This is a genomic window from Leptospira noguchii serovar Panama str. CZ214, assembly GCF_000306255.2.
Taxonomy (GTDB): Bacteria; Spirochaetota; Leptospiria; order Leptospirales; family Leptospiraceae; genus Leptospira; species Leptospira noguchii.
The window spans coordinates 288,358-690,650 of sequence record NZ_AKWY02000034.1 but is presented as its reverse complement, the minus strand read 5'-3'; the positions used below and the strand labels follow the sequence as shown (position 1 = coordinate 690,650).

Annotated in this window: 374 protein-coding genes, 5 tRNA genes and 12 pseudogenes (1 of these 391 running past the window's edge); 165 read left to right on the top strand and 226 right to left on the bottom strand. The window is 35.7% G+C overall.

Going from position 1 to position 402,293, the window contains the following annotated elements; all coding sequences use genetic code 11:
- Nucleotides 1-96: 96 nt before the first annotated feature.
- From LEP1GSC059_RS20590 to LEP1GSC059_RS20425, 33 genes and pseudogenes are all read right to left on the bottom strand, one after another.
- The gene (locus LEP1GSC059_RS20590) at nucleotides 97-822 is read right to left on the bottom strand and encodes a DUF4376 domain-containing protein (RefSeq protein WP_017213187.1); all 726 of its coding nucleotides are present in this window, start codon (nucleotides 820-822) and stop codon (nucleotides 97-99) included.
- Nucleotides 822-1,691, bottom strand: coding sequence for a hypothetical protein (locus tag LEP1GSC059_RS20585; RefSeq protein ID WP_017213217.1), 870 nt, complete (start codon nucleotides 1,689-1,691; stop codon nucleotides 822-824). The genes LEP1GSC059_RS20590 and LEP1GSC059_RS20585 overlap by 1 nt, the downstream gene beginning before the upstream one ends.
- A 4-nt stretch (nucleotides 1,692-1,695) precedes the next feature.
- Nucleotides 1,696-1,974: an LA_1064 family peroxide-responsive upregulated protein gene (locus tag LEP1GSC059_RS20580; protein ID WP_017213184.1), complete on the bottom strand. Its 279-nt coding sequence runs from the start codon at nucleotides 1,972-1,974 to the stop codon at nucleotides 1,696-1,698.
- Nucleotides 1,971-2,945: a hypothetical protein gene (locus LEP1GSC059_RS20575; RefSeq protein WP_017213216.1), complete on the bottom strand. Its 975-nt coding sequence runs from the start codon at nucleotides 2,943-2,945 to the stop codon at nucleotides 1,971-1,973. The genes LEP1GSC059_RS20580 and LEP1GSC059_RS20575 overlap by 4 nt, the downstream gene beginning before the upstream one ends.
- Nucleotides 2,942-4,156 carry a baseplate J/gp47 family protein gene (locus LEP1GSC059_RS20570; RefSeq protein ID WP_017213215.1) on the bottom strand — a complete coding sequence of 405 codons (1,215 nt, stop codon included), beginning with the start codon at nucleotides 4,154-4,156 and terminating at the stop codon, nucleotides 2,942-2,944. The genes LEP1GSC059_RS20575 and LEP1GSC059_RS20570 overlap by 4 nt, the downstream gene beginning before the upstream one ends.
- Entirely contained in the window at nucleotides 4,156-4,500 is a 345-nt protein-coding gene (locus LEP1GSC059_RS20565; RefSeq protein ID WP_017213703.1) for a contractile injection system sheath initiator, read from the bottom strand. Before LEP1GSC059_RS20565 ends, LEP1GSC059_RS20570 begins: the two co-directional genes overlap by 1 nt.
- Nucleotides 4,497-5,180, bottom strand: coding sequence for a Gp138 family membrane-puncturing spike protein (locus LEP1GSC059_RS20560; RefSeq protein WP_201028171.1), 684 nt, complete (start codon nucleotides 5,178-5,180; stop codon nucleotides 4,497-4,499). Before LEP1GSC059_RS20560 ends, LEP1GSC059_RS20565 begins: the two co-directional genes overlap by 4 nt.
- Nucleotides 5,180-5,997, bottom strand: a pseudogene (locus LEP1GSC059_RS20555) (phage protein). Before LEP1GSC059_RS20555 ends, LEP1GSC059_RS20560 begins: the two are co-directional and overlap by 1 nt.
- The gene (locus LEP1GSC059_RS20550; protein ID WP_017213700.1) at nucleotides 5,994-6,335 is read right to left on the bottom strand and encodes a phage baseplate plug family protein; all 342 of its coding nucleotides are present in this window, start codon (nucleotides 6,333-6,335) and stop codon (nucleotides 5,994-5,996) included. The pseudogene LEP1GSC059_RS20555 and the gene LEP1GSC059_RS20550 overlap by 4 nt, the downstream one beginning before the upstream one ends.
- Nucleotides 6,336-6,349: 14 nt before the next feature.
- Nucleotides 6,350-6,987 (bottom strand): annotated as a pseudogene (locus LEP1GSC059_RS20545) (phage baseplate protein).
- Nucleotides 6,987-8,888: an LIC12611 family phage tail protein gene (locus LEP1GSC059_RS20540; RefSeq protein WP_017213698.1), complete on the bottom strand. Its 1,902-nt coding sequence runs from the start codon at nucleotides 8,886-8,888 to the stop codon at nucleotides 6,987-6,989. Before LEP1GSC059_RS20540 ends, LEP1GSC059_RS20545 begins: the two are co-directional and overlap by 1 nt.
- 49 nt (nucleotides 8,889-8,937) lie before the next feature.
- Nucleotides 8,938-9,162, bottom strand: a complete 225-nt coding sequence (locus LEP1GSC059_RS20535; RefSeq protein ID WP_036057207.1) for a hypothetical protein — start codon at nucleotides 9,160-9,162, stop codon at nucleotides 8,938-8,940.
- Nucleotides 9,163-9,193: 31 nt separating this feature from the next.
- Nucleotides 9,194-9,592: an LIC_12613 family protein gene (locus LEP1GSC059_RS20530; RefSeq protein WP_017213696.1), complete on the bottom strand. Its 399-nt coding sequence runs from the start codon at nucleotides 9,590-9,592 to the stop codon at nucleotides 9,194-9,196.
- The gene (locus tag LEP1GSC059_RS20525; RefSeq protein ID WP_017213695.1) at nucleotides 9,589-9,999 is read right to left on the bottom strand and encodes a phage structural protein; all 411 of its coding nucleotides are present in this window, start codon (nucleotides 9,997-9,999) and stop codon (nucleotides 9,589-9,591) included. The genes LEP1GSC059_RS20530 and LEP1GSC059_RS20525 overlap by 4 nt, the downstream gene beginning before the upstream one ends.
- 13 nt (nucleotides 10,000-10,012) lie before the next feature.
- Entirely contained in the window at nucleotides 10,013-11,392 is a 1,380-nt protein-coding gene (locus LEP1GSC059_RS20520) for a DUF3383 family protein (RefSeq protein WP_017213694.1), read from the bottom strand.
- Complete coding sequence (locus LEP1GSC059_RS20515; protein WP_017213693.1) at nucleotides 11,389-11,913, bottom strand: phage neck terminator protein; 525 nt, start codon at nucleotides 11,911-11,913, stop codon at nucleotides 11,389-11,391. The genes LEP1GSC059_RS20520 and LEP1GSC059_RS20515 overlap by 4 nt, the downstream gene beginning before the upstream one ends.
- Nucleotides 11,910-12,263 (bottom strand): hypothetical protein, encoded by a 354-nt coding sequence (locus LEP1GSC059_RS20510; protein WP_017213692.1) that lies wholly within the window; start codon nucleotides 12,261-12,263, stop codon nucleotides 11,910-11,912. Before LEP1GSC059_RS20510 ends, LEP1GSC059_RS20515 begins: the two co-directional genes overlap by 4 nt.
- Nucleotides 12,260-12,898: a hypothetical protein gene (locus LEP1GSC059_RS20505; RefSeq protein ID WP_017213691.1), complete on the bottom strand. Its 639-nt coding sequence runs from the start codon at nucleotides 12,896-12,898 to the stop codon at nucleotides 12,260-12,262. Before LEP1GSC059_RS20505 ends, LEP1GSC059_RS20510 begins: the two co-directional genes overlap by 4 nt.
- A complete protein-coding gene (locus tag LEP1GSC059_RS24945) occupies nucleotides 12,898-13,242 on the bottom strand; it encodes a hypothetical protein (RefSeq protein WP_017213690.1) in 345 nt (114 codons plus the stop codon). Before LEP1GSC059_RS24945 ends, LEP1GSC059_RS20505 begins: the two co-directional genes overlap by 1 nt.
- 12 nt (nucleotides 13,243-13,254) lie before the next feature.
- Complete coding sequence (locus tag LEP1GSC059_RS20495) at nucleotides 13,255-14,241, bottom strand: major capsid family protein (RefSeq protein WP_017213689.1); 987 nt, start codon at nucleotides 14,239-14,241, stop codon at nucleotides 13,255-13,257.
- A gap of 11 nt (nucleotides 14,242-14,252) precedes the next feature.
- Nucleotides 14,253-14,900 carry a structural cement protein Gp24 gene (locus tag LEP1GSC059_RS20490; RefSeq protein ID WP_017213688.1) on the bottom strand — a complete coding sequence of 216 codons (648 nt, stop codon included), beginning with the start codon at nucleotides 14,898-14,900 and terminating at the stop codon, nucleotides 14,253-14,255.
- 1 nt (nucleotide 14,901) lies between these two features.
- Complete coding sequence (locus tag LEP1GSC059_RS20485; protein ID WP_017213687.1) at nucleotides 14,902-16,107, bottom strand: DUF2213 domain-containing protein; 1,206 nt, start codon at nucleotides 16,105-16,107, stop codon at nucleotides 14,902-14,904.
- 112 nt (nucleotides 16,108-16,219) lie between these two features.
- Nucleotides 16,220-16,432: a hypothetical protein gene (locus tag LEP1GSC059_RS20480; RefSeq protein ID WP_017213686.1), complete on the bottom strand. Its 213-nt coding sequence runs from the start codon at nucleotides 16,430-16,432 to the stop codon at nucleotides 16,220-16,222.
- Nucleotides 16,429-18,021 (bottom strand): minor capsid protein, encoded by a 1,593-nt coding sequence (locus LEP1GSC059_RS20475; protein WP_017213685.1) that lies wholly within the window; start codon nucleotides 18,019-18,021, stop codon nucleotides 16,429-16,431. Before LEP1GSC059_RS20475 ends, LEP1GSC059_RS20480 begins: the two co-directional genes overlap by 4 nt.
- Nucleotides 18,022-18,209: 188 nt before the next feature.
- A complete protein-coding gene (locus LEP1GSC059_RS20465) occupies nucleotides 18,210-19,637 on the bottom strand; it encodes an anti-CBASS protein Acb1 family protein (protein ID WP_017213684.1) in 1,428 nt (475 codons plus the stop codon).
- Entirely contained in the window at nucleotides 19,637-20,386 is a 750-nt protein-coding gene (locus tag LEP1GSC059_RS20460) for a hypothetical protein (RefSeq protein ID WP_017213683.1), read from the bottom strand. The genes LEP1GSC059_RS20465 and LEP1GSC059_RS20460 overlap by 1 nt, the downstream gene beginning before the upstream one ends.
- Nucleotides 20,373-21,101, bottom strand: a complete 729-nt coding sequence (locus LEP1GSC059_RS20455; RefSeq protein WP_017213682.1) for a terminase large subunit domain-containing protein — start codon at nucleotides 21,099-21,101, stop codon at nucleotides 20,373-20,375. The genes LEP1GSC059_RS20460 and LEP1GSC059_RS20455 overlap by 14 nt, the downstream gene beginning before the upstream one ends.
- Nucleotides 21,101-21,658 carry a hypothetical protein gene (locus LEP1GSC059_RS20450; protein ID WP_017213681.1) on the bottom strand — a complete coding sequence of 186 codons (558 nt, stop codon included), beginning with the start codon at nucleotides 21,656-21,658 and terminating at the stop codon, nucleotides 21,101-21,103. The genes LEP1GSC059_RS20455 and LEP1GSC059_RS20450 overlap by 1 nt, the downstream gene beginning before the upstream one ends.
- 16 nt (nucleotides 21,659-21,674) lie before the next feature.
- Nucleotides 21,675-22,016 (bottom strand): hypothetical protein, encoded by a 342-nt coding sequence (locus tag LEP1GSC059_RS20445; protein WP_017213680.1) that lies wholly within the window; start codon nucleotides 22,014-22,016, stop codon nucleotides 21,675-21,677.
- Between the two features lie 13 nt (nucleotides 22,017-22,029).
- Entirely contained in the window at nucleotides 22,030-22,716 is a 687-nt protein-coding gene (locus LEP1GSC059_RS20440; protein WP_017213679.1) for a M23 family metallopeptidase, read from the bottom strand.
- The gene (locus tag LEP1GSC059_RS20435) at nucleotides 22,713-23,153 is read right to left on the bottom strand and encodes a hypothetical protein (RefSeq protein WP_017213678.1); all 441 of its coding nucleotides are present in this window, start codon (nucleotides 23,151-23,153) and stop codon (nucleotides 22,713-22,715) included. Before LEP1GSC059_RS20435 ends, LEP1GSC059_RS20440 begins: the two co-directional genes overlap by 4 nt.
- A complete protein-coding gene (locus tag LEP1GSC059_RS20430) occupies nucleotides 23,150-23,710 on the bottom strand; it encodes a hypothetical protein (RefSeq protein WP_036057227.1) in 561 nt (186 codons plus the stop codon). Before LEP1GSC059_RS20430 ends, LEP1GSC059_RS20435 begins: the two co-directional genes overlap by 4 nt.
- A gap of 76 nt (nucleotides 23,711-23,786) precedes the next feature.
- Nucleotides 23,787-24,140, bottom strand: coding sequence for a MerR family transcriptional regulator (locus LEP1GSC059_RS20425; RefSeq protein WP_017213676.1), 354 nt, complete (start codon nucleotides 24,138-24,140; stop codon nucleotides 23,787-23,789).
- Nucleotides 24,141-24,213: 73 nt separating this feature from the next.
- Between LEP1GSC059_RS20425 and LEP1GSC059_RS20420 the strand changes: the two genes are divergently transcribed.
- Nucleotides 24,214-25,047 (top strand): MORN repeat-containing protein, encoded by an 834-nt coding sequence (locus LEP1GSC059_RS20420; RefSeq protein WP_017213675.1) that lies wholly within the window; start codon nucleotides 24,214-24,216, stop codon nucleotides 25,045-25,047.
- A 152-nt stretch (nucleotides 25,048-25,199) separates the two neighbouring features.
- On the opposite strand, the gene LEP1GSC059_RS20415 is transcribed toward LEP1GSC059_RS20420, so the two are convergent.
- On the bottom strand, nucleotides 25,200-25,640 hold the full coding sequence (locus tag LEP1GSC059_RS20415) for a helix-turn-helix domain-containing protein (RefSeq protein ID WP_017213674.1): 441 nt from the start codon (nucleotides 25,638-25,640) through the stop codon (nucleotides 25,200-25,202).
- 362 nt (nucleotides 25,641-26,002) lie between these two features.
- Nucleotides 26,003-26,425 carry a transcriptional regulator gene (locus tag LEP1GSC059_RS20405; protein WP_017213672.1) on the bottom strand — a complete coding sequence of 141 codons (423 nt, stop codon included), beginning with the start codon at nucleotides 26,423-26,425 and terminating at the stop codon, nucleotides 26,003-26,005.
- Between the two features lie 96 nt (nucleotides 26,426-26,521).
- On the opposite strand from LEP1GSC059_RS20405, the gene LEP1GSC059_RS23350 reads away from it, so the two are divergent.
- From LEP1GSC059_RS23350 to LEP1GSC059_RS20330, 19 genes and pseudogenes are all read left to right on the top strand, one after another.
- Nucleotides 26,522-26,842 (top strand): hypothetical protein, encoded by a 321-nt coding sequence (locus tag LEP1GSC059_RS23350; RefSeq protein WP_017213671.1) that lies wholly within the window; start codon nucleotides 26,522-26,524, stop codon nucleotides 26,840-26,842.
- A complete protein-coding gene (locus tag LEP1GSC059_RS20395; protein ID WP_017213670.1) occupies nucleotides 26,839-27,057 on the top strand; it encodes a hypothetical protein in 219 nt (72 codons plus the stop codon). Before LEP1GSC059_RS23350 ends, LEP1GSC059_RS20395 begins: the two co-directional genes overlap by 4 nt.
- Complete coding sequence (locus LEP1GSC059_RS20390) at nucleotides 27,054-27,260, top strand: hypothetical protein (RefSeq protein WP_017213669.1); 207 nt, start codon at nucleotides 27,054-27,056, stop codon at nucleotides 27,258-27,260. The genes LEP1GSC059_RS20395 and LEP1GSC059_RS20390 overlap by 4 nt, the downstream gene beginning before the upstream one ends.
- Complete coding sequence (locus LEP1GSC059_RS20385; protein ID WP_017213668.1) at nucleotides 27,253-27,528, top strand: hypothetical protein; 276 nt, start codon at nucleotides 27,253-27,255, stop codon at nucleotides 27,526-27,528. The genes LEP1GSC059_RS20390 and LEP1GSC059_RS20385 overlap by 8 nt, the downstream gene beginning before the upstream one ends.
- Before the next feature lie 241 nt (nucleotides 27,529-27,769).
- Entirely contained in the window at nucleotides 27,770-28,243 is a 474-nt protein-coding gene (locus LEP1GSC059_RS20380; RefSeq protein WP_017213667.1) for a hypothetical protein, read from the top strand.
- Between the two features lie 4 nt (nucleotides 28,244-28,247).
- Nucleotides 28,248-28,559, top strand: a complete 312-nt coding sequence (locus LEP1GSC059_RS20375) for a hypothetical protein (protein ID WP_235592132.1) — start codon at nucleotides 28,248-28,250, stop codon at nucleotides 28,557-28,559.
- Nucleotides 28,560-28,574: 15 nt separating this feature from the next.
- The gene (locus LEP1GSC059_RS20370; protein WP_017213546.1) at nucleotides 28,575-29,453 is read left to right on the top strand and encodes a hypothetical protein; all 879 of its coding nucleotides are present in this window, start codon (nucleotides 28,575-28,577) and stop codon (nucleotides 29,451-29,453) included.
- Nucleotides 29,450-31,162 (top strand): DDE-type integrase/transposase/recombinase, encoded by a 1,713-nt coding sequence (locus LEP1GSC059_RS20365; protein ID WP_017214154.1) that lies wholly within the window; start codon nucleotides 29,450-29,452, stop codon nucleotides 31,160-31,162. Before LEP1GSC059_RS20370 ends, LEP1GSC059_RS20365 begins: the two co-directional genes overlap by 4 nt.
- Nucleotides 31,159-32,163 carry an ATP-binding protein gene (locus tag LEP1GSC059_RS20360; protein ID WP_017214153.1) on the top strand — a complete coding sequence of 335 codons (1,005 nt, stop codon included), beginning with the start codon at nucleotides 31,159-31,161 and terminating at the stop codon, nucleotides 32,161-32,163. Before LEP1GSC059_RS20365 ends, LEP1GSC059_RS20360 begins: the two co-directional genes overlap by 4 nt.
- A 27-nt stretch (nucleotides 32,164-32,190) precedes the next feature.
- Nucleotides 32,191-32,517 carry a hypothetical protein gene (locus LEP1GSC059_RS20355; RefSeq protein WP_017213549.1) on the top strand — a complete coding sequence of 109 codons (327 nt, stop codon included), beginning with the start codon at nucleotides 32,191-32,193 and terminating at the stop codon, nucleotides 32,515-32,517.
- Nucleotides 32,518-32,532: 15 nt separating this feature from the next.
- Nucleotides 32,533-32,700 carry a hypothetical protein gene (locus tag LEP1GSC059_RS23855; RefSeq protein WP_017213550.1) on the top strand — a complete coding sequence of 56 codons (168 nt, stop codon included), beginning with the start codon at nucleotides 32,533-32,535 and terminating at the stop codon, nucleotides 32,698-32,700.
- Between the two features lie 9 nt (nucleotides 32,701-32,709).
- A pseudogene (locus LEP1GSC059_RS20350) lies at nucleotides 32,710-33,304 on the top strand (host-nuclease inhibitor Gam family protein).
- Nucleotides 33,301-33,450 carry a hypothetical protein gene (locus LEP1GSC059_RS23850; RefSeq protein WP_017214152.1) on the top strand — a complete coding sequence of 50 codons (150 nt, stop codon included), beginning with the start codon at nucleotides 33,301-33,303 and terminating at the stop codon, nucleotides 33,448-33,450. The pseudogene LEP1GSC059_RS20350 and the gene LEP1GSC059_RS23850 overlap by 4 nt, the downstream one beginning before the upstream one ends.
- Before the next feature lie 2 nt (nucleotides 33,451-33,452).
- Nucleotides 33,453-33,646: pseudogene (locus LEP1GSC059_RS24490) on the top strand (hypothetical protein).
- Nucleotides 33,630-33,785: a hypothetical protein gene (locus LEP1GSC059_RS24485; RefSeq protein ID WP_017214970.1), complete on the top strand. Its 156-nt coding sequence runs from the start codon at nucleotides 33,630-33,632 to the stop codon at nucleotides 33,783-33,785. Before LEP1GSC059_RS24490 ends, LEP1GSC059_RS24485 begins: the two are co-directional and overlap by 17 nt.
- 111 nt (nucleotides 33,786-33,896) lie before the next feature.
- Entirely contained in the window at nucleotides 33,897-34,148 is a 252-nt protein-coding gene (locus LEP1GSC059_RS23485; RefSeq protein WP_020980475.1) for a hypothetical protein, read from the top strand.
- Nucleotides 34,148-34,512, top strand: a pseudogene (locus LEP1GSC059_RS20340) (DUF488 family protein, N3 subclade). The gene LEP1GSC059_RS23485 and the pseudogene LEP1GSC059_RS20340 overlap by 1 nt, the downstream one beginning before the upstream one ends.
- The gene (locus tag LEP1GSC059_RS20335) at nucleotides 34,509-34,766 is read left to right on the top strand and encodes a MazG-like family protein (protein WP_017213557.1); all 258 of its coding nucleotides are present in this window, start codon (nucleotides 34,509-34,511) and stop codon (nucleotides 34,764-34,766) included. The pseudogene LEP1GSC059_RS20340 and the gene LEP1GSC059_RS20335 overlap by 4 nt, the downstream one beginning before the upstream one ends.
- A 128-nt stretch (nucleotides 34,767-34,894) precedes the next feature.
- On the top strand, nucleotides 34,895-35,374 hold the full coding sequence (locus LEP1GSC059_RS20330) for a hypothetical protein (RefSeq protein ID WP_017213559.1): 480 nt from the start codon (nucleotides 34,895-34,897) through the stop codon (nucleotides 35,372-35,374).
- A 48-nt stretch (nucleotides 35,375-35,422) separates the two neighbouring features.
- Here LEP1GSC059_RS20330 and LEP1GSC059_RS20325 read toward each other — a convergent pair whose 3' ends face one another.
- From LEP1GSC059_RS20325 to LEP1GSC059_RS20235, 18 genes are all read right to left on the bottom strand, one after another.
- Nucleotides 35,423-35,932: a hypothetical protein gene (locus LEP1GSC059_RS20325; RefSeq protein ID WP_017214966.1), complete on the bottom strand. Its 510-nt coding sequence runs from the start codon at nucleotides 35,930-35,932 to the stop codon at nucleotides 35,423-35,425.
- Nucleotides 35,933-36,031: 99 nt separating this feature from the next.
- The gene (locus tag LEP1GSC059_RS20320) at nucleotides 36,032-36,595 is read right to left on the bottom strand and encodes a hypothetical protein (RefSeq protein ID WP_017214965.1); all 564 of its coding nucleotides are present in this window, start codon (nucleotides 36,593-36,595) and stop codon (nucleotides 36,032-36,034) included.
- A 129-nt stretch (nucleotides 36,596-36,724) separates the two neighbouring features.
- Nucleotides 36,725-37,891 carry a replication initiation factor domain-containing protein gene (locus LEP1GSC059_RS20315; RefSeq protein ID WP_020981306.1) on the bottom strand — a complete coding sequence of 389 codons (1,167 nt, stop codon included), beginning with the start codon at nucleotides 37,889-37,891 and terminating at the stop codon, nucleotides 36,725-36,727.
- Between the two features lie 176 nt (nucleotides 37,892-38,067).
- Nucleotides 38,068-38,445 (bottom strand): DUF736 family protein, encoded by a 378-nt coding sequence (locus LEP1GSC059_RS20310; RefSeq protein ID WP_017214963.1) that lies wholly within the window; start codon nucleotides 38,443-38,445, stop codon nucleotides 38,068-38,070.
- Entirely contained in the window at nucleotides 38,438-38,617 is a 180-nt protein-coding gene (locus LEP1GSC059_RS20305; protein ID WP_017214962.1) for a hypothetical protein, read from the bottom strand. The genes LEP1GSC059_RS20310 and LEP1GSC059_RS20305 overlap by 8 nt, the downstream gene beginning before the upstream one ends.
- 241 nt (nucleotides 38,618-38,858) lie before the next feature.
- Nucleotides 38,859-39,023, bottom strand: a complete 165-nt coding sequence (locus tag LEP1GSC059_RS23845) for a hypothetical protein (RefSeq protein ID WP_020981265.1) — start codon at nucleotides 39,021-39,023, stop codon at nucleotides 38,859-38,861.
- A gap of 5 nt (nucleotides 39,024-39,028) precedes the next feature.
- Nucleotides 39,029-39,175, bottom strand: coding sequence for a hypothetical protein (locus LEP1GSC059_RS23840; RefSeq protein WP_017214959.1), 147 nt, complete (start codon nucleotides 39,173-39,175; stop codon nucleotides 39,029-39,031).
- Nucleotides 39,176-39,187: 12 nt separating this feature from the next.
- Nucleotides 39,188-39,976: a hypothetical protein gene (locus LEP1GSC059_RS20295; RefSeq protein WP_017214958.1), complete on the bottom strand. Its 789-nt coding sequence runs from the start codon at nucleotides 39,974-39,976 to the stop codon at nucleotides 39,188-39,190.
- Nucleotides 39,973-40,155, bottom strand: coding sequence for a hypothetical protein (locus LEP1GSC059_RS20290; protein ID WP_016755803.1), 183 nt, complete (start codon nucleotides 40,153-40,155; stop codon nucleotides 39,973-39,975). The genes LEP1GSC059_RS20295 and LEP1GSC059_RS20290 overlap by 4 nt, the downstream gene beginning before the upstream one ends.
- A gap of 325 nt (nucleotides 40,156-40,480) precedes the next feature.
- A complete protein-coding gene (locus tag LEP1GSC059_RS20280) occupies nucleotides 40,481-40,807 on the bottom strand; it encodes a hypothetical protein (RefSeq protein ID WP_036057947.1) in 327 nt (108 codons plus the stop codon).
- Between the two features lie 33 nt (nucleotides 40,808-40,840).
- Entirely contained in the window at nucleotides 40,841-41,050 is a 210-nt protein-coding gene (locus LEP1GSC059_RS24475; RefSeq protein WP_017214955.1) for a hypothetical protein, read from the bottom strand.
- A gap of 208 nt (nucleotides 41,051-41,258) precedes the next feature.
- The gene (locus tag LEP1GSC059_RS20265; protein WP_017214953.1) at nucleotides 41,259-41,477 is read right to left on the bottom strand and encodes a hypothetical protein; all 219 of its coding nucleotides are present in this window, start codon (nucleotides 41,475-41,477) and stop codon (nucleotides 41,259-41,261) included.
- The gene (locus LEP1GSC059_RS24470; protein WP_017214952.1) at nucleotides 41,474-41,665 is read right to left on the bottom strand and encodes a hypothetical protein; all 192 of its coding nucleotides are present in this window, start codon (nucleotides 41,663-41,665) and stop codon (nucleotides 41,474-41,476) included. Before LEP1GSC059_RS24470 ends, LEP1GSC059_RS20265 begins: the two co-directional genes overlap by 4 nt.
- Nucleotides 41,662-41,862, bottom strand: a complete 201-nt coding sequence (locus LEP1GSC059_RS20255; protein ID WP_017214951.1) for a hypothetical protein — start codon at nucleotides 41,860-41,862, stop codon at nucleotides 41,662-41,664. The genes LEP1GSC059_RS24470 and LEP1GSC059_RS20255 overlap by 4 nt, the downstream gene beginning before the upstream one ends.
- Nucleotides 41,859-42,089, bottom strand: a complete 231-nt coding sequence (locus LEP1GSC059_RS24940; protein WP_017214950.1) for a hypothetical protein — start codon at nucleotides 42,087-42,089, stop codon at nucleotides 41,859-41,861. The genes LEP1GSC059_RS20255 and LEP1GSC059_RS24940 overlap by 4 nt, the downstream gene beginning before the upstream one ends.
- A gap of 4 nt (nucleotides 42,090-42,093) precedes the next feature.
- Entirely contained in the window at nucleotides 42,094-42,462 is a 369-nt protein-coding gene (locus LEP1GSC059_RS20245; RefSeq protein WP_017214949.1) for a hypothetical protein, read from the bottom strand.
- Nucleotides 42,463-42,835: 373 nt separating this feature from the next.
- On the bottom strand, nucleotides 42,836-43,120 hold the full coding sequence (locus tag LEP1GSC059_RS20240; protein WP_002176774.1) for a hypothetical protein: 285 nt from the start codon (nucleotides 43,118-43,120) through the stop codon (nucleotides 42,836-42,838).
- 676 nt (nucleotides 43,121-43,796) lie between these two features.
- The gene (locus tag LEP1GSC059_RS20235) at nucleotides 43,797-45,392 is read right to left on the bottom strand and encodes a methyl-accepting chemotaxis protein (protein WP_002176721.1); all 1,596 of its coding nucleotides are present in this window, start codon (nucleotides 45,390-45,392) and stop codon (nucleotides 43,797-43,799) included.
- Between LEP1GSC059_RS20235 and LEP1GSC059_RS20925 the strand changes: the two genes are divergently transcribed.
- The 4 genes from LEP1GSC059_RS20925 (at nucleotide 45,354) to LEP1GSC059_RS20220 (ending at nucleotide 50,926) form a co-directional block, all read left to right on the top strand.
- On the top strand, nucleotides 45,354-45,539 hold the full coding sequence (locus tag LEP1GSC059_RS20925) for a hypothetical protein (protein ID WP_051015949.1): 186 nt from the start codon (nucleotides 45,354-45,356) through the stop codon (nucleotides 45,537-45,539). The genes LEP1GSC059_RS20235 and LEP1GSC059_RS20925 overlap by 39 nt on opposite strands.
- A gap of 870 nt (nucleotides 45,540-46,409) precedes the next feature.
- Nucleotides 46,410-46,910 (top strand): SRPBCC family protein, encoded by a 501-nt coding sequence (locus LEP1GSC059_RS20230; RefSeq protein WP_002176700.1) that lies wholly within the window; start codon nucleotides 46,410-46,412, stop codon nucleotides 46,908-46,910.
- Nucleotides 46,911-47,924: 1,014 nt separating this feature from the next.
- Complete coding sequence (locus LEP1GSC059_RS20225; protein WP_036057992.1) at nucleotides 47,925-50,333, top strand: TonB-dependent receptor; 2,409 nt, start codon at nucleotides 47,925-47,927, stop codon at nucleotides 50,331-50,333.
- A 26-nt stretch (nucleotides 50,334-50,359) separates the two neighbouring features.
- Entirely contained in the window at nucleotides 50,360-50,926 is a 567-nt protein-coding gene (locus LEP1GSC059_RS20220; protein ID WP_017214947.1) for an LIC_11695 family lipoprotein, read from the top strand.
- Between the two features lie 344 nt (nucleotides 50,927-51,270).
- Here LEP1GSC059_RS20220 and LEP1GSC059_RS20215 read toward each other — a convergent pair whose 3' ends face one another.
- Together LEP1GSC059_RS20215 and tyrS are read right to left on the bottom strand one after the other, a co-directional pair.
- Nucleotides 51,271-52,467 carry a polysaccharide deacetylase family protein gene (locus LEP1GSC059_RS20215; RefSeq protein WP_017214946.1) on the bottom strand — a complete coding sequence of 399 codons (1,197 nt, stop codon included), beginning with the start codon at nucleotides 52,465-52,467 and terminating at the stop codon, nucleotides 51,271-51,273.
- Between the two features lie 45 nt (nucleotides 52,468-52,512).
- Nucleotides 52,513-53,730 (bottom strand): tyrosine--tRNA ligase, encoded by a 1,218-nt coding sequence (gene tyrS, locus LEP1GSC059_RS20210; protein WP_020981258.1) that lies wholly within the window; start codon nucleotides 53,728-53,730, stop codon nucleotides 52,513-52,515.
- A gap of 32 nt (nucleotides 53,731-53,762) precedes the next feature.
- On the opposite strand from tyrS, the gene LEP1GSC059_RS20205 reads away from it, so the two are divergent.
- Complete coding sequence (locus LEP1GSC059_RS20205) at nucleotides 53,763-55,415, top strand: glycerol-3-phosphate dehydrogenase/oxidase (protein WP_017214945.1); 1,653 nt, start codon at nucleotides 53,763-53,765, stop codon at nucleotides 55,413-55,415.
- A gap of 200 nt (nucleotides 55,416-55,615) precedes the next feature.
- Here LEP1GSC059_RS20205 and LEP1GSC059_RS20200 read toward each other — a convergent pair whose 3' ends face one another.
- From LEP1GSC059_RS20200 to LEP1GSC059_RS20165, 8 genes are all read right to left on the bottom strand, one after another.
- Nucleotides 55,616-56,518 (bottom strand): DUF6714 family protein, encoded by a 903-nt coding sequence (locus LEP1GSC059_RS20200; RefSeq protein WP_017214944.1) that lies wholly within the window; start codon nucleotides 56,516-56,518, stop codon nucleotides 55,616-55,618.
- A gap of 29 nt (nucleotides 56,519-56,547) precedes the next feature.
- Nucleotides 56,548-56,889, bottom strand: coding sequence for a hypothetical protein (locus tag LEP1GSC059_RS20195; protein WP_002176496.1), 342 nt, complete (start codon nucleotides 56,887-56,889; stop codon nucleotides 56,548-56,550).
- Nucleotides 56,890-56,992: 103 nt separating this feature from the next.
- Nucleotides 56,993-58,750, bottom strand: coding sequence for an RNA polymerase sigma factor RpoD (rpoD, locus tag LEP1GSC059_RS20190; protein ID WP_002176596.1), 1,758 nt, complete (start codon nucleotides 58,748-58,750; stop codon nucleotides 56,993-56,995).
- Between the two features lie 16 nt (nucleotides 58,751-58,766).
- On the bottom strand, nucleotides 58,767-60,563 hold the full coding sequence (dnaG, locus tag LEP1GSC059_RS20185) for a DNA primase (RefSeq protein ID WP_002176585.1): 1,797 nt from the start codon (nucleotides 60,561-60,563) through the stop codon (nucleotides 58,767-58,769).
- A gap of 18 nt (nucleotides 60,564-60,581) precedes the next feature.
- Nucleotides 60,582-61,028 (bottom strand): GatB/YqeY domain-containing protein, encoded by a 447-nt coding sequence (locus LEP1GSC059_RS20180; RefSeq protein ID WP_036057945.1) that lies wholly within the window; start codon nucleotides 61,026-61,028, stop codon nucleotides 60,582-60,584.
- Between the two features lie 55 nt (nucleotides 61,029-61,083).
- Complete coding sequence (rpsU, locus tag LEP1GSC059_RS20175) at nucleotides 61,084-61,293, bottom strand: 30S ribosomal protein S21 (RefSeq protein ID WP_000232823.1); 210 nt, start codon at nucleotides 61,291-61,293, stop codon at nucleotides 61,084-61,086.
- A 175-nt stretch (nucleotides 61,294-61,468) separates the two neighbouring features.
- Nucleotides 61,469-61,681 (bottom strand): hypothetical protein, encoded by a 213-nt coding sequence (locus LEP1GSC059_RS20170; protein WP_002176753.1) that lies wholly within the window; start codon nucleotides 61,679-61,681, stop codon nucleotides 61,469-61,471.
- Between the two features lie 377 nt (nucleotides 61,682-62,058).
- Nucleotides 62,059-62,502: a hypothetical protein gene (locus LEP1GSC059_RS20165; RefSeq protein WP_002148640.1), complete on the bottom strand. Its 444-nt coding sequence runs from the start codon at nucleotides 62,500-62,502 to the stop codon at nucleotides 62,059-62,061.
- A gap of 160 nt (nucleotides 62,503-62,662) precedes the next feature.
- On the opposite strand from LEP1GSC059_RS20165, the gene fbp reads away from it, so the two are divergent.
- Complete coding sequence (gene fbp, locus LEP1GSC059_RS20160) at nucleotides 62,663-63,691, top strand: class 1 fructose-bisphosphatase (protein WP_002176602.1); 1,029 nt, start codon at nucleotides 62,663-62,665, stop codon at nucleotides 63,689-63,691.
- Nucleotides 63,692-63,920: 229 nt separating this feature from the next.
- Here fbp and lvrB read toward each other — a convergent pair whose 3' ends face one another.
- The 5 genes and pseudogenes from lvrB to mgtE form a co-directional block, all read right to left on the bottom strand.
- A complete protein-coding gene (gene lvrB / locus LEP1GSC059_RS20155; protein ID WP_002176562.1) occupies nucleotides 63,921-65,069 on the bottom strand; it encodes a hybrid histidine kinase/response regulator LvrB in 1,149 nt (382 codons plus the stop codon).
- A 39-nt stretch (nucleotides 65,070-65,108) separates the two neighbouring features.
- Nucleotides 65,109-67,601: pseudogene (lvrA, locus tag LEP1GSC059_RS20150) on the bottom strand (hybrid histidine kinase/response regulator LvrA).
- 565 nt (nucleotides 67,602-68,166) lie between these two features.
- The gene (gene mgtA, locus LEP1GSC059_RS20145) at nucleotides 68,167-70,698 is read right to left on the bottom strand and encodes a magnesium-translocating P-type ATPase (RefSeq protein WP_036057990.1); all 2,532 of its coding nucleotides are present in this window, start codon (nucleotides 70,696-70,698) and stop codon (nucleotides 68,167-68,169) included.
- Between the two features lie 836 nt (nucleotides 70,699-71,534).
- Nucleotides 71,535-72,185: an LA_2219 family laminin/E-cadherin/plasminogen-binding protein gene (locus LEP1GSC059_RS20140; RefSeq protein ID WP_017214938.1), complete on the bottom strand. Its 651-nt coding sequence runs from the start codon at nucleotides 72,183-72,185 to the stop codon at nucleotides 71,535-71,537.
- Nucleotides 72,186-72,398: 213 nt separating this feature from the next.
- A complete protein-coding gene (gene mgtE / locus LEP1GSC059_RS20135) occupies nucleotides 72,399-73,790 on the bottom strand; it encodes a magnesium transporter (RefSeq protein ID WP_002176549.1) in 1,392 nt (463 codons plus the stop codon).
- 139 nt (nucleotides 73,791-73,929) lie between these two features.
- Here mgtE and LEP1GSC059_RS20130 point away from each other — a divergent pair, with 139 nt between their 5' ends.
- Nucleotides 73,930-74,940, top strand: coding sequence for an OmpA family protein (locus tag LEP1GSC059_RS20130; RefSeq protein ID WP_004436707.1), 1,011 nt, complete (start codon nucleotides 73,930-73,932; stop codon nucleotides 74,938-74,940).
- Nucleotides 74,940-75,887, top strand: coding sequence for a cation diffusion facilitator family transporter (locus tag LEP1GSC059_RS20125; protein ID WP_017214937.1), 948 nt, complete (start codon nucleotides 74,940-74,942; stop codon nucleotides 75,885-75,887). Before LEP1GSC059_RS20130 ends, LEP1GSC059_RS20125 begins: the two co-directional genes overlap by 1 nt.
- A 246-nt stretch (nucleotides 75,888-76,133) precedes the next feature.
- Here the strand turns inward: LEP1GSC059_RS20125 and LEP1GSC059_RS20120 are convergent, their stop codons facing one another.
- Nucleotides 76,134-77,183: an acyl-CoA dehydrogenase family protein gene (locus LEP1GSC059_RS20120; protein WP_017214936.1), complete on the bottom strand. Its 1,050-nt coding sequence runs from the start codon at nucleotides 77,181-77,183 to the stop codon at nucleotides 76,134-76,136.
- Nucleotides 77,184-77,199: 16 nt separating this feature from the next.
- On the bottom strand, nucleotides 77,200-80,073 hold the full coding sequence (gene uvrA / locus LEP1GSC059_RS20115) for an excinuclease ABC subunit UvrA (protein WP_017214935.1): 2,874 nt from the start codon (nucleotides 80,071-80,073) through the stop codon (nucleotides 77,200-77,202).
- 109 nt (nucleotides 80,074-80,182) lie between these two features.
- Here uvrA and sppA (LEP1GSC059_RS20110) point away from each other — a divergent pair, with 109 nt between their 5' ends.
- On the top strand, nucleotides 80,183-81,922 hold the full coding sequence (sppA, locus tag LEP1GSC059_RS20110; protein ID WP_020981146.1) for a signal peptide peptidase SppA: 1,740 nt from the start codon (nucleotides 80,183-80,185) through the stop codon (nucleotides 81,920-81,922).
- A gap of 170 nt (nucleotides 81,923-82,092) precedes the next feature.
- Nucleotides 82,093-83,165 (top strand): IS3 family transposase gene (locus tag LEP1GSC059_RS20100; protein ID WP_420323986.1). Its coding sequence is split into 2 segments (ribosomal slippage): nucleotides 82,093-82,342 and nucleotides 82,342-83,165, totalling 1,074 coding nucleotides; the frame shifts between segments, so codons are not numbered across the junction.
- A gap of 600 nt (nucleotides 83,166-83,765) precedes the next feature.
- On the opposite strand, the gene LEP1GSC059_RS20095 is transcribed toward LEP1GSC059_RS20100, so the two are convergent.
- Together LEP1GSC059_RS20095 and LEP1GSC059_RS20090 are read right to left on the bottom strand one after the other, a co-directional pair.
- Complete coding sequence (locus tag LEP1GSC059_RS20095; RefSeq protein ID WP_017214932.1) at nucleotides 83,766-84,713, bottom strand: L-threonylcarbamoyladenylate synthase; 948 nt, start codon at nucleotides 84,711-84,713, stop codon at nucleotides 83,766-83,768.
- Entirely contained in the window at nucleotides 84,694-86,277 is a 1,584-nt protein-coding gene (locus LEP1GSC059_RS20090; protein WP_002176580.1) for a glycosyl hydrolase family 18 protein, read from the bottom strand. Before LEP1GSC059_RS20090 ends, LEP1GSC059_RS20095 begins: the two co-directional genes overlap by 20 nt.
- A 164-nt stretch (nucleotides 86,278-86,441) precedes the next feature.
- On the opposite strand from LEP1GSC059_RS20090, the gene LEP1GSC059_RS20085 reads away from it, so the two are divergent.
- The 3 genes from LEP1GSC059_RS20085 to LEP1GSC059_RS20075 all read left to right on the top strand — a co-directional run bounded on the left by LEP1GSC059_RS20085 (nucleotide 86,442) and on the right by LEP1GSC059_RS20075 (nucleotide 89,105).
- Nucleotides 86,442-87,149 (top strand): queuosine precursor transporter, encoded by a 708-nt coding sequence (locus LEP1GSC059_RS20085; protein WP_002176505.1) that lies wholly within the window; start codon nucleotides 86,442-86,444, stop codon nucleotides 87,147-87,149.
- Between the two features lie 345 nt (nucleotides 87,150-87,494).
- On the top strand, nucleotides 87,495-88,052 hold the full coding sequence (locus LEP1GSC059_RS20080) for a hypothetical protein (protein WP_020981318.1): 558 nt from the start codon (nucleotides 87,495-87,497) through the stop codon (nucleotides 88,050-88,052).
- Between the two features lie 474 nt (nucleotides 88,053-88,526).
- Nucleotides 88,527-89,105, top strand: coding sequence for a hypothetical protein (locus tag LEP1GSC059_RS20075; protein WP_002176587.1), 579 nt, complete (start codon nucleotides 88,527-88,529; stop codon nucleotides 89,103-89,105).
- Nucleotides 89,106-90,089: 984 nt separating this feature from the next.
- On the opposite strand, the gene LEP1GSC059_RS20070 is transcribed toward LEP1GSC059_RS20075, so the two are convergent.
- Nucleotides 90,090-90,422, bottom strand: coding sequence for a hypothetical protein (locus LEP1GSC059_RS20070; protein ID WP_017214931.1), 333 nt, complete (start codon nucleotides 90,420-90,422; stop codon nucleotides 90,090-90,092).
- A 140-nt stretch (nucleotides 90,423-90,562) separates the two neighbouring features.
- Between LEP1GSC059_RS20070 and LEP1GSC059_RS20065 the strand changes: the two genes are divergently transcribed.
- The gene (locus LEP1GSC059_RS20065; RefSeq protein WP_036025320.1) at nucleotides 90,563-92,074 is read left to right on the top strand and encodes a 2-isopropylmalate synthase; all 1,512 of its coding nucleotides are present in this window, start codon (nucleotides 90,563-90,565) and stop codon (nucleotides 92,072-92,074) included.
- Between the two features lie 51 nt (nucleotides 92,075-92,125).
- Here LEP1GSC059_RS20065 and LEP1GSC059_RS20060 read toward each other — a convergent pair whose 3' ends face one another.
- Nucleotides 92,126-92,740, bottom strand: a complete 615-nt coding sequence (locus tag LEP1GSC059_RS20060; protein WP_020981148.1) for a peptidoglycan recognition protein family protein — start codon at nucleotides 92,738-92,740, stop codon at nucleotides 92,126-92,128.
- Between the two features lie 581 nt (nucleotides 92,741-93,321).
- Here LEP1GSC059_RS20060 and LEP1GSC059_RS20055 point away from each other — a divergent pair.
- The 8 genes from LEP1GSC059_RS20055 (at nucleotide 93,322) to LEP1GSC059_RS20015 (ending at nucleotide 102,951) form a co-directional block, all read left to right on the top strand.
- A complete protein-coding gene (locus LEP1GSC059_RS20055; RefSeq protein WP_017214928.1) occupies nucleotides 93,322-95,337 on the top strand; it encodes an oxidoreductase in 2,016 nt (671 codons plus the stop codon).
- 176 nt (nucleotides 95,338-95,513) lie between these two features.
- On the top strand, nucleotides 95,514-97,868 hold the full coding sequence (locus LEP1GSC059_RS20050; protein WP_020981316.1) for a SpoIIE family protein phosphatase: 2,355 nt from the start codon (nucleotides 95,514-95,516) through the stop codon (nucleotides 97,866-97,868).
- Nucleotides 97,869-98,123: 255 nt separating this feature from the next.
- On the top strand, nucleotides 98,124-98,477 hold the full coding sequence (locus tag LEP1GSC059_RS20040; RefSeq protein WP_002176760.1) for an LIC14007 family protein: 354 nt from the start codon (nucleotides 98,124-98,126) through the stop codon (nucleotides 98,475-98,477).
- 83 nt (nucleotides 98,478-98,560) lie between these two features.
- Nucleotides 98,561-99,031 carry an FKBP-type peptidyl-prolyl cis-trans isomerase gene (locus tag LEP1GSC059_RS20035; RefSeq protein WP_002176573.1) on the top strand — a complete coding sequence of 157 codons (471 nt, stop codon included), beginning with the start codon at nucleotides 98,561-98,563 and terminating at the stop codon, nucleotides 99,029-99,031.
- 4 nt (nucleotides 99,032-99,035) lie between these two features.
- A complete protein-coding gene (locus tag LEP1GSC059_RS20030; protein ID WP_017214925.1) occupies nucleotides 99,036-101,033 on the top strand; it encodes an ATP-dependent helicase in 1,998 nt (665 codons plus the stop codon).
- Nucleotides 101,034-101,041: 8 nt separating this feature from the next.
- Nucleotides 101,042-101,791, top strand: a complete 750-nt coding sequence (locus tag LEP1GSC059_RS20025) for a SprT-like domain-containing protein (protein ID WP_002176523.1) — start codon at nucleotides 101,042-101,044, stop codon at nucleotides 101,789-101,791.
- A gap of 46 nt (nucleotides 101,792-101,837) precedes the next feature.
- The gene (locus tag LEP1GSC059_RS20020; protein WP_004424011.1) at nucleotides 101,838-102,035 is read left to right on the top strand and encodes a hypothetical protein; all 198 of its coding nucleotides are present in this window, start codon (nucleotides 101,838-101,840) and stop codon (nucleotides 102,033-102,035) included.
- A 1-nt stretch (nucleotide 102,036) separates the two neighbouring features.
- Entirely contained in the window at nucleotides 102,037-102,951 is a 915-nt protein-coding gene (locus LEP1GSC059_RS20015) for a ketopantoate reductase family protein (RefSeq protein WP_017214922.1), read from the top strand.
- 811 nt (nucleotides 102,952-103,762) lie between these two features.
- Here LEP1GSC059_RS20015 and LEP1GSC059_RS20010 read toward each other — a convergent pair.
- The 8 genes from LEP1GSC059_RS20010 to LEP1GSC059_RS19975 all read right to left on the bottom strand — a co-directional run bounded on the left by LEP1GSC059_RS20010 (nucleotide 103,763) and on the right by LEP1GSC059_RS19975 (nucleotide 117,430).
- Nucleotides 103,763-104,956, bottom strand: a complete 1,194-nt coding sequence (locus LEP1GSC059_RS20010; protein WP_002176626.1) for a hypothetical protein — start codon at nucleotides 104,954-104,956, stop codon at nucleotides 103,763-103,765.
- A 1-nt stretch (nucleotide 104,957) separates the two neighbouring features.
- On the bottom strand, nucleotides 104,958-105,755 hold the full coding sequence (locus LEP1GSC059_RS20005) for an AAA family ATPase (protein WP_017214921.1): 798 nt from the start codon (nucleotides 105,753-105,755) through the stop codon (nucleotides 104,958-104,960).
- A 53-nt stretch (nucleotides 105,756-105,808) separates the two neighbouring features.
- Nucleotides 105,809-107,890 carry a penicillin-binding protein 1C gene (gene pbpC / locus LEP1GSC059_RS20000; protein WP_036057941.1) on the bottom strand — a complete coding sequence of 694 codons (2,082 nt, stop codon included), beginning with the start codon at nucleotides 107,888-107,890 and terminating at the stop codon, nucleotides 105,809-105,811.
- Between the two features lie 203 nt (nucleotides 107,891-108,093).
- Nucleotides 108,094-113,805 carry an alpha-2-macroglobulin family protein gene (locus LEP1GSC059_RS19995; RefSeq protein ID WP_420323991.1) on the bottom strand — a complete coding sequence of 1,904 codons (5,712 nt, stop codon included), beginning with the start codon at nucleotides 113,803-113,805 and terminating at the stop codon, nucleotides 108,094-108,096.
- Nucleotides 113,806-113,861: 56 nt separating this feature from the next.
- Nucleotides 113,862-115,196, bottom strand: coding sequence for a TldD/PmbA family protein (locus tag LEP1GSC059_RS19990; protein WP_017214919.1), 1,335 nt, complete (start codon nucleotides 115,194-115,196; stop codon nucleotides 113,862-113,864).
- Nucleotides 115,193-116,578, bottom strand: coding sequence for a TldD/PmbA family protein (locus tag LEP1GSC059_RS19985; protein WP_002176525.1), 1,386 nt, complete (start codon nucleotides 116,576-116,578; stop codon nucleotides 115,193-115,195). The genes LEP1GSC059_RS19990 and LEP1GSC059_RS19985 overlap by 4 nt, the downstream gene beginning before the upstream one ends.
- Before the next feature lie 48 nt (nucleotides 116,579-116,626).
- The gene (locus LEP1GSC059_RS19980) at nucleotides 116,627-117,004 is read right to left on the bottom strand and encodes an LIC11742 family lipoprotein (protein WP_002176599.1); all 378 of its coding nucleotides are present in this window, start codon (nucleotides 117,002-117,004) and stop codon (nucleotides 116,627-116,629) included.
- A gap of 36 nt (nucleotides 117,005-117,040) precedes the next feature.
- The gene (locus LEP1GSC059_RS19975) at nucleotides 117,041-117,430 is read right to left on the bottom strand and encodes an HIT family protein (RefSeq protein WP_017214918.1); all 390 of its coding nucleotides are present in this window, start codon (nucleotides 117,428-117,430) and stop codon (nucleotides 117,041-117,043) included.
- Between the two features lie 1,327 nt (nucleotides 117,431-118,757).
- Between LEP1GSC059_RS19975 and LEP1GSC059_RS19970 the strand changes: the two genes are divergently transcribed.
- The 5 genes from LEP1GSC059_RS19970 to LEP1GSC059_RS19950 all read left to right on the top strand — a co-directional run bounded on the left by LEP1GSC059_RS19970 (nucleotide 118,758) and on the right by LEP1GSC059_RS19950 (nucleotide 124,738).
- A complete protein-coding gene (locus LEP1GSC059_RS19970; RefSeq protein WP_017214917.1) occupies nucleotides 118,758-119,582 on the top strand; it encodes a hypothetical protein in 825 nt (274 codons plus the stop codon).
- Nucleotides 119,583-119,802: 220 nt separating this feature from the next.
- Nucleotides 119,803-120,906, top strand: a complete 1,104-nt coding sequence (recA, locus tag LEP1GSC059_RS19965) for a recombinase RecA (RefSeq protein WP_017214916.1) — start codon at nucleotides 119,803-119,805, stop codon at nucleotides 120,904-120,906.
- A gap of 234 nt (nucleotides 120,907-121,140) precedes the next feature.
- Nucleotides 121,141-122,157: an N-acetyl-gamma-glutamyl-phosphate reductase gene (argC, locus tag LEP1GSC059_RS19960; protein ID WP_002176556.1), complete on the top strand. Its 1,017-nt coding sequence runs from the start codon at nucleotides 121,141-121,143 to the stop codon at nucleotides 122,155-122,157.
- Between the two features lie 6 nt (nucleotides 122,158-122,163).
- Nucleotides 122,164-124,104 (top strand): long-chain fatty acid--CoA ligase, encoded by a 1,941-nt coding sequence (locus tag LEP1GSC059_RS19955; RefSeq protein ID WP_017214915.1) that lies wholly within the window; start codon nucleotides 122,164-122,166, stop codon nucleotides 124,102-124,104.
- Complete coding sequence (locus LEP1GSC059_RS19950; RefSeq protein ID WP_002176648.1) at nucleotides 124,094-124,738, top strand: nucleoside phosphorylase-I family protein; 645 nt, start codon at nucleotides 124,094-124,096, stop codon at nucleotides 124,736-124,738. The genes LEP1GSC059_RS19955 and LEP1GSC059_RS19950 overlap by 11 nt, the downstream gene beginning before the upstream one ends.
- Here LEP1GSC059_RS19950 and LEP1GSC059_RS19945 read toward each other — a convergent pair.
- Nucleotides 124,721-126,493 carry a patatin-like phospholipase family protein gene (locus LEP1GSC059_RS19945; protein WP_002176684.1) on the bottom strand — a complete coding sequence of 591 codons (1,773 nt, stop codon included), beginning with the start codon at nucleotides 126,491-126,493 and terminating at the stop codon, nucleotides 124,721-124,723. The two genes, LEP1GSC059_RS19950 and LEP1GSC059_RS19945, sit on opposite strands and share 18 nt — an antisense overlap.
- A gap of 127 nt (nucleotides 126,494-126,620) precedes the next feature.
- Between LEP1GSC059_RS19945 and LEP1GSC059_RS19940 the strand changes: the two genes are divergently transcribed.
- Together LEP1GSC059_RS19940 and LEP1GSC059_RS19935 are read left to right on the top strand one after the other, a co-directional pair.
- A complete protein-coding gene (locus LEP1GSC059_RS19940; protein ID WP_036025318.1) occupies nucleotides 126,621-127,217 on the top strand; it encodes a DUF4254 domain-containing protein in 597 nt (198 codons plus the stop codon).
- Complete coding sequence (locus LEP1GSC059_RS19935; RefSeq protein ID WP_017214912.1) at nucleotides 127,214-128,275, top strand: glycosyltransferase family 9 protein; 1,062 nt, start codon at nucleotides 127,214-127,216, stop codon at nucleotides 128,273-128,275. The genes LEP1GSC059_RS19940 and LEP1GSC059_RS19935 overlap by 4 nt, the downstream gene beginning before the upstream one ends.
- A 305-nt stretch (nucleotides 128,276-128,580) precedes the next feature.
- On the opposite strand, the gene LEP1GSC059_RS19930 is transcribed toward LEP1GSC059_RS19935, so the two are convergent.
- Entirely contained in the window at nucleotides 128,581-129,891 is a 1,311-nt protein-coding gene (locus LEP1GSC059_RS19930; RefSeq protein ID WP_002176519.1) for a glycosyltransferase, read from the bottom strand.
- A gap of 125 nt (nucleotides 129,892-130,016) precedes the next feature.
- Between LEP1GSC059_RS19930 and LEP1GSC059_RS19925 the strand changes: the two genes are divergently transcribed.
- Nucleotides 130,017-131,336 (top strand): O-antigen ligase family protein, encoded by a 1,320-nt coding sequence (locus tag LEP1GSC059_RS19925; protein ID WP_036057939.1) that lies wholly within the window; start codon nucleotides 130,017-130,019, stop codon nucleotides 131,334-131,336.
- A 529-nt stretch (nucleotides 131,337-131,865) separates the two neighbouring features.
- Here the strand turns inward: LEP1GSC059_RS19925 and LEP1GSC059_RS19920 are convergent.
- The 8 genes from LEP1GSC059_RS19920 to rpmB all read right to left on the bottom strand — a co-directional run bounded on the left by LEP1GSC059_RS19920 (nucleotide 131,866) and on the right by rpmB (nucleotide 142,608).
- Complete coding sequence (locus tag LEP1GSC059_RS19920) at nucleotides 131,866-133,644, bottom strand: phospholipase D-like domain-containing protein (protein ID WP_017214910.1); 1,779 nt, start codon at nucleotides 133,642-133,644, stop codon at nucleotides 131,866-131,868.
- Nucleotides 133,641-135,041, bottom strand: coding sequence for an LA_2168 family protein (locus LEP1GSC059_RS19915; RefSeq protein WP_002176504.1), 1,401 nt, complete (start codon nucleotides 135,039-135,041; stop codon nucleotides 133,641-133,643). The genes LEP1GSC059_RS19920 and LEP1GSC059_RS19915 overlap by 4 nt, the downstream gene beginning before the upstream one ends.
- Nucleotides 135,038-138,055 (bottom strand): LIC11755 family lipoprotein, encoded by a 3,018-nt coding sequence (locus tag LEP1GSC059_RS19910; protein ID WP_020981141.1) that lies wholly within the window; start codon nucleotides 138,053-138,055, stop codon nucleotides 135,038-135,040. Before LEP1GSC059_RS19910 ends, LEP1GSC059_RS19915 begins: the two co-directional genes overlap by 4 nt.
- A 61-nt stretch (nucleotides 138,056-138,116) precedes the next feature.
- Nucleotides 138,117-139,946, bottom strand: coding sequence for an excinuclease ABC subunit UvrC (gene uvrC / locus LEP1GSC059_RS19905; RefSeq protein ID WP_020981207.1), 1,830 nt, complete (start codon nucleotides 139,944-139,946; stop codon nucleotides 138,117-138,119).
- Between the two features lie 844 nt (nucleotides 139,947-140,790).
- The gene (locus LEP1GSC059_RS19895; protein ID WP_002176561.1) at nucleotides 140,791-141,243 is read right to left on the bottom strand and encodes a peptide chain release factor family protein; all 453 of its coding nucleotides are present in this window, start codon (nucleotides 141,241-141,243) and stop codon (nucleotides 140,791-140,793) included.
- Nucleotides 141,244-141,248: 5 nt separating this feature from the next.
- Nucleotides 141,249-141,671: an acyl-CoA thioesterase gene (locus LEP1GSC059_RS19890; RefSeq protein WP_002152737.1), complete on the bottom strand. Its 423-nt coding sequence runs from the start codon at nucleotides 141,669-141,671 to the stop codon at nucleotides 141,249-141,251.
- Between the two features lie 6 nt (nucleotides 141,672-141,677).
- Nucleotides 141,678-142,376 (bottom strand): endonuclease III, encoded by a 699-nt coding sequence (gene nth / locus LEP1GSC059_RS19885; RefSeq protein WP_036025244.1) that lies wholly within the window; start codon nucleotides 142,374-142,376, stop codon nucleotides 141,678-141,680.
- Nucleotides 142,324-142,608 carry a 50S ribosomal protein L28 gene (gene rpmB, locus LEP1GSC059_RS19880; RefSeq protein ID WP_002176768.1) on the bottom strand — a complete coding sequence of 95 codons (285 nt, stop codon included), beginning with the start codon at nucleotides 142,606-142,608 and terminating at the stop codon, nucleotides 142,324-142,326. Before rpmB ends, nth begins: the two co-directional genes overlap by 53 nt.
- Before the next feature lie 132 nt (nucleotides 142,609-142,740).
- Here rpmB and LEP1GSC059_RS19875 point away from each other — a divergent pair, with 132 nt between their 5' ends.
- Complete coding sequence (locus LEP1GSC059_RS19875) at nucleotides 142,741-143,784, top strand: hypothetical protein (protein ID WP_017214906.1); 1,044 nt, start codon at nucleotides 142,741-142,743, stop codon at nucleotides 143,782-143,784.
- A 420-nt stretch (nucleotides 143,785-144,204) separates the two neighbouring features.
- Here LEP1GSC059_RS19875 and LEP1GSC059_RS24460 read toward each other — a convergent pair whose 3' ends face one another.
- Nucleotides 144,205-144,453 carry a hypothetical protein gene (locus LEP1GSC059_RS24460; protein WP_017214905.1) on the bottom strand — a complete coding sequence of 83 codons (249 nt, stop codon included), beginning with the start codon at nucleotides 144,451-144,453 and terminating at the stop codon, nucleotides 144,205-144,207.
- A gap of 514 nt (nucleotides 144,454-144,967) precedes the next feature.
- Here LEP1GSC059_RS24460 and LEP1GSC059_RS23480 point away from each other — a divergent pair.
- Entirely contained in the window at nucleotides 144,968-145,369 is a 402-nt protein-coding gene (locus LEP1GSC059_RS23480; protein ID WP_017214903.1) for a hypothetical protein, read from the top strand.
- A gap of 320 nt (nucleotides 145,370-145,689) precedes the next feature.
- Here the strand turns inward: LEP1GSC059_RS23480 and LEP1GSC059_RS19860 are convergent, their stop codons facing one another.
- Both LEP1GSC059_RS19860 and LEP1GSC059_RS23475 read right to left on the bottom strand, forming a co-directional pair.
- Nucleotides 145,690-146,799: a pyridoxal phosphate-dependent aminotransferase gene (locus LEP1GSC059_RS19860; protein ID WP_020981204.1), complete on the bottom strand. Its 1,110-nt coding sequence runs from the start codon at nucleotides 146,797-146,799 to the stop codon at nucleotides 145,690-145,692.
- On the bottom strand, nucleotides 146,799-147,065 hold the full coding sequence (locus tag LEP1GSC059_RS23475; protein ID WP_235592096.1) for a hypothetical protein: 267 nt from the start codon (nucleotides 147,063-147,065) through the stop codon (nucleotides 146,799-146,801). The genes LEP1GSC059_RS19860 and LEP1GSC059_RS23475 overlap by 1 nt, the downstream gene beginning before the upstream one ends.
- Before the next feature lie 203 nt (nucleotides 147,066-147,268).
- On the opposite strand from LEP1GSC059_RS23475, the gene LEP1GSC059_RS19850 reads away from it, so the two are divergent.
- The 4 genes from LEP1GSC059_RS19850 to LEP1GSC059_RS19835 are packed head-to-tail and all read left to right on the top strand — an operon-like array spanning nucleotide 147,269 to nucleotide 151,772.
- Complete coding sequence (locus LEP1GSC059_RS19850) at nucleotides 147,269-149,032, top strand: phospho-sugar mutase (protein ID WP_020981248.1); 1,764 nt, start codon at nucleotides 147,269-147,271, stop codon at nucleotides 149,030-149,032.
- Nucleotides 149,029-150,249 (top strand): aspartate aminotransferase family protein, encoded by a 1,221-nt coding sequence (locus LEP1GSC059_RS19845; RefSeq protein ID WP_017214899.1) that lies wholly within the window; start codon nucleotides 149,029-149,031, stop codon nucleotides 150,247-150,249. The genes LEP1GSC059_RS19850 and LEP1GSC059_RS19845 overlap by 4 nt, the downstream gene beginning before the upstream one ends.
- 20 nt (nucleotides 150,250-150,269) lie before the next feature.
- Complete coding sequence (leuB, locus tag LEP1GSC059_RS19840; protein ID WP_002176625.1) at nucleotides 150,270-151,346, top strand: 3-isopropylmalate dehydrogenase; 1,077 nt, start codon at nucleotides 150,270-150,272, stop codon at nucleotides 151,344-151,346.
- An 18-nt stretch (nucleotides 151,347-151,364) separates the two neighbouring features.
- Entirely contained in the window at nucleotides 151,365-151,772 is a 408-nt protein-coding gene (locus LEP1GSC059_RS19835; protein WP_000643584.1) for a response regulator, read from the top strand.
- Here LEP1GSC059_RS19835 and LEP1GSC059_RS19830 read toward each other — a convergent pair.
- Nucleotides 151,769-152,470: a purine nucleoside phosphorylase YfiH/LACC1 family protein gene (locus LEP1GSC059_RS19830; protein ID WP_017214898.1), complete on the bottom strand. Its 702-nt coding sequence runs from the start codon at nucleotides 152,468-152,470 to the stop codon at nucleotides 151,769-151,771. The genes LEP1GSC059_RS19835 and LEP1GSC059_RS19830 overlap by 4 nt on opposite strands.
- A gap of 82 nt (nucleotides 152,471-152,552) precedes the next feature.
- On the opposite strand from LEP1GSC059_RS19830, the gene LEP1GSC059_RS19825 reads away from it, so the two are divergent.
- Nucleotides 152,553-153,203 (top strand): phosphoribosylanthranilate isomerase, encoded by a 651-nt coding sequence (locus LEP1GSC059_RS19825; RefSeq protein WP_002176531.1) that lies wholly within the window; start codon nucleotides 152,553-152,555, stop codon nucleotides 153,201-153,203.
- A complete protein-coding gene (gene mutS, locus LEP1GSC059_RS19820) occupies nucleotides 153,200-155,737 on the top strand; it encodes a DNA mismatch repair protein MutS (protein ID WP_020981172.1) in 2,538 nt (845 codons plus the stop codon). The genes LEP1GSC059_RS19825 and mutS overlap by 4 nt, the downstream gene beginning before the upstream one ends.
- Here mutS and serB read toward each other — a convergent pair.
- The 9 genes from serB to LEP1GSC059_RS19780 all read right to left on the bottom strand — a co-directional run bounded on the left by serB (nucleotide 155,720) and on the right by LEP1GSC059_RS19780 (nucleotide 164,172).
- A complete protein-coding gene (gene serB / locus LEP1GSC059_RS19815) occupies nucleotides 155,720-156,601 on the bottom strand; it encodes a phosphoserine phosphatase SerB (protein WP_017214897.1) in 882 nt (293 codons plus the stop codon). The genes mutS and serB overlap by 18 nt on opposite strands.
- 9 nt (nucleotides 156,602-156,610) lie before the next feature.
- Entirely contained in the window at nucleotides 156,611-157,357 is a 747-nt protein-coding gene (locus LEP1GSC059_RS19810) for a GDSL-type esterase/lipase family protein (protein ID WP_002176715.1), read from the bottom strand.
- Nucleotides 157,358-157,364: 7 nt separating this feature from the next.
- Nucleotides 157,365-157,541 (bottom strand): hypothetical protein, encoded by a 177-nt coding sequence (locus tag LEP1GSC059_RS23835; RefSeq protein ID WP_000875511.1) that lies wholly within the window; start codon nucleotides 157,539-157,541, stop codon nucleotides 157,365-157,367.
- A gap of 371 nt (nucleotides 157,542-157,912) precedes the next feature.
- The gene (gene bioB, locus LEP1GSC059_RS19805; protein ID WP_036025315.1) at nucleotides 157,913-158,968 is read right to left on the bottom strand and encodes a biotin synthase BioB; all 1,056 of its coding nucleotides are present in this window, start codon (nucleotides 158,966-158,968) and stop codon (nucleotides 157,913-157,915) included.
- A gap of 40 nt (nucleotides 158,969-159,008) precedes the next feature.
- Nucleotides 159,009-160,310, bottom strand: coding sequence for an adenosylmethionine--8-amino-7-oxononanoate transaminase (bioA, locus tag LEP1GSC059_RS19800; protein WP_020981260.1), 1,302 nt, complete (start codon nucleotides 160,308-160,310; stop codon nucleotides 159,009-159,011).
- The gene (bioD, locus tag LEP1GSC059_RS19795) at nucleotides 160,307-160,972 is read right to left on the bottom strand and encodes a dethiobiotin synthase (protein ID WP_002176678.1); all 666 of its coding nucleotides are present in this window, start codon (nucleotides 160,970-160,972) and stop codon (nucleotides 160,307-160,309) included. The genes bioA and bioD overlap by 4 nt, the downstream gene beginning before the upstream one ends.
- Complete coding sequence (locus LEP1GSC059_RS19790; RefSeq protein ID WP_020981290.1) at nucleotides 160,972-162,102, bottom strand: aminotransferase class I/II-fold pyridoxal phosphate-dependent enzyme; 1,131 nt, start codon at nucleotides 162,100-162,102, stop codon at nucleotides 160,972-160,974. The genes bioD and LEP1GSC059_RS19790 overlap by 1 nt, the downstream gene beginning before the upstream one ends.
- A 17-nt stretch (nucleotides 162,103-162,119) precedes the next feature.
- Nucleotides 162,120-163,100 carry a malate dehydrogenase gene (locus LEP1GSC059_RS19785; protein WP_017214893.1) on the bottom strand — a complete coding sequence of 327 codons (981 nt, stop codon included), beginning with the start codon at nucleotides 163,098-163,100 and terminating at the stop codon, nucleotides 162,120-162,122.
- A gap of 25 nt (nucleotides 163,101-163,125) precedes the next feature.
- Entirely contained in the window at nucleotides 163,126-164,172 is a 1,047-nt protein-coding gene (locus LEP1GSC059_RS19780; protein ID WP_002156091.1) for a DsbA family protein, read from the bottom strand.
- Between the two features lie 247 nt (nucleotides 164,173-164,419).
- On the opposite strand from LEP1GSC059_RS19780, the gene LEP1GSC059_RS19775 reads away from it, so the two are divergent.
- The 3 genes from LEP1GSC059_RS19775 to LEP1GSC059_RS19765 all read left to right on the top strand — a co-directional run bounded on the left by LEP1GSC059_RS19775 (nucleotide 164,420) and on the right by LEP1GSC059_RS19765 (nucleotide 166,547).
- Entirely contained in the window at nucleotides 164,420-164,734 is a 315-nt protein-coding gene (locus LEP1GSC059_RS19775; RefSeq protein WP_002176550.1) for a hypothetical protein, read from the top strand.
- A gap of 7 nt (nucleotides 164,735-164,741) precedes the next feature.
- Nucleotides 164,742-165,389, top strand: a complete 648-nt coding sequence (locus tag LEP1GSC059_RS19770; RefSeq protein WP_004424027.1) for a hypothetical protein — start codon at nucleotides 164,742-164,744, stop codon at nucleotides 165,387-165,389.
- Between the two features lie 252 nt (nucleotides 165,390-165,641).
- Entirely contained in the window at nucleotides 165,642-166,547 is a 906-nt protein-coding gene (locus LEP1GSC059_RS19765; protein WP_020981138.1) for an LIC13305 family lipoprotein, read from the top strand.
- A gap of 48 nt (nucleotides 166,548-166,595) precedes the next feature.
- Here LEP1GSC059_RS19765 and thrB read toward each other — a convergent pair whose 3' ends face one another.
- Nucleotides 166,596-167,561: a homoserine kinase gene (gene thrB / locus LEP1GSC059_RS19760; protein WP_036057988.1), complete on the bottom strand. Its 966-nt coding sequence runs from the start codon at nucleotides 167,559-167,561 to the stop codon at nucleotides 166,596-166,598.
- Between the two features lie 256 nt (nucleotides 167,562-167,817).
- Between thrB and LEP1GSC059_RS19755 the strand changes: the two genes are divergently transcribed.
- Nucleotides 167,818-169,293, top strand: a complete 1,476-nt coding sequence (locus LEP1GSC059_RS19755; RefSeq protein WP_002176763.1) for a sodium:solute symporter — start codon at nucleotides 167,818-167,820, stop codon at nucleotides 169,291-169,293.
- On the opposite strand, the gene LEP1GSC059_RS19750 is transcribed toward LEP1GSC059_RS19755, so the two are convergent.
- From LEP1GSC059_RS19750 to LEP1GSC059_RS19730, 5 genes are all read right to left on the bottom strand, one after another.
- The gene (locus LEP1GSC059_RS19750) at nucleotides 169,250-170,080 is read right to left on the bottom strand and encodes an alpha/beta fold hydrolase (RefSeq protein ID WP_002176541.1); all 831 of its coding nucleotides are present in this window, start codon (nucleotides 170,078-170,080) and stop codon (nucleotides 169,250-169,252) included. The two genes, LEP1GSC059_RS19755 and LEP1GSC059_RS19750, sit on opposite strands and share 44 nt — an antisense overlap.
- The gene (locus LEP1GSC059_RS19745; RefSeq protein ID WP_017214890.1) at nucleotides 170,068-170,991 is read right to left on the bottom strand and encodes an SH3 domain-containing protein; all 924 of its coding nucleotides are present in this window, start codon (nucleotides 170,989-170,991) and stop codon (nucleotides 170,068-170,070) included. The genes LEP1GSC059_RS19750 and LEP1GSC059_RS19745 overlap by 13 nt, the downstream gene beginning before the upstream one ends.
- Nucleotides 170,992-170,993: 2 nt before the next feature.
- Nucleotides 170,994-172,211: a pyridoxal phosphate-dependent aminotransferase gene (locus LEP1GSC059_RS19740; RefSeq protein WP_020981171.1), complete on the bottom strand. Its 1,218-nt coding sequence runs from the start codon at nucleotides 172,209-172,211 to the stop codon at nucleotides 170,994-170,996.
- Nucleotides 172,212-172,262: 51 nt separating this feature from the next.
- Nucleotides 172,263-173,972, bottom strand: a complete 1,710-nt coding sequence (locus LEP1GSC059_RS19735) for a DNA repair helicase XPB (RefSeq protein ID WP_002176629.1) — start codon at nucleotides 173,970-173,972, stop codon at nucleotides 172,263-172,265.
- Between the two features lie 759 nt (nucleotides 173,973-174,731).
- The gene (locus LEP1GSC059_RS19730) at nucleotides 174,732-175,637 is read right to left on the bottom strand and encodes an aldose epimerase family protein (RefSeq protein ID WP_020981284.1); all 906 of its coding nucleotides are present in this window, start codon (nucleotides 175,635-175,637) and stop codon (nucleotides 174,732-174,734) included.
- 142 nt (nucleotides 175,638-175,779) lie between these two features.
- Between LEP1GSC059_RS19730 and sppA (LEP1GSC059_RS19725) the strand changes: the two genes are divergently transcribed.
- The 6 genes from sppA (LEP1GSC059_RS19725) to LEP1GSC059_RS19700 all read left to right on the top strand — a co-directional run bounded on the left by sppA (LEP1GSC059_RS19725) (nucleotide 175,780) and on the right by LEP1GSC059_RS19700 (nucleotide 181,693).
- Nucleotides 175,780-176,775 carry a signal peptide peptidase SppA gene (gene sppA, locus LEP1GSC059_RS19725; protein ID WP_020981162.1) on the top strand — a complete coding sequence of 332 codons (996 nt, stop codon included), beginning with the start codon at nucleotides 175,780-175,782 and terminating at the stop codon, nucleotides 176,773-176,775.
- 35 nt (nucleotides 176,776-176,810) lie between these two features.
- Entirely contained in the window at nucleotides 176,811-178,232 is a 1,422-nt protein-coding gene (locus LEP1GSC059_RS19720) for an MBOAT family O-acyltransferase (protein WP_020981277.1), read from the top strand.
- An 81-nt stretch (nucleotides 178,233-178,313) separates the two neighbouring features.
- Nucleotides 178,314-178,904 carry a hypothetical protein gene (locus LEP1GSC059_RS19715; RefSeq protein WP_081099758.1) on the top strand — a complete coding sequence of 197 codons (591 nt, stop codon included), beginning with the start codon at nucleotides 178,314-178,316 and terminating at the stop codon, nucleotides 178,902-178,904.
- The gene (locus LEP1GSC059_RS19710) at nucleotides 178,901-179,881 is read left to right on the top strand and encodes a PP2C family protein-serine/threonine phosphatase (protein ID WP_002176614.1); all 981 of its coding nucleotides are present in this window, start codon (nucleotides 178,901-178,903) and stop codon (nucleotides 179,879-179,881) included. The genes LEP1GSC059_RS19715 and LEP1GSC059_RS19710 overlap by 4 nt, the downstream gene beginning before the upstream one ends.
- A gap of 2 nt (nucleotides 179,882-179,883) precedes the next feature.
- Nucleotides 179,884-180,177 (top strand): hypothetical protein, encoded by a 294-nt coding sequence (locus LEP1GSC059_RS19705; protein WP_002176705.1) that lies wholly within the window; start codon nucleotides 179,884-179,886, stop codon nucleotides 180,175-180,177.
- Between the two features lie 220 nt (nucleotides 180,178-180,397).
- Entirely contained in the window at nucleotides 180,398-181,693 is a 1,296-nt protein-coding gene (locus LEP1GSC059_RS19700) for a hypothetical protein (protein ID WP_002176568.1), read from the top strand.
- On the opposite strand, the gene glpK is transcribed toward LEP1GSC059_RS19700, so the two are convergent.
- Nucleotides 181,690-183,177 (bottom strand): glycerol kinase GlpK, encoded by a 1,488-nt coding sequence (glpK, locus tag LEP1GSC059_RS19695; RefSeq protein ID WP_017214886.1) that lies wholly within the window; start codon nucleotides 183,175-183,177, stop codon nucleotides 181,690-181,692. The two genes, LEP1GSC059_RS19700 and glpK, sit on opposite strands and share 4 nt — an antisense overlap.
- A gap of 66 nt (nucleotides 183,178-183,243) precedes the next feature.
- Nucleotides 183,244-184,200: an MBL fold metallo-hydrolase gene (locus LEP1GSC059_RS19690; protein ID WP_002176662.1), complete on the bottom strand. Its 957-nt coding sequence runs from the start codon at nucleotides 184,198-184,200 to the stop codon at nucleotides 183,244-183,246.
- A 182-nt stretch (nucleotides 184,201-184,382) separates the two neighbouring features.
- Between LEP1GSC059_RS19690 and LEP1GSC059_RS19685 the strand changes: the two genes are divergently transcribed.
- The 9 genes from LEP1GSC059_RS19685 to LEP1GSC059_RS19640 all read left to right on the top strand — a co-directional run bounded on the left by LEP1GSC059_RS19685 (nucleotide 184,383) and on the right by LEP1GSC059_RS19640 (nucleotide 190,883).
- Complete coding sequence (locus LEP1GSC059_RS19685) at nucleotides 184,383-184,697, top strand: STAS domain-containing protein (RefSeq protein WP_000427211.1); 315 nt, start codon at nucleotides 184,383-184,385, stop codon at nucleotides 184,695-184,697.
- Nucleotides 184,698-184,705: 8 nt separating this feature from the next.
- Nucleotides 184,706-185,515, top strand: a complete 810-nt coding sequence (locus LEP1GSC059_RS19680; RefSeq protein ID WP_337587760.1) for a hydroxyacylglutathione hydrolase family protein — start codon at nucleotides 184,706-184,708, stop codon at nucleotides 185,513-185,515.
- Between the two features lie 122 nt (nucleotides 185,516-185,637).
- Entirely contained in the window at nucleotides 185,638-187,023 is a 1,386-nt protein-coding gene (locus LEP1GSC059_RS19675; protein ID WP_002176588.1) for a dihydrolipoyl dehydrogenase, read from the top strand.
- 15 nt (nucleotides 187,024-187,038) lie between these two features.
- Nucleotides 187,039-187,956, top strand: coding sequence for an ABC transporter ATP-binding protein (locus LEP1GSC059_RS19670; protein WP_002176655.1), 918 nt, complete (start codon nucleotides 187,039-187,041; stop codon nucleotides 187,954-187,956).
- A complete protein-coding gene (locus LEP1GSC059_RS19665; protein ID WP_002176716.1) occupies nucleotides 187,953-188,726 on the top strand; it encodes an ABC transporter permease in 774 nt (257 codons plus the stop codon). Before LEP1GSC059_RS19670 ends, LEP1GSC059_RS19665 begins: the two co-directional genes overlap by 4 nt.
- A 3-nt stretch (nucleotides 188,727-188,729) precedes the next feature.
- Nucleotides 188,730-188,993: a BolA family protein gene (locus LEP1GSC059_RS19660; protein ID WP_002176628.1), complete on the top strand. Its 264-nt coding sequence runs from the start codon at nucleotides 188,730-188,732 to the stop codon at nucleotides 188,991-188,993.
- A 1,103-nt stretch (nucleotides 188,994-190,096) separates the two neighbouring features.
- Nucleotides 190,097-190,324, top strand: coding sequence for a BolA/IbaG family iron-sulfur metabolism protein (locus LEP1GSC059_RS19650; protein ID WP_002178416.1), 228 nt, complete (start codon nucleotides 190,097-190,099; stop codon nucleotides 190,322-190,324).
- Entirely contained in the window at nucleotides 190,321-190,644 is a 324-nt protein-coding gene (gene grxD / locus LEP1GSC059_RS19645; RefSeq protein ID WP_017214883.1) for a Grx4 family monothiol glutaredoxin, read from the top strand. Before LEP1GSC059_RS19650 ends, grxD begins: the two co-directional genes overlap by 4 nt.
- Nucleotides 190,641-190,883 carry a glutathione S-transferase N-terminal domain-containing protein gene (locus LEP1GSC059_RS19640; protein ID WP_004431525.1) on the top strand — a complete coding sequence of 81 codons (243 nt, stop codon included), beginning with the start codon at nucleotides 190,641-190,643 and terminating at the stop codon, nucleotides 190,881-190,883. The genes grxD and LEP1GSC059_RS19640 overlap by 4 nt, the downstream gene beginning before the upstream one ends.
- Here the strand turns inward: LEP1GSC059_RS19640 and gshAB are convergent.
- Genes gshAB through LEP1GSC059_RS19605 form a run of 7 tightly spaced genes read right to left on the bottom strand, consistent with a single transcriptional unit; the run spans nucleotide 190,880 to nucleotide 199,556 of the window.
- Nucleotides 190,880-191,911 carry a bifunctional glutamate--cysteine ligase GshA/glutathione synthetase GshB gene (gene gshAB, locus LEP1GSC059_RS19635; protein WP_020981169.1) on the bottom strand — a complete coding sequence of 344 codons (1,032 nt, stop codon included), beginning with the start codon at nucleotides 191,909-191,911 and terminating at the stop codon, nucleotides 190,880-190,882. The two genes, LEP1GSC059_RS19640 and gshAB, sit on opposite strands and share 4 nt — an antisense overlap.
- Complete coding sequence (gene gshA / locus LEP1GSC059_RS19630) at nucleotides 191,899-193,461, bottom strand: glutamate--cysteine ligase (protein WP_020981211.1); 1,563 nt, start codon at nucleotides 193,459-193,461, stop codon at nucleotides 191,899-191,901. The genes gshAB and gshA overlap by 13 nt, the downstream gene beginning before the upstream one ends.
- Complete coding sequence (gene ggt / locus LEP1GSC059_RS19625) at nucleotides 193,458-195,191, bottom strand: gamma-glutamyltransferase (protein ID WP_020981178.1); 1,734 nt, start codon at nucleotides 195,189-195,191, stop codon at nucleotides 193,458-193,460. The genes gshA and ggt overlap by 4 nt, the downstream gene beginning before the upstream one ends.
- Before the next feature lie 5 nt (nucleotides 195,192-195,196).
- Complete coding sequence (gene clpA / locus LEP1GSC059_RS19620; RefSeq protein ID WP_017214882.1) at nucleotides 195,197-197,437, bottom strand: ATP-dependent Clp protease ATP-binding subunit ClpA; 2,241 nt, start codon at nucleotides 197,435-197,437, stop codon at nucleotides 195,197-195,199.
- A complete protein-coding gene (gene clpS, locus LEP1GSC059_RS19615; protein WP_017214881.1) occupies nucleotides 197,434-197,769 on the bottom strand; it encodes an ATP-dependent Clp protease adapter ClpS in 336 nt (111 codons plus the stop codon). Before clpS ends, clpA begins: the two co-directional genes overlap by 4 nt.
- Nucleotides 197,766-198,965 (bottom strand): GNAT family N-acetyltransferase, encoded by a 1,200-nt coding sequence (locus LEP1GSC059_RS19610; protein WP_017214880.1) that lies wholly within the window; start codon nucleotides 198,963-198,965, stop codon nucleotides 197,766-197,768. Before LEP1GSC059_RS19610 ends, clpS begins: the two co-directional genes overlap by 4 nt.
- A 33-nt stretch (nucleotides 198,966-198,998) precedes the next feature.
- Nucleotides 198,999-199,556 (bottom strand): RNA polymerase sigma factor, encoded by a 558-nt coding sequence (locus LEP1GSC059_RS19605; protein WP_002178335.1) that lies wholly within the window; start codon nucleotides 199,554-199,556, stop codon nucleotides 198,999-199,001.
- Nucleotides 199,557-199,710: 154 nt separating this feature from the next.
- On the opposite strand from LEP1GSC059_RS19605, the gene LEP1GSC059_RS19600 reads away from it, so the two are divergent.
- Nucleotides 199,711-200,343 (top strand): NrsF family protein, encoded by a 633-nt coding sequence (locus LEP1GSC059_RS19600; RefSeq protein ID WP_017214879.1) that lies wholly within the window; start codon nucleotides 199,711-199,713, stop codon nucleotides 200,341-200,343.
- Nucleotides 200,344-201,228: 885 nt separating this feature from the next.
- Here LEP1GSC059_RS19600 and LEP1GSC059_RS19595 read toward each other — a convergent pair.
- The 10 genes and pseudogenes from LEP1GSC059_RS19595 to LEP1GSC059_RS19555 all read right to left on the bottom strand — a co-directional run bounded on the left by LEP1GSC059_RS19595 (nucleotide 201,229) and on the right by LEP1GSC059_RS19555 (nucleotide 210,795).
- The gene (locus tag LEP1GSC059_RS19595; protein ID WP_017214877.1) at nucleotides 201,229-203,133 is read right to left on the bottom strand and encodes an AAA domain-containing protein; all 1,905 of its coding nucleotides are present in this window, start codon (nucleotides 203,131-203,133) and stop codon (nucleotides 201,229-201,231) included.
- Nucleotides 203,130-204,131 carry a PLP-dependent cysteine synthase family protein gene (locus LEP1GSC059_RS19590; RefSeq protein ID WP_002178346.1) on the bottom strand — a complete coding sequence of 334 codons (1,002 nt, stop codon included), beginning with the start codon at nucleotides 204,129-204,131 and terminating at the stop codon, nucleotides 203,130-203,132. The genes LEP1GSC059_RS19595 and LEP1GSC059_RS19590 overlap by 4 nt, the downstream gene beginning before the upstream one ends.
- Nucleotides 204,132-204,146: 15 nt before the next feature.
- Complete coding sequence (leuD, locus tag LEP1GSC059_RS19585) at nucleotides 204,147-204,767, bottom strand: 3-isopropylmalate dehydratase small subunit (protein WP_017214876.1); 621 nt, start codon at nucleotides 204,765-204,767, stop codon at nucleotides 204,147-204,149.
- A gap of 19 nt (nucleotides 204,768-204,786) precedes the next feature.
- Nucleotides 204,787-206,184 (bottom strand): 3-isopropylmalate dehydratase large subunit, encoded by a 1,398-nt coding sequence (gene leuC, locus LEP1GSC059_RS19580; protein ID WP_017214875.1) that lies wholly within the window; start codon nucleotides 206,182-206,184, stop codon nucleotides 204,787-204,789.
- Nucleotides 206,181-206,373: pseudogene (locus LEP1GSC059_RS24935) on the bottom strand (hypothetical protein). The gene leuC and the pseudogene LEP1GSC059_RS24935 overlap by 4 nt, the downstream one beginning before the upstream one ends.
- Nucleotides 206,339-207,775, bottom strand: coding sequence for an FHA domain-containing protein (locus tag LEP1GSC059_RS19575; protein ID WP_017214874.1), 1,437 nt, complete (start codon nucleotides 207,773-207,775; stop codon nucleotides 206,339-206,341). The pseudogene LEP1GSC059_RS24935 and the gene LEP1GSC059_RS19575 overlap by 35 nt, the downstream one beginning before the upstream one ends.
- Nucleotides 207,776-207,798: 23 nt before the next feature.
- Nucleotides 207,799-208,560 (bottom strand): ATP-binding cassette domain-containing protein, encoded by a 762-nt coding sequence (locus LEP1GSC059_RS19570; protein WP_002178357.1) that lies wholly within the window; start codon nucleotides 208,558-208,560, stop codon nucleotides 207,799-207,801.
- 10 nt (nucleotides 208,561-208,570) lie between these two features.
- Nucleotides 208,571-209,158 (bottom strand): D-sedoheptulose 7-phosphate isomerase, encoded by a 588-nt coding sequence (gene gmhA, locus LEP1GSC059_RS19565; protein ID WP_002178322.1) that lies wholly within the window; start codon nucleotides 209,156-209,158, stop codon nucleotides 208,571-208,573.
- A gap of 1 nt (nucleotide 209,159) precedes the next feature.
- Entirely contained in the window at nucleotides 209,160-209,936 is a 777-nt protein-coding gene (locus tag LEP1GSC059_RS19560; RefSeq protein ID WP_002178381.1) for an LBBP_01157 family protein, read from the bottom strand.
- The gene (locus tag LEP1GSC059_RS19555; RefSeq protein ID WP_020981320.1) at nucleotides 209,923-210,795 is read right to left on the bottom strand and encodes a glycosyltransferase family 2 protein; all 873 of its coding nucleotides are present in this window, start codon (nucleotides 210,793-210,795) and stop codon (nucleotides 209,923-209,925) included. The genes LEP1GSC059_RS19560 and LEP1GSC059_RS19555 overlap by 14 nt, the downstream gene beginning before the upstream one ends.
- 108 nt (nucleotides 210,796-210,903) lie before the next feature.
- Here LEP1GSC059_RS19555 and LEP1GSC059_RS19550 point away from each other — a divergent pair, with 108 nt between their 5' ends.
- The gene (locus LEP1GSC059_RS19550; protein WP_020981173.1) at nucleotides 210,904-213,294 is read left to right on the top strand and encodes an O-antigen ligase family protein; all 2,391 of its coding nucleotides are present in this window, start codon (nucleotides 210,904-210,906) and stop codon (nucleotides 213,292-213,294) included.
- Between the two features lie 67 nt (nucleotides 213,295-213,361).
- On the opposite strand, the gene LEP1GSC059_RS19545 is transcribed toward LEP1GSC059_RS19550, so the two are convergent.
- The 3 genes from LEP1GSC059_RS19545 to LEP1GSC059_RS19535 all read right to left on the bottom strand — a co-directional run bounded on the left by LEP1GSC059_RS19545 (nucleotide 213,362) and on the right by LEP1GSC059_RS19535 (nucleotide 214,281).
- A complete protein-coding gene (locus LEP1GSC059_RS19545; protein WP_020981247.1) occupies nucleotides 213,362-213,985 on the bottom strand; it encodes a hypothetical protein in 624 nt (207 codons plus the stop codon).
- Nucleotides 213,986-214,106: 121 nt separating this feature from the next.
- Nucleotides 214,107-214,192 (bottom strand) — tRNA-Leu (locus tag LEP1GSC059_RS19540).
- 18 nt (nucleotides 214,193-214,210) lie between these two features.
- Nucleotides 214,211-214,281 (bottom strand) — tRNA-Cys (locus LEP1GSC059_RS19535).
- 51 nt (nucleotides 214,282-214,332) lie between these two features.
- Here LEP1GSC059_RS19535 and LEP1GSC059_RS19530 point away from each other — a divergent pair.
- On the top strand, nucleotides 214,333-214,776 hold the full coding sequence (locus LEP1GSC059_RS19530; RefSeq protein ID WP_002178412.1) for a DUF4505 family protein: 444 nt from the start codon (nucleotides 214,333-214,335) through the stop codon (nucleotides 214,774-214,776).
- A 269-nt stretch (nucleotides 214,777-215,045) separates the two neighbouring features.
- On the opposite strand, the gene guaA is transcribed toward LEP1GSC059_RS19530, so the two are convergent.
- Complete coding sequence (guaA, locus tag LEP1GSC059_RS19525) at nucleotides 215,046-216,857, bottom strand: glutamine-hydrolyzing GMP synthase (protein ID WP_020981198.1); 1,812 nt, start codon at nucleotides 216,855-216,857, stop codon at nucleotides 215,046-215,048.
- 88 nt (nucleotides 216,858-216,945) lie between these two features.
- On the opposite strand from guaA, the gene queF reads away from it, so the two are divergent.
- Complete coding sequence (queF, locus tag LEP1GSC059_RS19520) at nucleotides 216,946-217,347, top strand: preQ(1) synthase (protein WP_002178395.1); 402 nt, start codon at nucleotides 216,946-216,948, stop codon at nucleotides 217,345-217,347.
- Nucleotides 217,348-217,364: 17 nt separating this feature from the next.
- The gene (locus tag LEP1GSC059_RS19515) at nucleotides 217,365-217,631 is read left to right on the top strand and encodes a SemiSWEET transporter (protein ID WP_002178327.1); all 267 of its coding nucleotides are present in this window, start codon (nucleotides 217,365-217,367) and stop codon (nucleotides 217,629-217,631) included.
- Between the two features lie 173 nt (nucleotides 217,632-217,804).
- Here LEP1GSC059_RS19515 and lsa33 read toward each other — a convergent pair whose 3' ends face one another.
- The gene (gene lsa33 / locus LEP1GSC059_RS19510; RefSeq protein ID WP_002178406.1) at nucleotides 217,805-218,734 is read right to left on the bottom strand and encodes a surface adhesin Lsa33; all 930 of its coding nucleotides are present in this window, start codon (nucleotides 218,732-218,734) and stop codon (nucleotides 217,805-217,807) included.
- 226 nt (nucleotides 218,735-218,960) lie between these two features.
- Here lsa33 and LEP1GSC059_RS19505 point away from each other — a divergent pair, with 226 nt between their 5' ends.
- Nucleotides 218,961-219,182, top strand: coding sequence for a ferredoxin (locus LEP1GSC059_RS19505; protein WP_000201605.1), 222 nt, complete (start codon nucleotides 218,961-218,963; stop codon nucleotides 219,180-219,182).
- A gap of 450 nt (nucleotides 219,183-219,632) precedes the next feature.
- On the opposite strand, the gene fliM is transcribed toward LEP1GSC059_RS19505, so the two are convergent.
- The 6 genes from fliM to LEP1GSC059_RS19475 form a co-directional block, all read right to left on the bottom strand.
- Nucleotides 219,633-220,658: a flagellar motor switch protein FliM gene (gene fliM, locus LEP1GSC059_RS19500; RefSeq protein ID WP_000136083.1), complete on the bottom strand. Its 1,026-nt coding sequence runs from the start codon at nucleotides 220,656-220,658 to the stop codon at nucleotides 219,633-219,635.
- Nucleotides 220,655-221,632 (bottom strand): hypothetical protein, encoded by a 978-nt coding sequence (locus LEP1GSC059_RS19495; protein WP_002178372.1) that lies wholly within the window; start codon nucleotides 221,630-221,632, stop codon nucleotides 220,655-220,657. Before LEP1GSC059_RS19495 ends, fliM begins: the two co-directional genes overlap by 4 nt.
- Before the next feature lie 377 nt (nucleotides 221,633-222,009).
- Nucleotides 222,010-222,642 (bottom strand): hypothetical protein, encoded by a 633-nt coding sequence (locus LEP1GSC059_RS19490; protein WP_002178341.1) that lies wholly within the window; start codon nucleotides 222,640-222,642, stop codon nucleotides 222,010-222,012.
- Entirely contained in the window at nucleotides 222,639-223,514 is an 876-nt protein-coding gene (locus LEP1GSC059_RS19485) for a peptidylprolyl isomerase (protein ID WP_017214870.1), read from the bottom strand. The genes LEP1GSC059_RS19490 and LEP1GSC059_RS19485 overlap by 4 nt, the downstream gene beginning before the upstream one ends.
- A complete protein-coding gene (argH, locus tag LEP1GSC059_RS19480) occupies nucleotides 223,511-224,923 on the bottom strand; it encodes an argininosuccinate lyase (RefSeq protein ID WP_020981215.1) in 1,413 nt (470 codons plus the stop codon). The genes LEP1GSC059_RS19485 and argH overlap by 4 nt, the downstream gene beginning before the upstream one ends.
- A 26-nt stretch (nucleotides 224,924-224,949) precedes the next feature.
- The gene (locus LEP1GSC059_RS19475) at nucleotides 224,950-225,393 is read right to left on the bottom strand and encodes a heme-binding domain-containing protein (RefSeq protein WP_017214867.1); all 444 of its coding nucleotides are present in this window, start codon (nucleotides 225,391-225,393) and stop codon (nucleotides 224,950-224,952) included.
- A 109-nt stretch (nucleotides 225,394-225,502) separates the two neighbouring features.
- Here LEP1GSC059_RS19475 and LEP1GSC059_RS19470 point away from each other — a divergent pair, with 109 nt between their 5' ends.
- From LEP1GSC059_RS19470 to LEP1GSC059_RS19460, 3 genes are read left to right on the top strand one after another with little or no spacing between them, the layout of a single operon-like run.
- Nucleotides 225,503-225,973 carry an NfeD family protein gene (locus LEP1GSC059_RS19470; protein WP_017214866.1) on the top strand — a complete coding sequence of 157 codons (471 nt, stop codon included), beginning with the start codon at nucleotides 225,503-225,505 and terminating at the stop codon, nucleotides 225,971-225,973.
- A gap of 29 nt (nucleotides 225,974-226,002) precedes the next feature.
- Entirely contained in the window at nucleotides 226,003-226,950 is a 948-nt protein-coding gene (locus LEP1GSC059_RS19465) for an SPFH domain-containing protein (protein ID WP_002150986.1), read from the top strand.
- 1 nt (nucleotide 226,951) lies between these two features.
- The gene (locus LEP1GSC059_RS19460) at nucleotides 226,952-227,884 is read left to right on the top strand and encodes an SPFH domain-containing protein (protein WP_002178380.1); all 933 of its coding nucleotides are present in this window, start codon (nucleotides 226,952-226,954) and stop codon (nucleotides 227,882-227,884) included.
- 476 nt (nucleotides 227,885-228,360) lie between these two features.
- On the opposite strand, the gene fliN is transcribed toward LEP1GSC059_RS19460, so the two are convergent.
- The gene (fliN, locus tag LEP1GSC059_RS19455) at nucleotides 228,361-228,894 is read right to left on the bottom strand and encodes a flagellar motor switch protein FliN (protein ID WP_002178391.1); all 534 of its coding nucleotides are present in this window, start codon (nucleotides 228,892-228,894) and stop codon (nucleotides 228,361-228,363) included.
- A gap of 96 nt (nucleotides 228,895-228,990) precedes the next feature.
- Here fliN and LEP1GSC059_RS19450 point away from each other — a divergent pair, with 96 nt between their 5' ends.
- The 4 genes from LEP1GSC059_RS19450 to LEP1GSC059_RS19435 all read left to right on the top strand — a co-directional run bounded on the left by LEP1GSC059_RS19450 (nucleotide 228,991) and on the right by LEP1GSC059_RS19435 (nucleotide 232,474).
- Nucleotides 228,991-230,277 carry an AAA family ATPase gene (locus LEP1GSC059_RS19450; RefSeq protein WP_020981140.1) on the top strand — a complete coding sequence of 429 codons (1,287 nt, stop codon included), beginning with the start codon at nucleotides 228,991-228,993 and terminating at the stop codon, nucleotides 230,275-230,277.
- A 128-nt stretch (nucleotides 230,278-230,405) separates the two neighbouring features.
- A complete protein-coding gene (gene fcpB, locus LEP1GSC059_RS19445) occupies nucleotides 230,406-231,236 on the top strand; it encodes a flagellar-coiling protein FcpB (RefSeq protein ID WP_002178358.1) in 831 nt (276 codons plus the stop codon).
- 60 nt (nucleotides 231,237-231,296) lie between these two features.
- On the top strand, nucleotides 231,297-231,686 hold the full coding sequence (locus LEP1GSC059_RS19440; protein ID WP_017214863.1) for a hypothetical protein: 390 nt from the start codon (nucleotides 231,297-231,299) through the stop codon (nucleotides 231,684-231,686).
- A 14-nt stretch (nucleotides 231,687-231,700) separates the two neighbouring features.
- The gene (locus LEP1GSC059_RS19435; protein WP_020981186.1) at nucleotides 231,701-232,474 is read left to right on the top strand and encodes a 16S rRNA (uracil(1498)-N(3))-methyltransferase; all 774 of its coding nucleotides are present in this window, start codon (nucleotides 231,701-231,703) and stop codon (nucleotides 232,472-232,474) included.
- Here the strand turns inward: LEP1GSC059_RS19435 and impL63 are convergent.
- Nucleotides 232,471-234,114, bottom strand: coding sequence for a cytoplasmic membrane protein ImpL63 (gene impL63, locus LEP1GSC059_RS19430; protein ID WP_017214860.1), 1,644 nt, complete (start codon nucleotides 234,112-234,114; stop codon nucleotides 232,471-232,473). The genes LEP1GSC059_RS19435 and impL63 overlap by 4 nt on opposite strands.
- Before the next feature lie 298 nt (nucleotides 234,115-234,412).
- Between impL63 and LEP1GSC059_RS19425 the strand changes: the two genes are divergently transcribed.
- The 3 genes from LEP1GSC059_RS19425 to metW all read left to right on the top strand — a co-directional run bounded on the left by LEP1GSC059_RS19425 (nucleotide 234,413) and on the right by metW (nucleotide 237,685).
- Nucleotides 234,413-235,717: an O-acetylhomoserine aminocarboxypropyltransferase/cysteine synthase family protein gene (locus LEP1GSC059_RS19425; RefSeq protein ID WP_017214859.1), complete on the top strand. Its 1,305-nt coding sequence runs from the start codon at nucleotides 234,413-234,415 to the stop codon at nucleotides 235,715-235,717.
- 245 nt (nucleotides 235,718-235,962) lie between these two features.
- Nucleotides 235,963-237,063: a homoserine O-acetyltransferase MetX gene (metX, locus tag LEP1GSC059_RS19420; protein WP_017214858.1), complete on the top strand. Its 1,101-nt coding sequence runs from the start codon at nucleotides 235,963-235,965 to the stop codon at nucleotides 237,061-237,063.
- 4 nt (nucleotides 237,064-237,067) lie between these two features.
- Nucleotides 237,068-237,685 carry a methionine biosynthesis protein MetW gene (gene metW / locus LEP1GSC059_RS19415; RefSeq protein WP_002178389.1) on the top strand — a complete coding sequence of 206 codons (618 nt, stop codon included), beginning with the start codon at nucleotides 237,068-237,070 and terminating at the stop codon, nucleotides 237,683-237,685.
- Nucleotides 237,686-237,940: 255 nt separating this feature from the next.
- On the opposite strand, the gene LEP1GSC059_RS19410 is transcribed toward metW, so the two are convergent.
- On the bottom strand, nucleotides 237,941-238,996 hold the full coding sequence (locus LEP1GSC059_RS19410; protein WP_020981294.1) for a D-alanine--D-alanine ligase: 1,056 nt from the start codon (nucleotides 238,994-238,996) through the stop codon (nucleotides 237,941-237,943).
- Between LEP1GSC059_RS19410 and LEP1GSC059_RS19405 the strand changes: the two genes are divergently transcribed.
- The 5 genes from LEP1GSC059_RS19405 to LEP1GSC059_RS19385 all read left to right on the top strand — a co-directional run bounded on the left by LEP1GSC059_RS19405 (nucleotide 238,952) and on the right by LEP1GSC059_RS19385 (nucleotide 243,740).
- A complete protein-coding gene (locus LEP1GSC059_RS19405; RefSeq protein ID WP_036057937.1) occupies nucleotides 238,952-240,418 on the top strand; it encodes a hypothetical protein in 1,467 nt (488 codons plus the stop codon). The genes LEP1GSC059_RS19410 and LEP1GSC059_RS19405 overlap by 45 nt on opposite strands.
- Entirely contained in the window at nucleotides 240,415-241,194 is a 780-nt protein-coding gene (locus tag LEP1GSC059_RS19400) for an MlaE family ABC transporter permease (protein WP_017214855.1), read from the top strand. The genes LEP1GSC059_RS19405 and LEP1GSC059_RS19400 overlap by 4 nt, the downstream gene beginning before the upstream one ends.
- Before the next feature lie 4 nt (nucleotides 241,195-241,198).
- Entirely contained in the window at nucleotides 241,199-241,966 is a 768-nt protein-coding gene (locus tag LEP1GSC059_RS19395) for an ABC transporter ATP-binding protein (protein ID WP_017214854.1), read from the top strand.
- Between the two features lie 29 nt (nucleotides 241,967-241,995).
- Nucleotides 241,996-242,745, top strand: a complete 750-nt coding sequence (gene mce, locus LEP1GSC059_RS19390) for a mammalian cell entry protein Mce (protein ID WP_004456721.1) — start codon at nucleotides 241,996-241,998, stop codon at nucleotides 242,743-242,745.
- A gap of 104 nt (nucleotides 242,746-242,849) precedes the next feature.
- On the top strand, nucleotides 242,850-243,740 hold the full coding sequence (locus LEP1GSC059_RS19385; RefSeq protein ID WP_081099757.1) for an NAD(P)-dependent oxidoreductase: 891 nt from the start codon (nucleotides 242,850-242,852) through the stop codon (nucleotides 243,738-243,740).
- On the opposite strand, the gene LEP1GSC059_RS19380 is transcribed toward LEP1GSC059_RS19385, so the two are convergent.
- The 9 genes from LEP1GSC059_RS19380 to rsmH form a co-directional block, all read right to left on the bottom strand.
- On the bottom strand, nucleotides 243,700-244,245 hold the full coding sequence (locus tag LEP1GSC059_RS19380) for a GDYXXLXY domain-containing protein (RefSeq protein WP_004447526.1): 546 nt from the start codon (nucleotides 244,243-244,245) through the stop codon (nucleotides 243,700-243,702). The two genes, LEP1GSC059_RS19385 and LEP1GSC059_RS19380, sit on opposite strands and share 41 nt — an antisense overlap.
- On the bottom strand, nucleotides 244,242-245,438 hold the full coding sequence (locus LEP1GSC059_RS19375; protein WP_017214851.1) for a DUF2157 domain-containing protein: 1,197 nt from the start codon (nucleotides 245,436-245,438) through the stop codon (nucleotides 244,242-244,244). Before LEP1GSC059_RS19375 ends, LEP1GSC059_RS19380 begins: the two co-directional genes overlap by 4 nt.
- Nucleotides 245,439-245,537: 99 nt before the next feature.
- Nucleotides 245,538-247,016: a UDP-N-acetylmuramate--L-alanine ligase gene (locus tag LEP1GSC059_RS19370; protein WP_020981177.1), complete on the bottom strand. Its 1,479-nt coding sequence runs from the start codon at nucleotides 247,014-247,016 to the stop codon at nucleotides 245,538-245,540.
- 2 nt (nucleotides 247,017-247,018) lie between these two features.
- Entirely contained in the window at nucleotides 247,019-248,095 is a 1,077-nt protein-coding gene (locus tag LEP1GSC059_RS19365) for a UDP-N-acetylglucosamine--N-acetylmuramyl-(pentapeptide) pyrophosphoryl-undecaprenol N-acetylglucosamine transferase (protein ID WP_020981291.1), read from the bottom strand.
- A complete protein-coding gene (locus LEP1GSC059_RS19360) occupies nucleotides 248,092-249,246 on the bottom strand; it encodes an FtsW/RodA/SpoVE family cell cycle protein (protein ID WP_002178323.1) in 1,155 nt (384 codons plus the stop codon). The genes LEP1GSC059_RS19365 and LEP1GSC059_RS19360 overlap by 4 nt, the downstream gene beginning before the upstream one ends.
- A complete protein-coding gene (gene mraY, locus LEP1GSC059_RS19355) occupies nucleotides 249,243-250,349 on the bottom strand; it encodes a phospho-N-acetylmuramoyl-pentapeptide-transferase (RefSeq protein WP_017214848.1) in 1,107 nt (368 codons plus the stop codon). Before mraY ends, LEP1GSC059_RS19360 begins: the two co-directional genes overlap by 4 nt.
- Nucleotides 250,350-250,405: 56 nt before the next feature.
- Entirely contained in the window at nucleotides 250,406-251,926 is a 1,521-nt protein-coding gene (locus tag LEP1GSC059_RS19350; RefSeq protein ID WP_017214847.1) for a UDP-N-acetylmuramoyl-L-alanyl-D-glutamate--2,6-diaminopimelate ligase, read from the bottom strand.
- Nucleotides 251,895-252,248 (bottom strand): hypothetical protein, encoded by a 354-nt coding sequence (locus LEP1GSC059_RS19345; protein ID WP_002153838.1) that lies wholly within the window; start codon nucleotides 252,246-252,248, stop codon nucleotides 251,895-251,897. The genes LEP1GSC059_RS19350 and LEP1GSC059_RS19345 overlap by 32 nt, the downstream gene beginning before the upstream one ends.
- Before the next feature lie 12 nt (nucleotides 252,249-252,260).
- Nucleotides 252,261-253,211 (bottom strand): 16S rRNA (cytosine(1402)-N(4))-methyltransferase RsmH, encoded by a 951-nt coding sequence (gene rsmH / locus LEP1GSC059_RS19340; RefSeq protein WP_036026382.1) that lies wholly within the window; start codon nucleotides 253,209-253,211, stop codon nucleotides 252,261-252,263.
- A 554-nt stretch (nucleotides 253,212-253,765) separates the two neighbouring features.
- On the opposite strand from rsmH, the gene LEP1GSC059_RS19330 reads away from it, so the two are divergent.
- Nucleotides 253,766-254,287: an HIT family protein gene (locus LEP1GSC059_RS19330; RefSeq protein ID WP_002178396.1), complete on the top strand. Its 522-nt coding sequence runs from the start codon at nucleotides 253,766-253,768 to the stop codon at nucleotides 254,285-254,287.
- A gap of 777 nt (nucleotides 254,288-255,064) precedes the next feature.
- Here LEP1GSC059_RS19330 and LEP1GSC059_RS19325 read toward each other — a convergent pair.
- Nucleotides 255,065-255,937, bottom strand: coding sequence for a CheR family methyltransferase (locus tag LEP1GSC059_RS19325; protein WP_002178362.1), 873 nt, complete (start codon nucleotides 255,935-255,937; stop codon nucleotides 255,065-255,067).
- A 208-nt stretch (nucleotides 255,938-256,145) separates the two neighbouring features.
- On the opposite strand from LEP1GSC059_RS19325, the gene LEP1GSC059_RS19320 reads away from it, so the two are divergent.
- Nucleotides 256,146-256,400 carry a hypothetical protein gene (locus tag LEP1GSC059_RS19320; protein ID WP_036057935.1) on the top strand — a complete coding sequence of 85 codons (255 nt, stop codon included), beginning with the start codon at nucleotides 256,146-256,148 and terminating at the stop codon, nucleotides 256,398-256,400.
- Nucleotides 256,397-257,146 carry a menaquinone biosynthetic enzyme MqnA/MqnD family protein gene (locus LEP1GSC059_RS19315; RefSeq protein WP_017214844.1) on the top strand — a complete coding sequence of 250 codons (750 nt, stop codon included), beginning with the start codon at nucleotides 256,397-256,399 and terminating at the stop codon, nucleotides 257,144-257,146. Before LEP1GSC059_RS19320 ends, LEP1GSC059_RS19315 begins: the two co-directional genes overlap by 4 nt.
- 544 nt (nucleotides 257,147-257,690) lie before the next feature.
- On the opposite strand, the gene LEP1GSC059_RS19310 is transcribed toward LEP1GSC059_RS19315, so the two are convergent.
- Nucleotides 257,691-258,359, bottom strand: coding sequence for an LIC11874 family lipoprotein (locus LEP1GSC059_RS19310; RefSeq protein ID WP_002154691.1), 669 nt, complete (start codon nucleotides 258,357-258,359; stop codon nucleotides 257,691-257,693).
- Between the two features lie 567 nt (nucleotides 258,360-258,926).
- Complete coding sequence (locus LEP1GSC059_RS19305) at nucleotides 258,927-260,156, bottom strand: alpha/beta fold hydrolase (RefSeq protein ID WP_017214842.1); 1,230 nt, start codon at nucleotides 260,154-260,156, stop codon at nucleotides 258,927-258,929.
- 91 nt (nucleotides 260,157-260,247) lie between these two features.
- On the opposite strand from LEP1GSC059_RS19305, the gene LEP1GSC059_RS19300 reads away from it, so the two are divergent.
- A complete protein-coding gene (locus LEP1GSC059_RS19300; protein WP_002178402.1) occupies nucleotides 260,248-260,676 on the top strand; it encodes a hypothetical protein in 429 nt (142 codons plus the stop codon).
- Nucleotides 260,677-260,991: 315 nt separating this feature from the next.
- On the opposite strand, the gene LEP1GSC059_RS19295 is transcribed toward LEP1GSC059_RS19300, so the two are convergent.
- The 5 genes from LEP1GSC059_RS19295 to LEP1GSC059_RS19275 all read right to left on the bottom strand — a co-directional run bounded on the left by LEP1GSC059_RS19295 (nucleotide 260,992) and on the right by LEP1GSC059_RS19275 (nucleotide 265,844).
- Nucleotides 260,992-261,654 carry a DUF2461 domain-containing protein gene (locus tag LEP1GSC059_RS19295; protein WP_002178421.1) on the bottom strand — a complete coding sequence of 221 codons (663 nt, stop codon included), beginning with the start codon at nucleotides 261,652-261,654 and terminating at the stop codon, nucleotides 260,992-260,994.
- A gap of 80 nt (nucleotides 261,655-261,734) precedes the next feature.
- Nucleotides 261,735-262,577, bottom strand: coding sequence for a M48 family metalloprotease (locus LEP1GSC059_RS19290; protein WP_017214841.1), 843 nt, complete (start codon nucleotides 262,575-262,577; stop codon nucleotides 261,735-261,737).
- Between the two features lie 531 nt (nucleotides 262,578-263,108).
- A complete protein-coding gene (locus LEP1GSC059_RS19285; protein WP_002178332.1) occupies nucleotides 263,109-263,960 on the bottom strand; it encodes a DUF2797 domain-containing protein in 852 nt (283 codons plus the stop codon).
- Nucleotides 263,957-264,613 carry an LIC_11883 family protein gene (locus tag LEP1GSC059_RS19280; RefSeq protein WP_017214840.1) on the bottom strand — a complete coding sequence of 219 codons (657 nt, stop codon included), beginning with the start codon at nucleotides 264,611-264,613 and terminating at the stop codon, nucleotides 263,957-263,959. Before LEP1GSC059_RS19280 ends, LEP1GSC059_RS19285 begins: the two co-directional genes overlap by 4 nt.
- Entirely contained in the window at nucleotides 264,582-265,844 is a 1,263-nt protein-coding gene (locus tag LEP1GSC059_RS19275) for an exo-beta-N-acetylmuramidase NamZ family protein (protein ID WP_002178415.1), read from the bottom strand. The genes LEP1GSC059_RS19280 and LEP1GSC059_RS19275 overlap by 32 nt, the downstream gene beginning before the upstream one ends.
- A gap of 65 nt (nucleotides 265,845-265,909) precedes the next feature.
- Between LEP1GSC059_RS19275 and LEP1GSC059_RS19270 the strand changes: the two genes are divergently transcribed.
- The 3 genes and pseudogenes from LEP1GSC059_RS19270 to LEP1GSC059_RS19255 all read left to right on the top strand — a co-directional run bounded on the left by LEP1GSC059_RS19270 (nucleotide 265,910) and on the right by LEP1GSC059_RS19255 (nucleotide 268,912).
- Nucleotides 265,910-267,148, top strand: a complete 1,239-nt coding sequence (locus LEP1GSC059_RS19270; RefSeq protein ID WP_002154617.1) for a lipoprotein LipL46 — start codon at nucleotides 265,910-265,912, stop codon at nucleotides 267,146-267,148.
- Nucleotides 267,149-267,780: 632 nt separating this feature from the next.
- A complete protein-coding gene (locus tag LEP1GSC059_RS19265; RefSeq protein WP_002178397.1) occupies nucleotides 267,781-268,335 on the top strand; it encodes a c-type cytochrome in 555 nt (184 codons plus the stop codon).
- 86 nt (nucleotides 268,336-268,421) lie between these two features.
- Nucleotides 268,422-268,912, top strand: a pseudogene (locus LEP1GSC059_RS19255) (hypothetical protein).
- A 160-nt stretch (nucleotides 268,913-269,072) separates the two neighbouring features.
- Here the strand turns inward: LEP1GSC059_RS19255 and LEP1GSC059_RS19250 are convergent.
- Both LEP1GSC059_RS19250 and LEP1GSC059_RS19245 read right to left on the bottom strand, forming a co-directional pair.
- Entirely contained in the window at nucleotides 269,073-270,374 is a 1,302-nt protein-coding gene (locus LEP1GSC059_RS19250; protein ID WP_020981155.1) for a hypothetical protein, read from the bottom strand.
- 761 nt (nucleotides 270,375-271,135) lie between these two features.
- On the bottom strand, nucleotides 271,136-271,987 hold the full coding sequence (locus tag LEP1GSC059_RS19245; protein WP_002178413.1) for a flagellin N-terminal helical domain-containing protein: 852 nt from the start codon (nucleotides 271,985-271,987) through the stop codon (nucleotides 271,136-271,138).
- Here LEP1GSC059_RS19245 and LEP1GSC059_RS23470 point away from each other — a divergent pair.
- Nucleotides 271,973-272,320, top strand: coding sequence for a hypothetical protein (locus LEP1GSC059_RS23470; RefSeq protein ID WP_162141885.1), 348 nt, complete (start codon nucleotides 271,973-271,975; stop codon nucleotides 272,318-272,320). The genes LEP1GSC059_RS19245 and LEP1GSC059_RS23470 overlap by 15 nt on opposite strands.
- 124 nt (nucleotides 272,321-272,444) lie before the next feature.
- On the opposite strand, the gene LEP1GSC059_RS19240 is transcribed toward LEP1GSC059_RS23470, so the two are convergent.
- Nucleotides 272,445-273,290: a flagellin N-terminal helical domain-containing protein gene (locus LEP1GSC059_RS19240; protein WP_002154628.1), complete on the bottom strand. Its 846-nt coding sequence runs from the start codon at nucleotides 273,288-273,290 to the stop codon at nucleotides 272,445-272,447.
- Nucleotides 273,291-273,313: 23 nt separating this feature from the next.
- Between LEP1GSC059_RS19240 and LEP1GSC059_RS23830 the strand changes: the two genes are divergently transcribed.
- Nucleotides 273,314-273,472, top strand: coding sequence for a hypothetical protein (locus LEP1GSC059_RS23830; RefSeq protein ID WP_017214835.1), 159 nt, complete (start codon nucleotides 273,314-273,316; stop codon nucleotides 273,470-273,472).
- Nucleotides 273,473-273,692: 220 nt separating this feature from the next.
- Here LEP1GSC059_RS23830 and LEP1GSC059_RS19235 read toward each other — a convergent pair whose 3' ends face one another.
- The 9 genes from LEP1GSC059_RS19235 to LEP1GSC059_RS19200 form a co-directional block, all read right to left on the bottom strand.
- Nucleotides 273,693-274,253: a hypothetical protein gene (locus LEP1GSC059_RS19235; protein ID WP_004453497.1), complete on the bottom strand. Its 561-nt coding sequence runs from the start codon at nucleotides 274,251-274,253 to the stop codon at nucleotides 273,693-273,695.
- Between the two features lie 6 nt (nucleotides 274,254-274,259).
- The gene (locus LEP1GSC059_RS19230) at nucleotides 274,260-275,423 is read right to left on the bottom strand and encodes an ImmA/IrrE family metallo-endopeptidase (RefSeq protein ID WP_020981139.1); all 1,164 of its coding nucleotides are present in this window, start codon (nucleotides 275,421-275,423) and stop codon (nucleotides 274,260-274,262) included.
- A gap of 19 nt (nucleotides 275,424-275,442) precedes the next feature.
- A complete protein-coding gene (locus LEP1GSC059_RS19225; protein ID WP_017214832.1) occupies nucleotides 275,443-276,765 on the bottom strand; it encodes a hypothetical protein in 1,323 nt (440 codons plus the stop codon).
- 4 nt (nucleotides 276,766-276,769) lie between these two features.
- On the bottom strand, nucleotides 276,770-277,345 hold the full coding sequence (locus LEP1GSC059_RS19220; protein ID WP_020981180.1) for a hypothetical protein: 576 nt from the start codon (nucleotides 277,343-277,345) through the stop codon (nucleotides 276,770-276,772).
- A 771-nt stretch (nucleotides 277,346-278,116) separates the two neighbouring features.
- Complete coding sequence (locus LEP1GSC059_RS23465) at nucleotides 278,117-278,266, bottom strand: hypothetical protein (protein ID WP_017214830.1); 150 nt, start codon at nucleotides 278,264-278,266, stop codon at nucleotides 278,117-278,119.
- Between the two features lie 235 nt (nucleotides 278,267-278,501).
- Nucleotides 278,502-279,872, bottom strand: a complete 1,371-nt coding sequence (gene creD / locus LEP1GSC059_RS19215; protein WP_020981282.1) for a cell envelope integrity protein CreD — start codon at nucleotides 279,870-279,872, stop codon at nucleotides 278,502-278,504.
- Between the two features lie 19 nt (nucleotides 279,873-279,891).
- On the bottom strand, nucleotides 279,892-280,107 hold the full coding sequence (locus tag LEP1GSC059_RS19210) for a hypothetical protein (protein WP_004433297.1): 216 nt from the start codon (nucleotides 280,105-280,107) through the stop codon (nucleotides 279,892-279,894).
- A 435-nt stretch (nucleotides 280,108-280,542) separates the two neighbouring features.
- Nucleotides 280,543-281,925 carry a two-component system sensor histidine kinase CreC gene (creC, locus tag LEP1GSC059_RS19205; RefSeq protein WP_420323990.1) on the bottom strand — a complete coding sequence of 461 codons (1,383 nt, stop codon included), beginning with the start codon at nucleotides 281,923-281,925 and terminating at the stop codon, nucleotides 280,543-280,545.
- Nucleotides 281,926-281,968: 43 nt separating this feature from the next.
- Nucleotides 281,969-282,637 (bottom strand): response regulator, encoded by a 669-nt coding sequence (locus tag LEP1GSC059_RS19200; RefSeq protein WP_004437067.1) that lies wholly within the window; start codon nucleotides 282,635-282,637, stop codon nucleotides 281,969-281,971.
- A 148-nt stretch (nucleotides 282,638-282,785) separates the two neighbouring features.
- Between LEP1GSC059_RS19200 and pdhA the strand changes: the two genes are divergently transcribed.
- The 5 genes and pseudogenes from pdhA to LEP1GSC059_RS24760 all read left to right on the top strand — a co-directional run.
- Complete coding sequence (gene pdhA / locus LEP1GSC059_RS19195) at nucleotides 282,786-283,769, top strand: pyruvate dehydrogenase (acetyl-transferring) E1 component subunit alpha (RefSeq protein WP_017214828.1); 984 nt, start codon at nucleotides 282,786-282,788, stop codon at nucleotides 283,767-283,769.
- Nucleotides 283,769-284,743, top strand: coding sequence for a pyruvate dehydrogenase complex E1 component subunit beta (locus tag LEP1GSC059_RS19190; protein ID WP_002178404.1), 975 nt, complete (start codon nucleotides 283,769-283,771; stop codon nucleotides 284,741-284,743). Before pdhA ends, LEP1GSC059_RS19190 begins: the two co-directional genes overlap by 1 nt.
- Nucleotides 284,744-284,764: 21 nt before the next feature.
- Nucleotides 284,765-286,093: a dihydrolipoamide acetyltransferase family protein gene (locus tag LEP1GSC059_RS19185; protein ID WP_017214827.1), complete on the top strand. Its 1,329-nt coding sequence runs from the start codon at nucleotides 284,765-284,767 to the stop codon at nucleotides 286,091-286,093.
- Nucleotides 286,094-286,105: 12 nt separating this feature from the next.
- Nucleotides 286,106-287,125 carry a flagellar motor switch protein FliG gene (gene fliG / locus LEP1GSC059_RS19180; RefSeq protein WP_002178371.1) on the top strand — a complete coding sequence of 340 codons (1,020 nt, stop codon included), beginning with the start codon at nucleotides 286,106-286,108 and terminating at the stop codon, nucleotides 287,123-287,125.
- A gap of 160 nt (nucleotides 287,126-287,285) precedes the next feature.
- A pseudogene (locus LEP1GSC059_RS24760) lies at nucleotides 287,286-287,496 on the top strand (leucine-rich repeat domain-containing protein); the annotation flags it as partial.
- A gap of 359 nt (nucleotides 287,497-287,855) precedes the next feature.
- Here the strand turns inward: LEP1GSC059_RS24760 and LEP1GSC059_RS19175 are convergent.
- The 4 genes from LEP1GSC059_RS19175 to LEP1GSC059_RS19160 form a co-directional block, all read right to left on the bottom strand.
- Nucleotides 287,856-288,728 (bottom strand): Ig-like domain-containing domain, encoded by an 873-nt coding sequence (locus LEP1GSC059_RS19175; protein ID WP_002176791.1) that lies wholly within the window; start codon nucleotides 288,726-288,728, stop codon nucleotides 287,856-287,858.
- Nucleotides 288,725-289,969 (bottom strand): LIC_11904 family protein, encoded by a 1,245-nt coding sequence (locus LEP1GSC059_RS19170; RefSeq protein WP_002176792.1) that lies wholly within the window; start codon nucleotides 289,967-289,969, stop codon nucleotides 288,725-288,727. The genes LEP1GSC059_RS19175 and LEP1GSC059_RS19170 overlap by 4 nt, the downstream gene beginning before the upstream one ends.
- A 741-nt stretch (nucleotides 289,970-290,710) precedes the next feature.
- Nucleotides 290,711-290,893, bottom strand: a complete 183-nt coding sequence (locus tag LEP1GSC059_RS22565) for a hypothetical protein (protein ID WP_131494777.1) — start codon at nucleotides 290,891-290,893, stop codon at nucleotides 290,711-290,713.
- Between the two features lie 541 nt (nucleotides 290,894-291,434).
- A tRNA-Asp gene (locus LEP1GSC059_RS19160) sits at nucleotides 291,435-291,508 on the bottom strand.
- Between the two features lie 147 nt (nucleotides 291,509-291,655).
- Between LEP1GSC059_RS19160 and LEP1GSC059_RS19155 the strand changes: the two genes are divergently transcribed.
- From LEP1GSC059_RS19155 to LEP1GSC059_RS19130, 5 genes are all read left to right on the top strand, one after another.
- Complete coding sequence (locus LEP1GSC059_RS19155) at nucleotides 291,656-292,330, top strand: CDP-alcohol phosphatidyltransferase family protein (protein ID WP_017214825.1); 675 nt, start codon at nucleotides 291,656-291,658, stop codon at nucleotides 292,328-292,330.
- A 54-nt stretch (nucleotides 292,331-292,384) separates the two neighbouring features.
- Nucleotides 292,385-292,467, top strand: a tRNA-Leu gene (locus tag LEP1GSC059_RS19150).
- Nucleotides 292,468-293,219: 752 nt separating this feature from the next.
- Complete coding sequence (locus tag LEP1GSC059_RS19140; RefSeq protein ID WP_017214823.1) at nucleotides 293,220-293,726, top strand: DUF1993 domain-containing protein; 507 nt, start codon at nucleotides 293,220-293,222, stop codon at nucleotides 293,724-293,726.
- Nucleotides 293,727-293,737: 11 nt separating this feature from the next.
- On the top strand, nucleotides 293,738-294,640 hold the full coding sequence (locus LEP1GSC059_RS19135) for a polysaccharide deacetylase family protein (protein WP_017214822.1): 903 nt from the start codon (nucleotides 293,738-293,740) through the stop codon (nucleotides 294,638-294,640).
- 211 nt (nucleotides 294,641-294,851) lie between these two features.
- The gene (locus LEP1GSC059_RS19130) at nucleotides 294,852-297,032 is read left to right on the top strand and encodes a glycosyltransferase family 2 protein (protein ID WP_020981231.1); all 2,181 of its coding nucleotides are present in this window, start codon (nucleotides 294,852-294,854) and stop codon (nucleotides 297,030-297,032) included.
- A gap of 7 nt (nucleotides 297,033-297,039) precedes the next feature.
- On the opposite strand, the gene LEP1GSC059_RS24755 is transcribed toward LEP1GSC059_RS19130, so the two are convergent.
- A complete protein-coding gene (locus LEP1GSC059_RS24755; RefSeq protein WP_002176793.1) occupies nucleotides 297,040-297,240 on the bottom strand; it encodes a hypothetical protein in 201 nt (66 codons plus the stop codon).
- On the opposite strand from LEP1GSC059_RS24755, the gene LEP1GSC059_RS19125 reads away from it, so the two are divergent.
- Both LEP1GSC059_RS19125 and lysS read left to right on the top strand, forming a co-directional pair.
- On the top strand, nucleotides 297,173-297,742 hold the full coding sequence (locus LEP1GSC059_RS19125) for a hypothetical protein (protein ID WP_337587758.1): 570 nt from the start codon (nucleotides 297,173-297,175) through the stop codon (nucleotides 297,740-297,742). The genes LEP1GSC059_RS24755 and LEP1GSC059_RS19125 overlap by 68 nt on opposite strands.
- A gap of 8 nt (nucleotides 297,743-297,750) precedes the next feature.
- A complete protein-coding gene (gene lysS / locus LEP1GSC059_RS19120; RefSeq protein WP_002176790.1) occupies nucleotides 297,751-299,238 on the top strand; it encodes a lysine--tRNA ligase in 1,488 nt (495 codons plus the stop codon).
- 97 nt (nucleotides 299,239-299,335) lie between these two features.
- Here lysS and LEP1GSC059_RS23315 read toward each other — a convergent pair.
- The 5 genes and pseudogenes from LEP1GSC059_RS23315 to LEP1GSC059_RS19090 form a co-directional block, all read right to left on the bottom strand.
- Nucleotides 299,336-300,483 (bottom strand): IS3 family transposase gene (locus LEP1GSC059_RS23315; RefSeq protein ID WP_122952332.1). Its coding sequence is split into 2 segments (ribosomal slippage): nucleotides 299,336-300,231 and nucleotides 300,231-300,483, totalling 1,149 coding nucleotides; the frame shifts between segments, so codons are not numbered across the junction.
- Nucleotides 300,484-300,537: 54 nt separating this feature from the next.
- Nucleotides 300,538-300,873 (bottom strand): annotated as a pseudogene (locus tag LEP1GSC059_RS19105) (hypothetical protein).
- 571 nt (nucleotides 300,874-301,444) lie between these two features.
- Nucleotides 301,445-302,272, bottom strand: coding sequence for a WecB/TagA/CpsF family glycosyltransferase (locus LEP1GSC059_RS19100; RefSeq protein WP_002176784.1), 828 nt, complete (start codon nucleotides 302,270-302,272; stop codon nucleotides 301,445-301,447).
- 54 nt (nucleotides 302,273-302,326) lie between these two features.
- Complete coding sequence (locus LEP1GSC059_RS19095) at nucleotides 302,327-302,971, bottom strand: thiamine phosphate synthase (RefSeq protein WP_017214820.1); 645 nt, start codon at nucleotides 302,969-302,971, stop codon at nucleotides 302,327-302,329.
- A gap of 79 nt (nucleotides 302,972-303,050) precedes the next feature.
- A complete protein-coding gene (locus LEP1GSC059_RS19090; RefSeq protein ID WP_420323989.1) occupies nucleotides 303,051-303,923 on the bottom strand; it encodes a transposase family protein in 873 nt (290 codons plus the stop codon).
- A gap of 686 nt (nucleotides 303,924-304,609) precedes the next feature.
- Between LEP1GSC059_RS19090 and LEP1GSC059_RS19085 the strand changes: the two genes are divergently transcribed.
- The gene (locus tag LEP1GSC059_RS19085; protein ID WP_017214817.1) at nucleotides 304,610-304,894 is read left to right on the top strand and encodes a hypothetical protein; all 285 of its coding nucleotides are present in this window, start codon (nucleotides 304,610-304,612) and stop codon (nucleotides 304,892-304,894) included.
- On the opposite strand, the gene LEP1GSC059_RS19080 is transcribed toward LEP1GSC059_RS19085, so the two are convergent.
- From LEP1GSC059_RS19080 to guaB, 3 genes are read right to left on the bottom strand one after another with little or no spacing between them, the layout of a single operon-like run.
- Nucleotides 304,884-305,576, bottom strand: a complete 693-nt coding sequence (locus LEP1GSC059_RS19080; protein WP_002176797.1) for a 16S rRNA (uracil(1498)-N(3))-methyltransferase — start codon at nucleotides 305,574-305,576, stop codon at nucleotides 304,884-304,886. The two genes, LEP1GSC059_RS19085 and LEP1GSC059_RS19080, sit on opposite strands and share 11 nt — an antisense overlap.
- Nucleotides 305,577-305,585: 9 nt before the next feature.
- Complete coding sequence (locus tag LEP1GSC059_RS19075; protein ID WP_017214816.1) at nucleotides 305,586-306,368, bottom strand: outer membrane lipoprotein-sorting protein; 783 nt, start codon at nucleotides 306,366-306,368, stop codon at nucleotides 305,586-305,588.
- Nucleotide 306,369: 1 nt separating this feature from the next.
- A complete protein-coding gene (guaB, locus tag LEP1GSC059_RS19070; protein WP_017214815.1) occupies nucleotides 306,370-307,896 on the bottom strand; it encodes an IMP dehydrogenase in 1,527 nt (508 codons plus the stop codon).
- Between the two features lie 70 nt (nucleotides 307,897-307,966).
- Between guaB and LEP1GSC059_RS19065 the strand changes: the two genes are divergently transcribed.
- Nucleotides 307,967-309,124, top strand: a complete 1,158-nt coding sequence (locus LEP1GSC059_RS19065; protein WP_002176787.1) for a DUF1577 domain-containing protein — start codon at nucleotides 307,967-307,969, stop codon at nucleotides 309,122-309,124.
- Between the two features lie 980 nt (nucleotides 309,125-310,104).
- Here the strand turns inward: LEP1GSC059_RS19065 and LEP1GSC059_RS19060 are convergent.
- Entirely contained in the window at nucleotides 310,105-311,379 is a 1,275-nt protein-coding gene (locus tag LEP1GSC059_RS19060) for an EAL domain-containing protein (RefSeq protein ID WP_004447232.1), read from the bottom strand.
- A gap of 46 nt (nucleotides 311,380-311,425) precedes the next feature.
- Between LEP1GSC059_RS19060 and LEP1GSC059_RS19055 the strand changes: the two genes are divergently transcribed.
- From LEP1GSC059_RS19055 to LEP1GSC059_RS19045, 3 genes are all read left to right on the top strand, one after another.
- On the top strand, nucleotides 311,426-313,177 hold the full coding sequence (locus tag LEP1GSC059_RS19055) for a hypothetical protein (RefSeq protein WP_051196113.1): 1,752 nt from the start codon (nucleotides 311,426-311,428) through the stop codon (nucleotides 313,175-313,177).
- A 108-nt stretch (nucleotides 313,178-313,285) separates the two neighbouring features.
- Entirely contained in the window at nucleotides 313,286-315,265 is a 1,980-nt protein-coding gene (locus tag LEP1GSC059_RS19050; RefSeq protein ID WP_020981274.1) for an O-antigen ligase family protein, read from the top strand.
- 6 nt (nucleotides 315,266-315,271) lie between these two features.
- Complete coding sequence (locus LEP1GSC059_RS19045; RefSeq protein ID WP_017214814.1) at nucleotides 315,272-316,879, top strand: LA_3751/LA_3752 family putative glycosyltransferase; 1,608 nt, start codon at nucleotides 315,272-315,274, stop codon at nucleotides 316,877-316,879.
- A 942-nt stretch (nucleotides 316,880-317,821) separates the two neighbouring features.
- Here LEP1GSC059_RS19045 and LEP1GSC059_RS19040 read toward each other — a convergent pair.
- The 6 genes from LEP1GSC059_RS19040 to LEP1GSC059_RS19015 form a co-directional block, all read right to left on the bottom strand.
- Nucleotides 317,822-318,475, bottom strand: a complete 654-nt coding sequence (locus tag LEP1GSC059_RS19040; RefSeq protein WP_036025969.1) for a hypothetical protein — start codon at nucleotides 318,473-318,475, stop codon at nucleotides 317,822-317,824.
- 377 nt (nucleotides 318,476-318,852) lie between these two features.
- Nucleotides 318,853-319,986 (bottom strand): glycosyltransferase family 2 protein, encoded by a 1,134-nt coding sequence (locus tag LEP1GSC059_RS19035; RefSeq protein ID WP_002177745.1) that lies wholly within the window; start codon nucleotides 319,984-319,986, stop codon nucleotides 318,853-318,855.
- 18 nt (nucleotides 319,987-320,004) lie between these two features.
- A complete protein-coding gene (locus LEP1GSC059_RS19030) occupies nucleotides 320,005-321,483 on the bottom strand; it encodes a glycosyltransferase family 39 protein (protein ID WP_020981164.1) in 1,479 nt (492 codons plus the stop codon).
- A 3-nt stretch (nucleotides 321,484-321,486) separates the two neighbouring features.
- Nucleotides 321,487-322,989, bottom strand: a complete 1,503-nt coding sequence (locus tag LEP1GSC059_RS19025; RefSeq protein ID WP_017214811.1) for an FAD-binding oxidoreductase — start codon at nucleotides 322,987-322,989, stop codon at nucleotides 321,487-321,489.
- A 19-nt stretch (nucleotides 322,990-323,008) separates the two neighbouring features.
- Nucleotides 323,009-323,749, bottom strand: a complete 741-nt coding sequence (locus LEP1GSC059_RS19020) for an SDR family NAD(P)-dependent oxidoreductase (protein ID WP_020981218.1) — start codon at nucleotides 323,747-323,749, stop codon at nucleotides 323,009-323,011.
- A 60-nt stretch (nucleotides 323,750-323,809) separates the two neighbouring features.
- Nucleotides 323,810-324,583, bottom strand: a complete 774-nt coding sequence (locus LEP1GSC059_RS19015) for an arginyltransferase (RefSeq protein ID WP_002177742.1) — start codon at nucleotides 324,581-324,583, stop codon at nucleotides 323,810-323,812.
- Nucleotides 324,584-324,954: 371 nt separating this feature from the next.
- On the opposite strand from LEP1GSC059_RS19015, the gene LEP1GSC059_RS19010 reads away from it, so the two are divergent.
- From LEP1GSC059_RS19010 to LEP1GSC059_RS18990, 5 genes are all read left to right on the top strand, one after another.
- On the top strand, nucleotides 324,955-325,272 hold the full coding sequence (locus tag LEP1GSC059_RS19010; RefSeq protein WP_002177798.1) for a hypothetical protein: 318 nt from the start codon (nucleotides 324,955-324,957) through the stop codon (nucleotides 325,270-325,272).
- Complete coding sequence (locus tag LEP1GSC059_RS19005) at nucleotides 325,269-325,658, top strand: ribonuclease HI family protein (protein WP_002177799.1); 390 nt, start codon at nucleotides 325,269-325,271, stop codon at nucleotides 325,656-325,658. The genes LEP1GSC059_RS19010 and LEP1GSC059_RS19005 overlap by 4 nt, the downstream gene beginning before the upstream one ends.
- 172 nt (nucleotides 325,659-325,830) lie before the next feature.
- Nucleotides 325,831-326,220: a hypothetical protein gene (locus tag LEP1GSC059_RS19000; protein WP_002177795.1), complete on the top strand. Its 390-nt coding sequence runs from the start codon at nucleotides 325,831-325,833 to the stop codon at nucleotides 326,218-326,220.
- Nucleotides 326,213-327,511, top strand: coding sequence for a CCA tRNA nucleotidyltransferase (locus LEP1GSC059_RS18995; protein ID WP_020981287.1), 1,299 nt, complete (start codon nucleotides 326,213-326,215; stop codon nucleotides 327,509-327,511). The genes LEP1GSC059_RS19000 and LEP1GSC059_RS18995 overlap by 8 nt, the downstream gene beginning before the upstream one ends.
- Before the next feature lie 967 nt (nucleotides 327,512-328,478).
- Nucleotides 328,479-330,128: an outer membrane beta-barrel protein gene (locus LEP1GSC059_RS18990; RefSeq protein ID WP_020981197.1), complete on the top strand. Its 1,650-nt coding sequence runs from the start codon at nucleotides 328,479-328,481 to the stop codon at nucleotides 330,126-330,128.
- 109 nt (nucleotides 330,129-330,237) lie between these two features.
- Here the strand turns inward: LEP1GSC059_RS18990 and LEP1GSC059_RS18985 are convergent, their stop codons facing one another.
- The 17 genes from LEP1GSC059_RS18985 to eno form a co-directional block, all read right to left on the bottom strand.
- On the bottom strand, nucleotides 330,238-333,552 hold the full coding sequence (locus LEP1GSC059_RS18985) for an efflux RND transporter permease subunit (protein WP_002177697.1): 3,315 nt from the start codon (nucleotides 333,550-333,552) through the stop codon (nucleotides 330,238-330,240).
- Nucleotides 333,553-334,285: 733 nt separating this feature from the next.
- Nucleotides 334,286-337,615: an efflux RND transporter permease subunit gene (locus LEP1GSC059_RS18980; protein WP_020981300.1), complete on the bottom strand. Its 3,330-nt coding sequence runs from the start codon at nucleotides 337,613-337,615 to the stop codon at nucleotides 334,286-334,288.
- Nucleotides 337,616-337,620: 5 nt separating this feature from the next.
- Nucleotides 337,621-338,349 (bottom strand): hypothetical protein, encoded by a 729-nt coding sequence (locus LEP1GSC059_RS18975; protein WP_020981278.1) that lies wholly within the window; start codon nucleotides 338,347-338,349, stop codon nucleotides 337,621-337,623.
- Between the two features lies 1 nt (nucleotide 338,350).
- A complete protein-coding gene (locus tag LEP1GSC059_RS18970; protein ID WP_002177796.1) occupies nucleotides 338,351-339,352 on the bottom strand; it encodes an efflux RND transporter periplasmic adaptor subunit in 1,002 nt (333 codons plus the stop codon).
- A 10-nt stretch (nucleotides 339,353-339,362) separates the two neighbouring features.
- The gene (locus tag LEP1GSC059_RS18965; protein ID WP_017214802.1) at nucleotides 339,363-340,766 is read right to left on the bottom strand and encodes a TolC family protein; all 1,404 of its coding nucleotides are present in this window, start codon (nucleotides 340,764-340,766) and stop codon (nucleotides 339,363-339,365) included.
- Nucleotides 340,767-340,915: 149 nt separating this feature from the next.
- Complete coding sequence (locus tag LEP1GSC059_RS18960; protein WP_002177708.1) at nucleotides 340,916-341,293, bottom strand: hypothetical protein; 378 nt, start codon at nucleotides 341,291-341,293, stop codon at nucleotides 340,916-340,918.
- 100 nt (nucleotides 341,294-341,393) lie between these two features.
- Nucleotides 341,394-341,831: a hypothetical protein gene (locus tag LEP1GSC059_RS18955; protein WP_017214801.1), complete on the bottom strand. Its 438-nt coding sequence runs from the start codon at nucleotides 341,829-341,831 to the stop codon at nucleotides 341,394-341,396.
- 23 nt (nucleotides 341,832-341,854) lie between these two features.
- Nucleotides 341,855-344,581, bottom strand: coding sequence for a preprotein translocase subunit SecA (gene secA, locus LEP1GSC059_RS18950; protein ID WP_020981156.1), 2,727 nt, complete (start codon nucleotides 344,579-344,581; stop codon nucleotides 341,855-341,857).
- A gap of 110 nt (nucleotides 344,582-344,691) precedes the next feature.
- Nucleotides 344,692-345,441 carry a type 1 glutamine amidotransferase gene (locus LEP1GSC059_RS18945; RefSeq protein WP_020981235.1) on the bottom strand — a complete coding sequence of 250 codons (750 nt, stop codon included), beginning with the start codon at nucleotides 345,439-345,441 and terminating at the stop codon, nucleotides 344,692-344,694.
- Nucleotides 345,438-346,016, bottom strand: a complete 579-nt coding sequence (locus tag LEP1GSC059_RS18940; RefSeq protein WP_017214800.1) for a TlpA family protein disulfide reductase — start codon at nucleotides 346,014-346,016, stop codon at nucleotides 345,438-345,440. Before LEP1GSC059_RS18940 ends, LEP1GSC059_RS18945 begins: the two co-directional genes overlap by 4 nt.
- A gap of 219 nt (nucleotides 346,017-346,235) precedes the next feature.
- Entirely contained in the window at nucleotides 346,236-346,811 is a 576-nt protein-coding gene (gene lcpA / locus LEP1GSC059_RS18935) for a complement regulator-acquiring protein LcpA (RefSeq protein ID WP_002177698.1), read from the bottom strand.
- Nucleotides 346,786-347,343, bottom strand: coding sequence for a DUF4416 family protein (locus LEP1GSC059_RS18930; RefSeq protein WP_002177790.1), 558 nt, complete (start codon nucleotides 347,341-347,343; stop codon nucleotides 346,786-346,788). Before LEP1GSC059_RS18930 ends, lcpA begins: the two co-directional genes overlap by 26 nt.
- A gap of 10 nt (nucleotides 347,344-347,353) precedes the next feature.
- A complete protein-coding gene (locus LEP1GSC059_RS18925; RefSeq protein WP_002177766.1) occupies nucleotides 347,354-348,364 on the bottom strand; it encodes a YheT family hydrolase in 1,011 nt (336 codons plus the stop codon).
- 22 nt (nucleotides 348,365-348,386) lie between these two features.
- Nucleotides 348,387-348,743 (bottom strand): hypothetical protein, encoded by a 357-nt coding sequence (locus LEP1GSC059_RS18920; protein WP_002177800.1) that lies wholly within the window; start codon nucleotides 348,741-348,743, stop codon nucleotides 348,387-348,389.
- 13 nt (nucleotides 348,744-348,756) lie between these two features.
- Complete coding sequence (locus LEP1GSC059_RS18915; RefSeq protein ID WP_002152784.1) at nucleotides 348,757-349,350, bottom strand: ClpP family protease; 594 nt, start codon at nucleotides 349,348-349,350, stop codon at nucleotides 348,757-348,759.
- 10 nt (nucleotides 349,351-349,360) lie between these two features.
- Entirely contained in the window at nucleotides 349,361-349,819 is a 459-nt protein-coding gene (locus LEP1GSC059_RS18910; RefSeq protein ID WP_002177788.1) for a septum formation initiator family protein, read from the bottom strand.
- A 323-nt stretch (nucleotides 349,820-350,142) separates the two neighbouring features.
- Nucleotides 350,143-351,441, bottom strand: a complete 1,299-nt coding sequence (gene eno / locus LEP1GSC059_RS18905) for a phosphopyruvate hydratase (protein ID WP_002177762.1) — start codon at nucleotides 351,439-351,441, stop codon at nucleotides 350,143-350,145.
- A gap of 500 nt (nucleotides 351,442-351,941) precedes the next feature.
- Between eno and LEP1GSC059_RS18900 the strand changes: the two genes are divergently transcribed.
- The 13 genes and pseudogenes from LEP1GSC059_RS18900 (at nucleotide 351,942) to LEP1GSC059_RS23800 (ending at nucleotide 360,492) form a co-directional block, all read left to right on the top strand.
- The gene (locus tag LEP1GSC059_RS18900) at nucleotides 351,942-352,514 is read left to right on the top strand and encodes a hypothetical protein (protein ID WP_017214799.1); all 573 of its coding nucleotides are present in this window, start codon (nucleotides 351,942-351,944) and stop codon (nucleotides 352,512-352,514) included.
- A 152-nt stretch (nucleotides 352,515-352,666) separates the two neighbouring features.
- Nucleotides 352,667-353,896, top strand: coding sequence for a 6-hydroxymethylpterin diphosphokinase MptE-like protein (locus LEP1GSC059_RS18895; protein WP_036057978.1), 1,230 nt, complete (start codon nucleotides 352,667-352,669; stop codon nucleotides 353,894-353,896).
- Nucleotides 353,897-353,966: 70 nt separating this feature from the next.
- Nucleotides 353,967-354,455: a response regulator gene (locus LEP1GSC059_RS18890; protein WP_002152612.1), complete on the top strand. Its 489-nt coding sequence runs from the start codon at nucleotides 353,967-353,969 to the stop codon at nucleotides 354,453-354,455.
- A complete protein-coding gene (locus LEP1GSC059_RS18885) occupies nucleotides 354,391-355,680 on the top strand; it encodes a HEAT repeat domain-containing protein (protein WP_017214798.1) in 1,290 nt (429 codons plus the stop codon). The genes LEP1GSC059_RS18890 and LEP1GSC059_RS18885 overlap by 65 nt, the downstream gene beginning before the upstream one ends.
- 4 nt (nucleotides 355,681-355,684) lie before the next feature.
- The gene (locus tag LEP1GSC059_RS18880) at nucleotides 355,685-356,185 is read left to right on the top strand and encodes an LIC_11959 family protein (protein ID WP_002177694.1); all 501 of its coding nucleotides are present in this window, start codon (nucleotides 355,685-355,687) and stop codon (nucleotides 356,183-356,185) included.
- A complete protein-coding gene (locus LEP1GSC059_RS18875; RefSeq protein WP_020981232.1) occupies nucleotides 356,169-356,723 on the top strand; it encodes a hypothetical protein in 555 nt (184 codons plus the stop codon). Before LEP1GSC059_RS18880 ends, LEP1GSC059_RS18875 begins: the two co-directional genes overlap by 17 nt.
- 58 nt (nucleotides 356,724-356,781) lie before the next feature.
- Nucleotides 356,782-356,855 (top strand) — tRNA-Ile (locus tag LEP1GSC059_RS18870).
- Nucleotides 356,856-358,379: 1,524 nt separating this feature from the next.
- The gene (locus LEP1GSC059_RS23820; protein WP_017214794.1) at nucleotides 358,380-358,667 is read left to right on the top strand and encodes an ankyrin repeat domain-containing protein; all 288 of its coding nucleotides are present in this window, start codon (nucleotides 358,380-358,382) and stop codon (nucleotides 358,665-358,667) included.
- Nucleotides 358,668-358,734: 67 nt separating this feature from the next.
- Nucleotides 358,735-358,803 (top strand): hypothetical protein, encoded by a 69-nt coding sequence (locus tag LEP1GSC059_RS24930; RefSeq protein WP_201028149.1) that lies wholly within the window; start codon nucleotides 358,735-358,737, stop codon nucleotides 358,801-358,803.
- A complete protein-coding gene (locus tag LEP1GSC059_RS23810; protein WP_201028148.1) occupies nucleotides 358,779-359,012 on the top strand; it encodes an ankyrin repeat domain-containing protein in 234 nt (77 codons plus the stop codon). The genes LEP1GSC059_RS24930 and LEP1GSC059_RS23810 overlap by 25 nt, the downstream gene beginning before the upstream one ends.
- A 210-nt stretch (nucleotides 359,013-359,222) precedes the next feature.
- Nucleotides 359,223-359,600 carry a hypothetical protein gene (locus LEP1GSC059_RS23805; protein ID WP_017214793.1) on the top strand — a complete coding sequence of 126 codons (378 nt, stop codon included), beginning with the start codon at nucleotides 359,223-359,225 and terminating at the stop codon, nucleotides 359,598-359,600.
- 76 nt (nucleotides 359,601-359,676) lie between these two features.
- Complete coding sequence (locus LEP1GSC059_RS18850) at nucleotides 359,677-360,018, top strand: DUF6968 family protein (protein ID WP_017214792.1); 342 nt, start codon at nucleotides 359,677-359,679, stop codon at nucleotides 360,016-360,018.
- Nucleotides 360,019-360,232: 214 nt separating this feature from the next.
- Nucleotides 360,233-360,492, top strand: a pseudogene (locus tag LEP1GSC059_RS23800) (hypothetical protein).
- A gap of 59 nt (nucleotides 360,493-360,551) precedes the next feature.
- On the opposite strand, the gene LEP1GSC059_RS23305 reads toward LEP1GSC059_RS23800, so the two are convergent.
- A protein-coding gene (locus LEP1GSC059_RS23305; RefSeq protein ID WP_238323699.1) for an IS5 family transposase occupies nucleotides 360,552-361,291 on the bottom strand; the annotation gives its coding sequence in 2 pieces (ribosomal slippage) (nucleotides 360,552-361,003 and nucleotides 361,003-361,291; 741 coding nt in all).
- A gap of 1,090 nt (nucleotides 361,292-362,381) precedes the next feature.
- On the opposite strand from LEP1GSC059_RS23305, the gene LEP1GSC059_RS18830 reads away from it, so the two are divergent.
- The 6 genes from LEP1GSC059_RS18830 to LEP1GSC059_RS18800 all read left to right on the top strand — a co-directional run bounded on the left by LEP1GSC059_RS18830 (nucleotide 362,382) and on the right by LEP1GSC059_RS18800 (nucleotide 368,080).
- Nucleotides 362,382-362,861, top strand: coding sequence for an LIC11966 family lipoprotein (locus tag LEP1GSC059_RS18830; protein ID WP_004429171.1), 480 nt, complete (start codon nucleotides 362,382-362,384; stop codon nucleotides 362,859-362,861).
- Between the two features lie 163 nt (nucleotides 362,862-363,024).
- A complete protein-coding gene (locus LEP1GSC059_RS24455) occupies nucleotides 363,025-363,411 on the top strand; it encodes a hypothetical protein (protein WP_235592142.1) in 387 nt (128 codons plus the stop codon).
- A gap of 351 nt (nucleotides 363,412-363,762) precedes the next feature.
- Nucleotides 363,763-365,634, top strand: a complete 1,872-nt coding sequence (locus tag LEP1GSC059_RS18815) for an alpha/beta hydrolase (RefSeq protein WP_002177772.1) — start codon at nucleotides 363,763-363,765, stop codon at nucleotides 365,632-365,634.
- Between the two features lie 58 nt (nucleotides 365,635-365,692).
- Nucleotides 365,693-366,265 carry a bifunctional nuclease family protein gene (locus tag LEP1GSC059_RS18810; RefSeq protein ID WP_002177793.1) on the top strand — a complete coding sequence of 191 codons (573 nt, stop codon included), beginning with the start codon at nucleotides 365,693-365,695 and terminating at the stop codon, nucleotides 366,263-366,265.
- 86 nt (nucleotides 366,266-366,351) lie between these two features.
- Nucleotides 366,352-366,711, top strand: a complete 360-nt coding sequence (locus LEP1GSC059_RS18805) for a phasin-related domain-containing protein (RefSeq protein WP_004423924.1) — start codon at nucleotides 366,352-366,354, stop codon at nucleotides 366,709-366,711.
- 76 nt (nucleotides 366,712-366,787) lie between these two features.
- Complete coding sequence (locus LEP1GSC059_RS18800) at nucleotides 366,788-368,080, top strand: MFS transporter (protein ID WP_020981151.1); 1,293 nt, start codon at nucleotides 366,788-366,790, stop codon at nucleotides 368,078-368,080.
- Nucleotides 368,081-368,743: 663 nt separating this feature from the next.
- Here LEP1GSC059_RS18800 and LEP1GSC059_RS18795 read toward each other — a convergent pair.
- The 6 genes from LEP1GSC059_RS18795 to LEP1GSC059_RS18770 all read right to left on the bottom strand — a co-directional run bounded on the left by LEP1GSC059_RS18795 (nucleotide 368,744) and on the right by LEP1GSC059_RS18770 (nucleotide 375,182).
- Nucleotides 368,744-369,355 (bottom strand): hypothetical protein, encoded by a 612-nt coding sequence (locus LEP1GSC059_RS18795; protein WP_002177709.1) that lies wholly within the window; start codon nucleotides 369,353-369,355, stop codon nucleotides 368,744-368,746.
- A gap of 105 nt (nucleotides 369,356-369,460) precedes the next feature.
- Nucleotides 369,461-370,639, bottom strand: a complete 1,179-nt coding sequence (locus LEP1GSC059_RS18790) for an Lsa36 family surface (lipo)protein (protein WP_155243475.1) — start codon at nucleotides 370,637-370,639, stop codon at nucleotides 369,461-369,463.
- Nucleotides 370,640-370,678: 39 nt separating this feature from the next.
- The gene (locus LEP1GSC059_RS18785) at nucleotides 370,679-371,809 is read right to left on the bottom strand and encodes an acyl-CoA dehydrogenase family protein (RefSeq protein ID WP_002177692.1); all 1,131 of its coding nucleotides are present in this window, start codon (nucleotides 371,807-371,809) and stop codon (nucleotides 370,679-370,681) included.
- Between the two features lie 17 nt (nucleotides 371,810-371,826).
- Nucleotides 371,827-373,986 carry a cAMP/cGMP-dependent 3',5'-cyclic-AMP/GMP phosphodiesterase gene (locus LEP1GSC059_RS18780; RefSeq protein WP_002177792.1) on the bottom strand — a complete coding sequence of 720 codons (2,160 nt, stop codon included), beginning with the start codon at nucleotides 373,984-373,986 and terminating at the stop codon, nucleotides 371,827-371,829.
- A 21-nt stretch (nucleotides 373,987-374,007) separates the two neighbouring features.
- Nucleotides 374,008-374,322: a thioredoxin gene (gene trxA, locus LEP1GSC059_RS18775; protein WP_001970524.1), complete on the bottom strand. Its 315-nt coding sequence runs from the start codon at nucleotides 374,320-374,322 to the stop codon at nucleotides 374,008-374,010.
- 50 nt (nucleotides 374,323-374,372) lie between these two features.
- Entirely contained in the window at nucleotides 374,373-375,182 is an 810-nt protein-coding gene (locus LEP1GSC059_RS18770; RefSeq protein WP_002177737.1) for a hypothetical protein, read from the bottom strand.
- 605 nt (nucleotides 375,183-375,787) lie between these two features.
- On the opposite strand from LEP1GSC059_RS18770, the gene LEP1GSC059_RS18765 reads away from it, so the two are divergent.
- The 4 genes from LEP1GSC059_RS18765 (at nucleotide 375,788) to LEP1GSC059_RS18750 (ending at nucleotide 378,544) form a co-directional block, all read left to right on the top strand.
- Entirely contained in the window at nucleotides 375,788-376,045 is a 258-nt protein-coding gene (locus tag LEP1GSC059_RS18765; RefSeq protein ID WP_002177747.1) for a Sec-independent protein translocase subunit TatA/TatB, read from the top strand.
- Complete coding sequence (gene tatC / locus LEP1GSC059_RS18760) at nucleotides 376,042-376,842, top strand: twin-arginine translocase subunit TatC (RefSeq protein ID WP_017214784.1); 801 nt, start codon at nucleotides 376,042-376,044, stop codon at nucleotides 376,840-376,842. Before LEP1GSC059_RS18765 ends, tatC begins: the two co-directional genes overlap by 4 nt.
- Nucleotide 376,843: 1 nt before the next feature.
- Nucleotides 376,844-377,965 (top strand): Arg-Lys translocation region protein phosphatase RktP, encoded by a 1,122-nt coding sequence (gene rktP, locus LEP1GSC059_RS18755; RefSeq protein ID WP_017214783.1) that lies wholly within the window; start codon nucleotides 376,844-376,846, stop codon nucleotides 377,963-377,965.
- Nucleotides 377,966-378,115: 150 nt separating this feature from the next.
- Nucleotides 378,116-378,544: a PaaI family thioesterase gene (locus LEP1GSC059_RS18750; RefSeq protein ID WP_020981210.1), complete on the top strand. Its 429-nt coding sequence runs from the start codon at nucleotides 378,116-378,118 to the stop codon at nucleotides 378,542-378,544.
- Nucleotides 378,545-378,605: 61 nt separating this feature from the next.
- Here LEP1GSC059_RS18750 and LEP1GSC059_RS18745 read toward each other — a convergent pair whose 3' ends face one another.
- From LEP1GSC059_RS18745 to LEP1GSC059_RS18720, 6 genes are all read right to left on the bottom strand, one after another.
- Nucleotides 378,606-378,821 carry a hypothetical protein gene (locus LEP1GSC059_RS18745; protein ID WP_002177752.1) on the bottom strand — a complete coding sequence of 72 codons (216 nt, stop codon included), beginning with the start codon at nucleotides 378,819-378,821 and terminating at the stop codon, nucleotides 378,606-378,608.
- Between the two features lie 85 nt (nucleotides 378,822-378,906).
- Nucleotides 378,907-380,244 carry an LIC11996 family lipoprotein gene (locus tag LEP1GSC059_RS18740; protein WP_017214781.1) on the bottom strand — a complete coding sequence of 446 codons (1,338 nt, stop codon included), beginning with the start codon at nucleotides 380,242-380,244 and terminating at the stop codon, nucleotides 378,907-378,909.
- Between the two features lie 10 nt (nucleotides 380,245-380,254).
- Complete coding sequence (locus LEP1GSC059_RS18735; RefSeq protein ID WP_020981252.1) at nucleotides 380,255-381,088, bottom strand: LA_0442/LA_0875 N-terminal domain-containing protein; 834 nt, start codon at nucleotides 381,086-381,088, stop codon at nucleotides 380,255-380,257.
- A gap of 592 nt (nucleotides 381,089-381,680) precedes the next feature.
- On the bottom strand, nucleotides 381,681-382,556 hold the full coding sequence (locus LEP1GSC059_RS18730) for an alpha/beta fold hydrolase (RefSeq protein WP_020981281.1): 876 nt from the start codon (nucleotides 382,554-382,556) through the stop codon (nucleotides 381,681-381,683).
- Between the two features lie 244 nt (nucleotides 382,557-382,800).
- Nucleotides 382,801-383,265: a DUF309 domain-containing protein gene (locus LEP1GSC059_RS18725; protein WP_004429185.1), complete on the bottom strand. Its 465-nt coding sequence runs from the start codon at nucleotides 383,263-383,265 to the stop codon at nucleotides 382,801-382,803.
- Complete coding sequence (locus LEP1GSC059_RS18720; protein WP_017214780.1) at nucleotides 383,255-384,781, bottom strand: aldo/keto reductase; 1,527 nt, start codon at nucleotides 384,779-384,781, stop codon at nucleotides 383,255-383,257. Before LEP1GSC059_RS18720 ends, LEP1GSC059_RS18725 begins: the two co-directional genes overlap by 11 nt.
- A 268-nt stretch (nucleotides 384,782-385,049) precedes the next feature.
- Between LEP1GSC059_RS18720 and LEP1GSC059_RS18715 the strand changes: the two genes are divergently transcribed.
- The 9 genes and pseudogenes from LEP1GSC059_RS18715 to LEP1GSC059_RS18675 all read left to right on the top strand — a co-directional run bounded on the left by LEP1GSC059_RS18715 (nucleotide 385,050) and on the right by LEP1GSC059_RS18675 (nucleotide 394,970).
- Nucleotides 385,050-385,730, top strand: a complete 681-nt coding sequence (locus tag LEP1GSC059_RS18715) for a succinate dehydrogenase cytochrome B subunit, b558 family (RefSeq protein ID WP_002177801.1) — start codon at nucleotides 385,050-385,052, stop codon at nucleotides 385,728-385,730.
- Nucleotides 385,731-385,748: 18 nt separating this feature from the next.
- The gene (locus tag LEP1GSC059_RS18710; protein ID WP_002177780.1) at nucleotides 385,749-387,662 is read left to right on the top strand and encodes a fumarate reductase/succinate dehydrogenase flavoprotein subunit; all 1,914 of its coding nucleotides are present in this window, start codon (nucleotides 385,749-385,751) and stop codon (nucleotides 387,660-387,662) included.
- A complete protein-coding gene (locus LEP1GSC059_RS18705) occupies nucleotides 387,662-388,393 on the top strand; it encodes a succinate dehydrogenase/fumarate reductase iron-sulfur subunit (protein WP_020981188.1) in 732 nt (243 codons plus the stop codon). The genes LEP1GSC059_RS18710 and LEP1GSC059_RS18705 overlap by 1 nt, the downstream gene beginning before the upstream one ends.
- A gap of 180 nt (nucleotides 388,394-388,573) precedes the next feature.
- A pseudogene (locus tag LEP1GSC059_RS18700) lies at nucleotides 388,574-389,432 on the top strand (hypothetical protein).
- 382 nt (nucleotides 389,433-389,814) lie between these two features.
- Entirely contained in the window at nucleotides 389,815-391,386 is a 1,572-nt protein-coding gene (locus LEP1GSC059_RS18695) for a hypothetical protein (RefSeq protein WP_020981244.1), read from the top strand.
- Between the two features lie 83 nt (nucleotides 391,387-391,469).
- Nucleotides 391,470-391,889 carry a hypothetical protein gene (locus LEP1GSC059_RS18690; protein WP_020981262.1) on the top strand — a complete coding sequence of 140 codons (420 nt, stop codon included), beginning with the start codon at nucleotides 391,470-391,472 and terminating at the stop codon, nucleotides 391,887-391,889.
- Between the two features lie 605 nt (nucleotides 391,890-392,494).
- The gene (locus LEP1GSC059_RS18685; protein WP_017214776.1) at nucleotides 392,495-393,418 is read left to right on the top strand and encodes an FRG domain-containing protein; all 924 of its coding nucleotides are present in this window, start codon (nucleotides 392,495-392,497) and stop codon (nucleotides 393,416-393,418) included.
- 102 nt (nucleotides 393,419-393,520) lie between these two features.
- The gene (locus tag LEP1GSC059_RS18680) at nucleotides 393,521-393,997 is read left to right on the top strand and encodes a hypothetical protein (RefSeq protein WP_020981170.1); all 477 of its coding nucleotides are present in this window, start codon (nucleotides 393,521-393,523) and stop codon (nucleotides 393,995-393,997) included.
- Nucleotides 393,998-394,058: 61 nt separating this feature from the next.
- Nucleotides 394,059-394,970 (top strand): FRG domain-containing protein, encoded by a 912-nt coding sequence (locus LEP1GSC059_RS18675; protein WP_017214774.1) that lies wholly within the window; start codon nucleotides 394,059-394,061, stop codon nucleotides 394,968-394,970.
- Nucleotides 394,971-396,036: 1,066 nt separating this feature from the next.
- On the opposite strand, the gene LEP1GSC059_RS18660 is transcribed toward LEP1GSC059_RS18675, so the two are convergent.
- The 3 genes from LEP1GSC059_RS18660 to LEP1GSC059_RS18650 all read right to left on the bottom strand — a co-directional run bounded on the left by LEP1GSC059_RS18660 (nucleotide 396,037) and on the right by LEP1GSC059_RS18650 (nucleotide 399,324).
- Nucleotides 396,037-396,381 (bottom strand): hypothetical protein, encoded by a 345-nt coding sequence (locus LEP1GSC059_RS18660; protein ID WP_017214771.1) that lies wholly within the window; start codon nucleotides 396,379-396,381, stop codon nucleotides 396,037-396,039.
- Complete coding sequence (locus LEP1GSC059_RS24450) at nucleotides 396,359-397,729, bottom strand: hypothetical protein (RefSeq protein ID WP_235592108.1); 1,371 nt, start codon at nucleotides 397,727-397,729, stop codon at nucleotides 396,359-396,361. The genes LEP1GSC059_RS18660 and LEP1GSC059_RS24450 overlap by 23 nt, the downstream gene beginning before the upstream one ends.
- Nucleotides 397,730-398,511: 782 nt before the next feature.
- Nucleotides 398,512-399,324 carry a hypothetical protein gene (locus tag LEP1GSC059_RS18650; protein ID WP_017214769.1) on the bottom strand — a complete coding sequence of 271 codons (813 nt, stop codon included), beginning with the start codon at nucleotides 399,322-399,324 and terminating at the stop codon, nucleotides 398,512-398,514.
- Nucleotides 399,325-399,892: 568 nt separating this feature from the next.
- On the opposite strand from LEP1GSC059_RS18650, the gene tpiA reads away from it, so the two are divergent.
- From tpiA to LEP1GSC059_RS18630, 4 genes are all read left to right on the top strand, one after another.
- Nucleotides 399,893-400,645, top strand: coding sequence for a triose-phosphate isomerase (gene tpiA / locus LEP1GSC059_RS18645; RefSeq protein ID WP_002178765.1), 753 nt, complete (start codon nucleotides 399,893-399,895; stop codon nucleotides 400,643-400,645).
- A gap of 108 nt (nucleotides 400,646-400,753) precedes the next feature.
- Nucleotides 400,754-401,089, top strand: coding sequence for a preprotein translocase subunit SecG (secG, locus tag LEP1GSC059_RS18640; protein ID WP_002178629.1), 336 nt, complete (start codon nucleotides 400,754-400,756; stop codon nucleotides 401,087-401,089).
- Between the two features lie 67 nt (nucleotides 401,090-401,156).
- A complete protein-coding gene (gene lenA / locus LEP1GSC059_RS18635; protein WP_002178463.1) occupies nucleotides 401,157-401,813 on the top strand; it encodes an endostatin-like outer membrane lipoprotein LenA in 657 nt (218 codons plus the stop codon).
- Between the two features lie 6 nt (nucleotides 401,814-401,819).
- Nucleotides 401,820-402,293 carry the 5' end (the start) of an LIC_12097 family sensor histidine kinase gene (locus LEP1GSC059_RS18630; RefSeq protein WP_004429326.1) on the top strand. It continues 660 nt past the right edge of the window, so the window shows 474 of its 1,134 coding nt (coding positions 1-474); the start codon lies at nucleotides 401,820-401,822; the stop codon falls past the right edge of the window.

Here is a 402,293-nt window from a genome sequence, read left to right as displayed (position 1 = left end):
TTTCCAGGTCGTTCAGAACATTTACGTACGTTGTATCTTTGTTTGCGCGCGCGTTTTAAATTGCGAAAACGCACGCAAGACGCAACTGAAAACATTTCAGCTCCAAGCTGTAGCTAAGTCCAAAAATTCTTCTAAAGAAGAGGATTGAATTCTGATTTCCAGTTCCCATTTTTTTGCATAGAGCATGCGTCCTACGTCGAAAATATCCATTTCAATGGTATCGGCCAGTTCCGAAAGTTCTTCAACATTCATAGTATGAAATGTGTCGTTTGCGTCTCTCCACTCCGGAAGAATTTGAATTTTTTGCTTGGAGTAGATACTCAATGTTTTTTGAATATTCTCCAAATATTTTTTTCCGGAATCCCAAACCGAATTTCGACATTCGACTTTCCCCCGATAGGATTCTAATTTTGAGTTAAAAATAAGACGGTTCTCCGCCAAAAGACCAGCTTTTCGTTCTTCCAAGTCGATCACCCAACCCGAGTTCGTATATTTCTGATATGGTAAAAAGTTTCCGCTCGGATTTTTCAACGGTTCCCGTTCCGTTTCTTTTTCCAAATCAATTTCGTCTTCCCAATTTTGTAGAGTCCTTTCAAACATCGTCGTCTTGTTGTAAACTTTTTTCGGAACGAAATCTTGTGCGGTTTCATTTTCCACCTTGGCTCGAAATATATCTCCGATTTTCGGATTATAATGCAAGGCATGAATGACTTCATGGGCATTTGGGTCGAAATCGTTCCATGCGTCTTTACCCGCCAATGAATTCGGGTCGGTATTAATCCAAATTACGTTTTTAGAATGTTTATCGATAATATAATTCATTATGCTACCCTCACTTTGTATTTTACTGCTACATATGCTGGAGTATTTTCATTCCCCCGGCGTGGCGTCCCGTTGACCCCGTCGGTCATTGGTTCTAATATAACTAAATTTGTATTGCCTGCGTTTGTCCCGCCTCCGGCTAACCAATATCCCCCGACTCCTCCAATAATTCCCATTGGATTGTTATAGGAAAAATTGTGACGGTGGTCCTGCATCGCATCCTGTCCCGCATACCCAACCGGTCCACCGTCATAATTTCCGCCCGCAGCCTTTGCTCTCGTCCCATGAACTCCTGCACCTCTCACGAATATACCGCGTCGATCAGGAACATTAAACGTCGTTGAACCGTCCCCAAAGCCATATTCCAAATTCGTAATCATATCCCCAGTTTGAGAAGACGTAAGATCGAGTATGGAACCAGTCACCATTACAGAAATCTGAAAGTCATTTGTCGTCGGATTTCGTACATAATAATTCACTAATGCAGTGATTCCTCCTCCAGTAAAGGCAAACTTTACAAGCTGACCTTCCGTGAAGCCGTGAGCATTTACAGTGATTCGATCCGTTGCTGGAACGATTCCAGTTACCGTTTTATGAACCAAGTTCCAAAGGGTTGAAAAAGTAGTTCTTGGAATAGATTGTCCATTCGCATCTTTGAATATAGATGTGGAAGCAATGTTTAGATTGTCTTCTATAACACTTCCCAGCGGAATCAACAAATTCAATATATTCATATCGGTTGCATCGGAGCGATCCTTTGCATACTGATCGTTCTCGTAGAGACGATCTAGTTCGTCGTCGATTAGGTCCCCGTCCGCTGGTGTATTTTTGGACCAAGTTCTTGTTTTTGTCGGATTAAAAACTGCCATTTTTTTACTTTAACTCCTGTTCAAAAATTACAAATCGTTCATGCAATTTAAAAGGTTGTTCGATCTTAAAATAGGATCGAACTTGCTCTTTCATTTGTCTCAAATCCATTTCCCGATAGAATTCAGACTCAAGTCCGTTTCCATTTTTTTGAAAACCTTTCTTCTCACAATATTGCAAGAGTTCAGAATGATCCGAAAACACTGCAACCGGAATCATTTCGATTCTTGCTTTATCTTTCCCTGCAATTTCAATCATGGTCTCTCTGACAAGAATTTGAATCATTGGAATTCCTCATTTATTACGAAATCGTAAACTATTAGATTGTCTTTTGGTTTAGAAGGGAAGGTTTTAAGAAAAAGCAAATTGCCGTCTTCTTCAAAAAGTGCAAGTTCGTTGATACTTTGCCCAATCAATTCGGATTGCTTGATTGTCGTTTTAAAACTTCTTGTCCCATCCGGATTGTTTTGAATCTCGGCGAGCTTTCTAAAAACTTCATTTTGCAAACCCGTATCCGAATCTTGAGGAGGTCGAGGAATTCCAGAAATTAATCCACCTGTTCCGAACGCGATTTCATACGGTTGAATTCCCACCTTGTCTCCGGAAAGAATTGTGAAACCGTTTAGCGGCCACGTCCCGTCAAACATGGATGAACGAAGAGCAAAGCCATATAATTTTCCTGATAAGGTAGATGTTTCAAAGCGATAGTTTATAATCGAACGAACCCCACCGGCGCGGATCTGTGCGATCGCCTTATTGAATTCTGGACTTACAACGACTGTATCGATTGAACCTGAAAATATGACTCGAATCGTAGCCGGTCTTTTAGAACTTCCCGAAAGCGGATACTCTCCATTGAGTGTCAGAGAACCGTCCAAGAACATTGGGACACCTGAATAACAAAGCTCTTGAATTTCGTATAACGTTCCAGTTCCCGCAAGAATCTGAGAACCGATTTCGTTCATCGAATAGATGTCACCCTTTGATTTCTGCTTTTGTCTCGCTATGGAAAGGAAAATGCGATAACGAAAATCATCCATTCCGTTCCGAGGCTGTTTGAGATTTTTACCAATCAGGTCGAGAATCGCTCCGTTTTGAATTCTATAATCCGAAACACCTCTGATTGATTCGAGTGTTGTTCGAACTTCGTTTAACAATTCAAGATCCGCTTTCCATTTCCTACCGATTTCAGAATCAGGATCACGGTTAAAGAGAGACGTAGGATATTTTTGCAGAATCGCATCAATGCTTTTCATAGAAAGTTTACCTGAATGTTTGCGGTAACAAGTTTTGCTCTTTGTCGACTGCTAATAACAAGTTCATCTAACGTCGCAGGAGCAGACAGACCGACTCTAACTGCCATAGATTTGATTCCATGAACTTTAACGGAATCGTATTCGGACAGACCGCTTTGTGCGGCGATCAGTTTCCATGCGAAAACATCTTCGCCGGTTCCGTCACCTTTGTAAGAAGTGGAAATCGGACCGATCGCATCAACGCCACCGAGCACCTTGATACAATTTGTTTTTACGATTGTCTCGGAACCGGTTTCCCAAAGAGTCAGGTCTCGCAGAATATCGATTTTCACGAAGATAGGAACGTCAGTTGGTCGATTGAAATAATAGGTGCGCGCAACTCCCTTGTTATCAATGAGAGTTGTTGAATTCGATCCCAACGACTCGATACCACCCGGCCAGTTTTTCAGAAAACAATCTCCGATTTCCGTAGGAGTTCCACCTTCAATGACTGCTTCCATAGAGTGAGGATTTCGGCCTTCAACGTCTACGAAATCAGTAACGTTTTCGTAAACTTTTGCGGACAAAACCGATTCAATATTATTTAATGCGCCTTGAACGTTTGCAGCCGAACTTCCGCCGTTGATTCCGGAATCAATAAATCGATTTAGATATTCTGAATCTGTTTCGATCACTCTGCCACCTCTTGCAGGTTCTGGATTTGTTACAGAGTCGATTCCGGTAAGAGCCGTATTGATCGTCGTGATCAAATTTGCACTTACGTTACCCGAGATACCATATTCAATATTGAGAGCTTGTGCGTTGAGTAAAACGCTTCCTCCGGAGACAGTTCCGGATTCGATCGTAATAAACTGGATTCCACTACCAGTTTGACAAATTGTTCCTATATTCACAAACGAACCGTTTACGCCGGAAAAACGCAAACCTACGATTGCCCGTTTGGCTGGTTGCCGTTCGGAACCGAGAGGATTCAAAACTCGATCCAACGAAACGCCGGTTGCGGTATGAGCGAAGTTGGAATAGAAAATATCTTCCGCAAGCTTATGAATTTCGTCTAACTCATCCGCGAGGACTCTCATGCGGATTCCGTCCTCGCTTAAAATTGAGAGGTCGATGTCAGATCCAAGCCCAGTCCGATACTTAGCTTCCAGATCGGAGATGATTTCGTCCCTCGTTTTGCGTATGAATCCCTGTGAAGTAACTCCGGACATTATACTGCTCCCGTAACTAAGCCGTAAACTGTAATTGCAGAAAAATGAATATTCAGATTCCTGCTATCACTTGGCTCTTCTACGATTTCGATGTTTTCAACTGAAACGGTTTCAGGATCCCTTTGTAAAATTTTTTGTATTTCGAAGAGGACTCTATCCTTTGGAACTTTTTTTGAGAAAATTGTATTCCAGTCGACGCCCTTCAATGGTTCGTAAACAGATTCTCCGAGGCACAGTCGTATTGAATGCCTGATACGTTGTGAATAGTATTCCAAACCTTCGATTACAACCAGCTTTCCGTTGATGCGAACGATGTCGTTGTTCTCAACCATCAAGCCCTTCATCCGATCTTCACCTTGTGAGAAATAATCTGATCGACTTCCGCTTTACGCGCGGTCAATGCTGCAACGATCACAGGCGATAGGCCCGCCGGAGAACCAGGAACCGTATTCGTTGTAAATGCAGACGCGTTGTTTATAAAGACATCCAGAATCATTTTAAGAAATTGTGATAGAGTTTCACCCAATACGGCTGACTCTGAAAGATCGATAAGCCCACCTCGAATTTTGATCGTATCGTCATCCAATTGAATTAAAGATTGACCTTGTTTGTGTCCGATTAGTAATCCTGGAAGATTTGCTGTGAATGCCGGAGCGTCAAGATCTCCTTTGAATCCGGATTGCACACAGGCGCTTTGAAGATCGAATAAAGACTCAGAAGCTACTGTTGAGATTCCACGAATTGCGTCTGACGTATCATGCGTCGAGAACGAAACCCAAACTTTATCCCCACGTTTGTAGTCTGGCTTGATAAAGAAATCACCCGCCCAAAGAGTTCCGACTCTAATATTCGAGAGAACCGGAAAGTCGATCTCTTCCCCTTGTCCATTGATCTGTTTAAAAAGAAGTTTTACGTTAGCCGTCATCAACGAAGGATTAAACGATTCGATCGTTCCAGGAAGTCCAACCTGAACGTTTGCGAGTTGCTTTTTGATCGCTTTGAGAATCACGTCGTCCAGAGTGATCATAACGGAAGGACCTCAAGTTCGGTATAGTTCGTAGGTTGGAATGTAGAGAAGCGATGTTTTCCTTTTACGATTCTACATTCTCCATCTAAACTTCCGCCTTTGACTGCAATCACCTGATTTAATTTGAGCTTGTGACGGAAAAGGCTTGTAACCTTCCAGGTTTTTTGATTTTTCTCAGGAACTCCAATAAGCCCGGAAGATTGTCTAAGAAGATCGTGCTTGGTTTAGAAGGAGGATCGAGCGGGGAGATGTGTAAAAGTCCGTCTTGCATCCAGTATTGAGATTTTGTTAGCTCACAGAAACTTTTAACGCATTCTCCTAAAGACTTTGTTGCGCTAAAATTGATTACTTTATCTTCTCCTAATGTTATAGATCCAGGTTTGATGTTGCCTTGAGTTAGAATATCGAGTATGACAGTTTGTGCAGGAAGGTTACTATACGTTTTCATAATATAGAAACTATTCCAGGAACCGGCATTTGATGAGATAGTGAATTCTAAAATCTTATTCGGCCCCTCCTGTTTCATTTTGGGAAGAATAACTTCCCCGCTCACGACCAAACCGTTTTCATCTTTATACCCTGCGCTTAACATCGCAGTGGGATATAGGAATTCTTTTCCCCTGGCTTTTGCTCCTATCATTTCCATCGTGTCGTCGTTGACATTATAGATTAAAACTTTCGTTATATTCAGCTTCTCTAAATCAGACTCGAATTCGATGTCAAACGGAGGATAGGTGAACTCTTTTCCGAGACCTGTCTTCGGAAGAATTTCCAAAGAAACAACACGGCCGTAAAGTTTCGGATTTCCGATCATACCGTTTTCTCAATGATATAAATTTGAACCGTAGATCCGAGCGTGTCTCTGTTGACAGAGATTTCCACAAACTCATCTCGATACAGATCATCCAGATCTAAAGGGATGAGTTTGACATTGTTTGGAAACCCATCCACTACAAAGTGATTCAAGGAAATTCCGTAGACAAGCTTTGTTGAAAATAGAATATTACCTTCCGAGTCTCTTACAAGAACCGTAATAAAATCACCAACTGAATTGTAGTTGAACTCAAACTCATAATCCTTTCCTTCAATTTCACATTGATTTCGAATTGGAAAAGAGTTTGGTTTGAATTGTAAGTATTTAAACGTTGGCATATTAAGATTTAACCTTAAAAGAATGATTTAACAATGGCTTTTGTTTTAGCAGGATTCTTTTACTTGGGTCTACGTTCACTTCTTTGATCGGCTGTTTCCCTCCTGATTTCACAGCATTCAAATTCCTGGTCTTTGCCTCTACAATTTGGACCGGATAAATCGATAAGGTTATACTAATATCATTTCCAATATCTTTAGATTCAGAAAACGTAATATCTCCGATTAAGAGATTTGGAATTTCATCGATAGATCTGCCTAAGTATCGCTTGTCTGGATCATCCGGCGGAACGTATCGAAAAAAAGACGGAAGCATCGATAGGATTTTAGTGAAAATCCCGCCGGTTGTATAACCAAGCATTGTTAGAAACGTTCCCTCCGTTTGCCAACGAATGAGCGTTTCTAATTTTTCGTCTACAGTCACTCGACGGAAAGAAAATATTGCGATAGAATTTGAAAGGATCGCACTGAGTGAGATTCCTCTTTGACCTGGAATTACGTGATCCGTGACTGAGGTCTTTCCTTTCTCTTTTTCGATCGGGTGTCCGGTTATCTCGGCGGGATACGAATGTTGTATCTCAAGAGACACATTGAGTTCGATTTCATCGTCGCCGTCTGTTAATGCGATTGTAGTTCGGGCTAAGGGGCTTTCCATTATAACGCCTCCGGAGAGAGTCCAGCGGAAAGACCGAGTTTGATTGCGATTTTTTCCAGCTCTCTCTCTAAAAACTTTGCAAAGATCGTAGCGTTTTCCTGTGGTGAACCCGCTCCTAACGTAACATTTGCAATATTGACCGAGATTCCTCCGGAAGATTTGGATCTTCCAAGTGATCCTAAGTCCTTTACTGCAACCAAGTTGTCGTCCGGATGTGTGTGAATCACCTTTCCGGATTTTGTAATGATTGCATCTTGAACACTTGTCGCGTTATCCGCTTTTCCAGGTGCTCCAAAATTGAAGATCCCGGAAGGTAAGATTCCAGAAAATGCTTCTTTGATTTTCGGGCCGATGCCTTTGAATAGGTTTTCGATAATTTCGGGAAGTGATTTAAACCACTCAACGATTTCATCAAAATAAAAATACAAAGTGCTAACCGGAAAGAGAGCCATGATCAAAAACTTTCCGTATTTTTTGGCGAGGTTGATTAAATAATCAAATGCTTGTCCAAATATTTTTTTAATATCAAAATCTTTGAATGGACCGAGAAAATCCCCTATGATCGATTCGCCTCCATCCATCCAAACAAGAAGGTCGTCTACAATCAAAACGATTGCGGCGATAGTTGCCGCGACAGCCGCGCCGATTGCTATAAAAGGAAGCCAAGGGGCAATAGCCGCCCAACCAGCCACTGCCATTCCATACAGTGCAGGAATCATTCCGCCGGCAGTTGCGGAAGCTGCAACAACCATCTTCGCGGCAATGGCTACCAAAACTCCGGTAAACACCGAACCAAATATGACCAACGCTCCTTTTACTCGATTGAGTGCGTCCTCTCCAACAGTAAAATATTCTAATATACTAACGAACGTAGACAGAAACGGCTTCATTCCTTCAAGAAGGACTTTTCCAAACAATGCCTTCAGGTCTCCCATCCTTTGATTGTAGGCTTGAAAGATTGCCGAGGCTGATTTTAGATGTGATCCATACGCATCTTGAAGCGCAGAATTTTCTTTGAGTGCGGTAGAGATCAGCCTTTCTCTGGCAAGACGTTTCGAGACTTCAGTCATTGCAGAGTTGTTGATCTGATTAAACTCTTTGGTATATGAAGAGAAAAGCACACCATTCTTTTTCAGAAAATCATCGGAGCCGGTTTGAATAGATTGATAGGCTTCATTCATTGAAGCGGAAAGTTCATTGCCAGCTACTTCCGCAACTTGCGAGAGCCCGGAAAGATTCTTGGAAATGAAATCAACGGACATCCCCGCTTTCATCGCGTCATTCGCAACTTGCGAAAGACCCCCTTCCGAGGCCAGACCTTTTGAATTCTGAATCGTTTGTGTGATCGCAGATTGTAGCTTTGGATATTGAGTGCCAGAAAGAGTCTGAAGAATTCCATTTTGTTTTTCTAATGCAGTAGCCGCTTCGATCGATGCTGTAGCAAATGATCCAACGGCGAAAGCGATTCCGATTGCCGCAACTTGCTTGAGCATTCCGGAGAGGGAACCCGCACTATTCGCCGTATCAGACATTTCCTGATTAAGCTTTTCGAGTTCTTTGTCTGTGAGTCCTGCAGCTTTTGCGGTTGCGATCAGTTCCGAATCCAGTTTTAAATCTTCACGGGATTTTGAAATCAAACGCTCTATGTTTGATTCTGTAGTTTTAAACTTTTTGGCGAGTTCGGAAATTGCGGGATCAGCTTTTCCGGCAAGGCTGTCTCCAATGGATTCACCGAACTCTTTAAAAGCGGCGGCCTGGGAATCCGTGAACAAATCGAGAGAACCACCCAGATCAGAGAATTGTTTTTTTACAGTATTCAATTCTTCCTTATACTCTTTCAGGGCGTCTGTAGCATCACCTTGGTTTGTTTTAAGAGCTATCTTGAGTTCTCTGACTGCCATTTATTCTTACTTTTCCTTTATACATTCGAATTTTCTAATACGATTAAGATCAGGCTCCTCTGATCAACTTCGCCAAAAACTTCAATTCCTCTGTCTTCTCTTCCGCTTCTCGTTTTTTCCTTCGATCCACAACCTCCATGATCTTCGCATATAGAATTGTAGGTGCGTCTTCGATCTCGCTTTGGCTAAACTGTGCTGCTCCCAAAATAAACGGTTTCCAGATTTGTAATTCCCGATCGACTTCTTCGTCTATCCATTTTAACCATTCTTCGATCGAAGGGACCTCTTCAAAATTTGGGAACCGGTTATTCCAACTCCCACTTAAGAAATCGGTTAGCCATTCTTAGCCACACCTCCACATGATTCGGTTCGATGTTGTCTAACGTAGGTTCAAAATTGTGTGAGACTGGTTTTACACAAAACTTAAAGAACTTATCCAGAAGTTTGTCTTGATTCAAACCGTCCGTTAAGGATATCGATTCTTGTCTCCAACGAAGGGCTTTTCGATTTCCAGGATGCTGAAGTTTGTAACTATGTCCGTCAACGAATTGAATCGTTGCGACTTTCGCATCGTCGTCGATTTCAACAAGAATTGGGTCGTCAGACGGAATCGATTCTGTTTTGGATTCGGATTTTCGTTGAACCGTCTGACCTGTATATTCCGCTACGTTTCGTTTTGCTATGGGGTCTCGTTCGTTGTTCATGCTGTTAAAACTCCTTTATAATCCGGAAGAAGAAAAACCCAAGTCCGATCCTTATACTCCTTTCCGCGTTCGATTGTAGGTCTTTCCCAAACTCTCCCTTGTGCGGAGAAGCCGAGCATACCGCCATCGGATCGGTCTTTCATCGTAAACACACATGGAAGTCTTCCTTCTCCCATTGCGAAAAAGAACTCATTCTCAGGTGAATCTCCCATGAGGACGATCGTGAGTTTGGCCCGTCCGTCATACACCTCTGAGATATTCCAATCGCCCTTGATGCCAACTTGAGATAGGATGTATTCTTTGGTTACGGGTTCGATTTTAAAGAAGCCATCCGCTTGGCTCATTCCGGAAACTTCACGTCCGTTACAGTTTACGTTTAGTTTCTTTGGGTCCCAAATTCCATTCATTCGATTGCTCCTTTTAGGTAAGTTCACCGTCAATATCGACTTCGTTAATTGCTCCTCTCAAACGACACGAAAAAGTGACGTTAGGCAAAATACGATTGTTCCGATCGTTCGTCGGAATCTCATCGATCGTTTCGGGTAAGTTGATTTTGTATTGATAGTCTCCTAAATCGGAGCGCGCTTTGTCCGCATCCGTTTCGACAGGCGCGATGATTCCTTGAACACCGGCTTGAACGAAAACCTCTCGCATCCGTGCTTCAATCATTTGAATTCCTTGAATCGTGTAAGGAACTACGTCGGAGTTTAGGAAGAGACTTGTGATGTTCTCTCGGAGTCGTGCTTTCAACCAAACTCGATTTTCTACCACATCTGCATAAACCTGAGCGGTCGAAATTCCTGGATAGGGAACTTGCCTTCCTCCGAAATCAACGATCAGATTTCCCTTGTCGGAAAGGATAGAACTCGCTTGAGAGTTCGTGTATCCGGAATTCTCCACGCCATCCAACGGCAAATATGCGTAGTTATACGATCCAACCCTTCGAGGAGCTGTATTTCCAACCCATGCGGCCTCCGGGAAAGAATCAGGATTCTTGTGAATCATCAAATATTCCCAAATCGAATTTCTTCCCACGAGTGCGGTCAAATCATCTGTGCAAGCAAAGAACATTTTCTCGATGGAGGCGAGATAGTCCCCTAACGTGTATATTTCATTTTTGTTATGCGTAGTCGCAATGGTTTTAAACCAAGCGTCTTGTCCTGAGTTTCTGAGAGCTGCGATCTCAGTCGCCGCATTCGCCCATGTAGTCAAAAGTAAAACAGCGACTGTCTTTGGCCTTGGCGTTTGTCGAAAGACCTGCGTCGCTTGGATGTATTCCTTATCCGTAGAAAGAAAGCCGAGTCCCAAAAGATCATCCGCGGAAGTGATTTCCATGTATCTTTCATAATAGAGAGGTGCTTGAGCAAACGCTGAAACAACACCGCTTCCGGTATTGGCAACTTCTACAACGTCTACGATCTTTGTCGCACCTGCCACGTTGGAGACTGCTTCCGCCGCGAGTTTGATTTGATGGGCGGTAGAGGTTGCGATTCCGCTTCCGTTCGTTGCGACGTTGACCGTAATTGTATACGGATCGTTTTCCGTTCCGGTTCCGGAGCGAACTACGCTGAGAGCCGTATTGTTTCCGTTGATGACGTATTTTACTTGGATAAAAACAACGCCCGACGTTGCGGATTTCCAAACGAGCCCACTCGTAGCGGTTCCGATTTGAAGAAAATAGATAGGTGCTTTGATCCCCAAAATCATCGGTAGTCCGAATCCCATTTGAGAAACGGGGGTGTTTCTAAGAAAAATATTGATTGAAATCGGATCGATTTTGGAAATGGTCTGTGCGCTCATGCTTCCTCCTGAAATTCAACCGAAGGCGCGCTTGCGGTTGTTTTGCCCTGTGTTTCGTTGAACTTCCTGGATCTGAACATAACGTCAAATCCCGCCTTGTATTCGTATTGCGTTGATTCCAAAACGGTGGTTCTGTCTTGGACATCTCCGGTTATGAGTTGCGGAGTAATTCCAAACTTTTCGCATTCTGTCATCCCTTGAATCGAATCAAACCAATCAACAGCCATCTGGCACAAATCCCAACATGTAGAAATCGATGAGTTGTGCAGGAATGCGAGACTGATCGATGCCGTTTGATTTTTCCGAAAGGCCTGTTTGAAGTCTTCCGCGCTCGTTGCTTCTATCCAGGAAGACGCGGACTTTGTCGGATCTTGATTTAAAACAAGAATCTTATATGAGCCGAAAGGATACTCAGGCGTATCGACATTCTGATCACCTAACTCAATTTTGATTCCGGGATAGGATACTTCCAAGACTGCCTGAAGTTTATCCATCACGGATCGTATATATTCGTATTTCATAATTTACGAATCTCCTTTTTGCAGACGTAACGAATGTATCCAGCTTCAAACGTCATATCCTTAATCATCGTGACGAGGTATTTTACTCCGTTGAACTCGAACTTATCCTCGTAATCAATTGGAAGAGCGTTCCCAAGCTGATAGAAGTTTCTATCTTCCGATGTATATGATCCTTCCGACATCGCAATCAGTAGTCTTGTGCTCACAGTGGTCACTGGTAAATCCAAAGGAACTCCGCTTTCGTATGTAGTGATGACTTCTCCCTTTGCGTTCTTCGTTTTCATCTTCTTGTAATACACAACCGGCCGTATGAACGGTTTAAGAGATTCGGAAACACCCGTAAGACTCATGTAGCCACCTTCCCATCTATTGCGTAGTTGATCGCATTAAATAATCTTAATTGATCTCGCAAAGGTTTTGCGTTTCCTTTTAAATTTGTAGTCAATCCAGAAAGGTCTTTGAACGGAGGATCATTATTTACAATTCGGTTTTTGATTTCGGAAACGGCTCTAAGCCCGACTCGATGCAAAACCTGTATTGCCTCAATTTCCGCATTTAAGAAATCTTGAATTCCTTTTTCAAATTCTGCCATCACAGCGTCTTGGAAGGATTGCAAATCAAAGGTTCCGCGTAGCCAGGATCTTTCCGGGATAACGACCTTTTTAGTAAGAATGAAGAGAGGGACCAAATGACCACCTTCCGACTTTGCGAGCATTGCCGATGATTTTCCTTTTTTCGGAGGAATGAATTTAAGACCTGAGATACTCCGAGGACTCTTTCCGCGAAGTTCCGGAAGTAAAGGAATCGTCAGCCATTTTGAATTCTTTGGCCTGATCACTGCGCCAAATTCATTGGCCCCGGCACTCTTCAATAAATCACTATCAACGGAACCTACAAGGCCGACTGTGATCGTTGCCGATTCTATATATTCCAAATCCTTAATGAGTTGATCCAGATTCGTATTATCTTCAATTATCGCTGGCATTATCCGATTCGTCCCCTGAATCCAAGGATTTCAGTTCGTTTTTGGTTATATAGATCCAGCCAAGATACTTGCATACCCGGTGAAATATTCGTATCGTAGTTACGAGAAATTCCGTCCGCCGATTCTGCCATCACTTCGTTCTTCATACGATTTGCATTGAAGAGCAAGTAAGCCGCTCGGGCACGTTGAAGCTCATTGAATCGCGGGTGAGATTCAGAAAGCGTAGTGTTACCAATGACGCTTGCGACAGCATCATCAAGAAACAACTGGAGTTCTGAATCTGTTAAGTCCGCGATTGGATCTCCGACATACGCTCTAAGCTGTGCTATACTTGCTCTTGGCATGGTTGACGATCCTTATACGGTTTTAACCGTATGAGTTCCATAGCGCATCACGATACCTTTGGATTGGTAAACGTGAATTCCGCCGATCTTTTCATAGGCCCTTACTTTCATTTGTCCGGCGTAAGAACTGAACGGTTCTTCTGCCACTTCCAAGTCTCTTGCGATGATGATTTCCGCAACATCGGAAGCATCGTCGAAAACGCAAAATCCACCGACGGAGTCGTTCCCGATTTTTTTGTTCAGGATGTTGTAGGACAAATCCTTCGTTCGAATAAAACCACGCGGAAAAAAGAGTTCTTTATTCTGAAGAAGCCACTGCAGCGTTGTTACGTTTGAGCTACTAGAAACCGGCATGAGTAGACGAAGATAATCTTCATCATCGATCAGGATTCCTGCTGCTGAGAATTTACCACTTCCTTCCAACTCCGCCTTAGCATCAACGATGTCTGCAAGGATCTGCTCTGGAGTCTTATATTTCCAGATGCGTTTAGAAACTCCAGTCTTGCCATTTTCTACTTCAGAAATCTGATCTTCCTGAATTCCAGGCCAGTTAAAAAGACCGCTTTTAATTTTCTTACCAGCCAGACTCCAGCCGTGAAAAATAACCCGATTTTCCTTCTCGGCAATATAACGTCTCGTTCCGTTGAGTCGTTTTTCGGACACTGGGTATTCGCTACCTTTGCCGGATTGCCTACGCGCTTCCGCCGCGTCTAAATCATCCTGTGTGATCCGAAAGCCGGCCTCGATAACCAACAACTTGTCAGTTTCCTTTGTGGCTTTTTCTCCAACTAAGGGCAAACCGTCTGAATCCGAACCGGATTCCCTGATCCTTGCTGAACCGGTATCCTCTACACCTTCAGCCGAATAGGCATGTGAGTAGGTTGGCGTATCTGAATTCACGTTGAAAACATTTCTTGCTACAAGTTCGTTTTTTCTTGGAGTCAAGAGTTCTGTCTTAATGTGTTCTGAGTCTTCTTTTCTAAATATTGCTTCAGGCATCGATAATCTCCTTAGTTATCCAATGTGATTGTGAAACCTGACACGAGGTTCAGTTCCGCTATTCCGACATTTTGGTTTGATGCAAACTTAACCCCTGTGATAACGGCAGTCTTTCCAGGGATAGCGGTTCTACGAAACGACCCGACGACATTTGTGCCTTCTTGAACAACTCGAATACGAACCGTATCGAATTCCGTAGTTGCTTCCTCGCAAGGAACCCAAACGTATCCTTTATCAAAGAAGGTGCAAAGTTCACCGTCGTCGTAAGAAAGATTTTTCAGGTCTCCTGCGGCATTAGAATAGGATGTCACCCCATCAAATCGCAAATTGGAAGAGACTTGAACCGCGTCAGCACCTATAACAGAAATACCTTCTCCGCCAGAGACGAGCATCACTGCGGAACCAAAAGGTAATTTGCCGATTGAAACAACGCTTCCTCGCTTACGCTCGTCTTTCGAATCTCTGGAGGAGGTTCCCAATAGTCCGGGTTGTTCGTTATACAATCCGCCTTCAGGAACCGGAGCTCCAATGAGAGCGAATAATGCACCGATTGGGAAAAATACTTGTAGGAATTCGGACGGAATTACTTCGAAATATGAAATCCCGAAAATCACAATGTAAAACAAGGTTAGAAAACTTAACAAAATTTTCAGATTCATGTTACTTATCTCCTCTTTTGTTCATTTTCAGCCGTGCTTCCTGAATTTTCTTCAAATCATCAGCATCTTGCCTTGGAGTTGGTTTTTGTTGTTCCTGGTTATTCGAACCGCCTCGAACAGACGCTTTTTCGCGAGCAAGCTCTACGGCAGATTCATAGCGAATGTCCAATTCCTGATCGTCGATTGAATCAAGCTTTGCAGAAGGTAACGTTTCTTTGATGACCAGCGTCTTTAGATCTCTTGCAGAAACCCCGTCCGTCGTCGCGTCCGGCTTGATCGACTTAACAGTCTCGATCAACTTTATCCGGCTCTGAGCAATCGAGTCCTGAGTTGCTGGTGCCATTGCGGAAGCCAGAAGTTTTTTCATTTCCGCAAGGGCATCGGTTAAAGTTGCAACTTGTGCTGTTAGAGATTTGATAAGATCATCTTTTGTCTTATTTTGCTCTTGTTCCTGTGAAGGCGATTGCTTACCTTTATCGATAGGTTCCGGTGCGGGTTCAGTTGTTGCCGTAGAAGGCTCGGAATCATTTCGAGCGACTCCTAAGTTCTTTAGAAAATTACGAAATTCTTTTATCAGGTCTCGTTTTTCAGACATATTTTCTCCTGTTTGATTTTCATCCGTCGCAATGACGGCAAAGTTTATATCTTCCGGAAAATCGGCATGGTCGAGGTAGACGCGAACGGAATCACCCGCGCGGCCTTTGTCAACATGAGCGGCGTGGTTAAAACGAATATCTCTCTGAACTACATCGTATTGTTGTCCCCTGAAGGTGCCTGGCGTCCAATCGAGTTTCGAACGAAAGCCCGACGATATTTGCACCTTATCACGTCGTTTTAACGAATCTTTTAATTTTGCGTCCCAGATAGTTTCATTGACCCAAATTCCGTCGCCCTTCACTTTTACAGAGTCACCAAGAGAGCCTTTCGCATATAACGAATAGTTCGTATCGTTGATCAGCCCGTCGTTGTCTGAAATAGGAGGATGATTTTTAGTAATGGGTCTCCCCGGTATAGACGCGAGAGTTTCCGGAGAGAAAAGTTCTTCCGGTAATTTTGCCTCTCGAACAATTCTTCCATCAGAGTGAGTATAAGGGAATACACCGACACGAGCGAGGACGAGAGGGCACCGAAGAACGGCTTCATCCTCTATAAGTCCTTCCAGCTCGACAGTTGCAGAATCGTAACGAATTCCGTTTTCCGGTTTCACGCATTGAATAATAACGTAAACCTACCAGAGAAACAAGGTCGCAAGGTCACACAAGAGACCGCAATTTCCGACGTTTTTAGTGGAGGTGAGGAAGATTTTTTAGAGATGGAAACTACTTACGAGAATCGAGATCCGATTCCATCTGAGATACCATTGAGAGATTGAAATCAAAAATGTTTTGGGCTTCGTCTTCGGAAACGTTTTTAACTTTCATAATTGCTGCGACCACTTCGTTTCTTTGTGCACTGGGGTCGCCCAGTTTTCCATAAAGTTCAGCGACCTTATCCGGTGTTAAAGTTGGAAGTATATCTGAAACTCGTTTCATTTCAAGTAACCCATCGTTTTAAATATCTTATCAAGAACCGATAAGACAGGTTTGAAGTCGTCTTCATCCCAGTAATGATTTACGAAATTCATACTATTCTTTTTTTGAATTTGAGCAAGGAGATTTTTAGAACCGGTTCTTTCTGCTGTCCAAATCTCCGTCGCTCTCGCAAAGAGCTCCTCCGTCGTAAGAAAATAAGGAATCAAGCTTTTTTGAGTTCTGCTCAATGCAACAGGAACATCGAGGCCGGGAACTTTTGTTCGCCCCTCTCTACCGATTTGTTGTAGTCGCTTATACAACTCCGTTTTTTGAACTACGTTTTTAAACTCCGCGAAATCAGGCCCGGAATGACTTTCATATCGTCCATCCTTACCCAACCAACGATAGTCCATTGCATGCGCGAACTCGTGAACAAAAGTCGATTGGTATGTGTCTTTAAATTTCAATCCGCTGTTGATTTCAATTCGATTCGTATTCGGATTAAAAAGGCCCGCGATGTTTTTCTTTAAATTAGATCCGGCGAGATAATGGACTCCGATGTTGGTTCGATCCTTTGGAAATTTCAAAATGGAATCCAGATCGGAAATCGTTTTTTGAATGTTGGCGTGAACTGTCGGATCGGGAAGATTCAGATTTACTGAATGTAAAATCGGAACGATTGATTGAGTTTGAGGACGTGGGGGAAGTATAATTTTGGGGGAAGAACCAGAAGGCTTCGGATTATTCTTTTTAGATCCCTGTGGTCCCCATGAAGGTTCTGCCCAGCACCGACAACGATAATCGTCACCGGGAGCCAGTCGAGCAGGCAGCCCACCTTTGCGATTAACAAAGGGAAGTTCTCCCCACTTGTAAAATTTATCTGCGACATGTGAATGAGAATCTCGAACCTTAGAGTCTTTTTGAGTTCTCCAAACGAAGCCGGGAAATCCGGCATTTGTTTGCCTGAGTTTGTTTTGTTGGCTGAAAAATTTTCCGGTTTGGTCTTTCGCCCAAAACTCCGCACGACGTTCGGAAACTCCAGTTGCGTTTTGGATTTGGGTAGCAATGTCCTGATACTTCAATCTTTTGGTAAGTCCATCGGTTACGATTTTCTGAACAGCTTCGAAGTGGTCTCGGAAAGCGTTGGACGCAAGACTCGATTGTTCCTTTATCATCTTGTTAACTCGGTCCCAAATTTCGCCGGACTCTTTTTGAGAGACTGGAATTCCAGGAACGCGAAACAACGATCGATCACCTCCTACAACCCCAGCGCGAGGCGGGAAGTTCATACTTTCATATTGTTTGTTAATGAACGAATTCGTTTTGTCCCGAGACCACGCATCGATCATTTGAACGTTTTGTTTGATCTGGGATTCGAATTCTTTTCGAGGAGCGAAATCCCCATATTGATTTTTGAGTTGGTTGAGCAAGACTCGGAGATCGGAAACATCCAACCGAACAACAGGCTCAAAGAAATAGCCATCCGCACGTGCCTCTTTAGAATAGGTTTGAACACCGTTGAGGATTACAGAGTTTACCTGTTTGGCAAAACGGGAAACCTCATCTCTCCAAAGTTTGGAATATTGTAGTTCTAAACTTAGCGGATACACGGTTTTTTCCCCTTTTTCAGTGCAGGATGGAAAAATGGGTTTACGACGGCAAAAGGCAGGTTGTTATTTTTAAATAGGACTTGTTCAGCATTGTTCAGCAAACCGCAAGTTGGCCAAAGATACCCCCAAAGTCCAAAAACCCCGGAAAATGGCCTTATATTCGATTCTTGGAACATTCAAAATTACTGTTAAACAGGACGATTAAATTCTTCAGGGTTTGAAAGACCCGGTTCGCTAAAATCTAAGTGGCCGCTATCATCTCGAGAGTAATCGAAATTTTCCATTTCAGGAAATCTCTTTTGCTTAACCTCCCCAGGTGAAAGGGAACCGATTGTTACATAGATTTGATCCGCTTGAGCGTTCTTGAGGTTTGTATCGGCTTCGGATGCAGGGGAAGATTTACACAACGTTTTAAATTTAAACTTCCAGTCGAGAGATGCGAAATCGCCATTTAGAAGTCTGTAAATCTGTCCCTCAGTCGATCGGATTCGTAATTTGATAAATTGGTCTATGATGGGACGGACTTTGAGTTCCTGAAAGCGAGAAACATCCTCGAAATAACTTACGTCGTCCGATGGATCACTATTCCCAATATTGATTACGGATTGTGTTCGCCCTAAAATTTTCGAAATAGGTATTTTTGAGAGACCTGACAAGACTTTAAAAATGAATGAAAACAGAGTTTCGAGTTGTGAATCAGAAATCCCCGAGTTTCCAAGACGAGTAAGAGTCTCGTCTTTTCCGAGCATTGCAGTGGACTGAGTGGAAAGCGTATGTCGTAACAGCCGAAGAAACTCCATCGTTTTTTCGGGAGAAGCAGAGTCCAATTTGTCCGTTGTAAGAACCTTTACGGCCATCTCAAAAATCATGGAAGTCGTCGACCAAAGGGCCGTATCGATTGCAACAATCCCATCGTAGACTTTTTCTACTAAGGAAATGCCCCTCTGAGAATCCCAGTTCCAGCTATTGACCAACCAGTGTGACCGGGAAGAATCTAACTCTACGCCAGATACAGAACAAATCGGCTCGTTATAGAACTTAGAAAGCGGATCGCTCGTTTTTCTCCTGACGGAAAAGCGACTCGCATCGATTATGTTTATGAATTCGAGATTCCGAATCGTTTCGGGCATTGGTTGACGAAGCATGAAATCGGTCTGTGGAATATCCGATTTAATTCCCCAAAAAAGCAGAGAGCCACCGTGATTCATCCGAGAGCCTTGAATATGTTCTGTAATTTTTTCCTGAAGCTTGAACTCCTCCATTTCATTCATCAAAATTCTGGATATGTTTAGGCCTTTGATACCTGAGTCCGGATCATCCTTATCTCGATTTGTTTCGATTTCGATCCATGCGCGGGTTGCATCTTCCGAGACGGAATCAACTATGTTGGCGAGGAAACCGTTTGATTCGTAAAGCGCGCGTGCAGTCACTGGAAAAATCCGTTCGGGATTTGGTGCAACACCTCGTAGTTTATCTCTTCCTGTAATGCCTTTACCGGATGCCATGTGCATCAGGGTATCGAGTCGGGCAACGGATTCAGATGCGTCCAATTTTGCAACGCGGACGGATGTATCGATTCCTAAGTTCTTATAATAATTGCGACGCTTACGAGCCATTACCACCTTCCTTCGTTTAGGAGCATTTCAAAAAATCCGATCCGATTTTTCATTCCTTCCGCCTGGGGGCCGAATTTTGTTTCTTTGATGAGACCAGCCAACGAATCCGGGGCGTCGTCGTGGCGTTCTATGATTTCCGAATATTCTAAAATCTGCTTGATATACTTCGTAGAGACAAAACGAGAAAATCGAATTTTATCCCAGTTCATTCGGACGTATTGTTGAATTCTAAACTCTTTCGAACCGGAACTCATAATTCCCTTACTGGAAATGTTTCGCCTATTCATTTCTATTTCTAATGCTGTTTCCCCTTTGTTGTTTTCTATGAAAAGGCGAGTTACGTTATGTTGTTTACAAAGCTTCTCAACTCGATCGTAAGATTCTAAAAGTCCTGCACGCCATATTTCACCAGCGCAAACATAGAACTTCTCTCCGTTCGGTCCACCCGCAGAAAATGCATTGAAGTCTTTTTTCCTATTCGCTTCACGAAACGCCGGGTCCCAAAACGCAAATATCTTTACATCATTTGGAGTTTCTTCATATTTCGGGTCACTGAAAATTCTTTCGGCAACATCCATTGGAATTTGTTGATAAAGAGCACTGAATCGGGTTTCTCCAATCCGAGACCTCAGTTTCAAAACATTCTCAATTTTAAATCTTTCAGGCCAAAGAGAAGTCCCGTCTTCTAAAATTGCAGGAAGACGGAGAACATGCCATTCACCTTTTATCTCAGGCTCAAACAGCTTCAATTTCGGACTCCTTATCTTCTCCGGTTAATCTTCCGGTAAGGTCATTGCGCAACCAACGAGTATGAGGAATCAAGATAATCCCGTTAGGAGAAAGACGCGTTTCTCCAACAGACATAAAATTCTCGATGATTTTTTCAGAGATTACCTCCGATGTCGCTTCCTCTCGATTCTTATACGGATCATCGACAACTAACAAATCTGCGCCGTCTCCGTTGAATCCTCCCTTGAGTCCTGCACTCAAGACGAGTCCGCCAGATGTCGTTTCCCATTCAGCAGCCGCTCTCATGTCAGGACGAACTTTTACTTTTGGAAATATTTGAGAAAATTGTTCTGATTCTACACAGTCTCGAACCCAACGACCAAAACGCGCGGCTTTCTCATCTGAATAGGAAAGTAATATTACGTTTTTATCTGGATGCCTACCGATAAACCAAGCAGGGAAGATTCGAGTGCAAATCTGACTTTTGCCCCTTCGTGGTGGCATGTTAATAATGCTTCTCGTGACTTCCCCTTTCTCCATTTTTTCGAGAAGGTGAATGATCGATTTTATGTGGAGAGGGTCTTCGAATTTTGGATCAATAAAGCGTGCGAAAGCTGCTAAGGATTCTTTGCCATACTTTTTTCCGTATAAATTGCGATCTTTCTTCTTAACTTTGGAAAACTCTTTTGTTCCAAGTTCATGAATCGACTCTAATATTTCTAAACCCGAAGACATCATGGAACCTGATTTACTTTAGAAAGTTTAAATGCTTCGATTTCTTGATGAATTTCGAGAGCCAAATTCTTTTCCCAGTGGTCGCTGATTGCTCTTCCAACTGGTTCACATCGTTTAAAGATTTTTAAAACGATTCCAATTATCTCACTTGGATTCAGTTGTGCTCCATATTTTTGCGGCAACGTCAATTCAAGTTCTGAGATTGCTTTATAAGCATAGATAGCGTTATCAAGACTCGTAAGTTTCGGAGTCTCTTCCGTAATTTTCTTATACAACAAGTCTGCAATCGTCTTAGTTCTTTTTTGAATTTCTACCATTCGATTTTCAACGATGGCCTCTACTTGTTTTTCTGCCCTCGCGACGAGACGGTTCCGTTTATCATCCCATGTTAAACCATCCCTGTCTTTTTCCTTCGACCATTCATCGATAGTTTTTGCGGTAGTCTTCGTTCCATATTCAGAACGGATTTGTTTCGCTACGCTATTTTTAGAAGACCCAGAGCCGGAAATAGCATAGAGGAAAAAAGCGCGTTCTCTTATAGCTGGTTCTGTGCTCATTTCTATTTTCTTACGATTAATCTGGTTGTTCTTCCGATGCAACCGGAGTGTCGTGAGCGTAATTGATTGCCGCGAATACTCGCTTCATCAGAATTTCGTAAAACGTTGTCGTGAAACAAAAGTTAAGAAGCAGAATCACTGCATAGTATCCGAGTTCGGGAATGGAATCCCCAGATGCAAATCTTACAAGTTCGAACACGAGCGCTATCACAGTTGCAAGAATCAGAACAAACCGAGCTTTATCACGGCGGACAAATTCGGAGTTGAAAAAACGAAACGCCCACTGGCTCAAAAACAATACGAGAGCCACGTAGAGCGGAATGAATAATCCAATGATAGCCTGAGTTAAAATTTCCATAATTATACTCTCCTTATATTAGATTTTTGGATTTTAAAAACTTCGCCGGGTCCATCGGTTTGGGCCAGGACTGTTCCTTTTTATTCCAAGGCCAAACTTCAAAATGTAAATGTGGTCCCATGGAATAACCGAGATTTCCAGATCTTCCGATGATCATTCCGGCCTTTACGTTTTGTCCCTCGGAAACGATGGAATCGACATGTTTGAATTTGTATTGATTTCTGGTATGGATTCCAACAGCGATTATGTATGGAGTCCAAGCTCTACCTTTAGGAATCTTATTTTTAGAAATCAAATCCATCCAGGTTCCGGATTCGTAATCATAACGAAATCGAACCGGATACTTTTCGTCTTTCTTGAGAACTGTTTTAATAATACAGTCTTCAGGAATTTTGATTTTCCTTTCGCCTCCTAAATCGATCCCCAAATGGAACTGTCTCGAAGGTTTTCCGTTTATACTCAGAATTCTCCAACCAAACGGAGACGTTATGTGTGGTTCATCGACTGGGCATACAAAGACCGGACCGAAAACTGGAGGAAATGTTGGAAGACTTGCTTCCGAACCGATCCGATTCGTTTTTGCTTTCGATAGAGTCGAATCGTTCCAGTAGTGTTGTGTTTTCTGGATCGCGTCGAAATCAAGAAAATGTTTTTGTATTTTAAATGAAGCGGATTTCAAAAAATCTAATATTGGATTCATACGATTCTTCCTCCCAAAAGGCTACTAACAACTGGAAGCCCGTTGCGCCTCAAGGCCAGAATTGCCGCTACAACCAAAACAAGAACGAGCAACAGAAAGATTCCAAACCCAAGGATTGCGTAGTAAGTCCAACGAATTCCTTCACCCTTTCCGGCTTCTTTAGATACCTTAGTTAATTGCACGTCCTTCTTCTCGTTCGATACGTTACAACGATTCAACGCTTCGTTTAGTCGTCGTATCTCTTTCGCGTTTTCGATGTTACGCGCATCGCATCGATCCAGTTCTGACATTGCTCGTTCCGTTGCACCTGGACGATCCTCGATCAAAGCCGTTTTCGTTTCTTTAATTTGTTTACTGTCTTCTCTTACGGTTGGCGGAAGTTTTTGAAAAACCGCGCACGCACCTAAAAGCAAAATTATAACTGAAATCTTTTTCATCCTGCTCCTCCGTGATCTTTGGTCGAAATTGAAATGTGCTCAGCATCCCCAGCGAGTATTCGGAAATTGGTGGCGTGATTTTTGAATCGATCCTTCGGAAAGTTTATGTTCAAGAAAATTCCGTTTTTCTGAACTACATCGATTAAGATTTTTGAGAGTGCGCTAACTGCCGCAGAGGATATGTAATCAACATTCAAAAGAGAGAACGTCAACTTTACATTCGGATACGGGTTACCGAGTTTTGCCCGGACTTCGCTGACAAGATTAAAAAGAAAGTCATAAAACATTTCTGTGTCGCGGACTCGAAGTGAGTTTATGAATTGTATAGACGTTACGTGTTCCTGAATGAACCGCGCACCCGGAAGAGAGTTCGTCTGAATTTGAACGACAGAGATTGTATCTTTTGAATCCAGTCGTTTTGTGATGAGTTTGGAAAGAAGTCCGAAAATGGATCCAAGCGGCTTTCGATAAACCAGAAGGACCATAAAAAATAATATTATGGAAACAAGAAATAGAGAGATATGATCGATTTGTAGAAGTGCTTTTAATTCATCCATGTCACCAATGCTAACATGGGAAATATCGAATGCACAACGTCGGCATTGCCCCCTAAGTGCCGCGATTTCCGCTCGTTTATGATTCTTCTCGATCGCAAAAACGACTTTGAAAAAATTCATCCACTCCAATGCGAGAATAGAGAACCGTTCCATCGTAAAACTTCCAAAATTTTCCTAAGAGTCCTTCGCGGCGATAATAGCTAATTCTTCGCACGCTTCGCTTGAGTAGAGCTGCAACTTGTTGCGGCGTCATGGTATCTTCCGGATCTTTGGGTATTGCTGGATTCGTTTGTAAAGTAGCAGAACGTTTTTGCTTTAACTCTTGGATCGGTATGTTTTTAAACAAAGAACCTTCGGTCGTATATCCTGTTACAGTTTGTTTAATATTTTGTTTATTAGATTTCTGAGAGGTCTTACTTTTTTTGGCCATACGGCAGACCAAAACTAAGTTTTCGAATTGTCAAGTCCGGTTGGATATTGATTGTTTTCATCTGGAGTAAAAAATGAAATCAATCAGTATCACAATTATCTTATTTATCTTTTTCTTAAATCCGATTTTTGCGGAAGAGAAAACCCGTATGTGTATAGAAGGAGATTGTCAAAACGGAAAAGGGAAATTACAAAATGAAGAAGGTGTAATCGGAGAAGGTAATTTTAAGAACGGAAAATTTCATGGTTTAATAAAAGTGTATGAAGCAAATAACCTCGAAAGAATTTCAACGATGTATTTTATCAATGGAAAGATCGATACATCTAAACTGGTTTATAGTTGGTTTGATAACGGAGATCATTACGAAGGATTCTTTGATTCTAAAATGGATCCTCACGGAAAAGGGAAGCTAACGTATCTGGATGGAAGTGTTCAGTGTGTTTACGAAGGCTCTTTTGTAAATGGCAAGAAACACGGCCAGGGAAAAATCAAATGCGAAGACGGAACCACCGAATCCGGAGAATGGAAGAACGACAGAAAATATTTTATAGTTGAACTCGACTTTGTATGTCGCTCGCTCCAACGAGTAGACAAGTGGGAAGGCGGAACCGTAAACGGAAAACTGAAGTTCCGAATCATGCGGAACGCAAATGATTTACAAACCAACTTAAAAAACTGGGAGGGAATCCAGGTCGGCGACGATTGGAACGGTTACACAATTGCCGAAGCCGAATACTTTGACAAAAACGTGATTGCCACATTTCTGCTTTTTATTCCATCAGGGATGAGCAAAGATTTTGATAAACTTGTCGCGCGGACGAGAGATATTCAAATTCATGGAAGAGCGATCGCCGTAGCTCATGCAGAAAAACGTTATCCTGTTATATACGTTGACAAAGTGCAATGAAGAGAAAAGGAAAATGAATCGTCTCATCTCATGTGAGACGATTATGAAAACTACAGACGACAAATTAAAAACTCTTCTTTATAATTTTGCAAGAGATTTAAAAAAAGAAACAGCCTCGCTCAAAGAGCTGATCGAGATATATCACATAAAAATTAGTCATGCTTTTCAGGAAAAAGTCGGTCGAAAAAAATCTTAAACAGCTTTGAGTCGGATCGACTGAGTTCCAAAATTCTTTCTATATCCTTTCTTATCCCCGATTCATCGATCTGTCTGATAAAAACTCTATCCCGTTCAATTTCCTCAAACCGATCATGATTTTCCGGAGTCAGTTCGGAGAATATTTCCGCTGGGACCTTTTTCTCTCCATCCCCAAATAATATCCAAAAGGGGTTATATCCGAGTGATTTCATTAACGCATACGCAAAGTCAAAGCCTACGGGCCTCGCACCTGATAAATACCCATTTAACGTGGGAGGCTTGACATTTCCCGCCTCAGCCAATTGGTTTTGCCGAAACCCTGTCTCTGATAAAATAATCCTGATTCGATCGGAAGGATTATTATTTTTGGCATATTTTTGTTGAGAATTTATCATTGACTTTTAAAAATAACACAGAATCATTCGCGCATGTGAATCGTGTTTTATTATCGGTATTTTTTTGTGTCAATCAAGGATTATTTTTGCTGAGACGTCATGATTTGTCTATAGCAGTTAATATACTAAAACGCTACAACAAAAATTCCGGGAACTGGGGTTGGAAGATGGATATTCAAAATAGTAATTTTAAACTGGACGATAAAGACGAGCATCCGTCTGTCCCCATCCTTACTGATTTTTTTAAGACTCATATTCACGAATTTTTAAATACAGGCTTAAGGTTCGACGTTTTAGCGCATTATTTAGCAGTAGAGACTTCCATTATTCTAAAACCATGGATCAATAAAAGTGATAGTTGATCACTTTTTCCAGCTATCCAGTATTGCACGTATTACACTCGATTCACTCTCTGTTAAATCTCGGTTTAGATCTAAAATTTTGTCCACGATACTCTTGGCAACAGGCCGTTTCCTAAGGATCTGAATTATTTGAAACTCAGCATTCAATTGATCATCGCGCCCTTTCTCAACTTCGGGATCAGAAAACATATTCCCAACTTCAGTCAAAAGCCAGAGCGGATTTACATTATGTTTAATTTTTAACTTACGAATTGCTTCGGCTGAAAGGTCTTTAGTCCTCTCATTAATTAAATCATTAATTCTCCCTGGCGATAACTCCAAAGAGTCGGCCAATTCCTTTTGATTCATATTTAGAACTTGTAGTAATTTTTCAATTTGCTTTTTCAAAAAAATACCGATTTCGGTAAAAATTTTAATAGACAAATACCGTATTCGGTATTATGCTAACCTACAGGCTACCCCGTGCATAGAGAAAGCATCGGAAAAATAGGCCATAAAATCAAGGAGAAATCAAATCAAATGAGCGCAAGGAATATTGAACTGAATTGGATGCACCGATTTCTGAAGTTCTCAAATTGGATGCCTTCGTATTTTAAAATCTCGCTCCATTGGATCGCGGTTGGGTATTTCATTCCTTGGAATTACATAGAAGAGATTCAGGCAAATGGATTGCGAATCTTAAATCTAAAAATGCGTAAGGGTTTAAGTGAATACGATTCGTCACGGCAATTCCTACACGTAGTCATCACAATCATAAGCATTGATTTTTATACAAACATCTATTCGCGTGAAGGCTTCTATATTCAAGCCGATGCTCATGTCCTTGGAGTTAAGGCATGAACGCGATCCAACAACGGGAAGAGATTCAGCGCGAAATTGTATATCGTTACAAATACGTAAGTAAATTCGCAAAACATAATAATCTAAATGAGCGATTAACGTATGAATTTTTTGCCGGACGAAACAACAATCGCAGAGTGATCGCCGCACTCAACACAGAAGGATTCAAAAATATCCAACTGGTTCTCACTAAAGATACAGGAAGCGCGGCATGAATCCAACGCTCGGAATCAAAATACATCGCAAACGAGTAGCTGACTCGGTGCTCAAAATCGAGAACACATCAGACAAAAGTCCAATAGAAATCTTACTCTCTCGTTGTGCAATCTATGAATATTTCATCGATGATGCCGGACTAAAGAAACAATTCACCAAGTGGGTAGAAAAGAAAAAAATTCAGGATAATCAAAATGGCTAATCTTAGAAAATATGATCGCGTCCGCAGCCGTTTCCTTTGCGACCACGTTAAACTGTTGAAAGGCCACGGACTAAACGTCTACACAGTTTTTGATCGTTGCTGGAGCAAGGTCCCGGATGCCCTCATCAAAAAGCTCAACGGAGAAGAGCTATCTCAATACATTCGTCTGCACATTCTGCCTACGGAACTTTCCACCCAAGCCCCTCAAAACAAAGAAGGGTATAAAACGAAAAATCCAAAAAGCCACACGGTAGAAAAATTCGCATGAAATTTGTTAATCCAATCTTTCCAACATCCGACTTGTCTGATTGCAACCCAGGCAATTCCTCTTCCCTCGGTGGAGGTAACTCCATCGAGGGCATTTTTTCGGATACTATTGCTATTTCAAATATTCCACGATGCTCCGGATGCGGACAGTCCTCAGTAACAGTTTACCAGTTCAAACTCTGTAAGACATGTTTGAATTTGTCTTTCGTAAAACTGAGACCCTTAATCGATTCGGTAAGAATATGACTCTCCTGACGGTGGCAAAATTCTTTTTAGAAAATCCTAATGTTGGATTTCGTCCGACACACGTTGCACGAAACCTTAAGCGTTCGGAAAAAACAATCTACCGAACGATTCAAATTTTAATGTCCTGGCAATTCATAGAGGAATGTAACGGGATCTACATTCTCAACCCCGATACGATTGAGGGTAAAAGCCAAATTAAAAAAGCTAACGGAACCGGAGCCGTATACATATTGATCCACCTCCTTCCGGGCAAAAGCTTCTTTTCTGGAGAATTCAGACTCCTGACAGGGATACAATCCCTCGAACGTGCAAAGCGCAAGTTACTGCAAACAAATCTAATCTTGCCAGACCAAGAGAACGGTTTGTTTTTTTCAGAAAGTTTTCGCTGGCAGCTTGTTCCAAAAATTCAAATCAAACTCGCACAAGCTACGAGCCACCTACGGAGCCTCAGGAGGATTTATGGAAAATGAAAATATGCCATCATTAAAAAAAAGCCTAATGATGGCACGTATTCCCAGAGGCAGACATTTGCCATTAGAGTTATTGAAAATCTGTAAGATTAGAGAAGGTAGGAATACATTACGTGCAATCTCGATGGCATATAACGTAAACCAGGGAGACCTATCCCGTGTTATATCCGGCAAGCGAAACACAAAAGCTCATATTCAGATTTTAGAAATGGAATTTGGAATCTCCATCGAAGAAGTCCGAGCAATCTGGAAACGAGATGCGGAACGAAAACGAGAGTTAGGCAACACGGCCAACGAACTCAAAGATCAAACTTAATCAAATGGGTAGAATATGACAACCAAATCAGCGTTAGACGAATACAAAGACGAAATAGAAGACTCGGACAACAACGTATCGCAACCGGAAACGGCCCTGACAATTCCGAGCGCAAGCGAGGCGAGAGAGTTCTCGCCGGAACAGCGAAAGGCCTTGGCTCAATTGTATATCACTCAAGCCAGGGTGAACATCTTTCAAACCGCTCTCTCATTAACAGCAATTCGCAACCTCGAACTGTTTCATGAGCTTGGATATTCCGGATTTCATGACTGCGTAGAGCAAGAACTCGATATGAGCGGCAGAGTTGCATTAGAATATGTGAATGCGATCGAATCGTTTGGACTGGGTGACCGAGTTAAACAACTCATGGAAGCATCTCCGAAACGATTCCTGCAAGCTGCCAAGGAAGTCCGACTCAAACAACTCGAAGGGGAAACCTTAACCCTTTCCGACGGAACAGTCGTTTCCGCGGAAGAGTTTTTAGAGGAGCGGATTTCCTCTTTAGAAAATTCTTCAAAGAAAAAAATCAAATCCCTGGAAACGGAAAATCAAACCGTAAAGGCCGAAGCGGAACTCCTCCGAAAAAAACAAGCAACCCTGGAAAAGTCGATCCAGAAGAAAGACGACCAAATTGATGTTCTTCGGAAATCCAAGGACATCGATCCGGATAAACTCCTAAAAATCAAGAGTCAAAGAGAGGCGGAAAAAATTATCGATGAGTGTAACGCATCGATCCTTGACGCGCTGCAACGAATTGAATCCATCCCGGAAGAATCTCGAAACGGTGGGTTAGGAATCTATCTATCTCGAACAATCGCGACAATGGAAATCTCGCTCAAAACATTAAAGATGGCGTGGTCGAGCCATATTTTTCAAGGAGAGACGCAAGAGTGAAACAATTAGATCCAGATTTGTTTTACGAATTCTATTCGGCTTGGAAAGAGGCTCCGTCAAAACATTCCAAAGGTGAAATGATGCGTAAAGCAGCCGCCACCTTTGGGTTGTCGGAAGACGCAATCCGTAGAAGATTCGAAAAATTTAATATTGGATCAGAGTTAGCCGTCGTCTCAGGTCAGATAAAATCAAAGCGAAAATCAAATCTAAATCCTGAACGAATGGATCTCCGGGAAACTGAAGCGAAGATAATTGCCGAGATTGTTTATTCAAATCTGTCTGGCAAAAATCCGAAACCACTCTCAATGAAACTTGCGTTAAGGAGGGCACGAAACAGCGGACAGATACAACTGCCTTGGACCGAATCCACCGCAAACCGGTGGTTGAACCGTCTCGGTCTCGGACGTCATGAAATGCAATCGGAAGAGGCATCACGAACGTGGAAAGAACCGTATTCGAATTCTACGCACATGGTCGACGCGTCCGTTGCAGCCAGGTATTTTTTAAACCCACGCGGTAAAATCGAACGCCGCTGGTTTCTGGACGACAAAGACGAAGAGACCGCAATGCTCAAAGACAACCTGATCAAAGTGTGGATTTATTCTCTCGTAGATGTTTACTCAAAAGTATTTTATCTTTGGGCCTATGGCGGAAAGGCGATTACGCCAGGAGCGAAACATCGGGGCGAGAATACGGCGGACTACTTTGATTTTTTCAAGCGCGCTTGGATGCCTAAAGTCGATCGCCGGAACCCATTTGAAGGAACTCCAGAATATCTTTATAACGACAAGGGGTCTGGACTCAAAGGTGCTAAAAACGCACTTACGCGACTCGGTGGAATCATCGTTAAAACACACACACCAGGGCGGCCCAAAGCAAAAGGTCCAGTCGAACGTAGAATCGGAATTTATAAAAACATCATAGAACCCGCGATCGACGGCAAGAAGTTTGCAGACCTCAAGGAATTGAATGATTTTCTAACGTTATATACCATTCACGAAAATCAAATCAGTGGACGATTTGATCTCTGGCTTGCAGGAACAAAAGACAAACCAATCAGGCGAATTACAGAGCAAAACTTTTACGACGCTACAGTAACATTCGATAATCGAGTCGTCAACAATTACGGCTGTATCGAATATCGAAATCATTCCTATGGAGTCGCTTTGGATTTGGTAGGCCAAAACGTCACTCTCTTCAGAGACCGCGAAGGAAATCTCGTAGCAGAGGATAAATTAGGAAATCTTTATATTTGCAATCCGGACGGAGCAAGAAGTATATCGCAACATACAGGATACCAAACGCAATCATCGGACACATGGCTGAAAACCGATCGTATGAAGTTACGTGAAGATATCCGTGATGGCGCCAAGAGACAACGTAAAATTTTTACGATCGAAGATCTTTATCCAGAAGCAGAAATGGAAAACCTACGATACTTTCCTGCAAATTCAGTCCCTGTCGAAACTCCCGCAACGATGGCACCAAGTGAGTTCACCGAATTGGAATCGGCGTGGAGCTACATCGAACGACGTCTTTTAATCTATCGTTCCGAAATGCCAGTTGAACTTTTTGAAGCCGTCCAGGGACGACTGAATTCAAGCCTTGCCCTCAAAGGCTCGATTACTAACCAAGAAATATATGAACTTTTGAATATTCTGAATAACATTGATTTTGAATCTAACGATTCTAAGGAGAACGCGGAATGAGTTTTGTAGATACGGAAAACACAAATAGGGTAATTAGAGCAATCAAGCATGCCGTCGACAGTTCCGGTTGGGAGTGCGTCGTCGGACATGTTGGCGCAGGTAAGACGTTTCTATACGAACACATGCTACATTTTTGGCGCGATTATCCGAATAGGTTTCAAGTAATTGAAATGGGAAGATGCTATGAAAGTTTCGATTACAACATCAATCAGATTATGAAAGTGATGATCTCTGAACTTAGTCCGGATAGAGAAATTCCCGGAAACGCTCATGCGAAACAACTGATTCTTAGAGAGATCCTTACTGCCGCTTTTAAACGAAAGCGTAAGATCGTTCTATTATTCGATGAGTCACAGGCTCTCTCTGGCAAACTTCTTAGAGACCTAAAAAAGATTCATGAGATTAGCATTCCCGAAAAAGAAAATCTTTTCTCAATCGTCATGTTTGGAAAAAACGAAGGCCCTTGGCTTCGCTCTTTGATTAAGACTCAAGAGATTGGATGGAGAATTCGCAAGACGAATTTGGAACCGCTTAAAGACAACGAAGTTCTTTCATTCGCAGAGCGAGCTTTCGAAGTCAAATTCGAGTCTGGACAGAATGGACAAAAGTCTCGTCAGATTTTTATCCAGAACACATTCCCGACTCCACTCGGAGTGAAACATCAGATCCAAAAAATCGAGAGAACATTCCCTGGATGGAATCGAGTTCTCACTTATGATCAAGCAAAGATCATCTTTCCACAATCCTTTGGAGAAATACTCAAAAAACTTAAGATCACTCAACGTGAAGTAGCAAGAAGAGTTCGAGAAATTACGGGTAAAGAATTAAGCAAAGCCGCAATCTCTACATATCTAAGCGGTGACGAAAGTGACATTAAGAAATCAAGACTGAGTCTTGACGGTCAAAAGATGACGTTCGAAGCGGCTATAGATCTAATCAGAGATCGTTCACCGGGTGATGTTCAGTCTGCGGAAGTCCTCCTAAGAACAGCAAACGAATAACGCAATATTTTAATATTGAGAGGTAACATGAAAATCGCAAACCAGGAAGAACACAATAACGCTCTGCAAAGAGTAGCTGAAGTCAAAAAACAGATCTCTGAATTTAAAACGAATTCGGGAGATCTTGAAACTGAGGTTACACTTTTAGAGGAGGAGAAGAAAGAAACGATCCAGCTTTTAGAAGAGGAAAAGAAAGTAAAGATTCAAGCGATCGATGACAAAATCAAAACCGTAAAAGATCGATTGAAAACCGCAAAGGAAGAGCAAAAGAAAAATCTCAAGTCACTCGAAAGTGAATTGAAGGATCTTCAATCTGCTTTGGGTGAATTCGTCGTGGATCAAGTCGCGGTATAAAGGAAGGAGAAACGTATGGCGATTGCAAAGAAGAAAAAGGTTGCGAAGAAGAAAGTCGCTACCAAAAAAACGGGAAAGAAGAAGAAGCTAAAGAATCAGGTTCCACCTGCTAAAGTCATTCCTTCCTCTGCAAGCGGAGTCGCAGTAGACATGACTCCTGAGAATTCGGAACCGAAAGAATAGGAGGTCATCGTGGCTAAAAAGGAAAAGACGAGTAAAAATACATTAGTTGATTTACCGGATAACAACTACGTAAACCGCGATGACCTCACCCAAGCCGTGTGCAACAGCTTGGGGAGTTCAAACGCCAGAGAGATCGAATCACGAGCGAGACAGACGACCAAATCAGCAAGCTCCAAAACGATCTTCAGGAAAAGATTTCCCCATTGGACTTAAAAATCCAACACATTGCGGCTGGGATAAAGCACTTCGTGGATCATCATAAGGAAGATCTCTTTCCTGATCCAGAGTATAAAACCTGCAAATTGACCACAGGTATTTTAAAGTTGAGAAGAATTCCGGCAAGTGTCAAGACACGGGCAACGCAAAAACTCTTTGATAGAATTCTTTCAGAGAATGGTCTTCTCAAAAGTTTAACAGTCTCGTTTCTCGATTAAGCGGTGTCTTCCTTCGAGTTAAGTTGGAGTTGAACAAAGAACAGATCCTTGCGGAACCATTGAAGGCAATGCAAAAAATCGGGGTAGAACTCAACGAAGAATCCGAGCGTTTATACATCTCTCCATCCGAAACGGATGTAGAAATCGAAGCGATCGGAGACGCCGCATGAACGAACTTCCGCTAAAAGTTCGCAAGGTTTTGGAAACCATCCAAGACCTTGCAGCAACAGATTCAAACCAAAGCGACAATGTTGATCAGATATTTTATCTCGTGGAATGGATCCTGGATAAATATCCGACTGAGTCAGGACTTTAGTTATGAGCCACGAAGAGGATCCCATTGATTTAAAACGCTCGGAGGATCTTTGGATAATCACTGTGAAAACTTCCTTCGTCGCGGTTGGACTCCAAGACGTTGGAAGGATCTTCCAGACTACTTAAAAACTGAACGGATGCGAAAATACTATGTCGAGTTAAGAAGGAGAACAGAAAGCAATGAGCATTCAAATTAAAACGATCCAAAGATACGAAGAAGTGACTCAACTTTTGTATAATATTCGAAAATCTCTCTTCTTTGATGATCTAAAAAAGCATGAAAGAGAAACATTAGAAGATCAAAAAACTATCTCGAACCTGAGAGAGTCGCATTGAAAAACTCTATCGATTTCCATCAAGCATACGACCTTCTTGATTCGGATTCAGAGACCGCAATTATGAAACTCACTGAGCTGGGTTGGTCTGTTGAAGAGTGGGAATTCGAGAATGATACTTGGAGAAGCAAAGATCAGCATGAGTCAATTAGAAATTTTTGAATTGGTTCTTATGTATACGGTCATGGGAACTCTCACTATCTGGTTACTGGTTGGAATTTTTGCTCTTTTCCTCTGGTATCTTATATTTCGAGTTCTATTCAAAGAACCGATCCGAATCGAAAGAAGTGGTTATCAACCACAAGAAAATTTAAACAACAACGGAAATAAATTTCCACCACAGGAAGGGTCAGGAGGGGCATAATGAAAATCGTAACATCCTATCATCATAAAACCGATAAACTGCTGGCAGCCGGATACGTTGTTTTAATATTTCAAGATTTTCCCCTCGCTGGATTGCAAAGGGGAAACAAATTCAATTTAAAATACTGGCTCCCACAAAAGAAATGCTAAATGAAGGATATGACTGGAAAAAATTCGATTCTATTTTAGAAAATTTGAATGTTATGGAAATAATTGATCAACTCAAAACACTCTCCAACAATAATCCAATTGCATTGTGTTGTTATGAAAAAGATCCGGTTGAATGCCATCGATCTCGTGTAGCACTTTGGTTTATCAAAAGCGGATTTCATGTAGCGGAATATAGGGAGGTAGATAATAAGTGAGAGAAAACATTTTTAAAGAGATCTCCGAAGAACGCGATAAACAAGATTTAAAGTTCGGTCCACAAAATCACAAACCTGTGGAATGGTGTATGATACTTGGAGAGGAAGTTGGCGAAGTTCAAAAAGCCGCCCTTGAATCTTACTTTAGATACGAAGGTAAAAATCATGATTACTCTGAGTATAGAAACGAACTGATACAAGTTGCCGCTGTATCTATTTCGATGATTGAATGCTTCGATAGAAATCGGAAGTAAATGGAGATACTATGGATGCACCGAGTCAAACGGGGTGTATGGGATATTATCGGAATGGGTCTTGTAAATGCCGGGATTTTGAAGAGGAATTTGAAGGATCAAATCGAACCATTTCTCAAAAAAACTATATGAAGGATACAGTTGAAGAAGAGAAAAGAAAGCAACGTTTGAAACAGCTTTTTGCTGTTGGACGAAATATAGGGTATTCAAAGGAAACTCTTCAAGAGATTAGCTCGTCTTTGGCAATGGGTGAAAGACTAAGTTTTCTTTCCGAAAGCCAAATTCAAAAGATTATCGATTCATTAAAAAAAGCACATCCAGGAGTCTTCAGAAGATCACAGAGACGAGATAAGAAGAGATCCATTCCAAAATCTCAGGTCTTCTCAATTCCTTCAATAGACCAGAAAGAAATGACCAAAATACTTCTCTCTCAAGTGAATAAAATTGCACCGTATCAGATTTCTTTGGAATCGATGGCTCAAAAAACCTTCAAAATTCCTTCCGAAAAACTCTCCTTTCATCAATATCAATCACTTATTGAAGCTCTTAAATCTATGAAATCTCGTTTCGAAAGAGAAACAAACCTTAGAAATTCTTCTCAACTTTGAACCAAAAAGATTCTTAAAAGAATGTTTTTTAGTATTTTTTTATACTTTTCAGTCTCGTTTTAGATGCGTTTCTGGAAGTATACTTGTGGGTGGGGACATTCCGGCATCCTTAAACGCTTTTCCGTGAGCCTTAACAATGTCCTTTCCGGCTTTCATGACGGATTTTCCGGCACTCGAAATTCCTTTTGATATACCTTTAAACGACTTACTCAAGTTAGGCGCTTTGATTCGGACGTTAGGAAATCGGATCGGTTTGATTGAAGGTAATTTTATTCCCCGAAAAAGTGCACCAAACCTTCCTAACTCATCCCCAGACAGTGCAACCGAATAGGCGTCATCATGAAAAAAACTTCCGAGGTGAACTGTATCGAGTGCGGCCTCGGGTCCGGAAAGTTGAGCTACGGAAGGAGAATAGTAATTGAATCCTTCTAAATAAAAATCTCCAAAAAGTTCATCTCCTTGTAATTCTCCGGTAGGAATAAATTTTCCATAAGCCCGGATAATTTGGAAGTCTTCGGGAAGGCTTTTATCTCCTTCTAACGTTAGTCGGTAACTCATACTGTTTTCAAAGGATAACAGTCTTTGAAAAAAAGTACAAGCTCTGAATTTTTACTACCTGCTAATAGGTTAAAGACAGGTAAACGACAGGTTAAAAAATTAGAATTTTTTTATGAAGTTTGAGAGATAGTATTCTTTTCTGAACTTCTCTCCGTAGAGTTTCATTCCGAAGGAACATCGATTGAAGTAAGTTGCATCCGCTGAATACCAAACTCCGGAAAGTTTTACTTCGGGATAAATATGATGAGGAGTTTGCCCTTCTCCACAAACAACCGCGCGGCAAGGCACTTTGTTAAATATCGCCCAAGCGAGTATAGGAACGGTTTTATCGTCACAATCCCGAATCGGGAAATCCAGTTCCCTTGTGTAAAGAAAACGACTCACTGTTTCCAGCCCTTTCGGGTCCGCATGATACGGAAGCAATCTTACAAAATTATACAATTCGAATATACTTTTGTTTTTATATTCCCCTAAATCATCCGGATACAAATACGCATAACGAAAAACATCAGAGACCGTATCCACGAAAGATTCCAACGGATCTAAGTTTGATTTTAGATTTTTGTAACGTTGCGGATTTTTCTCCAAATGCGTTAGAAGTGCTTGGATTGCCGGAGAATTTACGTTTGGTAGTTTTTTAAGTAGCTCAAATACTGAATTCACGAATGAATTTTAGCATACAATGAGAATTTTTTGAGTTTTTGGTGAATGATAGGTATAGAACAAGTTCAGAATAAGTTGAGAACAGGTTGAATTTTATTTCTTTTTTTTAAGAACAGGGTAAGGACAAGATCAAAATCCGACCTCATCCGGAATATCTTCCTCTTGTAATCTTTTCTTTTCCTTGAATTGTTCTTTGAGTCTTTGGTATTTTTTGTTTTTCTCGAACTTCTCTTTTCCTTCTGCTTTCAATTCAGAAAAGTATTTGTCTCCATAAAGATCGGACATTAAAAATACAGCTCCCGAAACCTGATTCTTTAACCAGTTGTCTATGTCTTGCAAGCCGGTTTGATTTCTGGGAAGTCCAATCGGTTCGGATTCGCTCGCTCGCAAGAATTCGGTCCACCACTTGCACGGTGTCCACATTTGTTTTCCGTTTTCTTCTAAATAATAATGACCAAATTCGTTTGTTTTTTGTTTATACGTTGGATCTAAAAATTTCAGGTAGTAGTATGCGGTTTTCGGAAAACTCCGATCTTCGAATTTTGCTCGACGCGGATCTGGAAACTTCTCACTCGTATTTAAAATTTCGCCCGTTTCCGGACTTACGTTCCAGCTCGGGTTACAATATTGGTCGGCAGCGTCGTGATTCAATTGGAATTCGACTCGGTTCCAAATCGGCCAAGCGCATTCCTGTCCAGTCTGCAATTTTTTGTCATAGATCCGAACGAATACGTTACTTCCTCGAAACGCTCCGATGTAAATCGTATATCCTAACTTTCCTAATTTAGGATCTTTGAATAAAGATCCGGATGTTACCAAGTCAAAAGGAGCTTCGAATTTAGAGTATCCTCTAAACCGTGTCGCGACTTCTTTTCTCTGCAATTTTTCATAGATATTCACAAGGTTCAAATTTCCTTCGTAGTCGTCTTGTGCTAAGTCGATCCTTGTAAATCTTCCGTTTAGTTTGATCGCGGATTGGATGAGTGTCGTAAGAGTCTCTTTCGAGGCTCCAAAATTATATAGAGCTTTGGAGGAAAGTGAGATGTAAATTTTTTGGCTCTTCCGTTCTGGAGAAAATGCACCGAATACATCCGCAGTCGTTCGGAAAGTGTGTGTGTGGCCGGTATTTGCCCCTTTTTCCTCAACTTTTAGTTCTCCAAAGGTCGCGTGGAGCCAGTTCCAAGACTCATCTGAGTATTCGATCGAAAAAGAAAGCCAGTCAATAAACGGAGTTTTTAAATATTCTGGAATCGGATGTTGATTTTCTGTGGGTTGAGAAAAGATTTCTGAACTCATAAGTTTGATTTTCCCAGATAGTTTGGATTCCCATTTGATTAGCGGGGGGGTATTACTCTCCCCCCTCGACCCCGAAAAAACGGGCATAAAAAAACCGGGGGACGCACGTCCCCCGGCCTGCCTAAGTTGGGCTTTATTCCCTTAGCGTCCCCGCCTTACAAATAAAGCCGCGATTTTCAGAATGGAACATCCGATTCTGATTTTTTCTCATTCGGTTCCGAATACAATACGTTGTATCGTCCCGATGTTTCCGGATCTGGGAAAAGGGCAAAATTGAGCTTGCCCTCTGGAGAGAATGGAGCGAATATTTCGCAAGAAAGATATTCCTTTGAGCTACTCTTAGAAATCTTTTTCCAGATCGCTCCCGCCTGATTCTTTGCGTAGTAAACTAAGTAGTCAGGTGCGGAGTCCTTGGCATCCGGCGAATGTTTCTTTCCGTTTTGCGCTACAAAAAACTCCATTCTTGGAACAAACGGAAAATTAATTTCTAAATTCAGAAATTTTTTTCCTTCCTTATTCTGTTTCTCTTCCATGAAGCCGACTGTCTTAGACATCCTTCAACTCCATTTCTTTCTCCAAAGCTCCGATCCCTTTTACAAGAGAAATGAACTTATCCTCTTCTAAGATCAGATGAATGTTCGCTTCGTCGTTCGGAATTACGATGTTGTATTTTACTCCATCGTTACCCTCTTCTCTCGTCACTTTAACCGTTTGTGCCTCTATCATTTTAGTTTCTCCTTTTTTTCTAAAAAATGCTTCTCGCTACCGCTCGGGATTTACAGAGAAACCATCCTTGGCAGTCTCAAATTGTTTGTGTAATTCGATCCACTCAGGTTTCCACTTTTCTGGCGGAACCAGAGTTCCGCAAAACACCGCGCAAAGTTCACGTTGCCAGTCACGTCCGTCGTGCTTAGGCGTATAACGTAACTTTTTTGGCGGTTGTTTTCCCGGATTATAGTAGTAGGCTCTACCCACCCTTTACACTTTCCTTAATCGTTTGTCCAACTCCGGAAGTCTCGACCGCTTCTTTGATTTTGTTGACCGCGCCGGAATCGATTACGGCCATTTCGCTCACTTGTGCGATGACCATGGTTCCATCTTTTAATATAATATTAATTGAACTTATATCCATCTTTCTTAATCCTCTTTCAATTTTTCTAATACTTGTTTGATTGTGTTTGCCTCGTCCTTCGTTACGAAGCTCGACAGTTTTTGAAATAGAAAACTCATCATCTCCGTTATGAGTTCTAATTTCTTTTTCAGTATTTGAATCTCTTCTTCCATTTTTAATTCTCCTTATTTTTTGAGTAACTCCAAGAGTCCGCCCGTGCTTTTTCCCACCTCTGCTCCCATCACTCCTTGAAGTCCTTGAAGAAGTGAGTTTAGATCCAGGCCCGAAACATTGGGGAGTGCCGGAAGATCAATTCCTTTCGTTTTTGCAAACGAAGAAGCAAGGCCGTAAACAATCGGATTGCTTAATAAAGAATTTATATCCATACTCTCTTGAGCTGGAACCTTCAATTCTGCTCGAACCGTTTTTTCAATTGTAGAACGCATTTTCAAACGTTCGGACTCTAAGGCGATATGATTGTTTCGGATTAAATCAATCTTAGATTCACAGTCAGCGAGAATTCTTTTAATCTCTACTATATGAGCTTCGTCTTTTCGTCTGAGTTCATTTTCGTAAAATAATTTTTGATGATCTAATTTGTTTTCCCATAAGAGTCTTTCATTCTCGTGAGAAATCCTATCTTGCTCACGTAGCTGTAAAAGTAGTTTCAGATTTAAATCTGTGGACCCGACAGGTGAGATTTCTTCCTTTTCCGGTAGGGGTGGAGGAACTTCCCTTCCAGGAATTAAAAAGTCAAAACTGGAAACTTCTTTTTCTGGGTTCTCTCCTACGATTTCTAATACGATCGCTTTGTATGTTTTTCCAGCAGGAAGTTCTTTTGGGATTGCGAGCTTTTGAGAAAAAAAGTAATTCCCCGATTTTATATCTTCGAAACGAACTTTATATTTTGTTCCCGGTGCAGACTTTACACCGACCTGGGTTAAAAGTCTTTTTGCTTGATTGTAGTCGATCACTGTCCTACCGCCTTAAACGGACCTTCCTCAATACACGAGTTTATTAGCTTATATGAATACGATTTTTCTCTTCCGTCTTCTTTCGCGAGGCGTCTAGCTACCTCTGACTTGTCGTATCCCTTGCGGATTAAATCCTTTACACGTTCTACAAAATCTACGGTGCGTATCGTTTTAGGCATTTTGATTTTCCTGTTCGCAAATATGTTTTTCGTCTTGAAGGTAGTGGCTTCCGCACTTTTTGCATTGTGTAAAATACAGTAATTCTTCGTTGTTCTCTTTGTTTAAATATCTATGAACTTTCATGGAAGCGTTCTTGATTGCGTTCGAGAGTTCATCGTTTAACCTTTTCTTTATAATCCCGAAAATCTTTTCGACTTCCTCCTCAGTCAATTCATCAATAAACTTCAAAGTTTTTGTTCCTTTTTGTTTGCAAGGTTGTCGAAATAGAAAAGGCCGAATGATACTAACGTCCCTCCGGATATGATTAATATTAGTTCCATTGTTCTACCTATACTTTATAATTTTAGATTTTACTAATTCGATTAAATCTTTTAGTTCAGAATCCAATTGAACAAAATCAGGGTCGTCTGAACTAAATATATTGTTTAAAATTTCCCGCTTGAACTCTAATCCCTCAAGAAAAACCTCTAATTTTGTTTGGATCGTTTTTGTTTTACTAAATGCTTGTATCGTTTCTTTCTTAATATCTTCTTTTGTTCTTGTTCTTGATTTTGATTTTGATGATAATTCAGAATAAGCCCTTTCCATGAAAATGTACAAAAGGGCCACCAGATTTCCCGTGATAAAGCTAAGGCAGAGATAGAATTCCATACAGATTTTCCTTTATTTATGTCTCATTGAATATTAAAAAAACTTAATCCGATTAGGTGGTAAAAGCCGATTCTTATGGCCGGTTGTTACACATGTCCGACAGCGACCAAGCTTATACAATACTGTAGTCGCCCGTCCGCAATTTACGCACGTTAGACGTTGTGTTTGACTACCTGGCTTTACTTCAGGAAGCCCTTTCGCGCGAAGCTGCTCATTCATGGTTTCGATTAAGTCTTTATTCATTTTTCGACTTTTCCAGTTTCCACAAATTTTTTAATAATGAACAAAGGAACCTGATCGATTTTATTCCTGGCAAATGGAGTTCTAAGTTGGAATGTCCGTTCTCTGGTCAAAACAAGTTCTAAATTAACTCGTTGCAAACAATAACCGCGTCTTAATAGTTTCAAAATTCGTTTTCTTTTTTCGTAAATCATTACTTCCGTTCCTATTTTCAACTTTCGTCCATAACTCCATAGATACGATCGTAAAGGTCACTCAATCGTTCTAAAGATTTTACGTTCTGCTCTGAATCTAACTCAGCAATATACCTGTAGTCGCCTGCGTTTATGATTACGAAGGAATAGTCGCGTAACGTAGTTCTGCTTTTCACGTTGACCTGACCTTTAGTCACTAAATCCCCTATTACGGTCATAAGTTCGGATAGCTTCATTTCACTCCCTTTCTACTTACAAAATGAACCAGAATTAAAGATAAATACATAGATACCCCAAAGCCAAAACTATTAAACAATAGTGCGCCCTCATGTGGTTCTGGGTTCAAAGCTTCAAAAATAAATGATAGAAAAAACGCAACAGCCATTCCAAAAAAGACAAATATCATATATTCAGAATACTTCATATTGCCTTACCGTTTCTTAAAAATTGTTTTGCGCCCCTTAGTGTTATCCGGAAATTAAAGCTTGGATAAGCTTTAATTGTTGCCCAAAAAAATCCGTCTTTAAGGCTCAAACGGTTACCTTTGATGTATATATCAGTCCCTTTTCTAAGCAAGGTCGCATTCTTTTTCCTTTCTAAAGAAATGTTTTCAGCTTTCATGTGAACGAACTCCATTTCCTCGATCCAACAAATTTGTGAGCTATCCAAAACGGAACTGTTAAATTTCTATCCTCTATTTCTATTGTTTCGATAGCAAACCTTGACATATCGGATTTTAAGAGTTTCGTTGCATATTGTTTTGCGCCGAGAAGACTCCGAGACGTTATTCCGAATACCCTTTCGTATCCATTTTGTTCTCTAAAATAAACAAAATACCTCAACCTCATGGATTCATTCTCTTCCTTTATCTCTGATGTCATCAAGATCTATGCAAAATTGATAATACATTCGGGCGGATATTTTCATGATTTCTTCTAAGTTTTTTCTTGCGGTTTGCTTGATTGATTTACCGATCGCTTGGGTGGAATCGTGATCATCGAATGTCTTTAAAACATAACGTCCACGTGCGAACTTATCTTCAATCTCCGAAGCATATGAAATTATTGCTTTGACTTTGCCGGACCACCAGTTGAGAGATCCAGGCTCAAAGTCGCCCTCTTCTCTGCTCGCAAGCTTTAATAAAGCATTTTCGCGTAATGTATCAAAATGGTTAATAAGTTGTGAATATTGTTCTTGAGGTGTTTTTTTTGAGGAATTCATTATTATTACCTTAGTATACTACACGGAAATGCAAAAAGTGATAAATTTTTTAAATTTATATCACTTTAATGTGAACATAATTGGACTTCCTCTTTTACATATTATGTCTCATTTCTGGGGATGATAAAATTTTACGCCAATCCGATCGAGATAATATGCGAGAGTTTTGATAGTTTATCTAGGATGCTTTTCTGGTAACTGGAGAGTTTTATAGGGAGAATTTTTTATTTCGCGATGATATTATTATCATCTAACAGTGATTTTACGTAGAAATTTGATTGAAGGAATGTCGTTATCTTTAAATTTCCTAAAAGTAAATAAATGACGTTCCATTTTATAAAACCAAAAACAATAGAACGCCATTTAAAAATTTTCAGTAATACTGACCGAGAGTGATTGTAACAATAGTTTTATTGTTATCTTTTTTGTTGATACATTCGCATTTGACTTGAGCCGACTGACTATAATAACCTTGATGTGCAGAAAAACCTGGGGCGGCTTTGCAACTTTTGTAAATTCCCTCGTTTACTAAACGATTACATGCTTCTTGAATTGCAGCTGCAGCATCACTTGCTTGGGAAAATATTTTTCCAGGCAATAAAATTCCGATTAAAACTAAACTTAAAAATAGCACTGTTTGAAAATATTTTTGGATCACTAAAAATTCCTCTCTTTACGAAGAAAAAAAGAGTTCACACTTTGTTGAAATTTCAAGAGAGAATCATGAATTTCAAAATAAATTTTTGAAAAATTTTTAGATATCTTTCTATTAAATGTGACTTCGGCGTAAAAAAATTTAGACGAATAAGAACTAAATGCTGTTATATAGATCGCAGCATAATAGAGTTGTTGAAAAATTAATTCTCAATCAGTTTCTGTTTCATGGAAACGGTAAATTAAAGCAGTTTTTTGATCTGAATTATGGAATTTTTCAACAACTCTAATGTTATAATTTCTTTGTAGTCTATGAAATAAGATGAGCGGGTTTATCTAAGAAAGGACTATTTTGAGTCCTATTGAGTTTGAAATAATATTCCATAGTCAATTCGTATTTTTCTGTGTGGAAAGAGTTCGAGTTTAAAAGACTTTACCGTGGAATTTTGTTGTAGTTCCCACATTTTATTTTTTATGAAAAAATTATTAATTCCTAAAAAGTAATAAGCCAAATAATAAAGAGACATATTTTGCAGGAACTACCCAAGTCACAATTTTACAAACAAATTTTAAAATTGTAGGAATTTATAACTTTTAGAAAATTTTTCTCATTTTATTACCTGGGCTAACGTTAGAATAGATTTTAAAAAAGGTAGAAAATATTTATTAAAATTTCGAAATTAATTTTCAGATTGAATACTTAAAAGTCTAAGTTCAGAAGCTTGAGTTTTGATTCTTACGATTTCTTCTTGGAGTTGTCCTGAATCTTCGTTGATTTGATTGATTTCAGAACCTAAATTTCCCATCGTCTGAACCATTTCCTTTTGTCCTAACATTTGCTCTTGAGTGGATCTGAGAATCTTTTCAGAAGTCAATTTAATTCGATTCACTTCTGAGACGAACTTTTGGATAATTGATTTTTGTTCCAGATAAAACTGATTCATCTTATCGATTCTATCTGCGGTATCTAAATTTTTCATCTTCTGATTTTCCGTTAAGTTTCCAGTTTCTGTAGAAGCAATTCTTGCTTCTTCGATAAATTGCCTGGACTGATTGACAATTTCTGAAATAGATTTGGCGTTGCTAGAAGTAAATTCTGCAAGTTTACTTACTTCATTTGCGACTACTGCAAAACCTCTTCCGGCTACACCTGCCCTTGCCGCTTCAATCGAAGCGTTTAGAGCAAGTAGATTGGTTTTATCCGCAATCTCACTCATGATTCGATTGATTTCATCTACTTTGTTAAACGAATTCGAAATGTCCATGAGGTAAGATTTTGTTTTTTCTGCAGCGATCGTTACGTTTTCCATATCTATTTTATTTTCTTTAGCAAAAACGGCGAGAGCTTCGCTTAAGGAAGCACTGTTTTTTAAGATTTCATCTAACTTTTCTGAATTTCCAACAAGTTCGCTCAAACTCAAATTTTGGGTTTCGATAGAATGAGTGGTGTTTGAAGAAGAAACGGAAAGTTCTTCGATCACTGCGTTGACTTCTTCGATGGCGGCGGCTTGAGATTCCATTTTCTCTCCGGTTCGATTGATAAATTCTGCAAATTTCCGAATTGAAGATTCTAAATTTTCAGCTGAATTTTCCAATACCTCACGATCTTGAGTAAGTTTTTTTAAGAGATGTTGAGAATCCTCGTAAAGTCTTGAACCTTCTGTAGTAAGTTTATCAAAAAGTTTCATCAAATGAAAAAGAATCACGCTGGCCGTAAACACAAAAGTAACTTTAATGATCTGGACGGAAAAGATCAGGCTACCTGGTTTTTTACCTATTTCTGGATCTTCTGTGAGAATCATACCACCTTTCCAAGCCACAAAAACCGAAGAGATGATGCCTAACGCGGAAAAAACACCAATCAAAAGAATGAATTTTTTTTCCCCTAAAAAAGACGAATAAAGCATTATATAGAAATAGATAAAGAATATGAGCATATTGGCAAGTATACCGGATGATACTTCTGGCTCAATGGAACAATCTACCATCAGAGTTAAAGAAAGAATATTCACATCAAAAAGAACTAATGTTTTCTGAAATCGAACCCCTACTTTACCAGCTCGATGAAGGAGAAATTCTAAGAGACAATAAAGTCCCATTAAAGTTGTACCGGCAACGTGTGCTATTACTTGGATGGGATGATTCGTTTTAGAAACACTGATTAGTGTAAGGGAAAAAAGAATGACCAATCCGAAACGAATTCGATTGATAACTACGGCGCCTTCTTTCCAAATTTGATGGATAGAAGATTTTTCGGATTGGATCAGATTCTGCATGAGAATACTCCTACGAAGAAGTTCATTTTGAAAGTGTGGATAAAAAAGAAAAGCAAAAACTTCGGAATAAAAAAATCTTATTTGGGAGTCATTTGTAAAAAAGTAAATTCAAAGGATGTAATATTCTCAGTACTAAATAAAAAATAAAAGAACGTCTATCTTTTCGGATATTTCCGTTCTGAAAGAATTTACAAGACTATAACGAAAAAATTTCTAATTTAAATTTTGTAACTGTATTTTTTTAAGTCAAAAATTATCTGAAACATTTTTGTCATTTAAACAGTAAACTTTATAATTTTAGAAATAAACACAACTTATAAATAAATTTTGAAAATACTTGCTAAAACAGAAAAATGTTAAAGTAAGTATTTATTTTAATTTGTAATAATAAATTTTCTTTTTATACAATATAAAAAAATTTTGAGGAAGAGAGAAGCAATTTCATTTTTGAAAGTTTTTTATAAACTTAAAATTCGAATGAGTTTAGAAACCCCTACTCTATTATTCATTCTATAAAATTTGTACTTACTTATACAAAGCTACTGATGTTTGTGGATAAATCGCCGTTAGAATTTAAACTTTCGATAACCCACTATACAATTCTCAATATAATTTCCAAGTTTACATTTTGGTTACAAAATCTATTATATAGTTTTGAATAGATCATAAAAAATTCTTATAAAATAAATTTTTATATTTTATAGAAATACTTATAAGTTTGAATAGAGTTGTTAAAAATTCTGCTTTTAAATTGGGATTTGTCTCAAAATGTATGTTACTTTTTATATGGAATCAAAGTAATACAAATTATAAGATTTACTTAATAGATCATTAAGGAATGTATGGCTTTTGGAAAAATTTAGAGGGAAAAACTTTAAGGAATTTTTATATAAAATTCAAAAAAGAATGATTAACTATCAAATCGTCGTTTGGCGATCATGAACAAAAATTAAAAATCTATTTTATAGAGTAAAATTTCAAATTTTAAAAGTTTTAAAACAAATAAAGGAAAAAGTGATGAAAATATTATTCAGTTTATTAGGAATAATTTGTGTTCTTGGTTTAGGATTTTTTGGTTTAGGGGCTTTTGCAAATCCGAAATTTGAAGGTAACATTTCTGCAACGGTAAATGCACCTGTAGAAAGGGTATTTCAACATCTGTTGAATTTGGAAGAAATTCCAAAATATAGAAAAGAAGTGATACATGTAACTCTGGAAGGAAAGAACACGAAAGGATATCCGATTTGGAAAGAAGAAGTGGATATGGGAGGATATATTCATTTCGAAATGACTGAAAGAGAAGAAAACTCTCGGGTTCGAGTAGAGATGAAAGAAAGTAGTTTTGGAATGAAAGGATCTTGGGATTATAGATTGCAGCCTGACGGAAACAAAACAAAAATTACGATTAACGAAGTTTCAGAAGTTTCCAGTATTCCGATTCGAGCGATTTTTATGATTGTTGGAAAGGATGCAAATCTCAAGAAAGAACTTGAAATTTTAAATACAGTTTTTCCTTAAAAAAATTTATTTTATTTAAAATCTTTATCGTAATTTGATTTGAATTTAAGAATCGTTCGTTATCTTGTAATATTATAGAATTTGATTTTGCAATCATGAAAAGAGAATGCAACGTTCTATAAAACTTTGGTAGATGTACAAAGTTTTTAAAAAATATAAAGCCTACGAATTACGAACCAAATTATCTTATATATTAAAAGTTCTAATTTTCAAAAGTAAATTTATGAACTTTAATATAATGTTTCTGTAATTTTCCAGAAATCGAAAATGCAACAGATTTCAAAAAATTGCTTATAACTTAAAGAAACGAGATATGCAAAAAAACAAATTTACAAAAAATACAAGCTCTTATATTAAAAAAAAATCCTAATTTCTATTCTTATATAATTCATTTTAAAAGTACATCAGAATTCTGATGCTTTTGTTATTAAAATGTTTAATCGTCGTGTTAGTTAATTTTGTCTTTCCAATATTATTTTTAAAAAAGTCTTTCTATTTTTTTATATGAATAATTAAACACCTTACTTCATTGAATTAGGCTTTTTATTTCACGTGAGTTCGGTGAAAGCGATTTATTAATGCTGCGATCCATAGAGAGTAGCATTTGAGTTTGGAAATTTTGAAGAAATTGGAGTGAAAAAAACTCATTGAAGCACTTTTTACGAAAGAGTTTCAGGTCGGAAGCTATTTTAGCTTTGAAATATGCGAGTTGCAACGACGCCTTTAAGAAGTCGTTTCATTGAGTTTTTATTCACCCAGATTTTCTTACGCCAAACCCACGTTATTTGAATCGTTTAAACAAATTTCAATTTATAAAATGATTGTTTTATTGGCATACTTTTTGATTTCTTAAATGGTGATTTTATACAAACAATAAATTGTCAATTGAGTTTCAATTTTATGGAAATGACCTTTTCTCAATTGAAAATTTAAATTTGATCTACTTTTAACATAATTGATTTTGAGTCCTGAAATCAATTATCCTCTTTACAAATGAAACAACTTATTTCCAATATGATCATGTTCTATAAGTTTGTTATTTTATTTTGTTTCTTAAGTGATGTACTTGAAACTTATCTTATAATTTTAAAAAACACAACTCGGCGCATAACTTTAAAAATAAAATTCTTAAATTCTAATATTATTTTTTATTTTTCTAAATTATATATTACAACTTTATTATTTATAGTGACATTTACTATTGATGGGAAAGAAGCCACTCTTCCTACTTTAAAAAAAGAAGATAAAAAAACTTCTGAAAAGGAAGACGGAATTATAGTTCAAGGTAGAAAGGATAAAAGGGATTTAGAAATATTTAAAACCCCGAGTAGTATTTCCAGATTTAATGAACAGGATATTTTAGATAAGGGTATATCTAGAACCAATGATATTGATAAGCAGGTTCCAAATTTTGCAATTATAGATTCGGGCGCTCGTAACTTCACATATTATAATATTCGAGGAATGAGAAGTACTCTTTTTAGCGATCCTTCCGTTGGATTGATAGTAGATGGAGTTCCTCTTGCAGATAACGTTGCATTGAACACAGAACTATTTGCGCTGGATAGTATTGAAGTTCATAGGGGTTCTCAAGCGACTGTTTTTGCAAAAAATTTCCAAGGAGGCATAATAGAAATTAATACTAAAAAACCAAATAATATGCCTCAGGGCAAATTTACGGTCGATTGGGGAAATTATGAAAAAAAAGAATATTCTTTTTTTTATAATATGCCTCTGGTCAAAAATAAACTTTATATCGCTGTTTCCGGAAAATCCACCCAAAGAAGTGGGTATTTAAATAACGTAAGCGGATTTAATTACCCTAATAATTTAGTTTCTGATATACCGATTGAAATTCGCAAAACACATCCAGATGGACGAAGAGGAAAATCTGGAAGATTCAGATTGTTTTGGACTCCCTTAGAAAATTTAGAAGTAGATTTACAAGCAAACGCTGAAAGTTTCGATGATGGTTCTTTGAACATAGTCAATTACCTTGCTTCAAGAACAGAAAGACGAAAAAGTCTAGTAAAAGGATGTGTGGTTAGTCCGGAAGTTTGTGATAAAAATATTCGAACTTATATTAATCGTACGAAAGCAGTTCGAAAAGTGTTTTGGGATTATGAAGGTATTTCAAATACAACCGGGAAAACATATTCCAGTAATATTACTTATAAATTTCCTAAAGCGGTTTTAAAGACAATTTCTAGCATTAGAAAAATGGAAATTGATCCTTTAAGTATAGATGGAGATTTTACAAGAAGCCCGGTAATTAAATCGGAATATATAGAACATTCTACTACTAGAACCCATGAGACGAGTATAGAATCAAAAAATAAAAAAGAGCCGTTACAATTTAAAATCGGAACATTATTTTATCATAAAATATCTGACAAAGAGTTTATTCAAGAGCGTTTAATGCAAGCATATACGTATAACGTGCTTAAGGGATTAAACGCTCCCGCTAGAGAGATACATCATTCAAGAGTTGTAGATAAGTCTTTTAGCTTTTTTACTCATAATAGTTATACGTTTTGGGAAAAATTTACTCTTACCTTAGGTGCCAGGGTCGAAACTCAAAAGATTGGTATAGGTCATAGTCGTGATGCGAGAGGTGTTTTATTCGATAATCCTTATGGAGACGTAAGAATTTTATCTCCCCACTATGTTCGAAATGACTCTTATCGTTATAATGTTTCTAGAATTATTTTTGATTATAAACCTGTAGAGTCTTTGATGATTTTTATCGGTTTAAGTCGCGGATATAAAAATGGAGGATTTAGTACCGTTGTTAATCAACCATCATTAGCCGCTTTTAAACCAGAGGTTAACGATACACTAGAAGTAGGAATCAAATCTAAATATTTCAACGAAAACTTAGGAATTAATCTCGCCTACTTTTATACGGAAACTGCGGATTTCCATGTAATCAGGGCTATTTCTATAGCCGAAGCTATCAATTTAAACGCCGAAAAAGTTACAATTCGCGGGGCCGAAATGGAAGCCTATCTAAAACCTTATAAGTCGTTACAGCTCGGTTTTTTAGCAGGATATACGGAAGGGATTTTTAATAAGTTTTATGATCGGATTTTAGATACGAACTTTGATGGTAAACATGTACATTTTATTCCACAGTATGACCTAGTCAGTTATCTGCAATATCGTTCGTCGCCTGGTTTGTTTTTCAGATATGAATTTCAAGTTGTAGGTAAGATGTATTTTGCCGCAGATAATACAATTTATAGCAGCCCTTATACCATCACAAATCTGAAAATAGGATACGAAGAAGAGCGTTTGTCCGCTTATCTTTATTGTAATAACATAAATAATGAATATTACTTTACTTCTTATATAGACGGGACATTTCAAGCGGTCCCAGGAGCACCACGGACTTATGGATTCATTGTAAATTACAAAATATAAATTAAGTTTAAGGAGATTTAAATTCAATGAGAAAAATGATAAGAGTAGTCTTAGCGATTGTTTTGATGATAGCTAATCTAGCTTTTTGTAAACAAGAAGATAATGTGAATGTAAACGATATTCTTGGGATTTTACTTTTAAAACAAAATTCACAGAGTGAGGGACAAAGTTTAGGACTTACGATTATGTTTAGTACTAGGTTTAAAAAACCAAATGGAGAAATCCTTTCTTGCCATGAATGGACAAAGGCATTTTTTGATAAAAAAGCACTTTGGAATCAATCTGCTCAAAATTTTGTAAAGAGAATGAAAGAAGTATATGACTATGATATGGCTTACGATATTATCGATGGTCCTTGTGTAGTTCCTAATAAGGTGGCTGCTTGTAACTACGAAGGTTTTATGGGTATTAACGAGCCTGTACCAAATGTATATTCCTATGCTGGAGAAAGAGAATATTTTGTACCTATTTGGAATTCATATAATTTTGATTTCGGAAATAGTAGCTCTGGAAAAGAGCTTTGTAATAATCTTCAGAGTTTTGGACATGCAACTCATTATAAATGTTTGGCACCAGGACAGTGTTGGGAATAAAAGTAATTTAAATTATATATAATTTAGAAAATTATAATTTAAATATTTTTTTGAATAATTGAAGTGAATCTATTTTCCTTGAGGTTAAGTGATAAATATTGTAGTCGTCTCTATGGTTTTTATTTTGCCCCAAGGAAATAAAGATTTGAAGCAATATTTAGAGTAAAGTCTGATTTATTGTAGATAAAAAAGAAAAGAGTTTCCTTTTAAATGAATTTCAAAAAGCAAATTTGTTTATTGTGAATTATCTGATTCCCTTAAGCTATCGAATCATATTAGAATTTTAGGAAATTCCTTTCTTTAAAAATGAACATAGATTTGTTTTTAATTTCAGTAAGTGGTAATCAATCTTGACGATTATTAATAATTTCCGGAACGGTTACAAAACTATATCCTTTAGAAATCATTTCTTGGATAAAATCGGGAAGAATATAAATCAGTTTTTCCGATTGTCTAGGAGAACCTAAATGCATCAAAATGATAGCTCCGTTCATACCATTTTTATCTGCTTCTTCCCAACGGTATAGAAAATCGAGAGTTTCCGCTTTGGTTTTATAGTTTGGATTGGGTACGATTCTGGTTTTTCCGGTCTGAGGATCTTTTTTATAAATAAATTTCTTATATACAAAATCTGGAATATCTAAAGAACCTTCCGAGTTGTTGCTCCAAAAGATATGATGTGTGTAACCTAGTTTTCCGAAGGTTTGTATGACCAAAGGATCAAACCCTCCGTAGGGAAGTCTGTAGTATTTAGTCAATGGTTTGCCAGTAATAGATTCAAATTTTTCCTCTACCATTCTCATTTCTTGTTGTAGAAAATTTGCATCTGGAATTTCGTTGGAAACGTAACTCAATAACGCTCTTCTACGAAGAGAAGTTTCATATAAACTTTTTGGAATATTATAATGACTCCAAGTATGATTTCCAAAAACGACTCTGTTTCCTAATTCTGATAATTTTTTTAAATAGTATAAATTAGTATTACTAAAAAAAGAACCGTTTTTAAGAGCCGGATTTTCATTTGAAACGAACAAAGTGATTTTAATCGGAAATTGGGAAAGATATTCGTAGATCAGTTTTAAGTCTTCTCCAGTTCCAAGATCAAATGTAAGTGCAATTTCTTTAAAACGTGTATCTCCCCGATTGATGTTTTTTCCAATTTCTGAACCCGCAAGTGTTTCTAAATTTGTTTTGTTTGCTGCAACCTGATCGGATAGATCTCCATCTAGAACTGAATCATAAAGATCCGATTTGAATTTCAGAAGTTCTTCTTCTTTTTGTTGTTCTTCAAGACGAAGAGAGGTTAATGTTTCTTCCAAATTAGTAATGTGAAGAGTTTGTTTTTCTACGGTAGCTTCTAATTTGAAGATTTTGTTGGTTAGAGTAAGCGCGGAGACAGTGCCTAAAAATGTAAAAAAACCAATCGAAAAAATAATACGAATCGTTTTGAATTTTCGTTCAATTACCTCGGACTCAATTCCGTTTTTTTTAATTTCAGAAATAGTTTTGGAAAGTTCCGATGATTCTTCTTCACTTAACATAAAGATTTGATTGAAAGAAGGAATTTTGAATTCTTCAAATCATTTTTAGGAAATAATTTTTAAAAATTTCCCTTTTTTTCCCTGTCTTACTAAGTATTCTTTTCCTTTTTGAATCGAAAGTTTTTCGTCGGTGATCTTGTCTTCAGAAAGATAAAGTCCTCCCGATTTGATCAGTCTTCTTCCTTCAGAAACAGAAGGTAAAAAAGAAAGTTTACTTAATACCCAGACTAATAAAGGTTCTGGAGTTTCTGCAAAAAATTCTTCCCCTAATTTGATTTCTTTTACGTCATCCGGAACTGCTCTAGATTTAGGGTTGTGAATTTTTTTCCATTCCTGAATTGCTTCTTCGTTTTCAGAAGTAGATGAAAATTGATCCATGATTAATTTTGCAAGTTCTGTTTTTACTTCTTTTGGATGAAGTTCTTTTTTCGCCATCCCATTCTTTCGATTTTCGATTTCAGGCAGAGGAAGATCGGTTAAAAGTTCGAAATAGTTCCACATCAGATCGTCGCTGATCGACATGAGTTTTCCAAACATATCGATCGGAGTTTCAGTGATTCCTACGTAGTTTCCAAGAGATTTGGACATTTTTTTAGATCCGTCCAGTCCCACAAGTAACGGAAGAGTCAAAACACACTGTGCCTCTTTTCCGTATTCTCTTTGTAAGTCTCTTCCTACGAGAAGATTGAATTTCTGGTCGGTTCCGCCTAACTCTACGTCGCATTCCATTGCTACAGAATCGTAACCTTGTACGAGAGGATATAAGAATTCTATCATGGAGATGGGTTGCCCCGCTTTGTAACGTTTGCTGAAATCGTCTCTTTCAAGCATTCTAGCAACGTTATATTTAGAGCTAAGAACTAAAACGTCTTCGAAATTCATTTTAGAACACCAATTTGAATTGTAGATAATTTTGGTTTTAACCGGGTCTAAAACTTTAAAGACTTGGTTTTGATAGGTTTTTGAATTTTCTAGAACCTCTTCTTTGGAAAGTCTTTTTCTGGTTTCAGACTTTCCAGTAGGATCTCCGATCATTGCGGTAAAGTCTCCTAGTAAAAAAGAAACTTCATGACCCAAGTCTTGAAAATGTTTTAATTTTTTGAGCTGAACAAAATGGCCTAAATGAAGATCGGGAGCGGTCGGATCAAAACCAGCTTTGATTTTAAGAGTTTTTTTCTTTTGAAGTTTGGATTTTAATTCCTCTTCGCTAATTAGATCAACGGTGCCGCGACGGATGATTTCGATTTGTTTTTGAATGTCCATGAAAGAAAATCTGGATTGAATTGTGAAACTTAATGCAAATTTGTAGGGAGAAAGAAACCTGTAAAGCAGGAAGAGTTCTCAAAATGGAAAAACAAAAACGAGTCGAACAAATTTCAAAACTACAAAAAGAATCCTTTGATATTTTAGTAATCGGAGGTGGATCTACAGGTGCCGGAGCTGCTTTCGATGCGGCAAAAAGAGGTTATAAAACGGCTCTGATTGAAAAAAAAGATTTTGCTTCGGGAACCTCTTCCCGTTCCACCAAACTGATTCATGGCGGAGTGCGCTATCTGGCTCAGTTTCATTTTAAATTGATTCATGAGGCTCTAACAGAAAGACAAAGACTTTTGGAAAACGTCCCTCATTTAGTCAAACCTCTTAAGTTCGTTCTGCCCGCATATCGATTTTACGAAAGACCATATTACGGAATTGGTCTTACTCTTTATGATCTTTTGGCTTCTAAAGGAAAACTTCCTTTTCATAAAACGGTTTCTAAATCCGAAGCGGTTTCCGAATTTGAGGCAATTAAAAAGGACGGTCTATTTGGCGGAATAACCTATTACGACGCTCAGTTTAATGATTCTCGTTTGAATGTTCTTCTTGCAAGATCTGCTCAACAAGAAGGAGCCGTAGTTGCCAATCGAGTCGAACTCGTTTCCTTTATCAAAAAGAATGGAAAAATTGTAGGGGCCAATCTCAAAGATTTAGAGACAGAAAAAAATTTTCCGGTTTATGCAAAGGTAATTGCAAATACGACCGGAATTTGGGTGGATCACATTCGTAAGTTAGACGACCCAAGGACGTTTAACGTGCTTTCTCCCAGTCAAGGGATTCATTTAGTATTCTCTAAAGAAAAAGTTCCTTGTAAGTCTGCTATGATCATCCCGAAAACAAAGGACGGACGAGTAGTGTTTATCATTCCTTGGGAAGATCGCGTAATTCTTGGAACTACGGATACTCCGATTGAAAATCCTGGAGAAGAACCACTTCCAATAGGAAATGAGGTTCAATTTTTATTAGATACTGGAAACGAATATTTAGAAAATCCAGTCACTCAAAAAGACATTCTTTCTGTGTTTGTAGGAATTCGTCCTTTGATTTCACCAGAAGGAAATCAGGATACTAAAAATATTTCGAGAGAGGAAGTGATTTTAGTTTCTAACTCGGGCCTTGTTACTATGGGTGGAGGAAAATGGTCTACATATAGGAAGATGGCTGAGGATTTGGTGGATAGGCTCATTCAAGTTGGAAATTTAGAAATTAAAGAAGAATGTTCTACTAAATTTTATACTTATCCCGGAGCTGCAAACTATTCGGAATCTCTTTATCAGGAAATCGAAAAAACGTATAAGATCGATACTGTTTTTGCAAAAAGACTTCAAAATTATTATGGAACGGAGGTTTTCGAAGTTTTAGGTAAAAAACCAAAACTTTTAGGAAAGGGAATTCCGTATTTTGAAGAAGAAGTTGTATTTGCGGTTAACGAAGAATTTGCGTTAGGCGTCACCGATGTTCTTGCAAGAAGATTTAGGATTCTATTTGTAGATCTAACTCTAACGCAAAAAATGGTTGCTCCTGTAGCAACTATTCTTGCTAAAAAGTTGAAATGGAAAGAAAAGACAAAAAAGTCGGAAGAAACGGCTGTGATCGATTTGATCGAGAGTTTAAGAAAGTCTTATCGATGAGAATTTGTCGGAACATCGATGGATTTTTTGTGAAACTAAAATGAGCCCCACCCGCGTTTGGGTGGAGGTGGTGGGAAAAAATTCCGGCAAATTCTCCTATATCAGAAAATTCTAATTCTCGCAAGAAGAATTTGCACGCGTCTTTTGGTCGGAACTCCGACAACTTTTTAATAAAACCGCAATCAATCTTTTTTTTAAGTTCAATGCAAACCCGCTAAGGTCCGCCACTTGCACATCGCCGGATATTGATCTTCATCTACACCCTCGTCCGCTTCAATAGCCATATAACATACAAATCGATAACAAACAAGGATTTGGTTTTGTGTCAAGTTGAGATCCTTTGCATAAGCAGCAACATCGAACGTTTCACCGTAACCTTTGCCGACATCGCGAGGAGCCACAGACGGTAGGAGGATCCAATAAGCGCGCTGAGGAGTGTCGCTCATGTTTTTGTAATCATTGAAATTGAGAGCAAACATCATAACTGCGGGTAAATAATAACGAAGACCTTCGGAATCGAGGTAAGTTAGGAATTCAGGATGATTTGCAAGATGCTCCGTTGGCACATCGCGCCAGTGAACGTCAGGATCTTTTTTTCGAGCCGCAAGGCATTCTTCTTTGCTCAGATAATCGTCTTCTGCCACCGCCTCGTGAAGCGTTACGCCGTTCCCGCGAACTACGTTTTCAAATGCGAAATCGATTAGAATACGCAACACTTCAACAGGAATTAAGTCTTTTCGAAACTCATCGCGAAAATCAGGAGTCGTATCGATAAAGAAGTGGTTGAGGTCTTGCAACGCTTTCGATCGATCCCCTTTGTTAAAAGCTTCGGCGATACGTTGTTCGACGATTTTCTTAAAATCATCTTGTGAAATAGAGTTTACTACCCAATAACCTCGTTTTCCTTCTAAGGGAATACCAAGTCGAATTGCACCTTCTTCTGAAATAAGATTTATTGCGAAAAAAGTACAATGTCCCTTCCCTTGTGGAATGTCTGGAAAACGCAGTAAGAAAGAACAATGCGCCTCTTTCCCAGGGTCTAGAGATTCCTTGGAAGCGGGTAATTCTTGTAGATAAAACCATTCAATTTGATACCGAGTCATTGCGAAATTTAATATCGATTCCTAACTCGTTAAAAATAGCTTTTAATTAAGAAAAGCCACAGAAGCGCTGTCCAGAACCAAAACATAGGAATATACAAAAAATATAATATTCCCTTCGACCATCCTCTTTTTTTAAGAGAATGAAATAGAATTGCACCAAAAATAAAACCCAAAGGCCATAACAAGCTTGCATACATTGCTACAAGCCAGACGTTATCTCCGTGTAAGGAATCTGGGTGTGGAAACAAAGATTGTGAAATCGGAAATACCAAATAGTACAATCCAAGTCCCATCGTTCCCAAACTGAAAAATCCTATAAATTCAAAAAAGAAAAAAGGGATAAAACCAAATTTAGTTAGAAATTGCCACATAGTTACCTGATCCTATATTTAAATTTTTCGTTAGGAACAACCGTAGAAATTGGCAAAGTATATAAAAATGATGTTAATGTCCGTTGTAGGAGTTCCGACAAAATCAACCGTCAATATAGTCTTTTAATTTCTTGGAACGAGAAGGATGTCTCAGTCTCCTAAGGGCCTTCGCTTCGATTTGACGAATTCTTTCTCTTGTAACTTTAAATTGATAACCTACTTCTTCTAAAGTTTGAGGATAGCCGTCGTCCAAACCGAAACGCATACGGATTACTTTTTGTTCTCGAGCCGGAAGAGTATGTAACACTTGACGAATTTGTTCTGCTAAAATGCTAGAAGCTGCAGCATTCACAGGAGTTTCTACTTCCGTATCCGGAATAAAATCTCCTAGTTCTGAGTCTTCTTCGGAGCCCACAGGAATTTCCAGAGAAATTGGTTCTCTGGCAACGTTCTTAACCATTTTCACTTTTTGAACAGGCCAACCGAGTCTTTCCGCAATCTCTTCGTTATTTGGATCGCGCCCGAATTCTTGAATAAACAATCTAGTTTCACGAATTACCTTATTGACTTGTTCGATCATGTGAACTGGAACTCGGATCGTTCTTGCTTGATCGGAAATGGCGCGTGTGATTGCCTGACGGATCCACCAAGTTGCGTATGTGGAAAATTTATAACCTTTTTTATACTCGAATTTATCCACCGCTTTGATAAGTCCAATGTTTCCTTCTTGGATCAAATCGAAGAAGTGCATACCACGATTCGCATAACGTTTTGCGATGGAAACTACGAGTCTAAGATTTGCTTTGACCAGTTCTTTTTTTGCTTGGGAGATTTCTCTTTCTCCTTTGATGATTTTTTCGCCCCAATCTTTGATTTCTTGAACCGTAGAACCTGCTTCCTGTTCCATACGACGAAGTTTTCTTTCATTGTTTCGGATGTCCTTAATGACTTCTCGAACTTCGTCTATGTTGACGCCCATCTTAACTTCGATGTCGTCTAACTTTTCATTCTTTTCGATAAATCGGTTAAACGCCTTAATGTCTCGGACATCTTGACCATATTGAGCTTTGATCTTTAAAAAATGACGATCTATTTCCTTGATTCTAAAAACCATGGATTTGATCTTTTGAGAAATTTTTTGAATTTCTTTTTGAGAAACTCCAAGTTCTCGGATTGCGTTGTATATGATTTCTGTAGAAGCGTCTATCTTCTCTTTAAATTCCTTATACTTTTTAGAAGTTTCAGAATACTTTCTGATTTTAGAAATTGCTTCTTGAAGGACCTTCTCCTGTTCTTGGATGACTAAAATGTTTTTAAAAAATAATTCTTCTAGTTTATGAGCTTCTTCTGCGTTGAGAGCATACATTTTATCGACTCGAATCAGATCATAAACTTTGATCTTCTTACTTCGAATCTTAGGTAAAAGTTTAATATAATTTGCTCTGAGAATGGAGGAACTTAAAATCGTCTCTTCAATGATCTTTTCTCCCTTCTCAATTCTTTTTGCGAGAAAAACCTCTGTTTCGCCGGAAATTAAACTTACCTTACCAATTTCTCTTAAATAAAGTTTGATCGGATCTTCGGAACCGCTTGTAGAAGCGGAGGATTCTTTTTTCTTTCTAGCTGGTTTAGAATCGTCTTTAGGAACGAGAGTGGAAGCGGGTTCCAGAGTGTTTCTGGTATATTCTTCTACGATTTCGATTCCCATCTCGTGCAGTAGTGTAAAAAAGTCGTCTATCTTTTCCGAGTTCAGAATTTTATCGGGAAGTATTTCGTTAATATCATCGTAAGAAACTTCACCGTTTGCCTTTCCGAGGGAAATAATTTTCTGAACCTCGGGCATACTTTGTAGATTTTCCATTCGAACCCCTCTAAATTTATGTGGTTGATTGACTCCGGATATGTTCCAGAATCTTTTCTTTTTCTTTACGGTAAAAACTCAGTTCCGTAAATATTTCGGGCGTAAAAAAACGTTCTCTTTTTTGATCGAGTTCCCGAATTTTTTCATCAATTCTAAACTTCTTCTGTTGTAACAAAAGAATTCTAAAAACCTTATGTAGTTCTCCTGGTTCTGTTTTTTCAGAATCTTCTTCTAAAAGATAAGGAGCCAGAATTTGTTTTAGATCTTCTGGAAGTTCAGAGGTTAAAATCCCTACTGGAGAAATTTCCTCTTCTCCCGTGTAGATTGTGTATAAATAATCCCAAAGATAAGAACTTGCAATGTCCATGAATTCCATCGAAGAAATTTCTTCCGAATAGGAAAACAATCCAGTATGTTTTACGAGCATAGAAACGATCTTTCTTTCACAATCTAAAGCCGGACCAGAGATTTCCTGAACTTCTTTTAAGTTAGAACTAGTATCGGCATTGGAAGGTCCATTCTTTGCACTGGTTCCGCCTTTAAAATCTCTAAGAACCGCCTCCATACTGATTCCGAGTTTATTAGCACCCAATCCGAGCAAGAATTGTTTGTCCGTTTCCCGGCCTAGGGTTTGGATGAAGGAATATAAATTTTGAAGTGACTTTCTTTTTTTTTCCGGCAGCGTGCGGGAATCTGCATTTTCCAGCAGTTCTTCTACAACAAATTCGGAACCCTGAATTCGATCGGAAAGTATTTCGTGTAATTCCGGTCTGGTAAGTGATTTAGATAGATCGAAAGGATCTTTTTCTTCTGGAAGTAAAACGATGGAACATTCCATTCCTTCTTTTAGACAAATTTCGGCGGCTCTTAAAGCGCCTTTCTTACCTGCTATATCCCCGTCCAAAACGAAAACGATCCGTTCCGCAAATTTTTTAAGAGTTCGAATATGATTTTCAGTAATTGCGGTTCCCATAGAAGCGATTACGTTTTCATAACCTCTCCTAACCAGCCCGATTACGTCTAGATAACCTTCGACGAGCATAGCTTCCCCCGTTTTACGAACTCCTTCTCTGGCTTTAAAAAAATTATAAAACGTTCTACTTTTATCAAAAATCAACGAGGCTTGGCTATTGATATACTTTGCTTCCTTTCCCGGACCTAAAATTCTTCCTGAAAATGCTACCGTTCTGCCGGAAAGATCCAATACTGGAAACATAATTCTGTCCCGGAAAAAATCGTAAGGACGTCCATTTCCGGCCTCTTTTTCTCTAAGAAGCCCTAGTTGAATTGCTCCCGAGATTTCTTCCTTAGTCTTTAACACTTCTTTGGCGAGTGTATCAAAACCTTCAGGGGCATAACCTAAACCGAATAAACGAATTTCTGAATCTTCTATTTCTCTGGACTTAAGATAATCGAGTGCGTTTTTACCTGTAGGAGTATGTAACAGGTGTTGGTAATATTCAGAAACCTTTAAATTTATTTTATAAAGAAAGTCTGAAAATTCAGAATTTTTAGAACTTTTTTCTTCAAGTGGAATTCCAGAATATTCGGAGAGAATTTCCAGAGATCTGGAAAAATCCACTCGTTCGTAACTCATTACAAAACGAATGAGATCTCCGGATGCCTTACATCCGAAGCAGTAATAAAATTGTTTTTCTGCGGAAACGTTAAAAGAAGGAGATTTTTCTTGGTGAAATGGACAAAGGCCTATAAAATTTTTGCCACGTTTTTTAAGAGGAATAAAACGAGATATATAGGACTCGATGGGAACTTCCCGGTGAATTCGATCGATGAAATCCTTTTTGTTGGACAACGGGGGCTCACTTAGTACTCAGGAAAGCCTGGATTTAACGATTGCCGAAACTTTAGTACCGTCGATACTTTTTCCTTTGAACGCGGCCATAACTCGCCCCATCACTTTTCCTATATCTTTTGCGGTTGGCTGTAATTCTGCAAAAATTTGATCGATGGTTGCAATCATCTCAGATTCTGGAATTTCAGGAGGAAGATATTCTTTTAGAACGGAAGCTTCACCTTCTTCTTGAGCCAAAAGATCGGCTCTTCCCGCTTTTTGATACATTTGAATCGCATCTAAACGTTTTGCGTATGCTTTTTTAATCACGGAAACTACTTGATCGTCCGCAAGTTCTTTCGCTCCGGTTTTAGTCAATTCATATTGAATATCCGATTTGAGAAGCCGAAGCGTAGAAAGATGAGGTTCTTTCTTTGCTTTCATCGCTTCTTTTAGATCATCGTTGATTTTTATCTGCAAGGACATAGGTTTTTTAGATTCGAGCGGAATCAATCGATTCCAAGTTTGATGAAGTCAAAAATTAAGCTTTGTCTTTTTTAGAGAAAAGGCGTTTTTTCTTTTCTGCTTTTCTTTTTGCGGATTCGATCGCTTTTTTCTTTTTAATACTTGGTTTTTCGAAGTATTCTCTGCGTTTGATTTCGCTCATAATTCCTGCGTTTGCGCAGTCACGTTTGAAACGTTTTAGAGCAGATTCAATCGATTCTCCGTCTTTTACAATAATTCCTACCATTCGATTTTTAGGTTCCTTTGTTTTAGTTGCAATTCTCCAAGTGAGCACTTGGAGACAAAATACGTGAAAAAATAACTATCCAATTTCTTATGTAGAAATAAATAGACAAGATACACGATACCAGAAAAAGGGAGGATTCTGTCAAGGGTTTTACGACAAAATCTCAAAAAGACATTTAGGCAGCAAAAAATTCCGCTTTTTGAATCTCCGAAATTTCAATTTCTGCCACAATTCCCGATTTTCCATTTTTAATGACTACATCTCCGTTCAATCTTCTGTTTTTATCTAGTTCGATTACAGTTCCATTTTTAAGATGAAGTACGATGTCGATTCCTCTGTAATCAATGTACCGAGCCAGGGTTTTTTTGAATTTTTCCGTTTGATCCATTCTGATTTCCTCGTGAAAATTTACGGTACAAATGTTCATTCTCTGAAGAATTTTTTATAAAAGATTATTTTTCTGTGCGGTTTATTTACCTCAAAATTCACACTACTTTTATTATCTTAAGAATAGTATTCAAAAATTAAGATCTATATATTTTGCATACTTTCATTTTCGTAGTAATTTCCACACACTATTTTACTTAGAATTATAGTAAGACAAATCTCTATCGCAAAAACCGTTTAAATGCAAAATATTAAATGGTTCTATTATACCTCTTCTTTTCAAGAATTTAGATGGTTTTACAACTTTACTAAAAGATTAAGTTTCTCAAAGAAAACAATTAGATGCTAAAATATCGATTCTAATTCGTTTAACAAATGTCAGGTACTTTTGAAAGAAACGAGCAATTGTTTCCAAATTGGTTCGATTGAATCGATCGGAGAATCCAATTCCATAAATTGAATTTCATAATCTACAATGAGATGGTTTACTTGAAATACTACTTCATTAAATCTTCCTTGTACAACTTCAATTTTACAATCCGGAGACAAGGTAAGCATCGATCTAGAATTGACTACGTATAGTTTATCATATGGACGAAGATGAGCTTGTATGATGAGTTTAAGCTCTTTCATGATTTCGCCGGATTTTTGTTCTCCTAGAAGTTTAAAATAAGAATATAAATCCTGAAAATAAAAATGAGTGATTACAATTTCGTTACTCAAAGAATTTCGAATATCTCTAATGATTTGATCTGAAAATTCCTCAAATGGATCTTCCGTAATTTTATACTTGTGTGTGATCGGTTTGATTGAGGATTCCATCCTTAACTCCTTTCTTCCTTACAAATATCGGATAAGAATCTTCTAAAAAATCGTAAGATTCTTTTGAGTTTTCATTTTTGGACTTTTTTACAGAATCTTTTCGCTTGAATTCGCAGGCTCACAAAAAAACTCTGTTGAAATCATTTTCTTAGAGGAATCTATGTCTGTTCATCCTACACAAACATTGAGTCTTTCTCAATATTTAATCGAGGAACAACTCAAATTACCCCAGGCCACTGGAGATTTTACCGCTTTGATGAGTCATTTGGTTTATGCGGCTAAAATTGTTTCCAGAGAGGTTCGAAAAGCGGGGCTTTTAGAAAATATTTTAGGCGCTACGGAAATTGTCAACGTTCAAGGGGAAACCCAGATGAAATTGGACGAGTATGCAGATAAGGTTTTTAATCATACACTGACACGTTCGGGCCATCTTTGTATTTTAGGAAGTGAAGAACACGAAGAAACCGTTCCAGTTCCAAACGGATATAAAATCGGCAAGTATACAATTGCAATCGATCCGTTAGACGGTTCTTCTAACATAGACGCGAATGTTTCTATTGGTACTATTTTTTCTGTTCATTTGAGAAAAAGTCCTGGTGGAACCCCGGGAACGTTAAGCGATCTTTTACAACAAGGTTCCGGACAAAGAGCCGCGGGTTACATTTTATACGGATCTTCTACGATGCTTGTTCTTTGTACCGGCAAAGGAGTTTCCGGATTTACGTTAGACCCTTCTTGCGGTGAATTTATACTTTCTCATCCGGATATGCAAATTCCGGAAACGGGTGGAATTTATTCCATCAATGAAGGAAACTATAACTATTGGTCTGACGAAGTAAAAAATTATATCCGTGACATCAAATCGATTGAAGGAGGTAGAAAACCTCAATCAGGTAGATACATTGGTTCCTTAGTTGCAGACTTTCATAGGAATCTTCTAAAAGGAGGGATTTTTCTTTATCCAAACGATACTAAGTCTACAAAATATCCGAACGGTAAATTAAGACTTCTTTATGAAGCAGCTCCTATGGCTTTTATCGCGGAACAGGCGGGTGGTATGGCTGTGACTGTTTATGGGGAGAGAATTTTGGATCTTACTCCTAAAGAACTTCATGAGCGTACGACCTTAGTTGTGGGAAGTAAAAAGGAAGTGGAACACTTCTTAAAGTTTGCCCCTAAAAAATCTTAATCTGAAATGAAAAACATTCTTGATACGTTATATGAAATTGTTCGGGAATGTTTTCTTTAACATTCTATTATTTGCAAATATAATTAATTTATAAAAATGTCATCATTTTTTGAGTGAGGCAATAATCATTAAAGTTGTTGGAAAATTCATTCTCCATCTGTTTCTGTTTTATAGAAACGGTCAACTGAAGCAGTTTTGTTAATTGCCACTATGGGATTTTTCAACAACTCTATTGAACACTTGGGTCGAAGATAGGAATTCTCAGATAAAAACGAGTGTATCTTCCCGGCTCACTTTCAAAATTTAAGTTTCCTCCGTGTTCTTTTGCAATTCCTAAACTAACCGACAAACCAAGTCCAGTTCCTTTGTCAGCAGACTTAGTAGTGAAAAAAGTTTTAAATACAGATTCTTGAATGTCGATCGGAATTCCTGTGCCAAAGTCTTGAACCGAAAATTCAGCGTATTTTTTATGATTTTCTTCTACGATAGAATTTTCTAAAATGATTCTTTTTTCAGAATCATATTCTGGATACTTTTGGTTTAAACTGTCCACAGCGTTATTGACTAGGTTCAAAAGAATTTGAAGAATCTGTCCTTCTCTACATTGAATCGAATATCCCGGTTCTACGTTTTTCCAAGAAGCGTCTATCCGATTCATTTTAAAAATTTGTTGTGTAATTGATTCCAGTTTTACAAGTATTTCGCCCACTTCTACCGGATAAAGTGAACCCTTATCGTCTCTGGAAAATCGAAGAAGGTTTTTCATAATGGTAGAAATTCGTGCACTTTCGTCCCGAATTTTCGAAGCTAATTGTCTCGCCTTGTCCGAATCTACTTCCCCTCTTGCTATCATTGCTGCATATTCTGAAATTGCAATCAATGGATTGTTGATCTCATGTGCCATTGTTCCGGCCATCACTCCCATTGCCTCGAGTTTTTGACTTTGTCTGAGTTGTTCTTCTAATTCGTATCTTTCTTTTTCAGCCTTAATTCGTAATTCATGATCTTCTAATTCATGTAAGGCTCTTTGTACTGCAGGAAGAAGTTTTTCGATTTTATCTTTCAGTACGTAATCAGTAGCACCCATCGTAAGTGTTTGTATGGCTGCTTCTTCTCCATAAGTACCCGAAACGAATATGAATGGTGTTGTAGGACAGATTTTTTTAGCCAACTTCAAGGCGGAAAATCCGTCGTATTTTGGAAGACTAAAATCGGATAGAATTAGATGAGGTTTTTGATCCAAGATTGCCTGCAAAAATCCTTCTGAATCGCTTACATGAATGGGATAATAATCGATCTTGGCTCGATTTAATTGTCTTTGAATCAATTCTAAATCGACTAAAGAATCTTCTAAAAACAGGAATTTCCATCTATTCATTTGTGCTGTACCCACTTTCTATATTTTTATGACGCTTTTTTAAACCTTTTCGTTTCTTGAAAGTTTAGGAAGAGTGAATGAAAATTTAGAGCCTTTGTTTACTTCCCCTTCTGCAAATACTTGGCCTCCATGACGCTGTACAATTCTAGCTACGATCGCTAAACCTACTCCGGTTCCTTCAAATTCTTCTTGTGTGTGAAGTCTTTGAAATACTTTGAACAATTTATTTGAATAAGCCTTATTAAAACCAACACCGTTATCTTCTATGAAATAGTTGTTAAATCCGTTTGTTTCTTCGCAGCCGATCTTGATAAATGGAACTTCTTTCGTAGAAGAATATTTGACTGCATTTGAAATCAAGTTCATCCATACCTGTTTGAGAGCGGCTCCGTTTGCAAGTGCGTTTGGCAATTTGTCCACTTGAAACGAATAATTTTTTTTAGGATAATTTTGAAGAACAGTTGTAATTACTTCTTGTACCATTTTGTTCATCTCTACAACTCTACTTGGCAGATCTATTTTTGAAACCTTATGAAAATTCAAAAGATCTTGGATAAGATGATTCATATAGATTACGTTTTTATGTACAATCTTAAGTAATCTCAGAGGTTCCGAATCCATCTTTTCAGAAAAATCTTCTAAAACGATTTGGAGAAAACCTTCGATTCCTAATATAGGAGCTCTAAGATCGTGTGATACTGAATAGCTGAAAGATTCCATATCTGCATTTGCGTTTTCCAAGGTTTCGATCGCTTTTTTCAGAATGGAAAAATTATGAACTTTTACGTTCAATTCTTCGGGAGTAAAAGGTTTAATTAAATAATCATGAGCTCCTTCCTGAAGTAGTTTGATTCTGAAGTTCTGATCCGACTTCGCGCTTAAAAAAAGTATATAGGTGTTTGAAAGTTCCGGAATTTTTTTGATTTCTTTTAACATCTGATCCCCACTCATCACAGGCATCATAATATCTGTGACGATAATATCCGGTTTTTCAAGAATCGCCTTTTCCAAACCTTGTTTTCCATCCACCGCCACAGAAAGATTGAAATCATCGCATAACGTGTTAAAAATATATTTCCGCATTTCTACGTTATCTTCTACGATTAGAACCTTAGAACGATTGTAAGAATTGGATAATTCTTTTGTCTCGACTGTATTCTTTTTTAATTCGTTGATACTACTCGTTAAAGCGGGAAGAAATTCTTCCGTTTCGGCCGATTGTTCTGTCTCTTCTATATGAATAGATGCATAAATTGGAATTTGCACTTTAAAAAGGGCTCCTCCTAAAAGAGAATCAAAAACTCCGACAGAACCCAAATGTAGATCTACGAACTCTTTTACAATGGCAAGCCCGAGTCCGGTTCCTCCGAATGAACGGGAATCTCCCTCTTCTACCTGTCTGAATTTTTCGAAGATCTGATCTCTTAAATGTATTGGAATTCCGGGGCCGTTGTCTGCTACATAAATAGAAGCCATCGCACCTTCCGTTTTTAACGCACAATGGATCTTGCCTGAATCTGGAACAAATTTAAAAGCGTTTGATATAAGATTCAAAATGATACGTTCTACTTTAGAAATGTCTATTTGAATCGGAAAATTTTCGGGAATCGTCAAAACAAAATCTATATTTCTTTCTTTTGCTATGGAATCGAAATGGGACGCAATATATCGAATGACTTCGGAAAGATTTGCATTCGAATATTTTAATGTCATTTTTCCGGCTTCTAGTTTGGAAAGATCTAAAAGGTCGTTTACGTGTTTCAACAAAGTGTAAGAATTTCTTTCTATCGTTTCCAAAAATGCTCTTTGTGTAGAATTGATTCCTTGATCCTTGAGTAATGTTCTAGTTGGACCAAGTATCAATGTTAAAGGTGTTCTGAGTTCATGGCTCACGTTTGCAAAGAACTGTGATTTTAATTGATCTATGTTGAATAAACGTTGATATACTTCTTGGATTTCCCTTTCCCTTTCAGTTAATTCTTCGTTGAGTCTGAGAAGTTCTTTGTTGCTTTTTTGAATCTCTTGAGCCCTTTAATAAATTTCGGTTTCCATAGATACGGTTAGATTTTTAAGTTCTTCTGTAATTTTGTTTTGTTCTTTTCCTTTGTTTTTAAGCTGAACAAACTCTGTGACTTCTTCTGCTCTATGGACGATGTATATGACTTCTCTTTTTTCGTTTAGAATCGGTGAATTCATAGGGCTCCAATATTTTTCTTCAAATTCTTCTGATTCTGGTCGCCTAACGTCGTATTTTTGAACAGCCATTGTATTCGGAATTTTTTCTTTTAAAACGAATGCAAGAGAGGCATATAAATTGCCCACACCATCCGCATTTGGGTCCGAAGGATTGTCAGGGAAAACTTCGAAAATTCCTCTGCCTAAAATTTCGTCCCGTTTTGTATTGGTGGCTTTTAAATACGAGTCGCTTACCGCGGCGATCCTAAGATCTGGAAAGAGAATGAGGTAAAGCCCAGGAAGAGACTCGAAAATGAGCCGGTATTCATTGTGTTTTAAATCGATTGAATTTATCATAAATTTCTAATTATGCTTTGAAATCGTGTCAAAGATATTGTTTACTTTGATTTCAAGTTGCAAGACATAAAAGTAACAGAATATAAATAGAATTTCAAATTCTTTTTACGAAATTTATAGCTAGATTCGTTTTAATAAAAAAGTGTAACATAATTATTTAAAAAGAAATCGATTTTTCTAAAATAAAAAATGAATCTCTATTTATTCAGTTAGATGTGCTTTTTAGAAGGAATTTATCGTCAAAAATCCAAGATTTTGTCTACTCTTATTAAAAGACCGAAGCGTTTTGAGATAGAATGAGGTGTTTTACGTGACTTCTTGGAGTAGACAAAAATAAATAATTTTTACAGTATACTAGTATACTTTTTTAAAAGATTAAATCTTACGTTATTCAATCAACTAACTCTAAGGTTTATCCTAATTTTATAATTTCAAGTTATTCATAAAATTGTGAATTTCTATATTTTTAAATAGGGACAAAATAGTAGACGAATCCGAAAAAACAGAAGTTATTTCTATATTTTTAGAATATTCTAAAAAACGAACGTATTTAATAAATACGGCATTAGATTTGGACTAATTTATAAAAAATCCGTTTTGTTATTTCTGCAACCATTCCATAGATAAGCACAATCCCAACCAAAATTCCCAAAAATGAAAGAGGAAGCGGAACCAGGCCGAACCAATCTGCAATAGGAGTATAGGGAATAAATATGGTAAAACAAATCACACAAAGAGTTGTTAAAAAAAGAGACCTACTGGGTTTACTCACAAAAAATACATTTCTGGTTCTAATTACGAGTACGATCAACGAAGCGGAGACGATGGATTCTATAAACCAGCCGGTTCGAAACTGATCTTGATTTACTTTTAAAAACCATTGTAAAACTCCGAATGTAAGATAATCGAAAAATGAACTTACAATTCCAAAAACTACCATAAATTTACGAATTGCGGAAATATCCCAACGTTTCGGCGAAGAAATCATTTCTGAGTCTACACGATCGGTTGCAATCGTCATTTCTGGAAAGTCGGTCAAAAAATTAGTGAGTAAAATTTGTTTAGGCAAAAGAGGTAAAAAAGGAAGAAATATAGAAACTCCTGCCATACTAAACATATTTCCGAAGTTCGCACTTGTCGCCATAAACACGTATTTTAGAGTATTCGCAAATGTACTTCTACCTTCTTTAACTCCATCCACAAGAACGTCTAGATCCTTTTCAAGTAAAACTAGATCGGCAGCGTTTTTTGCAACATCCACTGCCTTTTCTACAGAAATTCCAACATCTGAAGAATGTAGGGCGGAAACATCATTGATTCCATCCCCAATATAACCTACTACATTACCTGCTTTTTTCAGAGCAATTATGATCCTTTCTTTCCCGTTTGGTTCTATTTCTGCAAATATGTTTACTTTATCAACTTGATGGATCAAAGCTTCATTGCTGATTTTTTCAAGTTCATATCCAAAAAGAATATTCGGATTTTCTAATCCAATTTGAGAACATAAACTCATGGCCACAAAACGATTGTCACCTGTAATTACTTTGAGAGTAACGCCTAAATTTTTTAAATTTGTAATTGTTTCTTTGATTTTTGCTTTAGGAGGATCATAAAAAGATAACATTCCTAAAAATACCATATCCTTTTCTTCTAATTTGTCTATTTTGGATTGTTCTCCAATTTCTCTAACTGCTATTCCTAAAACTCTATATCCTTTGGCTCCCAGGGACTCGTATCTTTGTAGGATTTTGTCTTTTACTTTTTCGATTTCAATTTGAGATCCATCTTCAGATTTTGCCGAGTTACAAATTTCTAATACGTTTATAAGGGCTCCTTTGGTTATGATTCTATGTCCGTTTAAATGAGAGACTAAAATACTGAGCCTTTTTCGTTGAAAGTCGTATGGTATTTCGTCTTTTTTTTCAAAACCGGAAAGATTGAAGTTTAAATCCTTTCGAATAGATTGATCGATAGCGTTTACAAATCCAGTTTCAAAAGAAGCGTTTAATAAGGCGTTAAATGCAACCTCTTGACTCTCGTTTCCGTATATGTCCAAAGAAGATTGTAGTTTTACGGTTCCTTCGGTCAAGGTTCCAGTTTTATCAGAACAAATAATATTCATGTTGCCAAAATTTTCTATAGCTGCAAGTCGTTTAACAATTACCTTTCTTTCTGCCATTTTTCTTGCGCCGTGAGAAAGATTGATGCTGATAATTGCAGGAAGAAGTTGAGGAGTTAATCCAACCGCTAAAGCCAAAGAAAATAAAAAAGATTCTAAAACTGGTTTATGAAGAAATACGTTCGCTATAAAAATGGTTATGACTAAAAGAAGAGTAACGTGAAGTAAAAAAAATCCGAACTTACGAACTCCTGCTTCAAATTCAGTTTCCATGGGACGTAATTTTAATCTTTCGGAAATTTTTCCAAATTCGGTTTTTTTTCCAGTTTTGATTACAAGTGCGATCGCTTCCCCACTGACGACATGGGTTCCCATCCAGAGAGAATTGGTTCTCTGAGAAAGAGAAGAATTTTCGGAAATTGTTTCTGTGGATTTTTCTATGGGAAAGGTTTCTCCGGTAAGGGTAGCTTCATTGACAAATAAATCTTTACATTCAAGTAAAATACAATCCGCTGGAATCATATCTCCAGCACTCAATTTTAAAATGTCTCCAGGCACTACTTCTTCCGATGGAATCTCTAGAATGAAAGAATTACGCATCACAGAAACTTGAATCTGTACCATCGCAAGAAGTTTGCGGACTTCGTTTATTGCTCCTTTTTCTTGCCAAAAACCTAATAAACCGCTTAAAAAAACAATTCCTAAAATGATGATAGCGTCTACAGAATCTCGAACAATTACGGATAACCCAGCAGCAAATAACAGAAGTAAAATGATCGGACTTTTAAATTGAGAAAAAAATAAACCAATTGCAGTAGTTTCTTTTTTAGAAGAGAGTTTATTTTCACCAAATTGAAGAAGACGTTTTTTTACTTCTTTTTCTGATAACCCATTTCTATTGGATTTAGTGCGTATAATACATTCGTTAGAAGTTAAGCTCCAAAAATGAGAAAGGTTTTCTTTTTCAATTTCCATAATTTTTTCCAGTAAATAGAGTTTGCCTAACTCAAAAAATGTAAATTTTAATTTAGCGTAACCTTTTAAAAGTATCATTACTACGCCAGTCTTTTTGTCAATCGAACATCTTCACTTTGGATTTTCTGTACTGTTTATTACGCAGAGAGCAAAATTTTTTAAAAATGTCAACTAGTCTATTAGTGTTCTCTAAAACAGTGATCTATTGTTATTTTCCGAAAGAACACGAGAACGATAGTTCAATCGCTTCTTCTTTATGAATAATTTTAAATTAACGTGAGTGAACACGGAAGGGATTGATGCGCAGGAACTCAGTAGAATACTCTCTCAAAACTCAGCGTTTCGCTTCTACGGTCGCTCGACAGATCGCATTCTAAATTGAAATTTACGAAGATAAATCGTATAACGTTTCTATATACAATTTATTACCAAAGCTGAGGACCGACTATTTATGGCATTCGTTCAGTTTTTTTACGTCGAACTTACGTTAAGTTAAAAAAATATTCTAGATTTTTTAAGTAATCTACTATCCTCAACACATGAAAATAATATTATGTTGAATAGAGTTGTTGAAAAATTACATAGTTCAAGATCAACAAAACTGCTTCAATCGACTGTTTTCATAAAACGGAAACTGATGGAGATTCATTTTTTAACAATTCTAATTTGTTTAGAAACTTAAAATTTGAAAAAAGTCAATAATTTTGGGTTAGACGCAATTATTGAGAACTTTGTATCTAGCCCATTTATTTTTAGTATTATTTTTATGTGTTTGAGTATAAGTCGATCCAATTTAAGAATTTTATAAAAATCTTAAACACTCCGCCTATGAATGATTATTTGCGGCGGATCACTTCTTTTTTCAATTCTTCCTTAACGGCGTCCCGAGTGCTGCCGACCTTGTTTTTTAATTCTAAAGAATAATGGATCTGAAATTTGGTCACGACCGGTTTTTCTTCGGAATGTTCCATAGACCAACGTGTTACATCGTTTTGAACGATTTTAGCGAGATCGTTGATTCTGGGAACTCTTGTATTAAAACGAATCGTTTCGAATGCTCCCGTATTTCCGTTCAATACTACGATAATAATTCCATCGTCTATAAAATTGATTTTGTTAAAGCGAGCCAATTCCTCGCTGATCAAAGCGTCACCTCCTTTATCTACTTTTCTTTTAATAAATTTGGAACCTCTCAATTGACGTAACTGATAACCGTCGCTCGAAATATGAACTCTGAAATATTCTAAAGGATCTTTGGAAGGTTTTAAAAAAGAAGCAGGATCTCCCGTATTCAAAGTTACTTCTTGGCCTTCTTCATTCAATACAATTTCGTTTTCCCCTGCTGGATTAGGAACCGATTCGTGTTTTATCGATTCATTATCTGTACTTTTTGTACTGAAACAAGAAAATAACAAAAATAACAATCCGCTTATTCCTAAAAGAAATAATGTATGTTTAAAAATGGATTTTGATTTTATACCCGACATTGATCGTTGATTCTCCAAAACTGATTTCTGATTAAAAAATGAAAACTTATATAAAATTCCAAAGTAGAATGGTTTTTAAAAAAGGAAGCTCTATAAAACCCTAAGACGATGTTCTCAATATCAATCTTCTTAATAAATTCGTAATTTTATGATTGTTATTCAATAAAAAATCCATTTTATAGACGTCGCAAGAAAAATTTTTAGTTGAGAATATCATAATATTTGAATAAATAAAGTAGCCAATCCCAAAAAACAGAAAAAACCGAAAACGTCCGTAAATGTAGTCACAAAAATGGAAGACGCGATTGCCGGATCAATTCCCAAAGCTCGTAAAAACAAAGGAATCGAAGTTCCGATTACCGCGGCGATCATCAAGTTGGCTTGTAACGCCATAAACATAACCATTGAAAGAATAAAATTTCCGGTAAAAAAATAAACGATCAATCCAGCGATAATTCCTACCATAAAACCATTGAGAATTCCTACAAGACCTTCCTTTCGAATCGCGGATTTCCAGTTTCCAGTTGTAAGATCTCCGGTTGCTAGGTTTCGAACGATCAAAGTAATTGATTGTGTTCCTGCATTTCCTCCCATTCCGGCGACGATAGGCATAAGAGAAGCGAGTAACACGTATTTTTCGATCGTTTCTCCGAAAAAAGAAACAACAGAAGCCGCGAGAGAAGCGGTTCCCAAATTGATCATAAGCCAAACCATTCTTCTTCTTGCAGAAGTAAGAACGGAAGAAGATAATTTTTCTTCTTCGGAAACTCCTCCTAAACGAAGAATGTCTTCCGAAGCTTCTTCGTGAACGATGTCTAAAATATCATCCACGGTAATTCTTCCTAAAATTCTTCCTAAATCGTCGAGCACCGCCACAGAAACCAAATCATACTTACGAAAAATTTTAGCGACTTCTTCCTGATCCGTGTCATAGTGAATCGAAGTAAATCCAGTTTTCATCAGACGGTGTACTTTTGTATTGAGAGGAGCGAGGAATAAATTTTTTAGTTTTACGTATCCTTTTAGTACGTTGTTCTCGTCAGTGATATATAAGTGATATATATCATCCGTATCTCTTGCGATTTTTCTAAGTTTGATAATTGCCTTTCGAACCGTATCCGTTTCTACTGCGGAAGCAAACACGGTGTTCATTAATCTTCCGGCGGAGTCTTCTCGAAACGTAAGTTGTTTTCTAACTTGAGAAGAATCTTCTTTGTCGATCGAATTTAAAATTTCTTCTGCCTTGTCTTTTGGAAATTCGGAAATGAGACTGGATAGTTCGTCCGTTTCTAAATTTTCCAGAATAGGAGAAATTTCTTTCATCTGGAAACGAGAGATTAAGTCTGCTTGAAATTCTTCGTCAAACTCTACTAAGATAGAACTCTGTAATTCAGAATCACATCGTTTGAATACATAAAAGGCTTCGTCTTCTTCTAACTTTTCCAGAACTTCCGCTATGTCTGCAGGGTGATTCTGTTTGAGAAAAAAATCTAAAAAAGAGTTTTCTCCGGCTTTGATTTTTTCGGAGAAAAATTCGATCCACTCCTGAGAAGAGGGATTTGCCTTTTCCGAAAATAGTTCGTGTCCCACTCCTCTTTCTTCCATAAACTTCTCTCCAAGAAAAAACGGTTTTTAGTGAACAGGATTGAGAACAGAAGCGATCGATCAATGAATTTCTAAACAAACTTTAAAAAAGGAGTGACCCGATCGTAAAGCGCTCCATCTTAGAAAGAAAGTGATCAAGATGAAGCCATTTCTGAAATTCTATTTTCTCTTCGTTTTAACTTTAAATTCCGTTTCTGCGGACGTATTTTATTATCCTTGGGAATATAACAAAGTGTATAACGAGAAAATCACTTTGGAAATTGAGTTGGATTCCCTGAGAACCAGATATAGAAATGAAACTGAAAATTCCAAAAAAGAACGTCTAGAATTTGACTCTAAAATTCGTTCTTTGGAAGAGTTACTTTCCAGAGAAAAGGAATTTAGAGACAAAGATAACGATCTAAATGTAGAAAAAATTAAAGTTTTAGAAAATCAGATCTCGATTTTAAAAGCAAAAAGTTCTAATAAAGAAAAAGAACTGATCGATGAAAACGAAAGACAATCTAAAAAGTTTAGAGATCTAATCGATAACTTAAAAGAAGATCTCGAGAAAGAAAGAGCAAATTGTCAGAAAAAAACGGAGGCTCTTCAAAAAGAATACGAAAAAAAAATTTCGGATTTAGAAGGTAGGATTCTAATTTTAAACGACGAAATTTCCAAATTGAAACATCTTTCTGAAAATCAGAAAAAAGAATTGGATCGTCTTTCAGACCAAGCAAATGAATTGGAAAGTAAACTTACCGATGAAATCAAAAAAGGACAGATCCGTCTTAAACGATTTCACAACAGACTTGTAATCAATATAGACGATAAGATTTCATTTGATTCTGGTTCTGCGGATTTAAAAAAGCAAATTTTTCCTGCACTGGATAAGATCAAAGAAATTTTAGGAAATTATCCTGGAAATTTAATCATCATAGAAGGACATACAGATAATATTCCGATCCGAACTAAAAAGTTTTCAGATAATTGGCAACTTTCCGGAGAAAGAGCTCTTTCCGTACTTCATTATTTTTTAGAAAGTAAGATTTTAGATCCTAGAAACTTTTCGCTCGCGGGCTATGGTGAATTCCAGCCAATCGTTTCTAACGATACTCCCGAAAACAGAGCGCTCAATCGAAGAGTGGATATAGTGGTTGTTCCACGTTGATGGATGATTTTTTTAAACTTCATCACGTAAAAAGAAGTCAGGAGAAAGGTCTGAAAAGATCCATTCTTCTTGCGATCTTAGTTTCTCTTTCCATCTTTTTTGTAGAGTTGTTTGGAGGATTTCAAAGTGGTAGTATTGCTCTTCTTGCGGATGCGGGACATATCATTACGGATACAATTGCTTTGTCCTTGTCTTTGATTGCTGTATTACTTTCTTCTAAAAAACCAAATCATAAATTTTCATTCGGTTATTATAGAATCGAAATTTTGACTTCTCTTTTGAATTCTATTTTAATTTTTGGAATTTCGTTTTATATTTTTTATGAGAGTATAGAAAGGTTTCAGAATCAGAAAGAGATTTTGAGTTTTCAGATGATTTTTTATAGTTCTTTTGGAATTATTTTTAATCTGATCAGCGCTTGGATTTTATTTCGTTTTAGCGGCGAAAATATAAATATCAAATCCGCTTACGTTCACGTTTTAAGTGATCTTCTGTCCACGGTAGGTGTTTTAGTTGGTTCCGTTTTGATTTATGTTACGAGTTGGAACTGGATCGATCCTTTGATTTCGGTTTTGATTTCGGTTTTGATTTTACGTTCCGCCTGGGGAATTTTTAAGGAAACAATATTTGTTCTTTTGGAATCTTTTCCCAATACATTCGAAATTACTCATATTCTGGAACACGTTCGTAAGGTGGAAGGAGTAAGTCAAATTTTAGATTATCACTTTTGGGCGATTACAAGAGGAATTTATGCTTGTACTTTGAGAGTTTCAATTGTAGATTTAAAATTTGCGGAAGAAATCGTATTTAAATTCAATCAGATTTTGAAATCTTCCTTTGGATTTGATTTTGTTACAGTTCAATGTGAAGTGCCGAATTTAACCGAAAAAATTCAAGATTTGCCTCTTGCGAATTATCAGGAAATGAATCAACATCATCACCATTGAGTTTTCAAGATTTATCCGTAGAATCTGTGATTTGTAAATAGTTCCCACAGTTTGAGAATTTAACAGTGAAACTTCGATTTGTAATAGTTCCCACAGTTTGAGAATTTAACAGTGAAACTTCGATTTGTAATAGTTCCCACAGTTTGAGAATTTAACAGTGAAACTTCGATTTGTAATAGTTCCCACAGTTTGAGAATTTAACAGTGAAACTTCGATTTGTAATAGTTCCCACAGTTTGAGACTATTTTAACGTAAGGCTCTGATTTTTTTCAAAATATTTTTTTGATAAATAGGTGTTTTACCTGGATGGATCGAATAAAAAAGTCCAATATCTGGAAACATATTAGATAATTCTACTCCACTAATAAGGTCTGTAAGCCAAGAATAAATCAAATCCAGAGCTGTTTCATAACCGTAGGGATGAACTTCTTCCATTCTGAAATTTAGATCTTGGTCCTTTTTTCTAGATATTTCAAGAATTTTAGAATATAATAATTGTTGAATATCTAATATTTTTCCAGCGATTCTGGGGTCCACGTCCTTTTTTTCTTTTAAAAGGGTTCTTACAATCAGATCCACGTAACCGCAAAAAAGTGCCGAAGCGGATAACATTTCGGATAAATGGATTTCGGGCGCAAAATTTTGATAGTTTAAAAAAATTAAATTTTTAAGCGGAAGAGATAAATCGTTTCCTTTGAGTCTGCAGTGAGTTGCTTCTTTTGCATATTCCAAATCAAAAATTTCCAAATCAAGACCCTGAGAATCTCGTGGTAAATAAATTACGTCGAAGGTTTCGGAGATAGACTTTGCTACGATCAAAAATCCGCTACAATTTGCCCCATTGGTTAAAAAAGATTTGGATAAACTTAGAATGATTCTTTCGTTTTCAATTTTATAATTGGTAAGTATGTTGGAAATTCTTCCTTTCCATCCAGCTTCACTTACACCCATGGAAATAATGTCCTTTCCTGAACTTACATCATTTAAAAGTTTTCTTCCGATTTCGAGCACTTCTTCTTTTTGAAATATTTTATGGATTGTGTTTTCGTTTAAAAAACCGTCCGATACGAATTTTAAAATTCTTCCCGCGACGTTGGTCTGTGCCATTATCGCGATTCCAAGTCCGATGCCTCTCGGATAAGAACCGAGTTGAAAAATTTTTTGATGAAACGTTTCGAAAGACCCACCTGCAAGGGCATCTAAATATCCTTCTTCTATCAAATAAGGAAAAGAATCTCTGAAAACATTTCGATACTCATTAGGCGGAATAGAAGATAAAAATTCTTTTAAACTCATAATACTCTATCGTTTTTTATTTTGTTTTTCTAATGGCGGTTTCATTTTTGTGTAAAGAAGTTTTTTCATTCTGAGACGTGAATACTTTTTTTAAATATTGCCCAGTATAAGAGTTTTTAATTTTGGTTATGTCTTTTGGAGTCCCTTCCGCAATAACAAGTCCTCCTCCATCTCCTCCCTCTGGTCCCATGTCCACAATCCAATCCGCTTGTTTGATTACGTCTAGATTGTGTTCGATAACGATCATAGAATTTCCACGATCGACTAACGTATGAAGTACTTCTGAAAGATGTCTAACGTCTTCAAAATGAAGTCCAGTAGTGGGTTCATCTAAAATATAGAGAGTTTTTCCGGTTGGTCTTTTAGAAAGTTCAGTTGCTAGTTTGATTCTCTGAGCTTCTCCTCCGGAAAAAGTGGTCGCTGGTTGTCCTAGACGAATATAACCAAGCCCCACTTCCAATAAAGTTTCCAGTTTTCGTTTTACGATCGGAATGTTTTCGAAAAACTGATTTGCGTCTTCTACGGTCATTTCTAACACGTCAAATATATTTTTTCCTTTATAACGAACTTCTAATGTTTCTTGATTGTATCTTTTTCCTTTACAGACTTCACAAGTCACATATACGTCCGGTAAAAAGTGCATTTCAATTTTGAGAATTCCATCTCCTTCGCAGGTTTCACAACGTCCACCGCTTACGTTAAAACTAAATCTACCCGGACCATAACCCCGTAGTTTTGCTTCTTCGAGTCCGGAAAACATTTCTCGAATCGGAGTAAATAAACCTGTATAAGTGGCTGGATTGGAACGAGGAGTTCTTCCGATCGGAGATTGATCTATGTTGATGATTTTGTCTATATTTTCAAATCCCTTGATCGTTTTGTGTTTCCCGGCCAAAGTTTTCATTTTCATTACCTTATGGGCCGCGGCGTTGTATAGAATGTCGTTAATGAGGGTAGATTTTCCGGAACCAGATACACCTGTAATGACGACTAACTTTCCTAAAGGAATGTTAACGTCTATGTTTTTAAGATTATTTTCCTTAGCTCCTATAATTTGCAGTTTGGACCCGTTTCCTTCTCTCAGTTTTGCAGGAACTGGAACTTTTAATCTTCCGGAAAGATATTTTCCAGTAAGAGAATCTTTGTGTTTGGAAACTTCCGCAGGAGTTCCCGCACAAACGATAGAACCTCCGTGAACTCCTGCACCTGGTCCCATGTCTATCAACCAATCTGATTCTTCCATAGTTTCTTGGTCGTGTTCTACGACTAACACTGTGTTGCCTAGGTCTCTTAAATTTTTGAGAGTAGAAACTAATTTGGTATTGTCTCTTTGATGTAGGCCGATAGAAGGTTCGTCTAGGATATATAAAACTCCCATTAACCTTGAACCGATTTGAGTTGCTAACCGAATTCTTTGCGCTTCTCCTCCTGATAAAGAGCCCGCGCTTCTTTCCAGAGTCAGATAACCTACACCAACATCGTTTAAAAAAGAAAGTCTCTGGTGGATTTCCTTTAATATGGGTTTGGCGATGATTTCTTCAGAACCTGTCACTTTGAGATTTTGAACAAAGTTGAGAGCCTTTTCGATTGAATATGATGTAAACTCGTCTACTGTAACGTTATGCACCTTTACCGAAAGACTTTCCCGTTTTAGACGTTTACCTTTACAGGAAGGACAGGGATGATTAGTCATGTAGGATTCGAACCACTGACGCATAGAATCCGATTTCGTTTCTTTATATCTTCTTTGAAGATTTGGAATTACACCTTCGTATTCTTTTGTAAATTCATAATGAGAGTTGGCTCCTCTAAAATCGTATTCAATTTTTATTTTTTTGTCTCCATAAAGAATCGTTTGTCTAGTTTTTTCAGGAAGATCCTTCCAAGGAGTGTTCATTTTGAATTTTAGAGAATCGGATAAGGATTTGAGAGTGGCCATAAACCAAAATCCGTTACTTTTAGAACCCGCCCAAGCTTCGATACAACCATCTACCAAAGAAAGTTCGGGATCATTTACTAAAAGATCTTCATCAAATTCTAATAAACTTCCTAAACCATCGCAAGTTTCGCAAGCTCCATAAGGAGAATTGAATGAAAACATTCTGGGAGAAAGTTCTGTAAAACCAATGTCGTGTCCGTTGGGACATGCCATCTTTTGAGAAAGAACGTGATCTTTAGAACCGTCGTCTAAGATTACAAGTCCTTCTGATTGTTTGAGAGCCGTTTCTACGGAATCGGCAAGTCTACTTCGGATTCCTTCTTTCATTACGATTCTATCAACTACGATTTCGATGGAGGTTTTAAAATTCTTTTTTAATACGATTTCTTCCTCGAGAGTTCTAATTTCACCGTTGATTCTTACCCGATTGAAACCGTCTTTGCGGATCTTTTCGAGTATGTCCTTGTGTTCTCCTTTTTTACCCGAAATCACAGGTGCAAGAATTTGTAATTTGGCTCCTTGTGGAAACGCAAGTACTCGAGCGGTAATCTGGTCAATCGACATAGATTGAATTGGGGTTCTACATTCGGGACAATGTGGTTTTCCTACTCTAGCATATAAAAGACGTAGATAATCGTAGATCTCAGTAACTGTTCCGACAGTGGATCTTGGATTTCTATGAGTGGTTTTTTGTTCGATTGAAATGGCAGGAGAAAGGCCTTCGATCAGGTCCAGATCTGGTTTTTCCATCTGGCCTAAAAATTGTCTCGCATAAGCGGAAAGACTTTCTACATATCTTCTTTGACCTTCCGCGTAAATCGTATCAAAGGCAAGCGAAGACTTACCAGAGCCAGACAAACCTGTAATGACTACGAGTTGATCTCTAGGAATATCTACGTTTATATTTTTAAGATTATGTTCTCTCGCTCCGCGAATCCTAATTTCCTGCAATGAAATACCCTCTTGCTTTTTAGGATTTACAGCGTGATTAAATCTGAAAACTCCTTTCCTAAAAGAAATTCTTCTTTTTCAGGAAGAATCTAGTTTTCAAACTGACAGCATGTTTCGAAATTTCTTACAAATTGTATTCATTCCTTTCCGATTGATTTTCCAACTTGTTCGTTGGATTCGATTTCGATTTTTTTCTGGAGATCATTACTTTTTAGAAATTCCTTCCGAATTTTCAAGTTATCGAAAATCTTTTTTAATGAAACTTCTCTCTTCTAAAGAAGAAGAAGTTTTTTTTACGGATTTTCTATTAGAACTCAAATTACTTTCTCAAGTCCCTAATTTGAAAAAAGTTTCTATACTTATCCAACAACCGGATTACGGATTCGGTGAAACCTTGAGTGTTGCGGAAGGATTACGGATTTTGAAAGAACGAGGGATTGTGTTGGAAGGATTTGCACTAACCGGCGGACTTAAGTCCTTGTTTTTATTAGGAATTTGTAACGAAAGATTTAGTAGCGAATCTTCTGAATTTTTTCCAGTGTTACCTTCTGCCGAATCTTTTTTCTTTGGGAACGCAGGTAAAAAATGGGGAGTCAAAGCAGAAACTTTTCAGAGCGGACCTTATAAATCTTTTGGAGAAACATTTCAAAGAGATAAGTTTTCATCTAAGGCGAGGGAAAATCTAAATTCTCTACTCAAACAAATGACGGATGATTTGGAATCTATATTCAAACGTTATACTGGATTTGCTCTTAAAATTTTTGCTGAACCTTTTCTATCTGCAAAGGTATTACAAGAAAGAAAATTTATTACTGGATTTTTAAATGAAGAAGATTTTAAAGAAAATTTCCTTTATACAAATTATCAAAACGAAAACGAGAATCAAAAATCTTCTTCTAAAGAATTCAGTCTTTCTTCTTTATATCGTTTTTCTAAATTAAAAAACTTTAAACTAATCTCTAAAAAAGAACCCGTCGTGGCCGTTCTTCCTTTAAAGGGAAATATACACCACGATACAGTTGGAAAGGGTGAGGGTAAAACAGACGGTATTTCTTATCATTTGATCAAAGAAGCGCTCAAAGAATTAAAAAAGGAGTCTTCCGTTAAAGCGGTGATTTTGGAAGTAGATTCTCCCGGTGGTTCCGCTTTTGTATCCGAATTATTATATCAAGAAATTCTAAAATTGAAAAAAAAGAAACCTGTATACGCGTATGTACAAAACATTTCTGCAAGCGGAGGATATTATCTTTCTTGTGGAGCTTCTAAGATTTATGCTTCCCCCTATGGGATTGTGGGGAGTATAGGAAGTATATCGATTCGTTTTGATTTAAAAAATCTTTATTCTAAATTAGGAATTACTAAAGACAGAGTAGGATTTTATAAATACAGAGATCTTCTTTCTGAATATGGGCCGATTCATCCAGAATCCAAAAAACTAATGGAACAGGAAATCAAAGAATCGGAAGGACTTTTTTACAAAAGGGTTTCTGATTCTAGAAAAATTCCTATTTCTGATTTAGATAAACGGTTTGGACAGGGAAAGGTTTTTACTTCGAGTCAATTTTTAAAGGAAAGGATGGTTGATTCTATCGCCGACTTTTTAACTTTATTAGAAGATGTTAAACAAGATTTGAAAGTGCAAAAAGTTCAAGTTCGATATTTACCTTCCTTATTTACGTTTCAAAGTTTTCTAAAGTCATTAAAGCCAGGTTTTTTATCTAACTCTTTTAGCAAAGATTTAACTTCTTATATTCCTAATGTTCTAGAATCTGAGAATTCGTTAAAAAAAAAGTTTCAATCCATAGAAGCCCAATCTTTATTGAGTTCCTCATTTTGGAATCAAGGTTGATTGAATCGTTTTTCTAAATTGGAGTTGTTGAAAAATGAATTATCCATCTTTTCTGTTTTATGGAAATAGTCAATGGAAGCAGTTTTGTTAATCTGTGACCTAGCCCCCGAATTAAGGACCAGCTGAAATTGTGAAAATCCTCCTGATGTATAATAAATTTGGAGGAAGCAATGAAGAAGCGATATAGCGAAGAACAAATCCACAAAGTGTTGAAAGAATCAGAGTCAGGGGTCTCGACCCCTGAAATCTGTCGAAAGTATGGAATCAGCGGAAATACATTTTATCGCTGGCGTTCGAAATACGGCGGAATGGAGCTGAGTGAATTAAAGCGAATGAAGTCCTTGGAAGAAGAGAACGGCAAGCTGAAAAAGCTTTACGCAGAATTGGCTTTGGAAAACGAAGCGATCAAGATGTTACTTGAAAAAAAGTGGTAAGCCGGGAACAGAAACAGGAAGCGATCATGTTGATTAAGCCAAAACTTGGCGAACGAAAATCCTGTCGTCTTCTGAAAGAATCTCGAACCGGCTTTCGAAACAGATTCAAATTCTTTGATAAAGATAAGGAACTCAAAGAGCGCATCCGAGAATTGGCATACAAATATAAAAGAGCGGGTTACAGACAAATCCATGATTTTATACGAAAAGAAGAGAGAGTGAATCACAAACGAATCTATCGATTGTATGTAGAATTGGGCTTGAAATACCGAATCAAACAAAGGCGCAAACGATTGCCTTTGCCAACGGTTCCTAAACTTTTACCGGGAGCGTTTGGAGAAAGATGGTCGATGGATTTTATGTCGGACTCGCTTTATTCAGGAAGAAGATTCAGAATCTTGAATATAATCGATGACTATGGTCGTTTAGCAATAGCGACTCAACCGGAGTTCTCAATTCCTTCCGAGAGAGTTGTAAGAATTTTGAATGAAGTAATCGAAGTTTACGGTCTTCCGAAACAAATCGTCGTAGACAACGGTCCTGAATTTACTTCAAGATCTTTTTTGAAATGGGCACAGGAGAAAGGAATCGATATTCATTTTACGACTCCCGGAAAGCCGACTGAAAATGCTTTCATCGAAAGTTTTAACGGTAAGATGCGAAACGAATGTTTGAATGAAAATTGGTTTAAAAATATTGAAGAAGCACAACGCCTTGTCGAAGATTGGAGGAACTTCTACAATTCTGAGAGGCCACATAGTTCTCTCGGGGGACGAACTCCCGAAGTATATTTAAGGTGCTCTGCTTAAGAGGATTTTAACTCATTACACTGGCACTAAAAACGGGGGCATCTCATCTGGACTATAGAATTTTTCAACAACTCTATTGTAAGAGTTCCCACATTTTAGGGTTTTGGAATAGGCTTTTTATGAGTGTTTATTCATAACTTAACAAGTACTCAATTTTTTGCTTTGGGATAAAAGTGTAGATACTCAATTTTATAAAGATGAATATAAGTAATAGTTCCTACATTTTATTTTTTGCAAAAAATTAATTTATATAAAACAGAGTATAGATTTTGAGATGAATTTCTGTTTTAAAAAACAGAAATTTGGCACTTTATTGGTATTATATAGTCTGATAAGAGAAATTCATTTTATTTAGAACTTGTCCCAAAATCGTTCACTGTGAGAACTCTTACAAAATTAAGATGAATCTGAAAATACAATCATTCAGAAGTTATTTCAAATGAAATATAGAATTTTTTAAGAATGTGGGAACTACTACGTTTTGTTCAGAATGGTCAATTTTTTTTCAGATTTTGATTATTAACTATCTCAAAAATATCTTAGAATTCAGCATTTTAAGCAAAGATAAAGTATTTTTTGAGATGGCTTTTTAAAATCCTTTTATTTCGAAACAGCTTTTGAAATACGATTGATTATTACCTCTTTCCATTTTCCTTCTTTTGGAATTTCACACCATGCTTCTGTAATTCTTCTTCGATCGCATTCCACAAAAAAAGAATAGATTTCCTTCATATATTCTTTGTTAGACGAAACTAAAATCTGATAAGCTGAGTCGGATTCAAAATGAAAACCAATTTGAGCAAATTCTTTAGGAATTCCTTTTAAAGAATTTTTGAATGTAACCTTACAATTGGGAGAATAATGTCTGTATTTAAGGCCGGGGCTTATAGGCGTCACATAAGAAGTTTCGTCTAACGATTTCATTTCTTGCAGGTCGGATAAAATTTCTAAAAGATCATTTTTATCTATAAAACCTGGACGAAGTAAAATCGGAGGTTCAGAAGTAAAGTCAATTACTGTTGATTCAATTCCTATCTGAGGTTCTTCTCCCTTTAAAATACAGTCTACTTTTCCGATAAATTCTTCCAAAATATATTCCATTTTTGTTAAGGATGGTTTTCCAGAAAAATTAGCGGAAGGCGCTGCAACCGGAACTTTACAGAATTCTAAAAACTCTAGAGCCGTAGGATTGGAAGGAATTCGAACCGCGACCGAATCTAATCCTGCTGTAAAAAGATTTTGATTTTTCTTTTTAAAAATTCCTGTGATCGGTCCTGGAGAAAATTTTTGGAAAACGAGACTAGCCTTATCATTTATTTCCCCACAATTATTAAGAGAAAAAAAATTTTCTACGTGAAGTATAAGAGGATTGTCGGAAGGTCTGTTTTTTACTTTATAGATCCGTTTACAAGCATCTATGTCAAAAGCAGAAGCCCCGATTCCATAGACCGTTTCCGTAGGAAAGACGACAAGTCCGCCTTTCAGCAAGATCTTTGCCGCCTCCAAAGTAGAATCTGTAATTAAAGTGTTAACCTTGTTTTCCGACAAACTTTTCAGAGTGATCTTGAGAATCTATCTTTGCTTCTTCTGGATTAGTAGGTTCCGTTTTAGGTTGAATCGGTTCTTTTATTTTTTCCACAGGAGGAAGTTTATTAGAAACTAATAATTCTAGATAATCGTTGATTCCGGGATCGTTATCGCTGATCAACTGCCAAAAAGAAAAACCTCCTAAGTCATATTGTCTTAGAAGATTCATCTTGTCTTCAAACGCTTTACGGTTCATATAAAACGCTACACGATCACAACCTTCCGATTTATACCATATACTAGGATCTTCGTAGGTTTTGCCGGTATGAACCCAAGAAAACTTGGAAAGATTGATCCAAGAACTAGAATTCTTAGTGTTTGCAAGAATCTGATCGATGTTAGTCGGTTGTCTATGGATTCCCAACTCTTTTTTACGAACCGCGTCTTGATAATAAACGGATTTAATCTTAGAATTACAATTCAAAGCCCAATCGTAACCATAAGTAGGAATTGCCATATATAATTGTTTAGCTGGAACTCTTGCTTTTGCATATTCAATAATACTTTTGATCCAAGTATTTGGAGCCTGTGGACCCGGACCAGGATTTCTATATTTTCTAGGATGTAATTCGTATGCCATAATTTTAATACGATCTGCATACTTGGCAAGAAAGGCATAATCATGAGTCATAGGCCCTCTCCAATTTTCCGCATAATCCATTTTAATTTTATCTTTTAAACCTTTACAGGCTTTCATTGATTCTTTTTTAGCAGGAGTTTTTGGATGAACCGCAACCGAAAGAATTTTTCCTCGTTTGTGGATTTCCTTGGAAAGAATGATTATAAATTCTTCGAACTTTTCTTTTTTTTCACAGCTCATTCCTTCGTAGTCTATATCGATCCCATCGTAGCCGTATGTGTCCAATTCATAAAGAACATTAGAAAGATGTTTATCTCGAATATCGTTACGCCCGTTCATTCCAATATTTTCGGAAATTTTTTCGTACTTATTTTCCCAACGAAAGATCGTAGGAATGATCTTTACGTTCGGGTTGAGTTTTCTAAGTTCGGCGACTCGTTCGTGTTTTTGAGAACTTCCCCAGCTAGAATAAAGGTCTCCGTTATTGGTTTCACGCCCTTTCATTCCATAAATAAACGGATGGATTTCATTATAGAGATGAACCGTTTTTTTCATTGCTTCGTAATCAGAAAACCAAGTGGAAGCTCTAAACGAAGTATTTTCGTCCGCTTTTGGAAGTAATGTGGCTTCGGGTATTTCCTGGTCGTCTTTACCGAATGAAAAAGAATTAGATTGAGTCGGAGAGAAATTTTCTGTTTCAGATGCGTTTGTAGTTTTTTGATTGGGAAAGAAGTTTCGAATTTCGTCTATGATTCCGATGGAACTGGAGCGAAGGTTTTCGTTGGAAAGAGTGGAATCCCCCTTTTTTAAAAGATGAATCCCTAAAAAAAAGGAAAGTGCGGATAATAAAAACCAACTCAAAGAATAAAGTAAGATTTTGTATTTTGGTTCTGGTTTTATAGAATTTTTGGAAATGGATCGTATGTCTTCTTGTTCGTGTGCCATTGGTTTTATAATTTCATTATCGAATCAAAATCTAAGAAAATAAAGAAGTTTCTTAAATCGATGAACTTGAAACCCACTTCCAAAAATTTATTAAATAAGAGACTGTCAAACGGTTCTTTTTTTACAAGTTGACGAATTCATGTGATAAGGATAAAAAATCGCTTATGCAACTTTCTAAGTCTGTGAAATTATTTATTATCTTAAACGCGTTCTTTTTATCTTTTTTAATTCTGGCAGAAGTAACCGGTTCCAAACTTTTTGTCTCATTTGGTTTTACCCTTACGATGGGAGTTATTCCATTTCCGATAACATTTATAGTAACCGACCTTTTAAACGAATATTTTGGAAGAAAGGGAGTTCGTTTTACTACACTCGTTGGAATGGTTATGATCTTTGTGGCTTATTTTCTTTTGATGTTGGATATGTCTATTCCTGCGGCACCCAATTCTCCTGTGGATGATCATTCTTTTAACGTAGTTTTTGGAAATTCGGGAAAGGTAATCGTAGGTTCAATCGTGGCGTATTTAATCGGTCAATTGATTGATATTCAGATCTTTCATTTTTTACGTGTAAAAACGGATAATAAATATATTTGGTTACGCGCCACAGGTTCTACAATCGTTTCTCAACTTGTAGATTCTTTTGTAGTGATCTATATCGCCCTCGGAGGAGGCAAACTCAGCATTCAAGAGTTGAATCAAATTTCCACCAACAATTTTCTTTATAAATGTGGAGTGGCGATTGCAATTACTCCTCTGATTTATGGTGCTCATAGTCTGATCGATTGGTATTTAGGAAAAGAAGCGGAAGGTATGGTTCAGTTTGCAATGAAAGAAGGAAAATCCAACACGGAGCCAATTTCTCCGGGATGAGAAATTTTTAGAAAAATACGGTTTAAACTCCAAAAACTATCGACGACCTCTAGATTGAGTTTTACAAATATGTGGGAACTACTTCACTTTTATGATTAACAACTCAAGTTGTTCCAAAAATTTTATAATCTCACAAAAAGTAAGAGCTTCCATAAATTAAGTCACATTACAAATTTTTAAACATTTACTTTTTGTATGAATTCCCGCGTTTTAGGAACTGATCCATAAAGTTTAGATCCCAACTTTTTTCAGAAAAATGAATTCCTTACGTCGAACTCACGTTAAAAAAATAAAAAATCGTTCTATTTAGAAAAATCAAGATCAACTTATTGGTTAAAAATAAAGATGCAAAAAAAGATTTTTTTAATCATTCTCAGTTTTACATTTTGTTTTAAACCCCAGATGACATTTGAATCCGTACAAAAAGGAAAGGATCTAGAAAAAATTTCCGAAATTTCTATCGATGAATTTTTTCAACTTTGGATTCGAAATCGAAAAAAACTAAAGTTTCAGACGAATGTACGTTCTCTATTTGAAGACGTGGAGTATGTTTATTTTGGAAAAACAGACATTTACGGATATACTTGGAAAAATCGTTTTTTTAAAATTAAAAAAGATCTTTTACAAACTGAATTTCCGAATTATCAAACCTTTTTTGCTGAAGACTTAGAAAAATATTATTTCTCTCACGTATTGTCTAAAAATGATTCCGATTATTTAAATGGATTAGAAAGTAAAGACCAAAAAGAATGTGGACCAGAATATACTTATTCTATTATCCATCAAAAAGTGATGCTACAAGTACATTGGAAAATAGATTCAAGTTGTCCTAAATTGTCCGTTTTTCAAGGAAGAATAGATAAAATCCATTATGACTTAAACAGCGGAAAAATTTCTGAATAAAATTTGAAGATCACTACGTTTTATCAAAGTGTATTCCAAAAGATTAAATGAGTTGGGTAATTAAAATGTCTAGTTTCTGTTGACGCTCGAGAAACTAAAGCGTCTGCTTCTATGATCGCTCGACGGACCTTAAACTTTTTTGTAGTATATGGTTATTTTTAAATGGCATTTAAATTTTTAAAAAAAATTTAGGTTGTATTATTGAAATTGCTTATTTTCAAAAGAAGGGCGTAATCTTTGAACAGAAATGTTATCATTCTCTTATCAATAAAAAGTTAATGTTTAAGTCGTTTTGGAACTTGAAATTGAACTGTAATTGCCTAATTTTTAAGAAAGAGTTAGATTTAGTATCTAAGAAAAATCAGAAAATAAGCGAATGTATTTTGAAACACGTCCTAAATAAAAGTAGTTTAAAATGTAGATCTTGTTACAATTAAAATATTCAATAAAATTAATATAGTAGTTTTTAAAAATATGAAAAAAGGAATTTTCTCAATTTTGTTTCTAATTTCCTGTAGTATGAAGCCAAACATATCTTCTGAAACGGTTCAAAAAGGAAAGAATTTAGAAAAAATACCTCTCGTTTCTATCGATGAATTTTTTCAACTTTGGTTACAAAATCAAAAATATCCAAAAATGGCGGGAATCAATTTTGAAAAACTTTTTGAAGATAAAGAGTTTCAATACTTTGGAAAAAAAGAATGGAATCGTTTTATCCCCGTATCGAAGTCGCGTTTTTTCAAAATTCAAAAAGAAATTTTAAACAAAGAATTTCCAAACTATGAATCTGTTTTTAAACAAGAACTTAACGGTCATTTTCAAAATCAAATTCTTTCAAATTTACCAGATTGGAAGTTTTACTTGGATATAAAAACAAAACGAGTAGATAAAGAAAATTGCATAGATCCTTATCAGTATTCTTATACTCTTGTGGAAAATAAAATCATACTTACTATGAAATGGAATGTGGAAAATTGTGAAGAATTGATTTCTTTCAAAAATAAAACCTATCAATTGGTATACGATCTTAGAAAGAAAAAATTTGAAGAATAATTTTGTTCTAATCGATTTTATCCGTTCAAAAAAAACTTTTAAATTTTTTACGAGAGTTTGTTTAAAATAACGTGAGTTCGACGTAAGAAAATTGGGGCGAATAATAAACTCAATGCAACGACTCCCTGAACGCCGACCCATAGGAAAGCGTTTTAGGCTCAAAAACACACATTTTTCAAGTGTTCCGACAAGAATGAGTCTTGTTACTTGCAAAAAGTATGTTTTTCTGATAGAGAAAAGTCTTCCAAACTTCTCCACCTCCGCCCCCACCCAAAAATAAGGGTGGGAACTCAGTTTTACAGAGGATTTGTCGTAATTCCCACAGATTTAATATTGAGATCCAAATACTTGTGGGGTTGGTTATGGCTCTCTATGAATCGCAGCATAATAATCGCTTTCGCATTTGTTATGCCGAACTCACGTTAAAATAAAAATTAGAGTTGTTGAAAAATTCTATAGTTCAGATCAACAAAGCTGCTTCAATAGACCGTTTACATAAAACAGATTGAGAATTCATTGTTTGACAACTCTATTCTATTTTTGTCAAAATCTAATCTTGAGATTATTATAAAATTAAAATATAATATCTTTTTTATAAAACAGATTTTTATTAAATTTACGATCATTTTTAACGCGAAAGGGATCTAGGTATGAACTAAAGCACAACGCTCTCTATGAATCTCGTTGTGGAGTCAAGTTATTGAAATTACAAAAATTAAATATAACACTATAAAACACAATAACTTGACTGGAGCTAAGAGCCCGGTCTTCCTCAGCGATCGATCAAAAAACTAAATCCGCTGAGGAAGATTCGCCCTAATGTTTTTTTGGCATCCTCGTATCTTTTTGATTTGTGAGTGGTTTTACGAAATTCTGGATTTGTAGGGAAAGTAGTTTTTAAAATGTGAATCGGATACTTTTCTTATAAAAAATAAAAACTATAAATTTTTAAAATGGTAGTTTCCAAAACGGGACAACTTGTCTTTAAGAAAAGTAAAACCAAATTCTATTTTTCCAAGGATCTAAAACGGAAACATATCTTGAATCTTGAACTTCCATTATAAACCCTCTAGAAAACAGAATGGTTTTGAAATCGTCCCACTCTTCTTTGTCTATCCGAAATGTCAAAGTTCCTGGGCTAACCGGGCAATTTTTAGATTCTTTACTAAAGATTAAAATTCCTTTTTTGTTCGAACAAAGAAGTTCAGAGTGTGTTCCTGAATTGACTACGATCTTGAATCCGAAAAGTTCAGAATAAAGATTTGCGGATACGGTGCAATCTGTAGATTGAAAGTTAGACGCGTAGAATTGAATCATTTTTTTATAAATAGTATAAGAATAAAAAAGAAATCGTCATTTTTCAATCGATTATTTTTGTTTCAAAAGAATGTCTGTTTAATTGATTGTCTAAAGAATAAAACCCAAAAAACTGGAAGCAGAATTTTTTGCGAGAAGATATGACAATGGATCAAAAAGACTACGTTCGTATATTTGATACAACTCTCCGAGACGGTGAACAATGTCCTGGGGCTGCGATGACCGAAAACGAAAAGTTAGAAATCGCTTCCCAGCTCGCATCTATGAAAGTGGATATTATCGAAGCCGGATTTCCAGTTTCTTCTCCAGTTCAATTTCAAGCCGTAGAAAGAATTGCAAGAGAAACCGAAGGACCAACGATTGCTGCTCTTGCTCGGGCAATGAAAGCGGATATAGAAGCCGCATCTAAAGCACTTCAACCCGCAAAAAAAAGAAGAATTCATACATTCATTGCATCTTCTCCGATTCATATGAAATACAAACTCGGAAAGGAACCGAAAGAGGTTTTAAAAATGGCTGTAGAAGCAGTGACACTTTGCAGACAATTTGTAGACGACGTAGAATTTTCACCCGAAGACGCAACTAGAAGTGAACCAGAATTTTTAAGAGAACTTTGTGAAGCAGTTATAGCCGCAGGAGCTACCACAATTAACATTCCAGATACGGTTGGTTATACTACTCCCGCAGAATACGGAGGTCTTTTTAAATTTCTACTTACCAACGTAAGAGGAGCCGAAAAAATTATATTCTCCGCTCATTGCCATAACGATTTAGGACTTGCCACCGCCAATTCCTTAGCTGCGGTTCAAAACGGTGCTCGACAAATTGAATGTACTATCAATGGAATTGGAGAAAGAGCAGGTAATACCGCTATGGAAGAAGTTGTCATGGCGATACGTACTAGAAAAGATACATTTGGAATTCAAACCCAAATTAAAACTGAAGAAATTGCTCGCGCCTCTTATCTTGTAAAAACGATTACCGGAATGCTCGTTCAACCGAATAAAGCCATCGTAGGAGCAAACGCGTTTGCACATGAATCTGGAATTCATCAAGATGGAGTCATCAAACATAGAGAAACCTACGAGATTATGAAACCGGAAACTGTAGGTCTTTCTTCTAATAGAATGGTTTTAGGAAGACACAGTGGTCGCGCGGGTTTTAAAGATAGAATTGTAAAATTAGGTTTTTCTCCTCAAGCAGAAGAATTAGAAGCAGCCTATCAAAGATTTTTAGAAATTGCAGATAGAAAAAAAGAAATCTACGACGAAGATATTCGAGCTCTTTTTTCCGAAGAAACTAGAAAATCTACTGAAGATCGATTTCAGTTGGAAGGTTTTACGGTTTCGACCGGAACCAAAAGTACTCCTACTGCGGGTGTTAGAATTTCAATCGACGGTCACGTAAGAGAGGAATCTGCAACTGGAGATGGTCCCGTAGACTCAATTTATAAAGCGATTCAAAAAGCGACTGGAATGGATCCAGAAGTTTCCAGACTCGTAATTTCTCCGGTTACCGAAGGTCAAGATGCAATGGCCGAAGCCTCTGTAACCTTAGAATATAAAGGAGAACGTGTCGTTGGAAAAGGAAGTTCCACGGATATTATAGAAGCATGTTCGAGGGCTTATATTTCTGCCCTCAATCGACTTTGACTTTTTAGAATATTTTTAAACGAGAATATTCTAAAATTTTTAAATAATCGATTAATTCGAATTTTGGGATCTGCGAAAGAATCCACAAAAAGCGGCTTTTGAATTCTGGTTTGTTTTTTTTAACAAATCACCTACTCTTTTTTTAAAACGAATCCAATCATCTGGGTGGGTATTATACCAACGAGGACAATCTTTCCAGCCTACGATTCCTTGATGTGTCCATAAGTCATCTGTACCTAAATTATATTGAGAGCATAACTGAGCCGTAAGTTTGGCCGCGCTATCCAAGGTTTTTGGTGTGAATTTTCCAACCATATCTTGAACACACTGTTCGATTCCTATGGTATAAAAATTAGGGCTATCTGGTCCTAAAATTTTTTCCTTTTCAGGTGTGTATGTTTTACTTCCACAATGATAGGCTATTTCATCTAAGGGAATACATTGTACAATTTCTCCGACGAGCCCTACTGCATAATGTGCGCTTGCAAACCGACCGTCTGGCGCCTTTAGGCTTTCAAAATAATCTCGAATGTTTTGGGCTGTTGCTTTAGGCGAAGCCGTCCAGTGTAATACAATCCCCTTTACTTCTTTTATTTTTGTTCCAGGCCTACTGTGTGGATTTGGTGTTAAAAAGTCTTGTTTGATATTTAAATTGAATGTGATCACTGGATAATTCTCCTGTAAAAAAATATAATTTATTTATATTTAAAACTTGGTATCAAATACGTTTGTATTGATTAAATTGTAATACATCTTAAAAATCATTTAAAGTAATTTAATAAAAATAGTTTATCATAAATTACTTAAGTATTTTTTAATTGATAATTTCTGGAAATTAAAAGAAGTATATATAAGGGATGAATTCAATTATCTTTATAGAAGTTGAAAACAAGAGTTTCTCAAGAGATCTATACAATAGAATTGTATACTACAAAGATGTATAAATAATACTACGAGTTCATTCTAAAAGTTAAAACTATGAGTTTTTGTAGAGATGCGCTTATTCTGAAATGTATAGTTTTTTTTTGAAGAAAATTCTACACTAGGTTTGTAATCGTTCCGAAATTTTGAGAATTGAACCGTAAAATTCAGATTTGTAATGGTTCCTACATTTTAAGAATCCAGCTGTAAAACCAGGATACTTGCCATTTAGGTCTTTTGAAAGAGTATACATCCAATAATTCTCTTGCCGGTTTACCAATCTGTTTTCAACATAGAGGAAAGATTCATTATAAAAAAGGTTTGTTATGAAATATTCTGAAATTTTCCAACCGATTCAAATAGGTTCAATTACTCTTCCAAACAGAGTCATAATGGGGTCAATGCATTTAGGATTAGAAGGAATGCCCATGACCGCAGAGAGAATGATTGCATTCTATGGTAAACGCTTTGACGGAGGTGTAAGTTTTATTACTACGGGGGGAATCGCAGTCAATCACGAAGGAAAGGGATCCAATATCTTTTTTAATTTTCAGAAAGAAGAAGACTGTAAGGAATTATCCTTCGTCGCTAATTCTCTCAAACCCAAAGGTATTTTTTGCGCACAGTTGTTTCACGCTGGAAGATACGCTTATCACAGGGAACTCGTGGCACCTTCCGCATTGAGAGCGCCAATCAATCGTTATATTCCAAAGGCGCTTTCCGAAGAAGAAGCTTGGAAAACCGTAGAAGATTTCGGAGACTCTGCACTCAAAGCAAAAGAAGTGGGTTTTGGTGCGGTAGAAGTAATGGGAAGTGAAGGTTATTTAGTAAATCAATTTTTTTCTCCGGTAACTAATCAGAGAGAAGATTTCTTTGGTGGAAGTTCTGAAAAAAGAATAAACTTCGCAGTCGAAGTGATGAAGAACATACGTAAAAAAGTAGGAAAAGATTTTCCAGTGGTTTATCGTATGTCCGGAATCGATTTAATTCCAGGTAATCCAACTTTTGAAGAAGTTGTATTACTTGCGGAAAAATTAAAAGAAGCGGGAGCAGATGCTCTTAACATAGGAATCGGTTGGCATGAATCCAGAATTCCCACGATTTCAATGCTTGTTCCCAGAGGCGCTTGGGCAAAAATTTCCGGAAAGATCAAAGCAAAAGTCAAAGGTATTCCAATCATCGCATCCAATCGGGTCAACATGCCAGAAACCATGTCTAGAATTTTAAAAGATCAAGAAGCGGATATTTTGAGTATGGCTAGACCTTTTTTAGCAGATCCTGATATTCTAAATAAGATCAAAGCTGACCAAGAAGAAAGAATCAATACTTGTATTGCTTGTAATCAAGCTTGTTTGGATCATACATTCAAAGAGCAAATGGTTTCTTGTTTAGTCAATCCTTCTGCAAACAGAGAATTAGAATTTAGTAAATTAAAAAAAGCTGATAGAAAACACGTAGTCGTAATTGGTTCTGGACCTGGAGGACTTGAGTCCGCAAGAATCAGCGCTATTCGAGGTCATAAAGTAACCGTATTAGAAGCGACCGATAAAATTGGAGGACAACTCAATTTGGCAGCTCAGATTCCTGGTAAATCCGAATTTTTAGAAACGATTCGTTATTTCAAAAATGAACTTAAAAATTTAGGAGTAGAGATTCAACTGGGTCATCATGCTACGTTAGACAGCATTTATGCTCTCAAACCAGACGCTGTGATTTTTGCAACTGGAGTTAAACCGAGAGAATTTCATCTTCCTGGAATAGAAAAAAAGAAAACCGCTTCTTATGTGGACTATCTGTCCGGAAAGTTCCAACCAGGAAACAAAGTGGCGATTATCGGAGGAGGAGGAATCGGTTGTGACGTGGCTCATAAACTTACGGAGGATGATTCTCCTACTATCGATTCTTACTTTCATCGTTACAACGTAACGTCTTATACAAATACACAGATTCAAAAAGAAAAATCGAATCGTAAAGTTTCAATTTTTAGAAGATCCGGAAAAATCGGTTCTGGATTGGGGGCCACGACGGCTTGGGCCTTGTTGCAAGAATTAGAATCTAAAGAAGTTGGATTTTATACTTCTCTAAATTATAAAGAAGTTACGAATCAAGGATTGGTAGTAGAAACTAAGAAAGACGGTGCGTTAACAATCGAATGTGATTCTATGATTCTTTGTGCGGGACAATTGAGTGAAGTTTCACTTTATGAAGAATTTAAATCTAAGTTTCCGAAAATTCCTTCGTATCTAATTGGAGGTGCTAAGGATGCTTCTGGAATTGATGCAAAACGAGCGATGTTAGAAGGATTTGAAGCTGCGATCGAAATTGGCGTTAGCGTAAATTGAAAGTTTAACAGTAAAATCCAGATTTGTAAGAGTTCCCACACCCATTTTACAGAAAAATGAACTCATACAAACGGATTTAAAATTTACTTTTTTAAAAACAATTTCAAAAATTTTCCAATTCAATGTTCTCCTCCGAATCGTACGAAGAACCGTACAAAAGAAAGGAGGAGAATTCATTGAATCAAAAATTTATCATAATCCTATCGCTTTTACTGTATTCTAATTGTATTTCCAAGTTACAACCAGAGACCAACTTACAAGACTTAGCTGGTAATTGGGAGATTTATATAGGTCCTCAATCGGATCATCTACTTATAAATCAGTACATTAAAGAAAATTTCAAATTTTGGAAGCCGGTTCCAATTCCTTCTAATCTCAAAAACTTTACTTCTAACAATGAGATTTTGCTTCGTAAACGATTGAACCTTGAAAATGTATCAGATTTATCTTTATCTTTAGGAAAAGTTTCAGATCAAGTACGCGTATTTTGGAACGGACACGAACTTTCGGAAGAATTATTTTCTGAATATAAGAATTCAATTCCACAGGGTTATGATCGAACTAGAATTTATTCGATTTCTGAAAATAAAATATTCCAAAAAAATGAAATACTAATTTTTATAAGACCTTACTTCGATTACGAATATGGAATATTGTCAGGACAATTAGAAATCGGGCCTTCCGCAACGATTTGGAAACGGTTTTACCTACGCGAAATCGGAGGACTTTTAATTTTCGGTTCTTTTTTATTGATCGGAGGATTTTTCCTATTTCTTTCTTGGAGAGAAAAAAAATACGGAGAAAACTTTTATTTCGGACTGTTTTTAATTTTATTCTCTATATTTCAAGTTTCTCTTTCGGATCTGAAATATTTCACCGGTATTAAAATTTTATACTTAAAAAAAATTGAATATTTTTTTCTTGTTTTTTTATTTCCTTTATTTTATAGATTCTTAAACTCTCTTTTTGGAAAAATCAAAAGTAGGTTTCAAACTATTTTAGAAATAATCGTATTGTTTTTATTTTCTTGGATTTTATTTGCAGAAACTGTTTTTGTATTGGATACAATCAATCGATACGCTCTTCAAGTTTCTTGGATAGGATTTGTTTATTTGAGTTTAAAAATTCTGATCCCGAATTTGAAAAAAAGTTTCGAATCCAGAACGATTTTTTTCGGAATCATATTTTTGCTAATCTGTGTGGGGATAGACGTTCTTTCTCAAAGAGGAATGTTAAAAATGATTCGACTTTCCGGTTTGGGTGTTTGTGGATTTTTAGGATTTTTAACTCTTATACTTGCAAATAAATTTGTGAAGATGAAGGAAAAACTAAAGTCTTGGAATTCTGTATTGGAAACTGCAATTCGAGAAAGGACTAAAGAACTTTCTTCTAGTTTGGAAGAAGTAAAAAATTTAAAGGAACAACAAGACGGAGATTACTTTTTAATCACACTTCTTTTTCAACCCTTTTTGTCTAAAAATTTAGAAACCAATTACGCACAAATAGATATCCATAGAAAACAATATAAAAGTTTTCAATTTAAAAATCGATCTTATGAAATCGGCGGTGATGTAGTACTCAGAGAGAGTGTATTTATATCTGGAGTTGAATATCAGGTTTTGATCAACGCAGACGCGATGGGAAAATCTCTGCAAGGTGCAAGTGGAGCGTTGATCTTTTGTTCTATTGTAAAAAGTTTTTTACAAACACAGGATTATGAATTTAGAAATCCTGAAAATTGGCTTTTCCTTCTTTATTCCAATCTTCAAGCGGTTTTTGAATCTTTTGACGGAAGTATGCTCGTTTCCGGAATTTTATCTTTGTATCGAATTTCTACGGGTGATTTATTTTTTATCAACTGTGAACATCCTCCGATCGTTCTTTCTCGTAATGGTAAAACAATTTATCTAAAAGAAACCGCAGTTTTACGCAAGATAGGTTTTCCAGATTCAGATTCCAAAATAAAAGTTGAATATTGCAAACTATTACCGGGAGATACTATTCTTTATGGTTCGGATGGCAGAGAAGATTTATACATACAAGATCCGTTATATTCTTCTCGAAAACAAAAGTCTTCGGTTCCGGATCTATTCTTTAAACTGATCCAAAATTCAATTCCGAAACTTGAGGACTTAGAATTTAAGATCCAAGAAAAAGGAATTCTTTCAGACGATCTAAGTTTTTTAAGAATTCAAATTGGTCCTGAAACCGTTTTTAAAAAGAATTTTTCCGAATCTGAAGTTTTAATTCGCAAAGGAAATGAATTTCTACAAAGCGAAAATTTTCAGAAAGCGTGTTTTCAATACGCAAGAGCTTCAATTCTAAATCCAGGGAATTTGAAATTATCCAAATCGGTTTTACTTTTAGCCAAAAGATCTGGAAATTTAAAGCTGGTTCGTTTTTTTTCCGAAAAAATTCTTTTAAGAACTGATGGAATTGAAATTAGAAAGAATTCCTTTTACAAAACAACTTCTTTAAGACTTAAAAGTACATATAATAACAATTTGATCTATAATTTAGTTAAAAAATAAAAATTAATACAATTTTATGTAAAAATATTGTTGAATTTATTTCAAAACTATGTAATAATTATATTCAATCCATTCTTTAGCGAAGAACCGGGCTCTTTGCAGGAATGATTCCGGAATAGCATTCTCCTCAAGTACCCTTGTTTTCCGGAATATCTTTCAAATGCTAGCTCGTTTGCTGGGATAGGGTCCGGACCAAAATCAATAGATGATGGTTCGGATTCCGTCCCGGAATTTTTAGTCTTTAGGGGAGGATGTATGAAAATATATTCAGGTGACATTATTTCCTCAAAGCTGGAGAAGCCCTTTTTATTTGTAACAAAAAATGGATTTAAAAGAAAGATTCCGATTCAAGAACCTCATAAAGTTTTAGAAACTTCTTTGGCTAACAATTTAGAAAAAAGCGTCTTAGTTATTTCTTACAATTTACTTTTAGATCATACAGGGGATTCAAGGCTTGCGGAAAATGATTATCTTTCGTTTTCCAATCGATTTCGTGAAATCTTCGCTCAGGACTCTTGGTTTTTTTTATCCAATCGAATCGAAACATTTCTTAAAGAACGAGAACAAGATAAATTCTATTTTCATTACGATTCTAAAATAAAATTCTGATTGAGTTAAACCGCGCTCAATTTACTTTGAAACGATTCAGATTCCTACCAGAATTTTGATTTTATCCCCATTTGGAGCTCTCCATGAAATCTAGAGTAGTTACTTTTCATTACACACTTCACGATACTGAAGGCAATTTAATCGATTCTTCCGAGGGTAAGGCTCCACTTTCCTATTTAGAAGGAGTTGGGAATATCATTTCCGGCTTGGAAGAAGAAATGAAAAAAATGGAGACAGGTGAAAAGAGAAAAATTAACGTCTCTGCGGAAAATGCCTACGGTATCAAAGACCCGGATCTTATTTTTGATGTTCCTAAATCTCAGTTTCCTCCCAACGAAGATTTACAAATAGGAATGATGTTTCAAACTGACGAACCGGATAAGGTTTTTACCATTACAGAACTTCAAGAAGAATCTGTCATCGTAGATGGAAATCATCCACTTGCAGGAGTTGACTTGGTTTTCGATGTAGAACTCACAGGAATTCGAGAAGCAACTCAAGAAGAAATTTCGCATGGACATGTTCACGGAGAAGGTGGACATCACCATCATTGAGAGAGTGTCCTGGAAGGAAGAACTAAATCCAGCTCAAATGGAAGCGGTACTGACTCAGGATGGGCCTGTACTTGTTTTAGCAGGTGCGGGTACAGGCAAAACTAAAACCATTGTTAGCCGATTGGCACAATTGGTTTCTTCTGGTATTCCTGCGTCTTCCATTTTGTTACTTACATTTTCTAGAAAAGCCGCCAGAGAAATGATTCTCAGAGCTTCTACGATCGGTAATAAAAAATGCTCCGAAGTTCAAGGCGGAACATTTCATTCTTTTTGCAACGGAGTTTTGAGAAAATTTGCTCCTGTTTTAGATATTTCTTCTGGTTTTACGATTTTAGACGAATCTGATTGTTTGGATGTATTTCAATTTTTAAGAAACGAAAAAAATTTCAGTAAAACTAAATCTAGATTTCCTTCTAATGAAACCTTAGTATCTATCCACAGCGAAATTCAAAATACAGGAAAACCTCTTCGTTCTATATTAGAAAAAGATTATCCTTTATTTCTACAAAAAATCAAAGACATTTCTCAAATTTTTGAAGATTATAAGTCCTATAAAAAAGAACAATCTCTTTTAGATTACGATGACCTACTCTATTTTACCAAAGACCTTCTTGCCAATCATCCGGGAGTTAGAAACGCAATTTCCGAAAAATACAGATTTATCATGGTGGATGAATTTCAAGATACAAATAAAATACAAGCGCATATAGCCTGCCTTCTTGCTTCGGAACATTCCAATTTGATGGTGGTTGGAGACGACGCTCAGTGTATCTATACGTTTAGAGGAGCTTCCGTCAGAGGTATTTTAGATTTTCCTAAAATATTTCCAAATACAAAAACGATCTTTTTAGAAAAGAATTATAGAAGTACACCTTCTATTCTAAATCTCGCAAATGAAGTACTTAAAAATTTTTCGGAAAAATACGACAAATATCTTTTTACAGATAATGAAAACGGTTTGATTCCACAGGTTCTACAATTTGAAGACGAGTTGGAAGAAGCGGAAGGGATTTCTAAAATTCTTTTAGAAAAAAGGGAGGAAGGAATTCCGTTTCAAAAAATGTGTGTTCTTTTCCGTGCCGGGTGGAACTCAAATCAACTCGAACTTGTACTCGCAAAACGGAATATTCCTTTTGTGAAATTTGGTGGAAAAAAGTTTATTGAAACAGCTCATATAAAAGATCTACTTTCTTTGTTAAAGTTACTTGTAAACCCCTTAGATTCGATTTCTTGGATTCGAACTTTAAAGTTAATTCCAGGAATTGGAAATGCAAAAGCAAATTTTATTTTAGATAAAATCCGAAAGTCATCTGGTTCTTTCGAGGTGCTTTCCGAAGAAAATGAAACCACAATCGGTAAATATCTTTCTCCTCTTTATCATCTTTACCAAAAGTATAAGGAAACTCATTCCGAAGTAAAAAAAATGGTTTCTGAATTTATAGATTACTATCGAGTTCTTTTGGAAAAAAATTACGACGACTCTAAACGAAGATCAGAAGATTTAGATGCGGTTTTAGGGTTTTCACTGAAATATAATTCTTTGAATGATTTTTTATCGGATCTTACGATGGACCCTACTTCTTTAAGTTTGGATAAAATGAAACCGGACGACACAGATTCGGATCTACTCAACCTATCTACGGTCCATTCCGCAAAAGGATTAGAGTTCGACATTGTATTTGTTTTAAATACAACCGAAGGAATTTTTCCTTCCAGTAAAAACACAGATATAGAAGAAGAAAGAAGACTTTTTTATGTGGCAATCACTAGAGCCAGAAAAGAATTATATCTTACTAGACCTTCTTTGGCTCAGTCCAGATCTGGGCCGTATTATACAAAACTTTCTCGTTTTTTAAGTGAAATTCAATTTCCAGAAAAAGTTTACGAGTTAAAATTAATGTCTGGAAAATCCATTTCTAAAAATTCTTTTGTTTCTCAAGGTTCTTCTTTTAAAAATAAAAATGATTCTTTTTCTAGAATTCAAGACTACTTTGGAAACTGAGAAATTTTATGTTTTCCACATTTCAAAATCAAACCGAAAAAATCGAATCTTCTTTTGTGTTGAGTATTTTAGAAAAAAGAATATTTGAATTTTATAAACTTCCAAATGGAAAATTTTTGAAAGAAAAAAAATTCGGAATTAAATTTTATCCTTACTCCAATTTGGGAAGTTCGATTCGGGTTTCTTCAGAAAAGCTAGAATTCAAAATTCATTCTTCTTATTTGAATTCGGAACCGAAAAATTTAGAGGCGGTGATTGATTTACTTTTATTTAAATTATTAAAACACCCGATTCCAGATGGATTGGAAGATACAATCCGTAAGTTTTACAAAAATCATACAGATCAAAAAATAAGTTCGAATAGAAATCGAAAACAAGTCCAAAGATCTTCTTCTCAAAATAAAAAACTGAGAGATATTTTAGAAAAACTCAACGATTCTTATTTGAAGATAGATCTTTCTAATTTAGAAATTTTTTGGGGAAAATCTAAATCGACTACAAGACTTGGACATTATGATCCAACACATACTATGATTGTAATCAATCCTATTTTATCCGTTCCATCTGTTCCAGATTTTGTTTTAGAATACATAGTATTTCATGAATTACTGCACGTTTACTTTCCGGTTATCAGAAAACAAGGTAGAAACGTCATTCACGGTAGAGAGTTCAAAAAGTTAGAAAAAAAATTTTTGCATTATAAACAAGCAAATTCTTGGCTTAAATCCGAACACTTTCGAAATATGATTTTGCATTGATTTTTGAATTTTTTGATTTTCTTATATTCTAAAAAAGAGGTAAACGATGCATCCAAAAGTATTCGAAACTCTATATATCCGTAAAAATTACGTCGACGACGAATTGAGAAAACATCTAAAAGAAGTACAATGTTTAAACTATCGGTCTTTAAACGATTATGATCGTGGGGTTTACGACGGTTACGTGCAAGCCATTACTGAAATTTTAAAAAAGATAGAAAGAAAGTTTTCACAGGCGGGATAGTTTGTTTCGAATTTTAGTTTTAGGTTCCGGTGCCATAGCTGGTCTATACGCCGGAAAACTTGCGCAAGCTGGTTGTAAGGTTGATTTTTGGGTTCGAAAAAATTCTTCCGAATTGAAAAAGAACGGCTTTCAAATTGAAAGTGTCTCTTGGGGAAATTTTTATTATAAAGTAGAAAGGATTTTTGAAAGTATTCCCAAAAATCTAAAAGAATACGATTTGATTTTGAACTGCCTAAAATGTCTTCCAAGCATTGACTTAAAAAAGATTTTGGGGGAAACAATTCCTCAGGATCTGCCAATTTTACTTTTACAAAATGGGATTGGTATCGAAGAACCAATTTCTATTCTTTATCCTGAAAACGAAATTTTAAGCGGACTTGCTTTTGTATGTGCCAACCGAACTGACACTGGAAAAATTCTTCATTTGGATTATGGAGAATTGACGATTGGATCTTGGAACAGGAATCCTTCTTTTATCTGCAATCAATTAGTGGAGCTTTTTAATAGTGTAGGAGTTCCTACACAAAATACGAATACAATTCGTCAAGCTCGTTGGAAAAAACTGATGTGGAACGTACCGTTTAATCCTATCAGTGTTCTTTGTGGTGGTAAAAACACTTCAGAAATTTTAGAAAATTCTTATAGCCGTAAACTCGTGATCGATATTATGAAAGAAGTACAAATCATTTCTCACTTAGACGGTGCAGAAGTTCCTTTAACTCAAATAGACGCATTTTTGCAAATGACAGAAATAATGAAACCTTATAAAACCAGTATGCTTTTAGATTTCGAAGCCGGTAGGCCTATGGAAATTGAAGCAATTCTTGGAAATACAATTCGAATTGCCGAAAAAAATAATTTAGAAATTCCACATATCCAAACCATCTACTCTCTTTTAAAATTATACGAAAATTAAATTTTAGAACTGTCCCAAAACCTCAAAAAATTTTACGCGATAGTTCTTTAGAAATTTTTAATAAAATGTTGTAATTCTCACAAATGAAGTCGTATTTTGCGAATTTCAGAGCTGTTCTAATGTCGTTCAATTTTCGTAGTAGTACGGTTTTGGGACAAAGTTCTTAATTTAACGTGAGTTCGACGTAAGAAAATTGGGGCGAATAATAAACTCAATGCAACGACTCCCTGAACGCCGACCCATAGGTAGGCGTTCACTGAGTTTCCCGGGTCGTCATCGCAGCTCGCAAATTTCATAGTTAAAATGGCTCACGACCTAAAACGCTTTCGTAAAAAGCGTTTTACTGAGTTCTTTTCGCTCCAATTCCTTCGGAATTTCCGCTACAATCGCTTTCGCATTGAGTTATGCCAAACTCACGTTAATTTAATGTGAGTTGGTAGAAACATTTTTGAAGAATGAAATATTGATGGACTTGTTTTTTAAAACTGATTTTTCCGTAAAAAATAAAAATGAACGTAATGGTTCCCACAATTTAAATTTTTAGAACATATTCCAAAGTCCAAGAATAAATTATCTTTGAAATTTTGGTAAATAGAGTTGTTGAAAAATAAATTTTCTATCTATTTCTGTTTCATGGAAACGATCAATCAAAGCAGCTTTGTTAATTACCACTATGGAATTTTTCAACAATTCTAATAATAATTCTTCATGTTAAATTACATCTGAGAGAGTTTTATAAAACCCAAAAAAAATAGAATTTTAATTAAATCTTTTGAATTCGATATTCAGTATATTGAAATATAAAACTATTTTAAATTGAATTCAGTAGTTTTTTAATTCCTTTTTCTAACCCGTCCAAAGACAGAAAATACATTGGGATTTGATTTCCAATTTCTCGGATTGTTGGCGCATCCCAATATTTTATTGGTTCTGGATTTAACCAAATTGAGTCTCTAAAATGTCTTCGAATTCTTTTTAAGGAATCCAAACCAGACTCTGGATTTTCAGGAAGTCTAAAGTCCATTCGAAATCGGCTATGATAATATCCATATGTAGAATCTAACAATTCGTACGGAGCCATATACGCGTCCCCAATAAGAATCAACTTTGTATCTCCGCTGTGTTTTTTAAATATTCTTTGTAGAGAGATTGGGGTTCTCATATTCGCTTTGGGATATACAGCATCATATATTATATTATGAAAGTAATAATAATGAAATTCTTTAAAGTGATTGATTTGATGACTTGCTGAAAAGAGTTTATTGACTCTTTCCGCGTGAGAAGTCATACTTCCCCCAGTATCCATCAACAGTAAAACTTTAAGTCCATTTTTTCTGGAACGTTCAAATTCGATTTGTATATCTCCTGCATTTCTACAAGTGGAATCGATCGTTTTAGGAAGATGAAATTCTGAAACTCCTTCTTTTTTTAAGTTTCTTAACTTTTTAAGAGCAGTTTTGATTTGACGAACTTCTAATTGCTCATCGGTTCTATATTCTTTATAACGTCTTTCTAATGCTTGAAAAATAGCAGAACGATTTCCAGCCTCTCCGTCTACCCTAACACCCTCCGGATTTTTTCCTCCGTGTCCAAATGGAGAGGAGCCGCCTGTTCCCACCCACTTATTTCCTCCGTGATGTTCCCCTTTTTGATCTTCGAGTCTTTTTTTTAGTTCTTCTAAAAGTTGATCTGGAGGAATTAAAGAAGGAGGAAGTTTATTAGGATTATCGAATATTTGATTTAACCAATCCAACAGCTCCTGCTTGAGTTCTGGTTTTAAAGCGCCCTTTTCTCCAAATATCTCTGAGAATACTAAATCAAATGCGTCAAAGTATTTTACGTCTTTTACCATACAAGCTCTGGAAAATCGATAGAGTTCGTTTAAATCGATCCACCCTTTTTTATGAGTTGTATAATGATCTACGAATTTTAGAAAATCCAAAAATTCTCCCGTGGTAGCAGGAATTCCTTCTGCTTTAAGCCTGTAAAAAAACGAGATGAACATTTTAGTTTCTGAATAATCTCAGATCCTCCTCGTTTTTGATAAGCGCTCCTAAAAATGGAATTCGAACTTCTTCTTTTAAAACTGCTCCTTGGTGTACTAAAATTTGTATCCAATCTAAAAGTTCGCTCGTTCCCGGTTTTTTCTTGAGATCGTCCATTCTACGAATTAGATAAAACATTTCTAAAGCTTTAATCAATAGAGTATGCCCTACGCCTGGAAAATGGGAAAGTATGATCTTTTTCATAAATTCCGGATCTGGAAATTCTATATAATGAAAAATGCATCTTCTTAGAAATGCAGCAGGTAATTCTTTTTCGTTATTAGAAGTAATGATTGTCAAAGGACGATGTCGCGCTTGGATTCGTTTGGAAATTTCAGGAATATAAAATTCCATTCGATCCAATTCTAAAAGTAGATCGTTCGGAAATTCTATGTCCGCTTTGTCAATTTCATCTATGAGTACAATCGACTTTTGATTTAATTGAAACGCTTCTCCCAGCGCTCCAAGTCGTATGTAGTTTTCTATGTTTTTTACTTTTTCGGAATCTTCTGAAAAACGAGAATCGTTAAGTCTAGAAACTGCATCATAAAAATACAAACCTTCTTTGGCCTGAGTGATAGATTTGATGTGCCAAGTATAAAGAGGTAGTTTTCTTTGATCCGCTAAATATTCTGCTAAAAGAGATTTTCCAGTTCCAGGTTCTCCTTTTAAGAGTAAAGGACGAGAAGTAACTTCGGCAAGTAGGATTGCCTCTTCTAATGCGGGAGATAAAAGATAAGTTTGGGTTGATAGTTTCATGAGAAGTCCACGATTGATTCTAACCGGAAGCCAGTTCGCTGCAAGATAAAAAACTATCTTACTTCAAAAACGACGCTGTCTATGATTTTTCCGTTTTGATCTTGTAAAGAAAGAATGTGAAATCCTTTTTCTGGTTTCCAAAATACTTCTTTTGCTTCTTGAATCACCTTTCCATCTAAAATCCATTTAAATCCAGAATCGAATTGAGAAGCATAAAAATGTAATCTTTGTCTTCCTTCGGGTATATCCGGGTCGAGAGCATAAATGGTTTCGTTTCCAGGGATTAAAATTTTAGGAATCTTTGAAAGTTCTGTTAGCTGACGAGTAGGAGAATTATAAGACTTCTTTAAAGTAAAATTGTTTGGCTGTTCTTCTCTTTCTTGAAGTAGATTGATGACTATATTCCAAATTGGAGCGGCCCCAGTAACTCCACTTACGTCCCACATTGGTTTACCATTCATGTTTCCTACCCAAACCCCTACTGTATATTTTTTAGAATAACCTATACACCAATTGTCTCTCATATCTTGAGAGGTTCCGGTTTTAACCGCAGTAAAAAATCTTGTACTGAGATGATTGTTTAACCCAAAAGATAAAGAGCGATATTCCCGATCGGATAGAATTTCGCTTAACGTATCTACAGATTTTTTAGTATATATTCGATTCCAAAAATTTCCTTCTTGGAAATTTTCTTGGATTGTTTGTTTGGCTTCGAATGGAAAAAAAGTTGGCCTTGAACTGATTCCTCCGTTTGCAAGAGTTCTATAAGCGTTTGTTAATTCGAAAAGAGTAACGTCTGCAGTTCCTAAAGCCAGAGAAGATCCATAAAAATCTGCTCGTTTTAAATCACTCAAACCTAATTCTCTCAATCTTTCTACAAAATCAGGAACATTCACAAGATCTAATACTCGAATTGCTGGTATATTCAAAGAGGACGCCAAAGCATATTTAGCCTGTACGTTTCCATGATATGTATCGCTATAATTTGAAGGTCTATAAATTCCGGAAACCGCATTCCATTCCGTAGGACTGTCTTCTAAAATAGAATTTGGTTTTAATACTTCTTTTTCAAACGCAAGTCCGTACAAAAAGGGTTTTAAAGTAGAACCCGCTTGTCGTTTTGACTGAATTGCGTCTACATAAAATGAATTACTATTTTCTAAATTTCCTACATAAGCTAAAATGGCTCCGGATATATTATCTAAAACTAAAATTCCGGTTTCCGCTACATTCTGTTTTTTTAATCCGTATAAATTGTTTTTTGCAATTTCTGTAATCTTCCATTGAAGATCAAAATCGATTGTCGTTTTAATTTTTCCATCTACGGAAAAAATTTCAGGATTTTCTTTAAAGATTTTTTGTGCTGCGTGGTATGCAATTCCTTCGGTGGAAGGTAAATTGTTTATTTTGGAAGTAGCTTTTTTTGCTACACTTTCAAAAGAATCACAGAGTTCTTCTTTTTGGATTTTTTTTGCTAAGATACAACTTCGTTTTGCTAATACTTTAGAACTCGCTCCTGGATAAGGAAGCATTGCAACCAATAGAATTGATTCGGTGTCGCTTAACGCAGAAGGTTCTTTTTGAAAAAGTCCACGACTCGCAGCCCTAAGACCTCTTAATTCTCCTCTAAATTGTGTCAAATTCAGATACGCGGTCAGAATTTCATTTTTAGTCCATGTCTTTTCTATTTTTTGAGCAAATTTCATCTGCTCCCATTTATCAAAAATGTTTCTTTGCCCCGGTTTAGTTCCTAAAAAAATTCCGGCGAGTTGCATGGAAAGAGTACTCGCACCCCGTCTTGAATTTCCAAAAAGTCGATCTTTGATAGAACCTAAAATTGCGATCCGATCTACTCCTGAATGTTCAAAAAAACGTTTGTCTTCTTGTAAAAATAAAGCGAGTAAAAGTGTTTCTGGAATTTCTCCTTCTTCCGTCCAGGATAATTTTCTTTCTAGAACATTCCATCGTATGGTCTGTAAAATTCTTCCGTGACGGTCTAAAATTGTTCCGTCGGAAGGCCGATACGAATTTCTAATTTCTTTATAAGAAGGAATTTTCTCATTTTTTTCTTCTTCTGAAAAAAGTAAATTCGTATATAAGAATATACTCAATAAATATAGAATTAGTCGTATCATTTTAAGTATATTTTAATACGAACGAACCGTTTGGATCATTTATGAATTTTAAAATATCCAATTTACTTAAGATTATATAAAAAAGTATTTAAAATTTATTACCAAAGCAGTGGTTTGCGATGAAAATTTATAACACTTAATTTTATAGAATCCAGTGAATTATCACATTTTTATTTTAAAAAAAATTATATTCAATCTAAAACTTATTCTTTGGTGATCATTTGATCCGGATTTGGTAATTCTGCAAATTGATCCGGAAGATACATTGCTTCTACCCTAGTGGGAGGTAATATAAATTTTCCAGTTTGATTGATTCGATATACGTATTCTAAAGTTGCAGGCCCCGCGGGTAAATATTCAAAATATGCAATATAACCTTCCCATTTTCTTTCTATAAAAGTAGGAGATGACCATCCATTTTCTTCTTTTGCCAATTCCGATCCAAAACGAGAATCGTTTCCAAGTCCAGAACCTAAAATACTTGCCCCTGCAGGAATTGGATCTTTGACCGCAATCCAAGATAGATCGGATTCTGTATAAATTTTTAAACGTACACGAACAACATCTCCTTCTTTAAAAGAAGTTTTTTTATTTCCGAATTCGTCTAGAATTTCCTTTTCCAATCTCATTCCACTTTCTAGTTTTTCTTTTAAAGGGAGTGCTGCTTTTGTATGAATTACAACATACGGTTTTCCACTTCCGTTTTGAATAAATTCTAAATTTTGAGCGTTATGTGGCATTGGAAGTGTTAGTTTAGTAGGTTCTTTTTGATTTTTCCATTCTAATGTATTTGAATTGTTTTCTAAAGTAATTACAGTAGTTCCTTCTATAGAATCCTTTTCAAATTGTTTAGAATAAGATTGGAAGGCTAAAATCCCGAGTGCGTTTGCGGGAGTAATGTCCCAATGTCCTTTGGATTGTCTAGAAATTGCTCCTCGAATTAAACGAGGAAGGTCCTCTTTCCAACTTGGATCTTTTACGACCGAAAGTATAGTTCTCATTACCGTAGAATCGTTAGAAGATAAAAGCCACCAAAGACCAGCTTCATCTACGAAATTGTAAGAAGTTCCTTGGATTCTAAATCTAGATTTCAGAAGTATATCTAATTGAGAGATCTGATTTTTATATATTCTAGATTTTGAATATATATTTCTTAAACTGATCAGAATATCAGTGGGAAGGATTTTCGGATCGACTTGAACGGTGCGAATTACGTCGTCACTTATTGTTTGAAAACGAGACATTGCATCAAGAACGATGATTTTTTTTAGTAAAAAATCAGTGTTAGATATATAACTGTTTCTATAGATCAATCCATTGACGTAACGATTCAGAGCCTCTAAAAGTGTATTCCTAATTTCATCTGGAATTTTTTTACCAGATTCAGAAGAAAGAATCAATACATAACTGGTCAGTATTTCACTTCCATATAAGGACATAGGAAAAAATTTTAAAAGTCCATCTCCGTCCAAATAAGTGTTTAGTTGATTCATGATCTGATCCCAATCTTTTTCGGATGAAATCGCTTTAGAAAGTTTTTGCTCCAGACAAGAGTAAGGATAACGATTCATATATTCTTTTGAAGAAAGAATCGCTCCTCCTGTAAGAGAAGATTTTAAACTAATTTCTATTTGTCCGCTTCCAGCGATTGCTTCTTGGTTTTCTTGAATTGGAAGATTAAGTTTACCGTCCTCTAAACGCTTAAAAGTAGATTGTAATATCCTGACTGGGATCGATTCCCCAACTTTCTGACGGAAACGAACCGTATCTATAAACGTTCCACTGGTTTCTTTTGTTTGAAACTCATATACAATTTCTTCCTTTTGAATAGGAATCGACAAGTTCCAATAAACGTTTGTAGATTCTCCCGCTTTCAGTTGAATATTCTTAGTTTCTAATTTAAGATCTGGTGATGTTCTTAGACTAATCTCTAACTCTAAATTCCTTTCGGTAGTATTTTTAAGAGAAATTCCGCTTAGAATCTCATCTTTTTCTCTGGCAAAAGGAGCAATGGAAGGATAAATCAGTACGTCTTTTGTAGTTCGTATCTGTGTAGAACCAGAACCGAATTTATCTTTTCCAGAATGAACGATTGCAACTATTTTAAAAGAAGTTAATGAATCATTTAAAGGAACTTCTACTTCTAAAAATCCATTTTCGTTTGGTTTTAAATCCGGTTTCCAAAAAAGAAGAGTATCAAACAATTCTCTCGTGGTAGCACCACCACCTCCTCCTCCCGGAGGTAAACTTTTTAATCCGAAATGCCTTCTTCCCACAACATGAAGTTGTGCGGTGGAAGTTTGTACAGAATTTCCGCGTTGATTCATCATCGCTTTGAGTAAATCCCAGGTATCGTTGGATTTTAATTCTAAAAGACCTTGGTCAACTGCGACTAACGTAATTTTAGAATCTTTCTTTATTTGTGTGGAAGGATGATCGATTTGAATTTTTACTTTTGCTTTTTGTCTTGTTCCATAAACGGTTTTATCCGTTTCTACACGAACCGGGACTTCAAACGGTTTCCAACCGACTCGAATCTGTGCCATACCGAGCCGAAAAGATGGTCTTGCTAAATCAACGAGCGCGGTTTCTTTTGGACTGTCTACCCTTCCTCGAACCACTAAGACCGAAACGAATACGTTAGGCGCAAAAGAACTTTCGATCGGAATTTCAATAACAGGTTCTTTGCCACTTAAATTTCTAATATAAGAATTGAGAATTCCTTCCCTTTCCACGGTAACAAGAGCGGTTGCTTCTCGAAAAGGCATTCTTACTTGGAACTTTGCTTTTTCACCGGTTTGGTATTCTTTTTTTTCTGGAATAAGATCCATACGATCGTGATCACTCGCGGCAAACCATAGATCGTCTTTTCCAGTAATCCAAACAGAAGAATTTGCTTTTACTTCTTCTCCGGAAAGAGAGGCCTCAAAATAAATTTCACCTGTCGTTTTTAAAGAACCATTACAATAAAATAATCCTTTTGAGTTCGTTTTACCGGAACAAAATTCGCCTAACTCTTTTACTTCGGACTTGTGTTCGTAACTATAAAAACCACCTACTAAACGTTTTCGGTTAGAATAATATTTTTTAGTAAACGCGATTACGTTTACTTTTTTTCCTTCCACTGGAGTTCCTTTTAAATCTAAAACGGCAACTTTCAGTTTTACTGAATCTTGAACCGCTGCCCAACCTTCAGAAGTAATTCCAATATGATACTGAGAAGGATAAATTGAAAAGGATCTATAAATACTTTGGATTTCGCCATTTGGATCTCTATATTCCAGTTCCGTTTCTAATTTTTGAGTTGTATCAGATTCTGGAATTGATCGAATCGTACTTTCAAAAAAACCTTTTTCATCTAATGTAAGCTGGGTTTTTGTAAAACCAATGTTAGACTCTTCACTGGTTTTTTCTTGATTTACCTTACCGTTGCTAAATGAAAAGTCAGAATAATCTGAAAAATACGCCCCACTATCTAAAGTAACCCTAGTTCTTAAAAGAACCGGAAGTTTACCGGCTCCTCCTCCAGAAAGATAACGAACCGTTCCGGTAATTCCAAGTTTAGACGGATTGATATTGGAACCGGAGGTTTGTATGTCCGCTTTCATCAGAGGAACTCTAAATTCTTCTACTCTAAACTCTCCGATAGAAAACTCTCCTCTATCTTTTGAGGGTAACAAAATTTGATAGGCTCCAAGGTTAGCTTCTTTTGGAATTTTAAATTGAAAAGAACTAGTGCCTTCTCGATCCCACTTTAAAGAAATAGAATATTCTTTATTACTTCCAGAGTGGATTATTTTCGCAAACACAGGATATTCGTTTTGACTTGGAATTTCAAATCCAAAGGATTTTTTTGTTCTAGAAACAAGTTTTATGGATGCGGTTTCTCCGGCACGAAACAAGGTTCTATCTAAAATAGGATGAAATATTACGTTTTCATTTCCATAGTCTCCCGAAGGAAAATTAAATCTCCAATTTTCAATTCCGTTTTGCCAGCCAGTATGTGTAAATGTAAAATCGTCTTCAACGGATGCGATCAAAAATAAACCGTTCTCGTATGACTTCCACGAACAATGTGGAATTTTATTTTTAGCTAAAATTCCTTTGATCATAAGTGTTCCGGAAGGTCCGGTTTTACCCGTAAAAATTTTTTCATTCTTACAATTAAAAACCTGAATGTCTGCATTCGACACGGGTTTAGCGTCATTTAGTTTTGTAACCCAAACCAGAGAGGATTCGTTTCCCCATTTAAAATGAAGCGCAAGATTAGTTACCAAAGCCGCGGTTCTAACATAAAAAGGTTGATTGATTCCTAATAAAGAATTTCCTAATATATCAGATTTCATCTCAATTACATGAAAGCCTGGTTTTTTCAAAGGAATTCCCACCACTTCAAAACGACGAATGCCGTGATTACTTTGAAGTTTTATGTCATTGGTTGAAAATTTGTTTTGGAAAGATTCAAAAATGGACTTATTATGATCTAAATCTTCAATCGTTTTAAGATAACGAAGAATTTCTGAGATTTCTCCAGATCCTAAAATTAATTCTTTTCCAGTGAATTGTTTTGGTGGATTTGATTTTTCTTTTTCTTCTTTTCCAATAGCCCAATTAAGAATTTCTTTTCCTTTTTCTTTTAAGTTATCGAACTGTTCTTTAATTTTATCTTCTGTGTCCGGACTCGTTTTTACTTGATAGAGACGAACCGGATTTTCGGCTTCTAAATTTCGGATTGTAACTGGAAGAACCGCTTCGGGAAATCTTTCTAAAATTCCAAACTTAGAAGCAAACTTTAAAAGAGGAGGATAATCATCCGTAAATACTGTGAGAGGAAAAGAGGATTGATTGGAAAGAGTTCTTCCCGCGTCATCTTTGATACCAGAAGGCAAAATAATTTGAAACTTAGATTTAGGAGTAAGAGGAACTGGAAAACTAACTCCGTATTGGTAATCTCCATTTTCAGAATGAACCTTTGCAGGAATTGTCTTTCCATCATATGTCTGAAGTTGAATTTTTTTAAGAATTTCTACTGATACAGGAGAATTGAATCTTAAAGTTAAAGGCAAAGATGGAATACAAGCCGCTTTTGCGTTTACACGATCACAGTTAAATTCTGCTCTAAACGTTTGTCTTACTGAATATTCAATTTTTCTTGTGGAACTTCTGGGAACTCCAGATTTAGATTTTAAACCTTTTTCTAAAACGAGATAAACTTTTTTACCGCTCGGAAATGTCTGATCCGGTTTGATTAAAATCATTCGATCTGTTTTTTGAATAGCTCTGGTTTTTAAAATTTCTTTTTCTATAGAATCTTTTACATAACTAAAACCGATCTTATCTTTGAGACCATCTACCACAAAATAAATGTAATCGTTTGCAGAAGAACGATCTATTTCCGTATCCAGATTTAAAATAAAAATTTGATCCTCGTCTATATAGATACCTTCATAAGGAAAAGTATAACTTTCTTCGAGCTCTGGACCACCCGTATGAAAGGAAAACGTTTCCCCTTCGTTCAAAAAATTTCCAGCGACGGATTTTACCTTTTTAGTTTCAAAAGTACATACGATTCCACCCGGAAGTAATTCCGGAAATTCGAGAACCCAATTTTTATCGTCTACCCAACGTTGTGCACCTTGTAAAGGACAACGGATTTCAAAAGGAACCAAAGAAAATTTAGGATTTCCGAGAGGAATCATCGATTCAGAAAAACGGGCTCTGATTTGAGAAGGTTTTTTAACTTCTCCGGTTGGAGAAAATTCTATCTTTATCTGTGCATTCAATGTGGAAAATGCAAAAAAAAACAGAAGACAACTCCAAACGAAAACAATTTTTTTTACGGATTGATTCCAAATGCAAAATATAGAAAAATTATTATTTTGAAGAAAATGACTCAAAGGGGTTTCTCCCGAAATGGAAAGCGTATTTCGGAAATAAAACCCCAAGTATGAAGGACAGGCAAGCAAAAACTTTAGCCGGCTATACTTGCCTCACGAATTAGAATATCCGGAATCTTAATTGAAGAGTAAGAGTCGTTGTATTCATTAGAAATTCCATCAATTCTAAATAATAGATCAAAAAAATTCAGATTCATGGTGATACTATCTACTGGATGAACTGGATTTCCATTTTTATAATATACCCCTTGAACTCCGATGGAAATTTCTCCAGACACTGCGCTACAACCGGAACCACCTTCTAATTTTAAAATGTAAATACATTCCGGAACACTTTTTAACAATTCTTCTAAAGTTTGATTTCCCTTTGGAACCACATAATTGTTAAACGAAGTTCCCACCCTTCCACCATAAGAACGAACCGCGTTACCGGTGGGAGAAACTCCAGACTTTTTAGCAGATTCTAAATTGTATAGATAGGTTTTTAAGATACCGTTTTCGATAATTGCCTTTTTATTGGTCAAAATTCCTTCCGCGTCTAAAAGTTTGGAACCTGGATAGTCACTAACGTGTGGATCGCAAAACACATTCCAATTTTGTGATGCAATTTGAGAACCTATTTTTCCATCTAGTCTAGAAAGACCTTTTTGAACGTTATCCGCAGAAAATGGAGAAGAAAACATTCCAAAAATTTGAGGACTAATACGGTTAGAAAGTAAAATCGGATACGAGCCACTTTTGACTGGTTTTGCACCTAAAAAAGCTAAAGAACGTTCTGTTGCAGTGGATACGATAAACTCTGGATCTATCCGGTTTAGATCCAAACCGGAACGGGTGTAACCTCCCATTTTTTTAGTCTTCCCGTCGGTTGCAACTAACGCAACTCCCGCAGAAACCAGGTTCGATTTTTCGCTATGATAAAGACCATTCGAGTTTGCTAATATAAATCGATTCCAGGTTTTTCCAGCGTATGAATAGGGAACGTTTTCGATTTTACCACCTACGGACCAAGCCAAATCGTCTAACTTTTCCCCAGTAGATCTCAGCCATTCAAAACCCAAGGACTCAAGGGATTCTTCATAAGAACGAATTTCAATTTTAGGAAGTTCGGTAGGTCCCGGAAGATCTATATCAAGAGGATCTGAAATTTTAGACTGTGAAATTGCGTCTTCTACCATTTGAGACAAAGCCTCTTCTGATAATTTTTCGCTGTAAGAATACCCAGGTTTTCCGGATCTAATTAAACGAATTCCAATCCCTCTAGAATTAGAAAGTTCAGTATTACTTACTCTTTTTCTAAAAAGTTCAATTCCAACGTCCTTAGATTCAGAAGCTACTAAATCAAAACTGTCTAAATTTTTCTTTTTACAAACACCTAACACATATTCTACGGAACTATCTAAATTCATGAACGACCTCCTACTAAAATTTCGTCCACTTTTAAAGAAGGTTGTCCCACTGTAACCGGAACAGAACCGGAAGCCGCACCGCACATTCCAGCAGCGAGTTCTAAATCTTTTCCTACCATACTTATCTTTGGAAGAATTTCGTCCCCTTTTCCAATCAGAGTGGCTCCACGAACCGGTTCCGCTATTTTTCCGTTTCGGATAACGTATCCTTCTTCCACGGAAAAATTAAATTCTCCCGTAGACGGATTGACCGAACCTCCCCCCATTTTTTTGGCGAAAAGTCCGTAATCGATTCCGGATAACATAGAATCCAAAGAATCTTTGCCAGCAGCGATGTAAGTGTTTCTCATTCTGGAAACGGGAGCATACATATAACTTTCTCTTCTTGCGCTTCCTGTTCTTTCAACTCCTACTTCTTGTGCCCCCACTCGATCGGAGAGATAATTTTTTAAAATTCCATTTTCAATTAAAATGGTTTTTTGAGGGGCAGTACCTTCATCGTCTACGTTGATACTTCCCCAAGAATCTGGAATGGTGCCGTCGTCAATTGCTGTTAAACAAGATTGTGCTATTTTTTTTCCGAGTTTATCTACAAAAGGAGAAGACTTTTTACGAATCGCTTCCGTTTCTAAAGGATGACCACAGGCTTCGTGAAAGATCACTCCCCCAAAACCGTTTCCCATCACTACAGGCATTTTTTTTCCTTCGATGTAACCCGCAGATAACATTAAAAGAGATCTTTCCGCCGCGATTTTAGAAAGTTGTTCTACAGGAAGATCGCTGAAAAATTCAAAACCTTTTTTGGCTCCCGGATTTTCAGATGCTACAAAACGTTCTCCTTCTTTTTCGGCGGTAACGTTGATATTAAAACGACTTCGAACTCTTAAATCTTCTAAAGATAAACCTTCCGAATTATAGATTCCAATTCGTGAAACCGAATCAGAAGCAGAAACACTGACTTGAACAATATTGGAAGAAACGCCTCTGGCTGTTTTATCAGCTCTATATAAAATTTCTAATTTTTGATCGGGAGAGATTTTTCTAGGGTCTATGGTATGAATAGAAAAAGAAGGAGTTTTCAAGTCTCCTTTTAAAACCAAAGTTTGTCTTTTATCTTTTGCAGCACTTCTAGAATCTGCTAAAATATCTATTAGAGAAATCAAATGTTCTAAATCTTCATTATTTGTATGTGCGTATAAAACATCAGTTCCATAGATAAGTCTAATTCCAATTCCATAATCGATTCCGGCAAAACTTTGTTCTATTTTTCGATCTCTTAAACTTACGGAAGAGGACCTCGTTTCTTCTTCGAAAATTTCCACAAAATCGGCTTTTCTAGAAAAGCCGGCTTCTAAAATCAGTTGAGCTTTATTTATATTCATTCTATTTTTTTAGACTTAAAAATACTTTCAAAGTCCATAATATTTAAGTTAAGGTTTTTTAATTTTTTCTCTATATTTGATCGCGTGTGCGGTTGCTTTCCATCGAATCCGATTCCAAACGATCAATAAAATACTGGTTTCTTCTATTTCAAAACGATAATTGATGATTTCGTCCCCTCCAAGTGCTTTAGATTTATCTAGTAATTCTTTATAACCTGTTTCACCTGTCACCCAGAGTAACAACCAAGAAGTATAGACACCTTCAGTTTCTACGGTTCCTAAAATTTGAAAATCCTCCGAGTTTAAAATGTATTGAGTGTAATTTGTACTCAATCCAGGAATTCGAATATCTCTATAAATACAACTTTCAAACAAAAAAGAAACAATCCCTATGAATAGTATATTTTTAAATCTTAAAATTTTCATGAACTTATCTCCATTACATAAATTCTAAAAAAAACATTATAAATCTCGAATAGAATGATCTTCCGACAATTTACCTTGCAGAGCGAGTTTGATATAATCGATTCCTTTTAAATCGTCGGAATATCTTGGAATTAAGTGAAAGTGCATATGTGGAACCATTTCAGAAACGGTTACGGTATAAATTTTAACAGGAGAATGATTTTTATAAATCCAATTTGTGGCAAATTCAAGAGCTTTTCCGAAATCTAAAAAAGATTCTTGAGACCAGTCCAAATACGAAGTCCAATGAGGACGAGGTTCTATATAAAGATACCCTTTGAGTTTTTTTTCTTCCTCGCTATGGCGAACTGAAAATTCTCCAAATCGAACTAAAATTTCAGAAAAATCGCAGGACTGATGAAAATTACAAATAGTACAATCGAACATAGTAAAACCTAATCGTAGATAAAATCTGTAATGATTTTATGGATTCTTATCTTGTATAGGAGAAAACGAAATAACGACGAATAAAGATCCAGTTACTTAAATAAGAATCTAACTTTAAATTTGTCCAAAATTTGAATCCATTTTTTTGAACTTTAAAATTTTAAAGCCAAAGTCGCTTTTAACAAAATATTTATACTCAAGAATTATATAATAACATAAGTTACATTTTAATAATATGAATCCAGTGTCGCGCCTTCAGCTTTAATCAATCAATTTAATTAAAGAAACATAATACAATATTTTGTTTTTAGTTGCAATTGATTATAAAACTCGATCCGTAGAACGATCTAAAACGCGACCCGTCGAGCGACCCTAGAAGCGAGACGCTGAGTTCAGGAGAGCGTTTGCTGAGTTTCTAACGCTTCTTCAATCGCTTTCGCATTGGATTATAACTTATTGTCAAATATCACTTTGTGATGAATAATAGGAAAGAGTAATGCCGCCCAATATTTGAAATCTACAAATAAAAAAAATGAAACATCTAAATTCAAATAAGTAAAATGTAATAAATTAAGAATGTAATTTTAAACCAGATTTATTGGCTTTTTGATGAAACCTGTAAGAAAATAAAAAGGATCGATTGTAAAAATTAGTCTGTTCGAACTCTATTGTACAAGCCGATTTATAGTTCATTTGTGAATTACACGAGTAAAAAAACTTGAAACGTTTACGATAATAAACTCATATAATTAAAGTTAAATGATAAAACAAAATTTCATAAATTAAATGAGGCATTGAATTTGTAGAAACGGTAGTAATACTATTCGTACATACGAAAATAATACCAAAATCAATGAAAGATTTTTGTAAACGTGCAAAGTTCACAAAAATCTTTCATAATCCGAAAATTGTTGGCATTTTGAAGAAAATCCTATACGCTAACTTTTGAAACAGACTCTATTCTATTGTTTTCGTATTTATTTGTAGTAACCAGGAGATTATCTCCTAACCTTAGAATGAGTCTTTTGGGATCTTCAATTCAATGTAATAGTTCCCATAGAAAACCGTTGTATTTGTGTATAATTTATAGTATTTTAGTATTCTTTTATGATTATAATTTCTGGAGTTCCCACTTCTTTGTGAAATGTTTTCTGGACCCAAGCGATCTCACTGGACAAATTTTAGGGTATGTCACTCAATAGAACTAAAAAAAGTCTCTATAAAATTTAAAAAAGAACGTAGTCTTTGTCGAATTTTTATATGAAATCGCAGTTTTACAGTTTATCACAAAAATGAAAAAATTAAACTTATAGAATATGAGGTTTTTATGAATCGTCTTTTTTTTGTATTTTTTCTTTTTCTATTTTTGAATCAATCTATAAAAGCAGAAACGTATAGTTTAATAAATACAATTACAGAAATAAAAAGATTCTTTGGAGATCCGGCGACGGTAGAAAAATACTGGCTTTTAGAATCAATTCCTGTTTGGCAAAAAGAGGAAGAATCGAGATTAGAAATCTATTTAAAAAAAATACTATCTATCCAATTACAAAAACAAACTTTTCCTAAAAAAGAGATTCTTAAAACAGAATTCAAAAAAATTCAGAATTTAGGAGGAATCCGAATTCGAAATCAAAAGTCTATTTTGTTTTCTTTAGTTTCATTCGGAAATGAATTTCCAAATCTTTCTCAGATTCGTAGTTTTAAAATCCAAGACTATTACGTTGATTTTTATTTAGGAAGACATACAAAAATTCCTACTGTTGAATTCTTAAAAACTGGTTTAGTTTGTTCGTTTTATTATTTTTCGGAGGATGAGACTCTTCTTTATTCTCAAGAATCCCCAGAATGGAAAATTACTAGTGAAAGAACCTTGGGAGAATTGAATTCTTTTTTCAAAATGAAAAACGTATCCTGTCAAGGTTGTGAAAAAATCAGATTTGCAAATGGCACGTTATTCTTCTTTCCTTCTCAATTGACAATTCCCTTCTGGATTCGTCTTGGAATTGGCATTTCAATTTTTATTTTTGCTTTAGTACTTACGTTTTTTTTCTTTCTAAGCTTTTGGATTCGAAATCGAGAAACTCTTCGAAAAGCAATTCAAGCTCAAAAAACTCTAGATCAGGAAAAAAAATCGATTCTTTCTCAATAATACTCAAATTTTTGCTATACAAATAATTAGATATTTTTTAATTTAGTTCTCAGAAAACCAGGTGACATAAACTTGAGTTTTTGGAAAAAATCGAAATAGATTCATTTTTTTTAGATCTCGAAGCCTAAATTTGTCCGGATCGGGAGCTATATTAAAAAAAGATCGCCGCTCTTAGTACGCGGTGGCATCGCCAAGAACCGTAAGGTAGGAGGCAAAAAACATGGGAGAAAGTATCATGAAGAAAACAAAAGAAGATGCTCCGAGCGTAGACGATCCTAAAAAGTTAGCAATCGAGCAAGCGATGAGCCAAATTGAAAAACAATTTGGAAAGGGTTCGATTATGAAATTAGGATCGGATTCTGCCAAACAAACGGTTCAGGTAATCCCTTCCGGTTCCTTGGACTTAGACATCGCTTTGGGTATAGGTGGTTATCCGATTGGTAGAATTGTAGAAATTTACGGACCTGAATCCTCTGGAAAAACCACTCTCACACTTTCTGCAATTGCGGAGGCACAAAAAAGAGGTGGCGTAGCAGCATTCATAGACGCAGAACACGCGTTAGATCCATCTTACGCCAAAAAACTGGGGGTCAATATAGACGAACTTTTAGTTTCTCAACCGGATAACGGAGAAGAAGCATTAGAAATCTGTGAATCTTTAGTTCGAAGTAATGCAATCGATTTGATCGTAATTGATTCTGTTGCGGCTCTTGTTCCCAAGGCTGAAATAGAAGGAGATATGGGAGATTCTCACATGGGTTTACAAGCAAGACTCATGTCCCAAGCGCTTAGAAAACTAACTGGTACAATTGCAAAATCCAAAACCGTAGTGATTTTTATCAATCAAATTCGTATGAAAATTGGTGTCATGTTCGGTTCTCCTGAAACTACAACTGGCGGAAACGCCTTAAAATTCTACTGTTCGGTTCGTTTAGACATTCGTAAAATAGAAACAATCAAAGAAAAAGAAGAATCTATAGGGAACAGAGTACGAGTCAAAGTAGTCAAAAATAAGTGTGCTCCTCCGTTCAAACAGGCTGAATTTGACATAATCTTTAACGCAGGAATCAGTAGAGAAGGTTCTCTGGTTGACCTAGGTGTAAAGCATGATATTATTCATAAGGCTGGCGCCTGGTATTCTTACAATACGGAAAAGATTGGCCAAGGTAAGGAGGCAGCTAAGGAATACTTGAAAAACAATCCTGAAATTGCCTTAAACATTGAAAATATGGTCAGAGATCTCAATGCTCTGCCTTCATTAGTTCAGGAAAATAATAAAAAGTCTCGTAAAGAGGAGAAATTAGAACAGGCCGCAGCAGGCTAACACAACTGGCTTTCTTTTTAGGAACCCTTGACCGCCGAATGAGAAATCATTCGGCGTTTTTTTTAGTTACAACATTTTGCCTAAATTAAAATCTTTCTCTAAAGAAACTAAGAGTTTGTTTTAAACTTTTTACAAGGAAAGTTCCCACATTCTTTTCAAAGAATTTTGTTTTTGTGTGAAATTCCTATCCTCAAGATTTAATATAAAACTCTAAATATAGTTACAGTTAAAATTATGGCAGAGATTAGTATTTTAGGAGCCGGGGGATTGACCGGAAAGGAATTACTTTCACTTCTTTCCCATCAAAAAGAACACGAGGTAGTTCACATAACAAGCGATAAACTTGCAGGTAAAACTATTTCCGAAGTTTTCCCCGAAATTCCGTTTCCCAAAAATCTAATTTTTAAAAAACACGAAGATATAGTTCCTCAAAAATCTTTAATAGTGCTCGCGGTTCCCAACGAAGTTTCTGTGGAATCTGCTCCTAAATTTTTAGACTCCGGGCATAAGGTCATAGATCTTTCCGGTGTTTATAGACTTCATAATCAAGAAATATTAGAAAAATATTATAAACTAAAACATACTCATTTTGATTACATAGACCGGGCGGTATTTGGTCTTCCTGAAATTTTTAGAGACAGGTTAAAAAATGCAGATTTTGTTTCCAATCCTGGGTGTTTTTCTACCTCTGCAATTTTACCCATATTTTTATTGGGAGAACTTAGAAAAAATCTCAAACCTAGAATTATAGTCGATTCCAAATCAGGGGTTTCCGGTGCAGGAGGAAGGACAGAAGATTCAGGTTATTCTTATACAAGTGTATATGAAAATTTTAGAGCATATAAAATTCTTTCTCACCAGCACGAACCAGAAATTAAAGAATACGTTTATTCTAAATCCGAACTTCCGGAACCAGAAGTTATTTTCACACCTCACTTACTTCCGGTTTATAGAGGAATTCTTTCTACGATTGTATTAGAATTCGATTCTGAACCTAAACAAGATCCTATTGCTATTTTAGAAAATTCTTCTTTAAATGAACCTTTTATTCGTATTTTAAAAACGCCAGAAGATATAGAATTAAAAAAAGTACAACATACAAACTTCTTGGACATCTCACTTCGCAAAAGAGGAAACACGTTAGTCGTCGTTTCTGCATTGGATAATTTAGTAAAAGGCGCAGCGGGTCAGGCTTTACAAAACATTAATTTAATGACCGGAGCCAAAGAAACCTTGGGGTTACTTCTCTAAATCACTATGGAAAAAACAAGTCTATATCATCTAATCAGAGACGTTTCTTTCGTTTATTCGAACAGACCCATGTATTGGATTCGGGAAGAATCCGGAGATTTTCGAGGAATTTCTTATAAGGATTGGTATGAAAATTTAAAAAACCTTTCTACGTTTTTAATTGATCTAGGAATGCAAAAAGGAAATACGGCGGGACTTATTTGTGATAATCGATACGAATGGTCTCTTTGTTCCCTTTCGTTAGTTACGATCGGATGTGTGGACGTACCTCGCGGATGCGACGCAACTATAGAAGATCTGAAATATATATTAGAACATTCTGAAGCTAAAATTCTTTTTTTAGAAAATGAGAAAGTACTAAAGAAGTTATTAGAAGATAAATCTAGTCTTGCCAAAGTAAAAACGATTCTTTTGATAGACCCTCCTATAAAATGGAAAGACTTAGAAAATTCCCGCGCACTACTTTCCGGAATCCAATTTATATTTTTAGAAGACGCACTTTTAGAAGGAGAAAAATCCAGAATCAAAAAAGGAGATAAAATCTATGATCAAAGAGGTGAATCTTTAGTCGGAAAAGATTTAGCCACGATCATTTATACTTCCGGTACAACTGGCGCTCCGAAAGGTGTAATGTTAAATCATAGAAGTTTTACTTGGGGGATTCATCAAATTCAAGAATTTGTTCCTGGTTCCTGTAACGATAGAACCATTTTATTCCTTCCACCTTGGCATATCGCAGAAAGACTTTTGGAAACAGCCCTGATTGCTTGGGGGGCGTCTATGGCGGCTTGTTCTTCTATCCCAACCATTCCAGCGGATATGCAAAAAGTAAAACCCACGGTTCTTGTTTCTGTTCCCAGACTTTGGGAAGGTCTTTATAAAAGAATTCATGATACCGTCAGAAAATCCCCTCCTCTCAAACAGAAACTTTTTCACTTTGCGGTTAAAATGGCCGAGATTATCACAAATCTTCAGGATACAATTAGAGATTCTTACGCTACTACGGAAACAGAAAAACCAAATCAGAAATTATTAGATCGTTTTATAGCTGGAATATTTCTACTTTCTATGCTTCCCATAAAAATCCTTTCTTATAAAATTTTAGAAAGAGTAAGAGATCTGTTTGGCGGTAGAATTAGATTTGCGTTATGCGGTGCTGGTGCTATGCCTTCGCATATTCAATTTTTCTTTAGAAGTGCCGGAATTCATATCATCGAAACCTATGGAATGACAGAAACTACGGGAATCGGAGCCATTGGTGAATTTCCAATTCCAAAAAATGGAGCCATCGGCGCTCCGTTACCCGGAACCGCGATCAAACTCGTGGGAGAAGACGGTAAGATTGTCACAACTCCAGGCGAAAAAGGAGTCGCTTGGCATAAAGGTCCTCACGTTACAATGGGTTATTATAAAGAACCTGAAAAAACTTCCAAGGCATTACAAGACGGATGGTTAGATTCAGGGGATATTCTTACTTGGACTCATACTGGAGAATTAAAGTTTGCAGGTAGGGCCAAGGATACGATTGTTCTTTCCGGTGGAGAAAACCTAGAACCTGCTCCGATTGAGGCAAAACTTACAGAATCAGAATTTATCAATCAAGTAATCGTAGTCGGTCAAGATCGAAAAAACCTGGGAGTTTTAATCGTTCCTTTTTTTGATCGTGTTCAGGAAGAATTTCAAATCCAAGGAAAAAAAATTCCAAAAGATCCGATTGAGTGGAATTCTTCTAAAGAAGTAGCTACGTTTTTTAAAAACATAGTCAAAGATAAAATTTCCACAAAAGCAGGTTTTAAATCCTTTGAAAAGATCGCTCATGTTCATATACTTTCAAAAGAATTTGAAAAGGGAAAGGAAATGACAGAGACGATGAAACTCAAGCGAAACGTTATTTTTAATTTATATCAGAATGTGATTCAGTCTTTGTACGATAATGATGAAGATTAAACTTCCAGGAACAACTTTAATTTGTTCGGCGATCAAAGAAGAAGTGGATCAAATTTTAAAATTAGAAAAATTTACGGTTCTTGTTTGTGGAATCGGAAATTTAGAAGCAGGCTTAAATCTTCAAAAATTTTTATTAGATTGCCTAAATAATAAAAACTTAATATTTCCTACCCAGGTTTTATTTATAGGTTCCGCAGGTGTATATCCTTGGTTACATCCTAATTTTTGGAAAAATAAATTTGGATTTTCATTTCAGTTTGAAAATCAGGAACTTGCTAAAATAGAAAGACGAATTAAAATCCCCGAAACGATTCCCGATTTATATGAGTTCCCATACTCTTTCGAGTTAAAATCTTCAGAAGAAATTTTAATTTCAAAAACGAACGCTACTGGTTCGATCACAATCGAAAACGTTTCCGGAAAATCTTTAGAATATCTAAGAGAACACGATTTAGGGTTTGAAAATATGGAATGTTTCGGACTTGCAAAGGTTTGTAATGATTTTCAACTTCCTTTTTATTCTTTTTTTGCACTAACAAATACAGTGGGACCTTCCGGAAGTGAAGAATGGAAATTCAATTATAAAAAAGAATCCGCAAAACTTCAGGAATTTTTATTATCTTTTTTTCTTTAAGAATTTTTTTCCTGGATAAAATAAATCGTAAATCTCTTCGAGATGTCTTTCAGCCTCTTCCTCTCCCTTACGAATGATTTCTCTAAACTTATTAAAATCAAAAAAGGAAAATTCCTCTATATGAAGATTGATGAATAAATCCATTTTATCTTTTCTAAGTTTTGTGATCTCTCTTCCTTCCAATGTGATTGCCCTTCCCATAATTTTGAGAATAGGCGGATACTTTAAATCTTCCCAGAGGTTTTTAAAAAAAGATTTTCCAGTAATTTTTCTATCTTCTAAAAGTCTTACGATTGCCTCATCTCTCAGAGGAGAAACGTTTGCGGATAAAATAATGTCTGCTCCTTTTTGTCTAATTAAACTTTCAGGAACGTTATTGATCACTCCCCCGTCTACGAGCAAATGATCACCATGAAAAATTGGTGGAAACATTCCAGGCAAACTCATCGCTGCGGCCAGAGCTTCCCAAACGGGTCCGCGATCCATCACGTATTCTTCTCCGCTATGAAGATCCACCGCAGATGTTACAAAAGGAATTTTTAAATCTTCGATCAAAGTAGAACCGAATGCTTGTTTCAACATTCGAGTCATTTTTTTACCTTTAAAAAAGGAAACGAGAGGAATTGTAGGATCGAAAGGTTTGTCCAATCCTCCAAAAAACTTATAGATCATCTTATAGATCGTTTCCGTATTTTCTCCACGTGCATACAAGGCTGCGATTACAGCTCCAAAAGAAGCTCCAGAAACCACATCCACTTTTATATTCTCTTTTTCTAATACTTTTAAAAGCCCTACGTGTGCAAGTGCCCTGGCTCCACCACCTCCCAAAGCGAGTCCTCTCATTCTGGACACGAGATATCTAGAAAATGTTTCTTCCTTATGAAATATTTTCTGATGTTTTACGCTATCTTCTGGCCGTATTGAATTGACAGAATCTACATAACGGATCGTTCTTCCTGCAAAATTACGAATTCTAGATCTAAAATAAGATATAATTTCAGTTTTTTTCTTTTGGTTACGTTCTGGATTATCTTCCCAAAAAACAATCTGATCGGCTTGCAAAAGTAGTTTATCCAGTTCTGGTTTTAAACCTACTTGCTGAAAATACAAATGAATGATTGGAAATTGATTTCTAAGTAGAGATAATTTTCGAATTGCGTCTTGTAGGCTGATTTTTTCGAAAGATTCTATCGGAACCAAAGTCATCTTTCCAACGTGCGAATAACCTCCTATCTCTACGATTGCATCTAACTTTTCTTTATAACCTTGTACCTCTTCTAAAGGAACATGACAGATCATCCTTCTAGGAAGAGACATCATTTTATTATCTGGTTCCAGATGTTCTCTAAATCGATTGCTCATCAAACGGATTAAGTTCCCGGAAAGAATTGGTTCCTTTTGAGCCAGTTCTAAAAAAAAATGTCCATCCAGAACATAAAGTAAACTATCCATCACAACAATCGCAGAACCCGCGTGTTGTGTTCTGGTCATGAGGCTATTTTCCGCAAAAAATTCTCCTTCACCCAAATATCTTACCGATTTTCCGGATTCTCCGAAAGTAAGCATCACCTCTCCATGTCTGACTATAAAAAGTTTATCTGAAATATCTCCTCGATAATAGATTACATCATGATTATATACGTTTCTTTCTTCTATATTTTGATAAATGCGGGTCAGAACGGCCGGAGATAATTTTTGAAACAAAGATATTCCAGAAAGAAACTTTAAAATTTCGGGATGAATTTTTCGTGCCATAAAACTCAAATGACTCTATTTTAATAAGACGAGAAAGTAAAGAATTTCTCAATAGGTCATTCTACAATCGGGTTTCTTGATACGCTTTTCTCTTGATTTTCTGGCTTATCGCCCAATGTTATACACAATGGCTTTGAAAGCGAACTCCGTCGTATCCATTTTCAGACAATCCGTGGTAAACTGGCACAATCAAGAAACGGCCAACCCTTTTCCACCTGACAGCGTAGAGTCGATTCTTTATAGTAAAAATCAAATTGATACGATCCAATGGCATGTGGAAGACGAAATCCGCAGACCCGATCTACCAGATCAAGAGTTGGTGGGTTTTAAAAGACAAATCGATAAACTCAATCAGGATCGAACCGATCTAGTTGAAATTTTAGACGATCGTATTTCTTCCGAATTTCAAAATGTCCCTAAAAAAACAGGAGCCAAAATGAATTCGGAAACTCCGGCTTGGTTAATAGATCGAATGAGTATTTTAGAACTCAAAATCTATCACATGGAAGAACAAACCCAGAGAAAGGACGTAGATGAAAATCATATTCTTGCTTGTAAACGAAAACTAGAAATACTCTTAGAACAAAGAAAGGATCTTTCCCAATGTTTAGACGAACTTTTGGAAGATTTAAAAAACGGTGATAAATTCTATAAAGTTTATCGTCAGATGAAAATGTATAACGATCAAAATTTGAACCCTTCTCTTTATTCTAAAAAATCATGAATTTATTAGTCATGAGGTTTTCTGCCATGGGAGACGTTGCTCTTATGGCGCCAGCTATCATAGCGATCGCAGCAAAATATACGAATATCCAACTTACCATTGTTACACGAGGAAATTACGCTCCTTTCTTTTATAATATTCCAAATGTAAACGTAGTTGGTTTTAATTTAAAACGTTATCGAGGAATTTTAGGTCTTTATAGACTTTTTCTAGAAATCAATAAATTAGGCCCTTACGAAAAAGTGATTGATCTTCATTCTTCCGTTCGTTCCAGATTGATCAGTCTTCTTTTTTCCATTCGCGGAATTGGAGTGTTTCGGATCGTAAAAGGAAGAAAAGAAAAACTCAGACAAATTCGTCAGAAGAAAAAAATTCTTACTCCACTTCCTCATACAGTAGATCGTTATCTCAAAGTTTTTGAACACGCTGGTTATCCCGCTTCTGCAAGAAAAGGTCCTTGGATCAACGTAGATCCAGAGTCCAAAATGTTCGCAAAGGAATTTTTCGAATCTCAGAATATTCAAAAAAAGGAAAGTCTTTGGATCGGATTTGCTCCGTTTGCAGGACACGCCTTAAAGGAATGGCCTAGAGAAAAAAGTAGAATTCTGCTTAAACTTCTTTTAGATGAATTTACCGGAGTCAAAATTTTTCTTTTTGGTTCTAAAGAAGAATCTAAAATTCTTTTGCAGTGGAGACAAGATCTTGAGGAATCTGTGAAAATAGTTTCTGGAGGTAAGTTGGGAATCCGAGGTGAATTGGGAATCATGGAAAGGATGGACGTAATGATAGGAATGGATTCATCTAACGTTCATATAGCGGCACTTCTTAAAAGACCTGTGATCGGAATTTATGGAACCACACACCCTTATTCTGGTTTTGCTCCTTTTGGCCAAGAGGATTCCGGTGTATTACAAATTGATAATTTATCTTGTAGACCTTGTAGTATTTATGGAAACACCACATGTTACCGCAAGGACTTCGCTTGTATGGAATGGATTCAACCAGAAGACGTCATCAAAAGAATCCGAGTTGTTTATAACATCAATACCTTGTTTTGATAAAACAAAGTCTTTTTTGATTCGTTTTTTAATGTGGCATTTGCACGAAGAAAACGGGGGCGTAAGCGTCTCTCTTAAATTCTCAGGAAATTCAAAATAAATTTAGAAAAAGACAATTGAGATGTTTACTAAAATTCAATATGGTTAACTGTTTTGTCTAAACTCAATACTACACACTTGCTATATTGTTCTGATAGATCAAAGTTTCTAATTTCCTAATAGTTTTAGTAAAATCTAAATTTCTAATAGATACTTTAAAGTGTATTTCAAAATCTTTTATGTTTGATTTAAATAAAACTATACGTTCATTCAAAATATCTCAAGAACTGGTCTAAAGGATCCGGAAGAGAAAAAAGCATATTGATAAGTGTGTTTCTTTTCTTTTTATTCTTAACGCTTGCGATCGTTTTATAGACTTCTTCCATCTTATCCACACATGCGTTCATTTCATGACTTTTAGAAATTTTGATAGACTCTTTCGAAAATTTCTCATAAAGAATTGGATCTTTCAAGATTTCAACTGACTTTTCGGCAATTCCTTTTACGTCAAAAGGTTTTGCTATATAACCGTTTTTTCCATCGTGAATGAGTTCCGGAATTGCAAAAGAATCTACTCCGACAGCGGGAAGTCCGCAAGCTACAGATTCCAAAATCACAAGCCCTTGTGTTTCCATAGTAGACGCGGTTAAAAATAAATCGTACTTAGGATATTCTTCTGGAAGTTGTTCCCTTTTAATAAAACCGGTAAACGTCACAGAGTTCTCCACGCCTAAATTTTGAGCCTGTACTTTTAAAGAAGGAAGCGCGGGGCCGTCCCCTATGATCGTAAGTGTAGAATCTGGAATTTCATCATGAATCAATTTGAATGCATTTAAAATTACGTCGCAATTTTTTTCGTAAGAAATTCTTCCTACGTGTAAAAGTTTAGGAGCAGAACTCAGTTGTTTTATAGTCCCCTTAAAACTAGTTAAATCGAGTCCGTTAGATATAACCGTAATTTTAGTTTTTAAACCAAACTCGCGGAGTTGTTTTTCGATCAAATTAGAAGGTGAAATGATAAGATCGCAACGTTCATAAATGTTATTTGAAATTTTAAGAATGATTTTTTTACGTATATTAAACTTATCGAATTTTTCTATCTTTCCTAGATCCTTCATTTTCAGCTTTTTATTCGATTTACTGACCCTTAAAAAAAGTTTATCTAATTTTAAAAGTCTGTAAAAAGAAAGATACATCTCCTGTTCAGACATCAAAGTATGATACGTTCCGATCGTAGGAATTCCGTATTTTTCAGTCGCGTTGATTCCATAAAGACCGAGTAAACCGGGAGTATGAATGTGTACCAAATCAGGTTCAAATTCTTTGATGACTCTTTTGATTTTGGTGGGTGAAGGAAGAACGACTTTGATGTCGGGATAACTCGGTAGATAACCGCTTCTAAATCTTTCGATTTTGATTCCATCTCCTAAGGAATCAAAATCCCCTTCTCCGTATTTAGGACAACAAATTGCAAAGGTATGACCTCTTTTTGCCAGAAGATCTGCGAAATTTCTCATAGAGATTGCAACACCATCCACCTTAGGAAGAAAGGTATCAGAAAAATAAAGAATTCTCATTAAAGATCTCCTCGTCGTTACATACAGAATTTATTAAAATCCAAAGTTACTCTTTGGATGGAAATAAAATATCGAATTTACAATTCCCAGGTTTTATAAAACCTGGGTTCAATCGATTAGAGAAGATGTCTGAACGTCTTAGAAAAATCACTCTTTTTTTATTCTGCTCCAGTATCGTAGCGATCGGCCTATCCGTATCCATCAGCCAAGGGTTTCTAATACTCGCTTTTTTATTTTCTCTATTCTCATCAAAAACTTCCGAATTTTGGAAAGAGCCTGTGATTTTGATCGGGGTTTTATTCTTCGGTTGGTATTTGAGCGATTTTCTGATCCATTCCTTTCGAGAAGAAAACTTTAAAATTTACTCTAAAATAGCATTTAACTCGGAACTTAAGGATATTTTTCTTTTTATCGGATTATTACTATCTTGGAATTTAAAAAAAGAAGAATTCCCTTCTGTTCTCAAAGCTCTAAACGTATTATTTTGGGTTCTACTTATAACCGGTTTTATTTCTAGTTTTTCTTCGGTTAGACTTTCCAGACTTATCAGCGATTTATATAGAGAATCCTCGAATTGGAAGTTCACACATCCAATGGGGCAGATTGGTGGAATATCCATTTATCTACCGATCGGTTTGATGAATACACACCTGACCTTTGGAGGACTTTTACAGTTCTTTTTTACGATGCCCGTTTTTCTATTTTTGAAGTCTTTATTTGAAAAAAATTTCAAAAAAGCGGGAATCAATGGAATCATACTTTTGTTTTTTCTTTATGTAGTTTTTTTAAATAATGCCAGATCATCTTTGTTAGGCGGCCTATTTTCTTCTGTCACCGCATTGATTGTGTTAGGTGTTCTTCGTAAAGAATTACCTTCCACAAGAATCATTTTTTTTACAATTGGGATTTTTACTTTTTTACTTTTTATAGGAATTGGTCTTTCGTTTACACAAGCAGGACAAAAAATCACCGATCCTCTTTTTGGAAAAGAAAAACATACAGACGCAGGAAGAGCGTTTATTTGGGATTCCACGTTTCCTTTGATCGAAAAAAATCCACTTACCGGAGTTGGTCCGGGCAACTATAATCGAGAAATCGAAAAGTCTAGAATGGAACATTCTGAAAAATACAAAGAACTCTATTATTTTTATGAAACGACTCAAAGAGGACATGCGCATAACGACTACTTTCATCTTTTAGCGGTTTTTGGAATTCCATCCTTTTTACTTTTTCTTTTATTAGGAACCGAACTATATCGTAAATTGATGACTACAAAACTTTCATATGAACGTTCCCTATATTTTTTTGGTTTATCCGGATTTTTTATTTCAGGGCTATTTCAATGTTACTTTCAAGACGATGAAGTAGTGATTTTGTTTTGGATTCTTTGCGGACTTTTTTTAAGACTTTCAAAAGAAGAATCTAATTCTGTTGAAATGGTTTAAATTCTGGATTTTCCTTCCTGTTTTAATTTATCTTTTTGTTTATTCTATATTTTGAATATAAATTCATTATAAAAAATCCGTTTTGTAAAAGTTATTTTTCCTACAAAGAAATAGTAGTCATTACATTAAAGTAGTTGAAAAATTCTATAATTGCGATTAACAAAACTACTTCAATCGGCCGTTTTCATAAAACAAAAGCAGATGGAGAACTAAATATTCAAAAACTCTATTTATTTTTTACAAAAACCTGCAATATAGTTAGTCGTGAATTAACACAAAATGGATTGATATGAGAAAACTCAAGCCACGTTCTTTCAAACTAAAGTCTCTGTCTGAAAACTCAGCAAAACGCTTTCCTGAATGCCGATCCATTTGTTTTAGTTTCTCGGAACGCATTCTATAATAAATTGAAATTAAAGACGAAATATTATATTAAGTTTTTTAATACGGTTAATTGACCAGAACTGGAGGTCCGGTTGCCTGTGGCAAACCGGATTCACACAATTTTTTTACGTCTAACTCATGTTAGTTAATACCGGTAACAATATGTTCCCAAATTTTTGACTTGATTGATCGGAACGTCTTCCGCAGATAAATATTCGTTAGATGGAAAAACACTTTCTCTAAAAGAAATCATTTCTTGGATCAATTCCGTATACTCTATTCCTTTTTTTGAATATTCGTGAAAACAAAAAGCAAAAAATAAAGAATTGTATTCTAAAAATAAAATTCCTTCGGTAGAATTGGGAATAACCGAAATAGAATTTCTAGAAGTGTTCCCAGGAATGGCAATTGGCCCGTTTCCTCTTTGATAAATAAAAATAGAATTTGGATTTTTAAAGTTTTCCAGACTATGAGGAAATAATAAATTTCCAGATTGAATGGAATAGAATACAGGCATAAATAAATAGACAGGTTTTTTTTCAAAATCCGGTGGGAAGTCGCCGGATATACGTTCCGGAGAAATAAATATTAAATTTCCTTTTTTAGATCTTAGAATTCCGTTTTCCCTAAATCGTCTTGTTTGAACCGGATGGTTGGTTTTTCTTCCGGAAAATCCGCTACTAGAAGAACTAAAATCAGAAACTTTCTTACAAGATTCCGTCGGAGAAAAATCATATTCTAAAATAGAAGTAAAAAATGATTTTCCAGATTCTAAATAAAAAGATTCCTCTTTCGAATTGTCGGTTCTACAAATTGTTTGTTCTACCAAAATTGAATTTTCAGAATGACCGAAAAAAACAGAATTAGAAACTTCTTCCGTTTGAAACGGAATCGGTCGATATGAAATTGCGTTTTGCCTAACTCGTTCCCATTCCTTTGAGTAAGAGTCGATTAAATACGGATCTTTTGTTTTAAAAAGAATTTCACGATTCTTGTCTCTGGCACTCATCGAAAAATTATACGAACCGGAAATTAAAACTTGGTTGTCTAATATCATAGTTTTATGATGTAATAAACCTCCTTTTCCGAAAGAATCTAAAGAAATCGTCTCATCATTCCCGTCTCCCGAAATTTCAGAACCTGGTTTTCTAAAAACGTTCGCTAAAAATTTTCCTTCCTCGTCCACGGGAGAATCATAAATACCTTTTACTTTTATACCTCTAAGATCAGCCAAAGCCAATCTGGAAGTCAAAACGGAATCAAAATGATCGAAGATCAAATATTTAATTTCGTTTTGTGAACGATCCACTTCTCTTAAAATGAGGTTTTGAATCAATCTTCCTTTTGTGGGTGAAATATAAAATTCAAAAGGAGGAATACTTAAAGAAATAAAATTTTCGTTTAAAAAAGAATAAAAATTCTCTATTTCGGAATCAAATAGATCAAAAGAAACATAACCGTTTAGATCGTTTTCCAAACCGTACCATGTGAAATTCCCGGAACCTAAAAAAACCTTTTTTCGATCTACAATGAGTATTTTAGAATGTTGTAAACCTGATTTTTCCCATTTTTGAAACAATCCCAGACTTTTTAATTCTATAGAATATTCTTTTTCTGGATCTGCAAGTATTTGAATTGTAACACCTCTTTCATTTGCATTTTTCAAAGCATCTAAAATTTCTAAATCATCGAAAGAATAAATCCAAAGATCGATTGAAAATTGAGCGTTCTCTATAAGTTTTAAAATTTTATCTCGTACATTCCTTTTTTTGAAAGTAGAAACGTAACGTCCTGGAAACGAAAAATGAGTCTCTACTTTTCGTAGTCTTCCCCATTCCAACCAAAATAAATCAGAATCGTTTTGATTAGAACAAACAGCCAAACAAATAAAAATTAAAATATATAAAGAGCCTTTTTTAATCATAAAACGACTCCAGAAGAAATTTGAAAAAACATTTCTTTTTTAGAATTTTCTAAATCGCTCCAGGAACCGCCAAGAGAAAGTTTCCAATAGTAAAAATTGAACTTAGAATTTTCAGAAGGTGTATAAATCCAAGTTTGAATCAAAACTTCTCTGAGAAAATCTTTTCTAAAACTGTCTCTGGAAATAGTAAGCGCTCCTGAATTTCCTTTTGTGTCCGAAAGAAAAAAGTAAGAAGCCATATAAAAACGGAATCGTATTAATGATTCTTGATATTCTAAATTGATACCTGTCCAAGCAGATTGACGTTTTCCGCCTTGAATTCCGGATTGTTTTTCCAAACCTCTTTCCGTAATCCAAGCAGAAGGATAAAAATCTAGACTTTGATTTGTACTAAACACAGGAGAAGGAGAAGAACCAATTCCTATAAAACCTAGTTCCAAGATCTCTCCGTTTTCACTTTTTTTATCTCGATCGGGAAGAAAACCAAAGATGTCAAACTTCCAAAAATTTCGAGAGGCTCCGAAAGAAACCAAAACAGCTTCTCCTGAAATAGGAATCATACTTGCATTTCTAATTCGATTCCAACCGGTTTTGTCTTGACCTCTGACTAAAATTCCGGATAAAAAACAATAAAACCAAACGTATTTAATTTTAAGTTCGATCGTAGAATGAGTGAGATAATCCCTATCTCCGGAAGAAACGTTTTCAATATTCAAATCGTTTGTATACCTACCCCAATTTTGAAGATTTAAATATTGAAAACGAAATCCAGTTTCCAAAAACGTAAGATCGTAACGATAACCGACCCCAACTCTATAACGATTTTTGAATGTATTTGAAATAGAATCTTTGGTATCAATTTCACCAAGAGGTTTTTTTGTGTTTAGAATTTCGTTTTTAAGCCCGTTCTTATCGAAAATAGAATAACCGGAATAAAAATCAAACAAGTCAAAACGAATACGCCCCGATTTTCCCAAGTCGGTTTTGATAGAAAGTCCATCCGTTCCATCCAACCAATCCGCAAACGTAGACGTTTTAAATTCTTCCCGAACTCTTCCAAAAATTAGAAAAACATTATCTTTCTTAAGTTCTAAAAATAAATTTTTACCTGCAAAAAAAGACGTTTTAGACTCGTTAGAAGCACTTAAATCTGCTTCCAATTGAATTTTTAAACCAGACGTTTCTAAATTTTGATTTATCCCTGCATGAAATAAAAAAGAATTCATCCTCAGTTCTTTATAATTTTTTTCTTTTTCCAGTTCAGAAAGGTTCCCAGTCTTTTGAATCATTCCCAATCCCCAACCCATCCAGGAAATTTGGGTCCAACCTTTATTTTTTTCTGAAGAATAAATAGGAAATAACATTATAAAAAAGGAATATATGAAAAACCTTTTCATAAACGTTCCTTTTTTTTGATTTCATAATCGGAAATAGAATCCCCGGTTCGGTTTTCTTTGAGAAGAATCAAATCGTCTGTTTCCGCGTCAATTGCAAACGGAAACGGAGAAAACTGATTCCCATAGCTGTGAATATGAAATAAAACTCCTTGGATTTCCTGAAATAGATCCAGCCCTTCGTTTTTACCAATTCCATTCCCGATCGTGCTCGTTTTATCGATCGTAAAAATTTTACGAAACGTAGTCGAATGAAACGGAACGGATTCATTTTTAAAATTAGGAGAAAGAACATAACCACATTCTCCTGAATTTAAAAAACGGTCTCCAAACGACCAATTGAACGTAGAAGGATTAAAATCGTTCCAACCAACCGGAGGATTGTTTCCAAAACGGAAAGAATATTCAACTAAACGATCAGAAGAAGAACTGTCTCTAATTTCCAAACTACGAACGTCAACCGAATCCGAGCCTAAGTTGCAGATTGAAAACCATTCGTTAGTTGTTACGGAAGGATTTGGATAAACACCTGAAATTAAAATTCCGGACGAACCTGGAATTCCTATAAGTCCCTCTCCTCCCAATGGAATTAAGTAGATCATCGATTTTTTTAGAATATTTGTAGATTCTAAAATTCTAATAAATAGTTCACTCCATAAACTTAAAAATTGAGAAACGTCTAAAGTTAAAGAAAAACTCGGTTGATATGTAAATGTTTGTATGATCCCAGTATGATTCTGAGTAAAATTGAAACTGATCCAAGGATCCAAAATGGAATTTAAGTTTTCTGAATATTCTTTTTGTAAAAATGGAAACGTTCTATTTTCAGATCCTGGGCTTGCCTCTGTACCCACACAACTGGATTTACGTTCTAAAGGGTCTGAAAGCGCACTGTTTTTCCAGACGTTTTTACCGGACAAGGTTTGCACTTTAACCGTCGATCTTCTCAATTTTTGCGAAGTAGAATTGATTCCCATAGAATCCCAAAAGATCCAATCGCTCGAAATTTTTTCGTCCGTGGAAATAAGTCTAATTTTTCCTATATTCGATAAATTGAATTCTGGAACAATCCAAGTCTCTACGTTAGGAAAACAAATCAATTTACCAATGGAGAAAACGTTTTTCCCCGGTTGTAAAGAAGTTAAAAAACGATAACTTTTTGTTCCTGAAACAATTTCTAAAATTTGAGAAGATGCGAACTCAGAATCTATTTCCACAAACCGATCGGCACTTACGGAAGAATTACCGTCATAAGAGCCCATCCAAGAAATTTCTGAAACTTCCGCGATTTTGTTCCAAGAAGAATCTGAAACTTCGGTTTTTTTTCCTGGGTTCATAAAATGAAAATCTACTATCTCGGAGAGAAAAGAATCGGAATGAATTTTAGGATGTGGAATTTTAATCCCGTTTCGAAACAAAATTGAAAAAACGGAACCGTCCGTTTTTTTTAAAATAGGAATTTCTAAAAAACCACTGGAAAGAATTTTCGTTTTTTGAGAAACCCTATCCTTTATAAAAATAGCATCTTTATATTCAAAATCCTTTAAGTCTCCTTGAGAAAATAAAATTTCTTCTTTGATAAAATCTCTTTTTCCTAAAGTAAAAATTTCTCCAGGTTTTAGAACTTTTGCATCCAGCCAAATTGGAATTTCTTTTTCTCCGCTTTCTAAGGATAAATAATTTGGATTACACATATTGTTTCCAAAATATTCTAAATCTATAAACTTATATTTAAAATTTAATTTTCCATCTAAAAATAAACCGGTAAAATTAACTTCTTCAATTTGAAAATCATCTAAATTACAAAATCTTAAATCAGTTTGAGAGTTTAGATTTTCGGTTTCATTAGAAAATGAAAAACCAGGATTCATACAAAATCTTTTTAAAGAATTAGAAGCAAAAAAATCGGAACAGGTTGAATAAAAATCGTTCTTAGAAGAATAGTATCTTTCTCCTTCTAAAAAGTTTTTTTCAGAATTTTTATAAGTTTGCAGAATTTCTTTCGATTTTAAGATCAAATTCCCTTTTTTCTTTAAATCCAACCAAGGAAAGTAGTTCAACTCTAAACCAGGAAGAACACTTCCGGATTCGGTTTTAAGAATTGTTTCCCCCGGAATCATAAATTGAGTTCCAGAAAATATGGGATAAGATCCGGAAGCCGTTTCTATTTCTAAATCTTGAAAACAAATCGGTTCTTTTTTAGAATTGGAGAATTCTAAAAATCTTCCCACAAAAGACTCGGTTCCGCCAAAAACTTCGCTTAAAACGGGAAGATCTTTATTACATAGATTTATAATATTCAGATTTTGTTTTTGGATCTGAGAAAAAAAATCAGTAAGGATAGACGCGTTACCCGGAATTTCTAGGACCAACGTATTTGTAGAGGTTATAAAATCCGGAGAAGAAAAAAGAATCCTTACTTTTCCTTCCGTAGCCAAAACACTAAAACCGATAAAAGAATTCGTAGAATGAGGTCTTAGAATTGAATTTTCTGAAAAAACGCTGATCCAATTTGTTTCTGGAAATTTTTCCTTTTTTAACATCCGATCCAATTCCTTGGAACTAGAAAGGACCGTCCAATCTTCGTCTACATCTTCTAAAAGATCCCGGTTCAATAGGATTTTTATGTTTGCCTGTCCATACGGGGAAAAGTCTAAAAATTCTGGTTCTAAACCAGAATCAGGGTGGGTATTCCAAAAATTTATAATATTCTGTAATTCTAATTCTATGTTTCCGTTTTTATCCGGAAAACAAACAGATATTCCAAAAACGGAAACCGCTCCACCGAACAGACATACGATCCCGGGAGCAGTACGTATTTTAACGCTTGGATCTTTCCATTCTTCCAGGATGATTTCTTTTTGAATTTCCTGATTGAAAGTGTTTTCAGGTTCGTAGAAAAATTTAAATTCTCCTGCATTTGTAATTGGAAATAAAAACGCAGAATTTCCTTTTCCACGGCAAAAATCGAGTGCAAAAAAAAGAAACGAGGCTACAAAAACGAATTTGAATTTCATGTTCCCCTCCGCCAAATACGGTTCCGGGAACATACGTTTCGTTTTAAATTTTAGAGATTTTTTATTCTTTTTTTTGAAGTTGTTTTAAAATTTTTTCGGCTAAATTCTCTCCGATTCCAGGAACTGAAAGTAGCTCTTCTTTTGTAGCTTCCTCGATTTTTTTTTCTCCCGAAAAATGTTTTAAAAGTAGTTTACTTCTTTTAAAACCTATATCAGGAACCTCTTGGATCAGAGAACGCATCGTTTCCTGATTTCTACGGGATCTATGATGCGTAACTCCAAATCTATGGGCTTCGTCTCTGAGATGGCGCAGAAGTTTCATTCCTGGAGAATTTATATCAAATATAAACGGTTCGTTTTCTCCTGGAAAATAAATTTCTTCTCTTTTTTTAGCAAGACCCACCATAGGAATTCCTTCTGCTCCCGCTTCCACAGCCGCTTCGCAGGCCTTTGTCAACTGAGTTGGTCCTCCGTCGATCACGATAAGATCTGGAAACACTCCTTCTTCATTGATGATTCTTTGTAAACGTCTGGAAATTACTTCGTGAATCATTCCTGGATCGTTAATCCCTTCGTAACCTCGTATATTATATTTTCTGTATCCTTGTTTAAATGGTTTCCCTTCTACAAATATAACACCACTTGCAACCGGTTGTGAGCCCTGAAAATGGCTAATATCATAACATTCTATAACATGAGGAAGGCGTTCTAAAGAAAACATCTCTTGGATTTCTTTTAAAGATGCGGTCTGATCCTTATAATGAGTTGCAAGTAATCTTTCTGACAATCCAAGCTCTGCGTTTTTTTCTGCAATTTTTAAAAGAGAACGTTTATCCCCGCCCTTAGGAGATTTGATTTTGGGTCTAAATCCAGTTTTTTCCTGTAGAACGTCCATAACGGTAGTAACTTCATCTTGAATGTCTGCAGGAACAAAAATAGAAGGAGGAATCAAGGAGGCGTTCAAATAATAATCTCTAAAAAAAGCTCCTAAGATTTCCGAATTCTCAGCATCCAAAACTCCTTGGATCGGAAAAGACTTTTTAGTTTCCAACCTTCCTCCTCTTACTTCTAAAAGAATCACTTGGCCCTCGTCTTGTTTTCTGGCAAAACCGATTACGTCTTCGTCTCCTCCTTCCAAACTGACAACTGTCTGTTTTTCTCTAAAATTTTGGATTCTCTGAAGCATATCTCTATAACGTGCCGCTTTTTCAAAATCCAATCGATCGGAAGAGTTAGACATCTTGATACTTAAATCGTTTGCAAGAGATTCTTTTCTACCTTCTAAAAATTGAATCACTTGATCTATTATAACTTTATAATCTTCTACTGGAATATTTCCCTGACAAGGGCCTAGACAACGACCCATATCAAAATTTAGACATGGTCTTCTAGGTTTGGGTAAGGGAAGAACTTGTCTAGTTTTACGAACGGGAAAAATTCTCAAAATGATGTCTAATGTTTCTCTAGTCGATTTAACGTCCGAATAAGGACCGAAATAACGATCTCCGTTATCCTTTAGTTTTCTAGTGATATAAACCATTGGAAAGGCTTCCGATAAAGACACGCAGATATAAGGATATTTTTTATCGTCTTTAAGACGAACGTTAAAACGAGGATTGTGTTTTTTGATCAGAGTCGCTTCTAAAATCAAAGCTTCTTTTTCGGTTCCGGTAGCGATCCAATCTAGATCGAATATTTCTTTTTGAAGTACTTTTGTTTTTACATCCGGGTGATTTTCTTTAAGATAACTTCTAACTCGTTTATTTAAATTTTTAGCCTTTCCTACGTATAAAACTTCTCCTTTTTTAGACTTCCAAAGATAACAACCCGGAGAAGCTCCTAGATTTTTTATTTTTTCTAAAATTAACGTATGATTTAAAATTTCAGGCATATTGTAGTTTTTTAATATAGATTAAGACTGAGTTTATAAAGTTTTAAATTTTGTATGAACTCTTACAAAATTTCGTTTTTTTATGATTCTATTTGTATCCTTAAAAATGTGTTCCTACAACTCTGAGTCTGCTCCAAAACCTAAAACGCGACCCTTAGGAGAGCGTTTTACTGAGTTAACGCGACCCTTAGGAGAGCGTTTTACTGAGTTAACGCGACCCTTAGGAGAGCGTTTTACTGAGTTAACGCGACCCTTAGGAGAGCGTTTTACTGAGTTAACGCGACCCTTAGGAGAGCGTTTTACTGAGTTAACGCGACCCTTAGGAGAGCGTTTTACTGAGTTAACGCGACCCTTAGGAGAGCGTTTTGCTGAGTTAACGCGACCCAGGAAACTCAGCGAATGCCTCTCTAAGGATCGGCATTCAGGAGAGCGTTTTGCTGAGTTAACGCGACCCAGAAAACTCAGCGAATGCCTCTTCTAAAAACCGGCATTCAGGAAGCGTTTTATTGAGTCCAAGAAACGAGACGCTTTAGTTATTACTTCGATCATCAACAAAAACAAGAAGTTTTCGTTTTACAAAAGTGTGGGAACTCATACAAAATTATAATAACAAAAGAATTCTAAAAGCTATAAATCATACAATACTACGATTTTTATGGGAACTAACTTTCCATTCAGTCTTAAACGAATATAAATTAAAATTCAAAAGAAATACGAAAAATGCAGCAGCTCCCACAAAATATGTACATCCCCAATTTCAAAATGGTTTATTAAACACGTAAACTTGTATGAGTTCCCACAACAATAATGGATTGAAACTCAATACAGCTATCTCCAACTCCATTTAGTATCTTTCTACTTCGTTTTCAACTTCTTTCAATTCGACTTCAAAATTCTCATCCTCTTCTAAAGAAATAGCAGAAAAATTTTGATCTTTTCTGAAATACTTTTCTTTCTTTCGTTTAGAATCCTTTTGTTTATTACGAATCGATTTCTTTTGATCTTCACTTATAATTCCTAAATTCTTACGATTGAAATCTTGGATTTTTTCACAGAGAATAGACCTAGCTTTATAACGATTTAAACCTTGAGTTCTGTAAAGGGAACATTTAACTTCGATTCCAGTGGGTTTGTGTTTGAGATGAACCGCTGTTGAAACCTTATTTACGTTTTGTCCACCCTTACCACCGCTTCTTGTAAAACTTTCTTCCAGTTCGGTTTCTTTAATTTGAAGAACTTCCATAAGTTCAAGAAGTTTAGATTCTTTTTCTACAGAAACCGGAAAACGAGAAGCCATAAAAACTACTTCAAATCCTGAAGTTCAAAATGATCTTTAAAATAAGGAAACGGTTTTCCATTTTCATCCAGACAAACATAAGTAATCTTGCAATCTATAATTTCTTTTAGTTCTTTTCTGCGCTGACTTTTACCAATGGAAGTGTTTCGAATTGTGATCGAACTATTTCCTATTTTTTCGATTTTAGAAAAAATTTGGATAATATCACCGAGCAGCCCAGGACTTTTAAATACAACGTCTGCCATACTTACCGTTACGATGTTCGAATAACGGATTTTTTCCATAACAAACATCGCACAACCTTCGTCTATCCAAGCAAGCATCTGGCCTCCGAAAAGAAACCCGTGTTGATTGAGATCTCTAGACATCACGATGTGTTGAGTAGCAAGCTCCATTCCTTCCAATTTTTGATCGATAAATACTTCCATAATATTCTAAACTCCTGATATGATAGAAGACGATGGGCAATCTTTTTTTAAAATACAATCCTCACAAAATCTACGATGCGCTTTACAACTTTTTCTTCCAAGAAAAATCAAATATAAGGAAATATCTCTCCAATACTTTTCAGGAAGAAGAGACATCAAATCCTTTTCCACTTGAACCGGATCGTTTTTAGTCGTAAGCCCTAAAACTTTTGAAAGCCTATTTACGTGAGTATCTACTACAATCCCTTCTACAAGTCCGTGAACTTCCGATAAAACAACGTTTGCTGTTTTACGACCAAAACCAGGAAGTGTAATCAACTCTGCAATCGTCTTAGGAATTTTACCGTCAAAGTCTTGGATCAATTTTTTGGCAAAACCTTGGATAGACTTAGCTTTATTTCTATAAAACCCGGTGGAAAAAATGAGGGTTTCAATGTTTTTTAAATCTGAATTGGCAAAGGATTCTAAGGTAGGAAAATTTTTAAAAAGAGAGGGGGTAACTTGATTGACTCTTTCATCCGTACATTGAGCAGATAAAATGACCGCAATGGCAAGTTCATAGTCTTTTTGAAAATGAAGAGGTGTAGAGACTTCCCCGAATTCTTTTCTTAAAAGAGAAAAGATTCGGGAAAACCATTTTAGAAACGCAGGATCAGGCTTTTTTAGGTGCCTGTTTTGTAATTCCTGCGTATTTTTTCGGAGCAAGAACGCCCAAGGATCCGCCATTATCTTTGATGGCGGCCTTAATTCCTTTTTTTCTCAGAGTTCTCAGAGCTCTGGTAGAAAGACGGACTGTAACCCAGCGGTTTTCATCTTCCAAAAAGATTCTTTTTTTGATCAGATTCACCTTCCAGGTTCTTCTTGTTTTAATATGGGAATGGGAAACATTGTTCCCAGAGACTGTGCCTCTCCCGGTTACTTCACATCTTCTGGCCATAGTAAGGACAGAATTGATGTTCTCTTTTACCTGTCAATCTTTCTGGCATTTCTGCTAAATTTTAAATGACTTTTTCTTTTTTCAGTGGAGAATCTTTCCGCTCCTAAAAAACTGCCAAACAAACTTGTCTCGATGTTCAATATTTTTCTTATAAAGTTTCAACTTCGGTTGGATCGAATTTGGAATGTCAACGTTCTTCCTTTTTTTCAAAGTAAAAGGGTCCGAATTGAACGAAAACTTCAACCGATTTTAAACGAAGAATTTACTAAAGAACAAATTGTAGATCCAAAACAATTTCAGCATCTTCTCTATGAAACCAATCTTCCTTTGAAAAACGGAATCCCTGCCTACTTTGCATCCGATACGGAAGTAGAATCGACCTCATTTGCAGGAGGAAAAAAAAAGGTTCTGATGAGACAAAAACTTCGTTCTCATTTTCGTGGACAAGCGAAGTATCTATTTTGGAAATTTTTTAAAAGTTCATTACATATTTTGAATAAAAAGCCTTGGAAAAAAATTTTTTCCAAGGAAAAATCAAATATAAACGATTTACAAAATTCTCTCGATCTACTAAGCGCTGCGTCTCCAAATCCATATCGTTTGTATCTACATTCTTTGATTTATTGGGAGGAAACATTTCCTTGGGAAAAATGGAAGTCGTCACTTCCTCTTTTTTGGATTCCTTTTGGAGGTTCTCAAAAAATCAAACTTAGGTTTATAGCTGCAAAAGCCTCTTCTTTTTCTAAACAAGAACTTTATGAAGAAACGTATTCTCCGGAAATAGCCTTTTGTGACCTTTATGCTTTAGGTTATCTAAGAGAAACTTCAGATAAAAACATAGACTTAGAAAATCCAGAACTCTATTATTTAGGTACATTCTTTCCTTCTAAATTAGAAAAAAAGAATCTTCCACTTTGGTTAAAAGAGAGAAATTTATTTTCAAGTGAATTTCAATGGAAGAGCACTTCTAAAGAACAAGTTTTTAAAATCTTAAATAAAGAAATTCGATTTAAAATTGAAACCGAAACCCAGGAATCTTTTAATTCTGAACTTACCCAGGTAGGTGGAAAAAAATTTAATTTAAAAAGTAAGTTTTTGAACGGACTATTTTTTCAAAGAGCAATCTTAACGTATCATCCGACTGTTTTGGCAAATCGAGTTCTAAAAAGATTTTAAAATTACCAATTGCTTAAAATTTGTAATTTATAGAAACTTCAATAAAACAAATTTCTTACTGAACGGCGATTTATTGATATTGAGAACGCTGTTTTCAAGTTTTACAGAGACTCCCTTATTCTTAATTTATAAACTATGTGAAACTTTCCACATTTTTGGCTATTTTCAAAAGAGCTTTGTATGAATGTTTTAACACATTAAGCTTTATTTAGAGAGCAAACTTCTAAAATTTAAAATCTAAGATAAGGCTCTACGTAAAATATTAATAAATTAAAATTCCTTTTATAAAGATTTTCTTAAAAATTATTCAGCACAAAACATTTGTAATTATCTTAATTTTTTAGCTCGTCTTAAAATAAAAAATCAGGTATTGTGTCTAACATTGTAAATATCCGCAGTTGATACGCAAAAAGAAAATTATCATAACAGCTTAGAGTATACTTTTAGGATAAAACCTATTGTTTCTTGTTTTTCTGATTCACAATTTAGCGATGAACATTCGCCTAACGGTATACCTTCTAAGTATTTCGAATTTAAGAAATCAGTAATAATTTCGTCTAATTCTACCAGTTTGATTTCCACATCAAAAGGTGGTATTTTGTGTTCTATTGAAATACAATTGAATCGAAGTTGAGCGGCTTGTTCATCAAACCAAACGTAGAATATCATACGCCTGTCGAAGTAAAGCTCTAGTTGCTTTTTCCTATTCTCGATTAACCTTTCAAAAAAAACTAAAAAATCGGATACTTTGCACTCTTTAGCAATTTCAAAAGATATGCTTATTGTCAGCATATTCTCCCTTCTCTCGCTTTCAAAATCAACAATACCATTGCCGACAAATATAGGTTCAGTAATTAACTCATCGAGATTCCTAAAATATTCTATTTTCATTAAATTTATTTAGTTTTAATGTTATATATCTTAAGAAATCATCAAGAATTTTTTAAAGTATGACATAAAATATAATTTTAAAAACCATGATTCGTTAATTAAAAAATTTTTCAAATAAACTTTTAGAATATAATCTTAAATAGTTATTTTATAAATTATATATTTTTAATATTATAAAAATTATTTCGTGTGCAAAATTTAAAATATTAAAACTACATAAAATAGACTGTTTTAAAATTTAGAAATAAATTTTAGATTTGACATTCTTAAAATTGATTAAAAAACTTAGCATATGAATTCCGTCCCAAATTTTTTAAAAATCCAAAAAGAGAAAATTCCCAAGGGTTTTAGTTATCTATTGAAAACGTCCGAATTAATTGCGGCATACGATTCCGCAGAAATCAAAATAGAAACCATTCTTACGTATTCTACTGGTAACGAAAATTTTACGGTTCATTTTTGGCCTCCCAATCCGAATATAAATCAGGAACGACTTTACATCATTGTAGGAACTGTTCCCTCGCAATTTGCTCATCTCGTCCGAGAATCGATGAAATCTAAAATTTTACCGGAATTTATGAAATGGATTACCGGGCTCCTTTCACTTTCTGCAAATTCACCCAGACGAAATCAAACTCAATCTTGGCTTTGGGAATTTAAAAATCCTGATACAAATCAGAAACAATCGACTTAAGTCTAATTCATTTAAGAATGAATTTCTAAGATTGCCGATTGAACGAAAAATTAAGCTAAACTTAAGCTGGCTGCCTTGAAAAAAATTCGGTTACATACGACAATGTTTTGATCAGTCCACAGAACGTATGAGTTCCCACAAATTTTGTCTCTTCAACGAGTTTACGACTTTCTAACAGACTTTATTATTGTGGTTCAACTTTCGTGGGAGTTCCCACATTTTTAGTTTTTAAAAGTAATTTTGGCAGAACGGAACGCATGCAAAAAAAGAATTCTTTACCGCAAAACAAATTTTCAATCTGTTCCGACAGGATCGCAAATTTAAAGTTGCAAATTTTTCCATCTTTCCACTCCGGCTTGAAAACGTTCGTTCGTTTCTCCAAAACCGATCCGAATCCATCCTTCACATTCAAAGTCATGTCCCGGAAGTACAAAAACTCCACATTGATCCAATAAAAGATTCGCATAATGAGAAGAATCGATATCCTTTTTTAGTTTTACAAAAGACACAATTCCTCCTCCTGGTTTTGTAAAATGTTGAAGACCGGGAAGTTGTTTCCAAATACTTTCAAAAAATAGAATATTCTTTAAAATAGATGTTTTAATAGGACCGACTAAACGTGTTCGATTTTGTAAAATTTGAAGAGTCAAAAATTCAGAAATTGGCGAAACTGTGTGAGTTAGATAATCTTTAAACGACCTTGCCTTCTCAATCAGTTCTTTGGGCCCGGTCATCCAACCGATTCGAAGTCCCATCACTCCGAAACACTTTGTAATTGAACCAGTACTTACTGTGTGTTCTGTAAGTCCAGCGCCAGTCCAACTGAGATCATTTTGAAAATCTAAAAAGCGATAGTGTTCATCAAAAAGAATCCAACCCTTATGTAAATGTGCCGCTTGTTGGATCATTTCAATTGAATTTCTATCCAGAGACAAACCACTTGGATTGTGTGGATGATTAAAAACAACTAGATCTTTCCCTTTTTGGAACAATTGATGGATCAAATTTACTGATAATGAAGAATTTTTATCTAAATTCTCTAATAAAGAAATCGCCTCTAGGCGAGTTCCTATCACCTTAGGTATTTCATATAACGCTTGGAATGCGGGAGAAAAATAAGAAACAACAGAATCTTTTTTACAAAGGATATGAAATAAAATATAAAGTGCTTCTCCGGTTCCAGTCGTAACTAAAATTCGATCCGCATCTAATCCCGGATAAAGTTTTGCGATTTCACTCCTAAGAGTAAAATCTCCTCGATTGGGAGAATCTTCCAAAGAAATAGAATTTAAAACGTCAACGGAAAGATTTAAATTAGAAAGCAATTCGCCTAACGTGATATTTCGAATTCCACTTTCCCCTAAATTGCAAGGAGCAATCTTTCTATATTTTTCAAGTCTCTCTTCAATCCAAAATTTACCTGGTTCCATCAAGATACAATTGTAAGAATGGCACCTACTAAAAGAAATAGAATTGCAAAAAAACCAAAAGAAATCTGAATCCAAAAATGAATCCTTAAACTACGGAGACCAATTTGTAAAAAATCCAAATCCTCTCCTTTTGTATCTGTAATTCTTTGAAAAGAAATCCCAGAACTATAACTCCAAACCCCAGCCAATAAAAATAAAATTGCTGGAACTAAAAACAAAACCAATTTCACGGTTTCGATAGAAACAAACGCAGAAAAAAAAGCCACTCCGGAAAGACTAAAAAAAGAAAATGACGCAAGTTTTAGAACTCTACTCAATCTCAAAAATTCTCTGTTTTCGTCCTGACCAAATTCGTAAGATTCCATACTTCTAAGATCGGCTAAAATTAAGGTTGAACCTCAAAAGAAAGCCAATTTTTATGAATTTTTAATCCTCTTAAAAATATCGAATTGGAATTCTTTTAAATTTTATGAATCATCTAGAATCCTTTATTTATCCTTGGACTCAGGAACCTTTTCCAAGTTCAGTTCGTAAAGAAGCAAATCTTGCACTTGAAAAATTTTCCAAAGGAGAATCCAGTCCGGATGTAGAAGCATTTTCCATTCCTCTAGAATTCGGAACTGGAGGAATACGTGGAAAGTTAGGCAACGGAATCGGAAGGATGAACGAATTTACCGTTGGTAGGGCTGCACTTGGATTTGTAGGTTATCTTTCTAAAAAAAACAAAAAGGCTTCCATCGTAATTGCCTACGATTCTAGAAGAAGATCTAAAGAATTTGCGGAAGTCACCGCAGGGATTGCGGCTTACTTAGGAGTCAAAGTCATTCTATTTAAAGAAGTAACTCCTACACCTATTCTTTCTTATGCGATCCGTTATTACAAAGCGAGCGGAGGTGTAGTCATTACTGCCTCTCACAATCCTCCAGAGTATAACGGTTTTAAGGCGTATCTCTCAGATGGAGGTCAGCTCGTTCCTCCAGATGATCAAAAAATTATTTCTAAAATAGAATCCATTACCGATTGGAAACAAATTCCTATTCTTGCTACAAAAGATCCAATTTACAAAAAAATGGTAAAATTTGCCGGAAAGGATTGTTTTACTTCTTACAAAAAAGAACTTTTTAAAGCTGGAATTATTTCTACTTCTCTAAAATCAAAAGACAGGGTAGAAATGAAAATCGTTTATTCTCCGTTACACGGAACCGGTGGAAAAAGTATGCAAGAACTCTTAAATAGTTTCGGATATAAAAACGTATTTTTAGTTCCAGAACAAAAAGATCCAAACGGAGAATTTCCTACGGTTAAATATCCAAACCCAGAAGAAGCGGAAGCGATGGAACTTTCCAAAAAGTTTGCGATCCAAAAAAACGCTCACGCTTTTATTGCAACTGATCCGGACGCAGACAGACTTGGAATCGGAGTCAAAAACCAAAACGGAGAATACGTCTTGTTCAATGGAAATCAGATCGGTTCCATCATGGCTGCTTATTTATGCGAAGCTTATTTCGCAGGTAAAAAAAAGAAAAAGGCAGTTTTAGTAAAAACAATCGTTACCACTGATTTACAAGAGAACATTGCTAAAAAGAACAAAGTAAAATATAAAAACGTATTAACCGGATTTAAGTTTATCGCTCAAGTAATGGCAAAAATTGATAAAAGCAAAACAGATTTCTTTTTATTTGGAGGAGAGGAATCTTTTGGTTATCTTCCGGTTTCTTTTGTAAGAGATAAGGATTCACTTTCTTCCGCTTTATTGCTTTTAGAAATTCTTACAGAAAAAAAAGATCTTTTCAATTACATGGATGAGATTTATCTCAAATATGGTCTTTTTCAAGAAAGTCTCAAATCATTGACTTTAGAAGGAAGCGTCGGTAAAGAAAAAATTCGTAAATCTTTGGAATCTCTACGAACCCTAGATTTGTTAGGAAAAAAAATTCACCAAAGAAAAATTATAGGGATTCTCGATTATAAAACCAAAATCGCAAAAGGAAACGCTTCCAAGTCCGCATTTACTGGTTGCCCTTCTTCGGACGTAATTCAAGTCATTTTAGAAGGAAACGCAAAACTTACAATTAGACCCTCTGGAACAGAACCTAAAATTAAAATCTATTCCTCTTTTCAAAGTTTAAAAACTCCTAACTCCAAAGAAGAAATCAAAACACTTACAGAAAACCTTCTTTCCGAAATCAAAACATCCGAAGAAATATTTTTAGAACTGGCGGAACTTTCATGAACGACTCAGACATCCATAAAGAACTCTTTCAACATACGAAAGAGCTAGCAGATCATTATCTACTCAATACTTACGCAAGATATGAGGTAGCATTCCGTTACGGAGTTAACGAACTTCTATTCGATTTTGATAATAAACAATATATTGATTTTCATTGTGGAGTTGCGGTCACAAATTTAGGACACGCAGATCCAGACATTATAGAAGTGGTTCGTTCTCAAGCGGACAAATTATTTCACACTTCCAATCTATTTTATTCCGAAGAGGCTGCAAAACTTGCTGAACTTCTAATACTAAATTCTTTTCCTGGAAAAGTATTTCTAACCAATTCAGGAACCGAAGCAATCGAAGGGGCCTTTAAACTCGCACGAAAATACGCATATTCTAAAAGTATTATAGATCCAATCATACTTTCTTTGGAAAAAAGTTTTCACGGAAGATCCGTTTCTGGCATGAGTTTAACCGGACAAGATAAAATCAGAAAAGGTTACGGAGAACTTTTGAAAGGAATCGAGTTCATAGAACCAAACAACGACGAAGCGCTTGTAGCCGCATTCGAAAGATACCAAGGAAGAATCGTTGCCTTAATCGAAGAACCTATCTTAGGTGAAAGTGGAATTATACCTTTATCTAGGAATTTTCTTACACTTTCCAGAGAACTGACAGAAGAAAACGAAGCACTTCTAATTTTCGACGAAATCCAAACCGGAATGGGTAGAACCGGGACGTTATTCGCCTTTGAGACGATGGGTTTTAGTCCAGACGCAATGACCCTTGCCAAAGGACTTGGATCTGGATTTCCGATCGGAGCTTTGATCGTTGGAGAAAAATATCAGGACTTATTTACCCAAGGATCTCATGGATCTACATTCGGAGGAAATCATCTCGCGGCGGCAGTTGCTTATGAAACGATTCGTATCATCCAAACAAGAGAAATTCTAAACAACGTAAACGTTTGCTCCGATATAACTTTTACAAGACTGAAAGAGATGCAGGAAAAATATCCAGTGATCTCAGAAGTGAGAGGAAAAGGACTTCATATCGGACTTGAATTAAAAGTTGCTTCTAGACCGATCGCAGAGGCCTGCCTGTCCGCCGGGCTCGTAGTCAATGCAACGGCGGATAACGTAATTCGGATCATGCCCCCACTTACGATTTCAGCTGACTTTTTAAATCAAGGATTAGACATCTTAGAATCCGTACTCAAACAATACTAAAAAAAGGATCTAAAAAAAGAATGAAAAACGTAGCAGTACTTTCCGGAGACGGAATCGGACCGGAAGTTATGGAGGTAGCTATCTCCGTTTTAAAAAAAGCTCTCGGCGCAAATGTTTCCGAGTTTCAATTTAAAGAAGGATTTGTAGGTGGAATCGCAATCGATAAAACTGGACATCCTCTTCCATCGGAAACTCTCAAACTATGTGAAGAATCTTCCGCGATTCTTTTTGGAAGTGTGGGAGGTCCTAAATGGGAAACACTTCCTCCGGAAAAACAACCGGAACGAGGAGCGCTTTTACCCCTCAGAAAACATTTTGATCTATTTGCAAACTTAAGACCTGCTATCATTTATCCAGAGTTGAAAAATGCTTCTCCGGTTCGTTCTGATATTATCGGAAACGGATTAGACATTCTTATATTAAGAGAGTTAACCGGAGGGATTTATTTTGGACAACCCAAAGGAAGAGAAGGATCGGGACAGGAAGAATTTGCATACGACACGATGAAATATTCCAGAAGAGAAATAGAAAGGATTGCTAGAGTCGCATTCCAAGCCGCCAGAAAAAGAAATAATAAAGTGACTAGTATCGATAAAGCAAACGTCTTGACTACTTCCGTTTTTTGGAAGGAAGTTGTAATTGAATTGCATAAGAAAGAATTTTCAGACGTCCAATTGAACCATCTTTATGTGGACAATGCGGCGATGCAACTGATTGTAAACCCGAAACAATTCGACGTGGTTCTTTGTGAGAATATGTTTGGTGATATTCTTTCAGACGAAGCTTCCATCATTACAGGTTCAATCGGAATGTTACCTTCTGCTTCCCTTTCCGAATCTGGATTCGGACTGTATGAACCTTCGGGTGGTTCTGCACCGGACATAGCCGGAAAAGGAGTAGCAAACCCGATCGCTCAAGTATTGAGCGCGGCGTTGATGTTACGTTATTCTTTTTCTATGGAAGAAGAAGCAAACAAGATAGAAACCGCCGTACGTAAAACGATTGCTTCCGGAAAAAGAACCAGAGACATAGCGGAAGCAGGATCTACAATCGTGGGAACCAAAGAAATCGGTCAATTAATCGAATCCTTTCTCTAAAAAGAGGTAAAAAAAAATATGAAAGCAGGTGTAGCTCCCAACGGAAGACCGTATCAAGTATTGATTGCAGAAAATTCCAGATTCCAAGCAAAACAATTGGCTCAGATTTTGGAATCAGAAGGTTATCAGGTGATTGGATTTGCGGAAAACGGAAAGGAACTCGTCAAACTCTACGATGAACACAGACTTGTAGATTTGATTACATTGGATCTAAACCTTCCAGTAATGGACGGTTATGCGACATTTTTTGAGATTAAGGGAAAAGGAGTTCTTCCTAGAATTGTAATCGTTTCTGAAGAGAACACTCCCGCCGTTTTAAAAAATCTGATAGATGAAGGTGCAATGGACTATATTCCAAAACCGATTAAACGAGAAAAAATATTGGAAAAGGTCAACGCGGCGATCAAAAAAGTTCCAAAGGTCTAACCTTCTTTCCAAATCAAATTCAGATTTCTTCCTACTTCCTTTTTACGATGGCTAAAGAAATCTGAATTTTTTTCCAAAGTACAAATTTTATCGGATTGAAGTAAAACTCGAATTCCATTTTTCTCTAAGCGAAATTTAAGAAAAGATTCCAAATCAAGTAAAGTTTTATCTTCTTCGTTCTTTCTTAAACAATCCGGAAATTCTTTCCGAAACAAAGACGCTACGTCTTCACCTACTTCATATCTTAGACTGCTTGCATAAGGTCCTAAATAACCAACAAGCGAACCTTCTTTTAAAATAGAATTTGAAAAGGAACGTTTTAAAGTTTTTTCTGTAATTCCAGCAAGTGTTCCTTTCCAACCGGAATGAATCGCTACAAACTTAGGGCTTTGAGCGGACCAAAAAAATAAGGGCATACAATCTGCAGTTTTAATACATAGAATTTGATTCGATTCCTCTCCAATCCATGCGTCCCCTTTTGGAAAAGAAAAATTTTTTAACATTCCCAGATCTACAATTCCATCTTCGTGAACCTGATTTAAAATGAAAATTTTAGATTCGTGAAATCCAGTAAGTTTGGAAATTTCATTTTTTTGCTCATCTACATTCAAATTTGTGAAAGGAAGTTCTTTTTTACCTGCAATTAAAATCTTAATTTTTTGTTTTGAAGAAATTGGAAAAGAATAGAACAAAGCCATGAAATCCTAAATTACATTTTAGTAGTAAACTGACCAGTGTTAAAGTACGTGATCTAAAGAAACCCTTTCGGAAGATTGGATCATGAAAACGAATTCTTTGGAAAAAACAAAGGTCAAAATCTGCGGAATTCAAAACCTAGAAATCGCGAAAATTTGTAAAGAAGAAGAAGCCGATTACATAGGACTCAACTTCGTATCAAATAGTCCTAGAAAGATCGAACTTTCAAACGCTCAAAAAATCGTAGAATACTATCGATCGGAAAAAAATTCTCCCGAAATTGTACTCTTATTTTATCAAAATTCCTTAGAAGAAATCAAATCCATTACTTCCATATTGGATCACGATCTGGTTCAATGGGTCTGGGATGATCCCTTACTTTCAGTGGTAAGTAGGGAAAAACTTTTAGGCAAACGACAGATTTGTTCTTATAGAGTTCAAGCTCCAATTAGCGATCAAGATTTAAAAGATATTGTAGCTGAGTTTTTGATCTTAGATAGTTATTCTAAAGGTGTGGGAGGAGGAACGGGTGAAACATTCAATTGGGAATTTATTTCTAAAATTAAAAGAAAGTTTTTTTTAGCGGGAGGCCTCAATCCGTCTAACGTGGCCAATGCGATTCAAATCATAAAACCGTTCGGAGTAGACGTTGCAAGTGGAGTAGAATCTTCTCCCGGAACTAAAGATCCTCAAAAAGTAATTCAATTTATCAGGAACGTAAAATCGGTATCATGAGTTCAGAAACTTCAGCAGAATATTGGAGCGATTTAGCAGACGCTCTCAACACACCTATGATGAAACAATTCCTTACGATCAAAAAGGACTTTCCAGATACGATTCTTTTTTTTCGGATGGGAGACTTTTACGAAATGTTTTTAGAGGATGCTAAAATCGCTTCTTCGATTTTAGACATTGCACTTACTAAAAGACAAAACGCAGTACCTATGTGTGGGATTCCCTATCATTCCAAAGACAACTACATATCCCGTCTTTTAAACGCAGGAAAAAAAATCGCTATTTGTGAACAGTCTAAACCGGAAGAAGCGGGTTCTAAATTGATGACCCGAGACGTAGTTCGGATCATTACACCTGGAACCGTGATTGAAGAAAATCTTCTTTCAGGTTTTCAAAACAACTATTTAGCAGTATTACATCTTAAAAAAAGTTTAATTTACTTTGCCATCGCCGATTTTTCGACTGGCGAAGTTTTCTATTCCTCCATCTCGGTTACCAGTTTAGAAAGATTAGTAGCAGAATTAGAAAAGTTTAAACCGTCAGAAATCTGTGTTCCAAAATCTGAACACTCTTTCTTTCAAGAATTAGAATATTTTAAAAATAGAGAATTTACGGTCTTAAAAGACCAAGTAGAAACTACCGAAAAAGATCCGTTTCAAATACTTTCAAAATACTTAAACGAATATATTCGAGAAACATACAGAGACAATAAACTCATTCTTAGAGAGCCTAAAATATTGAGTTCTGGAAAGTTCTTGGAAATGGATCGGGAAACGATTCGTAATTTAGAACTTGTAGAAAACGAAAAAGAAAAAAATAACACTCTTTATTCTATATTCAATTTTTGCAATACTGCAAAAGGAAAAAGACTACTCAAACAAAGAATATTATTTCCAGAATGTGATCCAGTTGTTCTTTATTCTCGTTGGGAAAAACAAGACATTCTTTTAAAAACCGTGTTAGCTCCATATATTACTGCGCTAAAAGATTTTGGAGATTTGGAAAGAATTCTAACACGTTTTAGAGGAAACCATGCATACCCTAGAGATTTCCGTTCTCTATTAAACTCAATTTCTTCAGGGATGAAACTAAAAGAAGAATTGGAAAAAATTTCTTATCCATTTTTGATCCCAGTCGAAGAATTAAAAAAAGCTTCCGATTTTATCAAGGAACGTCTACATCCTGGAGACGATCTACCGGTAATTTTAGGAAATGGTATTTTTTTAAAAGCAGGATTTTCCAAAAAACTAGATCAGGCCAGAGAAGCTGGAGTTAAGGGTAAAGATTGGATCTTAGATCTTGAGGCAGAAGAAAAAAAAAGAACCGGTTTAAATACATTAAAAATTCGTTATAATAAAATTGTAGGATATTTTATAGAAATTTCCAGGGTTCAAGCGGAACAAGCACCAAAAGATTATCTCAAAAAACAAACTCTCGTAGGAAGCGAACGTTTTACTACGCCAAAGTTGGAAGAGATAGAGCGGACGATTCTCGAAGCAGACGAAATCATACAAGAAATTGAAAGAACGGAATTCAATCGAATGGTGGAAGAGGTTTTAAAATTCTCGTCTTCACTTCTTTCCTTTTCAGAAGAGATCGGAGATTTAGATTTTCAAATTTCACTTTTAACCGCCAAAGACAAATTTGGTTGGATTCGTCCAAAACTTTCCGAAGATCGCTCTTTGGATTTAAGCGACTCCAGACATCCTGTTGTGGAAGCAACTCTTCCACCCGGTCAAGAATTTATCCCAAATTCCGTTTATTTAGATACTAAAGATAAGGCGATCGCAGTTTTGACAGGGCCAAATATGGCGGGTAAATCTACGTTTATGAGACAGATCGCTCTCAATCAGATTTTATTTCAGATAGGCGCATTTGTTCCCGCAAAATCTGCAAAACTTCCAATTGTAGATAAATTATTTACTAGAATTGGAGCGGGAGACAATCTCACCGCAGGAGAATCTACGTTCTTCGTAGAGATGAAAGAAACCGCAAATATACTCAATTATTATACGGAAGATTCTTTAATTTTATTCGATGAAGTAGGCAGAGGAACTTCCACTTATGACGGAATGAGCATCGCCTGGTCCATTTTAGAGTATCTATCCTCTTTGTCCGTAAGACCTAAAACTATTTTTGCCACACATTATCATGAACTTACGGAACTTTCTCGTTTAGGAGGAATATTCAATCTTTATTTAGAAACATTAGAAAAAGAAGATAGAGTTTTATTTCTTCGGAAAGTAAAAGTGGGAAAGGCAAAAAAATCTTTTGGAATCTATGTGGCAAAAATTGCGGGAGTTCCAGAACCAATTGTAAAAAGGGCAGCGGAACTGCTGACTGATTTAGAATCCAAGAAAAAAGAAATTAAAATTCAAGAAGCGCAACCTACACTATTTACAGAACCAGAAACTAAAAACCTTATTTCGCAAACGGAAGAATCCATTTTAAAACTCAAATTAGAAGAAATGACTCCGATTGAAGCATTAAAAACTCTGGAAGATTTTCAAAAAAAATTAAGGAAACAAAAATAAAAGAACGTCCATCGGAGCAAAATCAATCCAGTTTAAAATCTGTTTTTTTAAACCTTCCTTTGCATGAAAACCGATTCCGACTCCGGCTTCGTTTAACATCAAAGAATCATTTGCACCGTCGCCAATCGCGACCACTTGAAAAGGATGAATTTTTTCCCGGTCTCGAATCATTTTTAAGTATTCTAATTTTTTATTTTTATCTACGATCTCTCCAAGAACGTTTCCAGAAAGTTCTCCATTTATTTTTTCTAAAAGGTTCGCATAAACTTCGTCTATTCCGTATTGTTTTTGGAAAATTTCTAAAATATCCGTAAAACCTCCGGAAAAAACCGCGGTTTTAGTATTATTTTCTTTTAATACTTTCAGAAGCCTTTCCACTCCAGTATTCAATTCTAACTTAGGATACAACTCTGTAAAAATGGAACTAGAGAGACCTTTTAGATAAATACATCTTTTTTTTAAAGCCTCGTAAAAATCTAGGTTGCCTTCCATCGCTTCTTTGGTAACGGAAGCTACTTCCTCATAAACTCCGGCAAGTCTAGCCAATTCGTCTATAACTTCTTGACGGATCAAGGTAGAATCCATATCAAACGCGAAAAAACTTTTTTTCTTAGGATCTAATAAACGATTTACTTGAATCAAATCCGCACCTTTTTTAGCAAACGTTTCTCTCCATTGAAGTAACTCGGAACGTTCTAAAACACGTGGAATTTTCCATTCGATACAATTCCAAAAACCTCTACTCCGTATTTTAGAAGAAGAAAGTAAAAATATTTCTTCCGGTTTCAAAGAAACAAAATTCCCCATTCCTAATAGGATTTCTTTTCGAATTTCTTCTGGCTTTTCTGTAAGAATTAAAAGCAAAAGGAACCTTTAAAGATAGGGTAAAAGTATCGGTTTTAGTTTGTGAATCCAGACCCGATATGCTTTTTCGTTAACGTGAATTTTATCCTGACCTGGCCAAAACTCCGAATCCAAAACGGGCCGATCCTTTTCTCTCAAGAATTGCCAACCATCTAAAAATTCCACATTCTTATGAGATCGAATGATAGAAATCCAAGTAAGATTGAGTACTGGAGAAACTCTATTTACAGTTTGATTCCGAACGGGGGGAATTCCTAAAATGACTATTTTTATATTTGGGTTAAATTTAAGGATTTTTTCTAAAATCCGATTTAAATTCATTTCTGTAATATGCAGGCATTTTCCTTGAATGAGATCATTTCCACCAATCTCTAAAACAATTGCTTTTGGATTTAAACTTAAAACGTCTTCTTCTAGCCTTGCTAGAAGAGTTTCCGTCATATCTCCACCAATTCCTCGATTAACCGCACCTGGAAATTCTTGGACCATCAGTTCTTTGGGAAACAATTGAATCAAAGAATCTCCTACAAAGACTACATTTGCAGATTTAATTTTTTGATTTTCGTTTTTATAAAAATTTCGAAGTTCGGCCCATGCAGATTTGTACAATCCGAACGTCTCAGAATCGCGAAAGCCAACCCCAGACCAACATTCAAAGTTAGGGCTCGAATAATCGTCTGTATATGATTTTTTAATCAAAGAAGAGCAGTAAGTAAAAAGAAAAAGCAAAGAAATTGAAAAAAGAAACTTTGCCAAAGATAAATTACTGCTCCTGCGGTTCTTTCATGTGAAAACGTTTGTGCCAATCCGCAATTTGTGCTTGAAGATAGTCTTCAGAATCACAAATTCGGAACTCAATCGGATTGTTGGAGGCAGTATCAATCAGCTTAGCTTCTATATAACCGTTTTTCAGCTTATTGATTTCTATTTTATATTTCATTCATCAAACTCCAGAATGCCAGATTTTTAGATCAACGTAGGCTTTCAATCGATTCTAAAAAAGCGAACAACCTTTTTCAGATTCCCAAAAATACACTTGAACTCTGACATTTCCATATTGTTTTTTCAATTTTTTTCATTTCGAAATTCAAACAACAAGACACATAACGCGTTCGAAAATCTAATTTTACTTTCATTCACCTAAATCGTGTTTCATGTTTAAACCTAACTTCATATTCAAATTCGTAAATTTTAAATTACAAAACAGCATATAACAATCCACATTGTTCTCTGACTCAATTTAATAAAAAAAAGTTGCTGGGAAAGCTTAAAAAATACCAAAATCCAATTTTTTTGAAATTTTTTAAGTCCTTAAAATTTCTTAAATTTATAGAGTTCGGGAAAATTTTTCTCAGAATAAAATGATTCTGTGCCGAAATCTTCTGGAAGAATTTCCCCATTGGCTAGTTCAGGAACAAAACCGGCGTCCCGAATCATCGTAACCGTCTCTAAAATTTCCGAACCCTTTACATTTAAATAACCGGAAGAGAATAAAGAATTGGCGGCAAATAAGGCCGTCGCGGAAAGACTTCTAAGATGTCCTTCTCTTCCAGCCGCAATTCTAATTTCGGAATCCGGATTTATCAATCGAAACATACAAAGAATTCTTACACAAAGTTCCGGAGTTAAAACGTTTGGCTTCTTGATTGCATGCCCTTTCACTGGGATGAAAAAGTTCACTGGAATTGAAATCACACGAAAGGATTTCAGTTCAAAGGCAACGTCTACGATGTCTTGAAGGGATTCCCCCATTCCTACAATCACTCCACTACACATCCCAATTCCAGCCTTAGAAACCGAGTCCAATGTTCGAGCCCTTTGTAAATAAGTATGAGTATCACAGATCTCCGAATAATGATTTTCGGAAGTATTGAGGTTATGGTTGTAACGATCTAAGCCGGCTTCTTTTAAAACTTGAGCCTTTTCTCCATCTAACAAACCTGCAGAAAGACAGACTCTCATACCCAGTTCATCCGTAATTTTTCGAATGGTAGAAGCAAGTTTTTCAGTTGTCAGTTGATTCGGTCCTGTTCCGGAAGTTACCATACAAAAACGATACGCTCCGTTTTGTTTAGCTTGAACCGCATCCTCATAAATTTCTTGTTCAGATTTCATCGGATATTCCTGAACCCCTGAATTTGCATTCTTTCTTTGAGCACAGTAGCCGCAGTCTTCCGGACAATGACCGTTTTTGATATTATCTAAAATATGAATTCTTACTTTATTTTCGAAGTAACGATTTCTTTCTTGAAACGCTTTATCTAAACAGGTAGTTAAAGGAACGACGTCGTTTAGAATTTCTAAACCTTCTTTTTTTGTAATTACACTTGGAACTTCAGAGAATATTTTTTCGGATGTCTTGAGCATTCTACAGACAGATTCAAGCAAATGAGTTTTCTTGAAAAGTCTAATTCCCAAAAGAAATTTCGGAGAGGGTTTCCTGGATCGCGGAAAAGATTTTTTCCAAAGAAGAATTTTCTATATTGTATGGAGGAACAAGATAAATCACATTTCCCAAAGGTCGAAGCAAAACTCCCTTTTCTAAAAATTTTTTCTTAAGAATTTTATTTCCAGGATAATGATAACCGCTTTCTTTACCTACTTCTAATTCTAAAACTCCTACGGCTCCTAAAACCCTACAATCTTTTACTACTTTTGGAAATTCTTTTGCGATTTTTTTTAAACCGGTATTGAGTTTGGATTCTAACTTTGAAATTTGTTCTAATCGATTTTCTTCAAAAAAAATTTTCAAAGAAGCAAGCGCCGCAGAACAAGCAATCGGATTTCCAGTCATAGTATGTCCGTGGTAAAATCCTTTTTCCGGATCAGAAGTTACAAACGCAGAATGAATTCGATCCGTTGTCAAAGTTACGGCAATTGCAGAGACTCCAGCGCTCAATCCTTTTGCTAAAGCAATAAAATCAGGTCGTATCTTTGCTTTTTGATAAGCGAAAATAGATCCGGTTCTACCAAAACCTGTAAAAACCTCGTCCACCAAAAGTAAGCTGCCATATTTTTTGGCAATGACTTCCAATCTTTGAAGAACACCTTCTTTATAAAAGATCATTCCTCCAGAACCTAAAATTAAAGGTTCAATTACAATTCCTGCAACTGATTTTGGATTTTTTTGAAAAAATTCTTCTATCGGTTCAATACATTCCACCTTGCAAGATTCCGGTTTTTTACCCATAGGACAAAAGCTACAATTTGGAGTTTGAAACTCTTTCGTGGGAAACATCAAACCTTGAAAAACACGATTGAAAACAGAATTTCCGCCAACACTCATGGTTCCGATCGTATCCCCGTGGTAAGAAGTATTCCATTTTATGAATATTCTTCGATCGATTTCTCCCGTATTTTGAAAATACTGGTATGCCAGTTTGATCATAATTTCAACAGCCGTCGAACCGTTATCTGAATATAAAACTCTTTGAAACAAACCGTCTGTAATTTTTAAAAGCTCGTCTGCGAGTTTTTCGGCGGGATCGTGAGTGAAACCTGCAAGCAAAACATGATCTAATTTTTCCAATTGATCCTTAACCGCTTGAACAATTTTAGGATGATTGTGCCCGTGAATACTTACCCACCAGGAAGAAATGCCATCTATATAAGAATTTCCTAATTCATCGTATAAAAATTCACCCTTGGCTCTTTCTATTTTTAAGGGAGAATCTGGTTCAAACTGTAGAGTAAAAGGATACCAGATCATACCAGTATATTTTTTATAGATTCGTCTAAATCGAATCGTGGAATACATTCATTCTGAAAACATTCATGACTGATCCTTTCATTAGAATTTAAAAAGAAATTTCCAAAGGAAATTACGCCGCTCCATTCCGTGATCGTTCGAATATTATCTTCTGTGGTTTTATCCGGAACCCCTATAAAATAAATTCCCTTCAAATCGATATTTCTATTTTGAATCGCTTCAATCGAAAGAAGAGTTTGATTGATTGCACCTAAAGAGGTAGGTGCCACTAAAATTAAAGGAATCTCAGCTTGACGAATTACTTCTAAAGTAAGCATTCTACGATTCAATGGCACAAGCAAACCGCCTGCTCCTTCCACGATAATTTTTTCGTCTCGAATACTATAAAGATGTCTGGAAAGTTCATCTGTGTCTATTTCGGTTCCTTCCAATTCGGAAGAATAATGAGGAGAACCTGCAAATGCCAAAGAATAATAATTTTTTAAAACATAACTTTCGTGTAATCCAGTAAGACGCATCAGAGTCAGACGATCACTATCGTCTCCGGTTTGAACCGGTTTAAAATATTTAAGCCCTAAAGACTCTCCGTACTTTCCTAAAATGAGAGAACTAAAAAAAGTTTTCCCTACATCAGTTCCTGTACCTCCTATAAAAACTGCCATCAAAACTCCGGTAAAATAGAAATCAATTTTTCTAATATAGATTCAGTCGTATTGGAATGAATACTAATTCTAAGTCTGGGAATGTCCACAGTGGGAGGTCGGATCGCTTTTACATAAAGCTCGTTTTTTCTACAAAGTTCTGCGGCGTCTAAAACTTCTTTTTCAGACGGAAACAATACGGGAACAATCTGAGATTCGGAAGTAGTATTTGGATAATTTTTAGCCTGAATAGAGATTCTAAAACGATCGGCTTTTTGCAAAAGATCTACTCTTTCTTTTTCCATGGACTTTACAATTGAAATGGAAGTAGGAATCGCGTGTGCAATTGCAGGCATAGGTGCTGTGGAATAAATGAATGTTCTCATTTTGTTGATCAAAAACTCTTTTCCGACTTGAGAAGTGCCGATCCAAGCACCTTCTAAACCTAAAGATTTCCCGCTTGTATATGTGATAAAATCCACTTCTTTGATTTTTTCCGAACCTAAAACCTGAGAGGCCCTACCCTCTCCTTTTTGTCCAAATACGCCAATTCCATGTGCGTCATCTAAAATCAAAATTGCATTGTATTTATTTTTAAGATAGAGAAGATCTTTAATCGATGTCAGATCCCCATCCATACTAAAAACGGTTTCAGACACGATGATTTTTTCTTTTTTATTGGACTTTCGAAGAAGTTCTTCTAAATGATCTAAGTTTAGATGTTTATAATATGTTTTTTGTGCACCGGAAAGACGAATTCCATCTATAATAGAAGCGTGATTGAGTCTATCCGTAAAAATCTCAGACTTCGCGTTTGCAATACAAGAAATTAATCCTACATTGGCCGCATAACCGTTGGCAACCCAAAGAGAAGTTTCTGTTCCTATCCACTCAGAACAAGCTTGTTCAGCCCTTTCAAAAGAATTTCTATGCCCACTGACCAAACGGGAAGCGCCAGAACCAGCGCCGTAAAGATCCAGCCCTTCTTTTAAACTTTCGATAAGTTTAGGATGACGTGTAAGCCCCAGATAATCATTGGAGGATAAATCTACTCCATAAGGGATTTCTAAAGATCGAAATAAAAAATCCTTTTTCAAGGATTCCAAAATGAAAGAGGTTTTCTGAATGAAAGTAGATGGACTCAGGTTCAAAAAACCTCTTTGAAATGTTAGAGCATTTCCTTCACTTCGCTTTTTTCGGAAACAAGCTCATCATGAGTAATTTTGAATTTCTCTTTTGCAAAATCATTCAACGAAATACTTTGAATGATTTCTACTTTCTTTCCATCAGACTTTAAAGGAAATCCAAAGATCAGTCCTTTTTCTGTTCCGTAAGATCCATCGGAAACCACCGCGGCAGAAAAACAATCTCCGGGCGCGGTAGGAGTGATAATTCCTCGAACTGTGTCTACTACTCCGTTAGCCGCGCTCGCTGCAGAAGAAGCACCTCTTGCTTTGATAATCTCTGCACCTCTTTGTTGTACATTTTTAATAAAATCACCTTTCAACCATTCGTGATCTAAAATTACATCAGTAACCGGTTTACCAGAAATCTTTGCATTGTAAAAATCTGGATATTGAGTCGCGGAATGATTTCCCCAAATTCCAAGATGAGTCACTTCTTTTACTGGAACTCCTGCTTTAGAAGCAAGTTGGGACTTAGCTCTATTTTCATCCAATTTAGTCATCGCAAACCAACGATCTTGAGAAATTCCTTTTGCGTTATTCATAGCGATCAAACAGTTTGTATTACAAGGATTTCCAATTACTAAAATTCTCACGTCAGAAGCAGCGTTTTTTTCAATTGCTTTTCCCTGGTTTACAAAAATCCCACCATTGATTTTGAGTAAATCTCCTCTTTCCATTCCAGCCTTTCTGGGGACGGAACCAACTAACAATGCCCAGTTGATTTCTTTAAAAGCCGTGTCCAAATCGGAAGAGACGGTCACCTTTTGCAAAAGAGGAAACGCACAGTCTTCCAATTCCATAATGACACCTTTAGCCGCAGGAATCGCTGCTTCCAATTCAAGCATCTGAATTTCGACTGCAGTATCGGCGCCGAACATTTGTCCCGAAGCAATTCTAAAAAGTAAAGAATATCCGATTTGTCCCGCAGCGCCTGTAACAGCGACTTTTACCGTCTTACTCATTTTGGGTGACTCCTAATTTCTAATTTTAATTTTTAAGTTCTTGGTCAATTACTTTGATAAAAGCTTCCATTGGTTGAGCGCCTTCTATCATAACTCCGTTGATAAAAAATGCAGGTGTTCCGCTAACTCCGTATTTTTCACCTTCTGCCATATCCGCTTCCACTTCCTTACGCACCGCGGAATCGTTTACACATTGACTAAAAGTTTTCATATCTAGTCCTAGACCTCTTGCTAAATCCAAAACTCTCTCCTTAGGAAGATTTCCGGAATTATCAAAAAGAACTTTGAAAAACTCCCAATACTTTCCCTGAGAAGCAGAACAGTTAGCTGCAATATGAGCAAACATTGCATTTGGATGAAAAGAAAGAGGATAATCTCTAAAAACCCAACGGATTTGGTCTTTGTATTTTTCTCTTAACTGAGAATTTACAGACTGACTTCTTTTACAAAATGGGCATTCAAAATCGGAAAACTCTATCACGGTGACTTTTGCGTTTTCTGGTCCAATAGAAGGATTGTTTCCCGCTAAAATTGTATTATCTCTAAGAGGAGGAAGTTCTTTGACCTTTACAGAAATATTATATTGATTTCGAAGTTGTCCAAAGAAAGAGTTTCTTGCTTCTTCTTTTTTTTGCGAAATGAGATGATTTTCGATCTCGGCTTTCACTTGATCGAAAGACTTTCCTTTTAGTGCCGGAGAATTTTTATATTGCTCATAGACAGCCCTCATTTCTTCGATACTAGGAGCTGGGACCGAAGGTTCTAAAAGTTCTTTTTCTGAAACGTTACGTTCTTTTGCGGCGAGAGAGACTACTTTTTTACTAGCAAATTCGGAAAGGACACGGTAAAGACGATCGTTTGTTTCCGAATAGAACTTACGAGCAACTCTAGGATTCTCCTTTTCAACGTCTTTGATCGTATAATTTTTGCCGTTAATTTCAACAACTCCATCGGGAGAAAAATAGGAAATGAGCGGAAAAATGGTAAATGCAATATAAATCAGAAAAATGGCTGAAAGTATCAGCAGGGGTCTGAATTCCTTAGTTTTCAGTTTCTCAATTATGTCTTTCATGGAAATATTCCCTCCAATGGTCGGAAAAACGACGACTTAGTTTCCCCACTTGCCAACTTAGAAACCTTAGACAGGGTGGCAAACTATAAATTCGGATTTCATTTTTGCCATTTTTAGAACCTTAAAACCGAAAGCGCAGACGAAAACAATTCTTAAGCAGAAAAAAATCTGAAAAATAACTAAAGTGTTTCTCTGATTACCGATAGTTTTAATAGAGATGATCCTATTTTAAAAGGAGGTTGGGTTTATGAATATAGGGGGATTTACAATCCAACCATTTTTGTCTTACTGGTTCCAATTTAACAAAGAAACGAAACCTGTAGTTTCTGAGACACAAACACAAGAAGAAAACGTAGAAGTTTCTATTTCCGTAACGGCACCAAGCGCAAAGATAAATAAAATCAAACCGGAAGAACTTGTTATGAAACCTTCTCCTGTGTCTTTTGAAGAAAGGATGAATCAAGTCATCAGTCCTGAACAAATGAAAAATCTTCTTTCCATGATGACACGTTCCAGAATGAGCGAAAACTTAAACGATCACAAAATCGATATTAGGCGATAAGAAAATTTTGTTTTTAGGTCTTATCTACACGGTCGGTCTGGATATTTTTTTGATCCTGACAGGTTCGGCTGCATTTCTTGGTTTATGTTTTCTATTTTTTAAGGAAATCATCTACCCTGCCATAAAAAAAGGAGGCGCGGGAATAGGAACTCCACCGGAAGAAGGGGATCGATTTTTGCTCGTAGTTCCGGAAAGCCAGAGGAGTGTTCGTTTTAGCATAGGACAGACTTCTGGGAATATTAGAACTTACTGTAACACAATTTCCAATAATCATTTAATATTTAACCTTAAAAAAGCAAAAGATTCAGAAGATTACGAAATTCAAATATTAAGAAATTCTGCTGTATTATTCAAACCTCCTGGTATGCCTACGTTCTCCAAAATGGAATCCTCCGAAAAATTGGACAGTTATGAAGTGATCGGTAAAAGTGCAGATTTTAGAATTTCAGACAAAGTAGTAAAAGAGAGAATGACTCAGTATTTTGAAATTGGTCTTTCGTCTGAATTTTTTATCAATAATTTTGGAAAAGAAAGGATGAGGTTTATTTTTACGATCACAAAGATCCACCCCGGCCTAAACCGAAAAACTCCAATTAAAAAGGGTCTCTATGCTTTTGGTAAAGAAGAAAGAAGCGGCGGAGATGAGGAAGAATAATCGCTCAGAATTTGAAATAGTTTAATTTATAATTCAAACAACGCAAATCTTAGAATCCATCTTAAATCACTCTAAATCCACAATACAGGTCTCACCGCAACAATCCATTACGTTTCCAAACCGTATCAATCATTGTTATATTTAAACTATTGAAATATAACTTTAGAGAAGGACGGAATAAGCAGAATCTTCTGACACAACTCTCTTTCTCGAATCGTAAGCAGCATAGACAAGCATACTAAGGAGAAATTCATGCGACTCAAACAAATTCTAATCCATCTATTCTTATTGATGTGCATCGCTTGTAGGGAAAAAGGGAACGATGATCTAATATTAATATCTTCTCTGTTACTAGCGGATTCGCTCTTGGATCGACCTGGAAAATACGATCGGGACGTACAGATCATTGCACATACGCCGATTGCCGAATACTCTCCGGCTTATTCGAATTCCATTTCCTGTGACGTGAATTATTCCGATGCGGATCTGAATTATTTCAAAGATCTGTTACAGGCTGAAATTGCAAGATACCCGAGGGGTTACTGGATCAAGGCACGAGCGGGAAAAGTCGTACCCTGTAGAAATTTCAAGGTCAATGGAGTGAACCGAGGCGGAATGTCCGCTCCTGATATTGACACAATCTTTCTCGCATTACCCGACGACGATCTGGCAAATTTGGCAACTATGAATCCAGATGCCGATTATAGTTTAAGAAATATTTTGATAGATAGCATCCATCACGAACTGACACATAACTTCAATTTTTCAATTTATTCAGTCAGAGGAGTCATTTATAGAGATCCGTATTGGGACTCGCTGAAGCCGAGTTCGTTTGAATACGGAACCTATGTTACCGGAAGCGTCCCTTACCCTCTCCACTTCCCTCAGGGCCCTTGGCCTAATTATAGACATTTTTGGAATCCGATTCCCGCTTTTGTGAGCGATTACGCCACTACATCTTTTGCGGAAGACAGAGCTGAAATCGGAGCCGGAATAATGGGAAATCAATTCTGGGAAATAAACGAAATCTGTAGAACCGATTCGTTCGTAGCAGCCAAAGTCAATCAAACGATTTCGGAAATGAACCGTTTTTGGCCGTTTGAAGGTACGAACGATACAGAATGGAAACATAGAATTTCTCAGATGTCGTGTGATTGATTTTTAGTTCGTCTTTTTTTAGAATAGGTATTTAAGATAGTTAAAATATTATAAAGTTTTAATTTTTTTAGAAGATTCTAAAATTCCATTCTCTTCTACTTTTAAAGAAAGAATCTGACAATGAAAATGATTTTTTTGTACAAACTCAGAGATCTTTTCTTTAAGAATTTTTTCGATCCTTACTGCCTTATTTCTTTCCGAAAATAAAAGAACGGAAGGACCACTTCCGGAAAGAGAATATCCGATTAAATTTTTATGGATCTGCTCCAAGAAAGGATTCAATTCGAACTCGGAATGCATTCTATACGGAGTGTGGATCCGATCATCCAAAGCGAGTTTTAAAAGTGAAATTTTTCCGGAATCCAAAAATTCCATCCAAGTAGCAACCCTACTCATATTAAAAATTACGTCTTCGGTAGAATACGAACTAGGAAGAGTTTTTCTAGATTGATGAGTGGAAGTTTCTAAATTAGGCACAATCAAAAAACAGCGCACTTTCTTTGGAAATTTTTTTTTGACAACTTCTAAACGATTTCCATTGAAATAAGAAAACACAAAACCACCTAAATAAGCTGGAATCGTATTATCCGGATGTCCTTCGATCTGACCAAGATGAAATAAAAATTCGTTTTCTTTAGGAATAGAAATTTCTGGATAAAAGTTTTTATGTACAAATCTAGCAGCACAAACTCCCGCGACGGCTGCACTGGCGCTAGAACCCAGTCCTCCTTTCATAGGAAGTTTTAAATCCATCAAAAGAGAATACGGAATGATTCCTTTTCCCGGCAAAAATTTTTCAAAGTAGGATTTATAAGAAGATAAAACTAAATCTTCGTCCGAACCGAATGGAAGTGTTTCCATTCCTTTTACGGAAGTTTTAAATTCCTTTCCAGGTAAGAATTGAAATTGGAATTGATTGTAAATTTGAAACGCAAGACCAAAAAGATCAAAACCTGGCCCTAAATTGGCAGAGGTTCCAGGAACTCGAATAGAATATTGTAAAATCAAAGACATAAAAAAGAAAACCGATCTTGCAAAGATCAAAAAAGTTACGACCAGAATTTCTTTACGAACCAAATCGTCATTTTATTTTCTATCTCCAAAATTAGGATTTTCAATCCAATGATACAAAAAGAAAAAAATTTGTCCTATACGTTGTGTCTTTTGATCAAGTTCTTACAAAAGAAAATTATGATTTTTAAATTAAAGGAAAGAAATTCTAAAAGAAAAAGAGTTTTCCGAGTTTTTTGAAAATGAATTCTGCCTGATTATGCACTTTTCATTTTTAGATCTAATCGTTTTATTTTTCTACGTTGGTTTAGTTCTTTTTTCAGGATGGTTCACTTCTAGAAAAAAAGATAAGGATTCCTCTTCTTACTTTCTTGCAGGAAAAGAAATTTCTTGGATTGCTTTAAGCTTTTCAATCGTTGCCACAGAAACGTCTACTCTTACTTTTCTAAACATTCCTGGACTTAGTTATTCAAGTAATCTTACCTTTCTCAGCCTCGGCTTTGGTTTTGTTTTAGGAAGAATCATCGTAGCTAAACTTTTTATCCCTATGTATTACAAATCCGGTTTTATTTCCGTTTATGAATGGGTGGGAAACCACTACGGAAAAATTTCTCAAAAGACGGTCACATTTTTATTCAAACTCACTCGCATTTTAGGAGACGGAGTGAGAATGTACGCATCCGCAATTCCAGTTGCAATTCTATTTGAGGTTTTCTTAAAACAATTTTCTTTTTTGGAAATCACAAATCTACACATAGAAATTTTAAGTCTTCTACTCATTTCTGGAATCACGATTCTTTACACCGTCCAGGGAGGATTTCGTTCCGTGGTTTGGGTAGATTCTATTCAATTTTTAATCTATGTCGCGGGAGGAATTTTTGCGTTCTTTTATTTAGGTTTCATACTTCTTAAAAATGGATTTGACGTTTCTTATCTAATTGAAAATGCAAATCAAGCAAATAAGTTTCAAATTTTTGAATGGACCGATTTTTCCTCCGCTTATTTTTTCCCCACTGCTATTTTAGGAGGAATCCTTTTGACCTTGGGAACCCACGGAGTAGATCAGATGTTCGTTCAAAGAATACTCGCGTGTAAATCTGAATCAGACGCCAAAAAAGCAATGATTTCTTCAGGAATTTTTGTATTTTTTCAATTCTTATTATTTTTAAGTATTGGAATTTTATTATATTTTTATTATAAAGATTCTTCTATTCCCAAAGATAAGGTTTTTTCCAAATTCATTTTAGAGGAAGTACCTTCGCCAATTACAGGATTTTTATTAGCCGCCATTTTGGCTTCGGCAATGTCTACGTTATCTAGTTCTATCAATTCTCTTTCTTTAACTACTAAAGTAGATTTAAAAATAGAACAATTTGGTTCTGGCACTTTAAGCTTATTCTGGGGAATGATTCTTCTTTTAAGTTCTTTACTTCCTTTATTTTTGACAACCGGAAAAACAGGACTTGTGGAGTTAGGTTTAACTATTTCTTCTTATACAGTTGGTCCAATCATTTCAATTTTTTTAAGCGGAAGAATACAAAGTTTTTATTATATGCAAAAATTAAAAGATTCCTTTGCCTCTTTGGCAATTGTAATAACTCCAATTTTGACTTTGATTTTTGGAAAATGTACAGGTTTTGGTTTTACTCTTCTAGTTCCATTTGGAATTGGAACCTGTTTGTTACTTGGCTTTAGTTTACTACAAATTCAGAATCATCTAACTTCTCAAAAATAGATTCTAAAATTTTTTTAAACTCAGATGCTTTTGTAAAATGGATATAATGATCTCCGCCAGGAATTACGTAAAATTTAGAGTTTGGAAAAAAATTTTGAGCAATTTCAATGTCTTCTTTATGAAAGTATTCTGAAATTCCTCCCGTAATAAAATACGTTATTCCTGGATATGGATGATTTGTATATTTATCAAAAAAATCCTGAAATAATCTGGGAGAATTCGCGATTCCTTCTACGTTGAGTTTCCAACGATAACCCCCACCTTCGAGACGTTCTAAATTCATCTCTAAAAAGTTTCGTATAAACGCGTTCGGAAGAATTTTTGTCAGTGCCAAATCGACTTCCTGTCTGGATCTAAAATCGGAAACGTCCGTCCTAAGACATAAAAGTTCGCTTTCATAATGAAATGGGTAGTTTTTAGGAGCTATGTCTTCTATAAATAATAAAGATAGAATATTCGGATTTTTTAATGCAAATCCCATAGAAACAAGTCCACCCATGGAATGCCCCAAAATCACCGGTTTTTCTAGTTTCTGTTTTGTTATCCATACTTCCAGATCTCCCACCATGGAAACAATTGAATGTTCATTTGAATGAGGGGAATCTCCGTGATTTCTGAGATCCAAAAGATATACGTCCGCATACTGACTTAAAAAATCTCCTATACTCAGCCAATTTTTAGAAGATCCAAAAAGACCATGCAAAACAACAATCGACCCACAAACGGGAGAAAGAAATTTACCGTTTTGAAAATCAATTTTACGAAAACTTAAATTTACTGTAGACATTCTTTGTGGATTATCTTTAGAAAATGATGATATTTTTTACCATATCTATAAGGAAGAGATTGCAGATCCTTTCGAAAAGATTCGTAAATTTCTTTTCTAGATTCGTCTTTTCCACACTGGATCGTCTCCGGATCTTTGGTTAAAGTTTCCAATTTTTTAGAAATCTGATTCGCAAAAACACTCGCATAATTACCGTTCGGATGTAGTTGAAGATAACGAATTCTTCTTTTTTTCTCTTCGTTTAAAAAACAAAAAACGTCTCTTTTACAATTGATTTCGGGAGTATATTTTACTCCTAAAAAAGCAGCAAAATCCCCAGGGCCCTTATCTCTGAAATCTTCTCCAATTTTCCAAAACACTTCCGGATTAATTTTGGCTGGTTTGCTCGGAATTATTTCTCCTGGATTTTTGGAAATATAATCCGTTAATTTAGATTCCTTACGTTTACTTTCTGGTTCTTGCAAAATTTCTAATATTCTAGCTAAAACCACAAGTCTTCTTATTTTTAGATAAATATATTCGTCCCCATGATAATTTTTGTTTTCTTCTAAAAAACTTAAATATTGAAAAACAGATTCCAATTCGTTCAATCCAGTATTTGTAGAATATAACATTCTATCGATGGAACGTAAGATCAATTTATAAGCGCCTCTTTCTTCCAAATCAAAAAGAAACTGAGTTTCAACCCAACCACTCAGACCGGAAGAATCGGATACAAAACGAAATTTACGATCGTTTTGTCTTTCGTTTTTACTTTGAACAATTTCACCAAAACTGAGACGACGTAAAATTTCAGATTTTTTATCAGGAAATAAATAAAGTGGGGAATTCGGTTTTAGAACCAATCGATCCCCTCCCCAAAGATATGGAAAAGACGTAAAAAAGATTAGGATCAAAACGATCCGTCTCATCTTTACTGGTTCAAATCCCTTATCATTTCCGCGATTCTTTCCACCCCGCGTCGGATGTCTTTTTCTCCCATTGCATAGGAAAGTCTGAGGGCCTGATCTTCTCCAAAAGCGATTCCTGGAACCGCGGCTACTTTATATTTTTCTAATAAAGTATTACAGAAAATTTTACTGAGAGAAGTTTCGGAGGATTCTTGTTTTAGTTTTATAAAACCAGTAGTTTTGTAAACATCCGTCAAATACGGAAATACGTAAAAGGCTCCTTGAGGGTTATTGCACTTTACTCCTGGAATCACATTCAAAAGGGAAACAATAAGATCTCTTCTGATTTGAAATGCTTTTCTCATCTCTTCCACACAGGACTGATCACCTGCAATTGCAGCTTGTGCCGCCGCTTGAGAAATCGAAGAAGGATTTGAAGTGGACTGGCTTTGGATCGTTTCCATGTTTTTAACAATATTCAAATCGCCAGCTCCATAGCCAATTCTCCAACCGGTCATGGAATAAGTTTTAGAAACTCCATTGATTACAAAGGTCTGTTTTTTAAGTTCTGGAGACAACATAGCAAGATTGGAAAATACAAATCCGTCATAGACTATTTTCTCGTAAATGTCGTCGCTCATGACTTGAATTCCGGTGGAAAGTACAATCTCTCCCAAAACTTCCAGATCTTTTTTAGAATATCCTGCTCCGGTAGGGTTGGAAGGAGAATTTAAAATCAAACATTTGGTTTTCGGAGTGATCGCTTTTTTCAATTGTTCCGGAGTCATTTGAAAATTCGCCTCTGGAGTAGTGTTGACAATCACAGGAACACCTTCCGCCAAACGAACAATATCCGCATAACTCACCCAATACGGAGCAGGAATGATTACTTCGTCCCCCGCATTTAAGGTCGCTAGAAAATAATTGTAAATAACTTGTTTACCGCCGGTTCCAACGATCACTTGATTTTTATCGTAATCCAGTCCGTTATCTCTTTTGAATTTGTGAACAATTGCTTCTTTTAATTCCACCGTTCCAGAAACAGCCGTATAACGAGTCATTCCTTTATCGATCGCGTTTTTTGCAGCGTCTCTGATATGGGATGGAGTTTCAAAATCCGGTTCACCGGCCCCGAAACTGACAATATCTTCTCCCTTTTTTTTCAACTCGTTTGCCTTAGCGGTAATTACGAGAGTAGGAGAAGGTTCGATAACGTTCAGCCTCTTTGCGCTGAGATCCATGCTATCCCTCTTTTTTTATTTTGGTCCGTTTTTTCAATCACACTGAAAAAATCAGACATTATTCAATTGTAACTGAGCCAATTCTTCTTGGGCTTCTCTGAATTGATCCAAGGTATAGATTTCGTATTCATATCCTTGTTCGGTAAGAAACAACTGTCGATTTTGTCCAAAACGTTCTTCGTTTGTATCTCTGGATACAAGAGAATAAAATACGGCAGTGTTGTCGTGACCTTTTGGTCTTAAAATGCGACCTAATCTCTGCGCCTCTTCTTGTCTGGAACCGAAAGTACCTGAAACCTGGATCGCAATATTTGCATCCGGCAAGTCGATTGAAAAGTTAGCTACCTTACTCACTACGAGAGACTTGATTTTACCGGAACGGAATGCGTCATACAACGTTTGTCTTTCCGGAAGAGGGGTTTTACCAGTAATTAAAGGAATATTAAATTTCTTTGATATTTCTTCTAATTGATTAATATACTGTCCGATTACGAGCAAATGAGATTCGGAATGTTTTTTCATGATGAGGTCGATCGCCTTCATCTTTTCCGGATTTTCAGAAGCTAGTCTGAACTTTTCTCTATCATCTGCAATAGAATATTTCAGACGAAGATCGTCTTCCATACTAACTCTAATTTCCTTACATTTTGCTTCTGCAATCCAAGATTTGCTTTCCAACTCCTTCCAAGGAACGTCGTATTTTTTAGGTCCTATGAGAGAGAATACGTCTTCTTCTAAACCGTCTTCTCTTACTAAAGTAGCTGTCAAACCGAGTCTTCTTTTGGCTTGAAGTTCGGAAGTCATTCTAAACACAGGGGCTGGAAGTAAATGTACTTCATCGTAAACGATCAATCCCCAGTTATTGGCTCCAAATAAATGAAAGTGGGTAAAATCTCCGCCTTTCTTCTTTCTATGTGTGAGAATGTTGTATGTGGCGATTGTAATCGGACGAATTTCTTTGACTTCACCGGAATATTCTCCGATATCTTCGGGAGGAATGTCTGTTTTATCCAAAATTTCATTTCTCCATTGGCGGATGGAAAGTGTGTTTGTGACTAAAATCAAAGTTTCAGCACCTACAATTTGCATCACTCCGATTCCTACGATGGTTTTTCCAGCACCACAAGGAAGCACCACCACCCCAGAACCGCCTTCGTTACCGCCCCCTGCGTGAAATACTTCTACACAAGCTCTTTGATAATCCCGCATTCCGAACTTTTTGCCGCTAATACTCGTAGGTCTTAGATTAAATCCGTATTTATTTCCTTCGTCATAACCGGCCAGGTCTTCAACCGGAAAACCAATCTTGATCAGAGCCTGTTTGATATGACCACGGTATTCCTTTTTAATATAAATTTTATCTGGGAAAGTAGATTCTATAAAAGGTTGAACCGCCCTATGATTTCCAATTTCTTGCAGAAATCCTTTTTCGTTGGATAGAATTGCAAGTTCCCCGGATTCTTCCTTAACGAGCTTTACCTTTCCATAGCGGCTAATTTGCTCTCTGATTTCGTTGACTATGTTTTTTGGAACAGAATATCTGGAAAATTTTTCTAGACATTCTACAATTTCATCTGCAGACATCTTGATCGATGCGGCGTTCCAAAGGGAAAGTGGGGAAATTCTATATGTGTGAAGGTATTCCGGACTTTTTTCCAATTCGGCAAATTTAGAAACTACACTCTGACAGGCTTCAAATTCCGGATTATCTACCTCTAAAAGCATGGTTCTGTCGCTCTGAACGATTAAGGGTTTACTCATTTGTATCTGGTTTCCTGTTTGTTTAGACTGAAAATCGACCTCTTTCTGTCAAGAAGAATGTGAACATAAGTTCCAACCGAATAAAAACTTCTACTAAATAACAATGAAGTGATTTTCTCACTTAGATTTATAATCTAGAATTCTCAAATTCAGTTATTCATAGTCCGACTAAAAATTCGAAAAAAATTTTGAGAGAACTTGGTCGAGAGGCTTTTCTCTATCATAAAATTATACTTTTACAAGTAAAAAGGTTTCTTTTGTGGGAATTCTCACAAATTAAGATTTTACAACTCATTCCGATCCATGTGGGAACTACTACTTTTAAGAAATCTTTATAAAATAATTTTTTTATTTTTGTGATGGCCGCAAAACGGTGATTTTATGTAAAAATTTAATTGGGCTACGATTTTTTTTAAATTTTATAGAGTTCTCTTTTAGAAAAATTTCTCGTAAAATTTCGAAACTACAGTTTTAAATAGTTGTAGGAACTACTACTTTTTTAACTTTCTAATATTGAGTTTGCGTTAAATAACGTGAGTTCAGCGTAAGGAATTCATTTTTCTGAAAAAAGTCGAGACTGAACTTTATGGACCGACTCCTAAAATGCGGGAACTCATACAAAAAGTAAAGGTTTAAAAATTTGTAATGTGACTTAATCTGTGGGAACTACCGCAAATCGCGATTTTACGAACAAATTCTTAAATGGTTAGAAACTCATATTTTTAAAAAATCCTTTCTCATTTTCTCCACGAACTCACGTTAAATACATTTCACAACGATTTGAAAACTTCCGCTCTTTTTTTCTTCGGGAAGAATGGTAGTTAAAGAAAAGCCGTTAACAACTGCATTCCCTGGCGCGCTCATCGGTTCTATTGCAATTCTATTTTTAGAGAAGTCTGTATAAATTTGAAAATACGAAAGCTGTATATCACTTTTATTCGATAAGTTGGATCGAATCCGAACTTCGTAAGAATCATCTGGAATCTGCAAAAGAACCCAAGAATCTTCACCAAAAAATAAAGAATCTAAAATTGGAATCTTATCTAATTTAAATCGATCCGTTTCCCTAGCATAAATTGGATATATTGGTGTCAGGTCTTCTTTTAAAGGAATCTGTTTCGAAAGATTAGATCGAAGAATACAAGGTTGTTTGTCCGATTGTATCCTAAAATAGGGATGATACCCATAACAAAATCGAAACGGATAAGGGTTATGGTTTAAAAAATCAGTTTTGAGAGTCAGAATTTCTTCGTTGAAAATTCTTCTAAGAGAATACGTCTCTCGAACAATCACATTTCCCAAAGAAGAATTTAATAATTCTTTTTCCGGAGAAAGTTCAAACTGAATAGAATCTTCCGTTTTTTGGAGAATCTTTCGTTTCCAAGCAAAACCAAGTCCGTGAATAGGATAACCATTTTTATCTTTGTTTGTGATGGAAGATAATGAAATCCAGTCTTCTCCCAGACGAATTCGATCATCTGTATGTCGATTGACCCAAGGATACATCAAATAAGAACCAGAAGAAAAAAAAGATTCACTTTTATTATAACCGGAAATAATTTCCAGTTCCTTTCCGCTTAAGGGATGTTTCCAAACCCAAGAAAGGATTTGTTCACCATGATCCGTAAATTTTAATCGAGAGCCATCGCTAAAAATCTCAAACACATCGGCAAACTTTTCAGAAATTCAAAATCCTTTCCATTCATTTTGTAGAAATCATTCCTTTAGACACAAAATTTAAGAATTAGAAAGGAATTGAAAACCTACTTGATTCGGGGAAACTGACGATTCCACAGGAGAATTTCTTTTGAAGCACTCGATTCTAATTTGGGCCCAAATTCTTTTTCTAAACCTTTTTTTTTCTAATTGTTATATTCCTATCAATACGAACTTAGGCGGACTACTTCCCTCAAAAACAGCAGAACTAAGGGAGAAACTGATTTCTGGTCAAAATGAAGATAAGATTCTAATCATACCCATAGACGGAGTGATCAGTGACGAGGGTGAAAAAAACTTTTTTGGAGGCCAAGAAGATTCTATCTTAGTCGGAGTCAAAAAACAACTGGAACTTGCAGAATTAGATCCGGAAATCAAAGCGATCATTTTAAAAATCAATTCTCCAGGAGGTTCCGTTACTGCAAGCGACATCATTTACAGAGAAATTCTTCAGTTTAAAACCAAAAAGAAAATTCCTGTAGTTTCTCTTTTTATGGATACTGCAGCCAGCGGAGCCTATTATATTTCGATGGCTACCGATCTTTTGATCGCTCACCCTACTTCCGTGACCGGCTCCATCGGTGTAATTCTTTCCGGAATTAACGTCAAAGAAGGTTTAGATAAACTAGGAGTTAAGGATCAGTCGATTCGTTCTGGTGGAAACAAAACAATTGGATCCCCATTGGAAGAACTTTCCTCAGAACAAAGAAAATTACTTCAATCTATTGTGGACGATCTTTTTGAAAAATTCTTCGATATTGTCAAAAAAGGAAGACCTGGAAAAAATCCGTCGGAACTCCGTAAAATTGCAGACGGAAGAATTTTCACAGCGTCCCAAGCGCTTCAGCACGGTTTAATCGATAAAATAGGTTATTTTGACAATGCTGTACAAGAGACGATGGCTCTTCCAAATTACAAAAAAACTCTTGGAAATACAAATCCTAGAATTATTTATTATTCTCGTAGTAACGACCAAAGAACAAACTTTTACCAAGTACAATCTCCGGAACTCAAACCAGATTCTACTATTTCTAAAATTTTAGGAACAAATAAACAAGTTCGTTTTTTATATCTTTGGTCTTACTAAGACGACCATTAGAAATTTAGAATCTAATAATATTAATGTTATTTAATTCTCTACCTTTTCTATTTTTATTTCTGATCACGTATTTGATCTATTGGAATGTAGAGGCGCCAGCAAAAAAAAAGGTTCTACTTGTTTCTTCCATCCTATTTTACGGCTATTCTCACATAACATTTTTAATTCATTTTCTTCTGGTAATTGGAATCAACTATTATCTTTCTCTTAAACTCTGGGAAAAAAAAGGAAATGGAGAATCCACAAAAGGTCTTCTTAAGTGGGCAATCATATTCAATACGATCAACTTGGCTTTTTTTAAATATTATTATTTTTTAATGGACTCTCTAGGCGCATTTACCGGTATGGAACTTTGGCAAAGGTTAGGGACTTCTGTAGAAATCCTTTTACCTCTTGCAATTAGCTTTTATACGTTCCAACTGATTGCGCTTCAAGTGGATATTCATAGAGGTCTGGTTCCAGAAAAAATCAGCTCTTTGGATTACTTTCTATTTATTCTTTTTTTTCCTCAGCTGATCGCAGGACCGATTATGAGATCGACCGATTTCTTACCAAAACTCAATTATCCTGAAATTGATAAACACAAAATGATACAAGGGATTTTTCTTTTAATCTTTGGATTATTTAAAAAGTCTGTCTTAGCAGATTCTATCGCCGGAATCATTTCTCCTCTTTACTTGGAACCGAGTCAGTATCATTCCGCTTCCGTCTATATCGGTGCGTTCGGTTTTATCTGTCAGGTTTATTGCGATTTTTCAGGTTATACGGATATGGCCAGAGGTAGTGCGCTCTTACTCGGATATGAAATCCCTGAAAATTTTAAAGGACCTTTTTTATCTACTTCGTTTCGAGAATTTTGGGGGAGATGGCACATAACGCTTTCTTCATGGCTCAGAGATTATATTTATATTCCTCTTGGTGGAAGTCGAAAAGGAGAATTTAGATCTCAGTGGAATATGTTTCTCACGATGTGTTTGGGCGGTCTCTGGCACGGAGCCAATATAGCATTTGTTCTTTGGGGAGCTTATTTAGGTTTTGTACTCGCCATAGAAAGAATCCTAGAACCGAAACAGATACAAGGTACAAATATAATTCCGTCAAAGACGATTCGTTTTTTAAAAAACACAATTACTCTAAACCTATTTTTAATTTCCGGTTTGTTTTTTAGAGCTGGTTCTGCTGGAAAGAATTCAGTTTCTTTTTTATTTGATTTGATAAAAGGTTTTCAAAACTTTTTTTCAGGAAAGATTCTTCCTCGTTGGGAAGAACTCTTGTTATTCATACTACTAACCATAAGTTTTAATTCTCTCCAGTATTTTCCTAAATCAATGGAAAAAATTGAAAAGCATTCTAAATTCTTAATTCCTGTCTTAAGTGTTATTCTACTTTTACTACTAGGAGTATTTGGAGACGGCGGTGGAGAATTTATTTATTTTCAATTTTAAAACCCTCTGTTAAAAAAAGGGATAAAATTTGAAAGGGAGATTAATTTGAATTATAAAAAAAACTTTTTCCTTTCAAGTTTAATCAAATTACTTTTTTTTACCTTTTCATTTTTTTTTGGATGTTCTACTTCATGGATTCGAGCCCTTCCCCCTAATTCTATTTTAGAAACAAATCCGGAAAAAATTCCTAGGGGAATGTATGTAAGAAATCGACCAGAAAGATCTCACATCAATACTCTCTTTTATAAAAACATCGTTCAGGAAAAAATTTTACTAAATGCTGAAAATCTAACATTTGAAAAATCGACGAAACGGGAAATAAAGGATAAAAACGAATATACAATTCATATCGTAAGTGGAAAAGGTAAATACGTTGTTTCAGGAAACTGGGTTTTATTAGAGACATACGAAAAGGGAGAAGTTTTTTTTCAAGGAAATAGAGGAACGTTCCAAATCGAATATTTTCCGTTTTATCATAAATTGTTGTACCACCACGATCCTTCTACAAAAACTCTCGTCCCATTATTGTATGAATCCGGTTATCAGGAAAAAAAATACGGACTGTTAGACGGAATCCGCGAGCCCTATTTGGAAGATCGATATTTTCAAATTTCAAGAAAAAATTTTCTTAAAAAAGAATTTCAGTTTCACGCCTACTTTTATCAACCATGAATTTGTCGGATTATATCAAAAGTTACTTCCAAAAAGTCGGCTGGATTCCACCTGTTATAAATTTGGTTTGTATTATCTCTCCGATTGTATTTCTAAAAAATTCCTCGTTCTCAGAAAAAGAAAAAATTCTACTTTATCTAAGTATAATTGTTTTTATTTATTTAGTAAATTATGTTTCTTTTATATTATTTCTCACAAAAAAAATTCTTCCAGAAGAAGAAATACGTTCAAAAATGAGAAAACGTTATAGAAAGGGCGACGACAGAATGCAGAGTTATCTGTTTCCCTTACCTTTAGATGACGAAAACTATGAAATCTATGGAAGAACTCTCACTTATAATCCAATCGGAGGGGATTTTTATAATTTTTTAACGGATCTTCAAGGAAACTATTGGATAGGTATAGGAGATTCTGTGGGACATGGTTATCTCGCCGGAATTTTCAGCATGATGATTTTTCAAGATATGTCATTGTTAGTAAAACACGACTTAAGTCCTTACGAAGTTATAGAACAGATCAACGAAGATCTTTTAAAAAGAATAAAACAAAATCCCAAAATTAGTCCTAACTTATATGCAACTTTTCTTTTGATCAAGATAGACAAAGATGGAAACTTGGAACATTCTGGTCTTCATCCTAGTTTTGTAATTCATCAAAAAAAAACGGGAAAAAATAAGATCATAGAAACCGATGGAAAATTTATATCAATCACAATGAATTCTACTTTAAAAAACGTACAAGGCAAAAGTAAATTTCGATTAGAATCAGGAGATATAGTATTTTGCTTTACAGATGGACTCTACGAACAAAAAAATAATGGAAATCTATATTTTGGTGAAAGTTTATTTCAATTTTTAGATGAGATTCCGAAAAAAGATCTTACTAAAATCGCAGATGCGCTTTTCACCGAAATTCTAAAACATACGGGTGGAAAAATTCAGGATGATATGACTATCCTGATGATTCGTAAAAAATAATTATGTTAGAACTGAGCGAACTTGAACTTAAAATCCTAAATCTAATTCCTTTGGAAGAAAGAGACGTTCGTAAGTTGGGCAGAATTCTCCAAGACGTTTCTCTGATTACCGGAATGACCGAAGACGAAATTATAGAATTTATTCCTTTCGGATTGGAAGATGAAATTCACATTCTAAAAATTGAATATAATTTCAATGATTTTAAAAAAGCGCTTGTTTCTAAACTCACTAAAAAAAGTCATTTTCCTCCGAGACTTTCTTCTCCGATTCCCGAAACAGTTCGCCAAACTTTTTAAAAATTATTTTTTAAATAAAATTACTTAATTTTATATCAATTTCAGAAAATTTTTACCTAATCATAAAATTAGAAAAAAGTAGGAGTTCTACATTTAAAGTTTTAAAATAGATTTTGATCATGTTTGGTAAAACTATCAAAAAAATGAACCTAATTCGCTGTAAAAACTCGTTACATTTTAGAACTAATCTTTTTTTATTTAATTAGTACAATAAGATCTAATGTCTTTCGAAGAAGGGTTAAACTATTTTTTCATCAAAGCCGATTCAGACTCGGTTGTTCGACTAAAATCTACAGTAAATCCATTTTATGATTTTAAACTAACTGAAATCGAAGAATTACCATTTTTATTCGCGTTTCCTGCACTTGTACCTAGATTTTTATATTCTTTAGAATGGAATCGTGTTTCATTTTCCTCAAAATCTGTCGACTTCAAAACTTACTTGAGTTTTGAAGAGGGAAAAATTTATTCCAAAAACGAACGTTTTCCAGAAAAATCATTTGAGATTTCGGATAACGTTAAATTTCCAATTTTACAAAATCCACATCTTCCTGTCGGTTCTATTCCTTTTCAAATTTGCAGACAAGAATCAGAACTTACTACTATAGGAGTTATAAAAACCGGAAATTTTGTTCTATTTAGACAAAGAAGAAACAAGATGATTTCAACACGTTATTTGTCTTTAAAAGATATAATAAACCCAGAATTATCCGAATCGGAAGTAGAGAAAAAAATTGAATCCCTTTACTTCAATGCAAAACAAAAATCATATTTATTTCGTTTGGTGAAAATTCTTTTTGCAGGAACTCCCGCAGAAGAACAAACAATCGTTTCGAATCTATTTAGTCACGAACCTGAATTCGCAGTATTTTTACGAGATCAAATTTTCCAGATTGAAATCCTTCCCTTGATACACGGTCCGTTTTTAAATCGGATTCTGACGTCAATGGATGAAAGAATCATTCGATTTTCATATCCTAAACTTTCTACTCCAGTCAAAACGATGATCGAAAAAAATATTTCCAAAAACAAATTAAAATCAATCTTAAGTTCTCCAATTAAAAAACCGGAAGTGGGTGAATCCTTGGAAGAAATAGTTGAAAAGGAAATTTTTAAAAATTTTTCAAGAAAAATTTATTATGAAAATGGAATATTCTCAATTTATCAAGAATCTATAGAAAATTCCAAAACCGACCCAAATCAAAAAATGGAAGTGAAGTTTCAAAGTCTTCTGGAAACGTCTAAATTCAATTTTCAAATTTTCGGAACTCGTTCTATCCGAATTTACTCCGTAACTGAAAAAACAATTCTTTTTCAAGTCTTAGAATGGGTAGAAATCGTCCGAATGGATACTATAATTTCTAAACGGGAAAGAAACGAACAGTTCTTTTTAAAAATTCCTCCTGGAAGAATTTTAGAAATTCTTTTTTTCCCTGAATTTAGAGTTTTATGTGGAGCCGGAATTACATCCGCTAAAAAGACATTTGAATTTTGTTTATTAGGTTTTGATTATTAATTTGTTCGGATCCTTCGAACTGAGTCCTTCCAAATTTGGATTTCTTTTTCTCTCTGAGACTGTTTCATCTGTGGAGAAAATTCTTTACTGGTTTTTAACTTCTTTTTTAGATCCGCTACGGAAGTAAAAAAACCCCTTTCTAATCCAGCCAAAAACGCCGCGCCTAGTACTGTGGTATCTACATTTGAAGGGCGCACTACACGTTTTCCTAATATATCGGATTGATACTGCATCAACCAAGAGTTTCCGGTAGCACCTCCGTCCACTTTCAAAACTTTTAATTTAGAACCGGTATCGTTTTCCATTGCTTCTACAAGTTCGTAGGATTGGAGAGCAATCGATTTGAGCGCGGCTCTTGTAATTTGCTCCGCAGTAGTATCCCTTGTTAGACCTAGAATTGCACCTCTCGCGTTCATATCCCAATAAGGAGCACCTAATCCGGCAAAGGCGGGAACAAAAACCACATCGTCCTCTTTTTTTATTGAAGACGCATACTTTTCGGAAATTTTAGATTCTTTGAAAAATTTCAAGTTGTCTCTTAAAAATTGAACAACTGCACCTCCGATAAAAACCGATCCTTCCAAACAATAAACCGTTTTTCCTTCCGGTCCACATCCTAAGGTAGTAAGCAAATTGTTCTTAGAAATTTGAAAATTATTTCCGGTATTAAAAAGAAGAAAACACCCGGTTCCATACGTGTTTTTAGCTTCTCCAGGTTCGGTGCAGAGTTGACCAAATAAAGCACCTTGTTGATCTCCCACAAGAGAGGAAATCGGAATTCCGTCCGGAAGTCCTTTTACCTTTTCCGTTCTTCCAAACAATGAACGAGAGTTATGTGTCTCCGGTAAAATAGAATCAGGAATTCCTAATATTTGAGTTAATTCTTTATCCCATTCTTTCTTTTCGATATTGTAGATCAAAGTTCTACTTGCGTTTGTATGATCAGTCTTATGCGATTTTCCATTGGTTAATCGATAGAGTAAATATGTATCTATGGTTCCCAAAAGTATCTTTCCTTTTTCCGCTCTGGCTTTTACACCTTTTACGTTTTCCAGAATCCATTGAATTTTGGTTCCGCTAAAATATGCATCTAAAACCAATCCAGTTTTTTTGCGAAAAAGGGGTTCCAATCCTTTGGATTTAAAATCCATACAAATTTCGGAAGTTCTTCTACATTGCCATACAATTGCATTATAAACCGGTTTACCAGTATCTTTATCAAACAATACTGTGGTTTCTCTTTGATTTGTGATTCCGATCGCTACCGCTTTAGAAGGACTTAATTTTCCATTTCGAATTGCTTTTAATATGAGTTTTTCGGTTTTAGTCCAAATCTCTTCCGCATCGTGTTCCACCCAACCAGGTTTCGGATAGTGTTGTTTAAATTCGGAATACGCGTTAGAGATTATGTTTCCTGATTTATTAAAACAAAAAATTCGAATCCCGGTAGTTCCGGCGTCTATACCTATGATATAATCACTCATGAAAAATCCTCTCCAAAAAATTTAGAATGAAAGATGAAATTTTTATAATATTATAAAAACTGTAAGTTATACTTCCAGTTCTAAACCTTCATGCGCCATGATAATTTCAAGACGATTGTTAGGATCAAACATCTCTTTATATTTTAATGCTCTTAAATAAACTGCGTCTAACTTTTCATCGTCATAGGAAGGATCGTGATGAAACATCACTAACTTTTTTACATTTGCCCGTAAGGCTATGTCCGTAGCCATAGAAGCCGAACTATGCCCCCAGTCGATTTTTTGAAGCGATTCTTCAAAAGTATACTGAGTATCAAATACAAGTATGTCCGCTCCCCGAAAATAGTTCAGATAATCTTGAATATTTTCCATTTCGTCCAGATTAAATTCTGCATCCGAAGCAAAGATAAGAGACTTGCCCTCTTCTTCAAAACGATAGGAAAAACTTCCGCCGGGATGACGAACCGATTTAGAAATCGCCGAGATGGATTCTGTTACAGGAAACGCTTTTCCTTCCGGAATAAATTTAAAATTTTTAGTGGCTCTAAATCCTTCGTAAGGAACTGGAAAATGTGTAAAACTATGCTGATACTTAAGTCGTTCTTCTAAATTATCCACAGAACTTAAAAACTCAAATACGTTTCCGGGAGAATAAAGAGGAACAAAAAAAGGAACACCTTGGATATGATCCCAATGAGTATGTGTGAAAATCCACTTTGCCTTTCCTTTTCCTTCCAAGAAACCTTCGTGCAAAATAGAATTTCCCAATTCTCTAATACCGGTACCACCGTCAATGATGACTAAATTGTCTTTTTTATCTCTGATTTCGACACAAGTTGTATTTCCCCCGTAAGTACTCCAATAGGAAAGAGAAAGTGAATCTAAAAAGGAGTCGATCGCATCGGGGCTTTGTAGGTCTGCTGGAGTTGCAAGGCTGAGAATTTTTTGCACCTTACTACGAATCGATTCTCCGCGAACAGAGGAAGAAATCGAACCGCGTACACCCCAAAATTTTATGCGCATAAATTAAAAAACAGTTCCGATCTTCAAGAAAATGTTGTCTAAATTTATCGATTCTATTAGGATTTCCAGCGAATTCTTTTTTATTTATAAAAAATTTCTTATAGGTAAGCAGTTCTTAAAAAAATTTTGTTTACCTAGTAAATCAATCGAATACGATTTAAACTGACTCTGAGCAAAAAGACGTGGAAAATTTTAACACAGAAATTCTTACCGAAGGCACAACTTGCACCATCAAAATTCAAGGTAGTATCAGCCTCAAAAACGCCTTTGCCCTCAAGGAATTGATTATCAAAAAACACGGAGAAGGTTTTACGGAAATCATTCTGGATTTTTCGGGAGATGCATACTTGGACTCCTCTGGAATCGGAGCCATTTTTAATTCCCAAAAATACGTAACAGAAAGAAATGGCTCTCTTAAACTCAAAAATATCAGTAGAGACGTTATGACTATTTTAAAAATCGCGAATTTAGATAAACATCTGGATATTATTCGTTAGGTGTTCTTCTGGAAATCCATCGAATCTATACAAATAGTCCCCTTAGAAACTTCACCTATATTCTTAAAAATTCAGAAACCTCTCAAACGATTTCGATAGATCCTTATGATTCCGATCAAATTGAATCTTTCTTAGACAAAAAAGGTTGGAAATTAGATTTTATTATAAATACACATGAACATTCGGACCACACTTCCGGAAACCAAGGATTGGTTCGTAGATACGGCTGCACAGTTTATTCCCATCCGAAAGGAATCGGAAAAATTCCGTATGCAACTCATCCCGTCCAAAAAGGAGATAAGATTCTATCTTCTGCAAAAGAATATCTAGAAATTTTAGACACTCCGGGTCATACCTTTTGTCACGTTTGCATTCTTCTTATAGAAAATCAAAAACCGAAAGCAATTTTTACGGGAGATACTCTCTTTAACGCCGGTGTCGGAAATTGTTTTCGAGGAGGAGATCCGGTAGTTCTTGCAAAAACAATTTTAGAACAGTTTTATCCTTTAGAAGAAGAAATCTTTTTATACCCTGGCCATGATTATTTAGAAACGAATTTAAAGTTCACTTTATCTCTGAACCCTTCTAATCAAGACGCAATTGATACCTTAAAAGAACATTCCCGTTTATCTCAAAACGTAGAATTTATCACGACCAATCTTGGTAAAGAAAAAAGAATCAATACGTTTTTTCAATGTGATCGTCCTTCTTCTGAACTTCTAAAAAACGTTTCTATAAAAATTTCTCCGAAACGTCTTTTAGATCAAACTCCCACAGAACTTTTTATTTCAATTCGTTCTCTGAGAGATAAATGGTGAATTGAAATACAGTTTTATTTCTAAATTTAATTTTTGAGAAATTTTAGTTTAAATCTAATTTTAGAAATCATTTGCCCTATTCAGACACTGGTTTAAATCTGTAACTAAGGCGGTTCTTTTTTATGAAAGAATATGATATGATCGTAATTGGAACTGGAGGAGGAACAAAATTAGTCACTCCTCCTTCTAAAATCGGTTATAAGGTCGCCGTAATCGAAAAAGAAAATCCAGGCGGCACCTGTCTCAATCGAGGATGTATTCCTTCTAAGATGTTAATCTATCCGGCGGAAATCCTTTCTTTGGCAAAACATTCAGAAAAGTTTCAGATTTCATTTCCGGAAAAACCCAAAGTGGATTTTAAAACTCTTGTAGAAAGGATTTCTAAAACCGTAGACGATGAATCCGCTTCTATTCTTCCCGCTTATGATAAAAATCCAAACATTACTTATATCTCCGGAACCGCTAGTTTTGTCTCGGATAAGATAATTACGGTAAATGGAGAACAACTGACTGCAAAAAAAATTTTTATCGCTTCCGGTGCAAGACCTGCAATTCCGGATATTCCTGGACTTGCAGGAACCCCTTTTATGACAAGTAGAGAGGCGCTTAGAAGAACCGATCTTCCAAAATCTATGATTGTAATCGGAGGTGGTTTTATAGCGTTAGAACTAGGTTTTGCTTATTCCTCTTTCGGCAGTGAAGTGACTTTTCTGGTCCGAAACAAAATGCTCAAAAATGAGGACAAAGATATAGTTGAGGAGTTCGAAAGAATTTTTACAAAAAACCATAAAGTATTTCTACACACAAATATTCAAAAAATAGAATATAAAGAAAATTTATTTTATGTAGAAGTAATTTTTCAAAGAAAAACAATTTTGCTTCAATCCGATGCTCTTTTAGTGGCTACCGGAATTAGACCCAACACAGATCTTTTGAATTTACAGAACACTAAAATACAGACGGACCCGAACGGATATATAGTCGTAAACGAATATTTAGAAACTACTTCTCCCGGTGTGTATGCGTTAGGCGATATTACTGGAAAATATTTTTATAGACATTCCGTAAATTTTGAAGGGGAATTTTTATTTCGTACCTTATACCAGGAAAAAAAAAGAATTCCTATCGAATATCCTCCGGTTCCACACGCAGTTTTTACACATCCTCAAGTCGCCAAAGTAGGCAAAACGGAAGAACAACTGATTCAAGAAGGAATAGACTATATAGCCGCAAAAAATCCATACAGCGCCAGCGCTACCGGAATGGCTAGATTATCCGACTCCGGATTTGTAAAAATTCTAGTAGATAAAAAGTCTAGAAAAGTTTTGGGAGCACACGCAATCGGAGACGAGGCTTCGAACTTGATTCATCTTTTTATCCTTCTAATGACGATGAATGGCACCTTAGACGATCTTTTAAAAATGATCTACGTACATCCTGCGTTACCCGAAATTGCAAGAAATGCCGCCAGAAAAGCAAATGAACTTTTACAACCCAAAGAACAATAGGAATATTCAAAATTTATGAAGTTTGCATTGCAAATTGAAAATTTAGTCAAAACATACTCGGGTGGAATCACAGCTCTCAAAGGAATCAGCCTAAACGTAGAGAAGGGAGACTTTTTTGCACTTTTAGGTCCAAACGGAGCCGGAAAGTCTACCACAATCGGTATTTTAAGTTCGCTCGTAAATAAAACCTCCGGCAAGGTTCAGATTTTTGACGCGGATTTAGATACGAATCTTTCTAAAGCAAAATCGTATATCGGCGTTGTCCCTCAAGAATTTAATTTTAATATTTTTGAAAGAGTGAGTCAGATTGTAGTCAACCAAGGTGGTTACTACGGAATGGATCGTAAGTTAGCGATGGAACGATCCGAAGAATATCTACAACAACTCGGACTATATGAAAAAAGAAAAGAAGCCGCCGGCAGACTCTCCGGAGGAATGAAACGAAGGTTAATGATCGCAAGGGCTCTCATTCACAATCCTAAAATTTTAATTTTAGATGAACCAACTGCCGGCGTAGATATTGAACTCAGAAGGTCTCTCTGGGAATTTCTACAAAAATTAAATTCTTCCGGTGTCACTGTGATTCTTACTACTCATTACTTAGAAGAAGCAGAAAGTCTGTGCAGAAATATAGCCATCATAGATCAGGGAAAAATCGTAGAAAACACTTCTATGAAAGAATTGCTCCAAAAATTAGATCACGAAACCTTTATATTAGATTTTACTGGGCATCTCAATTCTTATAAAACGATTCCGGGAGTAGAAATTAAACAAACAGACAACTCAACTTTAGAAGTTTCCATCTATGGAGACGCTTCTTTAAACGATTTATTTAAAATTTTAGACCAAAACAAAATTAAAATTAGTAGTATGAGAAACAAATCCAACCGCTTAGAAGAACTATTCCTAAAGTTGGTGGAGAAAAAACTATGAACCTATTTGAAAAATATAACGCATTTAAGACCATAGTCATTAAAGAAACAGTTCGAATTCTAAGAATCTGGATTCAGACAATCATTCCTCCTGGAATCACAATCTCACTTTACTTTATCATATTCGGAAAGTTAGTCGGTTCTCAAATAGGAAACATAGGGAATCACACTTATATTCAATTTATCGTTCCTGGCCTTGTGATGATGTCTGTGATCATCAATTCGTATAACAATGTGGTATCTTCTTTTTTCGGAGCCAAGTTTCAAAAAAACATAGAGGAAATTTTAGTGTCCCCCACACCACCATCCTTAATCGTTTTGGGCTATACAATCGGTGGAGTGATCCGAGGAATTCTAGTGGGAATTTTAGTAATCGCGATTTCTTTATTTTTTACAAAATTAGAAGTTTATAATTTTCCTATGTTAATTGCAACCGTATTCTTAAGCTCTCTTTTATTTTCAATTGGAGGATTTTTAAACGCCTTATACGCTAAAAAATTCGACGACGTGACAATCATTCCCACTTTCATTTTGACTCCTTTGACTTATTTAGGCGGAGTATTTTATTCCATTCAGATGCTTCCTCCTTTTTGGCAGAACGTTTCCAAATTAAATCCTATTTTATATATGGTTAATTCGTTCCGTTACGGATTTTTAGGAATCAGTGACATTCATCCTTGGTTTGCACTTTCTATGATTGGAGTTGCAACCTTATCCTTTTATATTCTTTCCGTATATCTATTAAAAAAAGGAATCGGAATCCGAAACTAGTCTATGAGCTTCAAAGAAGAAATTCGTTCTCAATTAATTTCTTATTTAAATCCTTCTTATATAGAAGTGGAAGATTTTAGTACACAACACTCAGGTCACACCGGAAATCCGGAAAATAAACCGGAAGGCACTCATATTAAAATTGTATTAGTCTCTTCTAGTTTTTTAGGAAAACCTAAATTAGAACAACATAGAATGGTATATTCCATTCTTAAACCCTGGATGGATAGAGGTTTACACGCAATTATTTTAGAAACGAGTTCTTAAAAGTCTGCTATTCTATCTATAATTTAAGTTCTCCCAAACAAAAGTAAGCTTTCGAATTTTAATCAAAACTACATAATAAAATTTAAATACACAATCAAATAGTTTACACTTCAATCCTGTGAATTCAGGTGTAAAAAAATCGGGGCGTTATCCTTCGTTGCCGGATAACGTCTTAAATTCCAGCTAATCAATTGCATGAAACATAATACAACATGAGTTCGATGTAAGAAATTTGTTTTATAAAACTTGATTTTTCCATAAAAAATAAATGTGGCACTTTCTAAACTCGAACCAGAAAAAATGAATGTTAAAAATCTGTAATGTGACTTAAAATGTGGGAACTAACACAAACACTGATTTTATAGATCAATTCTTAAAATGTGGGAACTAACACAAACACTAGTTTTACAAATCAATTCTTAAAATGTGGGAACTAACACAAAGAAAACTTTCTTTTTCTCTTCTGAAATCTAATCTCTATCCACTAAATTGTAGGAACTCCTATTTTTAAAAAATTCTTTCTCATTCTCTTACGTCGAACTTACGTAAAACGACACTTTGTGATAAGCATTTATGTACTCAATTTAATAGAAATGAGTAATCTTACGCACATAAGATAAGCTCAGAACAAAAAACTAAAAACAGTAGTAGATAAAATCGCCTGACATTTTCTTTGAAAAACAAGCACGAATCAATATTTTAGAGAATTAAGATATGATTGCTATTTCTAGAAAATATCACTTCCATCAGTATAGAACATACAAAATTCGTCTGTATTCTAAATGTATCTTTTATAACCCGTATGATTTGTATTCTTTACAATTTTAAAACATACTTTAGTACAAAAAACCTTTATCAATTTGTCTGAAAAAAGACAATTTTATAAAATAGAACTTAAATCATTTTTAAAATCAATTCTAACAAAACTCAAAAATTTCCATTTTAGATTGGATCGATTTTATTTTTGTAACAAAGAAATCTTGACTAAAATACCGTACAAAACATTTCAATTTGGGATTGTAACAAAAACGGCTTTCTAAATTCTAAAACTAAGATCTTCCTAAAAAAATTAGCCTGGACTGAAGTCTAACAAAGAAAGAACGATGACAATAGATGAAATCAAAAATAAAATAGAATCTGGCCTTCCCGATTCTAAGGTAACGATCCTAGATCCTTATCGAGACGGAGTACATATCAAAGCAGTTGTAATTTACAAAGGATTTGAAGGTAAATCCATTTTAGAACAACATAGAATGGTATATGAAACTCTCAAAGAAGAACTAAAACAAGAAGTACACGCTTTAGCGTTAGAAACGAGGATACAAGAATGAACGATGAATTAAAACAAAAAATAGACGGTTTAATTGGAACAAACAAGGTCTTTTTATTTATGAAAGGAACCCCAGAAGCTCCTATGTGTGGTTTTTCCGCCGGTGTGTCTAACGTATTGAAAAGTTTAGGAATTCAATTTGGATCTTTTAATGTCTTATCAGACGAAACGATGCGCCAAGGAATCAAGGAATATGCAAACTGGCCTACAATCCCACAACTCTATATCAACGGAGAATTTATAGGCGGTCACGATATTATAGTAGAGATGGCTAAAACAGGAGATCTTCAGAAAAAAGTAGGGATCTTAAACGCAGGATGAAATTATATCACTTTCAATCCTGTCCTTACTGCTCCTATGTAAGAGACGAGTTTCAAAAAATGGGACTCGTCCCTGAAAAAGACTATGAACTCATAGAAGCCAGCCGTGGAACTCCCGGAAGAGAAGAAGTAATTCAACTAGGTGGAAAAAGTCAGGTTCCTTTTTTAGTAGATGGAGATATACGTATGTATGAATCCAGAGATATTGTAAAATATGTAAAACTTAAAAAAAATCTTTAAAAACCAAGTAAGTCTAAAATTTTATTTCCTACGTCTCTATTCTTACCTTCATATGGATAATTATGAATGTATAAAACCGGATTGAAATTTAATTCTAAAATTCTATAATCACCCTTTTTTTCCAAATCTCGTAAAATAATATCTACCCCGCATATCTTGGCACTCACTGACCGCGCAGCCTTTACAGCAAGTTCTTTATAATATGAATGTGCAAGATCAGTCACATCCATAGAATCTCCCCCGGTGCTTATGTTAGAATTTTTTCTTAAAAATACTTTTTGATCTTTTGTTGGAATTGAGTCCTTAGTAAAACCGGATTGTTGTAAAACGTCTAACTCAGTGTCGCCTAACTGAATTTTTTCCAAAGGGGTCACATGCCCTACCCCTCTTCTTGGATCTTCGTTTTTAAAAGATACAAGATCTTGGATTGTATTAATTCCATTTCCAATAACGTTAGCCGGAATCCGATTACAAACCGCTACGGTTTCTTCTCCAATCACTAAAAAACGATATTCATTTCCTTCCACAAACTCTTCCACGATGACAGATTCGGAATGATTGAATGCTATTTTGATCGCTTTTTTGGCGTCTTCTTCGGAGGTCTTAGGAGGTAAAATTGATATTCCAATTCCGAAATTTGTGGTTACAGGTTTTACTACCATTTTTCGATCTAAACTCTTTTGCAAAAAAAACAAAGCAGACTCTGGGTCTACAAAACTATCTCCCGCAGGCACTTGAAGGCCATATTCGTACATTATAATTTTTGAAATCGTTTTATTTTCCATCACAAGAAAAGTTATATAAGAATCCAGTACGGTTTTAGAAGCTTCCTTTACGTATTGAACAAGTCCGTTTTGATTTTTCAGTCTTAAAAAATGATTTTTACGATCTAAAATCTCTACTTCTAATCCTCGATTGAGAGCATCTCTCAGTACAATCTGAGTAGAAATTTCCAAATCTTCAAATCCTTCTAGAACAAATTTTTCCGGAGAAAGAAATTCTCCCGGTTTCAATTTCAATGATTGCATAGTTTGACAGTAGGATATTGAGTTTGAATTTCCTGTTTTTCTAATTCTTCTTTTTCCTGAAAAGAACGAATCGTTTCTTTTTCCATTTTCATTAGAGTTCCAGGTGAATATTCTAAATAGGAAAGCGCTCTCTTATTTTCACGAGCAAGCTCAATTCCTTTTTCCCTAAATTCTATATTACGCTTTAGAATTTCTGAAAGTAATTTTCCAGAAGGAGTTTTATCAGAATTTTTCCACTTTTTGATTTGGAAATCGATGGCTTCTTGATATGTACGTCTTCCTGTATGAAGATCTAAAATTTTAGCGTAGTGGCGAAGAGATTCTGAATATTCCGCACCCGCCTCTTGAAAATTTCTCTTGGATCCGTTTACACTAATTTTTAATTCTGGATTCCTTCCTTCCCAAATCACTGAATTTAAATTTTCCTTTAAGACAAAATTCTCTTCCTCAGAAATAGAAGGAGAATCTTTTAACAAAGAATCTAAAAGAATCAATTGAGTAAACGCAAGATTAGATCTGCAAACTCCTACGGGAGAATACGGATCTATATCTAGAGAACGAATTTCTATATACTCAATCCCTCTTTGCAGAAGAGCGTCTAATGGTCTTTCGTCCCCCTTTGGAACCTGCTTTGGACGAATCGGGGAATAAAATTCGTTTTCTATCTGAAGATAATTTGGATTAAGTTGAGCGTCTTTACGTTCTGAAAAAGAAACGTAATTAGGATACGGAGTATGAACCGCGTAACACATACGGTCCACATATTCTTCCAGTGAATTATAATGAATTCCTAATGTATCTTGAACCTTGCTCGTATATCCAATCTCGCTCATCCTAAGTGAAGTTGCATAAGTTGAGTATAACGTAAAACTCTTATGCTTTTCAAACTTCAAATCTCCAGGATTTGGCAAAAAAGTAGAATCGAAAACTGTGGAAGATCCAGTAAGATAAGTTAGAAAATGAACCCTTCTTAAAAAATTCCGAATCACATGTAAATATAAAGAAGAAATCTCTTCTTTTGTAAAATTAGAAATTTCTTTTCCTAAAAATTGCCTGAGAAAAACCTTTGAAAAAGAAAAGTTATAATGAACTCCAGAAATAGTCTGCATCCTTCTTCCATAGCGAAGACCCAATCCGTGACGATAGATCGTTTTCCATCTTCCTGAATGAGAAGTTCCATATTGCCCGAGTGGAATCTCGTTTTCTTCTTCGGGTAAAACAGGCGGCATACTAAAAGGCCAGATGAGTTCGTTTTCCAATTTGCGAATCGTAAATATATGCAAATCTTGTAATTCTCTAATATTTGCTTCTATTTTAGGACGGGGATGAGTCGCGTATTCTAGTTGTGGTTCGGCAAAATCGGTCTTGATATAGTGATTGGTCAAACTAGAACCCAAATGAATTGGATGAGTTGTTCCCGCGAGAGTTCCATCCGGATTGACCCTCATACTTTCTTTTTCTAAACCGTGTTTTGCTTTAACCGCGTGTCTTAGAAGAATTTCTAAAGAAACCTCTTCTATTTTTGATTGAGTGAGTTCTTTTGTTTTCAAAGTCCGCCTGTTGCCCCTTCTCCACGTGGATCACAAGCCCCATAGAGCATTCCATTCTCTCTTTTGACAGAAAATAGTTTCGCAAAGTTCGGAGCAATTCTAAGATCGTGTTTTTTAAAGGAAAGACCGTCGAATACGTTTCTTTCATTGACTGATTTTTCTATAAAAACTGCATCTGGAAAAAATTGATGATGTATCCTTCCCCTAGCTACGGATTCATACAAAGTTAGATTAAAATCTAAATTATAGATCAGAGATTGTAAAACGGCGTTTACGATATAAGAACCTCCAGGCGCACCTGTAACTAAAAAAGGTTCTTTATTTTTAAATACGATCGTAGGAGACATACTGCTCAAAGGAGTTTTTTTAGGGAGTATCGAATTTGCTTCCGCACCAATTAAACCGTATACGTTTGGTTCTCCAGGAGCCCGACTAAAATCGTCCATTGTATCGTTTAACACAATCCCCGTTCCAGGCGCAACTACGGAAGCCCCAAATCTAAAATTGATAGACTGAGTTGTAGAGACCGAGTTTCCTTCTCGATCCATAACGGAAATATGAGTAGTTTGTGGAGATTCTACTCCAAAGTTTAAAGTTTTTAAAAAAGAAGAACTACTAGAAGCAATTTTAGGATCAAAATCTAAAATTTTTTTTTCCGCATATTTTTTTGATAAAAGACGTCCGATCGGAATTTCTGTAAAAGTCGAATCTCCACCAAACACCGCTCTGTCCGCATAACCCCTTCTCATCGCCTCTACAATAAAATGATAATATAACACCGGGTCTCTTTCATACGTTTCTTTTAGAGATTTTGTTTCCACCATAGACAACATAGTCAGTAGATGAATTCCGGAAGAAGGAGGAGGCATCGTATAAATCGTATAATCGTGGTAAGTCGTATGTACTGTTTGTTTTTGGATTACTTTGTAACCGCTCAGATCTTGTAGAGTGACAAGCCCTCCGTTTTTTTTCATCGCGTTTGCAATCGAATTCGCAATTTTGCCGTGATAAAATTCTTTTTCGCCGGTTTCGGAAATGAGCTTGAGAGAATTGCCAAGGTCTTTTTGAACTAGAATACTTTTTAACTCCGGAACTTTTCCTCCCGGAAGAAAAATTTTCTTCATCTCATCGTCCATATCTTTAGACGATTTTTGAATTGCAGACTGAAGATCTGGATACACAGGAAATCCATTCTCAGCGAGTCGGATGGCTGGAGAGATCACAGATTTGAGCGGAAGTTTTCCAAAACGTTTTTGAATTTGCACGAGCCCCGCAACGAACCCCGGAACACCTACTGACCTAAATCCTAAAAGTGAATCTTCTTTCGGTTTTGATTTATACATATCTCGAGAAGACGCGTTAGGTGCTCTTTCTCTAAAATCAAAAGCAATCGGTTCTGGAAATTCTTTTAGATAAAGAATTAGAAAACCTCCTCCTCCCAGACCAGTAGAATGAGGTCTTGTAACAGAAATTGCAAAAGAAGTCGCAGCGACTACGTCAACTACATTTCCGCCTAACGCGCCTACTTCGATCCCAGCCTGTGTCGCCTCAGGAGAATCGGAGGCAATCATTAAATTCTTACTTTCGCTAAAATAATCTGTATGTTTTTTTTGATGGGAAGGAGTTACCAGTAGATCCGTGGAAATTTTTTTTCCTTCTATCAGAAGAAAATTTTCCCTACAAGAGATAAATAAAAGTATCAAAAAGATACGAATTGTAATTTGTTTCATTGGATTTAGTTCTTTCTTCCGGAAGAGAATTCCATTTCAATTTCTTCTTTACCGAAAATCAATTTTGCTTTTCCACCGGATTTGAGAGCACCAAAAAGAATTTCTTCAGAGATCCGTTTCGAAATATGAGTATCAATCCATCTTTGAACGGGTCTTGCGCCAAACTCCGGAGTATAAGCCTTATCTGCGATGTAAACGAGTACATCTTCGTTAAACTCAAGTTCAATTTGTTTAGAATTCAATCTTTCCTGCAAAAGAGCAAGCTGTTTTGCAACTACTTTAGTTACATTTTCTTGATTTAAAGAAGAGAATTCTATAACCGCTGTAAGACGATTTCTGAATTCTGGAGAAAATTGTTTTTCGATCGCTTTCAGACTTCTATCTTCTAAAAGATCGTTTGCAAAACCTACAGGATTTGTAGAACGTTCCCTGGCTCCTGTATTTGTTGTCATTACTAAAATCGCCTGCCGAAAATCGGACTTTCTTCCGTTATTATCCGTCAAAGCCGCGTGATCCATAATTTGTAACAATATATTATAAATATCTTCATGAGCTTTTTCGATTTCGTCTAGAAGCAAAACACAATGAGGATTTCTATAAACTGCATCTGTAAGTTGTCCTCCTTGTTCAAAACCGACATAACCTGGAGGAGAACCGATCAAACGAGAAACTGTATGTTTCTCCATATACTCGCTCATATCAAAACGAATTAGTTCCACTCCTAAGATTTCGGCGAGTTTACGAGTCAGTTCCGTTTTACCTACTCCGGTCGGACCAGCAAATAGAAAAGAACCGACTGGTTTTCCAGGTTCGGAAAGTCCACTTCTAGAAAGTCGAATCGACTGAACAAGTTGGTCAATCGCAGAGTCTTGTCCGTAAATCTTGGCTTTTAATTCTTGGTCTAAATTTTTAAGTTTTTCTCTATCGTCCGCTTTGACAGTGACCGAAGGAACCTTTGCGATCTTGGAAACCAAATCCTCGATTTCTCGAACCGTGACTGTTTTTTTACCACTTTCTCTAAGACGCACCCTGGCGCCAGCCTCGTCTAAAAGATCAATCGCTTTATCCGGAAGTTTACGATCTAAAATATACCTCGCCGACAACTCAGCGGCTTGTTCTACGGCAGAAGAAGAATATTTGACCTTATGAAAATTTTCGTATTTTTCCAAAAGACCCTTTAAAATTTCTATCGTTTCCGAAATAGAAGGTTCTCCTACTTCTACTTTTTGGAATCTTCTGGAAAGTGCATGATCTTTTTCGAATATAGTTTTAAATTCTTTATAAGTAGTGGTTCCGATACAACGAAGTTCTCCGCTGGAAAGAGCGGGTTTTAGCAGATTAGAAGCGTCTAAAGAACCACCAGAAACCGCCCCGGCTCCTATAATCGTATGAATCTCGTCTATAAAAAGAACGTGATCTTCTTGTGCAGTGATCTGAGTGACAACGTTTTTTAGCCTTTCTTCAAATTCTCCCCTAAATTTAGTTCCGGCGAGTAAAAGCCCCATATCTAAAGAATATACTTTCAAATTCTTTAATGGTTCTGGAACTTTTCCGTCCACTACTCTTTGTGCAAGTCCTTCCACAATGGAAGTTTTACCTACTCCAGCTTCTCCTACAAAGATAGGATTGTTTTTTCTTCTTCTACATAAAATATGAATGGTCCGATCGAGTTCGTCTTCTCTTCCCACCATGGGATCTAGTTTTCCTTCTTTTGCTTTTGTGGTTAAATCCACACAAAATACTTGTAAAGGATCGGAGGCTTTTTCTACCTCTTCCCCTGCTATTTCTTTGCCAGAATTTTTTTTAGAATCTTTACGAATCCCGTGAGAAATGTAACGAACGATGTCTAGTCTGGAAATATCTTGAGAACCTAAAAAATAAACCGCGTTGGATTGATCTTCTCTAAATAAAGCGGCAAGAACGTCTCCTCCATCCATCTTCTTATTTCGAGTAGATTGAACATGAAACTCAGCCAATTGAAGAACGTGTTGTACTCCGATTGTATAAATAGGATCTACTTCTCCGGAAGATTCCGGAAAAGATTCCAGTTCACTTTCCAGATAACCGATTAAATTCTTTCTTAATTTTTCTAAATCCGCTCCGCAAGCTTCTAAAACCTCTTTGGCAACAGAATCATAAGTCAGAGCCAGAAGTATATGCTCCAAAGTAATAAATTCGTTTCTTCTTTTTTTGGCTTCTTCCCAAGCATTTCTTAAAGTGCGTTCCATTTCTTCCGTAAGAATCATGACTCCCCCTCTCCTTCTTCCACTTCCATTGTACAATGGAGCGGATATCCATGTTGTTCCGCCAATTGTTGCACCTGCGCCACTTTGGTTCTAGCTACGTCGTGAGAATAAACTCCGCATAACGCCTTACCAGTTATATGAGCTTTCAACATAATCTGTTGACTTTCCGCATGGCTTCTATGAAAGACTACCTGTAAAATCCAAACAACAAACTCCATAGGAGTAAAATCATCATTCAGTATAATAACTCTATATTTAGAAGGTTTCTTTAATTTTATCTTCTCTTTAGTAAGAGTTTGTTCTTCCGTATCAAATCGGAATATATCGCTCATGATTCAAAATCCTTCGGAGCTTCATTTACAAATAAGTCGTCTGTATGAACTTTTTTTAAGGGAGACTGTTCGTTTGTTTCGTAAATCATTTCTTGCATCTGTAATCTTTCTTCTTTTAAGAAACGTTCAATCGCATTTCTGGCACCGCTATGAAAAATTAAATGAGAACTATAAGTAGGCACTGCCGGAAAACCTCGAACGAATTTATGTTCTCCTTGCGCACCCGCTTCAAAAACTTTGATTTTTTTTCGGATTGCATATTCGATCAGTTGATAAAAACAACATTCAAAATGAAGATGAGGATGATATTCTAAACAACCCCAATATCTTCCATAGAGAAAATCTCCTTTTCTAAGATTAAAAGTTCCAGCAATCGCTTTACCATCTCTATAAGCAAGAACAAGTACAATTCTATCTAAAAACGTTTCAAAAGAAGAATCAAAAAATTTACGGTTTAAATAAGCAGATCCCCACTTACGAGAATGTGTATCCGAATAAAAACTCCAAACTGCGTTCATGTCGGATTTTGAAATTTCATTCCCTTCTAAAACCTTAATTTCAAAGCCGTAACTTCTAACGATTTCTCTTTCTCTTTTGATCTGCATTCTTTTTTTAGATTTCATCGCTTGAAGGTAATCGTCAAAGTTTGAATATCCACGATTGATCCAATGATACTGATGAGAAAGTCTGGTTACAAATCCATATTCCGAAAGAACCTCCGATTCTTCCTTTTCCAAAAATAAAAAATGAATTCCGGACAATTTTTGTTTTTCGCAAAAACGAATCAGTTCTGGAATTAGATAAGAACAAACTTCTTTCAACGTTAGACTATCATCGTGCAAAATTCTTTTTCCGTTCGCAGGAGTAAAAGGAATAGCGACCAGGCCCTTGGGGTAATAAGAAAGTCCCGCTTGAGCAAAAAAATGAGCCCACTGAAAATCGAAAATGTATTCTCCATAAGAATCAAATTTTAAAAAGAAAGGAATCATCGCCGAGAAACGATTTTCTTTCCAAAGAACGCAATATTTTTGAATCCAAGAAGTGGATGACCCGATACAACCAGAAACTTCTAAAGAACGTAAAAAATCATATTCTAAAAAAGGACTTTTAGGATCAGAAATACGGTTCCACTCTTCCTTGGAAATCGAAGAAATAGAATCTAAAAATTCTACACCGTTCAAAGAATCAGAATGCATAGTAATCTTTGGACGATAATCGCGGCGCTTTTGTTAGAGATCGAGTGAAAAATGCTTTCGAATCTTTTGAACCGCTCTATGAGTAATAACCTTGATATTGGATTCGGAAAGTCCGGTTTTTTCAGAAACTTCTCGAACACTCATTCCGTCTAGTTTGAGATGAGTGAGGATTTGTTTTTGTCGTTCGTCTAAAACGTTCAGCCATTTTTTTAAAATTTCTCTGGCCTTTTCTGGTTCTTCTTCCTCCACAGGTTCAGGAGAAGCGAAAAATTCTAGATTGTCTGTGGCGAGTACACGATCTACACTTTTCTTTTTCCGCAAATAATCGATCGTTTTGTATCTGGCAATTGCAAAAATCCAAGGCGCAGGGTGACGATCTTCTCGATAAGAATCCCAAGCCTTATAAAGTCCAATTAGAATTTCTTGAATTAAATCTTCTCGATCTTCTTCGTTGCTGATACGAGGATTGAGATATGATCTGAGAATTCCGGTTACGAGTCTAAGAAACTTTTCAAAGGAAACTTGATCTCCTTCGCGTGTTTTACGGATTAGAACGGAACATTCTTCCCAGATTTCTTTTTTAGCTGACATGTAACTAATTACTTAAAACCTTCGAAAAGATAAGAAACTGTACTTGGACAAGTTTAAAAAAAGCTAAAACCGATTCCTTCCAGTCTGGACCAAGAAGAAATTATTGTCCAACCATTCTTGAAAATTGAAAAAATTCTGAAAGATCGCGCAACCGATGTCTCATAAAGAACAAACAACTGAATCCTTAATTCGAAAAATGGCGGAAGAACCTCCCATTCTAAAACACGAATGGAATCGATTTCTCATTTTAGCGCCTATTTTTATAACCGTAATATTACTTTATTTGATTACCTTTCATCCTTTTACAAATCGTTGGATTCATCTTCCGAGTTTGTTTCCAGATTTCTTATGGATTTCTTGTGTTTCGTTCTATTCTCTTTGGATATTGTCTAAGTTGCGTTTCCCAGAAGAATCCTTTTCTAAATCAGTCCATTTTCCACTAATATTTGCGTCTTTTTGGATTTTATATTCCGTATGTATGTTTGGTTGGGACTTGATCGTAGAAGAAAAAATCCAAACACATATCGGAAAATGTTGGATCGTTTTATCAGTTATAAACCTACTTTTTATTGGATATGGAATTTTAATCTTAAGAACGGGTAAACCAGGAAATCCTATTTTAGCTGCGGCAATTCTTTCTATTTTCAGTCTGGCTTTTGCAAATTTCTTTCTCAAATTCTTTTGTATCGATCAGTCTTCATTTCACATTTTATTTTCTCACGTTTTTACAAGTTTGACTTTATTCCTTTTTAGTTTTTTTATATTTAAGAATATTCTAAAATGGTAAATTATTTATAAACTCCCCAATTTCTGCAAATAAGTTGTAGTTCATTTAGAGAAAATTTTATAAAAGTATAACTCTTTAAAAATTTAACGATAAAATCACAATCTGTAAGAGTTCCTACCGATTCATTCTCATTACAAACCTTTAACATTCATTTTTCGTTATTAAAATTCGTAAGAATTCCTACAAATTACGTCTCTTTATCAAATTGATTGACTTGTTTCGTTAAATTAGATTTAGTTTGGAATAAAATTGAATTATTCTATAAGATAACTACCGGAATTCTCAATTTTACTGATACATTCTGAAAGTATGAATTCCTACATTTTTATCTCGTGGATTACTTCATAACTATATAATATAAAGTACCTAATATTTTGTATGAAATCAGTTTTTTATGATAAAATCAACGGTGCTCAATTTTATAGAGATCAGTAGTATAATAGAATTTCCTAACCTTTAAAAGTTTTACTGTGAAATCTTAGCTTGTGGTAGTTCCCGCAGATTAAGTCATATTACGAGCTTTGAACACTCATATTTCGTAATTGAAATCGTACAAGTTCCCACATTTTAAAAATTAAGCCGCAAAAGAACGTATGTTCGTGGAAAAATTCATTTTTTTGAAAAAAATTGAAATCTAAACTTTAAGAATCGATTCTTAAAGTGCGAGAACTATCACAAATTGTAGTTTTACGATAAAACTCTTAAATGTGGGAACTCATACTTTTAAAAAATTCTTTCCCATTTTCCTACTCCAAACTCACGTTAAAACATAAATTCGAAAGAGTTTCCACATTTCACTTTTACAGAAAAATCAGGATTTATAAAACGAATCTTGTATATAAAAATTACATTATATAAAATAAACCTAACTTTCAGAACAAATATTTAAAATTCCCAAGCGGTTCTAAAAACTTCTTTTTCTTCCGCAAATCGAATGAGCTTCCATAAAAAAGGATCTTGTGAAAGTGTGGAACTATCTCCGATACAAAGCAAAAGATCCCTGGCTCTAGTCATACCTACGTTGATCCTTCTGGATTCTTTTAAAAAACCTGAGCGACCTTCCGAATTAGAACGTACAAAACCAAGTAAAATACAACGATTCTCCCTTCCCTGAAACGAATCAATAGTAGAAACGCTGATTTTTGTAAACCCAGCATTCCTCAGTTTTTCAGCAATCAATCTTACTTGTGCACGATAAGGAGAAAGAATCGTAATCTCTTCTTCTGGCCAATTATTTTCTTTTAAAAGTGAACAAAGACGAACCTGCAAATCTGCTTCAAACGGATTGGAAATACTATCGTCTACAATCACTTCTTCACTGTCGGTTCCAGCAGTATCGATCCACTGAAACACATTCAAAAAAGGGAATGTTTTTGGAAAATCAAAAGTTCTTTCTTTTTCTGGACGCCCCGGTTTTAAAAGACCCGAATAAAACTCTTTCGAAGAAAAAGAAACAATCTCATCTTTCATTCTATACTGAGTATCAAGTAAAAAGACACGTTCGTACGATTCTAACCTTTCGATAGCCTTTTCAAAAAGTGTAAATTCAAGAAAACTTTTTTCGGAAAATAAAGTAGGAGGTAATTGTTTGTGATCTCCCGCAAGAATCACACGATCTGATTTCAAAATTGGAATCCAAAAAGCTGGTTCCAGAGCCTGTGAGGATTCGTCTAACACACAAAAGTCGAACGTTCTATTTTCCAAAACTCCTCGGGCAGACGCGACCGGGGTAGAAACAATCACAGAATGGGAAGAAACCAAACTATCTATCAATCCTATTTCCATAGAACGAATTGTTTTTTTAAGTTCCTTTACTTCCATAAAAAGATTCTTTCGTTCTTCTCTTTCTTTTTCTCCAAAGTTCCGTTTAAATTTTTTGGCCTGTTTTGAAATTTCGATTACGTCTTTTTTATATTCGTTTAATAACTTTCCATCCGGATGGTGAAATAGTTTATAATCTAAGGTAGAATGGATTGCGGCTTCACTAACACGAGCCGGATGACCAAGTCTTAAAACTGGAATTCCTTTTGCCGAAATTGATTCCACAAGAAGATCACAAGCAGAATGTGTGGGAGCAGATACTAAGACCTTTTTTTCCTCCGCAACGAGTTGACTCACAATTTCGGTTAACGTTGTTGTTTTTCCAGTACCCGGCGGTCCATGAATCACTGCAACGTCCTGGGAGAGCACACAATGTAATACCGCGTTTTTTTGGGATTCATTCAAAGATGTGTCCATTCGTTCTAAGATCCTAGAACGATCTGAATCTCGAATTGAAATCAAATCTGGTTTTCCATAACCCAAAAGAAGCTCTCGATTTACATACAATCTTGTTCCTTTGGTCACCGATGCAACAACGTCTAACGCATAAAACATCTCTTTATAAGAAGTTTCATCCGGTAAAAGATCCAAAAAACATTTTCCTTCTTCTGCCCATTCTGGAACTTCTTCGATCGAAATTTTAATTTTTTCTTTATGAAGAGAAACTAATATAGCTCTGACCCGATCCTCGTTTTTACCAAGTTGAACCGGAGCCCCGGTTTGAAACTTTGTAGGATATTCTTCTTGATTAGGAAATCGAAAGGTTAAGATCCAACTTCCTTCCCTTCCCAGAGTTTGTTCTTCGTAAACAATAGGATATAAAGTAATTCCTTGTTGGATTCTATCCGAAATCGGACGCGATAACCAGTCTTTTGAAAAAATAGAATCTTCTTCTTTCTTTTCTCTTTCGAGTTCGGTTCTAACAAACTCTAATTCAGAAACAGAATTAGAAAAATTTTTATCTTTCAAAACCGGTCTGGAGAAAGGACTACAATTCTGTAGATCTGAGATTTTAAATCGTCTTTATCAGAAAGTCCTTCCGCAAATCGAATTGCACTGGCAAGAGTTGTGCCTGTGGTTTGACCTGCAAAAATTCCTTCTTTTTGATAGAGATCGGATTGATATAAAAGAGCCTCTTCCCGATCGACGCCTACATATTCGTCTACAATTTTAGGATCAAAGGATTCTGGAAGATAAATCGAACTTTCATTTTGAACCATCTTACGAATGAATCTAGATTTTTGGCTGACTCCCATAATGACTCGAACAGAAGATTTTTTAGACTTTAAAAATCTTCCTACGCCAGAAAGAGTTCCTCCAGATCCGCCGCCTGCAACGAATGCGTCCACGTTACCGCCAAGATCTCTCCAAATTTCAGGACCTGTAAAAAGATAATGAGCATTTGTATTCGCCATATCCTTGTACTCGTTTAAGATGATCGTATTCTTTTCTTTTTCTTTGATTTCCTTGGCTCTTTTTAAAAGAGAGTCATCCCAATTGCCCTTAGCTCCTGGAACCATTTCTACATGTGCCCCAAAAGTTTGTAAGTCTTTGATCTTTTGAGGATCTGTATCACCCGCAACAAGACAACGAAACTTATACTGTCGGATTGTACAAATCCAAGCCAGACTGATCGCAGTTGTATTGTAACCCGGTTGAATTACTTGTCCTGCCGGTTTTAATTCTCCTCTTCTTTCGGAAGAAAGAAGCATAGATAATGCAGTTCTATCTTTTACCGAACCGGTAGGATTGCAGAATTCCGCTTTGAGATAAAATTCTACATTCGGTACATGGGAACCGATTTGATTCAAACGGATGAGAGGAGTATTCCCAATCATCTGTAAAATTGTTTCTTTAACTGGTTTTGCTACACTCAGTTCCCGTCCAAAAGATTTCTGAATGTTATTCAACGCACCAAGGAAACTGTTTCCGAATTCGTCTATCGAACGGGATATTTCATCAAACATATGTTTTTGGTAGAATTATATGGCGTACAACCAAGGTTCAACTTTTTTCTGTTTTATTTCAAACTCTCCAATCTTACTTTCTTGTTTTAGAGTTAGACCTATGTCATCTAACCCGTTATAAAGACAGTATTTACGGAAAGAATCCACTTCGAAATGATACACTTTTCCGGTTGGACCGCTTACGGTTTGTTTGTCCAGATCTACTACTACCTTTGCTCCTACGTTAGTCGAAATAGATTGAAATAACTCTTCTACTTCTTCAGATTTTAAGATGACTGGAAGCATTCCGTTTTTAAAACAGTTGTTGAAAAAAATATCTGCGTAAGAAGGAGCAATAATTGCCCTAAATCCGTAGTCCTCTAAAGCCCAAGGAGCGTGTTCTCTGGAAGAACCACAACCAAAGTTATCTCTAGTAATAAGAATAGAAGCTCCTTTGTATCTTTCCTGATTGAGAGAAAAATCAGGATTGAGTTTAGTACCCGCGTCGTCTAAATATCTCCAGTCGTGAAACAGATGAATTCCAAAACCGGTTCTTTCTATCTTTCGTAAAAATTGTTTTGGAATGATCTGATCCGTATCCACGTTAGGTCTATCAAGTAAGGCCGCAATCCCGTTTAATATAGTAAATGGTTTCATAATATTCTAATTTACCTTTTTATTTCCAGCTTCGAATGTCCACAAAATGACCTTCGATAGCCGCAGCCGCAGCCATTTCCGGCCCTACTAGATGTGTTCTTCCGCCTTTTCCCTGGCGACCTTCAAAGTTTCTGTTAGAAGTAGAAGCACAACGATCTCCGGGCTCTAAAACGTCGTCGTTCATCGCAAGACACATAGAACAACCTGGATTTCTCCATTCAAAACCAGCCGCGGTAAAGATTTTATCTAGACCTTCTTGTTCCGCCTGACGTTTGACTCTTCCTGAACCAGGAACTACAATTGCATGGACCTTAGAAGAAACTTTTTTTCCTTTTACAGTTGCAGCAGCAGCCCTTAAATCTTCGATTCTAGAATTGGTACAAGAGCCGATAAATACTTTATTAACCTGAATGTCTTCTATCTTCTGACCCGATTTGAGGTCCATATATTTAAGTGCAGACTCAATTCCAATTTTTTCCACTGGATCATTTGCATCTTTTGGATCTGGAACCATTCCTTTGATAGAAACAACCTGGCTGGGAGAAGTTCCCCAAGTTACCATAGGAGCAATTTCATCTGCGTGAAGAATTACGGTCTTGTCAAATTTGGCCCCTTCGTCCGTCATATAGTGTTTCCATTTTTTGACAGCAAGATCCCATTCAGCTCCTTTCGGAGAAAAATCTTTCCCTTGAATATAGTTGAACGTAATTTCATCTGGCGCAATTAGACCGGCTCTGGCTCCAGCTTCGATAGACATATTACAAACAGTCATTCTAGCTTCCATACTGAGAGCTTGAATTGCAGAACCTCTATATTCGATCACATAACCAGTTGCACCCGCGGTTCCAATTTTTCCGATAATCGCAAGGATGATGTCTTTTGCCGTGACTTTATCGGAAAGTTTTCCATCGACTCTAATCTCCATAGTTTTCGCTCTTTTTTGAACCAGAGTTTGAGTCGCAAGAACGTGTTCTACTTCGCTGGTTCCGATCCCGAAAGCAAGTGCACCAAACGCACCATGTGTGGAAGTATGAGAATCTCCGCATACAATCGTCATTCCAGGGTGAGTCAACCCCATTTCGGGGGCGATTACGTGAATGATTCCTTGATCTGGGTTTTGAAAATCATAAATGCGAATTCCGTTTTCATCACAGTTCTTTTTTAAAGTCTGCATTTGAATTGCGGAAACAGGATCTGCCAGACTTAAATCACGTGTTCGAGTAGATACGTTATGATCCATTGTGGCAAAAGTGGCCTCCGGACGACGAACCTTTCTACCTGCAAGTTTGAGTCCTTCAAACGCCTGAGGGCTTGTAACTTCATGAATGAGATGACGATCGATATAGATTAGATACGATCCCGCATCCAGTTCTCCTACTAGATGATCTTCCCAGATTTTTTCGAACATTGTCTTCATCGAATTCTAATACTCCCCGAAAAAACTTTTTCGGAATTTTTGTGATTGGTTTCTCGAAATGGAATCCGTCTAAATTCCATCGTTGGAAAATCGGGTCTTTTCGTCTACCCAGATCTATTATAAGTGAAAAGTGTAATTTGTAAGATTGAAAATTCTAACGGGCTCTAAAAACGTAGACAGTTTTTCCAAGACTGATCTCGTCAAAATCGTAAAGAATTCTAGGTCTTAAAATTTTTTTTCCGTTGAGGTAGGTTCCGCCATCGGAAATTAAATCGTATAATACGAAACGGTTTTTGATCTTACGAATTCTTGCGTGTTGTTTATTGACACCAGGATCAGAAACAACTACGTCGGAAAGTTCCCCATTTCCCAAAGTTGTCTCTGCCTTACGAATCGGAACTTGTTTTCCAGGAGATCTGCCTTCTTTTTGAATCAGAGTAGCGAGATCATAAGCTTCCGCTGCTTCAAATTCAAGTTCACTCACAGGCAAAGAACGTGCAACGTGTAAACCTTCTGGGTTCGCATACGGAGAAGAATGAAACTGATCCCCATACATTCTTTGATACACTTCTCTTTCTTCACCTCTTGTCTGAAATCTTCTTTGTTCTTCTCCAGATTCGTCAAAATCTATATTTTCTTTTCGAAATAAAAGCAGAAGTCCAATTAAAGTAAGAACGAGTAAAAAACTGATCGTAGGAAGAAAAACTTCCGGACTGAGTAAAACAAAACGAAGTTGTTTTATAATTCCAGGTTTGTATGTATAAGTAAATTTTCCACCTCTGGAAGATTCCCAATCGACTCGGATAAAATCTACCTCACCTTTCCAAAAATCGTTTTGAAAGGGAGAATCGTATCGAACCTCTGCAGGATATTTATGAAAGTATTCAAAATCCGTTAAGAACTTAGAAACAAAATCAGCAGAATCAATGTCGTAAAATTCTCCACCGTAAATCCGAACAAGCTCTAAGTTAGAGAAATTATGCTTGCCAACCACTTGGATCGGAAGACCGGAAGTAGATAACCCCTGCCTAAGACCCGGAGGCAATTTGTATTCCGAATCTGCGACCAACAAACTCAAATAAGATTCTCTGGTTAAAATCGCATTCAATTTTTGGAATACTAAATCTAAATTCGTCCCAGTATTATAGTTACTGAGAGAACCAGGTACTCTAGCTTTAGAAAGAGCGTTTTGTCTATCCAAATCTTTTTCTACAACAAGAAGATCATCTGAAAAAAAGATAAAACTAAAATGATCTTCTTCTCCGGAAGATTGAATCACTTTTTGTAAAAATCGAGTATTGAAATTATTTTCTTCCAGAGAGGTTCCGGATTGAATTAAAAAAACGGAATGTACAGGACGATTTCCTTCCTTACGAAGAACTTTTGGTCTGAGAACGGTTCTGGTTTCTGAACCTTTGGATTCCCGAATCAGAAAACTTTCTCTTTCCAAAGGAAATTGTTTTTTATCTCGAATGAAAAATTGAACACAAGGATAAGAAGAAGAATCCTTATCTTCCACGATAAAAGGAGACTTCTGCGCCCAAAGCGGAGAAAAAAATAAAATTAACGTTAGTAAAAATGCATACCTCATCATTCGCACTCTACTATCTGAAATCAACTTTCAAAAAGTTTTTTTCCATACTCAGATTTAGCAATCCATTCTCCCCGAATTGGTCTTTTGAGAATTTCAGCCCAATCTCCCTGATAAAGGATACTTATAGTATCGGCTAAAGATCTGGCGATAGAGATTTCATGAGTGATAAAAATGAGAGAAAGTCCTTTTTCTTTTCTGAATTTCATCAAAAGTTTTAGAACTTCTGTTTCACTGATCGAATCCAAGGCTGCAGTTGGTTCGTCCGCGACCACAATTTCTGCCCCAGAATAAACCGCTAAAAGAATCAAAATCCTCTGCCTTTCCCCTCCAGAAAGATGACTCGGAAGAGAATCGAAAGCTTTTTCCGGCTCTAAGATAAAAATGGATTCCAGCAAAGATAGAATTTTCTTTTTTTCTGCGAGTTCTCGATTGTAAAGTGAAAATGCTTCTAAAATCTGAGATCCAGTTTTTCGATATGGATGAAAACCCCAAATCGGATTTTGTGGAACCAACGCGATTTTTTTTCCGCGAACATTCTGCCACTCTCTTTCAGTAAAATACCGAACGTCTTGACCTAACAGAAAAAAACGATCAGACCTCAAAAAGAGTTCTTTTTCAGTCGTTCCCAAAAGACAAGAAGCAAACGTAGATTTACCACTTCCGGATTCTCCTACGATACAATGTAATTCTCCTATATCGAGTGTAAAATCGATTCCCTTAAGAATATGACGGCCGGGTGTGGAAACCTTAAGATTAGATATTTCAATAACAGAAGAACTCACAAAAGAAAGATCATTCCATTTTGAAAAGGTTATATTCCACGATACTACAAATGATATGCCCAATTAAAATATGAGATTCCTGAATTCTAGCGGTTACGTTGCTTGGAACAATTACATCTAAGTCAGAAAAGTTTTTCATTTTTCCGCCGTCTCCACCTAACAACGATATGGTTTTTACGCCTCTCGTTTTTGCTTTTTCCAGCGCCAGTAAAACGTTCTTAGAGTTTCCACTCGTAGAAAGCCCAATCAATAAATCTCCTTTTTTACCAAAAGCTTCTATCTGTCTTGAAAAAATTTCTTCGTAACCGTAGTCGTTAGAACAAGCGGTTAAAACGGCGGAATCAGCAGAAAGAGAAAGTGCAGGTAACGCCTTTCTTTCGTTTCCGGATTTATATCGAACCACCAATTCCGCAGCGATATGAGAAGCGTCGCAAGAAGAACCTCCGTTTCCACAGAGAAAAACTGTGTTCCCAGCTTGTAGAACCTTGGAAACAATTTCACCCGCTTTTATGATGTCTTCTAAAATTGAATCGATACATTTCTGTTTGGTGGCAATGGAATCCCGAATCTGACCTAGGGCAATTTCCTTAATATCCATCTTAGTTGTTTCCTCTTTTTTTTCGAATCTGTTCGATTACTTGAAAAAATTCATTCTTTGCTTTTTCAAAATCTTGAAGAGAAAGATTTTCCGTATAAGGAGAATTCTCTTTTTGATTACCGCTCACGTTTAAAAAATACAATTCGTCCGAAACGATACTCTTCAGTCTTTTTGTAGAATTAGACTGAAAAAATTGTTCGAACTCAGCTCCCATATACACAAGTAAAATACAAAGAATATTAGGTTTCAAACGAATGAAAATCTGTTGTCTCCAAAAAGGTTCCCAATTATAAAAGTCCTTCCAAGTTTCTTGGGAAAAATCTGACTTTTCGTATAAAACCTTGATATCTTCTTCGATTCCTTCTGGTTGAAATCTAGAAAATACACTTTTCAAATCGGAATGTTCGTAGGAAAGAATTCGATTTAGTTCCGCTTCCGGAATAAAAACCACTCCGCTGATTTTATCCGCTTGAATACTTAAAAAATTTCCGGTGCTGATCACGATAGAATATTCTCTTCCCGATTTTTCTTTTCCTTCGAGTCTAAAAAGTTTAGGACCATTCTTTAGAATTTTATAATATTTTGTTTCGTGAATCAATCCGCCATTTTTCTTTCGAGTCACAAAAAAACGATCCGCTTTTTCCCTCAGTTCGGCCAATTCTTTTTTGTAACCAAAACTTTCACGTACTGGAGGATTTTCTTCTTCGAGAGGTCTTTTCTTATTTCTTCTTTGAAAAATGGAGAAGAACTTTGTAAAGAACGACTTAATTACGCCCATAGTCCTTTTTCACGTTAGACGGACGTTCTAAAATTTCTTTTTGCAATTCGTATTGTTTGGCGTCCTTTAAAAAAGTAGAATATGCAGAAGAAACGGCAATCACCCAACCTGGAAAACCGTCTAAAAATCCGAACTTAAAAAAATACGTTTCTATAAATTTAGAAAGCGGTTTGTAGATCGTTCTCAAAATAGAAAATTTTTTTCCTTTTTTTTGTCTCGTAAACGCGACGATCGAAGAGAACTGATTGATCGTATTTACTTGATGGGAAAGATCTCTAAAACTATAATGAATAATATCTCCGTAAATTTTACTTCCTTTGCCTTGAATGCTAATATAATCGTGTGGATTTTCTCCTACCCAAACCGCTTTTCCTTTTTTAAAAATACGATAACGATATTGAGGATACCAACCAGAATGACGGATAAACTTTCCCATGTGATAAGTTAAACGGGAAACTTGAAGACCGTTCAAACTTTCATCGTCTTGTTTTTGTTTAAAGGTAAGAATCGAATTTTTCAGTTCCGCGGAAACTCTTTCGTCTGCGTCCAAAGAAAGAATCCATTCATATTTACAAAGTGCAATTGCGTCGTTTTTTTGTTCGATATGACCTTTAAATCTCTGTTTATAAAATCTGACGGAAGAAAAAGACTTAGAAATCATTTCGGTTTTATCCGTGCTGATTGAATCTAAAATTACAATTTCATCCGCAATTTCTAAACAAGATTCAATACACTCTTTTATATTTTTTTCTTCGTTGTATGTAATGATAGTAACCGAAAGTTTTTTTTCGATCGATTCTTGTAAAGTTCCCTTTTTTTGAGTTTGTTTTTTTTTCTTGGCTGGAATTGATTTTGCCATCGGTTTGATTGATTCCTAGAATCGGTTCTTTTTTTCTAATGGTAGAATGAATTCCTTCTCTGTCATTGGTTTTTTAAGAGAATTTTAGGAACTTTGGAGGAACGGATATTGAAAGATAAAATCGCAAACGGACTCAAAACAGTTTCTTTCCTTTCTTTCGGTTTATTTCTATTCAGTTTTCCGTTGTCTGTAAGTGTATCTCAAATTTTCGGAGCAGTTACGATTCTAACCAGTTATCCTTTGTTTTTTTTAGAAAAAGAATCGAAACAAATTTGGAAACAAATTCAAACTCCTTTCTGGATTTTTTTAGGAATCTATATTCTACTTTTCTTATCTTCCATTTTACAAGCGGAAAGTTATTCTCCTTTTTTTAAAAAATTTTTAAAACAATCAGAGTCCGGGGATTTTTGGATGTTACTTATTTTTCCAGCATCCTTTCTAATTACATCCGTAGAAAAAAATCAAAAAACCTTAAGAAAATTTTTATTCATATCGGCGACCATCACAATCCTTCTGGGTTGTATCAGTTTGTTTTCAGAAGTTCGTATTGGAAAATTTGTAGCTAACGGATTTAAATACGCACCAGGAGACAGACTACAACATTTTTCCGGAAGTATAGGATCAATCAAACTCTATCTTCCTATCGGAATGATGAATACACACCTAACGTTCGGAGGAATTTTAGGACTTTTTTTACCCGGACTTTTTATGGATTGGATTCAGTCCTTTCAACAAAAAAGAAATTTCACCCTCGGATTAAAAACATTGTTAGTATTTGCAGGATTTATAATACTATTTTTCAACCAAAGTAGATCCGTTTGGTTAGGAGTAATGTACGTTTTGTTTTTACTCATATTATTTTTAAAAAAACATTTACCTAAGATTTCCCTAAAAACCAAAATAATTGCCGGTTTAGTTTTGATTTCTATTTTTTTATCTACGGCATATTTTTTCAGAAACAATTGGTTGATCCAAAGATCAATTTCTCAAATATTCCAAATTCATAATACAGAAAACCAAAGATATTATATCTATAAAAACACAATTCCTTTAATAAGTAAACACTGGCTCATCGGAATAGGAGGAGGAAACTATAAAAACTTCCATTGGAAAGAATCTGCAAACATGATCGAAAAAGAAGAACAACTCTGGTATGAACTTTATATCACTCCTAGAGGACACGCACATAATGATCTTCTACATTTTATAGTAACGGGAGGAATTTTTGCTGGAATTTTGTTTTTACTTTTTTGGGGAAAATTATTTTGTTCTTTTTTTCAAAACGATTATAACACCAAAAACAAAATTTCTATACTTACAATTGGAGTTTTAAGTTTATTTCCGGCAGGATTTTTTCAGTGTTATCTGTTAGACGACGAAGTAGTTTTACCATTTTTTGCATTTTGTGGAATTTTTTTAGGAGGAAAATTCTCGCTTTCAAAAGCTTCCTTTGACAAAATCGCAGAAAACAAATTACAAATAAACACCCAGGTTTCAAAAATTTCACAATCCAATCATATATTCAAAATATTGAATTTATTTTTGAATCGATTTATAATTTTTAAAACGAACAAGCACAATTTGGAAAAAGAAAATCAAAGTATTTCGTCCCATGATCCTCAGTTTTTGAATACAAATAAAACAGATACAGACTTTGATATAAAAAATGAACAAACCAATCTCTCAAATTCTACCGTTTCAATTTTTGATTTTTCTTTCTATAAATTGAAGAAAAAATTTCTACAAAACAAAAGAAGTTTTTCAAAAAAATTTGTATTCCAAAAGATAATTTTATATTTTAAAAAAAATAAAAACCCACTCATAAAAACAATTTGTACAATCTTTAGCCCAATGATTTTTTACTGGCTTTTTTGGATCCCACGTTTAAATTTAGAACCTCTGGAGGTATATAACAGAAGAGTAAGATCTTCGGATTCTACTTTAACTCATGAAGTACAAAAGAATATTCTAAAATACGAATTTTTTTCGGAAAAAAAAAATTTGGATATTTTTTCTTGGATCAATCTCAAACAAACTTTAAAATCGTCTTTTTCCGAAACTCAATTTTCCACCTTGAATAACTCTCAAGCATCATTACCTTTTCAAGTAGAAGGTTGTCTAACTCATCGTTATCCAAATCCCCCCAAACCTAGAAAAATTCCATTTAGTTTTATGATATACGTTCTTGAAAATTCGATCAACCCTCCCAAATCTGCAAAGATTACGATCGTCACTAGAGATTCCTTCGACCAAGATCAACTCTATTGGGCGCATGGAGAGGGAGATTTAGGAACCATTTCTGTGAATTTACAAAAAGGAAAAAATCAAATCCTAATTCCCAATTTTCTAATGAATACAACTCCGAAAGAATTTCCAGAGGGAGTTTTTTTTCGTGATTTTAGAATCAGTTATTCGGGTTTTAAGAAGAATGAAAAGATTGAAATTCCCAAACTCTATTTTGGAAAAATTTGCGATACGGTGATTTCGATGGAAGAATGATAAAACGCATTTTAGGAATCTATGCGAAATTGGAATTCGAAAACTCTATTTCCAAACGAAGCTTACTTTACTTCATTCTCCCATCGTCCCCGCTTCTTTTTCCGGTTAACAATTGCAAAGATAACAACCCAGCATCGGCATCGACTGGGTTTTCAGGCCAGGCACAAAGTGCATGTGAAAAGAAGTAAAGTAAAGATTCTTTTTGGGAGTTTTTTTGAAGAGGATGATAAAGCCATACATTCCCGTACATTGTAATTGGAGATAAAATTTTACTTCCATCTTTTATCCGATTCCAGCCTTCAGAATCCTCACCATATTCCTCTAGCAATTCTTCTCGGGTGTTTTCCCAATCCCAATCCTCTTCCCCTGGCTCAAAAATATCAGTCCCGCCTAAACGAAAATTAGTACTATACTCATCTAAAAATTCATGACGTTTTACCAATTTCTGATACGACTCGGGCCAATTTTTGTACTTCGATAATTGAGTTGCAGGCGGGGAAGCCGCAAGATGTTTATCATCTGTAAATTGAATGCTTAAACATTCATTCCAGATTGTAACCTCTTTCACAGTAAGCATCCATTCCTCTAAAAATTCTTTGGCGTTTTCTGAGAGATAAGAAAAATGCTCCACCAATGCCTTTTGCACGTTCTGTGAGTTTATAATTTCCTGCCATTCCTTTATATAATCCAAAACTATACCCCATTAGACAATTTCAGCTTTGATATCCGTTTTTTTTACAAAACAGACGTTTAAGTTGTGAATTAAATTCTTTTTATTAGGTTATCCTCAATGTGAATTGAGGAAATTTTGATGGTACCTGGAGCGAGACTCGAACTCGCACGAGATTGCTCTCACAGGATTTTAAGTCCTGGGTGTCTACCATTCCACCATCCAGGCAAGAAGCGACGTGTGTTTAGGCGTCGCCCGGATTCGAACCGGGGATCAAGCTTTTGCAGAGCCATGCCTTACCACTTGGCCACGACGCCGTTATAAGGTATAATTTTAAGAGAAAGATCAGTGTCAATAGAAAAGTCTTTATGAAACAAAGAAGAATTTATTTTTATCGGTTAGACGGAAGAGGAAAACTTTATCATGATTCTTCCGAACTGAAAGATCCAGAGTTTTTGGATTTTTTTATTTCTAGAATTCGCAAGAACAACACAGGAGAATATTTAGAATTTCCCTATATTTCCGTTTGTAACGGAGAATGGAATTTCATTCAACCAGTGACTACGATTTTTGTTTTTCGAAAATTAGAAAATGGCAGACTATTTTACTCCCCCGGTTTATCCGTTTCTTTTCAACCAGAGAACTTGAAAGTTTTTCAAGAATCGATAGTACATCCCGCTCCACTTTTAGGAGAATGGGGTTCTTTTTCCAGCGAACTGTTGTTAGACTTTTCAAAGAAAATCTTTCAAAGAGAAAATGAGCTAATCTTTGAATATCTTGGAAGCGAATTTTCGATTTTACAGAAAACGTAAAAATTTTTCAAAATGAAGTATTGTGAATTTTATAGCAAAACGGTCAGCATGTGAAAAACGCTTGGTAATGCTCGTATAGTTTTTGAGTAAAGTTTTATTTTGAAATAGAAATAACGTAAACTTAGAACTAAATTTATTTCTAAATTAAATCATTGAACAACTAGGTTTGCCGACGTTATGTTTCCAAACGTCTGTGTACGAAAGGATTTTAAATCAAGTCGTAGTTAGGCGACGCTTGTTTTCCTAATCCTGCATTTTTCGAAATTCTGTCATTCCCATTCAATCGTTCCGGGAGGTTTATTTGTAAGATCAAAAAACAGATAACGAATTTCAGGAATTTTTAGAATTTCTATTTTAATTTCTTGTAAAATAGAACGCTCCATCCGAAAGAAGTTAGCAGTCATTGCTTCCTGAGATTCCACTGGACGGAGTACAATACTCTTTTCATTTTCCTTTTCTCCAATCGGAAGTAAAACTACTGGCATCTGCCAGATTTTATTATAAAGCCCCAACTTACGAATCACGGATTCAACTATAAAATCAGCTTCACGGAGTAAGTCGGAACATTTTTTATCCAACTGCATTCCAGTAAATTGAAAGTTCAGTTTTTTAAGATCTGATTCGAAAGGTAAAAGAACCACTCGATTGATAAAGGAAAATCGGTTTGAAAGATAAGTAGCTACACGGTCTAAAGTGTTCCAATCCGTTTCAATGTCGTTTAACGCAACGCAGTTGGCGTAAGACCTTCTGTCCCCTTTAACGCCTACACTTGCAACTGGAAGGATTTTTCCGGACAACCCACCTTGAGTTGCCAGATAAGAATCGATTTCCAATTGATCTTTTTCAGTTACTTTTTTTTCCACTGCAAGCATACGAACCACAAGCCCCGGTCCTGGAAACGGATGACGACCTACCCATTCTGATTCTAAACCCAGAAGCACACCTAAATCTCTTACCTCGTCCTTATAAAGATCTCGAATTGGTTCTATAACTTTTCCTTGTTCAATCAATTTCTGAATCGCTTCTACTCGATTGTGATGCGTTTTAATGGTATGAGAATGTTTGGTTCCACCGGATTCGATCGTGTCTGGATAAATCGTACCTTGGCCTAAAAGCCAATCTCCGTGTTCCAGATCCAAATCTTTTACTGCGCGATTCCTAGCTTCTAAAAATAAATTACCTACAATTTTTCTTTTTTCTTCCGGATCAGATTTATCTTTTAAATTTTCGTAAAAAAGTGAGGATTCGTTTCTCACCGTTAGGTGAATGTTCTGAAGAGTTAATTTTTTTTGAAGAGGAAGTACTTCTTCTTTCCTCATAAAACCGGTATCAATTAAAAAGCCTAAAACTCTTTCAGCACCAAGAGCCTTACACAAAAGAAGATAAGAGACCGTGGAATCCACCCCACCAGAAACGAGCATAAAAATTTTCTGTTCTGGTTGAACTGTTTCTTGAATCTCTTTAATTTTTTCCTTTAAAAACTGATCGATCCCCCAAGTTTTAGAAACCCCACAAATTTGAATAAAATTATCTAAAAGAACTGAACCTTTTTCACTATGACTAACTTCCGCATGAAACTGGATTCCAAAAATTTTCTTAGATGAATTTTCAACAACCGCATAACCACAGTCTTTAGAAGAAGCGATTTTAGAAAAACCTTCTGGAAGTTTAACCACTTCATCCGCATGATTCATCCAAACTCTTTCTCCCCCTACAAAATTTTTTAAAATAGAATTTCCATTGGTTCCATGAAGTTGTAAAGAAGCAGGACCGTATTCTCCCGTTCCAGAACGTTCTACAACTCCACCTAATAATTTTATAATGAGCTGATGACCATAACAGATTCCAAGTATAGGAATTCCTAAATTGAAAATCTGAGTCGAAATCATAGGAGAGTTCGATTCATAAACGCTTTCCGGACCACCAGAAAGAATGATACCTGAATATTTTTGATAATTAGAAACTGGCTCTTCGTTAGAAAGAATTTCCGTATATGCCCCAAGTCTTCTAATTCTAGACGCAATTAAATGAGCGTATTGTCCGCCAAAATCAACCACAGCGATTTTTTTATGGATAACCATTCTACCTCTTTGGGACTTTGTTATCGATTCGGGAAAAAGAATTTTCGCAATGACAAGATCAAAAAATCTGGTTATCAAGGAACTATCCATGAAAACGAATCATTCAGAAATCTACGACGGAAGACAGGATCATATTCCCTCTTTACAAACTCCCGAGATCGAATCTTTCACCAATGTTTACGAGGGAAAAGATTACACAATCGATTTTACAGTTCCTGAATTTACTGCAGTTTGTCCCAAGACAGGTCTTCCTGATTTTGGCGTGATTTTAGTTTCCTACATTCCTAATAAACGATGTATCGAACTTAAATCCTTTAAAGAATATATCTTAAGCTACAGAAACGTAGGTATCTTTCACGAATTTTTAGTGAATAAGATCTTAGAAGACTTAATTAACTCGATAGATCCCAAATATATCAAAGTGATCGGAGATTATAACGCCAGAGGTGGAATTAAGACGATCGTAACCAGAGAATACACAAAACCTTAATCGGAATTTAAAGCGACATGGATTCCATTACGTTTTTAGGATATATTGCGTCTTTATTGACCACAATTTCTTTTTTACCTCAAGTCATTCGAATTTTGATGGGTGGTAGCACAAAGGACATTTCCAGAAACATGTATATCGTTCTTGTAACGGGTGTGTTTCTTTGGTTTATTTACGGATGTTTAAAACAGGATTTTCCGATCATTTTGGCAAATGCATTTACCTTTCTTTTTGCTGCGGCTATACTTTATTTCAAACTAAGGAACGACTCCAAAGGAAAGTAAAAAATATATCGGTGAAACATGAGTTTTTATAGTCATCAAAGTTTGAAAGAGTATTTTAGAATCATCGAATATTATTAAGTTCAAATCTATTTTTATAAATATTGTATTTAAATTTTATAAAGTTAAAATAGAAAAGCCCTAGTTTTTTCTTACAAAAAAACTAGGGCCTAAACTTACTGAGGTTTAACTTGATCTTTCAGAGACTTTCTAGAATTTTCCAGAGCTTCTTTTTCTTTATCAATACCTGATTTGATATTTTTTCTTTCTTCATCCGCGGCGTTTTTAATGGCTTCCTTTTCAGCCTTACCGGATTCTTTGACCTCGTCTACCATTCTACGATTTTCTTCTTTAGTCGCGTTAATAAGTTCTTGGTTTCTTTGTTTTTGTTCTTCCAAACCTTGAAGAATTCTTTCTTTATTTTCTTTAAAGTCTTTTAAGATTTCTTCGATTCTTTGTCTTTGCTCTTCTGTTATAGACTGAACAGTAGCAGAATCTTCTTGTAATTCTTTCAGTTCTTCCTCAGAAAGTTTTTCCTCTTTTTGACTTTTACCGTCTGAAATTACTTTTTCACCTGCGTCTGCAATGTTATTTTGATCGGGACTATCGTTATCCGTTACCTCTACAGAACCTTCGGAAACGAGAGTTTCTGTATTAGACCCGTTCACTTCTACTTGAAAGTCAGTACCACGAACCGCCGCGGTAGAAGTAGGAGTTGTAATTTTAAATCCAGAAGATTTATTTAACTTAGTACCAACTTTAGAGAATATCTTTCCTTTGTTGAGACTAATATCGGAATAAATTTCAGCGTTTTTAGAATCTACATAAATTTTGCTTAAAGTAAGTATTGTGTTTTCTTTTATACGAATGATAACTCCATCCATCAACTGAATGTCCGCATAAGAATCTTTAATGGTTTCAATTTTATCTTCCGGTAAAATAAATTCAGAAAGTCCTACTTTTTTTAATTTTCCGGCCTTATCATAAAGTTTAACACCACCTTTGATAAAAGTAAAAACCCCACCTTGTAGATCTTCCTTTTTAGATTTTGTACAACTGACTAAAAATAATACGATCAGTACAAAATAAAAACCTTTCTGGATCATTTCAGTTCTCCTATCTATAAATTCTTTCCGGGCAAGGTAACATAAAATTCATTGTAAGTCCACAGTTTTACCTGTTTTTATCATTCACGAAGTAGATTCAGATTTTATAAGATTGAATCTACTCCATCAGAAAAGGACTTGCCGTCTAAAGAATGATTGGAAAATTGAACTTGAAACCTGTTTTTTAAGCGACCGGGACGAATTGACCCAGGAGAATCGAAAGCCTATGGCGACTAAAATTGCGTATGTAGACAAGGACAACTGCACTTCCTGCAATCAATGTGCAGACAATCTTCCGAAATACTTTCAAATGGACGACAACGATACTTCAGAAACCCATATCGGAGGAGAAATGATTAACCAAGCTCCAATTCCTGAAGAAGACTGGAAAATTGTTCAAAAAGAAATGGATGAATGCCCAGGCGAATGTATTCAGTGGAAAAAATAATTTTTAAATAGAACTCTAATAAAGCGACTTTACATCTAAATTCTTAAATTAGATTGAAAGTTCGTAAAATTCCAAGGCGGTTTTTAACCGCCTTTTTTATTAGTATTTATCTTATAACCGAAGAAAAAACTAACGTGAGTTTAACATAAGAAAATCTAGATGAACTTACTTTAATACCTTTTAACTTAAGTTGCCAAAAAACTTAAAAAAATCGATTCAAATCATTTTAAATAAGTTCATTATAAAATATAATAATTTGAGATTTTAGGACGGACTTTTACTGAGAATCGCATAATAAGTTGTCGAAAATTTAATTTCTAAGTATCCAATTGATTCACAAATTCAAAGTAACCTATGATGCAGAAATTAGTATTTCCTAAGACTGGGATTCAAATTTTACATAAATGCCAGAACGAACCCCGTCTAATGTAAGTTTTACGTAAAAAAATTCTAATATTCTTGTTCGGAACGTGTAGAACCCAAAAGTTCATCCGGAATATCTTCTACTCTTTCACCGATTTGAATCGCGAGTCTACTTCCCACTCTTCCAGGAAGACATTTGAACTTTTTTCTTTCTCCCACTTTTACAATCATTTCTGATCTTGTGGAAGTATTTTCGAGTTTCACAACATCTCCAATAGAAAGGTTCATAAAGTCATTAATGGAAACGTCCACAGATCCAACTTCTGCAATCAAAGGAATGGCTACCTGATCCAATCTTTCTTGAATCACAGCGCGGTTTTCATCTAATTCTCCCTTACGAATGGAAGAATACCAATATTGTGCAGACAATTTATTGATGATCGGTTCGATCGTGATATAAGGAATACAAAGGTTCGTCATCCCTTCCACTTCTCCGATTTTAGTTTCCAGAGTGATTAAAACCACCATGTCGTTTGGGGGAACTACCTGTGCAAATTGTGGGTTTGTTTCAATGTTTCCAAGTCTAGGTCTTAAGTCGATTACGGTGGACCATGATTCTCTCATGTTTCCTAAAATCCTTACGATAATCCCTTCCATTACGCTCATTTCTATTTCAGAAAGTTCTCTGGAAATTTTTGCCTGTTCTCCTTTACCACCAAACAAACGATCGATGATTGTAAAAGAAATGGAAGGATCAATTTCTAAGATCGCAGAACCTCTCAGAGGATCCATGTTGATTACTGCAAGTGTGGTAGGATTGGGAATCGAACGGATGAATTCTTCGTAAGTCAACTGATCCACAGAAGCAACGTGAACCGAAACAAGCGCCCTTAGCTGAGCCGAAAGCCCTGTGGTTGCAAGACGCGCAAAGGTTTCATGCATCATTTGTAAAGTACGGATTTGGTCTTTTGAAAATTTATCCGGACGTTTAAAATCGTAGATCTTTACTTTTTTCTGTTCAGAAACGGAAGCATAATCCGATTCACTTACTTCACCGGAACTAATGGCGCTTAGTAATGCGTCAATTTCATCTTGGGATAAAATTTCTGTCATTTTTTTACCTTTGCTACTAAGTTAGACACTTTCCAAAAACCTCCCTGTTCATCTGGAACTCTTCGGAGAGTGTAAGTATATTCATATTTGGCACGAAGACGGTTCAGTCTTCTTTCTACAAAAACAGTTACTTTTGCCAAGCCAGGCGAAACGGATTCTGTATTTAAAATTCTATAGGAATTCAAAATACCGGCTCTGGATTCAGTAAGATAACGTTTAAAATTCTCTAAAAGAAAATCTCTTTCGGACTCTTCAGAGCGATTGTATTCTTCCGCATACTGATCGTAACTTTGTACGTATTCTGGAAAATAAATCCATTTAAAATGATGAACCCAATTTTTTTTCTTTTCAGAACCTAAAAATAAATGAATCACTTCTTCCGGTTCCAAACCGTCCACGGAAGGATCTTTTTCCGGAATAGAAGTAAGAACTGGTTCGTTATGTTTTTCTTCATAAAAGAAATAGGGCTGATTGCGAGAACGAATAAAAAGCGCAGGCATTTCGTGAATATTTGGATGAAAATAAGCAGTCACAAAATATTTTTTTCCAGGATTCAAATCGAAGCGAGAATTCAAATCGATTTCTTTAGAAAATACCTCGTCCTTATGAAGGATGATTTCTTTGATTTCTTTTCCTTCTAAGGACTGAACCATATTTCTTCGTTTTGATTCTGTTCTTTTTTCTTCATCCCGTTCCGAAATTTGATTTCCGTCCTCGTCCCGAACCACAATTCGATAAGATTCTAAATCTCTTCCAGATGGAAAAATTCGAACTACCTCATCCCCCGTGTTTGTAATAGACATTTTTACCGGAATTCTATCATTTTCTCGGTAGTGGATTTTTTTCAAATCTAAGGTAATGATTCCCTGTTGTTTGAGATAGTTTTCGGATACAGAACCTCTTGCGTCCCGTTTTGGAAATGAAAATAGAATCGAAGGAACCAAGAATAAGATTACAAATAAAACACGGATCATTCTGGTTTATTTTCGGCAAATTTTCCTAAAACCCACGAAAAAATACTCAAAGTGATAAGATCCGAAGTAAAAGCGTGGTAGTTAGATTAGTATGTTTCTTGAGCATAAAACAGATCACGTCTCACCAAAGTTCGCAAATATGATGTGACGATTTCTGCAGAAACTATAACATTTAATGAACGTGATGAGTAAGGAATTCATTTTTCTCAAAAAAGCTGGGATTTGAACCTTGCAGATCGATTCTTAAACGTGGGAACTATCACAAATGACGATTTTACGAACAAATTCTAAAATTGTAGGTACTCATACTTTTAGAAAATTTTTCTCATTTTATTACTTCACACTCATATTTGATTAGAAATTTCTAAAGGATAATGTTATGCTTTTGGAGCTTTTGCGTCTTCTACAATCATTTCCGCAATTCGGATCAATCTTTTAAGAATCATTTCTACTTTATCATAATCTTCGTAACAAGAAACGAGTTTTTCCATAGGAGGTTGAATGAGAGAAATTGCTTTTGAAGAAAGCATCAAAGCTGATACATTGTCTTCGTTTAACAGATTCAAAGATTCTAATTCGTTTAGAAACCGATTGATTTCTTTAATGAGAGCCTCATCTCCTATATCGTTTTTTTCGAAAAAGGATTCAATTTTTAGAATATAATCAGTGAGAACCTGTTTGATCCTCGCCTCGTCGTCGGTCGGTTTTCTTTTTGCAGTCAAAGAATTAATCGTTCCGTATTTCGACATTGCAGTTTCGTAAAAAGAATGCACTTCCTGTCGTTTGGAGTGAATAATTCGAAAAATTTTTATAATCCCGACCAAACGGTTCGGAAGATTTTTTCCTTCGCTCGTTTCCAAGATTGAAGTTCTGGATTCCTCATCATGAGCAGGAAGTACAGACAGACATTCTAAAATACGATCAGTACTAGAACCGGGTGAATAATTCGCCAGTTCATGGATCACCGCTAAGTAATTTTTTGCCTGAGTTTTATCCTTTGCAAAAGTCATTGTGGGGTTGTAGTTACGTTTCTTTTATCTACGATGAGTATTTTTTTAATTGTAGTTTTGGAATTACCAGTCTTTACGATTTTATCCACTACATCCTCTCCAGTTACTAACTGACCAAAAACGGTATGAAGTCCATCTAAATGAGGTGTATCCACTTGATTGATAAAAAATTGGGAACCGTTCGTATTAGGTCCGGCATTTGCCATTGCTAAAGATCCTTTGATTGCTTTATGAGACTTTAAAATTTCATTATATTTATATCCAGTTCTAAAAAGAATTTCTAAAACGGATAATTTTTTAGCGTCTTCAAATGCTTTTCCGATCAATTCTCTTTTAGCTTCTGCCTCTTCCCTATTTTTAATCTGAAGTTCACTGGCAACAACTCTCTGTAATTGATATTGATAATAAGGAGATTCTCCTGCTTTCATTTGATCAAGTCCAAGTGATTTTCCGTTAATTTCATCATCAAAACGATAGCCTGGACCTCCAGTTCCATCTCCGTTTGGGCAACCCCCTTGGATCATAAAATTTTCAATCACTCTATGAAAGGTTAAGCCGTCATAAAAAGGTTTTTTTACTTTTTGTCCGTTTCTAGATAAAAATTCTTTTTCACCCTGAGTTAAATCAATAAAATTCTGAACCGTTTTAGGAGCGTCTTTATCAAATAACTCAAGCACCATCGTTCCTTGAGTAGTCAAAAATATAGCGTAAATCGCAGGCTTTTCCGGCAAAGGAACAACAGCAGTGTCCGGCCTTGGAACCACTACAGAAGAAGCGGTATAAGCTTCTGGTTGATATTTGGTTTGAGTAAACTGATTTCGATTACACGCTAAACAACAAACAAGTGTTAATATTCCAAAAATAATTCTCATAAAAACAATCTTTCTGCTTCCTTCAAAGAATCCAGCGCAATTTTTAACTGCTCCTCCTGTCTTTTTTTAGAAGTTCCTCCATAAGAAATTTTTTTATCTGCAGAAAGAGAAAGAGAAACCGCTTCCTCATACTCCTTTCCTACAAAGTGTTTTGAAATTAAAATTCGATCCGATTCTGGTAAATCGAATAATGTTTTTTTCTGTTTTACACAAACTCCAACAAGAGTCCCTACCAGTTCATGAGCCGTTCGAAAAGGAATTTTCTTCTCGTTTACAAGAAAATCAGCGAGATCCGTCGCGGTCGCAAATCCATTTTTTAAAGAAACTTCCGCTCTTTCAGGAATCCAAATCCAACCTTCGATCATTTCTCGAATACCCTCTAAACTGATCTGAACGGTTTCAATCGAATCAAACAGAGCTAACTTGTCTTCTTGCAAATCTCGGTTGTATGTAGAAGGTAGACCTTTGAGCATTACTAAAAGATGATTTAGATTTCCGATCACCCTTCCCGATTTTCCACGAATGAGTTCAGCAATATCTGGATTTTTTTTCTGAGGCATGATAGAAGAACCGGTCGTAAGAGAATCAGGCAGTTTTAAAATTCCAAATTCTTGAGAAGAATAAAGAATAATATCCTCACAAATCCTTGAAACGTGGATCATCAACTGAGTGCACGCAAATAAGAATTCTAGAATATGATCCCTACTGGAAACCGCGTCCATTGAATTCGGAGATACTTTAGAAAGTCCTAATTCTTTTTTCAGAAATTCTCTGTCAGTAGGATAATTCACACCAGCCATTGCTCCAGAACCCAGAGCCAATTCTTCCGAAGCCTTAAATGCAAAATGAAAAAACTCCTGATCTCTTTCCAAAGCCCAAAACCAAGAAAGAAGATATTGAGACGCACGAATGGGCTGTGCTACTTGTAAATGGGTATAACCAGGTATGATTATATCTAAACTCTGTTTCGCTTTTTGATAAAGAGAAGATCTAAGATTGATAATAGATTTTAGAATTTCTTTTCCTTGATTAAGAATATAAAGTCTTACGTCTTGAGTAACTTGATCGTTTCTGGATCGTGCAGTATGTAATTTTTTTCCGGTTTCACCAATTAGTTCCGTTAGACGAAACTCTATGTGCATATGAACGTCTTCTAATTCTGATTTAAATTCGAATTTTCCTTCTTCAAATTCGGTTTTTATCTGCGCGAGAGCGGTTTCTATTTTAGACAATTCTTCTGAATTTAAAATTCCGATCTGTTTTAACATTCTTGCGTGTGCAATACTTCCTTGAATATCTTCTTTATAAAGTTTATGATCAAAGAATATAGATTGTCCGATCCTTTCTAAAATCGAAGAGGTTTTTTCTTGAAATCTTCCACCCCAAAGTTTTTTTTCTTTTTCAGTCATGATGATCTTTACCAGATTATTTTTAATTACTCTTTCTGATACTCTTCTTCCAAGTTTTGAATCCAGTTTTTCAAAACTTCTAATTCTTCTTCGGTGATTTTTGCAGAAGGATGTAGAAGAATATAGTCAGCAGGAGGCATTTCTCTTTCTTCAAGAACTTCTAAAATAGAATCCCCTTTTGTAGATTTTTCTTTTTTGCTCAAAAGTTCCCATTCCGAAAAATTGAGTTCCGTTTTACCTTCTTCCACGTGGTGATATAAGTAAACGTTGATCGGAAAAATTTTAGAATACCAAGGCCAACGAGTCAGATCAGAATGACAGTCATAACAAGATTGATTCAATATCTTTTTGACTTCATCCGTAGTTTGAATTTCGTTTTGATTTTTTCCTTGAGGAGGACGTAGAGGTAGAAATTGTAAAAGTAAGATCGTTACCGCGGACACAATAGAGAAGAGAAATTTCTTTTTCATATCTTTTTTCTGGATAGTAACCTTTCTTTTCTATTTTTTTTAAATATAAAAAACAGATTGAACTTTGAAAAAAATTTACGAATCTTTCTACTTTAGAAAATAATCTTTCATGTTTGATTTTATTTCCAATCTACCTACAATTACAACACTTTGGGTCGGAGGCGGTGTTTTATTAATTTTCGCTGAATTTTTTATCCCGGGAACGTTTGTAGCTTTTTTAGGAACTTCGGGTATTATTACCGGGATTGTTGTTTATTTTTTTGATATTTCCATCGGTTGGCAACTTGGACTTTGGGTTATTCTTTCCGCGTTATTGATTTATGTAGGAAGTGCTACAATTCGAAAAATTTTTCCGGCTCAAATAGAACATTCCATTCCGAAAAACGATGAGGTAGGAAAACTAGTCCCTGTAGTCAAAGACATTCTTGTAGAAAGAAGAGGTGGAAGAATTCTTTTTCAAGGAGTTGAATGGGACGCCGTTTCTAAAAAATCCAGAATTCCCAAAGGAAACAAAGCTAGAATTTTAAGCCGAGACAATCTTACATTCTTTGTAGAACCTTTGGAACTTCCGGAAGAGTAATTCTAATTTAAAATAAAAAAGGAGATTTTATGTCTGCAGGGTTTATGTTCACGTTATTTTTTATAGCGCTGATTTATCTGATTCGTAAGACGTTTATCGTAGTTCCAGAACAGTATTGTTACGTAGTAGAACGGTTGGGGGTTTTCAAAGGTGCTTTAAAAGCAGGGTTTCATTTTCTTTGGCCAATCATAGAAATTGTGAAATACAGACAAAACCTAAAAGAAATTGCGATCGATATTCCTCCTCAGATGTGTATTACGAAAGATAACGTTTCTATCTCTGTAGACGGAATTCTTTATTTGAAAGTAGTAGATGCGTATAAGGCGTCTTATGCGATCGAAAACTTTATGTTAGCGACTCAACAACTCGCCCAAACCACTCTTCGCTCCGAAATCGGTAAACTCATTTTAGACCAGACCTTTGCAGAAAGAGACGATATTAACTCACACGTTGTGCGTGCTTTAGATGAAGCAACAGATCCTTGGGGAATCAAAGTCACAAGATATGAAATTAAAAACATATCTCCACCAAAAGAAATTCTTCACGAAATGGAAGAACAGGTAAAAGCAGAGCGAGTAAAACGAGCAGAGATTACCATTTCGGAAGGAGAAAAACTTTCTAGGATCAATCGTTCTGTAGGAGAAAGAGAAGAAGCGATTAACATCTCTGAAGGGGAAAAGATGAAAAAGATCAACGAAGCAGAAGGTAAGGCTTTAGAAATCGAACTGATCGCCGCCGCAAAAGCAAAAGGTATTCGTATGATCGCAGAATCAATTTCCAAAGAAGGTGGAGAAGAAGCGGTTAATTTACAAATCACGGAAGACTATTTAACTGGACTTGGAGAAATTTTAAGAACGTCTAAAACTACAATTCTACCTGCGGAACTAGCCAACATAGCGGGGGTATTTGAAGGACTTTCCAAAGTAACGGGAAAGTTACCTGAAATCAAAACACAGAAAGAGAAGGAAGGTCAATAAAATGGAAACGTTTCAAACCACATTTGTAATTATATTCTGGACTTTATTTGGAATTTATTTTACATACAAACTCTATCGTTCCATTCGAATCGTTTCCGCTCAAGATTGTATCGTAGTCGAAAAATTTGGAAAATACAGCAGAACCTTACACGCTGGACTTCATCTTCTTTGGCCATTTATCGAAAAAGATTCGTATCATCATACTTTGAAAGAACAAGCAACGGATGTTCCTCCTCAAACCTGTATTACAAAAGACAACGTAAAAGTAGAAATGGATGGAATTCTTTATTTAAAAGTATTAGATCCTTATAAAGCGAGTTACGGAATCAACGACTATCAGTTTGCAGCCTCTCAACTTGCACAAACTACGATGCGTGCCATCATAGGAACAATGGATTTAGACGTTACGTTCGAAACAAGGGATGCGATCAATAATAAAATTTTAGAAGTATTGGATCAAGCCACAGAACCTTGGGGAATTAAAGTGAATCGTTATGAGATCGTAAACATTACTCCTCCTAAGTCCATCTTAGAAGCGATGGAAAAAGAGAAAAAAGCACAGATTTCCAAGAAAGCGCAAATTTCACTTTCGGAAGGAGATAGAGATGCAAAGATCAATCGGTCTCTAGGTTTTAAAGAAGAAGCGATCAATAAATCTGAAGGAGAAAAACAAAAAAGAATCAATGAAGCAGAAGGGGTTGCCAAAGAAGTAGAATCAATCGCAACTGCAACCGCAAAAGGTATCGAACTCATCTCTCAATCCATTCGTTCTCAAGGAGGAAAGGATGCGGTCAAACTACGAATCGGTCAAAAGTTTATCAAAGAATTTGAAAAAATCTCCGGTAAAAAAGCGGAAGTAGTACTTCCTTTGAACCTAACTAACTTTCGCTCGATTTTAAAATCCGTTTTAGGAAATACAGATCAGAAAAATTAAATCTACAGTAGTTCCTATTTAACTTGAATTCGGCTGAGAATAATTTCCTAAAAGTATGAGTTCCTACACTTTCAAAATTTGTTCGTAAAATCATAGTTTGGTGAGAATTCCCACATTTTAAGAATCAATCTGCAAAATTTAGATTTGAGTCGATTTTTTTTTACGAAAAAATAGAACCGAATTCATAGGGGCTTTTGAGCAATTCAACAATCAATTTAGTTGTTGAACTTATAAAAAATGGTAGTTCCCACAAAATTCCAATTTTTCTAAAAAATGCGGGAACTACCACATAAAACACAGGTTCTTTCTATAGAACACTCTATCCATTTTTCTACAAAAAACAAAATCGAATGTTGGGATTCATACAAAAATTATAATAACAAAGAATACTCAAAAATATAAATCATAGGTTTCTGTGGGAACTACTACATTTATGGTAACAACTAAAAACAGCCATCATGAAGTTGGAGCGATTTTTAAAGCCTTCTACTTTGATCTACAATCTCCGTAATTTGAATCCCATAAAAGTCATCCATTGCAACCAGTTTCCCTCTTCCTACCAAACGACCATTCGCAAGAATATCTAAATCCTCTCCCACGTTTTTATCTAATTCTACGACAACACCTTCGTTCAAACCGTTGACGTCTTTGATAAACATATTTGTCCTACCTAACTCCACAGTAAGAGCCAGATTTACATCCATGAGTAAATTTAAATTTGTGGATTGAGACGGAGAAGACTGACGAGAGGTCTGCCTAGGTGCTGCGGGCGCAGGAGTCGGAGAAGGTCCCAAGGCGGCAGAAATATCTGCAAAAGAAGGAGAATCGGTTCCGGAACTATCCCCTCCACCCCCAGCCGCTTTTCCTCCTTCACTTCCGAGGAGAGAATCTAACTCTCCACTCAGGTTGAAATCGGAACCATCGCCGCCGCCAGTAGGTGCCGCAGCTTCTCCACCGCCACCAGTTAAAAGTGCGTCTATATCCTCTTGCGAGAGTGACCCTTCTCCCATTTTTTTTTCTCCTTCACAAAACCGATAGTAAATAAATCGACAGAATCATAGATTCCTACAAGAGTATTTTCAGATTGAAACGAGGTACTTTCCATTTTGAGTTCCCCCTCCACTCCTAAAGAAACAACCCTTTCCGAAGTAGATTTTACAAAAACAAAAAGTTTTCTGCATGGAGAATTGAGTACACTCGGTTTTTCCAACGTAGACCTTCCAACAATTACTTCGGAAAAAAAAGATCTTAAGATTGAATTTACTGTCACTTCCATCTCTAAAGCGGCTCTACTAGATTGTTTTCAGATTCTTAAAAATCATATTGAAAATTTAAGAATCCATACCTTCGAACCCGGCTATTATTGTATTCAAGCATTGAATGAAAACCTGTTCGAAACAAAAAACCTTTTGGACACGATTCGATTTCGATTCTATTCCGGAAGAACTAAAAATCGAGTCGAAATCACCAAAAAAGGAGATTTTACAAGAGAAGAATTATTTGCCATACTTGGTCTTTTTCAATTCTTAAAATCGGAAAAGAGTATTGAAACCGCAAAACCGGAAGATCTTTTAGCTTCTCTGGGAGTAGAAGTCTTTCATCCAACAAACACGGAAAAAAACGGAAAATCCATTTCATTTGATCAAATAGCAGGATATGAAGGGGTCAAACAGCAAATCCTGGAATCGATTATTCTTCCTTTAAAAAACCCGGAAATTCTCACCGAACTTTCTAAACTGACTCGAAAATTTCCAAGCGATACAAGACCCAGGGCCGTTCTTTTTGAAGGAGATCCAGGCGTCGGAAAAACTACAATGGCTCGGGTTGTTTCTTGTATGACCGGACTTCCTCTCATTTACGTTCCAGTAGAATCAATTATGAGTAAATACTACGGGGAAAGCGCCCAAAACATGGCTTATGTATTCGATGCAGCCGCTCTTTTTCCGAGTTGTCTTATTTTTTTGGATGAAATTGATTCTCTGGCAGGAAACAGAGAGGAAGGTATGTTCGAGGCTACTAGAAAAATTCTTTCGGTTCTTTTACGTAAGATAGACGGTTTTACTAGCCAAAGAAATTCAATCACAATTGGAGCTACAAACCGAAAACAGGATTTAGACCACGCACTTCTTTCCCGATTTGATCGAACCATTTATTTTCCTTTACCCGATTTAGAAGAAAGGTCCCAAATTTTAGAAACTTACGCGGTCCATCTCTCTAAAACTGAAAGGAGGCGGATCTCTGAAGGTTTAATCGGACATTCCGGAAGAACGATTCGGGATTTTTGCGATTTAATAGAAAGAAAATGGGCTTCTTATTTAATCGAAAAAGGATTGAAACCCGTCCCGCCACCCTATGAGCTGTATCTGGAAAATACCTCCAAATCCGAGAAATAATCTTGGATTTTTGAATAAAAAATAATGTGTTCATTCAATCTGGAGTCTATTATTCCGATAATACACATAGGATTTTATAACCTCCGTGTTATAGGATTCAAATATCCGCTTACTAAGGACAAGGGGAAATGAAACTTCAAAAGCTATTTTTAGCAGTTTTAATCGCAATTTCGACCGCGGTATTTTCTCAGCAAAATTCCGGATCCGATCAAAAATCACAGCCTTCCAGCGCTCAATTAGGCCAGTCCATTTTGGAAACTGAGAAAAAACTAGACGAAAAAATTTTCGAACTGAATCAAAGACTAACACGTCATACGGTTCTTATGAAAATGAAAGTCAGAGTTCTTCCTTTTAGAACGGTTCTGTTTAAAGGAAAGGCAAATAACGACGAATGTACACCTGCAATCAACCAGGAAGACCCGGCAAATAATTGCATTCGTGTCGAAGTTTACGACTTTATTCGAGACGAAGAAAGAGGTTTGAACAAAAACGTTCAAGGGGCTCTTGCGAAATATATGGAGATCTACTTTGAAGGTCAAAATAGTAACGATCCAGAACCGAGAACAGAACCTCCTAGAAACATCAATAAACTGAAATCTAAGATCTACAAAAACAACATGGTATTAGAAGATAAAATCATATCCGAAGTGATGGATAGAGGACCAAACACTCAACCATCTCACAACGATAAGGTGGAAGTTTTCTTTCAAAAAGACAATTACCCAGAGTATGGTCGCCCTGAAACCCCAGCTGAAAAAGGTGTGGGTAAATACATTCTCGCAGGTGTAGAAAATACAAAAACCAATCCGATCCGGAACTCTTTCAAAAAAGAATTTTATATTAAACATCTGGATCAGTTTGACAGACTCTTTACCAAAATTTTCGATTATAACGATCAGTTAGGAAACGAAAACTACAAAGAGAACGTGGACGCCTTAAAGGATTCCCTCCGCTATTAAAAAGTGCGAACCATTCTCCCTTGTCCCCGATGCCGGACGGAACTCAGAATCCCAATCGATTTGGGAAAACTGACCGTTCGGTGTCCGCGGTGTTATGAATCATTTTTATTCGACCCAGAAATAACTCGTTTACAGGGTTTTGAAAAAAATTCTAAAGAAGACAATCCATATCTCAAAAGTTCCATTCGTTTATTTTGGGAAAATTTAAAACAAACACTTTTGAATTTCAAATCTAAATTCAAAAATTCGCATCTACTTTATCAAACCCCAGGTAAAAAACTTGCTAGAAATTTTTTATTATTACTTTTAGCGATTGGAATCGTTCGCACTTGTTTTTTTTCTCCGTTTGAGAATTTGCAAAATTCAAATCCGTTTCCAGATCCTTCGGAAACTCAACCTCAAGAAATTCAACCGGAAGAACAACAACCTATTCCCAAGTTTGAAATTTAATACGATTTTTCCTTTTGAATCTACTCATATGTAAAAAAGAATGGAGAATTGAAAAATCAGATCTATTTTCTATCCAGGATCCTAAAAAAATAAATCATATATGCAATATTTTGAATAAACGAGAAGGAGATCGTTTAAAAGCGGGACTGATAGATACAGATATAGGACAATTCTTTCTTGAAAAAATTACTAAGAATCAAATTGTAGGAACCTATAAAAAAATTTTAGTTCCACGCCCCCGCTTTCCGGAAGTCCATATTCTAATGGCAATCAACCGACCTCCTACAGTTCGAAAAATTCTTCAGTTAGCAGGAACTTGGGGAATTACCTCGATTCATTTTTTTATCAGTAAGAATTCTAGAAAAGATTATTTAACCTCTCCCATTTGGAATCAAAATGAAATCGAATCTGAACTTTTAGAAGGTATGGAACAAGGAAAAAATATATTTCTTCCTAAAGTTTGTTTCGACTTTCAAAATCAAATCGAAAATATTCTTACAAAAAAACTAAAAATGTTAGATTTTACATTTCGTTTTATTTTAGATCGAAAAGGTTTTACTTTTACTGAGATATTTGAAGAAAAAAAATTAGATTCAAATTTTAGAATATATTCTAAAACACCTCGTATTTTAGCCGCGATCGGTCCGGAAAGTGGTTTTATTCCAACCGAAATTAATTTTTGGAAACGTTTCAATTTTAAAAAACTAAATCTTTCCGATCGAGTTCTTCGTACCGAAACCGCTTTTGCGTTTTTACTCGCAAGACTTGAAGAGAAAACACTTTTTTAAAAAGATAAACCGCCGGAAAATAATATCTTCTGTTCGTCTTGGGCTTCATATTGACTGGAAGTCGTATCATAAACCCATTTACGTATATTCTGAAGCCTTACTGTTATAAGCCCTAAATTGATCGCCAATTCCAAGGCTCCTTGAGATCGATCATCTAATTTAAAAGCTTCTTTATTTTGATCAAAAGCTTTTTTCATATAATACCCATTAATGAGAAACATACTTCCAAACGGAATATAAACTCCTAAAAACACTCTAGAATTATTTGGTCCGGAATAATTTTCGTAATTTGATTCAATCGCAAATCTATAAAAGTTGAATAATACAGTTGTAAAATGTCCTTTTACCTTAGGCCCATCTGGATCGGCTAATTTTGCAGCTTCTAACTTGGTCTGCGGAATGTGGCTTTGTAAATTACTCTGAAACCTTTCCAGTTCGTAAAAACTATCAAAATACATAGGAATATACGTTGAAGTCATATTTCTATATTCAGGTTTTATTTGTACATAAATGTCTTTTCCACCCAATCGAAGAATCGCTCCGTAATGTGTACCTTTTGCATTTTCTATCTGTTTGATTTTATTTACGTCATAATAGGGAGTCAGTTCTATGTATTTCGCGCTGAGTAATTTGTATTCGAAATCGAAACCAGTAATCGCAAGTCTTTCCGTGGACTTAACAAGTGGATTATCATTTTCATCCACTCTCAATTTTCCGGTTGTATCAAACTTAAGTTCCGAAGGAGCTTTGGTATCAAATGCGGTTGTATAACCAATTGCAAACCGGTTGACCCAATTATCTTGATTGAATATTTCTTTTAAATTTTGAGGTTTTTCCGGTTTTTTATCAGCAGGAATCATTTCTTCTTTTTTTTGCTGCGTCTTTTGATCCTCAATCAAAGCACGATAAGATTCTTTTTCTTCTGCCCCTACTTCTTCATAAACTTTTCTTCTTCCAGCTTCGTCGGCTACGTTTCCTTGTGCAATTGTCATCATCGTCAAAAATTTGGACCGACCGGTAACAATATCAAAAAGTTTATATCCAACAGCAAAGGGTCTGATATAAACCCTTGCCGAGCTGACTTCTCTCGTATAGATTGAATTGGAAAATACCTGCACCCCTCCAAAGTCGCTATTCATATCAGCTTGAAGACCTACGTTATACACATCCAAACGCTGGTTGTTTACGTACCGGTTCACGATTGTTCCGTGACCTATATAACCATCGAACATCTTACCTAAATATGCAGAATATGTAATTTCTCCGGGAGTATATTTTCCATACTGACCAAACCAAATATTGTTGATCAATCTAAGATAATCGCTTTTGTCATTGTAATCGAAAGACCTAAGTTTTCCGATCTTAGAATTTTCTTGTTTTGGTTCTGTATCGTAGATCAAAAAATTTAAAGGTAAAGTTAGAGAGGCTCCGAAATCGCCTCCGAAGTTTAAATTGATGGTAGGCGCTACATAGAGATAATAATCTTTCTGGTATTTATTGATCCCAAGGTCATAAGTAAACGGTTCGGTGGGATGCATATACTGTCTACCTGGTGGAATCCAGAGTTGCGCTTGAATCCCAGTTTGGATTCCAAAGAAAAAAAATAAAAATACGAAAAGATATTTAGAACGTTTGGTCATGTCGATTGATTTAAACCGAAAATTCCTTAGAAACTCCCGCTACACTCTCCTTATAAATAAGTCTTACTTAATTTTCGGAAAGAAACAAAAGTTAATCCTAAAAATTCAACCCGTTTCAACCTCATTAAAGCGACTTTATGGTCTTAGGTGTTAAATAGAATCAAAAACGACTAGAATTGCAAAGGAAATTTTTTTCAATCTTATTCGCACAAACAGAATTCAATTTCAATATAACGGATTTTAGTTTGACTTCTGTGTAAAAATTCTCAAAATACGAAAAAGGAGAATGAATATCTAAATGCCTAGAAATTATAAACCAGAGACAATTGCGCTCCACGGAGGTCAATCTCCAGACCCTTCCACTTTATCTAGGGCAGTTCCAATTTATCAAACTACATCCTATGTGTTTAAGAACACTGAACACGCAGCTAAACTTTTCGGCTTACAAGAATTCGGAAACATCTATACAAGAATTATGAATCCCACCACGGACGTTCTGGAACAAAGAATCGCCGCCTTAGAAGGTGGAGTAGCCGCACTTGCTACTGCTTCCGGTCAAGCGGCAGAAACTCTCGCACTACTGAATATAGTAGAAACTGGTCAAGAAATTGTTGCCTCGTCTTCCCTCTACGGTGGAACTTATAACCTTCTTCATTATACGTTTCCTAAATTAGGGATTAAGGTTCATTTTGTAGATCCTTCCGATCCTGAAAATTTTCGCAAAGCGGTCAACGATAAAACCAGAGCGTTTTATGCAGAAACATTAGGAAATCCTAAATTAGATACTTTGAATTTAGAAGCGATCGCAAAAGTCGCACACGATTCGGAAGTTCCTTTGGTAATAGACAATACCTTACCTTCTCCCTATTTAGTCAATCCGATCGAACACGGTGCAGATATTGTAGTTCATTCTCTAACTAAATTTTTAGGAGGACATGGAACTTCAATCGGAGGTATTATAGTAGATTCCGGTAAGTTCAATTGGGGGAATGGAAAATTTAAAAACTTTACAGAACCGGACCCTAGTTATCACGGTTTAAAGTTCTGGGAAGTTTTTGGTAAATTCGAACCGTTCGGTGGAGTGAATATCGCCTACATCATCAAAGCAAAAGTACAAGGACTTCGTGATACAGGTGCTTCTATTTCTCCTTTTAACGCCTGGCAAATTTTACAAGGTGTGGAAACTCTTCCTCTGAGAATGCGCAAACATTCTGAAAATGCTCTTGCAGTCGCGGAATATCTGATCAAACATCCTAAAGTATCCTGGGTAAACTACCCAGGTTTAAAAACGGATAAGAACTTCTCTCTTGCAAAAAAATACCATAAAAAAGATCTTTATGGTGCCATTTTAGGTTTTGGGATTAAAGGTGGAGTTGTAGAAGCTAAGAAATTTATAGACGGACTAGAATTATTTTCTCTTTTAGCAAACGTAGGAGATGCAAAATCTTTGGCGATCCATCCAGCGTCTACGACTCACCAGCAGTTGAATCCAGAAGAACAACTTTCAGCCGGAGTTACTCCGGACTTCGTTCGTCTTTCAGTCGGTTTAGAAAATATAGAAGACATTCTATTCGATCTAGAGGAAGCTCTAAAGAAAATTTGATAGAAAAGAAATTCTTATTTTTTGTATTCCAAAGTGTCTCTTTTATCCATCTATAAAAAGTAAATGTTTAACAATAAAACAATAACTTAAATGGAGTTTAATCTCAAATTGATCGTACAAAAGTTTTAATCTACTCAAATGAAATTTAATCTGTGGCAACTCATACATTTACTATATGTTGCAAAACCAGTTTCTTTTGAAATTTTAACTTAATTTTTTTTAGAAAAAGGTAATTATCAAATTTTATGAATGAAACTGGATCCATCGGAATCATTGAAACAAAATACGCAGAGTTCAAAGAACTTACTTTGAACAATGGTTCTACCTTGTCTCCAGTTGTAATTGCTTACGAAACTTATGGTACTCTTTCTGCTTCTAAAAACAATGCGATCTTAATCTGTCATGCTTTGTCTGGAGATGCTCACGCTGCAGGTTATCACTCCAAGTTGGATAAAAAACCGGGTTGGTGGGACGATTATATTGGGCCCGGAAAATCCTTCGATACGAATCAATATTTTATCATCTGTTCCAACGTAATCGGAGGTTGTAAAGGTTCTTCCGGTCCTCTTTCCATTCATCCAGAAACTGGTACTCCTTACGGTTCTCGTTTTCCTTTTGTTTCCATTCAAGATATGGTGAAAGCACAAAAACTTTTAGTTGAATCTTTAGGAATTGAAAAACTCTTCTGTGTCGCTGGCGGTTCTATGGGCGGAATGCAAGCCTTAGAATGGAGCATTGCTTATCCCAACTCTCTTTCCAATTGTATTGTAATGGCCTCCACAGCGGAACATTCGGCTATGCAAATCGCTTTCAACGAAGTAGGAAGACAAGCGATCTTATCCGATCCAAATTGGAAGAACGGTCTTTATGATGAAAATTCACCTCGCAAAGGTTTGGCTCTTGCCAGAATGGTAGGACATATCACTTATCTTTCGGACGATAAGATGAGAGAAAAATTTGGTAGAAACCCTCCTAGAGGAAACATACTTTCCACTGACTTTGCAGTTGGAAGTTATCTCATCTATCAAGGGGAAAGTTTTGTGGATCGTTTTGACGCAAATTCTTATATCTACGTTACAAAAGCTTTAGATCATTACAGCCTTGGAAAAGGGAAAGAATTGACCGCCGCTCTTTCTACGGCAACTTGCAGATTTTTAGTAGTGTCTTATAGTTCCGATTGGTTATACCCTCCTGCACAATCTAGAGAAATTGTAAAATCTCTAGAAGCCGCCGACAAACGAGTGTTCTACGTAGAACTTCAATCTGGAGAAGGCCATGATTCTTTTCTTTTAAAAAACTCAAAACAAATCGAAATTCTAAAAGGATTTTTGGAAAATCCTAACTAGCTACATGACTCCTTTAGAAAAAAAAACATCCATCGATCTGGCTTTAAAAGAAAGACCAGACTTTGCTTACATTCTTAATTTGATTCCTTCTGGTTCCAGAGTTTTGGATCTAGGATGTGGAAACGGAACGTTACTCTACCTTTTAAAGGAAAAAGGAATCCGTGGTCAGGGAATTGAAAAAGACGAAGATTGTATCGTAGAATGTATCCAACGAGGAGTCTACGTTCATCACGGAGATATTGACGAAGGCCTGGAACATCATCAAGACAAACGTTTTGATTACGTGATTCTAAATCAAACGATCCAAGAAACTAGAAATCCAGGAGAAATTTTAAAAGAATCATTGCGGATCGGTAAAAAAGTAATCGTAGCGTTTCCAAACTTCGGTCATTGGAAAGTTCGTTGGAAAATTTTGACCACGGGTAAAACCCCCGTAACAGATTTACTTCCCTATCGCTGGTTTAATACTCCAAACCTTCATTTTCTTTCGGTTTTAGATTTTATAGAATTTTGTGAAATTCAAAAATTTAAGATCGAAGACAGTGCTTACTTCAGAGACTTATCCCAGGTTCGTTTTCGCCCCAATTTCTTTTCTAAACTTGCGCTTTTTGTAATATCCTAATTTTCTAATCAATGTGAGTTCGGTATAACAATTGCGAAAGCGATTATTATGCTGCGATCCATAGTGAGCAGCATTGAGTTTGAAAAATTCCGAAGGAATTGGAGCGAAAACGAACAACTCAGCGTCTCGCTTCTATGGTCGCTCGACGGGTCGCGAGCCAGTCCACTATGAAATTTGCGAGCTGCGACGACGACCCGTAGAGAGTCGTTGCATTGAGTTTATTATTCGCCCCAATTTTCTTACGTCGAACTCACGTTAATAAAGAGAACGTTTTAGTCCAATTTCTATCAGATCGGAAAAAACTTCTTCCATAGAAATTCCAGCCGCTTTGGCCTGTTGAGGAATTAAGCTCGTCTCTGTCATTCCGGGTAACGTGTTTGTTTCTAAAATATGAGGTTCTCCATTTACGATGATAAAATCGGTTCTGGAATATCCGCGACATCCTAATGATTCATGTGCGACTACCGCAAGTTTTTGAACCAGTTTCATTTCTTGTTCTGAAATTCTGGCAGGTGTGATTTCGTGAGAACCTCCCTGTTTGTATTTAGATTCGAAATCAAAAAATTCCCCCCCTGGAACAATTTCGGTTGCGGGTAACGCGATCCTTTTAAATTTTCCGTCTCTGTATCTTTCTAAAACTCCGCAAGAAACTTCGATCCCAGCCAAAAAAGACTGACTCATCAACTTAGATTCGGATTTAAACAAAATCGAAAGTTGTTCTTTCAACTGTTCCACGTTTGTAATTTTATGCGTAGAAACACTGGAACCACCTTCTACCGGTTTTAAAAATTGTGGAAAACCTAGGGTTTCCAGTTTTGTAATCGCTGCATCGATAGAATTCAAATATTCCAATTTATCAATTTCAAAAAAAGGTGCAACCTTCTGACCGGATTGTAAAAATATCTGATTGGCTCTAGTTTTATCCATTGCAATCGCAGAAGCAAGGACTCCGGAACCTGTGTAAGGAATTCCTAAAGTTTCTAAAAATCCTTGAATTGTTCCGTCTTCGCCCTGACCTCCGTGAAGACCTAAAAAAACGATATCCGCATCCAAAGATAAAATCGGATTCGTTCTGGACACTCCGTATCTTTTTTGAAATTCTTCCTGAAATAAATCTGGAGAATTGGCCGCCTCAAACGGAATTGACATCCGATACTCTAAAGGAACGATCCAACCTCCGTCCTTCGTTAAAAGAATGGGTTTGACCGAATGTCCCATTGTATTCAGTGTCTTACAAATAAAACATCCGGTTCGAATCGAAATACTGTGCTCCCCAGAACTTCCACCAAAAAAGACTGCGACTTTTGCCAAAAAAAATTCTCCTCCGATTTTTATATAATCTTTAGAATCTTTTGCATCGTAATTATTCTTTTCTACTCTGAAAACATATTTTCGGAATATCCTTCTAAACCAGTGGGAGAATTTAAATCGGAGTATGATCAATTCTGGTTTTTATATCAAAAGGAAATCAGAGCCGGAGAATCAGAAATGATCTTTCGTCCGTTTTACTCCAGTTATAGAGAAGAAAAGTCAGCGTATCGATTTCAAACAGTTCTTTATCCGATCTATTATAGCGAAGAAACAAAATACTGGAAGGTCTGGACTTTCCTATTTTTTTTTACTGGAACTTCTGCGTTACACGAAGACGTAGGAGAAGACTCAGACATCTTAACTCCTCTTTTGTTTTGGGGTTGGGGAGATACTGCGAGAGAAAAATACTTCGGCTTTTTTCCTTTTGCCGGAAAACTAAGAAATAAAATCGGTTATTCCGAACTGAGTTTTTTTCTTTTTCCTATTTATACAAATTGGAAATACAAAGACTACGAGGCGACATCGATTCTCTGGCCTTTTTTTTTATATGCTTCTTCCGAAACCAGAGAAGAATTTAGAATTTTTCCTTTGTACTCTAAAAAAGTTCATCGAGGTAAATACGAACGTTATTCTATCTTGTGGCCTTTTTTTCAGTGGGGAAGTACATTTCAAGACAAAAGAGAACCTGTACATTACAAACTTTTCTTTCCATTTTTTGGATTCAAAGATTCGGAAACTGGAAACATGAAATCCAGAGGATTTTTGATCCTTCCACTTTTAGGTTCTTTATTCGGTTACGGTTACGACAAACGGACTGGGGAAAAAGACTATAACGCGTTATTCTTCTTGTTTCAATACGGAACCAATCAGGACGAAGACTATCATAAACTTATATTATTTCCCTTTTATGGACATTATAGATTTGCGTCTAAACAAACCACATTTATCACCCCTCTTTACTTTCATTTACAGACGGACACGTATCATATACAATCGGACGATACATTTCTAATTCCATTTTATTTCTACTCTAAAAGAAAATATGTTCAATGGGATCGTGACGAAAGTTATCTGAAACTCTGGCCAATTTTTAAATATCAAAAAGACAGAGAAGGAAATTTAGTTTGGAATGTACTATCCTTATTTCCAGTCAAATCCGAGGTAGTAGATAGAATCTGGGACCCTCTTTGGTCCGTAGTTGAATATCAAAAACTTTCTAACGGAGAAAAAAGATTTTCTATTTTGATGAGAACTTATACACAAAGATGGACTGCAACAGAGTTTCACGCTAGCATTCCTTTTGTTTTGGAGCTTTCGATCACTCCCGAAAAAACTTCCTGGAAATTCCTTTACGGCCTTATTGGTTATGAAAGAATCGAAACCAAGCGGAATCTTCAACTACTCTGGTTTATCAAAATATGACAGGGCCCATCAAAGAAAAACTTACAAAATTTTTCTATGCAAGCGGTTTTACGATCCTTTTAGTATATGAAAGTATTCTTAACCTTCCTTACAGTTTTTTTAAAAGAAGAGAAATTTTAGATCAGATGTACATCACTGGAGTCGGAAGTATTTCTGTGGTTTCGATAGTCGCCGTTTTTACTGGAATGATCATGTCGCTTAATACCGGACTAGGGCTCAAAGACTTTGGTGCAGAAGGACAGATTGGTCTTTTGATGACAATCACTCTTACCAGAGAAATGTCTCCATTTATGACCGCTTTGATCCTCGCTGCTTCAATCGGTTCCGCCATGGCTGCTGAAATTGGGACGATGAAAGTTTCCGAGGAAGTGGACGCTCTTGAAGTGATGTCCATTGATCCGGTACGTTATTTGATCTTTCCTAGGATCTTAGGATTTTCGGTCATGGTACCGGTGTTATGCGTTTATTCTACCGCGCTTGGAATTTTAGGAGGGGCGATCGTAGGTTATTTCCAACTTGGAATCGACTACTTTACTTATTTTAGAGACGTGTTTGATCGAATCGCTTCTATCCCAGGTTTAAAAGATTTATATGTAGGAATTCTAAAGGGTTTTATCTTTGGAGTCATTGTATCCGCAATTTCCTGTTCACACGGACTTAGAACATCCGGTGGAGCAATCGGAGTCGGTCGAGCCACAAGAGAATCGGTGGTCGCTTCATTTTTAATGGTGATCTTTACTGGTTATATGATCACTGCATTATTTTATAGAGATTGAAACCATGGAACCGTTTGCAATCGAACTTAAAAACGTACATAAAACTTTCGGCAAAAGAAAGATCCTAGCAGGAATGGATCTTCACGTAAAAAAAGGAGAAACCTTAGTGATCCTGGGTCCTTCTGGAACAGGTAAGTCTGTCACTCTCAAACATATCACTGGACTTTTAGAACCGGACGCGGGGGATTGTTTTATCTTCGGAGAAAGTATTTCTAGAGTAGATTCCAAAGTTAAAAAGAGACTACGTGCGAGAATGGGAGTTTTATTTCAGTCAGGAGCGCTGATCAATTGGTTAACCGTCTTTGATAACGTAGCCCTTCCTTTAAGAGAACATAAATTGGCTTCGGAAGAAAAAATCCAAAAAATCGTAATGGAAAAATTAAAATTAGTGGATATGGTGATTGCAAAAGATAATTTTCCGAACGATATATCCGGTGGTATGAAAAAAAGAGCAGGAATCGCAAGGGCGATTACTACCAATCCGGAAATTATTCTCTATGACGAACCTACTTCCGGTTTGGACCCTGTGATGTCTAACGTGATCAACGAACTAGTATTAAAAATTCAAAAAGAGACCGGGGCCGCACAAGTTGTAGTTACACACGACATGTCTAGCGCTTACATGATTGCAGATAGAATCAGTTTTGTCTACAAAGGGCAAATCGTATTTACCGGAACTCCCGAAGAAATTCAAAATTCAAACAATGAACTGATCCAACAATTTATTCACGGAAAAACTACAGGGCCTATGATTTTGGAAACCAAATCGTAAAACTGTTTTCTATATAAGGAGAATTGAATATGAATTCGTTACGTTATCTACTTGTAGGAATCATTTTCACCGCTGCGATTACCGTAGTCGGTTATTTTACGATTATTACGGAAGGTGGCCCCATTAAAAAAAAGGGAGAGTTTATGAAGGCCACCTTTAGAAACGCGGAAGGAATCAAAGTAGGAAATAAAGTAACCGTTCAAGGAGTACCTTTCGGTTACGTTTCTGCAATCAGACTGATTCAAATTGATGAAAGTGGAATCGAGGTTCAATCAGGAGAAATTGGAATTGGAACCAGAGTAGAAATTACGATGTTATTAAGAGAAAAAATCAATCTCTATGACAACTATGACATTATCATTAAAAATGAAAGCCTCTTGACCGGACGTGTGATCGCAATTGATCCGGGCACTACAGATCTGGAACCAAAACAACTCAAAACTAGAACAACTCCAGTTACTATGATAGATTATAAAACGACTGGTTCACTCAAAGGCCGAGTATTACAAGATCCTTTAGTAAGTTTATCAGAATTGATTTCTGAAAACAGAGGCGACATTCGAAAAACCTTTTCTAATATCGCAGATATTACCACAAAAATTAATACAGGAGACGGAAGTTTGGGGAGATTGATTAACAACGACGACGTTCATAAAAATGTAAACACGGTTTTGACAGATGCACAAATTGTCCTAAGGGAACTTAGAGAAGGCCTAGAAGATACAAGAGAACAAACCCCGGTTACAAGCTTTATTCGAGCAGCGTTAAGCGCTTTTTAATATGATAAGATTTGTCCCAAGACTGGAACAGATTTTGCAACTTGATTTTTCTGACAAATTGAATAAAGTTTTAAACACACTGTAAATTATTTTAATTCTATATTATGATTAATAAATATACAATATCGATTATAGGAACCGGAATTATGGGGCGAGGAATGGCGGCAAATCTTTCAAAGGCCGGGCATAACCTCAGGCTCTACACAAGAAATGTTTCTAAAATACAAGATTTAAAAAAAGATAATGTGCAAATTTTCGATTCTCCCGTAGAAGCTTCTAAAAATTCCGATTTAGTAGTTCTTTGTTTGACCGAAGATCAAATCGTAGAAAAGGAAACAATTTCTTCAGGACTTTTAGATCTAAAACCTCCCGTCTTAATCGACTGCGGAACCACCTCAATTTCTTTGACCTTGAAACTTTCTGAGTTATGTTCGGTAAAAAAAATTCGTTTTTACGATTCTCCTATGACCGGCTCTAAAAACGCAGCAAAAGACGGACAGATTCTTTTTATGATAGGAGCCAAACAAGAAGATATAAAAGACATTCAATTTTTCTTTAAAATTTGCGGTAAAGATGTAGTCTACTGTAATCAAATAGGCGGAGGTCAAAAGGCAAAACTTGCACTTAACATGATTCAGGCGGGAATTTTTCAAGTTTATATGGAAGGTTTTGAACTTGCAAAAAATTCGGGATTGGATCCTTCGATACTGAAAGATATTCTTCTTCAATCCGCTGCTAAATCGGGAATTGCAGAATTCAAATTTCCTTATGTATTTTCAGGAAACTACGAAACTCATTTTTCTTTAAAGAACATGAGAAAGGACGTTTATCACGCAATGGAACTTGCCAGAGAAAATAAAACAAACCTTTCTCTTTGTCAAAATCTCACAAACATCTACGACTTAGGAGTGAACGCAGGTTATGCGGAAAATGATTTTTGCAGCTTAAACGAAGTTACAGCGAAGATCCGTCCTCCCAAATCAGAGAATCTGTAATTGCCTTTCCTTCCTGATTCACTTTTAAACGTATATGTACTTTTTCTTTTCTAAGTCGTTTTTCGTATTCTAAAGCTTTTTTTTCGTTCACATAATAACGTCCGTTTTCAATCTCAAAACGTCCATATTTACAGGTTCCACGTAAATATACTTTACAGATGCTCTTATCCTCTAAAGTTTCTTCATTACAATCTTCTACAACAAGTCCTTCGTTTTCATAAATCCTACCCAAATGAGGATAACAAATACAACTCTTTCCGTCTGTATTCGATTGATTCAATATCTCATTTTTTTGTCTTTTACAAACACCATCTTCGCCAGTTTGAAACCCAATATTATATTGAAGATAGTGCCCCGAAAGTAGATCTCTTGGATCATAACCAGCGATTGGTAGAATTAGTTCCTTTCCTCTAGTTTTAGTAAATTCTAAAGTTATAATCTCCGAAGCGAAAAACAAAACTGGAAGCAACAAGGCAACAGGAAGAGCTAGTTTTAAAATTTTCATTCCCCTCCTCCTAATAAAATTCTTATCTTAGATCTGTATTTTAAATATCCGATCGTAAATATTATAATTAGTAATCCAGAAATGATCAGTCCAAATCCAGTATAGGTGAGGCTTCCAAATAAATCAAAATAAAAGAATAGAAATCGAATTCCTATGATTGCTAAAGAAAGGTCAAAAATCATTTTATGGTTTCGAAACGCGGACGCAATTGCCAACCAAAATAGAAGGAACAAAAAAGAAGGAAACAATTTGATAGAATAATTCCAAATATGTGTTCCGATTGTCGGCTCTGCTGAATGAATATAACGAAATGGATGTGGGAAACACAGTAAGAAAAATAAAACTAAACCGATTCCTAAAGATTTTTTTTGATTAGAATCAATTTCAGGATTAAAAACTAAAAGATAGAAAATTGGAATTAGAATCAACAATCTACAAATCATAATCAACCACCCAAACTGATAATCTATCTCGTCTTCTATGCCAGAACCATTATACGAGTTGGTAAAATGTGAAAAAAAACTCATTGACCAAGTTCCAACAATCCAAAAAATTACGGCCCAAAAAAATAGAGTATTTTTTCTAGATTCCAAAACAAATTTTTCAGAAACTAACCAAACTCCCGTAAAAATCATTAGAGAATAATAAAAATATTGAATCCAGTAACTCTGGTTTTGTCCAAAATGTTCCGGATGATCCAAAGTGTATTCCTGGATCCATCCAATCATAAAAATTTGAAACCCTAAAATCCAAAGATGCAAAAAGGTTTTAGAATCGGTTGCAATCAAGAACAAACAACTGAGTATACACCAAAGCATCGCCGCTTGATAATACTCTCCTTCTAAGTTGTAAACCTGAGAGATCAGTCCGATCATACCTAAGATTAAAATTGAATAGAGTATTATAAAAACTGTAAGTAGATTTGAATTTTTCCGTTTCCAAAAACCTAGTCCCGCTACAAGAGCAAGAACGGCAAGGCCAAATCCCAATTTAACAAAATCATGAATTTCTTCCCAGTTAGCTGCAATAATAGCAATAACACCAATTCCAATAACGACCGCGCCTAAAATGAGGAACGAATAGTATAGATACGGAGATTTTCGATTTTCTTCGAAATTTAAAATCGCTTCTGATTGTTCAGAACCGATGAGCCCCTTATCTACCCATCTTTTTAGTTTTTGTTCTAATCTCATAGATGGGAAGACTTTAGGGAGAATTTAACTAAATACAAGAAGTTTTTTAATCGGGAGAATCCAAACTCTTACTTTAATCAGTAATTTTTAAAAGAAGTCTTAATCCTTTAAAAAAGCCAGCCCCCAATCCCTTACGTTACCCGCTCCTAGGGTGACTAATTTATCTCCAGGTTTTAGAAAACTTTTCAATGTAAGAACTCCTTGCGAAATCTCCTTAGTAAGAATTTTTGCAGGAACCTTCATAAAATCTGCAATGAGTTTTGCATTAACTCCATCAATAGCGTCTTCTCCTGCAGAATAAATTGGTAAAAGAAACACAATCTCTCCCGAATCTAAACTTTCTGCAAACTCCTTATAAAGATTTTGCGTTCGAGTATATCTGTGTGGTTGAAACAATATGACTGCCCTTCCTTCTTTTTTTAACTCTTCCATAGACTGTATCACCGCCTTGATTTCAGTGGGATGATGACCATAATCGTCGTAGACTTCGATTCCGTTTTTACTTCCTAAATATTCAAGTCTTCTATTTACGCCTGAATATTCTGAAATTTTAGAAACCAATTCAGAAAAAGGAATTCCAGTTTCAAAACAAGCCAAAATCGAAGCCAAAGCATTTTTTAAGTAGTGTTCACCTGGATACTTTAGAGAAAAAGAATATTCTTTTTTTTGAAAATAAAAATATAAAACCCTAGATTGTATTGTATAATATACAATTTGTTCTAGATCAATGTCAGAAAAAACCTCTTTTTTTGTAAAATCAAATATTCCGATTTCGAAAGAATTCTCTTTTAAATCTTGTACAATTGGTTTTTTCGAATTTTGCGACAAAACATCCATAAATTCATCCGGATTTTCAATTTTAGAAAACCCTAATATTCTGGAACGATCTTTGATAAGTTTAATAGAATCCCTAATTCCTATATCGTCTAAATTTAAAATCAATCTCCTGGATGCTCTTTCCATATAACGCGCAAATGCGTTCAACAAGTTTTCTCTAGTTTTATAATAATCTAAATGGTCTTCGTCTACATTAGTAAGGATTCTGATTTCCGCATAATGATTATTAAATGTTCCGTCCGATTCGTCCGATTCAAATATTCCCCATTCACCCTTTCCCCATACTCCACCCTTACCACCTAAAAACGCTACTTCTCCTCCCACCATTACGGATGGAAACATTCCACACTTTTCCAATAAAAACGCCGTCATTGCGGTTGTAGTTGTTTTTCCATGCGAACCCGCAACTGAAATTTGTTTTTTCTCCGACATGATTTTATGAAGTAGTTCCGATCGATGAATCAAAGGAATTCCTTTTTCCCTAAACTTTTTTACCAAAGGGTGGCTATCCAATCGGATAGCGGAAGAATATACCGCTATACTATAATTTTCTATTTCTATAATATCAGATTTATGGAATACGATTGCTCCATTTGAAATCAATTTCTCCACAACTCCGGAATTTTTACCGTCGTACCCACTTACCTCAAAACCCTTGCTCAAAAATAAAAACGCAAGAGAAGACATTCCAGAGCCGCCGATTCCCAAAAAAAACGGTTTTTGAAAGGATTTTGGATCCATCTTCAATCGAGAGAAAAAAAGTATTTAGCCGTGTCCTTGGAAGCGTCCACGTGAGAACATTCAAGAGAACTGATTGACATGTCGTTTAACAAATTGACGTTATTTGCCATTTGATCTAGAACACGAAAGAGATAAGACTCATCCTCGTCTTTTTGATCAATTACGATCGCCGCCCCGTTGAGCTCAAAATATTTTGCGTTTGCCATTTGGTGATCGTCTTTTGCATAAGGATAAGGTATCAAAATCATAGGCAATGCAAATGCGGCACATTCGGAAAGAACTCCAGAGCCGGAACGAGCAATGACAAAGTTTGCCCATTCATAGTGTTCCTTCATGTTATCCGAATAAGAGATAAGTTCCGCGTCCTTTTTAGATTTTTTAGAAACCTCTTCGTAAAGAGCTGAACCGGTCAGTACCCTAAATCGGAATTGAGTGTTGATTTCCTCATGACCCATTAAAGCGATTACAATATTATTGATCTGCCTCGCACCTTGACTTCCTCCCATCACAAGCACGTTAAATTGTTTTTTCTTTTTAGTATCATATTTTTCGAAAAACTTAAGAGACATCTTTGGAATCGTTTTTTTTCGAAGAGGATTTCCCAACACTTGATAATCGCATGGAATTTTAGAATTTTTAGGCGGTAAACTAAACGCCACTTTACTCGCAAATCGAAAGAACAATCGATTTACGTTTCCCGGAATTGTATTCTGCTCACAGAGATAAATTTTTTTTCTAAAAAATATCCCATAAAGAATAGAAGATACCGTAGAATACCCTCCCATTCCTATGATTACATCTATATTCAATTTTTTAAATATAATAAAAGTCTTTATAATTTGAATGGTATACCGAATAGGAAATAGAAAAAAATTACTGGAAAGAGGCGGAAGATTATGCCATAAAACCGGGCAAGGAGCCTGTTCTAAATCCTGATTATTTTTATTACGAACCAAAGAATATAAATATAAATTTTCATATCCAATTTTTTCTTTCAATTCGGTCAATACTTCCGCAAGTGCAACTCCCGGTGAAATATGTCCTCCGGTTCCACCGGCTACGATTACAATTGATCTCATAGACCCAAATTTTCCTTTCGAGTAATATTGACAAGAATTCCGAGAGAAATCAACACGATCAGAATCGAAGATCCTCCGTAACTTACAAACGGCAAACTAATTCCGGTAATCGGAAAAATTCCAGTTACTACAAACATATTGATGATAAACTGGGTTCCTAAAACGATCAAAATCCCCGATCCTAAATAAAATCCAAACGGATCTTGAACTTTTTGGATCAAATAAAAACTTCGGAATAATAAAAGTAGAACCAGAAAAATAAACGTCATAAATCCGATAAAACCAAAATCTTCTACAAACGTAGAAAGCACGAAATCGGTATGACTGTAAGTTAAATATCTATGTGCGTAACCAGATGCCAATTTATTTCCGAACCATCCACCGTCTAAAAATGCTCTAAACGAAGTTACGAGCTGATGACCTTCATCAAAACGATACCGATAGGGATCAAGCCAAACCTCTACCCTTTTCTTTCGATAACCTACACGATCGATCAAAATATAAATCAACGGAAGTGAAACAATCCCTGCAATGAGCAGGTTTCGAAATGGAAATCCGAATAAAAAAATAAAACCCAAAATGACAAATAGAATTTCAAGTGTGGTTCCAAACGCAGGTTCTACAAGAATCAACACAATCACTGTCAAAAGAAGTAAAATGGGGATTAGAAGTTTTTTATAGTCCGGAGTAATTTCTAATTTTAATTTTTGAAAGAGAGAAGCGAGATAAACAAGAACCGCCACCTTAGCCACCTCGGAAGGTTGTAATTGATATGGACCCAAGGCGATCCATCTGTGAAAGTTTCTTCCGTAATAAGTAGAAACGGATTTTCCAATTCCAGGAATAAAAACCAAAACCAAAAGACCTATCGCCAAAACAATTCCGACTAACGCTAGTTTTTCGAGTTTTTGATAAGGAAATAGGGAAAAGAAAAAAAAGAAAACCAATCCTATACAAATCCAAATTGTTTGTTTTTTTAAAAAATATTCAGAATCCTTAAACTCTCTCCAGGCTGTAATACTCGAAGAAGAATACATAACACAGAGCCCAGTAAATAAGAGAATAAAAATTGTCACGACCAAAAGAACGTCTAAGGAATTTTTTCCGGGAAGCCAAAATTCTCTCCACTTTCTTATGATAAAATCGATCATTGAATTTTCAAAGTAGACAAAGATATGATCGCCAAAATGATCGCAATGATCCAAAAACGAATCACTATTTTAGTTTCCTTTAGTCCGCCTAACTCAAAATGATGATGAAGCGGCGCCATTTTAAAAATCCTTTTTCCGGTCAGTTTAAATGAACCTACTTGAAGTATTACCGAAATAGCTTCGCTGACAAAGATCGCTCCTAAGATTAAAAGTAAAATTTCCTTCTTCAAAAGAATTACGATCATTCCAAGTGTCGCTCCTAAAAATAAGGAACCGGTATCACCCATAAACACTTGGGCGGGGTGCGCGTTGAACCATAAAAAACCGAAAAGTGCACCTGTAAGCGCGGAAAGAAATACGGAATATTCGTGTGCACCCGGAAGATAAGGGATGTTCAGATAATTCGCCACAATAGGAGTTCCAGAAAAATATGCAATGATTCCTAAAGTCATTACTGAAACCACAACGGTTCCTGTTGCAAGACCATCAAGTCCGTCCGTCAAATTCACCGCATGAGAAGAACCAATGATTACAAGAATTGAAAAGGGAATTGCAATTACACCTAACGCGATTACGGGTCCCTTGACAAAAGGAAAAAACAAATCCGTAAGCTGAAAAGAAATTTTACCTGTTTGACCGGTCGTTCCAGTATAATAAAAAAATAATATACAAAAAACAAAAGAAATCAAAATCGAAAGGATAAACTTAGTTCTGGCCCTCATTCCACCCTTGATCCTTTTTACTGATTTCATATAATCATCTGCAAAACCCAATGCAGAAAAAGAAAGGGAAAATACGGAGAGTAAAATTACATTCGGATTTTTTAAATTACCCCAGAGTAAAACCGAAATCAAAAGAGAACCTATGATTAAAAGTCCTCCCATCGTAGGTGTTCCTTTTTTAATTTCGTGGGATTTTGGGCCGTCGTCTCGAACGGATTCTCTAAATTTTAATCCGTATAAAAAGTCTATAATCCTATGTCCGAACCAAAACGTGACTAACATAGAAGTCAAACCAGCCATCAAAGCTCTAAAGGTAACATAACTGAAAATCCGAAGTGAATCTAGATGATTGAAATAAAGATCATAGAGATAATAAAACATTTTACCTGTCCTGCTTTTAGAAAAACGGAGTATTCATTTTTTGTATCGGAAAATTTCTAAAAAAGCCCGAATGCTTTTTGAACTTCTTCTACGTCGCTAAAATGACGTTTTTCCTTTCCAATGATCTGGTATTCTTCGTGTCCTTTTCCAGCCACGAGTAAACACCCTCCTTCGGGTAAACAAGAAATCCCTTCCACAATTGCTTTTGCACGGTCTACTTCTCTTAAAAGTGGAGTGAAACCAGTGGAAAATCCGGTTTGAATTTCATCTAAAATCGCCTCCGGTTTTTCCGTTCTAGGATTATCGGAAGTCAAGATCACCTGATCGGAAAGTTGTTCGGCGATTCGAGCCATTTTAGGTCGTTTGGTTCTATCCCGATCTCCTCCACATCCAAATAAAGTAATTAAACGTTTAGGTTGAGAATCCCTTACACTTCGGATTATATTTTCGAGTGCATCCGGAGTATGTGCATAATCCACCACCGCCATCTTAGAACGATCTTTATTATAAACGATCTGAAATCTTCCAGGAATCTGAGGGATTTTTTTCAGAGAGTTAGACATCTTTTCTAAATCCAAACCTATACCAATTCCAGTTAAAAATGCAAGAGCCGTATTTCGAACGTTAAACGAACCAAGCAAATTGGTTGAAATTTTTTGTTTTTGGTTTTCGGACAAATTTAAAACGTAGTAAGTGCCTTGTAAGTTTAAAAAAATGTCACTTACTTTATATTTACCATCAATACCGTCTAACGTATTTATTGGAAGATCCGGAAATCGATTTAGAATTTTCTGATAGAGTTTGCTTCCATTAGACGCAGAGTAATCCAAAACGGCAAAAGGAGATTTAGAAAAATCTAAAATTTCAAAAAGACGAAACTTACTTTCAAAATAATCTTCCATATCTGAATGAAAGTCTAAGTGATCTTGAGTAAGATTTGTAAATACCCCTGCTTTTATAGAAATTCCATTCATTCTTCCTAATTTGAGACCATGAGAACTTGCTTCCATAAAAATGGTAGTGATTCCGTCTTCTTTCATCTCTTTGAGAATTAAGTTGAGAGAAGAAGCGTCCGGTGTAGTATAACCTGTATCTATCACTCTATCTCCAAACTTGACTCCAATTGTTCCGATCAATCCACAACGGATTCCTTGGTCTTTTGTCAATGAAAATAGAATATTCGTCAAAGAAGTTTTACCGTTTGTCCCAGTTACGGCTATAATCTCTAGATCTTTAGAAGGATTTCCTAAAAGAAAAGAAGCGATTTTACCTTGTAGTTGTTCCGGGTCAGTTTCACATTCCAAAAAAACTTTGGAAGAATTTATCACTTCTAAAGAATCATTAAACACGTTAGAATCGGTTCGTAGTAAAATTAGGGAAGCTTTTGTATTGGAAATAAATTCTTTCTTTTTGAAACCAATAGAATCGGCTACGCAGAATATATCGTTTTCATTTGTCTTCCTAGAATCCGATTGGATATATTCAATTTCGATTGAATCCGGATTTTTTTCGGAAGGGTAAGATTTTAATTTAAGTTCTGGGAATTCAAGGAGAAGACTGGTTAACTTCATTTTCATCTTCGTTTTTTTCGGGTGGTAAGTTCAAAGTAATAATTCTATCCCCCACTGTGATAGGAAGATAGTTATATGTTTTTCTGTAAAGAGTTTCGATTCTTTTTGCGGAAGTATAAGTAGCGACTCCAATTTTTAAATCGTCGTTTTTCTTAATCTGTTTAATCTTTTCATTCGTAGCAATTCCTATTTCTCTGTTGAGTCTGGCAACTTGAACGTTTTGCCAAACATAAAGAAAAAATAAACTTAAAAAAAGAATCACCTTTCCTAAGTTCAAAAATAAAGTCCAGAGATCTTTCCAAATGGAATGTTTTAGAAACGACGACATCTATTTTTATTCTTACTCTTCTTCGAAATTTTTATTTCTGTATTTTTTATCGACCGATTTTGTTTTTCTAAGTACTCTCAATTTTGCCGAACGAGAAGCGGGATTCTCATTGATTTCTTCTTCAGAAGGAAGAATCGGTTTTTTAGTAATCAGTTCAAAGTCGTTTTGTTTCGCATAATCTCTAAAAGAATTTTTAACGATTCTATCTTCGAGAGAATGAAACGAAATCACTTGTATTACTCCTCCAAAACGCAAAAGATTCAAAAGAGAACCGAGTCCCTTTTCAATATGAGCCAGCTCCTGATTGACTTCAATCCGAAGCGCTTGAAAAATTCGAGTCGCTGGATGTCTTCCAGGCGGCCAAAATTTTCGGGGAATTATTTTAGAAATCAGATTTGCAAGTTCGGAAGTAGTTGAAATTGAATTTTGTTTTCTAGTTTCTATAATTACTTCTGCGATTTTCTTTGACCATCTCTCCTCTCCATACTTGTAAAATATATTCATCAATCTGTCTTTAGGGTATGTATTTAAAATCTCTTCTGCACTCTGTCCACTATTTGGATTGAGTCTCATATCCAAAGGTTCCGATTCTCGAAAACTAAAACCTCTTCCTGAATGAAAAAGATGAAATGTGGAAATTCCAAGATCCAATAAGATTCCCTGAGGAGTTTGATCAATTCCATAGGAGTTAAGAAGATTTTGATCGATCTCTGAAAAGTTTGTCTGGATCGAAATGATCCTTTCTGAAAAATCAGAAAGTCTTGCAAGAGCTCTCGAAAGCATAATCGGATCTCTGTCACAGAGTAGAATTTTAGATTTCGGAAATTCTTTTAAAAATAAAAAACTATGTCCTCCTTCTCCTGCAGTTCCATCTAAAAATAATACAGGATCTTCTTTTTGAAAATTCTCTTTAAAAATTTGAAGAATCTCTTTTGCTTGAACTGAATAATGAACTGGTTCCAAGTTAGTTCCATTCTTTTCTAAAGTGATGATCCTGCAAGGAGATTCGGATTGATTAAAATTGTAGTTTACGGTCAAATCTGTAGAAATTCTCAAAAATTGAATTTGACCGGTTGTTTTGTGTGAGTTCCCACATTTTAGAATCTACTCAATTTTCTCGTTCTTGAAAGTTAAAAGTATGAGTTCCCACATTTTTAAAGTACTACTCAATTTCTCGTTTTTGAAAGTTAAAAGTATGAGTTCCCACATTTTTAAAGTACTACTCAATTTCTCGTTTTTGAAAGTTAAAAGTATGAGTTCCCACATTTTTAAAGTACTACTCAATTTCTCGTTTTTGAAAGTTAAAAGTATGAGTTCCCACATTTTTAAAGTACTACTCAATTTCTCGTTTTTGAAAGTTAAAAGTATGAGTTCCCACATTTTATCTTTTTCCGTAAATCGAACTTATATGCTAAATTGATTACGAAACCGCATAAGAGTTTTTAAAAATCTATTCAAGTTTTACAAACACTCGCTAATCTTTTGACACAAAAGAAGATTTAAATAATTTAGTGTGTATGGAAGATTCAAATTCTACACAATGGGACGAACCTAGGAAAAATCTTTTTTCTATTCACAAACTGGATTATGCGAGAGGAAAAAGACCAGATGTAGATTGTATTCTTTGCGGAATTTGTAGAAAAGATCCGGAAGTCCCTAATCTTACCGTCGCAGAAGCCGATCTTACGATCGTTTCGGTGAATCTTTATCCTTATAACCCTGGACATCTAATCGTTTTTCCAAAACGTCATATTCTTTCCTACGAAGAACTAACCAAAGAAGAAGCGATAGAAATTCACGAAGGAACTGTAAAAGCGATTTCAATTTTAAAAAAACTTTGGAACGTTCAGGGTTTCAACTTAGGTTATAATCTAGGTAAAAATTCGGGAGGTTCAATTCCTCATATTCATGAACATATTGTACCTAGATTCCCAAATGAAGCTGGATTTTTAGACGTATTAGCAAATTCAAGAATTGTAATTTACGAACCTTATGAAATGCAAAAGGAATGGATCCGAATCTGGAAAGAATTTTCATAGAAACTCTTTGAAAATTTTTTAACCATCAATAAATTGAATTATAGAAAAAATAAAAGCAGGATTCAGTAGTATAATCAGAATCAACATTTTAAATAAAGATAAAGTATTTTTGAAATTGCCTTTAATAGATTTAGGGCTTGTCCCAAAACCTCAAAGAATTTTATACGATAATTCTTTAGAAATTTTTAATAAAATGCAGTAGCTCCACAAACTAGGTTACATTTGGCAATTTGCGAACTTTCAAGCAGTTCTAATTTCGTTAAATTTTCGTTGTAGTTCCCACATTGGACGGTTTTAGAACAAACTCTTAGATGGAAAAAATTTACTCATCAGAGCTGCTGAAAAATTCCATAGTTCAAATAACAAAACTGCTTCAATCAATCGTTTTCATAAAACTGAAGGAGAATTAACTTTTCAACAACTCTATTTCTATAAAATTGAATACCTCAATATTTACTACAAAATTACGTTTAATATGAGTTAGGTGTAATCAATACGAAAGCGAGGTAACTCAGCGGAACTAGCTTCTCGAACTCAATACATCGCTTCTTGAATGCGAGGCATTCGCTCAGATTCCTCTGCAGTGCGCTCGACAGATCGCGTTTATGTATAACAAATTGAAATGTAAAACGATCTATCTACATAATGTTTCTTTCATACAATTGATTGACTGAAGCTGAAAGCACGGTCCGGTAACGCACGCCCAGATTTTCTTACGCTGAATTCATATTCTTAAAGTGTTAGATTAGATGCTTTATTATGTAATTCTGAGTAAAATTAGACCACAGGTTTTTTCTGATAGACCGTGTGTCCTAAAAATTTATAACTTTCTGAAATTCCAAATAAAGTTTCAGAATGCCCGATTATAAGCAATCCTCGATCTTTTAAAACGGCTTCAAAATTTTCGAATATTTTTTTTTGAGTCGGTTTATCGAAGTAAATAATTACATTTCTACAAAACACGCAGTCCATCTTTTCAGGAATTGGATAAGGAGTTTCCAAAAGATTTGCCTTTCGAAAATCGATCAGATTTTTAAGTTGCGGTTTTGCGTGATATGTCAATTCCCCTCTTTCTGGATCTTTATGTTTAACAAAGTATTTATTTTTGAGTTTATCGTCCACGGGCTGCAGACGATCCTCTTTATAAATTCCTTCCTTGGCGGTATTGATCACATTTGTATCTATATCGGATGCATAAATTTTAATGTCCCATCCCGGTTTGAATGCAAAGTATTCTAGACATGTAATTGCAATTGTGTAGGGTTCTTCTCCCGTTGAACACGCGCTAGACCAAATTCTGAGAATTTTCTTTCCATTTTTTGCAGCCTTCTCTTCTAACGAAGGAAAAAAAGTATCTCTTAAAAATTCGAAATGATGATTTTCTCGAAAAAAATCTGTTTTATTAGTAGTGATCCGATTGATGAGTTCGGTAAGTTCGCTATTAAAAAATCCGTGATCGGCCCTGAGTTTTCCTATATATTCAGAAACGTTTTTTAAACCGAAATGTTTCGCTCTTCCGTTGAGCCTGGATTGAACCATGATCTTTTTATGATCCGCAAGAAAGATCCCAGTTTCCTTGTACATAAGGGATTTGACGAATTGAAATTCCTCGTCCGAAATTGTAGTTATTCCGAATTGGTTTTCTGTCATATTCTGAAATGGTTTATAAAAAACCGAATCCTCTGTCAAGAGTTACAAATTTAGGTTTTCAAAATATGAATTAAAAAATCGTTTTGCAACTTTTCTCAATTTTAATTCTTATCGTTTCAAATCCATAAAACTTTCTGGTTGAAAACCGTTGATAAAATGAGACGGTATAAAAAATGGAATTCAAACGTTACGTTTTTTGAAACTTTTTATGGAACCTTTTGAAAGAAACGAACAAGAAGACGAAAACGATTTTTCGGCTCGCTGGGAAACGACGGACCCAATGTTACTTTCTATCGTAAAATCGTTTTTAGACTCGAGGGAAATTCATTATTTTGTAGTCGGAGAAGAGTTGTTTTTTTTAGAAGGAGCCGCCGTTCCAGCGGCCAATCACTGTGCAATTCTATATTTGGCAAATTCAGATTATCCAATTTTATTGGAGTTTTTAGAAAGAGAAAACTGTTGAAGATTGGAATCGTTAAACACCTAAATGCAAGACCATTAACTTGGGGATTTGAAAAAAATAAGAAACACGAAATTGTCCCGGAAAATCCCGCCATTTTAAAAGACTATCTATTAAACGGAGCCATTAATTTTGGATTGATTTCTTCGATCGAATGTATTCGAAACGATCAAGTCTTAAATACGTATTACAGCACCGGGGTCTGCGCTCGAAAAAAGGTGAGATCCATTCTCTTTTTTAAAAATAAAAGAGAAAACTTTCCTCCTAAACAAATTCTAACAGACAACGGATCTAAAACGAGTGTAGCCCTAGTCCGAGTTTTGATTTATGAAGAAAGTGGTTTGGTCCCAGACATAGAGCCTACTGATTCAAAACTGATCCAGGAAAAAATTTCAAATGGAATCGGCTCACACATGTTATTTGGAGACAACGCTCTTTTGGCAAAATGGAATCCAGAATTTTACGAGGTCAAGGACTTAGCTCAGTGGTGGAACGAACTCACAGGGCTTGGTTTTATATTTGCTCTTTGGGCGAGTAAAAAATCCTTAAAATTAGACGATTCTATCTTCATTCAATCTTTAGAATATGGAATTTCTCATATAGAAGAAATTATCTCTTATGAATCCAGGCTTTCTTCCACCTTAGTTCGGGAATATCTTACAAAAGAACTTCATTATAAAATTACGGAAGAAGATCAAAAAGGATTTTTACTTTTTGGCGAGAAATGTAGCCAATTAAACCTTTTATAAAAACTGGATTTAGTATTTTTTGAAAAATTAATTTTGAAACGATTGATCATCAGATAAATCGATTTTACAGAAACTTTTTTGTATTTAATGTGAATTCGCGTAAGAAATGCGTTTTTCTAAAAAAAATTTTATATCTGAACTTTGTAAATCGATTCCTAAAATGTGGGAACTATCACGATTTTACGAACAAATTCTAAAAATGTAGGAACTCATACTTTTAAAAAATTCTTTTTATGCCGAATTCTATGGTTTAAGTTTTATCTCCAAACTTGAAAAAATCATCTTGAACTGTTGTAGTTCCTACAAATTAAGTCTTTCGGAGCAATTTATAAACTTTTGAAGAATATTAAAAATTGTATGAGTTCTTACATTTTGAAGAACGAAAGCATCTCGTTTACACAGCCGTCAAAAAACAGTAAGGTTATGAAAAAACTGGATCGAACAATGACCATCCTAAATTTCAAAAGCCTTTATCACAAATAACAAAAAGATTTTGTTTATTAGAAATAAAAAATATACTAAATTATATAACGTTAAAAAGGAATTAATAAATTACAGTAATTCTATAATCCCAAGAATTATTTCCTGTTTTTTCGATTGTTTCCGTAAGAGGCAAACGATAACTGAGTTTTCCTAAATTTACATCCCCTCGATTGGATCTACAAATAGAAGCTATTGGAAAATTGACCTTAAATAAAATAGAACTTGTACGTAGTAAACGAAGAGTTTCCGAATAAATCTTTTTTTCTCCATCTCTCTTGAGAGTTTCAGGTGAACGACTAATCATAGGAATTTCCCTTTTAACATAAAGAGTATTTCCTTTTTTACGAACCTGAACCTTTCCAAGCATAGCGTCTTCGATTTGGGAAAGATCTTGAAATTCCACCTTATAGTAAACCTTCGCTTTTTCTCGAAATAAACTCGGGTCTGTTTCGGGAATTACGATTTTTTGATACGTATAATCCTTTAATGAAATATTTCTAGAAAAAAAACCTTTATTCAATCTTCCTAAAATTTCATCCTTTTGAGTGGGAAGGAATTTGATAAGAGATTCATCCGAATTTCTACGGGTAGGAACCACATAAGAAACCTCTAATGTTCCTGAAAAATCGTGATTGATAGTGAGTGTTTCCTCGTAATCAAAACAATTGGAAAGGATTAAAATCGTTACAAAAACAAAGAGCTTAAAAATTCGGCCTGAAAAATGGCTCATAGATCAAATCTGAAATGTAAAATGATTCCGTCAACGAAAAGAGGTTTTCTGTTTTTCCTTTCCGAACCGTCCATTCAAGTTTCTAAAACTTCAGAAAAGAAATTGTAAATCTACCTAACTATTTTAAAGAACTTGTAAATTTAAGAAAAATAGCGTAAGTATGCAATAGAGTTGTTGAAAAATTCCATAGTTAAAATTAACAAAACTGCTTCAATCGACCATTTCCATAAAACAAAATCTAAGCGCGATTCATTTTTCAACAACTCTAATCTTATTATATAGAATTTAGCAGTAACAAACTTGAAAGTTTTACCATGAAATCTGAATTTGTGGTAGTTTCTACAAATTCAGTCACATTACGAATCTTTAAACATTCGTTTTTGTGATTTAGTTTTCGTATGAATTCCTACATTTTATTTTTACAGAAAAATCAGGTTTTATAACACAAATCGTCTACATTGAACTTACGTTAATTAGATTCAGTACAAAACGTTAGGTATTCTGCTAATGGTTCTTGAATAAAATTTTAAAAACTCATACCTAAACCAATCATTACATTGGTAGCCATCACCAAAAAAATTTAGAAAAAAAACTTTCTTTGATCTTTGTCATCAATCCAGGTTGGTCTCGAAGCCCATGTTTTTTCAAAAAAGATTCCACATATTGAAATACGTCGTCTTCCGCGCGATCACCCATTACAAGGCAAGCGTGACCATAATCGTCAGTGGCCCCATTTGCTTTTGAAATCACCCTAAATTCTTTTTTCTTTGAACTTGAATTTTCATAGACGGATCGAACGGATTCTGGAGTTGCAATCACGTCCTTTTCGCCGGCGATAAACAAAGAAGGTATGGAAATTTTTTTCTGGAGTTGAACGTAATCATAAAACCCATTGAGAGAATGCATCTGTTTCGTCTCTATCCAACGCATAAACTGTTCCGTAACCCCGTCTGAAACATTCTCAATTGCGTTTTTCATAATTTTCTTAATTGTCTTGGAAGAAGTTGTCTTAGGGTTATATATAATTTCGTCAATCGGCGTATAAAGTTCTCCGGCCAATGGTGCGAGAATAGAAGCCCCGAATTTAAGATCTAACATTTTTCTCGCACGTGGAAATCTGGAAAGCATTCCTATTAGAGTAATTCCGATATGATTTAGGTTTCCGGGTCCGCCTAACGACACAAAGGCGGCAATATCTTCTACATCTTTTTTATGTTCGGATATACAAAAATGAGAATATAAGATCATCGCCCCCATAGAATGGCCTACGTATGAAATTCTATCGGAACCGGTGATTTGTTTCACCTTCTCAATCATAGCCGGAACATCGTATTTTACAATGTCGTCAAACGTGAAATCCTCGTAACGCGTAGGACTCTCATGATAAGATCTTCCACAACCTCGAAGAGAAACCGCAAACACGTCATATCCCCTAAGTTTCAAATAATAAGGCAGAGAATGCCTTCGATCCAGATCCACCACAAACTTATTAGCGGCAATTCCATGAACTACCAACACAGGTGCTAATTGAGAATTCGGTTGAATAGGAATGTGTCTGTGAAGAGCTAAATTCCATCCGTCCTTGGTTTTAGCAAAATGAACTTCGTCTGCAATGTCTTCTTGTCCGTATAATTTTCCGATCCAATTTAAAAGAAGAGGATGGATCAAAAGTATTAAAATCAAAACGCCTGTAAAAATAAAAGCGAGAGTAGAAGCAAACAACGCAAACAATAATAGAATTAAAAACGTAGTCGCCAAGTAGAACGGACTTCTACGATTCTTGAGAATTGCGATCACAGAATTAAAAATATTGTAAATTCTGAAATGTCAAGAAATAGAAGCTGCTTGCCCGAAAAATCCTGGAAAAGATTCTGGTAAAGGATTCTTCATGTCTAAAACACCAGAATACAAACTCTATAAATCACCCAACGGATGGTATTCTATGGTAATCCCAGCGCATTGGGTTCATATGGTCATCGAAGGAATTCCAGCATTTTTCGAGGAAAACGGAAGTGGTGCCCTTCAAGTTTACGCATTTGAAAACAAATCAGAAGATTACGATCTCAGAGAAGAATTAGAAAGATATTTAAAAACTCATGAGATCGATTTTGACGAAGATAAAATCGCAGCGTTTGATAACGAAGAAGGTAGCAAAATTATGGCATGCGAATTTATGAAAGAAGATCGGTTCTGGATGGTATATATGATTGCAAATCGCAAAAGAATGATTCTTCTTACATATAACAGTGATGAAACGCCTCACAATTATTTAGTCAACGAATTGACAACAGTAATCAGCTCCATTCGATTTTCTTAATATTTCTTTATATATTTTTTATTTGCTTTTAAAAATAACGATCTAATTTCAAAAATAAAAACGCCTAATATTTAGGTAAATCATAGAATAAAACCTGTGTTTTTATTACATTCGAAAAATTTCTGATACCACTGTTGATTTTTTTAATGATCCCTATAGATTGAATACTTTTAGTTTTCATTTCAAAATACGGTTTCAAAACAAAATATAAATATTTCAAGCTCTGAATAAAACCAAGTATTCTACAACATTTATTTTTATGACAACAACTAGATACAAAACGAATTTTTAATATTCTATTCACTTATCGAAAACTTAATAAGAAATGGACTTGTTCAAATAGGCAAGAAATGGTTGTAATATTTTATAAGACTGAATCGTATTTTTAATAAAAGACTTTGAAAATAACTCTTCATCCTTGAGTTTCTTTTCAACAATATAACTTGTATATTGAATCCATTCCAGATCGGGATGATCTTTTGAAAATCCTTTCGGAGAGGTTTTTAACTTCATATCCGAAAGTCCACCAAACTCTTTTAAAAATTTTTTGTCTTGAACGACTTTTTTCAAAGAACTAGAATTTTTTAATATATCTTCTCGAACCTTTTTTAACGTGGGAGAGTCAGGCATATATAACCCACCCGCAAGAAAAGACTCTCCCTCCGGTTGAACATGAAGATAAAAAAGAGGCCTTCCTAAATCCTTTCCGACCTCTCCTATGCTTGCGCCAAAATTAATTTTGTAAGGTTCTTTATTTTTAGAAAAACGAACGTCTCTGTAAATTCTAAAAATGCACTTTTTAGGATCCACTCCGGTAAGCGACGGATTTACCTTGGCAAGCCCTATGATCAATTCCGTAATTAAATTTTCAAAATCTTCTTTGGCTTTAACAAACGATTCCTTATTTTTCTCCAGCCAAATTTTATTGTTATTCTTCGCTAACTTTTTAAGAAAATCGAGAGTAGTCAAATGTAACATGAAAAACCTTTCGCATAAGAATGATCGCATATATTTTTACGATCAAGCTAAAAACAAACTGTAAGAATTTTCAGAGACGGCTAATCGGATCCAAATGCGTGTTTAATCGCGGTTTGATAACGTTCCGTGTATAAATTTTCAGACGTAGCTTTTGGATTTCCGACCAAATTCAGTCTTTTACGATTTTCTTTTATTCTTTCATCGTTCAATGGATGTGTGGATAAGAATTTAATCATTCGTTTATCTACGGTTCCACCTTCTTCTTTTTCCTTTTTTTCGATCAAAATGAAAAAGGATTCCAAGGCACCAGGATAGTACTTTGTACTTTTTAAATATTCAAAACTCATAAAGTCCGCTTCCGCCTCTGCAGAACGACTGTTCGCCAAAGTAAGAATTTCCCCACCTACTCTAGAACCTAAATTGATCAAACTCGCAGCGTCCGATCCTAAAAAAATTGTAAGCCCTATATAAATTGTAAAATAAATTCCTAAGGAACTGATGATTTGTTTTATAGAATGTCTTTTTTCGGCGTGTGCAATTTCATGCGCTAATATTGCGGCTAAAGTGGCTTCATCTTGGATGAGTTTTAAAAGCCCAGTATATACAAAAATATAACCTCCCGGAGTACAAACCGCATTGATTGTATCATCGTCGTCTAAAACGGTAATCTTATAAGGAAAATCTTTTTTATATCGAATCTGATCCGATTTGAGAATTTTATCCGCAACCGACTTTATATATTTTTCCAAAGCGGTATTTTTTAAGATGTGCATTCCTTCTTTTCCGTTTTTTGCATTTTCTAAAAACGATTTTCCGATCTGAATGTCCAATTCAATCGGCACTACGGAATCTATAATGGCCCCGCATGCAGAAAACATTAAAAAAAACAATACAATACTAAAACGTCTAAAAACTTTTTTCATCGAGTGCATTTTCTTCAAGAGATCTAAGATTAATAGCAGATTTTTACGTTATTTCTTTTTAAAAGGATCTGTTCCCGCAAATCTTTAAACGGATCCATTTGACATCGATATAAACTCTCAATAAAAGTATGTCAATCCTAAATCGAATCCATATAAGTTTCATAAAAGAAGAAATAAAAATCTAAGATTCCAATTCGAAGAAAAAATGATAATTTCATTTTTTTATCCGTAAAGAATTAGAATTGTTGAAAAATGAATCTACATCAGTTTCCATTTTATGGAAACGGTCGATTGAATCAGTTTTATTGATCTATCTGAACTATGGAATTATTCAACAACTTTATTTTAAAAACTTTAGATCCACATTTTAGCAATAGAAAAGTTTTTGAAATTTTAAATTATGAATTTCCACGACCGCGCACCTTCGTTAATTTCAGTCGGCTTTCAATTCGTATTTTCATTGTTAGTTGAAAAAAAATCCCAAATTTCAAACAGTAAAAAATTGAATATTCTGATTTTAGAAATAACTATCTATCCAGAACTCAAAATAGATTCATAACCACCATACGCGCGTATGTTGATGACCCCGGATGAAAATAAAAGATATTGCCCTTTGATTCCGGTAAGAACGTCTTCGATCACAGGATGTTTTTCAGGAGCCAATGATTGTATTTTTTGTGGATACGACTGAACCGGATAACGGATGTAAGTTGGATTTTCTTGATTGGAAATCGTATAATCCAAGTCAAAATCGAGTCCTTCGATCGTTTTCAAAAACTCTTTCTTTTTAGAAGAGAGATCAATTGGTTCTGGATCTCCAGCAACCATCTTTTGCCAAGTGGTTCGATCCGACAAAACCTTAGAAAGTTCTTTTTCTATAATTCCTGCATCTCTTCTGGAAATAACTTCCACAAGTGGAATTCCCTGGATCGCTCCCTGATCCACCCAACGATTCGACACCGGATTTTCTTTTGTAATTCCCACTTTAATCGCAGAACTATTTGCAAGATAAACCGTATGAGAAATAAAACAATGTGTTTCTCCCCAATCCGGTTCCCTACAAGTTCCCAAATGAAAATGACAAGTATCCGGTCTTAAAATACACAGATCATTCTCAGCCAAAGTCTGAAAACAAGTGAAACAATTTCCCTGATTGAAACTTTTTTTAGTGACCCTTCCGCAAGATACACAACGAATTTTTCCGGTAAATTCTAACCTTACCTTTTTACCTAAATAATTTAGAATATTAGGATTTTCTTGAATATTTGTCTTTTGTTTTTCGGGAGAATCGGAATCGTAAGTCGCAGTAACCCAAATATACGAAACAGGATCAATTCCTTGATGATCCATCATTCGTAGGAAACCAGAAGCGATCGGTTTCATGGAAGTATAATTTCTCTTCCGGAAAGTGGTCTAAACATAGAATCTACCTTTACATCCAAAATTGCCTTTAATTTAGAACCGGACCAATCAAATACTATAATCCGATCTCGAAACTCGTAATGACTCAGTTGCCCATTATTTAGATAAAATGCGCGAAGAGATTCACCCGGATCTTCCTCAGAATTGATTTTTACTACGTTTTTTCCGGAAATTGTTATTCCTGAGTACAATTGAATATTCTTATATACTTTTAGACTAGGATTCAGTGCAAGCGGCACCGGACTCACAGAACGTTTTTCCAGAGGCACCATTTCCGGAAGAGAAACTTCCGGTTCTAATTCAGACGGAAATTGTTGTTTTAAAAGCCCACAAAAAAAAGGGCCTGGAAGTTCCGGAATTGGAACCGTACAACTCCAATCTTCCCACATTTGTTCCCGATCTGCCAGATATTCTTTTCTCAAACTCTGAGCAACTTTTGCATACGTATAATACTTCAATCTTCCGATCAGCTCTCTTAAAGAATACTCTTTCCAATTTTGCGCAAATACGGAAACATTCAAAAATAAGAATATAGTATAAAAGAAAAAGGTTCGTAGTAAAACGTAAAATTGAACTCTAATTTTAGTAGAGATAATACTTTTTAATTTTTTCATTGTATTCTTTCTCGATAGAACTTAAATATTCAGCGTACTGATCGTATTTTTTTCCGGAGTCAATTGCTTTTCGAAACGATTCTGTTCCCCAAAGAAAATCTATATTGTAGGTTCCATCCGGATACGATCTCCATTTAAATTCTTTATAATTTGATTTTAAAGTAACAATCAACTGGAACGCCATTTTCAAAGGATCGTATTTTCGATTTACAACCGTTAGTCGTAACCCTCTACAAATTTCGTTTTTATAAGGACCAAATACCGGCTTAAAAAATACGGTTTGGTAATAATACTCTCCACCGGAATTTTGATTCAATTCTTCTGCTAACTTTTCCGGTTCCGTCATCCAAGGCGCTCCAAAATATACGAAAGGTGCGGTCGTACCTCTACCTACAGAAACATTCACTCCTTCTAACAAAACAAGCCCCAAATAATTGATCGCAGAATCCACAGTTGGTAAATTAGGAGAAGGTGTAGTCCAAGGAATTCCTTCTCTGTCCCAATCGAAAGATCGTTTTGCGTTTTTAGGAGATATTATTTCTAAACGAACCTTTTTATCTAAATATTCTGAGTTATAATAAACCGCCGACTCTCCCAAGGTCAAACCTCCGAAAAAAAGAGAAGGAAATTCTCCCGCAAAATTTAAGAAACGTTTATCAATCATTTCCCCTCTTCCTTTTAAATAAAGAGCGGGATTTACGTGATCCAAAACGATCAGTCTCGTATTTGTAGGATCTGGAATTCCGTCCATAATTCTTTTTAAGACAGTTAGATAAGTATAACATCTCATCCCCATATCTTGCACGTCGAAAAGGATCGCGTCAGCCCCTTTTAAAATCGTAGGTAGTTCCGCATTTTTGACTCGATAGATATGATAGATTGGAAGGTTAAAAAATTCATCTACGGTAACTGGGGATTTACTAAAGTCCTCTTCTAATCCTAAAAACCCGTGTTCTAATCCGATCAGGTGTTTGATTTTTACGTCGTGTTTTTTAAATTCTCGTAAAATCATTTCGGGACTTCTTCCGATTCCGGATGGATTTGTAATTAGAATCACATTTTTTCCGGAAAGTCCGGGAAGAACGTTAGAATAAAATTCGATTTCGGAAGGAATGAGTTTTGAGTCTGAGATATGCTTACGAAAACTTTTTTCCGCACAAGCAATCGTTGGTAGAAATAGAAAAAAAATAACTGAGAGAAAGAATTTTTTCTTTATTTTTGTATTGAGCATCCGAGAATTCCTATTTTGTTTAAAAAAATCCCTCAAACCTATTCTTCAAGGAGAAAAACGACACAATGAATCGTTTCCCTACCACCAGGCTCATCGCAGCCTTAGCAGTTATTTCCTTCGCAATCAGTTGCGGTTCTTCCGGTTCCACTCGTGGTAAAAAGAAAGAATTCTACGAAAAAGAAGGTAACAAAGTTACCGTAATCGGAGAAGCTCCTATCTATAACGGAGACAAACAGATCGCTAAACAAAGAGCGTTAAAAGACGCAAAAATTAACGCAGTTCGTAAAGTAATCGGAGAAGAAATCAGTAATAAAAGTAAAGCCTCCGATGGAGAAAGTTTAGGTTCTAGTTTACTTTCTAAAACCGACGCATTTGTTAAAAGTTATGATATTATAGACGAGACGGAAGGTAAAATCGATACCCAACCGATGTTGAAACTTACCGTTCGTTGTGAAGTAGAAGAATCTAAAATCTCCACTGCGGTAGACAATCTTCTTGCAGACGTTGGAAATCCTAGAGTTGCGGTTTTAGTTCTTGGTAAAGTCGGAGGTGCTCCCGTTTTTCCTGCAACTCCTGGAAACTTCGGTGAAGCTGAAATCATCAAAGCTCTGAAAAAGAACGGAAACAAAGTGATCGATCCTTCTCTTACCGCTAAAAAGGTAAATAAAAACCAAGTAGACACTGAAAATGTAGAAGGTTCCCCTTTGATCAAAATTCTGGCGGAGGCTCTACAAGCAGAAGTTTTAGTTTTAGCTAATGTAGAAACTGAAGACCAACAACCTTTGGATTCTGTAAATGGCAAGGCTTTGGAAAGAACCATTTATAACACAGCTGCTACAGGGACTTATAAAGTAGTTCTTCTTTGGGGAGATGGAAAGATCGTAGATAGTGGAACCGCAGATGGCAGAGGCGCGGATATCACTCAAAAAGTCTCCAGAGAAAAAGCAATTTCGGAATGGGCTGCTTCTGTTTCTAAAAAAGTAAACAACCAATTGAAAGAAGAATGGTTTAATCTAACCGAGAACAACCCTATCGTTCTTAAATTTACTGGTTTAAACGCGGACGAAGCTACTAAGTTCAAAGACGATCTTACAGAATTTACTGCAGCAAAAGAAGTAAACGTAAGAACTTCCGATACGAATGGTTCCGAGTGGGAAGTGATTTATCCTGGCAAGGATGCACTCTTTCAAGAAGAACTGGTTTATAAAAAAGACAGAGGATTCTCTTTCTTAGCGACTAAATCTTTGGAAGTTAAATCTGCAACACGTGGAGTGGTCACTCTGGAATTTAAACCTTTGAAGTAATTACTTACACTTTCAAAAAGATAAAAATACCCGGCAAAGTAAAACCTGTCGGGTATTTTTTTATATTCATTTAATATAATGTGCGTTTAGACATAATTTATTTTTCTTAAAAAAGTTGAGATTTGAACTTTGTAGATATTCCTAAAATGTGGGAACTATTACAAATTTAAATTTTACGAACAAGTTCTAAAATGTGTAGGAACTTCTACTTTTAGAAAATTCTTACTCCGAAACCCACATTAGGTTCTGATTTTTTCATAAAATCACCGTCTTGCAAACTGCCATCTCTTAAAAAATTCATTTTAGAAATTTTTTGAAACTAAAACGTTCCGTAAACATTCTTTGTGGGAACTATTACGAATTAAGATCTTACAATAAAATTTTAAAATGTGGGAACTAAAACAAATTGATGTTTTTTGTTAAAAAACGATGAGGTCTCGTTTTTTAAAAAGTAAGATTCTTGAAATCTTAATTTATCAATCGAATCATTCTACGATTTACCATAACTTGAAGTTTTTAAATTTCCATTTTTAGATAGATTTCTTTTTTAGATCCTTCAACCTGCCCTTTACGATATAAAGGCGATCCAATTTCAAGGTATCGATTCTTTATAAATTCAATTGGGAAAATGTATGAAAAAAATTCATTCTTCAATTTTAATTTTGATCTTCGCGATTCTAACTTTCCTAAACTGTTCGAATCAAAATAACAATTCTAATAGTTCTCGTATTGAACGGGGTAAAAAATTGGTAATGGTCGCCGGATGTACGGATTGTCATACCGCAAAAATAATGACTCCACAAGGCCCGGTGCCAGACGCTTCTAAATTCTTAGCTGGATATTTAGAAACAAATCAATTACCGGATTATAAAAACTATAAAAATTCTCCTTGGCTTTTGTTTACCGGAGATCTTACAGCTGTAGTTGGTCCTTGGGGAGTTAGTTTTGCAAAGAATATAACCCCCGATCCTGAAACTGGTATCGGCGGTTGGACTGAAGATATGTTTATTCAAACGGTCCGGACTCAAAAAAGATTAGGAGTGGGTAGACCGATTCTTCCTCCGATGAATGGTGTTTTTATCGGAAACATGAATCCTCTAAGCGACGATGAACTAAAAGATATTTTTGCTTATCTTAAATCTTTAAAACCTGTCAGAAATAGAGTTCCCGAACCAATCTTAAATTAAAAGTGAATGAACGGATTGAAACGTATCAATCCGTTCTCGCAAAGTATATTCTAAGAAAAACATTTTTTAATTCAAAGGAATCATACATGTTTAAAAAAACATTGTTTATCGCTTTAACAACGATCCTTTTTTCAAGCTGCAATCGAGATTTAGATCAATTTAATCAGTTTCAGAAAGCAGAAATATCTACTCTCACTCAGACCATTTAAGAAATTCTAACTTACATGAAATATGAAAAATATAAGATTCTTATCATCCCTCATGTAAATTTTTCAAAATCTCGAGTCAGTGAAAAAAAAGTACTAGAAAATTTCAATGGCAAAGCTATAGACTCTGAAAACCCTCCCGAATATGGAAACACGAAAAATGATCGAAATGAATATTATAAAAGAGATTCAACGATAAATTATGATACTGCTAGTAAAGAATATATATATACAACATTGATTATTTCTCTGTACTAATTATTTTTGATAAGATCGATGATAAAAAAAAGAATCAAATAACAAAACTTATCGAGAAAGTCGTGTTGAACATGGATAAAGGAGATACTGTAGAGATAATTTCGCTGGAATGATTTTTAAAATTACTTTCAATAGATTCTCGTTTCGTTTATGTCAAATTCTTATCTTAGGAAAAGCACTAAACGCAAACGGGATTGAAAACAAATCCCATTTGCGTTTCTGCAAATTAAGAATTCCTAACACTACCTAGAAATTCTGTCTAATTCAGTTGAACTACCACAACCAATAAGCTTCTAGAAAATCCGCATTCAATCCTAATGCAGAAGATTGTGGAATGACACATCTTCTATAAGGAGCAAATTCCCATTTATTGTAAGGCTTTCTATAGAAAAGTCCTACTATATCCGAAAAAGTCCGATCCTCTATACAATGATAATTGTAGAGTGGAAATCCACTTTTATCTTTTACGTGTATTTTGTTTGGATCCTGAAAGAAAAATATATCCATCGACTCGGCCAACTCGTGTCCCTGATCTTTAACTGCAACGATTAAATTTTTCAATCCGGTTTGTAAAGGATAACCCATATGTACTAAAACACCCACTCCTTTGAGAAGCATATAGTGATTAAAAAAATTAGCATCCTCTGACTGAACGATTACGCCTACAAAAATAGAACCAAGTGTAATTAAATTCTGCCATTGCCCCAAAGGAGTCATCTGATTACGGACAATATATTTTAAGATTACCTCGTTGATCTTAGCGACAGGATTGAGGTTAGAAGTATGATTACCGTATCTAAGATTTACATTATTAAAATCTTGAACTTGATAATTTCGATCTTCATAATATTTTAATAGATCGGTACAAATTTTTACAACATCCTCTCTTAGCTCTTCTACGTGTACAAAAGTCCAATAAAGACCTACTAATGAATGGATCGTTGCATCTAAAGAAAAATCATATCTAAATTTATACTGTTGATTTTCAAACGAATAATCGGTATATCTCATAGTACCACAAGGTTTGTTGTCAGGAGGAACACCTACGGTCCCATTTTGATTACAAGACGGAAATTGATTGTATGCTTCTATATTTACGAAATTTCTACCCAACCCACCTCGGTTGAGAGATTGCATTAATTTATAATATTCTAAATATCTTTTTATAAGCACAAGAGTATCTGGATCGCGAGTATTTTTATATTTCCAAGCCATCGCACCCAAAGTGACCCCTACGTTAAAAGTGGCATCTCCCGCTTCTTGCCAGTTGTATTTCCCAACTCCATTTAAAACTTGATTTTCAAAATGATCCAAACCCCTATATTCCACTTGTCCCAAAGGACCAGTTAAATATTTAGCGTTTGAATAAACTTGTTTTTCCTTAAAAGAATTCATTTCCCCGACCAACCATGCAATAAGCATAATTTCTTTGTTAGAAGTCTTTTTTCCCGGAATACAAAACATCAAAGATGAAAAAACTAAAATGAGAACAAAAGATCTCATTCCAACTTGAGCCATTTTCAATAAAACTAATTTTAAAAAACCTATTTCTGGATTTTTTTGTTCCTCTTTCACTCTAACACTCCCTGTTAAACACAATCTCCAATGTACGTCATCCGCTTTCATTTTATAAAAAACCATCCAGAAACGATGGATATCTTATAAAATTAAATTTCTTTTTTATTAAATTCAATACACTTAAAACAAAAATACAAATTGATATTTATTCAAATAAAACATTCAATTTATTATATATAATAAAAATATAGTTTCGCAAAATATAACCAAAAACAGTTTTTTAGATAAAAATCTCAAGAAATCAATTCCGCATAATCAACAAAAAAAAATAAACATAACGCATTTCTTTAGTAATATTCAAAAAAATTAATTATCAAAAAACAATCTTATTATATAAAATAAATTGTCAAATAAAAATTAATATATTCAATTTTAATTATATTAAAAAGAACATATTTTATTACTTAATTAACGCATAACTTTTAAAAAGAGATAATGACATATAACGCTAATAAAAATCGTTTCCAGAGTAATGAAATTAAAAACAAAATCACGAAAAACGTAATAAAAACAACATCAGAATAGATTTAAGAACCAGTTCGTCAGAGTGATTGTTTAGAAATAAACTTCGCCTGATAGTCTGGAAAAGATTTGAAAAAATTGTAAAGGTATTACTCAGAAAAAAAGAGAAGCAAATATTACTTTTAATAAAACTTCATTACCTGAGATATGCGTATAACGTATTGGATAAAAAAAATCCACCGGGAAAAAATCTCCCGGTGGAATTTTTTATCTACCTTCCCTCCTGGAAGGCTTCCTTAGAGCTGCTGCAGAAGCTTGAGGACCGAATTCGGTTTCATGTTTGCCTGCGCCAACATTGCCGTACCACTCTGCACAAGTATTTGTTTTGTGGTCAGCGAGACAACTTCCTCCGCCATATCGGCGTCTCGAATTCTAGATTCTGATGCCTGCATATTTTCATACGCACCCATCAGACCTTTTGCGGTATATTCAAGCCTATTATAATAAGCTCCCATATCCGCTCTCTGCTTCATGATCTTCGTAAGGGCAGCATCTGCCACCCCGATCACGTCGTTAGCCTCTCCCGGAGAAGAGATCGCGATCGGTCTCCCATCCGCTTTTACAAGCTTCAGGGCTTTCGAAGTCATCGTGCCGATGTAAAATCTCTCACGCTGATTTTGATTCGGTCCCATGTGAAACCACATGGAAGCGACTCTGGAGCCTCTTGCGAATTGTCCTTCAAAAAGTTTGAACTTGTTAAATTCAGCCTGAGAAGCAATTCGATCGACTTCATCCACCAGCGCAGATACTTCCACCTGCACGAGCTGCCTATCTTCGTTACTGTAGATACCATTCGAAGTCTGGATGGCGAGCACCCGGATCCTTTGAATGATGTTAGACGTCTGTTCGAGGAAACCCTCGGCAGTTTGGATGAAACTCATTCCGTCCTCGGTGTTCCGTTCCGCCTGACGCAGACCGTTTACCTGCGTCCTAAGTTTTTCGGAAACCGCAAGTCCGGAAGCGTCGTCCGCTGCAGAGTTGATCCGCATACCGGAAGACAGAGCCTTCATCGTCTTGTCCACAGCAAGTTCGTTGAACTTTAGAGAACGGTGAGCATTCACCGCACTCAGGTTGTGATTGATAATCATTCTACACTCCTTTGTAGAGATGAACCAGCAAATCTCCCTATCTGCTGGCCGGACATGGTCTGTCCGGTGCTCCGGGATGGACAGTATTCAGACCACCTGACAGACCAGGCGTCCTACCACGGAGTTATATTCGATTATCAATCGTTAATTTTAGTTCAACGAACCTCTTTGATCCCCGAAAGGACCATGGAAAGCGAATATTCTAATATTCAAAACTTAGAATGTTCTTTGAACGGACTTTCCATCGTTCTTCAGGGGATTCTCAAACACGAACAGCCGCGAAAAGCGGCTTTCTTAAAAAGGTCGGATCAAAACGGACCGGATGGAATTTAGGAATCAATTCCGGAAGGAAACGCATCCTATGGGATGCGCTCCTCTTCCGGTCAGTTATTCACCTGCCCTTACGACCGCCGAAACGTTCGGCGACCGCAAGATCTTAACCGTTCAGGTTAAAATCTTATCTAAGAAGCTGGAGAACCGACTGAGGTCTTACGTTAGCCTGAGCAAGCATTGCAGTTCCCGATTGAACCAGGATTTGGTTCTTCGTGAATGCAACGGTTTCCTCCGCCATATCTGTGTCCCTGATTCTCGACTCTGAAGCCTGGATATTCTCGTAAGCAACCATCAGACCTTTGGAAGCGTGTTCCAGTCTGTTGAAGTATGCTCCGAGGTTCGCTCTTTGTTTGTTGATTTTCATCAGAGCGTCGTCCAGAACCCCGATAGAGTCATTGGCAAATTCAGCTGTAGACAACGTCAGGAGAGAACCGTCAGCCTTGATGAGATTGAGAGATTTCGCAGTCATAGTAGCGATATACACTCTTTCTCTCTGGTGCTGGTTCGGTCCGATGTGGAACCACATAGAAGAAGTTCTAGAACCTCTTGCAAAGTCCCCCTGAAGGAGAGCCATCTTGTTGAATTCTGCCTGAGAAGCAATACGATCGATCTCGTCCACGAGCTGAGAAACCTCAACCTGAATCATCTGGCGATCTTCTGCGCTGTAGATTCCGTTGGAAGATTGGATTGCCAGAACCCGAACTCTTTGAATGATATCGTTCGTTTCCTGCAGATATCCTTCCGTAGTCTGGATCAAAGACATACCGTCTTCTGTGTTTCTCTCAGCTTGTCTGAGACCTTTCACCTGCGTTCTCATTTTTTCAGAAACGGCAAGACCGGAAGCATCGTCACCGGCGCGGTTGATACGCATACCGGAAGACAAAGATTCCATATTCTTCGCTACTTCGTTATTCTGAAACTTCAGAACGCGATGGGAATTGATCGCGGCTAAGTTGTGATTAATGATCATGGGTTTCCTCCTTGAAACTGATCATGACTCCGGCATCCGTGCCCGAGCCCTTTGTGAGTTTGGTTTTGGCCAAATATTTTTATTTATATCGAAAGGATTCAAAGAATCGAACTTTCATTCGAATCCGCTTCCTTCCTACTCTATCTTCGGTGATTCAGTCTTCTGGATTAAGTTTAGGATAAGTGGGATTTTTCTTTAAAAATCGTTGTTTTTTGATAATTTTAATAGAAAATGAAGGTTTTTTAGGAATTTAAATTTTATACTTTTTTTTGAAAAAATTAATTCTTTTTTGAGCTAATCTTAGATTCGATCGGTTTGGAAATTCTCATGAGTCTTTTTTATTTTCAAACCGGCTTTTTCGATTTTTTTTAGAACAAATTCATTTCGAACCAGTAATACCATTTACAACAAACTTTCTTTAATCTCTCTCCACCATAAATAGAACTCGGAATCTTTAGATGGCAAATACCTAGCACATTTTTCAATTTTCAAAAGAACATTCTTCAATCTTTCCAATGATACAAAATTCTTTTTAGCCCATCTGTAGAGTAAAGCCTCAGTAGAAAGAAGCACTCCATCCTTTTGAAGTTTTCTAAATAGTCGTCCCGCCTTTTTATCATCGGACACCATATTTAATTTTCTACAAACTGCTAAAGCAATTGTATAAGCTTCTCCATCATCAACATCTTGAGATAAATCGACAACCATCTGCGCTTCGTTATCTTCCAAATACATCTTTATTATCTTTCCAGAATCTGTGAAGTCTGATATATCAATCTTTATCTTATGTAATCCTGCATCTTTTTCCTGAAATACAAAATGAGCTTCTTTTTCAACAATGAACGAGGAAATTGCAAATTTTAGCCCAGAGTTTTCTACAATCTCATTTAATATTTCAGCAGCCATTAGATTAATTAAAATACAAGCGTCCATTAAAAATATGGAATCAGAATTGTCCGGCATACGATTCTAAGAAATCAAAAGATCCTTTTCTAAAAATTCAATCTCTCCCCTTTTAACATCATTTTCCTGTTGAGTGAGGAAATCGCGTATTTCCAATCTATCCATATTAAGATAATTTGCGATTTGTCCTTCCGAAAGATTTCCTTCTCGATACGCTCGTATTACCAATGAAATATATTTCTTCGAAAAAACCGCATCCTGTGAAGGTAATTCCGGTAAACCCAACTCTTCCTTCATTTTTTGTGGAGAAATTTTGCCGACTTTTATCCTATCGTAAGTACCAGCAGGCAAAAGCCCGAGAGACTCCAGCCTTTCAGTAGTTGCTTGAAAAGAAGCTCCGTAATATTGAGCAAGTTCCATAATATTCAAAGAGGTAAACTTACCATTGGATTGACGAATCCTTTGAAAAAATTCAGTCACTCCGTCTGCGGGCAAAAGAAATTCAATTGCAAAAAGAGAAGCAAAAGATTCCACATCGGATTTTTTAGACATTTCGTCGATATCCAAAGAAGTCCATGTACGATCGGCTAAATAATGCCCATATTCATGGCAAAGGGTCATACGTCGTCTTTCCTCAGGATGATTTTTATTAATTAAAATAAATCCACCGAAGTTTTCCTCAAAAAAATAAGCTCCGGAAACCGTCGAAGGAAGTTCGAGAAAAAAAACGACTAAATCTGTTTCTCTTTCCAAGTAATCTCTTAATAATGGGAGAGGTGAATATCCTATTCCCAATCTCATCCGTTCTTTAACACTAATCACTTTCGCAGCATCCGATGTAGATAATCCAATTCGATTATATTCAATATTATAATTTACAACTTTATTATATTGGTTCAATAAGCTACAATAATTTTCACATAATTTTTGAAAATATAACAATCCTTCTTGAAAGAAATCGTCATTTGCGTCAAATTTATTAACACTTCGAAACTGCAATACATTCGAAGTAAGAACTCTCCTGTTCGGTTGAAGATCGGATATCTTAACTCCTAATGCTTCTGATAATTTCAATAACTCTTCGGCCTTTACACTTCTTTCTCCTTTTTCAATTGCAGTTATAGTAGTACGGGCAAGTCCAAGGCGACTTGCCAAATCTTCTTGAGTCATTCCTACTCTTTTTCGAAATATCTGTATCAGTTCATTCACAGTATAATTATTATCAATCATTTTCAAAACAAACTCCTTATTAAGCAATCTGAGTCTGAGAATTACCAATAAACTTAGCGAATCTATCCCATTCGCAAATTTGGCTTTGGACTAACTTAGAAAACTTCTGATCAAACTCCTCTCCAGAAATATTCAGTTCTTTCATCATATATTTTTTTGATTCATAAATGATCGGGTCTTGTTGATAAATTTGATCGACCCCATTCAAAAGAAATCTCTTCCAAAGATTAGCCTGATTATTGAACTGGGTAAAATGTTTCATTCGTTTTACATCGTTTAAATACGGATAAGAATAACGTGTTGGATCCTCTAAACCAGTATTTAAAATACCTTGCCTTCTCAAAAGACATGAAGAACAATACCCGCATTGTCCCGGCTTATCCTTTTGTCTATGATTACTGTCGCAACTACTACTTAATTCTAGTATATTTGAAAATTTTAATGTATTAGAAATAAAAACCTTACACATTTCACCCTTCGTAAAAAACAAAAATGGGTTTATAATTTTCCTCTTAGAACCGATTAATTTTGAATAAAATTTTGAAACGATCGACAATATGGCCGGATTTGCAGTTAGAGAACGATCCCAGTGTCCACTTCCTGGAAAAGGAATATTAAATGCCCCGATTCCATTCTCATGCAAATACAACGTATCAGAACAAAACAGCGTAGAAGCATACAATCCTTCTACGAGAAACAAAAGACCGCGCATTCGAAAGGAAGGATTAGGATATTTTTTCGGCGCTCCTGCGATATCATGAAAAACTCGATACCGTTCAATTTTAGCGTTTGGAAAGAGTTTGTTTATTTTTTTATGTAAGTTTCTTTGTTTACCAAAAGCACACTTTTGAAAGCCAAATCCAACTAAAACGTATTCTTTATTAGGATTTTCTAAATATCGATTTAAAAATCCAGAAAACGAATCCAGTCCTCCACTCCAAAGTGAAACTTCAGCTTTATCTCCCAATTCCATAACGATTTGATCTCGCATTCTTGCCGAAGCCTTAACAGGAGAATAAAAATCAAAAATATAATCATTTATAGTAAACTGAGAAATTATAATTTTTAATTCATCAATAATTTCTGAGTCTTGCCACCTTTCCAGACTAAGAATAGGTAAAGAAATATGAATCTTGTAAATTTCCCGACGAGGAATCAAACGTTCAATCGTAGAAATGAGCCCAATGATATTACAAAGGTCTAGACTTAGATCGCAGGAAAAAGTAGATCTTCTAAATTCTTCAATACCGTCCATTCTGCAAAAACTTAAAGTATTCCCTTTATATTGAAATTGAAGAGAGTTGGCTGAGTTTACCGTTACTTTAATATCTAATTGATTCATAGTATTAGTTAGTCAAATCCTCATCATGATTTTGGATACTATACTCCTTATATGCATCCTTAAAAGGCCCTAGAGTTTTCCACCAACCTAGATTCAATTCGTGGACTTTTTCAGGGATAGAATCAATTTTTAACTCGTTGCTTTTTTGTCTTAAATCTTTTGCCTCATCACGAAAAACACATTCTTTTTGAAAAATAGATTGTATAACTTTGCATTGAATCAAGTCACCCAATTGTTCCAAAGAAGTGAATCTATGTGTATTCAATATAATATGACAAGTTTCGAATATATAATTGCTAAACTTGTTTTTTGATACTAAGTATTGGAAAATACCTCTAAAACTGTAAAAAAGTTGATTTATATCTGATATATCATCAGTGGAATTCAGCCCACGACTCCGTAAAAAATTTACAAACTCTCTAATGAGAACAAATTGATCCCTATGTTTCCTAATTTGCTGGGTCAATCCATGCCCCAAATTAAACGGGATCATTGCATATTGACCTTGTTTAAAATTCTGGAGAGCATTTTTATAATTAGGACTAATTCCTCCAGGAACGATACTTTTGTCAGAATTCATAACAATACCTGAAAAGATATTAATGAAAATCAACAAAATGTCAAATAAAATTTTGCATTTGTCAGAATAACTGACAAATTAATTTAAATCGAAAATTTTCTAAGTTTGCCCAAAAATCAGCTTCACTCACTCAATATATTTGTAATTAAACGCGTAGTTCTCTCATAATAGAAAATTAATTTAGTCCTAATTTTTAGGATTGGTCTGAAACAATGCAAGTTCAAATGCAAAATTAAACAAATTGGAATTTTACTAAAAAATGAATCGATCATCTCATAAATTGCATCACTTTTTATATAATACTCCACCATTTCCAATTGTTTCATATTAGAAGGATAAAATAATTGCGTTATTATATACTTCTTCTTCAAAAATGCAAGGGTCATAATCTTATCTAACAACTGTTTTACGATTTTTGTACAAATTGTTTAAAATAACTCATGATTCTATATTATTTATCTATAATACTTGAACCTTGATCGTTATTAATGGCATTTTTATTTCGAAAGAAAATTCCTTTAAAATAAAGTAAATTCGGCATAAGGAATTCATTTTCTGAAAAAGTTGGGGCCTGAATTTTATTGATCATGCGGAAACTCATACAAAAAGTAAATGTTTGAAAATTTGTAATGTGTCTTAAACGTAGGAACTCACACGAACTAGAATTTTACAGATAAAATCTAAAAATGTAGGAACTACCACAAGTGCAATTTTACGAACTAATTCTAGAATTACTTTTAGAAAATTCTTTTTCATTTTCTTACGTCAAACTCACGTTAAAATAGATTTTTTTTCGGAAATCAGAGCTTCTTGAATGATCATATATTTTAGAATACTATAATATAATTTTTTAAAATCGATTCCCCATCTGTTTTCGTTATATTGAAACGGATGCCTAAAATAAGTTTTGCTAATTGTCACTATGAAATTTTTCAACAACTCTAATAAAGATGAATTGCCATGACCTGATCGCAAAACTCGGATAGACTATCATAAAAACTGTTTCTTGATCCATTTTTTATTTCTTTTAAGAACCTTAAAAAATTTTAGAGGTTCAAATCTAATAAAAAAGCCCCACTCTTTCGAGTTAGGGCCACAAACAAAAAACATAAAATCAAATTTATTCTTTCTATATTTCAAGATTCAATTTTGTTTTTCAAGATGATTCAATCTCCCCTTTGTTGGATCCAAAAGAATACCAGTTGATCTTTCGGGTAAAATGCATCAAAAGCGCTAAAAATACAAATACCACAATGGAGCCAATGAGCAAGGCGTAGTCTTCGGAAGATAAAATCACATATAAGAAAGAATATAGACCAAAATAAAATCCTCCAGCAATAAACCCTCTCTTTTTACTTTGTAAAATGGAAGTCGCGTAATAAAATATGAGACCAGAAACCGCAAGAGATGCAATCGCATAAGATATTATAAAACCTAAATGTTCTGACAAAGATAAGTTTAAAACGTAAAATACCACCATAACAAATCCAATCATTAGATATTGAAATGGATGTAGAATTTTTCCTCCAAAAATTTCTAATAAAAAGAAAAGAGCAAAACTAGCTGCGATAAATAAAATCGCATATTTAATAGATCTTTCTAATTTTAAATAATGATCCACAGGAACGATCAAACGAACTCCGTACCCAGAAGGTAAAATAGTATTCAAAGTTGTATCATCTTCGGAAGAAATTACTTGTGAATAATTTCTAGAAAGATAAGAAGATTCCCAAATTGCTTGAAATCCATTTTCAGAAATACTTCTTTCTTTTGGTAAAAGACTTCCCACAAAAGATGGATCTTCCCAATTCGAAGAAATTTGGATCTTAGTTTCTTTGCCCAGAGGAATTAAATCCATAGAATCAGAACCTTGAATTGGAATTTGAATTTGAAACGTGAGTGGAAACTTAAAATCCAAAAGATTCATCTTAGAATGTAACCCAGACCTAAAATGTGTGGAAGAACCCGGTTGAAACGTTTTTTCTTTTTCAGCTAAAAACAATTTAACGTCATTTCCAATTCCCTTTGGGTCATTGACGACAACGACTATTTTTGATTCCGACCAGAAAATTTTTTTTGTATTCATTGGAAAATCAGAAACAGACGGTTGCTTAAAATTTCCTTGGAACTTTACATTTCCATGATATAGAACCGCTTCATAAATTCCTCTCTTTCTCTTTTCTGCTTTTAAATCCGTTTCTAAGTTGAGTTTTTCCGGTAGAAAATACATATCTGAGGTTACATGCACTTGAACGCTTATTTCCTTTCGACCTTCATCGATTTTTTCCAGAATTGTTGGATCTTCCCTTAATTCTTCTCGTATTGTTTGATAGGGGATTACTAAAAAAGGTCCGGCAACCACTTGTTTACCGCCCCATTGAGAACTCATTTCTCCTACCACCTCTCCGGCTCTTTCCTGTCTTTCAAAAACTAAGGAACCAACCAAGTTGATCGGAATTAAAAGTAAACCTAACATTATTCCTAAAATTAAAATTCTAAGACTTATAGATGATTGAATTTTAAACATATTATATTTTCTCCAATAATTAATCCGCACATCCGCTTTCGTGCGTTCGGTATAATTGTTTCCACCATTTTATCTTTTCTTTCTTATTCAAAATGTTACTTTTACTCAAATGCGCTTTTTCTACTAAAACTCTTTTTCGACTTTCCCAAACCATATAATTCGGAATTAAAAGTCCGATCAAAAGTATGAAAAAGAACAATACCTTAGTATTTACAAAAGATTGAATATTCAACATATACCGACTCCTTGTTCTAAGACTATGTAACGTAAAGGTGAGAAACTTATGTGCGAATTATGAGGATTGTGTGAGGATTTTAAAATTTATACTTACTGATCTTTATGATAAAACGGTCTGAATTTTAAGAGAAATCCAATGTTTGGACAAAAAATTTGTCGTAAAATCCGTAGTTAAAGTAAATTCGGTATAACGCGAAATGGATCGATGCGAGGGAACTTTAGCAAAACGCTTTCCTGAATGCCGATCCTTAGAGAGGCATTCGCTGAGTTTCTAAGAATCGCATTTTATATTGAAATTTAAGACAAAAAATCGTATTACGTTTTTTTTATACAATTTATTGACCAGAACTAAAGAGCCCGGTTCGGCTTGTCTGCGGCAAGTCGGATTCGCCCCGGTTTTCTTACGCCCTCACGTTAGTTAAAACCGGTTTTATTATTGAAAAATTGTTTTGAAACAAATCCGAGCGACTACTCCTATTGAAGTTCCGTTTTTTACTTCCAAATCCGCGTCGTGTAATTTTGCAATCTCTCTTACAAATGCCAAACCCAATCCAGAACTTTTACGACCCGTATCAGGGCGAGGCAAAGAATAGAATTTTTCAAAAATTCTTTCCAAAGCATAGGATGGAATTCCAGGACCGGAATCTTCTACTTCTAAAAAAGGAAATCCATTTTTTTTACCACAACGAACTGTAATTTCAGAATCTGAGTTTGAAAAATCCAATGCATTCTGAACTAAATTCCGAAGAGCCATTCCTAAAAAGAAAAAATTTCCTTCCACATATACGGTTTCGGTTAACTCTTTCAGTTTTATTTTTTTTCGGACGGCTTCCGAAATAGAAGAAACAACCGTTTCTTGAACGATGTCTTGTAAATTGAGGTTCGGAGTTTTTTCTAACTGAGATTGATTTTCCAAAGAACTGAGTTCTAAAAGTTTTTCTAAAATCGTTTGGATTCTTTTTCCTTCTAATTGAATATTAGAAATTAAAGATTCTAAACGATCCGGATTTTCTATAATCAATTCGGAAGAAGCAAGTAGAGAAGAAAGTGGACTTTTAATTTCATGAGTCATAGATTGTACATAATTTTCCACGTATTCTTTTCCCGCAAGTTCCCGAAACAATCGATCCATTTCTTCTCCCAATCCTCTGATTTCGGGTACACTGATTTTTGGGAAAGGAATTCGTTTTTGAAATCTTAGAGCCGAAACATATTCGGATAGTTTTCGAATTGGTGAAAACAAAAAATATAAAATGCTAATAAACAAAATGATTATAGAAAGTGCCACATACAAACTCAAATTCCAAAATTTTTTTCGAGTGGATTCTATAAAAGGAATCAAACTTTTTTTAGGTTTGATTACAGTAAGTACACCGATTATTTTTCCGGAATTTCGAATCGGTGCGGCTATAAATAATCCTTTTTCGGAACCAAATAACAAACTTGACCTGGCGCCGTATTTTCCTTGTAAGGTGAGATATACGTCGTTCTTTTTAGAATAGTCCTGTCCTTTTTTTAGTTTTTCAGAATCATAAATTACAATTCCACGTTCATTTGTAACATAGAGTTGCAGATCTACTTTCTTTTTAGTAATTTCAAATATTTTAGAATTTAAATCCTTTTGTGTTGTAGTTCGCATTATAGGAGAAAAAACTCGTTCACTTATTTTTTCTAAAGAATCATTTGTTTGAGAAAGTTCTCTTTCTAATAAAGAAGCCAAAAGATGAGCTGTATCGTTCAACGATTCTTCCACTGCTTCCATATAACGCGGTCGAATCGATTCTTCAATTTTATCTACAAAATAATAATAACCAATAAAGAAGGCAAAAAAAAACCAATTACAATTCGAACCCAAAGACTCATAACGTTTCCTTCAATCCATATCCTTGACCCCGTTTCGTTTCAATCGGATCTAAGTCAGGTCGAATTTCCTTTAGTCGAAAACGAATGTTTTTAATCACCGTGTCTACAGCACGATCAAAACTTTCTTCCGGTTCTGTCCAAACTCGATCCATAATTTCTTCTCTAGTAAAAATCTTTCCAGGTCGTTTTAAAAATAACAATAACGTTTTATACTCATACGGAGTAAGAGATAAAGATTTACCATAATAATAAATCACCTTACGATCTTCGTCGGTCAGGAACTCGGTATTTGTTTCCTGAGAATTTATCTCGTATCTTCTTAACACCGCTTTGATCCTTGCGACCAATTCTCTTGGACTAAATGGTTTTACCATATAATCGTCTGCGCCTAATTCTAAACCAAGAACCCGGTCTAGTTCCGATTCTCTTGCAGTCAGTAGTATAACTGGGATAGAATTTTTTTTTCTAAGCTCTTTCAAAATTTCAAAACCGTTTCCATCCGGAAGTCCTACATCCAACACCAATAAGTCTGGGGATTCTTTTAAAAGAGAAATACATTCTTTACCAGTCATCGCGTAGATCATCTTAAAACCTTCCGACTCTAAAACAATTTGAATCGTATCTCGAATTCCCGGTTCGTCTTCTGTAAGTAGAATTGTAAACATCCACGAAAATAAAAAATCGATCTCATTTTTAGGAAAGAGAAATTTTCTTGGAATTCAAGTTTACAATTTTTTTCAGTTAGAAACGAAATCAGTTTGCATAAGTCGCTTCTCCAAAGATACTTTGCGATTGTTTTAACAACCTAATTTTATGATAAATCATACTAAAACCAAACAAGAAACCCAAGACCTTTTCGAACTCTACAGACAAATGCTTCTCATCCGCCGTTTTGAAGAAGGGGCCGCAAAATCTTATAGCACCGGAAAGATAGGTGGATTCTGTCATCTTTATATCGGACAAGAAGCGGTAGGAGTCGGTTCAATTGCAGCCCTAAAAGAACAAGATTATATCGTTTCGACTTACAGAGATCATGGTCATGCTCTCGCAAGAGGTTTGGATCCCAAGGCTCTTATGGCGGAACTTTTCGGTAAAAAAACTGGAATTTCCCAAGGTTACGGAGGTTCCATGCATTTCTTTGATAAGAACAAAAGATTTATGGGAGGGCATGGAATCGTAGGAGGTCATATTTCTCTCGCAGCAGGAATCGCCTATGCTTCTAAATATAAAAACGAAAACTCAGTTACGATTTGTTTTTTCGGGGAAGGAGCTGCAAACATTGGTTCTTTTCACGAAGGAATGAATCTAGCCGCAATCTGGAAACTTCCTCTCGTAATGATTTGTGAGAATAATCACTATGCAATGGGAACTCCAGAATATAGAGCATTATCCGTAAAAGACGTTTCGGTTCGTGCAACTGCATATGATATTGCAAGAGATCATATCGAAGGAGACGAAGTTCGGAAAGTAAGAGATCACGTAAGCGTAGCAGTAGAACGCGCTCGAAGAGGAGAGGGTCCTACTCTAATGGAAATTTCTACATATCGTTTCCGTGGACATTCTATGTCAGACCCTGCAAAGTATAGAACTAAAGAAGAATTAGATCGTTATAAAAAAACTGATCCACTTTTAAAGGCAAAGGATGACCTTCTTCATTCCGAATGGAAAGAAGAAGAATTAGAAAAACTAGATATAGATATTCAAACTCAAGTAGAAGAAGCGATCGTATTTGCAGATAAAAGCGAAGAACCACCGTTAGGTTGGCTGTATAAACACGTCTATGCGGAGGATGTCTAATGGCAATTCTTACTTATAGAGAAGCTCTAAACCGAGCCATGTGTGAGGAAATGGATAAGGACCCAAATATATTTCTTATGGGAGAAGAAGTAGGTCATTACGATGGGGCTTATAAAGTTTCCCAAGGAATGCTTTCTAAATACGGAGAAAAAAGAATTATAGATACTCCCATTTCCGAAAATGGTTTTGCGGGAGTTGGGATCGGCGCCGCTATGGTGGGCTTACGTCCTATCATAGAATTTATGACTTGGAATTTTTCTTTAGTCGCAATTGATCAGATCATCAACTCTGCGGCTAAGATGAATTATATGAGCGCGGGACAATTTCCAATTCCGATTGTATTTAGAGGTGCGGGGGGAGCTGGAGGAAGACTCGCTGCTCAACACTCTCAGTCTTTTGAAAGTTGGTATGCACATATTCCAGGTTTGAAAGTAATCGCTCCTTATACTCCCGCAGACGCCTGCGGACTTTTAAAAACCGCCATTCGAGACAATAATCCTACTATTTTTATCGAAAGTGAGGTGTTATATGGCACCAGAGGAGAAGTTCCCGATCAGGAATATTCGATTCCTTTTGGCAAAGCGGATCTTAAACGAGAAGGATCTGATATAACAATCGTTAGTTGGTCTAGAGCCTTGATGTATGTTCTACCCGCCGCAGAAAAACTTTCCAAAGAAGGAATTTCCGTGGAAGTTTTAGACCTTCGTTCTATCCGACCTTTGGACGAAGAAGCGATATACACTTCTATTCGTAAAACGAACCGTGCCTTGGTAGTAGAAGAAGGTTGGGAAGTGGCCGGATTCGGTTCTCAAATCGCTTATTTAATCCAGAAAAATTCTTTTGACGATCTGGACGCCCCCGTAGAAAGAATCACCCAAGAAGACGTTCCTATGCCTTATGCGGCAAATTTGGAAAAAGCCTCTTTACCCAGCGAAGAAAAAATTATTTCTAAGGTTCGAGAAATGCTCGAATAACACAAACAAGGAATATTCAAAATGGCTAAAATTGCAGAAATGACTCAGCTCAGCCCTACGATGGCAGAAGGTAAAATCGTCCGTTGGATCAAACAAAAGGGAGATCCAGTTTCTCCAGGTGAAATCATAGCGGAAGTGGAAACGGATAAGGCCGTTATGGAAATGGAAGCCTTTGAAACCGGAACACTTTTGGAAATCTTAGCTCCAGAAGGAACGCTTATCCCAGTGGGGGCACCAGTTGCAATCATAGGAAAACAGGGAGAAGACATTTCTACGTTAGTTGAAACTGCAAAAAAATCCATTCCTACTAAAAAAGAAAATACGATACAGACTACGTCTCAATCTTCCACAACTTCACAAAGTGATACGACACAAACTTCTTCCTCTTCTTCTAAACTTACAACCGAAGAACAAAATAAAATATATCAGAGCCCTACTTTTTCAAAAGAACAATCTACTTCTTATAAACACGGATCTCAAACAACACAAACCGGCAGATCCGGTCCAATCTCTCCTTTGGCAAAAAAACTGGCTTTTCAAAAAGGAGTGGATCTAGGAGAAGTAATCGGTTCCGGCCCCGGAGGAAGAATTATCAAAAGAGACATTCTCTCTTATCAAGAATCCGGGGGCGGCAAAAAAGGCTCTTTTGTTAAGCGACATGACCGTAAATTAGAATTAACTGGAATGAGAAAAACGATCGCATCTCGTCTTTCACATTCCACATCTACAATTCCTCATTTTTATCTTACTTTAGAACTGGACGCAAATCCGTTAGACTCTCTTAGAAATTCATACAATCAAGATCTAAAGTTAGAAGGTCCTTTAAAGATCAGTCTAAACGATCTCATTATCAAAGCTTGTTCACTTTCCTTAAAAGATGTTCCTGAAGTAAATTCTTCCTGGAAAGAAGATCATATATTAGAACACGGTAGAATTGATATAGGAGTTGCAGTTTCCATCGAAGGTGGCTTAATCACTCCATACATTCGAAATGCAGATCAAAAATCGGTAAGCGAAATTAGTCTTGAAATAAAAGAACTTGCTTCCCGTGCGAGAGAAAGAAAACTCAAACCCGGGGAATACACCGACGGTACTTTTACAGTTTCTAATCTCGGAATGTTTGGAATTTCTTCTTTTACGGCGGTCATCAATGAACCAGAAGCGGCAATTCTTGCAGTCGGAGCACTCGTTAAAAAACCGGTCCTTAAAGAAGGAAATATAGTCGCAGGAAAAACGTTGAGCGTTACTCTTTCTTGCGATCACAGAGTGGTGGACGGTGCTACCGGAGCCAGATTTTTATCTTCTTTTCGAGAATATACGGAACGTCCCCTTCGCCTACTTACCGGCTAAGGATTTTATTTTGTGGAAAAAAAATCGGAACCCGCTTCCAGAAAAGAAAAAATTAGAAAGTCAGCGCTACTACTTCTCTCTTTAAACAAAGAAGATGCTGCCAAAGTATTATCTAAGTTAGATGATTCTATGATCGAAGAAATCATTTTGGAAATGGCTCAGATCAAATCGATTTCTAAAAAAGAAAAAGAAGACGTTCTTTTAGAGTTTAAAAATTCAGTCCTTCCAGACGAAGGAGAAATCAAAGGTGGAATAGACACAGCCAGAGAAATTCTTAGACAGTCTTTAGGAAAAGAAAAAGCCGAAAACATATTAGGAAAACTTTCTCGCAAAGACATAGAAGATGATTTTTCATTTTTAAGCGAAGCAGAGCCTGGAGTTTTAGCAAGTCTTTTACAACACGAATCTCCACAAACAATCGCAGTCACACTCGCATTTATGACTCCTAAAAAAGCGGCTGACATTCTAAAATTTTTTCCGGGGGAATTGCAAGCCGGTGTCGCTTATCGTTTGGCAAACACTACAAAAACACATCCAGACGCAATTAAAGAAATTGCAAGAGTACTTAAGAAAAAATACGAACAAAGAGATCGTTCCGAATACAGTGAGGCCGGAGGTGCGGAAGCTCTCGCAAACATACTCAATCACATGGATAAATCACAGGAGGAAAATATACTCAAAGAGTTGGAAGCAAATTCTCCTGAACTTGCAAAACAAGTAAAAGAAAAGTTATACACCTTTGAAGACGTCTTAGGTTTGGATCAAAAGGAAATGAGAATTTTAATCAATCGTTTGAGTGATGATAATTGCCTCAGTATGGCTCTACGTGGAGCTGGAGACGAACTTAGAAATCATTTCTTAAATGCAATGTCCCGCAACCGTGCAACAGAAATTTTAGACATGATGGAAATCAGAGGAAAACTAACATTACGCGAAATAGGAGACGCAAGAAATATTATAATCAATTTAGTGCGTGAACTCGAAGAAGAAGGAACAATTTTTGTCAAAAAAGACGGAGAAGAATACATTTAGATGATTCATACTTACTGGAACCTATTCGCGCAAACTTTATAATTTCTACATGAGTTTCCATATTTTTGTGAAACTCAATCTTACGGATCAAAACTCAGAAAACACCATCGGTGTTTAGGTTTTTGGGACTCTAAATCTATTTCGGATTATTAAAAATAGTATGAACCCAGATCAAACTTATCTTGATTTAAAGCGCTTTAGAAAATCCGAATTTAGTTCGCATACTAGCATTAGATTTTTCTGATTTAAAATCGTTTACAACAGAAATCATAAAACTTTGCAATTTAAAAAACTCAACTTAGGTTATAAATCAAATCCCTTCTCTTTCGGAAGAAATTGGAAAACTTCAAAATTTAAAAGAATTGTATTTGCAAGGTTCTAATTCTTTTACTGAAAAAGAAAGAAAGAATTCAAGAGTTTCTACCAAAATGCAAAATTGATTTTGAACCAGCTTAAAAATTCAGGAATTTAATCTAAATTTTTCGACTAAAAACTTTTTCAAAACTTCAAAAAAATGTTTTTTAAATTTTTCTAAAACGTATTTCATAATCGCCTTCGTTTAACATGAGTGTTGTGTTTAATTTTATTCCTTTGCAAAAAAATTAACTTCTATAAAATTGAATTCTTAAATCCAAAACCATAATTCAATTTTTATATTTTATAAAAATATTATATCCTTATAATTCCCTCACATTCGATTCGAAAAAGAAAGTGTGAAATATCAAAAAGATTAACACCCGGATCTTCTACACTGATCACATGTAGGTGGCTGTCCGGGAAAACAGGGAACTGGAAATCCAAGAAAATCGCAATGACAGTTACAAGGTTCCCATGGCTGACTACATTCTACAGCGCCTACATTGAGTCCCATGTTTGAAGTTCCTAAATTCCCGGCAAGATCCTTAACGTTCACTTGAAGATTACAATTTCCAGCAGTCCAATTGGGCGTAGGCGTTAAAGAGATCGTATCATCCGTAACCAAAGTGCTACTAACTTGAACTTTTGGAGTCTGATTGTCTACGAGACTACCAGATAAACTCAATGTGCTTGGATCAATACGATGATCAAATTGAAGCACAAGCGTTTGAGACAAAGGTGCTAACCATACCGCATTTATATTCGGTTGAGTAATTACAACCTTCGGACCTAATTGTGGATTGCCAGGCGACGGATCGGACTCCGTTACTGAGTCTCCAAAAGTTGTATCACCTCGTCCTGTTACCGTTAGAAAAGGAATAGAAGGAAAATAAACTGGGCCGACATTGACATCGGGCGGTTCATTATTGGAACGATAACCAGGCCTATGAAACGGGTCTCCAAAAATGCCCGTACAATGGCAATTGGAAGAACTATTTATGCACATTACAGCTGAGCAAAAAGTTGCTCCCGGAAATGGAATTGGCTGATCTCCCAAACAAAAACCGGCAACAGCCGCAGAAGCGGGCCAACGAGCAGGAGGCGCGTTATTCAATCCTGGTAAATCCGCCCATAATGTACAATTATAAGCGGCCATCTGCATACTTACGGCAGCTTCCTTACAAACTATATTCAAATTGATAATGATAAATACCGAGAGTATGAATGCGATTTTTCTCAACTTCATAACTGACTCCTTAAGTTCGTAAGCGCATCCCTTACGGCAGGTACATCTAATAAATCCGTTCTTGGATCAGCTTGAAGCGCATCACTTACGGATGGATCGTTTAACACTTGGGGTAACGTAGTTAGGTTATCGGGTACAAGATATGTAAAATCGTAATTCGAATTCCGATCGAATGCGGAAACATTCACCCCGCGAGAAGACCAAACCCCAATCGTTCCTCCCAAAAGGTTTACGGATACTCCCTGAATCGGATTAATACGCCTGAAAGGATAAGGACTATTCGGAGAAATTAAACCTCCTATTATTTGAAAATTACGATTTACGAATAATAGAGTATCAGAATTTTCAAGAACGAGAACCAACCCCATACCACCAGGTAACGGGGTAGCAGCAATCAAAGTAGGATCTAAGATTGTAGAATCAGTAACAATCTTTTGCTCTGTTCGTCTGAAAATGATTGTCTGATCTCTCGGGTCCCAACCTACAACTCTATTTCCATCCTGATCGACAATTAAAATCAGAGTTTCATCGGCCCATACACTTCGCAATCCAGTAATTGTAACCGGACTTGAAACCGTCGTTATCGTTCCATCAGTTCCTAAACGACGAAAACCTAAATTTGGTCCGTAAACTAGAAAGGCAGAAGACCCAAACGAAACAATTTCCTGTGCTCCCGGTATTAAAACTGGATTTTGACATCCACTTAAACGTTGAGAAGTTTGTCCGTCAAAATTCCAACAAAGATTGATTGCATCGGATTTAAGTAAGGCAATCCGTCCATTTTCTTCTAAAGCAATTCGTCTTGTTCCAATAAAATCCGTATTTGATTTATAATAGAGTTTGTTAGCTCCAACCGAAAAGTATATATTACCTCCTACTGAATCTAACATGAATATAGTAAAGTCTACGGATTGAAAATTAGCCGGTCTAAGATTCGGAGCCAAGGTAATCCCAGCAACATGGGAAAACACGGTCGCACGCGGAGGATCCGAAGCATCCATAGTGAAAAAAGCACCCACCCTGGCCACCAACTCAGGATTGAGTTGGTATAGAAAGTTTGTTTCTACTTCTTTTGTCTCAATGGTCTTTCCAGGATTTCCTTCAGGAGAATACGTAAATGCGTTAGAGCGTAAAAACAGAAGTAAATCATTAATAACATTTCTATTCTTACTTTCTAGAATTCCATTACATTGTAGTAAAAGGCCAATCAAAGTTAGCCATATCCATTTTTTAGCCATCATGGCAAATCACTTAAGTAATTATCATTCTTTTTTCAAGTCAATTTTATATTTTATATTATTTTTATTTCATTTTACGATAAAAATATTCATTATATCTAATGCACATTACGCAAATTATACGAAAACTTTTAGATTAAAACAATATTTTTTTATGTCTAATTTTTTATAATTTATTAAGAATATTATAAATAACGCAATATTATTCTCCTAATATATTATAAAAAATACCTATAAAAACTAAGAGCTCGATATTCAATTTTATTATTTTTGAAACAAAGTTATGTTCCTAAGATAAACCTTTTCTAAAATTGATTCAAAAAACTTAAGATGTAAAAACTTTCATTATGAGTATTAAAAACTAAAAAGATTATCGACTTATAAATTAAGGACACAATTATAGGAACTACTATCTGTTACAAACTTACTCAATATTTATAATATTTCTTTTTCAGATTTTTAGATAAACCTAGTCGAAATACCCGTAGACTAACTTTCAAAAAAATAAAAAACATATAAAAATTTACCTACTTTTCCAAATTGTAATTTAGCAAAATACAAATCTTCTTATTAAACTAAAATTATAATTCGAACTTTGCACCTTAAGATAGAATTATCATTTAATTTATTTCTAACATTGTTCTACATTAAATATGAAAATAACGTTATAATTTTTTCTAAAAAAATAAAATGTAGAAACTTCTAAAAAACGTGAGTTCGGTATAATCAATGCGAAAGCGATTCTTATGTTGTATCTAGAACGCAATCCATAGAGCGTTCTGCTGAGTTTAACGCAATCCATAGAGCGCCCATAGAAGCGAGACGCTGAGTTTGAGAGAGCCCACAGTTGAAGAGTATTTTAGAATCAGAAGGATCAAAAACACATTTTTCAAGTGTTCCGACAGAATGAGTCTTTTTTACTTGCAAAAAGTATGTTTTTCTGATAGAGAAAAGTTTTTCAAACCTTTCCACCACCTAAAATTAGGAAAAACTCATGCAACGCTCTCTATGGATCACGCCGTAGGGTATAAGTTTTACGGAGGATTTGTCGTAATTCCGACAGATTTATATTGAGATCCAAATGTTTGTGGGTAAGGTTATGGTAGAGAGCATGGCTTGAGTTGGAGTAACTATTGAAGTTCGCTGTATCTTTCTCCCATGGGTCCGCATTCAAAGAATCGTAGTATTGAGTTTTTTATTTTCCTTTTGCTGATTTTTAAACAATTTTTAAAGAATAAACTATTTAAGATTAATTGTAAATAAGTGTTAAAACAGAAAAATTTCGGAGCAGACAAGACTTGTCACTATACAGCTTCACTTTCTATTAGAGTATTTTAGTTCACTCGCCATCCATGGCTCGTGTCACATTTGTAACGCTCCCTAAAAGTCGCTACAAATGCTCTCGCAAAAAAGCTTCGAGTCCTATAATTTATGTTAGTTGTAAATTGATTGTAAAAAAGAAAGATTTCGGAGCTGACGGGACTCGAACCCGCGGCATCCTGCGTGACAGGCAGGCACTCTAACCAGCTGAGCTACAGCTCCTAATTCCATTGTTACTTTTTCAAAATAACCTCTTAGGTCAATCGATTTTGATTGAATTGGCCTGAAAAATTCTATTCTGAAAATTGATTCTTTCATTTACTGGAATACAAAAATTTTGCACTTAAAAATATTGGAACCCCAATCTAGATGATCGTTCAGGAAAAAAAACCTCAAGAGCTCTTAGAAGATCGTATCTTTACAGTCTCTAATTTTCTTTCTGTTAGTAGAGTTTTTCTTTTGCCTTTTTTTATCACTTTCATTCAGACCTACATGTCCTCTCCGAATAAAACCGAGTTTTTATTCTATGCAATTTTAACTTGTGTTTTAGCTGTTCTAACTGATTATCTGGACGGTTTTCTTGCAAGACTACTTCATCAAGAATCCGTATTAGGTAGATACTTAGATCCTATATGTGATAAAATTGTTACGATTGGTGGCCTTTCAGTCATTGTTCATTACTTCCGATTTCCAATTTGGATTTTAATCGCTTATATCATTCGAGAAATTTTAGGAGTTTGGTTAGGAAGTTTTCTTTATCTCAAACGAGGAATACAAGGAAAACCGAATTGGTGGGGAAAATTTGGAGTCGGAATTGTTGCAATCACAGTTCTTTGGTATATGTGTATTCCACTGATAAAATTTAAAATCCAAGGTGAAAGTGTTCTAAAACATCCCGAAATTTCCGGTTATATTCTGATAGTGATTCTTTGTATCGGAATTTTTGCGTATTCTAAACGTTATTGGAACATTGTATTTTATCCCGAAAAAATTCAAATTGATCCAGGCGATAAAAAGACTCGAAAGAAATACGAATTGGTTTGAACGTAAGTCCTTGACTCCTAAGCTTTCTCTCCCATTCTGTCCTTGCAAACCCGCGCTCGGGTGGTGGAATTGGTAGACACGCAAGCTTGAGGTGCTTGTGCCGTTTAGGTGTAGGGGTTCGAGTCCCCTCTCGAGCAAAATTCCATCAACTATAACAAAATCAGAACTCGAAGCGAGCTTTGGTAAAGCGTTTTGAGCGACCCTAGAAGCGAAATAAACGTTTCCGAGAAACAAGGTAGGATTTTTTCTACGAATTGAAACTTATCTAATTTTTCCGTAAAAAATAAAATGTGGGAACTAAAACAAATTTAGATCTTACAGTAAAACTTTCAAAACTCAGACTTTTCTCGATTGGTTCGTGAAATAAAATTTATCTTTTAAATCTCAAAGTATGAGTTCCCACATTTTTTTCAATAAATCACTTTTATAAACCACGATGAACATTAATACAAATTCAGCGAATTTTAAACACTTACTAAGAGTTTGTATAAGAACCAAGATTAGAATCCTGCATTGCTTCATTATGAAAATTGTAAGCTTTCGAAAACTTAGCTTCTAAGCCACAACTCATCCATAAATTCAAGGTAAATTATAGTTTTTGTATGAGTTTCCTATTTTTGTAAAACTAAATGCCTCACTTTCCTGAATGCCGATCCTTAGAGAGGCATTCTCTGAGTTTCTGGGTCGTTCGAAGTAACTAAAGCGTCTCACTTCCTGAATGCCGATCCTTAGAGAGGCATTCGCTGAGTTTCTGGGTCGTTCGACAGGTTTTGGACAGGATCATAGATTCAATGACCTTATTCATACTTTCTTGGAAAAATTCTATCGTAAGAAAGACCCTTCAAAAAAATGAAAAAAACACTGATTCTAAAAAAAGGAAACAAAACGTATGCTTTTCGAAATCACAATCCAACAATTTTCTAAAATGCTCCGCCAATTAAAATTACTTTTAGAAAAAGGAGCCATCTACTCTGAAACTAAAAAATTCGATGTGGAAGTTCTTTTAAATTCAAGACTAGCCCCAGACCAGTTTCATTTCATCAGACAAATTCAAATCGCATGTGATACTGCAAAACTGGGAGTTTCCCGCCTAACAGGAAAAGACGCTCCAAAACATGAAGACCAGGAAAAAACGTTATTAGAATTACAAACAAGAATCGATTCCACGTTAGACTACCTTTCAACATTTACGGAAAAAGATTTCTCGGAATCAAACGATAGAAAAGTGTTCAACCCTCGTTGGGAAGGAAAGTATTTAACCGGAAAAGAATTTGCAATTCAACATTTGATCCCTAATTTTTATTTTCATATCACTGCGGCTTATTCAATCCTCCGTCATAATGGCGTAGATATAGGAAAGAAAAATTATCTAGGTGAAATGCCTTTCAAAAGTTAAAACAATCGACGATGAATTTTCTTTTTAATAAAATATTCAAAAATCGGAATTTTTGGATCGGAATTCTATTCTTTTCATTGAACTCCTGCGGCTCTTCCCCTATAGAACCAAAAACTACCCTTTTAGAACAAAAAACAAATCAGAACGGTATTGCAGTTTTAATTTATCATGAAATTGTAATTAATTCCACAAAAGAGCCGGGAGAAACGGTAATCACATTAGAAAAATTTGAAGAACAAATGCAATATCTTTTTTCCCAAGGTTACAACCCGATTACCATGAAAGATCTTCTACTTTATATTGAAAAAAGAAAGGTTTTACCCGATAAATCTATAGTTTTAAATTTCGATGACGGTTGGAAGAATGTTTTAAACGCAGTTCCTATACTCAATCGATATTTCTTTCCGGCTTCTTTTTGGATCATAGCAGGACCCAAAGGAATCGGTAACGGAGAATATTTAGAATGGTCAGACATTCAAGAACTTGCAAAAAATCCAAGGTTCGAAATCGGGTCTCATACATACAGCCATCCCTGGAACCCAAAAGATAACTTGGTAACTTGGGTGGACAATCGTGTCCCTGGAAAAAGTGCAGAAGACGCACTCTTTGAACTGAAAGAATCTAAAAAAATCCTAGAATCTAAATTAGGTGTTTCCATAGATTATCTAGCTTGGCCCTGCGGTTGGTACAATGACAAACTCATTCAACTAGCACAACAATCAGGTTATAAATCAATACTCACCACCGAAGACGGAGCCAATCGACCGGGAGAAAACCCATTCAAAATCAAACGAGTTTTTATAGATGGGAAATGCAGTCTAACGTCATTTATCGAACTATTGAAAAATCCTAGATATATCTCCTGCCAAAAATCCCAAAAACCTACACGAGGAAACTCACCCTATTCGGATTAAAATTTTTCACAGATTTTATATTAAAAATTCATTTTCATTCATAAATATTGAACCATTTTGTAAGATCTTCTTTCCAATCATAGGCAAAATAGTTATCAATGTAACATTTACTTTAAGATATTTTTGAAATTAATTTTTCTGCATAAAATCAGTATTATGATTCCATTAAGGAAGTATAGTTCCGTTTATAGTAAAGTTTAAGTATATCTAAATGAAAATCAATCCTGCTTCCGTAACGGAATCGACACATTTAAAAAATAGACAATATTGTCAGAACCAGATTCGAATCACAAAAATTTTCCTTCTTTTTACAATTATAGCCTGTGCTTTTGCGTGTTTAGAGATGTTCAAAGTTTTTTGGGAACAACTTCTAGATCACAGATCCTTCGCAGCTATAGGACAGATTGCATTTTTTATCCTCATCGTTTTGTTAACCTACGGCAACTTCGTTTATCAATTTACTCGCTTAGGTTATTTTCAAAGACTTTTGAAACATTCTTCTCCAAATCGTGAGGATTTGGAAAAAATCTACTCACAAGACTGTTCTCCTTTAGCAATTTTAATTCCTTCCTACAAAGAAGAATTGGATATAGTTAGAGAAACCCTTCTCTCTGCGGCTCTTCAAGATTATCCTAACCGAAGAGTTGTATTGTTGATTGATGATCCTCCAGAACCTAAAAGTTATGCTGCTTTTGAGTCTCTTCAAAACATGAGAGACTTACCAAATTCTCTTCAAAAAAAATTTAACGAAGCCGCTTATCCTTTTCTTCAGGCAAAAAAAGAATATTTAGAACGTAAAAATTCAAATAAATCCAAACCTCAAAAAGAAACAAAACTTCTTATTCAGCTCTATAAAAACGCATTTCTTTGGTTTCAAAATCGTATGAACGAATATAACGATTCTACAATCCGAAAGGAACTTCCGGAACATACCCGAGTTTTTATGAGAGATTCTTTTTTTAAAGAATGGTGTAATCTACACTTGGAAAGAATTTCAGAATTAGAATTTCTTTTCACAAAAGGTGGGGCTGATCCTTATAGAATAGAAAAAGAATTTAACCGTCTGGCTTCTCTATTTACAGTAGACTTTTCCACTTTTGAAAGAAAAAAATACGTAAATCTTTCTCATCTCCCCAATAAAGCGATGAACCTTAATAGTTACATCTATCTTTTAGGAAAAAGATGGATGGAAAAAAAAGATTCTAGAGGAATTTTTTTAGAAGAATCTCAAAACGATTCTTCATTTGAAGTTCCTCGTGCAGACTTTTTAATTACCTTAGACGCGGACAGTGTACTTCTTCCAGACTATATTCTAAAATTATCATATGTCATGGAAACTCCCGGAAACGAAAGAATCGCAGTGGCACAAACACCTTACAGTTCTTTTCCGGGAACGTCTAACGTGTTAGAAAAAATAGCCGGGGCGACCACAGATATTCAATATCAAATCCATCAAGGATTTACTAATTTTGGAGCAACGTTTTGGGTAGGTGCAAACGCAATGCTTCGTTACAAAGCGCTTTTAGATATTCAAACATTCCACAAGGAAAGAGGTTTCCAAATTCATAAGTACATCCAAGACAACACTGTCATAGAAGATACTGAATCTAGTATCGATCTTTTGGATGTAAATTGGAGTCTTTATAATTATCCCGAAAGACTCGCCTATAGCGCAACTCCTCCGGATTTCGGTTCCCTTTTAATTCAAAGGAGGAGATGGGCCAATGGAGGACTGATCATTCTTCCTAAATTATTACGTCACGTCTTTAGATGGCCTTGGAGTTTTACAAAGTTTATAGAAGCGTTCTTTCGAGTTCACTATCTTGGTTCGATCGCAGCGGTGAACATTGGTCTTGTCATTCTCATGGGAAGTCCCTTAGGCGAAGGAGTGGAAACATACTGGATTGCAATTTCTTCTTTGCCGTATTTTATTTTATACGGAATGGATTTGGTAAGAATGAAATATAAATGGATCGATCTAATTCAAATCTATTCGCTCAATCTGCTTTTGATTCCGGTAAACTTAGCTGGAGTTTTTATGTCGATCAACCAAGCAATTACCGGAAAACAAATTCCGTTTAGCAGAACTCCAAAAGTGATTGGCAGAACCTCTATGCCTTCCCTTTATATAGTAGCAGAGTTTTCTCTTTTGGCTCAGCTGTTATTTGGGTTTATCACAAACTATATGTATCAAAACTGGATCTATTCGATCTACAACTTAGGAAACGCCATTCTTTTAGGTTATGCGATTTTTAAATTTATAGGACTGAGATCGTGTTGGGAAGACATTCTTCTTTCTATAAATAGACCCCCAGCGAAAACGGTGAGTCATTGGGTAGAACAAAGAGTTGCGATCGATTTGGAAGGAGCTAAGGATCTACAAGAAAGATAACACAAAATCATTTTCTAATTTCCTCTTGTAATTTCGTTCCTGGAAAAAACTCTCGTTCTATGTCTGTAAATCCAGGACCGGTATCCGTACAAGAAGTTTTATACAAGGCGCGGCTATTTTTTTCCGGATTTTTTCTGGCTTTGATTTCAATCCTAGGATTGATTTTTTCAAGTCCTCTTTTTTTAATCCAAGACCGCCCTTTTCCCAAAAGTGATGCTCTGATCTTAGAAGCGAAGGAAACGATTCCTCAAGACGTGCTTAAAAACGCAGCGGACGGATTCAAAAAAGGATATGTTGGAATTTTAATCGTTCTTTATTCTCCTGCAACGACTCATTCCAACTTAGGTGTAATTCAGGATTTAACTTCCGAAATACAAAATTCTCTCGTTTCTTTGGGAGTAGACGAATCTAAAATTCTAATTTATAAACTCGAACCGTATCCTACTGGTGCTAAAAACTTTCCTAAATCTCTTTTAAAAATCTGTTTAGATAGACAACTTAAGAATATTCTAATTCTCTCCAAAAGGTTCGAATCCTCTTTCAATCAAAGATTATACGAATCTGTTTTGGGTCCTGCTGGCTTGAAGATTCATGTTATTCCTTTGTCGGATAAAATCGGAATCGGAAATTGGTTTTTAAGTGAAGAAGGATTTGAAATTGTATTTTTAAATTTAGCCAGAACGTTTTATCAAATACTCCCAGGAAAATAAAACCGAAAATGTCAGAATCAAATGAACTCATTGAACAAAGAATTCAGAAAATCGAAGAATTAAAAAAACAAGGAATCAATCCCTATCCGGTTCGTTTTTTTCCGGATTCCAAATCAAAAGACATCGCCGAAAAGTTCGAAAAAAATCCGACTGGGCCGGAAACCAAATTCAAATTAGGTGGAAGACTATATTCTAAAAGAGTAATGGGAAAAGCAAGTTTTGCTCACCTCAAAGACAGTTCCGGAATCATACAACTTTATGCGACTAGAGACGACTTAGGCGAAACTCAATACTCCATTTTTAAATCCTTTGATTTGGGGGATATTATCGGTTTGGAGGGGTATCTTTTTAAAACCCAAAAAGGAGAAATCACGTTACACGTCACATCGGTGGAACTACTCGCAAAATGTATCCGCCCTCTTCCCGTAGTAAAAGAAAAAGATGGGGTCGTCTATGACGCGTTTGCAGATGTAGAACAAAGATATAGAATGCGTTATGTAGATTTAGTGGTCAACGATCACGTTAGAGATACATTTATTACAAGAAGTAAAATCGTTTCTGAAATCAGAAGTTTTTTAACCCAAGAAGGTTTTTTAGAAGTAGAAACTCCTATGATGCAACCGATCGCTGGAGGTGCTGCTGCAAGACCGTTTGTCACTCATCATAATACTCTGGATATGCAATTGTTTTTAAGAATCGCTCCGGAACTTTATCTCAAACGTTTGATCGTTGGAGGAATGGATCGTGTTTTTGAACTCAATCGAAATTTTAGAAACGAAGGGATTTCTACAAAACACAATCCTGAATTTACTATGATGGAAGCTTACATGGCTTTTGGAGATATGAGTACAATGCTGGATCTTACCGAAAGACTCATTACTCATCTGGCTCAAAAAATTTGTGGAACTTTGAAAATTCAATACGGCAAGGATTTAATCGATCTTTCTCCTCCTTGGAAAAGAATTACTTACGTGGATATCATCAAAGAATATAGTGGAATTGATTTTAGCCAAATTACTTCTCTGGATGAAGCTAAGAAAAAAGCTTCAGAATTGAAAGTAGACGTTTCCAAATGCCAAACGATTTGGAAAGTGGCAGATGAAGTTTTTTCCGAAAAAGCAGAACCAAATCTAATTCAACCGATTTTTATCACCGATTATCCAAAAGAACTTTCTCCTCTTGCAAAATCCAATCCAGATAAACCAGATTATGTGGAAAGATTCGAACCATACGTAGCCGGAAGAGAAATCGGAAACGCCTTTACAGAGTTAAACGATCCTTTTGATCAAAAAGAAAGGTTCGAAGACCAGGTAAAACAAAGAGAAGCTGGGGACGATGAAGCGTTTATGATGGACGAGGACTATATCCGTGCCTTGGAATATGGAATGCCTCCTACTGGCGGACTCGGAATTGGGATCGATCGTCTGGTGATGCTTTTGACCAATTCTCATTCAATTCGAGATACAATTTTATTTCCATTAATGAGACCGGAATAAAATTGATTCCGATCTTGACCTTTAATGATTGAATTGATTTTAGCCTGGAAGTCTTTTATTTTTACGTAGCCTAGTCACGGTTAATTGGACACATTTTTTACGCAGCATTTTCTTCAAATTCTGCAGGACTCACAAAGTCTAAGTATGAATGAGATCTCTGCCTATTATAATAAACTTCTATATGATCAAAAAGTAATTCTTCCGCTTCTTGAATTCTATAAAAGTAATCATATTCCATTTCTCTTTTCAGAGAACCAAAGAAGGACTCGGCGACCGCGTTGTCCCAACAATTTCCCCTTCTACTATTGCTCCTGCGAATTTTGTTGACGAGCAAATATTTTCGAGTTTCGTTCGAACAATAATTGGATCCTCGGTCAGAATGAAAAATCAAACCCTTGGGAGGATTTCTCAATTCGATCGCTTTGGAAAGAGCATTGCAGACTAATTTGGAGTCATTAGCATTCGAAATCGACCAACCTACTACTTTCCGAGAATAAAGGTCTAATATTACACAAAGATAAATCCAACCTAAGGAGGATCTCAAAAAAGTAATATCTGAAACCCAGATTCGATTCTTCTTGTTCGCTTTGAAATTCCGCCTGACTAAGTCTGGAGCAACCTGATTCCCATGATTAGAATTTGTTGTGGCAATCCGAAAGCGCTTCTCCTGTTTTCCACGAATTTCACAAAGTTTCATCACTTTTCGAACCGTTCTTGCTCCGTAAATTGAATACACTTTCTTCACTTCCCGAAGCAACCGAACCAAACCGTAATTCTTGCGATTTGTTAACCACGTTTCCCTAATGAACTCTACAAGTTCGGGATTATATTTTTCTAATTCGTTTTTGCTTCGTTTCAGAAATTGATAGTATCCTGAACGAGATACTCCTAAGACGTTAGCCATGCTTCGAATCGGAAACTCAAATCGATGAGTTTCCATGAACATCAATCGGGATTTTGTTCTCTCGAAAGCATGGCTGCAAACTTTTTTAGGATAGCGTTCTCTTCCTTGAGTTTCTGATTTTCCTTCCGTAGTTTTTTCAGTTCTTCGATCTCTTTTAACTGCTTATCCGTTGGTGGATTTTGTTGTTCCGACTTCTTCAAGTTTTCTGTTCTCCATTGTCGTAACACAAAATAACTGATTCCCAATGACTCGGCGACTTCTTTTATCGTAAACGATCCTGAAAGCGTTCGCTTTACTGCTTGTTCTTTAAACTCCGGAGAGTATTTTCCTTTTTTATTCATTTTCACCTTTACCTCATTTGCTGAGAAAAAGATGTCCGTTTTTACGTAACTAGGTTAACGTGGAATATCGGTTATAAAATAAATTGCTAAACTATCCCACTAAAACATCGATCCTATTTCTAAGGTAGAGTGAGAAACGTCAAAACGGTTTTCTAATTTATGAAAGTCTTTTTTAACTTCAGAACGTAAGTTACCCATTTCCGTCTTTATACTTTGAGTTCCCGACCTTAATTCTTGAATTTCGGATTTTGTTTTTTGTCTCGACTCTTGAAGTTGAGAAGACAACTGTTTCCAAATTGTATGAAGAAAACCAAAAATGAATCCAAATCCTAAAAAGGCTGTGACCATCAACGTTAAAAAGACAAATCCGTCATGTAGATAAATGTACATTTTTAGAAATCAAAGGCAAGAAATTTTTTATATTCAAAAAAATAAATATTCTCTAAAAGTTTTTTCGACAAACAAGTAAAATTTTTCATTGAGTTGCACATATTAAAATTCTAAAACACTTGTAAGAGTTCCCACAATTGCAAATTCACAGTAAAATCTAAAATTGTAAGAGTTCCCACAATTGCAAATTCACAGTAAAATCTAAAATTGTAAGAGTTCCCACAATTGCAAATTCACAGTAAAATCTAAAATTGTAAGAGTTCCCACAATTGCAAATTCACAGTAAAATCTAAAATTGTAAGAGTTCCCACAATTGCAAATTCACAGTAAAATCTAAAATTGTAAGAGTTCCCACAATTGCAAATTCACAGTAAAATCTAAAATTGTAAGAGTTCCCACAATTGCAAATTTACAGTGAAATCTAAAATTGTAAGAGTTCCCACAATTGCAAATTCACAGTGAAATCTAAAATTGTAAGAGTTCCCACAATTGCAAATTCACAGTGAAATCTAAAATTGTAAGAGTTCCACAATTGCAAGTTCACAGTGAAATCTAAAATTATAAAAGTAGATTAGGATTTCTTTTGAAAGAGAGATTTAAAAAATACTAAAGTAAAGAATTGTAACATTCTAAAGAAACGAAAAAGTCTCCAAGGTTTAGAAAGAATTCTCCAGAACCAAATAAGTCCCTTGAGTTTGAAAAAGTTAGGCGCCTTTCTAACTTTACCGGAAAGAATATCCAAGGAACCGCCAACTCCAATGATCACGGAATGTCCAAAAAATGCAGTGTTGTTTTCAATCCAGATTTCCTGTTCCGGAAAATCCATTGCAAGAAAAATCAGATTTGGACTCGTTTTACGAATCGATTCCTTCACCATCAACTCTCTCTGAGGGTTCATATAACCGGCATGCCTTCCTACAATTCTCACTCCAGGAAAATGTCTAGAAAGGGTAAAATACACTTTTTCGATGATGTCTTCTTTACCACCTAACATAAAGATAGAATAATTTCTAAGTTCGCAAAGACGAACCAAATCCATCATCAAAGCAATCGGAGAAATTCTTTCTTTGAGAACTTTTCTAAGACGAGTCGCCGCCCATTGTAACCCAGCACCTTCCGCAAGAATCATAGTTGCCTTTTCGGTAATTCTATGGAGTTTTTTTCCTTTTCTAACCGACATGATTTTAATCGGATCCAAAAAAAGAATGTGATGAAACTTTTCCTTTTCCTCCATAAGCCTATAAATTTTAGCTACGGATTCATCTTGGGTTACATTATCAAACTGGACTCCTAAAATATCAGTTTTTCCTAACGTCTCCGTTTGAATTACCTGATAATCCAAAAGATAATCTCTGTCGTCTTTTGCGGATAGATGTATAATTTCACCTGGCTTTTTCATCTTAAAGGCATACTATACGACATAAACTTAGAGTCAATTGAAACTTACCTAAATTTATTTTCGTAATTTCGTGGCGGCGGTTCTAAATTCATTTTCTAAACAAGCCATGGATATACTCGAAAGTAAAAAGGATCCTTCTTTTAAGATCAGATCTAAATTTTCAACTTTGATTCCACCGATCACGGTTACAGGCAAATAATTCCCTTTCTTGATTTGGTTTAAAATTTCTGTTCCGATCGCTGATTTTGCATCCTCTTTATTTTCGGTCGGAAAAATAGGTCCTAACCCAGTATAGTTCCAAAGAGATAAATCCAACTCGTTTACTTCTTTCAGGGTATGAGAAGACGTTCCAAGATAAAGTTTAGATTTGAAAAGTGTATTCTTTTCTTCTAAATTCAAAACTTCGTAATCTTCCTTTCCCACATGAGCTCCAAAACAATTCCATTCTATCGCCTGTTTCCAGAAGTCGTTAACAATCCAAAGTAAATCCGGATATAAATCCTGTAACGATTTCACTATAAATTCTAATTCGTTTATAGAAGCCGACTTGGCGCGAATTTGTATAAAAGGAATTAGATCCGGATATTCCATCCAAAATTTCGGAAGACTAAAATAATCCAGATTTCTAATTTTACAAAAATCTAAATCGAGTATAGGGTAAATTCCAGGCTCTTGCCAAGAAAAACTTTTAGCTCTCACTGAACCAACCTTACAATTTGAACCAATCTTTTAAACTATAACATCAAATTTATAAATACACAATAGAGTTGTTGAAAAATTAGTAATTAAAACGTTTATTAAAAAATAAATGAAGGTTCCAAAGCCCTGCGGCTAAAACAAAAACGAGATGTTTAAAGTCTTTTCTAAAACATCTAATGACATCCGATGTAATTCTAAATCTTTTAATACCGGCAAAAGCATTTTCTACGAAAATCCTTTTTTTACTAATTCTTGTATTCTTTGCTTTTTGTGTAGCGGTAAGTTCTCTTTTCTTAGGTTTCTTTTTCGGTTTGATAATATTCACTTTTTTTGATGTCTTTTCAATTCCTTCAAAACCGGAGTCAAGGATACATACCACATCTTTAGGAATCGCAGAAGTAATCATCGTATTCTCCGCAACTTTAAGATCGTGCGTTTTACCAGATATCGTGTTCGATAAGAATAAGATTGCTTTATCTTTATTTGTCAAAATTAAGTTTTTAATCGCATGTCTTTTCTTTTTTCCAGAGTAGAATTCTTTTTGTAAATCCTTACCTGTTGGCCTTCTGATGGGCCTTTCTGTTCCATCTATGATTACATACTTCAGTTTTTTTAACTTCTTCAACTTTTTTTTGAGATCGGAAATTTCATTTGCGGGAAGAGTATTCATTGAACCAAGTGAAAGAAATAAAACTTCCGCCAAAAGCTTTACCAACTTACAAGCAGTAGTCCTATCCATTTTAAATACCGCTCCCAAGACGTCGTAGGTCGGATAAGTTTTTAGATAAAAAAGAATAAAAAATAAATTCTCTTCTATATCCTGTAAGATTGATTTTCTACCTTTGGTAAAATTATGTTTTATTTCTTCTTTCAAAGATAAATACGCAAGGCCAAAGGGTACGCAGAGTGTTTTGAATTCTTGATGGGAGACACCAAGCAAGGCTTGCGACATTCTAAGATTCTTTAAAACTTTTTCTTTCGATATCATTACACATAGAGTTGTATCTTCAGGTATCGGTACAAGAATTTTACCAATTTTTCAACAACTCTATTAAAGTTTTTGAAAAATTCCATAATTCAATTAGCAAAACTGCTTCACTCAATCTTTCCAGAAACAGATGGAGATTCATCTTTCAACAACTCTATTTTTTTCTAAAATGTGGAAACTTACTACAAGTTTCAAATATTCTAATAAACTAAATTTTATCCAAAAGAAAAACAAGTAATATAACAATTTTATTAAATCCAATATCATATTTAGGAAATCGCAAAATCACCAAATATTTTTCAATCAAAGAGTTTATACAAAATCTTAGAATCAATTATTTTTGAATCTTCAATAAAATGTGGTAGTTCCCCACATTCGATTGTATTATATAATTTATAGTTTTTGAACATTCTTTTGTTATTATAATTTCTGTATGAGTTCCCACATTGAACAACTTTGGGACAGCTTAAAAGCAAAACTCAATTCCAAAACGTTACGTAAGACAAAATATTCTTCAATTTAGGTTTAGAAAAATGAATTGGCTTTCAGTTCCATTCACGAAATGGTTTTTAGAAAGTTTGGTTTAGGAATCTTTAACGTCCAATCTTTTTTGATTTACGTAGAATTCCTACATTGGCAACTATACATTTATGAGGAAATTATTTTCGATCCTACTTCTTTCGTTTTTCTTTTTCATCGTGATGTCAAATTGCAATTCAAGAAAAGACACCACGAAAGAAAAGGCAATTGTAAACTATATGTTATCTTGTGGTCCAGGCGGAACAATCGATTCCTGTAACGCAGCTTGTGGAGCTACTTACGGAGAAACCGCAACAAACGCAAATCTACAGTCACTTAACACATGTACGAGCAATTGTTCTAATAATTGTAACGTTCTTAATTTGCTCATTCAATTCAGCAATCTCAACAAATAGTAGAATAGCGAAATAACGAGGCCGCAAAAACTACAGCGGTCTCTATTTTCAGAATCGTATCGCCCGCCTTAACTCCAGGTATATTTCTTTCTTGGAGCAAAAGAATTTCCTTCTCTCGAAAACCACCTTCCGGACCTATGATCCAAATTGCATTCTGAAAAAATTCAGGCTTTAGATTCCATCCTCCGTTTGGATCCAATCGATAGATAGAAAGATTTTGTTTTTTTTGCGAAATCAAAAATTCCTTTAAAGAAACCGGGGCGACTACTTCCGGAAGAAAAACTCTTTTTGATTGAATCGAAGCTTCTTCTACGATCTTTTGAACCCGACTCAAATTAAAATCCTTTCGATCCGATTGTTCGAAATTTAAAAAATAAAAATGAGTTAAACCCAATTCGGTTCCTTTTTGTAATAACCATTCCAATCGATTTCCTTTAGGAATAGCTGTCGCAACTGCGGAAATTTTTTCCGTTTTTAAGTGAGTGATTGTATTTTTGATAATTCCTTGAACTGAATTTCCTGGAATCTCATAAACCCACTCGGTTCCGATTCCGTTCAATACTCTTAGATTTTTATCTTCGGAAAAAATCCGAAGCGCTTTTAAATGGGAAATTTCTTCTTTGTTTAAGTGGAAAGTATTTTCTTCGTTCCATTCCCTTCTGAAAAGAATCGCTTCTTTCAAGATAAAACCCTATCGATTTAAATTAGATAGATCAAAAAGAGAAGAATCTGGTTTTACTTCTTTATCTATTTCAGTATATTCTAATACACTAACGGATCCAGTATTCAGATCCAACATTTCTAATCGATTTGCGTGTTCTTCTTTTGTGGTCTTTTGATTTTGTTTCACTTTTACGGGCCCGTATTTGATATTCATTGTCTTAAATAATACTCCGTCTCGATCATGAAAATCCAATCTTGTAGGTTTTAACGAATCTGAACTCAAAAGCAAAATTAACTTAGAATAAAAATACGGTATGATTGGTTTGAGAGAAACTCTTTTGAAAGATTGATCCGCGGTTTTAAGATCACTCTGTACAATAGGATTGTAATTTGCCTGATAAGACGCTCCGGACAGATCCATAAAACTAAACCCTGTCGCTAAATGGGATTCGTATTTTTCCTCGTCTACTTTTCTAAAAATCTTTTTAGAAAGTGCATTGAATATGTATATCTGTTCTCCCTCGTCCTTAATCAAAATTTTATATTCAAGTCCTTTTCCGCTACTTTCAAATAGATAGAGTGTATCATTTTCTTTTCTGAATATACTTACGTCCCAATTCCAAGTCTCTCCGTTTCTTCGAATTAGAATTAAATTACCTTTGATCAAACCTTGATTTGATTTTACAAGAACCTGATCGAGCCTAGCAACTAATTCTTGAGCGACTCTTATAGTAGATCCTTGCGAGTTTGTTTCTTTGCTCCATACTACAAGAGCTAAAAAACCAAAAGTAAACGCAAGGATCCGATCCAAATTACTCCGCCCTCATGGTAGGGGCACTGAAAGAATAAAGTCCATGTACTGAACCCTGAGCCTGTGCAGATTCTGACCTTCTTTCAAAACGTAGTTTTCCATCCCTAAGAGCTTTATGAAGTTCGGGTATGGATTTATAACCCATATCTTGAAAGGATAACCTGAGACCTTGAGATAAGTAAGGAATAAAATTTAAAATCGAACCTCTATCTACTACAGATCCGCTGACCCCTTGAGCCACCTTCACTTTTTGACCTTCGTTAAAATAACGTTTATCGCCACCCGCTTTCATAGCTTCGATGGACGCCATTCCTCTGTATTTTTTAAGGCGAATCCCGTTTTCATAAAAATATTCTCCAGGAGCTTCTGTAGTTCCAGCAAACATAAACCCCATCATACAAGTAGACGCACCAATCGCGAGTGAGTTTGCAATATCTCCTATGTTGGAAATTCCACCGTCCGCAATTACAGGAACGTCGTATTTTGCGGAATGTTTTGCAGTTTGATAAATTGCAGTCGCTTGAGCACGTCCTACAGCCATCGTATCTTGTGTGATACAAATAGATCCAGGCCCCATTCCGATTCTAAGTCCATCCGCACCCGCACGAATTAAATTTTCCGCTTGAGCACGTGTCACTACGTTTCCTGCAACTATATCTAGGTTTTTAAATTCCTTTTTAATAAATTGAATCATTTCGATTTGGTAATTAGAATTTCCTTGCGCAGAGTCGATGATGATCACATCTACTCCAGCTTGATACAAGGCAGCCACCCTATCCCTAGATTCCATTAAAGTGGAAACAGCCGCCCCACAACGAAGCCTTTTTCTTTCGTCCTTCGATGCATCTGGAAATTCTTTATTTTTCTTTAAGTCGGAACGACTTACAAGAGATACTAATTTCCCTTGAGAATCTACAATCGGAAGTTTTCCGATCTTAGATTTTTTGATGATTTCGTTTGCGTCTTGTAAAGTGATTCCTTCTTTTCCAGTAATTAGATTGGTAGTCATCACTTTGTCCAAAGTGATTTCTCTATTTTTTTCGAAATCTATATCTCTATTTGTTACAATTCCGATGAGTTTAGAATTTCTTGTTCCATCCTCTGTTACTGGAATTCCAGTAAATCCCTTACGTTCTTTAATCGCATCTAAATCACGAATGACGTTCTTTGGCCCTAAAATCACCGGATCTGTGATAAATCCGTTTTCAAAACGTTTTACCTTTTCTACAAGTGTAACCTGTTCTTCGATCGTATTGTTATAATGAATGATCCCGATCCCTCCCATAAGTGCTTGAGCAATCGCCATCTGAGATTCGGTGACTGTATCCATAGGAGAACTGATAAAAGGTCTTTTTAATTTTATATTCCTGGTCAGTCTGGTTTCAAGCTCAACTTCGGAGGGATGGAAGTCGATAAATCCAGGTAGAACGAGAAAATCTCTGTAAGTTAGACCAATCTGAAGATTAAATAATTCTTCTCCAGATAGTCCGTCTAAATATTCGGAGTCGCGGTAAGTTTGGTTTGACATTACCTAGTACATAAAAGGTAAACTGAGAACTAAGATCAAGAGAATTTCCCCTCGTTCGCTTTGAAAAACTATGGAAACGATTCAGAGAAAAAAAAGAGAAAAGGAAACAATCTCGGACCCTACTAAAAAGTTTCATATTATTTCTAAATTTTTAGTACAAACAGATATTATAGCGCAAACTTCCAACTCCTTAAAACAAATCGTTAAGATCCTTCAAGTTTCTAAAGACGCCACAAAAATACTGATTCAAACACACACGCCTAACGCGCTTCCGTTAAACTCTAATGTTACTCTCGCAAAACTATTGGCGAAATACGTAGAACTCAATTGTGAGGTTATAGATGAAAAACCTAACAATCAATACATTCTTTCCGTTTCAGAAATTTCAATCGCAAGCAAAGAAAGAAGCCTCAATCGAATTGTACCTCCAGAAGGAGCCGTTTGGATCACGAATATCCGTACAAGCAAAACTACAATCGATGCAAACTTATTTAACATTCCTACTTCCGTAAAAGTGAACTTTGCAGACTACGAAACAAAACTGAAATCAAAATACGATTTTCTAAAAATAGATGTATTCGGAACAATTGGAGACAAACTCGATCTCGTAAAAAAAACTCGTAAGATTCTTTTTATCTCCAATACTCAAAAAGAACAAAGTTATACGGCATACAATCAGGAAGATTTTATAGACTACGCTTCAGAGTTGGGAGACGAAGAAGACGTTCGTAAACGAATCATTGAATATGCGAATCAGAAAATAAAATCAGAACTGATCGTTCCTGTAATTTACTTAAGTCATGAAGAACAAGCGATTCCGATCGGATTTGTACACGCTCAAAACCGTAGCAGAGAAATTGATATTTTAGAAGTGATGGAAATCAAAACCCTTACTTTCGAAATGGTGGATCGAATTCGCGAATCGAACACGATCCTTGTAAAAGAAAGATTTCAAATCGTAAATATTTCTACGGGAGGTTTGAAAGTAAAAATCAATCATCCAGATCTAAATCAAGATTTTATCAAAAGAGCCGGATTTACGTTCGACATTTTTTTCAAGATGCAGGCTCCGCTCACCGCTTTTGGAGTCATCCGTTCGGTCACAAAAGATGCGGAAGGAAACTTATACGTTGGCCTTTCTATCGAAGGAAACTCTTATAGACCGGGAGAAAGAAAAAAATATATAGACAACGTCAATAGACTTCTAGTAGAAGCCAATCCAATTTAAACTTAACTTTGAATTTAACGTCGTATTAAAAGCTCAACTAACGTGGGTTTGATCTAATAAATTAAAACCATTTTGTAATAGAAATGGGTAAAATTATTTAACGTGAATTCAGTATAATGAAAAAGGTACCGATTCAAGGGAACTTAAGCGTAGTCGTTCGACGGATTACGTTTTATAATAAATTGAAATTAAAAAGATTATTGTATCCTGTTTCTTGCGTGCAATTTGTTGGTCAAAACGAAGAGCCCATAACCAACCCACACAATTGAAGAGGATTTTAGAATCAACGCACATTTTTCAAGTGTTCCGACAAGAATGAGTCTTTTTACTTGCAAAAAGTATGTTTTTCTGATAGAGAAAAGTCTCTCAAACCTTTCCACCTGAATTGCGACCCATGGGAAGCAATTCATTGAGTTGCCACCCAAAACGCGGGTGGGCTCATAAGTTTTACAGAGGATTTGTCGTAACTCCGACAGATTTATATTGAAATCTAAATGTTTGTCGGTAGAGGCCGGTCCCTGATTTTCTTACGTTAGAACCCGCGTTAATTATAACGTTTCAGCGAAATATTTTACTCATAACTAATAATAAAGTACCTAATATTTTGCATGGAATCAGTGTTTTGTGATAAAATTAACGGTACTCAATTTTATAGAGATCGGTAAGAACCGTCCATTGTGGGAACTCTATTACATCTTGTTACAAACTGATCTATTTTTTGTAAAAAAATTAACTTTTATAAAATAAGAGAGAAACTTCTATATAAAATAGAGTTGATGAAAAATTCCATAGTAGTGTTTAACAAAACTGCTTCAATTGACCGTTTCCATAAATAGATGGAGAATTCATTTTTCAATAACTCTAATAAACTTTTATTTTAAAACAGTCATAAAAATTTGATTTCAATTGTTCTATTTAGAAATATAACATTTATCGACGTCCGATCTAAGTAACATTAAAGAGTTATAAATTTTATATTTCTAATATTCAAGAACTTGAGCGTCCACAAATAGCACGTTTTGTTCAGAAATTTTTTTACTGTAAGTTACAAGAAGAGTCCCATAACTAATATCGTAATACGGGTTACTAATAATCCATCCTGCTCGAGAATCCTTCATCGATTTATAGAGTTGTTCTAGGAAGTATGGTCTCCAACTCCAATTTCTTCCTACAAAAGAAGGATCTATGTCTATGGAAGTATTTTCAATTTTCATATAGTTTGGAGAAACCTGGCTTCCGATCAAATTTGTAACGTAGATCCGAAATACAAAATCTCTCAGTAGGTTAGGACTCTGAATTTGAATCGAACAAAGTTCCTCTTCCGTGTTTACTATAATTCCGGAAAGGTCCAGTTTTTCTTCTAATTCCTTTTCCAACTGAATTCTTTTTACTAACTGATTTCGTTTATGATTTAAAAAACATTCATGAACGGCGGAAAATCTAAGTTTTAATTCCTCTTGCCCTACCATATTCGGAAGTGCTTCTGCAAAATAAAATCCCTGTAAAAAACGAGCGCTATAAGTAAGAGACTGAAAAAGTTCAGTATCATTTTCGATTCCTTCGAACAATAGAGAACAACCTAAAGATTCGGAAAGTCTAGAAATCGTAAAAAGAATTTCCTGAAAATTTCTAGAAACAACCGAATGCCTAAGCATCTGAAGATCTACTTTCAAAATATCTGGATGAAAAATTCCGATTCTATCTAAATTAGAAGAACGAGAACCCAAATCGTCTATCGCTACTAAAAAACCTTCTTCTTTATAACGAGAAATGAGAGGTCTTAAACTTTCTATACTTCCATCGAAATGTTCTTCTACAATTTCAATAACAATTTTAGAAGGGTCTAAACCAAATTCTTTTACAAGTCGAATTGTATATGGATCTATCTCCTCTTCTTCGATATGATCTCTCATATACGCGGGAGAAATGTTTACGAATAATTTCGCTTCCGGAAATCGATTTTGATTTTTTAAAAGATGGAAAAGTGCTTTTTTACGAATACTACGATCAATATCTCTTTTAAGAAAATAGATCTCTTTTCTTTCCTGAAGATCCTCTACTCCGGACAACGCGTTCAAAAAGAAAGGACCTAAAGAATGGATTTTTCCGGATTGATCCCGGAACCTTCCCAGAGTTTCATAACCGAAAATAGAATCCCTTTCTACAGAAAGGATTGGTTGAAAAAAAGGGACAACTTCTCCGGATTGGAACCAGAGATCCCATTCCAATTTTGTTTTTGGAGAAATGCCGATCATTAGATTAACAGGTTTTTGGAATGTCTCAATCCTACAAGGAAATTCCATGAAACGTAAAAAAACAACATCACTTCCGGACATTACTTATGAGAAAAGGAACACAATTTTGAAACGCATTTTATATTTTGCAACTAGTGTATTACTAATTTTATTCGGAGTAATCACCTCTTATAGTATGCGTTGGATTTCGGATGACGCGTTTATTAGTCTTAGATACGCAAAAAATTTCGCCGACGGAAAAGGCCTGGTATTCAATGAAGGAGAGTTTGTAGAAGGGTATACAAATTTTTTTTGGACAATTCTACTCATTCCATTTCATCTTTCCGATCGAATTGATCCCGTAGAAGCCGGTTACTTTTTGGGAATTCTCTCTTTTTTTGGAACTTGTATTTATCTGATCTTATTTAGTAAAAAGTTATCCCCTATTCCATTTGCTCTTTCTTGTTTTGTTTTACTCTATCACAATCGGGTTTTTGCAACTGGAGGATTGGAAACTTCATTCCACGGGTTTATATTTTTATCAGCTTCATATCATTTGATATATCATAGAGCTACTAACTTCTTTGGAATTATACCCGGAATCTTTTTTTCTTCTTTAAGTTGTCTGAACCGACCAGACGGAATTTTATTTCACATTCTCGCGGGCATTTATGTAATTCTAAAATTTTTACAAGAATCTAATTCAAATCATACAAAATTACGTTTCAACCTTTCTTTAGTGATTCTTTGTATTATCTATTTACTTCCTGCATTTTTTTATATTTGGAAATTAGAATATTATGGAAATCTACTTCCGAATACATTCTACGCCAAATCGGGAGGAAGTCCACGTATTCTTCAAGGACTCATATATCTTTGGTATTTTTTAAAAATGTATTACGGTATGATACCAATCCTAGGACTTGTCCTTATTTCTTTTTTTCAAATGATTAAAAAACAATGGATTCATAAAAATATAAAAAAAGACTTTCGTTGGATTTTGTTAGTTCTATTTCCGATTCTTTACGCGAGTTATTATACTTGGATCGGAGGGGATTTTATGTTCTCTCGATTTTATCTTCCTATTCTTCCTCTCATTTTTGTTTGGGCAGAACAGGAAATTCTATATTTACTTCAACCACACTCTAAACAAAAAAAAATCGCATATTCGATTCTTTATGTTATCCCTATTTTAATTTTATTACGTTGGGATATTTACAAAGGTCTTCCATTGCCGATCCTATCTGGAATCGCAGACGAAAATCAAGTTTATAAAAGGGAATCGGTAGAACGAGTTCGAAATCAAATCCTTCCTTGGAAAAAACATTTTGAAAAATCCAAAGTCAGAGTGGCTTTTGCCGGTTCAGAATGTATTTTGATCTACTATCTAAATCCAATTTTAGCTATCGAAACGGAAACGGGACTTACAGATCCGGTAATTGCAAAAATGGAATTTAAAGATCTAGAAAGAGTAGGACACGGAAAACCAATTCCCATCAAATATCTAAGAGAAAAAAACGTACATCTAATTCTCTATTCAAATGGACTTCCAAAAAAAACAGAATACGACGAGTTTCTCACAGGGGATTTTTCCACACCTTGGAGGATTTTAACGTATTCACCTTCCGTAATGAAAGAACTTCTTAAAATTCCATCCTTTCATGCGGTAGATTTTGGATCCTATTTGGACACTTATAAATACGAATTTAAGAAACTAAATGTGTCACAACGAAAAGAAAAATTCTCTGAATTTGATCTTTATTATTTTAGAAATGGAGAAGATAAAAATAGACGAGAATGGTATCAAAATAATTTATAATTTCTTAAAACTTAACTTTTTACAATCCTTAGAATCTTGATTGCTAAAATCAGGTAGCGAAGATACTCTGCATTTATCGTTGTCCAAAAAAGAACTAACAAAAGATAAATGAGTCAGTATCTCAATTTAAAAACCGTTCCTCTTCTAATATTCGTCTTTTCCATCTCTCTATTATTTTTTTTCGATCCTTCCAACCCTTCTCTTTCTAGAGATTCTATTGTATTTAGTTTTTTTATTTGGGCCGTATGTTTATCCTTTCGAAAAAAGAAACGTAGAATTCATCCTCTTTTCCAATTAGCATGTATTTTATTAATCGGACTTTCTACGATCAACGGAATCAACGCAGCTCCTGTCGTCTATTTCCCTCAGAAGTTGAATTTAAAACTTCTCTATGTTGCATCTCTATGTTTTACGATTTATTTATTTTTTAAAAACGTTCATCCAATTTTTTTATTCATTCACACGGTTGCTTTTTCGTGTTCCCCTCCTCTTTTTTCTAGTATCAAATCGGTTCCTCTTTTACTTTTTGTAGTAACTACTTTTTTTTATCTGGTTCCAAAACGAATTCGAATTTACAAACTACACGCGGTCATTTCGTTTTTTTTCTTTGTCTTACTCATTTCTTCTTTACTTTCTTATAAATCTCAATCGGCCCTTTTACAACTTTGTCTTTTATTTTCCGGAGTTTTGATCTTCTTTTTACTTTCTTCTTATCCAAGTAGATTGATTAAAAAAGGACTTCTTTTAGTTCTTTCTTTAAATCTATTTTTGAATATAATAAATTTATTTTCTGCGGTTCATTTAATCTGGCCATTTAATTTTTTTGTACCTCCTCTTTTTCTTACTTATGCTGGTTTTCCAGTATCTGCGATCGCAGTTATATCTGCATTTTCTGCATTAGTCGCCTTTTATACTGCATTTCAATACCGTGTATATTCCTGGTTCTTAATCCCAGGGGGTATCATCTCTATTTATCTAACATTCTTTAATCATTCTCGAGCGAGTTTATTAGCTTTTATACTTGCGGCACTTTATATAGTATTGTTTTTCTGGAACAAAAAAAGAATTCCGTTTAAAATTTTAATTCCTATATCTGTTCTGATCCTTTTGTTCTCAATCGGAAGTATCCTTTTTATGCCGCTAGAAACGGCTTCTCGTTATTTCAATGCAGAAACTCTTTTGATTCGATTTTCACTTTGGAATTTTCACTTTCAATCGGTTCTTCAAAATTTTCCACTTTTTGGAATCGGCTTAGACGCTGATTCTCTCTTAGCTCATCTTCCAGGAACAAATTCAGAAAGAATCGGCTACGAAGACTTTTATAGATTTTTACATTCTTTTAGATCTTATCCTCAAGCCCATAATCTTTATGTGGAAGTTTTTACAAGTTTAGGCATTTTAGGTTCATTATTTTTTTTATGGATTGCAATTTATCTTTTGTTTATCTCCTATCAGATGCTAACTTCCAAAAATAAAGAAGTTGCAAATTCAGGAATATTCATTTCTAGCGTTTTAGTATTTGTTGCCGTTCATGAATTTTTCGATTATAATTTAGGAGAACAGCATTTTTTTATTCCGGTGATACTTTCCTTATCTTTGATTCGTATGAGACTGAGTTTTCCTATTCGAAAGTTCAAACAGAACCGTTCGTTTAAGACAGTTTATACGATCATATTGATTTTGTTAGGTTTTATTACTTTTCAATTGATTTGGGAACAAAGACTCAGAAATTTAATTTTAGCTTCCACCCAAGACGAAATAGAACTTGATAACTTTCTAATCTATAAAGAGAAGAAATCTTCCGGAAGCCGCAAAAAATTTTCCCATCCGTTTGAAGAAATTTTAAAAAATCAGATTTGGATCCGTTCTGAAGAAAATATAATTTTGGCTTCTTTAATCCTTCGTAAAAGTCCAGACTATCAGGACTTGGTAGAGACTCTTTTAAATCGATGTGTGATTAAAAATCCGTATTCATCCGTTTGTTGGAAAGAAAAAGCGGACGTTCTTAGCAAAAAAGATCAGAACGTTACAAGAGAACTAGAAGAAGGTAAAAAAACGGATCCTTTTCATATTATATTTACGGAATAAACAATTATGTTCAATCGTCTGTTTAACCCCTATTCCCGTTATTCTATCTATATACTGGTAGTTTTATTTTTGGTTTTTAACCGTTCTAAATTAGACGATAAAATTCCATTTGTTTCCAGCGATTCCGAGATTAAATATTATCAAACTATAATGTTTCTAGAAAAAGGAATCCAAGAGTCAGAATGTAGTTACCCTGGAAAAATTTACGACCCAGAATTTAGATATTTTCCATTTGATTATCCATGGGCATTTCTTAAAGAGAACAGAAATCGGAAATGTCTTTTTCAATATCCTCCTATTTTTGCACTTTTAAACGGACTTCCTGCTCATTTATTCGGAACAAAAATCATTACGTTATTACCTCTTCTTTGTTTATTTGGATGTTTTCTAGTCTTTGACAAAATACTTTCCTTGTTTATAGATAAGACGGGGATCGTTTTAATTTTTACCTTGATCCCATTTGCACTTAGTTTTCCGGTTTTATCTTCTGTGGAATTTTCCGAAGTTCCTCTTAATAATTTACTTTTATTGTCATTTGGATATTCTTTGCTCCGATCCCTTTTTTCGAACAAAATTGAAATCAAAAATTCGAATTTTAGAATATTCTCATTTGTTTCTGGAATTTTAGCAACGACCGCGTTCTTTTTAAGAACCGAATCTGCGTTCCCGGTATTTTTATTCGGATTTCTTTCTCTCTTTTCTGAAACAACTAGAAAAAGACTTAAAGAATACTTAATGTTTTCCGGAGTTGGAGCAATCGTTTCATTTGGATTGATAGGTTATTTAAACTTTATTTATTCTGGTCATCCAATGGGAATCCGATTTATTGTTAGTTCGGGTGACGCGATGAATCAATTCTCGTTTGGAAAACAAATTTTCATCTTCCAAGGTTACCTTTTGGGAGATGAAACTAAATCCGGATTTTTAAAAGCATGTCCTTATACAATTTTGGTTTTAGGAATTTTTTCCAACCTAATTCGCAAAAGAACACTTTCCGGCGAAACAATTTTTGGTCTTGTAGGAATTGGAACCATATTTGCGATTTCTTTTTTAAGTCCTTATACCGCAGGGGTTCATCATTTTGGTCTTCGTTATTTAGAATCTGGTTTTATATTTTTATCCGCAGGAATTTTTATATTTCTTTATCAAAGAAATATAGAGTTTCCAAATGCTGGAAAAGTTTTAGTTCTTTTGGCTTTTTTAAGTTTATACTACAATTATAAATTTACAAGAGAAGGTTTTAAAATTTTATTTGGAGCCATAAAACCTTATACAGAAATTCAAAATGAATTTCAATCCAGAAAGATCATCGTTCATAAAGGACAGTTTACAAATTATTTAATCGGTTATTCTTATTTAAACTCGATTCACTTTTCGGTAGTTACGGAAAAAGATTCAATTCTATTAGAAGAAACTTTCAAAAAAAATCAAATAACATCTTATTCGACTTTAGAATACGACCTAGAGCCGCCTAGAGATCCAAATCTTCCAGAAAAACAATTTAAAGAAAAAATCGCAGTTCGTTTTCCAGACACAAATCGTTTCTATAAACAAAAGGATTCTAAAAAAATCCTAAACTTTACGTTAAAAACTTATAAGCTTTCAAATAATTGAATATTCAAAATTTATTTTTTATTTAATTTGTATTTGGTCCAAGATGTCCCCGAGCGTTACCAGAAGCAAGAATATGCACTAAAAGCTTAACTGAATGGAAGAATTTTGTTCGAATTCCTATAGAATATTGGGTGAATAAAAAACTCAATACAACAACTTCCTGAAAAAGCGTTTTCGCATTAAGTTAACGTGAGTTCGACGTAAGAAAATTGGGGCGAATAATAAACTCAGGTGCTGCTCTCTACCATAACCTTACCCACAAGTATTTGGATCTCAATATTAAATCTGTGGGAATTACGACAAATCCTCTGTAAAACTAAGTTCCCTCCCTAGAACGCGATCCGTCGAGAGCGTTCTGCTGAGTTTTCCCACGTTTTGGATGGGGGTAACTCAATGAATTGCTTCCCATGGGTCGCAATTCAGGTGGAGAAGTTAGGAAGACTTTTCTATATCAGAAAAACATACTTTTTGCAAGTAACAAAACTCATTCTTGTCGGAACACTTGAAAAATGTGTGTTTTTGAGCCCACAACGCGATTCATAGAGAGCGTTGTGTTGAGTTTCAAACGCGACCTGTCGAACGACCATAGAAGCGAGACGCTGAGTTCAGAAGAGCGTTTTGTTGAGTTCAATTTTGATTCTAAAATCCTATTCAACTGTGGGTAAGGTTATGGCTCTCTACGGATCGCAGCATAATAATCGCTTTTACATTAATTATACAGAACTCACGTTAATTCAATAGACATAAACCAATTTTTAAATCCCTTAAACATGTTTGAATAAACTTCGAAACGAATAATAGAATTGTTGAAAAATTAATTCTCCACTTAGTTTTTGTTTCATAGAAACGGTCGATTGAAGCAATTTTGTTAATAGCCAACTATGGAATTTTTCAACAACTCTAATGAAATTTTAAAAATCCAGAATAAAACAGACAAATATGTTAGTCGAAAACACGGATGATTTTTTCCAACTTCTTATTCAATTCTTTTAATGCTTTAATAATCACTTTACGATTTTTCGCTTCCTTTATCCATTTAGGAAGTCTTGCAACCATTGACCATTTTGTAGGATAAACAATACGTTCTCTCAGATCCGATTCTATATAATTAATTAAATCATTTATATGATTTTCATTATATGCCCAAATATGATGATTACCAATTTGAAACTTTAACCATAACGGCAAACCAAAATACGGATCTATCCCTTGTGTTACTAAATAGGATTTTTGCCATTGTAATTTTTCTTCCATTTCATAATTACAAACCGGACATTTACACTTTGCAGTTTTTGGAATATTAGAAGAAAATTGAACACGATAAATATGTTTTTCCACCCATTTATATCCACACTTTCCACAAGGTCTTTTAAATGAACCATCAATCGGTCCTTTCCAAAAAGTGCTTTCATTTTTTTTATAAAAACCACACGCCAAACAAACTACTCTTATTGTTTCAGATTGTGAAATAGGGTAATTATATCGAATATCCTGTGCAGTAATGATTGCTATCGATGAACAATTTGGACATTCTACAAAAATCTTGTTTCGATATTGGTTGAGCGATTTTCCTTGATCGAGGTTTCTTTTTTTCATAATCAGTAGTACATTCAATAATTTTGATATTTTTCAACTTAGGCTCTCTATGGATCGCTCTATTTCTTTTCTTCGCAAAGAGACAATCGCTTTTCTGCTACGCAGCTTTTTTGACTAACTCGCTCTCTATGGATCGCTCTATTTCTTTGCTTCGCAAAGAGACAATCACTTTTCTGCTACGCAGCTTTTTTGACTAACTCGCTCTCTATGGATCGCTCTATTTCTTTGCTTCGCAAAGAGACAATCACTTTTCCGCTACGCAGCTTTTTTGACTAACTCGCTCTCTATGGATCGCTCTATTTCTTTGCTTCGCAAAGAGACAATCACTTTTCCGCTACGCAGCTTTTTTGACTAACTCGCTCTCTATGGATCGCTCGTTATGTTCTTTTTAATAAGTGGGCGGTGATCGTTTGTCCAATCGCATTTAAAATTTGGACGCTTAAAAAACTAATCATTAAAATTTCTTTTTCTAAATCAAGAAGCTGAAAAGAATTTCTCCACCAACGAAATACGATAAAAGCAAAAAGTAAAATCACGATCAGTATCATTCTCGCAGAATACCAAAATAAAAGATCTTCGGATAAGTGGATCAGTTTTGAATATAATTTGAGTTCTGGAATTTTTCGAGCCGCCAAAAACAGACCGATGGCCCAAACGGTTTGACCCATAGTAGCGACTAATAAAGAAACGGTAAGAGAATGAATTCCAAAAATATGAAAAGGTCCTATGGCAATAATCCCCGTAAAATATCCTAAAATCGTGACCGCCCATCCTATCCAAAATAGAGTAAAACCGGTGTAATAAAATAGTTGTTGAGAATGAATAAGAATCTGCAAGAGATGTCTCATTCCATCTCTCCAAGTTCTCAGATGAGGAATTCTTCCCGCCACGTCTGGATGTAAACTAATCGGAACGTGAGAAAGTTTTACCCCACTTCTAAGCGCTTTTACCAACATCTCGGAAGCAAATTCCATTCCAGTACTTTCTATTTCCCATTCTAAATATTTCTTTTTTAGAAAACAACGAAAACCTGAATTTGAATCTCTAACACGATTTCCTTTTTTAGAATATAATAAATTAATAATCCAATTGATAACCGGTGTTCCCAAATAACGATGTAAAAAAGGCATCGCCCCCTTCTGAATGGTTCCGTCAAGTCTAGAACCGATCACAAACTCCGCGCCCTTTTCCATTTCTGCAAGAAGTTGTGGTGATTCCAAAAAGTCGTAAGTATCGTCCGCATCCGCAAAAAGTACAATTTCTCCGGTCGCGTTTATAATTCCGAAATTGAGAGCCGCTCCATAACCTCTTTCCTTACAATGAACTACTTTAGCCCCATATTTTTTGGCAATGGATACAGATTTATCTTCGCTTCCGTTGTCCGAAACCAGGATTTCTACATTGTATTGTTTTAATTCTTTTTTGAGTCGAACTAATTTTTCTAAAACGAGTGGAAGAGTTTTTTCCTCGTTCAAACACGGGATTACATAGGTGATATTCTTTTTTTTCATAGTTTAAAATTCCGGAATTTACTTTTTACGAATCGTGACGACTCTCATCCCGTAAAACAATTGATCCTTTCGATCAAAGTTACTTCGTGCAAATAATGATTCCAATTCTTCAAAATTCAAATACTTCCAAGAAGTTTCTAAAATCACTAAATTCTTTTTAGAAGAATCTTGAAGAAAAAGATTCACTTCTTCCTTAGTGTAAAGCCTGGGAACAACCCCTGTAATCTTTGCAGTTTTTAGAAAGTATTCCATGTTATAGGCATGAGAAGAACAAAGGAGAGTAAAATCTTTTGGATGTTCTGCAACGGTAGAAATAATATACTGAGAACTTTCTCTCCATTGTTCCTTGTACGGCTTATAATAGTAACGAGTAAAATAATACAAAGATACAAAAGAAATTAGAATAAGAACAAATTCGAGCCTTCTTCCCTTATAAATCGGAAAAACAGAAAATGCAGTTGCAATCAAAAAGTATAAAACCGGTGCCGTAACCAAAAGATTTCTAGCTGTAATTAATGGCTGAATTGAAGAAAGAATACAAAGCACAATAGAAAAAATAGCAAGAACAATTCCAAATAATATTACAGATTTCTTATGGAGCGAATCCAAAACTACCAATTTCGTTTCCGTAGAATTTCTTTGAAAATAAATAGAAATAAATCCCACTGATAAAGCCACAGAAGCTACAATTCCAGGAACAAACTTCTTTAGAATTCCTGAATGAAAAATCAAATCGAAAAATATAATAAACGCAGTCGTTCCAGCTTCCGGTATCCAAGAAGCAATTCCTATCTTATCCGAATTGAATAACAGATAAAGCACTGGTAAAAACAACAAACCAAAAGAAATCCCAAAAAAGAAAAACTCCTTAGGAAATTTTCTTTCGAAAATTAATTCCTCTATAAACATTCCTAAAAAAATAGAAGCGGACCATATAAATCCGAAAAAGTGAGTATAAGAAGCTAATAAAGAAATTCCTAATAAACTTAAATACAATCTAAGATTTTTTTCTTTCCCGTAGACCAGCTTTAAAACATAGGTTAGTTGAATCGTACAAAACAAAACCAAAAGACTATAGGATCTTAGTTCTTGAGAGTAATAAATGAGCCCCGTAGATAAACTCAATAAAGCAGAAACAGAAACTTTGATTCTTCCTTTGAGTTCTACAGGTGCTAAAACATAAAACGCAAGTGGCACCAAAAGACCGGAAATAGCACTCAATAACCTGCCTACAAAAATCGTAGGTTGTAAAAGTTGAAACCAAAAATACAATAAGGTTTGATACAAAGGTGGATGAGGATCGTCCTTCATCCAACTCCAAAGATCGTTTAAAGAGTTTGCAGAAGAAGCCCGGATTGAAAATAATTCGTCTTCCCAGGGACTTTGTAAATCTAAACGAAAAAGTCTAAAGAAAGCGCCTAACGTAAATACAAAAAGAAAAATCTTAAGATCTTTATTCTTTTTGATTTCCGCCAAAAACGAACTCAAACCGAACACCTATTACCAAATTCCCATAATTCTTCTATATAGATCTGTTTCTAAAATTCCTTTTGGATCTAGTTTCTTTTTTAAAGAATGAAACGTTTCTAAATTCTTTCTTGGAAACGCCCTTTGTACAATTTCCGGTCTCAGAGTACTGTCCTTTGCAAAATAGAACTTACCACCAAATTTCAAAACAGTTTCGTCTAACTCTCCCGCGAGTTCCCAAAGTCTTTTCCGATTTATAGAAGTTACCGGAAAATCCATAGCCATTGAATAACCGTCTAGCGAGTGTGTTAAAAGAAACGAATCCGGTTTATGTTTTTTGAATACTGCAAGCCAGGTTACAACCCCCCTTTTTTGACAGATCCGTAAAATTTCGGAGAACGCGTCTACTGCATTTTCTTTTGGAATAAAACTCTGATATTGAATCATAGAACCTGGTTTATACATAAATTTCCAGTTCGGAACGTAATCCAATAAAAAGGCATACTCTGCGTGACCCTGCAGATACGGTTTATTATTTGTCAAATAACCGGAGATAAATTTTGCAAAGTTGACAAACCTCATTCCTAAATTGTTAGCAAATGGAAGCATAAACATCCACATCCAAGCTTTTGGAATTATCCCTAAAAAGTTACTTGGTAAATTCTGTTTTTCTAATTTACAATTTTCAGGAAAATCAGGGTCCTCTCCTTTTTTTAAATGAATCGCTTTATGAATTAAACCTCTTCCGATAGAATTTCCAGAGGCAAAAGCATCCACCCAACCCACAAGATAATCTGAATTTTTATATTCACTTTCGAAATAATCAAACATATCTTGAAGGTTTGCGCTGACAACGGGCCATACCTTCATCTTTCCGGCGTAGATACGTTTTAATTGAATCGTAACCGTTAAAAAAGCACCTAACATCCCGAAGCCGGAAATCGCTGCAAAAAATAGTTCCTGATTTTTTTTACGCGAACAAACATGAACCTTACCGTCCGGAGTCATAAACGTAAATTCTAGAACGTGATCGCCAATCGGACCCACGGCAAAATTGTTCTTTCCGTGAATGTTCATAGACAAAGCTCCGCCTAACGTTGGAAACATGGTTCCACTCACGACGGGAGGCCAATAACCTTTTTCGATTCCGAATTCCCAAAGTTGTTTGATCGTAACTCCGGACTCCGCTTTGATAATTCCATTTTTAGAATCGAATTCCAAAATTCGATTATACTTAGAAATATCGATCACCGCGCCCTTCGTATTGGTGGCTGCGTCTCCATAACTACAGCCTCCTCCCCGAAAAGTCAATTTGAGCCCTTTTTGATCCGCATAAGAAAATATATTTTTAAAATCTTCTTCCTTTTCCGGAAAAAGTACAGGAGATATAGAATGATGATTCATTCCCCAAGCTTCTACTTTGGTAGGTTTCGGAAGTTGAATTTCAACCGGAACTTTTTTTATATTTTTCACTTTCAAAGTTTTTACGAGAGCTTTCTTTTTAGGAGAAGTTTTGGCCTTGGATGAAGTTGCCATAATATTACCTTTTCAATAATCAAATAGAAAGACGTTTAAAGATAAAAGAAGGGATACAACGGATAATCAAACCCACAAGCCCCCAACGAGCCGGAACGTAAATATTTTCTTTTCCGGAATCCGCTGCTTTCAAAATGATCTCTGCGGCTTCCTTTGCAGAGATCAGCCAAAAAAGTCCCTTCATCCCTTTTGTCATGGCAGTATCTATAAAACCTGGTTTTACGGTAAGTATTTGAACGCCTAACACCGCAAGACGATTTCTAAGAGCTTCTAAATACGTGTTCATTCCCGCTTTAGAAGTATTGTAAACCGGATTTCCTCTTCTACCACGATCTCCTGCAATCGAAGAAATTCCTATGATCTTTCCACTTTTTTGATTTTGAAAAAGATTCGCTGCAGGATTGAGCCAAGCTACACATCCTAAAAGATTCGTGTTTAACATAGAAATATCTTTTTCTACGTCGAACTCGTCCGGTTTGATATTGTGCATAATACCGGAAGCATAATAGATTTCGTCTAAACCTTTCATAGATTTTACAGCTTTTTGAAACGTAGCTTCTGTCTGATCGAAGTTTGTGACATCGTGTTTGATTACAAATGCATTTGTTTTTCCAGATGAATTGAAAGAAGCAGAGATAGACTTTAGTTCCTTATCTCTACGAGCCACAAGAGTGACCGTGTGCCCCTGTTCTAAAAGTAAAGTAGCTAATTCTTTTCCGATCCCGCTAGACGCGCCTACGACGATGATTTTTTTTGCCATATCAGTCCGTTCTACGGGAATAAACGGAACTGACAAGTATGATTTAAAGGTAGAAAATTCTTACCAAGAAAAGTCAGAATATTTTTTTTGAAACTCTTCTGTTTCAATCCAACGATTTTCATTAGGAATCGGTTCTCGAATTTGTGCGGGGTTCCAATACTTTTTATAATCCATATTGGGATGACCGGGAAGAAAATAACCTAGATGAAAGTATTTCATTCCCAATTCTTTTGCATAAAGAATAGAAGAAAGAATGGCAAAACTTCCTAAACTTCTATCCGGATAGCCCGGATCATAAACGGAATATACTGCAGAAAGGGAATCGGAAGCAGAATCTAAAATCATAAAACAAAGAATCTTTCCACCCAAAGACAAAGTCATCTCCAAAGAATTTTCCGTATATTCAAAAAGATTCCAACGCATCCCTTCCAGTAGTTCTTGATCGGATTCTTCAATTACAAAATTTTGATATCTAGATCTTTGGTAACGAAGGTAAAGAATTTCTTTTTCCGAAGTCAAATTCGGAGATTCAAAACAAATCTTAAGATCCAAATTCTTTTTTAGTAACTTCTTACGATTTCGACTGGGAACAAACCGATCCAAAGGGATCCGATAACTCAGACAATCTTTACAACCGTAACAAGACGTACGATAAAGAACGTTTCCGTTTCTTCTAAAACCAGAATCGAAAAAAAACTGTAAGGCTTCTTTTGAAATTTCTTCCGGAAACGGAAAGTATTGAATCTGACTCAAACGATCCGAATAATAAGAACAACTTTTTTCAGGACTAACGGGAAGAGTATTCACAAAGTTTTGAAGTTTATTCTGGATCATTCTAGGAAACGATCACAGATCTTACTGAACTCGTAAAGTTTTTTAGGGAAAACTCGACGAAAGAGATGGTCATTTTCAAGATGGTTTTTTAGAATCTGATCTTCATGTTGTAGAACTTCATCTAAAAAATGATAAAACTGACTCTTAAAATTCATACGAGAAACAGCCCAAGTCTTTTTGAAAAACGAAGTAATTTATTATCTGTTGAATACTTAACAGATCATGTAGATTAGAGTTACTGTTACTGATCCTATAAAATTGAGTATCATGCTTTATTGCAAAGTTTTGTTTGAATGCAAAAAATTGGTACTTTTTCTATATAGCTATGAGTAGAGCAGAATCTTGAATTTAAGGAACAAAAACACTCTCAGATGCACAAATTACTTAAGAACTTCGAAACAAAAAAAAGAGGTCTTCGTATCTCTCTATGTTTCACGATCGCAAGTCTGGTTTCTTTTTTTATCGAAAATACAATCCTACAATTTATTTTATTAGGGTTTGGATTCGTTTCTTTCGTCTTCACTTTGGTTCAACCGGAAACATTTTATTTTTTTACGAATCTGATTTTAGAATGGATCTTAACTTTTTTTAGTGGAATCTTAAAAATTAGTTTATTGATTCTTTATACGATTCTTTGGAAACCGATTCAGGTTTTGATCGATCTATTTAGAGGAGAAAAAAAGTCTTGATTACTATTTATTGCGACGGAGCTTCTAAAGGAAATCCTGGACCTTCTTCGGTCGGAGTTGTGGCATACGTCCATGAAAAAGAAGAATTTAGAATCTCCGAGCGAATCGGAGAAACCACAAATAACGTAGCAGAATGGAATGCCCTAAAAAGGGGTATTGAAGAATGTATTTCCAGAAAGTTTGATTCCATTCACGCTTACATGGACTCAGAACTTGTAGTTAAACAGGTAATCGGAAAATACAAAGTAAAACATCCTAACCTTTTAGATTACAAAAAGGAAGTGGATAAACTCGTTTCTTCCTTACAAAGTTTTAAGATCACCCACGTTCCTCGCGAAAAAAATTCAATCGCAGATAAACTCGCAAACGAAGCTTTTCAAAAATAAGAAAAATTAGAATCGTTTTAGTAATTTTGCGTTTTTAATTTGGTACTTAGCTAAAAAATGTAGGAACTCATACAAATATAACAACGAATAACTGGTTTAAAAAAACATAAATTGCTACAAGAGACGTAATCTGTAGGAACTCATACATTTAAAAAAATTTTAGGAGAAATGTTTGATAAACTTTCATTTTAAAACAAAACAGGCGTTTTTACTTTCGGTAAAAATGTGGTTTTGTATAACTTTAATGTATCCTATCTTTCATTGCGGGCAATCCCTAAAGGATAAACTGCACACTCTACAAAAAGAAGAAAAATTCGAAGAGATGCTTTTACTTTGTCTATCCGAAAAAGAAACCCAAGATACAAAAAAACTTTGTGAACTCGCAACGGAAAAAACCGCCGCCGGGATCGATAGAATCCTTTCCGAAAAAATTGAACTTCCTTTCAGTCAGATCACAGTAGATCCAGAATGGAAAAAGAAAATCGATGCCATTCTTGAAAAAGATCAGGTATTAAAAAATCGATATGGAAATCTCTGGAAAAAAATGATTCAAAATGATTAATATAGATCCAGTTTTATTGATTCAAAAAATTCCTAAAATTTTTCTGGAAGATATACTTCATATTACACAAACGATTCGCAAAGAAGGCGGAGAATGTTATCTGGTAGGAGGTTCTGTAAGAGACTTAATACTATCTAAGGTTCCAAAAGAATTTGATCTTACTACCTCTCTTTTACCAGAGAAAATTCTTTCTATATTTAAAAGAACCGTTCCCACAGGAATCAAACATGGAACGGTAACCATCCTGATACAAGATCGCACCTACGAAATTACAACGTTTCGAAAGGACACAGACTATTTAGACGGAAGAAGACCGGAGATCGTGGAATTTGGAGTTTCATTAAGCGAAGATTTAAAACGAAGGGATTTTACTATGAATGCACTCGCCTTCGATTTAGAAACGAAAATTCTCATAGACGAACATTCCGGTCTCTTAGACATTCAAAACAAAATCATTCGAACAATCGGAAATCCGATCGAAAGATTTACCGAAGACGGACTCAGGCCGATTCGAGCGATTCGTTTCGTAAGTAGTCTCGATTTTCATTTAGAACCTAATACTGCAAAGGCGATTGTTCTTTGCAAAAACGTAACCGCAAAGGTTTCCAGAGAAAGAGTTCACGACGAACTAAACAAAATCTTAAAAAGTAAAAACCCTACTCCTTCTTTAAAATTATTTAAGGATTTTGGAATATTAGAATTATTTACCGAACTTAAACTCTATCCCGTAAAAAACCAAACCGTAGAAAATAAAATCCAAGAAGTTCCGGCATTTCCTATCAGTCTCAGACTTTCTTTTTTACATGCTTGGTTGTTCGGAAATTTTCAAAACCGAAATTCTGCAAAACAGTTTATGAAGGATCTACGTTATTCCAATCAAAACACAAAGGATTCCATCTTTTTCTCGGATACAGTTTCTGTTTTGTTAAACCATAAAAACGACTCTACATTGACCGATTCAGAAATCAGAAGAATTTTATTACATCCGGTTTGTGTTTATTCCGGAAGAAAAAATCTTAAAACCGTAATTGAGTATATTTTAAATCTTGCATATATTTATGAACCAACTCTAAAATCCGTTTTTAATTTTCAAAAAATATTAGATCTATTATCAAAACCACAAGCCCTTTTAGTTACTGAATTAGCTCTTAGAGGTGAAGACATTCTTAAGTTTTGTCCCAATATTCCTCCCAAAGAAATTGGTTCCGTCCTTGGAAAACTTCTTTCTTATGTACTCGAAAATCCAGAAGCAAACCAAAAAGATTCTTTAATTTCACTACTTCCAAAATAAATAATAGAGTTGTTCAAAAATTCCATAGTGACGATCAATAAAACTGCTTCAATCGACCGTTTCCATGAAACAAAGACTAAGTGGCGAATTAATTTTTCAACGACTCGTATGTTCGATTTCACTGAGCGAGAGATTGTAGTGAAAATTCCAAAAAAATTAAAATATGAATGTGAGTTCATGGAGAAAATTTTTTTCTAAAAGTAGGAGTTCCTACAATTTTAGAATTTGTTCTTATTCGGAACTACATAATAAAATCCCAATCCAATATCCTGTGAATTCAGTGAAAGAAGACCAGGGCGAATCCGGCGTTGACGGTCCGCACTTTCAGCTCCAGTCAATAAATTGCATAAAAGAAACGTAATACAATATTTCGTACTTAATTACAATTTATTATAGAACACGATCTGTTGAACGCTGAGTTTGAAAGAACGTTCTGCTAAAGTTACTACGCTTCAATCGTTTTCGCATTGGAGTCTATTGAACTTACGTAAAACGACACTTTATGTAAAACATTTAGGTACTCAGTTTTATAGAGATGAATAAAATAAATCATCAATACGGTTATAAAATTATACCTCTATAAATCGATGTGGGAACTCATACAAAGTAAAAAACATCAATTCTTACAAATCGGATGTGAGAACCTTCATAAAAGGTTTCTTTGAAAATAAACTTCAGCAGAACCCAAAATGTAGGAACTCTTACAAAATTTCCTATTACTAAAAATTCCACATTATGTTCCCTAAAAGGCAAAAATTTCAAAAAACCAACCATAAAAAACTAATTAAACTAGCTCATAAATTAATCAAATGCACATAAAAAAAGCATATAATGACTCACTGTTCCTATTTTATAAGCACAAAATCTATTTATTTAATTTAAATTGTGCCTTTTTCTAGGCTAAATTCTAAATTTTAAGCTATGGCACACATTTTGCATAGTTTGGGCATGGAGATTTAGGAGAATGATGAGAATAAAAACAATAAACCTCGTTGCTTCTGTTTTTTGTCTGCTGGTTTCTTCCCAGTTACTTTCTCAAACTGGAAAGAAACCGGCGACAGATACGGTTGCCCCCGCACCTTCCCAAACGATCGAACTGGAAGAAAAAAAATGGTATGATCAAGTTGAATTTTCCGGATTTGCAGACGTGTATTATATGTACAATCTCAATCCTAAACAAGGCAACGACGTTGATTCAACCAGAGCTTTCGAAACCAGCAACAAAAACTTTGCGGTAAACGCAGTAGCTCTTACCATCCAAAAAGCTGCTGAAAAAAGTTCTCCTTGGGGTTTTCGGATCGACATTCAAAACGGCCAGAACAACGCATTTCAAGAAGCACCTTATTCTCAAAGCAACAGTATCTATAATTATAATATGCTAAAACAAGCATATGTAAGTTTGTATTTCCCAGTTTTAAAAGGAATGACTTTGGATGTAGGCAAGATGGCAACTCATATTGGTTACGAGGTGCTCGAATCTATGAGTAATCCTAACTACTCCATCGGAGCAATTTTCCAAAATACGATTCCATTTATTCATACGGGTGCTCGTTTGACCACTCAGTTCACAGATAAATGGGCCGGTACTTTTTATGTGTATAATAGTGGAGCCGGTACTGGTTATAATTCCCCTGCAACTGCCACAACCGCACCTTTCAATGTAATTACAGACCCAACTTACAGCGGTAATGCGGCTGGAAAGAGTTATTTTGTGGAAGGTCAGACGGAAAGAAAGGCTGTCGGAACACAGATCAAAGGTCAACTGATAGAAGATAAACTATCTATAACCTGGAACACTCTCTATTCCAGCGACGGAGCCTATGCTCGAGTCGATCCTTCTAAGGCGGCTATGGCGACGGAGTTATCAAACGCTTGGGGAGATCCAAAAATAGCAAACTACAATGTCACTAATCCCGCAAGGGCAAAGTATAACAAAGACTATTGGTTTATGAATCATGCGATTCTTTCCATCACTCCAACTGATAAAATTACAATCGATCTAGATTATACTTGGAGTGAAAAATCAGGAGCCCTTGCTAATAACAGTTTAGATCAAAAACGGTATAACGTAGATGCAAATGGTGCGGAAGTTTTCAACAAAGATACTCTTTTCTGGGGACTGAACAATAGACGAGATTTGAAAACTACTTACAAAGCCTACGGTATTTTTGCTAAATTCAAAATCAACGAAAGCTGGGGAGTAAACGTCCGTGCAGAATACATTGACGATAAACATAACAACGGCGCGTTGACCACTTTCAATCCATTTATGGGGCCCAACACCTACTTGAGTGAATTTAAAAAACTTACGGATGCGGCAATTGCAGACGCAGTCGTTACAAGTTTAGCAGCAGATCCAAATTTTGGTCCATTAGGAATTACTAAAGAACAGGTTCTTGAAATGATGAGCGACGATTATAAAAATTACGGTGGTACCAGAAATGCGGGTCAATACAAAACCTTTACAGTTACACCCGTTTGGAACTTTACCGAAAACTTATTAATCAAACTAGATCTTCGCAGAGACTGGGCAACCGGAAAACAATTCGTAGATCAAAAAGGTGACAAAACAGATCATCAGTACGGTATGACCTTAGGTATTGTAGCAAAATTCTAAAACAAAAATTGCTTTTTTTGATTTTAAGCGCCTTCTTTTCAAAAGGCGCTTTTTTTATTTTATAAAGAAATAAAAATTTTTATAATTTTTATGTCAAACACTCAAACCTTTAAGATTTCTTTTTCTTTTTTGTTTTTTTATCAGAAGTTTTCTTTTCTAAATTAGAAGAAGTCTTAGTTTCCGTTGATACATCCAATTCTTCACTTTCATATTCTTCTAATGGATATTGATCTAAATAAGAATACGACTTTATAGATTGTTTTTTAGGAACGTAATCTCTTTCTCCTACTAAAATTAAATATAAAGAAGGAAGCACAGTAAGAACCAACAACAACGCTGAAAAAAGACCTCCTACAATTACGGTGGCGAGTGGTCTTTGTACATCAGAACCTACACCCGATGCAAGGGTGGCTGGAATTAATCCTAAAAGAGCCAAAAGTATAGTCATTAACATCGGCCTGAGTTGAATCACGGCTGCTTTTTTCACTGCTTCCCTTACACTGATTTCATCGTCTTCGTGTAATAAGTGATTGGTTCTAGATACAAAAAGAACTCCTGCCATGGTAGCGATCCCAAAAAGTGAAATAAAACCAACTCCGCCAGATACGTTAAAATAATATCCTCTCATCAAAAGAGCGTAAATTCCACCAACAAGAGACAAAGGAATACATGCAAGAGCTACATAAACATATTTTAGGTTTTTATAAAGTAAAAACAAAACTGCGAATATGATCCCTACGGTAAGTGGAATTACAATAGAGAGTCTCGTCCCCACTCTTGCAAGATTTTCATACTGACCTCCATAACGAATTTCATATCCTTCCGGCAGTTTTATTTTTTTCTGAACCTTTTGTCTTAGCTCCGCTACAAAACCACCTTGATCTCTACCTCGTATGTTGGTTCGAACGGTCACGGTTCTTCTTCCTTCTTGACGAAAGATCATCGTTGGTCCGTCTTCTAAACTGATCTTTGCAAGTTCAGAAAGTGGAATTCTCTCTCCTTTTGGAGAAATGATCGGTATATTTTCAATCGCTCTTTTAGAACTTCTATAATCTTTAGAAAAACGTACTACAATCCCAAAACGTGCAGGAGTTTTAGGAGGAACATCGGAAGGTCCCTCGTAAAGAGTATCGATTCTTTGCATTCCAATTGCGGCTTCCACCATCTGCTGAATATCGTTTACATTGATTCCGTAACGCGCTGCTGCTTCCCGATCAATTCTAACAGTCAATTGAGGACTATCCGCTTCTTGTTCGATCCCAAATTCGCTTGCTCCCTTCATATCTTTAACGATCTCTAAAACTTCTGAAGCAATCTGTCTCATCACTTTCAAATCGTTTCCAGATACAAACACAGCCAAATCCGCGATCGTTCCCATAATCGCTTCGGAAAGATTATCCATGATCGGTTGTGAAAAACTCACTCTGGCTCCTGGCAATCCAGCTTCCAGATCATTTCTCATCCGAATGAGTAACTCTTGTTTGGTGATTTTCTCTTTCCAATTATCGTAATCTTTTAAACTTACTAAAACTTCTAAACGATTCGGAGGCAACGGATCGGTTCCGTCGTCGTTTCTTCCCAACTGAGAAAGTACTACGTTTACCTGTTCATTTCTATAAATCATCTCTCTAATTTTTGGAATAAACTTTCTAGATTCTGGCAAAGAAATTCCAACAGGAAAAAAAATTCTAAGATTAAATCCTCCCTCGTCCATCTCAGGTAAGAATTCGGTTCCAAGAGATAGTCCTCCTATTACGAGTAAAGTACCAACCACCGAAAAACAAATTGTTACAACTCGTTTGGATCTTTCTACAAGATACTCGATTAATCTTTCGTATTTTCTTTCTACCCAACCATAAAACGGATTGTGCCATTCAATCGGACCCGGATTCTGAGATTCGAAATAATTACGATAAATATACGACATCAACACAGGAATCGCGGTCATAGAAAAAATCAGCGCTCCTAAAATCGCAAAAGAAATAGTAAACGCCATAGGTTTAAAAAGTCTACCTTCTATCCTTTCAAAAGAAAAAATAGGAAGGTAAGCTAGTATGATGATTAAAATCGAAAATATGATTTCAGTTCCAACTTCGGAGGCAGAGTCCACTGTAAAACGAACAATCCCTTTTTTTTTATCTGTAGGAGAAGCATCCCGATAACGTCGCATAACGTTTTCAACCATGACTACGGCCCCGTCTACTATGATCCCAAAATCAATGGCGCCTAACGAGAGTAAGCTGGCAGGAATACCTGTGATATTCATCAATAAAAAAGCGAACAACATTGCAAACGGAATTGTAGCCACTACAACCATAGACGCCTTGACACTTCCGATAAAAAAGATCAAAACTAAACTGACTACTACCACACCTTCTACTAAAGTTTTGCCAATTGTCCTTAGTGTATAATTCACTAAATCAGTCCTATCATAGGTATTTCTAATTTGAACTCCATCGGGAAGATAGTTTTCGTTGATCTCTTTTACTTTGGCACGAATTCTATCTCCCATAATGTTTGGATCGCCCCAACGACGAATTGCCACAAGCCCTTGTACCGAAGAATCTACATCGATAAGCCCTTCTTGATCGTTTTGGATCGTATAACCTAAAACCCCACTCGGAATGGGATGTGAAATTTCAACACTCCCTAAATCCCTGATAAAAACGGGAACCCCGTTTTCCGTTTTGACTACTATGTTTTCTATATGTTCGGGAGTACGAATTGCTCCTAAAGATCGAATCGGAAATCCCTGTTCTCCTTGTAAGAGTAGATTTCCACCCGTATTCAGATTATTTTTTTGAATCGCATTGATCACGTCTTCTATCGTAAGTTTATAACGAATCAAACGATCCGGAGTTGTCACTACGTGAAATTGTTTTGGCAAACCTCCAAACGTAACCACATCCGCGATTCCAGGAATCGAAAGCATCTTAGGCATAATGACCCAATCTTGAATCGTCCTAAGCTCCATAGGAGTATGATTGGCTTTTGATTCCACTACGTATCTATAAATTTCACCGACAGGAGAACTCATAGGCCCCAGCGCCGGTTCTACTTCCACAGGAATATCCGCGTCCCTCACCCTTTCCAGAAGTCTGGTTCTTGCAAAGTAGTCATCGGTTCCATCTTCAAATACAAATTGAAATACCACAAGACCGTTGATGGTTCTAGACCTTCTAACTGCAACTTTAGGAATTGCATTCAAAACCCTTTCAATTGGAATTGTGACTCTTTCCTCTACTTCTACTGCAGCCTTTCCAGGAAATTTAGCAATCAGACGAACTTGTGTATCAGCAATATCAGAATATGCTTCTTTTCTAATATCAATCCAAGCCCAAATCCCAAAAACGATTGCGCCAACAGAAGCGGCCAAAGTAGCGACACGAAAACGCATCACCCCTTCCAGTAAACTTCTAATCATGATTTTAATTCCTTGGTTAGGAATAATTGTAATTTTTTTATTTTAAAAACGAAAAATTGAATTCCAGTCCAGTTCATAAATGAAAGATATTTTTATGAGATTCGTAAATTTTAATACTCTAAACGATGAAATTTCTCGAATCTTTTTATGAGAATCCAATGAACGAAATGTAAAATGTATTTGTCAATACATTTTATTACTAAGAACTACAGAATAGAATACCGAAAATCTTTGTAGTAAAAGCCGATTTGAATCCAAAATACTGGGTATTTTATTTTATAGCTCTGAGTAAGTGAATTCAGTGTAAGAAAATCTATGATTCATTTTTCTGAAAAAAATTAGGATTTAAACTTTACTGATCGAATGGGATCTCATACAAAAATAAATGGTTAAAAAATTCTAATGTGACTTAATTTGTGGGAACTACCACAAATCATGATCTTACAAACAAATTCTAAAATCACTTTTAGAAAATTCCTTCTCATTTTCTTACTCCTTGCTCAGGTTTATCAACCTTCCATCCAAAAAAATGTCCAAAAATTTTACGTATAAAAGATCTAAAATTGTTTGTGGAAAATCTGTGAATTTAAAAGAAGTGCAAGCATTTTTTATAATAAAATGCAACTTGAAAAAGAAATCGAAACTTTTCTGAAAACTGAATTTCAGTTTAAAACCAAAATAAAAGGATTCACTGTAGATCTTAACTTACAGTGAATCCAAAAAACTAAATGTTCTATTTAGTTTTTTTGCCTTTATTTGATTTTAATTTCTTTCCGTTTTTCTCGGTTGAAATCTGATTCAAAGATTCTTCCTCATCACTGATAGTAGAATAAATTTCAGATTCAGAGTAAATAGAAGTATAATCGCCGCTTAAACTTTTAGAAGAAGTGTTGCCCTTAATATCTTCTTTACTTCCCATCACTAGAATATAAAGGCTAGGCATCACGGTTAATACCAAAAGAAGAGCAGAGGCAAGCCCACCCACCATTACGGTCGCAAGAGGTCTTTGTACATCCGAACCAACTCCAGACGCCATCGTCGCAGGAATTAATCCTAATAATGCCAGTAACATAGTCATCAATCTAGGTCTAAGTTGGCTAACCGCAGAAAGAATAGAAGCTTCTCTCACAGACATCATAATATCATCATGACGAAGATGATTTGCTTTAGAGACAAACAAAATCCCAGCCATCGTCGCAATTCCAAACAGAGAAATAAATCCAACTCCCGCAGAAACGTTAAAATAATATCCTCTTCCGAGAAGCGCGTAAATCCCTCCTAAAAGAGAAAGAGGAATACAAGAAAGAGCAACGATCACAGATTTCAAATCGCGGTAGAGCATAAATAAAAGTCCGAAAATGATTCCAATCGTTACTGGAATGACAATGGCTAATTGTTTACCAACCCGAGCCAAGTTTTCATACTGACCTCCATAACGAACCTCGAATCCTTCTGGAATTTTGACTTCTTTTTTGACCCTTTCCTGTAACTCGGATACAAACCCTCCTTGATCCCTTCCCCTTACATTCAATCGAACCGTAATGGTTCTTTTTCCGTCCTGTCTAAAAATCATCGTAGGAGAATCTTCTTGAGTAATGTCCGCCAACTCCGAAAGAGGAATCCTTTCTCCCTTAGGAGAAATGATTGGAATGTTTGCAATTTCTCTTGCAGATTGACGATAGTCTTTTGCAAAACGAACCGCGATCCCAAAAAGAGCCCGTTCTTTGGGAGGTGTATCCATAGGACCTTCATACAAATAACTGATTGGCTCCATACCAACCGCAGCTTCGATCACATTTTGAATTTCGCTGATATTGATTCCATAACGAGCGGCAACGGCTCTTTTCAGACGGATTACAAGTTGTGGAGCTGGACCTTCTTGTTCGATCCCGTATTCACTAGCTCCTTTCATCTTAGAAACTATATCTAGAATTTGTTGAGAGATATGACGCATCTCTTTTAAATCTTGACCAGAAACGAAAACCGCAAGATCTGCAATGGTTCCCATAATCGCTTCAGAAAGGTTATCCATAATGGGTTGGGAAAAACTCACCTTCACACCGGGCAATCCTTCCTCTAAATCGTTTCTCATTCGAATGAGAAGTTGTTCTTTAGTAATCTTCTCATTCCAGTTTTTATAATCTTTTAAACCAACATAAATTTCCAATCGGTTTGGAGGAAGTGGATCCGTTCCATCATCATTCCTTCCATATTGAGAAAGAATCATATTGACCTGTTCATTTTTATAAATCATCCCGCGGATCTTAGGAATAAACTTCTTTGCTTCGGGAAGAGAAATCCCCACAGGAAAATAAAGACGAAGAGTAAATCCTCCCTCGTCCAGAGAAGGAAGAAACTCAGTTCCAAGAGACATCATTCCTACGATCAAAAACCCAGTAACTCCTGTAAACGCGATCATCACTACTTTTTTAGAACGATCTACTAGATAGTGTACGATTTTTTCGTATTTTCTTTCTACCCATTCGTAAACGGGGTTATGCCATTCAATCGGTCCAGGATTTTTAGATTCAAAATATCTTCTATAAAAGAAAGACATGAGAACCGGAACCACAGTCATCGTAAACAATAAGGCTCCGAAAATCGCAAACGACAATGTAAAAGCCATAGGTTTAAAAAGCCTACCTTCTATCCTTTCAAAAGAAAAAATAGGAAGATACGCTAAGATGATAATTAGAATCGCGAATAAAACTTCGGTTCCTACCTCGGTTGCACAGTCGTAAGTAAAACGAATAATTCCTTTTTGTTTTTCCGCCGGTGTAGCATTCTTATAACGACGCATGATGTTTTCTACCATCACAACGGCGCTATCTACTACGATCCCAAAGTCTACCGCCCCTAAAGAAAGAAGACTTGCGGAGATTCCGGAAGAATTCATCATCGTAAACGAAAAAAGAAGCGCAAACGGAATCGTGGCGACAACTACAATAGAAGCTTTCAAACTTCCGATAAAAAAGATCACTACCAAACTCACGACCGCAATCCCTTCGAGCAAAGTAGTTCCTACCGTTCTAAGGGTATATTTTACAAGATCACCACGGTCGTATGTGTTTCTAATTCTTGTGCCTTCCGGCATATAACGGTCGTTAATTTCTTTGACTTTGGCACGAACCCTTTCTCCAAATGCATTCGGTTCTACCCATCTTCTCATAGCGACTAACCCTTGTACGGCGGAGTCTACATCGATCAGACCTTCTTGTTCGTTTTGAACCGTATAACCTAAAACACCACTCGGAATCGGATGAGAAATTTCCACAGAACCAATATCTCTTACATAGACGGGAACCCCGTTCACAGTTTTGACTACGATATCTTCTATGTCTTCCGGGGTTCTAATTGCACCCAAGGAACGAATCGGAAGGGATTGTTCTCCTTGTAAAAGAAAATTTCCACCCGTGTTTAAATTATTACTTTTGATCGCTTCGATCACGTCAGAAACCGTTACACTATAACGGATCAGTTTTTCAGGAGAAGTTACAACGTGAAATTGTTTAGGTAAACCTCCAAATGTAACCACGTCCGCGATCCCAGAAACCTGAAGTAATTTTGGAATTACGATCCAATCTTGAATGGTCCTAAGCTCCATAGGAGTATGAGTTCCAGTAGCAGATTCAACTACATATCGATAAACCTCACCTACTGGAGAACTCATAGGTGCAAGAGTTGGGGTGACTTCTTCCGGAATGACAGCGTCTCGAACTTTTTCCATCAAACGCATACGAGCAAAATAATCGTCCGTTCCTTCTTCAAAAACGAATTGGAAAACTACAAGACCGTTAATGGTTCTGGACCTTCTTACGATTAAGTTCGGAGTAGAATGAAGAACCCGTTCGATCGGCATCGTTACCCTTTCTTCCACCTCGAGAGTGGCCTTACCAGGAAACTTTGCAACCAAACGAACCTGTGTATCCGCAATGTCAGAATATGCTTCTTTGCGAATGTCAAGCCAAGACCAAACCCCGACCGCTAATAATAGAGCTGCAGCGGCTAACGTAAAAAATCTATATCGTAGAGCCGATTCAATGAGTAAGTTTAAAAATTTCATGAATATTATCTCGTATCAAACAAATAGCCAACCTGGATGAGCAACTGAGGGTTTTTATAATCCCCTTTGCCAATCCCTCCTCCAAGTTGAAGGAAAAAATTACCTAGTAAAAAATCGTAGGTCAAACCCACGTATTGTTGATTTAAATGTATCTTCTGTCTATCTCTGCTTTCGTATTCTAAATACATTGCCAAATCCGAAGATTGTTCTGTTACATAAGAACGAATGATCAAATCCTCGTAAGTAGGATCTCTATGTTGATAACCTGGAAACGAAGAACCACTAGGATACGAATTTTGACCACCTCTACCAATTTCTGGTTGAAAAGGATCTACTTCAAAAGTTCCGAATACAAGAGAAACACTATGTGCGATCACTGGGGTTTTCCAAAAACTGTACCCAATATCCACCTGCCCTCCCCACCAATGAGTGTTCCATTTTCCACCAGAAACTCGAAACACCACGTCTTTGTAGTAATAACCTAAATTTAGATTAATACTACCAGGAGAACCGATGCTTGCACCATAAACTAAAAAGTTGGTAGACTTAGGAAGGGCTTTGCCTTTGAGTACGTCTTCTGTATATTCTTCCTTACCAATCTTAGTCTTTTTATCTGGATCTTCCACCCATTCAGGAGAAGGGTCCGATTTAGAATCGTATTTTTGATTTTGACTCTGAGCCCAAATAGATACATTTAAAAAACATAATATTATAAATAAGACCAATTTTTGCATATTAAAAACCAAAACTGAGTCCTTTTAAAAGAATAGAACCTTGAACGACTACTCTATCACCCTTGGTCAAACCTTCAATAACGTTCACTCGATCCGTAGTAGAAATTCCCAAAGTAACTTCGCGTCTTACAAACTCATGTGGAGCTTCTTCTACAAAAACATAGTTTTGTCCTTCTACAGTAACGATTGCATTAAAAGGAACAACAACTGTGTCACTGGCCGTGTCTTCTGGAAATTTAACATTGGCAAACATACCCGGTTTGAGTTTATATCCGGCATTAGAAATTACGATCCGAACCTTAACAGTTCTTGTCATAGGATCTACGTTGTCACCAAGTGCTTCTGCAGTTCCGGACCATTCTTCATTTGGAAAAGAGGAAAAACGTACTTTCACCTTTTTTCCTTTTTTGAGTTTAGAAAGTTGAGATTCAGGAACGTCACTGATGATCCAAGCGCTCTGAGCGCCAGATTTACCTAACAACGCCGGATTTAAACCAACCGCACGCAACTTCCCTTCGAACTCAGCAAGTTCTGCCTGATCATTGTTCCTTTGGGTTTCGGCCTCGATTAAATCCTTTTCAGTTGCCACTCTATGTTTAAACATATCCGTAATCCGTTCGAAATTTTTAATCGAACGAACCAAACTATTTCGAGAGTGAACATAACCTACATAGAGATCATTGAGTTCAGCAGATTCAAAAAGAATAATCCGTTCTCCCCCACTCACAGAAGGAGAAGTAGAAGCAATTAGACGTGCTGGAGCATCTACGTTAATAAATTCTCCTTCCTTTCCAATTTCTTTCGTTTGTATAATTTCAAGACCCGGACTATTTTCTTTAAATTCGATTTTTTCTCCGTTTTCTGAAATGATCGGTTTACTCGGAGGAAGTTTTGTCTTCTTATCAGTTCGATTGGAAAGTCCCAAAATCGCCAAAGAAACGATCGCGATAACCGCCGCCGCTCCGGTAACTAAAAGTGTTCTTCTTGTAAAATGTATCTTCATATCGGTTTCCTCACTTATTCTCCGTGTTCTCGGCTGACTTGAGTTTCGGAATCAGGACTCCTTGCCCAACGGAAAAATTAACTCCTTCAATAGCATCCATTCGATCGGTCTGAAGTTTCAACATTTCGACTATACTGGAACGATACGTCTCGAAAAAATCAGCAAATTCTAAAATTGTAATATAACGTTTTTCGTAACTTAGAATCATATCCTTAGAAAGATCCGTATATTCCTTCGTGTAAGTGTTTTTGAATTTTTTATAAAGTTCATCTTTCACTCGAGCAGTTTCAATGGAAACGGCTACTTCATTTTCAACTTCTAAAAGAGTGTTTTTAAGTTCCTGCTTTCTAGAAAGCACTGCCTTTTCAGAAGCTTTAATATTTCCCTGGTTTCTATCAAAAATGGGAACATTTAACTGAGCCGTAATTCCCCAATAGTTCTGAAACGCGGTTCCTCCCCGGTTGTACATGGGTCCGAATGCAAGATCCGGAATGGCGTTAGCGTGTTGTAATTCTAGATTGGCTTCCTCATATCGAAGAGCTTGAACCGCCTTTTTGAGATCGGGCCTTTTATTTCTTGCGACCTCCAAAAGTTCTTCTCTTTTAAATCTGGCAGGCTCCAATAAATCTAAATTTTCTTCTACGATTTCAGGAATGATTTTAGTTTCCGGATTTCTAAGAGAATCGTCGTTTAACAAAACCCTAAGATCTGCTTCTCTTTCTAAAATTCGAATATTCAAATCTTCTCTTTCTTTTTTTAAAAAGAAGTAAAGAGCCTTTAAACGAAGTACTTCCGCCTGAAGAATCGCCCTTCGTTTATAACCCATTTCCGCCGAAGCTACGGTTCTACCCAAAGCTTCTAAACTTTGATCGTAAAAGGAAATCGCCTGCCTATAGTAATAGATCGCATAAAATAACTTCCTCAATTTAGTGACGAGTCCTCGAGCCAAATCATAAAATTCCTGTTCGCTCATTCTAGCGTTCAATTCGGCAACACGTACCCGTTTACCAATTTTTCCGCCTAACAAAAAAAGCTGCTGAATTTGTACAACCGTTTGCCCGGATCTCGAAAAATCAAAATAACGTTGTGTAGGTTCTGCGTATATACTCTGATCGATAAAAATATTCGGATTCGCGTAAAGTCCCGCTTGTTCAATTCCTGCTTTTCGTGCATCAATATTAAAACGAGACGCAAGTAAAAGTAGGTTATTCCGCCAGAGTTTTTCCTCTGCAGTTTTTAAATCTAAAACCTTTTCTTTTTCAAAGGTAGGTTTTTCTTCTAAGTTCAGTGGTTGTTTAGATTCTTCGTTTTCTTTGGGAAAAATAACAGAGTCCAAAACTTCCGTTTTCGATTCCTCTGAAAAAACGCAAATCGTAAGAACAAGGAAAAAAAGTAAAATGAAAATCTTTTTCATAGGTTTTCCAAAAATGATGGTTTGCTGATTCAGTGTACAAGTTCTCCACGGTTATATTTGATTTTACTTATATTTTACGTACAAACCAAGTTTGTACGTAAAAATTTATCGTAAAGATTTGAGGAACCTGAAAGGGCTCCGTAAAAAAATCAAACCGTTGGAGGTGGTAAATTCAAAAGGAGAGAAGATAATAAATAGCTAAAATAGGTTTTAGGTGCGTTGAACTTTCCGGAAAAATAATGAACTTCCATTTTTGAAAGTTCGAAAAAACCGGAGAATACGAGATCTAAAAAATCGTAACGCCCTCTCGTATAAATTGCAAGATCCCTGGTTTCGATACCGGATTGAATTTCAGAACGCGTCTTATGTTGCGATTGGTTGTGAATCTTTTTCGCAAGAGTGGAATGAACTTCCCTACCTCGAACGTCTAAAAAAGCAAGATCAAAGGTTCCATCTTCTTCACAAGGTAATACAATTATCGCCGTGAGAACAAGAATCAGAAGTTGATGGATCCAACGGACCTTCATTCCTCCACGATTCTAAGGCTAAATCTGACTTACAAACGTTTTTCGATTTTTAATGCTTAAAAATACGGCACTGGTTTGTTTTTTTAAGGTTTGATTTTATTTAAGGAGCCACGTGCTCCACTCGTACTACAGTTCCATTTCGCATCAAAACTCTAATTTCTAAATCAGGCTTTACACCGAGTTTATGTCGACTAATTGGCCTATTGTAAATATAAGCTTCTATTCCATTGGTTCGGAACTGAACTTGATCCGGATTTCCTAAGAATTCTTTTACAAAAATTCGATTTTGTCCCTGTAAAGTATCTTTGATTTCAGATCTAAGCCTGAGATTCTTTTCAATTTCCGGATCTAAAACCGGAGTTTGATTTTTTTCAACTTCAGCTTGAGCTTCTGTTGAACCAGAACCTAAAAGTTGTTTGAGAACTAGTTTCTCACATTTTTCGGAATCATGAAATGTTTCCATACAATCCGAATAGATTTGTTTTGCGGTTCCTTTTTGAGGTTCTGTTGTTACGCAGTAAAATAGAATGCAGGACAAAATCGAAATGAAAATAGAAAACTTCAGCGTTTTCTTCTCCGACTTGTTTTTCTTTCGGTTCCTCCGCCGGAACTGGTAGTAACCGTTACACTAGAACCATTAGGTTGAGAACGATTCAAATTGCTGCCTGAAAATTCTTGAAATCCTCCCGTAATTTCTTGCCCCACTTTTTTATATTCCTTTTTTTCTTCTGGTAGTTTAGAATTTTCTGATACTTCCACTCGAAAAATAAAATTTACGATCTCGTTCTTCAGATTTTCGATCGCAGAATCAAACATTCTAAAACCTTGAAGTTTATATTCTACAAGAGGATTTCTTTCGCTATAACCTACCGTCCAAATCCCTTCTCTTAAATGATCCATGGAATAAAGATGTTCTTTCCAACGATGATCTAAAATATCCAAGAAGATATTTCTTTCGAGTAATTTCCAAATATCTCTTCCAATCTTTTCTGCTTTGGATTCGTATTTCAATTTTGCAATCAAACTTACTTTTTCGAAAAGGGACAGTTGTGGGTTTTTAGATTTTTTAAATTCTGCTTCGTCAATTTGTAGGTTCAAATCTAAACCTTCAGACCATTCTTTCAAAGATTCTAAATTCCAAGAGGATGGGTTATTTCCCTCACAGTGAGTTACGATCTGATTTTCTACAGTCTCTTCAATAAAACCTGAAATTAAAGAAGAAATATCTTCGTTTTCAAGCACCTCGTTTCTCATTTTGTAAATTACAATCCGTTGACGGTTCATCACATCATCGTATTCAAGAAGGTGTTTACGAATATCAAAGTTATGACCTTCTACTCGCTTTTGCGCCCTTGCAATTGCGTTACTCACCATTTTACTTTCAATCTCTTGACCTTCAGGCATATTGGCCCATTTCATAAGACCTGAAATTCGATCTGAACCGAAAATTCTCATAAGATCGTCTTGAAGAGACAAATAGAATCTACTCGAACCAGGATCACCCTGGCGACCGGAACGACCTCTAAGCTGGTTATCAATCCGTCTCGCCTCGTGTCTTTCCGTTCCTAAAATATGAAGCCCTCCTGCAGCCAAAACTTCTTCGTGATTTTTTTTCCAGATTTTTACGGAACTTAAAATTTCGGAGGCACGTTTTTGTTTGGATCCGGAGTCCATTTTCTGCATTAAAGATTCTGCATATTCAAGATTTTGTCTTAAAATAGATTCCTTAAATTGTTTTACAATTTCGTCATCATCCTTCCAAGTTTCTAGATTCTCTTTATAAAGTTGAGCCCCTCCTAAAACGATGTCGGTTCCTCTTCCCGCCATATTAGTAGCAATCGTTACGGCACCAGGTTTACCAGCGTTTGCAACGATCTCTGCTTCTTTTTGATGAAACTTAGCGTTTAATACGTTATGTTGAATTCCAGCCGAAGCTAACATTTTAGAAAGAACTTCTGACTTCTCAATCGAAATGGTTCCTACAAGAACCGGCTGTTTTTTAGACTGTAGCTCTCGAATTTCAGTCAAAATTGCCTGGAACTTTTCTTTTTCAGTACGATACACACGATCTGGAGAATCTTTTCTTTGAACAACAACGTTTGGCGGAATTACAATCACGTCTAAATTATAGATTTTTTTAAATTCCTCCGCTTCTGTATCTGCCGTTCCAGTCATTCCGGCAAGTTTATCGTACATTCTAAAATAATTTTGGAATGTGATGGAAGCGAGAGTCTGAGATTCTTTTGCGATCGTAACGTTTTCTTTAGCCTCGATCGCTTGATGAAGTCCGTCGGAATATCTTCTTCCTTCCATAGGACGACCGGTAAATTCGTCTATAATTACAACTTGGCCTTGTTGAACCACGTAGTCTTTATCCACTCTAAAAATTTTATGAGCCTTCAGAGCTTGATGAACGTGATGAACTAAATCTACGTTCTCAGGAGCGTATAAATTTTCGATCGAAAGTATTTCTTCCACATGAGAAACACCTTTTTCAGTCAAAAGAACGTTACGCGCCTTTTCGTCCACTTCGAAGTCCTCACCTTCGAAGAGTTTAGGAATAATTTTATTGACACGAACGTATTTATCAGTCGCTTCATCGGAAGGACCGGAAATGATCAAAGGGGTTCTTGCTTCGTCAATTAAAATTGAATCTACCTCGTCTACGATCGCAAAAAAATGAGACCTCTGAACCTTATGATCCTTATGAGAAACCATATTGTCTCTTAAATAATCAAAACCGAATTCGTTGTTAGTTCCATAAGTGATGTCTGCGCCATAAGCTACCTTTCTTTGTTCGTGATCCATATCGTGCTGAATCACACCAACTGAAATCCCGAGAAAGTCATAAATTGGTTTCATCCAATTCGCGTCTCTTTTGGCAAGGTAATCATTTACTGTAACAACGTGTACACCATTCCCCGCAAGAGAGTTGAGATAAACTGCAAGAGTAGAAGTAAGAGTTTTACCTTCTCCAGTTTTCATCTCAGAGATGTTTCCACCGTGAAGAGCGATTCCACCCATCATCTGCACGTCAAAATGCCTCATTCCCATAGTACGAAGAGAAACTTCTCTTACGGTGGCAAACGCCTCTGGAAGAATCGAATCCAAGGATTCTCCTTGTACAATTCTTTCTTTAAACTTTTTCGTTTGAGAAGAAAGAGTGGAATCGTCCATTCCTTTCATACTTTCTTCTAAAGAATTAATTTGTCTAACGATCGGGATGAGTTTTTTTAGATCTCTCTCAAATTTACTTCCGAAAACCACCCGGAGAATGTTTTGAATCATATTCACTTTTCCGTATATTCTATTGTTTGAATTAATGCTCTTAAGACAATCGTGCCAATTCCAAAAATATCTCAATTCTTAAGATAACAAGATTTCTTCTTTAAATTTTATCACCCGCTGTAAGTCGCCATGACTTGAGGACTTAAAAGTGCGTGTTGATTTGTCTCAAAACCAGTAGAGTGGTCCAATATTTTTTCAAAAACTCTACATCCTACTTTCTCCATCTGAGACCTCAAAAGTTCCGTTTCCGGTCCTGGAATCCAACCCGCAGAACGAATAAAATCAGAATGCACCTTTTGCCAAACCGAAAACATAGAAGCAGTGACTTCTAAGTGGCATTGAATTCCGAAAATTCGATCTTCAAAAGAAAACATCTGATTGGAATATTTTTGGCTTTTTAAAAGATGTTTTGCTCCTTTAGGAATCGAAAACACGTCTTCATGAAGATGAAACGCGGGAAATGAAGAAATTCCATCGAATAAAAAATAAGGCTCTTGAACCTGCACGTCGTAAAATCCTACTTCGGGTCCATTCTCTCCCCGTTTGACTTCAGCGCCTAAGGCTTTGGAAATAATTTGTGAACCAAGACAAATTCCAATCATTTTGCGGTTTGGAATAGACGCCGCATAACGCACTAAATTCAACCAAGGTTCAAAAAAAACTGCAAGAGACGGATCCGTAACGGACTGAGGCCCACCTAAAAGTACAATTAGATCAAAAACAAGATGAGCATCCGGAAGTAGTTTTACTCGTAAATCGTATGCGTTATGATAAGTGATTTTATAATTTCTTTTTTTTAAAGAATCCAGTAAAATTCCTGGACCTTCACAATCTTTAAATCGAACGATCAGACTTCTCATGAAGACCCAGCCATTCTTTTGAAAAATAGTATCTTCTGGTCTACGGTCAGTCTTTGTGGATTTTCCTCTTCACTAATGGGTCCAATAAAATTATAATATAGTATAAAAGGTTTTGTTTTAAAAAGAAGAGTTTCGGGGGTTCCAGTGATGATAGAATTGGTTCTACTGACTCGAAACGGTTTTTTCATTAAAAGTATTGGGACTTGAATTTTATATTTCTGAATTTCATCCTTTACCAATGGAATCACTTTGGTCAGCATTTCATCTTCTGACATAACCTCTGAATCATCGAAAAATAAAGATGGGTCAACCGCCATATAAAATTGGACCTTGGGATCCTTTTGCATTTCCTGATAGAGATAATTGAGAGCTGGAATTTCTTTAATACAGGGAACGCAATTTGGGCCGTATACGTTTAAAATCAATCTAGATGCTTTCACTTCGGAAAGTCGAACGGGCTGTCCATCCAGAGTGATTCCTTGGAATTCTTGGATGCCTAAATTGGATTGTTCCGACAACGCACAATAAAATCCCGATAAAATGAAAATAAAATAAAGAAAAAACCGATGGATCACGTTACAAATAATTCCAAATTCATGGATAATACCAGGAGAAAGCCTAATAGAGGGAAATTCAAGGAATAAAAATCAAAGGCAATTTGCGACCTAAAAATAACAACAGCCACTTTTCATTTTAAAAGAAATCAAAGAGTTTGGGTCAAAATTTCATTTCTAAATTTGTAAGAGTTCCCACATTTTACAGAATTTAGCAAGACAAACACAGAAAATGGGATTTCATTTTTCTGGTGGAAGAACGATAAAACTTAGATTGATTTTCGTTTTTTCTTCACCTTCAAAAAGAGAAGAATTGAATCTAAATTCGACTTCTGCCGGAAAGATAGAGTTTGTATAAGGAAAAGAAGCAAGACGATTTTCTTTTTTTAATTTTTCTTTGATTATAGAACCCAGATATTGAAACGAACCGATCCAATCCTCTCCCATTTCAAAACCTTCCATTCTTTCTACAGTTCCGGAAAGACTCATCGTAGCGTAATAGGAATCTTTGATCATTTTAGATTCGGAAGGGGTTAACTTTCGATTGAATCGAATGAGAAAACCGGGAGTTTCTCTGGCATGAAAGTAAAGATAATTAGAAAACTTTTCCCACGTGTCCGGTTTTTTATGATTTGGAATTTCTATTTTATAATGATGATTTTTTTCGACAGGCTCGAGACATTCTCCAACCCGATTAAAATGATCACAAAGAATCATCGAAACGATTTCCAGTCTTGAAGGAGTACAACACCCAAACAACAAAAAATAAACTAAAAAGAAAAATAGAATATTAATCTTTACTAATATTTTGAACATAAGATTCTCTCAAACTCGTAAAAAAATAAATTACTTCTGGAGTTTTGAAAAACGGAGGAGCCGTCTCTTTAAAAACCATCTTCTGCTTCTGGTAGTTATAAACCGTTTCCGCATAAACCCCGTTAAAAAGATAAATTCTATGAAAATCGTCTCGGATACTCGAAATCACAACAGAATGATTACAAAGGTATCCTGGAAAAATTCGAACCCCTCTGTCCTTTTCCACGGCGGAATTCTGAATTGAAATACATTCTTTTTGAATGGAGGGAAGTTCTTCTCTGTGAATTCTTCTTTTAAAAGAAAGAATTTTAGTATTTCTTCCTGGAAACGAATTCCAAAAATCTGCGTCCGGTTCCTTCCAAGTAGGCATGGGATTACTTTCATACAAGGTTGCGGAGAATTTTTTTTCGGACTTCGTTTTGATGGAATAAAATATTTCCGCTTCTTCAAAAGTGACCACAATAAAAAAGGCCGCACCTGGAGGACGGTTGAGTTTTTCTTTAGTAACAGGATTCTTTTTAGAGGAATTCATCGGATAAAAATTAGCTTCCAGAATTTACTTTCAAATCGAAATAATCCAGAATTATTTTATTCAACCATCTTCCGTCTGGAATTTCCGGAGTAGGGTCTGTCAGAAATCCGACGTGACCTCCTTTAGGACTTAGAATCGTTCGTATATGAGGAAGTTTGTTCCATTCTATCTTTTCCCAATCAAAGGGAGGAGCCACAGGATCATCTTCAGAATGAATTACAATTCCAGAATGTCGAATATTTGGAATAAAACGAACACAAGAACAATCTAAATAATATTCCTCTGCGCCCTTGTATCCGAAAAGTGGGGCCGTTACACGATCGTCAAATTCATAAAACGTCTTAGTTTGGAATGCGTTTTTTTCTAACTCAGCCGGAAGTTGAATGATTTTATTTTTGATCTTTTTACGAAATCCAGACACAAATCGATTCCTATAAAATTTTCCATCTCTCGAATCGATAAACTCGCAACCCTTAAATAAATCTAAAGGAGGATTGGTAGAAGAAAATGCTTCTACTTTGTGATTCCTTCTTTCACCTAAATATTTTAAAACCAAACTTGCAGAAAGTGAAAACCCAGAGAGAAAAATTCTATGAGAAAGTTTTTTCCATACAAAATCGATTACATCCTGAACATCATTCGTCTGACCAATGTTATACGTCCCTTTAGAAAATCCCTGACCTCTACCACAGTTTCTAAGATTCATTCGAATACATCCGTATCCTCGAAGTAAAGCGCTCTGGGCCAAACTAACTAAATAAGAACTGTCCGAGGTTCCTTCCATTCCATGAATCATTACAATATAAGTTCCGTTCCAAGACGGGCCAGAAGAATAGTGGGAAATAGGAGGATTGTGTTCCAACCAAAGAGAATCTCCAGAACCGTCTCCCAATTGCAGAAGAATGTCTTCAAAATAATACTCGCTCCTAAGACGATTTTTAGGAGGAAAAAAAGTATTATAGACGGTCTGAAGGTGTTTGCCTTGAACGAATCGTTTCGGTTTAAAGGCTTCTGAACTCATTATAATATGCGTCTATAGAATATTACAATTCTCTAAAAAACTCGTCCCAGTCTTCCAATTGTTCTTTTTTGATATGAGAGCTTTTTTTAGCAAATTTATAAAACCTTCTTAGGAAGTCGATCCCACGTTTTACAATTGTCGGATCGTCAGGATGCATATCAGAAAGATAAAAATTTACGAACTCGTCTAATTCGAAAGAACCGATGTCTTTTAAAAGAACTCCTTCTTGAATTTCTTCTTCTCCTTCCAAAAACAAAAGAGAAACAAATTCCAGAAAGAGTTCGCTTAGGTTTTGATCTAATTCCGAATTTCTTCCCTTTTGTCCGGAAGAGACTAAAAATTCTTTTAGGAATTCTTCTAAGGAAATTAACTTAGACAAGGTTTTATTCGAATCAATTAAAATCGATTTTAGTAGCGAGTTTATTTACGATTCCGTATTTGATCGCTTCTTCCGCGTCCATGTAATAATCTCGGTCCGTATCCTCTTCCAATTTGGAAACGGGATGTCCACAAGCATCTGCAAGGATTTGATTCAATTTCGCCTTCGTCTTTAGGATTTCTTCCGCGTGAATTTTCAGATCTGTTGCAGGTGCTACGATCTGCCCTCCAATACTAGGCTGATGAATCATCACTTTACCGTTTGGCCAAATAGAACGTTCTCCTTTGGCTCCTGCGGCAAGTAGAACAGAACCCATAGAAGCAGCCATTCCCATACAAACCGTGTGAACTGGAGAAGTGATCATCTTGATCGTGTCAAATACGGTCATTCCCGAAGTCACAACTCCGCCAGGACTATTGATATAAAAAGTAATTTTTTTTCCCGGATCTTTCATTTCCAGGTAAAGTAGCTTACCGACTAAATCCTTAGAAGATTCGTCTGTAACAGGACCCCAGAGAAAAATCTTTCTATGGTCGAGGAAATTTTTGGAAATTTTACTTCCTGTGAGTTCTTCGAATACTTCTGTGATTTTTTCTGTTTCTGACATGAACCTTTCCTTATTCGTTTCTAAAGTCCAGTTTCTTCTTCCTCATTTTTATGAAAACTCCAATACAAATGAAACTAGAGAAGATTACATAGAAAATCCGAATAAAATGGATGGGTGGAACTGGAAATTGTTTTCCAGGACGAAACGCGTTCAATCTAGAAGCGAGAACCGGTTTGAGTTCGGATCTATTTTCCGTTTCTCTAAATTTAACGATATGAGCGTTTTCACTCAATAAATAAAACCGTCTTGCTTCTCTTTCCAGAGCAACTTGATCGTTTTTTAAAATCTTTTGTTTTTCTTCCAACTGCCTATTTTCATAAGAGAGTCTTTCTATATCGAGTTGTAAAGAAGCAAGTGATTCTTCCAATTGAGAACGTACTACGATTCCGGATTCTCCCAAGACGATGAAATAAAAAAGTCCTGAAAGAAAACAAGAAAACCAGAATACTTTTATTGGAAGTTTGATCATAAATTTAGCTGCTTTCGAAATTTTACCGTTTGTTTCCTATAAATTCCTTAAACTTTTTAAATAAAAAATCTTTTTGAATCTTTAAAATTTCAAATCTCTTCTTTTAAAATCCGATCAACTTGAAAAACCAATAGAGTTCATAAAATCAAAGTATTTTAAAAATCAAATTTCCAAGTCGAACTTAGTTTTGAAACAATCATCCAATGAAAAATTCATTCGATCAAATTTTCAAATTGTAAATCTGTTTTATACAAACTGTATTGTGCATTTAAAAACGCGTCTACTTTAAACTAAGACGCGTTTTTTCCAAATACAAAAACAATTTATAAATTATAAAAAGTTTCCCTACCTTTATAAACGGCCGACTTTCCGAGTTCTTCTTCGATCCTCAGAAGTTCGTTGTATTTTGCGATTCTATCCGTTCTAGAAAGAGAACCGGTTTTAATCTGACCCGCGTTAGTCGCAACTGCGATATGAGAGATCGTAACGTCCTCCGTTTCTCCGCTCCTATGACTTACAACGTTTGTATACTTCGCTTTTTTCGCCATTTCGATCGAAGCAAGAGTTTCAGAAAGAGAACCGATCTGATTGACCTTGATCAAAATTGAATTCCCTACTCCGGAAGAAATTCCTTTGGAGAGTTTCTCAATGTTGGTCACAAAAAGGTCGTCTCCTACGAGTTGAATTTTCTTTCCTAATTTTTCGGAAAGAAGTTTCCAACCATCCCAGTCATTCTCATCCAAACCGTCTTCAATCGTAATAATCGGATATTTGGAAACTAAATTCGCATAATAATCTACGAGCTCGGCACTGGAGAACTCCTTATTATTTTCGGCACCGAGCACGTATTTCTTTTTACTTTTGTCATAAAACTCGGAAGAAGCCGCATCTAAACCGAGTAAAACGTCTTTTTCCGGTTTATATCCTGCCTTTTCAATGGCTTGTAAAATCACTTCGATCGCTTCTACATTACTAGTTAGATCCGGAGCAAATCCACCTTCATCTCCGACGGCAGTGTTCAATTTTTTTCCTTTGAGTACTGATTTTAAAGAATGAAATACTTCTGCTCCCATACGAAGGGCTTCTCGAAAATTTTTGGCTCCTACTGGAAGGATCATAAATTCTTGAAAATCTACGTTGTTATCCGCATGAGCGCCTCCGTTGATAATATTCATCATAGGAACCGGTAATTCTTTGGCAAAATTTCCTCCGATATAACGATATAACGGAAGTTTAGAATGAGAAGCTGCTGCCTTTGCCACAGCGAGAGAAATTCCTAAAATTGAATTAGCACCTAGCTTACCTTTGTTTTTGGTGCCATCAGCGTCTAACATAAGTTGGTCGATTCTATTTTGATCGATCGCGTTTTCTCCTTTTAGTATTTCTTGAATTTTTACGTTTACGTGTTCTACCGCCTTAAGTACCCCTTTTCCGAGATAACGATGTTTATCTCCGTCTCTAAGTTCTACGGCTTCGTATTCTCCAGTGGATGCTCCGGAAGGAACCGCCGCCCTTCCAAAAGAACCATCTACAAGGGTTACATCCACTTCGACCGTAGGATTTCCACGGGAGTCCATAATTTCCCGAGCTTGAATTTTCTGAATTTGAGAGTGATAAGACATTTTATTTCCTGAAATTTATGTATGTTTGTGTTCGCTTGAAGTTGAAAAGACTGTAAAAACAATTTTTAATTCTAAAAACAATTTAGAATTTATCCTAAAAACTTAGAAATCAATCCTATTTGAATCTTCAATAAAACGTGTGAGTTCCCACATTTTTAGATTTTAAGACCAGACTCTTAGTTTTTTACTTTGTTCCACAAGTTTTCAAGTTCAGAATCAGGATGATTAAACGGGCCATATCCAAGAAATCAAGCGGGAAACACGATCCCTAATTTTGCTTCATTTAAGATTTGAAAACCCGGTCTTTTGTTATCAAAAGGCTTACGCACAACTTCAATATGTGGGAACTCTTACAAAGTTAGATTTAAGAGTTGAATACAAAACTTGTAGGAACTCTCACAAAACAATGTAAGAAGATCTTTCGAAAAACGGCATTTTTAAAACAATCGAAGAGAATCAAGTAAAAAAGTGAAGTTCTCAAAAATTATAGAAAGAAGCAGTTGACATTTATCTTTCTACTGATTTCGTGGTATTTTGAAGTTTCTTTCCAATTTATCCAGGGAATCCGAATGAACCAAAATTCAGAATTTGACATCGTCACTCTTATCGAATTAGCAAAACGTAACAAATATGAAAAAGCTGTTGCTGGATTCCATACGTTAGACCGAATCGAAAGACTGGAATTGCCTAAAAAAATCAAGGCTAGAAAACTAGCCGTTCAAGCAATGTTTGCACTCGCCAGCGAAGAAATACAGTACCAATATTTTACAAAAGAAGAAAGAATCAAACTCGATAGAGAAGCTAATCTTACAAACGAATCCTACTCTAAATTCAATGGACTTTTCGAAGCTCCTCAAGCTCCAATCGCAGAAGAAGATACAGAAGAAGATTTCATTCCAGAAGAAGCGCCTCGCCCAATTCTTGATGGCGAAGATGACGACGAAGATTCTCTGGATGAAGATGATGACGACGATGAGGATGACGACGAAGATGAGGATGATGACAACGAGGATGAAGAAGACTTTGATGAGGATGAAGACGAAGAAGAAGATTCTAAAAAAGAAGAGGATTAGAATTCATCTACCAGCTCGTTACAAATCCAAACGGCACTTTAAATTTGAAGGAAACCCAATCGGGTTTCCTTTTTCATTCTAGATTCAACCCTATTGGAGAAGGAGAAAGAATCGCAGAACAGATTCCAATTCCACTCTCAGACAAAGAAACCATTCTCATCTTCGGTTTCGGTTTAGGTTACCACTTAGAATCTTATCTTCAAAAAACAAACCAACCAGTAAACATTCTTATAATCGAACCCATTGAAGGACTAAAGTCGATCGCGGAAAAATTTTTTGATAGAATCTCAAAATCATACGAAAGTAAAGGACATCGTATCCAAATCGTTTTTGGCCTGGACAAATTTCTATCTCACCCTCTCTCTTTCTGGATTTCCGAAAAAACAAACCAAGTCTCCCCTTTTTTACACCCAGTTTATTCTAGAAAATTTTCCGATCTAACATTGAGTTTTTTGGATTCCCTCAAACAAAATTCTCAAAACAAAATCGCCAAAGAATATTTTCAAAAAATTTGGATACGTAACTGTGTTCGAAACCTTACAAGTTCATTCCAAAATTCTAATACTTCTCTAATTCTTTCCGGCGCCAAAAATAACTTCTTTCAAAACCAAACCTTAGTTTTTACAGGTGCAAGTCCTTCGCTCGAAAAAGAAACGGACTGGATTTCTAAAAACAGAAACCAATTTCATCTACTCGTTTCGGACACTTCTTTGGGTTGGATTTTAAATTTCGGAATCATTCCAGATGCGGTTTTAAGTTTAGATTCTTCTAGAGGTACGTTATTTCACTTTCGAAATATTCTTCCCAAAGAAATTCCAATCCTTACTTGGTTTGGAGGTTGCACTTATCTTTTTGATCTTCCGAATCCGAAATGGATTTATTTTTCCACTCATCCTTTAGATCAAATTCTAAGATCTCTTTTTTTCCCAAACGCACCTATTTTGGAAAATCCTTCTTTGAATATGGCGGGAATCGCCATGTCCTTCGCCAAACACCTAAAATACGATAGGCTAGTTTTAAAAGGTGTCGATTTTCATAGAAACGGTGGTAAAACTCATTGTAGATCCAGCGGTTACGAAACCTATGATCGTTTTTTTCTTTCCAGAAAAGTAAGTTTGTCTAAGACACGGTTTCAAAAATCAAAGTCGTGGGACAAAAGATTTTCCATTTTAGAAATTTTAAAAGAAGAATCTCCGGAACTTTTTCATCTTCAACCAGATCCTATATCTAAAACCGTGAAAAAACTCAGAGAAGGTTTGATCTTAGAAGACCCAAAAAAAATTCAGTTCGAAAAATGGATTCGATTTTGTATTGCACATTTAGATCTAAAAAACTATTTTTCTTCCCGAATCTTAAATATTCCTTCGGTAATCAAACCTTAAATAAATCTTAAAGATATACTCTTGACGCAATTGTATTTCTAAAGATAGTTTCCGATTTGGGACAAAGATTATGAATAAAGGTTATATCATTTGTGTCGATGATGAAATATCGGTGCTGGAAACGATTCAACAGCAACTCCGTAACGAATTCGGAGAAAGCCATGAAATCGAAATTGCAAACAGCGCGGAAGAAGCTCTGGCACTCATGGAGGAAATCCAAAATTCCGGCTATGTAATCGAAGTGGTAATTACAGATCAAGTAATGCCCGGCATGAAAGGTTCTCAGTTTTTAGAAGAAGTTCACAAAAAACTTCCAGACTCGATTAAAATCATGCTTACCGGTCAAGCCGGTCTTGATTCCGCAATCCATGCGATCAACTTCGGAGGTTTGAGTCGTTATGTGGAAAAACCTTGGAATATAGAAGAACTCATAGGAGATATTCGTTTCTTGATAGAAAAGTTCCGTCAAAATTTAGAGAATCAACATTTAATCAATGAACTCAGTAGAAAAATCCAAAAACTGGAAGAACAAAATCAAAAATTCCAGCAAGAAATCTAAAAAAAAACACCTTAACTTTGTGAAACACATTCTTTTTTTTGTATATATTCTTCTTTTACTTTTTACGCAAATTTCTGTATTTGCTCAATCAAAGTCGACTAAACTTTCCGAAGAACAAATTCTAAAGAAAAAGGAAGTCCTTTTACAGGTTTTAAAATTCGGAACCACTAAAGAAAGAGCAATGGCACTTCGAGAACTCGAAGAATTTCCACCAGAACATTCCGGAATTTTAATAGATCAGCTCGGTAAAATTTTAGATAAGGATCCGGATTGGATGATGAGGGTCTATTCAATTAGAACCGTTGCCGCTTTAAAACTCACTCAGTATGAAGAATCGATTCTTAAACTTTTAAAAAACGAACAACCGGATATACAAAAAGAATCTATCTACGCTACTAAAAAGTTAAAATTAGAAAAGGCCGTTCCAATTCTTTTTGAAATACTAAAAACACAGGACTTTACTAAAAATTCCAATCTTACCGTAGGACTTTTAGATGCGTTAGGCGATTTTCCTCCTCAAGAAGAATCTTCTTCTTTTTTACTCGCTCGATTGCATGAAAACTTTAACGATCCAGAAATTAGAGCCCAGATCGCTCTTTTTTTTGGAAAGAACAAAGATAAAAAAGCAGAAAACACGTTACTCGAAATCTATAAGGATTCCAAAGAACCAATCACTCTTAGAAGTTTTTCCGTTAGTTCTCTTGGTAAAATAAAATCCATTTCTTCAATGCAAACAATCAAAGAGGAATTGGAAAAAATCAGGAATCTCAAAAACAAACAAGAAGTCAAAGATTTTCAACCTTTAAAGATCCATTCCGTTACAGCACTGGTTTCCATGGGAGACAAAGATATATTAGAAGAATTGTATGCATACGCAAGAGACGACGATCCTGTCGTAAGACTCAGAGCAATCAAACATCTTACCGATACGGGAGATATGTCCGTTCTTGAAATTTTAGAGTATAAGGCTCAAAAAGACCCGAGCGAAAAAGTAAAAAAAGCCGCAAAAGCAGCAATCGAAAAATTAAAAAAAGGAGAATTCGGAAAAGATTCAGAAGATTCACTTCCTAACAAACCCAAATCAGGGTATAGAGAAAAACCAATTCGTTCGAGTGATCCTTTACCAGGCACCTCCAGCCCCGATTTAAGACCTCCTGGGGGGGAAAGCGGCCCGCCTTCTTCTCCATCCGGAGGCAAACCAGAATCCGAAGATTTAGAGGATTGATATTTTGTTATATTTTCTGAATATTCTAAAAATATTATATTTTAGTTTCTTTCTTTTTAATATTTCAACCCTATCCATTTTTGCCCAAGAGGTCCACAGAGCCGCTTCTACATATAGAAATTCGATCCCTCTTTCAGAGCCTCGAATTTCCGATATTAAAGAATCCTTATCTTCCGAATCCCCAAATTCGTTAAAACTTTTTTTTCAAGAACTCAAAGGAAACTACGCAATCTTTTACGACTGGAATGGAGAAACAGTATATTATAAATATAGAATTAATAAATTCGACAAATCTAAACTTAGACAGGTTCGTAAACTTTCGGAAGGCGCCGCATACGAAGTAAATGGCCGCTGGGAAGGTTTGATCGTCTTTCAAGTTTCCACAGTTCCACTTTTTAAAAAGGTTTCCGAAATTAGTTTAGAAGAAAAAAAAGATAAATTCTCCATTCCGGTTTTTGATCTTGTTGAATTTAAGGAACTGGCTCTGGATGAAATCCTTTATTAAAAAAAAGATTCAAAACAATTTTTTTAAAAAAAAGTTTCCAGCTTTCTTAATTTTTCTAAGCAGTTTTATTTTTTCTTCATCCTTTGATTTGTTAGCACTCGATCCGTTAAATCCAGATCTATCGTATCATTTGACTCCTTTTATATTAAACATAGTAAAAATCCGTTTTCCAGAAAAAGCAGAAGTTCTAAAACTTGGAACCGGAAATCATTGGAAAATAATTCCTACTCAGGGAAAAGCTTGGATGTTGATTTTACGAGAATGGGATGGGCTTCCTTCCAATGAAGAATCTCTCAAATCTATTCTAAAAGATTTATTTCCGAATTCATTTCCAAAACTTCCTAACTTTAAAATGATCGGTGGTGAAATAAAAAAAAACGTCTACGACACCCCTCTTACCATTCGTTATTTTCTTTTGGAAAAAAATAAAAAAATCGTATCGATCTATCTTTGTTTTGATTCAGAAAATAAAACCATTTCTGATTTTTTTCAAGATCCGAATCAATTTCTGATACCAACCTCGATCGATTCTTTTTAATCTCTTTTGAGAAATTCACTTGAAGAACAAGACTTCTCATAAAAACTGGAATCACTCCGGGCCTATAGCTCAGTTGGTTAGAGCGGCAGACTCATAATCTGCGGGTCGAAGGTTCAAGTCCTTCTGGGCCCAACGGAGTAAACTTACTTCAAACAAAACAACTCAATGAAACACTCCTATGGGTCGTGTTTCAGGACTTGAAGCTTTCTTGCGAGAGCGTTTCAAGCGATCCCATAGAGAGCGCAAGAAACGCGCGAGACGAACCCATGGAGCAAGACGACGTAGAGCTTTTAGTCGAACACGATGTAAGACTGCGTAACGGTAAGTTCACCTTACTCTATAGATAATCTTGCGCGCGAAGGTTCAGAGAAACTCAGCGGATACCTTCCTATGGGGCGGCATCCATCTTCTGGGCCCAACGGAGTAAACTTACTTCAAACAAAATCAAATACTAACTCAAACAACTCAATGAAACACTCCCTATGGTGGGTCGTGTTTCAGGACTTGAAGCTTTCTTGCGAGAGCGTTTCAAGCGATCCATAGAGAGCGCAAGAAACGCGCGAGACGAACCCATGGAGAAAGACGACGTGGAGCTTAGTCGAACACGATGTAAGACTGCGTAACGGTAAGTTCTACCTTACTACAGATAATCTGCGGGGAAGGTTCAGAGAAACTCAGCGGATACCTTCCTATGGGGCGGCATCCATCTTCCGTAAATGATGGCTTGAAGATTCTTTCGATCGTTTTTCCAAATCAAATATTTCATGAACCCTACTTCTATAAAATAACGTGAGTTCGACGTAAGAAATCTATGATTCATTTTTATGAAAAAAATTGGGTTTTGAACCCTACAGATCGATTCCTAAAATGTGGGAACTCACACAAATCATATTTTTACGAACAAATCTTAAATGTAGGAACTCATACTTTCAAAAAATTCTTTCTCATTTTCTTACGTCGAACTCAGATTGAAATAAAATTCCGTTAAGTATTATTTCTACTTGGAAATTATTTAAAACTAGAAAGTAACGTTTTTATCCATCCTTATTAAATTGAATAGATAAATATCTATCACAAAGTGCCGCTTCATGTAAGTTCGATAGAACTAATGCGAAAGTAATTGAAGCATAGGGAAACTTCAGCAGAACAATTCTTGCAAACTCAGTGCTTCACTCCCTAAACTCAATGCACCGCTTCCTACGATTCGTTCGATAAATCGCGTTCCATAATAAGTTATAATTAAATACAAAATATCGCATTACATTTCCCTCATGCAATTCATCAATTGGATCCGAAAACGGCCCGGCAATGCTGAATTCTTTCAAATTTTATTCTGCAAACTTATATTAGATTATTGAAAGTTATAATTAACAAAACTGCTTCAATCTACCCTTTCTATCAAACAGATGAGAATTCATTTTTCAACAACTCTATTATTAAAATATAAATCATTGGATTGGTTCTTTATTTGTAATTCTAAGTGAAATAGATAAAATCAATTGAAATGTGTTAAGATAAATCACCATTTTTAATATTAAAAATACATGATGCATTTTATTAATTTATATATAAATAATTTATAATTTAAAAATTCTAATAAAAATTTTTATATTTATTCTTACACTTGAAACAAATTTTCATTTTTATCGTCCTCTTATGGAATCCAATTTATACAATTCTAAATTACTTAGAGAAGCAGAACAATCCAATCCACAAATATCCAAAATAAAAAATTTATTAAATGAAGGGGCAAACATCAATTGTTACGCTTTGAATAAAGGAGCAAAAAACAATTGGAGCAATACACCACTTCACATTTCTGTAAATAGCGGTAACATTGATATTATTGAAGAACTAATTCAATTAGGAGCAGATGTTAATTCTAAAAACCAGAAGGATTCACACCTTCATTTAAAATTCCTTGGGGCAGAAAAGAAGGTTTAAAAGTATTAAAACTTTTGCATAACCCCACGGAGCCAATTTATTTGAAAAGGATAACGATTAAACTTCTTTGCTTCATTATGCTGCCTTAAACAATCAAATTTCTATTTTAGAATTTCTTTTAGAAAAGAAGATTTAGATCCAAACCAAGTCAATTTAGAAAACGAAACTCCTCTGCACTGGACCGTAAATTATAATTCTTTAAAATGTGTTCCTATTTTACTAAATGCTGGTTCCAATATAAATTCTAAAAATTCAGAAGGAAGAACCGTTTTACATGAAGCAGCAAAAACAGATGATCAATATCTTATCCAAATGTTTCTCCAGCTGGAGCAGATAAAGAAATAATCGATAATGAAGGAAAAAAGCCAATAGATCTGTCAGAAAAAGAAAGAAAGAAAGAACAAAAAATTTACTTTCTGGAAATGTATCTTTTAATTTAGATTCAGAACTTTTATCTATGGTTCAAAAACTTAGAACCGATCAAAAAGAACTTTTTGAACTTCTTTCAAAAAAAAATCCAAAAAAGTCTGCACAGTTTTTTATCAAAAATAGATCGTGTTAACTTTATCAAGTCTACTTCTACTATATTCAAAAAACTTAAAAAACATTGGAAAACTTCTTTTCCAGAAATTAATACGATCGTTCTCGAATACGCAAACCTCATTTAACGATTATGCCTATGCCCGAGGATACAAACAGTTTAAAATAATCGAAAAAAGTACAGTTGAATTTCCAAGTAAATATCTGAAATTCGAAGACTTCGAAAACGGTATCGATTTTACGGATGCATTTGAAGCAATCGATTCTATTTTAGAATCTTGTAATTCTAAAGAATACCAAGTCGTAAAAAAACTTTATAACTCTTTTTTATCAGTTTTGTTAAACGAAATTCTTACGAAAATTTTCGCGCAGGATTCAGACGATTTTTGGTAGCGAACACGACCAAGAACCTTTTTTATTATATAAATCTTGACAATTCATTCTCAACTGAATCAATATAAAACAAACTATGATCGAAAAAGAATTTAAATTAGGTACTATAATTGCAGAAAGAGAACTTTTCTTTCACTCAAAACGCAAAAAACAAAAGATCATCGTAAAAATGGGCAAACCTAAATATCTTCAAAAATCAGACAGTTGGTATTGTCCGATACAGATCACAGGAATTGGATTCAAAAAAATATGTGCCGCCTATGGAGAAGATTCAATGCAATCTCTTCAACTTGCAATAAAATTGATTATTATTAATCTTTCTCATTTTCAAAAAACTCAATCTGGAAAATTGATTTGGCTTGGACAAGAACAAAAGGTTATCTCAAAAATTTTTCTGGCTTCAAACACAACTCTGTAATCACACTTACTTGAGTTCAGGTATTTTGATAAAATTAAATCTTTCGATAAAATGTGATAGTTTCCGCAATTACGTTTTTATTATTTAATTTACTGATTTTAGAAATCTATGTACAATTTGAATTTTTGTACAATTTCCATATTTAAGACAAAACCTTATTTTCATAGATTGAAAAAAGATAGTAAGCGAGTGTTTACTATTAAAAATAACGTCAATGAAAAATATCTATCGACTGGGTACGGTGATTGCGGAACGAGAAATTTTTTTTCAAGTTGGGAAGAAAAAATCTGAGGTTCATATCAAAGGTTTCGATTAATCAACTCCATTGACAGTGCATTCTAAATGATAGGCTTACTACTCGTTCATTACTTCCAAAAACTATATGACCTCAATTGGCTAAAACCCGAAGACCTAATCTTCCCGCCTACAATAAAACTAGAAGAACTTTCAAAAAATGAAATTACAAAAGCATAATGTTCGAATTGAGTGTAAACTAAATTTTTAAGACGTTTGACTTAGAGCCGGTCTCAAAACTACCTATCAAAAAAGTTAAAAGCAATGATAGAGCTTGCGAGATAAAGAGATGCAAGATAATTTTCAGATTTTCTTTCCCAACGAATTAGGATAGCCCTGAATCGATTGTGCCAACTGTTAGTTCTTTCAACGACCCAACGTCTAGGTTTTCCTTTATATTTACCGATGAGAGGCTTTTCACCTTTTTTCCGAATATGAGATTGAATGTTTCTTCTTTTGATTAAAACTTCTATATCTTTGAAATCATAACCTTTATCTAAACAAATATGTTTTGGCTTCTTTCTTCTTTTTCCGGAAAATATTAGGATTGAATTCAACGTATCTTTTACACCGTGTTTGTCATGAACGTTAGCTCCAGTCAATGTAATTGCCAAAGGAATTCCATTTCCATCTGTAAGAATATGCCGTTTAACACCTAATTTGGCACGGTCTGTAGGGTTTTTCCCAGTTAAGCTCCCCCTTTGGGAGCTTTAACCATTGCCGAATCCATCGAAGCCCAGTCCCATGCTATTTGATTCTTTACATCATAATATTTTAAAATAGATTTATAAATCTTTTTGAATACTCCTGCTCGTTCCCATTCTTGAAATCTTCTGTGACAAGTTTGGCCTGATCCAAACTCATTCGGAATGGCACGCCACTGACAGCCTGTTTTCATTCGATAGATGATACCTGACATTACTACTCGTGTTGGTACTCGATTGCGACCTCCTTTCGGATTTACATTTTCTTTCGGGATTAATGGGGCTATTTGTTTCCAAAGTGCATCCGGTATCTCTGAATAATATTTGTCCATTTCACATTGATATTATTACCCTTTCTCTCTACAAACAGTTTTGAGACCGGCTCTTAGGATAAAATTTTATTTTGAGTCTAAGTTAATTTATTGAATTTCAATAATTTAACAGAATATTCTAAACTTCTAAAACTTAACTTAAGTTGACTTAAATTTAGTATAAGAAAATAAAAATTTTTTTCTAAAAGTAATCGCTTATACATTAGAATTGTTAAAAAATTAATTCTTTATCTATTTTCGTTACATTTAAATGAATGATTGAAGCAGCTTTGCTAATCTTTACTATAGAATTTTCCAAAAACTCTATTTTTTATTCAGTTAAATAAAAACGTAGCTCCTTGACAAACTTACATTCAATGATTTTATAAAACTCATTTACGATTTTTTTAAATTTATCTCTGGAAAGTTCAAGTTTCAAGATTACGAAAATTCAATAATAAACTACTGGAAAATTTACAAATATTGAGATGTAACTGCTTTGTGGGAGATCTGTATTTTATTAGAAACTTATAAAATACTATTGTTATTACAATTTTTGTATGAGTTCCCACATTTTGAGATCACTTCTTTTCAACTCGTTCTGCTCCAGGTCTTTATTTTACTTTTAAAAAATTTTGGAAGAAAAATTGAATTTTAAAACAAACTCTTTCTACTTAAAATCTTAGATTTGAAACTCATGGATTAAAACATACGGTTTAAAAATTTCTATCCGATTTACAAAATAAATACGCGAGCTTATTAGAAAACGCGACCCTGCGGTCTCTCTTCAAAAGATTTTTTTAAAAAACTAAAATACAGTAGGGACACGCCCAAATTTGAATAAAAAAAGTCCCACTCACCTCTAAAAAGAAATACCCAAGTTTTCGTACCGGTTTTTGACAAATTCACGACGAATTATAATTCGAAGTGATTTTAAATTGAACTTTATCGGCAAAACAAAGAAACCTATCAAAATTATAATTCGCAAAAAACCTACGTTTTTTTAACCCGGTTTATCATTGTAATTCCCGGTTACGATTCAGATATTACCGACATGAAAACACAGAACATACTTAAACTTGCCGCAACCTTAGGTTGCATTTTTCTTTTGGCTTCCGGCTGTAAACAGGATCCGGTCGACTACAACAACAAGATTATGGAAGTTTTAAATTCTTCCATTACCGACTTGGACGCGTTAAACGCTGCGATGGAAAAAGAAGACCTCGCAAATGCGGAAAGTGTTAGAAAGGCTTGGGAAACCAAACTCGTTTCTTCCCTTGATAAGTTGAAAGGAATCGGCGATTTCAAAGGTGATGCAAGTTTTAAAAATGCGAGTGTGCAAGCGCTCGAAACTTATTTGAACATCGTGAGTAAAGACTACAAACGTTTGATCGAATTACGCGGCTTAGGCGACAAAGCAGATGGAAACGAAATCAATCAAGTTCTCAATCGAATCAATCAAGATTTCGAAAAGGCTGCAAACACTCTGAACGCAGCGTCCGATAAGTTCGCAAAAGAATACACGAGTCAATAACTCTATATTCGCAGACCAAGATGCGGCGTCTTATTTTTATTTAAGCGCCGTATCTTGAAAGCAATTGATTCGATCGTTTTATACAAAACCCTTACTTTCCATTTTCATTTTGTTTTCGATCAGTATATTTTATTTTTGTAAAGGATCAAACAACTCTCAACAAATGATCTTAAAAGAAAAAACATATCTTTCGGATCCGAGTCGGAAAACCGAAACCGTACCGGGAAAAGGACATCGGCTTCTACTGCCCCGTTCAAATCGAGACGATCGATTTAAAAAAATTTATACCGCTTTGGGTTCCGATTTTATAAGGGCGATTCAAAATGCGCTTAAGATGACCGGTAAATTGATTCTTTCCCGCCTGCGTAAAATCAATCCGGAACGATTGAAATTCCTGAATGCGGAACACATTGACTTTCCTTACTTCAAAAAACCGGATGAAGTATTGAAAGAACTTTTCGTTTTAATATCCACTTTAGAAAAAGTAAATATTCAAATCGAAATCTCAAATCAATCACAGATTAAAACTCGATCCATGGATCACAAATAAAACTTCGCTTAACAATCCCGCATATGCGCAAACTTGGAGAGACGCGGCCATGCGACATCAAGTCGTTTACAATCGTTCAGAAAAGGAAAATTCCATTGTCGCAGGCACGCTCGGAGTTATATTATAAAAACAGATATTTGATACAATAGTATTTTATAATTTTTGAATCTATTTTTTAAAGAAAATATTTTTCTGAGTATCAAAAAGTTTTTTACTCACTTTATAATTTTTATTTCCAATTTCAATTCGTTTAAACCTGAATTTTTTTAGAAAGAATTCGCTTAAAAAGACTAAAAATTTGTTTAAATCCAGGTTGGCACAAAAGTTTTCACCGATAATCCTGGCAGTAGTATGGCTGGAGTTTTAGAAAAAAAAAACACATCTCGTAAAAGAAGAGGAAAAAGCGGACTTAACGTTGCGGCCGATGACATATTTATCTTTCCTATTCCCGGAACCACTTATAAGTTTTTGGAAAAAGTTTGGTCTTCTTTTGTAAATAAATTTGTCGCATTAACTTTTACAAACAATCAACCGGTGTTCAATTACGCCGTATTCGAAGCGATCCAAGATAAAAATCTAAAAATAGTTGCTTCCGCGACTCATTTTAAAATGAAAGAGATCGCTACCAGAATCGGTCTCAAAGACATTCAAGAATTTATCAATAGAACCCTCCCCGTTTCCATCCAGGATCAAGATAATCTTTCCGCAAACTTTATCCGAGAAGCAATCATTTCTGTAGAAACTAAAAAACGTCCCGAAGTTGTTTTTAGTAGTCTCAAAGACGATAAAATTCATCCAAACTTAAGACACCTTCTTTCCGGCACCATGAACTACGCTGCTGGAATTCCTCTTTTTGTAAAAGGAAATCCAATCGGTATGATCTGGGGAATTCGCAGAGACAGAATGAGCGACGAACAAAGAGAAGAAGTTAGAGAACAGTTAAGTTCTTTTTACGATGTTGTAGACTTTGTAGTCGCGCGAGAAATGGATAATAAAGCAGATCCTTATATCGCTAAGAAGAATATTGAAAAGGCGGACCTTCATTCTTACGCAAAACATCTCTATTACACTCGAACCGGCGGACAACAACATCCAGTTACTTCAATCATATTCGATTGCCATACTTATAACTGTTCTTATCGTTTGGATGCGAGTTATATCATACCGTCTAACAATGGTTTTTCGGTCAGTCTAAAACGATTTGAACCGGAGAAAACAAATGGTACTGGAAAAATTCTTCTATTGATTCCAGGTTTTTTCTGTAGAAGATCTGTGATGGACAAAGTAGCGAGAGAAATGGCCCTCAATTATGGTTATCGAGTTTTTTCTATGGATATGCGGGGCCGTTCCAGACAAACACTTCCTTACAATGGTATCAAAGAAGGTTGGACAATAGACGATTTCATCCAAGAAGATTTTCCAGCCGTGCTCAACTGGATTCGAGAAAGTTTTCCTAAAGAAAAGATCGTAGTCATGGGGCATAGTATGGGAGGAATGATTCCTCGTTATTATGTATCCGCTTATGAAACCTTTATCGCCAAATATCCTCAGAACAAAGTTCTTCTTCCCGATCCCAAAGAAGTAATTTCTGGAATTATCTCAGTTACTTCTCCCAACTTTGTTTCTGTAGGAACCAATATTCCAGGGATGAGCGCTCTCAAAACTGGACTCAGCTTATTACCAGCCAAATCGATTTCTGATTTCCTTTTTGATATTACTACTTTTTCTCTTCAGTCCACTCTTCCTACCGTAGATCTGAATAAATTCTTCAAGTTTTTATTGGGCCTTCATTCTTCTTTAAGAACGGTTTCGTTCGAGCTAAGTACGAAGGTTGTGAACTTGAGAGACTTCGTAGGTTACAGACAAATTTCTCCTCCGGAATGGTATTTTCTAATCGAAGATATTTTTTGCGAAGAATCTACAAAAGTGATTCTACAATTTATCCGTTCTCAATTGAGCAAAGACCACGCATTTTTTTCCTTCGACGGTTCTATCAATTACACGGAATTACAAAGAAACTTCCGGCTTCCGATCTATTCCGTATTAGGCACGTTGGATAAGATTGTTCCAGTAAATTCGGTGGAAGAAGAGCTAAGAGCCCTTCCTTCTTCCAACAATCAAATCGTAAAATTCGATCAAGGACATTTGGGAATTCTATTTCATATGCCAACGGTTCGAGAAATGTGCTCTGGCTTTCACGATTGGATCCAGAAATTGGATTAATTTTCCCAATAAGTAAAGAATTTGACACCAAAGGATTAGAAGGATAGCCTCCAAGGGAATGGATCTTGTAGAAGCAAAAATTTCGGATATTTCTCTGACAAACGTAGGCTTTGCGGTTTTTCTCAAAACGAAGGACGATTCCGATTCTAGAGTTGTCCCGATTTTTATTGGGCCTTTAGAAACTCATTCCATTACTTCAGTTTTGGATGGAACAAAACCACCTAGACCAATGACCCACGATTTGATGACAGTACTTATTGGAACTTTAAACGTAAGTATCATTAAAATTTCGATCGAAGAAATTATAGATAACACCTTTTATGCGAAAATTACTCTCCGCAAAGACGAAGACGTAATCGTATTGGATGCAAGGCCAAGCGATTCCATCGCACTAGCGCTTAGAGCCAACGCTCCGATTTATCTCGCTAAAAAAGTAATTGAAGAAGCCGGAATCGAAATGAAAGACGAAGAAATTCCAGGCGAATCTATCGCGAGAGAAAAAATTTCCCAACTTCCCAAAACACAATTGGAAATATTACAAGAATCTTTAAATAACGCTCTCAGAACCGAAGACTACGAAACCGCCGCACGAATTCGGGATCAGATCAAAAAGTTAATCGAGAATTCTTAATTTTCTTGATATAGTTTTAAAAAAGAGACGACTTAGAACCGGTATCAGTTATCAAGCTCAACCGGTAGATTAAAAGGAGAATCAAATTGGAAAGGTTATTGATGGATATTCTAAACGCAGGAATCGCACTATTTCAAAACGGAGAAGAGAAAGTTAAACAGTCCCTGGCCGAATTGGATACAATCTACCAGGAACTGAGGGCTAAAGGTGAAATCAACAAAAGTCTGGAAGCCAACAGGGTTCGAGAACTTCTCAATAAAACGGTTCAAGATGCAACCGAAATTCTTTCAAAGGGAGAAGAAAGCAGACAACAAGCGTTTGCAAAACTTCAGGAAAATTTTATTCGGCTTTCTGCTGAAATTGAATCTTCTATTCCAGAACCTCTCAAAGCAGCCGCAAAAAATACCTTAGATGAACTAAAACATCTCTTAAGTAAAAAGCAATAATCCTACTTTTTCTGAAAATGTTAAGACAAGGTAAACAGCTTGAAAGACTATTGTCTTCAAGCCCTGCCTACCTCGTATGAATAAAACTTCTTTTGTACTTTTTTTTACAGTATTCATAGACATGATGGGATTTTCTGTAATCTTTCCCATCTTTCCAGAAACTCTAAAGATATTTCTTACTCAATCTGGAGATCCTGTTTTAGATCGGTTTGCGGATCTGACTCGAATTTTGTTGGAAGTTTCTTCCGGAGATCGCTCTTTATTTGTCGCTCTTTTTGGTGGGATCGTAGCAAGTCTCTATTCCATTTTACAATTTATATTTGCACCAATCTGGGGAAAAGTCTCAGACCATTTAGGCCGTAAATCTGTGTTAGTTCTTACTAGCTTTGGAAGTTTTTTGGGTTATACAATTTGGTTGTTTTCGGGAAGTTTTTCGTTTTTCGTTTTATCCAGAGTGATTACAGGAGCGATGGGAGGAAACATATCTGTAGCTTCTGCAGCGATGGCGGACATTACGAACGAAAAAGATCGAGCCAAAGGAATGGGAATGATAGGCGCCGGTGTGGGTTTAGGTTTTATCGCAGGTCCTCCAATCGGAGGATTATTCGCTAAAATTAATTTAGATTTTTTGAAACTTATGTTTCCAGATTTAACGTTTACCGTATTTCCTGCTTCGGCTCTTGCCGCTACAATCATCGCGTTAATCAATTTGCTCATGATTCTTTTTTGGTTTCGGGAAACATTCGATCAAAAAGATTTGTTAGAAAGAAAAAAAATTCATCCGATTTTAGGAGTTTTCACTTCGAAAAATAAAGAAGTCGTTTTATATTCTATTTTTTATTTCGTTTTTGTATTCGCATTTTCTGGTTTTGAATTTTCGATCAATTTTTATCTCAGTCAATTTTTGAACTACGAACCTACAGAAATCGGTTTTACTTTTGTTTATATAGGAATGATTATCGTACTGATTCAAGGAGGAGTTTTTAGAAGATTATCCGGAAAAGTTGACGAAACAAAACTAATTCGTTTCGGAACTTTCTTTTTATTAGTAGGTTTTTTTATTTTATACTTCGTTTCTAATTCTTATCAACTTTTTATTTCACTTACGTTTTTAGCTTCTGGAAGTGCGTTGCTTCATCCCTCCTTATCTACGTTAGTCTCTCTTGTATCCGGAAAAGAAGAACAAGGAACCAACCTGGGAATGTTTAGAAGTTTCGCTTCTTTGGGAAGAGGAATGGCCCCCTTTGTATTTTGTTTAATTTACTTTAGCAAAGGTCCCGCAGTCTCGTTTTTGACTTCCGGACTTGTTAGCTTTCTATTTCTTCTTTTTATATGGAAATTAAAACAACCAAAAACGAATAGAATCTAAAAACTACTGATCTCTTACTTTTTGTATGAGCTCCTACATTGGAATTGTTGAAAAATTCTTATACAGATAACTGATGATACGATTCTATTTTATTTTTTAACGTGAGCGGGTATAAGGAATTTATTTTTCTGAAAAAAGTTGAAATCTGGACTTTATGGATCAATTCCTAAATTTGTAGGAACTCATACAAAAAGTAAATGTTTAAAAATTTGTAATGTGACTAAATTTGTAGGAACTACTGCAAATCGCAATTTTACGAACTAATTCTAAAATTTTAGAAACTCATACAAAAAATAAATGTTTAAAAATTTGTAATGTGACTAAATTTGTAGGAACTACTGCAAATCGCAATTTTACGAACTAATTCTAAAATTTGTAGGAACTCATACAAAAAATAAATGTTTAAAAATTTGTAATGTGACTAAATTTGTAGGAACTACTGCAAATCGCAATTTTACGAACTAATTCTAAAATTTGTAGGAACTCATACAAAAAATAAATGTTTAAAAATTTGTAATGTGACTAAATTTGTAGGAACTACTGCAAATCGCAATTTTACAAACTAATTCTAAAATTTTAGAAACTCACATTTTTGGAAAACCAATTCTCATTTTCTCCACAAACTTACGTTCAATAGAAGAGTTTTAAGAATGGCCCTTATACTTACAGAATAGTTCTTAAAACAGTTGCTAATTTTTCAAAATGAAGAGATTCGTCTAACTTATTTCCGTTTTCTAATCGAAGCAAAAACATATCTCGAACTGAATTAGAATCAGTCACCGCCTTAAACGAAAGAATATCGATACCATATAAAAACAAAAGTTGAGACACTTCAAAAATAATACCAGGTCTATCTTTCATTCTCAAATCCATGACGGTACAATCGCTTCCCTGTGAATTGAATAAGAACAATTCGATAGGATTTCTTTCTTTATTTTTCAGATATTCGGCTTTCTCCGGAAATCTTTCTAAGTAATTTAAAACGGAAACACCTTGGAAAAACATTTCTTTCAAATCTTTCTGAATAAGATGAAGGGCTTCCTCTGTCATCGGAAGATTTTCTACACTTTTAACGATGAAAATATCGCTAATATAACCATCTTGAGAAGTTTCTGCTACTGCTTCTTCAATTGTCCAACCTCTCACAAAAAGAGCTGCGGTAACTCTATAGATGATTCCTATTTCGTTATTGGAGATATTCACTTTCAACGCATAGGAGCCGTCTCTTGGAATACAAGAAATATGAACGGAAGATTCTGTGGATGTTTGGATCATTACGGTTCCCTCAAATACATTCTGTTTATTTCTAAAGCAATCTTCATAAAAAGCAAATGTTTACGAAGATCTATTTATTAAGATTGCAAAAAACGTACCGTTTTATCAAAGAGCAAACTTAACACCTACGTTCGCAGAATAAATTTTATCAGAAACTAATCCTTCCACTAAAATTTTAAAGGTGAGTAGATTGATTTCTACTCCCCCTAAAAGATAATTTACGCTGTCCTTAGCTTTTGCGTCCCCATGACTTCGAATGGCAAGATTTCCAGCCGAACTGGCAGTCTGTCCTTTTAAAAAATCTATGGGCAAGCCAGCGGCGGCGGCATCTAAAGTAAGTACCATCGGACCAGTCACACCTAAATGAATATTAGAATTTCCGGAATTTTGACTCATCCCCGCTCCTACAAAAATCGTAAGAAAATAAAACAAACGAACTCCAGTTCGAATATCAATCGGCAAAGACTGAGATCTAGATCTATAATCCAAAGCAAAGTCTGCATCCCAACGTCCTGTGGCGGGACCAAACGAAATTTTAGGTATCTGTGAAGGAGAATAACCCAAATTCATTTCTTCAGTCTTACGATGAAATCCGAGCCCCAAACTAAGACCGGTAAAACCAAAAAAATCCAAACGAGTATAACGTTCTCGAATCAATTGAAAACGAACAGTTGCCCCAAAAGAATTATAATTGCCCGAAAATTTATATTGATCCGATTGATCATTGAGCTCTTTCAAATCTCCTTGATCCAACTTTCCTTGAAAACCATGAGCAAAGATATTGATTCTATGAAGAAAAGATCTTCCTTCGTCACCTTTTTCATCCTTATCTTTCTGATCGGCGGGGCCGCTTCCAGTCAACCAACCTAAATTGACTCCAGCCATCAACGTAGGAGCAAGAGAAGCGCCTCCATTCGGTAGATTCGGAAGAGTAATTCCACCATATTGAATCTGTATGTCGTCATTTTTAACTCCCGCCGCGGAAAGTCCTGCTCCAACTTGAAATCGGTTGATCGATCCGTTACCCATCATGGAAGAATTGATCGTTGTCAACAAGGCTGCATCTTCCATAGAGTCGACTACTTCGTTTAAATACTTTGTACGAATCTCGTATTCCAGTCCGTTAAACTGAGAAGAAATATTACTCGGAATGATCGCACAAGCTGCACCGCTACATTCGATTTGTGCAATCAGCGAATTGGCCGGGGTCAAAAATCCAATGAAAGAAAAAACTAAAATAGGAAAAAACTTTCCTATCACTAAACTGCGGCAGGTATTCATCATTACCCCGTTTCATTTGACGGGAACCCTTAGAAATTTATTTCAGAGTCCTAGGCTTCTGCCTATGATCTCTTTCATAATTTCAGTAGTTCCCGCGTAGATTGTCTGAATTCGCGCATCCAGGTACGCTCTCGCAATTGGATACTCCATCATATAACCATAACCACCAAAGAACTGCAAACATTCATCCGTATGACGTTTTTGCATTTCAGTAGAATACCATTTTGCCATAGAGGCTTCTGCGGTATTTGATCTTCCAGCTATAGTTTCCAGAGTAATCTTATCGACGAAAGTACGGCACATCTCCAGTTCCGTTGCCATTTCAGCCATTTTAAATTTAATGTTCTGAAAGGTTCCGATTTTCTTTCCGAAGGCCTGTCTTTCTTTAATATATTGAAGGGTAATTCTTTGTACAAGTGCTGTCGCTTCTACGGCTGCGATGGAAAGAACCAATCGTTCCGTAGCCAACTTTTGCATGAGATAACGAAAACCTTGTCCTTGTTTTCCAATCAAGTTTTCCTTAGGAACAATCACGTCATTGTAATACAGTTCCGAAGTATCCTGAGCTTTCAGACCAATTTTTTCTAATCTTCTTCCTCTTTCAAAACCTTTCATTCCTTCTTCTACCATCAAAAGGGACATCGTGCCGTTATCATGTTTAACAGCCGTAATGATTAAATTTGCCAATTGTCCGTTGGAAATGAAGGTTTTTTGTCCATTTACTACGTAATGATCGCTTTTTTCAATAGCGGAAGTTCTAATACTTTTTAAATCGGAACCTGCTCCGGGTTCGGTCATAGCAACGGCAAGGATACTGTCTCCGGTTGTACAACCAGGCAACCAACGTTTTTTTTGTTCTTCGTTTGCATAAGTCGTAACATAAGGTGCAATTACATCGTTATGAAGAGATATAAAAAAACCGCTATTTCCTACTCTTGAAGATTCCTCAATTACGATTACATTATATAAAAAATCCGCACCGGACCCGCCGTATTCCACAGGAACATCTGGACATAAAAGACCGCTTGCTCCTGCTTTTTTCCAAATTTCTTTGGGGACAACTCCTACTTTTTCCCAGGATTCGTGATTCGGTGCAACTTCCGTTTCGAAAAACTTTCTAGCCATTGTACGGAAAGACTCATGTTCTTCCGTAAATTGAAGAATTCTATCCATTCATTTCTCCCAAACGTCTACGCGTAGACTGTGTTCATTCTCATGTAAACGCCTGGATTCTTCTTCACATAGTCGATCAAATCATTTTGCCGAATGGAGTATAATTCAGTATCCGTTTCCGCTCTAAACGTATAATTCGATACAAAGTTCTTAGAGATATTATAAATCTCTCCAACGAAGTCTCCGTCCGTCAGTTCGGCTAATAAATTACCGTTCTGATAGACATTTACTTTTCCACTGCGGATAATGTAGGCATCTCCGTAAAATTCTTTTTCTCTTACAAGGATTGAACCTTCGTTCACTTTATGCAGAGTCATGATCAATTCTAACTGAGTAATCTGATGACTGGTCAATCCCCGGAAATGTCTGGATTCGGCCAATGCCTTCCAAGAATTAGAATCTCTAATTTCGTTTAACCTTGTTAGGTTATTTTTTAAATCTGAATTACGTATGAACTGTAAAAATTTATTTTTTTCGATCGTAAGTGCCAACACGTCAGTTTCCGCATAAACATCGGCTGCACGTGGTAAGTCCAACACAAGAGACGCTTCTCCAAAATACTCATACGTTCCATATCGTTTGATCGGCCCTTGACCAGTTTCATCCTGATTGAGTCCTTCAAATTTGACATTTCCAGATGCAATGATATAAAATTTATCACCTGGAGTTCCCTTACGGATAATTTGATCTCCTCGTTTATATCTTTCTTCGTTTACTATGAGTAAAAACTCTTTAGCTTTTTCGATCGGGAATCCGTGAAATATATCAATTTGAGTCAATACGTCCAAAAGGTTGTAAGCTTCGATATGTTTCGGCGGTGTGATCTCAGGATAAAGAGTGTTTTCGATCCCAAACTTCGCAAGTTTCAACTTAGTTCCCGGTGGCATATCTTTTCTTGCGATATGGTACACTGTAATTTTTTCCTGAACTTCTTCGGGAAGAGAAGCTAGATAACTGATACGAGTATGAAGAGGAGGAATTCCAGCTTCATGATAGATGATCCTTCTTTCCCAGGGAAACTCTTTGAAAAATTTCCATCTAGATTCAGGAAGGATTCCCTGTGCATACATTTTATCGTGAATCTCAGGTTCGTTTAAATGATCCGAGGTATAAATAAAAGACTGGTCTTGAAAGAAAAACTCAAAACCTACGGAAGGAATAGAATGAAGTGCATAATGAAAATTGAATTCTCCTCCGTTGATCATAGTTGCTTTTCCGATAATGATCGGTTGGAAGTGAAATAGTTCCTGTAATTCCTTTTTAGGAATTTTAGTCAGAGCGGAATACTTTCTAAGAAAACTATCCATCACGGTTTCAGTTGCGTGAATTGTAATCTTGTTTTCTTCTAAGATTTTTTGAAACGTACCTGCGTCATGGTCAGCGTGACAATGAGTTAAAATAACGTGGTTGATGAGTTTAGGATTTACATTCGACTGACGCAACCACTCCGTTGAATTTACGGGAGGATCCACCATAATTCCTTGGTGATTTAACCATATAATAAAACCAGAAGTGTTATCCTCCGGATCAAATCCGTGAGAAGGTCCAAGACAAGTGATTGCAAGAAGCGGAGCTTGAAACGGTTCAGTTGGCCTTTCTCCAATATCGTATTTGATATTGAATCCTACTTCTCCGGGAACCTCAATTTTTCTTTCCCCGTCCTGGATAAGAAAGTCTCCGTTTTGTAATTTACCAATAATTACATTTCCGTAATGTACTTTATTTTCTGCATCGAATACTTTAAAATCGACTACATCGTCTAACCCCTTGTATCCACGAAAATAAGCCATTTCCGCTTTCATATCCGGAAATCCGAATGATTGTTCTCCGTTGAGATACTCACTTTTGAGGCTGATATTATCAGGCCCCATAAGAGACTCTTTGAGTACAGTAATCAACTGAGTTCTTTGTTCTTCCGTACAAACGATAAATGTTTTTTTCTGTCTTAAAAAGAAGTTATAGTAGATCGGAAATTCTAGTTCTGCAGTACTGATTCCCTTTTCCACATGAAAGAATTTATTGGGTAAGATAAATACCAAAGGGGACTTTTTTTCAAGCCCCATCGTATCCTTAATCGTTTCTGGTGGAGAGCCAATTTGAAGGTATCCCTCGGAAGTATCAATGAGATACCCTCCTCTAGGCAATTCCGTATAACCTTTGTATGTTTCTTTCAGCATAATAATAAAGAAGTAAAAAAATTATTTATGTCTTTCTATAAAATTCTTAATTTGAGCTTTTGGAAGCGCTCCAATTACTTTATCGACAAGTTGTCCGTCTTTGTAAAGCAACAATGTAGGAATGGAAGAAATTCCCAAACTTTGGGCTGTATCTTGATTATCATCTACATTCAATTTTTTGATTTTTACCAATCCATCCAACTCACCGGAAAGTTCTTCCAGAACCGGAGCTACCATTCTACAAGGGCCACACCACTCCGCCCAACAATCGATGAGAACCAATCCCCCGGACGTTTCACTTTTAAAATTTGTATCGTTGACTTCTGCCAATGCCATCTTTGATTCCTTCTCCTTTTTTCCTACAATACAGACCAGACTCACAGGGTCTATTTTTTCTTTTTCTTTTTGTCCTTATCCGCTTCTATGGATTCGACTTTATCTTGGAGAGATTCGATCAAAGTTTTTGTCTTCTCTAAGTCTTCCGTTTCGCCTGTAGTTTGTAAAATTTTACGGTTTACTTCTAACATTGCGATGGACTTTTTCAAATCTCCTGCGTCTTGGGTAGAAAGATCAAATTTAGCTCGGTATTCCTGTGCAGCGTAGTTACATAATTCTAGAATCAAATTAAAATGTTCCTGCCGAATATAGTAGTGAGGATTTTCTAAATCTCTTTCTTTTTCAAATGCGCGGAAATCAAAAACGTTTTTACATAGTACTGCAATTTTAAAATGAATTTCTGGAAAACTCCATTTCCACTTACTATTCGTTCCAAAAGCGTCTATCGTTTTGTTCGTTACTTGACGAATTGCTTTGATAAAATTTAATCTTTGAACAGGTAAAAATTCTGGAATTTTTGCTAGTAAATCTTTATTTTCCGCTAAACTTCCTTCGAAATCGGCGCCTACTACTTTTTCCATTCCGGAAATCGCATTGTAAATTTCTTTCCTTCCTGTATTTAAATACGTATCACTTTTGATGTCTAAGATCGCAACACTTAGGTCATTGACCAAAAGACAGGTATTGATCATTTTGATCGCGTTTACAGATAGAGCGATTTGATAGTAAGGCTCTAATCTAGGGTCTTTTCTCAATTGAGACTTAAATAGATTACTTTCTTTTTTGAGATCATCTAAATAGACTTTGAAGTCCGTTAGTTTCTCCGCAAATTCTTGTTTTTGTTCTTTGTTGAGTGCCATCTTTTCCCAACTGGTATATACTTAAAATATCGGTTTTTTTCAAAATGAAAAAGGACAAGAACCGATCCAAATTATCTCATTTTTGAAAAAATTTCTTTCTCCCAAACAATCAAATCCGAATGTTTTTAAACACGTTTTACGACTTAAAACCTAAGATTTCAATTTCACTATTGGATTATAAATTTTAAAAATCAACCCGTTCAGTTCAGACACAAAATCCAAACATTCTATTCATTACTTAGGATCACGGCCCACGAAAAATTAGTGCGAGTTCCCACACTAAAACTTAAAGACATCTTTTAGAGAAAAATTTCAAAATAAGAAGTTTAACAATTATTTCCCGGAAATCCAAAAATGTGGGAATTCACACAAGTAAAACTCTACAAGTTATAGTTTATATTAAAGACAGAACCTAAAACTTTGAACTCGATTTAACTACTTACTATTTGACAGATAAAAGCGAAGTAAAAGTCTAACAAAGAGACGCACCATTTTAAGTCGATTGATTGGAGTCTGGCCGATTTAAATTCATTTTATAGAACCATTGTTCGTTTTCTATAAATGACTCCAGTTTTTGCACCTAACAATTGTTGAGGTATTTGAATATGTTTGCACACTTAGCAGTCTTCGGATCACTTGGATGGACTGAAATTCTACTCATTTTATTCATCGCTCTTTTACTTTTCGGAGGAAAGAGACTGCCTTCTTTGGCAAAAGATTTAGGAGATGGAATCAGATCGTTTCGTAAATCCCTAACAGGTGAATCAGATGATTCTTCCCAACAAATCAGCCAAGAACAAGAGAGGTCGGTTCAGAAAGAAGAAACAAAAGTTCCTAAATCTAAAAAGTCGAAATCCTCTTGACGAAACCCATTCACGGAATGGCTAAAAAGAAAAAATCAAAAAACCTTCCCTCTCTGGAAGAATCCGTACCAAGAGACAGGGAAAAATATATGACCTTGGGAGATCATTTGGAAGAACTCCGGATGGTTCTTATCAAGTCTTTAGTTGTAGTAGCGATCATCATGGGAATTTCTTTATGTTTTGGAGAAGAGATTCACAAAATTCTCGCACAACCCTATAAAAATGTCTTAGGTCCGCAAGCTACATTCTATCAGATCAATCTGATGGCCCCATTTATGATCTACTTGAAGAGTTCATTTATGATCTCTATTTTATTGGGTCTTCCGTTTGTTCTTTTTTTTCTTTGGGGTTTTATTTCTCCCGCGCTCGATTCCAAAGCAAATCGGTATGGTAAATTCCTAATCCTTTTTAGCACACTTCTGTTTTGGTTCGGGGTTTGGCTCTGTTGGAAAGAAGCTTTCGAAAATCTTTTAAGAATTTTTCTAATCGACTTCCGACCTCTCGATATAGAAGCCAGACTTCCAATCGATGAATATTACGAAATTTTTTTCAACATCCATCTGATTTTCGGTTTATCTTTTCAGCTTCCGATTGTACTCATTCTTCTTGGCAGTTTAGGAATCATTCGTTCGTCCTTCCTTCTTTCAAAATGGAGAGAAGCGATTATAATTCTTGCAATTACCGCCGCCGTTCTTTCTCCGGGACCAGACTTGATTTCGATGTTATTCTTATTTGTCCCTTTGACGGTTTTGTTTATAGTGTCTATCGTTCTCATGAAAATAATAGAGAGAGAATAGCTTGGTAACAAAAATTCCTTCTAAACTAAAATTATCGATCGCGGTTTTCGTTCTGAGTTTTTTATTCTTTCTGATTTATACGATTACAGACGATATCATTCTTAAGTCTCCTTTAGGACAACAAAAGGTTATTTCACTTTCCCTTCGTCTTGCACTTTCAATTTCATTTTCAACTCTTATCGCTTCCTTAGTATTCTATTTTATAAAATTAATTTATTCTTCGATGCGTTCTTTGGTAACTCTTGCTCAAGACTGGGGAAACGAAGTCTACGAAGAAACTCCTGCAGAAGAAAGGAACGATGAAATCGGAGAATTAGTTCGTGCTTTTCGTTTGAAATTTTTTCAACAAAAAGAATCGAAGGAAAATCCTTCCAGTGAAACGTTAGGCGAAGTAACTAAAGAAATCGCGGATTCAATTCAAAGAGCCTTTTACAGAATCCAATTACCTAAAATTTTAAATTTGGACGTTTCACTTTTTCCCAGAATGAGCGGAAACTCTAACTGTGATTATACGAGCGTAGTTCCAAGTGCAGACGGTTGTGTTGGTATTTTGGCAGGATTTTCGAGTCCTGGAATTTTAGAATCTGCATTTAAAGCAAGGTTAGAAGGAATTTTTTCCTTAGCCAACGAAACGAATGAAATTCCGGGAGAAGAATTAGTTTTTAAGATCGGTAAAATTCTTTCCAAAATGCCCATTCCATTTTTAAATCTTTCACTTTTTTATCTTAAAACTAAAACCGGAGAACTGGGATATATTCACTTTCAAGAACTCCCCGCATTCATTTACAAAAATAATGAATTCATTCCTTTGGAAAAAAATGAAACGCGTTATTTCGATTACAAAACAGCCGACTTGGAAATCCATAAAACAGTTTTAAAAACGGACGAATACTGGGTTTTAATTTCGGACCGAATCTATTCTGCGATCGGGGTTTCCGCATCTGAATTCACAAAACAATTTCAAAACGTCTTAGCAGGTAAAAATTTTCAAAATTCCAGAGATCTGATTTTAGACTTTGGTAGAACCTTAGAAAAAAAATACGGAAAAAAAGTTTTAGAAACATCCGCGTTACTTGCAATTACAATTAATAGATTAATAGAACCATTTCCTATAAATGAATAGTTCAATCGTTTTTTTAAATTTTTAATCATAACGTATTTTCACAAATCATGTTTTTTATCTTTTTACTTTTGCGTAACCATTCAAACTCTGTATGAATTGACAAAGAAATTCTCATAAAAAATCTAATTCTGTATGAATCCATTTTACTCAATGCCGGAAGCAAATACCCAAGAATTTGCAGAATATTTTCAAGAACAGGATCATTTTTCTCATAAAATCGGTTATAAAATTCTTTCTGTTAGTCCAGGAAAAAGTGAATATGAAATTTCAGTCGATGATACTTTTTTCAATCCGGTAAAGATCGTTCATGGAGGCGCTCTTTTTTCGGCGATGGATAGTTCCGCCGGAGCCGCTATGGCCGCTTGGATCCGATCTTCCGGTTTAAAATATAAATTTATGGCAACCGCATCCGCAGAAATCAAATATCGTAAAAGTGTTACAAAAGGAAAAATTAGAATTCAAAGCGAAATTACCAATCAAAAACGTTCAATCGTCAAGTTACACTCTCAGGCTTTCGACGAAGAAGAAAATTTAGTAGCGGAATTATTTTCCACCTGGGTAGTTAAATTAGAAAATTAAAAAATTCTAAATTATTTATCAATAATTCAAAAATAGTTTAGAATTTTTTAAAAAATCTTGATTAAGCTACAAAAAATTCCGCACGACTGATATTTGCAAGTTCAACCGCACTGGTCAGATTTTTAGAAGGAAAATAAACGATTTGTTCTCCTACCATTTTACGATTCCGATCCAATTCCACACGAGAACCGTCTTTGAGATGTAATACAATATCGATACCACGGTAATTAATATATCTCTCCAACTGACTCTTAAACCTTGCAGCTTGTTCTTGCATGAAAACACCCTTAAAAATTGTTGAATGAATGTTCCAAATATCCGAACGAAAGTACAAGCTTTTTTTCTAAATAAATAGATTTTTTTTATTCGGAAGTCACCCGAATTGTTTCCTGCAAAGCCCAACTAACCCCATTATTTGTGGAAACATAACGTCTCAAACCGGACCCTTTTTTATTGATAAACACATGCAACTTTTCTGTTCCAGAATTTGTTCCAAAAACGCCTAACGCAGACATATAACTTGGTGCCCGGTCTTCCGTAAATTCCAGAGCAGGTAAATCCAAACCGGTTAGATCAATCTTTTCCCAAGAACTTCCAATATTGATACTTCGATACAAATAAGCGGACGGAGCCGTCAAGGAATTAGGAGTTGCAATAAATGATAAAAATGTAGAAGCTCCAACATTAAAAGAACGGACCGGATTGATTACATCTGTAGCTAAAATACCCGAAGCCGCAACAGTTGACTGATTAGAACTTCCAGGAGAAGTAAGTGGACCACCTAACGAAGTTAAATCCCCCGCGGTGGTAGTGATTCGGGCCAGATCGTTCGTATGTTCAATGTAATGCGACTGAGTAAAATCGGATTGTATATCGAAATGATCGCTTCCAGAAAACGTATCAAAAGGAGCAGTTTTGTAATTTGCAACCAAACCTACTGGCAATACTCCAAATGCGTTAGCCGTTCCATCAGTAGCATAAAACGAAAAACTGGGACTAGTCAGAGAATCCACACACCAACCTACGGCATTATTTCTGATTACGTAATTACATTTTGTATTGATCGGACCCGCAATTGTAACCCGATTGGTAAAATCGTTATCTACGTTATAACAAGTAGTTGTACCTCCGGAAGGAGGTTCTTCACAAAATACCACCTTCTCCGTTGCACCTACGTTATACGTTCCAAAGCCTACAATTTTTTCTCCTGAAATCGAAGTAGATACTTTTGTAAATGTCATTTTAGATCCAGACCTTGGAAGTACAGAACCAGTCCAATAATAATATTCGTAAGTAGAAACACCTGAAGAATCTACGGTTTTGACTTCAAAAAGAATCGAGTAATTGTTAGAGTTCATCGGATTGAATCCAAATCCGATCATACTCGTAACTTGTTCTCCTACCATCGGGACATTTGTAGGAATCATATCGGTCCCATCCGCATTTGCAATGATCAGATCGATTCTATTTCTAGGATCGTTCGAACTACCGAAATTCCTACGAATATAAGAAATATATGTATCCGTACCTGCATATCGAAAGGCGGAATATTTATTTAACATAAAATTTGTATAACCGTTGAAAGCAGAAGCTAAAATTCTAAGCAAGCCGAAAGTTCCTTGGGGATCCCAAAAACTTTCTTCAAACTTATAACAATTTAAAGATGATAAGAATATTAGAATAAAATAATATTTTTTCATAATCAATTCCTTAAAAGAACCAGTTGTATCGAATTTCTGCTTTCAAACCGAAAACCCTAGATTCCGAATTTAAGAAATTGGTTTCTCTTATAGGATCCAATTGAATTCCTTTTCTAAGAATTGAACCCTGTGGTGTAATCGCAATTTCTTCTTTTTCCCAATCAATACCTGTAAAATAAGAATGAGTCAATTGAATCAAATAAACTAGAACGGTTCCCATCGCCAAATTTTGATAGTCGTCTATAGATTTTTTATATTCGGAACGTTTTTCATGTACGATCATTTCTCTGATCAAGGCGTAGTCGCTGACTTGTCCAATACGCGCCGAATTTTCATACTCGGTTTTTTTTTCTCCAATTCGATCAGATGCGATCAAAGTTAAGATCACCCCTGACCAAAAAAACGAGGCATATACAATTCCGATTTTTTTTCGATTCGCTTTATAATGTCCCCAACCTGGAAATACCGCAGACCTCCAAACCAAATTCCAACGAGTTCTATTTCCGGTAGCTTTTGTTTCTACCGGAACCTCATCCTCAATCTTCCTTTTATCTTCCGCCGGTTTTGCTTCTTGGATTTTAATTTCCTCTTCTTTACGAATTCGTTTTGCTTCCTCTTCGTTTACATCTTTATAAATTACTTTGAGAACCCCTTTTTTTGACAAGATCTGAACGTTTCCATCTTTTGTTCGAATGATTATGTTCTTTTCATTCTGACTAGTCACGTTTGCTCTAATCGAGGTTCCATTTTTCAAAAGAATTATCTGTTGGCTTAAAAGAGGAAACGAAAGTAAAAATAAAAAGATTGAAATCCATTTCGTTTGATTCTGTAAAAGAAAGTTCATTAAAATTTAAAAAAGAATTTTTAAGATTTTCGTATTAAGACGAGTATAAATTCTTTACAGAGAACGTTAATTTAACCGAATCACTTTCAGCAATATTTTTTTTAGACTCAATTGATTTAGAAACATGAATAAACATTTACACTTTCAAAAATATTCCATTATGGATTTTTAGAAATTTACTAAGCAGATAATTTTATAACTACTTAAAGTTATAATAGAGTTGCTAAAAAACAATATCAACAAAACTGCTTCAATCGACCTTTTTCATCAAAGAGAAACTAATTTAATTTTTCAACAACTCTAATAAAATACCCAATATTTTACATTAAAACAGTGTTTTGCGATAAAAATTAACAGTACTCACATTTTATATTAGAGTTATTGAAGAATCCTATAGTTCAAGCTGCTTCAATCGACCGTTTCCATCAAAGAGAAACTGATGAAGAATTAATTTTCCAAAAACTCTATTGTATTGGCAAAACTCATAAAATAAAAACTCAAAAAACGTTTTAAAAATGCCAAGATAGGAATCCTTTACTCATTTTTTTTGCATAAAGATCCTTGAGTAACACTAAATAAAATTCATTCCTTATTATATTAAAAATCCATGTTTTAGATAAAATTCATTTAATAATTCCTCTAATTTTTCAGGTTGATCATGATGCATATTGTGTCCCGCATTTTCCATTTCAATATATTCTAAAAATCTAAAATGCGAAAGAATTTCTTCCCGATTTTCCGGAACCAAATGGGTTTCCTTTCCATATATGATCAAAGTAGGAGAAGAAATACACTCCCATAGATGACGAGTTAAATAAGGAGAGAAAACAAATGGAAATCCCCTTTTATAGAGCGGATCATTTTTCCACTGAAATCCAGTGTCCGTTTTTTTAGAAAGATAGGTTGCCAAATCCAGAACTTTTTTAGAATCCAATCTTGGATAAACAGGTTTCAAACGATGAGCCAATTCATCCAGGTTCGAAAAAGTTTTATTTTTTCTTTCTTTAACTCCTACTTCATTGTTCTCTAAAGTATCCAGCCAAGCTTTCAGACGTTTTTTTTCTAACTCCGGATTTTGGATCGACATAAAACCTTCTAAACATACCAGACTTAAAATTTTTTCTGGATAAATTCCAGCAAATCTGGCTCCAATTCCTCCCCCCATAGAATGTCCTAAGATATGAAATTTATCAGGAAGAAACTTGGAAACAAAAGTTTTAACATCTACTAGGGTTTGAATGAAATGATAGTTTCCTTCTCGAATCCATTCTGAATCTCCATGACCTCTATAATCAAATCGATATATATTAAAATGTTTAGATAAAAACGGAAATTGATAAAGAAATGTATCCGATGCGTCTTGAAATCCGTGAAATAAAAGAATCGAATTTTCCTTTCCATTTTTATGAATTTTATACGAAAGATTATATCCCCCGGATTGAAAAAAACCACTTTCAATTTTACTCATATTATTTCCCTTTCAGAAGGCAGATGAACTTTGTTTGTTCTATACTACTAAAGAACCATATAACAGAGTACCCAATATTTTGCACTCAAATAGCTTTTTATGGCAAAAATTTCCGACACTCAACTTTATAAAGATCAGTAAGAACAGAATTGTAAATCTACATCTTATAAAATATAATATATTTCTAATATATTACCGTATCTTCTGTTTTTCAAGAAAAAGTCTATCCGTAAATTTTCTGTCATTAGTCCCTGAACAATTCTCGCCATTCTTTCGGAAGACTTGGAATACAGAAAGTAGAAACTTTTTCGGGTAAAATCTCATCCCCTTCGTAAAGATTTAAGATCTGGTCTAAACTTTGCAGCAAATTCAATACAATCTGTTTTCCTTTTTCACTCAAATCATTGGAATTTAAAACGGTTTCCAACTTTTCTTTGGATTTTTCCGCCTGCATTCTAGACCCACGACCGTTTGGTTTTACATAAATCTTATGTAAAGAAACAGAAAGTTGAATGATTCCTTGAAGAAATATTTTTCTAATTCCAAAATCTTTCTTCCATTGAAACTCTAACACCTCGTGTGCTTCGAAATACTTTCCTTTTTGAAAAAGTTTTTCTGCATTAGAATAAGCAAAATCAATCGTTTCTTCTGGATCAGAAGCAGATTTGATACGTTCAAAAAGAACTACGATTTCAGGATCAAACTTCAAATTGTTTCCAATCCTGATATTGAATTTCGGTTTCAGGCGCTGCAAAAGAAAACGTTGCATCTTTTACGTATTCTTCTTTTCTCATTCCAAGTAAAACAACCCCCTTTCCCAATGAAGAACAAAGCAAGTGAAGCGCGATCGAGGACAAATTCCATTCTTTATATTTGGGATATAATTTTATAATTTTAGAATATAATGATTTTCTACTTTCTGTATTTTTTTGAAACACATATTGTTCCAAAACAGGAAGCGCTTCGTTCAAAGTTTCAATGTATTCGGTTTGAACTTTTACCCCGCCTACTTTTTCGATCTGTGCAATCAGTTGTTGTACAATAGGAATTGCTGTTTTTTCCAAAAATTGATTTAGATGATCTTGATTTTGAAACTGGTTTAAATAGGGCTCGGTTACGGTTCGAAATGTATATTTGTATGAGCCTTGAGGCAAAACGGTAAGTAACTCCTCCTCTTTTTTATAAATCGTATCTAATCTTTCTTTTAAAAGTTTAAGAACATCTTGGTTTTCTTTTTTTGGATTATAAGAAAGTCTATAAATGTTTCCTGAGTTTGATATTGCATTTAAGGGACGATTGATCAGAGGTAAAAGGTCGTTTTCATGAACGATAGAAACTAAACTTTTTCCTTCGAACTTAGAATCTAAAAATCCATTCTCTAAAAGATTCCCCGGAAATTGAACAACCGCAAAACCGGATTCCTTTAAGCCGAGCTCGTTTTGAATTTCCTTTGCGATTTTTAGAATTTTGATAAGCGAAGTGGCGGTATATTTTTCTGGATCTTCTGGAAACGTGTTGGATGAAATTCCGTAGTATAAAATTTTACCTTCTTTTCGTTTTTGTTCTAGAAATCGGAAAGAGTTTTTAATTCTTTCGTAATATTCTTTGACAGCCTTTTCTTTGGGAACGTTATGTTTCTCTCGGTCCATGAGAAAGTATTCCGGATTGTGTAAAAGAAAAACATCCACGACTTCAAGACCTAGTCTTTTGAGAGAATATTCAAGTTGATCTTCCAAGAAAAAAGGGTGAATGCAGTGGTAACATCCTTCCTGATAGTAAGTGATCTCCGGAAATTCTCGGTTTTGTTTTTCAAGTTTGGTTACGATCTCTAAATTTTTTCCTTGGATATATCCCGCCTTAGTGATTATAAAAACATTTTCTCTTTTGAGTTCTCCTTTGTGTATTTCCTCTTGAAGAACCTTTCCAATCAAACTTTCACTTTCTCCATTTCCATAATTGGAAGAAGTATCGATTACGTTAAACCCCATTGACAAGGAAAGTTTTATCGACTTTTCGTGTTCAGTAGATTCAAGTCCTACTCTATAACTTCCGAAGGCGATCTTAGACAATATCCTTCCTCGAAAAGAAAAATATGGATTTAAAAATTCACTCTTATCGGAATATTTTTTAAATAGGAAAGAATTTTCAGAATATTCTTTTGTTACCTTTGAATCGGAAGCACCTTTGAGTTTATTTTTTTGATAAAGTTTTTGGAAAGGATTCATGATTTTATCTTCCGAAAAAGTTTTGTTACGCGACGCACTAAATTTTTCTGTATTTGATGAAACATCTTTAGATCTCTAATTGATACTGGATCTTAATACCTTTCTAGTATCAATTTTTTCTCTTCAAAATAAAAATGCTTTTCGTCATAGCTCGTTTTTTTACTCTCATTTTAGAAAGTACGGGTTTGTTTTCATTTTAAACCCATCTTTTTTGTTCATTCAAATTTTTCGATGAATTCTTTCCACCAATCAAATAGGAGAAAATGGTATGGATTTTAAGGCTGGATACCTCCGGTCTTCCATCGGGAGAAAAACTCTCGTGGCAGCGACCGGACTCGTTTATTTCGGCTTTGTGGTTGTTCATATGTTGGGAAATCTTCAGATCTTCCTCGGACAAGAAAAAATCAACGCATATGGTCAATCACTGAGAGATATTGCCCCTCTTCTTTGGGTAGCCAGAATCATTTTGATTGTTAGCTTTATCATTCACGTTTACTACGCGATAAAACTTACAATCGAAAATAGACAAGCTCGCCCAGTTCCCTACTCTAAAAAGAACACCGTGCAAGCGACACTCGCTTCTAGAACCATGGCTTTAACGGGACTTTTAATTTTTTCCTTTATCGTATATCACCTTTTACACTTCACTCTCGGAGTTACCAATCCGGATCATTTTGCAATGATTGATTCCAAAGGAAGACATGACATTTATACGATGGTAATTTTAGGTTTTCAAAATCCGATCGTAGCGGGTTCGTACATCTTTGCAATGTTATTACTTGCTACACACATCAGTCACGGAGTGGCAAGCGTGTTCCAAACATTGGGACTAAACACTCCATACTTAAACGGCAAAATCAAAGCAGGAGCGATTTTATTCGCGCTTTTGATTTTTATCGGTAATACTTCTATCCCACTTTCGATTTTACTGGGATACGTTCATCCGTAATTCTTTGGAGAAACTTTTATGAGTTTAGATTCTAAAATTCCAAACGGCCCGATTGATCAAAAATGGTCCAATCATAAGGCTAATATTAAGTTAGTCAATCCGGCCAACAAAAGAAAATTCAACATCATCGTAGTCGGTTCCGGTCTTGCAGGAGCTTCCGCTTCCGCGACCCTCGCCGAACTCGGTTACAACGTTAAAACTTTTTGTTTTCAAGACAGTCCTCGTCGTGCTCACAGTATCGCGGCACAAGGTGGAATCAACGCAGCTAAAAATTATCAAAACGACGGAGACTCCGTCTATCGTCTGTTCTACGATACTGTAAAAGGTGGAGACTTTCGTGCAAGAGAAGCTAATGTGCATCGTCTTGCGGAAGTTTCTGTAAACATTATCGATCAGTGTGTAGCACAAGGAGTTCCATTTGCAAGAGAATACGGTGGGCATCTTTCTAACCGTTCTTTCGGAGGCGCGCAAGTTTCCAGAACCTTCTACGCAAAAGGTCAAACAGGACAACAGCTTTTACTCGGAGCTTATTCCGCTCTTTCTCGTCAAATCGGCCTCGGCGCCGTAAAGATGTATCCTAGAACCGAGATGGTCGAACTAATCGTAATAGATGGTCATGCTAAAGGAATCGTGGTTCGAGATCTTGTGACTGGGAAACTTTCCACACATATGGCAGACGCGGTCGTTCTTGGAACTGGAGGTTACGGAAACGTATTCTTCCTTTCCACAAACGCAAAAGGTTGTAACGTAACCGCTACTTGGAAGGCTCACAAAAAAGGAGCATTCTTTGCTAATCCTTGTTATACGCAGATTCACCCGACTTGTATTCCTGTGTCCGGAGATCATCAATCTAAATTGACTCTGATGTCCGAATCTCTTCGTAACGATGGTAGAATTTGGGTTCCGAAAAAGAAAGGTGACACACGTAATCCTGCGGACATCCCTGAATCGGAAAGAGATTATTATCTGGAGAGAAAATACCCAAGTTACGGAAACCTTTCTCCACGCGATATTGCATCTCGGGCAGCCAAAGAAGCCTGCGACGCAGGACTCGGAGTTGGAGAATCCGGTCAAGGTGTGTATTTGGATTTTGCAGATTCGATCAAACGTCTCGGCGAACCGAAAATCCGCGATCGTTACGAAAATCTATTCCAGATGTATGAACAAATCACTGGAGAAAATCCATACAAACAACCGATGAGAATTTACCCTGCGGTTCACTACACGATGGGCGGACTTTGGGTGGATTATAATCTAATGAGCAACCTACCAGGACTTTTCGTAATCGGCGAAGCGAACTTCTCCGATCATGGTGCGAACCGTCTAGGAGCATCGGCTCTGATGCAGGGACTTGCTGATGGATATTTCATTCTTCCTTATACGATCGGTAATTATCTTGCTGGGGTTGGATTTAACTCTCATCCGAAAGAAGATCATCCAGAAGCGAAGAAAGCGTTAAATGACGCGGAAGAAACCACCAAAAAATTTCTTTCCATCAAAGGAAAAAGAACCGTAGATTCTTTCCATAGACAACTCGGTAAACTGATGTGGGACAAATGCGGAATGGCACGTAACGACAAAGGTTTAAAAGAAGCGTTAGCCGAAATACCTAAGATCCGAGAAGAATTCTGGCAAAACGTAAACGTTCCTGGAAGCGGAACTGAACTCAATCAATCTCTCGAAAAAGCTGGAAGAGTCGCGGACTTCTTAGAATTCGGAGAACTACTTTGCCTCGACGCTCTCACAAGAGAAGAATCCTGCGGCGGTCACTTCCGTGAAGAATACCAAGAAGAAGGAGAAGCAAAACGAAACGACGATAAGTTCTGTCATGCAACCGCTTGGGAATTCAACGGGATCGGTAAAAAACCAACCGAACACAGGGAAAAACTGGAATTCGAAAACGTTCATCTCGCTACAAGGAGTTATAAATAATGGATCTGAAACTCAAAGTCTGGAGACAAAAAAGCGGAGAAACTAAGGGAAAGATCGTAGACTACGAAGCAAAAGATGTTTCCCCGAACATGTCTTTCTTGGAAATGCTCGACGTAGTCAATGAAGAACTGATCAACAAAGGAGAAGACCCAATTGCGTTCGAACACGATTGTCGAGAAGGAATCTGCGGTTCCTGTAACCTGATGATCAACGGACAAGCGCATGGTCCCCATCAAGGAGTTACTTCTTGTCAGTTGCACATGCGTTCCTTTAAGGACGGAGATACCGTTTATGTGGAACCGTGGAGAGCAAAAGCTTTTCCAGTCATCAAGGATCTCGTCGTAGACAGAAGCGCGTTCGATAGAATCATCCAATCTGGAGGTTTTATTAGCATAAACACGGGTGGCGCTCCCGACGCAAATGCAAACCCAATTCCTAAAGTAGACGCAGATGTTGCCATGGACGCGGCTACCTGTATCGGTTGTGGTGCCTGTGTGGCTTCTTGTAAAAACGCAAGTGCGATGTTATTTGTTTCCGCGAAGATCACCCATCTCGGTCTTTTGCCTCAAGGAAAAGTGGAACAAAAAGAACGCGTAAAAAAAATGATCAACGCGATGGACAAAGAAGGTTTTGGAAATTGCACAAACCAATACGAGTGCGAAGCTGTTTGTCCTAAATCGATTAAGAGGGATTTTATCCGGACAATGAACCGGGATTACATTCTTTCTTAAATGTAACCAAAAAACTACCCAACTAACAACCTCTCGTCTTTTTAGAAAAAGGCGAGAGGTTCCAATTCGAAAGCTTATTTTCAAAATAAAACAAGCTAAAGTATAATATTTTAATATAAAAATTTTTAAATGTTTTTAGAGAGTAAGTTTAATTTTAAAACTATTTTCTTATGAATATTTATGAGCGTATTTTTACATCTTACTCCTATACAAAACAAAAACTCAATCTCGCTCCTACGGTCGCTCGATAGGTATCAAAACTTCTTCGATTCATTATGAAAATATTCGGAGAGGAGTTTTTTGTATGCCTGTCATTTCTGATTTTTGGATCACACACCAATGGTTGAGGGAAATTAAAAGATTTTCTAAAGGACCGGTCATCGGAGTTTATTTTAAGATTCCGGATTTAGAACCGGTCTGGTCCGGAAATTATAACTCTGAACTGATGTTTTCTACTGCAATCGAATCTGCTCAGCTTTTACTTTCTACAAAGAATAAATTAGGATTTCAAATTGTTCTTCCCAGAAAAGTAACTAAAAAAGAAATTCTAAAGATCAAAAGCCTTCCCCAGACAGTCGGTTGGCGTTATTTTCCAGAGGCACATTCTAAAGTTAGATGTCTTTGTCCAGCTTGTTTACCGAAAGGCTGGCCCTTTGCAAATAGACTAAAAGAAAATCGATACTATTCTTTGATTTCCAAATTCAATCAGTCTCAAAATGAAGAAGAAAAAATTTCAATTTTAGGTACGATAGACGATCTTCTTAGTTACGATTTTAGAATTGATGATTACGAACCTTTGGTTCGAGTTTTTCATTCTAGTTCTCAAAAAATCAAAGAACAAATTTTAAAAATTTTTCCAAGATTTCAATCCGAAAAACTTTTTAAATTCGTTTCCAATTTGTTACATTCTGAAAAAGAATCGGCAGAAGTCATTGTAGAAAATCTTTTAAAAATGAAAGGCAAAGAAGCAGTTCAGAATTTAAATGAATTGGAAAGTGATCCAAAAATCCAAAAACTGATCACCGATTATCCGAACTAAAATCGATCTTGAAAAGATGTTTTTTAAATTCACATTTAGATAAGTTTCTATAATTTAACTTGAATTGGGAGTTTTTAAAAGTAGTCGTTCCTACATTTTATTTTCAAAAACTAAAGTTCTTTGCTCTGGAAATGATTGTGTTTTTCAAATTTTCGCTACGAGGTCTTTTCGCCAAATAAATGAACTTTAAAATAAATCAATATAGCGATGCCTACAAATTTCTTATATAATTCGCAGGCATATATTTTTAATTATTTAGTCATAAAACTTTTATTCCCAATAATTAAGTTATTATAATTAAATAATACTTTTGCTACTGGATTCTATATTAGCAATTTTTAGGTAATCCAAACTAGACATCATGATTAATGAGGAAATACAAATGTCAGATTTAAAGAAGAAAGCACACCTTAAACTAAAGAAAGAGTTAAATAAAGATATAAATAAGTTAATTGAAGCAGCAGCAAAATTAACGACCTTTATGGAACTGCAATATTTATTATACCTACTCCATGCGAATAGGACACTGAATACTTATCCAGATAGGGCGACTTTTCAAAACAAAGAATTTATAGAAATGGTTTCTGCATTAGAAGAGGAAACGATAAAATATGTTATTCAATTATGCACGAAGTTCGGAAAAAAAGCGGCTCGAGTTATTAATGGAAATTTTCCAATTTTAAATCTTAATATAGTAGATTTTCTCATTCATAACGGAAACATTCTCAATTCTAAATATGAGATTCATTATTTTATCGAATTATTCAAAATCGAATTAGAGGGAAAGGATGACCGGTTCATGAAAATTCATCTTCATGAGGCTGAAGATATAGATTATTCTAAACAGATATACAAGTATTTCTTAAGAATTGACCAAGATAGCGAATTGAAAAGAAATGTTAAATTTAATTATCAAGATTTGATTAAAGAATTTGAAAATGATTTTTCTCCTTTCCAAGATCTATTTCAAGAAACTTTAGGCTTTTCACTCGAAAGATATATCGAGTTTATTAAATTTCTCATCGACTATTATTCTGAAAAAATAATAAGTAAAAGTGACAAATTAAAATATATAGAGACCGATCAAATTGATTTGACACACCCTTCAGCACTTCCTGTATTTTTTCAAGCCTCATTATTATCTCAGGAAGATTTAGAAGAAAAATTCGAAGCAAAAAGTCTTAACTCGCTAATGGATAGACTGATATTTAAGGAAAATAACTTTTCTCCGACGGAACTCCGATACCATGAAACTAATCGTGGCCCATTAATAAGAGTAAGCCCCGATTTATATCTTATTTCTCCGGAATTAATATTGGATAGTTTATATGTAAATATACATTACTCTTTTATTGAATCTTATAAACCAATCAAGGAAGAATATAAGAAACGAGCTTCGGATAAATTTTTAGATTTAATATCTTTTATAGCCGAAAAATACAATTTTATAGAATTAGATAGGGAGTTTAATCTCATAGATGGAAAAGTTAACTATGGTGATATTGATTTAATATTTTCGGATAAAAATTCAACATGCGTGCTTGTTGAAGCTAAAAATCACAACCTCCCATTAGAAATTTATTTCAAAGATCTCTTAAAAACACAGGAACATTTGAAAAAGTTAAAAGAAAATTGGGAAAAGAAGGTATTGAAAAGAATTGACTATTTAAGGAAAAATTATTCGAAAGTAGGAATTCCATCTGATTTCAAATACATTATCGTCACGAAATCGCCGGAAATAATTTCTCATTTCTCTGATTTACAAATATTTACTACACAAGAATTTGAGGAATGGTTGCGTAACTTGCCGGAAAACAAAACCTTCTTTGAAATATGTGAAACTCTCTATCCATTAAGAAAAATGAATAAGGAAGAATTCGAAATATTCAAAGAAGAAGGCTTCTTTCCGTTTGTGACAGGGATTCCGACTGAGCGAATGCCTTTTCAACTTTAGATCATTCTTTTAGGTTTGGTCGTACTATATCTGATCGATTAGTAAAATTCGCATTTTTTCTATTTTAATTCTGGAGAAACTTAATGTCCCTTTCGGAAAACAACTTGAAGATATTCCTTATTGCTCTCCATTCAATAGTGGAAGAAATGTCCGTCGCAAGTGTCGATATATTATTTGCAAAAAATCGTAACGCAGCACTTTCATACCCTCCCAATGGTGACTTAAGTCTCGATGAAGAAATTGCCCTTGCAAAAATCAAATGGAGTCCCCCTCTTCAATCTGCTCTGCGTAAGATCTTCGCGAATGCAGCCGCAAACTCTATATTCTCGTCTCTATGCTTGATTGATGGAATCGCCGTGCCGAATGGGGAAATAGGGGAATTAAAGAGTATCACATTACAAGATGCCCCAGAGGACGATGGCTTCAATCAAGAAATGCTAAACCACGGATTTCTTGAAGCATATTGGGATTGGTGCAAGATCAGAAGAAAGAAAAATTGGTAATTTGATACTTCCGAAGATTAGGTAATTAGGAAACATAGCTCCTAAGAACTTTATCTTTTAACCGAGTTTGTTCCATTCCAATTTAGCCTATTCCAAAATGAGATACTCTTTGCTTGAAAGGTTGCAGCTTTTACAAAGAACGCGAAAATACCAAGAATGAACTGCCCGATCATACCTTTTTGTATGATCTAATCCGTACCGGTGATTACAGCTCGGACACACTTTTAAAAGGATTCCATTTGTTAAAAACTTAGTCATAATATTCTCTGAATTCGATTAATAAAGACTCAGACTTTCTAGTGAGAAAAGATAACGGATATGATTTCATAATGACCTTTATAAAAATCATTTTCAAAATCCGTAGCGAAATACCAACCGAGGCTTTTATTTTCTGGCGTTCCTTCTAAGTGCTTTTTTATTGCTACAATAGCCTTATGTATTAAATATAACTTGGATAGATTATACATAGAAAAAAATTCCTTTTCTTAGTTTTTCTTGAAATTTACATTTAATCTCAATTTTTTAGTTTAAATATCTATTCTCACAAAGATAAGATATTCGTCGATTAATCGTTAAGCGACATTTACATCTATTCTTATTATTTAATGGAAAATATTGAATTAACAACTATAGAAGAAATATTATTCGAGCTAAGCCCTTCAAATAAGCGATGGGAGGAGCCTATTTTTTCGAAATATGCTTTTAGAGGACAAGCAAATAAAATTTGGCAATTGATACCTAAGGTCATTAGAAAAGGAACAAAATTTTACACCGATGATCGAATTAAGAAAGGGCGAACCTTAAATCAAAGAACAATAAGAGAACAGATTGAACTTGAATTCAATTTAATTTATCAATTTGTTGAACATAGCAATCAATCAGGCCTCTATACGCCAAATGATCACGAAATATTTAAAGAGTTCGAATTTTTAAATTTTATAGATTACCTGAATCAAATTGGGCGAGGTACAATAGCTTGGCCCACTAAAAAATATTATCCAATAATCTCCATGGCTCAGCATTATAATCTCCCAACTTGTTTTTTAGATTTTACATTAAACCCATATATTGCATTATATTTTGCTGCAAAAGGTGCCCTTCAAGTTCGAAATAATGATGTTAAGTTTTCAGTATATGCTATAAATGTAAATGTTAGCGCGTTTAGAATAGGGGATTATGATAAATATTTCCCTGAAGAAAAAGAGGCTTTTGCAAGCCGGTTAAAAAGCAGAACTAGATATCAATTCATTCAAAGCACTTCTTTTTCTAACCATAATCAAATCGCTCAAAAAGGTGTTTTTCTTGGGTTGGTTCGAGAAAATCGTAATCCAAATGCTCAGGTTGAACTTTTATCGGTAGAAGATTATATCAAAAATCAAATAGAAGAATCTGAAAATTTTATTAAAATTACTATTTTAAAAAAATTTGCGCCAGAAATTTTACGATTACTCTCGAAACATTCAGTGGACGCATTGCATTTGTTTCCTGGACACACTCAATTCATTAAAGAAAAGGAATTGTGGTTTTAAAAGGATGTAAACGCCGCCTGACTGCGACAGTTTTTAAAATTTTTTAGAATCGATTGTCTTATTTACAGCTATTAAGTCTATTCAACTATAGGCTTTAAATAAATGAAAATAATCCCAAACAATCTATTTTTTAGTATGGTTTTAGTTGTTCTTATTTCTTGTCAAAAAGAAGGAATAACTCTTAAAGATAATGATTACTTAATATTCGGGTTCTATGCCGGAGAATGTTTCGAAAATTGCGTGAGTATTTATAAACTGAGCGCAAAGGAAATTTATAAAAACTATAAAGAAGAGCTTCCTTACGAAAATACCTTTTATAATGGCGAGTATAAAGCATTACATACGAGTGATTTCGATCTTACAAAAGATCTACTCCTTGATTTTCCATTGGCTTTGCTTGACGAAAACAATAGCAAGATTGGAGATCCAGATGGTCATGATCAGGGTGGCTTATATATCGAATATAGTTTTGGAAGTGAACGAAAATTTTGGTTAATTGATACTTCAAAAGAAGTAGTGCCAATTAAATATCATAAGTTCATAGATAAACTAGGTGAGAAGCTTAGGCTTTTACATTAAAAACGCCACATAACTTCGTGCTTACCGCTTCGTTAGAGGAAGTTTACTTTAAGAAATTTGGATGAAAGAAATAGAACTTAGCACGGCTGAGGAAGCATTAATCGAATTAAGTCCTGTGAATAAATTATGGGATGGGTATACCAAAAAATATACTTTTCGAGGCCAAGGAAATTCAGCTTGGAATTTATTGCCTAAAGCTCTCAGAAAAGAAACCAAATTTAACCATGATTTTATAATCGATAGCATTTCAAAAAGATCCAATCGAGATCAAATTGAATTAGAATACGAGGCTATTCATGAGTTCATTGAATACGCTAATTTGGCTGGATTCTTCGTTGCAAACGACGAAAAAATATACATGAGTAATGAATCTGAAAATTTTATCGAGTACCATAATAAAATTGGTAAAGGCCAACTTCCTTGGCCTACAAAGGAATACTATCCTGTAATAGCAATGGCACAACATTGCGGATTAGCTACATGTTTCTTAGATTTTACTTTACAACCTTACGTCGCTTTATATTTCGGGGCTAAAAGTATCCTTCAAAAGTATAAGGATAACAGCTTAAAGTTTTCTGTCTACGCGATCGAAGTTGAAAACTCTTCATTTACACAAGGGAATGAAAAAGATGACTTTTTCTTTTCGAATAAAGAAAAGAGAATTAGTAAACCCAGATATCAGCTAATTCAAAATAACACATATACAAATAGCTATCAAGTTGCTCAGAAAGGAGTTTTTCTAGCTTTAATAAGAAACTGGAAAAGGCCGAATTCTCGCGCCGAGATAATTTCTGTCGAAGAATATGTTAAATTTAGCGATGATCTCATTAAGTTCAATATACCGAGACAAGAATCTAAAAAAATATTAAGATCGCTTACAAAATTTAATATAGATGCTCTTCATTTGTTTCCGGGTCCTTATGGCATAGGTGAATATATAAAAGAAAGGGTATTATGGGATGACAAAAAGTAAACGCCGTCTAACTTATCAATGACAAATCTAAGAATACTTAATTTCTCTATAATTACAATCTTCTTTATCAATTGCATATTAGATCCTTTTTATACCGCCAAAGACAAAAATTCGAAATCAGAAATAACAAGATCGGAAGCGAAAGATCAATTTATCATAGCTGCGACTTTAAAAATTTCATTGTGCGGAGAAAGTAGCAGTAGAGCAATACTTGGTAAAATAATCTCGACAATGGGTGATGACAAATGTCGTGAGCATAACTCTCTGCCTTTCATTAATAAAAGTAAAAACTTGCGAAGCTGTGATAATGAGTATAATTACGTTTCGAAAGGGAATATAGAAACTTGTATTAACAAAATCATTTTAAGCCCTTGCGAAACCACTACCTGGGAAAACTACGGCTTAGAATACGGTTATAAAGCGTGTTCCAGTATGCTGAATACCAGAAATTCAATTATAGGATTATAAGGTTAAATGCCTATTCATTTTATTCACAATGATTCGACATGCAATACTCCAATCTTTTTCTTTCCGATCATCGAACTTTCGCAGAGTGACAATAAACGTTTTATTCCATTCAGTTGATTCTTTATTATTTTGAAACCTCCGATACGAATTTCTTAATTTCTGTAACTGAAGCTTTATATGATAACCTTTAGATTTCGCGATCTTTACATTCGTTAGTTCCTTCCTCCTATTAAGCTTCTGAACTTGCATTTTTGAGGCCAATATCCAATGACCGTCTTTCCTTTTGAAACACTTCCGATTATTCAATTTTTCTAAATTTCGGACCTCCGTCATTTGCCAGAAAGTATATAAGTCATACATATTCTTTAATTTAATTTTTTGTAACCGGAGGTATCCGTTCCAAAGATTGGGAGATTTTGGAATTATATTTCCCTTTAAAAACAACTTGGTAAGTTTGCTTTTATTGTTGCGTAAACACTGAGACCAATTCCTCGTAATACTCAATTTTTGATTTCTACTTTCAGCCCATCTTTTTCTCTGATAATGCCGAATCCGAACACCATCAAGAATATTTCGGATTACGTGCTTAGGAAATTCGTTATCTATACTTTCGTTTTTCATGTTGGATTTTATTTTTCGAAAGAGCATATCCTCTCTCTGCCCCTCGAAATCTTATTATATCCGCCGCAACCTCTATAATCTCTTCTTCAGAAACATAGCGAGCGAGATAAGAAACAGTCTTATGGACAAAATAATGATTATCAATCTCTTCTATCCCTTCCTGCTTATATGGCTCTCTAAGTTCAATTTCTGCCGTAAGTGGTGATAAAGTTCTTCCGGTTAAAGAACATTTCTTTTGGCATTTTTCGAGTAGATCATAAAAATCTTTTGATGAAAATTTAAATGTGGCCTGTTCCTTTTCAATCTTCTTCTTGTTTGTCATTACATTTTCCTAATAGTTGTATTCTTCTCTTTTTATTAATTCCGTATTTTATTTTCCCGCCGAACGTAGGGTTTTCGAATTCAATTTCAATTCCTTCGCTGAAGTCGTCGTTGTTTTCAAATTGCTTTCGATCCAAGGTATATAAAACGTCAGGTAACTCGGGGATAAGTTTTTTAATCAAAAATTGTTTTCTTTCGAATTTATTCTTTCCGATTTGTTTTACATGAGTGATTCCAAGCTTTGCCCATCTTTGAATGATCCGAAACATCGGCTTATGACTTGTTAGCTCATTAAAGTCATGTTGTAGTAAATTATAGTCGGATTCAAAACTCATTTGATTCCAGATTGAATAAGCAATCGAGTTATAGAATTTTTCCCTTTGCCGTCTTCGTCTCGAACCGGATTCCATGAAGTTTAAATAATCAATATGCGCTTGTTTAAGTGGGAATAAACGATTCTCGTCAAAAATGAATCTATATTTCTTCTGAATTCTCTTTCTCGATTTGCTATGATCTGAGTGAATTCTTGTGAAAGTTGTTGGTAGTTGATAAAGTAGATCTTGCTTCTTTTTTAGCAGATTGATTGGCTTCTGGGTAATTCTACCTGACTTACTATTAAACCTATATCCACTCCCTACATTCCGCAAGTTTCCTAACTTTTTCTTTCCAATGAGTCTTTCTAAACCATATACTCTCAATCCCTTAAGAGCAGAGTATTCATTCAAATAAAGAATACTATTCTCTGGTCTAATATAACTGTAAGAGGCAATGAAAGAATACTTGATAGTCCTTTGATTTCCTTCAGCTACTTGAGAATGAATTCCATCCTTACTCCAACGATTCTTTCCGCAGACATTTCTCTTAGAATCAACTGCTCTCGCTGAATGATTCACAGATCTAAAGTTAACATTGTATCGTTCCATCCAAGGTAGACCTTCATCAGAAAACAATGGAACATCTGTTGGTAAAAAATCAAACAGTGGTTGAAGACTCTTTTGTTTTTGATCAGGAACAGACGATAATATTACTGGGCCACCCTTAATCGCAATCGTATGACAAAGAGTTCCGATCTGATACTTACCTCTTTGTTCAGCTACTGAATCTGTTAAATAAATAGAAGCAGTCTGACCTTTGTGTTTAAATCTTTTACGATATCCATTCGCTCTTTGAGAAGCTGAGAACAATGCCAATGTATCTGTATGAACAACTGGCAACCCTTCGATAAAAGGCTTTAAATCCCCTGATTCTGGCAGTTTATTACCTTTCCAAGCTTTCTTTAGATCCTTTACCATCTCATCTTTAATCAGTGGTATCAAATCACTACAGAAGATCTGAAGTCTTCTTTTCAACAACGTTCCAGTGTTCTTAGAGACTGATAACTTTCTGCAAATAGCTGAAGCCGATAAACCTAATGGAAAGAGTTCAATGGATTCAATGAGTAAATAGCTGAACACCCACAGAGGTAATTTCAAATGTTCTAATGGCGTATTAGGGGTCCTTGATTCTAAGTAATTACATTTAGGACAACGAATTACATTTTCTCGCGTGGAAAATTCTTTGCTTAAGGGAACTTTGCAGTCAGGGCAACTTTTAGGATAGAGAGTAGATAATAGATTCTTAGTGATCTGAGTATAATAGTCAGTATTTAAGTGAGGGAACTTTTGGTTAAAGCGATCTTTAGCAGTGAGTTTTTTGGGAAAAGGTTTAATGGAGAGATTATAGTTCTGTGGGGTACGGGCGCTGAATAGAGATTCTTTTTTACATGGAGCGACTTGCAAAACAGTGGAGCCGAGGACCTTCCGGAGGAAAGGTCGGGATTCGCTGTTTGCGTTGTGCGGAATGTAAGAAAAGAATGCGCCCTGCCGAGTTCTCGCGTCAATCGATGTTTTATCGCGATATTTTACGGGTATTCAATTTTATAGAATAGAGTTGTTGAAAAATTCCCTAGTTCAAATTAACAAAACTTCTTCAATGAACCGTTTCCATGAAACAGAAACAGATAATGAATTAATTTTTCAACAATTCTAATGAGTAATGGCTCAATTCAAACCCAAAGCCAAAAAAATTTTCAAAATTTAGAATATTCAATTCTATAAATGTTTTTTTCTAAGATCATCTCCGATTTACTTTTTTATTGATATAAAGGTTCTTTTAACTTATAAGTGCATCTTAAAATATCTGGAAATTTAGATCCAAATTGATAACGTAAAACTTTTTTTCCAGAATGATAAAACGATTCCAGAGATCCTAAATTTTTAGTTTCGTAACCGTTTTTTTGTAATCCAAAACAAGTTAACTTACGTCTTCTTCCCAAAATAAAAAATTCTCTTTCTTCTGGAACGCTCATTTCAAATGTAAGTTGAAATTTTTCGGAAACCCATTCTTTTGCAGGCCAAAGATCATATTCAACTACCCCCCAAAAATCAGAATCTCCAAAAGAAAAATATCCAAAACCGGTCTCATTTTGACCCGGACGCATTTGGTATCTGATTTCAATTTCTTGAATCCCTTCTTCTAAATTCAGCGAAAATTCTGCAACATGAGGTAGACCGTAACTTTTATTCCCGTTGTATTGCACTCTCATGGAATCGGAAAATTCCTTTCTAGATAGATCCGGTTTAGATTTGGCTGAAATTATTTTTTGACCCTGAAAAATTTCCAAGTTCGCTGACGCAGGCAATACAAACGCAAAAAGATAACTTCCTTTTTGAATCGAATTGATTTTATAATTGGCTCGGATCGAACATCGATATTCGCAAGCAATCTCTAATTTCTCTCCTAATAACTTTACGTTTTTTGAATGTGCGTATAAAATACTTCCAGGTGCAGCGTGTATCTTTTTCGGCGCCCTACTATTGGATTCTATTGGTAATGTAATAACCGTAATTAATACCATCGATCGGATACAAATCTTTCGAAAAATCGGTTTCCAAAAATAAATCATTCTATTTACCAAACACTTAAATTAGTTCCATCTAAATTTCAAAAATTATAATATGAATCACACAATCTCTATTCGATAAAAACCCATATTGATACTAAATCAAAAATAGAGTTGTTAAAAAATGAATCTCCATCGGTTTTCATTTCATGGAAACGATCAATTGAAGCAGTTAATCTGAGCTATGAAATTTTTCAACAATTCTAATCTATTTAACGCGAATTCAATGTAATCTATTTGTTTTATAAAGTCTAATTTTTTGATTTCAGAAAAAATCCTCGCGCAAAGGATCGAAGCGGGGTCCATTCGACTAAAATATGAATTCCAAATTTTACATTTGATTAGAATGGACCGTAGCTGAGAGCCTGGTGGTCGGGCTGTTTGAAACAATAATTTTCTTTGAATTGGAAATTTGCCCGACCATGCGCCCTAAATTTTTTAGAAAACCAACTTTTTTTCATTTTCTTAAGTTTCAAAATCGGTTGAAAAGTTTCAAAAATTCTTGTAGGGATTTCCCTTTCCTAAAAACTTTTCCCAGTCCGATTGAACTCATCTTTTAAACGAGGAAATTATGCGTAAGACAATTATTGCAGGAAACTGGAAAATGAATTTATCTCTGAAAGAAGCTGTTTCCCTAGCCCATTCGATCAAAGAAAAAATCCCATCCATATCTAAAGATAAAGTTTCCATGGTATTTCCTTCCACTCTCCATCTTGAAAACGTTTCCAAAATTTTAGAAGGAAGTAATGTAATCGTTGGAGCCCAAAACAGTTACCACTCCGGACTTGGCGCTTTTACCGGTGAAACCTCTCCCGATCAACTGAAAGAAATTGGGGTTAAAGTTGTGATGGTTGGTCATTCGGAACGCCGTCAATTTTTAGGAGAGTCTAACTTTTTCTGTAATGATAAAATCCGTTTTCTTTTAAAGAACGAATTTACAGCCCTTTATTGTGTTGGAGAAACCCTTTCCGAAAGAGAATCCGGTAAAACATTGGAAGTACTGTCTTCTCAAATTAGAGAAGGTTTAAAAGAAATTGATAGTGTACTTTTTTCCAATTTAATTTTGGCTTATGAACCAGTTTGGGCCATCGGAACTGGAAAAGTTGCCACCCCTTCTCAGGCTCAAGAAGTTCATTCTTTCATTCGTAAAGAAATCTCCGGTCTTTTCGTAGGCGCCTCTTCCATTTCAGAATCCATTTCTATTCTCTACGGAGGTTCTGTAAAACCAGACAACATTCAAGATCTATTAAAAGAAAAAGATATAGACGGTGGTTTAGTTGGAGGAGCCAGTCAGAAAATCAATTCCTTTACGGGACTTTTTTAATCCTACTATAAAGCTCAGTTTGGAAAACACTTCGGATGAGTATTTTAATTGTCACCTTCCGAAGGATTCATAATCTGGCAAAGGATTCATTTTTTTTCAGGTATTGATATGTTAAACGGCGTCATTCTAACCCTTTTTGTTTTTGTTTCTCTCTTTTTGGTTTTACTCGTTATGATTCAGACCGGCAAAGGAGGAGGAATTTTAGGAGGAGGCTCCAGTCAGTCCGTATTCGGTTCTTCCACTGCGGATGTTCTTACTAAAGCTACTCGAGTAACAGCGATTTTATTCATCGTTCTTTCTCTTCTTCTTTCCTTCCTCTTCGCTAAAAAAGAAGACAAACTGATGCCGGAAACTACTCCTGCACTGACCGCGCCACCAGAGGAAACTAAAAGTGAAACAAACACTCAAAATCCTGATTCTACTCTTCCAAAGGCCAATCCTTAATTTAAAATCCAAACCAATTCTAGAGGTGCTTTTTTCTAACCTCAAAAGTCCTATTTGGAATCAAGGATTGATTTTATTTTTTTTAACTTTTTTACTACTAGACGGTTCTATCGATTCTCAAAACAAAGAAGAAGACATTCATAAACATAAATCTTCTTCTGACACTGCTTCTATCTTAAATCGAAAAATTTTAAAGATCTATGAAGAGCTTGGTATCGCTAGAGAATTGTTGAAGTTGGAAAGAATGGAATCGATTCCCAGTGGAACCTTTGTTACCTTTCTTGGAACCTATCCAAATCGAAAGGGAATTAAGGTCGCTAAACATTCCATTCAAGAAGGTAAAAACGGAATCGAAAAGGCAGAAAGTAAATCGATTCTTTTAGAATTTACCGGAACCACTCTTTCTAAAGTTGTTACTGAAGTGAAATCGGAAAGTATGGATGGTTCTGATATTACACTCATTCGCCTAACAGATGAAACTCCTCTGGATCAGGACGTAGACGATATTCTTTTACACTCAGATAAAAACGGCAAAGAAGTTCGTTATCCAATCCAACTTCTTGCGGACAATCGAGAAAGATCAGAATTCAAACAAGAATTTTATATCAAACTTCTGGAAGACTTTCTGATTCAGCTCTTAAGACTTCAAGAAATGCAAAGCCAAGAATCGGCAAAAAATAAAAAAAAGTTACTGCAAACTTTTAAAGATTCTCTACAATATTGAATCTTCATGTCCTCGTTGCAGGAAAATCTCTTAGAAAAAACCGGTGAACTTCAAGCCATCTTAGATGGAATTACGGAACCATTGGTATTGATCGACCCAGGATTTCGTATACGTAGAGTCAATCGGTCTACATTGGAATTTTCTGGTCAATCTTCGTTTTTATCCATTATAGGTAAAAAATGTTTCGAAGTTTTATACAATCGTAGCGACGTATGTCCCTACTGCCCGATGAAAGGAATGCAATCGAGCGAAGAAAATTTCAACAGATACTTTGAATATCCCAGATCAGACGTAAATAGAGAAATTTTTCATTCTGTCAAAGGCCAAAAAGAAACTCTCTATCTGGACTTTTATCCTATCGAAAAAGAAGGTAATATAGGTTCCGTTTTAGAAAAGGTAAGTAACATTACTAGAATCAAAGAAAAAGAAGAAGAAAATCTAAGGATTCGAAATTTAGCTTCTTTGGGAATTTTTATTTCC

Excerpts from the sequence above, each read along its gene's own strand:
- LEP1GSC059_RS20590 (WP_017213187.1), bottom strand. The coding sequence starts at position 822 with ATGAATTATATTATCGATAAACATTCTAAAAACGTAATTTGGATTAAT.
- LEP1GSC059_RS20585 (WP_017213217.1), bottom strand. The coding sequence starts at position 1,691 with ATGGCAGTTTTTAATCCGACAAAAACAAGAACTTGGTCCAAAAATACA.
- LEP1GSC059_RS20580 (WP_017213184.1), bottom strand. The coding sequence starts at position 1,974 with ATGATTCAAATTCTTGTCAGAGAGACCATGATTGAAATTGCAGGGAAA.
- LEP1GSC059_RS20575 (WP_017213216.1), bottom strand. The coding sequence starts at position 2,945 with ATGAAAAGCATTGATGCGATTCTGCAAAAATATCCTACGTCTCTCTTT.
- LEP1GSC059_RS20570 (WP_017213215.1), bottom strand. The coding sequence starts at position 4,156 with ATGTCCGGAGTTACTTCACAGGGATTCATACGCAAAACGAGGGACGAA.
- LEP1GSC059_RS20565 (WP_017213703.1), bottom strand. The coding sequence starts at position 4,500 with ATGAAGGGCTTGATGGTTGAGAACAACGACATCGTTCGCATCAACGGA.
- LEP1GSC059_RS20550 (WP_017213700.1), bottom strand. The coding sequence starts at position 6,335 with ATGCCAACGTTTAAATACTTACAATTCAAACCAAACTCTTTTCCAATT.
- LEP1GSC059_RS20540 (WP_017213698.1), bottom strand. The coding sequence starts at position 8,888 with ATGGCAGTCAGAGAACTCAAGATAGCTCTTAAAACAAACCAAGGTGAT.
- LEP1GSC059_RS20530 (WP_017213696.1), bottom strand. The coding sequence starts at position 9,592 with ATGAACAACGAACGAGACCCCATAGCAAAACGAAACGTAGCGGAATAT.
- LEP1GSC059_RS20525 (WP_017213695.1), bottom strand. The coding sequence starts at position 9,999 with ATGAATGGAATTTGGGACCCAAAGAAACTAAACGTAAACTGTAACGGA.
- LEP1GSC059_RS20520 (WP_017213694.1), bottom strand. The coding sequence starts at position 11,392 with ATGAGCGCACAGACCATTTCCAAAATCGATCCGATTTCAATCAATATT.
- LEP1GSC059_RS20515 (WP_017213693.1), bottom strand. The coding sequence starts at position 11,913 with ATGAAATACGAATATATACGATCCGTGATGGATAAACTTCAGGCAGTC.
- LEP1GSC059_RS20510 (WP_017213692.1), bottom strand. The coding sequence starts at position 12,263 with ATGAGTCTTACGGGTGTTTCCGAATCTCTTAAACCGTTCATACGGCCG.
- LEP1GSC059_RS20505 (WP_017213691.1), bottom strand. The coding sequence starts at position 12,898 with ATGCCAGCGATAATTGAAGATAATACGAATCTGGATCAACTCATTAAG.
- LEP1GSC059_RS24945 (WP_017213690.1), bottom strand. The coding sequence starts at position 13,242 with ATGCCAAGAGCAAGTATAGCACAGCTTAGAGCGTATGTCGGAGATCCA.
- LEP1GSC059_RS20495 (WP_017213689.1), bottom strand. The coding sequence starts at position 14,241 with ATGCCTGAAGCAATATTTAGAAAAGAAGACTCAGAACACATTAAGACA.
- LEP1GSC059_RS20490 (WP_017213688.1), bottom strand. The coding sequence starts at position 14,900 with ATGAATCTGAAAATTTTGTTAAGTTTTCTAACCTTGTTTTACATTGTG.
- LEP1GSC059_RS20480 (WP_017213686.1), bottom strand. The coding sequence starts at position 16,432 with ATGAAACGAGTTTCAGATATACTTCCAACTTTAACACCGGATAAGGTC.
- LEP1GSC059_RS20465 (WP_017213684.1), bottom strand. The coding sequence starts at position 19,637 with ATGGCTCGTAAGCGTCGCAATTATTATAAGAACTTAGGAATCGATACA.
- LEP1GSC059_RS20455 (WP_017213682.1), bottom strand. The coding sequence starts at position 21,101 with ATGTCTTCGGGTTTAGAAATATTAGAGTCGATTCATGAACTTGGAACA.
- LEP1GSC059_RS20450 (WP_017213681.1), bottom strand. The coding sequence starts at position 21,658 with ATGAGCACAGAACCAGCTATAAGAGAACGCGCTTTTTTCCTCTATGCT.
- LEP1GSC059_RS20445 (WP_017213680.1), bottom strand. The coding sequence starts at position 22,016 with ATGGAAATTTTAACTCAGGCTATCATTGGATTATTCATTCCGCTCTAC.
- LEP1GSC059_RS20440 (WP_017213679.1), bottom strand. The coding sequence starts at position 22,716 with ATGAATCCAATATTAGATTTTTTGAAATCCGCTTCATTTAAAATACAA.
- LEP1GSC059_RS20435 (WP_017213678.1), bottom strand. The coding sequence starts at position 23,153 with ATGAAAAAGATTTCAGTTATAATTTTGCTTTTAGGTGCGTGCGCGGTT.
- LEP1GSC059_RS20430 (WP_036057227.1), bottom strand. The coding sequence starts at position 23,710 with ATGGATGAATTAAAAGCACTTCTACAAATCGATCATATCTCTCTATTT.
- LEP1GSC059_RS20425 (WP_017213676.1), bottom strand. The coding sequence starts at position 24,140 with ATGGCCAAAAAAAGTAAGACCTCTCAGAAATCTAATAAACAAAATATT.
- LEP1GSC059_RS20420 (WP_017213675.1), top strand. The coding sequence starts at position 24,214 with ATGAAATCAATCAGTATCACAATTATCTTATTTATCTTTTTCTTAAAT.
- LEP1GSC059_RS20415 (WP_017213674.1), bottom strand. The coding sequence starts at position 25,640 with ATGATAAATTCTCAACAAAAATATGCCAAAAATAATAATCCTTCCGAT.
- LEP1GSC059_RS23350 (WP_017213671.1), top strand. The coding sequence starts at position 26,522 with ATGAGCGCAAGGAATATTGAACTGAATTGGATGCACCGATTTCTGAAG.
- LEP1GSC059_RS20395 (WP_017213670.1), top strand. The coding sequence starts at position 26,839 with ATGAACGCGATCCAACAACGGGAAGAGATTCAGCGCGAAATTGTATAT.
- LEP1GSC059_RS20390 (WP_017213669.1), top strand. The coding sequence starts at position 27,054 with ATGAATCCAACGCTCGGAATCAAAATACATCGCAAACGAGTAGCTGAC.
- LEP1GSC059_RS20385 (WP_017213668.1), top strand. The coding sequence starts at position 27,253 with ATGGCTAATCTTAGAAAATATGATCGCGTCCGCAGCCGTTTCCTTTGC.
- LEP1GSC059_RS20380 (WP_017213667.1), top strand. The coding sequence starts at position 27,770 with ATGACTCTCCTGACGGTGGCAAAATTCTTTTTAGAAAATCCTAATGTT.
- LEP1GSC059_RS20375 (WP_235592132.1), top strand. The coding sequence starts at position 28,248 with ATGCCATCATTAAAAAAAAGCCTAATGATGGCACGTATTCCCAGAGGC.
- LEP1GSC059_RS20370 (WP_017213546.1), top strand. The coding sequence starts at position 28,575 with ATGACAACCAAATCAGCGTTAGACGAATACAAAGACGAAATAGAAGAC.
- LEP1GSC059_RS20360 (WP_017214153.1), top strand. The coding sequence starts at position 31,159 with ATGAGTTTTGTAGATACGGAAAACACAAATAGGGTAATTAGAGCAATC.
- LEP1GSC059_RS20355 (WP_017213549.1), top strand. The coding sequence starts at position 32,191 with ATGAAAATCGCAAACCAGGAAGAACACAATAACGCTCTGCAAAGAGTA.
- LEP1GSC059_RS23855 (WP_017213550.1), top strand. The coding sequence starts at position 32,533 with ATGGCGATTGCAAAGAAGAAAAAGGTTGCGAAGAAGAAAGTCGCTACC.
- LEP1GSC059_RS23850 (WP_017214152.1), top strand. The coding sequence starts at position 33,301 with ATGAACGAACTTCCGCTAAAAGTTCGCAAGGTTTTGGAAACCATCCAA.
- LEP1GSC059_RS24485 (WP_017214970.1), top strand. The coding sequence starts at position 33,630 with ATGAGCATTCAAATTAAAACGATCCAAAGATACGAAGAAGTGACTCAA.
- LEP1GSC059_RS23485 (WP_020980475.1), top strand. The coding sequence starts at position 33,897 with ATGATACTTGGAGAAGCAAAGATCAGCATGAGTCAATTAGAAATTTTT.
- LEP1GSC059_RS20330 (WP_017213559.1), top strand. The coding sequence starts at position 34,895 with ATGAAGGATACAGTTGAAGAAGAGAAAAGAAAGCAACGTTTGAAACAG.
- LEP1GSC059_RS20325 (WP_017214966.1), bottom strand. The coding sequence starts at position 35,932 with ATGAGTTACCGACTAACGTTAGAAGGAGATAAAAGCCTTCCCGAAGAC.
- LEP1GSC059_RS20315 (WP_020981306.1), bottom strand. The coding sequence starts at position 37,891 with ATGAGTTCAGAAATCTTTTCTCAACCCACAGAAAATCAACATCCGATT.
- LEP1GSC059_RS20310 (WP_017214963.1), bottom strand. The coding sequence starts at position 38,445 with ATGTCTAAGACAGTCGGCTTCATGGAAGAGAAACAGAATAAGGAAGGA.
- LEP1GSC059_RS20305 (WP_017214962.1), bottom strand. The coding sequence starts at position 38,617 with ATGATAGAGGCACAAACGGTTAAAGTGACGAGAGAAGAGGGTAACGAT.
- LEP1GSC059_RS23845 (WP_020981265.1), bottom strand. The coding sequence starts at position 39,023 with ATGGATATAAGTTCAATTAATATTATATTAAAAGATGGAACCATGGTC.
- LEP1GSC059_RS23840 (WP_017214959.1), bottom strand. The coding sequence starts at position 39,175 with ATGGAAGAAGAGATTCAAATACTGAAAAAGAAATTAGAACTCATAACG.
- LEP1GSC059_RS20290 (WP_016755803.1), bottom strand. The coding sequence starts at position 40,155 with ATGCCTAAAACGATACGCACCGTAGATTTTGTAGAACGTGTAAAGGAT.
- LEP1GSC059_RS20280 (WP_036057947.1), bottom strand. The coding sequence starts at position 40,807 with ATGGAATTCTATCTCTGCCTTAGCTTTATCACGGGAAATCTGGTGGCC.
- LEP1GSC059_RS24475 (WP_017214955.1), bottom strand. The coding sequence starts at position 41,050 with ATGAATAAAGACTTAATCGAAACCATGAATGAGCAGCTTCGCGCGAAA.
- LEP1GSC059_RS20265 (WP_017214953.1), bottom strand. The coding sequence starts at position 41,477 with ATGAAGCTATCCGAACTTATGACCGTAATAGGGGATTTAGTGACTAAA.
- LEP1GSC059_RS24470 (WP_017214952.1), bottom strand. The coding sequence starts at position 41,665 with ATGAAGTATTCTGAATATATGATATTTGTCTTTTTTGGAATGGCTGTT.
- LEP1GSC059_RS20255 (WP_017214951.1), bottom strand. The coding sequence starts at position 41,862 with ATGAAAGCTGAAAACATTTCTTTAGAAAGGAAAAAGAATGCGACCTTG.
- LEP1GSC059_RS24940 (WP_017214950.1), bottom strand. The coding sequence starts at position 42,089 with ATGAGGTTGAGGTATTTTGTTTATTTTAGAGAACAAAATGGATACGAA.
- LEP1GSC059_RS20245 (WP_017214949.1), bottom strand. The coding sequence starts at position 42,462 with ATGAATTCCTCAAAAAAAACACCTCAAGAACAATATTCACAACTTATT.
- LEP1GSC059_RS20925 (WP_051015949.1), top strand. The coding sequence starts at position 45,354 with ATGGATAGAAGATTTTTCGGATTGGATCAGATTCTGCATGAGAATACT.
- LEP1GSC059_RS20235 (WP_002176721.1), bottom strand. The coding sequence starts at position 45,392 with ATGCAGAATCTGATCCAATCCGAAAAATCTTCTATCCATCAAATTTGG.
- LEP1GSC059_RS20230 (WP_002176700.1), top strand. The coding sequence starts at position 46,410 with ATGAAAATATTATTCAGTTTATTAGGAATAATTTGTGTTCTTGGTTTA.
- LEP1GSC059_RS20225 (WP_036057992.1), top strand. The coding sequence starts at position 47,925 with ATGATCATGTTCTATAAGTTTGTTATTTTATTTTGTTTCTTAAGTGAT.
- LEP1GSC059_RS20220 (WP_017214947.1), top strand. The coding sequence starts at position 50,360 with ATGAGAAAAATGATAAGAGTAGTCTTAGCGATTGTTTTGATGATAGCT.
- LEP1GSC059_RS20215 (WP_017214946.1), bottom strand. The coding sequence starts at position 52,467 with ATGTTAAGTGAAGAAGAATCATCGGAACTTTCCAAAACTATTTCTGAA.
- tyrS (WP_020981258.1), bottom strand. The coding sequence starts at position 53,730 with ATGGACATTCAAAAACAAATCGAAATCATCCGTCGCGGCACCGTTGAT.
- LEP1GSC059_RS20205 (WP_017214945.1), top strand. The coding sequence starts at position 53,763 with ATGCAAATTTGTAGGGAGAAAGAAACCTGTAAAGCAGGAAGAGTTCTC.
- LEP1GSC059_RS20200 (WP_017214944.1), bottom strand. The coding sequence starts at position 56,518 with ATGACTCGGTATCAAATTGAATGGTTTTATCTACAAGAATTACCCGCT.
- LEP1GSC059_RS20195 (WP_002176496.1), bottom strand. The coding sequence starts at position 56,889 with ATGTGGCAATTTCTAACTAAATTTGGTTTTATCCCTTTTTTCTTTTTT.
- rpoD (WP_002176596.1), bottom strand. The coding sequence starts at position 58,750 with ATGGAAAATCTACAAAGTATGCCCGAGGTTCAGAAAATTATTTCCCTC.
- LEP1GSC059_RS20180 (WP_036057945.1), bottom strand. The coding sequence starts at position 61,028 with ATGTCCTTGCAGATAAAAATCAACGATGATCTAAAAGAAGCGATGAAA.
- rpsU (WP_000232823.1), bottom strand. The coding sequence starts at position 61,293 with ATGGTAGGAATTATTGTAAAAGACGGAGAATCGATTGAATCTGCTCTA.
- LEP1GSC059_RS20170 (WP_002176753.1), bottom strand. The coding sequence starts at position 61,681 with ATGGATCAAACGGAAAAATTCAAAAAAACCCTGGCTCGGTACATTGAT.
- LEP1GSC059_RS20165 (WP_002148640.1), bottom strand. The coding sequence starts at position 62,502 with ATGGAATCCTCAATCAAACCGATCACACACAAGTATAAAATTACGGAA.
- fbp (WP_002176602.1), top strand. The coding sequence starts at position 62,663 with ATGTCTGTTCATCCTACACAAACATTGAGTCTTTCTCAATATTTAATC.
- lvrB (WP_002176562.1), bottom strand. The coding sequence starts at position 65,069 with ATGAATAGATGGAAATTCCTGTTTTTAGAAGATTCTTTAGTCGATTTA.
- mgtA (WP_036057990.1), bottom strand. The coding sequence starts at position 70,698 with ATGGAAATTGAAAAAGAAAACCTTTCTCATTTTTGGAGCTTAACTTCT.
- LEP1GSC059_RS20140 (WP_017214938.1), bottom strand. The coding sequence starts at position 72,185 with ATGTCGGGTATAAAATCAAAATCCATTTTTAAACATACATTATTTCTT.
- mgtE (WP_002176549.1), bottom strand. The coding sequence starts at position 73,790 with ATGGAAGAAAGAGGAGTGGGACACGAACTATTTTCGGAAAAGGCAAAT.
- LEP1GSC059_RS20130 (WP_004436707.1), top strand. The coding sequence starts at position 73,930 with ATGAAGCCATTTCTGAAATTCTATTTTCTCTTCGTTTTAACTTTAAAT.
- LEP1GSC059_RS20125 (WP_017214937.1), top strand. The coding sequence starts at position 74,940 with ATGGATGATTTTTTTAAACTTCATCACGTAAAAAGAAGTCAGGAGAAA.
- LEP1GSC059_RS20120 (WP_017214936.1), bottom strand. The coding sequence starts at position 77,183 with ATGAGTTTAAAAGAATTTTTATCTTCTATTCCGCCTAATGAGTATCGA.
- sppA (WP_020981146.1), top strand. The coding sequence starts at position 80,183 with ATGTTTCGAAATTTCTTACAAATTGTATTCATTCCTTTCCGATTGATT.
- LEP1GSC059_RS20090 (WP_002176580.1), bottom strand. The coding sequence starts at position 86,277 with ATGGCACACGAACAAGAAGACATACGATCCATTTCCAAAAATTCTATA.
- LEP1GSC059_RS20085 (WP_002176505.1), top strand. The coding sequence starts at position 86,442 with ATGCAACTTTCTAAGTCTGTGAAATTATTTATTATCTTAAACGCGTTC.
- LEP1GSC059_RS20080 (WP_020981318.1), top strand. The coding sequence starts at position 87,495 with ATGCAAAAAAAGATTTTTTTAATCATTCTCAGTTTTACATTTTGTTTT.
- LEP1GSC059_RS20075 (WP_002176587.1), top strand. The coding sequence starts at position 88,527 with ATGAAAAAAGGAATTTTCTCAATTTTGTTTCTAATTTCCTGTAGTATG.
- LEP1GSC059_RS20070 (WP_017214931.1), bottom strand. The coding sequence starts at position 90,422 with ATGATTCAATTCTACGCGTCTAACTTTCAATCTACAGATTGCACCGTA.
- LEP1GSC059_RS20065 (WP_036025320.1), top strand. The coding sequence starts at position 90,563 with ATGACAATGGATCAAAAAGACTACGTTCGTATATTTGATACAACTCTC.
- LEP1GSC059_RS20055 (WP_017214928.1), top strand. The coding sequence starts at position 93,322 with ATGAAATATTCTGAAATTTTCCAACCGATTCAAATAGGTTCAATTACT.
- LEP1GSC059_RS20040 (WP_002176760.1), top strand. The coding sequence starts at position 98,124 with ATGAAAATATATTCAGGTGACATTATTTCCTCAAAGCTGGAGAAGCCC.
- LEP1GSC059_RS20035 (WP_002176573.1), top strand. The coding sequence starts at position 98,561 with ATGAAATCTAGAGTAGTTACTTTTCATTACACACTTCACGATACTGAA.
- LEP1GSC059_RS20025 (WP_002176523.1), top strand. The coding sequence starts at position 101,042 with ATGTTTTCCACATTTCAAAATCAAACCGAAAAAATCGAATCTTCTTTT.
- LEP1GSC059_RS20020 (WP_004424011.1), top strand. The coding sequence starts at position 101,838 with ATGCATCCAAAAGTATTCGAAACTCTATATATCCGTAAAAATTACGTC.
- LEP1GSC059_RS20010 (WP_002176626.1), bottom strand. The coding sequence starts at position 104,956 with ATGTTCATCTCGTTTTTTTACAGGCTTAAAGCAGAAGGAATTCCTGCT.
- LEP1GSC059_RS20005 (WP_017214921.1), bottom strand. The coding sequence starts at position 105,755 with ATGAAACTATCAACCCAAACTTATCTTTTATCTCCCGCATTAGAAGAG.
- pbpC (WP_036057941.1), bottom strand. The coding sequence starts at position 107,890 with ATGATACGACTAATTCTATATTTATTGAGTATATTCTTATATACGAAT.
- LEP1GSC059_RS19990 (WP_017214919.1), bottom strand. The coding sequence starts at position 115,196 with ATGAATTTAGATAGTTCCGTAGAATATGTGTTAGGTGTTTGTAAAAAG.
- LEP1GSC059_RS19985 (WP_002176525.1), bottom strand. The coding sequence starts at position 116,578 with ATGAATATAAATAAAGCTCAACTGATTTTAGAAGCCGGCTTTTCTAGA.
- LEP1GSC059_RS19980 (WP_002176599.1), bottom strand. The coding sequence starts at position 117,004 with ATGAAAATTTTAAGATTTAAAAATATACTATTCATAGGGATTGTTTCT.
- LEP1GSC059_RS19975 (WP_017214918.1), bottom strand. The coding sequence starts at position 117,430 with ATGTTCGATTGTACTATTTGTAATTTTCATCAGTCCTGCGATTTTTCT.
- LEP1GSC059_RS19970 (WP_017214917.1), top strand. The coding sequence starts at position 118,758 with ATGAATCGTCTTTTTTTTGTATTTTTTCTTTTTCTATTTTTGAATCAA.
- recA (WP_017214916.1), top strand. The coding sequence starts at position 119,803 with ATGGGAGAAAGTATCATGAAGAAAACAAAAGAAGATGCTCCGAGCGTA.
- argC (WP_002176556.1), top strand. The coding sequence starts at position 121,141 with ATGGCAGAGATTAGTATTTTAGGAGCCGGGGGATTGACCGGAAAGGAA.
- LEP1GSC059_RS19955 (WP_017214915.1), top strand. The coding sequence starts at position 122,164 with ATGGAAAAAACAAGTCTATATCATCTAATCAGAGACGTTTCTTTCGTT.
- LEP1GSC059_RS19950 (WP_002176648.1), top strand. The coding sequence starts at position 124,094 with ATGAAGATTAAACTTCCAGGAACAACTTTAATTTGTTCGGCGATCAAA.
- LEP1GSC059_RS19945 (WP_002176684.1), bottom strand. The coding sequence starts at position 126,493 with ATGGCACGAAAAATTCATCCCGAAATTTTAAAGTTTCTTTCTGGAATA.
- LEP1GSC059_RS19940 (WP_036025318.1), top strand. The coding sequence starts at position 126,621 with ATGGCTTTGAAAGCGAACTCCGTCGTATCCATTTTCAGACAATCCGTG.
- LEP1GSC059_RS19935 (WP_017214912.1), top strand. The coding sequence starts at position 127,214 with ATGAATTTATTAGTCATGAGGTTTTCTGCCATGGGAGACGTTGCTCTT.
- LEP1GSC059_RS19930 (WP_002176519.1), bottom strand. The coding sequence starts at position 129,891 with ATGAGAATTCTTTATTTTTCTGATACCTTTCTTCCTAAGGTGGATGGT.
- LEP1GSC059_RS19925 (WP_036057939.1), top strand. The coding sequence starts at position 130,017 with ATGTCTGAACGTCTTAGAAAAATCACTCTTTTTTTATTCTGCTCCAGT.
- LEP1GSC059_RS19920 (WP_017214910.1), bottom strand. The coding sequence starts at position 133,644 with ATGATTAAAAAAGGCTCTTTATATATTTTAATTTTTATTTGTTTGGCT.
- LEP1GSC059_RS19915 (WP_002176504.1), bottom strand. The coding sequence starts at position 135,041 with ATGAAAAGGTTTTTCATATATTCCTTTTTTATAATGTTATTTCCTATT.
- LEP1GSC059_RS19910 (WP_020981141.1), bottom strand. The coding sequence starts at position 138,055 with ATGAAATTCAAATTCGTTTTTGTAGCCTCGTTTCTTTTTTTTGCACTC.
- uvrC (WP_020981207.1), bottom strand. The coding sequence starts at position 139,946 with ATGCCTGAAATTTTAAATCATACGTTAATTTTAGAAAAAATAAAAAAT.
- LEP1GSC059_RS19895 (WP_002176561.1), bottom strand. The coding sequence starts at position 141,243 with ATGGCTTCTCGTTTTCCGGTTTCTGTAGAAAAAGAATCTAAACTTCTT.
- LEP1GSC059_RS19890 (WP_002152737.1), bottom strand. The coding sequence starts at position 141,671 with ATGGAAGTATTTATCGATCAAAAATTGGAAGGAATGGAGCTTGCTACT.
- rpmB (WP_002176768.1), bottom strand. The coding sequence starts at position 142,608 with ATGGCCAGAAGATGTGAAGTAACCGGGAGAGGCACAGTCTCTGGGAAC.
- LEP1GSC059_RS19875 (WP_017214906.1), top strand. The coding sequence starts at position 142,741 with ATGTTCAATATTTTTCTTATAAAGTTTCAACTTCGGTTGGATCGAATT.
- LEP1GSC059_RS24460 (WP_017214905.1), bottom strand. The coding sequence starts at position 144,453 with ATGATATTCTACGTTTGGTTTGATGAACAAGCCGCTCAACTTCGATTC.
- LEP1GSC059_RS23480 (WP_017214903.1), top strand. The coding sequence starts at position 144,968 with ATGAATTCCGTCCCAAATTTTTTAAAAATCCAAAAAGAGAAAATTCCC.
- LEP1GSC059_RS19860 (WP_020981204.1), bottom strand. The coding sequence starts at position 146,799 with ATGGAACCAGGTAAATTTTGGATTGAAGAGAGACTTGAAAAATATAGA.
- LEP1GSC059_RS19850 (WP_020981248.1), top strand. The coding sequence starts at position 147,269 with ATGAATCATCTAGAATCCTTTATTTATCCTTGGACTCAGGAACCTTTT.
- LEP1GSC059_RS19845 (WP_017214899.1), top strand. The coding sequence starts at position 149,029 with ATGAACGACTCAGACATCCATAAAGAACTCTTTCAACATACGAAAGAG.
- leuB (WP_002176625.1), top strand. The coding sequence starts at position 150,270 with ATGAAAAACGTAGCAGTACTTTCCGGAGACGGAATCGGACCGGAAGTT.
- LEP1GSC059_RS19835 (WP_000643584.1), top strand. The coding sequence starts at position 151,365 with ATGAAAGCAGGTGTAGCTCCCAACGGAAGACCGTATCAAGTATTGATT.
- LEP1GSC059_RS19830 (WP_017214898.1), bottom strand. The coding sequence starts at position 152,470 with ATGGCTTTGTTCTATTCTTTTCCAATTTCTTCAAAACAAAAAATTAAG.
- LEP1GSC059_RS19825 (WP_002176531.1), top strand. The coding sequence starts at position 152,553 with ATGAAAACGAATTCTTTGGAAAAAACAAAGGTCAAAATCTGCGGAATT.
- mutS (WP_020981172.1), top strand. The coding sequence starts at position 153,200 with ATGAGTTCAGAAACTTCAGCAGAATATTGGAGCGATTTAGCAGACGCT.
- LEP1GSC059_RS23835 (WP_000875511.1), bottom strand. The coding sequence starts at position 157,541 with ATGAAATATAAAATAGAAATCAATAAGCTGAAAAACGGTTATATAGAA.
- bioB (WP_036025315.1), bottom strand. The coding sequence starts at position 158,968 with ATGCTCAAGACATCCGAAAAAATATTCTCTGAAGTTCCAAGTGTAATT.
- bioA (WP_020981260.1), bottom strand. The coding sequence starts at position 160,310 with ATGATCTGGTATCCTTTTACTCTACAGTTTGAACCAGATTCTCCCTTA.
- bioD (WP_002176678.1), bottom strand. The coding sequence starts at position 160,972 with ATGGCAGTTTTTATAGGAGGTACAGGAACTGATGTAGGGAAAACTTTT.
- LEP1GSC059_RS19785 (WP_017214893.1), bottom strand. The coding sequence starts at position 163,100 with ATGAGTAAGACGGTAAAAGTCGCTGTTACAGGCGCTGCGGGACAAATC.
- LEP1GSC059_RS19780 (WP_002156091.1), bottom strand. The coding sequence starts at position 164,172 with ATGAAAGACATAATTGAGAAACTGAAAACTAAGGAATTCAGACCCCTG.
- LEP1GSC059_RS19775 (WP_002176550.1), top strand. The coding sequence starts at position 164,420 with ATGAATATAGGGGGATTTACAATCCAACCATTTTTGTCTTACTGGTTC.
- LEP1GSC059_RS19765 (WP_020981138.1), top strand. The coding sequence starts at position 165,642 with ATGCGACTCAAACAAATTCTAATCCATCTATTCTTATTGATGTGCATC.
- thrB (WP_036057988.1), bottom strand. The coding sequence starts at position 167,561 with ATGTCTTTGATTTTACAATATTCTATTCGAGTTCCTGGAACCTCTGCC.
- LEP1GSC059_RS19755 (WP_002176763.1), top strand. The coding sequence starts at position 167,818 with ATGCACTTTTCATTTTTAGATCTAATCGTTTTATTTTTCTACGTTGGT.
- LEP1GSC059_RS19750 (WP_002176541.1), bottom strand. The coding sequence starts at position 170,080 with ATGTCTACAGTAAATTTAAGTTTTCGTAAAATTGATTTTCAAAACGGT.
- LEP1GSC059_RS19745 (WP_017214890.1), bottom strand. The coding sequence starts at position 170,991 with ATGAGACGGATCGTTTTGATCCTAATCTTTTTTACGTCTTTTCCATAT.
- LEP1GSC059_RS19740 (WP_020981171.1), bottom strand. The coding sequence starts at position 172,211 with ATGGATCTCAGCGCAAAGAGGCTGAACGTTATCGAACCTTCTCCTACT.
- LEP1GSC059_RS19735 (WP_002176629.1), bottom strand. The coding sequence starts at position 173,972 with ATGAGTAAACCCTTAATCGTTCAGAGCGACAGAACCATGCTTTTAGAG.
- LEP1GSC059_RS19720 (WP_020981277.1), top strand. The coding sequence starts at position 176,811 with ATGTTATTTAATTCTCTACCTTTTCTATTTTTATTTCTGATCACGTAT.
- LEP1GSC059_RS19710 (WP_002176614.1), top strand. The coding sequence starts at position 178,901 with ATGAATTTGTCGGATTATATCAAAAGTTACTTCCAAAAAGTCGGCTGG.
- LEP1GSC059_RS19705 (WP_002176705.1), top strand. The coding sequence starts at position 179,884 with ATGTTAGAACTGAGCGAACTTGAACTTAAAATCCTAAATCTAATTCCT.
- LEP1GSC059_RS19700 (WP_002176568.1), top strand. The coding sequence starts at position 180,398 with ATGTCTTTCGAAGAAGGGTTAAACTATTTTTTCATCAAAGCCGATTCA.
- glpK (WP_017214886.1), bottom strand. The coding sequence starts at position 183,177 with ATGAGTGATTATATCATAGGTATAGACGCCGGAACTACCGGGATTCGA.
- LEP1GSC059_RS19690 (WP_002176662.1), bottom strand. The coding sequence starts at position 184,200 with ATGCGCATAAAATTTTGGGGTGTACGCGGTTCGATTTCTTCCTCTGTT.
- LEP1GSC059_RS19675 (WP_002176588.1), top strand. The coding sequence starts at position 185,638 with ATGAAAGAATATGATATGATCGTAATTGGAACTGGAGGAGGAACAAAA.
- LEP1GSC059_RS19670 (WP_002176655.1), top strand. The coding sequence starts at position 187,039 with ATGAAGTTTGCATTGCAAATTGAAAATTTAGTCAAAACATACTCGGGT.
- LEP1GSC059_RS19665 (WP_002176716.1), top strand. The coding sequence starts at position 187,953 with ATGAACCTATTTGAAAAATATAACGCATTTAAGACCATAGTCATTAAA.
- LEP1GSC059_RS19660 (WP_002176628.1), top strand. The coding sequence starts at position 188,730 with ATGAGCTTCAAAGAAGAAATTCGTTCTCAATTAATTTCTTATTTAAAT.
- LEP1GSC059_RS19650 (WP_002178416.1), top strand. The coding sequence starts at position 190,097 with ATGACAATAGATGAAATCAAAAATAAAATAGAATCTGGCCTTCCCGAT.
- grxD (WP_017214883.1), top strand. The coding sequence starts at position 190,321 with ATGAACGATGAATTAAAACAAAAAATAGACGGTTTAATTGGAACAAAC.
- LEP1GSC059_RS19640 (WP_004431525.1), top strand. The coding sequence starts at position 190,641 with ATGAAATTATATCACTTTCAATCCTGTCCTTACTGCTCCTATGTAAGA.
- gshAB (WP_020981169.1), bottom strand. The coding sequence starts at position 191,911 with ATGCAATCATTGAAATTGAAACCGGGAGAATTTCTTTCTCCGGAAAAA.
- ggt (WP_020981178.1), bottom strand. The coding sequence starts at position 195,191 with ATGAAACAAATTACAATTCGTATCTTTTTGATACTTTTATTTATCTCT.
- clpA (WP_017214882.1), bottom strand. The coding sequence starts at position 197,437 with ATGATTCTTACGGAAGAAATGGAACGCACTTTAAGAAATGCTTGGGAA.
- clpS (WP_017214881.1), bottom strand. The coding sequence starts at position 197,769 with ATGAGCGATATATTCCGATTTGATACGGAAGAACAAACTCTTACTAAA.
- LEP1GSC059_RS19610 (WP_017214880.1), bottom strand. The coding sequence starts at position 198,965 with ATGCATTCTGATTCTTTGAACGGTGTAGAATTTTTAGATTCTATTTCT.
- LEP1GSC059_RS19605 (WP_002178335.1), bottom strand. The coding sequence starts at position 199,556 with ATGTCAGCTAAAAAAGAAATCTGGGAAGAATGTTCCGTTCTAATCCGT.
- LEP1GSC059_RS19600 (WP_017214879.1), top strand. The coding sequence starts at position 199,711 with ATGTCTCATAAAGAACAAACAACTGAATCCTTAATTCGAAAAATGGCG.
- LEP1GSC059_RS19590 (WP_002178346.1), bottom strand. The coding sequence starts at position 204,131 with ATGTTTGATGAAATATCCCGTTCGATAGACGAATTCGGAAACAGTTTC.
- leuD (WP_017214876.1), bottom strand. The coding sequence starts at position 204,767 with ATGAAACCATTTACTATATTAAACGGGATTGCGGCCTTACTTGATAGA.
- leuC (WP_017214875.1), bottom strand. The coding sequence starts at position 206,184 with ATGAAGACAATGTTCGAAAAAATCTGGGAAGATCATCTAGTAGGAGAA.
- LEP1GSC059_RS19575 (WP_017214874.1), bottom strand. The coding sequence starts at position 207,775 with ATGAGGTATGCATTTTTACTAACGTTAATTTTATTTTTTTCTCCGCTT.
- gmhA (WP_002178322.1), bottom strand. The coding sequence starts at position 209,158 with ATGGATATTAAGGAAATTGCCCTAGGTCAGATTCGGGATTCCATTGCC.
- LEP1GSC059_RS19560 (WP_002178381.1), bottom strand. The coding sequence starts at position 209,936 with ATGGGCGTAATTAAGTCGTTCTTTACAAAGTTCTTCTCCATTTTTCAA.
- LEP1GSC059_RS19555 (WP_020981320.1), bottom strand. The coding sequence starts at position 210,795 with ATGGCAAAATCAATTCCAGCCAAGAAAAAAAAACAAACTCAAAAAAAG.
- LEP1GSC059_RS19530 (WP_002178412.1), top strand. The coding sequence starts at position 214,333 with ATGAAACAAAGAAGAATTTATTTTTATCGGTTAGACGGAAGAGGAAAA.
- guaA (WP_020981198.1), bottom strand. The coding sequence starts at position 216,857 with ATGGTTATCCATAAAAAAATCGCTGTGGTTGATTTTGGCGGACAATAC.
- queF (WP_002178395.1), top strand. The coding sequence starts at position 216,946 with ATGAAAACGAATCATTCAGAAATCTACGACGGAAGACAGGATCATATT.
- LEP1GSC059_RS19515 (WP_002178327.1), top strand. The coding sequence starts at position 217,365 with ATGGATTCCATTACGTTTTTAGGATATATTGCGTCTTTATTGACCACA.
- lsa33 (WP_002178406.1), bottom strand. The coding sequence starts at position 218,734 with ATGATCCAGAAAGGTTTTTATTTTGTACTGATCGTATTATTTTTAGTC.
- LEP1GSC059_RS19505 (WP_000201605.1), top strand. The coding sequence starts at position 218,961 with ATGGCGACTAAAATTGCGTATGTAGACAAGGACAACTGCACTTCCTGC.
- fliM (WP_000136083.1), bottom strand. The coding sequence starts at position 220,658 with ATGACAGAAATTTTATCCCAAGATGAAATTGACGCATTACTAAGCGCC.
- LEP1GSC059_RS19495 (WP_002178372.1), bottom strand. The coding sequence starts at position 221,632 with ATGATCCGTGTTTTATTTGTAATCTTATTCTTGGTTCCTTCGATTCTA.
- LEP1GSC059_RS19490 (WP_002178341.1), bottom strand. The coding sequence starts at position 222,642 with ATGACTTTTGCAAAGGATAAAACTCAGGCAAAAAATTACTTAGCGGTG.
- LEP1GSC059_RS19485 (WP_017214870.1), bottom strand. The coding sequence starts at position 223,514 with ATGAGAATTATTTTTGGAATATTAACACTTGTTTGTTGTTTAGCGTGT.
- argH (WP_020981215.1), bottom strand. The coding sequence starts at position 224,923 with ATGACTGAAAAAGAAAAAAAACTTTGGGGTGGAAGATTTCAAGAAAAA.
- LEP1GSC059_RS19475 (WP_017214867.1), bottom strand. The coding sequence starts at position 225,393 with ATGAAAAAGAAATTTCTCTTCTCTATTGTGTCCGCGGTAACGATCTTA.
- LEP1GSC059_RS19470 (WP_017214866.1), top strand. The coding sequence starts at position 225,503 with ATGTTTGATTTTATTTCCAATCTACCTACAATTACAACACTTTGGGTC.
- LEP1GSC059_RS19465 (WP_002150986.1), top strand. The coding sequence starts at position 226,003 with ATGTCTGCAGGGTTTATGTTCACGTTATTTTTTATAGCGCTGATTTAT.
- LEP1GSC059_RS19460 (WP_002178380.1), top strand. The coding sequence starts at position 226,952 with ATGGAAACGTTTCAAACCACATTTGTAATTATATTCTGGACTTTATTT.
- fliN (WP_002178391.1), bottom strand. The coding sequence starts at position 228,894 with ATGGGAGAAGGGTCACTCTCGCAAGAGGATATAGACGCACTTTTAACT.
- fcpB (WP_002178358.1), top strand. The coding sequence starts at position 230,406 with ATGAAACTTCAAAAGCTATTTTTAGCAGTTTTAATCGCAATTTCGACC.
- impL63 (WP_017214860.1), bottom strand. The coding sequence starts at position 234,114 with ATGACCAAACGTTCTAAATATCTTTTCGTATTTTTATTTTTTTTCTTT.
- LEP1GSC059_RS19425 (WP_017214859.1), top strand. The coding sequence starts at position 234,413 with ATGCCTAGAAATTATAAACCAGAGACAATTGCGCTCCACGGAGGTCAA.
- metX (WP_017214858.1), top strand. The coding sequence starts at position 235,963 with ATGAATGAAACTGGATCCATCGGAATCATTGAAACAAAATACGCAGAG.
- metW (WP_002178389.1), top strand. The coding sequence starts at position 237,068 with ATGACTCCTTTAGAAAAAAAAACATCCATCGATCTGGCTTTAAAAGAA.
- LEP1GSC059_RS19400 (WP_017214855.1), top strand. The coding sequence starts at position 240,415 with ATGACAGGGCCCATCAAAGAAAAACTTACAAAATTTTTCTATGCAAGC.
- LEP1GSC059_RS19395 (WP_017214854.1), top strand. The coding sequence starts at position 241,199 with ATGGAACCGTTTGCAATCGAACTTAAAAACGTACATAAAACTTTCGGC.
- mce (WP_004456721.1), top strand. The coding sequence starts at position 241,996 with ATGAATTCGTTACGTTATCTACTTGTAGGAATCATTTTCACCGCTGCG.
- LEP1GSC059_RS19385 (WP_081099757.1), top strand. The coding sequence starts at position 242,850 with ATGATTAATAAATATACAATATCGATTATAGGAACCGGAATTATGGGG.
- LEP1GSC059_RS19380 (WP_004447526.1), bottom strand. The coding sequence starts at position 244,245 with ATGAAAATTTTAAAACTAGCTCTTCCTGTTGCCTTGTTGCTTCCAGTT.
- LEP1GSC059_RS19375 (WP_017214851.1), bottom strand. The coding sequence starts at position 245,438 with ATGAGATTAGAACAAAAACTAAAAAGATGGGTAGATAAGGGGCTCATC.
- LEP1GSC059_RS19370 (WP_020981177.1), bottom strand. The coding sequence starts at position 247,016 with ATGGATCCAAAATCCTTTCAAAAACCGTTTTTTTTGGGAATCGGCGGC.
- LEP1GSC059_RS19365 (WP_020981291.1), bottom strand. The coding sequence starts at position 248,095 with ATGAGATCAATTGTAATCGTAGCCGGTGGAACCGGAGGACATATTTCA.
- LEP1GSC059_RS19360 (WP_002178323.1), bottom strand. The coding sequence starts at position 249,246 with ATGATCGATTTTATCATAAGAAAGTGGAGAGAATTTTGGCTTCCCGGA.
- mraY (WP_017214848.1), bottom strand. The coding sequence starts at position 250,349 with ATGTTTTATTATCTCTATGATCTTTATTTCAATCATCTAGATTCACTT.
- LEP1GSC059_RS19350 (WP_017214847.1), bottom strand. The coding sequence starts at position 251,926 with ATGAAAATGAAGTTAACCAGTCTTCTCCTTGAATTCCCAGAACTTAAA.
- LEP1GSC059_RS19345 (WP_002153838.1), bottom strand. The coding sequence starts at position 252,248 with ATGTCGTCGTTTCTAAAACATTCCATTTGGAAAGATCTCTGGACTTTA.
- LEP1GSC059_RS19330 (WP_002178396.1), top strand. The coding sequence starts at position 253,766 with ATGGAAGATTCAAATTCTACACAATGGGACGAACCTAGGAAAAATCTT.
- LEP1GSC059_RS19325 (WP_002178362.1), bottom strand. The coding sequence starts at position 255,937 with ATGACAGAAAACCAATTCGGAATAACTACAATTTCGGACGAGGAATTT.
- LEP1GSC059_RS19320 (WP_036057935.1), top strand. The coding sequence starts at position 256,146 with ATGGAACCTTTTGAAAGAAACGAACAAGAAGACGAAAACGATTTTTCG.
- LEP1GSC059_RS19310 (WP_002154691.1), bottom strand. The coding sequence starts at position 258,359 with ATGAGCCATTTTTCAGGCCGAATTTTTAAGCTCTTTGTTTTTGTAACG.
- LEP1GSC059_RS19300 (WP_002178402.1), top strand. The coding sequence starts at position 260,248 with ATGTCTAAAACACCAGAATACAAACTCTATAAATCACCCAACGGATGG.
- LEP1GSC059_RS19295 (WP_002178421.1), bottom strand. The coding sequence starts at position 261,654 with ATGTTACATTTGACTACTCTCGATTTTCTTAAAAAGTTAGCGAAGAAT.
- LEP1GSC059_RS19290 (WP_017214841.1), bottom strand. The coding sequence starts at position 262,577 with ATGAAAAAAGTTTTTAGACGTTTTAGTATTGTATTGTTTTTTTTAATG.
- LEP1GSC059_RS19285 (WP_002178332.1), bottom strand. The coding sequence starts at position 263,960 with ATGAAACCGATCGCTTCTGGTTTCCTACGAATGATGGATCATCAAGGA.
- LEP1GSC059_RS19280 (WP_017214840.1), bottom strand. The coding sequence starts at position 264,613 with ATGAAAAAATTAAAAAGTATTATCTCTACTAAAATTAGAGTTCAATTT.
- LEP1GSC059_RS19275 (WP_002178415.1), bottom strand. The coding sequence starts at position 265,844 with ATGCTCAATACAAAAATAAAGAAAAAATTCTTTCTCTCAGTTATTTTT.
- LEP1GSC059_RS19270 (WP_002154617.1), top strand. The coding sequence starts at position 265,910 with ATGAATCGTTTCCCTACCACCAGGCTCATCGCAGCCTTAGCAGTTATT.
- LEP1GSC059_RS19265 (WP_002178397.1), top strand. The coding sequence starts at position 267,781 with ATGAAAAAAATTCATTCTTCAATTTTAATTTTGATCTTCGCGATTCTA.
- LEP1GSC059_RS19245 (WP_002178413.1), bottom strand. The coding sequence starts at position 271,987 with ATGATTATCAATCACAACCTGAGTGCGGTGAATGCTCACCGTTCTCTA.
- LEP1GSC059_RS19240 (WP_002154628.1), bottom strand. The coding sequence starts at position 273,290 with ATGATCATTAATCACAACTTAGCCGCGATCAATTCCCATCGCGTTCTG.
- LEP1GSC059_RS23830 (WP_017214835.1), top strand. The coding sequence starts at position 273,314 with ATGACTCCGGCATCCGTGCCCGAGCCCTTTGTGAGTTTGGTTTTGGCC.
- LEP1GSC059_RS19235 (WP_004453497.1), bottom strand. The coding sequence starts at position 274,253 with ATGCCGGACAATTCTGATTCCATATTTTTAATGGACGCTTGTATTTTA.
- LEP1GSC059_RS19230 (WP_020981139.1), bottom strand. The coding sequence starts at position 275,423 with ATGATTGATAATAATTATACTGTGAATGAACTGATACAGATATTTCGA.
- LEP1GSC059_RS19225 (WP_017214832.1), bottom strand. The coding sequence starts at position 276,765 with ATGAATCAATTAGATATTAAAGTAACGGTAAACTCAGCCAACTCTCTT.
- LEP1GSC059_RS19220 (WP_020981180.1), bottom strand. The coding sequence starts at position 277,345 with ATGAATTCTGACAAAAGTATCGTTCCTGGAGGAATTAGTCCTAATTAT.
- creD (WP_020981282.1), bottom strand. The coding sequence starts at position 279,872 with ATGTTTAAAATTCAATCATCTATAAGTCTTAGAATTTTAATTTTAGGA.
- LEP1GSC059_RS19210 (WP_004433297.1), bottom strand. The coding sequence starts at position 280,107 with ATGTTGAATATTCAATCTTTTGTAAATACTAAGGTATTGTTCTTTTTC.
- LEP1GSC059_RS19200 (WP_004437067.1), bottom strand. The coding sequence starts at position 282,637 with ATGTTTACAATTCTACTTACAGAAGACGAACCGGGAATTCGAGATACG.
- pdhA (WP_017214828.1), top strand. The coding sequence starts at position 282,786 with ATGATAAATCATACTAAAACCAAACAAGAAACCCAAGACCTTTTCGAA.
- LEP1GSC059_RS19190 (WP_002178404.1), top strand. The coding sequence starts at position 283,769 with ATGGCAATTCTTACTTATAGAGAAGCTCTAAACCGAGCCATGTGTGAG.
- LEP1GSC059_RS19185 (WP_017214827.1), top strand. The coding sequence starts at position 284,765 with ATGGCTAAAATTGCAGAAATGACTCAGCTCAGCCCTACGATGGCAGAA.
- LEP1GSC059_RS19175 (WP_002176791.1), bottom strand. The coding sequence starts at position 288,728 with ATGAAGTTGAGAAAAATCGCATTCATACTCTCGGTATTTATCATTATC.
- LEP1GSC059_RS19170 (WP_002176792.1), bottom strand. The coding sequence starts at position 289,969 with ATGATGGCTAAAAAATGGATATGGCTAACTTTGATTGGCCTTTTACTA.
- LEP1GSC059_RS19155 (WP_017214825.1), top strand. The coding sequence starts at position 291,656 with ATGATCGTTCAGGAAAAAAAACCTCAAGAGCTCTTAGAAGATCGTATC.
- LEP1GSC059_RS19140 (WP_017214823.1), top strand. The coding sequence starts at position 293,220 with ATGCTTTTCGAAATCACAATCCAACAATTTTCTAAAATGCTCCGCCAA.
- LEP1GSC059_RS19135 (WP_017214822.1), top strand. The coding sequence starts at position 293,738 with ATGAATTTTCTTTTTAATAAAATATTCAAAAATCGGAATTTTTGGATC.
- LEP1GSC059_RS19130 (WP_020981231.1), top strand. The coding sequence starts at position 294,852 with ATGAAAATCAATCCTGCTTCCGTAACGGAATCGACACATTTAAAAAAT.
- lysS (WP_002176790.1), top strand. The coding sequence starts at position 297,751 with ATGTCAGAATCAAATGAACTCATTGAACAAAGAATTCAGAAAATCGAA.
- LEP1GSC059_RS19100 (WP_002176784.1), bottom strand. The coding sequence starts at position 302,272 with ATGAAAAAGCCAGGTGAAATTATACATCTATCCGCAAAAGACGACAGA.
- LEP1GSC059_RS19090 (WP_420323989.1), bottom strand. The coding sequence starts at position 303,923 with ATGTCGCAAGCCTTGCTTGGTGTCTCCCATCAAGAATTCAAAACACTC.
- LEP1GSC059_RS19085 (WP_017214817.1), top strand. The coding sequence starts at position 304,610 with ATGAGGAAATTATTTTCGATCCTACTTCTTTCGTTTTTCTTTTTCATC.
- guaB (WP_017214815.1), bottom strand. The coding sequence starts at position 307,896 with ATGTCAAACCAAACTTACCGCGACTCCGAATATTTAGACGGACTATCT.
- LEP1GSC059_RS19065 (WP_002176787.1), top strand. The coding sequence starts at position 307,967 with ATGGAAACGATTCAGAGAAAAAAAAGAGAAAAGGAAACAATCTCGGAC.
- LEP1GSC059_RS19060 (WP_004447232.1), bottom strand. The coding sequence starts at position 311,379 with ATGATCGGCATTTCTCCAAAAACAAAATTGGAATGGGATCTCTGGTTC.
- LEP1GSC059_RS19055 (WP_051196113.1), top strand. The coding sequence starts at position 311,426 with ATGAAACGTAAAAAAACAACATCACTTCCGGACATTACTTATGAGAAA.
- LEP1GSC059_RS19050 (WP_020981274.1), top strand. The coding sequence starts at position 313,286 with ATGAGTCAGTATCTCAATTTAAAAACCGTTCCTCTTCTAATATTCGTC.
- LEP1GSC059_RS19045 (WP_017214814.1), top strand. The coding sequence starts at position 315,272 with ATGTTCAATCGTCTGTTTAACCCCTATTCCCGTTATTCTATCTATATA.
- LEP1GSC059_RS19040 (WP_036025969.1), bottom strand. The coding sequence starts at position 318,475 with ATGAAAAAAAGAAACCTCGATCAAGGAAAATCGCTCAACCAATATCGA.
- LEP1GSC059_RS19035 (WP_002177745.1), bottom strand. The coding sequence starts at position 319,986 with ATGAAAAAAAAGAATATCACCTATGTAATCCCGTGTTTGAACGAGGAA.
- LEP1GSC059_RS19025 (WP_017214811.1), bottom strand. The coding sequence starts at position 322,989 with ATGGCAACTTCATCCAAGGCCAAAACTTCTCCTAAAAAGAAAGCTCTC.
- LEP1GSC059_RS19020 (WP_020981218.1), bottom strand. The coding sequence starts at position 323,749 with ATGGCAAAAAAAATCATCGTCGTAGGCGCGTCTAGCGGGATCGGAAAA.
- LEP1GSC059_RS19015 (WP_002177742.1), bottom strand. The coding sequence starts at position 324,583 with ATGATCCAGAATAAACTTCAAAACTTTGTGAATACTCTTCCCGTTAGT.
- LEP1GSC059_RS19010 (WP_002177798.1), top strand. The coding sequence starts at position 324,955 with ATGCACAAATTACTTAAGAACTTCGAAACAAAAAAAAGAGGTCTTCGT.
- LEP1GSC059_RS18995 (WP_020981287.1), top strand. The coding sequence starts at position 326,213 with ATGATTAATATAGATCCAGTTTTATTGATTCAAAAAATTCCTAAAATT.
- LEP1GSC059_RS18990 (WP_020981197.1), top strand. The coding sequence starts at position 328,479 with ATGAGAATAAAAACAATAAACCTCGTTGCTTCTGTTTTTTGTCTGCTG.
- LEP1GSC059_RS18985 (WP_002177697.1), bottom strand. The coding sequence starts at position 333,552 with ATGATTAGAAGTTTACTGGAAGGGGTGATGCGTTTTCGTGTCGCTACT.
- LEP1GSC059_RS18980 (WP_020981300.1), bottom strand. The coding sequence starts at position 337,615 with ATGAAATTTTTAAACTTACTCATTGAATCGGCTCTACGATATAGATTT.
- LEP1GSC059_RS18975 (WP_020981278.1), bottom strand. The coding sequence starts at position 338,349 with ATGCAAAAATTGGTCTTATTTATAATATTATGTTTTTTAAATGTATCT.
- LEP1GSC059_RS18970 (WP_002177796.1), bottom strand. The coding sequence starts at position 339,352 with ATGAAGATACATTTTACAAGAAGAACACTTTTAGTTACCGGAGCGGCG.
- LEP1GSC059_RS18965 (WP_017214802.1), bottom strand. The coding sequence starts at position 340,766 with ATGAAAAAGATTTTCATTTTACTTTTTTTCCTTGTTCTTACGATTTGC.
- LEP1GSC059_RS18960 (WP_002177708.1), bottom strand. The coding sequence starts at position 341,293 with ATGAAGGTCCGTTGGATCCATCAACTTCTGATTCTTGTTCTCACGGCG.
- secA (WP_020981156.1), bottom strand. The coding sequence starts at position 344,581 with ATGATTCAAAACATTCTCCGGGTGGTTTTCGGAAGTAAATTTGAGAGA.
- LEP1GSC059_RS18945 (WP_020981235.1), bottom strand. The coding sequence starts at position 345,441 with ATGAGAAGTCTGATCGTTCGATTTAAAGATTGTGAAGGTCCAGGAATT.
- lcpA (WP_002177698.1), bottom strand. The coding sequence starts at position 346,811 with ATGTTCAAAATATTAGTAAAGATTAATATTCTATTTTTCTTTTTAGTT.
- LEP1GSC059_RS18930 (WP_002177790.1), bottom strand. The coding sequence starts at position 347,343 with ATGAATTCCTCTAAAAAGAATCCTGTTACTAAAGAAAAACTCAACCGT.
- LEP1GSC059_RS18925 (WP_002177766.1), bottom strand. The coding sequence starts at position 348,364 with ATGAGTTCAGAAGCCTTTAAACCGAAACGATTCGTTCAAGGCAAACAC.
- LEP1GSC059_RS18915 (WP_002152784.1), bottom strand. The coding sequence starts at position 349,350 with ATGTCAGAAACAGAAAAAATCACAGAAGTATTCGAAGAACTCACAGGA.
- LEP1GSC059_RS18910 (WP_002177788.1), bottom strand. The coding sequence starts at position 349,819 with ATGATCAAACTTCCAATAAAAGTATTCTGGTTTTCTTGTTTTCTTTCA.
- eno (WP_002177762.1), bottom strand. The coding sequence starts at position 351,441 with ATGTCTTATCACTCTCAAATTCAGAAAATTCAAGCTCGGGAAATTATG.
- LEP1GSC059_RS18890 (WP_002152612.1), top strand. The coding sequence starts at position 353,967 with ATGAATAAAGGTTATATCATTTGTGTCGATGATGAAATATCGGTGCTG.
- LEP1GSC059_RS18885 (WP_017214798.1), top strand. The coding sequence starts at position 354,391 with ATGAACTCAGTAGAAAAATCCAAAAACTGGAAGAACAAAATCAAAAAT.
- LEP1GSC059_RS18875 (WP_020981232.1), top strand. The coding sequence starts at position 356,169 with ATGAAATCCTTTATTAAAAAAAAGATTCAAAACAATTTTTTTAAAAAA.
- LEP1GSC059_RS23820 (WP_017214794.1), top strand. The coding sequence starts at position 358,380 with ATGGAATCCAATTTATACAATTCTAAATTACTTAGAGAAGCAGAACAA.
- LEP1GSC059_RS18850 (WP_017214792.1), top strand. The coding sequence starts at position 359,677 with ATGATCGAAAAAGAATTTAAATTAGGTACTATAATTGCAGAAAGAGAA.
- LEP1GSC059_RS18830 (WP_004429171.1), top strand. The coding sequence starts at position 362,382 with ATGAAAACACAGAACATACTTAAACTTGCCGCAACCTTAGGTTGCATT.
- LEP1GSC059_RS24455 (WP_235592142.1), top strand. The coding sequence starts at position 363,025 with ATGATCTTAAAAGAAAAAACATATCTTTCGGATCCGAGTCGGAAAACC.
- LEP1GSC059_RS18815 (WP_002177772.1), top strand. The coding sequence starts at position 363,763 with ATGGCTGGAGTTTTAGAAAAAAAAAACACATCTCGTAAAAGAAGAGGA.
- LEP1GSC059_RS18810 (WP_002177793.1), top strand. The coding sequence starts at position 365,693 with ATGGATCTTGTAGAAGCAAAAATTTCGGATATTTCTCTGACAAACGTA.
- LEP1GSC059_RS18800 (WP_020981151.1), top strand. The coding sequence starts at position 366,788 with ATGAATAAAACTTCTTTTGTACTTTTTTTTACAGTATTCATAGACATG.
- LEP1GSC059_RS18795 (WP_002177709.1), bottom strand. The coding sequence starts at position 369,355 with ATGATCCAAACATCCACAGAATCTTCCGTTCATATTTCTTGTATTCCA.
- LEP1GSC059_RS18790 (WP_155243475.1), bottom strand. The coding sequence starts at position 370,639 with ATGATGAATACCTGCCGCAGTTTAGTGATAGGAAAGTTTTTTCCTATT.
- LEP1GSC059_RS18785 (WP_002177692.1), bottom strand. The coding sequence starts at position 371,809 with ATGGATAGAATTCTTCAATTTACGGAAGAACATGAGTCTTTCCGTACA.
- LEP1GSC059_RS18780 (WP_002177792.1), bottom strand. The coding sequence starts at position 373,986 with ATGCTGAAAGAAACATACAAAGGTTATACGGAATTGCCTAGAGGAGGG.
- trxA (WP_001970524.1), bottom strand. The coding sequence starts at position 374,322 with ATGGCATTGGCAGAAGTCAACGATACAAATTTTAAAAGTGAAACGTCC.
- LEP1GSC059_RS18770 (WP_002177737.1), bottom strand. The coding sequence starts at position 375,182 with ATGGCACTCAACAAAGAACAAAAACAAGAATTTGCGGAGAAACTAACG.
- LEP1GSC059_RS18765 (WP_002177747.1), top strand. The coding sequence starts at position 375,788 with ATGTTTGCACACTTAGCAGTCTTCGGATCACTTGGATGGACTGAAATT.
- LEP1GSC059_RS18750 (WP_020981210.1), top strand. The coding sequence starts at position 378,116 with ATGCCGGAAGCAAATACCCAAGAATTTGCAGAATATTTTCAAGAACAG.
- LEP1GSC059_RS18745 (WP_002177752.1), bottom strand. The coding sequence starts at position 378,821 with ATGCAAGAACAAGCTGCAAGGTTTAAGAGTCAGTTGGAGAGATATATT.
- LEP1GSC059_RS18740 (WP_017214781.1), bottom strand. The coding sequence starts at position 380,244 with ATGAAAAAATATTATTTTATTCTAATATTCTTATCATCTTTAAATTGT.
- LEP1GSC059_RS18735 (WP_020981252.1), bottom strand. The coding sequence starts at position 381,088 with ATGAACTTTCTTTTACAGAATCAAACGAAATGGATTTCAATCTTTTTA.
- LEP1GSC059_RS18730 (WP_020981281.1), bottom strand. The coding sequence starts at position 382,556 with ATGAGTAAAATTGAAAGTGGTTTTTTTCAATCCGGGGGATATAATCTT.
- LEP1GSC059_RS18720 (WP_017214780.1), bottom strand. The coding sequence starts at position 384,781 with ATGAATCCTTTCCAAAAACTTTATCAAAAAAATAAACTCAAAGGTGCT.
- LEP1GSC059_RS18715 (WP_002177801.1), top strand. The coding sequence starts at position 385,050 with ATGGATTTTAAGGCTGGATACCTCCGGTCTTCCATCGGGAGAAAAACT.
- LEP1GSC059_RS18710 (WP_002177780.1), top strand. The coding sequence starts at position 385,749 with ATGAGTTTAGATTCTAAAATTCCAAACGGCCCGATTGATCAAAAATGG.
- LEP1GSC059_RS18705 (WP_020981188.1), top strand. The coding sequence starts at position 387,662 with ATGGATCTGAAACTCAAAGTCTGGAGACAAAAAAGCGGAGAAACTAAG.
- LEP1GSC059_RS18695 (WP_020981244.1), top strand. The coding sequence starts at position 389,815 with ATGTCAGATTTAAAGAAGAAAGCACACCTTAAACTAAAGAAAGAGTTA.
- LEP1GSC059_RS18690 (WP_020981262.1), top strand. The coding sequence starts at position 391,470 with ATGTCCCTTTCGGAAAACAACTTGAAGATATTCCTTATTGCTCTCCAT.
- LEP1GSC059_RS18685 (WP_017214776.1), top strand. The coding sequence starts at position 392,495 with ATGGAAAATATTGAATTAACAACTATAGAAGAAATATTATTCGAGCTA.
- LEP1GSC059_RS18680 (WP_020981170.1), top strand. The coding sequence starts at position 393,521 with ATGAAAATAATCCCAAACAATCTATTTTTTAGTATGGTTTTAGTTGTT.
- LEP1GSC059_RS18675 (WP_017214774.1), top strand. The coding sequence starts at position 394,059 with ATGAAAGAAATAGAACTTAGCACGGCTGAGGAAGCATTAATCGAATTA.
- LEP1GSC059_RS18660 (WP_017214771.1), bottom strand. The coding sequence starts at position 396,381 with ATGACAAACAAGAAGAAGATTGAAAAGGAACAGGCCACATTTAAATTT.
- LEP1GSC059_RS18650 (WP_017214769.1), bottom strand. The coding sequence starts at position 399,324 with ATGATTTATTTTTGGAAACCGATTTTTCGAAAGATTTGTATCCGATCG.
- tpiA (WP_002178765.1), top strand. The coding sequence starts at position 399,893 with ATGCGTAAGACAATTATTGCAGGAAACTGGAAAATGAATTTATCTCTG.
- secG (WP_002178629.1), top strand. The coding sequence starts at position 400,754 with ATGTTAAACGGCGTCATTCTAACCCTTTTTGTTTTTGTTTCTCTCTTT.